This is a genomic window from Mesorhizobium sp. RSR380A (assembly GCF_054719385.1).
The window spans coordinates 4,067,804-4,522,288 of the sequence record NZ_JBTTIB010000001.1; the positions used below are offsets into that span (position 1 = coordinate 4,067,804).

The window sequence follows — 454,485 nt, forward strand, 5'->3', positions numbered from 1 at the left end:
ATGACCTGGCCGGTATATTCGCCGGCCATCGGCAGATACTCCTTGCCGACCAGCCTGGTGCCGCGCCCGGCCTTGTGCAGCATGGCGGCAAAGGCCTGCTCGATGTAGTTGGGCTGGCCCTCCTCGACCACGAGCACCGTCTGCTTGCCTTCGCAGAAGGTGAGGAACTCGTCATCGATCAGGGGATAGACGGCGTTGAGAACGTAGAGCGGCACATCCGTCTCGCCATAGGTGTCGGCAAGGCCGAGCCGCTGCAAGGCGCGGATGACCGAATTGTACATGCCGCCCTGCATGACGATGCCGACCGAGCCATGGTCCGAACCGAAGAATTCGTTGATCTTGTTCTTGGCGATGAACTCCACCGCCGCCGGCCAGCGCTTCTGCACCTTCTCCTTCTCGTGCAGGAAGGAGGCGGGCGGCAACACGATGCGGCCGGTGTCGCGGCGCGGCGCGTCGAGCGCATCGGCCACCGTCATCGGCGGGCGCTTGTTGTCCTTGGCGATGAAATGGCCATGCACATGGCAGCAGCGGATGCGCACCTGCAGCATCACCGGCGTGTTGGATGCCTCGGACAGCTCGAAACCATCCTCCACCGCCTTGACGATCGACGGCAAATTGGGGCGCGGGTCGAGTAGCCAGACCTGGCTCTTCATGGCGAAGGCATGGCTGCGCTCCTGCATGATCGAGGAGCCTTCGCCATAGTCTTCGCCGACGATGATCAGCGCGCCGCCGGTGACGCCGCCGGAGGCGAGGTTGGCCAGTGCGTCGGACGCGACATTGGTGCCGACGGTCGACTTGAAGGTCGCCGCACCGCGAATGGGGTAATGCACCGAGGCCGCCAGCATGGCGGTGGCGGTGGCTTCCGAGGCGCTCGCCTCGAAATGCACCCCGAGTTCGCCCAGAATCTCCTGTGCGTCGGCCAGCACGTCCATCAGATGGCTGATCGGCGCGCCCTGGTATCCGCCGACATAGCCGACGCCGCATTGCAGCAGCGCCTTGGTGATGGCGAGAATGCCTTCGCCCGCAAATTCCTCGCCGGCGCCGAGCCTGAGTTTTTCGACTTCCTTGGCAAAAGAGCGTTCGGCCATTTTTCCAACCTTCCGTTGCCGGCGGTGCGGCCGGCGCCTAACGTCTAGATGTCGTGCTTGCGAATGTTCTTCAGCATCTTCTGCAATGTGGCGATCAGCGCCGCGTATTCGGCGTCGTCGACATCGTCGAACATCGCCTCGAACGCGTCATGCATTGCCGGCCAGGCGCGCGCGAACTCGGCGCGGCCGTCATCGGTCAGGAAGACATGGCGGATGCGGCTGTCTGTGACGCCTTGCTCGCGCCGCACGAAGCCTTGCCCTTCCAGCGTGTCGAGCGTGCGGCTCAAGGTCGACTGCTCGATGACGGTGTAGACCGAGAGGTCGTTGACGGTGACACCGTCGGTGACCGACAGCACGGCGAGCGTGCGGACCTGCGGAATGGTCAGGCCCTGCTTGCGGAAATCGTCGCGCAAGGTGGCGTTGTAGCGCCCCATGATGCGGTTCATCAGATAGGGCGCGAATTGCTGCAGGCCGATCTGGCCAAGCGTCGAAATGCGCTGGCGTTTTTCTGCGACCTTCTGCTCCATCACAGCCTGCCCGCCAGAAGAAAGCCGGAGCCGCCGCCGAGCCCTGCACCCGGATGGGTGGAGGCGCCGATGTGATAGAGGTTTTTGATGCCGGTCTGATGGTTGCGGCTGGTCTTGAACGGCCGCCACAGGAACGACTGGTCGATGGTGGACGACCCGCCATACGGGTCGCCGCCGACCAGATTGATGTTCATCGCTTCGAGATCGGCCGGTGAATAGGCGCGGCGCGCAATCACGCTGCCCTTGAAGCCATCGATGTGGCTGGCGAGAATGGTTTCGACGCGGTCGGCGTAGGCTTCACGCAGCGCCTCGGTCCATTGTCCGTCAGCCGGTGCATGCAGCGTGCCTGCGGCGTCGCCCTTGATGTGCCTGGGCGCCTCGGGCAGTTGCAGCCACAGGATCGCCTTGCCCTCCGGGCAGCGCGACGGATCGAGCGCATGCGGCTGGCCGACGCAGATGGTCGGCACTTCGGGCAGCATGCCGCGCGCCGCCTCGTTGCAGGCTTTCGAGACGCCATCGAGCCCCGGCGTCAGGTGCAACAATGCCACCTGGTCCAGGCCAGCACCGCGCCATGCCGGCGGCTTGTTCAGCGCATAGTGAATCTGGAAATTGCCTTTGCCGTAGCGATATTTCTGTGTCGCTTCGACATCGGCCTTGGGAGCCTCGCTGCCGAGCAACCGGTGGTAAAGCTGCGTCGGCGTGACCGAACAGATGACGCTCTTGTTTGCTGTAATCGTTTCGCCCGAGGCGAGCCGTACGCCGGTCGCGCGGCCACCGCTCTGGACGATCGAGGCGACATCGGCGACGGTACGGATGTCGCCACCACGTTCCCTTATCAGAGCTTCGAAGGCGGTGAGCAGGGTCTTCGCTCCACCCTTGACGATCGGCGCCCCGGCCGCTTCCAGCGCGAAGGCAATGACCTTGGCGATCTGCCCTGAGAAGGCGTCTTCCGGTCCGAGCCCGGCGTGCAGCACCCAGGGCGCCCACAGCGCGCGGATTGTCTCGGACCGATAGGTGCTTTCCAGCCAGCTGCGCGCCGGCACCAGTGCTTCGCCGAGAAAGGCGGCAAGGCCGCGTGGGCTGCGCCGCCAGGCATCGCCGGCCAGCAGTTTCGCCGTCGGATAGGACCACAGGCTGCCGCCGAGCAGGCCGAACAACAGGCCGGCATTGCGCTCGATGCCGCTGACATCGTCCGCATGCCGGTCGCCATCGTCGGCGGCAATCGCATTGATTGCCGCGACATTGGCGGCGCGGTTGGTGGTGAGCACTGCATGACTGCCGTCCGGCCGCAGCACGCCAGTTGGCGTGCCGGTGTGGCAGAATTCCAGCCCGTGCCTGGCGAGATCGCCGCCCAACGCCGCAAAAGCCGGCGAGGTGATGAACAGCACGAAGGTGGTTGCCATCACGTCATGGATAAAGCCGGGAGCGGTGATCTCCTCGGTACGCACGCAGCCGCCGATGCGGTCATTGCGCTCGAGGACGAGCACACGCGCCCCTTTGCCGCCGAGCATCGCCGCGCAGACCAGCGCGTTGATGCCGCTGCCAACGATGATGTGATCCGGCTGGCTCACCTTGGCGTGCTTTCACCTAGCCGTTGGATACAAGCGCCAGCGCGCGGATAGGGCTGCCGGTGCCATGCTCGATCTTGAGCGGTGCGGCGATCAGGATGGCGCCCTTTGGAGGCAACTGGTCGAGGTTGCAGAGGCTGGCGAGGCCATAGCGGTTCGCCTTGTGCATCAGCGTGTGGGCTGGAAATGGCGGCTCCATCCCGCCTGCCTTGCCGGCATCGGTGCCGATCGTCTCTGAGCCCCAGCCCTTGATATCCTTGCTGATCAGGAACTGGATGGCTTCGGCTGTCGGACCTGGCGTATGTGGGCCGGTTTCGTTGGCGTTGAGGAATTCGGCTTCCGAGCCATTGCGCTTATACCAGTCGGTGCGCATCACCACCCACTCCCCGGCGTTGATGGCGCCATGCTTGGCTTCCCACGCCTTGATGTGGTCGACGGTGAGCAGGAAGTCGTGGTCAGCGGCGGCTTCCTTCGAGCAGTCGATGACATTGACCGGACCAATGAAATTCTGCGCCGGAATGGTGTCGGTGGCGCCGTCCGGATAGTCCTTGCCGCTGATCCAATGCTGCGGCGCATCGAAATGCGTGCCCGAATGCTCCCCAAGCTTCAGCCAGTTCCATGCCCACCACGGGCCGTTCTTGTCATAACGGGAGATGTTATGGATCTCGACCTTTGGCGTGTCGACGGCAAGCTCCGGCGGCAGCTTGATAAGAGGCGTGTCGGGTCCGAGTTGCGCAGAGAGGTCGACCACCCTGATGGCGCCTGAAAGCAGCTGGCCGGCGACTTCGCCGAGGAGTTTTTGCGTGTCCATGGTCTGAAGTTCCCTCTTTCTGGTGAAGATCAAGGCTCGTCTCGGCCCTTAATATCCTACTAGACGAAAACATATGCATCTGCAATTATCTTTAAGCATAAAGGAAATGGGAACGGGGCGTGAGCGAGTTCGACGCCATCTTTGTCGGGGCGGGCCACAACAGTCTGGCATGCGCCGCGCATCTGGCGCTGAAAGGCTGGAAAACCGGGATTTTCGAGCGCAGCGCAGCAATCGGCGGTGCCGTCCAGACCCACGAATACACCCTCCCAGGGTTCCGGCACGATTTCGGTGCAATGAATCTGAGCCTGTTTGCCGGCTCCGCCTTCCACCGGAAATATGCAAATGAATTGAAAGCGCAGGGTCTTGAGTTCGCGCCGGTCGCCGACTGTTTCGCCAGCGCCTTTCCGGACGGACGCTGGTTCGGCGTCAGCAATGACTTGGAAAGGACTGCCACGCGGCTGGCCGCGTTCTCCGCCGCCGATGCCGCGACGTGGCGCAAGCTCGTTGCCGCCTTTCCTGCTGAGGCCGAGCATCTGTTCCGGCTGCTGGGATCGCCGATGAGTGCCCGCGCGCTTGCCGGCACCGCCTGGAACCTGTGGCGCAAGAAGGGCATGTCAGGCGCGCTCGATACCGGCCGGCTTTTGCTGTCGTCACCTCGCGCCTGGCTGGAGGAGACCTTCGAGTCGCCTTATGTGCGGGCAACGCTTGCCACCTGGGGCATGCATCTCGATTTCGCACCCGACATCGCCGGCGGCGCCGTGTTCCCCTATCTGGAATCGATCGCCAACCAGAGCTTTGGCATGGTGCTAGGCAAGGGCGGCGCCGACACGATCATCCGGGCGCTGGCAGGTATGGTCACCTCGGCGGGCGGCACGATCGTCACCGGGGCGGAAGTTGCCGAGATCACCGTTGCCGGCGGCAAGGCATCGGGCGTGCGACTCGCTTCAGGTGAGACACATACGGCCACCAAGGCAGTGATTGCCGGCGTCGCGCCCAGGGCGCTGACCGGCAAGTTGCTGCCCAACGGTTCCGGCGACGCCGGCTTCGACACGGCGATGCAGAAATTCCGGCACGCGCCGGGCACGATGATGATCCATCTGGCGCTCGACGACCTGCCCGATTGGCGCGCCGGCGCGGAGCTTCGGCAGTTCGCTTATGTGCATCTGTCGCCGTCGCTCGACGCGATGTCGCGCACCTATCAGCAGGCGATGGCGGGCATGCTGCCGGACGAACCGGTGCTGGTCGTCGGCCAGCCGACCGCGATCGATCCGTCGCGCGCGCCTCAGGGCAAGCATGTGCTGTGGGTGCAGGTGCGCATGCTGCCTGCCGAAATCCTGGGCGATGCGGCAGGCAGGATCGCGCCCGCGCATTGGGATCAGGTCAAGGATGCCTACGCCGAGCGCGTGCTCGACATCATCGAGATATACGCACCCGGACTGCGCCCGAAAATCCTCGGCCGTGCAGTGTTCTCGCCAATCGACCTCGAGCGTGAGAACCCCAATCTCGGCGGTGGCGACCAGGTCTGCGGCAGCCACCATCTGGCACAGAATTTCCTGTTCCGCCCGGCGCGCGGTTATGCCGGCTGGAACACGCCGGTCGGCAATCTGCATCTCATAGGCGCCGCGACATGGCCCGGCGCCGGCACCGGCGCGGCCTCCGGCTTCATGCTCGCGCAACAGCTTGGCGGGAGGTAGCTCGCAAGATTTCATGAAGGCGACGAGAGGCAAGGCGCTGCTGCCCACGAAGCCCGGATCGATAAACTGATAGTGCCGCGCAAAGACAACAAAACCAACAAGGGGAACGACCATGACAATCAACAGACGAGAATTGCTGGGATACAGTGCCGCGGCACTTGGGGTGGCGGCGATCGGCCTGCCTGAGATCGCCAAGGCGGCAGCGGGCGAGCTGACCATCGCCTATAACGTCAACCTGCCGTCCTGGGATCCGACCACCGGACCCTCGGCCGTCAACCCGACGATCCAGGGCCTCTACCAGTCAGTGTTCGACCAGTTCATTCCGCAAAAGCCGGACCTGTCCTTTGCGCCTGGCCTGCTCACCGAATGGGGCTGGAACGAGGATCGCACCAAGGTGACGATGACGGTGCGCGAAGGCGTGACCTGGCATGACGGCTCGCCCTTCACGCCCGAGGACGTGGTCTGGTCGCTGCAGCGGGCGGGCGACGAAAAGACCGGCAATCCGATCCAGTTCGTCTGGAAGAACGTCAACAATTTCAAGATCGACGGCAACAAGATCACCGGCGACGTCGTGCAGTTCGATCCGGTCTACTTCAAATGGATGTCGTTCCTGACCGGCTACATCCTGCCGAAGGCCTATTACGAGAAGGTTGGCGCGGAAGGTTTCGAGAAGGCGCCGATCGGCACCGGCCCGTACATGGTGGAAAAATTCGAGCGAAATGCTTTCCTCCGACTGAAGGCCAACCCGCACTATTGGGGCGACAAGCCGGCCTTCGAGAATGTGACGATCAAGTTCGTCACCGACGCGGCGAGCCGCGTTGCCGAGATCGAATCCGGTTCCTCGCAGGTGACGCTGGAGGTCCCCTATGAAGAGTATGACCGGCTGATCGCCAAGGACGGGCTTGCCGGCTCGTGCAAGCCTGTTTCCGACATCGGCATGATCTTCTTCAATGACATTGAAGCGATGCTGGACAAGAACGTCCGCCAGGCCGCTGTCATGGCTGTGGACAAGGAGCTTCTGGTCAAACGGCTGCTGCGCGGCTATGGCCAGCCGATCGCTACGCTGGAGACCCCGGAGTACACGGCCTTCGATGCCTCGATCAAGGTCGAGCACAATCCTGAAAAGGCCAAGGAGCTGCTCGCGGCTTCCGGCTATTCGCCGGAAAAACCGGTCAAGTTCACCATCCAGACGACCAAGGGCTTCAAGCCCAAGGATTATGAGATGATCCAGGCAATCGTCGGCATGTGGCGCAAGGTCGGCATCGAGGCGACGATCGAGGTCTACGAGATCGCCAAGCACTATGAACTGCGCGCCGCCGACAAGCTGGCGCCGGCCGCCTTCTACAATTGGGGCAATGCCATCGGCGATCCGACAACGTCGACTGGTTTTGCCATGTATGGGCCGAGCCCGCATTCGGTGTGGGACAGCCAGGACCTGATCGACATGATCAATCCGCTCTGGGGCGAGAAGGACGAGGCCAAGCGCATCGCCGGCTGGAAGGCTGTCGACAAGTATATCGCCGAGCAGGCCTATGTGCTGCCGCTGATTCAGTATGCGCAACCGGTCGTGCATGCCAAGGGCGTCAACGTGGTGCAGCATGTGTCCGGCGCGCTGCTGCCGGCGCTGATGACCCCGGCCTGATATCGGCTTGTGGGCGCCACCCTTCGCTGAGCGGCCCCCTCATCCGGCCCTTCGGGCCACCTTCTCCCCGCTGGGAAGAAGAGACCAGCTCAGCTGTCCGTGACCTCTTCTCCCCTCGGGGAGAAGGTGGCCGCGAAGCGGACGAATGAGGGGGCTCTTCGTTAGAAACGCACTGGGCCAACACCAGAATGCTCCTGCAACGATTCCTGATCCGTCTGCTTACGATGCTGATCACGCTGTTCGGCGTGGCTGTCGTCGTCTTCGTCGTGATCCGCGTCGCGCCTGGTGACCCGATCGCCATGATGCTGCCCCCCGGTGCGACAGATGCCGACATCGACCGGCTGCGTGCACTCTACGGGCTCGACAAGACCATCGTGCAGCAATTCTTCATCTGGCTGTCCGGCGTCGTCAGGGGCGATTTCGGCACCTCGATTTCGCTCAGGCAAGATGTGCTCAGCCTTGTCTTCAATCGTTTGCCGGCAACGCTGGAACTTGCCATCATCGCGCTCGTCATGGCGGTTGTGCTCGGCGGCACGACGGCGATCCTCGGAGCCCGCGAGCGCGGCACGGCGGTCGAAGCCGGCATCGATATCGCCAGCGGCGCCGCCCTTTCCATTCCCGATTTCCTGTGGGGCCTCGTGCTGATCCTTTTGTTTGGCGTGCTGGTGCCGATCTTCGATATCTCCGGCCGCGTGTCGCCGCAGCTCGATCTGCCCTTCGTCACCCAGTTCTATTTCTTCGAGAGCTTGCTTCGGCTGCGCTTCGACCTGACCTGGGATCTGCTGAAACACATGCTGATGCCGGCAGTAGCCTTGGCATTGCCGCTGGCGGCAATCATCGCGCAGTTGCTGAAACAGTCGCTGAAGGAAGTGCTTGACCTCGACTATGTCGTGCTGGCCCGGGTGAAGGGGTTTTCGGAAACGCAGGTTATCCTGCGCGAGGCGCTGAAGAACGCTGCCTTGCCGACACTGACTCTCGTCGGCGTCCAGTTCACCTTCCTTGTCGGCGGCACGGTCATCGTCGAGCGGCTGTTTTCCTACGAAGGGCTCGGCAACATGGCGATCGATGCCGTCATCAACCGCGACCTGCCGCTGATCCAAGGCATCGTGCTGGTGTTCGCGCTGCTGTTCGTGCTGATCAATCTTGGCGTCGACATGATGTACGCGCTGCTCAATCCGAGGCTGCGCCATGGATGAGGCACGCATCGCCCGGCGCGGACTCGGCCCGAGGCTGTGGCTGGCCGGCGGCTGGCTGCTGCTGGCGCTGCTGGCCGCGATCTTCGCGCCGCTGGTCGCACCGCAGGACCCGCTGGCGCAAGACCTGATGCTGGAACGGCTGCCGCCATTCTGGATGAGTGGTGCGGAATCCGGCTATTGGCTGGGCACCGACAGCCTCGGCCGCGATCTCCTCTCCCGGCTGATCTTCGGCGGCCGTATCGCCTTCATCGTCGCTTTCGCGGCGGCGATCGCCGCCTGCCTTGTCGGCTCGACGCTCGGACTGGTCGCCGGCTATTTCGGCGGCTGGGCCGACCGCATCATTTCACGCATCGTCGACGTCTGGATGGCATTCCCGCCGGTGCTGTTCGCCATCCTGCTGGTCGCGGTGCTCGGCACCGGCCTCAGTTCCGTCATCCTCGCCATCGTCATAATCGACTGGACGCGCTTTTGCCGGGTGATCCGCGCCGAAGCGATGGGCCAGTCGCGCATGGACTATGTCGAGAACGCCCGCATCGCCGGCTATGGCCGCATCGGCATCATGCTGCGCGAGGTGCTGCCCAATGTGGTGCCGTCCATCGTGGCACTGCTGTCGCTGGAGATGGGCATCGCCGTCATCGTCGAGGCCATCCTGTCCTTCGTCAATCTGTCGATCTCGACCGACGATCCGACCTGGGGCGGCATCATCGCCGAGGGCCGGCTGTCGATCCATCAGGCCTGGTGGGTGCTGGTGTTTCCGCTTGTCACGCTGATCCTCACCGTGCTGTCGTTCAGCCAGTTCGGTGAGGCGCTGAAGACACGCTTCGATCCGGTGCTGCGATGAGCGCTTGCCTGGATATTGCCAATCTGAGCGCCGTGCTGCCGAATGGCCAGCGCGTGCTGCGCTCGGTGTCGCTCTCCGTGCAGCCGGGTGAGGTGCGTGCTCTTGTTGGCGAGAGCGGCGCCGGCAAGACGATGATCGGCAAGGCGGTGCTGGGTGTGCTGCCGTCAAGCGTGCGCATCGTCGAAGGCGCCATGCAGCTCGAAGGCCAAGACCTCGGCAGGCTGCAGCCCAAGGCAAGGCGCACGCTGATCGGCGCTCGCACGGCGCTGATCCCGCAAGATCCGTTGACTGCGCTCAACCCGTCGCGCCGCATCGGTCCGCAGATGACTGACCGGCTGGTGCGCATTCTCGGCTGGAACGGTGACAAGGCGTACAAGCGTATCCGGCAATTGTTGGATGAGGTGCAGATCCGCGATCCCGACCGGGTGCTGAAATGCTATCCGCATGAACTCTCCGGCGGCATGCGCCAGCGTGTGCTGATCGCCGCCGCCTTCGCCGCCGAGCCACGGCTGATCGTTGCCGACGAGCCGACAACCGCGCTCGACGTTACCGTGCAAAAGCAGATCCTGCGACTGATCGCCGAGCTGCAGCGCGAGCATGGCACCGCGATCCTGTTCGTCACCCACGATCTCGGCGTCGTTGCAAAGATCAGCCAGCAAGTGTCTGTGCTCTACGCCGGCAAGGTGGTGGAAGAGACTGACACAGCCGCTCTCTTCGCCGCGCCTGAGCATCCCTATACGCGGGCATTGATGGCCGCTACGCCGCGCTACACGGATCCCTTTGCCTCGCTGAAGCCGGTGGATGAGACGGTGCTGGCAGGACTCGCTGCGGAGATCGCCGCCTCCGACCAGGCGTGGAGAGGGCCGCATGGTTGAGCCGCTGTTTTCCGTGCGCGGGCTGAAGGTGGCGCTAGCCGACATGACCCGCAAGCCGCTGATCGGGCGCGCGCCGCTGGCCGAGATTTTGAGAGGCCTGGATTTCGATTTGCCGAGGGGCTTGGTGACCGGCATCGTCGGTGAATCCGGGTCCGGAAAATCGACGCTCGGCCGCACGCTTGTCAGACTTCTGGAGCCGAGCGTCGGCAGCATCCATTTCGAGGGCCGCGATATCGCCCATCTGCCGGATGCCGAGCTGCGACCTCTGCGCCGCCACCTGCAGATGATCTTCCAGGACCCGATGTCGTCGCTCAACCCGCGTCGCACCATCGCCGGCATCATTGCCGCGCCGCTCAAGCAGAATGGGCTTGGCGACAGGCTCAAGGAACGCGTCGCCGAGGCATTGCATCGCGTCGGCCTGCCGCAAAGCTTCGCTAGTCGCTATCGTCATGAACTGTCGGGCGGGCAGCGCCAGCGCGTCGGAATTGCGCGCGCGTTGGCGCTTTCGCCGAAATTCGTGCTGGCCGACGAGATCGTCTCCGGCCTCGACGTATCGACGCAGGCGCAGATCCTCACCCTTTTGGAGAGACTGGCCGCGGAGATGGGGCTGACGGTCGCCTTCATCAGCCACGACCTGTCGGTCATCCGGCGGCTGTGCCAACAAGTGATCGTCATGCGCGAGGGCAGGATCGTCGAGGCGAGCGCCACCGATGCGCTGTTCGACAATCCCAGGAAGACCTACACGCGCGACCTGCTTGCCGCCATCCCACTGCCTGAGATCGACGCGGACTGGTTGCGGCCAGCAACGAAAGCGCCGGCATAGGACTGTTCACCCACCACGCCGAACAGCGGGCTTCGGACGTGCATGAGGGCAAAATCAGCCCGCGAACGGAGGGTAATATGAATTACGCAGCCCGCGGCACGATGCTTGCCGCGATCCTGTTCTGCTCGATGGGAACGGCTTCGGCCGATGCGATCCCGGGGATGCGCGGCCACGACCACACCGGCATCACGGTGCCCGACATGAAGCAGGCAGTCGACTTCTTCACCGAAGTCGTCGGCTGCAAGAAGGCGATGTCGTTCGGTCCGTTCGCGGATGACAAGGGCACCTTCATGCAGGATCTTCTGGGCGTCGATCCGAAGGCTGTCATCGAGCAGGTCACCATGGTGCGTTGCGGCTATGGCTCGAATATAGAGCTGTTCAAATACACCGCGCCCGACCAGAAGGATTTGACGCCGAAGAACAGCGATATCGGCGGCTTCCACATTGCATTGTACGTCGATGATGTCGCCGCGGCCAAAGCCTATCTCGACGGCAAGGGCGTGAAGACGCGGATGGGGCCGCTGCCGGTCAAGGAAGGTCCGGCGGCCGGCCAGACCATTCTCTATTTCCAGGCGCCATGGGGGCTGCAGCTGGAGGCGATCAGCTATCCCGACGGGATGGCCTATGAGAAAGGTGCCGAGACTGTGCTGTGGAGCCCGAAGAACCCGGAGAAGTGATTTCCAGAGCGCGCTTTCGGGGCCAACCCGCAGGCGCGCCACCCGTGTTCAGCAATCGTTCCAACATGAAACTTTAAGCTTGAAATATTTCATCTCCGGCGCGATACTTGAGATGCAGCAAGCGAAGAGGAGATCGCACGGATGAAGGTTGCGGTTCTCGGTGGCGGACCAGCCGGCCTCTACTTTGCCATTTCAATGAAGCTGCGGGACGCCGCCCACAAGGTCACGGTGTTCGAGCGCAACCGCGCCGACGATACCTTCGGCTGGGGCGTCGTGCTGTCGGCCGAAACACTCGACAACCTTGCCAAAAACGACCCGGTCAGCGCTGTCTGGATCAAGAAGCATTTCGCCTATTGGGACGACATCGCCGTCATCCATGACGGCGTGCGCACGGTCTCGTCGGGCCACGGTTTCTGTGGCATCGGCCGCAAGCGGCTTCTGATCCTGCTGCAGCGACGCGCGCGCGAACTTGGCGTGAGGCTGATGTTCGAGAGCGATATCGCCGACCCTCAGCCCTATATGGAGACGCATGATCTGGTCGTCGCCGCCGATGGGCTGAACTCAAGGGCGCGCAACACCTTCGTCGAAGTCTTCAAGCCCGACATCGACACCCGCAAATGCAAATTCGTCTGGCTCGGCACCAACCAGAAATTCGACGACGCCTTCACCTTCATCTTCGAGAAGACCGAGCATGGCTGGGTGTGGGCGCACGCCTATCAATTCGACAGCGAGACAGCGACCTTCATTGTCGAGTGCAGCGAACAGACCTGGGCTGCCTTCGGCTTCGGCGCCATGTCGCAGCAGGAATCCATCGCCGTCTGCGAGCGCATCTTTGAGAAACATCTCGGCGGCCACGCGCTGATGACCAATGCCAATCACATCAGAGGTTCGGCCTGGATCAATTTCCCGCGCGTGCTGTGCGAACGCTGGTCCTACAAGAACCTGGCTCTGATGGGCGACGCGGCGGCCTCGGCACATTTCTCGATCGGCTCCGGCACCAAGCTCGCATTGGAAAGCGCGGTGGCGCTGGCCGAATATGTCAAAACCGAACCGGACCTCGACGCCGCCTTCCGCAAGTATGAGGATGCGCGCCGCACCGAGGTGCTGAAGCTGCAGTCGGCGGCGCGCAATTCGCTGGAGTGGTTCGAGGAGGTCGAGCGCTATCTCGGCCTTGATCCGGTGCAGTTCAATTATTCGCTGCTGACCCGCTCGCAGCGCATCAGCCACGAGAATTTGCGGCTGCGCGATGCCAAATGGCTTGAAAGCGCCGAGGAATGGTTCCAGCGCCAGGCGGGGGCAGGCGGCAACAGGCAGCGCCGGGCGCCGATGTTCGCGCCGTTCAAGCTGCGCGACATGCAGCTCAACAACCGCATCGTTGTTTCGCCGATGGCGCAATACAAGGCAGTCGATGGCTGCCCGACCGACTGGCATTTCGCCCACTATGCCGAGCGTGCCAAGGGCGGCGCCGGGCTTGTCTATATCGAGATGACCTGCGTCAGCCCGGAAGGACGCATCACGCCCGGTTGTCCCGGCTTCTATGCGTCCGAACATGAGGTGGCGTGGAAGCGGCTGGTCGATTTCGTCCACACCGAGACCGAGGCTAAAATCTGCGCCCAGATCGGGCACTCCGGGGCCAAGGGCTCGACCCGTGTCGGCTGGGAGGGCACCGACGTGCCGCTCTCCTCGGGCAATTGGCCGGTCATGGCAGCCTCGGCGATTGCATGGTCGCCGCAAAACCAGGTGCCGAAAGCCATGGACCGCGCCGATATGGATTTGGTGCGCGACCAATTCGTGGCCTCCACCGAAATGGCCGATCGTTGCGGCTTCGACATGCTGGAGATCCACGCCGCGCATGGCTATTTGCTGTCGTCCTTCATCACGCCGGTCACCAACCAGCGTACGGATGAGTATGGCGGTTCGCTGGAAAATCGCATGCGCTATCCCCTGGAAATCTTCCATGCGGTGCGCGCCGCCTGGCCGGCGCGAAAGCCGATTTCGGTGCGCATTTCGGCCAATGATTGGGTCGGCATGGAGGGTGTGACGCCGGCCGATGCGGTGGAGATCGCGCGAATGCTGCATGAAGCCGGCGTCGACATATGCGACGTCTCGGCAGGTCAGACCTCGATTGCCGCCAAGCCTGTCTATGGCCGAATGTTCCAGACGCCGTTCTCGGACCGCATCCGCAACGAGGTCGGCATGGCGACGATGGCGGTCGGCAACATCTACGAGCCGGATCATGTCAATTCGATCCTGATGGCCGGCCGCGCCGACCTGGTGGCCCTGGCACGGCCGCATCTCGCCGATCCCTACTGGACGCTGCATGCCGCCGTGACGCTCGGTGATCGTGGTGTCAAATGGCCGGATCCCTATCTGCCCGGACGCGACCAGATCTACCGGCTGGCCGAGCGCGATGCGGCGGCGGGGCTGAAAGTATGACGACGGCCTCGGCGATCCCCGGCAAGCATGCTTTGGTCACCGGCGGCGGCTCCGGCGTCGGCCGGGCCATCGCGCTCGTGCTGGCCGAGGCCGGCATAGAGGTGACCATATGCGGGAGGCGCGACGCCGAGCTTGCCAAGTTGGCCGGCGAGAACGACCGCATCCACGCCATGTCAGCCGATGTCACCGACGAGGCGGCGATGATTTCGCTCTACGCGCAAGCGGAAGCCGTGCGCGGCCCGTTCGACATCGTCGTCGCCAATGCCGGCATGGCCGGCAGCACGCCGGCGCACAGGACCTCGCTTGCCGACTGGCAGCGGACGCTCGACGTCAATCTGACCGGCGCCTTCCTGACGGTGAAGCCGGCGCTGGCCGGCATGGCCGCGCGCAAGGCGGGCCGGATCGTCTTCGTCGCCTCGACCGCAGGGCTGAAAGGCTACGCCTATGTCGCGCCCTACGTGGCGGCCAAGCATGGGGTGGTCGGGCTGATGCGGGCACTGGCGGCCGAGACGGCGAAATCCGGCGTGACCGTCAACGCCGTTTGCCCGGGCTTCGTAGAGACCGGCATGCTGGAGGAGTCCATTCAGCGCGTCGTCGAAAAGACCGGCCGCTCAGTCGAGCAGGCGCGGGCGAGCCTTGCCTCGACCAACCCGCAAGGCCGTTTCATCCAGCCGCAGGAAGTTGCCTCAGCGGTGCTCTGGCTGTGCGGCGATGCGGCTGCGTCGATTACCGGACAAGCAATTTCGATCTCAGGAGGCGAAACATGGTAGCCGGCCCATTGCCCGCGCCGTCGGGACCCGGCAAGGACCGGCTGCGTCTCTGGATCAGGCTGCTGCGCGCCTCGCGCACGATCGAAGCGGAGCTGCGCGAGCGCCTGAAGAAGGAATTCGATACGACGCTGCCGCGTTTCGACGTCATGGCCGCCCTCTACCGCGCGCCGGAAGGCATGCTGATGAGCGATCTGTCGCGCTTCCTGCTGGTATCCAACGGCAATGTCACCGGCATCGTCGACCGGCTTGTTTCGGAAGGGGTGGTCGCGCGCGCGCGCCGCAATGGCGATCGCCGCACATCCATGGTGCGACTGACCGACGAGGGTTCCAAATCTTTTGCCGCAATGGCCGCGGCGCATGAGGGTTGGATCGGAGAATTGCTGGCCAAGGTCAGCGAGGAGGATGCGCGCCGGCTGACCGGCATGCTGACCTCGTTCCGCAGCAACTGGGAGGGACGCGAATGAGTTCGATGGCCGGCCTCAAGCCGAAGCACTTCCTTTGGGAAGTCGAAGGCAGGATCGCCAAGGTGCGGCTCGACCGGCCGGAGCGCAAGAATCCGCTGACCTTCGACAGCTATGCGGAACTGCGCGACACGTTCCGCGATCTCGTCTATGCCGACGACGTCGACGCCGTGGTGTTCCTGCCCAATGGCGGCAATTTCTGCTCGGGCGGCGATGTCCACGACATTATCGGCCCATTGGTCAAGATGGACATGAAGGAATTGCTCGCCTTCACCCGCATGACCGGCGATTTCGTCAAGGCGATGCTCAACTGCGGCAAGCCGATCATCGCGGCGGTCGACGGTGTCGCGGTCGGCGCCGGCGCCATCATCGCCATGAGCGCCGACATCCGCATCGCCACGCCGGAGGCCAAGACCGCTTTCCTGTTCACCCGCGTCGGCCTTGCCGGCTGCGACATGGGCGCCTGCGCGATCCTGCCGCGCATCATCGGCCAGGGCCGTGCCGCCGAATTGCTCTACACCGGCCGCACGATGACGGCAGCGGAAGGCGAGCGCTGGGGCTTCTACAACAGGCTGGTCGATGCCGCAGTGCTCGAGGCCGACGCGCTCGAGATGGCGGCGCGCATCGTCTCGGGTCCGACCTTCGCGCACGGCATCACCAAGACGCAGCTCAACCAGGAATGGTCGATGGGCCTCGACCAGGCGATCGAAGCGGAAGCGCAGGCGCAGGCGATCTGCATGCAGACGCGTGACTTCGAGCGCGCCTACAAGGCCTTCCTCGCCAAGGAGAAACCGGTGTTCGAGGGCAATTGATGGCTGACAAGAGTTTCCTCAACTGGCCGTTTTTCGAAGACCGGCATCGCGAACTCGCCGAACGCCTTGATGCCTGGTGCGCCAGGAACCTGCCCGTCGATCACCACGACGTCGATGCCGCCTGCCGCGAGCTGGTGGCGAAACTTGGCCGCGACGGCTGGCTGAAGCCGACGGCGCTCGATACCGACAATCCGGGACCGCTCGATGTCCGCACCTTGTGCATCACGCGCGAGACGCTGGCGCGCCATGACGGGTTGGCCGACTTCGCCTTCGCCATGCAGGGGCTCGGCACCGGCGCGCTCAGCCTGTTCGGCACACCCGACCAGCAGCAATGGCTGGCAAAGACCAGGGCCGGCAAGACGATTTCCGCCTTCGCGCTTTCGGAGCCACGCTCCGGGTCGGATGTCGCCAACACCGAAATGACGGCGAGCCGCGATGGCGACTTCTATATCCTCAGCGGCGAGAAGACCTGGATTTCCAATGGCGGCATTGCCGATCTCTACGTCGTCTTTGCCCGCACCGCCGAGGCACCGGGTGCCAAGGGACTTTCCGCCTTTCTCGTACCCGCTGATACCAAGGGGCTTGGCATTGCCGAGCGCCTTGAAGTGATCGCGCCGCATCCGCTGGCGCGGCTTTCCTTCGATCAGGTCCGGGTGCCGGCTTCGGCGCTGATCGGCAAACCGGGAGACGGCTTCCGCATCGCCATGTCGGTGCTTGACGTGTTCCGCTCCACGGTCGGCGCGGCGGCACTCGGCTTTGCCCGCCGGGCGCTGGACGAAAGCATCAGCAGGGTGGCCGAGCGCAAACTTTTCGGCGCTCCGATGGCAGAGCTGCAGATGGTGCAAGGCCATATCGCCGACATGGCGCTGGACATCGATGCCGCAGCGCTGCTGGTCTACCGCGCTGCCTGGACCAAGGACATGGGCGCGGCTCGTGTCACCCGCGAGGCGGCGATGGCCAAGCTGTTCGCCACCGACAAGGCGCAAGAGGTGATCGACAAGGCTGTGCAGCTGCATGGGGGGGACGGCGTCCGCAAGGGCCATATCGTCGAGAGCCTCTATCGCGAGATCCGCGCGCTACGCATCTACGAGGGCGCATCCGATGTGCAGAAGGTGGTGATCGCACGGCAGGTGATGGGCGCGGCCTGACAGCGACGTATTTGATTTTGAGATTTGGTTTTAAGAATACCGGGGAGGCTTGAAAATGCACGAGATCCTGCAGCCGGAGGGCTGGGCGAAACCGGTCGGCTACGCCAACGGCATTGCCGCGCGCGGCAGGCTCGTCTTCGTCGGCGGACAGGTCGGCTGGAACGGGCAGTGCCAGTTCGAGACCGACGATTTCGCCGGCCAGGTGCGGCAGACGCTGCAAAACATCGTCGCCGTGCTGGCGGAAGCCGGCGCGGAGCCACGGCACATCACCGCGATGACCTGGTATTTCACCGACAAGGCCGAATATCTCGGCAATCTCAAGGGTATAGGCGAGGCCTATCGCGAGGTGATCGGCCGGCATTTCCCAGCGATGGCCGCCATGCAGGTGGTGGCGCTGGTGGAAGATCGCGCCAAGATCGAAATTCAGGCAACCGCCGTCATTCCGGATTAACGAATTCGTTATTCCCGGATTGATCAGCAGCGCAGCCCCGCCCGCTTCAGCAGCGGAAATACGTGGTCGCAGAAATAGGGCAGTTCCTGGGTGTAGTTGACGAACGACAGCGCGATGCCCTGGTAGCCATGCCCGGCTATTGCCGCCATCTCGGCGGCAATCGTCTCCGGCGTTCCAACCAGCGGGTAGGTGCCGGCGCCGCCGGCGAAACGCTGCCGGTAGCGGTCATAGGCATGCGGGTCATGCGACTGCGAGAACTCCTTCTTGCCTGCCATATGAGCATCGACCGCATCGTGGTCGACCAGATCGACGGCATAGCGCGTGTAGTAGGCCTGCGCCTCTTCCATGGTTGGACGGCAGACGACATGCGCCACCGTGTAGACGCCGACGTTGCGGCCAACCTTGTCGGCCCGCTCGCTGATGTCGGCGACATGCTTGCCGGCATCGCTCATTTCCGAAAAGGTCGTGAACAGATAATCGCATCGGGCGGCGGCGAAATCCCGGCCCGGGCCACCGAAAGCAGCGTTCATGGTCACCGGGCGTGGAACCTGCAGGCTCGCCGGCCGGCTCACCGCCTCCTTGAGGCGATAGTAGGTGCCTTCATAGTCCAGAGGCTGGTCCGAGGCGTAGAGCTTTTCCAGGATTTCGATCCATTCGGCGGCCTGGTCGTAGCCCTTCTCGACCAAAGGCGTGCCGAACATGCCGAATTCCTTCGGGTTCCAGCCGCAGACGATGTTCAGGCCGGCGCGGCCCTGGCTGATATGGTCGACAGTTGCCAGCGCCTTGGCGGCATAGAGCGGATGCACCAGCGGCACATGCACGGTCATGAACAGGCCGATCTGCTCGGTGGCCACCGCCAGGGCTGCTGCCCAGGTGAAGGTCTCGAACGACCATTCGCGCACCTTGTTGCGGCCGCCAAAGCCACGCCAGCGCGCGATCGGCAGCATAAATTCCAGCCCGGCGCGGTCGGCGATCTGCGCCGCCGTCAGATTGTCCTGCCAGCTTGCCGTCCAGCGTTCCGGCACATCGGTGATGGCCAGACCGCCATCGGCATTGGTCGAAAAGACGCCGAGCTTCAGTTTGTTCGAGCCGTGCAGGGGATGCGTTTTGATCATCATGGGAACTCGTGGCGGGAGACCGACACGCTAGGCCCGCGCAAAAATATTTCAAGCCTGAAATAGCTTCGCCTCGCCGCCGATTGCGGATATGAATTCGGAGGGGAAAAGGGGATGGATATGAGCGCGTTCCGTCAGAAGTGCATCGGCAAGACCAATCTCGTCGGCTCCTTCGCCGCTATGCCCCATCCCGTCGCCGTCGAAGTGATGGCGCTCACCGGCCTCGACTTCGTCTGCATCGACTGGGAACATGCCCAGATCGCGCGCGACACGATCGAAACCATGGTGCGCGCGGCCGACGTGCATCGCGTGCCGGCCATGGTGCGTGTTCCCGGTCATGCGCCGGAAGCTATCCAGGCGGCGCTCGACAGCGGCGCACAAGGCGTGCTCGTGCCGCGCGTCTCGACCGCTGCTCAGGCCGAGGCGGCGGTGAAAGCCTCGCGCTATCCGCCGCTGGGCGAGCGCGGCGTCGGGCCTGGCCGCGCGGCCGGCTATGGCTATCGCATTCCCGAATATCTGGCCGCGGCCAATGATAGGGTGGTCGTCGCGGTCCAGGTCGAGACATCGGAGGGGCTGGCCAACATCGAGGCGATCGCGGCCATAGACGGCATCGATGTGGTCTTCGTCGGCCCCGGCGATCTCTCCGTGTCGATCGATGCGATCGGGCCGAAAGGCGTGGACAAGCTCAATGAGGCGATCACAAGGATCATCCGCGCGACCGTCGCGCATGGCAGGACATCGGGTATATTTTGCGCCAGCCCACAGACGATCAGCCAGTGGGCCGCTATCGGCGCGAGCTTCTTCGTGCTGGCCAGCGATACGATGTTTCTTGGCGCCGGCGCTGCGGCCAACTGCACCGCTGCGCGCGCCGAGCTGCGGTAGACGGGCGGGATCGGGCAAAAACTTTTTAAGCTTAAAACTTTTTCCTTGAAAAGCGCAGCACATTGGATAGCATCCAAACTCGATGGCGACTGTCGTGCCGGTGGGGCTTGCCGGGCAGTCCGTCGCGGTGCTCCGGGTGGGAGGGGTTTCAGTCCTTGTCGTTCATACTGCCCCAGTCATCGTCCAGCGCGCGTTATGCTTTCGACGGCGTACGTGCCCAGATCCGTGACCTGCACACCGAAAACATTGCCAACCTTGCCGTGCGCGCCCGAGAACTGGGCGACGTGATCGCGCTCTGGTACGGCGAAGGCGACATGGTGACGCCCGCTTTCATCCGCGACGCGGCGAAGGCCGCCTTCGATGAAGGCCAGACGTTCTACTTCCCTAACATGCGTGGGCACCCCCTACTGAACGAGGCGCTGTCGGAATACCAAACGCGCATTCACGGCCGGACGATCCCGATTGCGCGCACCACGGTCACGCCCGGCGGCATGCAGGCGCTGTACCTGGCGCTGGAACTGCTGGTCGATACCGGCAGCAACGTCGTCTATGTCGCGCCGCAATGGCCCAACATCCACAACGCCATCCATCTGATCGGCGGCGAGCCAAGGCCGTTTTCGCTCGACTTCAAGGGCGACTGGCATCTCGATCTCGACCGGCTGTTCGCCACTTGCGATGCGCGCACACGCGCGATCTTCCTGTCGACGCCGTCCAACCCGACCGGCTGGACCGCGTCGCGCGAGGAGATGCAGGCGCTGCTCGACTTCAGCCGGCGCACCGGCATCTGGATCATCTCCGACGAGGTCTATGGCCGGCTCTATTTCGACGGCAATGTTGCTCCTTCCATCCTGCAGATCGCCGAGGATGGCGACCGGGTGCTGTCGGTCAACAGTTTTTCGAAGGCGTGGGCGATGACCGGCTGGCGCATCGGCTGGCTGACGCATCCGTCGGGGGTGGCCGACCAGCTTGGCGCCATGACGCAGTACATCAACAGCGGCACCGCCGCGCCTATCCAGGCAGGCGCTGTCGCCGCCATCCGCCAAGGCGAGCCGCTGGTCGAGGAGATCAGGCAGCGGATCAAAACCGGCCTCGACCTTGCCTATGACAGGCTGGCCCAGATTCCCGGCATCATCCTGCCGACGAAACCGCGCGGAGGCATGTATGCCTTCTTTGCCATGGACGGCGAAAGCGACGCCCGGCAGGCCTGCGCCAGGATACTGGAGACGGCGCGCGTCGGGCTGGCTCCCGGCCACCTCTTTGGAAATTCGGCAGCGGCCTTCCTGCGGATGTGCGTGTGCCGTGAACGCGACCAGATAGCGACCGCGCTCGAGCGCATGGTCGCCGCCATAAATTGACGCCCCGCTGGGAGGTGGGACGGCAACAAACCGTGCGGGAGCAAACCCGCCCGATCACAACCAGAGGGAACACAAAATGAGCTTCACTCGTCGCAACCTGCTTCTTCTCGCCGCCACGATCGGCATCGCTGCCGGCCCGGCCACCGCCTTTGCCGCCGATGTGCTCAATGTCGGCGCCTACCCGACCAATCCGCCCTTCGAATACAAGAACGAGAGCGGCACGTTCGAGGGCTTTGAAGTCGACATCGTCAACGAAGCGGCCAAGCGTGCCGGCATGACCACCGACATTGCCGACCTCGGCTTCCAGGCGCTGTTCGCGGCTGTCAGTTCCAACCGCATCGATGTCGCGATCTCCTCCATCACCATCACGCCGGAGCGACTGAAAACGCTGTCCTTCACCCAGCCCTATTATGACTCCGACATGGGCATTGCGACGAAGAGCGATAGCGCTGTTAACACCGAGGCCGACCTCAAGGGCAAGATCGTCGGCGTGCTTTCAGGCTCGACCGGCGAGACCTGGGTCAAGGCGCATCAGGAGGCTGACGGCTACAGCGACGTGAAGGGCTATGACACGCAGCAGAATCTTCTGCTCGACCTCAGCGCGGGCCGCGTGGACGCCGCCGTCAGCGATATTCCGGGCATGGAATACTCCTTCACCAAGATGAAGGACCTGAAGGTCAAGCAGCGCATCAAGACCGGCGAACAGTACGGCCTGATGATGAGCAAGGACCATCCGCTGCTCGGCAAGCTGAACGACGCGCTGACCGCGATGAAGAAGGACGGAACGCTGGCCGCGATCCACAAGAAGTGGTTCGGCAGCGACGCGCCAGCCGATTCCTCGACGGTCAAGGAAATGCCGCTGCCCAAGGCCTGACCGGCAATGCACTTAAATCGTGCCGGCTCCCAGGCCGGCACGATTCATTTCACGCTCCGGCGCCTGCTGCCACACGGATAGCCTCATCGGAGGCAAGGTCGATTGGTTTTAACTTGAGCATCCTTTGCTCTGGGGTTCGGGAACGCTCCCATGTCGCTGATCGACACCTTCTTCAATCCTGACGTGATAATGTCCAGCCTGCCGGCGCTGTTGCGTGGCTTCCTGAACACGCTGCTGCTCGGCATTTTGAGTATCGGCATCGGCATTCCCATCGGCCTGGGGATCAGCCTGTTGCGGCTCTATGCGCCGAAGCCGCTGCGCTGGCTGGCGGTCGGCTACACCGACATCTTCCGCGCCCTGCCGGTGCTGGTGGTGCTGATCCTGATCTATTATGCGCTGCCCTTCCTCGGCATCCGTCTGTCGTCCTGGGCCTCCGCCGTGACGGCGTTCGCCATCATCATGTCGGCCTATTCAGCAGAAGTGTTCCGCTCCGGCATTGAGAGCATTCCGAAAGGCCAATTCGAGGCAGCACAGGCGCTCGGCCTGCCTTTCCTTTTGACCTTGCGCAAGGTGGTGCTGCCGCAGGCGATCCGCGTCGTCATCCCGCCGATGACCAGCAATTGCGTCTCGATGTTCAAGGACACGTCGCTCGCTTCCACCGTTGCGCTGCCTGAACTGTTGAAGGAAGCGACCAACGCGCAGTCGCTCTATGCCAATCCCTCGCCGCTGATCGGCGCCGCTTTGGTCTATCTCATCTTCCTCTGGCCGATGGTCCGCCTCGTCAGCCTGCTCGAAGACCGCTTCAAGACCGAGAAGACGCGCTGACCTCATCAACCGTCCCGCTTCCCAAGCCATTCGCAGGAGATACAGTTGAGCAATTCCCAAGCCGCCGGCGGCTTTCCGGTCGACACCATCCGCGCCATGTTTCCGGCCTTGCAGCGCGCCGGTGATTTCATCTTCATGGACAACGCCGCCGGCGCGCAGATCCCGCAGAGCGTGCTCGACGCGGTGACCAATCACCTGGTCTCGCACAATGTGCAGCGTGGTGGTCGCTATGGGCGCTCGGTCACGGTCGACCAATCGGTTGCGGATGCTCGGACGAGCGTGGCCTTGCTGATCAACGCCTACAGTCCGTCGGAAATCTGCTTCGGCATGAACGCCACCTCGTTCATTCGCCTGGTCAGCCTCGGCATCGGCCAGATGCTGGCCAAGGACACAGAGCGCGACGAGATCGTCATCACCGATATGGACCACGACGCCAACATCGCCACGTGGCTGGCGCTGGAGCCCGCCGGAGCCAAGTTCAAATGGTGGCGCATGCGCGAGGACGGCAACCTGCATGTCGACGACCTCAAGCCGCTGGTTTCCGATCGCACCCGTCTCGTCGCCTGCACGGTGACCGCGCATTCGATCGGCTCGATCGTCGAAGTCGCTTCGGTGGCCGCGATCGCGCATGCGGCCGGCGCCGAAGTGTTCCTTGACTGCGTGCATTACGGACCGCACGGGCTGATCGACGTGCAGGCCTGGGACTGTGATTATCTCGTCTGCTCCGGCTACAAGAATTTCTCGCCGCATATGGGCTTTCTGTGGGGCCGCTTCGAAACGCTGAAGCGGCTGCCGACCTTCCGCGAGGATTTCATCCCCGACGAGCCGCCTTACAAGGTCGAGGCAGGCACCTTCATCTACGAGAACGTCTCGGGCATGGATGCCGCAGTGCAGTACCTGGAACTGATCGGCCGCAATCTGGCGCCCTCCAACAACCGCTCGCGGCGCGACAACATCGTTGCCGGCATGGGCGCCATCCGCGATTACGAAGTGCTCCTGGCGCGTGAGATGCTCGCCGTGCTCAAGGGATGCAATGCCACGATCTACGGCGTCGCCGAGGAAGCCCGCATCAACGAACGCGTGCCGACATTCTGCTTCAACATCGGCAAGCTGTCGCCGCAGCGGATCGTCGAGGAAATGGCTGACATGCAGATCGGCATCCGCGACGGCCATATGTATGCGCCCCGGCTGATGAAGCGTCTCAACCTGTCGATGGACAGCGGCGCCATCCGCGCCTCGCTGGTCCATTACAACACGGTCGACGAGGTCAGGCGTTTCGGCGAGGCACTGCGCGCCGTCATCGCAAGGCTGTCGTAGCTGGTCCTTAAACCTCTCCGGCGCGGAACATCGGCCCGCCCTTGTGGGTCGGGAAGCCATAGCCGTTGATCATCACCAGATCGATGTCGGAGGCACGCGCCGCGATGCCTTCGGCGAGTAATGCCTTGCCCTCGTCGGCCATTGCCGCCAGCAAGCGCGTGACGATCTCATCGGGCGAAAAGCGGCGCGGCACGATGTCCTTGGCCGCCCGAACGGCCTCGATCAGCGCCGCCACTTGCGGGTCGCTCCTGCGCTCGCCGTCGGAATAATCGTACCAGCCGCGCCCGGTCTTGCGGCCGAAGCGGCCGGCCTCGCACAGCCGGTCGGCGATCTCGACATAACGTGCTTGCGGATCGCGCATCGCCGCCTGTCGCTTGCGCCGCGCCCAGGCTATCTCCAGCCCAGCCATGTCGTTGACCGCGAAGATCCCCATCGGGAAGCCCCAGGCCTCCAGCGCGGCATCCACCTCTTCCGGTGCTGCGCCATCCTCCACCATGAACTCCGCCTCGCGGCGGTAGGCCGAATAGAGGCGGTTGCCGATGAAACCCTCGGTAACGCCGCACACGACAGGCAGCTTGCCGAGTTTCCTGACGAACGCGATAGCCGAGGCGAGCACATCGGGCGCCGTCGCCGCGCAATCCACCACTTCGGTGAGCCGCATGACGTTGGCCGGGGAGAAAAAATGCAGGCCGGCGATCCGTTCGGGCCGGGCGGTTGCCGAGGCGATCTCGTCGGGGTTGAGGTAGCTGGTGTTGGTCGCCAGTATGGCGTCGGGGCGGACGATACGATCAAGCTTCCGGAAGAGTTCGGTTTTTACCGCGAGATCGTCGAACACTGCCTCGATGACCAGATCGGCCTGCACCAGCCTGCCGGCGTCACTGGCCGCTTCAAACCGGCTCAGCGCCTCCCTGCGGGCATGATCGGTGAGTCGGCCGGATTGGACCGACTTGTCGAGAAGGCCGGCGATCCGCTCGTATCCTTTTGCCGCGGCGTCGTCGTTCTGCTCGATGCCGATTACGCGATAGCCGGCATTCAAGGCCGAGACCGCGATGCCTGCACCCATCAGGCCGGTTCCGACGATACCGACGGTCTCGACCTTGCGAGGCGTGATACCCTCCAGCCTGTCGACTTTGCTGGCTTGCCTCTCGGCAAAGAAGACGTGGCGCAACGCTGCCGCCTCGCGAGAATCCCGGAGGCGCAGGAAGGTCGCGCGTTCGTGCACAAGACCGTCCTCAAGTCTGGCCGTGGACGCGGCCCGGACCAGTCTCACGGCCTCTGCAGGCGCGATCTGTCCACGGCTGCGGGAAAGCACCTTTCTTGCGGCTGCCGCGTCGGCCTCAGGTTGCGAGCGCGGGACGGAAAGCGCACCCGTGCGCCGCAGCGGTTGGCCAACGAGACGGCGGGCGACATCGAGCGCGCCTTCGGGAAGATCGTCCGCAATGGTATCGATCAGACCGAGAGCGAGAGCTTCGTCGGCATTTGCGGGCCGACCCGTGCCGATCAGGTCAATTGCGGCGACCGTGCCGATGAGGCGGGGCAGGCGTTGGGTTCCGCCGGCCCCGGGCACTAACCCGAGCTTGACCTCGGGCAGGCCGAAGCTGGCCGCCTTGCTGGCCACCCGGTAGTGGCAGGCCAGCGCAATCTCGCAGCCGCCGCCGAGCGCCGCGCCGCCTACTGCCGCGACGATCGGTTTGGCGAAGCTCTCCATCGCTTCGATCACGTCAGGCAGTGTGGGCCCGATAGCGGGCTTGCCGAATTCCTTGATATCGGCGCCACCGATGAAGGTGCGCCCAATGGCGGTCAGCACCACGGCAGACACTTCATCCGACGCCGCACGCCCAAGCGCAGCCATCAGTCCGGCCCTGACATGGAGGGACAGCGCGTTGACCGGCGGATTTTCGATCGTGACGATGAGAACGCCATCGACGATCTTGCCTGTGACACTCTCGGAAAATCGTGCTGTGTTCATGGAGTTTTATTCCGGAACAACGGCAAATCTTCCTCCTCCTTCTGCTCTCCGCCAAATGCCGGTGTCCCGGCTCGGACGGATGAAGCGCCATGGATCTTCAAAATAATTTCAAGCTTAAAATAATTAGAATTCGAAAAACTTCAAGCCTACCGGAGTCGACTGCAAAAGGCGTCGCTACCACGACGGTGATCGGTCAGACTTGACGGTTGCACTGCGGTGCCGGGTCAAGGCGAGTTTGTGGAAACCTTCGGCAGCAGGGCTTTGAAATAGTCGATCGTCTGTTGCAGCCCGGCTTCTAAAGTCACCGTCGGCTCCCAGCCGACAAGCCTTTTGGCAAGGGTGATATCGGGCTGGCGGTGCCGCGGATCGTCTTGCGGAAGATCGCGGTAAATTATATCCGAACCTGATCCGGTCATCTGCGTCGTCAGTTCGGCCAAGCGCCTGATCGTTACTTCCCTTGGATTGCCGATGTTTACTGGACCGGTCACCTCCGGCCCCGTATCCATGAGGCGCAGCATGCCGCTCACCAGGTCGTCGACGTAGCAAAACGACCTTGTCTGTGAGCCGTCGCCGAAAATGGTTATCGGTTCACCACGAAGCGCCTGCACGATGAAATTTGAGACAACCCTGCCGTCTGCCGGGTGCATGCGCGGCCCGAACGTATTGAAAATCCGCGCGACCTTGACCCACAAGCCATGTTGTCGGTGATAGTCGAAGAACAGCGTTTCGGCGCAGCGTTTGCCTTCATCGTAGCATGAGCGCGGCCCGATCGGGTTTACATTGCCCCAGTAACTCTCGGGCTGCGGATGCACAGACGCGTCACCATAGACCTCACTGGTGGAGGCCTGAAAGACTTTGCATTTCAGCCGCTTTGCCAATCCAAGAACATTGATGGCGCCGTGCACGGCGGTCTTGATCGTCTGAACCGGGTCGTACTGGTAGTGAACAGGCGAGGCCGGACACGCCAGGTTGTAAATCTCATCGACTTCGACGTAGAGCGGAAAGGTCACGTCATGGCGCATGAATTCGAAGCGGGGATGCTTGGCCAAATGGTCGATATTGCGCTTTGATCCGGTGAAAAGGTTGTCGACACACAAGATTTCGTCGCCTCGTTCCAACAGGCGGTCAATAAGATGCGAGCCGATAAACCCTGCGCCCCCGGTAACGAGAATGCGTCTGCGGCTGTCATAGAGTCTGGCCAATTTCTGCTCCCAGGCAAATGCTGATCGACCAGATATCGGTCGCCACACGCAGGATACGACGTGTCCGCAGCCAATGCACAAGGACCAAACTGAAATTTCGCAGATCCGCTCGGTGCCGATGCGAATTCCGATCCCGGCATTTGGTTTGATCAGAAGGCACGATTGAGGCCGATAGTGGCCTATGGATTGGCAGCAGAGAATATCAGCCCTGTCGTCAGGGCCGCCGCTGCGTAGATGGCCGGCAGAACCTGACGGTTCACCCCAATCCGCAGCAGAGAGTGGCTCGAAACCCGGTCCTGCTGGATTTTATCCACAACATCGATGGCATCGGCGGATGGCAACATGAAAATGGCAACGACCATTTTTCGTGAGACATTCCTCTTCGCGATAGAGCATCGTTGAATTGGCCAACAGCCTGCCATACAAGCACGTCGGCTCAACAGGTGGCTCGAGGAACCCCACGGATGTCCGAACGCATTGCAGTTATCGGCCTGGGTTATGTCGGCCTGCCGGTAGCCATTGCCTTTGGGAAGGTTTTCCCCGGCACCATAGCTTTTGACATCAGCGAGCGTCGGATCGGGGAATTGCGTGGCGGCGTCGATCGTACGGGGGAGGTTGACGCAACGGCGCTCAAGGAGACCTCGATAGGGCTGACCACCGACCGGGAGATGTTGAAAGGCGCTACTTTCTTCATCGTTGCCGTGCCAACCCCTATCGACGCAAATCGCGCTCCCGATCTAGCTTCTTTGAAACTGGCGTCCGAACTCGTCGGCGAGGCGGTGAGCAAAGGCGCCGTCGTCGTTTTTGAGTCGACAGTCTATCCAGGTGTGACCGAAGATTTCTGTGGGCCGATCATCGAGCAGGTTTCCGGCCTGCGACATCCCCGCGACTTTGCCCTCGGCTATTCGCCCGAACGCGCCAACCCCGGCGATCGAGAACACTCGCTGCAAAAGATCGTCAAAGTCGTCTCCGGCGAGAATAACGAGACGCTGGAGCGCGTCGCGAACGTTTATGGCCGTATCATCGATGCCGGCGTCTACCGCGCCCCGTCGATCAAGGTGGCCGAGGCAGCGAAGGTTATCGAGAACACCCAGCGCGATCTGAACATCGCGCTGATGAACGAACTGGCAATGATCTTCGAGCGGCTCGATATCCGGACGCAGGATGTTCTTGATGCTGCGTCGACGAAATGGAACTTCCTTCCCTTCAAACCGGGGTTCGTCGGCGGCCACTGCATCAGCGTCGATCCATATTATTTGACCGCCAAGGCCGAGGCCGAAGGTTACCATCCGCAGATCATCCTCGCCGGACGTCGCATCAATGACGGCATGGGGGCCTTCGTCGCCCAGCAGGTTGTCAAACGGCTGATTGGTTCTGACACGCCCGTCAAAGGGGCTTCTGTCGGCATTCTCGGGCTGACATTCAAGGAGGACGTGCCGGATTTGCGCAACAGCCGCGTTTTCGACATGGTCAAGGAACTAAGGCAGTTCGGAATTATCCCTAAAGTCCATGATCCCCTTGCCGATGTCGAAACCGCTCGGCGTGATCACGGCGAAACAATCCTGCCGCTCGATGAGATAAACGATTTGCAGGCGCTTGTTCTGGCGGTGCCTCACAGGCAATATCTCACCAACGAAAGAGCGCGTCTTTTTCAAATGATCAGGCCGGGGGGGACACTGTTCGATGTCAAGTCGGCCATCAAGCCCAATGAAGTTCCCGACAACATAAAATACTGGAGCTTGTAAAGCTCGCCTGAAATTAACGCTAGGATATGCAGTGACATCAAGCAGGCCGATACTGATCACCGGCGCAGCCGGGTTCATAGGGTTTCATCTTTGCCTGAGGCTGCTTGCCGAAGGACGCCAGGTTATCGGCCTCGACTCCATGAACGAGTATTATGACGTCAGCCTGAAGCAGGCTCGTCTCGAGCGGCTGAAAGCGTTTTCGAATTTTTGTTTCGAGCATGCCGATCTCACGGAGCGGGACCGTATTTCGGAGCTCTTCCTTTCGGCCGCGCCGGAGGTTGTCGTCAATCTCGCGGCGCAAGCCGGCGTACGCTATTCCATCAGCAATCCGCACGCCTATGTGGAAAGCAACCTCAGCGGCTTTGTCAACATCCTGGAAGGATGCCGGCAGGCCTCCGTCGGCCATCTGGTCTATGCATCGTCGAGTTCGATTTATGGCGGCAGCACCCGCATGCCGTTTTCCGTGCACGATCCGGCGGACCATCCGCTCAGCCTTTACGCCGCAAGCAAGAAGGCGAACGAGCTGATGGCGCACACATACAGCCATCTGTTTGGACTGCCGACCACCGGGCTGCGTTTTTTCACCGTCTATGGTCCGTGGGGGCGGCCGGACATGGCGCTGTTCATCTTCGCCAAGGCTATCCTCGCCGGCGAGCCGATCGAGGTCTTCAACTATGGCAACATGCAGCGGGATTTCACCTATATCGACGACATTGTCGAAGGTATTATCCGCGTCATGCAGCAACCCGCGACACCCAATCCTGAGTGGAAAAGTGTCGCGCCAGACCCAGCGACCAGCAACGCCCCGTTCAGGATTCACAACATCGGCGGCAATTCGCCCGTTCAACTGAACCGATTGATCGAGGTGCTCGAAGACGCGCTGGGACGCAAGGCAAACCGCAACCTCAGGCCACTTCAGCCAGGCGACGTTCCGGCAACTTTCGCCAATGTCAGCTCGCTCGAGGAGGCGACCGGCTTCAAGCCCAAAATCCCGATCGAAATAGGGGTTCCGCGCTTTGTCGAATGGTACCGGGAGTTCTACCGAGCATGATCGGATGCTTCGCCACCTGGAGGCGGCTGGCTCCTGACCAGCCATCGCTGGCGCATGCCGCTCGGAAAACTCAATAAGCCGCAGCCGAACTGGGTGTCGCCTGAAGGCGGTGAATATCTTTCCGGGGCGGCGCACCGAACAGGCGACGATATTCTCGGCTGAACTGCGAAGGGCTGTCATAGCCCACCGCGAACCCGGCCGTGCCTGCGTTTACGCCGCCGGCAAGCATAATCCTTCGCGCCTCCTGCAGGCGCAGCTGCTTCTGGTATTCGAGCGGGGTCATGCGCGTAATCGCCTTGAAATGGGCATGAAGGGACGACGCGCTCATGCCTGATGCCGCCGCAATCTCTTCGATGCGCAGTTGTGCCTGGAAATGATTGCGGATCGTGGCGATGGCGCGGCTGACCTGGTTCAGGTGGCTGTCCACCGACGCCATCTGGCGAAGCGTGTCACCGTGCGGTCCGGCGAGGAGCCGGTAAAGGATTTCGCGTTCGATCAGCGGCGCCAGCACGGTGATGCTCTCGGGGCGATCGAGCAGCCTGACAAGCCGACAGGCGGCATCAATCAGGTCGGGGTCACTTGGATAGGCAGCTAACACCGGCAGATCCCTGCTGGGGGATGCACGTCCTTCTTTCACAAGCAGTTCGGCCAGCGCGGTGGAATCAAAATCTATCTTGCAACAGAGGTAGGGCGCCGCCGGGCTCGCCTCCAACACATGCCCGACCAGCGGCAGGTCGACCGAGACGAGCAGGTAGCTCGATGCGTCATAGACCACGCTCTGGTCGGCCAGCGAGACGCGCTTCGATCCTTGGGCGATTATGCAAAGCGACGCCTCGTAGACCGCAGGCACGGGTGCACTGGGCTGGTTGGCGCGAATGAGCGACAGCCGCGGCACCGCAGTGCCGGCCATGCCAGATTTCGGCGCAAAGCGGGTGATCAGCTCGGCGAGTTCATTGATTTTCCCCATGCCGCATAATCTTCATGGCGCGAAATGTTGCAAGGCATTTCGAGTTCATTTGGAGGATCGTGCAAACTCTTTGGACGATCACGCTACCGCCCTTTGCCGGTTCGCCGCCATCTATCTCCCCGTCACCGCAGCGAAAAAGGAACGATCATGACGGGACTTAAAGACAAGGTTGTACTCATCACCGGCGCCTCCAGCGGCATCGGCGAAGCGACGGTTCGGGAACTTGCCGGTGCCGGCGCCAGACTGTTCATCGGGGCCCGCCGCACCGAGCGGCTCAAGGCGCTGGCCGCAGAAATTGGCAAAGGCGTCGCGTGGCGCGAACTCGACGTGACTGACGCGGCGAATTTCGACGCCTTTGCCGATGCCGCTCATGCCGAATTCGGGCAGATCGATGTGCTGGTCAACAATGCCGGCGTCATGCCGCTGTCGCCGCTTGCCGCGCTGAAGCGCGATGAGTGGTCTCGCATGATCAATGTCAACATCGGCGGCGTGCTGAACGGGATCGCCGCGGTGCTGCCGCGCTTCGTCGCCCAGAAGAATGGGCATATCGTCAATGTCGCCTCGGTCGGTGCGCATATCGTGCTGCCCACCGCGGCGGTCTATTGCGGCACGAAATATGCCGTCTGGGCAATCACCGAGGGGCTGCGGCAGGAGCATGACGACATCCGCGCCACGATCATCTCCCCCGGAGTGACCGCAACCGAACTGGGCGACGATATCAGCGATCCTCAGGTCGCCACGGCTCTGAAAGAATGGCGGCAGAAGTCGCTCACACCGGACGCCATTGCACGGGCGATCCGTTTTGCGCTTGATCAACCCGATGGCGTGGACGTCAACGAAGTGATCGTGCGGCCAACCGCTGCCAATATGTAGAACTTGCTGCCGGATGCCGGCTTTCGGCGAGCTAGGGCGCTCTCCGAGATCCGGCAACGGCACACCCCTTAATGCACCCGCCCTCAGCCTCTGGCGCAACTCCCGCGGGCCACATCGTACCGGCTCTCGAACGCGCGAAAAATGCGCACTCGAATTGAACCCGCAAGCAAAGGCGATTTCCGAGATCGTGGGCGACACTCGGGCGGGCGACAACAATTCTTCCTTACTGCGCTCCAGCCGCCTGTCCCAGACGAAGCGTTCCGGTCTCGCGGCAAGGCCGGTGCGCCGCTGGGAACTTAACCCGAAAATCATCTCCCCCTGCGACGGTAGAGATGTCAGGCTTCGCCGGCCAGGCGCGCTGAAATCAGCCGCGCCGCCTTGATCACCGCTTCGCCCTGGCTGGCCGCCATGCTGTCATCGGCGCGTGACACAGGCGAGGCCACCGCCAGAGTGCCTAAAGGACGGCCATCGGAGCCGAGGATTGCCGCGGCTATGCTGTGGACGCCTTCTTCATAGCCTTGGGAGCTCGAGGAATAGCCGCGCTTGGCGGCAAGCCGGATCGCCTTCATCAGCCTGTCGGGCTGCGTCACCGTGTGTGGCGTGAAGGTCGGCAACGGCTTGTCGACATAGGCCTCGGCCGCTTCCTGAGGCGAAGCGGCGAGAAAGGCGATGCCGGAGGCGGTGCCGTGCAAGGGCAGCACCTGGCCGACATCGACATTGACCCGGTTGGCCTTTGCCGAGAGTTCGACGTGGACGGTCAGCAGTGCGCCGGCGCTGAATTCCGACAGATGCACCGTTTCGCCTGTTTCCAGCGCCAGCTCGCGAACCACAGGTGCTGCCACGCGCACGAAGGGAAAATGCGCGTCGCGAAAGCGGGCCAGCCGCGACAGGCCGGCGCCGAGCCGGTAGCGGCGGCTTGCCGGCTCCTGTTCGATCAAGCGGTGGTCGGCCAGCGCCATCAGCAGGCGCCGCGCCGTCGCCTTGTCGAGGCCGGTTTTGCGGGCGAGCTCGGACAGGCCGATCTCCGGTTCGCCGAGCGTGAACTGCTCCAGCAGCGATATCGCTTTGCCGACTGTGCTCATCGTGCATCCTCAAGATACTTCGCATGGGACGGAAGCCAATCCACCTTGCAGTCCGCTCATAGCACATAAAATGGTGGTTCAAATAACGAACCGTTTGGAAGTGACAAAAAACACCAGCAAGTTTCGCGGCGACATCAATCGATGCGCCTCGCCGTGCGCGGGTTATGCTGCGCGGCACACCTATCAACAGGTGGATCAACTCGGCGGCGCCGTGCCTGGCCGGCGTGTCGGCTCAAACGCCTGATCCTGGCCGGCGCTGAAGCTTCAACTCTGCCCCAGCTGCGCGCGGCGCCAGGCGGCGGGCGCCTGGCCAACCCGCTCCCGGAAGAAGCGTGAGAAATAGGCCGGATCTTCGAAGCCGATTTCGTAGGCGATGTCCTCGACGGTGCGCACGGTGAACAGCAGCAAGCGCTTGGCCTCCAGCAACCGTCGCTCGCCGATGAGTCGCTTGACGCCGCTGCCAAGCACCGTATGGGCGGCCTTGTCGAGAAGATGCGGTGTCGTGGCCAGCGCCTCGACGTAGCGGTCGACGGGCCAGTTGTCGCGGAAATGCGCATCGACCAGACGGCGCAAGCCGCGCGCCAATGCAGCATCGGAAGAACCGGTGGCATCCTTCACCTCGGGACCAAGGCGCGCGATGTGCGAGAGCGCGACGGCGATCAGCGCCGGCAGGGTCTTGTCACTGCCGGCCTGCGCCTCGGCATATTCGGCGGCGATCATCTCCAGCACCGCCGCCAGCCTTTTCCACGCGACATGCTGAGGATGGCCATCGGCAAAGACCGGCCGTTCCAATGGCAGCAGGCCGTGAGCGGCTATTGCCCCAAGCGCATCATCCGCGACCGAGACGACGATGGCGTCGGTGCCGGGCCCGATCGAGAAGCCGTGCACGATGGTGCTCGGAACGAAGCTGACGGCCGGCGCCGAAAAGTCCCAGGATTGATCCTCGATGCGATAGGTGCCGGAGCCGCTTGTCCAGTAGGTGATCTGGCCCATTTGCGGATGCTTGTGCGCGGCAACCTGGCCGAGATGAGTGTTGCTACGCGCAAGCACCGTCTCGACATGCAGGAAGCCGACATCGAGCGGCCGCACCGGCTCGCCATAGACAAAGAAATCAGGAATGGAATTGAGGCTCATGGCGCCGGAAAAAGTCCAATCGGTTTTGCCGTTACGTCCTAACCGATCCTTGCCAGGAGAGCTAGAGTTGATGCCATAAGTGGAGGAACATCATGCGATCGGAAGACTTTCGTGCCGACAATGGGCGCCCGTTCACCGGGGCCGAGTATCTGGAGAGCTTGCGCGACGGCCGCGAGGTCTACATCAACGGCGAGCGCATTGCCGATGTCACCACCCATCCGGCGATGCGCAATTCGGCGCGGTCGCTGGCGCGCCTCTATGATGCGCTGCACGATCCCAAGCGGCAGGGCACGCTGACCTCGCCGACCGATACTGGTTCGGGCGGCTACACCCACAAATATTTCCGCGTCGCCAAATCCTCCGGCGAACTCGCGGCCCAGCAGACCGCGATCGCCGAGTGGTCACGCATCTCCTATGGCTGGATGGGCCGCACGCCCGATTACAAGGCGGCACTGATGAACACGCTCGGCGCCAATGCCGACTGGTACGGCCCGTTCAAGGACAATGCGCTCGCCTGGCACAAGCGTGCGCAGGAAGCCGTGCTGTTCATGAACCACGCCATCGTCAACCCGCCGATCGACCGCCACAAGCCGGCCGAACAGGTGAAGGATGTCTTCGTCCACATCACCAAGGAGACCGACGCCGGCATCTATGTCTCCGGCGCCAAGGTGGTGGCGACGTCCTCGGCGCTGACCCACTACAATTTCCTGGCGCAGAGTTCGGCGACGGTCACCGAAGATCCGTCGCTGTCGGTCATGTTCATCGTGCCGATGAATGCGCCGGGGGTAAAGATGTTCTGCCGCGTCTCCTATGAGCAGACGGCCAACACGGCGGCGGCTCCGTTCGACTATCCGTTGTCGTCGCGCTTCGACGAGAACGATGCCATCCTGGTGCTCGACAATGTCTTCATCCCCTGGGAGGACGTGCTGGTGCTGCGCGAGGCGCAGAAAATCCTGTCCTTCCATCCGGCTTCGGGCTTCATGCATGGCTATTGCTTCCAGGGCTGCACACGCTTTGCCGTCAAGCTCGACTTCCTCGCCGGCCTGCTGGCAAAGGCGCTGCGCGCCACCGGCGGCGATGCCTTCCGCGGCAACCAGGCGGCGCTGGGCGAGGTGATCGCGCTCAGGCACATGTTCTGGAGTTTCTCCAACGCCATGGCCTACAATCCGATCCCCTGGGCGAATGGCGCTGTCCTGCCCAACCTGGAAGCAGCCCTTGCCTACCGGACTTTCATGTCGGAAGCCTATCCGCGCGTCATCGACACGGTGCGCCGGGTGATCGCTTCTGGGTTGATCTACCTGCCGTCATCAGTGCGCGACTTCAACAATCCCGAGATCGACAAATACCTCGCGCAATATGTGCGCGGTTCCAACGACATGGGCCATGTCGAGCGCATCAAGATCATGAAACTGTTGTGGGACGCGACCGGCACCGAGTTCGGCGGCCGCCACGCGCTCTACGAACTCAACTATGCCGGTGCGCCGGAAGAGGTGCGGCTGCAGGTGCTGAAGGGCGCCGAACGCGGCGGCCGGCTGAAAGCCATGGAAGAACTGGTCGATACCTGCATGGCCGACTATGACGAGAACGGCTGGACGGGAGATACCTGGCTCAATCCGCTCGCTTCTACGGCCGGGTGATGTCAGATGGCCACGCAGATTTCGAAGGCCGATTTCCGCGACGCCATGGCAAGGGTCTGCGCGCCGGTCAACATCGTCACGACAGATGGTCCGGCCGGGCGCGGCGGCTTCACCGCCACCGCCATGTGCAGTGTGTCGGACGAACCTCCGACACTGCTGGTGTGCATGAACGGCCGCTCGACGCAGGCCGCCATGTTCCTCGCCAACCGGCGCTTCTGCGTCAACGTGCTGACGCATGACCATATGCACCTGGCCGGCAAGTTCGCCGGCGCGACCAGGGACATGGAGGCACGCTATTCGGCGGCGCGCTGGCAAACGCTGGCCTCAGGCACGCCGGCGCTGTCCGATGCGATCGTCAATTTCGATTGCGAGATCGAGGATGTGCACATAGTCGGCACGCATAATGTCATGATCGGCCGCGTTATCGACGTCAGGCACGGCAGCGGCGGCTCGGCGCTGCTTTATGTCGACCGCAATTACACGCAGCCGACGCGGCTTGGCAGTTTTGGCGGCTGAGCGGAAGCAGTCAGTTCTCGCCGGCGATCAGGCTCTCCAGCAGATCGAGCAATTGCTCGAGCCTCTCATGTCCGAAGCGCTGTTCGATGTCGCGGTAGATGACGAGGCGTTCCGGCGACAAGGCATCGATAAGGGCGGAGCCCGCCGGGGCGATCGTCAGCACGACACGGCGGCCATCGCCTTCCGCCTTGTTGCGGGTGATGAATTTTCGGCCCTCGAGCGTCTTGATGATGCGTGTCAGGCTGGGCGGCAGCACCGAAGCGCGATCGGCAAGTTCCGTCGCCTCGACAGGGCCGGCCTCGCTCAGAACGCGCAGCACACGCCATTGCTGTTCGGTCACGTCATGCGCCGCCAGCATAGGGCGAAACCGCGCCATCACCACTTCGCGGGCATGGAGCAGCGCCATCGGCAGAGAACGACGGGTGTTTTCAGGCAGCAAGAAGCAGCGTCCCCAATGATGCGGGCGGTCGGCGTGACCGCACGCCAAAACCTGACCTTTCCATCCCGTATCGTCGCCTCAACTTGGATGCAAGGCTTGACTTCAGCGATGCTGCATGTAATTAACGCGTTAACTACAACAGTGGAACAATCCGGGAGGCGAGACGCGGTGCCTCACTTTTCCATCGAGTATTCGGCCAACCTCGATGCCAAGGTCGACATGAGCGAATTGTGCGCGCTGGTGTTGCGCACCGTGCTCGGCACCGGGCTGTTCGAAACCGGTGCGGTACGGGTGCGGGCCCTCCGCGCGGAGGCCTATGCCATCGCCGACAGCTTGCCGGAAAACGCCTTTCTCGACATGTCGTTTCGCATTGGAATCGGCCGCAGTGCCGAGGACAAGAAACGAACCGGGGAGGCGGTCTTCGCCGCGGTGAGCGAATACCTCGCCCCCCTGTTCGAGACCCCGCATTTCGCTCTTTCCCTGGAGATCAGGGAAATCGATCCGGTCCTGAGCTGGAAGAAAAATGCAATCCACCCGCGACTGCGCGGCAAGTGACGGAAGCTGATATGTCCGACCTCGAAGGCAATCTGAAAAAGGCCGAGGCCTATCTGGCCCGTTTCAAGCGCGACGGCGTGCTGAACCAGATCGGCGGCGAAGCGGTGCCGGCGGTGGATGGCTCGACCTTCGAGAGCATGTCGCCGGTCGATCTCAAGCCGCTGGCCAAGGTCGCGCGTGGCAGTGCCGCCGATATCGACCGCGCCGCCAAGGCGGCAAAGGCGGCGTTCCCGGCCTGGGCCGCCATGCCGGGCGACGGGCGCAAGAAGCTGCTGCACAAGATAGCCGATGCGATCGAAGCGCGCGCCGAGGAGATCGCCTTCGTCGAGTGCATGGACACCGGCCAGGCGCTGAAATTCATGGCCAAGGCCGCGCTGCGCGGCGCCGAGAATTTCCGCTTCTTCGCCGACCGCGCGCCGGAAGCGCGCGACGGCGAGACGCTGCGCACGACAGGCCAGGTCAACATCACCACGCGCGTGCCGATCGGCCCGGTCGGCATCATCACGCCGTGGAACACGCCGTTCATGCTGTCGACATGGAAGATCGCGCCGGCGCTGGCGGCAGGCTGCACCGTCGTCCACAAGCCGGCCGAATTTTCGCCGCTGACCGCTCGCCTGCTGGTCGAGATCGCCGAGGAGGCCGGCCTGCCGAAAGGCGTGTGGAACCTGGTCAACGGCCTCGGCGAGCACGCCGGCAAGGCGCTGACCGAGCACCCTGACATCAAGGCGATCGGTTTTGTCGGTGAGAGCCGCACCGGCTCGATGATCATGAAACAGGGCGCCGATACGCTGAAGCGCGTGCACTTCGAACTGGGCGGGAAGAACCCGGTGATCGTCTTCGCCGACGCCGATCTCGAACGTGCGGCGGATGCGGCCGTGTTCATGATCTACTCGCTTAACGGCGAACGCTGCACCTCATCGTCGCGGCTGCTGGTCGAAGCCTCGGTCTACGACACATTCACGGATCTGGTCGCGGAGAAGGCAAAGCGCATCAAGGTTGGCCATCCGCTCGATCCCAAAACGGTGGTCGGTCCGCTGATCCATCCGGTGCACGAGGAAAAGGTGCTGTCCTATATCGAGATCGGCAAATCGGAAGGCGCGGTGGTAGCCGCCGGCGGCGGCAAGTTCGCCGGTCCGGGCGGTGGCTGCTATGTCAGCCCGACGCTGTTTACCGGCGCCACCAACAGGATGCGCATTGCCCAGGAAGAGATTTTCGGGCCGGTGCTGACTGCCATTTCCTTCAAGGACGAGGCCGAAGCGCTGGCGCTGGCCAACGACACCCAATACGGCCTGACCGGCTATCTCTGGACGTCGGATGTTACCCGCGCCTTCCGCTTCACCGATGCGCTGGACGCCGGCATGATCTGGGTCAATTCGGAGAATGTGCGGCATTTGCCGACGCCGTTCGGCGGCGTCAAGAATTCCGGCATCGGCCGCGACGGTGGCGACCATTCCTTCGATTTCTACATGGAGACGAAGAACATCGCCTTCGCCACTTCAGCGCACACGATCCAGAAACTCGGCGGCTGACCGGAGGACATCGCATGCCACTGCCCAAACCAAACCTCTATCCCGCCTTCAACATCGTGCGCCTCAGCCATGTCGAACTGGCGGTCACCGACCTTGCGAAATCCCGCGCCTTCTATGTCGACACGCTTGGCCTGCAGGTTACCGACGAGACATCGGAAGCCATCTATCTAAGGGCGTTGGAAGAGCGCGGACACCACTGCATCGTGCTGAAGGCCGGCAGCGCCGAAGCCCGCGATCTCGGCTTCAAGGTTTTTTCGGATGAGGATCTCGACAAGGCCGAGCATTTCTTCAAGGCAAAAGGCCTGCCGGTCGAGTGGGTCGAGCGACCGTACCAGTCGCGCACCTTCCGCACCCGCGACCCGCACGGCATTCCGCTCGAGTTCTTTGCCCAAATGGAAAGGCTGCCGCCGATTCATCAGAAATATGCGCTCTACAAGGGCGTGAAGCCGCTGCGCATCGACCACTTCAACTGCTTCTCGCCCAATGTCGACGAGTCCGTCGCCTTCTACAACGAGCTTGGCTTCCGCGTCACCGAATACACCGAGGATGCCAGTAGCGGAAAGCTGTGGGCGGCCTGGACGCACCGCAAGGGCGGTGTCCACGACATCGCCTTCACCAACGGTGTGGGTCCGCGCCTGCATCACGTCGCCTTCTGGGTGCCGACACCGCTCAACATCATCGACCTGCTCGATCTGATGGCGACGACCGGTTACCTCGCAAACATCGAGCGCGGCCCAGGCCGGCATGGCATTTCCAACGCCTTCTTCCTTTATGTCCGCGACCCGGACAATCACCGCATCGAGATCTATTGCTCGGACTACCAGACGGTCGATCCGGATCTGGAGCCGATCAAATGGGACCTCAAGGACCCGCAGCGCCAGACGCTATGGGGCGCGCCGGCGCCGAAAAGCTGGTTCGAGGAGGGCAGCACCTTTGCCGGCGCGGCCGCACGCCAACCGGATTTGACGGCGTCGCCGATCATCGCACCGTGACCACAGACGCGAACCTGACGGAGACCGGGATGACTGCACATGGGCGGCTCGCCACCTTCACCGTCGGCGGCAAGACGCGCTATGGCGTGGTCACAGATAAGGGCGTCGTCGACCTGTCGACGCGGCACAGCCAGTGGCCGACGCTGCGCGAAGTGATCGAGGCTGGCGTGCTACGGCGGCTGGCGGAAGAGGCCGAAGCCTACGCCGTCGATTTTCCAGTCGGCGCCATCGCTTATGAAATCCCTGTGCCGTCGCCGGAAAAGATCATCTGCGTCGGCGTCAACTACCCGGACCGCAACGAAGAGTACAAGGACGGCCAGGCCGCGCCTTCGAACCCGTCGCTGTTCATCCGCTTCCCCCGCTCCTTCGTCGGCCACAACGCGCCGCTGGTGCGGCCGCCGGAATCGCCGCAGCTGGACTATGAGGGCGAGATCGTCATCGTCATCGGCAAGGGTGGACGACGCATCGCCGAGAGGGATGCCCTTGACCATATCGCGGCACTATCCCTGTGCAACGAAGGCACCATTCGCGATTGGGTACGGCACGCCAAGTTCAACGTCACGCAGGGCAAGAATTTCGATCGCACCGGCTCGCTCGGCCCGTGGCTGGTGCCGTTCACCGACGAGGCGCAGATCGCCGACATTGCGCTCACCACCCGCGTCAATGGCGAATTGCGCCAGCAGGACCACACCAGCCGGATGATCTTCTCGTTCCGCAAGATCATCGCCTATGTATCCACCTTCACCACGCTGGTGCCAGGCGATATCATCGTCACCGGTACGCCGACCGGCGCCGGCGCTCGCTTCGACCCGCCGATCTGGCTGAAGCCGGGCGACGTGATCGAAGTCGAAGCCGACGGCATCGGCGTGCTCCGCAACGGCGTCGTCGACGAGGCAGCATCGTGACCCCCGAGCAAGTTGAAGATGCCGCGGCAAGGCTGTTCGAAGCCGAGCGTTCGCGCCGCCAGATCCGTCTGCTCAGCCTCGATTTTCCCGACGCGACGATGGAGGATGCCTATCGCGTCCAGGCAGCGCTGGTGAAACGCAAGACCGATGCCGGGCTGACCCCGAAGGGCTGGAAGATCGGCCTGACATCGAAGGCGATGCAATATGCGCTCGCCATCGACACGCCGGATTCGGGCGTGCTGTTCGACGACATGTTCTTCAACGACGGCGCGACGATACCCGTCGGCCGCTTCATCCAGCCGCGCGTCGAGGCCGAGATAGCCTTCATCATGAAGGCGCCGCTGAAGGGTCCAGGCGTGACCATCTTCGACGTGCTCAACGCCACCGATTATATCACGCCGGCGCTCGAAATCCTCGACACGCGCATCGAACGCGTCAATGCCGAGACAAAGAAGGCGCGCACTTTCTTCGATACGATTTCCGACAACGCCGCCAATGCCGGCATTGTCATCGGCGGCCGGCCGCAACGACCCGATGAAGCCGATATGCGCTGGATCGGCGCCATCGTCTCGCGCAATGCGGAGGTCGAGGAGACCGGGCTTGGCGCCGGCGTGCTCAACCATCCGGCGATGGGCATTGCCTGGCTGGCGGACAGGCTCGCCCGCTACGGCATGTCCATCGCGGCCGGCGAGGTGGTGCTGTCCGGATCGTTCGTGCGCCCGGTCGAGGCGCGGCCCGGCGATACGATCGTCGCCGACTTCGGCAGCTCGGGAACGGTCAGCATCCATTTCGCCAAGAGCTGATGGCTCTCATCGGCTCGTCAGTTGGGCTGTTCGCCGCGCAAGTAGTCAATCACCACATCGGCTGCGATGGTCGACATGCGCAAGCCGACATCCCTGGTGATGTCGCCTTCGACGCGGCTTTGCACCCAGCCAAGAAACGCGAAGGCACGCAAGCCGGCGAATAGAGGCAATGCGGCGATGTCCTGCGCGGTCAGCGCACGCTCTTGCTGATAGCCGTCGAGCAGCGCTGCCTCGATCAGCGGGTAGATCGCCTCCTCGCGGTTCTGGTAGAGGGCGACGGCAAGGTCGTACATGTGCCAGCCATGGCCGCAATCATCGAAGTCGATGATGCGCACCGCACCATCATGAATGAGCACATTTTCGCGCACCAGATCGGCGTGGATGATGCCGAAATTGCGCGCGCTGCGCTCATGTTCCGACAGCGCCTTCACTGCCTTCTCGCGCGCCTGCAAGACCAGCGCGCGGCGAGGACCATCGAGAAAGGGCGAGGTCTCGAACCGGCCCCAGACCGGGTTCGCACCGAAGAAGCCGTCGAAGTCCCAGGCATGGCGGGCGAAGCCCGCGGGCGGCGTCCACGAGGCAGTGACATTGTGCATATGGGCGATGGTCCGCCCGATCGCCGTGAAGATCTGGATCGACTGGTCGGCCGTGTAGACCAGTGGCACGCCGCGTGCGCCCACGGCGCGGCCCTCCAGCCAGCTCAGGCAATCGGCCTGCCGGGGCTGCGCCGAGGTGGCCGTGCTGACAAGCACGAACGGATCGCCGGCCTGTGTTGCGACGCAAGACGGCGTGGCGACGCCGGCGGATTGCAGGAAGCCCATCCATTGCAGTTCCGAACGCAGCGCGGCGTCCGTGTGGTAGCCGAGCCGGTGGATGCGCATGGCTGCCGGCTGGCCATCCGGCAGCCGCACGCGGAAGACGGCGTTCTCGCGGTGCTTCAGAAGTTCCGGCTCAGAGTTGCGGACGCCCCAATGTTCGAGCGCACGCCTGGCGAGCTCCGTGACATCGGCTGCCGTTTCGGGCTCGGATTGGGTGGAAACAGAATTCACGCCGGCACTCCGCCGACTTCGCCCAGCACCTCGTCCAGCAGGCCGATCAGGAAGTCGGCATTGTCGCGCGAGAACGGCATGGGCGGGCGGATCTTGAGCACATTGCCGTGGATGCCGGTCTTGCCCATCAGCACGCCGCGATGGCGCATGCGATTGGCGACCTGCTCGGCAATGTCGGGCGCCGGTTCGCGCGTGTCGCGGTCGTGGACCAGCTCGGCGCCGAAGAACAGTCCGGCCCCCCTGACCTCGCCGATGCACTCATGCCGATCGGCCAGCGGGCGCAGCAGGCCGAGCGCATAGGCGCCGACGTCTTGCGCGTTGGCGACAAGGGTTTCCTGTTCGATGACGTCGAGGACGGCATTGGCGACCGCGCAGGAGACCGGGTTGCCGCCAAAGGTGTTGAAGTAGCGGAAAGCGTCGCGGAAGGTCGCCAGTATCTCCTTGGTGGTGACCACGGCCGCGATCGGATGGCCATTGCCCATCGGCTTGCCCATGGTGACGATGTCGGGGACGAAGCCGGCGCGCTGATGGCCCCAGAAATGGCTGCCGGTGCGGCCGAAGCCGGGCTGCACTTCGTCGGCGATGACCAGACCACCGGCTTCGCGCACGGCCCCCAAGGCGTCGTCGAAAAATCCGGTGGGCAGAGCCGGGAAACCTTCATTGGCGAGCAGCGGACACAAGATGATGCCAGACAGGCCAATGCCATCCTGTGCCAGCGAGGCGATCGCTTGGCGCACGGCGTCGCCAAAGGCCTTGCCATTGGCCATCGCATCGGGATGGCGATAGCTGTCGGGGGCCGGCACCAGCCTGACATGGGGGGCGCGGCCGCGGATCGGAGGCATGCGCGTGCTCAGCTGCGAAACCGCCGTCGTGTTGCCATGATAGGTGGCGTCGGTGGCGATGATGCCCATATTGCCGGAGGCGGCCTGCGCCATGCGCAGCGCGATGTCGTTGGCCTCGCTGCCGGTGCAGGTCAGGATTGCGGTGGCGAGGCTTGCATCGAAGGTCGCCGTCAGCCGCTCGACATAGTCGAGAATTGCGGTGTGCAGATAGCGTGTGTGGGTGTTGAGCAGGCTTGCCTGACGGCACAAGGCCTCGACCACATGCGGGTGGCAATGGCCGACATGGGCGACGTTGTTGTAGGCATCGAGATATTTGCGGCCGTCGGCATCGTAGAGCCAGACGCCTTCGCCGCGCACCAGGTGCACGGGCTCGTCGTAGAACAATTGCGATTTCGCGCCGAGCAGGCGGGCACGCCGCTTGACGAGCGCTTCCTCGCTCGGGTTCTTCTCAGATTGGGTCATTGCGTACCAAACTCCATTGCGTCAGCGGGTCTATCAGGCCCTCGACAGACCTGCATCGATGGCCTCGCCGATCTTTGCCACGTCGGCGGCGCCGATGATCAGCGGCGGCGACAGGATGATGTTGTTGCCGGACACGCGCAGCATGACGCCGGCGTCATAAGTGGCTTCCGAAACCACGGCCATGGTCTTCTTGTCCACCGGCTTTTTCGTCGTGCGATCGGAGACCAGCTCTAGCGCAGCCATCAGGCCCTTGTACCTGATGTCGCCGACGATCGCGTGCTTGGCTTTTAGCCCCTCCAGCGTCGCCGCGAGCTCGATGCCGCGCGCGGCTGCGTTCTCGTCCAGGCGAAGCCGCTTGGTCTCGGCAAGTGCAGCCAGCCCTGCCGCGCAGCCGACAGGATGGCCGGAATAGGTATAGCCATGACCGATCGCCCCGAAGCTGGTCTTGTCGGCCTCGAAGACGTCGGCGACCTTGGCGCCGATCAAGGTGGCGCCGAGCGGGAAATAGCCCGAGGTGATCGCCTTGGCGATGGTCATGAAATCCGGCTTCACGCCGGATAGCCGCGAACCCGACCAGGCGCCGGTGCGACCGAAGCCCGTGACCACCTCGTCGGCGATCAGCAGGATTTCGTGGCGGTCGCATATCTCGCGGACCAGCGGCATGAAGCTGTCATGCGGAACGATGACGCCGCCGGCGCCGAGAACCGGCTCCATGATGAAGGCGGCAATGGTGTCGCCGCCCTGGAAGGCGATCTCATCCTCCAGCGCTTTGGCGCACAGTTTGGCCAGCCGCGCCGGATCGGTCTCATCGAACGGATTGCGGAAGGTCCAGGGTGCGGGAATGTGGAAGACGCCGGGCATAAGCGGCTCATAGTTGCGGCGGAAATTGGCGTTGCCGTTGACTGACGCGCCACCGAAATGGGTGCCGTGATAGCCCTTCTTCAGCGCGAGGAATTTTGTCCGGTCGCCCTGGCCGCGGATCTTCCAGTATTGGCGGGCGAGCCGCAGTGCGGTTTCGACCGAATCCGAGCCGCCCGAGGTGAAGAAGGTCCGCACCATGCCTTCCGGTTCGAACCATTCGCTGAGTTCGTAAGCGAGCTCGATCGACGGGCCGGTCGACGTGCCGCGAAACCCGGAATAGTAGGGCAGGGCGCTGAGCTGGTCGGCGATGGCCTTCTTGATCGGGTCGCAGGAGTAGCCGAGATTGACGTTCCACAGTCCGCCAACCGCATCGAGCACGGTGTTGCCGTCGATGTCGGTGACCATCACGCCTTCGCCTTTCATGATCACCTTTGGCGGGTTGGCCCGCATCTCGGCCGGGTGTGCCATCGGATGCCAGATCGGCTTGGCGTTTTTCTCGGTGAGGAAATTGATGTCGCGCATCGCAAGGCTCCGCAAATGTCTCAGGAGATGAGGTCGAAATGGCCGAGGGCCTCGGCATAGGAAAGTGCCGGCCGCGCGACGTCGAAATGAACGGTGCGCATGCCGGCGGCACGGCCGCCATCGACATTGCGCTGCTGGTCGTCAACGAACACACAGGCGCGGGCAGGCAGGCCAAGCGCCTCGGTCACCAAGGCATAGGCGCGCGGATCGGGCTTGAGGATGCGGGTATAGGTGGCGTCGACGATGGTGTCGAACAGCTCGAGCAGCGGCAGCCGCTGACGGAAGCCGGCGCCATAGAACAGATCTAGCTCGTTGGACAGGATCGCCAGGCGAAATCCCGCCGCATGCACGGTCCGGATGGCGCGGACGGCTTCGGGCCGCACGATCTTTTCCGGCTCGGCTCCGCGTGCGCGCTGGACGAATGTCTCCATTGCCTCCCAGTCCTCGCCGACGAGCCGGCCGACTTCGCTGGTGCGGGTGCGCCAATAATCGCGCTCGCTGATCTCGTCGGCCTGCATGGAGCGCCACAGCGAATCTGAATCCGGGTCGAACGGCCCGTGCCATTGCAGCGTTCCCGGCGCGAGGCCGAGCGCCTGTTCGGTCAAGGCATGGGTCTCGAAAAGGGTCCGGGTGACGACGCCGCCGAAATCGAGGACGAGCGCCTGGGCAGGAACAGCGCTCACGCAGCCACTCCCTTGGCCGGCATGCCGCGCGGGATGATGCCTTCCTCGACCCAGCGGTCGAAGATTTCGAGCGCCTTGCCGACGAACTCGTCACTGTTGATGTGGGCGTCGATCTCGTGGAACTCGACGCCGGCGGGAATGGCCTTGCGCATCTCATCGGTGAACGCCGCGAGGGCTTCGGGTTCGTACAGCGGCTCGCCCTGCGCATCCCATTCCTGGATGCCGCCGGAGGGCAGGATGAAAGCGGAGCGCCCCTTCGACGCGCCGATCTTGGCGGCGATGGTCCTGGCGACTTCACGGCGGTCGTCGGCATCGACGGTGATCGAGGCGATCAACCTGTTATGAGCATGGAATGGCCGCTGCGCGAACTTTGTCGGCAGCGCCTGCCAGGTCGGCAAGTCGACCATGTCCACGGCGCCAGGGGCTGCGATCTGCGGAATGCCGCGGGCGCCGGCATTCTCGAGCCGGTCGGCGCCGGAGCTGACGACCGAACCGGCAAGATGATTGGTGATCTCCTGCAGGCTGAAGTCGAACACCGCGCAGAAATGGTCCTGACTGGCGATCGATTCGAAGGCCCGGCCCCCCATCCCGGTGGTGTGAAAGACTGCGACGTCATAGCCGCGCTGCTCCAACGCCGGCTTCAGCGTCTTCATATAGCGCAGGCAACTGCTGCCCAGCGAAGTCATGCCGATGGTCGGTCCGACCGCCGGGGCCGAAGCACGGGATGCAAGCACGATCCTCGCCGCACCGACGACCGCGCCGCAGGCCTGGGAAAGGACCAGCTTGCAGATGGTGTTGAGGCCGTAGAGCCCGCCTGCCCACAGGATCATCATCAGGTCGGGCGCGACACGCTCGGGCGGAATGAGGTGCGAGTAGGCGATGGTCGAGACGACGAATTTCGGCACGCCGAGCGGCAGGCACAGCGCGACATCGAGCGCCAAATCGGTTCCCATCGAACCACCGATGGCGATGAAGGCGTCGATCTCGCCGCGCTGGTGAAGCTGGCGCACCAGCTGAACGGCGCCGACGGCCATCAATGTCATGGCGGTGTTTTCATCGCCGCTCGAGACGATTTCGGCCATCGTCACGCCAGCGGCCCGCGCAACGGCATGCTTGTCGTGATCGGGACTATAGGCGGGGTCGCCCAGCACGCTGACATCCATCATCACGGCGCGGCCACTGGATGCCTCGATACACGCTTTCATGAACAGCAGTTCGTCGGTCTTGGTATCGCCCGTGCCGATGACCAGGATGCGGGGCGTCGCCATATCTGCAGACATCAGGCCTGCCTCCTCAGGGTTTGCAGGTTTTCGCCATTGAGGCGCATCGAAATCTCCCGTGCTGCGGTCACAACCGCAAGCCCTCGTTCCACGATCGTAGCCGGTGTCGTCCTGGCCTTCGGGGCTGCCACCGCAATTGTCCCCAGCGCAAGACCATCGGCGGCGCGGATTGCAGCCGCGACGCCGATCACGCCGTCCTCATGGCCCTGGTCGCAGATCGAATAGCCGGGTCGCGCGCCTCGCCGATCGACTTTGAAATGGCGGCCGGCTCGACGAGGGTATGATCGGTGAAGGCCTCAAGCGAACCTGTCAGGCATGCTTTCACGGTCGCGTTGTCGGCGAAGGCGAGATAGGCGATGCCGGAGGCGGTGGAATGCAGCGGCAGAAGCTGGCCGACATCGATGTTCACCCGGTTTGCCCAGCTTGAATGCTCGACATGGACGGTGATCAGCCTGTCGACGCCGAATTCCGACAGATGCACCGTCTCGGTTGTCGAACCCGCCAAATCCTGCGCCACGGGAATTGCCGTTGGCAGGAACGGGAAGCAGGCTTCGCGGATACGCGCCAGCCGCGACAGGCCGGCGCCGAGGCGATAGTGCCGCGTGCCGGCATCCTGCTCGACGAAGCCATGGCCGCCCAGCGCCGTCAGCAGCCGCCGCGTCGTCGCCTTGTCCAAGGCGCACCGCCGCGCGAGATCGGAAAGTCCGAGCTCAGGCTCGTCCGCCGTGAACAGCTCCAGAAGTGAAATCGCCTTGCCGACCGTACCCATCCAGCCTCCCGCTCGGATAGAAACTTAATGTGTGAATTAACTTGACAGGCATCCGCATTCTTTGCAAGTCTATATTCAAAATAAGGGTTCAAATAATGAACCGATGGCATTCAGGGAGCAGGCCGAGCGGCCGCGAACCCACGGGTTCGTAAAACTGGAGGGACAAATGTCAGCAGTTTCGGAACAGGCGCCCGCCAACAGGCTGCGCAAGAACAGTCTTGGCGTCGGCGCTATCACCTTCATGGTGATTTCGGCGGCGGCGCCGCTCACCGCGGTCGCCGGCGGCACGCCGCTCGGCATGCTTATGGGCAATGGGGCGGGCTTTGCCGGAACCTATCTTATCGTGACCGTGTTGCTGCTGCTGTTTGCGGTCGGCTACGTCGCCATGTCGCGCCATGTCGGCAATGCCGGCGCCTTCTATGCCTATGCCGCGCGCGGGCTCGGCGGTTTTGCCGGCGGCGCAACCGCAATCATCGCGATCCTGTCCTACAACGCCATGCAGATCGGGGTCATGGGCCTGCTGGGGGCCGCGACCGCCGGCCTGTTCGCCGGCTGGGGCATCGACCTGCCCTGGTGGGTGTGGAGCTTCATCGCCGTCGCCATCGTCGCGGTGTTGGGCTACCGCCAGGTCGACCTGTCGGCCAAGATCCTGACGGTGCTGGTGCTGTGCGAATACATCGTTGTGCTGGTGCTAGACCTCGCCATCCTCAAGACCGGTGGCGACAGTGGTCTCTCGGCGGCGCCGTTCAGCTGGAGCCAGATCGTCAGCGGCTCGCCCGCCATCGCCATCCTGTTCTGTTTCGCCGCCTTCATCGGTTTCGAGGCGACGACGATCTACGCCGAGGAAGCCCGCGACCCCAAGGTGACCATTCCGCGCGCCACCTATTTCTCCGTGCTGCTGATCGGCGTCTTCTACATGGTCACGGCCTGGCTGATGGCGGTCGGCGCCGGCGTCGACAAATTGTTGCCCGCACTGCAGGCGCTTCAGGATCCGACGACTTTCCTGTTCGGCCTGTCCGACCGCTACGCCGGAACCATGCTGTCGCACGCCATGGGCATCCTGTTCGTGTCGAGCCTGTTTGCCGGCGTGCTGGCGTTCCACAACGCGGTTGCCCGCTACATCTACGTCTCGGGCCGCGAGAAGCTGTTGCCTGAAGCGATCGGCGTGACGCATTCAGTGCACCAGAGCCCGCATGTCGCTTCCGTCATCCAGAGCGTGTTGGCAGCGATCGTCATCGGACTGTTCGCGGTGCTCGGCCTCGATCCGGTTCTGGCGCTGTTTTCCTGGCTGACCAATGTCGCGACGCTGGGAGTCATCGTCATGATGGCGGTGGCCTCGCTCGCCGTGGTGATGTACTTCCGCGCCAACCCGTCGACGCAGGAGAATGCGCTGAAGACCACCATCCTGCCTGGGCTGGCCTTCATCGCTTTCGTCGTCATCATCTACCTGATCGTCATTAATTTCGGTGGCCTGTCCGGGGCCGGTGGCTTCCTTGGCGTGTTGCTGCCGGGGCTGGTGCTGATTGCCGCGGTGGTCGGCCTGCTGCTTGCCGGTGCGTTGAAGAGCCGGGATCCGGTTGCCTTCGAAAATCTCGGCGTGCCGCTGAAGGACTAGGACAAAGGACAAGGGGGTAGCGCGTTCGGCGCCGCCCCTTTCCATCGCAAAGGGAGTAACGGCGTTGAGCTTTGCCGAGAGCATCACCGTTGAGGCGCTGGAAGCCGATCCGTATCCGATCTATGCGGAACTGCGGCGCAGTGCGCCTGTCGCTTTCGTGCCGGCGGTCAATCTCTGGTTCGTCACCCGCTGGAAGGACGTCGAGACCGTCGCAAAGTCACCCGACATCTTCTCCGCCGTCGTCGGTACGTCTCCGGTCGAACGCTCGTTCGGCAAGCCGACCATCCTGACCACCGACGGCGAAACGCATAGACAGCTGCGCCAAGGCGTCGATCCGAAATACCGGCCGCGCACCGTCGCCGCCTATGCCGGCGATCTCGTACGGTCGATTGCCGAACCTTTTCTCGACCGGATCGCCGAACAAGGCTCCGCCGAGCTGATGGCGGATTATTTCGAGCCGGTGTCGACGCTCAGCCTGGCGCGCTCGCTTGGCCTTGCCGACATCGACATGCCGACGCTGCGCCGCTGGTTCTATGGCCTTGCGCAGGGCGCCATCAATTTCGAGAACGACCCGAAGCGGCAAGAGATCGCCGACGCGATCAGCGCCGAGGTCGGCGCAGCCATCCGGCCGACTCTGGATAGACTGGCGCGCGCACCCGACGACTCGGCGCTGTCGCATATGCTGCATGACGGCATGCCGGAAGGCACGACGCGGCCGATCGATTTCTTGATGCCAAGCATCAAGGTCATCCTGCTTGGCGGCATGCAGGAGCCCGGACATGGTGCCGGTTCGATCCTCGCCGGCCTGCTTGCGCATCCCGAACAATTGCGGCAGGTGCTCGCCGATCCCGAGACCTTTGTGCCCAGGGCTGTCGATGAAGGCTTGCGCTGGGTGGCGCCGATCGGCACCCAGACGCGGCAGACGACGCGGGCGGTCGAGCTTGGCGGCGTAACGATCCCTGTCGGCGCCGCGGTCGCTGCACTTGTCTCCTCGGCAAGCCGCGACGAGAGCCGCTTTGCCGATCCAGACCGCTTCGACATCAACCGCAGGGAAGGCAATCATGCCGCCTTCGGCTTTGGTCATCATTTCTGTTCGGGCCGGTTTTTCGCGCGCGAGCAGATGTGCCTTGCATTAAGGCTGCTGCTCCTGCGCTTCCCCGATCTCAGCTTGGTGCCAGGCAAGGTGCCGGTGTTTCGCGGCTGGGAATTCCGAGCGCCAACCACGTTGTATGTTTCCCTGGGAGTCCGCCACCAATGATCAGCCAGAATGCCATCGACGCGCTGCGCAAGACGGAGATCGGCGAGCGGGGCTTGTTTATCGACGGCGTACAGGCCGTAGCGACGAGCGGCGCGACGCTGGCGGTGATTTCGCCGATCGACGGCCGCCCTTTTGCCAGCATCGCTGACGGCAATGCCGCTGACATCGATCGCGCGGTCCGATCGGCGCGAAAAGCATTCGAGAAGGGTTCATGGTCGCGCGCCGCCCCTGCCTTTCGCAAGAAGGTGCTGACGAAATTTGCCGAGCTGATCGAAAAACATGTCGATCAGCTGGCCGTGCTTGGCGTGCGCGACAACGGCACCGAGATCGGCATGGCCTACAAGGCCGAGCCGCTGTCGGCGGCCGGCACCATCCGCTACTACGCCGAGGCGATCGACAAGGTCTATGGCGAGATCGCGCCGACGGCCGACAATGTGCTCGGGCTGATCCACAGGGAGCCACTCGGTGTCGTCGGCGTCATCGTGCCGTGGAACTTCCCGCTGATGATCGGTGCCTGGAAGATTGCGCCCGCACTGGCCACCGGCAACAGCGTCGTCGTCAAGCCGCCGGAGATCGCCTCGCTGACCTTGCTGCGGCTGGCCGAACTCGCAAGCGAGGCTGGACTTCCCGAAGGCGTGTTCAACGTCGTTACCGGTCATGGTGCTGTCGCCGGCGAAGCGCTTGGCCTCCATATGGATGTCGACGCCATCGCCTTTACCGGATCGGGGCCGGTCGGCCGGCGGCTGCTCGAATACTCCGCCCGTTCCAATTTGAAGCGGGTCTTCCTCGAGCTTGGCGGCAAGTCGCCCAACATCGTCTTTGCCGACGCTCCGGACCTGAAGCAGGCGGCGGTCGTCTCGGCTAACGGCATCTTTCGCAATTCAGGCCAGGTCTGCGTGGCGGGCTCGCGTCTGCTCGTCCAGTCGTCGGTCTATGATCTTTTCATGGACGAACTTGTCTCGGCAACCACGCGGCTCAAGGTCGGCGACCCGCTCGATCTCGCCAGCGATATCGGTGCGGTATCGAGCGCCGAACAGCTGGACAAGAATCTCGGCTTCGTCGCCATGGCGCAAGCCGAAGGCGCCCGTCTCGTCGCCGGTGGCGAACGGATACTGACCGAGACCGGCGGCAGCTACATGGCGCCGACGATCTTCGAGAACGTGACGCAAGAGATGCAGTTGGCGCGCGAGGAGGTGTTCGGACCGGTGCTCGGCGTGATGCGCTTCGAGACCGAGGAGGAGGCGGTGCATCTGGCCAACTCCACTGTCTACGGACTTGCCTCGGCGGTGTGGACCGCCAATCTTTCCACGGCCCATCGCATGGTGCGCGCCATCAACGCCGGTGTCGTCCACGTCAACACCTATGGCGGAGCCGATATCACCGTGCCGCTTGGCGGCGTCAAACAGTCCGGTTTCGGCCGTGACAAGTCGCTGCATGCGCTGGAGAAATTTGTCGACCTCAAGACCGCCTGGATTGCGCTCTGAGCCTCGCGGAAAGGCCAGCATATCTGCTCTTTTCGTCAAGCTTGGCCTCAGAACGCCACGCTGGTGCTGGTTGGCGGCGATCAGGTCGTCGCTATCGGCAGCTCGACTAGCGTGGTGTCGCGGGTCCAGGCTTTGCGCGGAAAGCCGTGTTGCGACCGGCGGGTATCACAGCGTCCTACTCCGTTGTGCCGGCTTTTTTTCTGCGCCGATTGGTGTGCGACTGGGCGACGGCCATTCGTAATTCAGGTGTGACCTCCAAACGCGCATTCTCTGTCCCATGCGGGTCTTGCAGCCCCTGGACGTGGACGGTCGGGAATGGGAGCTCGATGCCCTGCTCCTTGAAGGCCTGGCGGAGGCGCAAAAAGAACCTGCCTTTCATGCTGAAGGCGCCTCCAGGTCTGGTCGTGACCTTGACCCTCAAGACGATGCCGTACTCGCCGAACTCCTGCACCCCCTGCATCTTGATCGGTTCGATCACCCAGTGTTTGAACTCCGGATCTTCCGCCAGTTCCAGGCCAATTCGCTTGATCAGTTTGCGAGCAAAGTCGATATCGGTGTCATAGCCAACGGTGATGTTGAATTTGTCGGTGACCCAGTCACGGCTCTGGTTCTGCACGGCGCCGAGTTCACCGAAAGGTATCGTGAACAGCGGACCACGATGGTGGCGCAGCTTCACCGAGCGCAGCGAAAAGCTCTCCACCGTACCCCTGTAGCTGCCCGATGAAATGTATTCGCCGACACGGAAAGCATCGTCGAGCAGATAAAACACGCCAGAAATCACGTCCTTGACGATGGTTTGCGCGCCAAAACCCACGGCGACGCCGACGACGCCGGCGCCGGCGATCAGCGGGCCGATCTGGATGCCGATCGAAGCGAGCATCATCAGCACCGCCATCACGATGATCACTGCTAGCAGAATGTTCTGGATGATCGGCAACAGCGTGTGCAGCCGCGCCTGATGCGGATCGAGGGTGAGGATGTCTTCTTCGCTCACCACCGCTTGCGGTATCGCGACGCCCAGCTTTCGTTCGATCAAGGCTTTGATGATCGACCAGCCGAAATCGGCAGCAAGGGCAATGACCACGACGTTGATCAAGCCGCGCAATATGAGCATGGTGGTCGTATCGCTGCCGCGCATGGATTGCATGTCCAGGCCCAGTACGCGTGCGAGAAGGTAAGCCGCCGCGAGGATGAAAATCATCCGGATACCGCGATCGATGACAGCGATCGTCACCGCCGGGATCGTCGGCCGGCCGGCATCTTCCGAACCGGGCCGCAGGACGAAATTAACCCCGCGCTCTGTCAGCACAATTGCCAAAGGCAGGAAGAATGCGGTGAAGGTAAACCAGAAGAATGTGTAGAGGCCGGCAATGCGTTCGAGGAACAGAACGACGAAATAAGCCGTCAACAACCATGTCACTGCCGTGTGACCGCTGTGGCGCGCGCCGTCTCGCTGCGTTCTTGGCCGACGCCAAATGGCCAGCAGGAAGAGCAACAGCAGGATGAAATCGGCGCCGACGGACAGGACCATCATTCCGTCCTGGTCTATGCCGAGACCCGGCAAGAGGACAAACGCGGCGGCGAAGAAGGCGAAAACGCCGACGATCCGGGGCAGCCAATAAGCCCAATGGTCAGCAGCTCCGTTGGTGATCGGCAGGGCACGAACCTCGATGGCGTGCTCGACCTCCATGAAAGAAGGGACGAGCGTGGCCATCACGTATAGGCGCACAGCCCACGTAAAGACCGCAGCCATCAGAAATGTCAGCACAATCTCGCGGATGAGCGCTGGCCAGTCGAACAGCATGAACGCACCGGCGCTGCCCAGCGCGAACGAGCCGATCATCATGCTGGAATAAAGCGTGCGGCCGCCGATCTTCTTGGCCCGCCCGATGGGCGTATCTCTGGGTTGCGCGATGATCCAAAGACGAAATGGACGGGTGAGCTTGTATATTGCCCAGGTGAGCGCCAGGCCGGCAGCGATAAAGATCGCAATCAGCACCAATATGCTGACGGGGCCCTTGCTGGACATATCGTCCATGGTATTGGCCCGGACGCGCGCGAACTGGTCCGGCAGCGAAGGCAAGGTTCGCACGATCTTTTCGATGTGATGCTTGATCCGATCGAGCGTCGAGGATGCCATAGTATTCATCTGGCCCGGTGCGGCCACGGCGTCGGCCGGCGGAGCGCTAGTCTCGGCAGGCGCTTCCGTCGATCCTGCGCCCTGATTTCGTTGCTCGGCCACCCAGGCCTTCACCGACGGATCGTCGAGAAGCTCGAACAGCTGTTTGACCTTGTCGGGCGTGACGGCGGCCGGTGCCTGGGCCTGTGCCGGACCAGCCAACAGGAGGGCGATGCCAAGGACGAGTGGCCCGGCTATCAGGACGAACATCGCCGTCAGGTTCCCGGGACGCCGTGCTGGGCGCGCCGGCTCCCTGGCCCCCAATCGTCGTTTCATGAGCAGCATCGTGCGGTAACCTTCCGGTCAGATCGGCGAGCAAGGACAGCTATGTCCGTCGTTGCCCCCACCTTTAACAAGCCGATGTTGCGGTGCAAGTCTCATCGCACCTAGACCGTTGGGTAGGGCACCAGGCGACCGGCAAGGCTGTCGTCACCAGTGCCAGCGTTGCGCTGCATTCCTTGTCCCGACCACCTAGACCGGGTCGTTGTCGGTCGTCGGTTGCTCCGCGGCGGGAGCCTGTGACCATGCCGCATTGCACAATTTTGCGACCTTGCCCACAATGCACGCATGGTCCGCAGCTCACTCGCCGTCCTGGTCATCGACGAAAACCGTATCCGCGCCGCGATCATCGAGGCAGGTTTGCGCGAGGCCGGCCATGAGCGGGTCACCGTCATCCACGACGTGACCGGCATTGCGCGGCGCATCGCCGAGATCGAGCCGGACGTCATCGTCATCGACCTGGAAAACCCGAACCGCGACATGCTGGAAAACATGTTCCAGCTGTCGCGTGCGGTGAAGCGGCCGATCGCCATGTTCGTCGACCGATCGGACCAGGCATCGATCGAAGCGGCGGTCGATGCCGGCGTTTCGGCCTATGTCGTCGACGGCCTCAGGCAAGAGCGCGTCAAGCCGATCCTGGACATGGCGGTCAGCCGCTTCAACGCTTTCTCGCGCATGGCGCGCGAACTGGAAGAGGTTCGAGGGGAGCTTGAGAGCCGCAAGGTGATCGACCGTGCCAAGGGCATCCTGATGAGGTCGCGCGGCCTGACCGAAGAGGCCGCCTACACGCTGCTGCGCAAGACGGCGATGAACCAGAACCGCAAGATCGGCGACATTGCCCAGAGCCTGGTGACTGCCGCCGGGCTGCTCGGGCCGTCGGAGGACGAATGAGCATGAGCGCCGAGCACCAGATCACCGCCGGCTTCATGCCGCTCTTCGACAGTGCCGTGCTGGTTGCGGCGGGTGAGCTTGGATTTGCCGCACGCGAGGGCATCGATCTCACACTGCACCGCGAGACCTCATGGGCCAACATCCGCGACCGCATCGCCATCGGCCATTTCCACCTGGCGCACATGCTGGGGCCGATGCCGCTCGCCTGCAATCTCGGGCTGACGCCGCTTGCTTCCGAGACCATCGTGCCGTTTTCGCTCGGGCTTGGCGGCAATTGCATCACCATCTCCAACGCCGTCTGGGAAGGCATGGCGGCACACGGCGCCATACCCGATCTTGAGCCCGCGCGCGCTGGCGCAGCCCTCGGTGCCTTCATTCGCGACCGCGCCGGGGCTGGCGGCGATCCGCTGCGCTTTGCCGTGGTGCACCCGCATTCGGGGCATAATTACGAACTGCGCTACTGGCTTGCCGGGTGCGGCATCGATCCGGAGCGCGAGATCGAGATCGTCATCGTGCCACCGCCCTTCATGGCCGATGCGCTGGTCGCCGGGCGGATCGACGGCTACTGCGTGGGCGAGCCCTGGAACAGCGCCTCGGTCGCCGCCGGCACCGGCCATATCGTCACCGTCAAGGCGCTGCTGTGGCGCAACAGTCCGGAGAAGGTGATCGGCGTGTGCAAGGCCTGGTCGCAGGAGAACCCGGTCGCGCTGGCAGCATTGCTGCGCGCGCTGCATCATTCGGCGCGCTGGTGCCAGGATCGGGGCAACCACGCCGAACTGGCTGGTGTGATGGCTCAAGCTGGCTTCCTGGGCCTACCACCAGCTGTCCAGATGCCGATCCTGACCGGCCATCTTGAACTGGGCGGCGGCGCCGAACTGGATGTCGACGACTTCTTCCTGCCCTTCGACAAGGCGGCGAACTTTCCGTGGAAGAGCCATGCGCTGTGGTTCTATACGCAGATGGTGCGCTGGGGGCATGTCGAGCACACGCCGGAAAACCTTGCTATCGCCCGTGACTGCTACCGTCCCGACCTCTACCGCTCGGCGCTAAAGCCGCTTGGCGTTGCACTTCCCGGCGCCAATGCGAAGGTCGAGGGCGCGCTTAAGGTCGCCACGGCTGTCGGTGCGACCGGGGCAGGCCTGGTGCTTGGGCCGGACGGCTTCTTCGACGGTCAGACCTTCGACCCCGACGAGATCGACGGCTATATAGCGCGCCAGAAAGCGGCTCGCGCGAAAGCCTGATCATTCTCGCGCCATTCTTGTGCATTGCACAAAAAATGTGCGTGCGATTGCTGTAATGAACAATCTTTGACCTGCTGGCGATGTCGCCTCGCGTGCCGGCGTCTGGCGCGTAATGTTGATTTCATTTAGGTTTTTCGTTTCACTCAGAACTGGCACGGTTCCTGCTTTGAATTAGCCAGGCCCTTCGCGGGTCACGGAACAGGCGTCCAATGGCGGGCGCCACAGGCAAAGCTGCCGCTCAGGTCAACGACGCGATCCCGGATGTACGGACGCGCGAGGCCTGGACGGCGGCTTTTTTGTTTTGGCCACTCGACGAAGCCCTCGCGTTCAACCGGAGATCACGATGAAAGAAAAAATAGGGAAATGGATCGGGACGGGAACATCGCTCAAGGATGTGACGCGCCGCGATTTTCTTGTCAGCAGCGCCATGACGGCCGGCCTGTTCGTGGCGGCCCGCAAGCTCTTCCCCTCGGGCGCCTATGCCGCCACGACCGCTCCGGAGGTCACCGGCGCCAAGCTCGGCTTCATCGCGCTGACCGACGCGGCGCCGCTGATGATCGCCAAGGAGAAGGGGCTGTTCGCCAAGTTCGGCATGCCCGATGTCGAGGTGCTCAAGCAGGCCTCCTGGGGCGCGACGCGCGACAATCTGATGCTCGGCGGCGAAGCCAACGGCATCGACGGCGCTCACATCCTGACGCCGCTGCCCTATCTCATGCACACCGGCAAGGTGACGCAGAACAACCAGCCGATGCCGATGGCTATCGTGGCGCGGCTCAACTACGACTGCCAGGGCATTTCGGTTGCGCAGGAATACGCCGGCACCGGTGTCGGCCTCGACGCCTCCAAGCTGAAGGACGCCTTCGCCGCCAAGAAGGCGGCCGGCAAGGAAATCAAGGCCGCCATGACGTTCCCGGGCGGCACGCATGATTTGTGGCTGCGCTATTGGCTGGCCGCCGGCGGCATCGATCCCGACAAGGACGTCTCGACCATCGTCGTGCCGCCGCCGCAGATGGTCGCCAACATGAAAGTCGGCAACATGGACGTGTTCTGCGTTGGCGAACCGTGGAACGAACAGCTCGTCCACCAGGGCGTTGGTTTCACCGCCGCCACCACCGGCGAACTGTGGAAGGGTCATCCCGAAAAGGCGCTCGGCCTCCGCGCCGAATTCATCGACAAATACCCGAACGCCACCAAGGCGATCGTGATGGCCGTCATGGAGGCCCAGCAATGGTGTGAGGCCACGGAGAACAAGGACGAGATGGCCGCCATCATCGGCAAGCGGCAATGGATGAACGTGCCTGTCGCCGACATTATCGGCCGCCTCAAGGGCGACATCAACTACGGCAATGGCCGCGTGGCCACCGGCACTGACCTCTACATGAAATTCTGGAAGGGTGGCGTCTCCTATCCCTACAAGAGCCACGACAGCTGGTTCCTCGCCGAAAACATCCGTTGGGGAAAATTCGCGCCGACCACCGACATCAAGACGCTGGTCGATCAGGTCAATCGCGAGGATATCTGGCGCGAGGCGGCGAAGGATCTCGGCGTTGCCGCAGCCGATATTCCGGCCTCGTCGTCGCGCGGCGTCGAGACCTTCTTCGACGGCAAGATTTTCGACCCGGCCAACCCGTCGGCCTATCTCGACAGCCTGAAGATCAAGGCATCGGCTTGACCAGCGCAAACGGCGCGTTCCGCCGTTTGTCGCCCCAGCGCAACGGCGCTTCGCCGTTGTCGACCGCATCGACCCCGGAGTTATTGTCAGACATGTCCATCCAAGCCATTGAGGAAACCACGGTGAAGGCGTTCCCCGCGAAGCCTGCCGCGGTCATCGCTTTCACCGCCAGGGCGCGGCGCCGCTTCGACCCGATCGCGATCGCCGGCAGGCTGGCCACCGCCCTGGTGCCGCCGGTCATCGTTATCGCCTTCATGCTGGTCGTGTGGCAGATCGCCTGCTCGTCGCCGACCGCCAGCCTGCCGCCGCCCAGCCAGGTGTGGAACGAGGCCTATGACCTGATCGCGCATCCGTTCTTCAACAACGGCCCGCAGGATATCGGCCTTGCGTGGCGGGTGCTGATCTCTCTGCAGCGCGTCGCCATCGGCTTCGGCCTGGCGGCGATCGTCGGCGTCGCGCTCGGCGCCCTGGTCGGCCAGTCGATCTGGGCCATGCGTGGCCTCGATCCAGTGTTCCAGATACTGCGCACCGTGCCGCCGCTGGCCTGGTTGCCGCTGTCGCTGGCTGCTTTCCGCGATTCCAGCCCGTCGGCGCTGTTCGTTATCTTCATCACCTCGATCTGGCCGATCATCATCAACACCGCCGTCGGCGTGCGAAACATTCCGGAAGACTACCGCAACGTCTCGCGCATCCTGCGGCTCAACCAGTTCGAATTTTTCGTCAAGATCATGGTTCCGGCAGCTGCACCTTACATCTTCACCGGCCTCAGAATCGGCATCGGCCTGTCCTGGCTCGCCATCGTCGCCGCCGAAATGCTGACCGGCGGCGTCGGCATCGGCTTCTTCATCTGGGACGCCTGGAACTCGTCGCGGCTGCCCGACATCATCGTCGCGCTCGCCTATATCGGCGTCACCGGCTTCTGCCTCGACCGCCTGGTCGCTGCGGTCGGCGCTTTCGTCACCCGCGGCACAACGGCAAAGTGAGGAGAGGGCGATGACGGCCTATCTGAAGCTCGACCATATCGACAAATCCTTTGCCCGCGGCAGTCAGGTCAGCGAGGTGCTCAAGGACATCAGGCTGACCATCGACAAGGGCGAATTCGTCTCCATCATCGGCCATTCCGGCTGTGGCAAGTCGACCTTGCTCAATCTGATCGCCGGGCTGACCAAGGTTTCCGCCGGCGCCGTGCTGCTTGAAAACAAGGAGGTCGACAGCCCCGGACCCGAGCGCGCCGTGGTGTTCCAGAACCACAGCCTGCTGCCATGGCTCACCGTCTACGAAAACATCAGCCTGGCGGTGTCGAAAGTCTTTGGCCGTTCCAAGAGCAGGACCGAGCGACATGACTGGATCATGCGCAATCTCGATCTCGTGCAGATGGCCCATGCCAAGGACAAGCGGCCGGCCGAAATATCGGGCGGCATGAAGCAGCGCGTCGGCATTGCCCGGGCGCTTGCCATGGAGCCGAAGATCCTGTTGCTCGACGAGCCGTTCGGGGCACTCGACGCGCTGACGCGCGCCCATCTGCAGGATGCGGTTATGGACATCCATTCCAGGCTCGGCTCGACGACGATCATGATCACCCACGATGTCGACGAGGCGGTGCTGTTGTCCGACCGCATCGTCATGATGACCAACGGTCCGGCGGCGACAATCGGCGAGGTGCTTGCGGTGCCGCTGCTGCGGCCGCGTCGACGCGTCGAACTCTCTTCCGACCGCACCTTCCTGCGCTGCCGCGAAGCGGTGCTGAAGTTCCTCTATGAACGCCACCGCTTCGTCGAAGCCGCGGAGTAACGCCATGACCGAAAAACTCGTCATCATCGGCAACGGCATGGCCCCCGGGCGCATGCTGGAGCATCTGCTCGAACAGGCGCCGGGCCGCTACACCGTGACCATTTTCAACGCCGAGCCGCGGGTGAACTACGACCGCATCATGCTGTCGCCGGTTCTCTCCGGCGAAAAGGCCTATGAGGAAATCATCATCCACGGCGACGGCTGGTACATCGCCAATAACATCACCCTCTACAAAGGTCACAAGATCGTCGCCATCGACCGGGCGGCCAAGACAGTCACCTCCGATCACGGCGTCACCGAGCCTTACGACAAGCTCGTCATCGCCACCGGATCGGTGCCCTTTATCATTCCGGTGCCCGGCCATGATCTGCCGGGGGTGCTGACCTATCGCGACCTCGACGATGTTCAGGCCATGATGCTTGCCGCCCAGTCGCGCGCCAAGGCCGTGGTCATCGGCGGCGGCCTGCTCGGGCTGGAGGCGGCAGCAGGTTTGAACGCCCAAGGCATGGACGTCACCGTGCTGCATGTCATGCCGACATTGATGGAGCGTCAGCTCGATCCAGCCGCCGGCTATCTCCTGCAGCGCGCGGTGGAACAGCGCGGCATCAAGGTCATCACCAAGGCCAACACCCAGGCGATCACCGGCAACGGCAAGGTCGGGCAGGTGGAGCTTGCCGACGGCACTATTATCCCGGCAACGCTGGTGGTGATGGCGGTCGGCATCCGGCCGAATGCGGCGCTGGCCAGGGAGGCCGGCATAGCCGTCAATCGTGGTATCGTCGTCGATGCCGGCATGCGCAGCAACGACCCCGACATCTACGCGCTCGGCGAATGCGCCGAGGTCAACGGCCAGGTCTACGGGCTGGTCGCGCCGCTCTATGAGATGGCGCGCGTTGCCGCGAACCAGTTGGCCGGCAACGAGGCAGCGGCCTTCGTCCACATGGACACGCCGACCAAGCTCAAGGTCACCGGCATCGACCTGTTCTCGCTTGGCGACTTCGCCGAAGGCGAGGACCGCCAGGAGATCGTGCTGCGCGATGCCGCCGCCGGCGTCTACAAGCGCCTTGTGCTCAAGGACGACCGCATCATCGGCACCGTGCTTTATGGCGAGACGGCGGATGGGGCCTGGTTCAACGATCTCAAGAAGAAGCAGACCGACATATCGGAGATGCGCGACACGCTCATCTTCGGCCAGTCCTACCAGGGGGGTGCCCCGCTGGACCCTATGGCGGCCGTTGCAGCCTTGCCGGATGATGCGGAAATCTGCGGCTGCAACGGCGTTTGCAAGGGCAAGATCACCGGCGCGATCACGGCCAAGGGCCTGGCTTCGCTCGACGACGTGCGCGCCCACACCAAGGCATCGGCTTCCTGCGGTTCGTGCACCGGGCTGGTCGAGAAGCTGATGGTGCTGACCATCGGCGACAAATACAACCCGGCCGCCGTGCAACCGATGTGCGGCTGCACAACGCTCGGCCATGACGAGGTGCGCCGGCTGATCATCGCCAAGAGCCTGAAGACCATTCCCGCCGTCATGCAGGAGCTGGAATGGACGACCTCCTGCGGCTGCGCAAAATGTCGGCCGGCGCTCAACTACTACCTCGTCTGCGACTGGCCGAACGATTACGCCGACGACTATCAGTCGCGCTTCATCAACGAACGCGTCCACGCCAACATCCAGAAGGACGGCACCTATTCGGTGGTGCCGCGCATGTGGGGCGGCGTCACCAACGCCGCCGAACTGCGCGCCATCGCCGACGTCGTCGACAAGTTCGAGATACCGATGGTCAAGGTCACCGGCGGCCAGCGCATCGACATGCTGGGCATCCGCAAGGAGGATCTGCCGGCGGTGTGGGCCGATCTCGGCCAGGCCGGCTTCGTCTCAGGCCATGCTTACGCCAAGGGCCTGCGCACGGTGAAGACCTGTGTCGGCTCCGACTGGTGCCGCTTCGGCACGCAGGATTCGACCGGCCTCGGCATTCGCATCGAGAAATTCATGTGGGGCTCGTGGACCCCGGCCAAGGTTAAGATGGCGGTATCGGGCTGTCCGCGCAACTGCGCCGAGGCGACCTGCAAGGATGTCGGCGTGATCTGTGTCGACAGTGGCTACGAGATCCATTTCGCCGGCGCCGCCGGGCTCGACATCAAGGGCACCGAAGTGCTTGGCCTGGTCAAGACCGAGGACGAGGCGCTGGAGCATATCGTGGCGCTGACGCAGATGTACCGCGAGCAGGGCCGCTATCTCGAGCGCATCTACAAATGGGCCAAGCGCATCGGCATCCCCGAGATCAAGCGCCAGATCATGGACGACGGCGCCAAGCGCAAGGCCTATTACGAACGCTTCGTCTTCAGCCAGAAATTCGCCCAGGTCGACCCGTGGTCGGAACGCGTCTCCGGCAAGGACAAGCACGAGTTCCGGCCAATGGCTTCTGTCGGGTTTGCGCAGGCTGCGGAGTGATCAAAATGGACTGGATATCGATCGGCTCACTCTCCGACATCCCGCGGCGTGGCGCGCGCTGCGTCGACACACCCGAGGGTAAGATCGCCGTCTTCCGCACGCAGGACGATCAGGTCTACGCCATCGACGATCATTGCCCGCACAGAGGTGGGCCGCTGAGCCAAGGCATCGTCCACGGCACCGCCGTCACCTGTCCCTTGCACAATTGGGTCATCTCGCTGGAGACGGGCAAGGCGCTCGGCGCCGACGAGGGCGCCGTGCGCACCATTCCTGTGCGGATCGAAGGCGAGCTCCTGTTCATTGCGCTGAAAGCGCTGGCCAGCCGCGCGGCCTGAAGCATGGAACTGGGCGAAGCGCGCGAGGTGAGGACCACCTGCCCCTATTGCGGGGTGGGTTGCGGCGTGCTGGCGAAAGTCGCCGCGGACGGTGAAGTCAGCGTCCGCGGCGACCCCGACCATCCAGCGAACTTCGGCCGGCTCTGCTCCAAGGGCTCGGCCCTGGCCGAAACCATCGACCTCGACGGCAGGCTGCTCTACCCCGAAATCCACGGTCGCCGTGCCGGCTGGGACGAGGCGCTCGACCGCGTCGCTTCGACCTTTTCGCAAACCATCGCCGAGCACGGTCCTGACTCCGTCGCCTTCTATGTCTCCGGCCAGTTGCTGACCGAAGACTACTATGTCGCCAACAAGCTGATGAAGGGCTTCATCGGCTCGGCCAACATCGACACCAATTCGCGGCTATGCATGGCCTCCTCGGTTGCCGGCCACCGCCGCGCCTTCGGCTCCGACACCGTGCCCGGCACCTACGAGGATCTCGAGCTCGCCGACCTGATCGTGCTGGTCGGCTCCAATCTTGCCTGGTGCCATCCCGTGCTCTTCCAGCGCATCGCGGCGGCCCGGGAAAAACGACCGGAGATGAAGGTCGTGCTGGTCGACCCGCGCCGCACCATGACCGCTGATATCGCCGACATTCACCTGGCGATCGCGCCGGATGGCGACGTTGCTTTGTTCACCGGCCTGCTCGCCTGGCTCGGCCGGCACAACGCACTCGACCGTGGCTATGTGACCGCACACACGACCGGCTTCGGCCAAGCTCTCTTCGCCGCATCGGCGCTCGACCTTGCCGGCATCGCCGCCGCCACCGGCCTGAGCGAGGACGAGCTCACCCGCTTCTACAACCTGTTCGCCGCGACTGCGAAAACCGTCACGGTCTACAGCCAAGGCGTGAACCAGTCGTCTTCGGGCACTGACAAGGTCAACGCCATCATCAACTGCCATCTCGCCACCGGCCGCATCGGCAAACCCGGGGCAGGACCGTTTTCAGTGACCGGCCAGCCCAACGCCATGGGCGGCCGCGAGGTCGGCGGCATGGCCAATATGCTGGCCGCCCATATGGAGATCGAAAACCCCGAGCACCGCGACCGCGTGCAGCGTTTCTGGAATGCGCCGGCCGTCGCCCCAAAGCCCGGTCTGAAGGCGGTCGAGATGTTTCAGGCGGTGGCCGCCGGCCGCATCAAGGCATTGTGGATCATGGCCACCAACCCGGTCGACTCGATGCCGGATGCCGATGCGGTCGAGGGGGCGATCAAGGCTTGCCCGTTCGTCGTGGTTTCGGATGTGCTGGCGAGCACGGACACCATGCGCCACGCCCATGTGCGGCTGCCCGCCGCCGCATGGGGCGAGAAGGACGGCACCGTGACCAATTCAGAGCGCCGCATCTCGCGCCAGCGCAGCTTTCTTGCGGTGCCTGGTGAGGCGCGGCCGGATTGGTTGATCGTCGCCGAGGTGGGCAAGCGGATGGGGTTTGACGAGGCGTTTTCCTATTCGTCGCCAGCGGAAATCTTCGCCGAACACGCCGCGCTGTCGGGGTTCGAGAATGACGGCGCACGGGATTTCGATATTGGTGGTTATGCTGGTGTTGATAAGGAGGCCTATGCAGCGCTTGAGCCTTTCCAATGGCCGGCGCCGAGCCCAGCCATCCCCCTCTGGCCTGCCGGCCATCTCCCCCGCAAGGGGGGAGATCAGCCGTCGCCTCGGCCTTCGCCAATTACCAACGATGCAGAAGATATGCCGGCGTCAAAGCTGCCAATCTCCCCCCTTGCGGGGGAGATGTCCGGCAGGACAGAGGGGGGTGTTCAAGCGGGACTTGACCCTTCCAACACCCGCTTCTTCGCCAACGGCAATTTCTACAATCCCGACCGCAAGGCCCGCTTCATCGCCATTCGTCCCATCGTCGAGACACGCACCAGCCCGGACTATCCGCTGATCCTCAACACCGGCCGTGTTCGCGACCATTGGCACACGATGACCCGCACTGGGAAAAGCCCACGTCTCTCCCAGCACATGGCCGAGCCCTTCGTCGAGATCCACCCGGCGGATGCCACGCATCACGGCATTGGCGACGCCGACATCGTGCGCGTCTCCAGCCCGCGCGGCGATGTGCTGGTGCGCGCGCTGGTGACGGCACGCCAGCGCCAGGGCAGCGTGTTTGCGCCGATGCACTGGACTGACCAGTTTTCGGCAAAAGGCCGGCTCGACACGCTGACCGCGCCTCTGACCGATCCGGTTTCCGGTCAGCCTGCGCTGAAACATGTCGGCGCCCGCATCGAGAAGTTCGCCGCGAGAGCCTTCGGCTTCGCCGTGGTGCGCCGCAAGCCGATGGCGGTCGCAGCAGATTACTGGGCCGTGGCCACATGCAAGGGCGGCTGGCGGGTGGAGCTTGCCTTTGCTGACGACGACATCGACTGGGCTGGTTTTGCTGGTTCGCTTTTCGATGTTCCCGTAGCCGATACGCTCGCCTATCACGACCGCGATACCGGCCAGCATCGTATTGCTGCCTTCGACGACCAGCACCTCGCCGGGGCTTTGTTTATCGCGTCGGGACCGGTGGCGGTTTCGCGGGGTTGGGCGGCACAGCAACTCCAGGAGGTTCACACCAGCCAGCGCGAACGCTTCAGGATCGTCGCCGGTCGCGCCGGCGCCGATCGGCCCGATGCGGGCGCGACCGTCTGCTCCTGTTTCAGCGTCGGGGTCAACCAGATCGCGGCGGCAGTGGCAGCCGGGTGCACGACAGTCGAAGCCATAGGCGGCGCCCTGAAGGCCGGCACAAATTGCGGCTCCTGCCGGTCCGAGATCCGGGCGGTCATCCAGGCCAATCGGGTTCAGGCTGCGGAGTAGATGCGGCTGGCTGGCGAGGGGATCTGAAGATATCCTCCTGGGCCGCCACGGTCATCGATTGCGGAAGGTGGTGGCTGTCTAATCCAGCCGGTCGCGCAGGATGCTCCAGGGGAGCAGCATATTCGGTGCATAGCGCACGAGCTTGTGCAGCGGGATCGGCGCTGGCGGCGCGAAGGGGAGCGGCAGATATCGGGCGTCCGTTCCGCTCGCCCAGTCCGCCAGCACTTTGCCCATTGCCGTGGTCATGGCGATGCCGCGGCCGTTGCAGGCGAAGCCGGCGATCAGGCCCGGGCCGAGGTCGATGAGGCGCGGCAGGAAATCCGGCACCACCGCCGCCACGCCTGTCCAGCTGTAGGCAAGCGGCGGCAGGTCAGGCAAATCGAGATGCCTGGCGAGCCGTCGCCAAATCGTTTGCGGCAAGCGCGTCTCGGCGCCGGCGCCGACGACATGCATGCCGCCGCTGATCAGCCGGTTCTGCCCGTCGAAGCGGCAGGTAAAGAGATTGCGCCTGGTGTCGCCGACGCCCTGGCCGCCCGGCAGCAGGCGCGCGCGTATGGCCCGCGACAGCGGCGCGGTGGCGATCTGGAAGACTTTCAGCGGGATATAGGTCCGCGCCAGTGTCCGGTTCAGTGCCCCGCCATAGGCGTTGGTGGCGATCACCACCTTGCCCGCACGCACGGCGCCGGATGCGGTCGTCAAGGTCCAGCCATCCGGAGTGCGGTCGATGGAAGCGACGCGCGTCTGCTCGAAGATCCGCGCGCCGGCTTTTTCGGCGGCATCGGCCAGGCCGCGCGCATACTCGACCGGATTGAGGACGCCGCCCGAGTTATCCATCCAACCGCCGGCGTAGCCGCCGATACCGGTGAGCGTCGTGACCGCCTTGGCATCGAGCGTTACGGTCGGCCTGCCCCGCGCCGCCCATTGCTCGGCGCGCGATCGCGTCTTTTCCAGCGCGGCGGACGAATGCGCCGGCTGGATCCAACCATTCTGCACAGCGTCGCATTCGATGCCATGCCGCTTGATCAGGCCGAAGACGAGGTCAGCGCTTCCCGCGGCGAAATCGATCAGCCTCCCGCCGCGCTCGGGTCCGAGTTCGGTGATGATGTCGTCTGGATCCCGCTTTGCAAAGTTCGGAACGACGAAGCCGGCATTCCGGCCGGTCGCACCCCAGGCAATGAATTCGGCTTCGAGGACCGCGACCGAAAGCCCCTTCTCCGCGGCATGCAATGCCGTCGACAGGCCGGAAAAGCCGCCGCCAACGATTGCAAGATCGACGTCGAGCCCGCCTTGCAGCGTGCCCCGGTCGCGGCGGTTGCGGCTGACGGCATGCCAGAGTGAAACGCCATGCACGTCTTGCCGGATCATGGCATTCATGGTCCGGCCTCGTTCTCGCTGGCCGCCGCCTTTTTCTGTTTGCCGGGCTTCGGCCGGCGCGGCCGATCGCCGAACAATCCGTTCGGCCGGATCAGCAGGATGACGCACAGCATGACGCCGATGGCGACGATCTGCAGCGAGGCCGCGCGTGCTTGCTGCTCGGGCGCAAACAGCACGCTGGTCAGCGTGCCCGACCCCGCCCATATCGCCCAGACCAGGATGCTGCCGGCAATGGCGCCGGCATTGCTGCCCGAGCCGCCGACGATCAGCATCACCCAGACCTGGAAGGTCAGGATCGGCAGATAGTTATCGGGCGCGATGAAGCCGGTGAAATGCGCCTGCAAAGCGCCGGCCAGCGCCATGATGGCGCCGCCGACGGCAAAGGCCTGGACGCGGTAGAAGCGCGCGCTCTTGCCCAGCGAAATCGCCGCTCGCTCGTCCTCGCGCAGCGCCTTGAGCACGCGGCCCCAGGGGCTGCGCGACAGGTGCTCCAGAGCGAGATAGGCGATCAGCGTCACAGCCGAAACGACGGCGAGGTTCGACAGGTTGAACAACAGCGGCGTTTCCGCAAGGCCGCCGAACGGGCGCGGGATGAAACCGATGCCGAACGGGCCGCCCGTGAGTTTTTGCGCGTTGAGCGCGACCAGCTGCACGACGACGGCGACGCCGAAGGTGGTGATCGCCAGGTAGTCTGATCGCAGACGCAGCGTGGCCATGCCGGTAAGTGCTGCGGCGATACCGCCGACGATCATGGCGCCCGCCCAGCCGGCCAGGATCGGCAGACCGAAGCCGCCGAAGCGCGCGGCATCGTCCGGGGTCGTGAGCAGCGCCGATGTATAGGCGCCGATGGCGACGAAACCGGCAAGACCGACATTGAAAAGGCCAGTCAGCCCCCACTGGAGATTGAGCCCCAGTGTGACCAGCGAAAAGATCAGTGCGGTGGTCAGGAAGAAGGCGCCGTAGCCGAGCAGGTCCATCAGCGTTCCCTCACACCAAACAGGCCGATCGGCCGCACGAACAGCACCGCCATCAGGATGATGAAGGAGATTGCGGCGCGCCATTCGGCGCCGATCAGCTGCACCGCACCGGCTTCGGCAAGGCCAATGATCAGGCCGCCGAGCACGGCGCCCGGTATGCTGCCGATGCCGCCCAGGATGGCGGCTGCGAACATCGGCAGCAGCATGTCGAAGCCCATGAACGGGCGGATCTGCACCAGAATGCCGATCATCACGCCGGCCACACAGGCCAGCGCCCCGCCGATGATCCAGGTGACGCGCACCACGGAGGCAACATCGATGCCGACGATGCGGGCCAAGGCCGCATTTTGGCTCAGCGCCTGCATGGAGCGGCCGGTCTGCGTGCGTGTCATCAACAGATGCACGCCGAGCACCAGCACTGCGGTCAGCAGCAGCAGCGCGATCTGATCGGGCGTGATGCGGATGCCGAAGCCGACCGGCATGGCGATCTGGATCGCCCGGCTGAAATAGGTCGGGCGTGAGCTGAAGGTGAATTCGAGCAGGCTGCGCAGCGCCATCGAGGCGCCGAAGCTCGCCATCACCACGATGATGGCTTGCCCCTGCGAGCGCAGCCGCGAAAACAGCACCTTGTCGAGCAACAGCGCCAGCAGGGCGGTGAAAGTCATGCCGACAACCAGCGCAACCAGCAGCGGCCAGCCGAAAGACAGCGGTCCAATGGGCGCCACCTTGCCGAACATCGCGCCGATGGTGCTGACGACGGCGAGCGTCGCATAGGTGCCCCAGGCCATGAAGTCGCCATGGGCGAAGTTCGAGAAGCGCAGGATCGAATAGGTGAGCGTCACGCCAATGGCGCCGAGGCCGATCATCGAACCGGTCAGCAACCCATCGACGACAAATTGCAGGCTCATGCCGCGCCTCCCTTGCCGGCGTGAGGGCGTTGGCCGAGATAGAGTTCGGCGACGACAGGATCGTTCCACAATTCGGACGCCACACCCTCGTGCCGGTCCTTGCCTTCGACCAGCACATAGGCGCGGTCGCCGATGGCCAGCGCTGCCTTGGCGTTCTGTTCGACCAGCAGGATGGTGACGCCGGACCTGCGGATGCCGGCCAGCATCTCGAACACCATCGATACGAATTTCGGCGACAGGCCGGCCGACGGCTCGTCGAGCACCAGCACCTTGGGATGGACGATCAGCGCACGTGCGACGGCGAGCATCTGCCGCTGTCCGCCCGACAGATTGCCGGCGGCGGTGCGGCGCTGGCGGACGAGGTCGGGGAAGGCCGCATACATTTCCTCGATGCGGGCAGGGATTTCGCGTCGCTCGAGGATGCCGCAGGCGACCTTCAGATTGTCCTCGACCGACATCAGCGGGAAGATGTTCTCCGTCTGCGGTACGAAGGCCAGGCCGAGCCGAACCATGGTGTGCGCGGGAGCGGCGGTGATGTCCTTGCCGTCCAGAAATACGGTGCCGCCGGTGATCGGGACAAGGCCGGCGATCGCCTTGATGAAGCTCGACTTGCCGGCGCCGTTGGGACCGAGCACGACGACGATCTCGCCCTTGCCGACGGTGATCGAGGCGCCGCGCACGATCGGCACGCCGGGCTCGTAGCCGGCTTCGAGGTTGCGCACGTCGAGGACGGTCTCGTTCATGTGGCGCCCCCGAGATAAGCCTCGATGACGCGCGGGTCGCGGGCGACCTCTTCCGCCGTGCCTTCGCTGAGCAGTTGACCGCTCGCCATGACGAGGACGCGATGGCAGAGCCGCGTCACCATGTCGATATTGTGCTCGATCAGCAGAAAGGTGATGCCGTGCGCGTTGATGTCGCGGATGCGGTCGATGATGATCTCGAGCAGCGTCGCGTTGACGCCGGCCGCCGGTTCGTCGAGCAGGATGATCGCCGGGTCGGCCATCATGACGCGGGCGAGTTCGAGCAGCTTGCGCTGGCCGCCGGAAAGCACGCGTGCCGGCTCGTGCGCGAGATGGGTGAGAGTGACCAACTCCAGCAGCTCGAGCGCCTTTGTCCTGGCAGCCCTTTCTTGTGCTGCGACCCGCCAAGGCGTGACGAAGTTGGCGAGCAATTTTTCGCCGGCTTGGCCCTGTGCCGCCAGCATGATGTTTTCGATCAACGTCAGATTGGGCAGCGGGCGTGGGATCTGGAAGGTGCGTCCAAGACCACGGCCGATACGCAGATGAGCGGCTTCGCCGGAGACGCGCCTGCCATTGAGCAGGATATCGCCGCTGGTTGGCAATATGCTGCCGGCGAGCAGGTCGAACATGGTCGTCTTGCCGGCTCCATTGGGTCCGATCAGGCCGAGGATTTCGCCCGCTTTGACATCAAACGAGACATCGCTGACGGCGACAAGACCGCCAAAACGCCTGACGACGTTTCGCGCCGTCAGTACCGGCGCACGGGTCTCCTGCCTTTGGCGCTGCGCTGCATCGCTCATCAAACCCTCTGGCCGAAGACGATCGTTGTCGCCTCCTGATTTTTGATTTGTGATCACACTTGCGTTGATCACGCTATTCGGCTTTAATTTCATTCGCAAGCCGAAAACGGGGCAAATGCCGGGAATGCAGAAGGCTGCCATCGACAAGAACAATGGGACGATCGCAGCCCAGCTTACGCCGGTCGGCCGCGAGACGGTGCAGGATCGCGTCTATTCCGAGTTGCGCCGTGCTCTGATCGGTGGCCTTTTCGAGCCGAACCAGGTGCTGACCATCCGCGGTCTTGCCGATGCGCTGGTCACCTCGACCATGCCGGTACGCGAAGCGCTCGGCCGGCTGATCACGGAAAAGGCGCTGGAGGCGCTGCCCAACCGTTCCGTGCGCGTGCCGCCGATCACGCTGGAGCGCATCGACGACCTCCTGCGTGCCCGCTCACTCATCGAAGGCGAAGCGATCGCGCTTGCCGCCAGGCGCATGAGCCCGCGCCAGATCGCGTCGATCGAAGCCATGCTGGGCGAATGGGACGAGATGCGGGCCCTGAAGCACAAGAAGGATATCGACCGCGAAGCGACGCTCAACCAGAGCTTCCATTTTGAGATCTACCGCTGCTGCGGCTCGGCTGTGCTGATCCCGATGATCGAAAGCCTCTGGCTTCAATCTGGACCCTGCATCCGCGTCGCCATCTATGCCTTCTCCGAGGCCGGCGAGGTCGATACCGCCCACTATCACCGTCGGATTGTCGCGGCACTTGCCAAACAGGATGCGCAAGCGGCGCGCGAGGCGCTGGTGGCCGACATCAGCCGCCCCTTCGCCTTCCTGCGCGACAAACTTCAATCGGCGAAGGATTGACATGACCAAGCCCGTCATCAGCATCACAGAACCACGCTCGAAGCTTTCCGTGACGGCGCTGCTATTGCCCGAAAAGGCGCCGGAAAATGCCGCCTTCCTGCTGGCGTATCTGGCGCAGCCACGCATTATCCCAGGAATCCATGCGATGTGGACAGGACCGGAAATCTCGTGCCCGGTTCCGTCAGCCGATCTCCAGGGCCAGGCCTATGCCCAGCCTCTGCCACCGGAGAATGCGACGCTGACGCCGCAGCCTGGCGATATCGTGCTGTCCTATGTGCCGCCACGCATGTGGGGTGGCAATCCCAATGCCATCTTCGATATCGGCCTGTACTACGGGCAGGGGGCGCGGCTGCTGTTCCCGATCGGCTGGCTGGCCGGCAGCGTGGTGGCGCAGGTCCGCGCCGAAGAGCGCGATCAGTTCGCCACCGCCTGCGGCGTCATCCGCCGCAACGGCGCCTGTGACATCACCTTCAGCCTGGTGGAGGCCTGAATGGCCGACGACAGTTTCGAGCTCTTCGATCTGCGCGTCGAAGCGGTCATTCCCGAGGGCAAGCCGGTCTATTGCGGCGCCAGGGCCGGCGACTATTTCGAACTGAAGGGCGAAATGCTCTCGCTGCCGGCAGGGCAGGGTTTTTCGATTTATTCGATCTCCGCCGTGTTGCCGCTCCTGGCGGCAAAGCAGCGCCCGACGCATGCAAATGACTGGATGACCTCGGATGCCGAGATCGCCTGTCCCGATCCCAATTGCGCCAGCCGGCTCCGCATCGTCAGGCTTGCCAAGCGGCGGTTCAGCCATGCCGAAACCACGGCCGTGCCGCTGCCGAAGGAGACCGACAAGGGATGACCGCCAGGACCATCGAACTCAGCCCCGGCTATGCGATCTCGCGAGTCATCCGCGGTGGCTGGCAGCTTGCCGGCGGGCATGGCGCCGTCGACCGCAGCCAGGCGGTGACCGACCTCATCGCCACTTTCGATGCCGGCATCTGGACCTATGACTGCGCCGACATCTACACCGGCGTCGAGGAACTGATCGGCGCCGCGCGCCTGCGGCTGGCCGGCGAGCGCGGTCTCGATGTTGCGGCCAGGATGAAGGTGCACACCAAGCTGGTGCCGGACCTCGAACGACTGGCAGGCATCAGCCGCGACTACATCAGGGGCATCGTCGATCAGTCGCTTCGCAGGCTCAAGACCGAGCGGATCGACCTCGTGCAGTTTCACTGGTGGGATTATGACCAGCCTCGTTACGTCGAGGCGATGGGTTGGCTCGACGAGCTTCGGCTGGAAGGCAAGGTGCGCAATCTCGGCACCACCAATTTCGATACGCCGAGGCTAGCCGAAATCCTCTCCGCGGGCATCCCGCTGGTCAGCCAGCAACTGCAATATTCAGTGCTCGACCAGCGGCCGGCAAACAGCCTTGCGGGCCTTGCCGCTAAGAACGGTGTCCGCTTCCTCTGCTACGGCTCGGTGGCGGGCGGCTTCCTCAGCGACAAATGGCTTGGCGTGGCCGAGCCCTCCACGCCGCTCGAAAACCGCTCGCTGGTCAAATACAAGCTGATCATCGACGACTTCGGCGGCTGGGAGCTGTTCCAGTCCCTGCTCAAGGCGCTGAAAGCGGTCGGCGATCGCCACGGCGTCGACATCGCCACCATCGCCTCGGCATGGGTGCTCGAGCAGCCGCAGGTCGCGGCCGTCATTGTGGGTGCGCGCAACCAGGCACATGCGCTGGCCAATACGAAAATCATGGACGTCGCGCTCGACGCCGACGATCGCGCGCGGATTGCTGCCGCCATCGCACAAGGCACCGGCCTCGCGGGCGATGTCTATACGCTGGAGCGCGACCGTCATGGCCGCCACGGCTCGATCATGCATTACAACCTCAATGCGGGGAAGAAATGAGCGGAGAGCCTTCCCTTTTTTCGCGTGCCAGCGCTGAAATCATCGACCTGCATCGCTTCTTCGTCGACTGGTTTGTCGCCGCGCGAGCCGACGCTGTGGAGTTCGGCCGCTTCGAGGCTGTCATGGGCGAAGGCCTCACCATGGTGGCGCCGAATGGCCAGATCCTCGATCGCGACGCAGTCGTAGATCATGTCCGGACAAGCCGCGCCACTTGCGACGACGGTTTTTCCATATCGATCGAGGACATCAGGCCGGGTTGGCAGGACGCGGACACGATCGTCATCTTCTACATCGAGGCGCAACTGCGCGCCGGCAAACACAGTCGCCGGCAGTCCAGTGCGGTCTTCACCACCAGTTCATCGGCACCAAACGGCGTCGAATGGCGGCATCTGCATGAGACCTGGCTGCAGGCGCCGGAAGGCTGAACAGGCAAAAGTTCAAACAAGAAAAGGGGAACGGCAATGAAGAAGACGATACTTCAAATCACCACAGCACTGGCTCTCGTGACGATGGCCGGCGCCGCACACGCAGCGGACTGCAAGATCACCGTCGGACTGGTCATGGAACTGACCGGCCCCGCAGGCGAATACGGCCAGGCCGGCGCGAAGTCCGTCGAAATGGCCTTCCGCGACATCAATGAAGCCGGTGGCGTACGCGGCTGCGATCTCGCAACCGACACGCGCGACAGCCAGAGCCAGGGCAATATCGCGGTCGATGCCGCGACCCAGCTGGTACAGGTCAAGAAGGTGCCGGTGATCATCGGCGGCATCATCTCCTCGGTGTCGATCCCGATTTTGACCTCGGTCACCGGGCCGGCCAAGATCGTGCAGGTGTCGCCGGCTTCGTCCTCGCCGACGCTGACCGCCCTTGGCCGCGACGGCAAGACCAACGGCATCTTCTTCCGCACCATCACGTCGGATGCGCTGCAAGGCGTGGCCGCCGCCAAATACGCCATCGACAAGGGTTTTAAGAAACTGTCGATCATCCACGTCAACAACGACTTCGGCGTCAACATGGTGGCGGAATTCTCGCGCGCCTACAAAGCGCTCGGCGGCACCATCGTCTCCGACACGCCCTACAACGAAAAGCAGTCGAGCTATGCCTCGGAGGTCACGGCGGCGATGGGAGGCGAACCGGACGGGCTCTACCTCGTCAGCACGCCGGTCGACGGCGCAACGGTTGCCCGCACCTGGATCTCGCAGGGCGGCGTGCAAAAATTCCTGCTCAATGACGGCATGAACAGCCCGGACTTCATCGAATCCGTCGGCGCCGACTACCTCAAGGATGCTTACGGCACATCCTCAGGCACCAGCCCGACGGCCTCCACCGACTACTTCCTGAAAAACTACAAGGAGTTTTCGGGTATCGAGCCGTCGAACCCGGCAGCCGACCGTTCCTATGATGCCGGCGCCATTGTCGGTCTCGCCATTGCCATTGCCGGCTCCGAGGATCCAGCCAAGATCAAGGATGCCATGTACAAGGCGGTCGATCCGACCGGCACACCGATCTTTGCCGGCAAGGACGAATTCGCCAAGGCGCTCGGCCTGATCAAGGATGGCAAGCCGATCCGCTATGAAGGCGTCATCGGTCCGGTCAGCTTCGACAAATATGGCGACATCACCGGCCCGTTCCGGTTGTGGAAGATCGTCGACGGCAAGGTGACGACCGACGGTGAAATGACAACCGACGACGTCAACGCGCTGCAGGCGAAATTGCAGTAGGCGCTGGTACATTGTCCGGCGCGATCTCCGTTCGATCTCTGGGAGATCGACGCCGGACAAGCAGTCCAACATCGGCGCTAGTTACGCGGACAAGCGCGAAATCAGCCGGGTCAATATAACGACAGGCGGCTGGCCGGGCATGAAGACCTGCGGATTGGAGAGGGCGCCGACGATATGACCCACATAGTCCGATTTGTCGTAGCCGATTGACGATATCGGGTAGGCGTCGAAATTGGTCAGGGACACATTGTCGAAGCCATAGAGGCGGAAGCGGCTGGGCCGGTTGTCGGGGAAATCCGCCCGGCAGACATCCAGAACACCCATGGCCATCGCGTCGGACGTACAAAAGACCGCATCTGGACAGCCGCGTTCCGTCAGGCCGGCGGCTGCCGCATGACCTGACTCGTAGGAGTAGTCGCCCTGGATCGTCTGTAGCAGCTCAATTCCATGGCGCCTGAACGCGTCGAGGTAGTGGCCAACGCGCAGCTGCTCGACGCGTGAGGACGACCGGCCGGTCAGCAGGCTGCCGGTGCGCACGCGCTTGGCCGCCGCATCCGCCACGGCCTCGGCGATGCCGACGCCTTCATCGGGAATGATTGTGGGTGACAGATCGTCATGCAGTCCGTTCAGCATGATGACCAGGTCCGAGCGAAACATGCGCCGCACGGTCGCTGCATCGGCAAAGTCGGAGAACACCACGGCGGCATCGACATGATAGGCAACGCCGTTGCGCAGAAAATCCTCGACCCCTTCCGCCGAGCCGATGCGGATGAGGATGACCTGCTTGCCGATCGACTGGATTGCATCGAGCAGCCGGTCGAACAAGTCGAGATCTGAAAGGTCGTGAATGTGGTTGACCACGACGGCAACCAGATTGACGGTCTTGGTGGTCAGGCTCTGCGCCAGGAGATTGGGTTTGTAGCCGAGCTGGGCGGCGGCCTGCACGACACGCTCGCGTTTGTCCGCCGAGACCGGTCGCGGTCCGCTCGACAGCGCACGGCTGGCCGCGGCGCGCGACACGCCTGCCAGCCGCGCGACGTCGGCGATCGTTGCGACGGCGCCTCGACTGTGCGCCGATCGGTTACCGGTAGTGGGTGTCACCACAGCGGGTTGAGCGCCGGCGGGTTGGAGTCCGGCCCCCACCACTTCTTGTAGGTCGTCTCATAGGTGCCCGACTGGATGAAGTCGGACACGAACATGTCGAGCCACCGGACGAATTCGGGATCGCCCTTGGCGACCGCGATGCCGATCGGATCGTTGGAATAGAGGCCTGGCAGCGTCACCAGGCTCGGTGTCTTGGTCGCGAGGTAATCGAGCAACGAGGAATCCTCGATCGCCGCATCGACGCGCTTCTGTTGCAGCTGCAGAACCCCGTCGGGCGCGAACTGGTCGACATAGACGAGCTCTGCGTCCGGCACGGCCGCCTTGAGGAAGGTTTCGCCCGTGGTGCCGCGGCCGACGACAACCTTCTTGCCGGCGAGCCCCTTGAGGTCGGTTATCCCGGCATCTTTCTGGACGATGACGCGCAGCCCGGCCCGGTTGTAGGGGATGGTGAAGTTGACGGTCTTGGCCCGCTCGAGCGTTGCAGAGGTGTTTGCGACCGCGACATCGATCTGTCCCGACACCAGCATGGAAATACGCGCATCGCCCGAGACGTCGACGAACTCGACCGGCACACCGAGCTTTTGCGCCAGCAGCGTCGCGACATCGACATCGTAGCCGACAGGGTTGTTTTGTGCATCGCGAAAGCCGATCGGCTCGCCGCCGAGCGATACGCCGATGCGAATGGTGCCGCGTGAGCGGATGTCGTCAATCATGCCGGCAAGGGCTGGAAATGCCGAACCGGCCACGATGGCCAGCGCGGCGAAGGCACGCAGTAGGGTCTTCATGGTTCCTCTCCTTATTTTCAAGTGACACGCTTTGCTGCCCGCAATTCGGGTGCGGACATGCAATCCTTCCAGAGCCAGTAGCGGACCTCGCCCTCGCATCTGAAATTCACCACCTCGTGGTTCTGCTCGGCGTCGACGGCGTGGATGACCACTCCGGCCAGGAAGCCGGTGTCGAGTTCAGCCAGTTCCTCGACCGCCAGCGCGACCGCATCCGACAGGGATCGGCCAAGCTTCATGGCCAGCACGACGGTCCGTGCGGTGGCGCAGCGCATCGTCATCTCGCCGGTATGGGTGCACGCCGCCGCACCATAGCGGCTGTCGGCGTAAAAGCCTGCGCCGGGAATGGGAGAATCGCCGAGCCGGCCCGGATATTTCCAGGCCCAGCCCGAGGTCGAAGTCGCGGCATGGATGCCGCGCCGCGCATCCGCCGACAGGAAGACGGTGGTGTCGCGGACCCGCTCGGGATCGGTGATAGTACGGCTGAGCGGCGCCAGATCGATATCGGGGAATTTCGCCAGCTGTTGCGGTGTGAGTTCCTGTTGCAGCCGCTCCCACCAGACGCGCTTGCTGTCCTCGAACAAGACTTCGTCTTCGGCAAAACCGATTTCGCTGGCAAAGCGCCGCGCCCCTTCGCCGGTCAGCATCACATGCGGCAGGCGCTTCATTACCTGCTGCGCCAGGGCAGCGACCGCCAAGGTCCTTGGCACGGCGCCGACTGAACCGACCTCTCTTGTATTGCCGTCCATGACCCCGGCGTCGAACTCCATCTCGCCCAGCATGTTCGGCCAGCCGCCATAACCGACGCTGCGAACCTTGACCTCTTTCTCCACCATGCCGATGCCGGCAACCATCGCGTCCAGGCTGACGGCGCCATCGCGCAGCATTTGCACCGAGGTTTCGAATCCCGGCCATGCTTCGTTGTTGGCTAACAGCAGCATTCCTAGTCCTTGCGCATCTTGGAGAGAAACTGCGCAACCCGCGGCTGCGCCCGGCCGCCGTCCGCGGCGAAGAAACGATCCGTTGGCAGATCGACCACCAGCCTGCCCTTGTCGAGGAAGACGATGCGGTTGGAAATCTCGCGCGCGAATTCGATCTCGTGGGTGACGAACAGCATCGTCGTGCCTTGCGCGGCGAGCTTTGCCAGGATGGCCAGCACCTCGGAAGTCATTTCCGGGTCGAGCGCGCTGGTCACTTCATCGAGCAGCAGATAGCGCGGCTGCATGGCGAGCGCCCGGCAGATGCCGACACGCTGGCGCTGCCCGCCCGACAACTGCGCCGGGTAGGCGTTGGCCCGATCGGCGAGGCCGACGGACTCGAGCAGCTTGCGCGCCAGCGCCTCGGCCTCAGGGCGCGGCATCTTCAGCACCTCGATCGGGGCGAGCGTAATGTTCTGAAGCGCGCTCATATGCGGATAGAGGTTGAACAGCTGGAAGACGGTGCCTGAGCGCTTGCGCGCCTCGGCCAGCTCCTTCGGCTTGCTGACATCGAAATCGTCGACCGTGATGCGGCCCGACTTCAGCTTTTCGAGGCCGTTGATGCAACGGATCAGTGTCGACTTGCCGGACCCCGACGACCCGAGGATCGAGACCACTTCGCCGGGCGCGATCGTCAGGTCGACGCCGTCCAGCACAGTGACCTCGCCGAACGCTTTGTGCACGTTTTCGATCTTGAGCATGTTAAAGCCCCCGCCAGGCGCTGTGCGCCCGCAGGCGGTTTTCAAGACGCTCGCCAAGCAGGGCGACCAGCTTTGCCGCGCCATAGTAGAGCAGCCCGACGACGGTCCAGACCACGAACGGCTTCAAGGTTCGCATGTTGAGGATGTGGCCAATCTTGGTCAGGTCGACGACGCCGATGACAGAAATCAGCGACGTCACCTGAAGCTGGTTGACCAGCAGCGCGACGAGCGGGCCGACCGCGAAGGCGGCAGCCTGGGGCGAAACGATATGGCGCAGGACCTGCCACCGGGTCAGGCCGAAGACACGCGCGGCCTCGACCTGCTCGCGTTCGATCGACTCGATCGCCGAGACCGCGATGACATAGACGAATGCCGCGGTGTTCGCCGACAGAGTGATGGTCGCTGCGGTGACCGGCGTCACCCTTATATGCAACAGCGCCGGCAGGCCGAAGAACACCAGGAACAGCTGCACCAACACCGGCGAGTTCTTCAACAGCTCCGACAGGAAGGTGACGACCTGGGCCAGAACCGGCACACGGTAGAACCGCACCAGTGCCCAGCTCAGGCCAATCAGCAGTCCGATCAGAGAGGTGACGAGAAACAGCGCGATGTTGGTGCCGAGACCTTGCGCCAGCAGGATCAGGTCGTAGGAGGTGAAGTCGCTGAACCGCATCAGTCGACCGCCTCCATCATGTCCCGATTGAGATGGCGGTGGAGCAGGGTGACGCCCAGCGAGACCAGATAGGTCAGGGCCGCATAGGCACAGAGCAGCACCATATAGACCTCGAAGGGCCGATAGGTCTGCGAGACCACGATCTGGGCTGAGCCGGTGAGCTCGTTGAGCGTGATTGTCGAGAGGATCGAGGACGTAAGGATCATGTTGATGAGCACGGATCCGAGCGGTCGCACGGAGGTGCGCAGCGCAATCGGCAGCACGATGCGGGTGAAGATCTTGCGCCTGGACAGGCCGCTCACTTCAGCGGCGTCGATGATGCCCTGGTCGATGGCGAGGATGCCGGCGCGAATGATGTCGGAGGCATAGGCGCCGCCGGCAATCGAAAGCGCCACGACGCCGGTGGTGAAGGCATCGATGTAAATGCCGAGCTCGGGCAGGCCGTAATAGAAGAAGAACAGCTGGACGATGAACGGCACATTGCGGAAGAGATCGACATAGACGAAGGCGATCCGTCGAAGCAGTGCCGAGGCGGAGGTGCGTGCGATCGCCACCAACGCGCCCATGAAGACGCTTCCTACCAGCGACAGCGCGCAAGCCGCGGCCGTGAGTTCGGCGCCGCGCGCCAGAAAACCCAGATGCGGGAGCAGAATGGACAGATCGAAATGCACCGGCGGTCCCCAGTGAAACCGGTTTCACTCTTTTGGCTTTCGCCTCGTCTGTCAAGATGCAGGGTCTGGTTGCTGGCCTGTGGCTTGCATTCGTTGCGATGATTCCGGTTCGCCTCATGCGCGCTATGTCTCAAGCGCCGGCAATTCGCCGCCGGCTTTCAGCTCGAGGACGCCGCCTATGCCAGCCGCGCGTCGCCGCAATCCCTCGGCCATGGCGGCTGGGGGCGGCGCCCTCGATTTTGCCGATCCCGGCGCCGGTGTCGGATTCGGCTACGTCACCAACCGCATGCTGGGTTTCGACGACGTCGATCCACGCCGCAAGGTGTTGATTGATGCCGTTTACGACGCGCTCTGACGTTGGGAGCCGTTATGCGCGGATGTTCCACATGGCGTCCGGCACAACCACCAGCTTGCCGACGAAATCCTTGGCGATGAAGTCGGCCTGCGCCTTGTGGAAATCGGACAGTTTGTAGACACCGCCGACCAGCGGCCGGATTTTCTTCGCTTCGATGTATCCAACGATGCGGCGGAAGTCGGCGCGCGTCCCCTGGCTCGATCCGTGCAGTTGCAGCTGCTTGAGATACATGGTCCTGAGATCGAGCTGCACGACCGGACCGGCAATCGCGCCGGCGGTGGTGTAGCGGCCTTCGGGCCTCAGGATGCGCAAGAGGTCGTTGAAGATCGCGCCGCCGACGAGATCGGCGACCACATCGATCGGCTGGCCGCCAGTGGCTTCATTCACGGCGGCGGGAAGATCGGCAACCCCACGGGTAATAACCGCTTCGGCGCCGATGTCGCGCACCGCCTGCTCCTTGCCCTTGCCGACGACGGCGTAGGGAATGGCGCCGCGCGCCCGCGCCAGCTGCACGATGCCGGAACCGACGCCGCCCGAGGCGCCGGTGACCAGCACGCGTTCGCCGGCTTTCAGCCCGGCGCGCTCCAGCATCTGTTCGCCGGTGAGGTAGGCGCAGCAGAAGGTGGCGAGTTCGACGTCGCTCATGTCAGTATCGACGAAATGCGCATTCTCGCCCGGCACCGTCTGGTACTCGGCGTACCCGCCGTCGCGACCGTGGCCCATATAGTCAATGTCGGCGAGGGAATCGTCGTCGCGGTTGTAGATCGAAAAATCGACCATTACCCGTTCGCCGACACGGCCCGGGGAAACGCCTTCGCCGACGGCAGCGATGGTGCCGACCGTGTCGGTGCCCTGGATGCGCGGGAAGGTAAGCGTGTTGCCTTGCCGCCGCCACGTCGACACGGCGGCAGCGTCCTCCTCCGTGCCATAGGCGCCCTGGCGTACCCAGACATCGGTGTTGTTCATACCGCAAGCGCTGACCCTGACCAGCACCTCGCCGGCGGCAGGCACAGGCACTTTCACATCGGTGCGATAGACGAGCTTTTCCGGTCCGCCATGCCCGGTGAGCAGCACGGCGGCCATGGTGGCGGGGAGGGTCTTGGTCATGGCATTCATCGTCGATCTCAGAGGTTGGCAAACACGCTGTTGACGGCATCGGCGGTTTTCGAAACGACGATGTCGGCTTCCTCACGCGTCAGGCAGAGCGGCGGCGCGAAGCCAAGGATGTCGCCCTGCGGCATGGCGCGGCCGATGACACCGCTGGCGGCAAGTGCTGTCGCCACCTGCGGCCCGATCTTGAGCGAAGCATCGAAGAACACCCGGTCGTCCTTGTCGGCGACGAACTCGACCGCCGCCAGCATGCCGTCGCCGCGCACGTCGCCGACGTGTCTGTGGCCGCCAACAGCCTTGGTCAGTTCGGCGCGGAAATAAGCGCCGGTCTCACCGGCGTTTGTCACCAGGTCCATCTCGTCGACCAGTTCGAGATTGGCGACGCCGGCGGCGACGCAGATCGGATGCGCCGCATAGGTCCAGCCATGGCCGAGCGAACCGAGCTTGTCGGAGCCCTGCACCAGCACCTGCCACATCTTGTCGGCGACGATAACGCCCGACAGCGGCGCATAGGCCGAGGTCAAACCTTTGGCGATGGTGATCAGGTCCGGCTTGATGCCATAGTGGTCGGAGCCGAACATGGTGCCAAGACGGCCAAAGCCCGTCACCACCTCGTCGGCGACCAGCAGCACGTCATACTTCTTCAGCACCGCCTGGATCTTCTCCCAGTAGCCGGCCGGCGGCGGCACGATGCCGCCAGTACCGAGGATCGGCTCGCCGATGAAGGCGGCGACGGTTTCGGGACCTTCGGCCAGGATCATCTCTTCAAGCTTGTCGGCGCAATGCTGCGAGAACTGCTCCTCGCTCATCGAGCGGTCGGCGCGGCGGAAATAGTAGGGCGCTTCGGTGTGCAGGACCGGCGCGCGCGGCAGGTCGAAGGCGTTGTGGAACAGGTCGAGCCCGGTCAGTGATCCCGTCATCACGCCCGAGCCGTGATAGCCGCGCCAGCGCGAGATGATCTTCTTCTTCTCCGGCCGTCCCAGCACATTGTTGTAGTACCAGATCAGCTTGATGTTGGTCTCGTTGGCATCCGAACCCGAGAGGCCGAAATAGACCCTCGACATGCCCTTCGGCGCGCGGTCGATGATCATCTTGGCCAGTGTGATCGAAGCCTCGGTGCCGTGGCCGACATAGGCGTGGTAATAGGCGAGGTTTTTCGCCTGGGTGGCGATCGCGTCCGCGATCTTCTGGCGGCCATAGCCGACATTGACGCAATAGAGGCCGGCAAAGGCATCGATGCTCTTCCTGCCATTGTTGTCCCATACCGTGACGCCCTCGCCGCCGGCCATGATGCGGGTCGGCGATTCACCCCGCGCATGAGTGCCCATATGGGTCGAGGGATGGAAGAAGTGGTCGCGATCCCAGGCATTGAGTTCGTTGGATTGGTCGAGCATTTTTTGACTCCTTGAGAGATGGCCGGACGGACTATGTGACGTCCAGACAGAGGTACTTCAGATCGGTGAAAGCTTCGAGCCCGTGGCGCGAGCCTTCGCGGCCGATGCCGGATTGCTTGACGCCGCCGAAGGGGATCGGCGCGCCGGTGATCTTGACGCGGTTGATAGCGACCATGCCGTAGTCGAGCGCGCGGCCCAGGCGCTGCTGGCGGGCGCCGTTCTCGGTAACGACATAGGCGACCAGGCCATATTCTGTGGCGTTGGCACGGGCGATCACCTCGTCCTCACTGTCGAACGGCGTGACGGCGGCGACCGGCCCAAAGGTCTCCTCGCGCATGATCAGAGCTTCGTCGCTGACATCGGCCAGCAGCGTCGGCTGGTAGAACAGCGGCCCGGCCTGATGCCGCTTGCCGCCGGTGAGACAGCGCGCGCCACGAGCGATGGCATCGGCGACCTGCTCTTCGACCTTTGCGACGGCACGCTCATGCATCAGCGGCCCGATGTCGATCTTGTCGGTAAGGCCGTTGCCGGTGCGCAGCGCCTCGATACGCCTGGCAAAAGCGGCGCAGAAGCGATCGTAGATCGGGCGCTGGACATAGATGCGGTTGGCGGCGAGGCAGTCCTGGCCGGAGGTGGCGAATTTGGCATCGATGGCGATGCTCACCGCCTTGTCCAGATCGGTATCGGCAAAGACGATCAGCGGCGCGTGGCCCCCAAGCTCCATCACCAGCCGCTTCATCGTCGGCGCGCTTTGCGCCGCGATCAGCCGGCCGATCTCGGTCGAGCCGGTGAAGCTTATGGCGCGAACGCGCGGGTCCTCGCACATGCGACCGACAATGGTAGCAGCCTTGCCGGTGATGACATTGAAGACGCCGGCGGGCAGGCCGGCGCGCTCGCCGAGTTCAGCCAGCGCCAGCGCCGACAGCGGCGTCTCCGAGGATGGGTGTGCGACGGTGGTGCAGCCGGCGGCGAGTGCGGCGGCCGCCTTGCGGGTCAGCATCGCCGCCGGAAAATTCCAGGGCGTGACGACGCCGACAACGCCGAGCGGCTCGCGCCGCACCATCATTTCGGCATTCGGCAGATGGCTGGTGACGCTCTCGGCGTTGAGGCGCTTTGCCTCTTCGGCATACCATTCGACGAAAGAGGCGGCATAGTCGATTTCGCCGAGCGATTCCTGCAGCGGCTTGCCTTGTTCCAAAGTCATCAGCAGGGCAAGGTCGTCTTTCGCCGCGATGATCAGCTCGAACCATTTTCGCAGAATTCTCGACCGCTCCTGCGGCAGCAGTGACCGCCAAGCCGGGAAGGCACGCGCGGCGGCACCGATTGCCCTTGTCGTTTGCTGCGCATCGAGCGCGGCGACAAACGCGACCGTCGCGCCTGTGGCCGGATCGGTGACTTCAAAGCTTTCGGCCGCTTCGCTCGCGGTCCAATGCCCATCGACATAGGCAAGCTCGCGCAGCAGCCGGCGGTCGGAGAGGCGGTCGAGCGCCTCATGGCGATGCGAGCGGGCAAAATGCGCGGACATGGTCGAGGCCTCCCGGTTCGGACGATGCGGGAAGACTATCCGTCACATGCAGACAGAGAGACTGTTTCGACGCCCCTGAAGGAGAGAGACTCTCTCTATTGTGCCGTCCCGACAGACATTCTCTCCGGGCTTATGCCGACGCCGGCAGCAGGTCGGCTATCGGCAGCACGATTTCGTCCTTCACCGTCTTGGTGACGATGTAGGTGAAGTAGCGGTCGATGCCGATCTCGCGCTCCAGCAGGTCGTCGACCAGCCGCTGATAGGCGTCGATGTCGCGCGTCATCACCTTGACCACATAGTCGACGCCGCCGCCCACCGACCAGCAGGCGACGATTTCGGGGATGTCGCGGATGACGCGTTCGAAGCGGTCGAAATCGGCCTGGCGATGGCTGGCCAGCGTCACCTCCATCAACACGGTGGCGACCGGCGCCACGACGCGCATGGCGATCCTGGCGTGGTAGCCCGAGACGATGCCTGCCTTCTCCAGCTTGCGCAGCCGCATCCAGCACGGCGTCGGCGACAGCCCGACCTGTTCGGCCAGCGCCAGCTTGGTGATGCGCCCGTCGCGCTGGATGGCGTCGAGTATCCTGAGGTCGACCGCGTCGAGTTTCGATGTCATCGGCGTCCGCTTTTTGTCGGCATCACCATGACGGCGCATTATTTCGATTGTCAATTGCACTGATTTCGATCTCTATTAAGTCATGACATCATGGCAACCCGACCCTGCGCTCATCCGCCGGCCAGCCTATCAAACGCTAGCCGACCAGTTCGCCCGCGCCATTCATGACGGGCGGCTGGCCAACGGCGCGCGGCTTCCAACGCATCGAAGGCTGGCAGACGATTTAAAACTGTCGGTGCAGACGGTCAGCCGCGCCTACGAAGAACTGATCCGGCGCGGCCTGATTTCGGGCGAGATCGGCCGTGGCAGCTTTGTCCAGACGCAGCGCCGCGACCCGGAGCCGCCCTATCTGCCGGAGCGCCTCGGCGAGGTCATCGATCTGTCAATCCTGAAGCCGGTCTGCGAGCCGATGCATTTGGAGCGGCTGAAGCAGGTGCTGGGCTGGCTGGCCGAAAACCTGCCATCCAGTTCGGCGTTGTCGTTCCGGCCCAACATGGTGTTCCCGCGTCACCGCGCGGTGGCTGTCGAATGGCTGAAACTGTGTGGGCTCGACACCTCCGCACAGAATATCAGCCTGACCAATGGCGCGACCGCCGGGATGACCGTGGCGCTGATGAGCGTTGCGCCGCCGGGATCGACTGTCGCCACCGAGGCTATCGGCCACCACACGCTGGTGCCGCTGGCGCGCTATCTCGGCTTCAACCTGGAAGGCCTGCCGATCGACGGCAATGGCCTGATCCCGGAGGCGTTGGACGAGGTCTGCCGGCTCACCGACATTCGCGCGGTATTCGTGCAACCGTCGGTGATCAACCCGACGGCGACGCTGATGGACGCCAGACGGCGCGAAGAGATCGCCGCGGTCGCGCGCAAGCACGACATCGCCATCATCGAGAACGATGTGCTGGGTCCGCTGGTCGAGGACCGGCCGCCGCCGGTCGCCGCCTTTGCGCCGGAGCGCACGCTCTATGTCACGTCCTTCACCAAGATCACGGTACCTGGCCTGCGCATCGGCTACCTCGCTGCCCCCGACCGTTATGTCGCGGCGGTGGCCAACCGGCATCTGGTGTCGAACTGGATGGCGACGCCGCTGGTGGCCGAGATCGCCACCAAATGGGTGACCGACGGCACGGCGATGGAACTCGTTCGCTGGCAGCGCGCGGCATTGCGCCGCCGCCAGGACATCGCAGCCGAGGTGCTGGGCGGGGTTGGTTATCGCGCCAGGCGCGACGGGCTGCATGTCTGGTTGCAACTGCCCGCGGACCGTGCCGAGGAAAGCTTCGTCGCCCAGGCCCGCCTGCAAGGCGTGGCGATCGCGCCCGGCACCTCCTTCCGCATCTCGGATGCGCCCTGGCATCCGGCGGTGCGCATCTCGCTAGGCTCGACCACCGAGGGGGAACTGCGCGCCGGCTTAGGCGTTGTCACCAAGCTGCTGCTTGGCGATCCGGAGCATCTGCTGCTCGCTATCTGAGCGGAAATTGCCCTGGAATCATGCACGCGGAAATATTGTCATGATTTTATTTTCCCAATTGACATGATTTGGCGCGTTCCGCATCGTTAAGGGCACAGGCTTCTCCAGCAGGGGAAATTCATTTGTCCTCACCCATCATCAAGGTCGACGCCATTTCGAAGAGCTTCGGCTCGTTCAAGGTGCTGGACGGCCTGTCGATGCAGGTCATGCCCGGCGAGAAGCTGGCGCTGATCGGCCCGTCCGGCTCGGGCAAGACGACGATCCTGCGCATCCTGATGACGCTGGAGAAGATCGACGGCGGCCATATCCAGATCGATGGCGAGCAGCTCTACCACATGGAGCGCAACGGCCAGCTGCTGCCCGCCGACGAGCGGCACCTGACCAAGATGCGGCAGAAGATCGGCATGGTCTTCCAGCTGTTCAATCTGTTTCCGCACAAATGCGTCATGGATAACGTCACGCTGGCGCCGATGCTGACCAAGGGCACGCCTCGCGCCGCCGCTGAAAAGCGGGCCATGGAACTGCTCGACATGGTCGGCATGGCTGACAAGGCGAAGTCGATGCCGGCGCAATTGTCCGGCGGCCAGAAGCAGCGCGTGGCGATTGCCCGTGCGCTGGCATTGTCGCCGAAGATCATGCTGTTCGACGAGGTGACGTCGGCCCTCGATCCGGAGCTGGTCGAGGAGGTGATGAATGTCATGCGCAAGCTCGCCGCAGAGACCGACATGACCATGCTGCTGGTCACCCACGAGATGGGCTTTGCCCACGACTTCGCCGACCGCGTGCTGTTCTTCGACCGCGGCAAGATCGTCGAAGAGGGCAAACCAGACGAGATTTTCCGCCATCCAAAGCAGGAGCGCACGCAAGGCTTCCTGAAGAAGATCATCGCGGCCGGACATCGTGTCTGACCGCTTTGCGGGGCGGAAGACCGCCCCAGACAAAACCAAGAAGACAACAAAGGAGTTGGGAACAATGAAGAAACTTGGCATTCTGGCCGGCGTCGCCGGTCTCGCACTGACGGCGGTGCTCGCCGCGTCGAGCACCGGTTCGGCCGATGACAGCAAGCTCGAGCAATTGAAGGCGCAGGGCTTTGCCCGCGTCGCGATCGCCAACGAGCCGCCCTATACGGCGGTCGCCGCCGACGGCAAAGTTTCGGGTGCGGCGCCCGACGTGGCGCGCGAGGTCTTCAAGCGTCTCGGTGTTGCCGACATCGTCGCTTCGATCTCCGAATATGGCGCGATGATCCCTGGCCTGCAGGCCGGCCGCTTCGACGTCGTCACCGCCGGCCTGTTCATGAAGCCGGAGCGTTGCGCGGCGGTCGTCTATTCCGAGCCGGTGCTGTGCGACGCCGAGGCGATGCTGGTGAAGAAGGGCAATCCGAAGGGCTTCAAGAGCTACGAGGACGTCGCCAAGGACACGTCAGCCACCATTGGCGCGCCCGGTGGCGGCACCGAGGAGAAGCTGGCGCTCAACGCCGGCGTGCCGCGCGAGCGCGTCATCGTCGTGCCGGACGGCCAGAGCGGCCTGAAGATGCTGCAGGACGGTCGCATCGATGCCTATTCGCTTCCCGTCCTGTCGATCAACGACCTGGTCAAGAAAGCCAACGATCCGAACCTCGAAGTCATCGCCCCGGTGGTCGGCGCGCCGGTCTATTGCGACGGCGCCGCCTTCAAGAAAGGCGATGAGGCCCTGCGCGATGCCTTCGATGTCGAGCTCGCCAAGCTGAAGAAATCCGGCGAGTTCGCCAAGATCATCGAGCCCTACGGCTTCTCGGCCGCAGCCGCGATGTCGACCACGCGGGACAAGCTCTGCGCGGCGAAATAGCGCCGTTTTGCCTTCTCCCTGTTCACCGGGAGAAGGTGGCCCGAAGGGCCGGATGATGGGCGGCGCCAGGTTCTGAGAATTTAGCGCTGCCCCTCATCTGCCTGCCCGTCCTCCGCAGCAGCTGCGCTGCAGCTTCGGAGGGTGGACTGGCATCTTCTCTCCGTGAACGGGGAGAAGGAAGCTAACCGCCAACGTTGGAACCCGAATGACCCAGTGGTCCGGCTACCTCGGCCTGATATTGCAGGGAGCGCTTGTCACCATCGAGCTGACGCTGATGGGGTCGGTGCTCGCCCTGATCATGGCCTTCCTCGCCGGCATGGGCCGCGTGTCGCGCTTCTTTGCGCTGCGCTGGCTGGCCACCGCCTATATAGAATTCTTCCGCGGCACCTCGATCTTCGTGCAGCTGTTTTTTGCCTATTTCGTGTTGCCGTTGATCGGCCTCGAACTGACCCCGCTGCAGGCGGGTGTGCTGGCGCTGGGCCTCAATGTCGGCGCCTATGCGGCCGAGGTGGTACGCGGCGCCATCCAGTCGGTCGGCCGCGAACAATATGAAGCCTGCATCGCGCTCAACCTCGGCCGCTGGCAAGGCATGCGCCACGTCATCCTGCCGCAGGCGCTGCTGGTCATGCTGCCGACCTTCGGCAACAATGCCATCGAACTGCTCAAGGCGACCTCCGTGGTGTCGCTGATCTCGCTCGCCGATCTCACCTTTCAGGCGCAGGTCGTGCGCTCGCAGACCGGCAACACGCTGGCGCCGTTCACCACCATCCTGATCATCTATTTCGCCCTGGCGCTGATCATCTCCTGGGGCGTGCGTTCTCTGGAACGCCGCATGGCGCGCGGCCTCGACGGGGTGCGCGTCTGATGGCCGGAGCTTCCTGATGGATTGGGATTGGAACTTCGTTTGGGAAATCCTGCCAACGCTGATCCAGGGCGTGAAGATCACCATCCTGGCGACGCTGCTCGGCTCGGTGCTGGCCGCGATTGTGGGTCTGGGCATCGCGCTGGCGCGACGCTCGCTCAACAAGGTCCTGTCACGCAGCATCGGCTGGGCGGCCGAATTCATCCGCGGCACGCCACTTCTGGTGCAACTTTATTTCATCTTCTATGTCCTGCCGGATTTCGGCATCCTTTTGCCGCCCTTGGTCGCCGGCGTCATCGGGCTCGGCCTGCACTACGGCACCTACACGGCGGAAGTTTATCGCGCCGGCATCGACAACGTGCCGCGCGGCCAGTGGGAGGCGGCCAAGGCCTGCAATCTGAGCGCCACGCAGACCTGGACCAACATCATCATTCCGCAAGCGATCCCACCGATGATCCCGGCTTTGGCCAACTATTTCATCGCCATGTTCAAGGAGACGCCGCTCCTATCGGCGATCACCGTGCTGGAGCTGATGAACCAGGCCAAGAGCGTCGCCAACACCTACTACCGCTACATTGAGCCGATCACGCTGGTCGGCGCTTTCTTCCTCGTCATCAGCCTCTTCTCGGTCGTGCTGCTGCGCTGGCTGGAACATCGCTACGGCAAGATCGAAAGGTAATTCTCAAGATGAAACCGCTGCCCGAAATCAGGCTGATGCCGACAAGGCCGGCGCTCGATGCGCGCCCGCTGGAAAAGCGCGTCGGCCTGATCATCCTTGCCACCGACCACACCAGCGAACCGGATTTCCGCCGCATGGTGGCGAGCGAGCGGGTCGGCGTCTATGTCGCGCGCATTCCCTACAAGAATCCGACGACGCCGGAAAACCTTCGCAAGATGCAGCCCGAGCTGGCGGCGGGTGCGGCGTTGATCCTGCCCGACGAAAACCTCGACGCGATCTGCTACTCCTGCACCTCGGCCTCGGTAGTGATTGGCGACGCTGAAATCGAGGCCGCGATCCAGTCTGCCAAGCCGGGTGTTCCCGTGGTCACGCCGCCGATGGCCGGCGTGCGCGGGCTGCAGGCGCTGGGCGCGAAAAAGATCAGCATCCTCACCCCTTACACCGTAGAAACCTCCAGGCCGATGGCGACGTATTTCGGCGAGCGCGACTTTGAGATCGTCAGCTTCACCTGCCTCGGCTTCGAGGACGATCGCGAGATGGCGCGCATTGCGCCGGCAGCGATCGTCGACCTGGCTCGTGAGGCGACGCATGCGCCGGCCGATGCACTGTTCGTGTCCTGCACCGCATTGCGCGGAGCGCTCGCGGTTCCCGGCATTGAACAGGCGATCGACCGCCCGGTCGTCACCAGCAATCAGGCCAGCGCCTGGAATTGTTTGCGGTTGTGTGGCGACGGGACGTCGCATCCCGAATTTGGCCGTCTGATGACGCTGCCTTTGCCGCGCGATTGACGATCATGACGACAGTCACCCTTAACGATATTCGTGCCGCCCGGGAGCGAATTGCCGGCAAAATCGAACGCACGCCGACAGGGTTATCTCACAGCCTTTCCGAACGACTGGGCATCCCCGTCCACCTCAAGCTTGAACACCGCCAGACCACCGGCAGCTTCAAGCTGCGCGGCGCCTCGAATGCCGTTGCTTCGCTGAGCGCCGAGGAGAAGGCGCGCGGCGTGGTCGCGGCGTCGACCGGCAATCATGGCCGTGCGCTGGCCCATGCTGCGAAGCTCGAAGGCATGCGTGCGGTGATCTGCATGTCGCGACTGGTGCCGGGCAACAAGCTCGACGAAATCCGTCGGCTTGGCGCGGATGTCCGCATCATCGGCAACAGTCAGGACGAGGCGCAGCAGGAGGTCGAACGGCTGGTGGCGCAGGAGGGACTGGTGATGCTGCCGCCCTTCGACCACCCGGCCATCATCGCCGGGCAAGGCACGCTCGGACTGGAGATGATCGAGCAGGTCCCGGATGCCGCTCTCGTCCTGGTGCAACTCTCCGGTGGTGGACTCGCCTCGGGCATCGCCGCCGCCGTCAAGGGCGTCAGCCCCGGGACAAAAATCATCGGCGTTTCGATGGCGCGTGGTGCTGCGATGAAGGCGAGCCTGGATGCCGGTCGCCCGGTCGAGGTGGAAGAACTGCCGACGCTGGCGGATTCGCTCGGCGGCGGCATCGGTCTCGGCAACCGGCTGACCTTCGCCATGTGCCGCGATCTGCTCGACGACGTCATCCTGCTCAGCGAGGACGAGATCGCCGCCGGCATCCGCCATGCCTATGAACAGGAGCGCGAGATCGTCGAAGGCGCCGGAGCGGTCGGCATCGCTGCGCTACTCGCCGGCAAGGTCAGGGCGACCGGGCCGGTGGTCGTTCTTCTCTCGGGCCGCAATATCGACATGAACACGCATCGCAAGATCGTCTGCGGTGACGCAATCGCGGAGCGCGCGGCATGAAAACTCTCCCACGCCGAATTCCCGCCCACCCCCCTCTGTCCTGCCGGACATCTCCCCCGCAAGGGGGGAGATCGGCAGCTTCGATGCGGTCGCTATTCTTGCTGCGCTGGAGATTGGAGAAGGCAGGAGTGCAGTCCAATCTCCCCCCTTGCGGGGGAGATGGCCGGCAGGCCAGAGGGGGGTGTGACGGAACACTATCCTTCGTGGTGCGCGCTAGTACGGAGCGCGACACATGAGTCCGATGACCATCCTCACCGAGAAGGAACTGCGCACAATCGTGCCGCTCGATCTCGACGCGGTCGCCTGCGTCGAAAACGCTTTCCGCGCGCTCGCCACATTGCCGGTGGCGATGCCGCCGATTCTGCGGTTGGACATTCACGAGCAGCGCGGCGAGGTGGATGTGAAGTCCGCCTATGTGCCAGGAATAGACGGTTTCGCCGTTAAGATAAGCTCCGGCTTCTTCGACAATCCGAAGCTCGGTCTGCCCAGCGGGGGCGGCATGATGGTGTTGCTCTCGGCAAGAACCGGTGTGGTCGAGGCGCTGCTGCTCGACAATGGCTATCTCACAGATGTCCGCACCGCTGCTGCCGGCGCCGTCGCGGCGAAGCATCTGTCGCGGCCGGATTCGTCCGTCGCCGCAATCTTCGGCGCCGGCGTGCAAGCCGGGCTGCAACTCGAAGCACTCATGTTGGTGCGGCCGATCGCCGAGGCACGTATCTGGGCGCGCGATGCGGTCAAGGCGGAGACGGCCGCAGGCGCGCTGCGCGAAAAGCTCGGCATTCTCGTGCGCGCCGAGCCGGATGCAGCCAAAGCAACCATCGGCGCCGACATCATCGTCACCACCACGCCGTCGACCGAGCCGCTGATCAAGGCCGGCTTTGTCGTTGCCGGGCAGCACATCACCGCCATGGGCTCGGATGCCGAACACAAGAACGAGATCGCGCCGGCGATCCTGCGCATGGCCGATCTCTATGTCGCCGACAGCGCCAAGCAGACACGGCGTCTGGGAGAACTGCATCACGCCATCGCATCGGGCGTGATGGGAGCCGATGCCGCGGTCACCGAACTCGGCCAGATCATCGCCGGCGAACGGCACGGAAGGCGCTCACCCAGCGACATCACCATCGCCGACCTCACCGGCACCGGCGTGCAGGATACGGCGATCGCCACGCTCGCTCGCAACCGGGCGCGGGCGGCCAATGCCGGAACCATTTTTGAAAGCTGATGCTGGCCAAAGCGTGATCCGGAAGTGGAACCCGGTTTTTCCCAGAGATCACGTTCAAACAAGAACGACGAGCCTGTTTCCAACAAAGTTGAAACAGGCTCCAGGCCCAACAAACGAGGACCAAGAACAATGCAGCCGAACCTAAAATTCTCGCGTGGCGAATTTGCGGATCGCCTCGCCAAGACGCGAAAAGCCATGGAGGGGAAAGGCGTCGATCTGCTTGTTATCAGCGACCCATCCAACATGGCCTGGCTGACCGGCTATGATGGCTGGTCGTTCTATGTGCATCAGGCGGTGATCGTGCCACCATCGGGCGAGCCGGTCTGGTACGGTCGCGGCCAGGATGCCAATGGCGCCAAGCGCACCGCCTATCTCGCGCATGACAACATCGTCGGCTATGCCGACCACTACGTGCAGTCGACCGAGCGCCACCCGATGGATTTTTTGGCCAGAGTGCTCAGTGATCGCGGCTGGGGCAAGCTGACCATCGGCGTCGAGATGGACAATTACTGGTTCTCGGCTGCCGCCTTCGCCGCGTTGCAGAAGCACCTGCCCAACGCCCGCTTCGTCGACGCGACAGCGCTGGTCAATTGGCAGCGCGCGGTGAAGAGCCCGACTGAAATCGACTATATGCGCAAGGCGGCCCGCATCGTCGAAGCCATGCACCAGCGCATCGTCGACAAGATCCAGGTCGGCATGCGCAAATGCGATCTGGTCGCCGAGATCTACGATGCCGGCACGCGCGGCGTCGATGGCGTCGGCGGCGACTATCCGGCGATCGTGCCGCTGCTGCCGTCGGGCGCCGACGCCTCGGCGCCGCATCTCACCTGGGACGACCAGCCGATGAAGTCGGGCGAGGGCACCTTCTTCGAGATCGCCGGCTGCTACAACCGCTACCATTGCCCGCTGTCGCGCACCGTCTTTCTCGGCAAGCCGACACAGGAATTCCTCGATGCCGAGAAGGCGACACTGGAAGGCATGGAGGCGGGGCTGGCGGCGGCAAAGCCCGGCAATGCCTGTGAGGACATCGCCAACGCCTTTTTCGCCGTGTTGAAGAAATATGGCATCGTCAAGGACAACCGCACCGGCTATTCCATCGGTCTCTCGTATCCGCCGGATTGGGGCGAACGCACCATGAGCCTGCGCCCCGGCGACCGCACCGAACTCAAGCCTGGCATGACCTTCCATTTCATGACCGGTCTCTGGCTGGAGACCATGGGACTGGAAATCACCGAATCCATCCTGATCACCGAAACCGGTGTAGAGTGCCTCGCCAATGTACCGCGCAAACTGGTGGTGAAGAATTGAGCCCGATGCCTAGCCTCCGCCCTTCCCCGATCGCCCCGACCGTCGATTTCGACAAGGACGGCGTGCAACATGGTTTCCTGCGCCTGCCCTACAGCCGCGACGACTCGGCCTGGGGTTCGGTGATGATCCCGATCTGCGTCATCCGCAACGGCAAGGGGCCGGCCGCGCTGCTCACCGGCGGCAACCATGGCGACGAGTATGAGGGGCCGCTGGCGCTCTACGATCTCGCCCGCACGCTCGATCCCAAACAGGTCAGCGGCACGGTGATCATCGTGCCGGCGATGAACTATCCGGCCTTTCGCGCCGGCACCCGGACGTCGCCGATCGACAAGGGCAACATGAACCGCTGCTTTCCCGGCCGTCCCGACGGCACGGTGACCGAGAAGATCGCCGACTACTTTCAACGCGAACTGCTGCCGCGCGCCGACCTCGTCTTCGATTTCCACTCCGGCGGCAGGACGCTGGATTTCGTGCCCTTCTGTGCCGCCCACACGGTGCCCGACAAGGCGCTGGAGCAGAAAGCCTTCGACGCGGTCGCCGCGTTCTCGGCCCCGTTCTCGATGCGCATGATCGAGATTGACTCCGTCGGCATGTATGACACGGCGGCCGAGGAATTGGGCAAGGTCTTCGTCAGCACCGAGCTTGGCGGCGGCGGCACCTCGCGTGCCCAGACCGTGCGGATCGCGCGGCGCGGCATCAACAATGTGCTGCGCCATGCCGGTATCCTTGATGGTGCGGTCGAGAAGGGCAGAACTCAGTGGCTCGACATGCCGTCAGGCGATTGTTTCTCCTTCGCCGAGGACGACGGCATGATCGAGACCATGGTCGATCTCGGCGAGCCTGTGAAAGAAGGCGCGGTGCTGGCGCGCATCCATTCCACCGGCCGCACTGGCATCGCCCCGCAGGAGATCAAGGCAAAAATGTCCGGCATGCTGGCTGCGCGGCATTTCCCCGGCCTGGTCAAAGCCGGTGACTGCGCGGCCGTCCTGGCCGTTTTGGTTTCATCGTGATTTCGCATAGAACGCCGCGCGAATATCAGTCGGTCTGGATCCAGACCGACTTGGTCTCCAGATACTCGTGCAGATGCTCGATGCCGCCCTCGCGGCCATAACCCGACATCTTCATGCCGCCGAACGGCACCGCCGGGTCGATGGCATGGTACATGTTGACCCAGACCGAGCCGGCCTTGACCCGGCGCGCAAGCTTGTGGGCGGTGCCCAGATGCGTGGTGAAGATGCCGGCGGCCAGGCCATAGGGCGTCGCATTGGCGCGCGCCACCGCTTCGTCGAGCGTGTCGAAGGGCATCGCCGAAATCACCGGGCCGAAAATCTCCTCGCGCGCGATGGTCATCTGGTCCGACACGGCGCCGAAGACCGTCGGCGCAATGAAGTTGCCGCCATCGTAGAGCTCGCCGGTCAGCCGCGAGCCACCGGCGACCAGTTCGGCGCCTTCGTCGCTGCCGGCCCTGATATAGCCCTCCACCTTGCCTGCCTGCCTGGCATTGATGAGCGGTCCGATTTCCGTCTCTGCCTCGATGCCATGGCCGATCCGCAGTCTGCCGGCGAAATCGGCGAGCCGGCGGACGAACTCGTCATGGATTTCGCGCGCCACGAACAGCCGCGAGCCGGCAATGCAGATCTGGCCCGAATGCACGAACACCGCCATCGCCGCGATCGGAACAGCCTTGTCGATGTCGGCGTCGCGGCAGACGATGATCGGCGACTTGCCGCCGAGCTCCAGCGAAACGCGCTTGAGGTTAGCCACGGCTGCCCGCGCGATGGCCTGGCCGGTCAGCGTCGATCCGGTGAAAACGATCTTGTTGACGTCTGGATGTTCGGCGAGCCGCGCACCGGCTTCGGCCCCGGTGCCGGTGACGACGTTGACGACGCCGTCGGGCACGCCGGCTTCCTGCATCAGTTGCGCGATCAGCAGCGGCGTCAGCGACGCATCCTCGGACGGTTTCAGCACGATGGTGCAGCCTGTCGCCAGCGCCGGCGCGATCTTCCAGATCGAGGCGGCGGTCGGCGCGTTCCAGGGAATGATCGCACCAACGACGCCCACCGGCTCGCGCCGGGTGAAGGTGACGATCTCGCCGGGAATCGAATTGTCGATAGCCTCGCCATGCAGCGCCGTCGCCATGCCGGCATAGAAGCGCAGCATGCCGATGACGCGGCGCCGGTTGGCGAGCGTGCGCGTGACCGGCAGCCCCATGTCCAGCGTGTCGGAAACGCTGAGCTCTTCCCAATGCGTCTCGAACAGATCGGCGATCCTGAGCAGCACGCACTGCCGCTCGTAGGGTGAGAATTTGGACCATGGGCCTTCGAAGGCCGCGCGCGCGGCGGCCACCGCCACGTCGATATCGGCAGCCCCGCCCCGCGGCACTGTCGCCAGCACCTCGCCTGTTGCCGGATTGAGTGCCTGCATGCCCTGGCCGGACTGCGCCGCGACCCACTTGCCGCCAATGAACATCGGTCGGAATTCGCCATGGTACAACGCCGTGGCCTTCGCCTTCGGGTCGAAGTTCAGCGTCATCTTTTCCTCCTCGCAATTCCGTGGCGACTATTACTCCCGCCGCCGGCCTCAAACAAGGAAAGCTAAAGGGCGCTCAGATAATCAGGTTGTGCGGACTTCCCGATCACGCCAGCCGCTAGAGCGTGATCCAGAAAAGTGGGAAACGGTTTTCGGAAAAGATCATGCTTCGACAAACGGCATCTAGAAAATCATCCGGCATCTAGAAAAATCGCGAGTTGTCGGAGCGCGTCGCTGAAAGCTCAACGAGGCAAGCCGATCATTGCCCACGGCGACCGCGATGCCGGCATTGCAGACGAGAGCGCAATCAGGCAGTCGCCAGCCGCCACCCAGCGCTCACCCGTGGCCGGATCGATCGTGGCCGTTCCAGCCGGCTTCACCGTGACAGAGGTTTCGCGCGCCGCTTCGCTGCAATCGCTGTTGGATGACTGCACGCGGAAGCAAGATCGGTCGAGCGGCCTCGCGACTTGCAAACATTGACAGATTGAGCCGCAACCGACGGTGCCTGGCATCGATCGAGCACGCCGGTCCGTCACTCCGGAAGGCCGGCCTTTCGGAAGCCATCGACGAAATGGTCGAGCGTGGCCGTGTCGCGGAACGGCTCCGTCTCGACCCAGTGGCGGGTGGTGAAATGTGGGTTCGCGACAAGGAAAAGGTCGACCTCGGCGCGCGCCTCATCGATCCGGCCGAGTTGCGCAAGGCTTGCCGCAAGGAAACGGCGCGAGCTTGTCCGATACGTCTCGTCCCGGCGCGTCGTCTCGACCGCGGCTTCATAGTCGCGCGCCGCATATTGCGCCTGGCCGAGCGTCAGGTAGTACCAGCTTGCCGGAAACGGGTTCAGCCGGAACGCCTTGCCGATATAGTCGAGGCCGTCCTCGACGCGCCCGGCCAGGACCGCGATGTCGGACAATGTCGCCCAGGCATCGGCCTCGTTCGGGTCGAGTTCGAACGCCTTGGCAAATCCCACATCCGCTTCGTCGAATCTGCGCTCATAGGCAAGCAGGTTGGCAAGCACCCAGTGGCAGCCGGCATCGTTGGGATCGATCGCCACAGCCTTGCGCGCCAGTTCCAGGGCAAGGCCGCGGGCAGGCTCAATGGGCTCTCCCCAATGCACCCATCCCATCCAGTGGTTCATGGCAAGCCAGCGATAGGCTTCGGCATAGTCCGGATCGAGCGCAAGCGCGCGCGTCAGCAACAGATGCGCTTCGCGCGCCGTCTCCGGCGAGACGTCGATCAGGTTGCGGGCCCGCACGCACAGATCGTAGGCCTCGAGATTCTTGGGTCGGTTGCGCGGCGGCGGCGCGCGCAGCCGGCCAAGCAGCGCCTCGACGATCTTGGCCGTCACCTCGTCCTGGACGGCAAAGATATCTTCCAGGCCGCGATCGAAGCGGTCTGCCCATAAATGCTCGCCGCTCAGCGCGTCGACCAGCTGCGCGTTGATGCGCACGCGCCCGGCGGCACGTCTGGCGCTGCCTTCCAGCAGATAGCGCACGCCAAGTTCCCTCGCGATCTCGCGCACATCCACCGCCTTGCCCTTGTAGGCAAAGGTCGAGTTGCGCGCGATGACGAACAGGCCGCCGATCCGGGACAGGTCGGTGATCAGGTCTTCGGTCAACCCGTCGGCGAAGGCTTCCTGCTCGGGGTCGTTGCTGAAGTTGGCGAAGGGCAGCACGGCTATCGACGGTTTGGCGGGCAGCGGCAAAGCCTGTCGCTTCGCGTCACCGAGCTGTTCGATGGCGCCGGTAAAGCGATAGCCGACGCGCGGCACCGTCGATATCCATTCACCGCCGTTCGCGGCCGGACCCAGCAGCTTGCGCAACTGTGCGATCTGGACGGTGAGGTTGCCTTCCTCGACGGCCGTGCCTGGCCATGCCGCGTCCATCAACTCGGCCTTGGCCAGGATCTCGCCGGGCCGGGCGACGAGCGCCGCGAGCAGTTGCAGTCCGCGATGACCGGCGGCGACGGGGACATCGTCCCGAAGGAGCGTTCCCGCACCGGGATCAAGGACGAACGGACCAAAGGCAAAGCGCGCTCCTTGCATAACGCGCATCTATAGCCCGTTTGGAAGTTTTGAGAACTATTTGGGAAGGCTTAATTACGGCGCCGTCCGCATGCTGCAGAATTCAGCCTCGTTCAAGCCGAGGGTTCTTGCCCCTCAAACCGAATGGAGGTTGCCATGAACGATACCCTTGCTTCTGCTCCGGCAGCCTGGCCGGAAAAACCCGCGGCGTCATCGCGCCGGCACCTGGCGAGCCCGCGCAGCATGATCGCCGCCTGGCGCGAGCGGATACGCTTTCGCTGGGACCTCAAGCAGATGGCGGAGGCCAATCCGCATCTGATCGACGATATCGGCCTGACCAGACGCCAGGTCGAGGCCGAAATCGTCAAACGCTTCTGGCAAGTGTGAGCTGATGTCGCGGATAAGACCCGCCCGCCTGTTTGGGCGTACCGCGGCGTTTTGCCGGCATTTGCACTTGCCGGAACGTGCCGATCCTGCTTCGAAGTCGGCATGAGCGCCGAAGACGCGACGTCACCGCCGGAGAACCACATCGCATGGGCCGCGATGGCCGGCATCATCGCGACAGTTACGGTGTTCGCCATAGCACAGGGGCTGACGTATCCGCTGCTCAGCTTCATCCTGGAACGGCAAGGGACGACACCGGGCCTTATCGGCCTCTCGGCCGCGATGACGCCTCTGGGTTTCATTATATCGTCGCTCTTCACGCCGGCGCTGGTCCGGCGGGTGGGCGCGGCGCGCTTTGCGGTTGTGTGTTCGATCCTGGCAGCAACCGTCCTGATCGCGATTGCCTGGACGCAGGATGTATGGGCCTGGATGCCGTTGCGCTTCCTGCTCGGCTTCTTTGCCAATCCGCTTTACGTGATCAGTGAAACCTGGCTGGTCTCGATCACACCCGCCGCACGCCGAGGCCGCATCATGGGCCTATACTCCTCCATCGTTTCCGCCGGCTTTGGCCTCGGCCCGCTGTCGCTAGGCTTGGTCGGCACGCAAGGATGGCCACCCTTCATCATCGGCAGCGCGGCCTTCCTTGTCTGCGGCCTGATCGTGCTTGCCGTCGCGCCACGCCTGCCCGACATGCCGCGTGAGGGCGAAGCGGTGTCGGTCGGCGGCTTCTTCGCGCTGGCGCCGCTGTCCTTGTTCGCAGTCTTCACGGCTGCCGCCTTCGAGCAAGTCCTGCTTTCGCTGTTCGCGGTCTATGGTGCCGCGCTCGGCAGCACTGAGCAGCGCATCGCTTCGCTCATCACCTGTTTCATCGCCGGCAATGCCGTGCTGCAGGTCGTGCTTGGGCGCGCCGCCGAACGGTTTGGCTCGAAGCCGATGATGCTGTTCTGTGTCCTGGCTTGCCTGGCCGGTTGTTTGCTGTTGCCGTTGCTCTTCGCTACATGGCTTGTCTGGCCGCTCTTCTTCGTCTGGGGCGGGGTCTCGTTCGGGATCTACACGCTGTCGCTGATCCAGCTCGGCGAGCGTTTCACCGGTCAAGCCTTGATCGCCGGCAATGCCGCCTTCGCGTTCGTATGGGGGGTAGGCGGCATCGTCGGCTCACCCGTGGCCGGGCTGGCGATGCAACTGACCGGACATCAGGGACTGCCATTGTCGCTTGGCCTGCTGTGCTGCGTGCTGGTGGTGTTTCTGCTGGCGGAGTTACGGCGGGTTGACCGCGTTCAGGCGTAAGGCGTGCCTGCCATTGCGGCCTTCAGGCCGATGCTGCCCTTGTCGACAATAGCGAGAAAGGCCGGACCCGCCTCGTCGCCGTCCTGGGTTTCTCGAAGCGTCCGATCCGCCTCGATGAACGCCACGGCCGCCAGGCGGGTGTCGGGGTCTGCAGCTTACGCCCGCCGCCTTCGGATAGTGCCACCATTAGGATATCCCAGCTCGTCGCGTTCGCTCTCGCTCGCGCCGACGTCGGCCCAGTCCGGACCAGCAATGTCTTCAGCTGCCATGTCTTCAAACCTCGATGTCAGGCGAAAACGCGGCCGCCGTAGAAACTCGGCGGCCGCCAATGGCGACGCTATATTCGCCCGAGAACAACCAGAATGATCACGATGATCAGCACCAGCCCGAGGCCACCGCCGCCATAGTAACCAGTGCCGTAGAACGGGCCGCCGCCGAGGCCGCTGAAGCCGCCGAGCAACGCGATGATCAGGATGATAATAAGAATGGTACCCAGGCCCATATGCCGTCTCCTTCGCTGCCGCGCCGTTCACGGCGCGGCTCGAAGAACTAAACTCCCAGCAAGCCTTCCTGTTCCCCGGCGATTTTCATCCGACGGCTAAGGAACGAAAGCCATCATGACGGCGTTTGCTGAGGTTCCGGCGCAAGCTGCGCGTGCATCGCGCGCCAGGCGGCGCGTAGAATTCAGAATTTACGCGGGATTGCCCTTTAGGCGGCCGGCCGCTCCTCCACCTGAACGCGCGGCAGGCGTGACGCCGGGCTTACGCTGGAAGGCGAGCTGAAACGTGTCGTCATCTGAAGCCGAATTGGTCGACGACGAGTTTTGGCCCCGCACCATTCCCAGTCGAGCTGAACCGGCAGCCGCTCACGTCGCCTTGCCGGCCGGCGCGCCTATGTCTTCCTCGGCAATATCGTCGAACGATGCGTAGTTCATGTTGTAGAGCCTGGCATAGAGGCCCTTGGCCGCCATCAGCTGCTCGTGATTTCCGCTCTCGACGATCTCGCCGTTCTGTAAGACGATGATGCGGTCGGCGCCGCGTATGGTCGCCAGCCGGTGCGCGATGACCAGCCCGGTGCGGCCTTCCAGCAGCGTGACCAGTGCCTTCTGGATCAGCATCTCGGTGTAGGAATCGATGCTCGCCGTCGCCTCGTCCAGCACCAGGATTTTCGCATCCGCCACCAGTGCGCGTGCAAAGCTGATCAGCTGGCGCTGGCCGAGGGACAGATTGCCGCCGCGCTGTTCGAGCTCGGTGTCGTAGCCGTCAGGCAAATGCTCGATGAAGTCGTGCGCGCCAACGGCTTGCGCGGCGCGCACAACCTCTTCGCTGGTAGCCGATGTCTTGTGGTAGCGGATGTTCTCCAGCACCGTGCCGGAAAACAGGAACGGCTCCTGCAGCACCATCGCCACCTGATCGCCGAGCGAATCCTGCGTCACGTCGCGCACATCGTGGCCGCCGACCCGCACCTCGCCCGACCAGACATCATAGAAGCGGTGCACCAGCGCCATGCAGCTCGACTTGCCCGAACCGGTCGGGCCGACAAGCGCAACCGTCTCGCCCGGATTGACGCGGAAGGAGATGTTTTTCAGCACCGGCTGGTTCTGCCGGTAGCCGAAGGTGACGTTCCTGAACTCGACCGAACCGTCCATGTCGCGCGTCAGCGTCACCGCGCCCTGTCTGTCGCTGACGTCGACCGGTACGTCGAGCACTTCGGAGATGCGTTGGCCCGACGCCATGGCGCGCTGCATGACCGAGTACTGCATGGTGAGCGAGCGGATCGGGTCGAAGAAGCGCTGGATATAGAACAGGAACGCCACCATGACGCCGATGTCGAGGCTGTGCGACAGCACCATCGAGCCGCCGACGACGATGACCGTCGCCATCGCAATGCCGGTCAGCGTGTCGACGATCGGCACCATCACCTGCGCATATTTGGCCGAGGTCAGGTGGGTCCTGAGATTGGCCAGCACCTTCTCGTCATAGAGGTCGAAATTGACATGCTGGCGTTCGAGACTCTGCACCGTGCGCACGCCATGGATGCCTTCCGCCAGCGCCCCATTGGCAATCGAGTTGGTCTCGTGCGCGGCCATGAAAGCGACCTTGGCGCGCGGCAACCAGAACAGGCGCACGACGAACAGCACCGGCATGGTCGACAGCGTCAACAGGCCGAGACGAAAATCGAGCCACAAAAGCACGCTGACGATGCCGAACAGAAGCACGATGTCGCCCACCGACATGACCGACGTCTCAAGGAATTCCTGCATCGAATTGACGTCGCCCTGCAGGCGCGACATCAGCCGGCCCACCTCGGTCTTGTCCATGAAGCTCAGCGAGACGCGCTGCAGATGGCTGAACATGGCGCGGCGCAAATCCGACAGCACATTCTCGGCCACCTTGCCGACGACACTTTCCTGGACATAGCTGGCGCCATAATTGATCAGGATGATCAGAGCGAAGGCGCCGATCGCCCAGTTCATCACCGAGCGGTCGGCCTTGCCCGCCGCCATGCCGTGGTCGATGGCGTAACGGATGACCAGCGGGCTCGCCAATTGCGTCAGAGTGAACACCAAAACGGCGGCGACCGAGATGAAGATCCGGCCCTGATACGGTCTCACGAAGCTCCAGATGCGGCGCACGATGCGCGGATCGTAGACCTTGCCGAAGACCTCTTCCTCGTCGCGGTGCGAACCGACGACGGCCCTGGTGGGCCGCCGGCTGGTGTCTTCCTTCTGGTCGTCGTTCTGTGTCGACATCATGCGGCTCCCACCGCCACCGGAAAATCGTCGTCCGGCCGCAGCTGCAGGTCGTAAAGCGCGCGGTAGCGTCCGCCGAGCGCCAGCAATTCCTGGTGCGTGCCGCGCTCGGCAATGCGGCCATTCTCGACGAACAGGATCTGGTCGGCATGCATCAGCGAGCTCAGCCGGTGCGAAATGATCAGCGTCACGCGGTCCTTGGCGAAACGCTTCATCGCGGTGCGGATTCGCTGCTCGGTGCCGGCGTCGACAGCCGCGGTGGAATCGTCGAAGACCAGAACCGAAGGCCGCAGGATCAGCGTGCGGGCGATGGTCAGGCGCTGCCGCTGGCCGCCGGAAAGCGATGAGCCGCGCTCGCCCACGACCGTGGTGTAGCCGGCCGGAAGCCCGATGATGTAATTGTGCAGCTGGGCGTATTCAGCCGCCTGCCCGATGCGGGTCTCGCGCGCCCAGGGATTTCCATAGGCGATGTTGTTTTCGATCGAGGTGGTGAACAGGAAGGCGTCCTGCTGCACGACGCCGACCGCCTTGCGCAGCGATTGCAGCGTCACCTCGCGGAGATCCTGTCCGTCGATGGTGATCGCGCCCGACGTGACGTCGTAGAAGCGCGGGATCAGATGCGCGATGGTCGACTTGCCGCCGCCAGGCGGGCCGACAATGCCGACGGTCTCGCCGGACCTGGCCTCGAAGGAAATGCCCGACAGCGCCGGCCGGCCGCCGGCGCCCGCGTAGCGGAAGCCGACATTGTCGAAGCGCAGCACGCCTTCGGTGACCACGAGATCCTTGGCATCAGGCGCATCCTCGATGTCAAGTTCGGCGTCAAGCAGTTCGAACAGCCTTGTGCCGCAGGTCGAGGCGCGGGCGAACGAGTTGACCATCAGCCCGAGCTGGCGCACCGGCATTTGCAGGATGGTCATGAAGGTGAGGAATTGGGCCAGCGTGCCGACGCTGATCTGGCCCGCGATCACCTTCTGGCCACCGAACCACAGCACCAGGCCCATGGCAGCCAGGAAGGAAAAATTCATGGCGCTGGTGTTGGAGACGCGGATGTCGACGCGCTGGTCGGCAAGCTCCAGCGCCGACTTCTTGGCGCGGTCGAATTTTTCCAGCTCATGCCGCTGCGCCGCAAAGGCGCGCACGACGCGGATGCCGCCGAGGTTCTCGTCCATCACCCGGCTCAGCACTGACAGCCGCTCCTGCAGCGTCAGCCAGGTGCTGCGCAGCCTGAGCTGTGTGACCGAGGAGCGCCAGGCGACGAACGGCACGAAACTCAGACTGAGCAGCCCGAGCTCGAGATCGGTGCTGATCAGGAGATAGGAGCCGACGCCGATCAGCACGCCGAGCAGCACCACGCGCAATATGCCGGTGGAAAAGAACATGCGCACGCCATCGAGGTCGAGCAGGCCAAGCGTAATCAGGTCACCGGTATGCACCCGGTCATGGAAGGAGAAGCTCAGCCGCTGGATCTTCTCGTAGAAGGCCAGGCGCAGCTCATAGCCGGTGCGGTGGCCGACGGCCTCGCCATAATAATTCTGCGCCATCGTGAAGAGGCCGCGCAGGATGCTGACGACGAGCAAGGTGATCGCCGTCGTCCACAGCGCCTGCTCAGCCGCCGCGCCGCCGCCTCCAGCCATCACGCCTTGCGCCTGGTCGATGGCGTGGCCCAGCAGGCGCGGGATGAACAGCTGCAGCGTCGCGGCGATGAAGGTCGAGGCGATGGTGACCGCAACCTGCCAGGGATGGCGCAACGTCATGCGCACGATGCGCAGCAGCGTGCTGAGGCCCTTGCCCCAGGACGCCTCCGCCACATGGGCAAACGATTTGCCGCGCTTCGCCGCGCCGCGGGTTGCATCCATTGCCAAGGAAAATATCCAATCCGGTCCGGACATTAGCCCAGACGAATGAAGAAGACTCAGTTTCAGATGCCGCGATGGTACGCCTCCATTTTGACCGTTCAAGGGCCAATGGCGGCATCGCACTGTGCCTGAAAGGGGCTGATCGTCCGCGACCGCTTAAGCCCGTGTCGGCGTTAGAGGCGGCAGGCTCGTCACTTTAGGCCGATTGAAAAGATGCGAGCATGTGGGTTGCGCCAACCGCCATCATGCGTGACCTCGGCCAATGTGATCGGCTGCGGGACCGAGCGCAGTGAGCAGCGCCTTGCCGCTTTCCAGCGTCGCATTCTCATGCGGCGCGCGCAGGTTGAGCCAGCGTTTGTCGCCGGAGCGCACCGCCAGCACGGCCTTCATTGCCGGGATCAGGCCTGCATCCTGGATCACCTTGCGGAACGCCCTGATCGCGGCGTCCGCTTCCGTGACGTCTTGGCCAGCGATCGTCGCGTCGTAGAGGGCGCGGATGGCCGCAGCGTTGAGATTGACGGTCGCGGAGATACAGCCCGCAGCACCACTGGCGAGCCCCTTGGTCAGTTGCGCCTCCGAGCTGGGGAACACCGCGACGTCGGGTGCGGCGGCAATCACCGCCGCCGTGTTGTTCCAGTCGCCGGCGCTATCCTTGTAGGCGACGACCGTCTCTGGAAACGCCGCGCTCAACCGGGCGGTCAGGGCAGGGCTTACCGGCACGCCGGAGTTCTGCGGGATGTGGTAGAGGATCATCTTCAGCGCCGGGTTGGCCACCCTTTCGATCAGCTCGCTGTAGTAGCGCGCCTGGCCATCGTCCCCGGCGGCCGTGTAGAAGAACGATGGCAGCACCATCACGGCGGCGCAGCCGAGGCCGACCGCGTGCTTCGACAGTTCGACGGTTTCGGGCAGTGCGGTGACGCCGGTGCCGGGCATCATGCGCCCCGGCGAAATGCCTGATGCAACCAGCCATTCCAGCGCCTGCATGCGCTCGTCGAGCGAGAGCGACAGTGCCTCGCCCGTGGTGCCGAACGGCGACAGCAAATGGGCGCCCTGGCCCAGCACCCATTTGGCATGTGAGATCCACAGGTCACGGGCAATGCGGCCATCGTTCTCGAACGGCGTCAGGATCGGGGCGATGGTTCCTTGCGGGCGGGGCATGTCGGTCCTTCCATCGGTGCTGGAAATCAGCTTGGCATAGAGCATACGTGCGATGCGATCTGCCAGAGGCGATCTCTTGGGCCACCGCGCCGGCCGTGGGAAAACTTGCGGGTCATTGCCGCGAAATTCTGGCCCTTCGGTCTGCCGCAACCAGATGACGCCGGCGTCAATGGGTTGCAAATGGACCGGGGTTGCAAATGGACCAGGGTTGCAAGTGGACCAGCCAAGCCCGAAATGTCGAACAGAGACAGATCCGGAAACGGCATGCACCCACGATTGCTCAAGACCTTCCTCGCCGTGGCGCGGCACCGTAATATCACCCGTGCAGCGCGGGAGGTTCATCTGGCGCAGTCGAGCGTCAGCGACCAGATCCAGTCGCTGGAAAGCGAACTTGGCGTCGTCCTCTTCATCCGCTCGCGCCACGGCCTCGACCTGACGACGGCCGGCGACGCGCTGAAACCTTATGCGGAAGAGATTCTGCAACTGGCGGAGGAGGCGCGTATTGCGGTCGAGGCAACGACGGGAATGACCGCCGGAACGGTTACGGTCGGCGCGCTGGAGACGATTGCCACTGTCAAACTTCCGCAATGGCTGGCGGCCTTTCAAGGCGACCACCCGGAGATCGGTCTGCGGCTCAAAATCGCCGGCAGCGATGCCCTGCTGCGGCAGCTCGAAGAAGGCGAGATCGACGTCGCCTTCTGTTTCGACAAGGGCGGTCTGGATGAACGCCTGGCCAGGCGCACGATATCGGCCGAGCCGCTGGTCCTTGTCGCATCAGCTGAACATGCGGCCGCATCGCGACAGAACGACCTAGCCGCGCTCGCCGCGATGCGTTTCGTGGTGACGGAAACCGGATGCGTCTACCGGCATCTGTTCGACACTGCCTTTGCCGAGATTGCAGCGCCAGAACTTGCCGCCGAAGTCGGCAGCATCGGCGCCATTGCGGGCCTGGTGGCGACTGGTGTCGGCATGGGCCTGGTGCCGCGGCTGGCCGTTGCCGACGCGCTCGATCGCGGCGAGATCGTCGAATTGCCGTGGCCGGGGTCGGCCCGCACGGCGTCGCTGGTCATGGTCTGGCGCCGCCGGCGGGTTCAGCCGCCGGCGCTGAAACTGCTGCTGGCGGCCGCGGCCAGGAATTTCGCTGCGCTCAGATCAGCCGATGACCGCCCTCGACATGCAGAACCGTCCCTGTCGTAAAACCGTTGCCCATCAGAAAGGCGATGGCATCGGCAATGTCGTCCGGCTGTCCGACGCGGCCGACCGGCAGGCGCCTGGCCATTGCATCGAGCGTCTCGTCCTTCTTGTCGCCGGCCACAAAACTCCAGATCGGCGTGTCGACCCAGCCCGGCGAGACGGCGTTGACACGGACCGGCGCCAGCTCGACCGCCAGCGCCCGCACCAACCCTTCCAGCGCAGCGTTGACAGCGGCAACGACCGAGCCGCGCGCCGCCGGCCGGTAGGCGGCGATGCCTGAGGTGAAGGTGATGGAGCCGTTGGCCGAAAGCTGCGGCGCGCCATGCTTGGCGAGCAGCAGCGGCCCGTAGAATTTGCTTTCGACGACTCTCTGCGCCGCCTTCAGGTCGATCGCAGGCAATAACTCATAGGCGCCTTCGATATCGGCGGCGGTGCTGACGATATGGTCGAGCCGGCCAATCGGCCTGAACAGGTCAGCGACCTGATCCTCCCTTGCAATATCGGCCGCGATGGCGCTCAGACCGGCATGGTTCCGCAGCGCCTCGCCGGCACGCTTGAGCCTGGCTTCACTGCGGCCGACGATGATGACTTCGGCGCCTGAGTCCAGGCACCGCCTTGCCAACGCGAGCCCCATTCCGGAGCTGCCGCCGACGATAGCGATTTTCGATTTTGAGATGTCTGTGTCTGCCATGTTTCCGTTCCTGTCCTGAACCGCTCCGGGCGAGAGTTCGCAGGCCGGCGGCAGGAGTGGAAACGGAAGAAAGCGATAGTGCCATCGGAGACTCCGATGGCACTATCGTCGATAAGAAACGACGCGGGCCACTCCGTCGAGTGGCCCACCTGTCAATAGAAGTGCGCTCAATAGCCGACCGTAAAGCGCTGCTTGATATGCGCCGGCTTTTCGATCTCGTCGGCCATGACGATGGCGTAGTCCTCGAAGGAAATGCTGCTGCCCTTGTCGGACGTCAGCAGCGTGTCCTTGCCGATGCGGTATTTGCCGGTGCGCTCGCCGGCGACGAACAACGCCGAAGGCGACAGCAAGGTCCAGTCGAGATCGTCGACCGTCCGCAGCGTGTCGAGGAAGTCGGCGCCCTTCTGCGCCTCGGCCTTGTAGATATCAGGGAAGGTCGGCGTGTCGACCAGGCGCTTGCCGGGCGCAACCTCAAGGCTGCCGGCGCCGCCGACGACGAGGTAGCGTTTGACGCCGGAAGCACGCACGGCTGCGATGAGCGTATCGGGATCGCTGTCGAGGAAATGCACCGAGGAGATCACCGCGTCATGACCCTTGATCAGGGCGGCAAGGCCATCCTTGTCGAAGACGTCGCCCTTCTTGGCAATCACGCCCGGAAGTGCCGCGATCTTGTCTGGATGCCGGGCAATGGCGGTGATGCTGTGACCGCGATCGGAGAGTTCCTTGAGCAGGCGCGAGCCGACCTGGCCGGACGCGCCGATAAGTGCGATTTTCATGGGGATTTTCCTTTCGTCTGGGGAGAATTTCGTCTGGGGAGAATTTCTGGGACTACGCCGCCTCGATGTGAGCGACGAGATTGTCGTAGCTGCCGAACAGCGCGTTGGCGCCGATCAGGCGCGGCGCCGTTTGGCCGATCACCGCGATCGCGGGAACGCCATTGGCATGCAGCCGCTGGAACAATGCCCGCCCGCGGCTGACCAGGTCGTCATGCTTCGCCAGAAACGCCTGCGTCGGCGCTTTCAAAAGCTTTGCCGCGTCGCTCATGCCGGCGTCGGCCAGTACCGCGGCGACGCCGTCAACCGTCACAATATCGCGGCCGTCGACATAGCGGGCATGCTGGATCGCCTTCAGTGCCGCAAATCGCTGGCGCCAGTCGTCCAGTCCGGCGGCGTTGATGCCCATGGTGGCAGCGGAAGAATCGAGCAAGGTGCCGCTGACATTGAGCACATTGTCGAGATAGGCCTGGCTGAAGCGCTGTCCGCTCAGCCGCGCGATGCGCTGGTCATTGTCCCAGGCATGGGCGGCAAAACCTGCATCCAGCGGCCGCGCGCCCGCACCGGAGAAAAGCCCCACCGGCAACAGATCGAGTGCGGCCCCGCCGGCGGCCAGTCGATCCAGCATCGGCGTGGCGCCATGGCACCAACCGCAGAGCGGGTCGAAAAGATAGGTTAGGGTTGCATTGGTCATGGAGGCCTCATTCTGTTGCCCGATAGATGACAGCTGGACCGCTTGCGAAAAATGGCGATCAATCATACAAACTGTCTGATAAAATCAGACAATGAGTGGCCTGTGACCGAACTCCTCAATCTCAATCGGCTCGTCTACTTCGCCACCGTGGTGGAGACCGGCTCGTTCACGGCCGCTGCCGACCGTCTCGATGTTGCCAAGGCTGTGGTCAGCCATCAGGTCGGCAAGCTCGAAGAAGAGCTTGGCGCTACGCTGTTGCGGCGCACGACCCGGCGCGTGACGGCGACCGAAGAGGGTCGTCTGTTCTATGACCGGACCGCGATCATCCTGCGCGAGGCGGAGGCAGCCTATGGCGACATTTCGCAGCGAGCGGCGCAGCCGACGGGGACGCTGCGGCTGACGGCACCGCTCGATTATGGCGAGAAGGTCGTGGCGCCGACCATCGCCGCCTACATCAGAAAATACCCGAAAATGCGGGTCGAGACGATCTTCGACGATGCGGTCAGCAACCTGGTCGACGAGCAGATCGATCTTGGCATCCGCGTCGGCTGGCTTGCCGATTCCAGCAATCTGGCGCGGCGGCTGGGCAGCCTGCAGCAATTCGTCGTCGCCAGCCCGGAACTGGCCGCCAGGCTGCCTGGGGAAGCCAGCCCCAGGCAGGCGAAGTCGCTGCCCTGGGTCGGCAACGCCCAGTTGCGCGGGGTCGGCCAATGGCTGTTCTCGAGGGGCACGGAAACGGTGCTGGCCGAACTCAACCCCGTCGTCAGCTGCGACAAGACACCAGGCGTGCTGTCCTGCGTGCTGGCCGGCATCGGCCTCGGCATCTTTCCGGATTACAGCGTCGCCGACGACATTGCGCGCGGCCGGCTGGTGCGGGTGTTCGCGGACTGGACCTTGCCGTCCGGTGGCATCCATGCCGTCTTCCCGCCGGCGCGCTTCAGGCCGGCCAAGGTGCGCGCTTTCGTCGACCTCCTGGTTGCAGCCGAACGGCGGCGCGCGCGCAGTGCGGGCTGATTTCGGCACCGGCCGGCAATGCCGGCGAGGGAACCTTTGTTCGGCAGGCGCTTTTGGATATGCTGCGATTCCGAACCGTCAGAAGGGGTACTGCCGATGACCACCAAGATCTTTGCGACCTGCATGCTCGCTCTCGCTGTCGGCTGCAGCCTGTCCACAGCGGCTGTCGCCAAAGACAAGCATCGCCATCGTCAGCCAGAACCCGAACGCTACGTCCCCGCCCATCGCGACCTCATCTACGCCCTGTTCGGCGGCCCGCGCTACTATGACAAAATGCTGATCACCACGGCGGCCGGCCCGTGCTCTTACGACCGGGTCGGGCCGGACGCGAATGCGCTGAACAAGGTCAACGATCACCATTGCGGAAAGTAGATTGGTCCCAAAGGCGGGGTCCTGCGTCCCAGGGTTACCGGATGACGGCCGCCGCGAACACGATAGAGACAGTCGATGACCGCTGATGAGAAATGGTCTCCGTCCGAAAAGAAAGTCGCCCGCACTGCCTATGACGCAGCGCTGAAGGTGGCGCTCGACAAGACGTTGGCTGAACTCAAGAGCAGGGCCCACGTTGCGGCAACGCCTTCCGAAATGTGGGATGTCGAAGACTTTCTGCGGCAGCAGCGACGGAAGATCGACCAGATGTTCGACTATCGCTATTCACAGCTAATACAGGTCTTCGCCAATCTCATCCGGCAAGGCTATCTCGAGGAGAATCTCTTTGTTGGCTTGTCGGAAGACAAGCGGCAAACGATCCGAAAATACGCCAGCTGGAATCGCGAAGGGTAGGGGTCCTCTTCGGGGACCCTGGCGCTGCGCGCCGCGCAGTTTGAGCTCAGCCGTGGCTTGCCTCTCTGGCATCGGCGGTCGCGCCTCTGTCCTTGTCGTCCTGCGCCATCGCCAGCGGCGCACCCGGTTCGCCTTCCCACAGGATCAGGCTGGCGGCGCCGATCAGCCCGGCGCGGTCGCCGAGTTCAGCCTGCACGATCGGCACGTCGCGATAGGCCGGCATCGCCCGCTGCTGGATGACCGCTCTGATCGACGGTGCCAGAAGGTCGAACCCGTTGGAAAGGCCGCCACCCATGACAATCAGATCGGGCGAATAGAGATGCAAGACATTGGTGAAGCCGATGCCCAGCCATTGTGCTTCCGCCTCGATCAGGTCGAGAGCGTTGGCGTCGCCGGCCTTGGCAGCCTCTACGACATGCCTGGCCGAGACGTCACCGTCATTTGACAGCCGTCGTAAGAGCGAGCCGTCGCCCGGCGCGGTCAGTCGCGTGGCGCGGCGGCCGAGCGCGGTTCCGGAGGCAACGGCCTCGAAGCAGCCGATGGCGCCGCAAAAGCAGCGGTCGCCTTCACCGGTGATGGTCATGTGGCCGATCTCAGCCGCCAGTCCGCGCCTGCCGTGATAGATGTGGCCATCGGCGACGACGCCGCCGCCAATGCCGGTCGATACGGTCACGAACACCAGCGATCCGCTGCCGCGTCCGGCGCCAAAACGCCATTCGCCGAGCGCCGCCGCATTGGCGTCGTTTTCCAGCCGCACCGGCAGGCCGAAATGCTGCCCCAGAATGTCGACCAGCGGCACGTCGTGCCAGCCGGCCAGCGTCGGCGGCGCGATCACGATGCCCGCCTTGGGGTCGAGCGGTCCCGGCGCGCCGACGCCGATGCCGGCGACGTTTGCCTGCGGGTGTTCCCTAAGCAGCGTGCCTGCCAGAGCGACGATCTGGCCGATCACCGCCTCGGATCCCGCACCGGCAAGCGTCGGCGCTGAAGCATGAGCGACGATGCGGCCATCGCTTTCGACCAGCGCACCGCGCAGCGCCGTGCCGCCGAGATCGAAGGCCAGCGCAAGCTTGGTCATCAGGCGGCGACCTCCAGCCCGTGCAGCCAGGCCATGCGCCGGGCAAGGTCGGGATCGCCGAAGGCCAGCGAGCCCAGCACCACGGTCTCCGCACCTGCGGCGCGCAGTAAGGGCACGGTCTCGTGGCGGATGCCGCCATCGGCGGCGAGCACGATGTCGGCCTCGCGGCCGGCTTTGCGCATCAGCACGCGCGCCTCGATCAGGCGCGGACACGCCTGCTCCGACAGGCTTTGGCCCTTGACGCCGATGGAAGTGCCGAGCAGCGTCACGAACGCCACTTCCGGCAGGAAGGGCGTGACGGCCGCGACCGGTGTTTCCAGCCGCAGCACCACGCCGGCCTCGGCCCCGAGTTCACGCGCCAGCCGCACGGCCCGCAGACCGGTCTCGCCGTTTTCGGCATGCACGCTGATCAGGTCGGCGCCGGCCTCGATGAACTGGCGCGTCTGTTCCTCGACGATCTCGGCTTCGACCATCAAATGGACATGGATAGGCTTCGCGGTGAGCTTGGCGATGCGCGCCACCAGGTCCGGGAAGAACAGAAAGCCAGGGGTGAATCGGGCGTCGGCGACGTCGATATGATGAACATCGGCATGGGTCTCGATGCGCTTCAAATCGCGCTCCATATTGGCGAGGTCGGCCGACCACAGCGAAAACTCGCCGATAAGCCGGTTGCGCGGCAGGGCGGCAAATGCGGCGGGGCCGGACAGGGGCTTGTTCGTCGTCATCGTCTCAGGCTCCGTAGCCGCGCATTGTCTGGCGGTTGGCTTTGACGGCGCCGGCAGGGTCGGCGGCGGCCGTTTCGGACTCTTCCTCCAGCACCAGCCAGCCGTTGAAATTGGGTGCAGCACCAGCGATCTCGATCACCTTCGCCGTGTCACAGACGCCCTTGCCGAGCATCGCCCAGGTTCCATTCGCGTCGACATCCTTCAGATGCACATAGCGGATGCGGTCGCGATAAGTGGTGAGCGTATCCGCCATGTCCTGGCCACCGCGCAAGATGTGGCCGGTGTCGGGCACCCAGCCCACCAGCGAGGCGTCGAGCAGCCCGAAGATGCGGTCGTAGTTGGCGCGGTCGAACAGCAGCGTGTTGTGATGCGAGCTTGGATGCACCGCGACCTGGACGCCGGCCTCGCGCCCGAGCTCGCCGGCTTTGTTGTAGACCTCGGCGGCGACGGCAAACTTGTCGTCGCGCGGCCCGTCGGAAACGATCGTGGCCGAGCCCATCGACACCAGCGCGCCGGGAAAGGCGGCGGCGAAGTCGATCCAGCGTTTGGCGGTCTCCAGGTCGGCGCCGATCTCATCCCTGAGCGTGAAACCGCTCTTGGAGCCGAAGGCGAAGGAGACGAGCGTCAGCCCGGATGACTTCAGCGCGGCGGCGAACTCCGCTGGCTTGGCGGCATAGCGGCCGATCATCGTGTCGGTGATCTCGATGCCGGCATAGCCGCCATCGGCGATCGCCTTGAGCAGATCGTCCGGGCCGCCGGCAAAACGGTCGCCGAGCATTTCCCAGGTAAAGGTCTGGCAACCGACTTCCAGATCTTTCACGGTCATCCTTTCATTCCTTGATTCCACCTCCGTTGGAGGGACATCCTACTTGACCGACCCTGCGGTCATGCCGGCGAGGAAGAACCTCTGGGCAACCAGGTAGATGACCAGGAGCGGCAGCGAGCCGAGCACGCTCATCGCCATCATCTGGTTCCATTCGAATGCGTGTTGCCCCATCAACAACTGGATGCCGATCGGGACGGTGCGCATGGACGTCGACTTCGTCAGTGTCAGCGCAAAGAGAAATTCGTTCCAGCACAACAGGAAGGTGTAGACCGACGTCGCCACGATACCAGGCAGTGAAATCGGCACGATCACCCGCCACAGTGCGGTCCAACTGGTGCCGCCGTCGACAGCCACCGCTTCATCGAGGTCGCGGGGCAAGGTGTTCAGATATCCCGTCATCAGCAGGATCGCATAGGGCAGCGTAAACACCAGATAGGTCAGGATCAGCGCGACATAGGTGTCGAAGATGCCATACGAGACGACAAGCCCGAAGAAGGGGATCAAAAGCGTGATCGGCGGGATCGTCTGCGTGCTGATGATGAGAGTGTTGAGGCTGCCCTTGCCGCGGAAATTGAAACGGCTGAACCCATAGGCCGCCAGCAAGGCGATCAGCACCGTCAGCACGGTCACCGCTCCGGCCACGAAGTAGCTGTTGAAGAAGAAGCGCAGCTTTACCGGGTCGCCCAGGATGGCCGCATACGCTTCCAGCGTGAAGGCCTTCGGCAGGACGGTTGGTGGCAGGGCGAAGATTTCGGTGTTCGACTTGAACGAGCTGCTCAGCATCCAGTAGATCGGGAAGGCCGCGAAAAAGAGCCCTGCGGCAAGCGCGACATGGAGCGCGGCGGTGATCAGCCTGTCTTTCGGCGTGTGCATTTTCCTCATGTGACTACCGAGCCTTTTGATAGCGGATGTAGAACAGCGTCAGGCCGAGAGAGATCAGCAGGATGACCACGGCGCTCGCCGAGGCCTGCGACAGGTTGTAGCTCGAAAACGCCAGCTTGTACGTGTAGGTGCTGAGGACCTCGGTCGAGTAGATCGGACCGCCACCCGTCGTTATCCAGATCAATGGAAAGACCTGCATGGTCCAGATGAAGTCGAGCAGCGAGATGCTGATGATGATCGGCATCAGCTGCGGTATGGTGATGAAGATCAGCTTCTGGTAGGCCTTCGCGCCGTCGATATCGGCGGCCTCGTAGAAATCCTTGGGAATGCCCTGCAAGCCTGCGAGCAGGCTGACCATGAAAAGCGGGTAGCCCGCCCAGATATTGGCGAAGGTGACGGCGTGCAGCGCGGTCGCGGGCGAGGAAAACCACTCGACCTTGGAACCGATGATGCCCATCTGCATGAGAACACTGTTCACGACACCATTCGGCTCAAGCAGAAGGCGCCAGATCACCGCGATAATCACCGCGGTGAACAGCCAGGGCAGTATGTACAGCACGCGCAGGATGTTGCGCAGCGTCGGATTGATGCGGTCGCTGTTCAGCATGAGTGCGAAGAGCATGCCGATGGTCATATGGAAGACGACACTCATGCAGGTGAAGTAGAGCGTGTGCCACAGCGAGGCCCAGAACACCGGATCGGCAAAGATCGCCTGGTAGTGTTTCAGTCCGGCAAAGGACGGGTCGCGACGCAGCACCGCGCTGTTCTGGAACGAATAGCCAATCACCGTCACCATCGGCAGCAGCATCAGAAGGCCGATTATGAGGAGCGATGGTGACAGATAGAGATAGGGTGCGACCGCTCGTTTCAGTCGATGGTGGGAGCGCTTCTGCCCGGTCATGTGCGACCTCTGGGATGTGCCTTCAGGAGGAAGGTGCGCTTCAAAAACAGGTCCATCTCAAATTGCCGATCCGTTGTTGACGGGTGGCCTGGCCGAGGCCGGGCCACCCGGTGGAAGATAGCAAACGGGCAATGGGCCGCTCAGAATTTCGCCGTCCAGCCCTTTTGAGCGTTGGTTGCGGCTTGTTCCGGAGACTGCTCGCCGGCAAGCATCTTCTGAGCCTCCACGTCGAACTGGGTCATCAGGTCTTCAGCCACCGGCAGGCCCGTGAACTCGTTGGCGAGATAGCCGGTCTTGAAGATTTCGAAAGCCTTGGCGAAAGCCTTGTCCGAGGTCACGAAATCGGGCTTGGCGTTGACGTTGCCCGGGAAGGCGTTTGCAAGCGACACGAGCTTGGCATTCACCTTCTCGCTCATCAGATATTGGACGAGCTTCCAGGCTTCATCCTGATGTTTCGAGGCGGCAGAGATGCCGATGCCCCAGGAGGCATAGGGAAGGCCGCGCTTGCCGCTGTAGTCCGCCACGACCGGGACCGGGATGAGGTCGAAGTTCAGCTTGGGATTGCGTTTGCGGATGAGATTCACATGGGCGAGCGAGTCGATCATCATTCCGACCCGATCGTTGACGAATTCCTCGACCTTCTCCTGCTCGGTCTTGGTGGCAATGCCGGGCGAGATGACGCCGGCGTCGTTCAGCGATTTGACGAAAGTGAGCATATCGACGACCGGCTTGCCCTCGAGAGCCGGCTTGCCTTCAGCCATCATCGATTGACCCGAGGCCCAGACCCACGACATCAGGTCGTTCTGGACACCGGACGGCGTTTGCAGCGACAGGGGCAGCACCCAGCCATACTGGTTCTTGTCGGCATGGGTCATCTTCTTGGCGGCTTCGAGAAACTCCGCGCGGGTCGACGGCAGCTTGGTGACGCCTGCCTGGGCGGCGAGGTCCAGATTGACGAAGACCGGATAGACGAACGAAGCCACGGGAAACATCACCGCCTTGCCGTCCACCTTGATGATATCCGCGACCTGGGTCTTGTCGAACCCGCTCGCATCCATCATCGGGTTCATGTCGGCCAGCGCACCCTGCGCGTTCAGATTGTTCACCCAGGCGCCGTCGAGACCGACGACGTCGCTGAGCGTTCCGGTTGCGGCGCCGACCGAGATCTGGTCTCGCGTGGTCGCATAGGGACCGCTGACCAGCGTCACCTTGATGCCGGGGTTTGCAGCCTCGAAGTCGTTCATGATTGCCCTGAGCGATCCCGCCGGCAATTCGGGCTCCCACCATTGGGTGAATTCCAGCGTCGTGTCCGCCATGGCGCCGGTTGCACCAAGCAACCATGCGGCCGCGGCTATTTTCAGCATCGCGGGTCGTATCCGAAACATCATTTTCTCCTCCTTCTTCAAGGTCGGCCGCACAATGCGGACGATCGTCTGTTCATTCAGAAGCCTTCTTGTATCTTCCGCAGGCACCTCGCTCCCGCCCGCGGTCTTCCGCAGATCTTCAGATCGCCAGATGCGTTTCGGGATCGAAGAAATGGAACTTGGCATCATCCACGGCCAACCGGATTTCCGAGCCGGAGCGGACGGCGCTGATCGGCTCGAACCTCGCCACCGCGTTCGACGCCAGGCCGAAATCGTCCACCGCATCCGGATCGCCGGAGTCCACCCGGACCGCGTCGATGTTCATGTGGACGATCTGTTCGGAGCCGAGTTCCTCGATCGAGGTCACCCTGGCCGGTATCGTCTGATACTTGCGACCGGATTCAAGGCTGCTGTCATAAAAATCCTCCGGTCTGATCCCGAACACGACCTTGCGCCCCGCATACGACCTCAAGGCCGGCCTGCGCACGAAGGCTGCATCCTGCAGCCGGACGGCGAAGTCGCGAAAAGCGAGCTCGCCGCCCTTCAGGGTCGCCTCGAAAAGGTTCATCGAAGGAGAGCCGATGAAGCCGGCAACGAAGGCGTTAACCGGCGATTCATAGAGCCTCTTGGGTGTGTCGACCTGCTGCAGCACACCGCCTTTCAACACCGCGACTCTGTCGCCCATCGTCATCGCTTCGATCTGATCGTGGGTCACGTAAATGGTCGTGACGCCGAGCTGCTTTTGCAGGCTGGTGATTTCGGCGCGCATTTGCACACGCAGTTTCGCATCCAGATTGGAAAGCGGCTCGTCCATGAGAAAGGCGGCCGGCTCGCGCACCATGGCGCGGCCCATGGCAACCCGTTGACGCTGCCCGCCTGACAGGTTCGCGGGTTTGCTGTCCAGCAAAGACGTCAGCTGAAGAGTTTTGGCGATCTCGTCCACGCGCTTCTTGCGCTCGGCCTTCGGCTTGCCTGCCAGCCGCATCGAAAAGGCGATGTTTTCGGATACCGTCATATGCGGGTAGAGCGCGTAGCTCTGGAACACCATCGCGATGTCGCGGTCCTTGGGCGGCATGTCGACGACGTCGACCCCGCCGATCCGAAGGCTGCCGCTGGTGATGTCTTCCAACCCCGCGATCATTCGCAACGCCGTGGATTTGCCGCAGCCGGAAGGCCCGACGAGGATCAAGAACTCGCCGTCCTTGACCGACAGGTTCAACTGGTCGATTGCGCGAAAACTGTTCCCGTAGGTTTTGCAGATCTTCTCAAGAATGACTTCTGCCATATTCCTGCCTCCACAAGTATAAGCCCTGATTTTTATGATTCTCCTGGGCTTGTGTTCGCCTGCGAAATGTTTCGTCGGATCGTTTCAGGTCATACTCCAGCATCCACATGCGCATTTTTCAGGTCGACTGCTGACGGCGCGTTCGCCGATGCCAGGAGTTGCGTGACCTGGTCCTCGGTCGGAAGCGCCTCGCGCCCGCCACGCCCCGTTATCGAAACGGCCGCCGCCGCGGCCGCGAATGCGATCCGGCCCGCGGTGTCGGCTCCGCGCGTCAACGCATGGGCATAGGCGCCATGAAAGCAGTCACCCGCGCCCGTGGAGTCGACGACCGCAACCCGGTGCGGGGGCAGGTGCCAGAGACCTGTCTCTTCACGGCCGCGATAGTACACACCCCTGCCTCCATCGGTCAGAACCACGGCGGATCGCGATGGCAACCACAAGGCATCGAGCATCTCGGCAGGCGATCGGCGCCCCGTGGCAGTCCGTGCAAAGCTAAGTGGAAGAATGAGATGGTCGCAGAGCGCGATCAGCCGTTCCGTGGCGGGACCGCTGCTCCATTCGATGTCGCCCAGGATCGCAAGGCCGAGATCGCGAGCCCGAGCCACGACATCCAGCGACCCGGTCGCATAGCTATCGACGATCAGGACGGTCGCGCGGCTGAGGATATCGTCCGGAAAGTCCGGAGCGGTGCCCAGCATCGCATCGTCGTCATACGCGATGAACCTTTCCCCGTCCGAGCCGACGGTGATCCGCGAGTGCACCGGGCGCGCGTCGGGATGGCGCGGCGCGAATGCGGTTTCAATACCGCTCGCCACGAGATCGAGCTGCACCGCGTCGTCCGAGGCACTGGCCAGCCATCCGACGAACCCGGCGGTTCCGCCGAGCCGCGCGACGGCGGCCAGCGCCGTCGCGACATTTCCCCCGAAGGCGCGGGTACTTTGCAGAACCTTACCCTTGCCCGCCGACAATGGCTGATCGACGTAGACGATGTCGTCGATCGCAATAGCGCCGAAGCCGAGGATCGAGGGGATGGTGGGCATCGTTCAGGCACCCGCCTTCGCCAGGGCGTCTTGCGCCGAAAGGCCGTCATGGATGACGCCGCGAAAGGCAAGCGCTGCCTTCTCCGGATCGCCGTGCCCCCAGAGATTGCGGCCGACCACGGCGCCGCGCGCGCCGGCACGGATGGCATCCGCCGTCTGCTGAAGCGCGCCGAGCAGCGTATCGGTCTTTGGACCGCCCGCGATGACAACCGGCACCGGGCAGGTCCGGACGGTCTCCCGGAACGACTCGAAATCCCCGGTGTAGCCGATCTTGATCACGTCGACGCCGGACTCGTAGCCGATGCGCGCCGCATAGGCGATCTCGTCGGGGGTGAAGACGATCTTTGCTCCGTCGGTGAAATCGCGAGGGTAGATATGCGCCACCACAGGCATGCCGTAGCGGGCCGCCGCATTCACCGAATCGGTCAGCCAGCGTATGTATTTGCCCTCCGTCGCGCCGCGCACCGGAATGGCCACGGCCAACGCATCGGCCCCCGCGCGCACCGCGTCCTCGGGCGTTGCGATCAACTCGCTGATGCGATCGTCCGCGGTGAAGCAGCCCGCCTGAATCACCAGGGAAGCTTTGCCCGCATATTGCGGCCACAGATGGCGCGCGGTGCCAGGCTGGATGCTGACGTAGTCGGGTTTGCCCGCCATGACGCGTGCGAGCGCACCCGGCAGGTCGGCAAGGCCGCCTTTGCGCACGTCGCCATAGCCGACGAAGTGGTCGACCGCGCCGCCAAAAAGGTTCCCCGATGGATGCGAGAAGAGGCGCGCGAGGCGCACCTTGGTTCCTAGGCTCATGAGTCCAAAATTCCCTGATCGGTTGATTTAAAAATGCTCGATCCAGTGTTTCCGAAAGAAAAAAGAAAAACAATCTTTCGAAAGCTTTCGAATCTGCATATTTCCGGTAAGGTGAGCCGAGGCCGGCGCGATTGCTCGGCGCAGGCAGGCAAGGGCAGGGCAATGTTGTCGGAGCAGAGACGCCAATCGATCCTGGGCGAGGTGCAACGCAGCGGACAGGTTCGCATCAAGGACCTGTCGGACGGGTTTGGCGTGTCGGAGGTCACGGTGCGCTCCGACCTCGAAATACTGGACCGCAAGGGACTGCTGACCAAGACCCGTGGAGGAGCGGTGACCCGGACCACCGATTCGACGACGGCCGCGTTCGCGCGGCGGATGCAAACGAACCTCGACGCAAAGAAGCGCATCGCCCGGGCGGCGCTCGACCTTTTCGAGGACAACCAGTCGATCATCTTCGACGGTGGCTCGACCTTGATGCAGCTTGCCATGCAGTTACCGCCGCTCAGCAATGTCGTGGTCGCGGCCACGGCCATGAATATCGTGCAGCATCTTATGCATCGTCCCGGGCTCGACGTTCATATGATCGGCGGCCGGGTCTATCCCGACACGGTGAGCACGCTGATCACCGATGCCGATACGGCTCTCGGCGGCCTGGTAGCGCATCAGGTCTTTGTTGGAGCGCATGCGATAGACTCGTCACTGGATGTGGTCGACGTGAACGAAGACATGGCGCGAACGAAGCGAAACCTCGTTCGCATGGCCCGGCGCGTTGTCCTGCTCGCCGATTCGAGCAAATGGGGCGTCAGCGGGACGTCCAAGGCATTTTCGCTGTCGGCCGTCGATGTGGTGATCACCGACGATGGCCTGCCCGGTCCAATACGCAGCGAGCTTGATAGGATCGGGGCCAAGGTGATCTATGCCTGAACCCATCCCGGTCTCTGATGCGCGACGGAAAGCGCGCATGAGCCACGGGCTTCGCAGCGGCCGTCGGCCGTTTTTCATGCCGGTCATGTTCTCCTCCTCACGCTGGCGGCCTCCCAGTGCACGCCAGAATTCTCATAAGCTCTATAAAAATTTTACGCGCGTCAACATTTAAAGTCCTGTATAGCGGATTGCGGGGGGTCGTGGGAACTGCAACGGTTGCGCAGCATGCCCTTGGCTTCGGAGGAAAGCTGGAAATGCACGGAAAATCAGAGACAAAGCTCGGCATCGGTGTCATCGGCTGCGGCAACATCTCGATGACCTATCTGCGCAATGCAGCGCTCTTTGGTGGTGTCGAGCTACGCGCCTGCGCCGACATTTCCGCTGACATGGCCGAGCTGCGCGCCAGGGAATACGGCATCCGCGCCCTCGGCGTTGACGCGCTGCTGGCCGACCCCAATATCGACCTCGTGCTGAACCTGACAATCCCCGCGGCGCATTTCGATATTTCGTTCTCGGCGCTTTCGGCGGGCAAGCACGTCTTCACCGAAAAGCCGTTGGCAACCTCCGCCGCCGACGGCCGCCGGCTTGTCGCCGAGGCCGCGAAGCGCGGCCTGCTGATCGGCTCGGCGCCGGACACATTCCTGGGTGCAGCCGGCCGCCGCGCGCGCCGGCTGATGGATGACGGCGCCATCGGCAAGCCGGTGACCGGCACCGCTTTCATGATGGGACGGGGCATGGAGCACTGGCATCCCAATCCGCAATTCTATTATCAGCCCGGCGGCGGTCCGGTGTTCGACATGGGTCCCTATTACCTGACCGTGCTGGTCAATCTGCTCGGGCCGGTCGAGCGCGTCATGGCGATGGCGACGCGCGGCCAGGAGGAGAGGCTGATCACGGCCGACGGGCCGTTCAAGAACACGACGTTCAAGGTCGGCACGCCGACCAACATAATATCGCTGCTCGAATTCCGCTCGGGCGCCACCGTCACCTTCGGCGCCTCATGGGATGTTTTCAGACACTCCAACCATCCCATTGAACTGCACGGCACCGAAGGCTCGCTCAGGCTACCCGATCCCGACACGTTCGGCGGCACGGTCTCGCTGTCGGAACGTGGCGCCGACTGGGCCGATTTCGCCAGCGAGAGCGAATTGTATGGCGCCCGCAACTGGCCCTATGTGGCGCCCGACCGCGCCAATTACCGCATGCTCGGCGTCGCCGATCTGGCGCGCGCGCTGGCCACGGGCAGAAAGCCGCGCGCCTCCGGTGAGCTGGCGCTGCAGGTGCTGGAGATCATGGAGGCGATCCTGGCTTCCGGCGAAAGCCGCGGCTCGGTTGCCGTCAACGGCACGGTCGACCAGCCGCCGCTGCTTGGCGAAGACGAAGCGGCAACCCTGCTTGCCTGACGGAGGTTCGCCCGTGACGCCATCGCCACCGTCCCCGTCGCCCCTAGATCCGGAGGCCCGGCATGTGCTCGAGCTCGGCAGCCAGGCCGGCGCGCCGCCGTTCGAAACGGGAACGCCTGAGCAGGCGCGCCGCGCCTACAATGAAGGCTTCCCGACCCTGCAAGGCGAGCGCGAGCTGGTCGCGTCGATCAGCGAGCGCATCATTGCAGGACCCGGCGGTCCGCTGAGGCTCAGGATCTATCGCGGGCAGGGCGCGCCTTCGGCAGGCGCTCCGGCGCTGCTTTATCTCCATGGCGGCGGCTGGGTAATCGGCAATCTCGACTCGCATGACGAGATCTGCCGCTGGTTCGCCAACGAGGCAGGCGCTGTCGTCGTTTCCGTCGACTACCGGCTGGCGCCGGAACACAAATTCCCGGCGGCAATAGAGGATTGCCGAGCGGCACTTGCCTTCATGCAAAGCGCCGCGGACGAACTCGGCATCGACGCTGCCCGCATCGCGGTTGCCGGCGACAGCGCCGGCGGCAATCTCGCCACGGTGCTCGGCCTGCTCACGCGGGGGGACAAAAATCCGCCGGCAGCGCAGCTTCTGTTTTATCCCAACACCGATGCCGGGCAGACGGCCGACAGCTATCGCCGCTTCGCCGCAGGCTTTGGCCTGACCGCCTCGACCATGGCCTGGTTCCGCGACCATTATATCCGCAATGCCGCCGACATCGGCGACTGGCGTACCTCACCGCTGAAGGCGGAAAGCCTCGCCGGTGCGCCGCCCACCTTCATCGCCATCGCCGGTCACGACATCCTCGCCGACGAAGGCGAGGCCTATGCCAGGCGTCTGCAGCAGGCCGGCGTGCCGGTCGTGCTGGAACACTGGCCCGGTCAGATCCACGGCTTCGTCTCGATGGGCCGTCACGGCCCGGCAGCGAGACAGGCGGTTGCCGCCGCCATTGCCGCGTGGCGAAGCTTCGATCCTGCCTTTGGAAAGGCTCAAGCGGACTGACGCATCACCAGGGCGGCGTCGAGGCTGACCTTCGGCGCGACGTTTGCCGTATCCTCGTTGAGCAAAGCGAGCAGTGTCTCGACGCTGCGCCCCGCCATGGCGGCAAAATCCTGCGCGATGGTGGTCAGTGCGGGGCAGGTGTAGCGGCTCAGCGGATGGTCGTCATGGGCGGCGATACGCAGGTCGCAATCGGCCTTGCGGCCGATCTTCAGCCCTTTCGCGAAGGCTGCCGCCATCACGCCGAAGGCCAGGCGGTCATTCGCACACAGTATGGTCTTGCCGGGCAGACCCCCGGTCTTGCCGGGCAGACCTCTGGTCTTGCCCGGCAGGCCGCTGGCCCCGAGCATCTGTTCCATCTGCTCGTAGCCGATGCGCTCGAAATCCCATGTGTAGTCTCGGGTGTTGCCGATAACCACCGGCTCCTGGCCAAGCTGACGCATCGCGGCGACGTAACTGTTCAGGCGCTCCGGCGAATTGTGATTGACATGCGGGATGTCGAAATAGATCGGGGCGTCGCCGGAGCGGCAGAGATAGTCGACGATGGTCGAGACGCTCTGGGCATTGTTGTTGCCGACAAAGGGCGTGCCGCCTTCAAGATAGGTGTCGAAATAGACGACCGGCATTGTCTGGGTCAGCTTCTCCAGCGTGCGCCGGTCCGAACGCAAGCCGAGCGGCGCGATCAGCGCGCCCGAAACTTTCAGCGACAGGATGGTACGTGTCGCCTCCATTTCGAGCTCGGTTGAGCCATGCGAGGAGATGACGACCGGCCAGTAGCCCTCGTCGCGCAGCCTGAGCTCGATGCGGCTGACCATTTCGGAATAGAAGGGATCGGTGACCGTCGGTACGACAATGCCGATGGCGCGGGTGCGCTTGCGGTTGAGGTTGCGGGCAAACAGATTGGGCTGGTAGTCGGACGACCGCAACGCCTCTTCGATGCGCTTGCGCGTTGCCGGCTTGACGCTGGTCGGATCGTCGAAATATTTCGACAGCGTCGGCCTGGAGACGCCGCAGGAGCGGGCGAAATCCTCCATCGTCTTGTGCGTCATTGGCATTCAATCCTCGTCTGGCACGCGCCAGAACCTCGGTCATCCCTTGACGCTGCCCACGGTCCTGCAGCCGGCGCGTCCGCCACGCAACGGCAGACGAAATTTACAGGAAACGTCAGTGGGTTCAACGCGCAATGACAGATTATACCGTGCGTAAATTTGTTCAATTGACGCGAAAATTGTCGCGCATCAAAGTCTCGGTCACAAAGAGCGCTGAAAAGTCCAGGCACCATGACACAACAGATCGATCGGCTTCTTTCCCAGCTATATCGTCGGCTCGATGCCGCCGCGATTGTGATCGGCGATGCTATCGATCCGCGCTATGGCGACGACCTCTCCGGCAAGGGCGGCGGCCAGCCCGAACTGGTCTTGCGTCCGCGCAACGCCGCCGACGTCGCCGAAATCCTGCGCCTATGCAGTGGTATCGGCCAGAAGCTGGTCGTCCATGGCGGCCGCACCGGGCTGGCCGGCGGCGCGCGCGTGCAGCCGGGCGAAGCGGTGCTGTCGCTGGAGCGCATGACCGCGGTCGAAGCGCCCGACCGCGCCGCGGCAACCATCATCGCGGAAGCCGGCGCGCCGCTGCAAATGGTGCAGGAAGCGGCCGATGCGTCCGGCCTGATGTTCGGCGTCGATATCGGCGCGCGCGGCACGGCGACGGTCGGCGGCAACATCGCCACCAATGCTGGCGGCATTCGCGTGCTGCGCTACGGCATGTACCGCGCCCAGGTGCTGGGGCTGGAGGCCGTGCTTGCCGACGGCTCGATCCTGACTTCGTTGCGTGGCCTGGCCAAGGACAATTCGGGATACGATCTCAACCAGCTTTTCATTGGCAGCGAAGGCACGCTGGGCGTGGTTACTCGCGCCTGCCTGCGGCTGCATCCCAAGCCCGCCACCGAGGTTGCCGCCTTTTGCGCACTTGGCTCGCTGGAGGCGGCGATTGCGTTGCTGGGGTTGCTCAAGCAGCGGCTCGGGCCCTTGCTTTCGGCCTATGAGGTAAACTTCTCGCCGCTCTACGGCGCCATGATTGCCGGCATGGCCGCGCCGGCGCCGCTGCCTGCCGGCGCGCCGGTTTATGTTTTGGCCGAGATCCAGGGCAACCAGGCCGAGCTGGACGGCGAGCGTTTCGCTTCGGTGCTGATGCAGGCGGTCGAGGACGGCATCGTCGCCGACGTGGTCGTCTCGCAGTCGCCGCGCGAATTCCGTGCGCTATGGGATGTGCGCGAAGAGGCCAACCGCTTCCTGTTTGCGATCGAGGGCATGATCGGCGTCGACATCAGCATCCCGTTGGCGACCATGGCGGGTTTCCTGCGCAACGCCGAAGCCGCGATCCACGCCGTCGACAGCCGCGCCGAGATCTACGTCTTCGGCCATCTCGGCGACGGCAATCTGCACTATCAGGTCGACACCACGGAACCGGCGGCCGCCTATGAGATCATCTATCGCGGCGTGGCGGCATGCGGTGGCGCCGTCTCGGCCGAGCACGGCATCGGCCTCGACAAGAAGAAATGGCTGAACCTCGTGCGCAGCGACGCCGAAATATCAGCCATGCGCCGGCTGAAGGTGGCGTTCGATCCGCACAACATTCTCAACCCAGGGCGGATTTTCGATATCATTTGATCGCCAGGAGAATCTAGCTTGCAACTGGCGAGAGCAGCGCGTGTAAGTCGACCGTTCTCATCTGCTCGACGCCGTCCAGAGTCATATTTCCCGCGACATAGACGATGATTGCCAGACCGAGCCAGCCGATCCAGCGATACCTGGCAAGCAGCGCCGCCACCAGCGTCGAGGCGACCGCCATCAGAACCACCGACAGGATGAGACCGAACACCAGCGCATTCATGTCGTGGGCGGCGGCGCCCGCCACGGCCAGCACATTGTCCAGCGACATCGAGACATCGGCGACGACGATCTGCAGGATCGCGGTGCGCAGCGCCTTGGCCGGCCGCGCCGTCGCAAGTGCTACGGCTTCAGTGTCGACGTCCTCGCCGTCGCCGGCCGAGCGCAACTCCTGGAACATGTTCCAGCACACCCAGAACAAAAGCATGCCGCCGACCAGCATGATCCCCGGAATTTCCAGCAGTTGCACCGCGATCACCGCAAAGACGACGCGGATCACCGCCGCCGCGGCAATGCCGGCGATGATCGCCTTCTGCCGCAACGCCTTGGCGAGGCCTGCGGCCGCCATGCCGATCACCACGACATTGTCGCCAGACAGCACAAGGTTGATGGTGATGACTTCCAGATAGGCGGCGACAGTCGTCTGGTCGAAACTCATAAAGCGGTCTCCCCGGAAGGCTCCGGCTGGTTGCGGGCGCATCGGACCGATGTCTGCGCAACGCGAAGACAGCTGATTTGAGTGCAGCCCGGTATTGAAACAAGACGCCAGCGCGGCCAATCGGTCCTCATCCACGGAATTCATCGCCGGTTCGTGATTTCCGACCAGAAATGCCCGTCCCAGAATGCCCATCATGGAAGGAAGACAAAAGCGTTCCGCTTGCCTATCAATATTGCCGACCAAAGGAGAGACGAGCATGAGCAAGACGGCACTGATTTTCTGGGGCGGATGGGAAGGCCACACGCCGGCTCGCAGCGCCGCTGTCGTCAGCGAGATATTGACGGGGCATGGCTTCGAAGTGCGGATAGAAGAGGGCACATCGGCGCTCGCCGATCCGCAGCTCCCGGCCATCGATCTGATCGTGCCGGTGATCACCATGTCGACGATCGATAAACCGGAGCTGCAAAACCTCACCGCCGCCGTCAGCGGCGGGACCGGCCTTGCCGGCTTCCACGGCACCATGGGCGACAGTTTTCGCAACGAACCGGCCTATCAGTTCATGACCGGCGGCCAATGGGTCGCGCACCCCGGCGACATCATCGACTACCGTGTCGACATCATCAGCGACGATCCGATCGTCAGGGGTATCGAGGGTTTCGCCTACCATTCCGAGCAGTATTACATGCATGTCGACCCGAGCAACGAGGTGCTGGCGACGACGACGTTCAGCGGTGAGCATCTCGACTTCATCGACGGCGTCGTCATGCCCGTGGTCTGGAAGCGCCGCTATGGCAAGGGCCGCGTCTTCTTCAGCGCGCTCGGCCACACCGCGGATGAGTTTTCCGTGCCGCAAATGCGCACCATTCTCGAGCGTGGGGTGCTGTGGGCAAGCCGATCGGCCTGATCCCGGGCTTGGCGTCAAGCTGAGCGCAGTGGGACGGATTGCTTATAGCGATCGTCCAGTTCCGCGAAGCGGCGCTCCCGACACTGCTGGGGGCGCGCTGGCGAAGGAATCGCCAATGCCATGACACTCGAGCCGTATCGTTCGACGGGCGGCTTTTCGGAGGATTGGATGGCGTCGGGATACGGGAAAGTAGAAGACTCTAATTCTCTCTGAATCCTCGATTGAGCGAGTCGCGAACCGGCGCCAGCATATAGTCGAGCAGTGTGTGCTCGCCAGTCAGGATCATCACTTCGGCAGGCATGCCGGGCGACAATTTTACGTCATGGAGGGTTGCGAGGTCAGCCATATCGACTTTGATCTTGGCGAGAAAATAGGGTTCTCCGGTCCTCTCGTCCGTCAGCCGGTCGGCCGATACCGAGGTGAGCAACCCGTGGATTTGCGGAAGATGCCGTGTTGGATAGGCTGACAGCACAACGCGTGCCGGCATGTCCGGATGCACCATGTCGATGTCCCGCGGCTTGATCCGTGAATCGATGACCAGGTTGGACCCATTCGGAACGATATCGAGGAGGGGCTGGCCGCTGGAAATCACGCCAGATTCAGTTGTGACACGCACGTTCATCACTGTTCCCGCGATCGGCGCGACAATGTCAGTCCTGGCCAGCACATCCTGACGCGAGGGTAACAGGCTCCGCAATTCGGCCAGATCGCCGCGCACCTTGCCAAGATCCTCGTTCGCTTTCTCACCATCCTGTTGCCGCAAATTGAGAAGCTGCAGCTCGGTCTCGCCGATCTGCTGTTCGTTGCGCGCGACCTGCGACCGGTTCGACGCCTGGCTCGCTCGGATGTCGGCCTGGGCACGCTGCAGCGCAAGGATCCGCGGCAGGCGCTCCAATCCCTTTTTGTACATTTCCTGTGCCGAAGCGATCTCGCGGTCGATCAGCCCCAGTTGCTCCTCCTCGGCTGCGATCACTTCCCTGGACCCGGTGATTTGCTCCTCTATCTGCCGTATCCGCTTGTTGAGGATCTGCTCGCGCCCCTCGCGAGTGGCAAGGCGGCTGCGAAGCAGTTCCTGCTCTTCAGCGGCCACTTTCTGCCCGGCCTGGTTGTCAGCCGATGTCAGTTCCTTGGGAAAAATGATCTGATCTTCTCCGGCAACCTCCGCACCCAAGCGCGCTTCGACCGCCAGCAAGCGAATGTAGCGCTCATGCAGCTCGTCGTAGCGGCCCTGTGCATCGGTCGTCTTCATGCTTATCAGAACCTGGCCCGCTGTGACCTTGTCGCCATCCCGCACGTGGATCATCCCGATGATGCCGCCCTCCAGATGCTGAACGGTCTTCCGGTAGCCGTCCGGGCTGACGATGCCGGGGGCCACGATGGCGCTGGCCAGGAGGGCCACGTCTGACCAGAGGGCGATGCCGCCGACAAAGAACAGCGCGGAGAAATAGCCGAGTATACGCGCTGGACGCGTCCGGCGATTCAGGTCGCGCTTGCTATCGCGATATGCAGACGAACGCCGCCGGACAAGCCCGACAAGCCCGACAAGCACGAGCACGAACAGCGCGGTGGCAGTTGCAGCCAGCGCGGCGCGCGCCGGCACGTCCAGGCTGTCGAAACGGTTCGAAGCCGCCGCAGCTAGATCTCCAGCAGCGACAACTAACCTGTCCAGCACGTCACGCAGGCTGGCCATCAGCATGTCCATCATCTTCGACAGGTCGCTAAATCGGTCGCTCATGGCTCACTCCGCCGCCTTCAATTTTGCCGGAACGACGACGCTGGTCTTGTCTTGCCCGGACGACGGCACGGCAGTCGGTTTGCGGTGACCGCCCAGCGCGCCCAGCACCTCGTCGCGCGTGCCGAACATCTTAACGGTGCCGTCGTGCATGAAAACGACATGATCCGCCGTACGCAGCAGGTTCGTCTGGTGGCTGACGAGAATGACGGTGCAGCCCCGTTCCTTCAAATGGTGAAGAACATTGAACAGAGCCATTTCACCATCGCCGTCGAGGCCAGTGTTCGGTTCGTCGAGCACGACGAGCGCGGGATTGCCGAATAGCGCCCGGGCGAGAGCGATGCGCTGACGTTGGCCACGCGAGATTCGCGCCCCATGCGGCCCCACCTCCGTTTGATAGCCATTTGGCATCCGCAATATCGTCTCGTGGATACCTGCGGCCTGCGCCGCGGCGATCACTGCGGCACTATCGACATCGCGCAAGCGCGCAATGTTGTCGGCGATCGTTCCCGGAAACAGCTCGACCTGCTGCGGCAGGTAGCCGATGTGCATTCCAAGCTGGTCCGAAGGCCAACTCGCGAGCTCTGCGCCGTCCAGCCTTACATGACCGAGCGAAGGCCGCAACGTTCCCACCATGAGGCGGCAAAGTGTGGTCTTGCCGGAACCCGACGGACCAATCACGCCGCAGGTCTCGCCGGCCTCGACGTTGAAGGATACTTTGTTCATCAGGGCCTGCTGTGTACCCGGCGCATGGTAGTGTGCGTTCTCGAGCCTTAGCCGGCCTTGCGGGCGGGGTAAGGTCACTTCACCGCCCTGCCTAGAATTGGTGTCCGCGAACAGGCGCATGAGGTTGCGACGCGCGGTGCGAGCGGTAACCAGGCTGCGCCAGGCTCCGATCGAGCGTTCTATCGGCGCAAGCGCGCGGCTCAGCAGTACCGATGCCGCGATCATCGATCCGGCCGTCAGTTCGCCGCGCAAGACAAAGTAGGCGCCAAGTCCCAGCACGGCCACTTGCAGGGCCATGCGCAGCGAGCGCGACAGGCTCCCGATGCTGGTCGTGCGACCGAGAAGTTGCGCCTGGATGGTCATCAACGACTGCTGCTTTTCTTCCCAGCGCTGCAGCGCCGAGCCCGACATGCCGAGCGAGCGCAACGTCTCAGCGCCATCGATGTATTGGCCGGCCGCGACCTGGTTGCGACGCAGCTCTGCCGACGTTTCCTGGCTCCTGCGGCGGGTAAAGAAATCATTGGCGAGCGCGCCGCAGAACAAAAGGATCGCCCCGATGAGTCCGAGCACGCCCAGTGCTGGGTGCAGAAGCCACATGAAAGCCAGGAAGACGGGCGTCCACGGCGCGTCGAGAAAGGTCAGCATGCTGTCGCCACCGACGAAACCGCGCAGGTCCGCTACGTCCTTCAGGCCGGCCTCGACGTTGCTACCCGCGAGGCGAGCCTCCATGGCTCGTTCGATCACCGGGACGTTCAACTGGTCGTCGAGCCATTGGCTGATATGGCCGAGGATCATGCGGCGGGCTTGTTCCAAAAGGCCATAGACGGCGATCGCGCCGATCACCGCCAGGGTGAGCCACACCAGCGTGTCGATCGACCCGCTCGACAGCACCCTGTCGTAGATCTGCAGCATGTAGACGGTGCTGGCGAGCATCAGGACGTTTGCAAGCAGGCTGAAGATGAGCAGGGCGGGCGCCTGGCGCCGGGCCAGATGCATTACCTCTTCGAACTGCGGTCTTGGCTGCGGCACGGCTCGCCCCCCATTGTGATGCTTTGGATTGTGCCGGCCGGGCGCCAGGAAAGGCGCCCGCCCGGTGTCGGGTCAGATGATGCCGTCCGGGGCGTCGACATGGACCGAGAACGTGTCGGTAAAGCTGTCATTGTCGCCGTCGACGAGATTGGCCGTGAAATCCAGGTCGAGCGGCGCCGGGTTGGACTCCTGCTCGAGCGAGAACTGAATCACGGGGATCTTGACGGTGCCCACGCCCATGATGAGCTGGACCGCCTCGATCTGCTTCGCGCCGCCGTCGATCTCGAAGTACTTCCCGCCCTCCGCGACGTCAGGAATGAGCGGGTCGTGGCGCGGGGCATTGCTGAGCATGCCCGCCGTCACGTCGGTAGGACCGCTGACGGTACCGTCCGTATAGTAGACGATGTAATAGAGGTCTTCCGTAGCCGGGTTGTAGCCGCCGACGGAGTTGTCGATATAGACCGTGACCTTATCCACGTCTTGCTGGGGATTGACCACGAAGCTCTCGTCGCCCGAGGTGATTGAGGTGCCGGCGAACAGCGGGGTACCCCCGCTCTTGCCGTCGAGGTTGTTGTTGTTGACGCCGATGCCCGAAGTCGACACGTTCATCTTCGATGAGCTGTTGATCAGGCTAGTGGCACCATACCCCTCCAGCGTTGCCTCGGTAGGGTCATTGTTGACCAGGTCTTCGATGTCGTTCGGGAAACTGCCCGCCCCATTCTCCAGGGGAGCGGTCACCAGATTGCTGAAGAAGATGACGTCACCGTCGTGACCGGTCGGCGGGAATTGCAGCGTTTGCACCGCGTCCGGACCGCCCGCCTTCAGCGAACCCTGTGTGGTGTCGAAGGTCGTGATCGTTCCGGGAGGGGTGTCGACGTCAAGGTCGTAAGTGCCGTTGACCGGATCGAAGGTCAGTGTGAAGTCCACGTCTTCAGCCGTGCCGTCGCCGTTGAAGTCATCGTGGATCGAGCCTGTGAAGGTGTAAGGGTCTGCCGCGTCCGGTGTCAGGGATAGGCCCGACGTTACCGTCGGGTTGGAGTCGATTGTATAATCGTCCAGCGTTACGCCCAGCAGGTTGAACCCGTCGGCGCCTGGGTCGTGCGTCCAGGTGCCATGGGCGCCACTGTCGTAGTCACCGGTTGCGTTCTCCACAGCAATTGCCGGCCCGGTGTCTTCGAAGGTGAAGGCACCGCCTATGTCGACCGAGGTGTGCGCGCTGTCGCCGTCGCCGTCGGTTGCGGTTGCGGTCAGGCTCACCAGGTTGGCGGCAAGGATGACCGGAGTGTCCGCCTCTACGGGATCGGTTGGATCGCCATGGACAACCGCACGCGACTGGTCGAGGGTCACGTTGCCGTCGGCATCGACCGAGATGCGGAACACCTCATCCGTGCCGGCAGTGCCGACGATGTCGCCGCCGACAACATTGAGAAGCACCTCAAGGCCGCTGAGCGTATCGAACACGCCGCTGGCGACGTTACTGCCGCCGCCGAGTACATCCAGCGTGTAGGTCACATCGTCGGTGGCCGCTGGTCCATCGACGCCAAAGTTCGGCGTGAACAGCGCCGCGAAGCTGGTCGAGTCGTCGGTAACGAAGTCCGAATCGCCGACCACCAGGGTCGGTACGTCATTGCCGGACGGCACGATCGATGGGCCGTCATCGTCGAAGTTGATCAAGGAGCCGACCTCTGCGCTGGCGACGTTGGTCTGATCTGTGCCGAAATGCACTTCCTTGACATCGAAATAGTCTTTTTGCTCGTCAATGTTCTTGATAGTGAAGCGGTCAAAGGTTGCGTCTGCGGTGAAATCGACCGTCACACCCTCGCCGACATTGTGAAGGATCACTCCCAGGTTGGTGTAATCAACCGTGATGCCCAGGGTGGCGGCATCCGTTACCACGCCGTTCAGCTTGAAAGTCACTGAGGCGATGTTGACTTCCGCATCGTTGTCATCACCCGGTAACGTGGCGCCTTTCGCGTTGTCATCATTGTTGTAGGCGTGGACCTCTATGTCAGCCACGGTATGGGTCGGAGTAGACTGCGAAATCGAGAAACCCGCGGTGGAGACGGTCTCGATGTGATCTGTGTAGTTCGGCGCGGTCGGCGTGTTGGTAAAGTTCTTGCCGGCGCTCTGGGTGCCGCCGTTGATCAGGTCGATCTGAAGCTCACGGCCAAAGCGCACGTCTTGTGATGAGACGCCCAGGCCTTGCGTGCTGACATTGACTTCAGCCTGTACGCCATTGTCATGAGCCGTGACCAGGATCTTCTGCGTGCTCGCCGTGTCAGCGTCGAGGATATACCACTTGTTGTGTCCGGGAGGGGCGTCACCAAGCGAGCTGAAATTCAGGACGCTGGTCCCGGTGACCGAGGCGTAGACTAGCTGATCCAGATCGATTAGATCGACGTCCGCGTTGTCAGGGTCCGGATTCATCAACGCCACGTACTGGACCAGGTACAGGTCCGCGTCGCCGTCCAGCGCAAACGAGAAGGCGAGGGGATCGAGTAATGGATCGGGCTCGCCAACTGAGGTCGGGTCAGAGGTCCCAATGACGCCGATCACGACGTCTGCATTGTTCGGGTCCTGGAACAGCCAGACATAATTGCCATCGACCGTCCGGATGCCGGTGACCGCGCCGTCGGTGGGTGAAAACGCAGTTCCCGAAGAGTCCTGGGCGAGAACGACCGAGGTGATGGTCTCCCCTGGGTCCGCAGAGGCCACCACGAAGTCCTCCTTGAAGGCGACCTCCAGCGCGGTGCCAAGATTCAGCAGATATTGCAGCGTGGTGTTGGTGCTGTACAGCGGATCGGATGGGTCAATATCATTGTCCGTGAGGCCAGCGCTCTCATCGATGATGATGTCATGAGCTGTGATGTCGATTGCCATGGAGATTCTCCCCTTTTTGAACAACATCAAGAAAAGGGGTTCACCCCCACCCGATGTCGGATGCACCTACCCCAGGGCATCCGCCGGCGCACAGAATTGCGGCCGTTTATCCTCCATTGTGCCGCCGACGCAGAGGACGCGTCCATTCGCGGTTCGATAGTGTTATGGTGAATGCCCCTACCTGATCGAACGATATACATCCTTCGAAAGATCGAGCCGCGACAGGCGCTCGCGGGCAACCGCGTTGGTATGGATCGATCGATATGCCGTGGGTTTCCGGCCTTTTGTCGGCATCTTGTCGACGCAGCCTGCCTTGCCAGCTCGCCGAAGGTAGGATCAAAGCCCGCTTTTGTGACTTGGTCCCAGATGGTCGGAAGCTTCGCCAAAAGTCGCCCAGGCGAGTTCCGCCCTGCTGCCGAGGCGGAGCTTCTCGTAGACGTGATGCAGGTGCATCTTCACCGTGCCTTCGGATACATGCAGTCGCTGCGCAATGATCTTGTTGCGCAGGCCGCGTGAAACAAGGCCGGCGACTTCCGTCTCGCGTCCAGTAAGCTTTGGCGCGCGCTGAGGCAGCGATCTCGGCGTCAGCAGATGCTGGAGGATATGGTCGTCGACCCACTTTCGGCCGCCTGCCACTGCATTGGCGCATTCGACAAGGTAGCTGTGGCTGATGCCGTCCATCAGCAGGCCGTCGGCATCGAGCTTGGGGATTTCGTTGAAGTCGAATCCGCCGTTTGGCTGCAGGATGTAGATGATGCCCAAAGGGCTGCTGGTGGCTCTCAGCCTTGCGGAAAGGCCGGCCGTCTGCCGGTCCACACCATCCAACCCTATGATGACAAGATCGGGCCGGTGGCGCTCCACCAAGGGGAGAACCTCAATCGTGTGGTGGCATTCTGCGACAACGCTGTGTCCCGCCTTCCGCAAAACCCACTCCAGACCGGCGAGATACACCCCCCGCGGGTCCGCGACTACCAAGCTCGACATGGGAACACGTCCGTAAAAAACGCAACGAACTTTGTTTAATATGTCAAGAAACCAGAGCTTCGGTCGATTGTCAAGGAGTTGCTAATATTGTAGTATATTCAAGGTTATGAATGGCATTTTCTGCGTTCGACAGGCCCGCCGAAGCGCTCGTGATCGCGCAAGGCGCCTCTGGATTTGACGCCTGTTAAGCTGCCAGTGATGACGGATTTTTGAGCTGTCTTCTCCCCTTGGGCAGACAGGCGGAGCTACTCGCAAAGCCAAATCATATGTTCTATGCTCGCTGGCATCACTGCGTTCGACAGCCGTGATCGGAACTGAGGTCTGTTGTCCTGAGGCGGGGCATCAATGTTCGAGGTCGGCGGATTTTTTCGGCAACGAATGCCGTTCTCAAAGGGCCGGCGCATCGTCGGCGCCCTTGCTCTCGTCGCCGCTGTATTCGGGCTGTTGCTGCTCGCACCGGAAGTGGCGAATGCGAAGCCGAACTGGACGCTCGATCCGGCGAATTCGACGCTCACCTATCAATCGGTGAAGAAGAACACCATTGTCGAAACCAACAAGATCAGGAACCTCTCGGGCACGCTGACATCGGATGGCGCCGCCAAGGTCACGTTCGACCTCAACTCGGTCGACACCGGCATCGACCTTCGCAATGTCCGCATGCGCTTCCTGTTCTTCGAAACCTTCAAATTCCCGACGGCGGAAGTGACGGCGAAAGTCGATCCCGCCGCTTTTGCCGATCTCGCCACCAAACGGCGCATGAGCGCGCATATCCCGTTTCGCCTGAGCCTGCACGGCGTCGACAAGGACCTTGAGGCCAATGTCGTGGTCACCATGATCACCGACAGCATGGTGTCGATCGCCTCGGAGGCGCCGGTCGCCGTGCATGTCGAGGATTTCGGCCTGTTGCCCAACATCGAAAAACTCCAGCAGGCGGCCAATGTCAGCAGCATCGTCCCGACGGCTTCGGTGTCGTTCGACTTCGTCTTCACCGCTGATGGCGCCAAGCCTGCGGCCACGCCTGCCGTCGCGGCCGCAGCCCCAGCCGATGCCGGGCCGGTCGCCACAGATGCAGGCAAGACGTCCTTCAGCGACGATGAATGCCTGAACAGGTTCGAGGTGCTGTCGCGCACCGGCGCCGTCTATTTTCGCCCAGCCAGCGCTCGGCTCGATGAAAAGAGCCGCCCACTGCTGGCCGAGGTGGTCGGCGTCGTCGGCAAATGTCCGAAACTGAAGGTCGAGGTTTCGGGCCATACCGATTCCGACGGCTCGCCGACGGCCAACAAGAACCTGTCGGAACGGCGCGCCAAGGCGGTCGCCGACGCGATCATCGCTGCGGGCATTCCATCGGCGCAGATCACGGCTTCCGGCTATGGCGAGGAAAAGCCGGTGGCGCCGAACGATACGCCGAAGAACAAGGCGCTGAACCGGCGGATCGAGTTCTCCGCCACGCCGCTCTCCAACTGAGCCGGTCCTTAACTGAGAAGGCCCGTCAACCGAAAAGGTATCCGGTGCGTTTGGACATGATTGCAAGTTGCGGCAACTTCATGCGCGGCATCGGCCTCGCCGTGCTGGCGCTTGCGTTGACCATGACCATTACCATGACCGCGGCCAGTGCCGAACGCCGCATCGCCCTGGTGCTCGGCAATTCCCATTACCGGAACGCGCCGGTGCTGCCCAATCCGGTGAACGATGCGCAGGCAATGTCCGATCGCCTGAAGGGGCTGGGCTTCGAAATCGTCTCCGGCCTCGATCTCACCAAGGCGCAGACGCAGGAAAAGATCGCGCAATTCGCGCGGCAGGTGCGTGGCGCCGATATCGCGCTGTTCTTCTATGCCGGTCATGGCCTGCAGGTCTCGGGCACGAATTACCTGCTGCCTGTCGATGCGGCGCTGGAAGACGAGACCTCGCTCGACTTCGAAGCCGTGCAGGTGGACTTCATCCTGCGGCAGATGTCGCGCGAGACCAGCATCAGGCTGGTGTTCCTCGACGCCTGCCGCGACAACCCGCTCGCCGATGTGCTTGCCAAGGAGACTGGCGGCGACAGCACGGCAAGCAGCGGCCTTGCCGAAATACCGATCGAGAATGGCGGCGCCGGCACGCTGGTCGCCTTCGCTGCCAGTCCCAACCAGCTCGCCTATGACGGACCGGGCGAGCACTCGCCATTTTCGGCGGCGCTGCTTGCCCATATCGGCGAGGTCAACGTCTCGATCACCGAAGCGATGAACCGGGTTACGTCGGATGTGTTCAAGGCCACAGCCGGACGCCAGCAGCCCTGGGTCAACGTTTCGCTGACCACCGATGTCGTGCTTCACAAGGTCGATCTCAAGGCGCCGCTGATCGTCGGCGATTCCGGCGCGGCTGCGCCCGAAGGCGATACGCAGGCGCGCACCGGCGCGGCCGCCAATCCGCCGGGTGCGGACGCCGGCGAGCAGGCGCTGGAACAGCTGCGTGAGGAAATTCCGAAGCTGGGCTCGGACGCGCCAGTCCTTTTCGACGTTCCGGTCAATTTCGGCGACCCGGCGATCGACGGCAAGAGCATCGCCCAACTCATCCAGGGCAAGCCGCACTTCAGTCCGGTCGAGGGCCTGGAAAAGTCCGTCTGGGACAACCAGTGCAGCAACTGTCATCAATGGACCGAGGAGCGGCTGTGCGACCAGGCCAAGACCTACGTCACCAATGATGTCTCGGTGTTGCGCCTGCAACACCCGCTGGGCACGCGCTTCAAGGTGGCACTCGGCAAATGGGCGCAAAACGGCTGCAAATGAGACCGCCAACAATGGGTTGGATCAGATTTCAATGAAATCTCATCACGATCCAGAGCAATCAGGCTCGGCGCAGCGCCTCGGTTTCGGCCAGATGGATGCCCATCTCGACAAAGGCGGTGAGCACGGAGAAACGGTCCGCCACCGCAACCCGCGCCAGTCCGGCCAGTATGCCGGTATTGACGGCATGCGCAGCCGGCAGCGGCCGCAGCCTCGACCCGTTGGTCTGCGGCGTCAGGCCATTGATGTGCCGTTGCGCCGCTAGCGCGATCCAGCCGGCAGGCGTGTGCTGCTGCGTCATCGCCGCCCCGGCGACAGCCTCCCGGCGGGTTGCATTGTTGGGGTCGCCGACCCACTCCTGGATCAGTGCCAGCGTTGCGAGGTCCTGCTCTTCGAGCAGCTCGGTCAGATGCCCCAGGCACTCATGGCCCCACCAGATTGCGGCCCGGTCAGGCAGGAGATAGGCGCAAAAGGTAATCGCTTCCTCCGGGATGCGCCCGGCCATCAGCCGGCGGCAGAACTCGAGCGAGGGTTGGTCGGTCGGAACAGCCGTCATATCCCGGGCGACAGCCGTGTTCGCGGCGAAGAGATCGCGTGCGGTCTGGAATCGAAGCCCGTTGACCATCGCTGCTGTTATCCTCCCCCCAGCCCTCACTCAACCCGCCTGCGAGGCGCGGGTCAAGTCTGTCGACCACCACATGTCCATGACGTTGTTCACAGACAAACGCCTCACGGTTTGGTATATTCCACAGCCGACCGTGATCTCGACAGATCATTGTCGAACAGGAAGAGTTGGCCCGGATCCATGGATCGGGCCTGAGTGAAAATCGGATGCTCGAAACGGGAGTAACCGTTATGCAGCGGCACATTTCAGTCTTGGCATTGGCGACCGTGCTTTTCTCGACTCACGTCTATGCCGACCCACTTCAGAAATCGGAAGACATTGTGAAGTTCTTTGCCGGCACGATCGATCACGGCGCGGCACGCGGGATTTGTGTCGGCACCGAGGACGAGTGCAAGAGCAAGACCGGCCAGAAAGAAAAGCCTCCGGAGAAGACCGGCCTCGATATGCTGATCAATTTCAGCCTGGATTCGTCCGAGCTCGACGCCAAGGCGCGCAGCGAACTCGACGAATTTGCCAAGGCGCTGAAGGACGATCGGCTGAGCAAGCTGTCCTTCGTCGTCGAAGGCTATACCGACGCATCCGGCTCGGCGACCTACAATGAGGGGCTGTCGCAGCGCAGGGCGCAATCGGTCACCGCCTTCCTCGAATCCAACGGCATCGAATCCACCCGCATCAAGGCGGTCGGTCTCGGCGAGGCCAATCCACGCAATCCCGATCCCTACGATCCCGTCAACCGGCGGGTCGAGATGCGGATCAAGGCGCAGTAGCTTCGCCGGCTGCGTCTTCCGGCCGTCGTCAAACACAACGCCGCGCGTCCAACGGACACGCGGCGTTTTTATTGTTTGACATGATCGATCAGTTCTTGAGCACGCCGCCGACCGCTACGCCGGTGCCGAAGATCAGCGCCTTGGTCAGGAAATCATTGTTGTCCCGCGGCGGCGGCTCATCCTCGCGCACGACCTCCCGGTTGCGCCTTTTCTGCACGAACTGCTGCTGTCGGCGCGGCTTCTGGGCGTACTGCTTCTTGCGTGGCTTTTCCGCCACCGGCTTCAGCGTGCGGGCCTTCTGCACCATCTGTTTTTTCGGCTTGTCCACGCCGGCCTGGTCGGCCTCATGCTTGGCACGCACGGCCTCCATCATCGGATCCGTCTGGATAACCAGGAATGCCAGTTGCTCGCGCGTCAGGAAGGTGGTCGGAGGCAGCCCGTTCCCCTCTTGCCAGTCGCCGATCGCTTGCCGGGTCTTGGCGCCGATATTGCCGTCAACGCGGCCAAGCTCGTTGCCCAGCGCCTCGACGCGCAATTGCAGGTCGATGCGGCCCTGGCGATCGAGACCGATCGCGTTCTCCGTCGCCTCGGTGCCCAGCACCTTCTTCATGTCGTCCGAAATGCCGACCGAGGTGCGCACGGCAGAACCCGAGTTCGCTTCGTCGGCATCGAGCGCTGCCACCTGCCGTTCCTGGGCTTTCGGATCGTTCAGCGCATCGATGTTGAGCCGCGCCACCGTGGCGAAGCGGCCATTCGGGAACTGTTCGAGATAGGCTTCGTAGAATGGCGCGGTGTTGCGCTTCGAGGCCTCGTCCCAAAGCCGCTGCTCGACTTCCCACGAAGGCGGTTCGCTGGTGACGGGGGCAGGGGCGGGCGCTGTCGCGGCGTTCGCGTCGTCGGCGGCCGGTTTTGCCACCGGCACGGCTTCGGCGGCCGGTTTGCCAAGGAAAACCTCGCGGCCCAGCGATGCGTTGTGCCATGGCCGCTGGCGGCCTTGCGTGGTCTCGGCCACTTCGCCGCGCACCCGCGTCAGCGCGCTCTGGATCTCGATGCCGGGTTCGGTCAGGTGCCTGGCGAGCGCGGTCGAGTAGGGGCTGTCGACGCCGTTGCCGTCAAAGGCGATGGCGCCCGGGTCGGTGGCATAAGCAATCAGGATGCCGCCGGTGCCGACGCCCTCTGATTTAGGGTCGATCGGCGCCAGGCCGGTGCCCAGCGCGGTGGAGCGGGTCTTCGGCATCGCGGCCGCCAGTGTGCGTGCCAGCGGATTGTCGCGGCAGGCATCGAGGATGATGACGCCGACCGCCGGGTCGGGTGGCAATGCGGCCATGAAGTCGTCGATCTGGACGGTGCGGGTCTTGAGATAGGCAGGTGACGTCAGTTCGGCGTCGACCGGGATCAAAAAGTTCTTGCCGTCGACCTGCATGCCGTGGCCGGCATAGAAAATGACGGCGAGGTCGGCATCGTAGGACTGCTCGGTGAATTTGCTGATCAGGCTGTGCATGCCGGCATTGTCCTGGTCGACGCCCTCGATCACCTCGAAGCCGGCATTGCGCAGCGTCGATGCGATGAGATGCGCGTCATTGGCCGGATTGGGCAATTCGACGGCATGGACGTATTTGCTGTTGCCGATGACCAGCGCGACGCGTTTGACGCCACCGGCATCCGGCGCCGCCGCCTGGACGGTGCCAAGCGCGGTCAGCATTAACAGAAAAAATCCGCTCAAAAGGACGGCAAACGCTTTCATGGGATCGGCCCTCCGCCCCAATGGGGCGCGTTATTGATGGCTGCGCATGCTAAATTTCACCAGCGACTGTATCGCTTCTGCCAAAATGGCTGTTGGGCGTATGTGATCCCAGCCACAGTTTTGGTTCACAAGGACCCAAAAACCTTCCCAAATATCCGCAAACATACCATTGGCCGGCCTCAGAACCAATCGGCTTGGCGAAAGCCGGGGCGAACTGCCAGCTCTAGCCCGGCTCAAGAGTATTTTGGATCGAGCCGACCAGTGCCGTTATCGCCTGCTTGTATTTTTCGAACTCCGGCGATGTCTGGCGGACTTCCGTCGTCGTCTGCTGGCCCGCATCGGTGGTGGCGGGCGTCGGCAATTTGCGGCCCATCTTCCGTTCCGCCCAGTCGACGACGTAGCTGGCGGTCTTGCCGGCAAGAAACGGGTTGGCCTGGATAACGGACGAGCCGAGCACGGCGCTCAACTGCGCCGATCCCGGCGACGCCAGCACCTGATGTGCGCCTTCCATGCCGAGGAAATGGCAGAGATAGAGCCGGCCGGCGGTAATCTGATGGCCGCGCGCCTTGAGATAGGCTTCGCCCTCGCGCGCCAGATTGCGCACCATCTCACGCGAGATGGTGGCGTCGTAGCGCAAAGCGAGCAGGTCTGCGGTCGACAGCGATCGCGCGAGTTCGGGACGATAGGTGTTCATCATCCGGATCCAGGTCTTGGATATGAACTGGCCGGCGCCTGTCGCCGAAGACAGCGGGTTCTTGGCCCGCGCGCTACCGCCCGATTCGACGTGGACGATACGGTCGGTCAGCGTTTCGACGGCGGGATCGCTGGAAGTGACGGCGATTGCAGCGGTCACTGTTCCGAGCGGATCGATCGCCTGACCGCTCTGGTAGAGTTCGAAATGCAAATGTGGCCCGGTCGACAGGCCGGTGGTGCCGATATAGCCGATGATGTCGCCGGCCTTCACCTTGGTGCCGACACCGCTGGCAATGGCGAATTTCGACATATGCGCGTAGCGCGTCTCGCGGCCGCCGCCATGGGCGATCTTGACCACATTGCCGTAGCCGCCGCCGTCGCCCTGGAAGATGATCTCGCCGTCGAAGGCTGCGGCGATCGGCGTCCCCACGGGTGCTGCCCAGTCGACGCCCTTGTGGATGCGAACAACGCCCAGGATCGGATGCTTGCGCGGCCCGAAGGTCGACGTCATGACACCGTTGACCGGCGTCACCATGCCGTTGGCCACCGTCAGCGAGCGCACCTGGTCATCGCCCGAGACGCAGGAAAACTGGCCGTCGCTCTGCTGGAAAACGAAACAATCCAAGCTCTTTTGCGTGCCTTGGATACCGACATAGAGCACCCGTCCGTCGGTCTCGTTCTTGCCGCGCGGCGTCTGCGAATAGATCAGCACAAGACGCTGGTCCTCGCTGGCGAAAGCATCCAGATCCTGTCCCCGCGACAGATACATGATGGCTTCGCCAATGATGCCGCTCGGCACATTGTTGCGGGCCGCCGTCGAATAGATCGCGTCGAGCAGGCGGTATTGCCGTTTCTGCGTGCCTTCGGTCTCGGCGCCCGAATAATTGAACAGGTCCTCGCGCACCCACGGGTCGACGCCCGACACGAAGGCACCGGCCGCGTTGCGTGTCAGCGTGCCGACAAAGACGTTCCTGGCGTAGATCGAGACCTGCATCAGCGACATCGTCGTGGTCTCGCGCGTCGGCCTAAAGCCGCGCATCGCCACGACATAACCAGGCTGCAGGCCGTCCTTGTCGAACAGCGCCTTCAGCGCCTCGCCGGCAAGCTTTGCGTCGTCGGCGGAAAAATGCGCATCGAGCGCCACGCTGTCCAGGCTGCGGTCGTTGAGGATTTTCACGAAAATGTCCTCGGTCGCCTCGAAGCGCTGATATTCCGAGCTGACGTTGGCAACGCTGGTGTTGTTTTCGACCGCTGTCTTCTGAAAGGCGGGGAGTGCTGCTTCGCCCTCATCGATGGTCTCGCCCCAGCCGGCCTCGGGGTCATCGGCCGCCGCCGATGCACCCGGAGCAGCCTGCGGGTCAGGAGCTGGGCCGGAGGCCGCCGGAGCCCCGTCCGCGCCGGGCGATGGTTGAAGATCGTTCTGCAGGTCATTCTGCGGATCGTTGGGTTCGGCGGGTGGCGCGACCGCGGTCTTCCGCTGCGCCTGGAAGAAGGCGAAATCCTCCTGCGTCGAGGGGATCGTCGTCATGAATTTTTCGCTGGCGCTCAGCATCACGTCGGAGAGAACCATGATCTGAGGGGAGATGCCGGCCTGGTCGAGCTCCGTCGGGCGCGGCATCCCGCGGCTCTTGGCGGCGCCCGCCTCCGGCGCCAGTGTGATCCACATCGGGTCGCCGGCAAGGTCGATGATGGCCGGCACGTAGACCGATGCGTCGGCCGGCACGTCGTCCGAGCCTTCGACGGCATGCAGTTCCTCGTCCTCGTCGCCGAACGACCAGTAGTCGGCGGTAAGATAGAAGCCGGTGGCAATCGCGGCGAGGACGATTGTCGCCAGGCCAGCCGCCAGCCCGAGCCAGATCCTGCGCCTGCGTAGCGCGGCGCGCGCCTGCTTCTTTGCCTTGAAGCTGGTGTCGATGCTGTGCGTCACGGTGCGCTTCCGGTCAGGAAGAAGGTCCAGCGCACCTGTTCCTGCGTGTCGACTTCGAGAAACTTCGCCGCGATATGGCCGCGCTGCCAGCATTCATCGATGCCGCGGATCGAAAACCGCCGCCGCTCGATGCACATGTCGGTGGAGCCTGCCAGAATGGCGTGGCCGAAGACATCCGTCGCGTAGATGTAGATGTAGCGGTTGGTCAGCTCCTCGCGGATGACGTTGACGCATTGATTGGCGCCGATGGTCCACCAGCCATCGGTCTGGTCGGCATCGTCGACCTTCTGACCGACGGCAAGATTGACGACGTCGAGCGTCTGGTTGCAGACGGTGAATTCGGCGCGCGCCTGCCCGGTGGAAAGAAGCGCCAGCAACAGCGTCGCGACCGCGCTCGCGGCGAGCTTCACGCGCACGTTCCGGGCAAGCAGGACGGGATCTCGGCGACGGCGTTGCATCGGCGTCGGTGCTAGCCGCCGAGGCGGAAATATTTGGCGGTCGCCGAAAATGCCGAACTCCTGGCGCCGATCTCGTCGAGTATCCTGGGCAACAGCACCGAGGCCGGCGTCGGCGTTGTGAAGTCCGCCGCCTTAATGTCCTGCGGCCCGGTGATCACCATGATGATCTGCGGCAACGCCTTGCCAGCCGCCTTGTCGGCGGCGCCGAGCCCGATCGGGATCGAGAAGGTCGCCTTGTCGGCTTGTACGACAACATGGTCGTCGAGGTTGAAGGCGATGCCCCTGTGGTCGATCAGGAACACGCTCGACACCAGCCCGCCATGCGTCACCAGCGTGCCGTCGATCGGCGAGCCGTCCGGCACCGATGTCTGGTCGAGGACAAGCTGCGGCCTGTCGGCCGTGCTCGCGCCCATGAAACGCAGGAAGCCGGTGATCCCGCATTGCGGGGGCTGGATAAGGCGGACGCTGATATCCGGCTCGACATGGAACTTCGCCTGGAATTCCCCAAGCAACTGTTCGAAGGGTGGCACCGACGTGCCGAAGCCCTCGATCGCGACACCCTTGTCGGCGGCCGACGTCACCGTCGCAAAAAAACAGTCACCACCATTGAAGGCGCGTACCCAGGTGACCCGCTCCGCGGCCGCATCGGCCGGTGGCGGCACCTCCGGCTTGGGCACGTTCATGGCAATGTCGGGCTCTGCCGGCTTGTCGGCCTGCTCGCCGCTGGCGATATCGGGCCGGCTTGGGTTGGGCTCTGCGGTCGTTTCAGGCGCCTGCGTGTCCGGCTTGGGGGCCAGCGTGTCCGGCTTGGGCGCCTGCGCCTTGGGCTCGGGCGGTTGAGCGGTGGGTTGCGGCGCCGGTGCTGTGGGCGTGGGTGCCTGGGCCGTCGGTTCAGGTGTTTGCGTGGCCGGCGCTGTCGCCTTGGGCTCTACCGGCGGACTGACAGGCTCGGGGTTCTTCGCGGCATCGGACTGTGACGGGCCGGATGGCGGTTGCAGCGCGACGGTCTTGTCGGTTGGTGCGGCCGGCTGCGGGGCCGTAGCGCTCGACGCGACTGGCGGCGTCGGCTGCGGCTCGACCGGCGCTTTGGCCTGATCTTCAGCCGCAGTCTCCGCTGGTTGCGGCTGTGGCACCGTCTTCTTGGCCGGCGCAGTGTCCGGAACGGGCTTGTCAGCGACGATCGGCTTTGTCAGTTCGGGTTGGAGCGGCTTCCCGGTGTCGGTGACGCGAGGCCGGTCTCCGAATCCCACGATACCCGATGCATAGAGCCCTCCAAGCGATACCACGGCCACCGCCGACAGCACCGCGATCGTCAGATTTCTGCCTGTAGTAGCACGCTTCGGCAGTGTGCTTGCTCGCTTGGGAGTTTCAGCAGCCGGTTTCGGCTGCGACAGGTGCGCTGGGCGCACGTGCGGCACGAAAGACAGCTCCGCCGTGGCGCTTGGTGGGGCCGAACCGAAGCCTTGGGCCGGCGAGTCCCCGACCTTCGAGACAGGCCCTTCGGTCTGCCCGGTTCGCGGCAGACCGGGCCGGGGCGCGAGCGACGCCGGCGGCAAGGTCGCGTCGCTGTCGTCGCGCGTCAACCGGGCGATTTCGGCCATGCTGGCCGGTCGATCATCCGGGTCAGGCTGCAGCATCGCTTCGACGATGTCCCTGAAATCGGCATCGATGCCGGAGAGATCAGGGACGCTCCGCCGTTTTTCGACGATCTCGTATTGCGAGCCGCCCATATCGATCGGCTTGCCGCGCAGCGCCGCCGCCAGCACCAGCCCCAGGCTGTAGATGTCGGACTGTTCGCTGACCTCGCCGCCATAGAGCCCGAGCTGCTCGGGGGAGACGTAATTGTATTTTCCGGCAAACTTGCCGCCGATCAGCGTCTCGCCACCGACCGCGGCCGATCGCGCAATGCCGAAATCGATGATCTTTGCCCGCTCGACCCGGCCGCCCGGCAGGATGATGTTGTCGGGCGACAGATCGCGGTGGATGGCGCCGGCCTGGTGCACGGCGCTCAGGCCCGAGGCCAGCCGGTGGCACAGTTTGCGCACATCCGGAGTCGCCATCGCCCCGCCGCGCATGACGTCGTACAGCGACTGGCCGTCGACGAATTCCATCGCCAGATAGGGCCGCCCGATGCCGGGATCTATGGTGAAGACGTGGTAGCGCACGACCGCGTCATGCGACAGATGGTTGAGGATCGAGGCTTCCTTGCGAAACAGCGACAGGATCGTCTGATCGCGGGCGAATTCCGGCAGCACGATCTTGATCGCGACATGATCGCCGGTCTGGATGTTGTGGCCGCGATAGACTTCGCCCATGCCGCCCGACGCGATGCGTTCGTCGAGCTCGTAGATGCCGCTGAGCTGCGTGCCGACGCTGGTATCCGCCATGTTGGGCAATAGCCGGGTCTTGTCGTCGGAGCTCATCGGTCGCGGCCTTCTGCTCGGGACAGGCCATTGCCTTTGTCTCTGATCTTGACCAGAACGATGGTGACGTTGTCCGTGCCGCCGCGCTCAAGCACCATGGAAAGTAGCTTTTCGCAGGCAGCCTGCGGCGCTGCCGAGAGCACTGCAGCCGCAATCTCCGCGTCACTGACATGCGCCGTCAGGCCGTCCGTGCTGAGGATGAAAATGTCGCCGGCAAGGGTCTCTCCCTGCTGGAAGTCGATGGCGATTTCGTCGTTGACGCCGATGGCGCGGGTGATGACGTTGCGGCGCGGCCAGTTCTCCGCTTCGGCCGCGCTGATCGCGCCGCTGTCGAGCAGTTCCTGGACCTCGGTGTGGTCGCGCGAAATCTGCGAGATCGCGGCGTTGCGCACGAGATAGACGCGGCTGTCGCCCGACCACAGGCAGGCGAACCTGCCGTCCATGGCCAGCAGTGCGGCAACGGTGGAGCCGATGGTCACGCCGCGTGAGCGCGAAATCCGGCGGATCTCGGCATGCGCCCGGTTCAGCCGATCCTCAAAGCGGGCGCGCAGATCCGGCGCCGAACTGGCGATGCCGATCGTCGCCAGATGCTCGACAATGCTTGCCGAAGCGACTTCTCCGGCCTCGTGCCCGCCCATGCCGTCGGCCACCACCCAGAGGCCGATCCGCGGCTCGACCAGGAAGCTGTCCTCATTGTGGTCACGAACGCAGCCCTTGTGGCTCACGCCGTAGCTCTCAAAGGCGGCATCGTTCACTTGCCTACGCTCCGCAACGCCTTGGCTGACGTGCCTGGCCAGTCTGCCACAGCCCCATTCATTAGAGTATCGAAATCTAAGCCGCTGATGACGGACCGTGTGGTGCCGCCGCTGTCTCTGCGTCCTGCAATCGCTGGTCCTGCCATGCAATTCCCCATCAGAAAGCCTTCGGACAGCTGAACGCGGAAAGCGCCGGCAGCGTGAATGGGTTGCCGTCCTCCCCGGTCTTGATCGTGTAGGCGACATCCCGTCCGCCGATGACGAAATGCGCTTCGAAACTATCGCCATTGGCGGTGACCTGCCCCTTGTCCAGCAATCGTTTCAAAGCCCAGGGACCGTCGAACTTGATTGCGGACTCGCGGCCGGGCAGCTCCGGCGTCAGGCTGAGACTGGCCGAACCGGTCTTGCCCGGCCACGGAATCAGTCCCGGCGTGTTGCCGGCCTGGGTGGCCTGCAGCACCTGGCCGTCGATATTGAGCAGCGCCATGTCGGCATCGCCATGCAGCGACAGCGGCGTGAAGGTGATGTTGATCGACGGCACCGGCCCGCCGAGCGGAAAGAAAGCCGCGCGGATTTGTGCCGCGAGCTGAAAGTTCTTCAGCGTCGATTTCGCCAGATTGCGGCCGAACCTGGTGTCCTGCTTCCAGTCCCAGTCCTGGCCGCTCATGTCGACCAGCGACGCCAGGTTCTGCGCGAAGAACCGGTCGAGAACCCCGCCTGGAGAAAACAATCTGGCAAAATCCGCCATGGCGACATCGTCGGTACCGGCGGGGGCGAATGGAAAGCGCCCGGCAATCATCTCTTCGCACGGACGGCCGACGGTCTCCTCCAGCATCTCGTTGAGATGCGTGGTCGATGTTTCGGCGACGGTGCCCTCGAAATCGTCCGCCGCCGCGCTCACCATCCTGGCCAGCGCCTTCGGCAGCCGCGAGGCGTTGGCGCGTAGAGTCGATATCTGCAGCTGCAGATTGGCGTTGGCCTGGTCCGTCTGGGCGGGGACATCGGCGGCCAGCCGCACGCTCTGATAGATTTCGCGGAAATTCTGGGTCAGGGCGTCGAGCGGCCGCTGCCCCGGCGCCCCGGCCACCAAAGCCTGGAAAGACCGGAACTGGGCTTCGATGTTGGCGCCGGGATCCTGGTTCTGGGTGCTGACAAAGGCGGTCCCGGCCCTGCTCTGCGATTTGCGCGCCGCAATCTCGATGCCGATGCGGGCGAGGCCCTTGGCGCGCGCGGCGATTTCCTGGTCGCTGTCTTGAGACGGCGCAGCCGGATTGCGCTCTTGAGTCAAAGCTGTTTCGCGCGCGATCGCCTCGAACAGCTGCATCAGCGGCGAACTCGGTGATCCCGCTGCGGACAGCGCCAGATATTGCGGTTTGTCGGCGGCCATTGCCTTGAACTTCAACCTGTCGAGCACCTCGTTCCACGCCGCCGCAAAACTCTTGCCATAGCGGTCGAGAAGTTCCGAGCCGAGCTTGAGCAATTCCTGGTCGAAGCCGCCTTGCTCGCCGCTCGAGCCGATCACCCATTGATCGTCGACCAGCGCCTGCGCGCTCCTGGCAAGTTGCGCCAGATAGAAGTCGAAGCCGGCATGGGTGTAGAGACCGGGGACGCGAAGGCCGGCGAGATCGTTTCCGTCATTGCGCTCGAACAGCATCGGCGCTTCCGGGCCGGCTTGCGATGACACCGAAAAATCGTCCAGCGCCGCCGCATAGGTGGCCGACTGGATGAGAGCGGTGGCGCGATCGGCAAGGCTGATGCGGCCGAGCGAGCGCTGGGCGGATTCGACCAGCGTGCGGTTGAGTTCGAACGAGGGATCCTGGTCATCGTCGAGCGCCAGCATGGCGCGCAAATGCTTCTCCAGTTGCGCCCGGCCGTCGCGATTGTGGGCGCCGGGATAGCGGTTCTGTTCCCAGTCCCGCTTCAGCCAGGTGACGACCAGCTCGTCATCCACTTTCGGCGCCTTGCCGCCCAGCATCAGGTAAATCTTCAACGGCTCGTACAGCGCCATCGGATCGGCCATCCTGGCCTCGATCGTGCGTTCGAGCTGGAACAGCAGGCGCGAGCGGAACATCCGCTCCAGCCCCTGCCGGTAGGCAGTCTCGGAAGCCGAAAGGATACGCTCACGCTGGCTGAGGCCGAACGTCGCCGTGGCCGGGGTGGGCTGGTCTCTCGTATCGTAGCCGGCCGGCAGGCCGCGCAGCGCATCGAGCGCGCCGATGACGGTTTCGAGGTCGGCATCCAACACCGTCGTGCTGGCCAGCAGCGGCGCGGCTGTCGCGCGGTATTGGCCTGCCGCCTGGCCGGTCGCGGCGACCAGCGATTTGTTGGTCGTAAAGCTCAGGCCGAGAACGCCAAGCGCGGCGATCGCTATCGCCGCGATCGCTGTCAGGCCGGCGTAGCGGGCGATCGCAACGCGCCTGTCGGCCGCCCTGTCATAGGACACCCAGCCGGACTCGGCGAAAATGACGCGGCTCAACAGATCGTGCAGGAAGAAGCTTTTGCCGGTGCCGGAAAGATGCGCCTGGGCACTCCTGCCGAAACTGCGGCCTATGCTGCCCAGCAACTGGTCGATCGGCGTGCCTTCCTGCGTGCCGGAAGAAAAATACAGGCCGCGCAGGGGGGCGTTCAGCTGCTTGCGCGTCGGCTCGAAAACGCCCTCGAGGAAATGCACGATCCGGCCTTTCAGCGCGCCGAGCTGCGCGGCGAAGCCGAAAATGGCGATGCGCGCGACCGGATCGGTCTCCGCCTGCAGCCGCTCGCTCATCTCTTCGGTCAGGCGCTTCACCAGCGCGTCGAATTCGGCTGGCGCTTCCGCGACCATGTTCAGGCCGCGCTCGGCGGTCTGGAAGGTCGCGCCCCACACCTTGCGCCGGCGTGCTTCGTCGAAACCGCCGAAATATTCCATGAATCCGGAGACCAGGTCGGCCTTGGTGAACAGCACATAGACGGGAAAGCGGACCTTCAGGACCTCGTGGATTTCCTGCAGGCGGCTGCGGATCTCGGCGACGCGGGCCGCCTGCTCGCTGTCCGCCATCAGATCGGAAAGGCTGATCGCCAGGATGACGCCATTGATCGGCTGGCGCGTCCGGTGCCGCTTGAGCAGCGACAGGAACGCCAGCCAGCTTTTGCTGTCGGTCCGTGCATGGGAATCCTGCGTCGTGTAGCGCCCGGCCGTGTCGATCAGCACCGCCTCGTCGGTGAACCACCAGTCGCAATTGCGCGTACCGCCGACACCCGCCACCGGCTGCGCCTGGCCCGACCCGGCCAGCGGAAAGTTCAGGCCGGAATTGACCAGCGCGGTGGTCTTGCCGGCGCCCGGCGGGCCGATGACGATGTACCAGGGGACGTCGTAGAGGAAGTTGCGCTTGCCGCTCGACTGCCTGAGCGTCGCGACCGCTTCGTTCATGCGAGCTTCCAGCACCTTTGCATCGCTGCCGTCATCCTCGGCGCTGGCCATGGCGGCCTCCAGCGCCTTCTGCGCCTTGCGCCTGCGCCGGAACCGGACTGCGTAGATGATCGCCACCGTTCCGACGACGATGCCGATGATCGCTGCCCGCAGCCAGATGGGATCCAACGGCCGGGCGCCGGCGAAGCGGATCAACGGGCCCGCGAACCAGACCGCGGCGGCAAAGCCGGCGAGCGCGAGCGCGCTGAAGATGCGCAGCAGCCAGCCGGTCACAGCGTCTCCTCCCGCGGGATCATCACATCGACACGGCGGTTTTTGGCCCGGCCCTCCGGCGTTGCATTGTCGGCGATGGGTTCGTCCTCGCCCTTGCCTTCGACCTTCGTCCGCGACGGATCGCTGAAATGCGCGGCGATCATCTTTTCGACCGACTGGGCGCGGGCGACGGAGAGGTCGAAATTCGATTTGAAGGCGCTGGTCTTCTTCGGCTTGACGTTGTCGGTGTGGCCGACGATCCGGATCGGCCCGCGCTCCGCATCGAGAGCCGCCGCGATGCTGGTGGCCACCGGCTCGAATTCCGGCTTTACCTCGGCTCGTCCGGACTGGAACAGCAGGGCGTTGCTGATTTCAACGATGATGAAATCGCCCTTGGTGCCGACGCTGACGCCGCCGCCTTCGATCTCCTTGGCCAAGGCAGTGCGGATGCGATCGACCTGCGCAATCGTCGTTGGCGCTGCGACGACTTTCACCTCCTCGGTCAGCGGCACGAAACCGGTGCGCTCGATGGTGACCGGCGTCGCCGGATTGAGCGCCAGCAACTCGCCGGCAACAGCCTCGCCATCATTGGTGATGAGCACGCGCAGCGTGAAAAAGGCTGCGGTCAAAACTGCCGCGGTTGCAGCGGCTATGGCCCAGAGCGGAACCCGCCTGGAGCCTTGCGCCGATGTGACCGACAAGCCTTGCCAGCGCGGCGAAATGTCGTCGTCACCGAGGACGCGGAAATAGGCTGATGTCTCGTAGGCGTCGCGGCGGACCCGTTCGAGGCTCTCGCGCGGCTGGCCGCGATACTGGCCTTCGAAGCCAAGCGACAGGCAGACATGCATCAGCTCGATGAGATTGCGATGAGGTTCCGGCGTCGCCAGCACCGTGTTCAGCGCCTGGAAAAAACCGGCGCCGGTGGGTTTGACCTGGAAGAAGCGCTGCAGCATGGCGTGCTGCGCCCACGCATCCCGGCTGGAACCGGGCAGATTGGCGACGATATCGTCGGCGGTTTCGCAAAGCACATAGCTGGCGATGCGCGCATCCTCTTCCGAGGTATCGGTCCTGGCGATCTTGCGGTCGAAATCCTCGATCAGGCCGGCGACATGCTGCGCCAGCGGCTCGGCCGGTCTTTCGACAGCCATCAGCCGCAGATGCCCAAGCAGTATCAGCAAGGGCGCCGCGGCAGCGACGATCGGGTTGGCCGCGCCATAATCGACGGCATCGCTGGCGCCGAGCAGCGCATCCCATGGCGTTTTCCCCGCCGTCCCGGCTGAGCCGTGAACGGGCGGATCGGCCGGCGCGTTGGCGAAGGGCGTTCCCTGATAGATCACCGTCCCCGTGACGTCGGACGGCGGCTGGCGGCCGGCGTTGGGATCGAAAACCGTGGGTTCCGGGACGCTGGCAGGGGCGATCACCGTACTGCCGGGGGCCGGCGCATCGCGGGCGAGAACCGTCTTTTGCTTGCGGCCGGGATTGGGGCGGCTGGGGCGGATGACGGTTTTGCCGGTCGGATCGAAAGGATCATCCTTCGAGCTCATCGCCGATCCCTGCCTCTACGCCCGCGCGCCGCGACGCACAGCGCCATGTCCGCGCAAACGCGGACCGCAGGACGCTATCTCGCCGTGACATGACATGTGCCGCAGACCCCCGAGGTCGACCAACCGTACCCGCGTGCTCAATCGTCGTATGTGATCGTAGTCTCAGAAGGTTGCGATGGAAACCCGGCGCAATTTTGGTGGCCGGCCCGTGCTCGGGTCGCCTTCACGGTGTCTTCAGCGGTGCGCGGGCTTAGCCCTTGCCGGTCTTCTGTTTGGCGGCCTTGGCATAGGCTTCACTGAAATAGGTGAGGAATATGTCCAGCATGCCGTTCTCGTGCGCTTCCTCCTTGGCCCGCCAGGTCGCGACCAGCGCGTCCCAGGCGCGCGTCTTCTTCGAGGCAAAGGAGGATGGCGGCAGTTTTTTCGCAATCGCCTCGGGCGACAGATCGTCAAGCAACCGCGACAGCGCTGCCTGCATGGCGGCGAAGGTGGCGAATTCATGTGTTTTGAGGTCGTGGAAAGCGTCTTCGATGCTGTGCCTGGCATCGAGATAGCCGGCCCTGCGCCGCGCGAACATGATGTCGAGGATTTCGTCTGTCCCGGGCACGAACTTCAGCGGATTGTTGTCGGCGGAATTGATCATGGTCCGGTCGCTGGTCTTGGCCAGGACTTTTGCAGCGGCGCGCGCCTTCAACAGCAACACCAGCTCGTCGACGACGATGCGCAGCACCGCGCCGATCTCGCCGGCTACCTCCTGCGGTTGGCGCAGCAAAAGCACCTCTGGCGGAATGCCGGCGCCGGCGGCAATCGCGCGCAGGATCTCGTCGGCTTGCTGCGGCCGTCTGGAGACCGAAGCGGGTGGCGCGGTCGGTGACCGTGGCGATGCGACATGGTCTGGAAAGGATCCGGCAACGGGCATCTGCCGTTGCGTCGAACCATGGCCACCGAAGGCTGGGTTCCCGTCATCGATCGACACCGAGACGATATAGCGGCCGATCCGGAGCCGGTCACCTTGCGCCAACCGATGCGGGCCGGTCAGGCGCTGGCTCGACCCGTTGACGAATGTGCCGTTGCGCGAGACGTCGTGGAGAAAAAAGGCGCCGCCTTCGTAGCGGATTTCGCAATGTCGGCCGGAGATGAACTTGTCCGGATCGGGCAAGGTCCAGGCGCAGTTCTCCCGCCCGATCTCGAAGCCGCGGTCGCGCGATGCGTAGCCGGGCGGCAGCCCGGCAGGCAGGACATCGACATTGCTGATCTGCAGACTGATGAACATGCGCTATGGACCGTCGACCGCTGCCGTTTCCATTGATCCGATGTGCCACAGTCTAGCAGCTTGCGGGCACAGCGGGAGAGCGGCGTTTCACACTGGCGAAAGCGGCGCAAACAGCAACGGCCTGCCGCTTGTCCTCTTTGGTCTGCCATAGAACATGTGGTAGGCTCAACATGGCTTGGGTGGCAAGTTGCGAAATATCCCTGAACGTGAGGTCGTTAACACAAGAAGGGCTTCGAACCTGCCACACTAGCGCTCAGGAGGGGCACGACCCATGCCGAGTGAACAACGCGCCGCGCTTGTGCAGACGCCGGTCGGCGCCGAACTGTTGACTTTCACGCATCTCGTCGGCCGCGACGAGATCAGCCGCTGCCTTGCCTACACCGTTGGATTTGTTTCGACCAATGCCGATATCGACCCGCTGAAGATGCTGGGCGGCGCCGTTTCGATCGAAGGCGAGGCCGACCCCAAGCGCTGGTTCAGCGGCCTCATCGCCGAGTTTCGCCTTACCCGCATCGAAGATCGGCTGGCTCACTATGAGGCGGTCGTCAGGCCGTGGCTGTGGTTCCTCGGCAATACCACCGACTGCCGCATTTTCCAGGACAAGACCGCCGTCGAGATGGTGGAGGAGATTTTCTCCAAATATGGCGGCATCGCCAAGTTCGAGAAGCGCTTGCAAGGCTCCTATCCGCCGCGCGAATATTGCGTGCAGTACGACGAGAGCGACCTCGATTTCGTGCAGCGGCTGCTCGAGCATGAAGGCATAATGTACTTCTTCGAGCATGCCGAGGGTGAGCACACACTGATCCTGGCCGACGCCATGAGCAAGCTCAAGCCGGCGCCGGGCTATGAGACGGTGCTATATCAGTTCGAAGGGCAGGGCTCGCGCCGCGACGTCGAATACATCACCGACTGGATTCCAGGCAGCGCGGTGCGCCCCGGCGCCTATGCCCACACCGATTATGACTTCGAAAAACCCGCCGCCGATTTGATGGCGAAGTCGGCGCAGCCCTTCGGCCACAAGCAGGCCGCGGGCGAGAACTATCGCCACCCCGGCGCGCATCTGGAAGTCGGGCGCGGCGACAGCCTGGCGGCGATCAGGCGCGAAGAAATCCAGGCGCCACACCTGCGCATTGCCGCCGTCGGCACGGTGCGCGGCCTGTTCTCCGGCTGCACCTTCAAGCTCGACGGCTTTCCGCGCGACGACCAGAACAAGGAGTATCTGGTGATCAGCGCCGAGTACCGGCTGTTCGATCCGGGCTATCGCGCCGGCGTCGACACCGATGGCGAGAATTTCAAGGTGGTGCTCGGTGTGGCGCCGACCTCAGTTGCTTATCGGCCGCCGCGCATCACGCCAAGGCCGATCATGCGCGGGCCGCAGACGGCGACCGTGGTCGGTCCGTCCGGCGAGGAGATCTTCACCGACAAATATGCCAGGGTGAAGGTGCAGTTCCACTGGGACCGCCTCGGCAAGAAGGACCAGAAGAGCTCCTGCTTCGTGCGGGTGTCGCAGACCTGGGCCGGCAGCGGCTGGGGCTTCATCCAGATCCCGCGCATCGGCCAGGAAGTGATCGTCGATTTCATCGAAGGCAATCCCGACCTGCCGATCATCACCGGCAGGGTCTACAACGCCTCGCAGATGCCGCCTTACGGGCTGCCGGGCAACGCCACGCAATCGGGCTGGAAGTCCAACTCGTCGAAGGGCGGTGGCGGCTACAACGAGCTGATGTTCGAGGACAAGGCCGGCTCGGAGCTGGTCAACTTCCAGGCGCAGAAGGACCACCACCTTCTGATCAAGAATGATCGCAAGAAGCTTGTCCAGCACGACCAGTCCGACCGCATCGACCACGACGCCAAGCACTCCGTCGGCCACAACCTCGACGAGGACGTCGGCAACAACAAGACGGTCAAGGTCGGTGTCGACCAGACGACGAATATCGGGTCGAACGACACCGAGACGGTCGGCAAGAACCGCTCACTGAGGGTGGGGGCCAATGAGACGATCAACATCGGCTCGAACTCCACCGAGACCATAGGTGCCAACCACACCCAGACGGTTGCAATCGTCCAGACAGTGACCGTTGGCGCGGCCCGGGTCGATTCGGTCGGAGCATCCGAGACCCGAACTGTGGGCGGTCCGCAGACGAACACGATCGGTGCGACGCGGTCGGTCACCGTAGGTGCTGCGCAGAGCCACGATATCGGCGCGGCTGATAGCTGGAACATCGCGGCGGCGCAAAGCGTCAATGTTGGCGCCGATCAGAGTTTCACCATCGGCGGGGCACAGTCGTCGCAGATCGGCAAGGGCAGGTCGGCAAAAATCGCTGCGGACGACGCAACCGATGTCGGCGGCGGGCACGCGCTCAAGGTCGGCAAAGGCAGCGGAATCCAGATAGCCGAAGACAGTGTGATCAAGGTCGGCAAGAATCTGATGATCGAGGCGGCCGACTCGATCACGCTCAAATGCGGTTCGGCCTCGATCACGATGAAAAAGGATGGCACCATTGTCGCTGATGGGAAGGATATTACCCTCAAGGGCAGCGGCAAGATCACCGTCAAGGCCGACGGCGAGGTGATCGTCAAGGGCAGCACGATCAACAACAATTGAGGGCATCATCATGGAAGTGCTGGAGCGTATCGACGGCGTCGTGATCGGCCTGCTGATCGGCTTCCAAGGCGGGGCGCCGCTGGTTGTCTTCGTCGGCAATCCGCGCGAGACCGCGATAGCGGCGCGCAGCCTGACGGAGCTGGACGTTTCGGCCGTCGGATCCGAACTGGCTTTGCTTTTCGAGGGCGGCGACCCGGCGCGGCCGCTGGTGGTCGGGCGCATCGTCGATCCTGCGCCCCGCGGCAGGAGCCTCGAAGTCGTCCGCGACGGCGAACGTGTCGTCATCAACGGCGATGAGCGCATTGAACTGCGCTGCGGCCTGGCATCGATCATTCTGGAGAAGAATGGACGCGTGACCATTCGTGGCACCCAGTTGACCAGCCAGGCCAGTGGCACCAACCGCATCCGCGGCGGGGCCGTGCATCTTAACTGAGGCATTGCCGATGCACAGCATCGCGACCATTGCGGCGATCGTGGACCAACACGCCGAGGACGCGGCGTTCCTGTGGCTTCGACGTCGTCTGGAGATCGACGGTCCAATCCTCGACGAGACCGATATCGGCCGCATCGACCAGCGTCTCGAAGCCAATCTCGAAGGGCTCATGGCAGCCGGCAAGGCCGGTTGGGAAGCTGCTCAAGCGCGCTTCGCCGACTACGCCGAACCGGGCGAGATTTTCGTGCTTGGCACTCTGGCAATGCGTTGGAGCGATGCCAAATTGGTGACCTCTGCAATCGACGCGGGCGCAAGCCTAGGTGACGCCGGCATATCGAGCCTGTCTGCCGCGATCGCGCGCACGCCGGGCGAAAACCTGCGCCCGTTCGTGGCGCAGTGGCTGGACACGCGCGACGCGCGGCTGCGCTGTCTTGGGCTATCTGCGCTCTGGCATCATCGCGTCGATCCGGGACAGCGCCTGCATGATCTGGCCAGCCATTCCAATGCGAACGTGCGTTGGCGCGCCGTCCGGCTCGCCGGCGTGCTCAGGCGGCGCGACCTGCTTCCGGAAGTCCTGGCTGGGCTTGACGGCGAGACAACGAAAGAACGTCTTGCGGCCGCCTTCGCTGCTTGCCTGCTTGGCGAGGCTCGGTCCACGCACTCGGTGATCGACAAGATCGTGCTGACGGAGACGGACCATGCGCAGGCGGCGATCGAGTTGCGCCTGCTGACGACGCCGCCGAAGGCCGGCAAGGCCTGGCTGCAATCACGTCTCGGACAGCCTGTCTTGCGCATCGCGGCCACGGCATCGATCGGGCTGCTCGGCGACCAAGCGGTGGTGCCGTGGCTGATCGAGAAGATGCGCGAGCCGGAACTGGCATCCGCAGCGGGTGCAGCACTTCGCGATCTGTTCGAGGTGGACTTCGGCGACACCGACCTTTTCGTTGCCGATCCAGCTGTTCTTGGCGAGGGCTTTGCCCAACTCGACGACAGCTCGCTGCCGGCCGCCGATCGCGTCGAAGCATGGTGGGACGAAGGGCGCGGCGGGCGCAACCATCGTCTGTTCCGTTCGATGCGCAGGCTCAGGGTGGATGCGTTGCGCGCGGCAATCGCCACGCCCGAGGCGCCGCTGGCAGACTGGCGCAGGACACGCAAGTTCCCGGCGTGGATGTGATCGCTTTCGCCGAGGGAAGGCTTGTCCCTCCGTTCAGCGTTGGCGGAGGTCGGTAAGCGCGATCGCCGACCGGTTGCCACCCTCGGATGCAAGCTCGCAGGCTGCGACGCGGCCCGGCGCGTAACCGCATATAAAACTGTCGGCCGCCAGCATCAGAACAAGTGCCGCACTAGCGGCTCCAATGTCGCCGACCGTCATCGCAGGGTAGGCTGTCGGGAATATCTCGCGGTGCGTGCGGTAGAAGCGCGAGCGACCGACCAGTTGTTCGAGCCCGCTGTACCGTTCCCCGTTTCCATTGCTGACAAGGAACTCGATATCGGGTTCCTTGGGTCCGGACCCGCTGAAGGCAGCAAGCAGCGAAGCCACCATCGCACGGCCTTGACTCTGGCGTTCGGAAAGAACGCTGTCGATCTCTTGAGCCAGGCCCGCCCCGCAAATCATTGCAGCCGGCCCGCTCCCCGGCGCTCGCGTCAGGCGCACGAAGACAGCGCCCTCGCCAGGGACTGCCCCTTGAGCATTGTTTTCGGATTTCAGACGATTGGCTCGCATCAAGCGCGTAATGTCGGTCCCGTTGACGAGGCTGTCCACACCACCCAGCAGCACCTGCGCGACGGTCCCGGATTCTAGCATGTCGCCGGCATAGTCGAGCAGTCCGGCGCTGGCTGCGGCACCGCCGTCAAATACGCGCGAGCCGGCATTGAAGCGCAGGCCGCATCGCTCGAAAATGGCATTCAAAAGGCGCCCCCGCTCGACCTCTTCATACGCCGGATGGTCGCGGAAACTCTCCGGCAGCGCGAGCAGAACAGCGGTCTGGTCCGGCGTTGCCTTGTTGTCGAGCATCGCCTCCTTGAGAGCGCGGGCGCCCATGCTGGCGAGCCATACCCCGTCATTGCGTCGCAGGCCCGCCTTGGCTGGAATGCGTGCCACGATCTGTGTGGTGGGAAACGGCTCTGAAAGAGGCACCTCCTGAAATGCTGACAGGTTGGCGCGAATGGCTGAGATGGTCTGGCGCGCGTTCAATCCAGCAGGCGTGACGGCGCCACCAACCGAGATGTAGAGCGGCCGCTTCACGGCTGCCACGCCGAGCGATCGCGCAGGGCCCCGTCGCCGCCGAGAAGATTGAGATAGAGTTTTCGCTTGCGGCGCGCATTGATCCAAACAGGAGAAATGTGGCCGAAGGCGATTTCCCGCAGCGCCGGCACGTTGCGCCGGATTACCACTGCCAAACGAGCCTTAAGGGTCACGCGCTTCAAGTCAGGCTCGATGAGCACGGTGTCAGGCTTGAACGCGTTTTCTTCTACACGATCGTCATAAATGAGCCGAAGCGGGGCCGTGATGCGCGGCAGGCGGAAATCCCATCTGCCCGAAGCCGTCATGCCGATCACCGTGATATCCTCGCCGTTGCCGATGCCGGCCATCTGCTGATCGGCTGGGGCGCACATATAATGCCGCGTGTCGAAGTCTTTGGGAGCGAGCGGCCATTGGGATTCGAGCCAAGCCTTGTCGTAGGTTCCGGCGAAAGCCAGGCGCGGTTGCCAGCCCCGGCCAATCGTCCCGAATCCCGCCGGCCTCAGGGATTCCCCAGGTCGGGCTTGCGCTTCGCCCGGATACATGACGTTGGGCGCCTCGGTTCTGACCGCAGGATCTGCAGACCGGGTGTTATGGTACCCCACGCCGACTGGGTTGCGCTGGTCCGTGCGCAAGTCTTCCAAAGTGCCGCCATAGGTGCGTTCATAGACGATCGGCATGGTCCGGAAAGGCGCCGGTGCGCTGTAGCCGCCGGAGTCGTAGATCCGGTCCCCGACGACCTGCAATACCTTGCGGATCGAGTTACCGACACGCAGGCCAACCTGCATCTCGCGTACCGGCCTTCCATCCGGCGCGTGCGCGACGCCATTCACGATCACCTCGGCGCCAGGCTTGACGGGCGCGATGTCCGCTTCGTAGCGGGTCGATGAAAGGGCCGGATCGCCAAAAGGCTCATCGCCAAAGATCACCGGCACCTGTTCGGCCGCTGGCTGGAATTCCTTTCCTTCATCCGTCGCCGTGAAACTTGCCGATAGCATGACAATCAGAGTTTCTTGGCCGTCAGCATTCAATTGGACGTGCGTCGCGGCGGCGAAGGGTGTCCTGTTTTCCAGCCAGACATCGAAGGCCATCGTTCAGCACCACCGGCCGTTTTCATCAAGCCCGATCGGCCAATAGGGCATGGCCGTCAGCAGTTCTACATATTCCTTGTTGCCTTCATCGACGACCCATTGCAGCAGGAACACCTCAGGCGCGAGGCGGTCGGCCGCGGGCAGCGTTTCCCCCACCGCAACGCATCGCAGCCAGTATTCCCGCACGAGCCACACCACCGCCGGATGATTCGCCGGGCCGGCCGCTGCATCATCCAGCTGGGCCGTGATCGCTTGATTGACGGTCAGGCCGCCATCGACCAGTTCGTCGAGGCCAGCTTCCCAGATCTCGGAAGCCACCTCGAACGTCTCCTGCAAGTCAGCGAGGTAGGCCTTGAACAGGGACCTATAGGCAGCAGAGGCCTCGCGGCGCGAAAGGCGAATTCCATGATCGGGACCGACAACGTCCTGGGGTGCGTTGAGAAGCCGGTTCAGGCCGAGTTCGACACTATGATCAATCCGCATTGCCATCTTCTTCTAGCCTCAGCACATTTCGAGAGATGGATCCTCGCCGATCGGGACATAGACGAAGTACTTGAAGTACTTGAATAGTTCCGTGTCGTATTCGGACATCATTTCGACCAGCAGCAGATTGGGCGGCACGGGACCGCTGGCGTCCGCTTCGTCGCCATCCTCACCCCAGTTCGATTCATCGTCCTCGTCGTCATCATCGGTCTGTCGGGCGTACCGTTCAAGGTTCAGGCCATGAACCTTGAAGTAGTGCTTGCGGTAGATCGCCAGAATCCGTGGATGGGCCACCAGCCCGGCGGGCCAATGCAGATTGGCTATGTTCTCACCGGAGGCGTTCAGGCGCTGCTGCAGTGCGCCCCACCATTCCTCGATCGCCGGCATGACGGCGTGGAGCTCTGCGGTCCACGCATCGATTATCGCCGTATAGTCAGCGTCGAGATCGGCAAAACCCGTTGCACTCATCGCCTAGATCCCCCGAGCGTTCATGAACTTCCTAATCGCCTTGTTGTCCACCTTCGACTGCCGGCCCGGCTGGCTGTTGCTGTGGCTGGAGCAATGCGGCCTGACGTAAAGCGCTTTCATCGCATCCTTGAAGCCTTGTGGGACGATCTCTATATTGCATCCACCCGCGTACCACGCTGCCTTCTGCGTCGGCTGGTGATCGGCGATCAGCGGGGCTTCCTTCCCCGAAATTTGCCGGTTGACCTTGGCCTCCAGTCGCTTGATCGCGGTCTTGTTCTTGCCGGTCGTGCGTTTCTTCAACCTGTCAAGGTTACGTTTGCATTCCCAGCATGGCCGGTTCTGAACCTTGGCTTTCTGCGGGCCTGTTGGCTGGGTGTAATGATCGTCGTAGCAATAATCGGTCGTGCATTTCTTCTTCTCTTTCACCAGAAGAGCATTGCGGAAGTTGACCAAGGCGGCGGTATCGATGGTGTTCGGGAGTGGACTTGCCGTGTTCTGCTCCATGGTGTCGCCATGGCGGCAGACACCCTTACCCTCCACCTTGACGACGAACGACCAGAGCTTGAACACTCCCTTGCCCTTGATCTTGTGCGTTATGACCCCCGCGCCGAGGCCTTGGGTGGCCGGCTCGTTGCCGGTGCTGGTCGCAACCTCCGACGAGCTTTCGAGCGCGGTCGGATTGCCTTCGATCTTGACGCTCTTACTGCCTTTGGTGAGATCGCTGGAAGACAGCATGTTGACGTATGGAACCGGAACCGGGCCTGCCGGCGGGGAAGGCGGGCTCAAGCACACATCTCCCGGCGCCACGCCCTTGCCGCCGCTTCCTTTGTGGAAGAAGCCCATGCCTTCAGCAAAGACTGTGCTGCCCATCAGAGCTATTCCGTCTCAGGGCGCGGGGCGCGCATTTTCGGCAGGGCGTTGGCCGCCAGGTCGTGAATATCCGAGAACGCGAACTCATGCACCGACCAGTCGTCGAGCCAGAAGCCAATCCGGTTCGGATCGCCATGGCTGTTGCTGGGCGCGGCAAGGTTGGCCAAGCCTTCGGCTATCCAGGACTGCGTCCTCTGCAATTCGACCGCTTCATCAACGATTGACGCAACGCCGTCGAACCATGCATCGTCAGGTGCCGGTGTAGCCCCAATCCCGATGATCGCGAACGGATAGCGGCGTCCCACGCGGTCCTCGCTCATGCGCCATGCGCCGGCACAGGGCCGGTCGCCGAAAATGCCGCTCTTGACGATGAAGCGCCAAACACGCGAATCCAATTCCCCCTCGTCTGGCCTCTCGCGCAACTCCATCGACATCCAGCGGTCCCAGCGGTCGATGAAGGTCCGCGGCAGGTTTACGGCAACGAAATCTCCGGTCGCCGGAATCTTGCCGAAGAAGCCGATGTTCAGATCTGCGGCGGACATGAGAATTTCTTGAACATCTGGAGGTTGTAGGGATTTTCCACGCTCGCCGCCTTGAGCTTGAAGTCGGCGTACATGCCTTTCGTCCCCAGCCGCAGGCTGTAGACGTCGGACAGCGAGGTGCCGGTAAAGCGGCCGCCGCGCAGCATCCTCAGCCACGCCCAGCTACCCGTCTCGTTGAGCATGATTTCGGGCGAGCCGTCGATCGGCTGGAAGGCGAGCGAGATGACGCCGGTGCCGTCCTTGCCGGGCCAGGTCATCGGTTGCGGCCGCGTCGCATTGTTGAAATAGACCAGGTTCTGGCCGTCGAGATTGAGCGTGACACGGGTGACGTTGGGCGACAGGTCTGTCGGCTCCAGCGTAAAGGCCATCACCGGGCCCTGGCCGCCAGGGAAGAGATCGTCGCGAATGCGCCGCGCCTGCTCGAAGGCGGCAAGCGCCGACGGATCGAGTCCGAAATCGGCGCGCCATTTCCATGGCTGCGCCGATGTATCGACATAGCCGAGCAGATGGTCGTTGATGAAGCCGTCGATCATGCCCGCCGGTCCGAACAGGCGGGCGAAGTCGCGCACATTGACGTCGACGGCGCTGTCTGGGCTGAACGGATAGCGGTCGTTGAGCGCGGCCTGGCAGAAGGGCAGGATATCGGCGCGCCAGATGGCGTTGAGCTCGGAGGCCACGGCCTTCTGCGTCAACCCGCTGGTGTCGCCGGCAATGCCGCTCAGCCAGGTGTTGACCGGGTCGGGCAGGATCTGTGCCTGGCGGGCGACGGCGCCGGTCAGTTCGGCCAGCCCGCCCTGTTTCTTGATCGCGTCCTGCGGGTCGGGATTGGCGGTCACCGTTTGCAGCACATTGGACAGCGCCGTCAGCGCAACGACCGCGGCATCGAGCGCCGGCGGCTGGCCGTCGACCTCGGCAATCGTGCTCTTGAGCGGCTTGAAGTGTTCGGCCACCAGCGTGCCGGTCAGGTCGACTTCGCTGGCCGATCCTGCGCGCGGCAGCAGCTTGGCGCCAGTCTTGACGATCTTGCCCAGTTTGCCGAGTTTGCCCAGCAGTTTCGAGCCGCCCTTCGCCGCCGCCTTGTCGTCGGTCGGCGCCTCGTCCGAGCGGGTGAGGTCGACCTCCTGGACCACCGCCGTCAGCAGCCGCTTCAGCGCGGAATCGGCGCTGGAAAGGTCTTTCAGATTCTCGCTGGCAATGTTGAGGTCGCTGAGCGGCGCCAGCCGCATGTCGCGCAAAAAACTGTCCCACTGCGCGATGTAATCGTCATAGTAGAGCTTCAGGATATCTTCCGATAGCGCCGACACCGAGGTCTCGGAATTTTCCGAGCAACCGCCGGCAAACACCGCGCGGTCGAGTGCCGCCTGGGCGGCCACATCCTCGACCCGGTCGAGGATCGCGTCGTGGAAGCCGTCATAGGTGAAGGCGCCTGATATGCCGACGCGCAGCGTCTTGTCGGAGCGTCGCGAAAACACCTTGGCGCCGTTCGGCCCGGCGAAATTGGCGGGGATCCATTCCTTCAATCCGGCCACCGCCGGATCGGCCAGCAATTGCTTGTAGGCCCGCGCCGGCAGCGAGATCGTGCAGACCGTTTTCAGCGCTTCGGCGACCAGCGCCTGGTCGGGCGCGATGTAGCTGTCGTCAACCGCCATGCGCCGGATCGCGGCCAACTGGTGTTCTTCCGCATCGGCGGTCGGGAAGGGCGCGGCCGGCGCGAATTCGGGCAGGTCGTTCACCCACCAATTCTCGACGAAGTCGGAGTCCATCTGAGACAGGCCGGTCATCATGCGGTAGGTCTTGAGTGCGCCCAGCATGAAGTCCGGATCGCGGATCTGCCGCCACATGGTCGCTTCGAGCAGCGCCACCATCCGCGGCTCCAGCACGTTGCGCAGAGCGTGGTCATAGGTGTCGGTCTGCGCCCGCATCATCTCGGCCGAAGCCGATGGTCCGAGCAGGTCCTGTGCCTTGTTCGGAGGCGCAGTCCTGGCATTGACGACTTCGTCCATGGCGGTCAGGGCAACGTCCATCGCCGGCTGCAGCACCGAGGCGGGCGTCGCCGCGGTCGACGTCAGCGGCGCCTGCAGCGCTTCGAACTGGCCGGCTTGCGCGGCGATGGCGTTGCGATTGTCGTAGTAGGACCAGGTGAACAGGCCGCCGGCGAGTATGGCCGCAGCCGCGCTGGCAGCGGCGGCACCGCGCCAGATCCAGCTGCGGCGGCGCTGCGCCAGCGGATCGAAGGTGCCGAGCCCGGCCTCCTTGAAGATCACCTCGGTCAAAAGGTTCTTGAGGAAGAAGCTGCGCTTCTCGAAGCGCTGCGCCGGCATCGTGCGTCGTGCCGGCAGGCCGAAGGAGGAGGCGAGCGCCGCGGTCAGCCGGTCGATCGGCGCGCCTTCCTGGGTGGCCGAGGTCAGATAGAGGCCGCGCAGCCAGGCCGCCTCCTCGTAGCGGCTCTCGCCGAACATCGCCTCGACCAGCACCTGGATCGGCTCGGACAGGCTTTGCAGCTGTGCGGGAAAGCGGAAGATCTCGGCCCGTTCGGCCAGCTTGTCCTCGTCTTCCAGCCGCGGCACCAACCGCTTTTCCAGCTCCCTCGACAGCGTCGTGATTTCGCCCGCGATCGTCTTGGCGTCGACGCGTGCATCGAGCGGGAAGGTCGTCCCCCATACCTGTTCGCGCGCCGCCGTCGACAGGCCGCTGAAGAAGGCCTCGAAGCCTCTGATCAGATCGGCCTTGGTCAGCATGAGATAGACCGGCAGGCGGATTTCCAGCCGCTCTTCGAGCTCGGCCAGGCGCCTGCGGATCTTGCGGCCATGCGCCTTGACGGCTTCGTCGCCCTCGGACAGCGCGTCGATCCCAAGCGCAACGATGACGCCGTTGAGCGCACGACGGCCACGATGCTTCTTCAACAGATCGAGGAAGCCCAGCCATTCCACGGCGTCGACATCGGGCTGGCTTTCCTGCTGGACATAGCGGCCAGCGGTGTCGATCATCACTGCGTTTTCGGAGAAGAACCAGTCGCAGTTACGGGTACCGCCGATGCCCTGCAGATCGTCGGTCAGGTCGATCGGAAGGTTGAGGCCGGACTGGCGCAAGGCCGTCGTCTTGCCGGTCGCCGGCGGGCCGACGATCACATACCACGGCATCTCGCGCAGGAACTTGCGGCCGCCGAGCTTGCGGCGCTTCAACTCGACCATGACGTCCTGGAACTTGGAGCCGACCGCGGCGACGTTTTCCTCGCCCGGACTGAGCCGCTTTTCCTCGACCGGGGCGGAAATCTCGGCGACGAACATGCGGTTGGCGCGGATTGCCCGGCGCTGCGCGACGATCAGCCAGATCAGCCAGAAGATCACCAAAAGAGCGATGATGACGATGCGCACCGTCTCCGACGCCATCGGCACATAGTCGCCGACCCGTACGATCGGGCCGAACACCCAGATGATCAGCGACAGCAGCGCCAGGCCGATCAGCGTCCACAGGAAACGCGAAGTCAGGACCGCCCAGAGGAAGCGCAGGATGAACATGTCACAGCCTCTTTTCGACCAGCACTTCGACGCGGCGGTTCAAGGCCCGGCCTTCGCGTGTGCCGTCGTCGGCCACCGGATCGGTGGCGGCCCGGCCTTCGGAGCGCACGCGCTCCTTCGGCACGCCGTTCTGAATCAGAATATCGGCAATTTCCGCGGCGCGGGCTTCCGACAGCCGCTGGTTGGTCGACAGTGGGTTGGTCTTTTGCAAGGGAACGCCGTCGGTGTGGCCGACCACCGTGATATCGCCGATCAGCTCCTGGTTCTCGAGGATCACCTTGGCGACCGAGGCGATGAGCGGATCGAAGCCGTCTGTCAGCTGCGCGCGCGACGACTGGAAGAGTTCGGGATTGGAGGCCTGGATGACCAGCCGCGCCAGCGACACGCTCTCCGTGCCGCTCAGCGCCCTCTTGAGCTCATCCGGCGCCGCCGCCTGGAATTCCGGCAGCAGCGCGAAATCCACGGCCACCGGCGGCGGCGCGTCGACCTTCGGCGAAGCGCGGGTGACATCCGTACGCGTCGGCGGCGGCAAGGCGCGAACCAGCGCCGAAAGCTCGACCGCCTGGCTGCTCAGGCTCATCGACAGGCCGATATGGATGGCTGTCGCCATCACCGCCGCTGCCGCAACCATCACCCAGATCGGCACGATGAAGCGTTGCGGTTCGTCGGAGGCGATCACGCCCTTCCAGTTGGGCGACAGCGGTGCGCCTTCGGCGTCGCTGTCGCGCAGGAAACGCGCGGCCGCCACACGCACGGCATTGAGCGAACGGTCGCCGGAGCGGCCAGGTACGCGATATTTGCCGCGGAAGCCGAGTGCCATGCAGTGATATTGCAACTCCAGCATTTCGCGGTCGCGGTTGGGATGGCGCTCAAGCTCTTCGAGACGGGCGAAGAACTGCGCGCCGGCATCGACGTCGCCGCGCAGCATCACCACCAGCGGCTGGCGCGGCCATGCGCTGGCGCCGCCCCACGGCGTATTCAGCGCCAGATCATCGAGCAACGCAGCCACCAGCCACGCCGCCTGGTCGGCTCGTTCGAGCGACGACCCTTGCGCCATCGTGGCGTCGCGGCAGCGCACGAGTTCTTCCAGCAGCCTGGTGCGAAGGGCTTCCGGGTTCTCCGGCGGCTGCGCGTTTTCCAGTTCGGGTGCAAATTCCAGCAGCGGCGAGAACGCATTGACGAGCACGTTCGGATGCGCGCGCGCGGAGCGCTTCGCGGTGACGCCCGACGCCGGCAGTGGCATGGCGCGCGGCGTCGGCGCTCCGCTCAGCCGAATGCGCGTCCGCTCCCGATCCTCGGACAGTCCGAATGGATCGTCCCTGCTCATCATCTCACCTGTTGACCGAGTAGCAGTCGACCTGCGGTTCGCTGGGCAGCACGCCCGAAACGCCGATCACAAACCCGGGCGCTTCGAGCAGCGAGGCCCAGTGCTCGCTTTTCTGGTCCAGTTCGAGGCACAGCCGGTCGCCGTCATAGGGAATTTCGCGCGGCTGCGAATGCAGGGGCTTCAGCGGAATGCCGGGCAGGCGTGATTTCCACAGCCCTTCGAATTCGCTGGCCGAGCCGACGGTCGCCTGGTTGACGAAAATCTTGCGCAAGGCATCCTCCGAGAGTTCGGAGCCGATCCGCACCACGATGCGGCTCGCCACCAGAAGTTTCGGGTTGTCGATGCGGATCTTCCACACATTGGTGGCATGGCGCATGACCGGCAGGGCGCGCGATTTCGGCTCGATGTAGCGCAGGCTGAGGATCAGCGAACGCAGCGCATCGGCCAGCGCCGAATAGGCGGGTCCGGGCGCCATGTGGTCGTAGACAGGCAGTTCGCCGAGCCGCCTTGCGCTCGAGCCATAGGTCGCCATCGAGCCGGCTAAGCCAGCCAGCTCCATATAGACCTCGGCTGGATGGAAGACATCCTGCACAAGCATGTGCGCCAGCCGCGGCCGCGCGGCGTTGACCAAATTGAGGATCAGAAGATCCTCGACGCTGCGCCCGGGGCCGCCCAGCACCATCTTGCCATGCGCCTCGGCGATCTGGTCGAGGCCGGTGACCACTTCCTGCAGCAGCCGGCTGTACCAGGACGCCGCGCCGATGACCAAGGTCGGCGGCAGGAAGGTGTCGTCCAGGGCCACGCCGCCATCGGCGCGCACGCCCTTGAGTTCGGCCACCGGCAGCGCGGTGTAGCCGCCGACGGCGGTGCCCGGCGCCAGCAACAGCGCCTGCGGCCGTGCGATCTCGATTTCCTCTGGATCGGAGCCGCCATGCACGGCGTCGCGCACCGACACGATCCGGCCGCGATAGCGCGCGCCGGACGGCTCGGCGTGAGCGGGGTCGAAGCCGACGCCGCCTGGCGGTTCGAGCGGCAGCGCTATCAGCACCGGTCCAGCGCCCATCTCCGGCGTCACCGCCAGCGGCCGCGGCGCATCCATCGTCTCGGGGATCGCGAACGGCGTCCCGTCTGGAAAGATGCCGCGTGCCGAGAGCACCGAGATCTGGCCGGCATCGAGCTGTGCCTGATCGAGCATCAGCGTTCGAAAGCCGAACGTATGCAGATGCCCGGCCTGCAAGGCGCCGCGCACCGTCGCTTCGAAGAAGCGGTCCTGTTGCTGGAAATGCTGGGTGCGGAGGAACAGTCCCTCCGACCACAGCACCCTGTTTGCATCGCTCATGCCGGCACTCTCTGCTTCCTGCTCATCATGTTGCGCGGCTTGCGGACTTTTGCCGCCAATGCATGTCGCTCAAAAGTGGTCACGGTTTTGAGAGAACGACATGCATAAAAATAAAGATCTAAAGCGCGTCGCCTGAATCCGTTCAAACGCGACGCGCTTTAGGCGGAAATCCCGCCGCTGCCGAGCTTCACATTGACCGTGAACTTCGATCCCGGCGAAACCGATTTGGTCGTGCGCCAGTTGCGTCCGCCGGGTTCCCTGATCAGCGCGACGAAGCCGAGTGCTGCCACTTCTGGCTCGACCGTGATGGTCTTCGATGCGGTCTTGCCGGGTCCGACGGAAACCGTGTCGGAGCCGATGAGATCGCCGCCAAGTGCCGCGCCGGCACCGCCCTGCAGGGCAAAATAATCGGCCGAATTGAAGGCGCCGGTGCTCTTCAGCCGTAAGACCATTACCGTTACCGGCCTGTCCCCGCCGCCCGGTCCCGGGTTCATGCCGGCCCCACCGGCCAAATTGACCGTTATGACGGAGGGTTTAGGCGGGCCGCTCTGACAAGCCGTCAGCAGTCCCGTCGCCCCGATGGCAAGGATAAATTGGCGTCTGTCGATCATGTCTCAGTCCTCCTCATATGCATCACGAAAATCAGCGCCGATCTCGCCCAGAAAACGCGTCTCGGCGCTGTGAGCGATTTCACGGTGGCGTTTCTGGTACAATTCCCAGAGCTTGGCGCCGCGCCCGCCGGTCAGCAGATTGCCGATCGCCGAACTCGACTTCAGTTCCTGCTCGATCGCCGCCGGATCGAAGCGGTCGATCATGCGCTTGAGCGCGCCCTGCACGCCGCGCCAGGCGCGAACGTGATGCTGCGCCAGATCGCGCACCGCGTCCTTGATCGCCGCCTCGGCGCCGAGGAAACCGGGGCTGCGCTCGGCCAGGATGGTTACCAGCGCATCGTCGACCGAGGGCAGGAATTTGAGCGGGTTGACTTCGGATGCGCCAACCACCGTTTGAGCGACGCGAGCGTTGCCCTTCTCTTCGGCGCGCTTGCGCAAAAGCTGCATCAGCCCTTCCATCATCAGCCGGTACTCGCGGCCGAATTTCTCCATGTCGGCAACCGGATCGCGGCCGGGAAAGCCGGGCTCGTCCACACCCATGCCGCGCAGGAAAGCGGCGCGCAATTCCGCGTCCGACGGTCCGGCTGACGGCCGCGCCGCGGATTGGCGGACAGGAGCGCGTGGTGGCGGTGGAGACGGGGGAGGCGGTGGCTGCGGTGGCGATGGCTCGACCGCGCGGACTGGCAGATCCCAGGGCGCTGCAGAGGGGGCAGGCGAGGGCGCATCGGTTGCACCGCCATCCGTCACGCCGGCGTCGAGGCTGGTGGACCCGGCAGGGCCGAAACCAAACCCGTCATCGTAGGCCGGCAGCTTCTCAGGATTGGATCTGCTCGGCTCTCTCGACCGCGGCGCGGAGTCGAGGCCGAAGGGATCGTCGAACGATGGCTTGGCGCCGTTTCTGTCAGTGGGCTCGGCCACCGGCGTTGCCACAGGGTCGAGGCTGAACGGATCGTCGAACGCCTGCGAGCTGCGTTCATCGGACCGCGCACGCGCGAACGCCCCGGGCACCGGCTTTTCGAATGGATCGGGCAGGTTGGCAGGGCGTGGCCGTCCCGGCTCTTCTTCCGTGGTGGACGAAAAGAAATCGTCGCCGCCGAGGCTGACCGGCGCCCGCGACGCCGCCGGCTTACTGGCAGGCGCTGAAGGCCTGGAGGCCGGCGCCTCGGTCTTCGCCGTCTGCAAATCGACCCACACCACATAGTCGCCCAGTCGCAGTCGCATGCCGCTTTGCAGGCGCGCGGTATTTCCCGCGCCGAGCGGGCTGGCGGCATCGTCGATGAACAACCCGCTGCTGGAGGTATCGGTGACGAAATAGCCGCCCTGCTTGCTGGTGATCTTGCAGTGGGCGCGCGAGACGAACATGTCGGGATCGTTGATCTGCCAGTCGGCGTCGGCGCTGCGGCCGATTACCAGCTCGCCCTCGTCCAGCCGCGCCTGCCGCGTGACTTGCGCGCGTGGTCCCTGTTCGAGAATCAGAAGCAGGCTCATGCCGCCACCTCTTCCCGCCAGCCGACGATGGTCCGCAACCGCATGTCGTCGGCGTCCCCCTTTTCGACCGGTCGCGCCAGCCAGGTGGTGCGGGCAAGCTGGACGGTGCCGAGCTTCGCCGGCGGCACTGCCTTTGCCGCAAGCACGATCCTGAGATCGACATCGATGGTCTCGCCGATCAGGTCGCGCACCGCCTGCTTCAACAACTTCAGCCGCTCGCCGCCGGGCAGGAACGCCTTGTAGTCAATATAGCTGAGCGCACCGATGCGCAGTTCGATTCGGCTTTGCCGGCTGAAGCTGCGCGGGCCGATGGTGGCGCTGCGGCCGAGTGTGGCATAGCTGCCGGCCAGCCGGCTCTGCAGCGCCTTGGGAATGGTCATCCAGGCGCCGACGAATTCCTTCAGCACCACCGGAACCTTGAAGGCTTCGGCAATGAACAGCGTCAGCCGTTCGGGACCCTCGACCTGGCTGGCGAGCGAGGCGGCCTGGCGAAGCTTTACCGCATCGAGTACGGCGTCCTGCGTGCCCGGCAGCCCAATGCCGGCCATGGCTTCCAGCATCGAACGGACTCGGCCGCCGACACCGCGTTCGACCTGCACGGCCGGATGCGCATCCGCCCAGGCGCGATAATAAAGCGCGATCATCCGGTGCTGCAGGATGTTGACGAAATCGACGAAGGTCGTGTCGCTCGTCTGCCGCGCCTCGGCGCCCGCATACCAGCGCTGCGAAAGCCGATCGAGCACCCAGCGCGTCAGATGCAGTGGCATCGGCCCTTCGGGTCCGAGCAGGCCGAGATTGTTGACCGTGACGCGTGCCGGCGACTTGTCCGTCGGCTCGCGGAAATCCACCACGTCCTGCACTGCGAAGGACAGCCGCACATTCTGGCCGAGCCTTGCCGGCTCGCGGTCCGGCCGGCCGGAATGGCCGAACAGGCCGCCTTGCCGTTCGAGCCGGCGCAGCAGTTCGAAAAAGTCGAAACTCTCGGACAGGGTTGCGGCTCGCTCTAGATCAGGTAGCGATTGCCGGGCGTCATCGGCCATGGCACATCCTCCTGTTTCTGGAGCAACCGCGTGCGCGTGCGCACGAACCCGTTAATGCCGGCATGGCGGGCAAACAGCCGCGACAGCAGGCCCGACAGCAGCAGAGTGCTCTGTCCCGCCAGCACCGACTGGTCGACATGCAGCGTCACTTCCGTGCCGCGGCCGAAGCACATCGGCCCTTCGATCGCCAGCCTTTCGATCACCGCGCGCGAGTCGATGCGCACGATCGAGCGCACATTGCGGGCGAGCCCGGGGTCGCCGCGCTCGGCATAGAGATCGAGCAGCGCGTGCAGCGGATCGACGCCGCGGCCTCCCTTGGCCAGGCTGAGGAAGTTGAGCGCCAGCTGTGACACCAGTCGCCAGGCCAGGTCGTCGGCGCGCGACTCGCCGTCGGCGCCGGTCGGCAGCGCTGCCGGGATCGCCGGCTGCGGCGAACGCAATGCGCCGAGCAGCCGGACCGTCTCCACAGGGTCGCCGGCTTCCAGCGTCAGGGTCGGCGTGTCGTCGAGGATGGCCAGGTCGCGATTGGTGCAAAGCGCCATGATGTCGACGCGCTTCAGCGGCCGGTTAGCCTGACTGTGGACCGGGCGCGAAACCGCCAGGAAGACGTCGTCGCCGGCATAGGAGGTCCGCGTCACGCCCTGGCGCCGCTCGTCCTCGGTCGGCCGGCGCGGCCGCCGCTCCGTCGAATAGACCCAGCCGCTGCCGCGATTTTGCCCAAGGCTGAAGAGTTCCGGTATCTCCGCGTCGGGTCCCTCGGCATCGGCGTCTTCGACGCGGATGACGCGGTAGATTTCAAAGTCGCGCGCCCGCGTGCGGTCGGCATGCAGCACCTGGCGCGTCTTGCGCTGGTCGAGCTCGACGATGTTGCACTCGCGCTCGAAGAGATTGATGATCGGGGTGGCGAAGAGATCGAAATCCGCCGGCGTCAGATCGGCGAGTTCGGGCACCGGACGCCGGAACAGGAAGATGATTTCGAGCCCGGCCTGGCATTTGCGCACGACCGGCAGCAAGCCGGTGACGCGCCCATAATGGAAGCGCTCGGGCATCATGAAATATTCGCGCAGCAGGCGGTAGCCTTCGAAGGTCGGCCGCGTGCGCGGCATCAGCGCCTCGGCATCGGCAATGCCGACCATCTCCGGCGGCGGTAGCGGCGACAATGGATTGGTCTTGCCTTCCGGTCGAGCGCCGACACCAGAGCAGACTCCGAAGATGGCGTCGAAGATCAGCGGCGCCTTGGTGCGGTTGGCGAAATAGAAGTCGAGCCGGTCGAGCGCCAGTTCGTCGAGCTTGCCTTTGCCGGTCCGCGCCAGCGTGATGCGAAGTGCCGCTTCGCCGGCCTTGCCGGCGATCGGGCCGATGCCGGCGGCGGCAAGCGCGCTGCGGTCCTGGAAATAGCCGACCGAACTGATCGCGATCGGAAACAGCGTCATGTCCTGCGCGGTGGTGAAGGTGCAGCGTGTCGACAGGCCGGCCTGCAGGCTGGAGACCAGCCGCGTGCCGCGCTTGACGACGTGGCCGGCAAGCATTGTCTGCACCTGCTGGCCGGGCTTCAGCACCACCATGGCGGTTGCCGGCGCCGGCGTGACGAGATCGGGATAAAGCACGTCGAGGATGCTGCGCGAAAACCGCGAGCGCTCGGCATCCACCTTCAGGCGCGTGCGCGCGGCGAGGAAGGCGACGCCGTCGAGCAGCCGCTCGACATAGGGGTCGGGACACGGCACCGTATCCAGCGACAAATTGCGGGCAACCGCCGGATGCATGTCGGCGAACTCCGCCGCCAGCCCGCGTATGTGGGACAGTTCCTCCTCGTAATATTCTACGAAGACCCGGTCCATCTCTCAGGCTTCCCTGAACTCGGTGCGCGCCAGTCCGTTGTCGAGATTGATCGTCGTGCGCAGGCGCATGCGCTCGGGCGTCGGCGTCATGATCAGCACGGCGTCGATCTCGATCTTCAGGCCGGTCTTGTCGCCGAGGTTGACCGTGACTTTCGTCGCGCTCTCCTTCAGCCGCGGCTCGAATGCGGCGAGCACGGCGCGGATCTCGCGTGCCAGAACATCGCGATCGAAGTCGCGCGACGACCGGCCGGAGAAGGACGGCACGCCATAATTGACAACGCTGCGGCGCACCTCCGGAAAGTCGGCCAGCGATGTCGGACTGTCGGTCATCTGCTCGGCCTCGAGATCGGATAGCAGCGGCGCGGATTCGAAACGCTCGGTGTTGAACAGCGCCTCGATGTCGCGCCGCACGGCCTCGCGCAGCACATCGGGCGACACCACGATGCCTCGGCTTTCAAGCTCGCCACGGTGCCGGTTCTGAAACGCCAGCCGGTGCAGCCGGCGCTTCTGATCGGGGTTCAATGCGTCATCGGCGTCGATGCGCCTCGGTCCGTCTGCCAGCAGCTCGTCCAGGCGCTCTGCGCCAAGCTCCTCCTGCAGAGCCTGCCTGAGCCCGTCTATCTCCGAGCTCAGGCCCGGCAGGTCGTTGACGAGGCGGTCCCACAGCGAAGGCTGTACCGCCTCGCGCTTGGCCCGTGAACCGCCCGCCTGTACCTTGTCGGCGGCAGGGCGCTTTGCTCGCCCGTCACTTGCCGACATAGACATCCATTTCGGCTTCGTCATTGTCGTCATAGACGAACTTGATCTTCTTGTAGGCGAAGGAGACTTCCTCCTGGATCAGGTCGGCTTCATCATCGGCCTGCGACATGTCGTATTCCATGATCGAGGCGTCGGTCAGGGTAACGACCAGATAGTCCTTGCTCTCGCCGTCGATGGTCCGCCGCGCGGAGAATTTGACCTCGTCCAGCGCCTTGTTTTCGAACAGGGCCTTGGCCAGATAGGGTGAGGCCTTGTCATAGTGCTTGGTGAACTTGATCATGCCCATCGACACGCGGCCTCGGCGCGAGAGGGAATTGGGGTCGTAGGGCGCGACCATCTTGTAATCGACGCCATGGATTTCGATCTCGTCGTCATGGCCGTCGCGTGTGCTGGGCCCCTTGATATCCGGAACTTTCAGAAAACCGTCGATCTTCATTGTGGGCATTTTCGTTCTCCACCGCTTTCAAACAAAGGTTTGGTTGCTGCAATCAGGTCTTCACGGACGGCAATTCCGACACCAGCCTAAGCGAGGCGTTGATGCCCTCCAGCTGGTAGTGCGGGCGCAGATAGAAGCGGGCGTTGTAGTAGCCCGGCCGGCCCTCCACGCTGTCGACCTGCACCTCGGCGGCGGCAAGCGGACGCTTGGCGCGCGCCTTGTCGTCGGCGAAGGCCGGGTTGGCCAGCACGTACCGGTTGATCCATTCGGTCAACCAGATCTGCATGTCGGTGCGTTCCTTGAACGAGCCGACCTTGTCGCGCGCAATCGCCTTGAGGTAGTGGGCGAAGCGCGAGACCGGGAACAGATAGGGCAGGTTGGCGGAGAGCCGCTCGTTGGACTGGGCGTCGGGGTCGACCAGGCGGCCCGCCCGCGTCTCGTCATCCTGCAGCGAATGGGCGCCGATAAAGGCCGCGAGATCGGTGTTCTTGCGGTGCAGGATCGGCATCAGCCCGAGCTTGGCCAGTTCCGCCTCGCGCCGGTCGTCGATGGCGACTTCCGTCGGGCATTTCATCGCGATCGAGCCGTCATCGGTCGGGAAGGAGTGCACCGGCAGGTTAAGCACAGTGCCGCCATTCTCGACGCCGCGGATCTGCGTGCCCCAGCCATAGAGCTTGTGGCTGCGGTTGATGTTGACGCCCATCGGGAAGGCGGCGTTCATCCAGACATATTTGTTGTGATCGCCCTGCACTTCCTCCTCGAAGGAGAAGCCCTTGACCGGCACGGTCTCCGAGCCGTAGGGCAGCCGCGCCAGCACGCGCGGCATGGTCAGCCCGATATAGCGCGCATCCTCGCTCTCGCGCAGCGATTGCCACGAGGCGTAGGCCGGGTTGGAGACGATCTGCTGCAGGTCCTGCGGGTTGGGCAGTTCCTGCCAGCTGTCCATGCGGAACAGCCGTGGCGAGGCGGCGGCGATGAATGGCGTGTGCGCCGAGGCGCAGATGCCGGAGATGTTGCGCAACAGGCCGACGTCGCGCGGGTGGTTGGAGAACTCGTAGGCGCCGATGACGCAGCCGATCGGTTCGCCGCCGAGCATCGAATACTCGTCGGTGTAGACCTTCTTGAAGATCGGGCTCTGGTCCCACATCTGGCCTTCATAGTCTTCGAGCGTATCGGCCAGCTGCTCCTTGGAAATGTTCATCACCCGGATCTTCAGCTTCTGATCCGTCTCGGTGTTGTTGATGAGGTACCAGAGGCCGCGCCAGGTGCCTTCCATCTGCCGCACTTCCGGCGCGTGCAGGATTTCGTTGACCTGGGTCGTCAGCATCTTGTCGATGCCGGCGATCAACGACTTGATCGACTTGATCGAGTTGGACGAAATCGTCGTCGTCTCGGAGCGCGACTGCGCCGCCAGAGCCAGGTTGCGAACCAGCTGCTGCAGCTTCTCGCTGTCGTCCTTCTTGACCTTGAAGTCCTTCTCCAAGAGCTGGCTGAATTCGCCGAGATCGACGGCCTCGGCCTCGGCGACGGATGCTGCGGTCTTTTGCTGTTCGGCCATGATCTATTCCTCACCCTTGTCGTCGGACAGCGCCTGGGCGGCGATCTGGCCAAGCAGCGGCTGGTTGTTCAGCAATTGGGCGATGCGCTTTTCGGCATCGACGCGGCCGTCCATGAAGCCGAGCAGCTCCTCGAGCTGGCGCCGCATCTTGAGGATTTCGGCCAGTTGCGGGACCTGTTCGGCGATCTTGTCGGGGGCGAAATCGCCCATCTTGGTGAAGGTCAGGTCGAGCGCCAGTTCTTCGTCGCGCTCCTGTCCCTCGGCCTGCGGCAGCGTGTTCTTCACCCGCGCCTTGACCCTGGGTCCCAGCGCTTCCATGAATTTGGGGAAGCGGTTGGCATCGGTCTCGACAAAGGAACGGTCGAGCACCGTCTTGGACGCTTCCCTGGTCTGCGATGCGCCCGACAGGTCGGCCATCACGCCCATGACGAACGGCAGTTCGATCGTCGTCGGGCTGCCGTAGGTTTCGACATCGTAGGCGATCTGCACGCGCGGGGCGCGATTTCGCTCGATGACCTTCGCTTTGCTTTCGGCTGGCATGTGTTGCTACCTTTCATCCTTCTGGGCAGTCTTCTTGGCGTCGGGAACGCCGGCGAGCAGCCGGAATTCCTTGAGCCCCGACGGGGCGAGGTCTTCCATCAGTTCAACGAAATCCATGTGCACCATCCTGCGCACCCGGCGGGCGAGATGCGGGATCGGGCTCGACGGCTCGGTGCGGTCGTAGAACGCGACCACAAGGTCGAGGCACTTCACCACATCGTCGCGCGAGGAAATCCTGTCCGGGAGCCCCGCACCGGTCTCCGCGTAGCTTGCCATCGTCTCGGCTCCATGACCGTTTCTGACCGGCGCGGCCGGGCTTGCCGGGGGAGCAGCCGGGCTGGCCGCCCCCTTCGTCGCTGCCTCTTCCGTGGTCTCGACCGCCGTATTGCGTTCCAGCGTCGTCAGCACGCGCTGCAAAAATCGTTTCAGGTCCGGGACGGCGGCCCCGTTGCTGTCAAGGCGGGCATTCAGCGCCGCATCGACCGCGTCGAGCGCCTCGATCGCTGCGTGCGCCCCGGCGATGAGCGCCGTCATCTGTTCACCGGCCTGGTCCTGATGGGCGGCACAACCGCTGCCCACCCGGTTCAGGAGCTGTCCGTGCGCGCTGACCAGTGCTGCCTTCTCCGTGGCATTCAATCCCGACGCCGCTTCCTGAAGCATGACGCGATCGTCGAGCGCACCCTGTTCGAGATCGCGTCCGCTGATCGGCCCGATGGGACGCGGCGCGAAGAAGACCATCTGCCTGAGGTTCGCCAGCAGGCCTTCCTGGCCGTTCTGCAGGTCGGCCAGCGCGTTGAGGCGGCGCAAGGCGGCCTCGCGTGGTTGGGGGCTGGCCCGCAGCGCCGGGTGCATCGTCTCCCAATGCGTCTCGAAGGTCCTTGCAATCAGGGTCAGGCCCTGTGCCAGTCCGGCCAATCCCTCTTCATTGGCCAGCGCCCGGGCGACAATGACGAGCAGGCGCAGGTCGCGGCCATGCGAACGCAACTCCTCGGCCTTGCCGAGCACGGCAGGCCAGTCGACCGGAATGGTCGATTGCGCGGCTGGCTTGTTGCGCCCGTCATGGACGACCTTGACCTGCGGCTCCGTGAGCCGCTCCAGCTCATGAAAAGCCGGATCGTTGCGCAAGTCTTCGCCTGACGGATTTTCACCGTCCAGCGGAGCAAGCCAGAGTGCGAGATCGATCACAGATACCCCCGGCGACCGGCTCTAAAACCGTACGTGACCCAACGTTAGCACACGGTTGCATATTCCCACAATTCGCCATCCGCTCAAAAGTTAACGAGCGCTAATGAATGTCGGTGCAACTGCGTCTCGGATGGCGCAATTCATGGCGTGCTTGGCCAACCTCGTATGTGAAGCGCATCGCATAGGATTAGAAAAAATCGTGGTTGTCTGCATTTGGCGGCGCGGGACTCTCCACAAAGGGAAAAGGCCGGCTGCATCAAGCGCTTTGTCAAGCGGCTGCTTATGTGGCAGGCTGTCGACGGGGCAGATTGCAGGAGCACGTTCGATGGAACAGCGCCGGTCGTCGCAGGGGTTCAAACGCAAGGAACTGGTTGGCAAGCTCAATCCGGTCTGCCTGCGCGCCTTCAAGGCCGCCGCCGACAGCGCCAAGCTGCGCGGCAATCCTTACGTCGAACTCGTCCATTTCATAGAACAACTGGTGCTGTCCGAGCGTTCGGATGTGCAGATGATCATTGCCGATGCCGGCGTCGATGCCAGCCGGCTTACCAGCGAAATGACCCGCGCCGTCGACAAGCTGCCCTACGGCGCCACCTCGATCGAGGAATTTTCCGACCACATCTTTCACGCCATCCAGGAGGCCTGGAACCTGGCGACGCTGGAATTCGGCATGGAGGAGGTCCGCAGCGCCCATGTCGTGCTCGCCTGCCTGAAGACGCCGGTGCTGGAAGGCCTGGTGGCGAAGATCAGCGGCGAATTCGACAAGATCGACGCCGACGGGGTCATCGCCCGCTTTGCCGAGGTGGTGGACGGTTCGCTCGAAGCCGGCGCCACGGCAGCAGTGGCTCCCACCGCGGAGGCGCCGCGGCGAGCTCCGGGCGGGGACTCCGCGCTGGCCAAATACGCCACAGACCTCACCCAGCGCGCCCATGACGGCAAGATCGACCCGGTCGTCGGCCGAGACCCGGAGATCCGGCAGATCATCGATATCCTGATGCGGCGCCGGCAGAACAACCCGATCCTGACCGGCGAGGCCGGTGTCGGCAAGACCGCGGTGGTCGAGGGGTTTGCCCTGCGCATCGCCCAGGGCGACGTGCCGCCGCCCCTGCAGGGCATCAGCGTGCGTATGCTCGACGTCGGCCTGATGCAGGCCGGCGCCAGCGTCAAGGGCGAGTTCGAGAAGCGCCTGAAGGCGGTGATCGACGAAGTTCAGTCATCCGAGACGCCGGTCATCCTGTTCATCGACGAGGCGCACACGCTGATCGGCGCCGGTGGTGCCGCCGGAACCGGCGATGCCGCCAATCTCTTGAAGCCGGCGCTGGCGCGCGGCGAATTGCGCACCATCGCCGCAACCACCTGGGCCGAGTACAAGCAGCACATCGAAAAGGACCCGGCGCTGACCCGCCGTTTCCAGGTGGTCAAGATCGATGAGCCGTCGGAAGCGGTCGCTGTGCTCATGCTGCGCGGTGTAGCCGGCGTGCTCGAACAGCATCACGAAGTGCAGATCCTGGACGAGGCGATCGAGGCGGCGGTCGGCCTGTCGCATCGTTACATCCCGGCGCGGCAATTGCCCGACAAGGCGGTCAGCCTGCTCGACACCGCTTGCGCCAGGGTGGCGATCTCGCAGCATGCGACGCCGGCCGAGGTCGAGGACATTTTGCGGCGCCGCCAGGCGCTGGAAGTCGAAAGCGGCATCATCGGCCGCGAGGCCGCGATCGGCATCGAAGTAACTGACCGGCAGGCGCGGGTCGAGGCCGGGCTCACTGAGGCCGGGACCATGCTCGCCGCCGCCGAGGAGCGCTGGGAGCGCGAAAACGCGCTGGTTGCCGAGATCCTCGAACTGCGCGCGCGGCTGCGCGGCGACGGCGTCCCGCTCGATGCGGTGGCGACAGCTGAGGCCGAAGCCGAACCGGCAGCGCCGGACGAAGAAAAGACCAAGGTGCCCAAGGCCGAGACGCCCAAGGCCGAAACGTCCGAGACCGAAGCGCCGGCTGCCGAAGGTGCGCCGTCAGATCCTGCCGCCGATCTGGCGCGGCTGCGTGAACTCATGGCCGAGCTTGCCACCGCGCAAGGCGAGACGCCGCTGATCCTGCCGTCGGTCGACCGCAATGCGGTAGCTGCCGTGGTCCAGGACTGGACCGGCATCCCGACGGGACGGATGCTGTCCAGCCAGACCGAAAAGGCGCTCAAGCTGGCCACCACGCTGTCCGAACGTGTCGTCGGCCAGGATCACGCCATGGAGATGATTGCCAAGCGCGTGCAGACCAGCCGCGCCGGGCTCGGAGCGCCGGAAAAGCCGGTCGGCGTGTTCCTGCTCTGCGGCCCCTCGGGAGTCGGCAAGACCGAGACGGCCCTGGCGTTGGCCGAGACGCTCTATGGCGGCGAACAGAACCTGATCTCGATCAACATGTCCGAATTCCAGGAGGCGCACACCGTCTCGACGCTCAAGGGCGCACCGCCCGGCTATGTCGGCTACGGCAAGGGTGGCATTCTCACCGAGGCCGTGCGCCGAAAACCCTATTCGGTGATCCTGCTCGACGAGGTCGAGAAGGCGCATCCCGACGTCCACGAGATCTTTTTCCAGGTCTTCGACAAGGGCATGATGGATGACAGCGAGGGAAGGCGCATCGACTTCAAGAACACGCTGATCCTGCTGACGTCCAATGTCGGCTCCGAAGTCATCATGGAGCGGACCGGCAACGGCACGGTGAGGGCAGGGCTCGACGGCCTCGATGCTGCACTGCGCGCTCCACTGCTGAAGGTGTTTCCAGCGGCCTTCCTCGGCCGCGTCGTGACCATCCCTTACTATCCGCTCTCGGATTCGATGATCGAGGCCATCACCCGCCATCAGTTCGGCAAGATCGCGCGGCGGCTGCGCGCCAGCCACGACGCCGAACTGGTGATCGGCGACGGCGTCATGGCGCTGGTCAAGGCGCGCTGCACCGAAATCGAGTCCGGTGGCCGCATGATCGACGCCATCCTCACCAACACGCTGTTGCCGGAACTCAGCCGCGGCGTGCTGAACCGGTCGCTCGACGGCGAGAAGATGACCAAGGTGACCGTCAGCGCTTCCACTGACGGGTTTGCCTATTCGTTCGAATAGTCAGGCCTGACTGCTCGGCTCCGTCTCGGCGCGGATCAGCTTGATGTCGGCGCCGGCTGCCCAGGCGCCGATATCCTCGCGCCGCAACGCCGCCGCCATCATGTCGGGAAACAGGTCCGGCGTGCAGGCGAAGACCGGTATGCCAAGTGCCGCGACCGAAGCCGACATCGCCGGATCATAGCCCGGCCGGCCCTGATCGGTCAGCGCCAGCAGCACGATGACATTGACGCCGGACCGGACCAGCGCCGCAAGCCGCCGCAGCAAGTCCTGGCCGTTGCCGCCCTCATAGAGGTCGGTGATCAGCACGAAGTGGGATTTGGTCGGCCGCTCGATGCGGTCGGCGCAATAGGCGACCGCCTGGTTGATGTCGGTGCCGCCGCCGAGCTGCACGCCAAACAGCACCTCGACCGGGTCGCTGAGCTCTTCGGTCAGGTCGACGATGGCCGTGTCGAAACAGACCAGCTTGGTGCGCACGACCGGCAGCGACGCCATCACCGCGGCGAAAATCGAGGCGTAGATCACCGAGCTCGCCATCGAGCCGGACTGGTCGACGCACAGCACCACTTCGTCGAGATCGACCAGCCGGCGTTGCTTGCGCATGAAGCCGACCAGTTTTTCCGGCACGACGGTTTTGTGCTCAGGCTGGTAGTGGCGAAGATTGGCCGAGATGGTGCGCGGCCAGTCGATGTCGCGTTGGCGCGGCCGGTTGGTGCGTCGCGACTTGTCGAGCGCGCCACGGATCGCCTCGGCGGTCTTCTGCTCCAGCCGCTGCATCAGCTTGGCAACGATGTCGGCGATGATGGTGCGGGCGATGTCCTTGGTCTTGGCCGGCATCACCGAACGCAGCGAGATCAGGTCGGCGACGAGGTTGACGTCGGCCTCGATCGCCTTGAGGAATTCCGGCTCCATCAGCATCTGCTTCAGGTTCAGCCGCTCAAAGGCATCCTTCTGGACGATCTGGACCACCTGGGCGGGAAAGAAGGAGCGGATATCGCCCATCCATTGCGCCACGCGTGGCGCCGAGCGGCCGAGCCCGCCGCGCCGCTTGCGCGGGTCGGCATCCGCATTGGCGCCGTCGCCGTAAAGCGCATCGAGCGCCGAAGACAGTTTTTTGTCATCACTGGAAAGGGCGGAGGAAGCCTCGTCATCGGCGCCGATCGCCAGCCGCCAGCGGCGCTCGCGCCCGCTATCGGATGATGCTGGGCCGGGTTCGGGCACTTCGGCTTCGGCATCCATTGTCACACTCCGCCCGCCAGCAATGGCCCAAGCCGCTCCAGGTGACGGCGCCAGCCCTCGCCGCCATCCGGCGCCGGCGTCAGGCCGGCCGGCAACCTTGCGGTGCGGCCGAGCACGGCCTCGATCAACCGCTGCCGCTCCATCGAGTCCAGATTGGAGAAGACGCGGCGCAGCAATGGCAGATGCGCGATGAAAGCGTCCTCGTCGAGCGATTTCAGCCACCCATCGACGGCGCCGCGCAGGCCCTCGTCGTAGATCAGCCGCTGGCCGGCAGTGCTGAAGAAACCTTCGAAGAACCCCGCTGCCTGGGCGACCGGCGTCCCAGGCGACAGCCTGCGTCCGAGCAGCCCGGCGGCGTCCTCTGCCGACAGTTGGCCGGCTTCATAGAGCAGATGCGCGGCGCAGCCGGCGAGCAGCGCCGTCGAGCCCGGACCTTCCAGCACGCCGGTCAGGCCGTTGCGCCATGCATCGAGCACGCCTTCGCCGGGCTCGACCAGCCGGATCGCCGTGTCGGCCTTGCGCACAGCACCGACCAGCGTGGTGGCGGCCTGCTCGTCCAGGTCGCGCACCGCATAGGGCAGCGCGATCGCGCCCTCGACGATCAACCGTTCCAACAAACCGGACAGCCGGTTGTTTTCGGTCTTGCGCGCCTCGCCGTAACGGATGATGTCGGCAAGCGGCGGCACCGAGGCCAGCATCTCCAGGCATTCGCTGCTGTGCGCTGCGCGCGCCTCCAACGCTACAAGGCCGGCGCTCGCGGCCTCCGACAGATCCGCCGTAATGGCGCTCTGGACAAGGGCGGCAAGCGTGTCGAGGCTCGCGGCCGCACCGAGCATCTGGATCAGGCGGCCATTGGCGGCCTTTTCGATAGTCGGGCCGTAGATCAGGTTCTCGACCAGGCGCACGGCATATTCCGGCTCCCAGGCCAGCGTCCATTTTTCGCGAAAGGTGCCGCGGCTGCGGCCGGCGTCGGCCAGCCTGCCCCATTGCACGCCAAGCACGTTCAGCCGGTGCAGCAATGTCGAACGAAACAGTCCGCTTTCGCTGCGCAGATCGACCGACAGCTCGCGTTCCAGCGCCTCCGGCTTCAGCCGCGCCGCCTTCTGGTTGCGCTGCAGGTCCTCGATCAGTGGCGCCAGCGGCGTGTCGGGCGGAATCTCGCCGACATCCGCGCCCAAAAGCAGCTCGGCCTCGACCAGCGCCCACAGCACCGCTTCGCCGTTGAACAGCGCCGCGATCGCGGCATCGCGCAATTCCTCGAAGCCGGGCTTCGGCCGCTCGCGAATGGCAGCCAGTGTGCGCGCAAGCCGCTCGGCCTCGATCAGCGACGCGGTCGACACCAGATGGCCCTTCGCCCGCAGCACCGCCGCGATCGTCGCCAGCCACAGCGTCGCGGCGTCGCGCCGCCCTCGTGTGCGCCACAGATGCTTGCACCAGCCGGGCGCGACGACGCCAGCGCCATAACCATAGCCCAGCGCAAGACGCGGCCCGGTCCATGGCGCCCATGTCATGATGCCTTTGCGCCGGGCAATTCCCTTGATCAGCGCCTGGTCGTTCTTCTGCGTGTGCGCGGCCTGCAGGGCCGGCACATGCCATGCGCCGCAGACGACGGCGATCGGTCCGGCGAATTCCTTGCGCGCGGCGGCGATTTCCAATCGCATATGCGCTTCACGCTTGGCCTCGAACGGCGCGATCGCACCTTCGCCGTCGCGCAGCGTCGTCATCGCATCGGTGATGGCAGCGAAGATTGGACCCGGCTGCGGATTCTGCTCGATAATGTCGGCCCACCAGCTTTCGCCATCTTCATAGCCGGCGGCCGCAGCCAGCGTGCCGATCGGGTCGCGATGCGATGCGGGCTCGCCATCCTCACCGGTTTCGTCCTTGGGTTCGGGCTTGTCGGCGTCAGCCGTTTTGTCGGTGTCGTCGGTTGCCGGTGCCGCGAACCGTGCCGATGACGGCAGGTCGATGAACCGCAATGCCGCCTTGTTCTCCACCGCCCACACCGCCGCCTGGTATTCCGGCGAGAACTCGGCGAACGGCCAGAAACTTGTCGCGGCCGGATCGTCCTCGGGGTAGCAGAGCAGCGCCACCGGCGGCTGCATCTGCGGGCGCGCCAGCAATGGCAGCAGGGCGGACGCGTCGCTCGGCCCTTCGATCAGCACCGCGACCGGCTGCAAGTCCCGCAGCGCCTGCACCAGGCTGTCGGCGGAGCCCGGCCCGTGATGGCGGATGCCGAAATAGGCGACGTCGCTCATGACCTCAGATCGCTGCGTTCAGCGCCGCGTAATAGCCGGCATAGTCCGGCCGCTTCTTGAGCACCGTTTCGAGATATTCCTCCAGCACCACCTTGTCCTGCACCGGGTCCTTGACGATCGCTCCGACAAGGCTGGCGGCGAGGCCTTCGGCGCCGAGTTTGCCGCTGTCGAACCACGCCGCCTGGCTGAGGCCGCCGACCATGGTGGCGATCGCCTCGGCGGTCGACAATGAACCCGAAGGCGTCTTCAGCGTCACCTTGCCGTCAGCGGTTGCGCCCGAGCGCAGCTCGCGGAAAATGGTCAGCACGCGCGCAATCTCCTCGCCGACATTTTTCGGCACCGGCAGGTCGAGGCCGCCGGCCATCTCGTCGACCCGCTTGGAGACGATCGCCACCTCTTCCGCCATGTCCTCGGGCAGCGGCAGCACCACCACATTGAAGCGGCGTTTCAGCGCCGAGGACAGCTCGTTGACGCCCTTGTCGCGGTTGTTTGCGGTGGCGATGATGTTGAAGCCGCGCTGGGCATAGAGCGACGTGTTGAGTTCCGGGATCGGCATCATCTTTTCCGACAGCACGGTGATCAGCGTATCCTGTACATCGGAGCCCATGCGCGTCAACTCTTCCAGGCGGCATAGCTTGCCGCTCTCCATGGCGCGGTAGAGCGGCGTCGGCACCAGCGCCTCCTGGCTCGGCCCTTTGGCCAAAAGCTGCGCATAGTTCCAGCCGTAGCGGACCTGGTTCTCGTCGGTGCCGGCCGTGCACTGCACGATTAGCGTCGAGTTGCCCATGATGGCGGCGGCGAGATGTTCCGACACCCAGGACTTGGCGGTGCCGGGAACGCCGAGCAACAGCAGCGCGCGGTCGGTAGCGAGTGTCGCCACCGCGGTTTCCATCAGCCGGCGGCGGCCAACATATTTCGGCGATATCACGGTGCCGTCGCTTGCCTTGCCGCCGAGCAGATAGGTCAGCACGGCCTTCGGCGACAGGCTCCATCCGGCCGGCTTCTGGCGTTCGTCATTGCGCGCCAGCGCCTGCAGTTCAGCGGCATAGGCCTGCTCGACAGGGAGGCGGATGGCTGCGTTCATGGTGCTGTTCTCCGGATTGTCATGTTTTGGTTCCCGTCATTGCCGCGTTGAGGCGCAGGAAAACGAGCGAGGCTGCCGCCGGCAGCATGCCGGCCGCAACAATGTCGCCGATCAACCGTTCAGCGGTCTCCGCTGTGGCAAGAAAGCCTATCGTTTCCAGGGCGTGGTCCGCGCTTCGCTTCGCGGGCTCGTCGTTTCCCGCAACCATGGTGCGCAGTGCCGACAGCGCCTTGCCATTTGTCAAATCGTCCCATTCAAGCCAACTCGCTTCGGCGCCTTCGACCAGGTTGAGCGCTTCAAGATTTTGAGCGTCCTTCAGGATCCGCCTGATCAGGTTCCGTTTCCTGCCGCTGTCCAAACGCAACATGAGGTGGAAGACAAACAATGCCGACTTGCCACCTTCGGCGACAAGCGTATCCGCCAACAGCGCCACCGTGGCGTCGCTGCCGGACACGGCGACCATCCGAACGAGAGACAGATCCGCTCTGTCATCGGCACCGAATTGCCATGCCCCGATGAAATCGGACTCTGTTTTGCCGAAATGCGCCGCAAGATCGACCAGGTAACAGCTTGCGAACAGGTCGACGCGACGACTTTCTTGCGCAGCCGATTTGAGTTTTGCCGGCGTGTATGTGGTGCGGCGGCGGATGAAGCCGGATTTGCCTTCTGTGATGAAGGCGGCGAGTTCGGCAACGGGGTCGTCGGCTCCGTCGTTGCCCGGCCGGCCATGCTCGCCCAGCCTTGCCAGCAGCCGGCCCGCCAGCTCCCGCACCTTGCCGGAGCGGTCGGTGGCCAGGCTTTTCAGGAATGGCGCGTCCGTGGGCGTCAGGTTGAAATGCATGAGTTCGATGAGCGCCAGCCGGACTTCAGCCGGCTCGCCCGTCGCCTTGGCTTCCATCAGGCTGCGGGCCGTGGCCGGATCGCGACGGCGCATCTCGGCCAACGCGATACGGCGCGCGGCGGGGTAAAAGTCATCCCAGTTCTGCGCCGTCAGCTGCTCCTGCGGGGCAATCTTCAGCCCCTCGACGCTGGCCTGCCAGTCGATCCACGGCGCATAGATGTCAGGGCTGTTCTGGTCTGATGCCGAAGGCATCCAGTCCATCGGATGCAGCACGTAGCCGCGGCTGGCGACGAGCGTCGCGACACGCGACTTGCGCTGCGCATCGGCGGCGTTCTTCAGGGCCGCCCGCAACAGCGGCCGCAACCGCTCTGGCAGCAGCGGCAGGCCAAGCCTCGGCAGCGGCGGGCGCCGCTTCAGCGTCTTCGGCGCCGACGGCCGCAGGCCGGCATCGAGCGCCTGCGCCGCGATCGCCAGCAGACGTCGCTCCCGTTCGTCCGGGCTTGCGCCACCCGCGATCTCCTTCCATGCGGTTGGCGCCAGATCGAACGCGGTTCCGCCGGTGATCCAGCAGTCGCGCATCGTCGCCAGGCCGGTTAGTTCGAGCTCGTTCATGACAGATCGAGCCTCCCGAAGCCGCTTTGCGCGGCCAGCAGATCGAGCCGCGCGCCGTTCCAAAGCGCTGCCGTGGCCCCGAGGTCGAGGCCAAGCACGGTCTGATCGACGGTCCCGCTAACAGGCAGGGCGATCCCTTGCGGGTCGTGCGCCGCTTGCCACCAGGCGGTGCCGCGCTCATCGAGCAGGATCGCGCCGGCAGGCAGCATCAGCGGGCTATCGGTCGACCAGGGCGCTGCGTCCTGGTGCGCCGCATGCGCCGCGAGCGGGTCCTTGACAGCGTCGAGGCCGAAATCCGGCCAGGCGCCCGACACGACGTCGCCCTTGCGCTCCGCCACCAAGGCCCGCAGTGGCTGGCGCGACGGGTAGAATACCAGGCGGGCGTGGAACCGGTCACCGGGCGTGAACGCCGCCGAGCGGCGGCCGGCCGAAGCCGGAAAGAAATCGAGCAGCAGCCCAAACTGCGGCGTCGGGCTTTTCAGATCGAGCAGCCAGGTCGAATGGCTGACGAGACCGTCGCGGCGGGTCTCGATCTTCTCGCCGACGACCTCCCAATGGCTGTCGACCTGCTTCGCGTCGGGACTGGACAGAACCTGGTCGCGGGTTTCGGACGCCGACACCAGTCGCTTCAGCTCGGGATCGTCGGGCGCCGAGCGCCAGGCTTTGGCCAGCAGCACCAGCTTGCCGAGTTCGCGGATCGCCGCGTCCGGCCGTTCCTCGCTGCGCAGCGCCATTAGCCGGGCCGGGATTTCGTCGATGCGTCCGGCAAGCGCCGTCGCCTTCATGTCGACAAGCCGCGCGGCAATGCGGCGGCAGCGCTCGCTGCTGGCGTCGGCAAAGGCGGAAAGGCCGAGCCGCAGCTGGTCGGCAATCCACTGGTCGAGTTCGTCCAGCGCGCCTGCCACCGCGGTGCGCGTATCTTCCGCCCGCTTGCGCTGCGCCGTCTCGCGGCGCTCCGTCGCGGCGGCGTCATCGACGGTGCTTTCCTCCGCCTGCGAGGCCTCGCCAATGCTCTTGCCAGACGCGCCCCTGCCAGGCTTTGCGTCGACCGGCGGGGGCGCAGTCTTCCTGCGCCGGCCAAGCCAGTCATTGACCCATTCCGGCGTTGTTTCGGCTGATGTGAAGCTGGCCGGCGCCGTGGCGGCGATCCACATCAGCGCCAGCGTGTGCTTGCAGGGAAATTTTCGCGACGGGCAGGTGCATTTGTAGCCGTGGTCGCCGGTGTCGACGACGGTGCGATAGGGGTTGGATCCCGAGCCCTGGCATTCGCCCCAGATCAGCGCCTGCTGCTCGTTCTTCTCCAGCCGCGGCCAGTTCGAGCGCTTGGTGAGCTTCGAGGCGGCGCTTAGCGACGCCTGATCGGGGGCCAGCGCCTCGATGGTTTTCAGTTCGAATTCCAAGCCGCGCCTCTCGTCACCCCAAATCAATGCCTGGCATCAATATAGGGTGCCGTTTGTGAAGGATTGTTGTGGCCCCGGCAAGACGAAGATAGCGCAGATCAGTACAGCGGCGTGGCCATATGCCGGGGCGTCGGCCATTGCGCCGTGATCTCGGGCTGCACAGGGCGCTCGAGATAGGTCGACAGCACGACATAGCTTCGCGTCGAGGTGACGCCGGGCGTTTCGTAGAGACGCGCCAGCAGGCCTTCGAGCGCCCTGGTGTCCTCGGTGCGGACCTTGAGAAGCATGCAGGTGTCGCCGGCCACCGAATGGATTTCCTCGACCTCAGGATATTGGGAGACGGCCATCAGCTCCGGTGTCTTGCCCCAGCCCTTGGTATCGATATGCACGAAGGTGAGCAGCGGCTTCTTCACCGCCTTCGGGTCGATGATCACAGCGGTGCCGCGGATGGCGCCGCTGCGCCGCAGGCGCTTGACCCGCTCATGCGCCGCAGGCGGCGAAAGGCAGACACGTTCGCCAAGTTCGGCGTAGCTGATCGTCGCATCCTCGACCAGCACGCCTAATATTTTTCGGTCGATTGCGTCGAGCTCGCGGGGAGCTACCTTGTTCTGCAGAACCCCATCTGTTTCTTCGTCCATATCGAAATTCCTTGTTGTCGCGGAATTCAGTTCGGCCATTATGACCCGATGACGAACGCGCATCAAGCTGCAACGCTCCATCAGCCGATTCCGGCGCTGGCCTACCTCCTGACCGGCTGCATCGCCGTCATCGGCTCGAACTCGCTGGTCCTGGGTCCAATTGCTCCGGCAGTCGCCGCATCCTTCGGCACCAGCGTGCCGGCGGTGATGGCCGCGTCGGCTGCCTTCGGTCTCGGCACTTCCGCCAGCGCTTTGTTCCTCGCCCGCTATATCGACGGCGTCGGCGCCCGCCGCATGCTGCAGGGCGCTCTGCTGTTGCTGGCGGTCGGCCTTCTCGCCAGCGCGCTGGCGCCGACGGTGATCATGCTGGTCGCGGCCCAGGCCGTCGCCGGCATCGCCGCGGGCGTCGCCATGCCGGCCATCTATACCAGTGCAGCGGCAATTGCGCCGCCCGGCCGTGAAAGCGGCACGATCGGCGTCGTGCTGACCGGCTGGACGGTCTCCATGGTGGCCGGCGTGTCGCTGTCGGCCGTGCTTGCCGATCTCGTGCACTGGCGCGCCGTCTTCGCCGCCGTCGCGGTGCTTTCCGCCATTGCGCTTGCTGCCTTGTCGATGACCTCGCTCAGCGACGTCAGGAAGGGCGGCCCGGCGCCGTCGCCGTTCGTTGCGCTGGCCATTCCGGGGATCGTGCCGCTGCTCATCGCCTGCACCGCCTTCATGACCGCTTTTTACGGCGTCTACGGCTATCTCGGCGATCATCTGCACCAGGATCTGGGCGAGCCCGTCAGCGCCAATGCGCTGGCCGCGCTCGCCTATGGCGCCGGCTTCGGCGCCGCGGCCTTCCTCGACGGCGTCATCGACCGCATCGGCGCGCGGCGCGTCATGCCCTTCGCCTATCTGCTGGTCGCCGTCGTCTATGTCGCCATCGCGCTCGCAAGCAGCAATTTCGTGCTGATCCTGGCTATGATCGCCATATGGGGCCTTGCCAATCATTTCGGCCTGAACGTGCTGGTGATGCGCCTTACCGCGCTCGATCCGTCGCGCCGTGGCACCATCATGGGCCTGAACAGTTCGGTCACCTACCTCGCCGTCTTCATCGGCACCACCAGCTTCGGGCCGCTTTATTCATCGTTCGGCTTTGCCATCTGCGCCATCGTCGCCGCCGTGCTGATGCTGGTTGCGGCAGCAGCGGGGTCATGGCGGTCGCCTCCGCCCATCAAGCCGTAAAGCTTGCGTCCTCATCCCGTCCTTCGCTAGAGCTTGGCTTGCCATGCGAGCCCCGCCCGGATGAAGACGACGCTTGAAACCACTGCCGACCCCTCGTCAGACGACCTCGCCTTCCTGGCCGAGCGGCTGACGGCGTTCAATGACGGCGATGTCGGCCCCTCCGGCCGCAAGCCGATCGCGGTCTTCGTTCGCGACGAGCACGGCGCTGTCGTCGCCGGCATTTCGGGATACACCGCCTGGGGCTGGCTCTATGTGCAATGGCTGTGGGTCGACGAACGCCTGCGCGGCCGGCATATGGCCGGCGACATGCTGGACACTGCCGAGCGCGAAGCAGTCGCCCGGGGCTGCCAGAACGCCTGGATCGACACGTTCAATCCGACAGCGGCCAAAGTCTATGAGCGGCAAGGCTACCGGCGTTTCGGCGAGCTGCCTGACTTTCCCATCGGCCGCAGCCGCATCTTCCTGCAGAAGAAGCTCTAACCTGCCAGCCGCCCGCCTTGCATCGGCCGCGGCACGCCGGTGGTGCTGGGAAAGCTGATCGGCAGGCCGCGCATCACGCGCACGGCAAGGAAGGCAAAGCATTCGGCCTCCACCGCATCGCCTTTCCAGCCCAGTGTCTCGGCCTGCACCACCTCGACGTTGGCGCGCCTCGCCAGCATCGCCATCATCGTCGGGTTGCGGCGGCCGCCGCCACTGACCGCCAGGCGCTTCGGCCGGCGCGGCAACAAATCGAGCGCCTTGCCGACGGCCGAGACGGTGAAGGCCGTCAGCGTCGCCGCCCCATCCTCTGCGCCGAGGCCGTCGGCCATGGCGGCGCCGAAGTCGAAACGGTCGAGCGATTTCGGATAGGGCTTGGTCAGATACGGATGCTGGAGCAATTTGGCCAGCCGCACTTCATCGACGGTGCCGGCCGCGCCCAGTGCGCCGTCGCGGTCCATCTCGCCGAGGCCGTTTGCCTTGATGAAATCGTTGAGCGGCGCGTTGGCCGGGCCAGTGTCGAAGGCGACGATGTTGTCCTTGCCGTCCCACCAAGTGACGTTGCCGACACCGCCGAGATTGAGCACAGCGGTGTCCCCGCTGGCGTCGGCTTCCCTCAAAAGCGCCGCGTGGTAGGCAGCCGCCAGTGGTGCGCCCTGGCCGCCGGCGCGCACATCGTCCGAGCGGAAATCATAGGCGACCTTGGCGCCCAAAATGGAATGCATCAGCGCGCCATCGCCCAACTGGCGCGTATCGCCGCGCCGCCCGGGTTGCGGGGCACGATGCAGCACGGTTTGGCCGTGAAAGCCGACCACGCCGATATCGCCCATGGTCAGGCCGTAGCTTTCGACAAGGTCCTTCACCGCCGCCGACTGCGCCCGCGTCAGCGCCTCCTCGGCTTCGGCAAAGATCGCCGGCTCCGGCCCGTCGAAATTCCACACCCGGGCCTGACGCAGCGTCTCCTCCAGCAAGGCACGGATCGCTGCGGGGTAGGGGGCCAGCGTATAGGTGCCGAAATCGGCGATCCGCTCGCCATCGGTCTTGATCAGCGCCACGTCGATATTGCCGTCAAGCACGGTGCCGGTCATCAGGCCGACGGCCCAGATTGGTTCCACGGTCGACTCCCTTGCGACACCGTTTGCGATTCCAACGCAATCACCTGTCGGACGGATTGTCTCGCCAGGCAAGACCCTGGCCGCGGTCGATTGCTCCGAACCTGCCGGCAGAGTTTTTCACCGAACAGCGAAAATCGAGCAACGCCGTTCTTGCGTCTCGCCGCTCAAGACGCCAGCTATGAGACGAACACGTCATCGCCAAGGAGAAACGACATGGCATCCGAAGTCGCAGTGATCGCCGGCGCGGGTGCGGGCCTGAGCGCCTCTTTGGCACGCCTTCTCACCACGGAAGGCTATCGTGTGGTGCTGGCCGCCCGCAACACGGCCAAACTCGCGGCGCTGGTCGGGGAAACCGGCGCGCTGGCCGTCGAAACCGACGTCGCCGATCCGGCCTCCGTCGCCGGCCTGTTTGACGCCGCCGACAAGCAAGGCCCGCTGGCCCTTGCCGTCTTCAATGCCAGCGGCCGCACGCGCGGCCCGATCGCCGAGGTCGATCCCGATGCGGTCAAACAAGCCTTGCTTGTCGGCGCCTATGGCGGCTTCCTGGTCGGCCAGCAAGCGGCGCGGCGGCTGCTTGCGCGCGGCTCCGGTTCGATTCTTTTCACCGGCGCCTCCGCCAGCATCAAGGGCTTTCCCAACTCCGCCGGCTTTGCCATGCCGAAATTCGGCCTGCGCGGTCTGGCTCAGTCGATGGCGCGCGAACTCTTCCCGAAGAACATCCATGTCGCCCATTTCATTATCGACGGCCAGATCGAGCCGGTCGGGACGAAGCCCGAGCGACCGGACAGCCAGCTGTCGCCCGATGCGATCGCGCAGACCTATCTCGCGACCCATCGCCAGCATCGCAGCGCCTGGAGCTTCGAGGTCGAGCTGCGGCCCTTTGTCGAGACATTCTGACCGGTCCGGCGTGACCGTTCTCGCAATTGCGAAATCTTTGAGAGAATATTCCCGGCTTCGTGTTTGAGAAGAAATGCGGTTCTTTGATCCGGCAAGCAGCATTGCCGATGATGTCGTCAAGGCTTGGTATTCCACCTCGCCGCAATGACTTCAGGATTACGAGGGATCGACAATGTCCGAACGCGGAAACGCTTCCAGCTCTCTTCTTTTTTCAGCCATCAGCCGGCGAGCTGCCCTTGCGGCACTTTTTGCCTCGGCCGTCACGCTTGCCGGTCTGGCTCAGCCGACGCCGTCCTTCGCCGAGGACAAGAAGTCTATCAAGGTCGGCATCATCAGCGGCGAGGATGAGGATGTCTGGCGCGTCGTCGTCGCCCAGGCCGCCGAAAAAGGCCTGACCGTCGAGACCGTGGTGTTCAACGACTACACCCAGCCCAACGAGGCGCTCGAGCGCGGCGAGATCGACGCCAACGCCTTCCAGCACCAGCCCTATCTCGACAACCAGATCAAGACCCAAGGGTACCACATCGTGCGCGTCGGCTACACCGGCGTCTGGCCGATCGGCCTCTACTCCAAGAAATACACCAAGGTTGCCGACCTGCCCGAAGGCGCCGTCATCGGCTTGCCCAACGACCCCTCGAATGAGGGCCGCGCGTTGCGCGTTCTGCAGAACGAAGGCGTGATCAAGCTGAAGGACGGCACCGGCATCCTGGCGACCACCGCCGACATTGCCGAGAACCCGAAGAAGGTCGTCATCAAGGAACTGGATGCCGGCATTGTCGGGCGCTCGGTCGAGGATCTCGACGCGGCTGTCGTCAACACCGACTGGGCGCTGAAGAGCGGTCTCGGCCCGGACAACCGCATCGCCCAGGAGCCAGTGGCCGACAACCCCTACCGCAACTTCATCGCCGTGAAATCCGGCAACGAGAACGAGGCGTGGGTGAAGACGCTGGTCGCGTCCTACCAGAACGAGGCGGTCAAGGCCGAGTTCGACAAGGTCTACAAGGGCACCGGGATCAGCGCCTATTGATTGGCGCCTGGTTGTCAGGAGCAGGCGGCCCGCTGTTGAGCGGGCCGCTGTCGCATTTTGTCGAGCGTTGAAACGGACAGTGAGATGAACCAGCACGTCACGGCCGAGGCATCCGGTCCGGTCAATATATCGGCCGGGCAAGAAGATGTCGTACGCCTGGTCGACCTCAAGCGCCGCTTTGGCGCGACGCCTGCGCTCGACGGCGTCTCGCTGACGGTGCGCAAGGGCGAGATCCTCGGCATCATCGGCCGCAGCGGCGCCGGCAAGTCGACGCTGATCCGCTGCCTCAACGGGCTGGAGCGGCCGGACTCCGGCGACGTCTTCATCGAGGGCCGCGAGATCGGCCGGCTCGGCGAGCGTGAATTGCAGCCGCTGCGGCGTCGCATCGGCATGATCTTCCAGCACTTCAATCTGCTGTCGGCCAAGACCGTGGAGGACAATGTCGCGCTGCCGCTGAAGATCGAGGGCCGCCCAAAGGCCGAACGGCTGGCGCGCGCCGCCGAATTGCTCGACCTCGTCGGCCTGTCGGAGAAGGCGAAGGCCTATCCGTCCTCGCTGTCGGGCGGCCAGAAGCAGCGCGTCGGCATCGCCAGGGCGCTGGCCGCGCGGCCGGCGCTGCTGCTGTCCGACGAGGCGACCTCAGCGCTCGATCCGGAGACGACGCGCTCCATCCTGGCCTTGCTGAAAGACATCAACCGGCAGCTCGGCCTCACCATCCTGCTCATCACCCACGAGATGGAGGTGATCCGCTCGATCGCCGACCGCGTCGCGGTGATCGATGCCGGGCGCATCGTCGAACAAGGCCCGGTGTGGTCGGTCTTTGCCGAGCCGCGTTCCGAAATCACCAGGAGCCTGCTCGGCGGCATCCGCCCGCAACTGCCGGCCGAGATTGCCGGCCGGCTTGCTCCCGGAGGCGGCGCCGAGCTCATCCTCAGGGTCGACGTCGCAGGTGAGGCCGCGCGCGGTCCGCTGCTGTCCGATCTTGCGGTGGCCGTGCCGGGACGGTTCCGCCTCGTCCATGGTGGCATCGACCATGTCCAGCAGCAGCCGGTCGGCACGCTGTTCCTTGCGGTCGCGGGCAACGATCCGAAACATCTGTCCAAAGTAATCGCATTCCTGAAGGCCCGCGACGCACGGGTGGAGGTGCTTGGCCATGTCGCCGGTTCTGTTTGAACTTCTGCTGCGCTCGATCTGGGAGACGGTCCTGATGACGGCGGCATCGGGCCTCATCTCGCTCGTCTTCGGGCTGCCGCTCGGCCTGGCATTGATTGCCACCGAGCGCGGCGGCATTGCCGAAAGCCTGTGGGTGAACCGCGCGCTCGGCGCCGTCATCAACGGCTTCCGCTCGGTGCCTTTCATCATCCTTCTGGTGGCGCTGATCCCGGTGACGCGGCTGATCGTCGGCACCTCGATCGGCACCTGGGCGGCGATCGTGCCGTTGTCGATTGCGGCGACGCCCTACTATGCCCGCATCGCCGAAGTGTCGCTGCGCGAGGTCGATCGCGGCCTGATCGAGGCGGCGCGCGCCATGGGCGGCAACCGCTGGACGATCATCCGTGAGGTGCTGGTGCCCGAAGCTTTGCCCGGCATCGTTGCTGGTTTCACGGTGACGCTGGTGACCCTGATCGGCGCCTCGGCCATGGCCGGCGCCATCGGTGCCGGCGGGCTTGGCGACCTCGCCATCCGCTACGGCTACCAGCGTTTTGAGACCAGCGTCATGGTCGCCGTGGTCATTGTGCTGATCATCCTCGTTTGCGGCATCCAGTGGGTCGGTGACCGGCTGGTCGCCAGGCTGGACCGGCGCGGATGAGCGCCACGAACGTTATTTGCCGGCAGGCTGCCAAACGCAGCGCCGGCTTTCTCTATCGGCGCCGAGATTGGATTGCGCGTTGCTTTGATCGGACCGGCCTGCGTGCCACCGTGACAGCGGAACAAGGAGCTTGACCATGCCCAGGATCGTACCCGTGCTTGATCTCGGCCGTCTCGAACAGGGCGCTTCCGAGCGGCGAACGTTTCTCTTCGACCTGCGCACGGCCGCGCGCGATGTCGGCTTCTTCTATTTGACCGGCCACGGCATATCGGCTGCGGATACCGCAGAAGTGCTCGACGCCTCGCGCCGGTTCTTTGCCTTGCCGGAAGCCGACAAACTGGCGATCGAAATGGTGAAGTCCTCGCAGTTCCGCGGCTATACGCGCGCCGGCGGCGAGCTGACCAAAGGCAAGGCCGACTGGCGCGAACAGCTCGACATCGGCGTCGAACGCCCGGCCATCGAACAAGGCCCCGGCGTGCCCGCCTGGACGCGGCTGCAAGGGCCCAACCAGTGGCCGGCCACGCTGCCCGAGCTGAAGCCGGCGCTACTCGCATGGCAGGCCAAGGCGACGGCGGTGGCGATCCGGCTGCTCCGGGCCTTCGCTTTGTCGCTCGATCAGGCCGAGGACGCCTTCGATCCCGTCTACCGGGCCGAGCCCAACCATCGCATGAAGATCGTGCGCTACCCCGGCCGCGACGCCACCGGCGACAACCAAGGCGTCGGCGCGCACAAGGATGGCGGTTTCCTGACGCTTCTGTTGCAGGACGAGAGCAAGGGGCTGCAGGTCGAATATGACGGTGCCTGGGTCGACGTCGATCCGCTGCCCGACACGCTGGTGATCAACATCGGCGAACTGCTCGAGCTGGCCTCCAACGGGTATCTGAGAGCAACGGTCCACCGCGTGGTAACGCCACCGGCCGGTGTCGAGCGGATTTCGGTGCCCTTCTTCTTCAGCGCCCGGCTCGACGCCACGATCCCGCTGCTCAACCTGCCCGAGGAACTGGCGGCCGAGGCGCGGGGTCCGGCCAGCGATCCCGACAATCCGCTGTTTCGCAATGTCGGTACCAATGTGCTGAAGAGCCGCCTGCGCTCGCATCCCGACGTGGCGCGCCGGCACTACGCCGATCTCCTGGAAACCGGCGCTCAGCCGGCTGAAATCTTGGAAGACAAGAACGAAATTTCCGCATCCCGCATTGTTTTAGAAAGCCGTTCGTCGCCAACCGCAGCGAATGCGCGCATATAGGAATTATCGTTCGGCGGTTTCCTCCCATTCCACCGAACGGTGTTCCCCTCTGAAGGTTCTTGACCTTCTTTTGGCCGGGCTGCTTTCGCGCCCGGCCTTTTTTATGTCAATAGCTCTTCTTTCTTCCCCACAAGGGGAGAAGGAAGAGGCGCCAGGGGACTTCACCCAAACTTCGGATCAAGGCTGCCCGACTTGTAGCGCTTGGCCATCTCAGCTACCGGCAGCGGCTTGATCTTCTGGGCATTGCCGGCGGTGCCGAACTGCTCGAAGCGCTCCTTGCACAGTTTGCGCATCGCGGCCATGGCCGGCGTCAGGTATTTGCGCGGATCGAACTCGCTCGGGTTTTCGGTCAGCACCTTGCGGATGGCGCCGGTCAGCGCCATGCGGTTGTCGGTGTCGATGTTGATCTTGCGCACGCCGTGCTTGATGCCGCGCTGGATCTCTTCCACCGGCACGCCCCAGGTCGGCTTCATCTGGCCGCCATATCTATTGATGATTTCCTGCAGGTCCTCGGGCACCGAGGACGAGCCGTGCATGACCAGATGCATGTTGGGCAGGCGGCGGTGGATTTCCTCGATGACGTTCATCGCCAGCACCGCGCCGTCCGGCTTGCGTGAGAATTTGTAGGCGCCGTGGCTGGTGCCCATGGCGACAGCCAGCGCATCGACATGGGTGTCCTTGACGAACTCGACCGCCTGTTCCGGATCGGTCAAGAGCTGGTCGTGGCTGATGGCGCCTTCGACGCCGTGGCCGTCTTCCTGCTCGCCGCCGCCGCTCTCAAGCGAACCGAGCACACCGATCTCGCCTTCCACCGACACGCCGCCCCAATGCGCCATGTCGACGACGCGCCGGGTGATGCCGGAATTGTAGGCATAGTCGGCCGGCGTCTTGCCGTCCTCTTTCAGCGAGCCGTCCATCATCACCGAGGTGAAGCCGTACTGGATGGCGGTGACGCAGGTGGCTTCGTTGTTGCCATGGTCGAGATGCATGCAGACCGGGATGTCGGGGTGGATTTCGACCAGCGCGTCGATCAGCTTGGCCAGCACCACGTCATTGGCGTAGGCGCGGGCGCCGCGGCTGGCCTGCAGGATGACCGGCGACTTGGTCTCCTCGGCCGCCTCCATGATGGCGAGGCCCTGTTCCATATTGTTCATGTTGAAGGCGGGTACGCCGTAGCCGTATTCGGCGGCGTGGTCGAGCAATTGTCTCAGTGTTATGCGAGCCACCCAATAGTCTCCCGTATCTGGTTTCAAGCGCAACGTCGCGGGCCGGCCGGTTGCCGGCCTAGATGCTTCTGGCCGGATTTCGCCAGAACCGCAACCGTCAGCGGCCATCGAGGCCGCAATTCTTGTTGCATGGCCGAAATTCGGTAGCCAGCCGGTGAGGCGCTAATCTCCCCCCATGAGGGGAGATGGCCGGCAGGCCAGAGGGGGTCGGTTCGACTGGGTGCGACCTCCTTGCGGCAGATGAAAGTCAACGCTTCAGGACGCACCGACCCCCTCTGTCGCCTTTGGCGACATCTCCCCTTCAAGGGGGGAGATTATCCGCGTTCGGGGAACATCGCCTTCAACCCTTCGCGCGAAGCCTTGGCCACACCGCGCTCGGTGATCAGCCCCGTCACGAGCCGTGCCGGCGTCACATCGAACGCCGGATTGGCCGCCGGCGTCGCTTCGGGCGAAACCCGCACCTGCGCAATCTTGCCGTCCGCCGTCTTGCCCCAGACCAGCGACACCTCGTCACCGGAGCGTTCCTCGATCGGGATTTCGGTCAGGCCATCACCCACCGTCCAGTCGATGGTCGGCGAGGGCAGAGCGACGTAGAAGGGCACCTCATTATCGGAGGCGGCGAGCGCCTTGAGATAGGTGCCGATCTTGTTGCAGACGTCGCCATTGGCCGTGGTGCGGTCGGTGCCCACGATCACCATGTCGACCGCGCCACGCTGCATCAGATGGCCGCCGGCATTGTCGACGATCAGCGTGTGCGGCACGCCGTGGCCGGCCATCTCCCAGGCGGTCAGCTGGGCGCCCTGGTTGCGCGGGCGCGTCTCGTCGACATAGACATGGACCGGAATGCCGGCCTCGACGGCGAGATAGATCGGCGACGTGGCGGTGCCGTAATCGACCGTCGCCAGCCAACCGGCGTTGCAGTGGGTGAGGATGTTGACCGGCTCGCCCGGCTTCTTGCGTGCCGCGATCTCCTTGATGATGGCAAGCCCGTTCTCGCCGATGGCGCGATTGAGATCGACATCCTCGTCGGCGATTTCGGCAGCGCGCTTATAGGCCGCCTCCGCGCGCTGTCCCAATACGATCGGCCTGAGGAACCGCCGCATCTCGTCCAGCGCCCAGCGTAGATTGATCGCAGTCGGCCGCGTCTTGTGCAGCGTCTCCCAGACCGCGTCGAGCGCTTCGTCAGACGGATCGTCCGCCATCTGGATGGCGACGCCGTAGGCCGCGGTGACGCCAATCAGCGGCGCGCCACGAACCCACATGTCACGGATCGCGGTGGCGATGCCGGCAACGCTCCCGATCGTCTCGACCCGGAACTCGTGCGGCAGCCAGCGCTGGTCGATGATCTCGACCGAACGCTGGTCGTCGCTCAGCCAGATGGTGCGGTAGTGGCGCTCGCCGACGTTCAAATCCTGCTCTCCCGTTCGATCAAAGCGGCCAGATTATTGACCTCGTCCATGCCGTGAATCTGGCGCCGGTTGACGGCGATGTGACGGCCGAATTTCAGCGCCTTGGCCTCGCAGGAGGCTCGCAGATCCTCGTCCTCGATGGTCTCGAAATCGGCATTGTGGGCGAGGCCGAGGATGCGCCGGTGCACCTCGATGCCGGCAAAGCCCAAGAGGTCGGTCCAGATCTGGTGCAGCACATGGTCGAGCGCCTGCTCCGAGGCGAGAATGTCGCCCTGATCCTCGAACAGGCTCTTCTGGTAAAGCATGCCGGTGCGCTCGGTGCGCCATAGATGCGAGAACTCGGCGCGGAACACCGTCCAGGTGTCGTTGGTCACCCCGAGCAGATAGGCACGCATGGCGTCACGCTTGCCCTTCTGTTCATGGCCGCGCTGCGAGAAGTAGGACATCCAGAAATTGGCGAGCAGCATGCCTACATCGAAGGCCATCGGACCGTAGAAGGCGAACTCCGGATCGATCATCCGCGTCTCGGTGTCGGTGACCATGATCGAGCCCGAATGCAGGTCGCCATGCAGCAGCGTCTCGGCGTTGGCGGCGAAGATATGCTTCAGCCGCTGCGCTTCGACCTTGAGGTCGCGGTCGGCGCGCAGTTCGGCAACCAGGCCGTCGAGCTGCGGCGAGGTGTGCCGGTTCAGCTTGGCATCGAAATATGGGTCGGAAAACACCAGGTCTTCGGTGATGCCGCAGAGCTCGACATTGTCGGCAAACAGCGCCAGGTCGGCCTTGCGGTCCTTGGTGGGCATGGAGAGATCAGAGCCGCGGAACAAAGTGCGGGCCATGAACAGGCCGATGTCGCGGGCGATATTTGGCAACTCGCGGCCGTCGATCAGGGCACGGCGCAGGATGATGTGCGGCGGCGCCAGATATTCCATGATGATCAGCGCCTGGGCTTCGTCAAAATGGAGGATCGCCGGCACCGAGCCCGGCGCGCGCGCCTCTTGCCGCGTCAGCGCGTGATACTCGAAGAAGGAGCGTTTGAGCGGCAACGGCCAGCTGTCGCCGACGAGGCGAACATAGGGCAGGGCCTGCTTGACCACGGCCGCACCCGAGCCGCCTTCGACAATGAAGACGAGGTTCAGATTGCCGTCGCCGACCTCGCGCACCTTCCAAGGGCCCTTGCCGATTTTGGCGCACAGCGCTTCGTTCGTACCGAGGCGCGTTGCAAGCGTCTCCACCGACAGTGCTTCAAACGGCAATTTCGCAGTCATTCCTCACCCTCCCGCTTGCTCGCTCCAATCATAGTGGAGCGATGGCGGTGAGGCCAAGCTAGGAAGCTGACTGGCAATTGTCAATCGAGTTGACAATTGATGACGTAGCCCATAGCGTCATCTTCAGGGAGGAACGAATGGGCAATGATGCCGTGTTCCGCGTGGACGGGCTGAGGAAATCCTTCGGCCATATCGAGGTGCTTGGCGGCGTCTCGCTCGAACTGCATGCCGGTGAGATCACCGTGCTGATGGGCGCCAACGGCGCCGGCAAGTCCACCCTCGTCAAGATCATCAGCGGCGTCTACGACCATGAAGGCGGCATCATGCACCTCGCTGGCGGCAACTTTGCGCCGAACACGCCGGCAGAGGCGATCCGCGCCGGTGTCGTTACCGTGCACCAAAACATCAATGACGGCGTCGTCGCCGATCTCGATGTCGCCACCAATCTGACGCTCGACCGGTTGACCGGCAAGGGCGCGCCGCTGCTGTTCAACCCCGGCCGGGTGCGCCGCGAAGCCAAAGCGGTGGCCGACCGCATGGGGCTCGCCATCGACCTCAAGGCCCGCATCAGCGACCTGTCGCTGGCCGATCGCCAGATGGTGGCCATCGCGCGCGCCATGGCGCACCAGCCGAAAGTGCTGATCCTCGACGAGCCGACCTCGTCGCTGTCCAGCGCCGAGGCCGACCGGTTGTTTGCGCTGCTCGACCGCTTGCGCGAGCAGGGCGTCGCCATCCTCTACATCTCGCATCGCATGTCGGATATCAGGCGGCTGGCCGACCGCATCGTCTCGATGCGCGATGGCGTCATCTCAGGCGTCTTCGATAGCAAGCCTCTCGACTATGAGGGCGCCGTTAACGCCATGCTCGGCCGCAAGATCCATCTTGACCGCATCGAAGCCAGGAGTTCTGCCGAGCCGATCCTGACCGTCGATGCCTTCCGCATCGCCCCTGGTGCCCGGCCATTCTCGCTGACTCTCGGCGACGGCGAGGTCGTTGCCATTACCGGCCTCGTCGGCGTCGGCAAGACAGCGCTCGCCGAGACGCTGTTCGGCCTGCGCAAGCCGCTGTCCGGTACGATGACTTTATATGGCAAGCCCTATGCGCCTGGGTCGACGGGCGAAGCCATCGCCGCCGGCGTGTTTCTGGTCGCCAAGGACCGTGGCGAAAACGGCATCGTCGGCGGCTTCAACATCCAGGAAAACATCAGCCTGCCCTTCCACAAGCGCATGTCGCGCTTTTCAGTTCTCAAACGCGGCCTTGAACGCACTATTGCCCGCCGGCAGATCGAGGATCTCGGCATCGTCTGCCGCTCGGAGAAGGACGACATGACCACTCTGTCGGGCGGCAACCAGCAGAAGGTGATGGTGGCCCGCTGGATGGCGCAGGACGCCCGATTGTTCATTCTCGACGAACCGTTCCAGGGCGTCGATATCTCCGCCAGGCGCGACATCGCCGCCAAGCTGAGGGCCAGCGCCAATGGCCGCGCCACGCTGCTGTTCGTCACCGAACTCGACGAGGCACTGGAGACGGCCGATCGCATATTGGTGATGTCCGAGCAGACCATCGTCGGCGAACACCGCAACGCCGATGTCGATCTCGACCGTCTGCTGGCCGAAGTCGCGGGCGGGCCGTTGCACAGTGCGGCCTGAGCCACGATGATTGAAGAACTGAGGGTTGGAATGGAGTGCACGGGTTTGAGTTGGGTATTGACGGCGGGCGCTGAATGACGCTGCGCGATTACGCTATCCGCTACGGGTTCATCGTGCTTCTGTTCGGGCTGATCGCGTATTTCGCCATCGCCGCCGACGGGTTCGTCTCGCCGCAAAGTGCCGTCTTCATTTTCCAGTCGGTCGCCATCACCGGCGTGCTGGCGCTGGGCGTCACCGCCACACTGGTTGTCGGCGGCTTCGATCTCTCGATCGGCTCGGTTGCCACATCGGCCATGATGGCGGCTGCCTATGTCATGGTGGTGCTGGAGCAGAACGTTGTCGTCGCTGTCCTCATCTGCCTGCTCATCGGCGCCCTTGTCGGCCTCATCAATGGCTGGCTGATCGTCTATATGCGCGTGCCCGATCTGCTGGCGACGCTCGGCATGATGTTCCTGCTCGTCGGCCTCCAGCGCATCCCGACTGAAGGACGCTCCATCGCCACCGGTATGACAATGCCGGACGGCTCGGTCGCCAACGGCAAATTCTCCGACGCCTTCCTGGCGCTCGGCCGCCACCGCTTCGACTTCTTCATCCCGAACCTCATTCCGGTCTCCGTGGTCGTGCTGATCGTGCTCGCCGTGCTGATCTGGTTCTTCCTCGAATACACACGCTTCGGCCGCATGATGTATGCGGTGGGCAGCAATGAACGGGCCGCCGAACTCGCCGGCGCGCCTGTCAAGGCATACAAAATCTGGGCCTACGTCATTTCAGGAGTTTTTGCCTCGATCGGCGGGATTTTGCTGGCCGCACGGCTTGGACGCGGTGACATCGCGTCGGGTAATAATCTGCTGCTCGATGCGGTTGCCGCGGCGCTGATCGGCTACGCGGTGCTCGGCGCCGCCAAGCCGAACGCCTTCGGCACCGCCATCGGCGCGCTGTTCGTCGGCATCCTGCTGCAAGGCCTGACGATGATGAACGCGCCTTACTACACGCAGGATTTCGTCAAGGGCGTGGTTCTCGTCGTCGCCCTTGTCTTTACCTTCGCCCTTTCCGGCCGGGGCAGGAGATAGAATGGCTGCCGGGACAGTTTTGGGTTCAACAAACGGAGGAAAGAACGTGAACATCACAAGACGACTTTTGGGGAAGGTCGCGCTCGGATTGGCCGGCGCAACAATGCTGATGCAGGTCCCGGCCTTTGCCGCCGACAAGCCGGCGCCGTTCGACAAGCCCGGCGTCAAGATCGCGCTGGTGCGCTATCTCTCGACCGGCGATTTCTTCCAGGCCTATCTCTCGGGCGTCGAGTCCCAGTCCAAGGCGCTCGGCATCGATCTGCGCGTGCTCGACAGCCGCCAGGACGCCGCCCTTCAATCCGACATGGTCGACCAGGCCATCGCACTCGGCGTGCAGGGCATCATCATCCAGCACGGGCTGACGGAATCGATGAAGGACGCCGCCCAGCGCGCGGTCGATGCCGGCATCAAGGTCGTCGCCTTCGACGTCAATGTCGAAAACCCCAAGATCCCGCAGATCGAACAGTCCGACAAGGACCTTGCGCGCCTGGCGCTCGAGCAGGCGGTCAAGGACAATGGCGAGAGCTGGAACGCCGGCTATGTCTATGTCGCTGGCATCGCGCCGCTCGACCGCCGCAACGAGACCTGGGTCGACGTGAAGAAGAAACATGCCGGCATCAAGGAAGTCGCGATGTTCGGCACGCTCGACAACCCGATCGCCAACTCGGTCGCCAACCAGGCGCGCTCGGTGCTGCAGGCGCATCCCGACATCAATGTGATGTTCGCGCCCTATGACGAGTTCGCCAAGGGTGTGAAGATCGCCGTCGACGAGGCGGGGCTGAACAAGAAGATCAAGATCTACTCCGCCGACATCTCTACCTCGGACATCGCGGCCATGCGCGAGACCGACAGCGCCTGGGCCGCCACCGCCGCCACCAACCCTGCCGTCGTCGGCCAGGTCTCGGTGCGCGCGCTGGCGCAGCTGCTCGCCGGTGAAGATCCCGGCCACAACGTCATCGTGCCGCCGACGCTGATCACCCAGAAGGACCTGATCGACAAGGACATCAAGAACATGGAGGACCTGTCGGCCAAGCTGCCGCAATTCGCCCATGCCGATGTCGCCATGCCGGCCTGGATGCCGAACCCGAACGCGAAGTAGGATAAAAGCGAAAGGGGAGCCGTCGACCCCCACTCCGTCGAGCTTCGCTCGACACCTCTCCCCCGATCGACGGGGGAGAGGAAAGGCGCGACCTTATTCCAGCTGGCGCCCTCTCCCTCCGGAGGGGGGAGAGGTGGCGCCGCGAAGCGGCGACGGAGTGGGGGAAGGCGCTCATGAAACGCGCACTCGCCGAAAAACAGGCACGACCCAGCAAGCACGAAGCTCTTGGCGGGGATCGCCAGCATCCGGCCATGACCACCCGGCACTAGCCAGGCAAAGCTGCGTCCCATCAGACGGTGTCGCCAGCGCGCCGTCCTTGAAGTGGCTCAGCTGCCATTGCGCCTCGCGGGTGACGAAGATCGGAACGGCGTCGTATTTTGCCGGATCCAGCGCGGCCATGACATTGGTCGCCGAAAGCAGCGAAACCTCATGCTCGGCGGAGCGCCCGCCGAACAGCACGCCGATACGAAGTCTTTTCGCTGCCATAGACAAACTCCACCAAGGATCAGGGTTGGAGCGCGCATGCGAAACACAAGGCGCTCCCTGAAACTGGTGGAGCAATAAGCGAACGATTGGAGTGGGATTTTGACCGGTTGAAGCAGTTTTTCAGCACAAAGTGTTGAAACGATTTTCCGTCTGGAACCGCGCCAAGACCAAGAGATGGAGCGGTTCGTCGTTTTCGTGAAACGACGGACCGCCCCAAGGGCACGTCTTTATATCCTCAGCGTAGCGCCGCGGCGATGTTGCCGCCGTCGACCGTGGTCACATCGGCGGTGGTGCGCTCGGCCAGCGCGTGATGCAGGAAGGCCTGCGCCACGTCTTCTGCCGTCACCTCCTGTCCGAGCAGATTGCCCGACATGTATTCCTTCTCCGACACGCCGCGCGCGCCGGAACGGCTGGCGATCATGGCGTCGGTCAACAGGCCGGAGCGGATGCGGTCGGCGTTGACCGCATTGGAGCGGATGCCGTGCGCGCCGTAGTCGAGCGCATATTGCCGGGACAGGAATAGCGTCGCCGCCTTCGGCACACCATAGGCGCCGAATTTCGGACCCGGGTTGACCGCCTGCTTGGAGGTGTTGAACAACAACACACCGCCGGTGCCCTGTTCCAGCATGATGCGCACCGCGTTCTGCGCCGCCGACTGGTGGGCGAAGAAGTTGAGCTCGAAACTCTTGCGCAGCAGGGCATCGTCGAGCTCGCCGATGCGGCCTTCCCAGGCGGCACCGGCGTTGGAGACCAGAATGTCGACGCCGCCATAGACAGCGACAGCTTTGTCGAAGGCGGCGTGCAGCTCGGCCGGGTTGGTGATGTCGGCGCCGACGCCGATCGAATTGTTGCCGGCTGCCTTTGCCGCCTCGGCCGCCCTGGCCCCATCGAGATCGACGACGACGGCATGCGCGCCATTGGCGGCGAACAGTTTTGCCGTCGCAGCACCGATCGCGCCGGCGCCGCCAGTGATCAGCACCACCTGGCCGGTCAGCGGCTTCGGCTTGTTGGAGGCGAGCTTGGCCTGCTCAAGCGACCAGTACTCCAGCGGGAAGAGGTCGGCCTTCGATAGAGGATGGAAGCTGCCGACGGCCTCGGCGCCGCGCACCGCCTCGATCCACATCTCGCCGACATCAGATGCGATCTTCGCATCCTTCAGCGTGCGGCCATGGCCGAACATGCCGAGGCCCGGCACCAGCGTCAGCCGCGGCATCGGGTCGAGCATGGTGCGCTGGACGTCGTCCAGCGCATCGTTGGTTTCGAAATAGGCGCGATAGTCGTTGGCGAAGGCGTCGACATGGCTCTTGATGACGGCCTTGTAGTCGCCAATCTTGTCGGCGTCTGGCGCCGGAACCGCCATCGGTCCGGTCTTGATGCGGATCGACAGGTCGGGCGTCGACACGCCGCGTCCGGCATAGTCTGCAATGCCGGCTGAGTTGATGAAATCGGCGATGGCGGCCGAAGTGCGGAAATCGCTGATCATGCGGTCGAAGCGGCCTTCGCCACGCGCCACCGCCACCGCGCCACGCAGCATCGGCGCGATCGCTGCCGGCGTTGCGAGCTTGGCCGGCAGTGCGGCTTTCGCTGTCTTCGGCTTGCCGTTCTTCGCCACATAGTCTTCGGCCACGTTCACATAATGGATCATGCGGTCATAGGCCTGCTTCGCATCGTCGCCGAAGGTGAAGATGCCATGCTTGTCGAGGATCAGGCCTTCGACGCTGGGGTCGGCGTCGTAGACATCGGCGGCCACCTTGGCGAGGTCGAAGCCCGGCTTGATGTAAGGCACGTACCCCATCTTGTCGCCGAACACGGTCTTGATCAGCGCCTTGCTGTCCGCCTGGTCGACGATGGCGAGGATCGCGGTCGAATGCGTATGGTCGACGAATTTGTGCGGCAGGAAGGCGTGCAGCAGCGTTTCGACCGACGGATTGGGCGAGGCGGGATCGATGAGGTTTGCGCGCTGCAGCGCCACCATATCTTCGTCGGCGAGGCTGGCCAGCGCGCGCGCCTTCAAGAGCGGGCCCATCTTCACCGCCGGCAGGCCCTGCGGTTCGATGACGCCCATGTCCCAGCCGCTGCCCTTGACGCACAGCACGTCCCATTCGTCGCCGACGAGGTCTGTGGCCTTGGTCTTGCAGGAAGTGTTGCCGCCGCCATGCAGCACCAGCCGCGGCTCGCCGCCGAGCAGCCGGGTGGTGTAGACGCGCAACGCGAGGTCGCGGGCAACGCCCTTTTTCGCATAGTCGGCAACCAGTCTTTCCGCGTCGCCGTCATTCCAAAGGTTCTTCATGTCGCTATGTCCGCTTTGCTGTCTTTGATGTTGCTGTGAACAGGAGTACCGCGACGCCTTGATGACAATGCGCCGGCTGCTGGGATTTCGTTGGTCAGGAAGCCTTTTTTGCCCCCGCACTGGCTCCGGCATGGTCGAGCAGCCGCCGCGCCATGCCGGCGCCGACGACGAGATGCGTGCAGAGCCCGCCGGCGAGTGCTGCGAGCAGCGGTTCGAACTTGCTGTCTTCCTGCACCACCATCAGCCGCTTTTCGATCTGGCGCAGTGACGACAGCGAGGCCGAGATGACGCGGCGGTTGTAGCTGCAGTCGAGCGCCTTGCCGGCGGCATCGATGATCTGGCCGGCAACGACGCCGGCGGCGCCCGCTTCGCGCAACAGCCCCATCTCGCCGGGGCTGAGCGCGCCGCATTTGACGACATGGCTGTCGCCATCGACCGTGCCTACCGAATAGAGCGCCAGATCGCAGTTTGCAATATCGGCCAGTTGTTCGCGGATCACCGGTTCGGCGCGCAGCCCATGCGCCAGCAATTCCGTCGTCAGCACCAGCGGCGCGTAGAAATTGAGGCCCTTGGCGTTGAGCCGCCGGGCGATCTCCATCGTGCACTGGTCGGGACGGTAGGAGTAGGGCGCGCCGAGATTGCCGCAGAGCTGCACAACGGTGACGTCCTGCAGGTCGGCATAGGACATGACGTCGGCGATGGTGTAGACGGTGCGGCCCCAGGCGACGCCGATACGGTCGCCCTTCTTGACCAGTTCGAGAAAGACGCCCGCCGCCAGCACCGCAACGTCCGTCGAAGGGTCGACGACATAGGCATTCTCCGGCGCGATCCACACCGCATCAAGCTTGAGCGCGTCCTCGAGCTGGCGCGCCAGCATGTCGTCGGTGAACAGCTGCGTCGAGGTCGAGATGTTGACGATGCCGGTCTCGCGCGCCTTGCGCAAATACATGGCGACCGAGGCGCGGGAAATGTTAAGCTGGCTGGCGACTTGGTCCTGGCGCAGACCATGGGCATAATAGAGCCATGCGGCCTTGTGGATAAGCTGTTCTGCCGGTCGGATCGCCATGCCGTCTCCTCGGCTGACATTATTCACGGCTCTCGACAAAAGTCAAACTGGCGTGGGTACACGATACCTCTTTGGCCATCGAATCTGGACGATCATTGCGCCAAATGTGCCCGGTCGGGAATCGCCGATGGTGACGTGGCGGGAACCTGTGGTTAGAAGTTCTCAACAATGAAAATTCGGGGAGCACGGGATGGGCAGTCCCTACGAGCACGATCTCGGCAAGAACGCCGCCAACCACCAGCCGCTGACGCCGCTCACTTATCTGGAGCGGGCGGCAAGCACCTATCCCGATCATGTCGCCATCATCCATGGCAGCCAGCGCATCACCTATCGCACCTTCTGGCAGCGCTCGCTGAAGCTCGCCTCGGCGCTGTCGAAGCGCGGCATCGGCAAGGGCGATACCGTCACGGTGATGCTGTCGAACACGCCGCCGATGCTGGAGGCGCATTTCGGCGTGCCGATGACCAAGGCGGTGCTGCATTCGCTCAACACAAGGCTCGATGCCGCCGTCATCGCGTTCCAGCTCGACCATGCCGAGACCAAGGTGCTGATCGTCGACCGTGAATTTTCCACTGTCGTCAAACAGGCGCTGGCGCTGACCAAGGTCAAGCCGCTGGTCATCGACTATGACGATCCCGACTATGCCGCCGATGCACCCTATCCCAAGGGCGAGCGCATCGGCGCGATCGACTATGAGGCGTTCGTCGCCGGCGGTGACCAGGGCTACGCCTGGTCGATGCCCGACGACGAATGGGACGCCATCTCGCTCAACTACACCTCCGGCACGACAGGCAATCCGAAGGGCGTCGTCTACCACCATCGCGGCGCTGCCCTGATGGCTTACACCAACACCATCCATGCCGGCATGGCCAAGCACGCCGTCTATCTGTGGACGCTGCCGATGTTCCACTGCAATGGTTGGTGCTTCCCATGGACAATGGCCGTCCAGGCCGGCACCCATGTCTGCCTGCGCTGGGTGCGGCCGAAGCCGATCTATGATGCCATCGCCGACCACGGCGTGAGGCATCTGTGCGGTGCGCCGGTCGTCATGTCGGTGCTGATCAACGCCAGGGACGAGGACAAGCGGACGTTCCCCCAGACGGTGACCTTCAATACGGCGGCAGCACCTCCGCCGGAAGCGGTGCTGTCGGGCATGGCCGATGCCGGCTTTGCCGTCACCCATCTCTACGGGCTGACCGAGACCTATGGCCCGGCGGTCGTCAACGAATGGCACGGCGCCTGGGACGATCTAGACAAGGGATCGAAGGCGCAGAAGAAGGCAAGGCAGGGCGTGCGCTATGCCGCACTCGAAGGCCTGACCGTGATGGACCCGGAGACGATGCAGAAGACGCCGGCCGACGGCGAGACGATCGGTGAGGTCATGTTTCGCGGCAACATCGTCATGAAGGGCTATCTGAAGAACAGGAAGGCGACCGAAGAGGCCTTTGCCGGCGGCTGGTTCCACTCCGGCGACCTCGGCGTCATGCATCCCGACGGCTACATCCAGCTCAAGGACCGCTCCAAGGACATCATCATCTCCGGCGGCGAGAACATTTCATCGATCGAGGTCGAGGAGGCCCTCTACAAACACCCGTCCGTGGCGTCCTGCGGCGTCGTCGCCAAGGCAGACGACAAATGGGGCGAGGTGCCGGTCGCCTATGTCGAGCTGAAGCCCGGCAAGGTGGCAAGCGAGGCCGAGATCATCGAACACTGCCGCGCGCTGCTCGCCCGCTTCAAGGTGCCGAAGGCGGTGATTTTTGCCGAGATCCCGAAGACATCGACGGGGAAGATCCAGAAGTTTCAGCTGCGGGAAATGGCGAAGGGATCTTAGTTCCAGAGCGCAACGGCACGCAAGGTCGAGTTCGCGCACACCCTCTGTCACCATCTGTCACCAAATTATACGCGTACGTCGAATTCGCATTGACACTTCCCTCTTTTCGATTTACGACTGACGAAAGTTTAAATTCGTCACTCATAAATCGACAGAGAGCCATGTCCGAAGCCGCCAGCATAATGGCCGACTCCACCCGCCAGGAGAATGTCACCCGCATTCTCGACTGTGCCGAACGCCTGTTCCGGCACTATGGTTACGGCAAGACCAATGTCGCCGACATCGCCCGCGAACTCGGCATGTCGCCGGCCAACATCTACCGTTTCTTCGCCTCCAAGGTCGAAATCCACCAGGCCGTCTGCGGCCGCATGCTCCTCGCCAGCTACAACATGGCCTACGAGATTTCCCGGTTGCCGATCAGCGCCGAGGAGCGGCTGCGCCGCTACGTGCATGCGCAGTACAAGATGACGCTGGAAGTCATGCTCGACGACCAGAAGGTCCACGAAATGGTCATCGTCGCGCTCGAGCGCGACTGGGGCGTCATCGACAAGCATATCGACAGCATTCACGACCTGTTTGCCGAGGTCATCCGCGAGGGCATCGAGGCCGGCGAGTTTGCCGACCAGGATCCGGTCATCGCATCGCGCTGCTTCGGCGCCGCCACCGTCATTCTGTGCCACCCGCAAATGGTGGCGCAGTGCCTTGCCAAGACCAATCGGGCGATGCCCGACGATCTCATCGATTACGCGATCAAGGCTCTGAAGTAATAGCCGCCGCCCGCCGGGCGCCGGTGTCGACCGTTCATCTCCAGTCGGGAGTACGAAAGTGTCTTTGTCCAGTTCCATCATCCGCAAGCTGCCGGTCGCCGGCCTGATCGTCGCCACGCTCGGGCTCGCCGCCTGCAGCCAGGAGAAGACCGAGGTCCAGGACATCATCCGTCCGGTCAAGGTGGTCGAGATCGGCCAGGCCGAAAAGAGTCGCGAACTCACCTATTCCGGCTCGGTGCGAGCCCGTACCGAAATGAACCTCGGCTTTCGCATCTCGGGCAAGGTCACTGAGCGTCTGGTCGACATCGGCCAGCATGTGACGACAGGCGATGTGCTAGCCCGTATCGATCCCACGGACTATGAGTTGTCGGTCAAGAGCGCCAAGGCCAGCCTCGACGCCGCCGAGCGGCAGGTCGAGACGGTCGATCTGTCCCGCAAGCGCGCCGAACAGCTTTTTGCCAAGAACTTCACCTCCAAGTCGCAGCTCGAACAGGCGACGCTGAGCTACAACCAGGCGGTAGCGACGCGCGATGCCGCCCGCTCTACCCTTGCCCAGGCGCAGAACCAGGTCGTCTACACCGATCTCAAGGCGAGCGAGAACGGCATCGTCACGGCGGTCTCGGCCGATGTCGGCCAGGTGGTCGGCGCCGGAACGCCTGTGATGACCGTTGCCGTCGACGGCGAAAAGGAAGTGCTGATCGCGGTTCCCGAAATGGACATCGCCGCCTTCAAGCCGGGAAAGGACGTCAAGGCCAGCTTCTGGTCCGATGACGCGCTGGCGCTCTCCGGCAAAGTGCGTGAAGTCGCCGGCAGCGCCGACCAGCAGTCGCGCACCTTTGCCGTCCGCGTCTCGCTGCCCGACGACCCGCGCGTGCTGCTCGGCATGACCGCCAACATCGAGGCCTCGGTGGCCAAGAAGCAGGAGATGGTGTCGATCCCGCTCAGCGCGCTTGCGGAAAAGGATGGTCGCAAGATTGTCTGGACCGTCGACCGCGCCGGCGAGACGGTGCACGAGCGCCTGGTCAAGGTTGCGGAGTTCACCGCCGACGGCGTCAGCGTCGCCGACGGGCTCAAGCCGGGGGATGTCGTCGTTGCCGCCGGCACCCAGTTCATGACCGAGAATCTCAAGGTCAAGCTGACCGGCGATGCGGTCCAGGCCGCCTCTGCGGAAGGCGATGCCGCAAAGGCCCTGCGCTGACCGCAGGCATGAAGCCGGCTTGATCGTCGCTCCGGCGAAAGGGCTGGGCAAGCGAATTCAGGGTTTCCGGGCGGCGAGCGCCCGATGGTCGAGACGCCAAGATCGAGTTCCCCCGCATCGATCCGCGCGTCCCACCGCGATGAGTGTCTCTCCGCTCGGAAAGCCTCGCCGCCCGGAAGCCAGCATCGGAATATCCTAGCTGCATGCAAAGCGTATGCGCGCACGATCAACGAATTGGACTGACGCCGATGACCACCACCGACAGCACTGAAAAGCAGCCTTTCAATCTTTCGCGCTGGGCCATCGGCCATCCCTCGATCGCGCGCTTCCTGTTCGGTCTGATCATCATTGCCGGCGCGCTCGGCCTAATGCGCATGGGCCAGAAGGAAGACCCCGATTTCACTTTCCGCGTCATGGTCGTCCAGGCGATCTGGCCGGGCTCCTCGATCCAGGAGATGGAAGACCAGGTCGTCAACAAGATCGAGCGCAAGCTGCAGGAAACGCCGCACCTCGACTTCGTCCGTTCCTACACCCGCGCCGGCAGCGCCATCATCACCGTCCAGATCAAGGGCGACACCAATGCAGAGGAGGTGAAGGACGCCTTCTACCAGGTGCGCAAGAAGGTTGGCGACATCTCCGGCGACCTGCCGCAAGGCCTGCTCGGGCCCTATTTCAACGACGAGTTCGGCGACACCTTCATCACCCTGCACTCGATCGGCGGCGACGGCTACAGCTATCCGGAGCTGAAGAAATTCGCCACCCAGGCTCGCGACATGCTGCTGACGACGCCGGGCGTCGAGAAGGCCGTCATCATCGGCGACCAGCCGGAGAAGCTTTATATCGACGTCTCGTCCAAGGCCCTGGCCGAACGCGGCCTGACGCTGACCGACCTGCAGAACGCCATCAAGGGCCAGAACAATGTCGATCCGGCGGGCTCCGTCGACACCGGCCTGCGCTCGGTGCGCATCTCGGTCGAGGGCGATGTCACCAAGGCTGCCGACATCAGGGAATTGCGCCTGCGCGCCGGTGGTCAGGTGACACGTCTTGGCGATATTGCCACCGTGAGTTCCGGTCTCGAAGATCCCTATCAGCGCAAGTACCGCTTCAACGGCCATGAAAGCGTCCAGGTCGGCGTCGTCATGGCCAAGGGTTTTAACGTCAGGGACGTCGGCACGGATGTCGAGGCGACCTACAAGCGCTTTGAGGAAGCGCTGCCCTACGGCGTTGCGGTCGACCAGATTTCCAACCAGCCCGAGGTTGTCAAGGACGCCGTCAACGAGTTCATGGAGGCGCTCGGCGAGGCGCTGCTGATCGTGCTTGCTGTCTCGCTGCTGTCGATCGGCTGGCGTTCCGGCCTGGTCATCGCCATTGCCATTCCGCTGGTGCTGGCCGCCACCTTCGCAATCATGTACGAGCTCGGCATCGATCTGCAGCGCATTTCGCTCGGCGCCCTGATCATCGCGCTCGGGCTGTTGGTCGACGACGCCATGATCGTCGTCGAGATGATGGAGCGCAAGCTGGAGGAGGGGCTGGTCAAGATCGAGGCGGCGAGCTTCGCCTATTCCTCGACCGCCTTCCCGATGCTGAGCGGCACGCTGATCACTATCGCCGGCTTCATCCCGGTTGGCTTCGCCGCCTCGACCGCAGGCGAATATGTGCGCACGCTGTTCTATGTCGTCGGCATCGCGCTCGTCGTGTCGTGGTTCGTCGCCGTCTATTTCACGCCGTGGCTGGGCTACATGATCCTCAAGCAGCGCAAGCATGCCGGCAACCATCATGACGCCTTCGACACCGGCTTCTACCGGCGGCTGCGCGCCACGGTTGGCTGGGCGGTGCGCCACCGCATCATCGTTCTGGTGATGACGCTGGTCACCTTCGCCACCAGCCTGTGGGCGTTCCAGTTCATCCCACAAAACTTCTTCCCGCAATCCTCGCGGCCGGAAATCCTCGTCGATCTCTGGTTGCCTGAGGGGACCTCGATCAAGGAAGTCGAGACGCAGGCCAAGGCGCTGGAAGCCCGGATGATGGACGACAAGGACAAGCGCTTCATCGCCACCTATATCGGCGAAGGCGCGCCGCGCTTCTTCCTGCCGCTCGACCAGCAATTGCGCAATCCGAACTATGCGCAGCTTCTGGTGATGGCCAATGACGAACCGGCGCGCGAGCGGCTGATCCTCAAGCTGCGCTCAATCCTGGCGCAGGATTTCCCCTCGATCCGTTCCAAGGTCGATCGTCTGTTCCTCGGCCCGCCGACCGGCTGGCCGGTGCAGATGCGCATCATGGGTCCGGACCGCCAGGAGGTGCGCCGCATCGCCGACCAGGTGAAGGCGAAATTCGCCGGAAATCCGCTGCTCGGCGCCGTCCATGACGACTGGCTGGAGCCGGTACCAGCGATGAAGCTGGTCATCGACCAGGACCGCGCCCGTGCGCTTGGCGTCACCTCGCAGCGCATCCGCCAGATGCTGCAGGCAGCGATGTCCGGCGCGCCGCTCGATGACTTCCGTGATGGCGAGGAGACGGTTTCCATCGTCGCCCGCGAACCGGACGCCAGCCGCAGCCTGCTGTCCTCGGTCGACTCGGTCTATATCCCGACCGATTTCGGCGGCTTCGTGCCGCTGTCGCAGGTGGCCAAGGTGGTGCCGGTGCTCGAGCAGGGCGTCGAATGGCGGCGCGACCGCCTGCCGACCATCTCGGTGCGCGCCACGCTGCCGGATGGCGTGCAGTCGAACGACGTCGTCACCAAGCTCTACAATGACATGCAGGGCATGCGCGCCGGCCTGGCGCCCGGCTACAAGATCGAGATCCAGGGCGGTGCGGAAGATTCCGCCGAAAGCCAGGCCTCGATTGCCGCCAAGGCGCCGATCATGCTGGCCGTCATCGTCGTGCTCCTGATGATCCAGCTGCAGCATTTCGGCAAGGCGATGCTCGTGCTGGCCACCGGTCCGCTCGGCATCATCGGTGCGGCGGCGGCTCTGTTGATCAGCGGCGCGCCGTTCGGCTTCGTCGCCATCCTCGGTGTCATCGCGCTGCTCGGCATCATCATGCGCAACTCGATCATCCTGGTCGACCAGATCGATCAGGACATCGCCAGGGGGATGGACCGATCGGAGGCCATCATCGGCTCGGCCGTGCGCCGTTTCCGGCCGATCGTGCTGACGGCGATGACGGCGGTGCTGGCGCTGATCCCGATCTCGCGTGCGGTGTTCTGGGGACCGCTCGCCTACGCCATGATGGGCGGCATCCTCGTCGCCACCGTACTCACCATCCTGGTGCTGCCGGCAGGCTACGCGCTGTTCTTCGGCCGCGAGCCGAAGAAAGGCAGGAAGCCGGCTGATGAGGCCGTGCAGGACAATGACAGGCCGCCACTGGCCCTGGCCGCCGAGTAGGCGCTGCTGGGGCACAGGATCTTCCTTGGAAAATGCTGGAACGCCGTACGCTTGACGTGCGGCGTTCTGGCTTTCTCCTTGCCGGTGGCACCGAGCACCCAGGCAAGTATCTCAACACCAGGCGGGTTCATCAAAATAGGTTGAACGGCCACCTGTATGAAAATGCTTCGCGGCGCCGGTTTTGCAAAACAGAATTCCTTTCCAGGACGGCAAAGCCGTCCGATCCTGCTTACATATCGGAGCGGCAACGCTCATTCGCATCAGGTGATCATCCCATGGTAGACAATAAGCAATTGCGGCTCGGCGCCTTCATGCGTCCGGTCAGTCTTCACACCGGGGCCTGGCGCTATCCCGGCTCATATCCCGATGCCAACTTCAACTTCGCCCATCTGAAGCGCTTCGCGCAGACGCTTGAGGCGGCGAAGTTCGACGCCTTCTTCATGGCCGACCATCTGGCCGTTCTCAACATGCCGATCGAGGCGCTACGGCGCAGCCACACGGTGACCTCGTTCGAGCCGTTCACGCTGCTGTCGGCGCTCGCCGCCGTCACTGATCATATCGGCCTTGTCGCCACCGCATCGACGACCTTCGACGCGCCCTATCACATTGCCCGTCGCTTCGCCTCGCTCGACCATATCAGCGGCGGCCGCGCCGGCTGGAACATCGTCACCACATCCAATCCCGACGCCGCGCTGAACTTCGGCCTCGACGAGCATGTCGAGCACGACGAGCGCTATCACAATGCGCGGGAATTCTACGATGTGGTGACCGGCCTCTGGGACAGCTTTGCCGACGACGCCTTCATCCGCGACGCCGAGAGCGGGCTCTATTTCGATCCCGCGAAGCTGCATGTGCTCGACCATAAGGGTGAGCATCTCTCGGTGCGCGGCCCGCTCAACATTGCGCGGCCGGTGCAGGGCTGGCCGGTCATCGTCCAGGCCGGCGCATCTGAGGCCGGGCGGCAGCTGGCAGCCGAAACGGCGGAGGTGATCTTCGCCGCCCATTCCGATCTGGCGGCTGGGCAGCGCTTCTTTGCCGATGTCAAAAGCCGGGCCGAGAAGCTCGGCCGTTCGCGCGACGACATCAAGATCCTGCCCGGCGCCTTCGTCATCGTCGGCGACAGTGTCGAGGAAGCACAGGCCAAACGCGCCAAGCTCGACAGCCTGGTCTATTACGAGAGCGGCATTGCCTCGCTGTCGATCGCGCTCGGCCATGACGCGTCGGCCTTCGACCCCGACGCGCCCTTGCCCGAAATCCCCGAGACCAATGCCTCGAAGAGCGGCCGCGAGCGCGTCATCGAGCTGGCGCGCCGGGAGAATTTGACCGTCCGCCAGCTGGCGCAGCGGCTCGGCGGCTATTCCGGCCTTGCCTTCGTCGGCACGCCTAAAACCATCGCCGACGCGATGGAGGAATGGTTGGTTGCCGAGGGGTCAGACGGCTTCAACGTCATGTTCCCCTATCTGCCTGCCGGGCTCGATGACTTCGCCGAGAAGGTGGTGCCCGAGCTGCAGCGGCGAAAGCTCTTCCGGCGCGAGTATGAGGGCACCACCTTGCGCGAGAATCTCGGCCTGAAGCGTCCGCCGAACCGGTTCTTCGAAGGCTCCGAAGCGGCCACTCGCAAGGCCGGCTGACGTCCTGCCACAAAAAGAAACGGGCGCGCCGAAGCGCGCCCATTCTTTTCAGCCATCACTTTCAGATGACGAAGTACCAGTTGGCGAGCAGCATCACCACCAGGCCGGCGACCAGCGTCAGGTAGGGCAGCATGCCTGCCTTTTTGACCGAGAGGTCTGCGCCCGCCATGCCGAGGTCGGCCAGCATGTGGTCGGGGAACCTGCCCTTGTCTTGGACGTAGTGCCGGTAGCAGAACACCGGGATGATCAAGGCGGCTGTGATCAGGCCGGCCCAGAGCGCCATCGGGTTCCACACCTTGGCGCCGGCGCCCATGAAGATGGCGTTTACATAGGCGAAGATGGCGCCGAGGCCGAGCAGCCAGCTCGGCGCCTTCCACGGCCGGTTGATGTGGCCGTTGTCGATGCGGTGGATCCAGCCGGCATTGAGGTTGAGGAAGTTGAAGATGATGTAGCCGCAGTTCGACACGGCGAGGATGAAGAAGAAGCTCGTCGCGTCGGCCGAGGCGATGGCCAGCACGATCAGGTTGAAGACGAGATCGGTCCACATGGCGCGCGTCGGCGCGCCATGCTCGTTGACGTGGCTGAGATAGCGCGGCAGCCAGCCATCGACCGAGCCCTGGTAGAGCGTGCGCGACGAGCCGGCCATTGCCGTCATGATGCACAGCACCAGCGCCAGGATCATCAGCATCACCAAGAGGCTGTGGATCAATGCGCCACCCCCGACCATGCCGGCCAGTGCATCGGCGACACCCGAGCCGTCGACGATCGGCGTCGCCAGCATGCCGTTGAGGCCCAGCACGCCCTGGAAGGTGAAGGGCACCAGGATGAACAGAAGCATGCAGAGCAGGCCGGAATAGAAAATCGCCTTGAACGTGTCGGTGCCCGGGTTCTTGAACTCCGATGTGTAGCAGACGGCGGTCTCAAAACCATAGGTCGACCATGCGGCGATGAACATGCCGCCCAGCACCAGCGTCCAGCCAGCAATGTTCCACGAGCCGGGCTCCGGCGCGTAAGCCGCCGCCAGCGGCACCAGCGGCGAAAAGTTCGCCCAGTTGATCTGGCCGGTGACGATCGGCACGACACCGACGATCAGCATCGGGATGATGACCAGCAGGCCGATATACTTCTGCACATTGGCGGTGCCGAGAATGCCGCGATGCTGGATCGAGAAGATGATCAGCATCAGCACCGCGCCGATGAAGAAAGTGGCATTGAGGGTGAAGGAGACAGGACCCAGCGTGTGGCTGAACAGCGTCCAGTTGCGGATCGCCGGCGTGGCCGCCGTGGTCACCGCGGCGATGGCGTCGGCAGGCACCGTTCCGGCGTGCGCCGCGATATAGGCGACGACATCCGGCGAGGCCTCGGTGAACAGCGGCACCGGCGCCAGCGCGTTGAGGATATAGGCGGCGGCGATCGAGCAGCCCAGCGACAGCACCGGCGACCAGGCGAACCAGTTGCACCACACCGACAGCGGCGCGATGAACTTGGAATAACGCAGCCAGGCGGTGGCGCCGTAGATCGAGGCGCCGCCCGACTTGTTCGGGAACAGGCCGGCGATCTCGGCATAGGTGAAGGATTGCAGGAAGCCCATGATCATGGAAGCGATCCAGATCCCGAAGGCCAGCGTTCCCGTCGTTCCGGCAATGCCGCCGATCGAAAACAGGACAAGGGCAGGAACGCCGCTCGCCACCCAGAAGGCGCCGCGCCAGTCGATGTTGCGGAGCAGCTTGCCTTCAGCGGGCTGCTCCAGGGCAGTGGTAATCGTGCTCATCTGTCTGAATTCCCCATTTTGTGTTCCCGGCCGGTGATGCCTCGGCTTCGCGAAGCTTGTTCCCCGGTACATGACCGCACGACTCCAGTGTTTCCACTCAGTCGTATTTTTTTCTTAACAGTGAAGATTGATCCGGCGCGCTTTCACGTCAAGTGATTTGTGGCGCCGTGCACATCACGGTTGCGAAACGCTCGCTTTGTCCTTCTCCCCTTGTGGGGTGAGAAGCGGTCCGCGGTAGCGGACGGAAAGCCAATTGCTTTCGAGCTTCGAACGCCCTGAGCCTGCGAAGGGCCGGGGGTGCAACCCTCAGGATCGCGGCCTGGTCTTTTGCGGATCGTAGTGGGCGAAGGCCACGACGCGCGCCGGCAGCCGCTTGGCCTGCCCGTCGAGTTTGCCGATCTCGACCTCTGTGCCGGTGGCCGCATGGGTGACGTCAAGCCTCGCCAGAGCGATGTTCTTGTTCAGCACCGGCGAGCGCATGCCCGAGGTGACGACACCGATCTGGGCGCGGCCGATATGGACACAGTCGCCATGGCCGACCGCGACACTGCTGTCGATGTCGAGGCCGACGAGCTTGTGCTGCGGATGTTCCTTGCGCCTTATCAGCGCCTCGCGGCCTATGAAATCGTCGGTCTTGGTCTTCAACGGCACGGTGAAACCAATGCCCGCCTCGAACGGGTCGGTCTGGTCGGAGAATTCGTAACCGGCGAAGATCAGCCCGGCTTCGATGCGCACCATGTCGAGTGCCTGCAGGCCCATCGGCTTCAGCCCGTGCGGCTGGCCGGCCTCCCAGATGGCATCGAACACTTTTTCGGCGTCGCGTGGGTGGCACCAGATTTCGTAGCCGAGCTCGCCGGTATAACCGGTGCGCGACACCACGACCGGAATGCCATTGCCGCCGCCGATGCGCGCGACAGCGAAGCGGAACCATTCGAGTTCGTCGATCGACGGTTGCAGCGGCGAGGTCCAGACCACCTCTCGCACAATGTCACGGCTCTTCGGCCCTTGGACAGCGACATTGTGCATCTGGTCGGTGGACGAGCGCACCAGCACGTTGAGGCCGAGTTTTCTGGCGGTGTCGCGCAGCCATTCGCCGGACAGGTCATCGCCGGCGACCCAGCGGAAATTGTCCTTGCCGAGCCGCAGCAGCGTGCCGTCGTCGATCATTCCGCCATGCTCGTAGCACATGGCGGAATAGACGACCTGGCCGACGCCGAGCTTCTTGACGTCGCGGGTCAGCGTGTATTGCAGCAGCGCTTCGGAATCGGGACCGGTGACCTCGAACTTGCGCAGCGGCGACAGGTCCATGATCACCGCGTCCTGCCGGCAGGCCCAGTACTCGGCGATCGGCCCCTCTTTGGCGAAAGAATTGGCCAGCCAATAACCCCGGTATTCCACGAAGTTGCGGGTGTGCTTGGCGAAGCTTGAATGGAAGGCGGTCTCGCGGGTCATTTTCGGTTCCGAATCGGGCGTCATGCGTCTGGCGATCGCTCGCGAGAATTTGTGTTGGCCGGAATAGGTTCGCACATGGATGTCGGTCGGGTTCCAGCCATTGGCCGGTGTCGTGTCGTCGGGACAGGCGGAGGAGACGCAGACAATGTCGGTGAGCGCCCTGAGCAGGACATAGTCGCCGGCGCGCGACCACGGCTCATCCGACACCATCACGCCATGGGCGTCGATCTCCGTGTTGAAGAAGAAGTTGATCGCCATCCAGCCGGCACGTGGGGTCACACCCTTGTCGGCCAGCTCGCGGTTGAAATTCTCCGAGCAGTTGGTGTGGCCGGGATAGCCGATGTCGTCGTAATATTTGGCCGCACACGCCAGCGCGAACGCGTCATGCCGGCCGCATGTGTCCTGGATAACCTCGACCAGGGGCTCCATGTCCTGGTCGTAATATTTCGAGTGAAGGCCGGGCATCGGGTAGCTCGACCCCATCAGCGTGCGCGTGGTCGTTACGTCGAGCGGATGGTCCAGCCCCTTGTCCAGCTTGCGCGCCGAGAAGCACTGGAAATCGGTGCACTGGCGGCCGTCGACATCGATGATCTGCAGGTAGTCGCCCGCCTTGACGAAATAGGATTCGGCTGTCGCCGAATGGACGCGCAGATCGAGCACCGGATCGGCAAGCGGATCGGCCAGCTGCGACTTTGTCTTCAGGCGCACGGTGGCGCGGCGCACCATGACGGTGAGCGGCGTTGCCGTATCATGGCTGTCGACGAGCATCGGCCCGCCGGGTGCGGCAATCAGCATCGCGCCGTCGCGCCTGACCGTGAATGCCTGCTCGGTGCCGGCAGGCGTTGCGCCGCCGAACACACGCACCGCCTTGGGCTCGTCGAGCTGCACCTGGCGGCGCTCAAGGCCACGACGGACGGAAGCCAGGCTGTCATCGCCCTCGGCCAGAAGCGCCTTGATCCCGGCGGCATTGCTGTTGGACTTTTCGCCGAGGATGGAAGGATCGGTGGCGCCGGTCCTGTCCCAGGCCAGCAACTCGCAAGCCTGCCCGCCCTCGACATTGCGCACGGTGAACGTATCGCCGGCCTCGACCTCGATCAGCACCGCGCCATTCCCCAGGATAGTATGGCGCTCCATGCCCGGCGGCAGCGCGATCTGGCCGGGCCTCAGGATGAGGCTCGGCCGCGGCGGCCCGGCTGTCACTGAAGGGTAGGGCGACTGGCTCATCTCAGCCTTGCGGTTACAGAAACAAGTTTGCCTGTGTGTAAAATTACTTTAGCTGCAAGAATAGCAGCGCAGTTGCGTTTGGCAAGGCTGGCTCCCCCTTCTCCCTCTGTGGGAGAAGGTGTCGCCGCAGGCGACGGATGAGGGGTGTTCCAGCGGTGAGACGTTGGCGTACCCTGGAACACCCCTCATCCGTCTCGGCACTAACGCGCCGATCTTCCTTCTCCCACAAGGGGAGAAGGAAGAAGCGCACAAGCGCTACGCCAAATCCTCGGAATGCCCGATCTCGACACCATACTCCGCCGCCGAATCCAGCATCGTGTGCCACAGACTTTCAGCAAATGTCGCAAACATCAGCACGTTGAACACCGCCTGCCCATCCGGCCGGTCATTCCCGCGCCAGAGCGTGACGCTGGCGTGATCCATCGAGGTCGCGGCAGCCGCCCCAACCAGAAATGCATCGGGATGCAGATCGATCGACGACAGCTTGCCCAGCATCGCCCGCGCCTTGGTACCGGAGATACTGATCAGCACTCGCGCATGCGACTGGTCCGATAGCGAAGCGGAAGACGCGAACGTCTGGGCGAGTGCTTCAGTCCCATGCTTGCCGCCCTTCAACAGCACGAAGAACTGGTCCGGTCCCGACCAGATCAGCGTCGCATCCGAAGTCTGCACCGCCTTGGGTGTCTCAGGAGCCGCAACACCGAAGCTTGCCTTCGCAGCGTTGGCCAAATCTCCCGCCTTGCCGCGCCGCGCCATCACCTGGATCAGGTCGAAATTGCGGATTTCGGTCAGCAACACGCCGACATTGCCGTTCGCGCCGTAAGGCCCGACAACAAGTGCCCGCTCGAGCGGGCTACGAACATCCCAGGAAAAATCAGCCACGCTGGCGCCCTCCATCGGGATCGTAGAAGACGGGATTGCAGAGCTCGACATCATAGTCTTCACCGCGCAGCGGATCATGCGCGTGGACGATCTCGCCGATGCGTTCGCGGCCGCGCTCGACAAGGCCGAGACCGATCCACTGGTCGAGCGTCGGCGAGAAGCAGACCGAGGTGACGTAGCCTTGGTCGTTATCAGGCCCGGGCGTCTGGCCCTTCGGGATGATGTGCGCGCCGGAGCGCAGGCGGCGCGCCTTGTCGATCGGCTTGATGCCGACCACGACCTGCCGGTCCGGCGCCACCAGCGCCTCGCGGCCGGCCATGACGCGACCGATGAAATCCTTCTTGGTCGACATCATCTTGCCGAGGCCGAGATCGGCGGCGGTCGTCATGCCGCTCAGTTCCGGTCCGGCGACATGGCCCTTTTCAACGCGCATGACGCCGAGGGCTTCTGTGCCATACGGCGTCACGCCGAACGGTTTTCCCGCCAGCATCAAATTGCGTGCCATCGCTTCACCGTAACGCGCCGGCACCGAAATCTCGAACGCCATCTCGCCGGAGAAGGAGATGCGGAACAGCCGCGCCTTGATGCCGCCGCGCAAAGCGACTTCGCGCACGCCCATGAAGGGAAAACCTTCGTTCGAAAGGTCCTCGGCAGGGTCGACGATTTCCTTCAACAGGTCTCGCGTCCTTGGCCCGGCAATCGAGAACTGCGCCCACTGGTCGGAGACCGAGGTCAGTTGCACGTCGAGTTCGGGGAATAGCACCTGCCGGCAGAATTCGAGATGCTGCATCACCAGCCCGGCCTTCGCCGTGGTCGTGGTGAGGAAATAATGGTCCTCGGCCAGCCGCGAGGTCGTGCCGTCATCATAGACGAGGCCGTCCTCGCGCAGCATCAGCCCGTAGCGGGCTTTTCCCACGGCAAGGTTTGAGAAGGTGTTGATGTAGACGCGGTCGAGGAAGGCGCCGGCATCGGGGCCGTGCACATCGATCTTGCCCAGCGTCGAGACATCGCAGAAGCCGACGCCCGAGCGCACCGCCTTGACCTCGCGGGTGACCGATTCCAGCCAGTCCTTCTCGCCCGCGCGCGGATACCATTGCGCGCGCTTCCACAGGCCGGTGTCGACAAAGATCGCGCCTTGTTCGGCCGCCCAGTGATGCGACGGCGTCAGCCGCGTCGCATGGAAATTTTCGTCGCGATGGTGGCCGGCAAAGGCGCCGATGGCGACCGGCACGTACGGCGGGCGATAGATGGTCGTGCCGGTCTCGGGAATGGATTTGCCCGACACCGCCGCCATGATGGCGAGGCCGGCGACATTGGACGTCTTGCCCTGGTCGGTCGCCATGCCGAGCGTGGTGTAGCGCTTCAGATGCTCGACCGATTCAAAACCCTCGCGCTGCGCCAGCTCGATGTCGGACGCGGTGACGTCATGCTGCTGGTCTACAAAGGCCTTGCCTTTGCCGGCGACGTGCCAGAGCGGGGTCAGTGAGAAGGACTCGTCGCCGGCAACAGCTGCAGAGCCCGGATTGCCATTGCGTCCCGCGTCCCGCGCCGCTGCGGCGCCGGCCTCGAAACCTGCGCGCAGGCAGGCGCCTAGCCCGAAGTCGCCGTTAGCCGCACCTGCGGCGACCATCCCGGGCGGCGCGCCGTCCGGCACGAAAGCTGAGATGTCGTCGCGCCATTTCGGCCGGCCGCGATGGTATGAGGTCAGCCCGACCGCCGGATTCCAGCCGCCGGAAACGGCAAGCCCGTCGGCCTCGACCTCGGCGCGCGCGCCGCCGGTCAGCGACACCGCTATTTTTCTTACGCCGTCCTTGCCGCCGTCGACGCCGCTGACCGAACCATGCAGCACGGTGAAGCCGTTCCTGGAAGCGAGAGAACGATGGGCAGGCGTGACGTCAGCCCGCGCGTCGACCACCGCCGCGATCTGCAGCCCGGCGCCGAGTGCCGTCTCGACCGTGCGCCAGCCATCCTCATTGTTGGTGAACAGCGCGATCCGCTTTGCCGGCGTCGCCGCATAACGTGTGACGTAGGTGCGGATGGCGGACGCCATCATCACGCCGGGCGTGTCATTGCCGGCAAAGACGATGGGACGCTCAATCGCGCCGGCGGCGACGACGCAGCGCTTGGCCACGATGCGCCACAGGCGCTGGCGCACCTGATGCTCGGGCGGCACCGGCAGATGATCGTTGACCCGCTCGATCGCGCCATAGGTACCGCCGTCATAGACGCCGAACAGGGTCGTGCGGGTCATGATGCGGACATCCGGCATCGAGCTGAGCTCGGCCAGTGTGCGCGACAGCCACTCCGCGGCCGGCAGACCGTCGATCGTGCCGCCATCCGACAACAGACGGCCGCCGGGCGCAAAATCTTCTTCGCACAGGATGACGCGCGCACCGCTGCGGCCTGCAGCGAGTGCGGCGGCGAGACCGGCCGGACCGGAGCCGGCGATCACCACATCGCAATGCGCCCAGGCCTTGTCGTAGTGATCCGGATCGGGGGTGACCGCCGCGCGACCCAGACCCGCGGCGCGTCGGATCGCCGGCTCGTAGACCATTTCCCAGAATTTTGCGGGCCACATGAAGGTTTTGTAGTAGAAGCCGGCGACGAAGATCGGTGCGAACAGCTGGTTCACCGACATCACATCGTGGCGCAGCGACGGCCAGCGGTTCTGGCTGGCCGCTTCGAGGCCTTCATAGAGTTCGGCCGTCGTGGCCTTGGTGTTGGCCTCGCGCCGTGCGCCGGTGCGCAGTTCGACCAGCGCGTTGGGTTCTTCCGAGCCCGCAGTCAGAATGCCGCGCGGACGATGGTATTTGAACGAGCGGCCGACCAGCTTGACGCCATTGGCGACCAGCGCCGACGCCAGCGTGTCGCCCTGGAAGCCGGAAAATGTCGTGCCGTCGAAGCGGAAGGTGAGGGGGGTGGAACGGTCGATGAGACCGCCGGATGAGAGACGATGAGAGGTCACGATGTCCAGCCTCTGATCCATATGGTGTCATGGCGAAGGATGGCGCCGCCCCTTACCCTCCCCGTTGTGGGGAGGGTCGCTGCGCAGCAGCGGGGTGGGGGTGCGGCACCGACCCCCACCCGGACCTGCGGTCCGACCTCCCCACAAGGGGGAGGTAGGGGGCTGGCGCTTTTCGCGACGGCTGTGGTCTCGACAGAATAGCTCATGTCTCCACCTGGCTCGCACCAGCCCCCGCCGCCGGTTCCACCGCCGAAATCTCGTGCGTCAGCGTGTTGCGGGTGACCTTCAGCCAGGCCCGGCAGCCACCGCCGTGATACCAGTTCTCCGCCATCACGCCGGCGATGTTGTCGCGCAGATAGACATAGTCGTAGACGGCATCTTCGCCGGCATCCGCCGCCGGCCGTACAGGCTTGGCATCGCCGAGATAGCTGAACTCGCCGAGTTCGCGTTCGCCGCAGAAAGGACAGGTGATACGCATCTTGTTCCGGCCGCCTCAATGCAGGTTCGGTTGGGCGCCTTGGCCCTTTTCGTCGATCATGGCGCCGCGCTGGAAGCGGTCGAGCCGAAACAGCGCCGCCTCCTTGTGCGTTTCGTCACGCGCCAGAAGATGGGCAAAGACGAAGCCGGAACCGGGCGTCGCCTTGAAGCCGCCATAACACCAGCCGGCGTTGAGGTAGAGCCCGTCGACCGGTGTCTTGTCGATGATCGGCGAGCCATCCATCGACATGTCCATGATGCCGCCCCACTGGCGCAGAAGCCGCACGCGGCCGATCATCGGGATCAGCGCCATGCCGCCTTCGCAGACATCTTCCATGACAGGCAAATTGCCGCGCTGGGCGTAGGAATTGTAGCCATCGATGTCGCCGCCGAAGACCAGCCCGCCCTTGTCGGACTGGCTGACATAGAAATGCCCGGCGCCGAAGGTCATGACGCCGGGGATGAGCGGCTTGATCGCCTCCGAGACGAAAGCCTGCAGCACATGGCTTTCGATCGGCAGGCGCAGGCCCGCCATCGCGGCGACGCGCGAGGAGGACCCGGCGACCGCCATGCCGACCTTGCCGGCGCCAATTTTTCCACGCGACGTCTCGACGCCAGTCACCTTGCCGTTGCCGTCCCGGACAAAGCCGGTGACCTCGCAGTTCTGGATGATGTCGACGCCGAGTTCGCTCGCCGCATGGGCATAGCCCCAGACCACCGCGTCATGCCGCGCGGTGCCGCCGCGGCGCTGCAGGAGGCCGCCCTGCACGGGAAAGCGCGCATGGTCGAAATTCAGGAACGGCAGCATCTTCTTCAGCGCCGCCTGGTCGAGCAGTTCGGCATCGATGCCATTGATGCGCATGGTGTTGCCGCGCCGCGCATAAGCGTCGCGCTGCGCGTCGGAATGATAGAGGTTGAGGACGCCGCGCTGGCTGACCATGGCGTTATAGTTGAGGTCCTGCTCCATCCGCTCCCAAAGCTTCATCGAAAGCTCGTAGAAGCCGGTATTGCCGGGCAGGCCGTAATTGGAACGGATGATGGTGGTGTTGCGGCCGGCATTGCCGGAGCCGATCCAGCCCTTTTCCAGCACGGCGACGTTTCTGATGCCGAACTCGCTGGCGAGGAACCAGGCGGTGGCGAGCCCATGGCCGCCGCCGCCGATGATCACCACATCGTAGTGGTCCTTGGGCGCCGCATCGCGCCAGGTGCGCTGCCAATTCTTGTGGCCGGAAAGGGCAGCACGGGCGAGCGAGAAGATCGAATATTTCATCAGGTCATTCCGAGGTCGCTCGCACAGCTGGGACGATTATATGTCCAGCGTGTGGTCGCGCTCCCATTGCGTGAAGTGCGAAGCATAGGAATTCCATTCCTGGTGCTTCAGCTTTAGATAAGCCGACGAGAATTCCTCACCCAGCGCCGCCTTGAGCGATTTGTCCTTGTCGTATTCGCGAAGCGCGTCGAGCAGATTGAGCGGCAGCTTCGGCGCGCCTTTCACCGTGTGGCCGTTCTGGTACATGTCGATGTCGTAGCGCTTGCCGGGATCGGCCTTGGAGCGGATGCCGTCGAGACCAGCGGCAATGATGACGGCCTGCAGCAGATAAGGGTTTGCGGCGCCATCCGGCAGCCGCAGCTCGAAGCGGCCGGGGCCGGGCACGCGCACCATGTGGGTGCGGTTGTTTCCGGTCCAGGTCACCGTGTTCGGCGCCCAGGTGGCGCCCGAAATGGTGCGCGGCGCGTTGATGCGTTTGTAGGAGTTCACCGTCGGGTTGGTGATGGCGGCCAGCGCCGAGGCATGTTTCATGATGCCGCCGAGGAAATTCTTGCCCTTGGCCGACAGGCCGAGCTCCATCGCATTATCGGCAAAGACGTTGACCTTGCCGGCCTTGTCCCACACCGAAATATGGGCGTGGCAGCCATTGCCGGTCAGGCCCTGGAAGGGCTTTGGCATGAAGGTCGCGCGCAGGCCGTGTTTCTCGGCCACCGACTTGACCATGAACTTGAAGAAGGAGTGCTTGTCGGCGGTGGCGAGCACATCGTCGAAGGCCCAGTTCATCTCGAACTGGCCGTTGGCGTCCTCATGGTCGTTCTGGTAGGGGCTCCAGCCCAGCGCCAGCATGTGGTCGCAGATCTCGGCGATGACATCGTAGCGGCGCATCACCGCTTGTTGGTCGTAGCAGGGTTTTGAAGCCGTGTCGTATTTGTCGGAGATTACGCTGCCGTCCGGCGAGATCAGGAAGAACTCAGCCTCGACGCCGGTCTTGACATGCATACCGTCAGTGGCGGCTTCCGCAATCAGCCGGCGCAGCGTGTTGCGTGGCGCCTGCTCGACTTCCTTGTCGTCCATGATGCAGTTGGCGGCGACCCACGCGACATCGCGCTTCCACGGCAGCTGGATCACCGAATCCGAATCCGGCACCGCCAGCATATCAGGATGCGCCGGCGTCAGGTCGAGCCAAGTGGCGAAACCGGCGAAGCCGGCGCCGTCCTTCTGCATGTCGGCGATCGCCTGCGCCGGCACCAGCTTGGCGCGCTGGCCGCCGAACAGGTCGGTGTAGGAAATCATGAAATATTTGACGCCGTTCTCTTTGGCGAATGCGGCGAGATCGTTCCCCATTATAGTTCCTCGCTTATTTTGATGTGTTTTTTAGAAGCCGTTTTTCCCCGGTATCCAGTTGGTGCCGGCCAGCGGCACGCCGGCCATGGCGGCGGCTTCGATGGTGAGGGCTACGAGATCCTCGGGCTCGAGATTGTGCAGGCTGTTCTTGCCGCAGGCACGCGCAATGGTCTGCGCCTCCAGCGTCATCACCTTGAGGTAGTTCGCCAGCCGCCGTCCGGCGGCGATCGGATCGACCCGCTTCATCAGTTCCGGGTCCTGCGTGGTGATGCCCGCGGGGTCGCGACCCTCGTGCCAGTCGTCATAGGCGCCGGCGGTGGTGCCGAGCGCATTGTACTCCGCCTCCCAGCGCGGATCGTTGTCGCCGAGTGCGACCAGCGCTGCCGTGCCGATCGACACCGCGTCGACGCCGAGCGCCAGCGCCTTGGCGACGTCGGCGCCGTTGCGGATGCCTCCGGAGACGATCAGCTGCACCTTGCGGTGCATGCCGAGATCCTGCAGCGCCTGCACTGCCGGCCTGATGCAGGCAAGCGTCGGCTGGCCGACATTTTCGATGAATACTTCCTGGGTGGCCGCCGTGCCGCCCTGCATGCCGTCGACCACGACGACATCGGCGCCGGCCTTCACCGCAAGTGCTGTGTCATAATAGGGGCGGGCGCCGCCGACTTTGACGTAGATCGGCTTTTCCCAGTCGGTGATCTCGCGCAGTTCGAGGATCTTGATCTCGAGATCGTCCGGCCCGGTCCAGTCGGGATGGCGCGAGGCCGAACGCTGGTCGATGCCTTTCGGCAGCGTGCGCATTTCGGCAACGCGGTCGGAGATTTTCTGGCCAAGCAGCATGCCGCCACCGCCCGGCTTGGCGCCCTGGCCAACGACCACTTCGATGGCGTCGGCGCGGCGCAAATCCCTGGGGTTCATGCCGTAGCGCGACGGCAGGTACTGGTAGACCAGTTGCTTGGAATGGCCGCGCTCTTCCTCGGTCATGCCGCCGTCGCCGGTGGTGGTCGACGTGCCTGAGAGTGTGGCGCCACGGCCGAGCGCTTCCTTGGCCGGGCCGGACAGCGACCCGAAGCTCATGCCGGCAACGGTGATCGGGATTTTCAGCTCGATCGGCTTCTTGGCATAGCGCGAGCCCAGCACCACCGACGTGTCGCACCGCTCGCGATAGCCTTCCAGCGGATAGCGCGAGATCGAGGCGCCGAGGAACAGCAGATCGTCGAAATGCGGCAGCTTGCGCTTGGCCCCGGCGCCCCTGATGTCATAGATGCCGGTCGCCGCGGCGCGGCGGATTTCGGAAAGCGTGTAGTCGTCGAAGGTCGCGGATTTGCGCGGCGTCGTCGGCGGGTTCTTGTAGGTCATGCTGCCTCAATACGCGTCGGCGTTGTCGATATTGAAATTGTAGAGCGTGCGCGCCGAGCCGTAGCGCTTGAATTCCGACGGCTTGACGCCGGTGACGCCGGCGCGGTCGAGCAGTCCCTGCAGCAGTTCGATATGCTCGGGCCGCATCTCCTTGGCGATGCAGTCGGCGCCCAGGCTTTCGACCTTGCCGCGCACGAACAGCCGCGCTTCGTAGATGGAATCGCCAAGTGCGTCGCCGGCATCGCCCAGCACCACCAGATTGCCGGACTGCGCCATGAAGGCCGACATGTGGCCGATATTGCCGTGCACGACGATGTCGATGCCCTTCATCGAGATGCCGCAGCGCGACGAGGCGTTGCCCTCGATGACGAGCAGCCCGCCCTTGCCGGTGGCGCCGGCATACTGGCTGGCGTCGCCCTTGATGACGATCGAGCCCGACATCATGTTTTCGCCGACGCCAGGTCCGGCCGAGCCGTGCACGGTGATGGCAGCGCCGTCATTCATCCCGGCGCAGTAGTAGCCGACGCTGCCGCGCACATCGATGCTGACAGGCTGGTCGACGCCGACCGCAACCGAATGGCTGCCCTTCGGGTGCAGCACTTCCCACGCCGTTTCGTTGGAGCCGGGCGTCAGATTGTGAAGCGCCTGGTTGAGCTCGCGCAGCGACGACACATCAAGATCGAAGACCCGGGACGCCTGGTCTTGCGCCGCCTTCGAAAGTTTGGTTGCCGGCATGGGCTCAATGCTCCCAGAAATAGACGGTTGCGGGTTCCGGCTCCCAGACCCTCGCATTGTCTATGCCGGGCAGCTTGGTCAGCGCCCGATATTCCGAGCCAAAGGCGACATACTGGTCGGTCTCGGCCATGACGGCGGGCTTGCAGGCGATCGGATCGCGCACCACGCCGAAACCGTTCTTGGTGCCGACGACGAAGGTGAAGAAGCCGTCGAGGTCGGACAGCGTGCCTTCCAGCGCCTCGCCGAGGTTCTTGCCATGCGCCATCTGCGAGGAGAGATAGGCGGCGGCGACCTCGGTGTCGTTCTCGGTCTCGAATTTCATGCCCTCCCGCACCAGCTCACGCCGCACATTATTGTGGTTGGACAGCGAGCCATTGTGCACCAGGCACTGGTCGGCGCCGGTCGAGAACGGATGCGCGCCCATAGTGGTGACGGCCGATTCCGTCGCCATGCGGGTATGGCCGATGCCATGCGTGCCGGTCATCGAGCGGACGTCGAAGCGGTCGACGACCGCTTCCGGCAGACCGACTTCCTTGTAGATTTCCACCGCTTCGCCGGCGCCCATGATGCGCACGTCGGGGCGGATTGACTGCAGCGCTTCGCGCGCGGCATCGACCTTGTCGGGCGCGGTTCTCAACACTGCATGGGTGGACTTCACCGCTATGCTCACCGGCGCGCCGATGGCCTTCGCGAGTTCGGCGTCGAGGCCGCGGAAATCGCGCTCGGGCTTCGCGGACTGGATGGTGATCTTGGCTTCATTCCTGGAAGGCGCGCCATAGATGGCAATGCCGGCGCTGTCGGGGCCGCGATCGCTGAGCGATATCAGCATCTGCGACAGCATCGAGCCGAGCTGCGGCTCAAGCGACTTGTCTTTCAGAAAAAGTCCGACGATTCCACACATGTCAGCCTCCCGGCGTTACCACTAGACGATGATGTATCGAATGCGTCGTGCGAATTCAATCTTATGAAAAAAATATTCCTGTAGTTACGTATGCGGTTCGATGCCGCTTGGTGCACTATCGCTGCCGTCGCGGGCGCTGTGAACCCATGTAGCGGTGCGGATGCGGGCGATTTTGTAGGCGTCGAGGATCGACAGCGCATAGATCAGGAAGCCGCCGGCGTGGCGGCCGACGAAGCTGGCGTCGGCCGGCGCGATCTTGGCTGTCACCCAGGCGAGGATCACCATGAAGAACAGGAATTGCAGGCCGCGCACAGGCACGCCCAGAATGACGTGGCCGCTGGCCGGCAAGACGATTGCGGCGCCGAGCACGAGATAGGGGTTTGCCGGTGGGGGTAGGGGGGCGTTCATGCCACCTGCCTTTCCTGTCTGTTGATGGCGTCGCGCAGCCCCGAGGCTGAGGTGAGCAACCTCTCGACCAGCGCCGGATCCAGCCTTGTGCCGCCGAATGCAGCCTGCCGGAACACGCCGTAGCGCGCCCGTTCGGCCTCGGCCAGCAGCCAGACGATGCGCACGCCGTTCGGGGTGATCAAGAGTTCCTTGGCGCGGCCTTCGGCAAAGATGTCGAGATGGCTGGCGATCAGGTTCTGCGGAAAGCGCGCCGCCCTGAGGTCGGTTCGCAGCACGGCTTCAGCCGGAAATCCCGGAGCCTTCGGCAGCGTATGCTGAAGATGATCGAAATTGGAGAAGGTCGTCGGCGAGCCCGGCCGCATCATCATGTCGAAGGTCGCCGGCACCGCAACCGGCTCTGTGATCGTGACACTCAACCATCGCGCCGGCAGCTTTCGCGTCGCCAGCGTGTCGACGATGGTGCGCAGCTGCACGCGCTGTCCGTTCCACGAACCCGCCCAGGTGACAACGCCGGCTGTGCCATCGGAGACATCAACGGCATCTGTGATGACGGTCCGGATGCTGGCTGCCTCGGCTGCAAGATCAGCCTTGGCCTTTTTGCGGCTGGCGCGCGTATGCCAGGCGAGGTGCAGGACGAGAGCCACGGCGACCGCCCCGGCCAGCAATGCTGTCGTCACGTCAGACACCTCGTCACGCCATGCCCGCCCAGACCGGCAGGCCCTCTCCTGTCAATAGCCCTGCGGCTTCGGCCACGGCATGGTGAACTGGTCGCCGCGGCGCACATAGCGGTAACGGTAGAAGTGGAACCACAGCGAGATCAGGAAGTAGAAGGCGACCATGGCGATCAGCTGCGTGCCGTAGCCGAGGAAGATCGCAAAGAAGGTCACCACGCAGAGGCAAAACAGCACGATCGCCGGGATCGGGTGGAACGGGTGCGTATAGCCGCGGCGGATCGTGCCCAGCGGCCACTTTTTGCGGAACATCATGATGTTTATGCTCATGAAGGTGTATTGCAGCACGCCCGACAGGATTGAGAAGGTGATCGCCTGGTTGAGGTCGGCGATGAAGGCGAAGGCGAGCGCGATCGGCAACAGGAACAGGATCGAGCGATAGGGCGTGCGGTATTTCGGGTGCACGGCCGAGAACCATGTCGGCAGATAGCGGTCGCGTCCAAGCGAGAACCACGCGCGGGCCGCATCGTTGATACAGCCATTGGCCGACGCCAGTGCCGCGAGCAGCGTGGCGACGAACAACAGGTTTTCCAGCAGCGGGCTGCCGGTCAGCTTGCCGGCGTCCCACAAGGGATAATAGGTGATACCGAGGTACTCCCAGGGCATCAGCGAGGCGCAGACATACCAGGTCATGGCGGCGGCGATCAAAAGCGTGATCATGCCGGCCATGGTGCCGTAAGGCAGCGAACGCGCCGGCGAGCGCACTTCCTCGGCGGCCTGCGTGGTGCCTTCGATGCCGAGATAGTACCAGATGCCGAACTGGAAGGCCGCGATGACGCCGATCCAGCCATAGGGCAGCGCATTGCCGGGGGTGACCAGTTCGTTGAGCTTCAGCACAGCACCCTGCGTCCAGGGGCTGACCGAGAAGAACAGGATAACGATCGAGACATAGGCTATCGCCGTGATGACGAAGTTGACGTTGAGCGTCATCAGCACGCCGCGATAGTTCAGCCATGCCAGCACGACGATGGTGGCGGCAATGAAGGAGTTGTGGGTGAGCCCTTCGACGCCGGCCTTGGCGACGATGGTGTCGCCGAGCAGGATGGCGTCCGAAACCTCCAGCATGGTGTAGGCAAAGACCAGGAACAGCGCGACGTTGAAGGCCATCAGCGGCCCGACAATGTGCTTGGCCTGCGCGTATTGGCCGCCGGCGGCGGCAACCGTCGATGTCACCTCGGAGTCGATCATGGCGACCGAAGTGTACAAGAGCCCGACCACCCAGCAGACGATCAGCGCCGCCAGTGCGCCGCCCTTGTCGGCCGAGAAATTCCAGCCGGTGAATTCGCCGACCAGCACGATGCCGACGCCAAGCGCCCAGACATGGGCCGGGCCGAGCACGCGTAGCAGTGAAACCCTGTCGCCGTGTATTGCCGGTTCAAGCGTGATCGTCATTGTTCAATCCCCACTCAGATCCGGTGTTTTTCGGAAGCGGCTTCAAGCTCGCCTTCGCGCGAGGAAGTCAGCACCTCCTCGGAATAGGTCGTGTCGATCTTGAACCAGTCGTAGAGCATCCACAGCGCAAGCACGACCGAGATGCCCCACGATGCGTAAGAGAGTGCGACCCACATGAGCGTGCTTCCCCAAAATCTCTGGCGTTACTTGTCGTCGAACTTTTCGTTGATGACGTCGCGATATTCGCGGTCGGAGGCGCGGAACAGGAAGACGAAATAGCCGATCAGCACCGCCGCCATGATGATCAGCGTCGGCCAGTCGATGATGTAGTGGAAGCGGTTCTGGATGATGTCGTGCGCGGTCTCCGGCGTATAGCCGAGCTTTTCCCAGATCGAGGCCATGGTCGGGTTCTGTCCCAACGCTTCCCAGGTTTTGGCATCGAGCGCGTCGATGGATTTCGCCGCACCCGCCAGGCCGAGTTTCAATGGCAGCCACAGCGCCACGAAAATGGCGACCACGACGACCACGATATCGAAAATCTGCCCGGCCTTGCCTTGTTCCGGCGGCGTGTAGCGCGACATGACTTCTACCCCTCAGGACGTTCTGTTTTCAGGACTTGCGGTTGCGGGCCGCGTCGGCGTTCTTGATGTCGAGACCGTAGATGAAGTCCTTGTCTTCCTTGTAGTGATTGACCATCGCCAGGATGGCGGCCGTATTGAAGATCAGCACGGCGGCGGCAGCGATAGCGACGACGATCTTGATCCCGGTGTCCGGGATGTAGGGCCATGTCATGACAAGCACGAAGAGGATCGTCGCCCAAAGGCAGATGATCAGGAGCGCGGATCCGCGCAGGTCGGAACGGTACAGCGCTTCGATGCGCTGCTGCAGGTCTGACATCGGTTTCCCCTTTTCCAGCGCCCGACCCCGAATTGGCCGCCCGCTGCCCTCTTTCAACAGAGTGAAATTTTTTTCATAAATTCGGGCCGAATCCAGCAATTGTCAAGCCGATTCTACGTTGGGTTAACCGTTTGTCCCCAGCCGCGAATTTTGCCTGACAATGAAATTATTTGCTTCCGGGTATTGCGGCATCAGGACGTTTGCGATCAATATTCGACCAAATGCTCCCGCCTCGCGCAGGGAGCCGGGAACACAATAGAATTTTCGAACGGAGGATTTGCGGATGACGGCATCCTGGAGATTTTCGACCCTGGCGGATCGCCATCGCGCGTTAGGCTCGAAGCTCGAAGACTGGAGCGGCATGGGCACCGCCTGGACCTACGACAAGGACGCCGACGAGGAATACACCGCCATCCGCACCAGGGCCGGGCTGATGGATGTGTCGGGCCTGAAGAAGGTTCACATCACCGGGCCGCACGCCTCACACCTCATCGACCTGGCAACGACGCGCGACGTGGAGAAGATCTATCCCGGCAAGTCGGCCTATGCCTGCATGCTGAACGAGGCCGGAAAATTCACCGACGACTGCATCCTCTACCGCACCGGGCCGAACGCCTGGATGGTGGTGCACGGCTCCGGCACCGGCCATGAGGAATTGCAGCGCGCTTCCGTCGGCCGCGACGTATCGCTGCGCTTCGACGACAATCTGCACGACCTGTCGCTGCAGGGACCGACCGCGGTCGACTATCTCTCAAAGCATGTGCCGGGCATTCGCGACCTCAACTATTTCCATCATATGCAGACGCAGCTGTTCGGCTTTCCCGTCATGATCTCGCGCACCGGCTATACCGGCGAGCGCGGCTACGAGATATTCTGCCGCGGCCAGGACGCCGGCACGATCTGGGACAGGATCCTCGACGAGGGCAAGAGCGCCGGCATCATTCCGTGCCGCTTCACCACGCTCGATATGCTGCGCGTCGAAAGTTATTTGCTGTTTTATCCCTATGACAACTCGCAGAAATATCCGTTCGAGAACGAAGGCCCCGGCGACACGCTGTGGGAGCTCGGCCTCGACTTCACCGTCAGCCCCGGCAAGACCGGCTTTCGCGGCGCCGAAGAGCATTACCGCCTCAAGGGCAAGGAGCGCTTCAAGATCTACGGCGTGCTGCTCGACGGCAAGCAACCCGCGGATGAGGGCGCGCCGGTCTATCGCGACGGCAAAAAGGTGGGCGTGGTCACCTGCGCCATGTATTCGCCGCTGGTCGAGAAATCGATGGGCATCGCCCGCCTCGACGTCGACTGCGCGGTCAAGGACACCAAGCTCGAGATCCGCAACAAGAGCGGTTCGATCAGGGCGACGGCGCAGCCTCTGCCCTTCGACGATCCCAAAAAGACCAAGCGCACGGCGAAAGGCTGAGGCACAATCGACAGCGAGGGGTTTCGAGGTACGAAGTAGAGAATGGCAGCCAAAACGATCATCAGCCGGCCCATTTACGGAACCCTGTCCCCGCAGCCCGGCAAGCATCATCTTTTCGTGGCGGATGCGGAAGGCGCGCTGGCGATCGTCGATATGGCAAGGACGGCGCCCCCCGGCTTCTTCGACGGCGCCGAAATCGTCTTCATTCCCGGGGCCGACGGCAAGCACGTTGCCGCTCTTGAGGCACTGAAGTCCGCGCAATTTCATGTCGCGCCAACCTTCGCCAGCCTGCTGCCCCGGCTGAAGCAGACGCTTGCCAACGCGCATATGGGCCTGCGCCTCTATCTCGCCGGCACCGAAGGGCTGATCGGCCAGGCCATGCAGGTGGCGCTCGAAGCCGGCATCGATCATACCTCCATGCAGACCGAGCATCGCGGCTCATTGGCGCGGCGCATGCAGTGCGTGCATTGCAAAGGCATCACCGAAAATGTGACGACGCAGCCGGCCACCTGCGCGCATTGCGGCCTGCTGCTTCTGGTGCGCGATCATTATTCGCGACGGCTGGCAGCATTCCAGGGCGTCTGCATAAATGCCGAGGATCGCTCGGAGATCCCTCCCATAGAGGAGGTCTTCCCATGAGCACCGGCACCACCAAGCTCGATGTCGTCGTCAGCGACGTCGTCCCGGTCAACGAACTGGTGACGCGCTTCCATTTCCGCCGCCGTGACGGTGAGCTTTTGCCGACCTTTTCCGGCGGCGCCCATGTCGTGGTCGAGATGCGCGATGGCGACCGCACAAGGCTCAATCCCTATTCGCTGATGGGATCGCCGCTCGACACCCGCGAATACACCATCTCGGTGCGCCGCGACGATGTCGGCCGCGGCGGCTCGTTGTTCATGCACCGGAGCGTCAAGCCTGGCCTGGAGATGGTGGTCAGCTACCCCGTCAATCTGTTCTCGCTCGACCTCAGGGCAAAGAAGCATCTGATGCTTGCCGGCGGCATCGGGATCACGCCGTTCATGGCGCAGACCGCGCAGCTCGCCGGGTCCGGCGGCAATTTCGAGCTGCACTACACCTGCCGCACCGCCTCGCTCGGCACCTATGCCGATGTGCTGCAGGAGCGCTATGGCCGTCGCGTCCGGCTCTATCACGACGACCGCGACGAGCGCATCGAACTCGACCGTCTCTTGTCCTCGCAGCCGCTCGGCACCCATCTCTATGTCTGCGGCCCGGCCGGCATGATCAACTGGGTGCGCGAGCGCGCTGCGGCTCTCGGCTGGCCGGCGGAGACCGTGCACTACGAGCATTTCGCGGCACCCCAGCCCGGCCTGCCGTTCGACGTCACACTTGCCGTTAGCGGCAAGACCATCCGCGTCGGCGAGCAGCAGAGCCTGCTCGAAGCGATCGAGGCCGCCGGCGTCGATCCGCCCTATCTCTGCCGCGGCGGTGTCTGCGGCCAGTGCGAGACCAACGTCGTCTCGTATGACGGCAAGTTCATCCACAACGACCACTGGCTCAGCGAGGAAGACCATCGTTCCGGCTGCAAGATCATGCCGTGCGTGTCGCGCTTCGAAGGCAAGTCGCTGGTCCTGGAAAGATAGGAGGCCAGCTTGGGCATCACCTTTCGCAAGGAAACGTTTCGCGACGATTTCACCTTCAGGAACAGCCCGGAACACATCAGGCGGTTTCCGTTCCCGTTCCACGAAGACGCCTACATGTATGCGGTCAACATCGAGCCGCATGTGGTTGGCCCCAAGGGCAGCGTTCTGGAAAACCTGATCGACGTCGACGAGCACTATGTCGCCGAGATGCAGGACCGTGCACTGGTGCTGGCCGACGATCCGCTGCGCTGCCAGTCGCTGCCGCATATGACGCTGGCCGGCTGGGACCTGCTCGAACTTTTGATGGAGCAACAGGCACTTGGCTATCCCGAGCATTTCACCCTGACCCGCGACGGCGACCGCTGGCGCTGGATCAACCGGCCGCTCGGCATCGACGACACCTTCACCTTCGGCGACACCTCGACACTGCCTTACGGGCCGATGGAGTACATCACCCGCCAGAGCCAGGGTGATTTCTGCATTCTCGATCAGCGCGACGGCAATCTTTGGATGGACGCCGGCATGGTCACCACTCAGGCCGACTGGTCGCTCGATTTCGACATCGGCATGAATTTCTTCGAATGGCACGCGCCGGTGCCGCTGGCGCATGAGAAGGGGATTTTCGTCAGGGCGCTGAAGTTCCTCACCAACATCCAGCAGGGCAAGCCGGCGCGGCGTCTCAACTGGACGATGACCATCAACCCGCGCCTCGACACCAGTCCGGAGAATTACCACAAATGGGGCCCGGACCGCGCGACGGTGACGCCCGAAAATGTCGGCGACAAGGTGCATCTGCGCGTCGAACTGCAAAGCTTCTGGCGCCTGCCGCGCTCGAACGGCATCGTCTTCCCGATCCGCTGCTATCTCATCAAGATGGACGAACTGGTGACACAGCCGAAATGGGCAAGACGACTGCACCGGGTGATCCGGGATTTGCCGGAAGAGCTGGCCACCTACAAGGGCCTGACGCGGTATCGGCCGACGCTGCTCGAATGGCTGTCGAAGCTGGATGATGGCAGTGCTACGTCACCGGGGTTCGGGCCGGACTAAAGATGCCCACAAAGCTGCTGATCTCCCCCCAAGAGGGGGAGATGCCCGGCAGGGCAGAGGGGGGCGCCGTAGAGTGCCGGCCCTTGCCCAATGTCCATCCCAGCGCTTCGGCGAAGCTCACGGCGCGTCGCTCAGCCCAGCCACAATCACGACATGCTGGCAGACATTGTCGATATCGCGAATGACATCGTCGTTCCAGAAGCGCAGGACCGTCCAGCCCAGAGCTTCAAACTTGGCGGTTCTTGCGACGTCCGATTCCGACGTTTCGGCTTGGCCATGCTGGGAACCATCAAGCTCGATGATCAGCTTTTTGTCCGGGCACGCAAAATCGACGATATGGCCATCGATAGGCATCTGGCGCCGAAACTTCAGTCCCATCAGCCTGTGTGCCCTGATCTCGTTCCAAAGCTTGAGTTCGGCATCGGTCATCACCTTGCGCATCCTGCGCGCATTGCGGCGGTTGTTGGCGGAAACCAGATTATGCGTCATCGCGGTTCGCCCCCCTCTGTCCTGCCGGACATCTCCCCCTCAAGTGGGGAGATCGGATGTCACGTCGGCTTTCGCCGATCGCCGATGTTGCAAAGGGGGGGCCGTCGCGGCACTACTGATCTCCGCACGAGAGGATCAAGGGAAGATCGAACTCCTACCCCGCGCTCTGCGGATAGCAAATAATCGACAGATACCGCATCGGAAGTTTCGTCAGTTGCTCCGGCCCGTGCGGCGCGTCGGCGTCGAAGAACAGGCTGTCGCCCGGCTTCATCGGATAGAGGTTGCTGCCGTGCCGGTACACCACCTCGCCCTCCAGCATATAGAGGAATTCCATGCCCTCATGCTGGAAGGTCGGGAACACATCCGAATCCTCGGTCAGCGTAATCAGATAGGGCTCGACGACGACGCCGCTGGTGTTGGAGCCGATATGGCCGAGCAGATTGTATTGATGGCCGGCGCGGGTGCCGCGGCGTTCGACATCTAGCCCTTCGCCGGCCTTGACGAAGACGGCGCTGCGCTCTTCCTCGAATCGGCGGAAGAAGGCGGTGACGGGAACGCCGAGCGCCCTCGACAGCGCCTGCAGTGTGGTCAGCGACGGCGAGGTGATGCCGTTCTCGATCTTCGACAGCATGCCCAGCGAAATATCGGTGGCGACGGCGAGATCGGCGACGGTGATGCCGAGCTTCTTGCGGAAGGCGCGCACCTCGCGCCCGATCGCCACCTCCAGCACTTTTTCGCGCGTGTCGCGAATGGCGTGCGGATTCTGCGTCAGCGGCGCGCGGATGGTTTTTCCGTCCACGGAGGCCTTTGCCGGTGGCTTTGCCCTTGTCGAAGCAGTCTTGGAATCGGAACTTGTCTTCGCCATCTCGCCTCCGAATCCCCATGATTATTTCACTCCAGGTGAACATATTCGGTGCCGATACAGAAACGCAACCGCGCAGCAAGCCCCTTAAGTCGAATGGTGTCCGAACAGGATTTACGCCGTCATCCGTTTTTCCGGAAATCCGCTGGGGCGAAACGCGGTTTCTCCACAAGGCCTGTTGACAGCATCCAAGAGGCAATTACTGTCCTGTGAGTGAAATTTGTTTCGTAAGAGCAATTCCAAAAATCGAATGACACCGGGAGGCCTGCCATGAAAACGCGCGTTGCCGTCATTGGAGCGGGGCCATCCGGTCTGGCCCAGCTCAGGGCCTTCAAGTCGGCTGCCGACAAGGGCGCCGAGATCCCCGAAATCGTCTGCTTCGAAAAGCAGTCGGACTGGGGCGGCCTGTGGAACTACACCTGGCGCACCGGCCTCGACGAGCATGGCGACCCCGTCCACGGCTCGATGTACCGCTACCTCTGGTCGAACGGACCGAAGGAATGCCTGGAATTCGCCGACTATACGTTCGAGGAGCATTTCGGCCGCCCGATCGGATCCTACCCGCCGCGCGCCGTTTTGTGGGATTACATCAAGGGTCGCGTCGAGAAATCAGGCCTGCGCAAATGGGTGCGCTTCAACAGCCCGGTGCGCATGGTCACCTTCTCGGACGAGACGAGAAAATTCACCGTCACCGCGCATGACCGCACGAACGACGTCACCTACTCCGAGGAGTTCGACAATGTCGTCATTGCCTCAGGGCATTTCTCGGTTCCCAACGTTCCCTATTTCGAAGGCTTTTCGACGTTCAACGGCCGTATCCTGCACAGCCATGATTTCCGCGATGCCATGGAGTTCAAGGGCAAGGACATACTGATCATCGGCCGCTCCTATTCTGCCGAGGACATCGGCTCGCAGTGCTACAAATACGGCGCCAGATCGATCACTTCCAGCTACCGCTCCAAACCGATGGGGTTCAAATGGCCGGAGAACTGGAAGGAAGTACCGCTGCTGCAGAAGGTCGTCGGCAAGACGGCGCACTTCAAGGATGGCACCACCAAGGACGTCGACGCCATCATCCTGTGCACCGGCTACCTGCATTCCTTCCCGTTCCTCACGGAAGAGCTGAAACTGAAGACCGCCAATCGCATGTGGCCGGACGGGCTCTATGAGGGCGTCGTGTGGGAGAAGAACCCGAAACTGTCCTATATCGGCATGCAGGACCAGTTCTACACTTTCAACATGTTCGACGCCCAGGCTTGGTTCGCCCGCGACGTCATCATGGGCCGTATCAAGCTGCCGTCGGTACAGGCGATGGCCGAGCACGGCGCCAAGTGGCGGGCACGCGAAGAGACGCTGGAAGACGCCGAGCAGATGATCTGGTTCCAGGGCGACTACACCAAGGAATTGATGGACCAGACCGACTATCCCGGTTTCGACGTCGAGGCGGTCAACCAAACCTTCATGGAATGGGAGCACCACAAGGCGGAAGACATTATGAGCTTTCGCGACCACGCCTACCGCTCGCTGATGACCGGCACCATGGCGCCATTGCACCATACGCCCTGGCTGCAGGCGCTGGACGACTCGATGGAAAGCTATCTTCAGGTAAAGGGCGTCGCGGCGGAATAGGTCGGCGTGATGCAAAACAATGCGCCGGCACCGGCCCGGTTTCAATTCAGAGGGTAGTCGGGAGCCGCATCGGTCTCCGTCACCTTGACCCACACCAATTCGCTATAATAGGCGCCCTCCGGGCCGGTGCCGTACATAGACAGCCTGTCAGCCATCAGCAGATGTGTCATGTCGTTGAGTGCCCGGCCGGTCGGCTCCTCGGGCCAGGCGAAGACGCCGTCGGTTTTGGCGCCGAACCTCACATCGGTGCAGCCGAAATCGATCTCGACCTTCCAGGACAGCAACGGCCTGATATCGCTGGGCGGCGGGCGCGGCGGATCGGGCTGCTCGAAGTGATGGTCGACCGAGACTCTCGTCGGCACTGCCGGCGTGATGCCTTTGGCTTTGAAGGAGGCGATGGCGTCGTCGCCAAATCTTGCGAGCAGGCCAGCGTGCCATAACCGGTAGGTCGCGCGGAAAAAGCCGCTGACCCGGATAGATTTGCCGTCGTTGTTGAAGACGTTCACAGCGGCGTAGAAACGGCGCAGTCGTGGCGCCAGCGCCCGCCAGTCGCATTCGGCCGGTGTCCCCGGCGTCGCGATGAAATCCTCAAGCAGATCGCTGCCGCGCACATTGGCGTTCAGCACCGTGCAATCCTCACCATGGATATGCCAGTGCCGCCGGAGCTCGGCTGCTGCGATGCCGGGCTTGCGCAGCTCTTCCACCGAGGCGCGAACCCGAGCAATCGCGTAGGACGTAGCCGCATCCAACGTCTCAAACCCCGAAACCACATGCTCGCCGGTCTTGGCCTTGTCGAAGACGACGACAGTAAAAGGCGGTTCGCGCTGATCGGGCATTCGGCAGCAAGCTCAGGCTGGTCGAGGATGAAGCAGCTTTCCGCGCGAAAATGCGCCAAAGTCAAGAGCTGGAGCGCGGCCTGCCATTTCCAGAAGAGGCGAACTCCAGAAGAGGCGAAACCGTCTATCCGAGCCGTGCTTGAGCTTTCGCGGCTCAGGGGTCGGAAACCGACCGCGATGATGTTGATGGCAGGTTGTTGCCAGCCCGCGACAATGCCGCGACCCTGGACCGTGCGATGAACACTTCCTGGCCGAGATCGCGTGTGCCGGCCACGGGGCAGGTGATGATCATCACTTCAATCCAGCGGATAGTCGGGAGGCGCCTCCGTCTCGGTCACTTTGGCGGTTAGTATCTCGCAGTCGTTGGCCCAGTCGGGGCCATCGCCGCGCATGGCCATCATGTCGGCCATCAGCAGGAGCTGCATGGTTCTGAGCGCCCAGTCGGTGGGCTCTTGCGGCCAGGCGAAGATTCCGGCGGCGTCGCCGCCGAACTTCACGTCATGGCAGACGAAACCGACCTCGACCTTCCAGGATCGCAGCGTCACGCCTGGCGGCGGGTAGGGCGGGTCGGGCAGCTCGAAGTAATTGGCGACCATGAGCTTCGTCGGCTCCGCCGGCTCGATCCCCTTGGCCTTGAAGGCGGCAATGGCGTCGTCGCCAAAGCGCTCGAGGAGGCCGTCTCGCGTCAGCCTGTAGGTCGAGCGAAAGAAGCCGCCCGCCCAGACGGATTCGTTGTTGCCGTTGGAGATCAGTAGCGAGGCGCGGAAGCGGCGCAGCCTTGGTGCGAGAACTTGCCAGTTGCATTCGGCCGGCATCGACGGCGTCGCAATGAAATCGTCGAGTAGATCGCTGCCGCGCACTCCGGCGTTCAGCACCGAACAGTCTTCGCCATAGAAGTGCCAGAGCTGGCGAAGCTCAGCAGTGGCGATGCCGGGCTTGCGCAACTCCTCCACCGAGGCGCGAACCCGCGCAATGGCGTAGGACGTCGCCGCCTCCAGCGTCTCAAACCCCGAAACTACGTGCTCCCCGTCCGGCTCGCCGGTCTTGGCCATGTCGAAGACGAGTACGGCAAAAGGCGGTTCGCCGGGATTGGACATTCAACAATTATCCTAGTCTTGCCCGCGCCTTCGCCGTCCAGGCATTGAACAGCCGGTCTGCGACGATGCCGATGAAAGCGATGGCGAGACCCGCGACAATGCCGCGTCCGGAATCGGCCTTGGACAGCGCGATGAAGACTTCCTGGCCGAGGTCGCGTGTGCCGACCATGGCGCAGATGATGATCATCGCCAGCGCCATCAGGATCGTCTGGTTGACGCCGAGCATGATTTCGGGAAGCGCCAGTGGCAATTGTACCCGAAAGAAGGTCTGGCGCGGCGTGCAGCCGGAAACCTTCGCCGCCTCGATCAGCGCCGGCGGCACCTGCCGGATCCCGTGATTGGTGTAGCGGATCGCCGGCACCACGGCGAAGGCGACGGTGGCGATCATGGCGGTCACGTCGCCGACGCGGAACAGCATCACCACGGGAATGATAAAGCAGAAGGACGGCAGCACCTGCAGCGTGTCGATGATGGGCGTGACGATCTTTTCGAAGCGGTCGCTGCGCGCGGCCATCAGGCCAATCGGGATGCCGATCAGGCAAGCGATGAAGGCCGAGATGCCGCAGAGATAAACCGTCGCCATGGTCTTTTCCCACAGGCCGGTGACGGCGCAGAAGGCGGTCAGCGCGGCGACGAGGGCGGCGAGACGCAGGCCACCGAACTGGTAGCCGGCGAGGCCGAGCAGGGCCACCGCGCCGAGCCACGGAAAGCCTTCGCAGAAGGCGCGCAGCGGGTTCAGTACATTGAGGATGAGCGCCACGCGAAACGCTTCGATCACGTCGAAGAAGTTGATCGTCACCCAGCTCACCGCCGCCTTCCACAGTGGCGCAGTGGTGAAGGTGATCGCCTTCGGCACCGCCGCGAAGGCCGGTACGAACAGGCCGAGCAGCGTCGTCACGACCAGGATGGCGATGGCCAGCGACAGATTGGGATAGCGCCGCCAAACGCTCTGGTTCGCCTGCCGTTGAACGTGGCCTTTTGCCTGCTTATGCGCGATCGCCTGGCTCAGCCGGTCGAGCGCGATTGCGAGCGCCACAATGGCGAGCCCGGCTTCCATCGCTTCGCCGACCTTCAGCGCACGCAGCGCCAGCAGCACATCATAGCCGAGGCCGCCGGCGCCGATCATCGAGGCGATGATCACCATGTTCAGCGCCAGCATGATCACCTGGTTGACGCCGATCATCAGTGTCGGCCGCGCCGACGGCAGCAGCACGCGCCACAATTTCTGCCGCGCCGTGCAGCCGGCCATCTCTGAGAAATCGTCGATCTCGGAGGGCACCCGCGACAGACCCAGCATCGTTGCTCGCACCATGGGCGGCGTGGCGAAGATGGCGGTGGCGATCATCGCCGAGACCGGGCTGTTGCCGAACAGGAGCAGCATCGGGATGAGATAGGCGAAGGTCGGGATGGTCTGCATCAAATCGAGGGCAGGGGAGATGATCAGCCGCTCGGCCCATGGCTTGCGCCACGCCCAGATGCCGGCGAACAGGCCGGTGACGATGCAGAACGGCAACGCGATGGAAATCAGTGCCAGTGTCAGCATGGCGCTGGTCCATTGGCCGAACAGCGCGGTGTAGAGGAAACAGCCGCCGACCAGCATGCCGAGTTTTCTACCGCCCACGGCGTGCCCGGCGATGAAGGCGGCTACGCAGACGCCGATCCAGGACAGGCGCGGCAGGACATAGGCATCGGCACCGTGACCAATCTTGAAATTCTTGGCCAGCAGGTCGAGCGCGAAATCGAGGGGAACGCCGAGCACCGCGGTGATCGAGCGGGTCAGCCAGGACAAGTTCGACTTGATCCAGCGCATCAGCGCACTGACCCAGTCGGCGACCGGGATAACCGCCTCGGCCGGATAGTTGACGGCCCAGGGCAGCCTGTCCTGCAGCAGGAACACCGCGAGCACGGCGGCAAGTGCCAGCGCCCAGACCAGCAGCCAGCGCTGAACCGGCGTTCTTGTCTCGCTGGCGCTTGCCGTCACAATCATGCGCCGGCACTCGGTTTGTCGAGGCCGGCCAGCAGTCCGATAACGGCTTGCGGCGTCACCTCGCCGATCGACTTGCCGCTGCCGTTGACCACCGCGAACGGTTTTCCCGAAGCGACGATGCTGGCCGAGAAGCTGGCGATCCTGGCGTCGGGCGAAACCGTGCCGCCATGTTCGGCGCCATCGCAGGCACGCATCAGGCTGCGCGCCGAAATCACCTTGGCGCGGTCGACATCGCGGGTGAATTCGGCGACATAGTCGGTCGCTGGGTTGACAACCAGCTGTTCCGGCGTGCCGGTCTGGATGACCTCACCATCCTTCATGATGGCGATGCGGTCGGCGAGCCTGATCGCCTCGTCGAAATCATGGGTGATGAAAACGATGGTCTTGTGCAGCATGGTCTGCAGCCGCATCAGCTCGTCCTGCATCTCGCGGCGGATCAATGGGTCAAGCGCCGAGAACGGTTCGTCGAGGAACCAGATCTCCGGCTTGGTCGCGAGGCTGCGGGCGATGCCGACGCGCTGCTGCTGGCCGCCGGAGAGTTCGCGCGGATAGAAATGCTCGCGGCCGCGTAAGCCCACGAGATCGATCACCTCCCGCGCTCTCGCTTCGCGCGTCGGTCGGTCCTGGCCCTGGATGCTCAGGGGAAAGGCAATGTTGTCGAGCACGTTAAGATGCGGCAGCAGCGCAAAATTCTGGAACACCATACCCATGCGATGACGCCGCAGTTCGATCAGCGCCGCATCGGAAATCTTGAGCAGGTCGTTGCCTTCGAATTCGACCTTGCCGTAGGTCGGCTCGACCAGCCGCGACATGCAGCGCACCAGCGTCGACTTGCCGGAGCCGGACAGCCCCATGATGATGAAAATCTCGCCCTGGCGGATTTCGAGATCGACGGCGCGCACCGCGCCGACCAGTCCGGCGGCAGCGACATCGGCCATGCTGGCCTTGCCGGCACGCTCGCGGATGAAGCTGGCCGCGTTCGATCCGAACAGTTTCCAGACATTACGGCAGGCAAGCTTTATCGGCCGCACATCCTCCGGCGTGCCAGTTGCCTGCGGTTCAGTCGCTTCCGTCATCCAATGGTCCTTCTGGAAAATGGAGATAAGACCCGGCCGCTAGGGCCGGGTCTGGCTTCCAGTCAGGCGATCACTGCGCCCAGGCTTTCCAGTCGGCTTCGTGGGCGGCGATCCAGGCGGCGGCGACATCTTCGGGCGTCTTGCCGCCGAGGTCGATCTCGCCGCTCATCTTGTTGAGCTCATCGGTGTCGATCGTGTACGCCTTGGCCACCTTGTAGGCGACCGGCCATTTGTCCTTCATGCCGGACCAGGAGTATTTCCAGATTTCGCCATGCGGTTTGCCGCAATCATATTTGGCATCCGGGTTGGTGCCCCATTTCGGGTCGGTGTAGCACTCGGGCGTATACTCCGGGAATTCGACCCACTCGCCCTTGTACTTGGCCGGCGCCCAATGCGGCGAATAGATCCACAGCATGATCGGCGCCTTGCGCTGATAGGCCGAGTCCAACTCGGCGAACATCGCCGCGTCGGTGCCGGCATGGATGACGGTGAAGGGCAGCTTCAGCGCCTCGACGCGCTCGTCGTCAAAGCCTTCCCAGGTTACCGGGCCGCCGAGATAGCGGCCCTTCGGCGCCGTCTCCGCTGTCGAGAACGCCTCGGCGCATTTCGGGTCCTTCAGCGCTTCCCAATTGGGCAGGCCGGGGCATTTCTCCTTCATATATTCGGGAAACCACCATTCCTCCTTGGCCTTCGGCCCGAGCTTGCCCAGCCGCTCGGTCTGGCCGGTGGCGTCTGAAGCCTTCATCGCTTCGCCGGCCGTCGTGTCCCAGAACTCCAGGCCGACATCGAGGTCGCCATTGGTGAGACCGGTGGTCAGGCTGGAGAGGTAGTCGGCGGTGGGATACTCGACGGTGTAGCCAAGCTTTTCGAGGATGCCGCCAAGGATCTTGGCGTTGAGGTTGACGCTGGTCCAGTCGAACAGCGCGATCTTGATCGGGTCGTTGGATTCAGGTGCTGCTGCGTGGACCGGTGATGTAAGCGCACTTGCGGCGGCGAGTGCAAGGGCTGCCATTGATAGGTTCGAAATCACACTGCGAAATGACATGCTTGTTCTCCTGTCAAACCATGTGGAAATTTCTTGACCGTTCCCTTCTTGCGTCTTTTCTTGATTGTGTTGGAAAGGCGGGTCGTTGCGCAAGTTCGTTCGCACCATGCCATTGCCGCGGCCGCAACTTGCGCAGGCGAAATGGTTGCTCGACTTGGTGTTTATGTGATGCCGGGCGGGCCCGCGTCATGGCATCGGATGGATTGCTGCGTGAGCAATCGTCAACAGATCGATCGCCGCTCCAGCGGCGCTCTCAGACGTGCGAGCCATCAAGGTCCCATGGTCTCGGCCGGCGAGCTCGCCAAGGCCGTTTCATGAGATGAAATTATATATACCAACGTTCATGCGGCGCAACGGCTGATGCCCTGTGCACTGCGGAATTTCAGACTGGTCGATTGCCAACCGCCAGAGCTGACGTTCACGACATGATCAGGCCGCCATCGACATTGATGGTTTGGCCGGTGATGTAGGTGGCGTCGTCGCTGGCGAGAAAGCTGACCAGGCCGGACACGTCCTCGCCGCTGCCGGCGCGCCCCATCGGGATGTTCTTCACCCATTCGGCCATCAGCTCGCCGGGCTTGTAGTCACCCATCAGCTTGCCCCAGGCGGCGTCGTTGTAAGCCCACATGTCGGTGTCGATAATGCCGGGGCAGATCGCGTTGACGGTGATCTTTTCCTTGGCGACTTCCTTGGCCAGGCTCTGGGTAATGCCGACGACGCCGAACTTCGACGCCGCATAGTGCGGCGTGTAGATGAAACCCTGCCGCGCCTGGCCCGACGCCGTGTTGATCAGCCGGCCGCCATCGCCATGCTTGCGGATGCGGGCGATCGCTTCCTGACAGCACAGGAACACGCCCTTGGTGTTGACCGCCATCACCTTGTCCCACTCGGCCTCGGTCATCGCCTCGATGCGGGCGATGGTGATGACGCCGGCATTCTGCACCGAAATGTCGACGCGGCCGAATTCCTTCTCGGCGAGGTCGTACAGCGCGGTGACCTCATCCTTCCTGGTAACGTCCATGCGCATCGACGCGACCTTGGCGCCCGCGGCTTTCAGGCTGGCGGCGACGTCCTCGACGCGGGTATCGATGGCGCTGACCACGACCGCGGCACCTTCTTCGGCAAAGCGCTTCGCCATCGCCGCACCGATGCCGCCGCTCGCGCCGGTGATGACCGCAGTCTTGCCTTCAAAACGCTTCTGCACTTTTCTTCTCCTACCAGCAGACAAAGCCGCCATCGACGATCAGGTCGATGCCGGTGACGTAACTCGCGGCGCGGCTGGCCAGGAACACGGTCGGGCCGACCATTTCTTCCGGCGTCGCCATGCGCCCCATGGGCGTGTCGCGTTCGAAGATCTTGATCTGTTCGGCGACCTCCGGCCGCTTGTTCATCGGCGTCAGCGTGTAGCCTGGGCTCACCACATTGACGCGCAGGCCGCGATCGGCCCATTCCATTGCGAGGCTTTTCGACATGTGGATGACCGCCGCCTTCGACGAATTGTAATGCGCCTGGGTCAGGCCGCGATTGACGATCGAGCCCGACATCGAGGCGATGTTGATGATCGAGCCCTTGCGCCGCGTCAGCATGGCGCGCGCCTCGGCCTGGCAGGACAGGAACACGCCGCTGACATTCACGTCGTAGATATTCTGCCATTTTTCCAGCGGCAGCGTCTCGGCCGGCTCGGCCCCGGCGATGCCGGCATTGTTGACGGCGATGGTCAACGCGCCGAGTTCGTTCTCGGTGCGCTCGATCGCTGACGCGAGATCGGCCTCCGACGTCACCGTTCCGGTCAGCACCAGCGCCTTGCGGCCAAGTGCCGAAATCTTGTGCGCCGTCTCGTCCAGCCCGCCCTTGGAGGTGTGGCCGAAACAGGCTATGTCGGCGCCGGCTTCGGCGAGCCCGATGGCAATGGCCTGGCCAATGCCGCTGCCGGCGCCTGTTACCAGCGCTACGTCGCCGCTGAGATCGAATAGTTTCATGTTGTTCCCCCTCCTGAAATGAAGGGGCGCCAGTTTTTGCTGGCGCCCCGCGCGGTCCGGTCCTTGGGAGGATACCACCTGCTGCGCTTTGTTCCGACTCCTGTCCTCAGCTCGTGGCGAGTTCCATCACCGCGACATTGCTCGCCTCGCTGCGGTCGAGAATGCCGCGCTGGCGGCCGCGGCTCAGCACCAGCACCCGGTGCGACAGCCCCAGCACCTCCTCGAGGTCGGAGCTGACCACCACCACCGCCATACCGGAGCGGGCGAGGTCGGCGATGACGTCGTAGATCGCTGCGCGCGCACCGACATCGATGCCGCGCGTCGGCTCATCGAGGATGAACACCTTCGGCGGTCGCGACACCCATTTGGCGATGATCACCTTCTGCTGGTTGCCGCCGGAAAGCTTGCTGACCGCCTGGCCAGGTTTGCCCTTGACCCCGAGCCTTGCGATGCCGGCTTCGGCGAATTTCTGCACCGCTTTCGGAAACACCCAGCCTTTCGGCGCGACATGGTCGAAATTGCCGAACGCCAAATTCTCGCCGATGGTCTGGTCGAGCACGACGCCTTGCGCCTTGCGGTCTTCCGGCACCAGCACGACGCCGGCCTTGATGGCTGCCGCCGGCCCGCTGAGATGCACCGGTTTGCCGGCAACGCGCACCGAGCCCGACGAGATCGGATCGGCGCCGGCGATCGCCCGCACCAGTTCGGTGCGGCCGGCGCCGATCAGCCCGGCAATGCCGAGGATCTCGCCTGCTTTGACCGAGAAGGAGACGTTGTTGAAACTCTTCTCCGGCGAAGACAGGTTGTCGACCTCGAGCAGTGTTTCCTCGCGCGGCGGCGTCAAGTGCGGGAACATCCGCTCGACCGAGCGGCCGACCATCTGCTCCACCACGGTGCGCACGGGAATATCGGCGCGCTCGTGGCGGGCGACGATGCGTCCGTCGCGCATCACCACCACGCGGTCGGCAATCTGCGCGATCTCGTCGAGACGATGGCTGATATAGATGAAGGACATGCCTTCCGCCTTGAGCTTGCGGATCTGCTGGAACAAAAGCTCCGTTTCCTCGCCGCCGAGCGCTGCGGTCGGTTCGTCGAAGATCAGCAATTCGGCATTCAGCGTCAGGGCCTTGGCGATCTCGACCTGCTGCTGGGCGGCGATGCGCAGCGTGCCCACATTGCGCTCGGGCGAGACGTCGAGGCCAAGCCGCTTCAACTGCGCCGAGGCCCTGGCGTTCATCTCGGCGCGGTCGATGCGGCCGCCGCGCATCGGCAGGCGCCCGACATAGACGTTCTCCGCCACCGACAGATCCGGCAGCAGCTTCAGTTCCTGGTGGATCATGCCGACGCCGGCATCGATTGCCGCGGCAGGCGAGGCGGGGGAATAGGGCTTCCCCCGCCAGATGATGGTGCCCGCGTCGGGCCGGGTCGAGCCGGCGATGATGTTGGACACCGTCGACTTGCCGGCGCCGTTTTCGCCGAGCAGCGCCACGACCTCGCCCGGCCGCACCTCAAAGCTTGCATCGGCCAGGACCTGGACCGGTCCGTAGCTCTTGCAAAGGCCGTTGACGAAGAGCCCGTTGTGCGGGCTTTCGCTGTGGCGAGGATCAGGAGACATCGTGGTGCTCTCTTAAGCGGTGCCGTTCGTTACGGATGCTTGGCGATGAACTGCTCGACATTGTCCTTGGTGGTCAGCGTCGCATCCTGCAGCTGCTCGGCCGGAACGCTTTCGCCGGCCACCAGCTTGATCGCCGCATCGACGGCGAGACGGCCCATGCCTTGCGTCTGCTGCGTCGCGGTGACGTCGAACACGCCGTCCTTCAGCGCCTTGAGTGCGGCCACGTCGCCATCGAAGCCGGCAACCCAGACCTTGTGGCCGGGATTGGCGACCTTGACCGCCTGTGCCGCACCCAGCGCCAGCGCATCGGCCTGGCCGATGACGATGGAGACATCGGGATGCGACTGCAGCAGGTCCTGCGTCAGCTTGAAGCCTTCGTCCTGGTGCCAGCCTTCGCTCCACAATTCGCCGACCACCTTGATATCGGGATAGGCCTTGAGCGCTTCGCCGCAGCCCTTCGAGCGATCCACTTCCGGCGTGGTGCCCTTCTGGCCGTGGATGATGATCAGTTCGCCTTTGCCGCCGGCCTGCTTGGCGATGTAGTCGCACACCGCCTGCGCCGAGGCGACGCTGTTGGTGGCGATGAAGGTGTCGCCGGGCGCGCCGTCTGCGTTGCGGTCGACATTGACCACCGGAATGCCGGCGGCCTTGGCGGTCTTGGTCGGCACGGTGGCGGCTGTGGCGCCGGCCGGAATGTAGATCAGCGCGTCGATGTTCTGCGTGATCAAATCCTGTACCTGGCTGACCTGCGTTGCCGAATCGCCCTTGGCGTCGACGGTGACGATCTCGATGCCCTTCTCCTTGCCGTAGGCTTCGACCGACTGCTTGATCTGGTTGAAGAAGTCGGCCTGCAAATTGGCCACCGCGAGGCCGAGTTTCTTGGCCTCCTTGGCCGAGGCCATGTCGGTCAGGCCGAGCAGGGGAATGATTGCGGCAGCGGCGAGCAGCAGTGAACGTTTGGTGAGCATATGTTTCCTCCGTTGATAGTCAAACTGTCCCGCCAGCGCATCGCGCCCCTTGGAACATCCCAGTTTCGGATCGACCGATCCGTCTATCGCCCGGACGCTCCGGGCGAATTCTCAATTGTGCCCCGTTCTCTATCGCGCCCTGCGCCGCCAGGTATCGCTGGCGACCGCCAGCGCGATCACCACGCCGATTACCACCTGCTGGATGAAGGGCGAGACGCCGAGCAGATTGAGCCCGTTGCGCAGCACGCCGATGATGAGTACGCCGACCGCGGTGCCGCCGATCGAGCCGATGCCGCCCGACAGGCTGGCGCCGCCGATCACCACCGCCGCGATGGTGTCGAGCTCATAGCCGAGGCCGGAACTCGGCTGCACCGAATCCAGCCGCGCGGCGAGCACGATGCCGGCAAGACCCGCAAGCACGGCGCAGATGGCGTAGACCCAGTTGGTCAGCGACTTCACCGGAATGCCGGAGAGCCGCGCCACCTCGGCGCTGCCGCCGATGGCGTAAAGGCTGCGGCCGGCGGCGCGGTAGTTGAGGAAGATGGCGAAGACGATCGCCAGCACCATCATCACCCCGACTGTGACCGACAGAAAGCCGAAATGGCGGATGATCGACAGGCTGGTGAACCAGTCGGGAAAGCCGACGATCTGCGAGCCGTCGGTGATCATGTTGGCAAGGCCGCGCGCCACCGACATCATCGCCAGCGTCGCGATGAACGGCGGCAGCCGGGTGACGGTCACCAGCAGGCCGGACACCAGTCCGCAAAGGCCGGCGACGACCAGTGCTGCAACGACGCCGGCCGCAAGGCCGAGATTGAGATAGTCGGGGTGGGAGACAAAGCCCATCACCATGGCGGCCAGCGCCAGCACCGAGCCGACCGAGAGATCGATGCCGCCGATCAGGATCACCAGCGTCATGCCGATTGCCATGATGCCGAGCACCGTGATCTGGTCGAGCACGTTGAGGATGTTGCGCACGGTGAGGAACGTGTCGGTGGTCAGTGTCAGCGCCAGGCAGAGCAGCAGCAGTCCGATCAGCGGTCCCATGGTTCCGGCAAACAGTGCCGAAAGCTTCGCGGCCGTCGCACCTTGAGTGCCGGGCGCGGCTTTCAACTCGCCAGCCTTCGACTCGCTTGCATCATTACTCACGGCCACTTCGTCTCCTCCGTCAGCGAAACGGCGATGGCCTGCCGTCCGCTCTTGTTCACCAGGCACCTCCCTGTGAACAATTTATCTTTGATATGCAATTTTGTTCAGCTAAACTGTTCATTAGAAAATTGTCAAGAGCCGTTGCGCCATTCGGCGGTGGTTTGCGCCACAGGGCGGTTTGTCCTAGGGAAGGCCAGGGGGCGGCGCTTGCGGAAGATTTCCGAAATTTGCCGCGGGAGGGCAAAAGATGGCGACCGTCGAAAACGAGAAGGCCTCGCGCTTCCCCGATGCCGAGCTCAAGGCCCGGGCCGCCTGGCATTACTATGTCGAAGGCCTGACGCAAGAGCGCATTTCCGAGATCCTCGGCGTCGGCCGCATCAAGGTGCACCGGATCCTGTCGGCTGCTCGCGAGGAAGGCATTGTCCAGTTCCGCATTCGCGACAGTGTCGTCGAATGTGTGCAGCTCGAGGAGAGCCTGAAGCAGCGCTTTGGGCTAAGCCAGGCGGTCGTGGTGCCGTCGGCCGCTGATCGCAGCAACGCGCCGCTGATGATCGGCCACGCGGCTGCCGCCTATCTCGCCGACAACGTCAATGCCGGCGACGTCATTGCGCTGGGCTGGGGCCGGACGCTGAAATTCGCCATCAACGAATTGCCGAGGCGGCCGATTGCCAGGACGACGGTCGTCTCGATGCTCGGCGGCCTCACCCATGCGCAGCCGCTCAACCCGACCGAAAGCGCCTGGGAGTTCGCCGAAAAGATCGGCGCTGAATGTTTCCTGCTGCCGGTGCCGGTCTATGCCGACAAGCCGGAACAGCGCGATGCCTTCATGAGCCAGCGCAGCGTTCAGGATGTCGTCTTCCGCGCGCGCCGCGCCAACATCGCCGTGCTCAGCGTCGGCTCGTTTTCCAAGGACAGCCCGATCGCCAATTACGGCTTCATCAAACCGAGCGAACTCGAGGAATTGCAGGCGGCCGGCGCGGTCGGCGACCTCTTGTGCCATTTCATCGACGCCGAGGGCCACTCTGTCGACCATGAGGTCAACCGCCGCGTCTGCGCCTATCCGCTGCAGGATCTGTCCGATATTCCGAGCATCATCCTGGTGTCAGGCGGTCAGGAGAAGGTCGCCGTCATGCGCGCGGCGCTCGCCAACACCAGGATTTCGGTGCTCATTACCGATGAGGATGCGGCCAAAGGCCTGCTCAACCGTTGAGCGCTGTCGGCCTCGGTCAGAATTCGCAGGGCTCCGGACGACTGTCGTCCGACCAGTCGGCCAGTGCGATCGGCACGAATTTTCCCGCGACCGGTTTGCCGTCGTCCAGGTCCTTTGAAGCGGTGCCTTTGCCGGTGAGAAAATTGATGTCGCAGCCGCCCAGCGTCGTCTCGACCGAGCCGTCGGCTTTCTGCACATTCCAGTCCCAGTCGCGACTGTAGCCGGCGACAAGGAGTTTACCGCCGCGCCAGACGATGGTCAGCGTCGCATCCCATGATTTGTTGGCGCCGCAGCCGAAGCACGAGGTGACGACAAGCGATCCCTTGCCCTTGCTTTCGAGCCCGAGAATACGGTCCTGCGTCAGCGCCTTCTTGACGAAGTCAGGCTTGCGCGAAGGATCGAGCTTTCCTTCGCCGGCAGCCAGATAGATCGAGAGATCCGCCAGCCCGCTGTCGGAATCCGCCGCGATCGCGGCCCGATCCATCCTGCCGTCATTGTCCATGTCGAGCGTGACCTCGAAGGGCGGCTCGTCCTGCGCACGCGCCGTCATTGGAGCTGCCGCAAGCGCGACAATCCAGGGCAGGGCGGCAAGGTGAAATACTGCTTTCATGAGCCCGATGAGTCTAGCATTGGCCGGGCAGGACGCAAAATCGGCAAGCTGGGCAGGTTGGGCATGGGAGCCTCACGCAGGCAAGCTGCGCTTGAACTCAGATCGCACCGAGCCGCGCGTGGATGTCGCGTGTCGCGTGATAGAGGTCGCGGTAGATCGCCTTGCGCGCCCGGTAAGCCGGCACCAGCGTCATGTCAGGATCGACACGCCTGGCCGGCGCCGCCGCCATTGCCTTGGCGGCGTCTTCCGCCGAGGCGAACCAGCCGATCGCCGAAGCCGCCAGCATCGCCGCGCCAAGGGCCGCCGCCTCGTTGACCGGCGACACGAACAGCGGCCGCTCCAGCACGCTGGCCATGATCTTCATCAGCAGCGCCGAATTGGTGCCGCCGCCGGCGGCAATCATCTCTCCCGGCTTGCCGCCGCTTTCGGCCTCCATCGCCTCGCTGGCGATGGCCTGCTCCAAAGCGATGCCTTCCAGCGTGGCGCGGAAGAGATGCCTGGGCTCATGGTCGAGCGACAGGCCAACAACGGCGCCGCGCGCCGCGCCATCCCAATAGGGGCTCATGACGCCGGCCCAATAGGGCATGACCAAAAGACCGTCGCCGCCGGCCGCAACATCGACCGCACCCTTCTCCAGTTCTGCCGCGGAAGACGCGCCGGTGGTGCGCACGATCCAGTCGACCAGTTGCATGCCCGAGCGCAGCACGGTTTCCAGCATGAAGCCGGAGCCGGTCGGCGAGACCAGCGTGCGAAACGCGTCCGATGTGGTGACCGTGCCGGAATAGCAGCCGCTGACGACGCCGGAGCCGAGCGAGAGATAGCTCCTGCCGGCACCATAGACGCCCATGCCGAGACCCATGGCCTGGCCATCGCCGGCGCCGGCGACAATTGGCGTGCCCGCTTTGAGGCCAGTCAGCTGGGCAATGCTTTCGGCAAGGCCGCCGCAGATTTCGCTTGGGCCGATCAGCGCCGGCAACTGCCGTGGCTGCAGCCCTGCAGCCGCGACAAGCTCAGCGTGCCATTCGCCTGTCGCGACATCGAGCAAGCCGAGCGGGTCGGCACTTGCCGTGCTGGTTACCAGCCGTGCGGTCAGCCGGTGAACGAAGAAGCCATGAACATCGACCAGGGCGGCGGCGTTGGCCAGCACCTGCGGCTGGTGTTCCGCCAGCCAGGCGATGGCATAGAGCGCCGGCGTCGGATCCGGCGGCTTGCCGCTCCAGTCGCGGATCGTCTCGCGGCCAAGCTCGGCCGACAGCTTGGCGACTTGAGGCCGGGCGCGCTCGTCAAGCCACAGGATCGCCGGGATGAGCGGCGTGCCGGCCTGATCGATCAGGGTGAAGGTCTCGCGCTGATGGGCTATGGCAATTGCCGCCACGCGCGCGGCGCCGACCTTGTCGGCAACCTGCTTCAGCGCACTGATAAGGGCTGCCCACCAATGTTCGGCATCCTGCTCGAAATGGCCGGGCTTAGGATTGGCCAGCGGATAGGCCTCGCGCGCCTGGAACAGCTCCGCGCCGTCGCCGGTGAAGGCGATCGCCTTCACCGCCGTCGTCGAGGCATCGATCCCGATAACGACATCGTCCATCACAGGGAGATCCCGAAGGTTCAGGCGGCGTTGGTCACAAACTGTCCATCCGACTGGTCTAGACGGCGGCGGATCTGCGTTATCACCATCGAATCGTCGGGTACACAATTTTCATAGGTAAGGAAGTCGCCGGTCTTGACCGGCTTGACCACCTTGGCGCGTTCGGCAATCCCGAGCGGCAGCGCGCCCTTGGCGCGGGCGTCCTCCCAGGTCATGGCGAAGCCGCGATAGTCGTTCTCGCCGATCATGCCGAGCGATTGGCCCGCGCCGAGATCGCTCTTGGCCACCGCCACCGCTTCGGCGACCGGATGGTCGAGGGGCTCCATGTCGGCGCGTTTGTAGACAACGGCGCGCGCCGCCGACAGTGGTACTTCAAGGCTTGTCAGGTGATAGGGACGGTAGATCGTGAAATAGGGGCCCTTGCCGACCTTGAGGTCGACCATGCGCTCCAGCACGCGCGGATGCCTCGTTTCGATGATGCAGAACACGCCGGGCGCCACGCCCTTGCCGATGGAATAGTCGACCACGCCCTTGCGGTGCAGCACGCCGCCATCCTCGCGCGGGCAAAGCACGCTGGCCAGTTCCTCCAGCGTCGCCGTCGGGCCGTGCATGCCCGGCACGTCGGGCACCAGCCCGGTGGCGTTGGCGATAGCCACCATCTCGATCGCCGTCTTGGAACCGTCGACGAACTCGACCAGCATGCGCGCATTCATATTGCGCTCGGCCGCTTCCTTCTCGTAGTCGGCGGGCATGGCGTCGATCTTGAGCGGGTTGTTTTTGCCCTTGCCGGCGGCGATGATGTTGAAGCCGAGGCTCTTGGCGAAGCCGATGATCTCCAGCGTGCAGGCGGGTTCGTCGCCGGCCGCACCAGTGTAGACCACGCCGGCCTTGCGCGCTTCCTCCTTGAGGAAGCGGCCGATCGTAATGTCCGCCTCGACATTGAGCATGACGATGTGCTTGCCGTTCTTCATCACTTCGAGCGCAAACAGCGTGCCGATGTTGGGATTGCCTGTCGCGTCGATGATGACATCAATGCGGCCGGCCGCGGCCAGCGCATGCAGATCTTCGGTGACAGCGATCTTGCCGGCCTCGATGGCGCGGTCGATGGCAGAGGCGTTCGCAGCCTGGACGATGTCGGAGCGGTCATGGCCGGCGAGCAGTGCGGCATCGATCGCCGCTTGCGGCCGCACCTCGGAAATGGCACCGATCCGCATGCCCGGCATCAGCGCCACCTGGACGACGATGTCGGTGCCCATCTGCCCGGCGCCGGCGAGTCCGATGGTGATAGGCCCTTGGGCTTCAGCGCGCTGCAGAAGTTCCGCTGCAAATTGCGGATGGGCCATATCGCTTCCTCCAGTCATGACGCGCCGCAGCGTCAAATCATCATTTTGAACATTCCTATTTCCATTTGAAAAATATTTCAACCCGCAAATCGGAGAATGGCTGCAGGGCCAAATCTCCCACGGAGGATTCGTGGGTGACAGCTTCATGCTGGGCTTGATCTCAGCCGATCTCAAGGAAAGGCTTGCCGAGCAGGTCGGGCACGACATCGACGCCGAGGCCGGGCCCGTCGGGAATGCCCATGTGGCTGCCGGTGACCGGTGGCGCGTTGGAGGCCGTGCGCACCGTCACCCACTCATGGAAGGCGATGGCGTGCAGCCGGCGTTCTTCCGGCGTCGACAGCGACAGATGCGCCATCGCCGCCGTGTCGATCTCGGCGCCGCCCGTATCCTCGACGGTGATCATGAAACCGAGATCGACGGCGACGTCGCGGATTTGCCTTGTCCTGGTTACGCCGCCAAGCCGCGAGATCTTCAGCGTCAGCCCGTCGGCGGCGCCCAGGCGATGGATTTCCAGCATCGCCTCGAGCGAGATGACGCTCTCGTCCAGCACCATCGGCTTGTCGAGCATGCGGCGCACCGACATGTTCTCCTCGATCGTCGTGCAGGGCTGCTCGAACGTGTAGTCGATGCCGCGCGTTGCATCGGCGAACTGCCGCGCCTGGTAGGGTGTCCAGCCGGCATTGGCGTCGCAGAAAATCACCGTGCCTTTCGGCACGGCCGAAGCGACTGCGCTCACCCGCTCGATGTCTTCATGCACATTGCCGCCGACCTTGACCTGCAGCCGGCGGCAGCCCTGGGCGATGATCCTTTTGGCCAGTGCCGCCATCTGGTCGAGCGTGCCGTGGGTGACGACGCGGTAGGTCTCCGCCATGTCGCTCTCGCGGCCGCCAAGCATGGTCACCAGCGGCACGTCGGCGGCGCGGGCGGCCAGATCCCAGCAGGCCATGTCGAGCGCCGACTTGATATAGGGATGGCCCTTGAACACCGTATCCATCAATCGGCCGATGCCGGCGAGGCCACGCGGGTCCTGGCCGATCAGGTGCGGCGCGATCTCGACCACGCCCGCGCGCGTTCCCGCCGGAAAGGCGGCCGAATAGAAATTGCCGAGCGGCGCCATCTCGCCCCAGCCGGTTACGCCGCTGTCGGAGGTGATGGCGACGATCACCGCGTCGAAACAGTCGGCCACACGCCCCTTGGACATGCGGTAAGGCCCGTCCACGAAGGGCTGCACGACGCGATAGGCCTTGATGGATTTGATCTGCACTTGTCTGTCCGTTGTCTCTAGGTGTTGAGGAGGGTCAGCCCTTCGATGTTCCGCTGCTCGAGGCCACGCGCATAGGCAAGCAGCTCTTCGAAATCGAGGTCGATATGCTCGCGCGCATGGCGCTGGGCAGCGCGCATGTCGGCGCCCTTCAAGAGCCGCACATAGGTTTCGTGGAGATCTTCGGCCGGCACCGGCTCGTTGCGGGCCTGCTGGTGCAGGGCAAAGTACATCTGCAGCCGGCTGGTCAGCCGCTGCCAGGTTTCCAGCAGCACCGAATTGTCGGCCCATTCATAGATCAGCCCGTGCAATTGCAGTGCGGTCTCGATCTGGCGGGTGGTGTCGCGCGCGCGCGTTGCCTGCTTCACCGCTTCGTGGCGGCGGTCGAGTTCATCGAAGAAGCGCTGGTCGCGCAGCTTCCATGTCCGCTCGATGGCGAATTCATCGAGCACCTTGTTCAGCGAGTAGGCGTCGTCAATGTCCTTGGCGGTGACATCGATGACGAAGGTGCCGGCATAGGGAATGCTGGTCAGGATGCCTTCCTGCACCAGCTCGCGCATAGCTTCGCGCAAAGGCGCGCGGCTGACCCGCATCTGCTCAGCGATCCTCAGCTCGCTCAGCTTTTGGCCGGGTTCCAGCTGGCCGATCAGGATCGCCCGCCGCAACAGCGCAACGATCTCGGCTCGGCGTGTCGTATCCGCGATCGGATTGAAGTCCAGCTTGGCCATTCCGTCACTCCAGTGAGAGCCGGAAACAGACAAGCAGATTGTCGACAATCCTACAATATATTCCGGATTCTTGTGCCTTGCGGTTACCCAAAAACGGCGTGCGGCGCTCCATAAAAAAACGGCGCCCTCGGCGTGGAAGCCGAAGGCGCCGCAGGACCGGGGCTGATGGGGGTTATCAGCTGGCCGGTTTCTCCTGGGGCAACGGCGAGATCGGCATTCCTGGTCCGATCTTCTGCAGATTGCCCGTTATCACCTGGTCGCCTTCGGCAACGCCGCTGAGGACCGCCACAAGGTCGCCGCTGGTCGCGCCAAGCGAGACGATGCGCTGGTCGACCGTGTTGCCCTTGCCGACGACATAGACATATTTGCCGAACTGGCTCGAACCCAGCGCCACCTGCGGCACCATCAGCGCGTCGGGCAGCTGCTTGATGTGCAGCCGCACGCGGACATACTGGCCCGGCAGCAGCGAGAACTTCGCATTGCCGATGGTGGCGCGCGCCGTAATCGTGCCGGTCGAGTGGTCGACCGTGTTGTCGATGAAAGTGAGTTCGCCCTTCTGGCTGGCTTCGGTCTCGCCGGGCAGCAGCACCTCGACCTCGATCGGGCCGGCGGCGCGGGCCTGTTCGATTTCGGCCAGGTCCGTCTCGCTCGGATTGAAGGTGACGTAGATCGGGTCGAGCTGCACCAGCGTGTTCAGCACCGTGCCGGCGACGCTGACCAGCGTGCCGACCGAAGCCTGGTTGCGGCCGACGCGGCCGGCAAACGGAGCGTGGATTTCGGCGTAGCTCAAATTGAGCTCGGCCGTCCGCACCGCCGCCTGGTTGACGGCAAGCGACGCTTCGGCCTGGCGCAAGGTGCTCGTGCGCTGGTCGAACCCGTCCTTGGCGAGATAACCGCTCTTGGCGAGTTCGGAGCCGCGGCCGAGATTGGAGCGTGCATAGTCGAGGCTCGCCTGGTCGCGCTGCACTTCGGCCTTGGCCTGGTCGAGAGCCGCCTTGAAGTCGTCGGGCGAGATCTTGTAGAGCAGATCACCCTGGCGCACATCGGCGCCGTCCTCAGCCGTCTGCTCCTGCAGATAGCCGGGCACGCGGGCCTGCAAGGTGACGCTGCGGATCGCCTCGATGCGGGCGGCGTAGTCGAGATAGATCGGGATCGTCTTCTTAACCACGCTCGTCACCGGCACCGGCATGACGAATGCCGCAGGTGCTGCCGTCGCTGCCGCCGTGCCGGCATTGAGGCTGAGATTGCCCATGTCGAGGAAGTGGACGCTTGCCACCGAGATCGCTCCCAGGGCGACGGCCGTTCCCAAAGCTATTTTCCATTTACGCATTTTGGTCTCCAATTCTATTCGGCTGCTTCGGCCAGGCGCATCGGCGCTGGTTCGGCAGTCGGTTCATTATTGTCCTGGTCATGAGCAGCGTTGGATTCGCTGCGCACGCGGCGTTCGCGCAGCTGTTCGATGACCGCGTAGAAGACCGGCACGAACACCAGCGACAGGATGGTCGCCGCGACCATGCCGCCAAACACGGTGGTGCCGATCGACTGCCGGCTTGCCGCACCCGCACCCGTCGCAAACATCAGCGGCAGCACGCCGAGGATGAAGGCGAAGGCCGTCATCAGGATCGGCCGCAGCCTCAGCCGCGCGGCTTCCATCGCCGCGTCGACAATGCTCAAGCCTTCCTCGCGCCGCCGCCTTGCAAACTCGACGATCAGGATCGCGTTCTTGGCGGCGAGGCCGATCAGCATGACGAAGCCGATCTGCGAGTAGACGTCGATCTGCATGCCGCGCAGGAACAGGGCTGCGAAGGCGCCGAACAGGGCCAGTGGCACCGCCAGCAGCACCATGAACGGCATCGCCCAGCTCTCATACTGCATCGCCAGGATCAGGAAGACGAAGACGATGGCGAGGCCGAAGACGACCGACGCGATCGATCCTGCCTTGAGCTCCTGGAAGGTGATGCCGGTCCATTCGAAACCGAAATCCCTGGGCAAAGCGGTGGCGGCGGCCCGTTCCATCGCGGCAACCGCCTGGCCCGACGAGAAGCCGGGGGCTGCGCCGCCATTGATCGTGGCCGAGGCGTTGTTGTTGTAGTGCGGCACGGTTTCCGGGCCGACGAACGGCACCAGTTTGCCCAGTGTGCTCAGCGGCACCATGCCGCCGGAGGCGTTGCGCACATAGAGCCGCGAAAGGTCGCCTGCGTCGGCACGTGCATCCTTGTCGGCCTGGATGGTCACTCGGAAGGTGCGGCCGAACAGGTTGAAGTCGTTGACGTAGAGCGAGCCGAGATAGATCTGGAGCGTGTTGAAGACGTCGGGCAGGTTGAGGCCGAGCAGTTTGGCCTTGCTGCGGTCGAGGTCGTAGTTGAACTGCGGCGTCGAGGTCGAGAACGGCGAGAACAGCTGCTGCGGGTTGATTTCCGGCTGCTTGCGCGCCTCGGCGATCACGGCTTGCGTCGCGTCGTTGAGGGCTGAACTGCCTCGCCCGGTGAGGTCCTCGACGACGAATTCGAAGCCGCCCGTGGTGCCGATACCCGGGATCGAAGGCGGATCGAAGGACAGCGCGAAGGCTTCCGGGATCTGCATCAGCTTGCCGCGCACATCGGAGACGAGCTTGGACGCGCTCTGGTCGGGGCCGCGCTCTTCCCACGGCTTCAGGATGGCGAACTCGACAGCCGAGTTCGACTGCGCGGCACTGGTCAGGAAGTTCAGGCCGCTGATCGAGCCGACAATCTCGACGCCGGGCGTAGCTTGGAGGATGTCGCGCGCCTTCTGGGCCACCGCGTCAGTGCGTTCCAGCGAGGCGCCGTCAGGCAGCTGGATGACGACGAAGAAGTAACCCTGGTCCTCGACCGGAAGGAAGGTCGAGGGCAGCTTCTGCCAGACGAAGTAGGTGGCCACCAGGCCGGCCGCGAACAGACCGAGCATGATCCAGCGCAGCCGGATGAGGATACGGACGCCGTGCGCATAGGCATGCGACACTATGTCGAAGCCCGTGTTGAACCAGCGGAATGGGGCGAACTGCGTCTCGCCGCGATGGCGCAGGAAGGCGGCACTCAGCGCCGGGCTGAGTGTCAGCGAGTTGAAGGCGGATATGCCGACCGAAATCGCCACCGTCAGCGCGAACTGATTGTAGAGCTTGCCGGAGACGCCAGGAATGAAGGCAACGGGCACGAAGACGGCCATCAGCACTGCGGTGGTGGCGATGATCGGTCCGGTGACCTCGGCCATCGCGGCCTTGGTCGCCGCCAGCGGTTTGAGGCCCGCCTCCAATTGTCGCTCGACATTCTCGACCACCACGATGGCGTCGTCGACGACGAGGCCGATGGCCAGCACCATGCCGAGCAGGGAGAGCATGTTGAGCGAGAAGCCCATCATTTCCATGACCACCATCGTCGCCACCAGCGACACCGGAATGGCGATGGTCGGGATGATCGTCGTGCGCCAGCTCTGCAGGAAGATGAACACCACGGCCACGACCAGCACCAGCGCTTCGCCAAGCGTGATCAGCACGTCATGCATCGATGCCGACACGAAGCGCGTGGTGTCGTAGTGCATGGCGTAGCTGACGCCCTTGGGAAAACGGGCCGACAGTTCCTGCATCTTGTCCTTGACGTGCTGCTGCAGATCGAGCGCGTTGGAACCCGGCATCTGGTAGACGGCGAGCACCACCGTCGGGTCCTTGCCGAAGAAGGCCGACGACGAATATTGCAGCGCGCCGAGTTCGATGCGGGCGACGTCGCGGAGCCGCACCAGCGAGCCGGTGCCGGTGTTGGCGCGCACGACGATGTCGCCGAACTCCTTGGGGTCGCTCAGGCGGCCGACGGCGTTGACCTGCATCTCGAAGGCGGTGCCGGCGGGCGCCGGCGACTGGCCGATCTTGCCGGCGGCCACCTGGACGTTCTGTTCCGAGATGGCATTCTGGACGTCGACGGCGGTGATGCCGAGATTGGCGAGCTTGTCCGGGTCGAGCCAGACGCGCATCGAGTAGCGGCGCTCGCCGAATATCTGGACGTCGCCGACGCCAGGCAGCCGCTTCAGCGGATCGACGACCTGCAGATAGGCGAGGTTACTCAGCGCCACCGGATCGACCGAACTGTCGGGCGAGGTCAGGTTGACGATGAGGACGAAATTTGGGTTCTGCTTCTTGATCGTCACGCCGCCCTGGTTGACGATCGCCGGCAGCGAGGAGGCCGCTTGCGAGACGCGGTTCTGGACGTCGACGGCCGCGGTGCTCAAGGAATAGCCGACATCGAAGGTGATGGTGATGGTCGAGGAGCCGTCATTGGAGCTCGACGACGACATGTAGGTCATGCCTTCGACGCCGTTGATCTGCTGCTCCAGCGGCGTCGTCACCGTATCGGCGACCACTTGCGCGCTGGCGCCCGGATAATGCGCGCTGACCACGACCTGCGGCGGCGTGATGTCGGGAAACTGCGAAACCGGCAAAAGGAAATAACAAATCGTCCCGGCGAGCACCATGATGATGGCGATCGCCGAGGCGAAGATCGGACGATGGATGAAAAAATTTACCACGACACGCAAACCTCTTTAGATGAACCGGCCTCTTTAAAAGAATGGGCAGACCGGGACAGCCGCCTGCGGCGCACTGAGCCCGGGTCCTGCAAAAAATACGAAGACGGCGCCGCGCCGCTGAGGCCCTGCTCATCGGCCACGGTCCTCAGCATCGCTTCGAAGGCGCGCGGGTTGACGCGGTCCGCTTTCATCACCAGCCGGATCATCGGATCCAGGATGGCTTCATCGATGGTCAAATCTTTGCGCTGCGACATTGGAGCGTCTCCATTCCAGCGATTCGCATCGGACGATCGCGAACCGGTTTTCATCTCTTCACCGGCCGGAGCCGCATGACCTGCAATTTTCACCCTTTGTGATCTGGCAGGACCAGTTCACGGCCTTGTTATTGACGGAAGGCCACATAGGTGTTACCAGTAAGTAACATTCGGATAGTTACAGACCGGTAACACCCTAGTCAAGAGGTGAACCGAATTTTTAGGGAGACAAGGAGACTGCGATGGCAGACGGCATTACCGATCGCGTGCGCCCCCGGGACCGAATCCTGGAGACGGCGCAGGACATGTTTCACAAGCATGGCATCAAGGGCGTCGGTGTCGACGCCATCACGGAAGCCGCCGGCACCAACAAGATGACGCTCTACCGTCATTTTGAGTCGAAGGACGAACTGATCGTCCAATGCCTGCGCGCGTCGGCGGCTAAAGGCGCCGCGATGTGGGACCAATTCGAGGCTGAGCATCCCGGCGACAAGCTCGCCCAGTTGCATGCCTGGATTCGCATGGCCGCTGCTTGCCTGGCGGCTGACGGTCGCGGCTGCGACATGGCCAATGCCGCCGCCGAATTGACCGAGCCGGACCATCCCGCCAGGAGCGTGATCAAGGAGCTCAAGAGCGCTCAGCGCGATCGCCTCGTTGCGCTGTGCCGGGATGCGGGCATCGGTCAGGCCGAGCTTCTGGCCGATACGCTGTCGCTGCTGTTCGAAGGGGCGCGCGTCAGCGTGCAGACCATGGGCTGCCAGGGCCCCAGCACGCAGTTCGTGCACATGGCTGAAGGCCTGATCAGCTCTTTCAGGGCGCGCTGAATTCCAGCTCACCGAGTTTGCAAGGCCCCCTCATCCGGCCGCTTCGCGGCTAGCTCCTCCCCGAGGGGAGAAGAGGCTGGCGCCGGCGCTGATGATCTCCTTTCGCTTTGGCGAGAGGTCGGATTGCAGCGAATTGCTCTTTGCAACTCGGTCTCGGCAATCCGGGTGAGGGGCTTTGGATATGCCAAGTTTCATTTGGGAATGAAAAAAGCCCGCTGCCGGGAGGAGGTGGCAGCGGGCTCGATTTCGAACGAGATGCGGGAGGAGGTGCACCGCGCTCAGCGTCGGCATCGCATCTGGGAGGAGTAGATGGCCGACACCCAGATGAGTAAGGGTTGCCCAATGATTCGGCAACAATGAAAGTTGCATGGCTGCTGTGCAGATTTGCGGCATCTACCCCGACTTGTCGTACAAATCGGAGAAACCGCCACGGCGCGACGTCACTGCACCGGCACGTTTTCCTTGAAGATCAGCCGTGGCTCGATGAACTTCTTCGTCAGGTATGGCGCGGCGGATGCGATCGAGCCAAGCAGGCGGATCACAGATTGCTCCGCGATCAGCCGCGCATTCTGGTCGATGACGACATCGGCGAGGTCGTCGACGAGATAGCCGCGCGTTTCCTTGGTCAGGTCGTGGCAGATGAAGACCGGCTTCTTCTTTGGCTTGGCCTCGAGCAGCGCTCTCGCCACACCTGAGCGCCCGGCGCCGACGCAATAGATGCCGAGCAGTTCCGGCTCGTTGTGCAGCGCCTGCATCGTTGCTGTGTAGCTGCCTTCGGGTTCGTCATTGATCTCGACCGCACTCGAGACGGTGAGATTGGGGAATTCCTCTGTCAGTACCGACCGAAAACCCATTTCGCGCTCCTCGTGCCCGCGATAGGAACGCGAGCCGACGACCATCGCCAGATGACCCTGGCGGCCGTTGAGGAAGCGCCCCATCAACAGCGCCGCCGTGCGTCCGGCAACCCGGTTGTCGATGCCGACATAGGCCGAACGCGGGGCGGCTGGAACGTCGGAGACCAGCGTGACAAGGCGGATGCCGGCCTCGACCACGTCACGCAATATGTTGCGGGTTCGCGGATGATCGACGGCAATGACGCCGACGCCATTGGCCTTCAGCGACAGATTTTCAACCGCCGCCTGCAGCGCTGCCGGTGAGATGCCGCCGAGATTGTGGATCCGGCACGAGGCGACCAGCGGCAGGCGCCCCGCATAGTCCTCGATGTGCCCGGCGAGGTCGATCATGAAACCATTGGCGCCGATCGGCAGGAAGAATTCAAGATGCGCCGGCCGCGACGGCAGCGTCACCTGATCGACCACCGGCAAATAGCCGAGCTGCTTGGCCGCCTCCATCACCCGTTGGCGGTTGGCGGCGCTCGCGCCGGCCCGGTTGTTCAGAACCCGGTCGACGGTCGCGGTCGACAGGCCGCAGCTCCTGGCTATGTCGGCAACGGTGGCTTTCATGGCTGTAGTCATAGAGCATGATCCCGAAAAGTGGGAACCGGTTTTCTCGGACAAACGGGAACCGTTTTGTCAAAACGTCATGCTCTACAACGAGTTAGAGCGGATGCGTTTCCGTGCCAGACGGCGCGAAGACGGTTCAGCCGTGCGATGGCCCGCCTTCGATGATGGCGTCGCGGATCTCCTTGTCCGACATCCCGGTGATGATGCGTTCGACCTCGGCCACGCTGGTCTTCTTCGGGTCGATGTCGTCGGCCACCACCTTGCCCCGGCGCATGACGACGATGCGGTCAACCACCTGGAAGACATGGTGGATGTTGTGGGCGATGAAGATGCAGGAATGCCCGGAATCGCGCGCATTGCGCACGAAGCTCAGCACGCCTTGCGTCTCGGCGACGCCGAGATTGTTGGTCGGCTCGTCGAGGATGATCAGGTCGCTGTCGAAGTGCATGGCGCGCGCGATGGCGACGGCCTGCCGCTCGCCGCCGGACAGGGAGCCGATCGGCGTCGTCGGCGGGATGTTCTTGGAGATGCCGACCTGTTTCAGCAGGTCGCGGGCGACATTGTTCATCGCCTCCTGGTCCATGCGGTTCAAAAAACGCGGCGGCTTGATCGGCTCGCGGCCGAGGAACAGGTTGCGCGCGATCGACAGCTGCGTCACCAGTGCCGAATCCTGGTAGATCGTCTCGATGCCGTGCGCGATGGCGTCGCTGGTGCTGCGCAGATTGACCTTCTTGCCGCGGATGAAAATGTCGCCGCTGGTCAGCGGCACCGCCCCCGACAACACCTTGATCAGCGTCGATTTGCCGGCGCCATTGTCGCCGAGCAGGCCGACGATCTCCCTTTCGTTGACATGAAAATTGGCGTCTTCGAGCGCCTGCACGCGCCCGTAGGACTTTTTGATGTTGGACATGCGGATGAGCGGTTCAGCCATGGTTCTAGGTCCCTGCCTGATGCCGGCGTTCCAGCCATGAGTGCAGCGCCATCATGCCGAGGATGATGGCGCCGATGAAGATGTTGTAGGCCAGCCCGGGCACGCCGATCAGCACGATGCCGTTGCGCATGACGCGCAGGATGAGGATGCCGAGCACGGTGCCGATGATGGTGCCGCGCCCACCGGTCAGCGCCGTGCCGCCGATCACCACCATGGCGATGACTTCGAGCTCGTAGCCGGTGCCGCTGTTGGGGTTGGCGGCCGACGTGCGCAGCGACGAGATGACGCCGGCAAGCGAAGCCATCACCGACGACAGCACGAACAGGCCGATCTTGACGCCGCTGACGTTGACGCCGCGCGCCCTTGCGGCGCCTGGATTGCCGCCGGCTGCCTGGATCCAGTTGCCGGTCCGGCTTTGCGTCAGCACGTAGCCCAGCGCGATGGCCGCCGCGATGAACCAGAAGAGCGACATGTAGATGCGGAACGGGCCGATGAAGAAATCACCGACCAGCGCTTCGGCCAGCCAGCTGCCCTCGGCGCTCCACGTCCGCTGCGGAAAGCCGTCGGTGACGAACAGCGCGGTGCCGCGCACCACCAGCAGCATGCCGAGCGTCACCAGGAAGGATGGGATTTTCAGCTGCGTGACGAACCAGCCATTGACCAGGCCGATGAAGGCCGCGATCAGCAGCGCGGCGAGGAAGCCGACCTCCAGCGAGGTCAGGCCGCTGTTGAACAGCGTCCACATCAGCACCGGCGAAAAGCCGAACAGCGAGCCGACCGAAAGATCGAATTCACCCGACGTCATCAACAGCGTCATCGCCAGCGCGATCAGCCCGAGCTCGACGGTGAAGGCCAGCGTGTTGGAGATGTTCTGCGGCGACAGGAAATCGTGGTTGATGCTCCAGAACACCGCGATTTCGACGATGAGCAGAACGAAGGGCCCGAATTCCGGCCTCGCGATCAGGCGTTGGATGAGCGAACGGTTTTCCACTGATAACCTGCGACAGGAAGGGGAAGGCTGAGCCCCGCGCGCAACGCGAAGGGCTCGGCGAAAGACAGTCGCGACCGCGGCTGCGGCCGCGACTGTTGAAGGTCTGGGTTATTTGCCGGACAGGATGTCGTCGTAGACCTGCGCGGTGTCCTTTTCATAGAGCGCGCCGGTGATGACGTTGAAGCCCGGGGGAATGCCTGACGCCGCCATGTTGGCCAGCGACAGAGCGACATAGCTGGTCGCCTGCGGGTCCTGCCACTGGCCGGCATTGACGTAGCCGGTCAGCACTTCCTGGGTGGTGTCGAGCGAGTTGCCCCAGCCGACGACCGGGATTTCGCCCGGCTTGATGCCGGCCTGGTCGAACACCCGCTTGATCGAGCCGGTGACCAGATCGCCGAGGCCGATGATTGCCTTGACCTTGGCCTTGTTGGCGGTGAGATAGTCGACCATGCGGTTGATGGCTTCGGCCTGGTCGAGGGTCGCTTCGGTGATCTCATAGGTGATCCCCAGCGGTTCGAAGACGCTCTTGATGCCTTCCTCTTCCTGGACGCCGTAGGTGGCGCCGGGGATTTCGACCGGCATCCAGACGAAGTCGCCCTTCTTCACCAGGCCCTTGTCGACCAGATATTGCGCCCAGTGCTTGCCGAAGGTGACGTTGTCGCCGCCGACATAGGCGTCGAAGCTTGCCTTGGGATCGGGCGTGTTGAAGTTGATGATCGGGATCTTGGCCGTGTTGGCTTCCTTGGCGATTTCGATCAGGCTGCCCGGATCGGGGCTGGTGGTGACGATGCCGTCGGCCTTTGCCGAGATCGCGGCGCGCACGGCCTCCTGCTGCGAGGCAACGTCGCCATTGTGGAACGAGGTGTTGACGGTGTTGCCGGTGTCCTTCGCCCATTGCTTGGCGCCGGCCAGGAAGTAGGTCCAGACCGGGTCGGCCGGGCCGCCATGCGAAATCCAGTAGAACGTCTTGGCCTGTGCCGCCGCCGGAACGGCCAGCGCCACAATCAAGCCAAGCACGAGTAATCGTAGCCTCGTCAGCATTTGCTTTCCTCCCATGTTGAAAAACGACCTCCACGTCCGGCGATGATCCGGGCCATGCCCTTGATCCTCTCCTCCTGCCAGCGCCGACCCGGATGCGCAGAGCATCTTCTTTTGCGGCCGATGGCAAGCCTCCATCCGCCCAATGGATGGTGGCGCGATGCAACGCGCCATCATCGATCCCATCAGATCGCATCAGTTAGAGGGCAATTCCAGAAAAAGTGTGAAACGGTTTTCCGTCCGGAATTGCGTCAACCAAGAGATAGAGATATTTCCCGGCAAGCAGGCGGGGCTTAAACTCAGGCGCGCGGATTTTCCTGAAAGCGCTCGGCCTGGCGGATGCGCAGCATCTTGTCCAGCCGGTCGAGCGCGAGCGCCAGCACCATCACCGCGCCGATCACGAAGGGGCTCCATGCGGCGTCGATGCCGAACAGGGTCACGCCGCTCAAGATGACCTGGACGATCAGCATGCCGATCACCGCACCGAAGACGGTGCCGCGCCCGCCGGAAAGCGAGGTGCCGCCGATGATCGCCGCGGCAATCGCCATCAGCACGAAACCGCCGCCTTGGTCGACGTCGGTAACGGGAGAGCCAAGCCACAGCGCGCCCGCCAGCCCCGAGACGATGCCCATCAGCACCAGCGTCTGCAGCCGCACAGCACCTGTCGGGATGCCGGCATAGAGCGCCGCCTGCGGATTGCTGCCGACGGCCTGGATCCGGTAGCCGAAGCGGCTGCGGTGAAGCACGAGGTGCATCACCACCGCCATTGCGACGAAGACAAAGACAGCCGTCGGCACAAGGCCGAACAGCTTGCCGTGAACGATCTCAAAGAAGTCGCCGCCTGGGCTGGCCGGAGCTGTCGCTTGCATCTTGACGGCCACCGCCGCCAGGCCCCGGAACATTGCAAAGGTGCCCAGCGTAACGACGATGGCCGGCAGTCGCAGCGCCACCACCAGCAGGCCGTTGACGAGGCCGAGCCCGGCGCCGAGCAGCACGCCGGCAAGGGCGGCAAGCCACGGGTCGATGCCGGCGGCCAGAAGGAATGCGGTGAGAAGGGCCGCGAGATGGAATATCCAGCCGACGGAAAGGTCGATCTCGCGGAGTGCGAGCACGAACACCATGCCGATCGCCAGCATGCCGGGATACGCAGCGGTTTCCAGCAACGACAGCACATTGGCCTCATCGAGGAAATCCGGCCGGGCAAAGCCTGTAATCGCCACCAGGACAACGAGCCCGATGAGCGGCCTGAGTTCGACGGGCAGGCGAAGGCTGCGCTTCGGGTGGGCAGCCGAACCGGCAAGCTGTAGCATGGGATCCAATCGTGTCATGCCATGGCTCCCACGAGTTTCTTTTTCGGCCGCTCCGCCTCCGGCATCTCGCCGGTGGTGGTCAGTTGCAGCACTGTCCTTCGCTTCATCTCGGCGCCGGACAGCTCGCCGGCGACCCGGCCGCGGTGGAAGACAAGGACGCGGTTGCTGAGGTTGGTCAGTTCGGACGGCTCGACCGAACGCAGCAAAACGATACAGCCATTGGCCGCCATCTGCCGGATCAGCGCATAGATCTTGCGCTTGGCAGCCGCCTCGATACCGCCAGCCGGATTGTCTAGGAGCAGCACTTGCGGCGCCGTCTCCAGCCATTTGGCGATTACGATCTTCTGCTGATCGCCGGCCAGCAGCGAATTCACCGGCGCGTCCGGCAGGCCCTTGATGCGCAGCGCATCGATCTGCCTTGCGGCGGCGGCGATCGCGGCCTTGGGCGAGTAGCGGCGCGACCCCCAGTTGCGGGCGCCGGTAGCGATGTTGCCTATGTTGAAGGCCAGCGACCGGTCGGGCATCAGGCCGTTGCACAGGCGGTTGGCCGGCACCAGGCCGATGCCGCGCCGCGCCGCTTCGGTCGGATTTCCAGGCAAGCCGTAGCCGTCGGGGAGCCGCACCCTGCCGCTTTGCGCCTTGCGCAGGCCAAACAGCATCTCGAACAGGTGTTCAACGCCTGACCCCTCAAGCCCGGCCAAGCCGAGGATCTCGCCGGAGCGGGCGGTGAAGCTGACGCCGGAAATCCGGCCGCCGCTCAGACCCTCCACCGTGATCCGCGGCCTTATCGTGCTGGCATTGGCCGGCAGTGCAGGCGGGAACAGGCTGCCGCGCTGCTGGCCGATCATGGCGTCGATCACATCGGCTTCGCTCAACGCCGAGCGCCCACTTGTCAGCACGTCACGGCCGTTGCGCATCACGGTGACCTGGTCTGCGATCGCAAACACATCCTCCAGCCGGTGCGAGACATAGAGCACGCTCGTGCCCTTGGCCTTGAGGTCACTTAGTACGGTGAACAGGTGCTCGGTCTGGCGCCGGTCGAGCGCAGAATTCGGTTCATCGAGGATCAGCAGCCTCGGGCCTTCCAGAATTGCGCGGCCGAGTTCGACATATTGCCGTTCGCCCATGCCGAGTTGTCCCACAGGAGCGTGGACATCGACGTCGAGCTTGAGTTGCCGAAGCAAGGTGCGGCTGCGTGCCTCCATCTCGCGCCTGGAGACGAAGCCATTGCGCAACGGCTCGCGATTGACGAACAGATTGGCCAGCACCGAGCGGTCGGCAAACAGGCCGAGCCCCTGGTGGACGACGCCGAAGCTGTGCTTGCGTGCAGCGATCGGGCTGTCGACGGTGACGATCTGGTCGCCGACGCGGATGGTGCCGCTGTTGGGCCGGAGCACGCCGGCAAGCACCTTCACCAGCGTCGACTTTCCGGCGCCGCTTTCACCGACGACAGCATGGATGGTCCCCTGTCCGACAGACAGGTTCATATCCCTGAGCGCGACAACGCCGCCATAACGCATGGCGAGATTGCGCACCGATATCATCGGCAAACCGAGCATGCGATTCGGCCCCCACAGACCGCGCCCCGATCCTGGAGCGAATTTCCGATACAGTCACCCGGATTCCGCTAACAAACGGCTTACAGGGACCGGATACGAACGTTTATCGGCTATCCGTTCGTCCCGCTGCTCCGAAATCAGATCAGGTCGGCCTTGGCGAGGTCCCGCATGAGATGGCTGGCGCCGTAGGTCCAGTGCGGGCAATCGGGCGACAGAAGCACGCGGTTCACCAGCGCGCCGAATTTCTCCGACGAGATGGTGACGATGTCGCCGATCTTGTGGGTGAATCCCTTGCCCTTCTCGCCGCGATCCTTCGACGGCACGAACATGGTGCCGAGATAAAGCGCCAAGCCGTCGGGATACTGGTGGTGCGGCCCCATGGCGGCCGCGACCAGCTCTTCGGGCGAACGGCTGATCTCGGCCATCGAGCTCGCGCCCTCCAGCGAAAACCCGTCCTCGCCCTCGACCTTCAGCCCCACCGTGGCGCGCTTGACATCGTCGATGGAAAAGCTTGCGTCGAACAACCGGATGAAGGGCCCAAGCGAGGCCGAGGCATTGTTGTCCTTGGCCTTGCCGAGCAGCAGCGCCGAGCGTCCCTCGACGTCGCGCAGATTGACGTCGTTGCCGATGGTCGCGCCGACGATCTTGCCGGTGCTGGCGGCGATCATGGCGATCTCCGGCTCGGGGTTGTTCCAGGTGGAGACAGGATGCAGCCCGACATCGGCGCCGAAGCCGACGGACGCCATCGGCTGGCATTTGGTGAAGATCTCGGCGTCGGGGCCGATGCCGACTTCCAGATATTGCGACCAGGCGCCGCGCTGGATGAGCTTGGCCTTGATCTCCATCGCCTCAGGCGAGCCGGGCTTCAGCTTCGACAGATCGTGGCCGATCAGCCCGGCAATGTCGGCGCGGATGGCGTCGGCCTTTTCCGCCGAGCCGCGCGCCTGCTCCTCGATGACGCGTTCGAGCAGGCTGACCACGAAGGTCACGCCCGACGCCTTCACCGCCTGCAGGTCGACAGGCGAGAGCAGATAGGGTTTTGCCGGATCGCGGGTGGCCTGAAAACTGTTGGCGGCGATCGCGTCGAGCGAGCCGATCGGTTCGCCCTTGGCAGAGCGCACGTGTCCGGCCGGATCGGCCATCTCGCAGATGTCGCGCACTGTGGGTGCGGTGGTCGAGGTGACGTCGAAAACGATGCCGTCGCGCACGGTGACCACCAGCGGATGCGAGGCATCGCTTGCCCTGGCTCGGCCGATGAAGAGCCCGTCGGCGGGAAGCTGCGTTGGGTTCGTCATGGCTTACGGTCCTTTGATGATCGAGATGGCAGCTGGGCCGCTGCACTTTCACCGGATTCACGCCAAAGGTCTATCCCGTGGCGCAGGCAATTGTCGGTTCTGACATGAGGCCCGCTCTTTCAAAAAAATGAAACTGGCACTAGAATTTTCATTTTCCGCATACTCCAGGTGAAGCCTTGCCCGCACCGTTTTCCGTACCGATCTGGCAGAAGCCGCAGACCGCATCCGCCTTCCAGTTGCTCGTCACTGCGCCGGTCGACGTTGCCATCGTCGGCGGCGGCTTCATGGGCCTGTCGACCGCCTTGCACGCAGCCCGGCTCGGTCTCGGTGTACAGGTGCTGGAGGCTGGCGAGATCGGCCAGGGCGCCTCGGGCCTCAATGGCGGCCAGGTCATTCCCGGCCTGAAATATGATCCCGAATGGCTGCTCGAGCATTTCGGCCCCGAGCGTGGCCAGGCGCTGGTCGATTTCGCCGCCTCGGCGGCGGATACGGTGTTCGATCTCATCCGCGACGAAAAGCTGGCGGTGCCGCTCACCCGCAAGGGCTGGATCCAGGCCGCGCATACCGAAACCGCATTGAAAGCGGCGGCGAACAGGGATGGTCAATGGCGGGCGCGTGGCGCCGATGTCCGGCTTCTGAATGAAAGCGAGATCGCCGATATGACCGGCGCGCAAGGCTATCTCGGCGGCTGGCTCGACCGCCGCGCCGGCATCATCGATCCGCTCGCCTATACAGTGGAACTGGCGCGCATCGCCGCCGCCGCCGGCGCCAGCATTGCCGAGCGGCAGAAGGTGGTGAAACTCCGCAAGGAGGCCGGCCTTTGGCGTGTCTCAACCGAAAGCGGCGCCGAGGTGCGGGCGAAAGCGGTTGTCCTGGCGACGAACGCCTATACCGATGGACTGCTTCCGGGCCTCGCGGAAACGATCGTGCCGCTGCATTCCTTCCAGGTCGCGACCGCGCCGCTGTCATCCAACCTTGCGGCGACGATCCTGCCGGAAGGGCAGGCGGTGTCCGACTCCAGGCGCATTCTCGTCTACTACCGCAAAACAGCCGACGGCCATCTGGTGCTTGGCGGCCGCGGCCGCATGGCGCGGCCGAGGAGCGAGGCCGACTGGGCGCATCTGCAGCACGCGCTGGTGCGGCTCTATCCGGCGCTCTCCGATGTCGTCATCGAGAAGCGCTGGTTCGGCCGCGTGGCGATGACACCGGATCACCTGCCGCACATCCATGAGCCGGAAAAGGGCCTGCTCGCCGTGGTTGGTTGCCAGGGCAGGGGCGTCGGCCTGATGACCGCGCTGGGAAAACGCATGGCGGGCTACCTCGCGGGCGGCGATGTCAATCAATTGCCGTTCCCGCTGTCGCCGGTCCGGCCGATCCCGTTCCACGCCTTCCGCCAGGTCGGCGTCGCCGCGACCATCGCCTGGTACCGGATGCTCGACGCCTTCGAGCGCTGATTGGGTGCCGGTCGCCTAGGCCTCGTGGATTCAGCTTGACAGTTTCACAAATATGAAAAAAGCTAAGCCGATTTCATATTTCCGTTGAGCAGTCCGATGTCGAGCATCGTTGCAACAGAAGCGCCGGCAGGGTCGTCCCGAGGCTTCCGCTTCGCCATGTTGCTGCCGGGCGGGCTGGTCACCTTGTTCCTGATCCTGTTTGCCCTTGGCCTTGTGCTCTTCCTCTCACTTCGCGGCAATGACGGTTCGCTGCTCGGCGCCGGCTTCACGGCAGGCAACTTCATCACCGTGGTCTCCGATCCGCTCTACTGGACGGTGACGCTGCGCTCGCTGGTGATCGCCGGCCTGGTGACGCTGGCGACCGTCGTCACCGCCTATCCCGTCGCCTACTATCTCGCTTTCCATGCCGGCCGCCGCCGCAGCCTGCTTTTGTTTCTGGTGACCCTGCCGTTCTGGACCAGCTATCTCCTGCGCGTCTTCGCCTGGAAGATCGTGCTCGCCTACAACGGCGTCTTGAACTCGGCGCTGATCGAAAGCGGCATCTGGTCGGAGCCGACGCTGGCCTTCCTCAACACGCCGGCGGCGGTGGTCGTCACGCTGGCGCATGCCTATGCGCCCTTCGCCATCCTGCCGATCTATGTGGCGCTGGACACCATCCCGAAATCACTGCTCGAAGCCGCCTCCGATCTCGGCGCCAGACCGTTCACGGCGTTTCGCCGCGTCGTCTTGCCCAATTCGATGCCGGGCGTTCTGGCGGCCGCCCTCGTCGTCTTTGTGCCGACGGTCGGCGACTATGTCACCCCGGCCATGGTCGGCGGTCCCGCCAGCACCATGATCGGCACATTGATCCAGTCGCAGTTCGGCAAGGCCAATGACTGGCCGTTCGGGGCGGCACTTTCAGTCTGCGTGATGCTGGTCATCCTCTGCGTGGTGCTGGTCGCACGCGGCGCCGACCGCAAATTCGGCAGCCGCACATGAGCGCGGCGCGGAGAGATGATGGCCGCGGCTGGCTCGGCGTCTATGTGCTTGCCTATCTCGTCTTCCTCTATCTGCCGGTGCTGTTGATCCCGCTGTTTTCCTTCAACAACTCCATCCAGGCCGCGTTTCCGCTGCAGGGCTTCACGCTCGAATGGTATGCCACGCTCTATGGCAATCCGGCGCTGTCCGGCGCGCTTTTGAACAGTCTCGTCATTGGCGTCGTGGCCGCCGCCGGCGCCACGCTCTGCGGCATCACCGTCTCCTATATGGACCTCTACGGTCGTTCGCCGCTCGCCGCCACCATCAGCGCCATCTCCAGGCTGCCGATCCTGATCCCCGGCGTCATCGTCGGCATATCGTTGCTGATCCTCGTCAATCTCATCGGCCTCGGCCCGTCGCGCATCGCCATCGTTCTCGGCCACATACTGGTGGCGCTGCCGACCACCGTGGTGATCATGCGCAGCCGGTTTGCCGCAATTCCGAAAAGCATTCGCGAGGCCGCACTCGATCTCGGCGCTTCCGACTGGACGACCTTCCGGCGGGTGATGTTGCCGCTCTCGCTGCCGGCCATCGTCTCGGCCTTCATGCTGGCGTTCCTGATTTCCTTCGACGAGTTCATCGTCGTTTTCTTCCTCGCCGGCACCGAGCCGACGCTGCCGCTCTACATCTGGAGCCAACTGCGTTTTCCTCGCTCGCTGCCGACCGTGATGGCGCTGGGGACAGCTATCCTTGCTGTGTCCGTCATCATCGCCGGCATCGCCGAAATCCTGCGCCATCGCGGGCTGAGCACAGCCCGTCGGACGGCGCCCACCAGTCCAGCCTGAACCATAACAAAAGAGGAGAACCGAAATGGCATTCGACCCGAAATCAATTACTGGGCTGAAATCGATCACTGGCCCGAAATCGATCACTGCAAAGACAGCCCGCACCGGGCTTGCCGCGCTTGCAATCGTCCTGTCGTCGACTGTCGCCTTCGCCGCCGACAAGCTGCAATATTTCACTTGGTCCGGCTATGAACTGCCAGACTTCAACAAGAGCTTCCTGACGGCCCATCCCGATGGCGTCGAGGCCTCGATCTTCGGCGACGACGACGATGCCTTCACCAAGGTCAAGGCCGGCTTCCGCCCCGATATCGCCCATCCCTGCTACGACAAGGTGGCGCGCTGGAACAAGGAAGGCCTGCTGCAGCCGATCGATACCAAGCGCATCAAGAACTGGGATTCGATCTTCCCGGTGTTCAAGAACCTGCCCGACATCCAGGCCGGCGACGGCAAGGTCTGGATGGTGCCGTGGGATTGGGGCAACACCTCGATCCTCTACCGCACCGATCTGGTGAAGAACCCGGAAGCGAGCTGGAACCTTCTGTGGGACAAGCAATATGCCGGCCGCATGGCGACCATCGATGCCGTGCATGACACGCCGATCGTTGCAGCACTTCTGGCCGGCGTAAACCCCTTCGATATGACGCCGGAGCAGATGGACAAGGTGGCGGAAAAATTGCGCGAGCAGCGTCCGCTGCTCTCCAACTACACCACCGACATGACCTCGGTCGAACAGGCGCTGGCCAGCGGCCAGCTGGTCGCCGCCATGACCTGGAACGCGTCGGCAACCTCGCTGAAGAAGCAGGGCGTGCCGGTCGAGTTCATGAAGCCGAAGGAGGGCATGCTGACCTGGGCCTGCGGCTTCGTCATGCTCAAGGACGCCAAAAACGTCGACCTCGCCTATGACTTCATCAACAGCCGGCTCGACGCCGACTCGGGTAAGTACCTGATCCAGGCCTACGGCTATGGCAGCTCGCTGAGCACCGCCTTCGCCGGCGTGGCGAAGGACGAACTGGACAAGCTGCAATTGCCGGCGGACCCGGAGGTGATGCTGAAGACCACCATCTTCACCGGACCGATGAAGCAGAACGACGATGTGGCGAAGATGTTCGAGAAAGTGAAGGCGGGCGGCTGAGGGATCCATCGCCGACGGTTGCGCTGCCCCTCACCTGCCTGCCGGCATCCTCTCCCCGTATAGTGACGGGGAGAGGGGCGCTGTCACCAGCGATTTCGCAAATCGCAAACGTTGCAGAAATGGCGCCGAGTTTGCGACCAGCCGCTTTCTCCCCGTCACTATACGGGGAGAAATGTCCGGCAGGACAATGAGGGGCAGCGCCGACGGCAGGTAATTGTGACTAATCTCCTGAAGCCCGCGGGTCTTGCCGCCGCGCCAAAGACTGCAACAAGGACCAACTGATGGACATGCTTGAAGCGAAACCAAAGGCCGACGCCGACATTCGCGTCGGCCGGCGCGTGCGGGCGCTGCGGCTGGAGCGCAATTTGTCGTTGGCCGAGCTGGCAGCAAAAGCCGGCGTCTCCATCGGTGCGCTGAGCCAGATCGAGCGCGGCCTGTCTTCGCTGCGCGTCAAGGTGATCTGGCCGCTTGCGGCCGCGCTCGACATCGAGCCTTCGGCGCTGATCACCGACGGCAACGAAGCCGCCAACGATCTCTATTGCGTGCGCGCCGACAAAAGGCGGCAGCTCCCGGTCAAGTCGGAAGGCATCGCCAAGGCGCTGCTGTCGCCGCCGGGCGCGGCGCTGACCGGCCTCTTGGTGACCGTGGAAGCCGATGGCGGCACGGCGGAAGCCTATGCGCATATCGGTCACGAGTTCGGCTATGTCCTGTCGGGCGAGGTCGAACTGGTGGTGGACTCGACAAAATACGTGCTGAAGAGCGGCGACTCCTTTGCCTTCAAGAGCACGCTTCTGCACGCCTTCCGCAATCCCGGCACCGAGCCTTGCCAGATCCTCTGGGTCAACACCACCAAGCCGTCCGAGGTTCGCGATGGCGCCTGATGCGCTGGTACGCCTGGACACGGTCTCGAAGGTTTTCCCCGGCGGCATTGTCGGGCTCGACGCCGTCGATCTCGACATTATCAGCGGCGAGTTCATCACCCTGCTCGGGCCCTCGGGCTGCGGCAAGACCACCAGCCTGCGCGTCATTGCCGGTTTCGAGAGCCCGTCGAGCGGCAAGGTGCTGCTCGATGGTCGCGACATCACCGCGCTCAGGCCGTTCGACCGTCCCGTCAACACCGTGTTCCAGGATTATGCGCTGTTCCCGCATATGAACGTCGCCGAGAATGTCGGCTTCGGCCTGTCGCTGCGCAAACTGTCCGGCGCCGAGCAGGCAAAGCGCGTCCGCGAAGCCCTCGACATGGTCGGCCTCGCCGACAAGCTCGGCGCCCGCGTTTCCGAACTGTCGGGTGGCCAGCGCCAGCGCGTCGCGCTCGCCCGAGCCATAGTCTGCGAGCCGCGCGTTCTGTTGCTCGATGAACCGCTGTCGGCGCTCGATGCGCATCTGCGCGAACAGATGCAGGTCGAACTGAAGCGGCTGCAGTCGCGGCTCGGCACCACCTTCGTCATGGTCACCCACGACCAGACCGAAGCGCTGTCGATCTCCGACCGCATCGTCGTCATGAACAAGGGCCGCATCGAGCAGATCGCGCCGCCGGCTACGCTTTACGACCGGCCGGCGACGAAATTCGTCGCAAGCTTCATCGGCACCATGAACCTCTTGCAATCGCGCTTCATCGGCCGCGACGGCGACCGCCTGCGCTTCGCCGCTGGCGGGCTTTCGCTGGAAGCAACATCTGAAACCGGCGACACACCCGGCGAAGGCACTGAGCGCACCATCGGCGTTCGCCCCGAGGACTTGCTGGCCACCACCGATGCCGCCGCCGGCACCGCGCCGGCGCGCGTCAACTCCATCGTCTTCCACGGCCGCACGCTGCGGCTGCATGCTGAGCTGGGGCAGGGATTGCCGGTGGTGATCGATGCGCCGCGCCAGGCCGAGGGCTTTCAATTCAGCGTCGGCGACGTGGCGCATATCAGCCTGCGCCGTGGTGCCAACTGCCCTATGCTGCGAAGCTGATCCAACCCAATCCCTTCATCGACGGTTGGATTTAACCTGCTGTGAAGATCGCCAAGGTGGAATTAAGTGTGAATTGACTCGCAAAGGAACATATTCCTACTTTGCGGGATGCCCGAACTAAGCACCCGACCGCGCCGAAATGTGCAAACCCTCTGCTTGGCGCATGAAGTCGGGCAGCTAATTCGTGTTCGATGTCGGAACTGCAACATCACTCGACACTATCTGCCTGGCGATCTCGCAAAGCTGGTTGGTGATATCCCCTTTTGGGATGTGGAGCGGCACATGCGGTGCGAGCGCTGCAAAGGTCGTGAGCTCGATGCAGGCATCATTCTGCCAAGCGCTGCTGAACGCCTTAAAATTCGCGTCAGACGTCTTGTCGAAATCCGCATGGTTCGCCGGGTAATCTGGCGAGACGACGATTGAGGAGAGCCGATTTCGGGCTAAAACAGAGACCCTTGGGCCGGGGCCTGTGGTGGGAACTTGATCTGTGTGGCTGGCTTCTCAACGATCACCAACGCGTCGTTGGGCGCCGTCCGCTGCAAACGCCGTGCTTCCGACCATGGCGCCGTCAGCCAAGCCTCGGTTTCCTCCGGCGTGGTGAGGATCACGGGCATAGCCTTCTCATGTATCGGCGCAATGAGAGCATTAGGCTTGGTGGTCATGAAGGCGTATAGCTCGAAGTCGCCGGGACCGTCCTTGACCTTTCGCACGCCCTGCCAAGACGTCCAGAAACCAGCGAAGAAGAACAGCGGCCGGCTCTCGCCACGGGCAAACCAGTAATTTCGCTGGATTCCTGTTTCCGGGTCTTTATCGTTCGCCGCAGGGCTGGGCTCGGCAAAGCTGGTCACCGGCACGACACATCTGTGCTCGACGCCCACATATTGCTGCCAGTGCGAATATTGCGGATTGCGAACGTTGGTGGTGCCGTAGTCGGCCTTACCTTTCATGCGCTCGGGCGGCGTTGGCAACCCCCAAAGCAGTTTCGCCAGTTCACGCTCCCCATCCGTCCTGTTGCGAACGACAAGCCCAGGTTGATTGGGATAGACATCAAGCGAAGGTTCGAGGTTGCCGCTGATATCGCGCAATGTGCGGGTCCATTGGCGGACCGCCTCTTGCGTCGTCGTGATGTTGTAGAGGTTGCACATGCACCCAGCATTGCGGAATTGGCTTTTGTCTGCAACCGAAGTCGCTGTCCGACGCCGCCGCAATCGTCGTCACACAGCCGCGCTATATCATCGTCCTGACACACCTTGTCAGCTGTCGTGCGGGTAAAGGTGGCGGGCCGGCAAGCGCTTCCCTACTTCAAACCAGTCTGAACAGGAGGAACACACATGACCATCGCGGATGTTGCCAAGGATTTCACTGAAATGCTCCAGCAGGGGGATCACCTGGGTGCTGGTGAAAAGTACAATGCCGATGATATCGTCAGCCTCGAAGCCATGGAGGGGCCGATGGCCATCGCCCGTGGCAAGGAGGCTCTCAGGCAAAAGGGCGAATGGTGGCAAGAGAACCACGAAGTCCATGGCGGCTCTGTCGAAGGCCCCTATGTCAACGGCGACCAGTTCGCGGTGCGCTTCAAGTTCGACATAACGCCCAAGGCGACCGGCGAACGGGTCACCATGGACGAGGTTGGCCTGTACACGGTCAAGAACGGCAAGATCACCGAAGAGCGCTTCTACTACTGAGCCCGGGTGCCGTAGGGTTCCGGCGCACTTCGCTGCACGACCCAAAAACCAGGCGGCCGGGACAAAGTCCTGGCCGCAGTGGGAAAAGCTCAAATGGTCTTCACATACTGCGCCAACTGATCGGCCACCGTGCCCCAGCCGTCGAAGAACCCCATCTCTTCATGATTGTTGCGGGTAGCCTCGTCGCGATGGATGGCCGTTGCCGTGTAGCGCGTGCCCTTGTCATCCGACTGAAGCGAAATGACTGCGGTGATGAAGGGCTCGCCGGAGGGCCGATAGCCCGGCAGCAGCGCATCGGTCCACACCAGCCGCTCGTTCGGCACGATCTCGAGATAGCAGCAATGGCGGTCGTTGACCTCCTTGCCGTCGGGCGATTGCATGCGCGTCCGGAACAGTCCGCCCGGACGAAGGTCGATCTCGCAATCGGTGATCAGCCAGGGCTTGGGCGTGAACCATTGCTTGACATGCTCCGGCACCGTCATCGCGCTCCACAAGAGTTCGCGCGGCGCGTCGAGCTTGCGCTCCAGCACAAGGTCCAGTCTGGGGTCGGGCTTGAAGGGATAGCTCACTTTTCTTGCTCCTTGAGGCTCATCACATAGGCGTCGAATTGATTGAGTCGGCGCTCCCACAGCGTGCGCTGTTCGGCCAGCCAGTTTTCGGCGAGCTGCAGCGGTTCGGGCGCCAGCTGATAGGTCCTGGTGCGGCCGATTTTTTCCGATCGCACCAGACCGCAGCCTTCCAGCACTTTCAGATGCTCGATGAAGGAAGGCAGCGCCATCTCGAAAGGCTGCGCCAACTCGCTGACCGAGGCCGGACTGCGGTTCAACCGCTCGACCACGCGCCGCCGCGTCGGGTCAGCCAGCGCGCGGAAGATGCCGTCGATCGGCGGGAGACTTGTAGTTGGGGCGTGGAGGCTTGGCATGGGCGATCCTGAGGTCCGTCGACGGGTATAGAAAGATACTTAGGAAAATTCCTTAGTATTGGCAAGCCCTAAAAATGGGCTGATGTGACCGGGGTGCTGGCAAAGCGGGAAGGACGGTTTTAGGCTGTCCGGCGGATTCGACCACCAGCCCAAGGGAAGTGCGTTTTGACGATCACCATGTACGGCATCACCACCTGCGACACGATCAGGAAGGCGCGCACCTGGCTGGAGGGCCACGATGTGCCTTACCGTTTTCACGACTACCGGGCCGAGGGGATAGAGGTGGGCAGACTGGATGGATGGATCGGCAAGGTTGGCTGGGAAAAGCTGCTCAACAAGGGCAGCACGACCTTCCGCGAACTGCCCGACAAGCACAAGCAAGGGCTCGACGAGAAGAAGGCCAGGAAGCTGATGCTGGCCAACCCGACGATGATCAAGCGCCCGGTGCTCGAGGTCGGGGATGAGATTTTGGTGGGGTTCAAGCCGGAGGCTTATGAAGGGGTGGTGAAGTAGCGTAGCCCTGCCTCGTCAGCCTATGGCGTAGCAAGGAGCGAAGCGACGCAGCGCAGACACGAGGATGACGAACGCGTGGAGGGCGATCGCTAATTGTGAAGGCTTTCGCTTGCGGCGTATGCAGCGGTTCGCTGTCTCTCAACCCGTCCAGCGCAAATACCCCGCCAACGCCACCGCATTATTATGCGCCTCGTCATGTGCGCCATAAAGCAGCGTCACCTTGGCCTTGCCGAGCAAGCCACGCAGTTTCGCCACCGCTTCTCTATTCCCATCCAGCTCGACCGAATACCGCACCTGAAACTCCGCCCATCGCGCCGGCTCATGTCCGAACCACCTCCGCAATTCATCGCTCGGCGCGATCTCCTTCAGCCACAGCGTCAGCGCGGCATCCTCCTTGCTGATGCCGCGCGGCCAGATGCGATCAACCAGCACCCGCTGCCCATCATCGGGCGCGGGTGCTTCGTAAATTCGCTTGACCGTCAGGTCGAAGGCCATCCGCCCTCCGCGAGCTTACGCCCACTCACCCTTGCGCATCACCGGCACCTTGCGGCCATCCTTGTGCACGCCGTCTATGTCGATCTTGTCGGAGCCGATCATCCAGTCGATGTGGATAAAACTCTTGTTGCCGCCGCGCTGGGCGATTTCGTCCTGGGTGAGCGAGGCGCCGTCGACGAAGCATTTTGAATAGCACTGCCCGAGCGCGATGTGGCAGGCGGCGTTCTCGTCGAACAGCGTGTTGAAGAACAGCAGGCCGCTGGCCGAGATCGGCGAGGAATGCGGCACCAGCGCCACCTCGCCGAGCCGGCGCGAACCCTCGTCGGTGTCGAGCACTTTCTTCAGCACGTCCTCGCCCTTCGAAGCCTTGGCCTCGACGATCCTGCCCTCTTCGAAACGCACCGAGATATCGTCGATCAGCGTGCCCTGGTAGGACAGCGGCTTGGTCGAGGATACACGGCCGGAGACGCGCCGTGCATGCGGCGTGGTGAAGACCTCCTCGGTCGGGATGTTCGGATTGCAGGTGACGCCGTTCTTGGCAGTCGAGGCGCCGCCCATCCATTCATGGCCATCGGCCAGCCCGACGGTGAGGTCGGTGCCCGGGCCGCTGAAATGCAGATCATGGAAATTGTGCTCGTTCAGCCACTTTGTGCGGCCGCGCAGCGCTGCATTGTGCGCCGTCCAGTTTGCGATCGGGTCTTCCACATCGACCCGTGATGCCGAAAAGATCGCATCGGCGAGCTTCACCACGGCGACATCGTCGGCATCGCCGGGGAAGACCTGTTTTGCCCAGGCGAGATCCGGGTAGGCGACGATGTTCCAGTTGATGTCGAAGCCGGTGATCTTTTCCAGCGCCGGCTGGTAGGCCATCGAGTTCGCCTTGTTGGCGCGCGCCACTTTCGCCGGGTCCTGCGCCGACAACAGCGACGGGTCCTCGCCGCGCACGGCAAGCCGCGCCGCATTGTTGGAAAAGGCCTTCGCCATGCCTTCATACATCCAGCCGGCGGCGCGGTCGAAGCCGGCATCCGCGCCGTAGCGGAAGCGCGCCAGCGTGATCTCGTCATCGTTGAAGATCGGCGTCACCAGGCCGGCGCCCGCTTTATAAGCGTGCTCAACGATGCGCCTGGTCAGCGGCAGTGCGGCGATCGACGAGGTCAGCACCAGATCCTGCCCCGGCTGCAATTGCAGCCCGACCTTGATGGCGACTTCCGCCAGCCTGTCGAGCTTCACCGGGTCGATCGTTGCGGAAACGCCGCGCGAATGTGTGGTCATGATCCTGCCTGCCTTGGTCCGGGAGTGAGAGTTCCAACATAGGCCGGCGCGGCTGTCCTTTCCAGCACCGTCGCGACGGACAGCCCTAGGCAGCGCTTTCCAGCGCGCTGAACTGCGCCACGGTCGCCGCGATTTCCTCGCGGATCCAGATCTTGAAATCGCGCACCTTGCGGCTTTCGGTCTTGGTCGCCGAGGTCACCAGCCAGTAGCCGAGGCCGCTCTGCGCCCGCACGCCGAAAGGCGCGACGAGGCGGCCGTCGGCCAGCGCATCGGCGGCCAGCAATTGCCAGCCGAGCATGACGCCATGGCCGGCGATCGCCGATTCCAGGCACAGCATCGGGTCGGTGAAGCGCGCGCCTTTGCGGAAGGTGACCGGCTCGGCTCCGGCGGCCTTGAACCAGCTCTCCCAGTTGACCATCGCCCGCTCGTCGGTGATGGCGCAGGTCTGTGCGAGGTCTTCGATCGACGTCAGCTTTTTGGCGATCACCGGCGCACAGACCGGAAAGACCTCCTGCGCCAACAAAAGTTCCGCCCGGCCGCCCGGCCATTTGCCGTCGCCGAGCCGGATGGCGATGTCGATGTCGGAACGCTCGAGATCGGCGAGCCGCACCGAGGCGTCGATGCGCAGCAGCACGTTGGGATGGCGGTCGAAATGCCGCGACAATCGCGGCAGCAGCCATTTCGAGGCGAAGGCCGGCGCCACCGAAACCACCAGCGTGCACTGGCTTGCCTCGTCGGCCAGCGCCACCGCCTGCGCCAGCTCGCGAAAACCGGCGCCCAGCCGGGCGGAAAAAACCGTGCCGAACTCGGTCAGCACCAGCCCGCTCGCCGTTCGTTCGAACAGCGCCTGTCCAAGCTGCTTTTCGGTGCGGTTGATCTGCTGGCTGACGGCGCTGACGGAGACGTTGAGCTCGCCGGCAGCGGCCGCCAGCGAGCCGAGGCGGGCGACGGTTTCGACGGCGCGCAGGCCGTTGAGATGGACGCGGTTCAGCATAGCCATTCCAGTTTTTCTAAACCGGCGCGGCCGAAATCTCAATTGAAAGACGGCGGAATAGAGCAGATTTTAGCGGGACAGTCAGACCGGCGAGTGGGCCGAGGAGGCAAGGATGGTGACGATCTTATCATTGCTCAAGATCTTTGCGGCTGTTGGCGCGCGGCAAGGCCCGCGCCATGCCGGCGACGCCGTCAATTGGGTGATCGATCCCCTGTCGCATCCGGTGTTCGACACCATGTCTGAGCGCGAGCTTGGCGACATGCCGTTCCGGCTGACGGCGCGCCGCACCGCCTACGAGACCGGCGCAATCGGCTGTGGTTGAGATTCTTAGACATTAGTCGCGAGCCTACTGGCCCAACACAAAGCGGATTGTTTCGGCGGCCGCCAAATCTATTGTGCGCTGCAATGAACGCTGCGCCATCACCCTTGCGTCTAGCCGTAGCCGGCATGATCGCCATGGCCGTTGCCATGGGCATTGGCCGCTTCGTCTACACCCCGATCCTGCCCGGCATGATGGAGGAACTGCATCTGTCGCCGGCCGATGCCGGCTGGATCGCTTCGGCCAACTATCTCGGCTACCTCGCCGGCGCGCTTGCGGCGGCCGGCGGCTGGGCGCATGGGCGCGAGCGGCTGCTGATGTTTGGCGGCCTTGCCGCAAGTGCTGCGCTCGCCGGCCTGATGGGGCTGAGCGAGACGATGACCGCCTTTGTCGTCATCCGCTTCCTTGCCGGCCTGGCCAGTGCCTTCGTCATGGTGTTCATGGCCTCGATCGTCTTTGGTCATTTGGCAGCCGCCAACAGAAGCGACCTGCAGGCGCTGCATTTCGGCGGCGTCGGTCTCGGCATCGCGGCATCCTCGGCGCTGATGGCGGTTCTGGTCACCGAACATGCCGGCTGGGCGTCGGGCTGGCTGTGGTCGGCGGCGATTTCCGCCGGCGGCCTTGCGCTTGTCGCCTGGCTTGCCGGCGGCACCGCGCCCGCTACCGGCCTGGCCGGGCGCGAACCGGCGCTGCCCAAGGACCGGTCGCTGATAAAAGTTATCGTTGCCTACGGCCTGTTCGGCTTCGGCTACGTGGTGACGGCGACGTTCCTCGTTGCCATCGTGCGCCAGGGCGGCGGCGGCCGCGTCTTCGAGGCGACCGTCTGGATGGTCACCGGCCTTGCCGGCTTCCCCTCGGTGTGGCTGTGGCAGAAGGTAGCGGCACGGATCGGGCTTTATGCCGCCTATGCCTTGGGCTGCCTGGTCGAAGTGGTCGGCGTCACCGCCAGCGTCGCCATGGGCGGCGCCGCCGGCCCGTTGCTCGCGGGCGTCCTGCTCGGCGGCACCTTCATCGCCGTTACAGCACTCGGCCTGCAGACCGCCAGGCAGCTCGTGCCGCAGGCGCCGCGCCGGATCTTCGCCATGATGACCGCCGCCTTCGGCATCGGCCAGATCGTCGGCCCTGTCGTCGCCGGCCTGCTGGCGCAAGCCTCGGGCAACTTCTTCCTCGCCTCGATCGTCGCTGCTGGCGTATTGCTGGTATCTGCTGGGAACACCTGGTCGGCCGCGCCAAAATCGCCATGATTGTGGTCTTGCTCGATGCCGGGCATCGGGCACGGGCATTTGCTTTCCACCTAATGTGTGACTTTATGCCCGCTGAACCCCGCTGATTTGCGCATCGACCGAGGATTTCACCACAGTGTTCGTATCCTTCTTCCCGCAGCCGAAGCTGTTTTTCACCTCGGCCGCCGTCTGGAGCCTTTTGCTCATCATAATTTGGTTTTTCGGCGGCCAAGAGCTGGGTACCCTGATTGGGCTTGCTCCGGTGGCAGCCGACACGCCCGTTGGCGTTGAAGTCTTTTGGTCTGACCCGTTCGTCTGGTTCTACCTATACTACGGCACAGGCGTAGCGCTTTTCGCTGGCTTTTGGAGGTGGTATTCACCCCATCCTTGGCAGAACTGGTCGATACTTGGGTCCGCGCTCATTCTCTTCGTGATCTATTTCCAGGTTCAAGTGGATGTAGCCTTTAACGCTTGGTACGGACCGTTCTACGATCTCATACAGCGGGCGCTCGGCAAGGCGTATTCGACAACGCCGTGGGATTTCTACAGCCAACTGCTGACCATCTCCTGGGTCGCTGGATTGGCCGTTGCCGTGGGTGTCCTTAACCTATTTTTTGTGAGCCATTGGATCTTCCGCTGGCGCACGGCGATGAATGAATACTACATGTTCTATTGGGACAGGCTTCGCACTATCGAAGGAGCGTCGCAGCGTGTCCAGGACGACACCATGCGCTTTTCCACGACGATGGAAGCACTCGGTGTGAATTTGGTCCGCTCGGTAATGACGCTGATCGCATTCTTGCCCGTTCTCCTCGTTCTGTCGAAAAATGTAACTGAATTGCCAATCGTCGGAGAGGTCCCTTACTCCCTAGTGGTGGTAGCGATTGTTTGGTCGATTTTTGGGACTACTTTCTTGGCGCTCGTCGGCATCAAGTTGCCAGGCCTCGAATTCCGTAACCAGCGCGTCGAGGCTGCCTATCGAAAAGAACTTGTTTATGGTGAAGATGATCCGAATCGTGCTCGGCCGCCCACTGTCGCCGAACTATTTAACAATGTGCGGCGAAATTACTTTAGGCTTTACTTCCACTACATGTATTTCAATGTGGCTCGCATATTTTATCTTCAGATAGATAATATATTCCCTTATATAGTATTGGTCCCAACGATGGTGGCCGCCAAAATCAGTTTGGGTCTATTGAACCGAATTCTCGATGCCTTCGGGCAAGTGCGCTCCTCGTTCCAATATCTCGTCAATGCGTGGACAACGATTGTCGAGCTTCTGTCCATTTACAAGCGCCTGCGTGCCTTCGAGGCAATTATCCACGGCGAGCCGCTTCCCGATATCGATCGTCGTTTCCTCGCGCGCCAGGCAAAGGAACCCGACCCGGCTTGATCCTATTTGCACAGACGGTTGGCGGCTCAGCCGCCCACCGCCGCCTGCCTCTCGCTACCACGTTGCCGCTGCACATAATCGCGAAAACTGATGCATTCGACGTCGGCTTTCACGCACGTCTCGTCGGCAAAGCGCTCCAGCGCGTTCCAGTAGGCGCCGTCATTCATCAGCGTGAAATGGAAGCTCAGCACCAGCGGGATGCGCTTGCCCTGATATTGCTTGTCGAAGGCGGCGCGGAACGCCTGGTAGGTCCGATCGCTGAACTCGGCTGCCTGGCTCGGCCGCTCGAAACCGCCGGAATGCCTGACATAGAGATTGTAGTCCATGGCGATCACCGGCCTTGAACTCGGGCCTTCCGGGATCTGTGGCAGCGAAAAGCGGGTCAAGCCGCCGCCGGTCGGCGGCTCGACCGGGCCGTTCGAGACGCCGCTGGCGTCATAGTGGTAGCCGGCTTCAGGCAGGGCCTCGTAGAGCCCTTTGCTGGTCGACAGATAGGGCGCGCGAAAGCCGACCACGGCATGGGCAATAGCGCGCCAGCCTGCGGGCTCGGGCGCAATGCCGTTGATCGTATAGGCGTTCTCCAGAATGCGCCCGAACGAGGCGAATTCCTTCAGCCAGTCGGCCTTGCTCCAGTCCTTGCCGTCGAAATGGCCGCAGCCATGGCTGGCAATGTCATGGCCCTCCGCAGCGGCAAGCCCGATCTGGTCGAGTCGGTCCGCGACTTCCTGCTTCGAGACGGCAAAGCCGATGTTGGATTTGCCCGCGGACCTGGCCGGCGCGGTGTATTCGGCGCGTGTCTGCTGCGACAGCAGGAACACGCAGGAAAGGAAGTAGGTAAAATGCGCGCCGGTGCGCTTGGCTAGCGCCCGGCTGCGCTGCCATTGCGATATCTCACGGGCGCTGTCGAACGAGATGATGACGATCTGCTTCGGCTTTGCCGGGGATGGCGCCGCCGGCGGGTCGGCGAAAGCCGCACCAGCCATGGCAAACACGGCTGAGGAAAACGCAACAACGCGGGACAAACGTGGCATCGGCAATCTGGGCTTGATCTGGAGGCAGTCCAAGCCGGCTATCGGCAAAATGTGGCGTGGGTGCGATCAACGTCGGCAGCTATGCGCCTGGCGATTAGCCGATTTTCCTGCCGAGCCCCTTCCATGCCCGCGAAATTTCGCTAAAACGCGGGCTCAAGAAGCGCCCCTGTTGGGGCAGCAATGGTTTTGATTGATGTCCGACGACAGTTTTATCCGCGAAGTCAACGACGAGATGCGCCGCGAAAAGGCGCAGGCGCTGTGGGATCGTTTCGGTCCGGCGCTGCTTGGTCTTGCTATCCTGGTGGTGCTCGGCACCGCGGCCTTCGTCGGCTACCGCTATTGGGACGAGACCCGCGCCAACCGCTCGGGCGATGCCTTCTCGCAGGCGCTGAAGCTTGCCAATGACGGCAAGAACGACGAGGCGCTGACAGCGCTCGAACAGCTGGAAAAGGATGGCTACGGCGCCTATCCACTGCTCGCCGGTATGCGCGCGGCAACCGTCAAGGCCGACAAGGGCGACTTTGCCGCCGCCGTTACGGATTTCGATGGCGTCGCCGCCGACACCGCCATTCCGCAGGGCATTCGCGACATGGCGCGCCTGCGGGCAGCCCTGCTGCTCGTCGATCACGGCTCCTTCGCCGATGTCTCCAGCCGCGTCGAGGCGCTGACCGCCGACAACAACACGCTGCGCCACACGGCGCGCGAAGCGCTCGGCCTTGCCGCCTGGAAGGAAGGCAAGACCCAGGATGCGCTGAAGCTGTTCGACCAGATCGCCGCCGATGACGGCGCCCCGCGCAACGCGCGCCAGCGGGCGACGCTGATGTCGGAATTGATCCGCGGCTCGGGCGCGTCATGATACGCATCGCCCAAAATGCGCTGCGGTTTTGGGCGATGGATGACGGATTGTAGGGCCGGATGAGCTTCAAAGTCGCCATTATCGGCCGTCCCAATGTCGGCAAATCGACGCTTTTCAACCGGCTTGTGGGACGGAAGCTGGCGCTTGTCGACGACACGCCGGGCGTCACCCGCGACCGTCGCGTCCACGCGGCAAAACTCTACGATTTGCATTTCGATGTCATCGACACCGCCGGCTTCGAGGACGCCGCCGCTTCGACGCTGCCCGGCCGCATGCGCGCGCAGACCGAGATCGCCATCCGCGAGGCCGACCTGATCTTCTTCACCATCGACGCCAAGTCCGGCCTGCTGCCCGACGACCGGACCTTTGCCGAAATCGTGCGCAAGTCCGGCAAGCCGGTCGTGCTGGTCGCCAACAAGGCCGAGGCCAAGGGCGCCCAGGGCGGCATGCTGGAAGCCTGGGAACTGGGCTTGGGCGAGCCGATCCCAGTCTCGGCCGAGCATGGCCAGGGCATGCCCGATCTGCGCGACGCGGTGATCAAGGCGCTGGGCAAAGACCGCGCCTTCGGCGAGGAAGAAGATGAGGCCGAGGACGTCGCCGCCAGCGAGGTGCTGATCGGCGAGGACATCACCGATCCCGACGCCGAACCCGCCTATGACGACACCAAGCCGATGCGCATTGCCGTCGTCGGCCGGCCCAATGCCGGCAAGTCGACGCTGATCAACGCGCTGATCGGCGAGGAGCGGCTGTTGACCGGCCCGGAAGCCGGCATCACCCGCGATTCCATCTCCGTCGACTGGGACTGGCATGGCCGTCGCCTAAAACTGTTCGACACTGCCGGCATGCGGCGCAAGGCCAGGATCCACGAGAAGCTGGAAGTGATGTCGGTGCAGGACGGCCTGCGCGCCATCCGCTTTGCCGAGATCGTCATCATCGTGCTCGACGCCACCATCCCGTTCGAGAAGCAGGACCTGCAGATCGCCGACCTGATCATCCGCGAAGGCAGGGCGCCGGTCATCGCCTTCAACAAATGGGACCTGATCGACAATCCGCAGGGACTGCTGGCGGAACTGCGCGAAAAGACCACACGGCTTTTGCCGCAGGTGCGCGGCATCCAGGCGGTGACCGTTTCGGCCGAGACCGGGCGCAGCCTCGACAAGCTGATGGATGCCGTCATCAAGACGCACAAGGTGTGGAACAGCCGCGTTTCCACCGGCAAGCTCAACCGTTGGCTGGAAAGCATTCTGGCGCATCACCCGCCACCCGCCGTCGCCGGCCGCCGGCTCAAGGTCAAATACGTCACCCAGGCCAAGACCCGGCCGCCGGGTTTCGTCGTCCAGTGCTCGCGGCCCGACGCGATGCCGCAATCCTATGTCCGCTACCTCTCCAACAGCCTGCGCGAAGCCTTCGACATGCCCGGCGTGCCGATCAGGATAGCGCTGCGGACTTCGGACAACCCGTTCGCGGGGAGAGCGAACAAGCGCAAGTGAGCGGTGACGGTTGCGAAATTCTCCGCAAGATTGGCGGGGCAGCACCCCCCTCTGCCCTGCCGGGCAAGATCAAAAATTGGCGAAAGCGTTGATGACAGCAATCTCCCCCCTTGAGGGCCCTTGAGGGGGAGATGTCCGGCAGGACAGAGGGGGGTGTGACGGAACGCGACACCGGGTGATCACCGCGTCTAAGCGACCTCTCTCAACCGCTCGTCCTGCGGCAGCGCCGCCACCGCCGCGTGCCACCAAATATCCGCCAGCCGCGTCGCCACCGGGTCCAGTTCGGCGTCTTTCTGGTGCATCACCAGCGCCATGGTTGGCAGCGCGGGTAAGCCCAACGTTTGCGGTGCCATCGTCCTGACATTGGCCGGCAGGCCGATATCCGTGCGGATGGTCAGGCCGAGGCCGGCGGCGACCGCCGCCCAGATGCCGCCAAGGCTGGGGCTGGAGAAGGCCATCCGCCATGGCAGGCCGGCGCGGTCGAGCGTTTCCGTCGTCACTGTGCGCAGCAGGCATGGCGCTTCCAGCGCCACCAGCGGCAGTGCCTCGCCCTCGCGTAGCCTGGTCTCGATCAGCTTTGCCGGCCCGATCCAGCGCAATTGCGCGTCGCCGACATGCCGGCTGTAAGGCAGCGCCTGGCCGCTGTCCCAGGCCAGCGCAATGTCGAGATTGCCTGATGTGATCCGCTCGGCGAGTTCATAGCTGCGCCCGATCCGCGCCTCGATCTTGACCTTGGGGTGCGCGCGGGCGAAGCGTCCGAGCACCTCCGGCAGCACCGCCTCGCCGAAATCCTCCTGCAGGCCGAGCCTGACCCAGCCTTCCAGTTCCACGTCGTGGATGGCCGAGGCCGCCTCGTCGTTCAACTCGAGCAGCCGCCTGGCATAGCCGAGCATGGTTTCGCCGGCTTCGGTCAACGCCAGTCCGCGGCCCGACTTGCGGAAGATCGGCGTCGCCGCCTGGTCCTCCAACTTCTTCAGTTGCGCGCTCACCGCCGAGGTCGAGCGTCCAAGCCGGTCGGCGGCCTTGGCGAAGCTGCCGAGTTCCATGCCGGTGACGAAGCTTCGGAGGACATCGAGGTCGAAGGTTACGCGGCGCATCACAACGATCCTGTTTTTCGGGAACAATTGTCAAAAACTTACCGATATTCGGGATGAAGTTATGGCGGTAAAGACGAGGCGTCAAGGTCCGGAAAGGGCATCAACAGGAGTCCCGCCATGTCGATTGCCGACGCAAATTGTGAGCCAGGCCGGGTTGGCCGAGCCGCCGCCGTCACGTCGAAGGCTGAACGATTTCGCGCCAATCATCGCTGGAAGGTGCTTGGCATCGGCGTTGCCGCCAATGCCAGTTTCTCCGCCACCTTCGCCGGCATACCGGCGGCGGCGGTGTTTCTGCGGTCGGGCTATCACTTGAGCAATGGCAATCTCGGCCTGGTCCTCGGTCTTCTCGGACTGGGCGTTGCCTTGAGCGAACTGCCCTGGGGTCTGCTCACCGACCGCTGGGGCGATCGCGGCGTGCTATTGACCGGCCTTGGTGCGACCGCGGCGTGGCTCGCCCTGATGGCGTTGTTCATCGTGCCCTCAGTGACCTATGTGCCTGGCGTCGCAATGCTGGCCGCATGCCTTCTGGTCACCGGCCTGCTCGGCGGCAGCGTCAACGGTTCCAGCGGCCGCGCCATCATGGCCTGGTTCCACGAAGGCGAACGTGGCTTTGCCATGAGCATCAGGCAGACCGCGGTGCCGCTCGGCGGCGGGCTCGGCGCGCTGGTCCTGCCGTCGCTGGCATCGGTGCACGGTTTCGCGGCGGTCTTCGGGCTGCTGGCCGCCATGAACGCCGTCTCTGCGCTGTTTGCCTGGCGATGGCTGCACCAGCCGCCGGAACTGGACAATGCCGGCAGCATGGCCATGGCAAAGTCGGGCGGTCCGGCGCCGCTGCGCAATGTCGAGGTCTGGCGCATCGCCACCGCCATCGGCCTGCTCTGCTTTCCGCAAGTGGCGGTGCTCACCTTCGCCTCCGTCTTCCTGCACGATTTCGCCGGCATGGCCACGCTCACGATCAGCGCCAGCCTTGCCGCGGTGCAGACCGGCGCGATGGTGATGCGCGTCTGGAGCGGCCGCTTCACCGACCGCCATGGCAACCGCCGCTGGTTCCTGCGCCTCTGCAGCATGACGAGCGCGCTTGGCTTCGCGGCCGTCGGCCTGCTGGTCCTGGCGGCAGGAGCCACGCCAGACGCCCATGCCGCGTTGATCCTGGCGATCGCCGTGCTGCTGGTCGTTGCCGGCATTTCGGTCTCCGCCTGGCATGGCGTCGCCTACACCGAACTCGCCACGCTTGCCGGCGCCAGCCGCGCCGGAACCGCGCTCGGTCTTGCCAACAGCTTCGTCTTCATCGCCTTCTTCGTGGTGCCGACCGCCATTCCGGCATTGCTGCTCATCTGGTCGTGGCCTGGCGTCTGGCTGGTGGGCGCGCTCTGCGCCTTGATTGCATGGCCAATTTTCCTGCGGCCGAACTGACGGGTTGCCGGTCGGCAAACGGCGTCCCATTTCGGGCCGCTTCGGAAAAACACGATCAACCGCGTTAACCCCGCATCAAGGTTAATGCTTCACTTTGGCTCTCCAGTGGCTCAGTGGCGTTTCTGGAGAGTTCCCCGTGCATCGACGTGTCCTGAAGCGGCTGGCCGCCGCCGCCGGTGAGAAAAAACGTTCCTTCCTATCGCCATTGGTCATCGGGCTCGGCATCTGGATCGGCTTTCCGACCGTCGTCGCCTACCAGGACATGGGCAGCTTGATTTCCGGCCTCGAAGCTTCGGGCACCCGCTGGAACTCTTATGTCGAGCGCTCCGTCGCCGGCTCGGTTCATGCCGCCGAAATGCCTTTCATCGATTCCGTCACCACCGGTTCGCTCTCGGGCTCGGGCGTGCGCCTGCCCGGCGTCGGCAAGGTCTCGTTTCGCGGCAAGGGCAATGTCGCCGGCATCACGCCCGACGAGGACCGCATCATGCGCGCCGACAAGAAGGGCCGCATCATCCAGGTCTCGCCGGTGGCGCCGCCGAAGAACTTCAATGCCGGCTCGATCTTTCAGCGCACGTCCTCGCTGCTGCGGCCGAGCATGGACAGCGGCCTGAAGCTCGCCTTCGCCAAGCCCGGCATCAAGGGCAAGGAAATCCAGATCGCCCAGGCCTTCCACACCAATGTGGACAAGAAGCCCGATCCCGGCGTGCCGGCCATGCTTGCCGCCCTCGTCAACAATGACAGACCGGACGTGCTGGCCACCGCCTATGCCCAGGCCGAACCAGATTACGCCAAGGCCTCGCCCTTCGAAGCGCTGCTGCAGGACGAGGAGCCGAGCAGCGGGCGCTTCATTCCGCCGATGGCCAAGGGCGATCATTCGTGGATCCAGAACCCGCTGCCGGCCAGCGTCTTCTCCACGAAGGAGCAGGCCTGCCTTGCCAACGGCATCTATTTCGAGGCGCGCGGCGAATCCGTGCGCGGCCAGGCCGCCGTCGCGCAGGTCATTCTGAACCGAGTCCGCAATCCGGCCTATCCGAACTCGATTTGCGGCGTCGTCTACCAGAACGACAACTGGCTGAACCGCTGCCAGTTCTCCTTCGCCTGCGACGGCCGCAAGAAGCGCATCGAGAGCCCCGCCCACTACAAGACCGCGCAGGACGTCGCGATGGCGGTCACCGCCGGCAAGATCTTCATTCCCGAAGTCGGCTCATCGACCCATTACTACGCCAACTATGTCCATCCGGGCTGGGCGCGCACGATGCAGAAGATGACCAAGATCGGCCTGCATATCTTCTACCGCACGTATGGCGGCGGCTGGAGCTGAGCCCTTCGGCTTGCCTGTCGCAAACGAACCGCAAAGGCCCTGGAAGCCGAAATCGGACAGCGGTCGCCGGACGGATTCGGGGCATGTGCCGACCCGATAGTGCCGGGCACGATGTCGCACCTCGCCAAGTGGTTGATTCCAATAGAAAAAATACATGGCTTTGAAGTCCCGCCCGTGGCTTGACGGGCGCAAACCCTCTAACTATGTTGCCGGCGACTTTAGAAGCGGACGGACGGTGACGGTCTGACCGGGCAGGGGGGTTACGATGGCCGACAAGAACGGGCCAGACGGAACCGGAGAAACCGGCCGCGGCAGCAAGCACGAGGCCGACATCCGCGACGAAGATCTCGAACGCCGCCGGCGTGAGCTTGGAGCATCGCTTGCGACAAGACGGCCGGATCAGCTCGAGGGGAATGACGGCGCGAAAGCGACGGCCGGATATGGCCAGGCGCTCAAGCTGTCCAGCGAGTTCATCGCCGGGATAGTGGTGGGTGTGGGCCTTGGCTGGTTTCTGGATCGCGTGGCGGGAACCTCGCCATGGGGTCTGGTCGTCGGCTTGTTGCTGGGCTTTGGCGCCGGCGTGCTCAATGTCCTGCGTTCGTCAGGTGTTGTGGCGGAATTCGGAAAAAGCGAGAAGTCGCACGATCCGAAAGAATGAAATGGCGCGCCGCCAATGGCGCACAAGGACACTTAAGGCCGCTCGCGGTTTTGACGGGGATGTAAATGGCTGCTGACAAGGTCGATCCGATCCACCAGTTCCATATCGTCAAGCTGATTCCGATCAATATCGGAGGCTATGACCTGTCCTTCACCAATTCGTCCCTGTTCATGGTCGCGACCGTGCTCGTCGCATCGGCGTTTCTGTACCTCTCGACCTCCAGCCGCAGCCTTGTTCCCGGGCGCCTGCAGTCGGTTTCGGAAATGGGCTACGAGTTCGTCTCCAACATGCTGCGCGACGCCGCCGGAACGCAGGGCATGAAGTTCTTCCCCTTCGTGTTCTCGTTGTTCATGTTCGTACTGGTCGCCAACCTGCTTGGCCTTTTCCCGTACTTCTTCACCGTCACCAGCCACATCATCGTCACCTTCGGCCTCGCAGCCCTGGTGATCGGAACCGTCGTTGTCTACGGCTTCACGAAGCACGGTCTGGGTTTCCTCAAGCTCTTCGTGCCGCATGGCGTTCCGGTGTTCCTGCTGCCACTGGTGGTGCTGATCGAAGTGATCTCCTTCGTGTCGCGCCCGGTCAGCCTCTCGGTTCGTCTGTTCGCCAACATGCTGGCCGGCCACATCACACTGAAGGTGTTTTCGGGCTTCGTCGTCAGCCTGAGCGCGCTCGGCGCCGTCGGCGTTGCCGGTTCGGTGTTGCCGCTGGCCATGGCAGTCGCGCTGACCGCGCTGGAATTGCTGGTCGCTTTCCTGCAGGCCTACGTCTTTGCGGTGCTGACCTGCATGTATCTGAACGACGCCCTGCATCCCGGGCACTGACCTAGAATTTCCGGCATCTTTCGCCGGATGGAATTGCAACGAATTACAGATCCAAAGGAGTTTAAAATGGACGCAGAAGCAGCAAAGTACATCGGCGCCGGTATCGCTTGCCTGGGCATGGGCGGCGCGGGCATTGGCCTCGGCAACATCTTCGGCAGCTACCTGGCGGGCGCCCTGCGCAATCCGTCGGCCGCCGATGGCCAGTTCGGCCGCCTGATTTTCGGCTTCGCCGTGACCGAAGCTCTGGGCATTTTCTCGCTTCTCATCGCGCTTCTCGCCCTGTTCGGCTGAGCCCCTGTTCGGCCAATATCGGTCGGACGAGCATTGGGAAGAATTGGCTGGCCGCATTCCTGCGGCCATGCCTGATATCAGGGGATAGTCCATGTTCGTGACATCTGCGTTTGCGCAAGAGTCCGCACCCGCCGCTGAAGGCGCCCATACCGGTACGGAAGGCGGCACGCATTCCGGCGCCGGCGTGCCTGCCGAGGCGCACGGCACGTTCCCGCCATTCGATCCGGCGACGTTTCCGTCCCAGCTTCTGTGGCTGGCGATCACGTTCGGGCTGTTCTATCTGTTCCTGAAGAAGGTGGTGATGCCGCGCCTTGGCGGCATCATCGACGTCCGCAGCGATCGCATCACGCAGGACCTCGACCAGGCCGCCAGGCTGAAGGGCGAGGCCGACGCCGCCGTTGCCGCTTACGAGCAGGAACTTGCGGAAGCCAAGGCCAAGGCCAACGCGATAGGCCAGCAGGCCAACGACGCTGCCAAGGCTGAAGCCGAGGCTGCCCGCAAGAAGGTCGAGGCCGCCCTCGACAAGAAGCTCGGCGAGGCCGAGGCCAGCATTGCTTCCATCAAGGCCAACGCCATGAAGGAAGTCGGCACGATTGCCGAGGACACCGCTTCAGCCATCGTCGATGCGCTTGTCGGCGGCAAGACGAGCAAGGCCGAGATCTCGGCTGCGGTCAAATCCGTGGCCCGGTGAGGAGCACATCATGGACGCCACATCTCTCGCAACGCTCTGGGCAACAGTTGCCCTCGTCATTTTCCTCGGCGTTGCCGTTTACATCAAGGTGCCAGGCCTGATCGCCAAGTCGCTCGACGCCCGTGCGACCAAGATCAGCGACGAGCTTGCGGAAGCCCGCCGGTTGCGCGAAGAGGCCCAGCAACTGCTCGGCCAATACCAGAAGAAGCGCAAGGAAGCAGAGCAGGAGGCCGCAGCCATCGTCGCTGCCGCCAAGCGCGAGGCCGACATGCTTGCCGCCGAGGCGCACAAGAAGACCGAAGACTATGTCACCCGCCGCACCGCGCTTGCCGAGCAGAAGATCGGCCAGGCCGAGCGCGAAGCCGTCGCCGAAGTGCGCGCCAGCGCCGTCGACATCGCCGTCGAGGCGGCCCGCACGCTGCTTGCCGGCAAGATCGACGCCAAGGCCGGCGCCGACCTGTTCAAGTCCGCGCTGCAGGACGTGAAGGCCAGGCTGAACTGAGCGGGGTAACTCGCTGACATCAAGCCGCCCGGGCAACCTGGCGGCTTTTTTGTTGAGCGCGGACAATCTCCCCCCTTGAGGGGGAGATGTCGCCAAAGGCGACAGAGGGGGTCGGTGCGACCGGGCGCGACGCATTCTGCTGCGAAGAAGGGCTGGCGCTTCACGCGCGGCGACCCCCCTCTGGCCTGCCGGCCATCTCCCCCTCAAGGGGGGAGATTAGCTGTCCAACCCGACAAACCCTTCTTCCTCAACCACCTCAACTCCACCCAGCCTGAACGGCGCGAATGACGCCCGGTGCAGCCTTGCCACCGGACCATGCGCTTCGATCGCGGTGCGGTGCCGCACGGTGGCGTAGCCCATGTGGACTTCGAACCCGTAGCGTTCGTGGTGGCTGCCGCAGCCGCACATCATGCGGTCGCGCATCACCTTGGCGACGATCGAGGCGGCGGCGATCGATTGCGAGCGCTGGTCGCCCTTGATCAGCGCGCGGCCTTCGCAGAGGAGGCCCGGCGGCACATCGCGGCCATCGGCCAGCGCCAGCTTCGCCTGGATCGGCAGGCCGGCAAGGGCGCGGCGCATGGCTTCCAGGCTGGCCTTGAGGATATTGCTGCCGTCAATGCCTTCGGCGCTGACCGAGGCCATCGACACGCCGAGCGCTGACCCCAGGATTTTCAGGAACAGCGCCTCGCGCTGCAAATGGTTGAGCCGTTTGGAATCGTCTAGCCCGTCGGGAATGTTGGCGGGATCGAGGATCACCGCCGCCGCCACCACCGGCCCGGCCAGCGGACCGCGGCCGGCCTCGTCCATGCCTGCCACCGGCCACAGGCCTTCAGCCATCGCCTTCGTCTCGAAGGAGAAGTCGGGCTTTTCGACGATTTCTAAAAGAAGCGGAGAATCGGAACGCGCGCGAGCCATGTTGCGGCGAGGTTCGCATCGGCTCCGATTCTCCGCAAGTCCCTCCAGGGTCGAGTGGGGCAAGACCGGGAGGGCACCGTCTGCAGGCCGGGGGACAGGCCGGACGGGATTCTTGGGTCGCCTGCCAACCACGAGGGCAGGGCAGGCGCTACTCTCAGAGCAGCATCAGCTGCTCGGTCGCCTTGGCGGCGGCGACAAACTGGTCGGTTCGGAGGGTGCGCCGCTCGGCGTTGAGGCCGAGCCGCTTGGCCGTGATCTCGAAGCGCCGGCCGATCTGCCAGGCATAGGGGCCGGCGCCTTTCATCCGCTTGCCCCATTCCGAATCATAGTCCTTGCCGTCGCGCATCGAACGGATCAGCGACATCACGTGCCGGTAGCGGTCGGGATAATGGCGCAGCAGCCAGTCCTTGAAGATCGGCGCCACCTCGAGCGGCAGGCGCAGGATGACATAGCCGGCCTCGCGGGCGCCTGCGGCGCGTGCCGAATCGAGGATGCGCTCCATCTCCTGGTCGGTCAGGCCGGGAATGATCGGCGCCACCATGACAGAGGCCGGGATGCCGGCATCGGAAAGCTGCCGGATTGCCTCAAGCCGCTTGGTCGGCGTCGACGCGCGTGGCTCCATGGTGCGCGCCAGCATGCGGTCCATCGTCGTCACCGACAGCGCCACCTTGGCCAAGCCCCGTTCGGCCATGCGCGACAAGATGTCGATGTCGCGCGTCACCAGATGGGATTTGGTGACGATGCCGACCGGATGGCCGCGCGCCTCCAGCACTTCGAGGATCTCGCGCATGATCCGGTATTGTTTCTCGATCGGCTGGTAGGGATCGGTGTTGGTGCCGATCGCGATGGTGCGCGGCTGATAGCCATCCTTCGACAGTTCCTTGTCGAGCAGCCGCGCCGCATCCGGCTTGGCAAACAGCTTCGCTTCGAAATCCAGCCCCGGCGACAGGCCCATGAAGGAATGCGTCGGCCGGGCGAAACAATAGACGCAGCCATGCTCGCAGCCGCGATAGGGGTTGATCGAGCGGTCGAAGGAAATGTCGGGCGATTCGTTGCGGGTGATGATGGTGCGCGGCTTCTCGACCTGCACTTCGGTCTTGAACGGCGGCAATTCCTCCAGCGAATTCCAGCCGTCGTCGAACACATGCCGGCTGACCGGCTCGAACCGGCCGGACGGGTTGATGCCCGCGGAACGGCCGCGGTTGCGATCCGGACGGACGCGCATGCCGCTCTGTTCGATCATCGCATTGGCCATCTCGGCTCGCCCTGCTCCGAAAGCAGCAATGTCCGCACGCACGATATGTTCCATTTTGGCCCTTTCCCAAGGACTGTCGGCTGGCTGTCGAATCGCTCTGTTCATGAAAATAATCCTATTTCGCTGATGAGAACAAAGCAAGAACTTTTTCGTTGGGCCATGCAAAACTGGCGCTGCGCCGGGCTTTCCGCTATTCGGCTAAAAATGCTCAGCGTTCTCATCGAAACCCGGGATGACGAAGAAGGCCTTGCCCGCACGCTCGCCTCGTTGATCGGCGGCGCGGTCGAGGGCGTGGTGCGCGATGTCATCGTCTGCGACACCGGCTCGACCGACCAGACGCATCGGGTTGCCGATCATGCCGGCTGCCACTTCGTGGCCGGCGGCATTGCCGCGGGAATCAGGCAGGCGAAGGGTGACTGGCTGCTGTTTCTGGAACCCGGCGCAAGGCTGGCGGAGGGCTGGATCGACGACGTTGTCGCTCACACGGCGCGGCAAACCATGCCGGCGCGCTTTTGCCGTGCGCGCGGCAGCCGCACGCCGTTCCTGTCACGGGTGTTTTCGGGCAACCGGGCGCTGGCCGAAGGGCTGGTCATCAGCAAGCGCCAGGCCGCTGCCCTGTCGAAGAACGCGCACAGCGCCGAAGCCCTTGCGCGCGGTCTCGCCACCAGGCGGCTCGACGCCGAAATCTGGCTGGCGCCGAAGAAGTGATGTTTCTTCCTTTTCCCCGTTCACGGGGAGAAGGTGCCCGAAGGGCGGATGAGGGGCAGCGTCGGCGTCTCATCCGCATTGGCACGGTCGCAGCACCATCCCTCTTTTTCGCCGCAAAAAGCTATTGTGCATTGCACAAAAGCTGACGCGGGATTAGCATTCCGTTGATGCGGGATATCGGGGTTTGGGTAGTGCCGGAGCGGTAAGCAAGCGCCGCGTCGTCGTTGCTGCCGTTCATATCTGAGGACCCCGATGAACCTTTCGTCCCCTGACAAATCCGGCGCCCCCAGTCTGGAAGCCATTGCCCGCAACGGCAGCCTGCTCCGCCGCATTGCGGTGCGTATCCCGACCTATCTGTCCGACCTGCGCGAAAATCCCGCATGGCTGCCGATGTTCGTGCTTGCCCGCACCATGCCGGCGCGCAAACTGCACTGGCTTGGCGCCAAAGCCGCGCGCCCCGCGCAGAGTGCCGGAGCGACGATGTTCAGGGGCGTCGACCTCAAGTCGATCGTCGCGGCGCTGCGCGCCGATGGCCTGTTCTCCGGACTGGTCCTTCCGCAGGCAATCCACGAAGAGATCGCCAGCTTTGCTCAGAGCACGCCGTGCTTCGGCAATTTCGACCGCCGGCTCGAATTCATGCCCGGAGAACACGCAGAAGCCGAGAAGCGGTTCGGCCGCTCTTTGCTCAGCGGACACTATTTCGAGCGCATCCTCGGCTGCAAGGCGGCACTCGCCATCCAGAACGACCCGCTGCTGCTCGACATCGCCCAGCACTATCTGGGCGGGCAGGCAAAGCTGATCACCACGCGTGTCTGGTGGAGCTTTCCGACCGGCGAGGCTTCCGACGCCGACAAGAACCTTGCCTCGCTCGGCAAATATCATTTCGATCTCGACGACTGGCGGATGCTGAAATTCTTCTTCTATCTCAAGCCCTGCGATGCCGGCACCGGCCCGCATGTCTATGTCAAAGCCAGCCACAACAGGCGCAGCCTCAAGCACCAGCTGACGCTGCTGGTCGGCCATCCGGCGCAAGACGTGCTCAAGGTCTATGGCGACGACAGCCCGGTCACGCTGACCGGCGAGGCCGGCCTCGGCTTCGTCGAGGACCCGTTCGGCTTCCACATGGGCACCGTGCCGTCCACCACGCCACGGCTGATGATGGAGGTCGGCTTCGGCGTCTCGCCGCCCTCGCGCCGCCGCTTCCACGGCGAGCCGGTCATCCGCTGACGCCGGAGCGGATCTCGACCGGCATCCAGCGCGCTTGCCGCCGGGCAATGCGACCCTCTTTGTTCTCGGCATCATAGTCCATTGGGACCGGCTCGCGGTTGAACCGCGGCCGGTCATCCAGCGCATTGACGATGACGATCGCTCTCGGTTCGCCGTCGGTGGTCACAGCAGCGACATAGACGCCGCAGTCCCGGCAGATGAGATAATCGGCGGTGCGCAATCCGAACCGGTATCGGTGCAGCCGCGCCTCGTCCTCGACCGAGACGATCAATCGGCCCTGCGGATCGGCAGCGGCGCGCGAACCATGCCGGACACAGAACGCGCACTGGCAGGCGCGGATCTCCACCTCGGCCGGCTCGATTCCCGTTTCGAACGTCAGGTGGATGTTGCCGCAATGGCAGCCGCCGCGGTGCGCGCTCATTGGATCTCTTCCGTCTTGACTTGGCGACAGACTATCCGCCCGACGACCCGGAGGAAATGACCTCTCGAAGGCGCAGCCGCCATTCTGCCTGACAAAGGCAGCACTTGGCCGGCTTTGCCTTGGTTTACGAGGCGGCCTTGCCGCGCCGCAAATGCTCGTCCAGGCGCGGCATGATCTCGACGAAGTTGCAGGGCATGTGGCGGTAGTCGAGCTGCGGTTTCAGGATGCCGTCCCAGGCGTCCCTGCAGGCGCCGGGCGAGCCCGGCAGCACGAAGACGAAGGTGGCGTTGACGACGCCGCCCGTCGCCCGACTCTGCACTGTCGAGGTGCCGATCTTGTCGTAGGAAATGCGGTGGAACACTTCGGAAAAGCCATCCATGCGCTTCTCGAAGATCGGCTCCAGCGCCTCCGGCGTCACGTCGCGGCCGGTAAAACCGGTGCCGCCGGTGGTGATGACGACATCGATGTCTTCGTCGCGCGACCAGCCCAGCACCTTGTCGCGGATTTTCTCCCGGTCGTCGGTGACGATGTCGCGCGCGGCCAGGACATGGCCGGCCTCGACGATGCGATCGGCCAGCGTCCGCCCTGATTTGTCGTCGGCAAGGCTGCGCGTATCGGACACCGTCAGCACCGCGATGCGCACCGGGATGAAGGGGCGGCTTTCGTCAATTTTGGTCATCGGCCCCCTCTGAAGCGATGCTTCGTGTCGCGGCGACAAACCACTCCGGTTCGCGGCTGCGGATCTCGGCGGCGGCGCGCTTGGCGACATTGCCGGTCTCGAACAGTCCGAAGCATGTCGCGCCGGAGCCCGACATGCGCGAGAATCCAGATCCGGCCCTGTTCAGCAGGGAAAGCGCTCGGCCGATGGGCGGCTGGATCGCCTGCGCCGCCGGTTCGAGATCGTTGCGGGTGATCTCCAGCCAGTTGCGGACACTGTGGAAGTCAAATGCACGCGGCAGCGGCGGCAATCCCTCATTGTCGCGTTTCTCAAGTGCGTTGAACACATCAGGCGTCGAGACGGCGACGCCGGGATTGACCAGCACCAAAGCGAGCGCCGGAAAATCCGGCACCAGCGACAGCTCGTCGCCGACGCCACGCGCAACCAGCGGTTTTGCCGCAAGACACATCGGCACGTCGGCGCCGAGCGTGAGACCGATCCGGCTCAGTTCGGCCTCGCCGATGTCGAGCCCCCAGGTCCGGACAAGACCCTGCAATACCGCCGCCGCGTCGCTTGAGCCGCCGCCGACGCCGGATGCGATCGGCAGGTTCTTTTCCAGCCGGATGGCAACCGGCGGCGTGCTCTGCTGGCCGGCCTGCCTGCGCAGCGCCTCGCGCGCCTTCACCACCAGATTGCTGTCGTCGATCGGCACGGAAGTCGCGTAACGGCCCGATACGGAGAACCGGTCGGCGTCGGCAGGCTCGATCTCGACCCTGTCGCCGAAGCGGGTGAAAACGACCAGGCTCTCGAGCAGATGGTAGCCGTCGGCGCGCTTGCCGGTGACGTGCAGCGCCAGATTTATCTTGGCGGGCGCAAGCCACGTCCGGGCTGCGGCATCCAAACTGTCGGCTGCTGACGGGATGATGCTCAGTCCTTGGCCAGGCGGTATTCGCCGGTCTTGGGATCCTGGACCAGCGTGCCGTTGGTGCCGTTGGCTGCCTGCTTTTCGGTGCGCCGCACCTTGGCGGTCACACGTTCGGCCTCGCGGACGAAGGTGCGGTAGCCGAAATAAGCGGCGGCGCCGACAACTGCGAAGAAAATGATCTGTGGCATTTCAAAGCTCCTCCCTCGCAAGACGGCAAGGCAGACTGTCAAGCGCTCATGCTAGACGCTTTCCCCGCTTTTTCAAAGCCCGAAGCGCGCCCACAATGCGCGCTCTTCCGCCGCATCGATCACGCCCCTTGCGGCGGCGGCGGCAATATCGGGCGCTGAAAAGTTCGAGCCGAACAGGCCGATGCGGCCAAACAGGCCACGCGGCGCGGTGACCAGCCTGAGCTGGGTTTTCGCGCCGAAGCGGGTTTTCAGTACCGTGCGCATGTCGCTCAACGCATCGACGAGGCCAAGCTCCAGCCCTTTCTTGCCGGTCCAGAACAGGCCGGTGAACAGGTCCGGATCGTCCTTCAGCTTGGTGCCACGGCGTTCCCTGACCAGGTCGATGAAGGTCTCGTGCACTTCCAGCTGCAGCGCCTTCAGGCGCTCGACGTCTTCCCTCTTCTCCGGCTTGAACGGGTCGAGCACCGCCTTGTTCTGGCCGGCGGTGTGGACACGGCGCTCGACACCGATCTTCTTCATCAACTCGGGAAAGCCGAACGAGGCCGAGACGACACCAATCGAACCGACGATGGAGGACGGATCGGCAAAGATCTCGTCGCCGGCGACCGCGATCATGTAGCCGCCCGAGGCCGCCACATCCTCGACAAAGACCAGCACCTTTTTGTTCTTCTCGACCGCGAGGTCGCGGATGCGCTTGAAGATCAGCCGCGACTGCACCGGCGAGCCGCCAGGCGAATTGATTGAAATGGCGACGGCGGGCGCATCGAACAGGAACGCCTTTTCGATGAGGGCGGCGGTGGACGCCAAGGACAGGCTCGGCCGGAACGGGCCGCCGCCGGCCATGATGGTGCCATGCAGCCTGATGACGGGAATGGTGACGACGCTGGATCGCCAGGATTTCGGCAGCAGGCGGTTGAAAAGGCGTTTCACGAGGTGGCTGTCTCCAAATGGCTTCAACGCATGTAGGGATTTGCCGGTCAACGGCAATGCTGCAATCCATCTCAGCCAACTGTGTGCCGGTTTTGCGGCAACGACACTGACGGGCCTAAATCAATCGCCAAACAGCGACGCCAGTTCGTTGTTGATCATCTCGGTTCGTTCCGACGGGCCGTCGCCCGTTTGCCCATGCAGCATCAAAGGCGGGCGGATCGACAGCTTGCCGCGCGCGCCGAGCGCTGCCCTGACCACAATGCGGATTGCGGCTGCTTCCGGGCGCGGATGCACGGCCAGCATCTCGGCGTCGCCGAAGCGGCCCGACAGCGCATCGAGGAGGTCGCCAAGCTGTTCCGGCCGCGCAATGACGGCCAGGCCCCCGCGCGGCTTGGCGACGGCAGCCGCACTTCGGATCCAGCTCTCGAACAGCCCGTCGTCCATGACATGCGCTTGCCGCCGCAGCGGATCTGGCGTGGCGCGGTCCTGCGCCGCGTTGAAGGGCGGGTTCATGATGACGAAATCGAAGGAATTGTCGGCAAGGCCGGCTTGCGTCCGCGCCCGGCCCGACAGCGTGACGTCGGCGGTCAGCACCGAGGCGCGATTGCCGAGATGCGCATTGCCGGGATGGGCGAGCGTGGTTGTGGCGAAGCCTGCCATCTCGGTCGACCGTTCGACGAGCACGACCTGCGCCTCTGGGCAGCGCGACAGCACGGCAAGACCCGCCGCACCGGCGCCGGCGCCGAAATCGGCGAGGCGTCCAGCAAAGCCGGATGGAACTGCTGCCGCCAGCATCATGGCATCCATCCCGGCGCGATGCCCTGTCCTGGGCTGGACCAGCCAGAAGCGGCCGCGATGGAAGGCATCGACCGTATGGGCCGGCGTATCGCTGGTAAGCGCGCTCGCTTCAGCCATTATGTCTGGCGGATTTCGTTCTCGATGCCGGCGTCTTTCAAGATGCGCCGCGCCTGATCGGCCTGGTCGGCATCGACCATGACGCGCTTCTGCAAAAGACCGATCGACCCTTCGAGAATGCTCATGTTCTGGTCGGCGACGAAGCAGGCAATCCCGGCATCGCGCATCAGCGATTCGACAAAGGAGATGATCACGGCATCGTTGGTGCGCACGAGTTCTATCATCGGACGAAGTTCGCAGGTTGCAGCGTTGATGTAAACGCTGGAGCATGGCGCCGAAAAGTGTGGAGCGGTTTTCGGGCAACGGCATGCGGTCGCTAAGGTTGACACGCCGTCACCGCAGCCGCGCCAATTCGCCTCTTGCCGTGCCCGTATGTGCCGCCCTAGAGTCCCAGGCGGGACCAGGGTGCCGTCGCACGCGTGATCAAAGACGGGAGTGTTTGTTGGTGGGTGTCGTTCTCAACATCGAAAACGGGAAGCGGGAACCCGCCTCCATCAAGGATCTCATCGACCTGACAGCAGCCGATATGGGGCGCGTCAACAAACTGATCCTGTCCAAGGCCGGCTCCGACGTCGAGATGATCCCGGAGGTCGCCAATCATCTGATCTCGTCGGGCGGCAAAAGGCTGCGTCCCATGCTGACGCTCGCGGCGGCCCAGATGTTCGGCTATTCCGGCGAGGGCCACGTCAAGCTCGCCACCGCGGTCGAGTTCATGCACACCGCCACGCTGCTCCATGACGACGTCGTCGACGAGAGCGGCATGCGGCGCGGCAAAAAGACTGCCCGCATGATCTGGGGCAACCAGGCGAGCGTGCTGGTCGGCGATTTCCTGCTCGGCCAGGCTTTTCGCATGATGGTCGATGTCGGTTCGCTGGAAGCGCTCGACATCCTGTCCAGCGCCGCCTCGATCATCGCCGAGGGCGAGGTGATGCAGCTGGCGGCCGCCAAGAACCTCGATACCACCGAGGACGAGCATTTCGCCGTCATCAAGGCCAAGACCGCGGCGCTGTTCTCGGCTGCCGCCGAGGTCGGTCCGGTCATCGCATCGGCGACGCGCAACGATCGCGCCGCATTGCGCTCCTACGGCATGAATCTCGGCCTTGCCTTCCAGCTCATCGACGATGCGCTGGATTATGGCGGCTCCAGCCAGGAGCTGGGCAAGAATGTCGGCGACGATTTCCGCGAAGGCAAGGTTACGCTGCCGGTCATCCTCGCCTACCGGCGCGGCACCAAGGCCGAGCGCACCTTCTGGAAGCGCGCCATCGAGGACAATGTCACCGACGATGCCGGACTGGAAAAGGCCATCGGCCTGATGACCCGCCATGGCGCCATTGCCGACACCATCGGACGCGCCCGCCATTTCGGCGAGATCGCCCGTGACGCGCTGGCGCCGCTGGAGGCGACGCCGCAGAAATCGGCGCTGATCGACGTCATCGACTTCTGCATCAGCCGGGTGAACTGATCCGCGCCTGGCGCCAAAGAAAGTTTGCATGCAAAATCGGGCAATCACCGCTCGACAATCGGCAGCAGTGCAAATTATCTATAAAACATGGCAAAGACCGCAGACGACACCATCGCCATGCGCATCAGCAAGGTGCTGGCGGATCGCATCATATCGGGTGCGATCGAACCCGGCGCCCGGCTGCGGCAGGATCACATCGCCGAGGAATTCCAGACCAGCCATGTCCCGGTGCGCGAGGCCTTTCGGCGCCTAGAGGCGCAAGGGCTGGCGGCCAGTGAGCCCAGGCGGGGCGTACGCGTCGCCGCCTTCGACCTCGGCGAAGTCAGGGAAGTCGCCGAAATGCGCGCAGCCCTCGAAGTGCTGGCGCTGCGCCATGCCGCGCCGCATCTGACGGCTTCCATTCTCAATCTTGCCGAAGAAGCCACAAAGGCCGGCGACAAATCCCGCGATGTCCGCTCTTGGGAGGAGGCCAACCGCACCTTCCACCGGCTGATCCTGGCGCCCTGCGGCATGCCGCGGCTCATCGCCACCATCGACGATTTGCACGCCGCAAGCGCCCGCTTCCTGTTCGCCGCCTGGCGCTCGGAATGGGAAATCCGCACCGACCAGGATCATCGCGCGATCCTGAGCGCGCTGCGGCAAGGCAACACCGAATCGGCCGCGGCCACGCTTGGCCGGCACGTCCAGTGGATCGGCCAGAAACCGGTCAAGACCGCGTCGGGCAAGATGCGCGAAGCGTTTGCCATCGTCGGGTAGGGACGAAGGGACAAGTCGTCGGATTCCGCGCGTAGCGATCCTTCACACCCCCCTCTGTCCTGCCGGACATCTCCCCCGCAAGGGGGGAGATCAACAGCTTTGCCGTTGCGTTAGTCCTGCAACGTCGGCCATTGGCGAAAGCAAAGGCGACATCCGATCTCCCCACTTGCGGGGGAGATGGCCGGCAGGCCAGAGGGGGGTGCTGTCCCGCCAGCCTTTCCAAATGTCCTTTATTCGACACGCAAGCCCAAGCCTTTTTAGGGGCGAGGGTTGCCATTCCCGCGCAAATATGGATTCGATAATAGATCGAACAACAAAATTATCTATAATTCAAACCAGCCAGGGAAGCCGCCATGACCGACATCGCCTTTTCGCCCTCCAAGCCCTCCTTCAGCCCGTTGCGCCTGCAAACCCGCTCGTATGCCTGGCAAGCCGCGGCCATCGTCATCGGCACGCTGTCCATTGCGCTCGCCTCCTACATGGAAGTGCCGATGCTGCCGGTTCCAATGAACATGCAGACCTTTGCGGTGACGCTGGTGGGCGCGCTCTACGGCTGGCGGCTCGGCGCGATCACCATCGCCGCATGGCTCGTCGAGGGCGCTGTGGGTTTGCCGGTGCTGTCGGGCGGAGCTGCCGGCATCCAGCATTTTGCCGGGCCGACCGCCGGTTATCTCTTCGCCTTCCCGCTCGTCGGCGCGCTTGTCGGCTGGCTGGCCGAGCGCGGCTGGAACGGCAACCGCGTGCTGCTCGCCTTCGCCGGCATGGTCCTCGGCAACCTCGCCTGCCTGGTTCTCGGAACGGCCTGGCTCGCCGTCATGATCGGCCTCGAACAGGCCATCGCCTTCGGTTTCCTGCCGTTCCTCGTCGGCGGCCTGCTGAAATCGGCGCTCGGCGCCGCGACGCTCAAGCTGTTTTCCGGTAAGGCGGACCCGGCAGGAGCATGATCCCGAAAAATGAGTCCGGTTTTCGGAAGAGATCATGCTCAAACAAAAAGATGGAGCCCCATCCCGATACCATCGGGATGGAACAGGCTCCGCTGGCGCGTCCTGACCGATGACCGTCCGGCTGCGCTCCCACCATCTGCTTTGCCTGCTGACCTATATCGGCGAAGGGTACAGCGCAGCCTTCATCGCCAATTATGACGTGATCGCGAAACGTCTGGGCCGGGGCGAGGATATTCTGATCGTCTCCGGCCCCGACGACATCTGTCGGCCGCTGCTCGGCGAGGCCGAGCCCCACTGCTTGCGCGAAAGCGCCGCAGGCCGCGACGAGCTGGCAGCACGCGATGTCGGCAAGCTGCTGGCCCGGCCGATCCGGGCCGGCGTCCGCTTCAGCCTCGACGCGGCAACGCTTGCCGCCTTGCGCGCGGCCTTTTCAGCCGGCGTGACGCGTGAGGCCTGCCAGGGTTGCGAGTGGGCCAGCCTGTGCAGCACCGTCGCGGCAGGCGGATATCGCGATGTCAGGCTGTAGCTCCCAACCCCGATCTGCTATTGTCGGAACCGACAGTGTCTGCGTCGCCATGGTTTGTTAATCGGGTGACCCGATTGTGAATTCGGCCCGGATTGCAGCCTGACCCCAAAAAGGCCATGCTTTGTCAGGAAACATCGAGTCTATGGCTTCTCCGCGCCGACGCGGGATGGCGCTTGGCTGAAAGGGATACGATGCGGCAAGGACGTGCGCGCTGGCTCGCGGGGCTGGCAATTGTGGCAGGGATGGCGATTTCTCCGCTGCCTGCCTACGCCAAGGAATCGACCGACCCGGTCAAGATCACCTCCTTCTCGGGCGCCTATCTCGCCGCCCGCATCGCCGAAGGCGACAACGACCTCGACAATGCCATCGCTTATTACAAGCAGGCGCTCGCCTTCAATCCCGGCGACACCTCGCTGCAGCAAAGCCTGATGCTGTCGCTGATCGCGCAAGGCCGCTTCGAGGAATCGCTGGTCTATGCCGACAAGCTCAAGGCAGTTCCCGACGTCGAGCGCTTCTCGCGTCTGGCTCTGGCGGTCGATTCCTTCCACAAGAAGGATTTCACCAAGGCGCAGTACTGGCTCAAGCTGTCGCTCGAATCCGATCTCGACCGGCTGATTTCCGGCGTCATGTCCGGCTGGGCACAAGAGGGCGCCGGCGACCCCACCGGGGCGATGGCCTCGATCGACAAACTGCAGGGGCCTGACTGGTTCGGCCTGTTCAAGTCCTTCCACCGCGCGCTGATCGCCGATGCCGCAGGCCTGTCGGACAAGGCCGACGCGCTTTATGACGCGACCCTGACCGACGTCACGGCCGGCGGTGCCGCGCCCGAGACATGGATGCGCAACGCCCAGGCCTACGCGTCTTTCCTGGCGCGCAAGGGCAACAAGAACAAGGCGCTCTACGTGCTCGACAAGGCCGAGGCGTTCGCGCCCGGCAAGCTCGACATCCAGGCGCTTCGCGACAGGATCAGCAAGGGCGACAAGATCGAGCCCTTCGTCGCCAGTCCCTCCGAAGGCGCCGCTGAAATCCTGCTCGACCTCGCCATCGCGCTCAATCGCGGCGGCGGCGAGCCGTTCGTGCGCCTCTATCTGCAATATGCGCTCGCGCTCAAGCCCGACAGCGACGCCGCTTTGGTGCAGCTTGCCGCCGTTGCGGAGCAGTTGAAGGACGGCGAAGGCGCCATTGCCCTCTATAGCCGCATTCCAGCCTCTTCGCCTCTGAAAGAGCTTTCCGACCTGCAGCTCGGCCTCAACCTTGCCGATCTCAACCGTCACGACGAGGCGATCGCCCATCTGAAGGCATTCGTCGAAGCTCACCCCGATGACATGCGCGCCTATCTGGCGCTCGGCGGGGTCTATGCCTCGAAGGAGGATTTCCGCTCCGCCGCCACTCTCTATGACAAGGCGGTCGCGGTGCTGAAGACGCCGACCAATGCCAACTGGAACATCTACTATCAGCGCGGCATCGCCTATGAGCGGCTGAAGGAATGGCCCAAGGCCGAACCGAACTTCCTCAAGGCGCTGGAACTGTTCCCCGACCAGCCGCAGGTGCTGAACTATCTCGGCTATTCCTGGGTCGACATGAACATGAACCTCAAGGAAGGCCTGGCGATGATCCAAAAGGCCGTCGACCTCAGGCCGAGCGACGGCTACATCGTCGATTCGCTGGGCTGGGCCTATTTCCGCATGGGCCGGTTCGACGACGCCGTGCGCGAAATGGAGCGCGCCGTGTCGCTCAAGCCGGAAGATCCGGTGCTCAACGACCATCTCGGCGATGCCTATTGGCGCGTCGGCCGCAAGCTCGAAGCCACTTTCCAGTGGAATCAGGCGCGGGACCTGAAGCCGGATCCCGATGTGCTTGCCATTTTGCAGCAGAAGCTGATGAAGGGCCTGCCGCCGATCGAATCCAACACGGCGCAGGAAACCCCGAAGGTCAAGCCGGCCACCCCGCCAGCGCCGAAGGGGTGATCGGGCCATACTTCTGATGAAACGGGGCTCGCTGAGCCCCGTTTTTTCGGCTTGGCGTCTTAGAGCAATTCCAGGAAAGTGTGCGCGGTTTTCCGTTCGGAATTGCGACAGAAACAAAGAGATAGAGACGCCCTATCGCGATCGTCATTCTATGGCGGAGCAAGGAGCGAAGCGACGCGACCCAGACCCAGCGTTGGCGCTCATTCTAGAACAGCTTTCGGTAGACGACGAACCCCGAGAGATCGCCGATCTTGTCGTAGAGCTTCATCGCCGTGTGGTTGGTTTCGTGTGTCAGCCAGTAGACGCGGCTGGAGCCTGCGGTTTGCGCCCTGGTATAGACGTCTTCGATCAGTGCCCGGCCGACGCCCTTGCCGCGCGACGCCTCATTGGTGAAGAGATCCTGCAGATAGCAGTTCGGCGAAATCGCCGTCGTGGTGCGGTGGTAGAGATAGTGGACAAGGCCGAGAAGCTTGCCTTCGCTCTCGGCGACCAGCGCATGCATCGGCTCATAGGCATCGAAGAAGCGCGACCATGTCATTGCAGTGATGTCACCGGGCAAGGCGGTCTCGCCCGAGCGGCCGTAAAACGCATTGTAGCCGTCCCACAGCGGCAGCCATTGCTCGTAATCCTCTCGGGTGACGGGGCGTACGGTGAACTGGCCTTGCATGGCTGAACCTTTGTCGTTGAAGCTGGGCGAGCAAACGGCCACCGGCACCGTCCGGCAATGGGCCAGTCCGAAGCAAAGCGTTCAACCTCTCATCAAGGCGGCGATAGGCGCTGCCTTGACGCCTACCGGCCCGGCAACTAGGGAATGGCATCATTTCAGCGCTTTCCGAGGCCGCCGTGACGTCAGACAGTCCAGCCCATATGCATCCCAGCCGCTCGTTCCAGGGGCTGATCCTGACCCTGCACAATTACTGGGCCGCCTATGGCTGCGTCATCCTGCAGCCTTACGACATGGAAGTCGGCGCCGGCACCTTCCATCCGGCCACCACGCTGCGCGCGCTCGGGCCCAAGGGCTGGAACGCCGCCTACGTCCAGCCCTCGCGCCGGCCCAAGGACGGCCGCTACGGCGAAAACCCCAACCGGCTGCAGCATTATTACCAGTACCAGGTGATCCTGAAGCCCAACCCGCCGAACCTGCAGGAACTCTATCTCGGCTCGCTCAAGGCGATCGGCGTCGATCCGTTGCTGCACGACATTCGCTTCGTCGAGGACGACTGGGCAAGCCCGACGCTTGGCGCCTGGGGGCTCGGCTGGGAGTGCTGGTGCGACGGCATGGAAGTGTCGCAGTTCACTTATTTCCAGCAGGTCTGCGGCATCGAATGCGCGCCGGTGGCGGGAGAACTGACCTACGGCCTGGAGCGGCTGGCCATGTATGTGCAGGGCGTCGACAATGTCTACGACCTCAACTTCAATGGCCGAGAAGGCGCCGAAAAAGTCACCTATGGCGAGGTCTTCCTGCAGGCCGAGCAGGAATATTCCAGGCACAATTTCGAATATGCCAACACCGCCATGCTGCTCAGGCATTTCGAGGACGCCGAAGCCGAATGCAAGGCGCTGCTCGCGGCCGGCGCCCCGGCCTTGAACGACAATCTGCCGATGCACCGCATGGTCTTCCCGGCCTATGACCAGTGCATCAAGGCCAGCCACGTCTTCAACCTGCTCGATGCGCGCGGCGTGATTTCGGTGACCGAGCGGCAGAGCTACATCCTGCGGGTGCGCAATCTGGCGAAAGCCTGCGGCGAGGCATTTTTGCAGACCCAGGCCGGCGGGCTCGCCGCCTGAGGCTCACTTCATCATTTCGAGGGAAATGTTGATTGGGGCCAACATCGGGCCAGTCGACCCCGCCATGGTCCGCATAGCCTGCCGTACGCCCGGCATTGAGAAGGCGCCATGCACTTGCGCGGCGAAACAGGCGCTGAGCGCGATGATCTGGAGGAGTCTCGATGCCGTTTTCATGGTCGTTCAGCCAATAAGTTCCCTGCCTGAGCGTTGGTCGCTTCAGCGCTGCGTTTGGTTCATGGAAATCTTTGATCCAAGGACGGGCGGGCTGGTTGCGGCCCGACAGCGCCTTGAAAATTTTAGAAAATCGGCCCGGGCCGACGATCGGCAAGCGCAGAGGGTGACAGCGGCCAGCCGAGTTGCTATGCCCCGCCGACCATTGTCGCGCGAGCCTAACCATGCCGGATCTTTTGCTAGAACTTCGCTCCGAGGAAATTCCCGCCCGCATGCAGCGCAAGGCGGCGGGCGATCTCAGGAAGATGCTGACCGACGGTCTGGTCGAGGCGGGTCTGACCTATGACGCCGCGCGCGAATACTGGACGCCGCGGCGCCTGGCGCTCGATGTCAGGGGCCTGACCGCACGCTCGAAGGATATCCACGAGGAGATCAAGGGGCCGTCGACGACGGCGCCGGAACAGGCGGTGCAGGGTTTTCTGCGCAAGGCAGGCCTTGCCTCGGTTGCCGAGGCGCATGTCCATTCCGATCCGAAGAAGGGAGATTTCTACGTCGCCCATATTTCGAAGCCGGGCAGGGCGGCGGAAGAAATCATCGCCGAACTGGTGCCGGCCATCATTCGCGGCTTCCCCTGGCCGACATCGATGCGCTGGGGGCCGGCTTCAGCCAAGCCCGGTTCGCTGCGCTGGGTGCGGCCGCTGCAGACGATTCTGTGCACCTTCGGCCCGGAGACCGAGGAGCCGGTGGTGGTCGATTTCGAGATCGATGGCATCCGCTCGGGCAATATCACCTACGGCCATCGTTTCATGGCGCCGGGGGAAATCACCGTGCGCCGCTTCGACGATTACGTGACCAAGCTGGAAGCGGCCAAGGTCGTGCTCGATGGCGACCGCCGCAAGGAGATCATCCTTGCCGACGCCCGCAACCTCGCCTTCGCCAACGGGCTCGATCTGGTCGAGGACGAAGGGTTGTTGGAAGAAGTGTCGGGCCTGGTCGAATGGCCGGTGGTGCTGATGGGCGAATACGAGCAGGCCTTTCTCGCCATTCCGCCCGAGGTGGTCCGGCTGACCATCCGTGCCAACCAGAAATGCTTTGTCACCCGTCCGCAAGGCGACGGCGAAAACCTTTCCAACCGCTTCATCCTCACCGCCAACATCGAGGCGAAAGACGGCGGCAAGGAGATCGCGCACGGCAACGGCAAGGTGGTGCGCGCCCGCCTGTCGGATGCGCTGTATTTCTGGAAGACCGACCAGGGCGATCTGCCCGATCTGGGAGAGCTCGAGGCATCGGCGAAAAAGTTCGGCCTCGATCTGAAAAAGCCGCTCGACCAGCGCATGGCCCGCCTCGACCATCTCAATGTCACCTTTCACACCAAGCTCGGCACGCAAGGCGATCGGGTGGAGCGGATCAAGCGGCTGGCGCAGGAGCTGGCGCCAACAGTGGCGCAGTCGATCTCCCCCCTTGAGGGGGAGATGGCCGGCAGGCCAGAGGGGGTCGCTTCGGCTGCCGCGACGCCGTCCGGTCTCTCGAAGAAAGAGGGAGTTGGCGCTCCACGCGAGACGACCCCCTCTGTCGCCTTCGGCGACATCTCCCCCTCAAGGGGGGAGATTACCGCGCTCGCGGCCCGCGCCGCGGTGCTGGCCAAGGCTGATCTCACCACCGAAGTGGTCGGCGAGTTTCCGGAACTGCAGGGCGCCATGGGCCGCAAATACGCGCTGCTGCAAGCCGAGCATCCGTCCGTGGCTGCGGCGATCGAGGAACACTACAAACCGCAAGGTCCGTCGGATAGCGTGCCGACCAATCCGGTGTCGATTGCCGTCGCGCTGGCCGACAAAATCGATACGCTGGTCGGCTTCTGGGCAATAGATGAAAAGCCGACGGGATCAAAAGACCCCTATGCGCTGCGCCGGGCGGCGTTGGGCGTGGTTAGAATATTGATTGAGAATCGTATCCGTTTGGCGCTGACACCCATCTTTGGGAGCGCTTACGAGTGGGCGAACTATCTCGATAAGAATGCTGCTTCAACGCTGGAAGTGAGGGCGGAGCAGATTTATCGCTCCGACCTACTCGCCTTCTTCCACGATCGCCTGAAGGTCTATCTCCGCGACCAGGGCGCCCGCCATGATCTCATCGACGCGGTCATCACTCCGCAGTCGGACGACCTCCTGCAGATCGTCCGCCGCGTCGAAGCGTTGGGCTCCTTCCTCGACACCGAGGACGGCAAGAACCTGCTCGCCGGCGCCAAGCGCGCGGCCAACATTCTGGCTGCCGAGGAGAAGAAGAAAACGCGCGTCGCCGCGACTGTTGAGCCGGCGCTGTTTCGCGAGGAGGCCGAGAAATCGCTGTTTGCGGCGGTGAATCAGGCGGAGAGAGAAGCCGGCGAAGCGATTCAAAACGAAGACTTTTCCGCCGCCATGCTGGCGCTTAGCGCGTTGCGTGAACCGGTTGATTCATTCTTTGAACGCGTTCTCGTGAATGATGAGGACCAGGCCGTGCGCGCCAACCGTCTGGCATTGCTCGCCCGCATCCGCACGGCCACCGACCAGGTGGCTGATTTCTCCAGAATAGCTGGCTAAGCGACGGACAAGCCCGAAGACGGGCGGCGTTCATACGCCGCCCGTCTTGTTTTCAGTCCTCCCGAGGCTGACTCCGTCAGTCCTCCAAAATGCTGACATGCACGCTGTCTGAATAGACGTCGACCTGGATCAGCGGCTCGCCATTGACGATGGCGTTCCGTGTCGAGGAGCTCATCGCGCCACCGCGCTTCAGCATGCGTTCCAGATACGCGCGATCATCGTTGCTGCGGAACCAGTCATCGCCCTGGTCGTCGGCATCGCGCCGGTGGAACTTGTGCCAGTTGGCACGGTCCTGCCGCACCATCTGTGCTGCGCTGCTCAGCTCATAGCCGTCGCTGGCATGGTGGTCGCGATCGGAAATGCGCGCGACGTAGGACCCTAGCTCGTCACCGGCCTGCGCGCCGCCGACAGCTATAGGTGACGCCAGCAACAGGCCGGCAACAGTCAAAGATTTCGTCATGTTCATGATAACCCCTCGCTCTCCTAGAACCCGACGCGCTCATGCCAAACCCGATTGGCGAAATTGGGGCCGCCGCCGCCAAGCCGATCGTGCGCCGGGGCGTCGATCGGCGTCAAGCGGCATGGATCGGCCGACTGTCTTGGCCGACTGTCTTGGCTGAATGGCCTACTCGGCTTTGCCGACGCCCTCGATCGGCTGCTGCGGTGTTGCTGCCGGCTGCGGCGCTGCCGGTTGCGACTCGGGCTTACCGTTCGATGCCGTTGCAGTTCCGGCTGGTGCGGTCTCTGCCGTCGGCTCAGTTGCCGGCGCCGCGGCGCTCGCCCTGGCCGGAGCCGGCGCGGCGAAGGCGCCGCCGACGATGCCGCCGCGAATGATCATCGGGTCCTGCCTAGGCTCTTCGGGGATCGCCGCGACCTTTTCATAAGTCACATCGGGCTGGGCATCGCCGAGCGCGACGATCGATGGCGACGAGGCGATCCTGACCGGTTCGGATCCGCCAACCTTGATGACCGATGGCGTCGAGGTCGAGACGCCGAGAAAGACGATCGACGAGGCGTGCGCCCCACCGGTCATCGCCGCCAGGGTGAAACCAAGCGCTCCAAGCACACGCATCGACATCGAAACCGTCCCCTTGCCCAACAAGCTGCCAGCCCTAACCCAAGTAGCCTAACCCCAGTGGATTGATGCCGGCTTGCAGGGAAACATAGCATTTTAGGCATTGACAATTCGCCAACGCCGGCTTGCCCGAAAACCACTGCCGTATTAGAGCAATTCCAGGAAAAGTGAGTAGCGGTTTTCCGTCCGGAATTGCGCAAAAACAAATACTTAGAGCGTTTCAGCGAACCGCTGAACCGCTCTAACGCATGTCGCTCAAAAGTGGCCCCGGTTTTGAGAGAACGACATGCATCAAAACAAAGACCTAAAGCGCGTCGCATGAATCCGGTTCAGCGCGACGCGCTTTAGGTCCGGTGCCTGTGAGGTGAAGCGAGTGGCTGAGATACTATCCGTCGGCGAAGCGATGGAGCAGGCGTTGGCGCTGCTTGAGGGCGGCGACGTCGTCGCCATCCCGACGGAGACCGTCTATGGACTGGCCAGCGACGCGACCAATGGCGTCGGCGTCGCCCGCATCTTCGAAGCCAAGGGCCGGCCGCGCTTCAACCCGCTGATCGCCCATGTCGCCGATCTCGCGATGGCCGAGCGCATTGCGATCTTCGACCCGCTTTCGAAGCGGCTGGCCGAGGCGTTCTGGCCGGGGCCGCTGACGCTGGTGCTGCCGCTCCGACCCGGCAACGGCATCCATCCGCTGGTCACCGCCGGGCTCGATACGATCGCGCTGCGCATGCCGAGGGGGTTCGGCGGCGAGCTGATCGCCAGGCTCGGCCGGCCGCTGGCCGCGCCCAGCGCGAACTCTTCGGGCAAGATAAGCGCCACGACGGCGCAAGCCGTGGCGGCCGATCTCGGCGCCAAAATCCAGCTGGTGGTCGATGGCGGCGCCACCCCGGTCGGGCTGGAATCGACCATCGTCAAGGTCGAAGGCAACAGCGTGCGGCTGCTGAGGCCGGGCGGCATCGCCGCCGCCGATATTGAGGCCGTCATCGGCATGAAATTGCAGCGCGGCGCAACAGCCGGCATCGAGGCCCCGGGCATGCTGGCATCGCATTACGCGCCGGGCGCCGCAGTGCGGCTCAATGCGCAAAGCGTGGGCGCGGGCGAGGCCTTGCTGGCCTTTGGTGGCGACCGCGCCGAAGGCTGGCAAGCGGCGGCCGCCTTGCGCAACCTGTCCGCATCGGGCGATTTGCGCGAAGCCGCAAGCAATCTGTTCGCGTATCTGCAGGAACTCGACCGCAGCGGCGCGGCGACGATCGCCGTCGAGCCGATCCCGTTCGATGGGCTCGGCGAGGCGATCAACGATCGGCTGTTTCGTGCCGCTGCCCCACGTGACAAGCTCGACTGAGCGCCATAGTTTGCGCCGATGAACGACTCCCCCTTCGATCTCGACCCCACCCTCATCGACCGCTTCGCGGCAATCGCCGGCGACAAATACGCGCTGCGCGACCAGGCCGATATTGCGCCGTATCTTACCGAGCGGCGCGGTCTGTGGCACGGCAGGACCGCCTTGGTGCTGCGTCCCGGCAGCGTCGACGAGGTGAGCCGTATCATGCGCCTGGCGAGCGAGACGGGAACGCCGGTCGTGCCGCAAAGCGGCAACACCGGGCTGGTCGGCGCCCAGGTGCCTGACGCATCCGGCCGCGAGATCGTGCTTTCTTTGTCGCGGCTGAACCGCATTCGCGAGATCGACGTCTTCTCCAACACGGTAACAGTCGAGGCCGGCGTCATCCTGCAGACGCTGCAGGAAGCCGCCGACGCCGCCGACCGGCTGTTTCCGTTGTCGCTTGCCGCGCAAGGGTCCTGCCAGATCGGCGGCAATCTCTCGTCCAATGCCGGCGGCACCGGCGTGCTTGCCTATGGCAATGCGCGCGAACTCTGCCTTGGTGTCGAAGTCGTGCTGCCGACCGGCGAGGTGTTCGACGATCTGCGCAAACTGAAGAAGGACAACACCGGCTACGATCTGAAGAACCTGTTCGTCGGCGCCGAAGGCACGCTCGGCATCATCACCGCCGCGGTGCTGAAACTGTTTCCCAAGCCCAAGGGGCGCGAAGTCGCCTTTGCCGGCCTGTCGTCGCCGGAAGCAGCGCTTTCGCTGTTCAGCCTGGCGATGGACCGGGCCGGGGCGGCACTCACCGCCTTCGAGCTGATCGGCCAGCGTCCTTATGATTTCACGCTGCGCCACGCGCAGGGCGTCATCCGGCCGCTCGCCGAGGACTGGCCCTGGTATGTGCTGATGCAGATATCATCCGGCCGTTCGGCCGAGGACGCCAGGGGGCTGATCGAGGAGGTGCTGTCGGAAGGCCTCCAGAAAGGCATCGTCGGCGACGCGGTGATCGCGGCCAGCCTGGCGCAGGGCGACGCGTTCTGGAACTTCCGCGAGGTGCTGCCGGATTCGCAAAAGCCCGAAGGCGCTTCGATCAAGCATGATATTTCGGTGCCGGTGGCATCCATCCCGGCGTTTATCGAAAAGGCGGCCGGTGCAGTGGCTTCGGTCAGTCCGCAGGCGCGCGTCGTCTGCTTCGGTCATATGGGCGATGGCAATCTCCACTACAACATCTCCCGGCCGGAGGGCGGTGACGATGAAGCGTTTCTCGGCCTCTACCACGCCATGAACCATGCCGTGCACGATGTTGTGCGCTCCTTCCAGGGTTCGATCTCGGCCGAGCATGGCATCGGCCAGTTGAAGCGCGACGAGCTGATCGCCACCGCGCCGCCCATGGCGATCGAGCTGATGCGCCGGGTGAAGGCGGCCTTCGACCCGGCCGGCATCATGAATCCCGGTAAGGTTATCTGATCCTTTCAACATTTTGTGGCTGGTCTCATTCCGATAACCATCGCCTGAGATCAGCAAAATTTAACTGACTTTCTTAAGCCGGGCGGCAGAAGCTCGCGCTAATGTTTCACACAACGAGGCCGGGAAAACTGGCCCGGTGGGATCCGTGAAAGCGGCTCTCAGGAGAAACACAGGAAGGCAGCAGATGAACAGTGTATTGAAGCCCGTCTGGGCCGGGCGCAACATGCGCCTCGACCCATTCCGCCTGCCGCAAGTGGTGAGCTATGCCACGCGCGACGACTATGGCGACGTTACCTTCACCATCGACCAGCGCGGCGCCGTCATCCGCCGCACGCTCGAGATGAGCGGCGTGCCGGCGATCATCGCGCTGCCCGCCAACGCGTTTCGCGGCGTCGCCGCCCGCGCGATGGAGGATGCGCAAGGCAATGTCACGGTAACCCTCGAACTCCTGCACAACGACCCGATGCTGTCGGTGCCGCTGCTGGTGGCCGACGATCTCGACGACGTCGCCGCCGACTGGCGCGCCTGGGCCGATGCTTACCGGCTGCAGATGCTGCTGATCGAATCCGACGGCATTGCCCGCACGCTGGAGGAATCGCTCGGCGCCGCCATCAAGGCGCTGCCGGCCAAGGATCGCCGCAAGGGCCGGGTCTCGACCACGCGCCGCCCGCGATTCCTCGCCCGCCGCAGGGCCGGCAATCTCGGGCTGAGGCTGGTGATCGATGGCCAGGAGATTATTTCGAGAGAATAGAGCGCTCTTCTCCTTCCCCCCTTGTGGGGGAAGGTGGATTGCCGCGAAGCGGCAAGACGGATGAGGGGTGTTCCAGGGAACGCCAACGCCTCACTCCGCTGGAGCACCCCTCATCCGTCTCGGCGCTGCGCGTCGATCCACCTTCTCCCACAAGGGGAGAAGGAAGAGGGAGCCTACACCAGCGGCTTTAGCGCCACCCACAGCGCACCGCCGATCAGGCCGATGAAGATCAGCCAGCCGACCTGGTTGTTCGAGTGGAATAGCTTCAGGCACTGCTTCGGATCGTCGATATCCAGAACCGCTATCTGCCGCGCCATATGGGCGCCGGCCGCGATCAGCCCGGCCAGCGCCACCACCGGCGCCTGCGCCGAGGCGAAGGCGATGGCGAAGCAGACCAGAGTGCCGCCATAAAGCCCGACCAGCCAGGTCTTGGTGTTGTCGCCGAACAGCCGCGCCGTCGAGCGCACGCCGACGATGGCGTCGTCTTCCTTGTCCTGATGCGCGTAGATGGTGTCGTAGCCGATCACCCACAGGATCGAGCCGATATAGAGCATGATGGCCGGGCCATCGAGATCGCCGAACTCGACCGCCCAGCCCATCAGCGCACCCCAGGAGAAGGCGAGCCCGAGCACCAATTGCGGCCAGTTGGTGAAGCGCTTCATGAAGGGATAGACGGCAACGATGACCAGCGAGGCGATGCCGAGCGGAATGGCGAAGTCGTTGAACTGCAACAGCACGACCAGCCCCAGCAGCGCCTGGATGACCAGGAATATCCAGGCCTGGCGGCGCGTCACCTTGCCGGCCGGCAGCGGCCGCGAACGGGTGCGCTCGACCTTGTTGTCGATGTCCTGGTCGACAATGTCGTTATAGGTGCAGCCGGCGCCGCGCATGGCGACGGCGCCGACGAAGAACAGGAACAGGAACCATGGCGACGGGAGCAATGTGAGCAGCGGGTCGCTTGCGCGCGGATAGGCGCTGGCCGCAAGCGCTGCCGACCACCAGCAGGGCCACAGCAGCAATTGCCAGCCGATCGGCCGGTCCCAGCGGGCAAGCTGCGCGTAAGGCCACAGCCAGCGCGGCAATATCTTGTAGACCCAATGCCCGCTCGGCGCGTCGGCGACGCGGCCCTGTGCGGCTTTCGACTGGATGGTTTCCATCGTGCTGGAGTGGCAGCAGCGGCGTGCGCCGTCAAGCGGCCGCATTGTCGCTCAGGCGGTGAAAACATCGTGGCTGGCAAACCATGCCTTCGCCACCTCCGTGAAGGCCAGCGCCGCCTTCGACAGCCTTTGCCTTGTGTCATGGGTGAGGATGATGCGCTGCATCGGCAGCGGATCGGACAGCGGCTTGCAGACCAGCGGCAGCCCGTCATAACTCCTGTCGCCATAAGGCCTGGTGTAGCTCACCGCGACGCCGAAGCCGTTGGCGACCATGCTGCGCTGCAGTTCGAACGAACTCGCCGTCGATTGCGAGACCGGCGACAGGCCGCGGCTGAGGAACAGGTCCAGCATATGCTGCCAGCTATGCGGCTGGTCGGTGGTGATCAAGGGATGGGTCGCCAGCTCCGCCAGGCTGACGCTGGCCTGGCTGGCCAGCGCGTGGCCTTGCGGCAGAAGCGCGTGTGGCCGCAGCTCATGCAGCAGGATGCGGGCGAAGTGCGAGGGCAGGCCGAGATCGTAGGTCAGGCCGAGATCGATTGCCGCATCGCCGAGCCGCCGGCCCAGCGTCTCGAAGGTCTCGTCGCGGACCACCACGGTGACCGCCGGGCAGCGTTGCGAAAAAGCGCGGATCAGCGCCGGCGCGAAATAAGGCGCCAGATCCTCGAAACAGCCGAGCACAAGTTCGCCCCCGACATCGGCGTCGCGCGTCCCGAGCCCAACCAGTTCGTCCGCTTCGGCCAGCACCTGCTTTGCCTTCGCCACCGCGCTGCGGCCGAACGAGGTCAGCGCGATGCCGCTGCCGCGCTGGCGCACGAACAGTTTCTGGCCGAGCGCCGCTTCGACATTGTCGATCGCCACCGAGATCGAGGGCTGCGAGACGTTCAGCATCCGCGCGGCCGCGGTGACGCTGCCATGCCGTGCGACGGCGACGAGGTAACGCAGCTGGGTGAGGGTCAGATTCATAGTCTAAAACTATAAGAGAGATGAGAAGTTATTATTTTACGCGATGTGCGGCGGCTGCGATAGTCGGTCATCGAAACAGGGAAGACATGAGATGGCCGCCAGACATATCGATGCCGCAGCGATTGCCGACTACCAGCGCGACGGCGCGGTCTGCATACGCGGCGCTTTCAAGGACTGGGTCGGCACCATCGGCGCCGGCATCGAGCGCAACATGCAAAACCGCAGCGCCACGGCGTCGGACATCGCCAACGGCAAGGGCAGCTTCTTCGACGATTACTGCAATTGGGAGCGCATTCCCGAATTCGTCGACGTGGTGCGCAATTCCCCGGCCGCGGAACTCGCGGCAGCGGCGATGCAGTCGCGCAGCGCCCAGTTCTTCCACGACCATGTGCTGGTCAAGGAACCGGGCACGCAAAAGCCGACGCCTTGGCACCAGGACATCCCGTATTACTTCGTCGATGGCACCCAGACCGTCAGCTTCTGGATTCCGATCGATCCGGTCAAGGAAGCGACGCTGCGGCTGATCGCCGGCTCGCACAAATGGGACAAGATGATCCTGCCGGTGCGCTGGCTCGATGACAGCAATTTCTATGCCGGCGAGGGCGATTATCTGCCCGTGCCGGATCCAGACAAGGACCCGTCGCTGAAGGTGCTCGAATGGGAGATGGAGCCGGGCGACGCCATCCTGTTCGACTTCCGCACCGCGCATGGTGCGCGCGGCAATCCGACCGCGGCGCGTCGCCGGGCGCTGTCGCTGCGCTGGGTCGGCGACGATGCGCGCTATGTCGAGCGCCCCGGCCGTACCTCGCCGCCCTATCCCGGCCATGACATGAAGCCCGGCCAGAAACTGCGCGAGGACTGGTTCCCGGTCGTCTTCCAGAGCTGATACCGGCCGGGGACGCCGTGCTCTCGGCGCGACGTTCCCGTGCGCAACCGGTATGGCGCAAGGTAAAACTCTTGACCCGCGCCGCCCGGGGCAATAGCGCAGTCCCTGTCGTGAAATGACAAGGGACATCGGCATGCGCGTTTTGTTGATCGGCTCCGGCGGCCGCGAACATGCCCTGGCCTGGAAGATCGCGGCCTCGCCGCTTTTGACCAGGCTCTATGCCGCGCCCGGCAATCCGGGCATCGCCCACGAGGCCGAACTGGTCAAGCTCGACATCGCCGACCATGCCGCTGTTGCCAGCTTCTGCAAGGACAACGCGATCGACCTCGTCGTCGTCGGGCCGGAAGGCCCGCTGGTCGCCGGCATTGCCGATGACCTGCGCGGCGAAGGCATCCGCGTCTTCGGACCGTCGAAGCGCGCCGCAAGGCTCGAAGGCTCGAAAGGTTTTACCAAGGACCTCTGCGCCAAATACGATATCCCGACCGCTGCCTATGGCCGCTTCACCGATCTGACCGCGGCAAAGGCCTACGTCGAAAAGATGGGAGCGCCGATCGTCATCAAGGCCGATGGGCTCGCTGCCGGCAAGGGCGTCACCATCGCCATGACGCTGGACGAGGCGCGCGCCGCCCTCGATGCTTGTTTCGACGGCGCATTCGGTGACGCCGGCGCTGAGGTCGTGGTCGAGGAATTCATGACCGGCGAGGAGGCGAGTTTCTTCTGCCTGTGCGACGGCACGACCGCACTTCCCTTTGGCACCGCGCAGGACCACAAGCGCGTCGGCGATGGCGATACCGGCCCCAACACCGGCGGCATGGGCGCCTATTCGCCGGCGCCGGTGATGAGCCCCGAAATGGTCGAGCGCACCATGCGCGAGATCGTCGAGCCGACCATGCGCGGCATGGCCGAGCTTGGCGCGCCGTTCGCCGGCATTCTGTTTGCCGGGCTGATGATCACCGACAAGGGGCCGAAGCTGATCGAATACAACACCCGCTTCGGCGATCCCGAGTGTCAGGTGCTGATGATGCGGCTGAAGGACGATCTGCTGGTGCTGCTCAACGCCGCCGTCGACGGCCAGTTGGCGCACAGTTCGATCCGCTGGCGCGACGATGCCGCGCTGACCGTGGTGATGGCGGCACAGGGCTATCCCGGGACGCCGGAAAAAGGCTCGGTCATTCGGGGTCTCGACGAAGCCGCTGGCGAAGGCGTTGAGATTTTCCATGCCGGCACTGCCATCAATGGCGGCGCGCTGGTCGCCAATGGCGGCCGCGTGCTCAACGTCACGGCATCAGGCAAGACGGTGGGCGAAGCGCAAAGCCGCGCTTACGCCGCGCTCGACCGTATCGACTGGCCGCAAGGCTTCTGCCGCCGCGACATAGGCTGGCAGGCGGTGGCGCGGGAAAAGGCCAGTGCCGCCACATAAGCCTCAGCGCTCGCGAACCAGTTCCGTCGAAGCGGTGCTGACCGGGTCGGCGGCCTGCGAGAAGGCGGCCTCGAGCAGAGCCTCCGAACGATACGTGGTCCGCTTCCAGGCGACATACTCGGCAATGCCGAAGCGCGCGCGGCGCGGCACCGTCTTGACCACCGGCATGCGGAAGGCGGCGCGGAATGTCTGCCAGCGCGCGCCGAGCACCGCCACCATTTCCTCGACCGTCGGTGGCGTCGCCACATCGGCGTATGTGATGGTGACTTTGCCGGCGAGCCCGGCCGCGCGCGACACCGGCACCGGTATTGAGGCGAGGTAGTCGGGCGGCACGTCGATCAGGCCGCCGAAGGGCCATTGCTGGCGCAGTGCCGCCGCGTCCATCGGCGCGACGTTGACGTCGATGTCGTTGGGCGTGCCGGCGACGCGGTAGGGGCAGCGCAGGCGCCCGCAATTGGCCTGCGCCGAGAACTGCCACAGCGCATAGCCCTGCCAGTTGCCCATCGGAAAATGCACGTCGATGTCGGGCTTGTAGCGCGCATACCAGAGCGGCAGCCGCGACAGCAGACGGTATTGGTAGCGGTTGTCGGCGATGTACTGGGCGGTCTTGCCGTTGGTGTAGAGGATCGGGAAACGGCCGAGCCGCCGGTGCACCTGGCGCACGAATTCCTCGGCATCCTCGAGCGACATCCATTGCGAGGGGTCGTTGCCTTCGAGATCGAGGGCGAGCAGATCGTCAGGGGCTGGCTCGGCGAAATCGATGAAACTGTTGGCCTGCTCGAGCGGATTGCCGGGGCGGGCAAGATGATACGCGCCCCATTTCAGGCCGAGCGCCTTGGCCACCACCTTGCGCGTCTGAAACAGCTCGCGCGTCACCGCAAAGCGTTTCCACAATGTCTTGCAGAGTTTGACCGTAGGCTCGTCGCCGTAGCAGAAATAGGGCGGCGGCAGCCCGTCGGAGGCCTTGTTGATGAAGCCGACAATGCGCTTGTCGGTTGCAAGCTGCGCCCAGTCGATGGAATTGTATTCATAGGCGTCGACCACCAGCGCGCGGTCGCCATCCCGCCAAGGCTCGGAAAAGTCCGAGGCTGTAGCCGCTGACGTCAGCGCCATCATCGCCGCGAGAGCGATCGCTGAGCGGCGAAGAAGATGCGCCGGCGTTTTCAAACAGGGGATCCCCGCTGACCAAACACCGATGGTGGACCGGTATGGTTAAGGAAGTGCTTTCGGGCAGGAGTCCTGTCGCTCTCGCGATTTCGTCATTCTATGGCGAAGCAAGGAGCGAAGCGACGCGGCGCGGACCATAGTATGCATTCCGCGACTTCGAAGCGTTGCCACGGCGCGGAATTCTGCACCGTTGCGCCCCTGGCGCGAGGTCGCGACATGGTACTCGGCATCCGCTACGCTCCCGCTCCACCTGTGGACGACGAAGTTCGATGAAAATCCGCGTGACAAAGTTTGACGTTTACGTAAAAAGAAGGTCGGAGGCCGCCCAGAGGCGGATGGTTTTGCATCGGCCCGGGTCCTAGGATCGAGCAGTCGGAGCAGCGGAGGAGAAAGCGGCATGTACAAGGCCCCGGTCGACGACATTTCGTTCACGCTCAAGCATGTCGCCGGGCTCAAACCGGCGCTCGACAGCGGCGCGTTCGGCGACCTCGGCGAAGACCTTGTCGACGCCATCCTGGCCGAGGCCGGCCGCTTCGCCAGCGAGGAAGTGGCGCCGCTCTACAAGATCGGCGACGAGCACGGCGCGGTGCTGAAGGATGCAGCCGTGACCATGCCGCCCGGCTGGAGGGCGCTTTACCGCAGCTGGATCGGCGGTGGCTGGAACGCGCTGTCCGGACCGGAAGAATTCGGTGGCCAGGGCCTGCCGACCATGCTCGGCGTTGCCGCGCTCGAAATGTGGAACTCCGCCGCCATGGCCTTCGGCATCGGCCCGACGCTGACCATGGGCGCCGTCGAGGCGCTGGACAAGCATGCCTCCGAAGCGCTGAAGGCAAAGTATCTGGCAAAGCTCGTCTCCGGCGAGTGGATGGGGACGATGAACCTGACCGAGCCGCAGGCCGGTTCCGATCTCGCCGCCTTGCGCAGTCGCGCCGAGCCTGCCGGCGACGGCACCTACCGCATCTTCGGCCAGAAGATCTTCATCACCTATGGCGAGCATGATTTCACCGACAACATCATCCATCTGGTGCTGGCGCGGCTGCCCGACGCACCGGCCGGCACGCGCGGCATCTCGCTGTTTTTGGTGCCGAAATTCCTGGTCAATGATGACGGCTCGCTCGGTGCCCGCAACGACGTCTTCTGTTCCGGCCTCGAGCACAAGCTCGGCATCCATGCCTCGCCGACTTGCACCATGATCTATGGCGACGGGTTCCAGGGTGCTGCGCCCGGCGCCGTCGGTTGGCTGATCGGCGAGGAGAACAAGGGGCTCGCCTGCATGTTCACCATGATGAACAACGCGAGGCTTTGCGTCGGCATGCAGGGCGTGGCAGTGGCCGAAGCCGCGACGCAGAAGGCGATCGCCTATGCCAATGAGCGCCGCCAGGGCAAGGCATCGGACTTTTCAGGCGCCGGGATGGCGCCGATCGTCCATCACCCCGACGTGCAGCGCAATCTCTTGACCATGAAGGCTTTGACCCAGATCGCCCGCGCCATCTCGTATTCCTGCGCCTATGCCATCGACTTTGCGCGTGTGTCGACAGGCGAGGAGGCCGCGCATTGGCGCGATCGCGCCAATCTGCTGACGCCGCTGGCCAAGGCCTTTTCCACCGATATCGGCGTCGATGTCGCATCGCTCGGCGTCCAGGTCCACGGCGGTATGGGCTTCATCGAGGAGACGGGCGCGGCCGCGCTCTATCGCGACTCCCGCATTGCGCCGATCTATGAAGGCACCAACGGCATCCAGGCGATCGACCTTGTAGCCCGCAAATTGCCGCTTGGCGGCGGCGAGCATGTGCATGGCTATATCGCCGAACTGAAGGCCATCGCCGACGAGGTGCGGACCTCGAACCTGCAGGGCTTCGGCCGCACCGCCGAAGCGCTTGACCAGGCGTTCGACGATCTCACCGAGGCGACGCGCTTCCTGCAGAAGCTGCTGGCCGACGGCCGTCTGGACGAAGCGCAAGCCGGTGCGACCCCCTATCTCAGGCTGATCTCGCTTGCTGCCGGCGGCGCTTATCTGGCGCGTGGCGGACTTGCCCAGCAGAGCCGCATCGCCCTTTGCCGCTTTTTCGCCGAAAACCTGCTCGGCGAAGTCAGCGCCTTGAAGGAACGCGTCATCGATGGCGCCGAGAGCCTCGCTACCGCCGGCAAGGCGCTGATAACGGCCTGAATACCAGAGCGCTCACCAGGGAAGAATGACCGTGACAGACCATATTCTCGTCGAGCGCCAGGGCGCCATCCAGATCATCCGCATGAACCGTCCCGACAAGAAGAACGCACTGACGCGCGCCATGTACGCGACAATGTCCAAGGCGCTGGCCGATGGCGATGCCGACCCGGCGGTTCGCGTCCATGTCTTCCTCGGTGTGCCTGGCGCCTTCTCTTCCGGCAACGATCTCGCCGATTTCCTGGTCATCGCCACCGGCGGTGAGGGCGGCAACGAGGTCTGGGACTTCCTGATGGCGCTGGCCAAAACGGAGAAGCCGATGGTCTCCGGCGTCGACGGCATTGCGGTCGGCATCGGCACCACGCTCAATTTGCATTGCGACCTGACTTTCGCCACGCCGCGCACGGTGTTCCGCACACCCTTCGTCGACCTCGGCCTGGTGCCGGAGGCGGGCTCCAGCCTGCTGGCGCCGCTCATCCTCGGCAGGCAGGGCGCCTTTGCGCTGCTTGGACTCGGCGAAGGTTTTTCCGCCGAACGCGCCAAGGCCGCCGGCCTGATCTATGAGGTGGTCGAGGAGGACGGGCTAGAAGCCGCGGCACTCGCCGCGGCCGGCGCGATCGCCGCCAAGCCGCCGCAGGCGCTGAAGATCGCTCGTGACCTGATGCGCGCCCCGCGCGACGAGCTTGTCGCCCGCATCAAGGTGGAGAGCGAGCGTTTCTCCGAGCGGCTGAAGTCCGACGAAGCGCGCGCCGCGTTGACGGCCTTCATGACGCGCAAGAAGGCCTGAACTTATCCTCAGGGATAAAGCCGTGTCTTGTCCCAGCCGCCTTCGGCGTTGCGCGAAAAGACCAGCCGATCGTGCAGCCGGAATGGCCGGTCGTGCCAGAACTCGATCGCCTGCGGCACGATGCGGAAGCCCGACCAGTGCTTTGGCCGCGGGATTTCGCCGATAGGGTAGCGCGCCGTGTATTCGGCCACCGCCTTCTCCAGGGCAAAGCGGCTTTCCAGCGGCCGCGACTGTTTCGAAGCCCATGCGCCGATCCGGCTGCCGCGCGGCCGCGTCGCGTAATAGGCGTCGGCTTCAGCGTCGCTGACGATCTCCACCGGACCGCGTATGCGCACCTGGCGGCGCAGCGATTTCCAGTGGAAGCACATCGCCGCCTTCATGCTGCCAAGAATCTCGCGGCCCTTGGCGCTCTCGAAATTCGTGTAGAAGACAAAGCCGCTTTCATCGAAACCCTTGAGCAGCACCATCCGCACATCCGGCATGCCGTCGGCATCGACGGTTGCAAGTGCTACGCCGTTGGCGTCGTTGATTTCGCTTTTCTTGGCGTCCTCCAGCCACTCAGCAAAGAGCCGGAACGGCTCGGCGGCTTCGGTAAAGTCACTACTTGTTAACTCAGTGTCACTCATAGTTTTTCTCAAATTGTCTCGAGCTTCAGGAGGTTGCCGATTGTCGCGTATCGCGCAAGCTTTTGACAGCGGGCAATGGAGCGTTATCGCTTCGGCCAGTTCGAAAGCCGTGATCGTGATTATCGCACTGCCGCTTGCCGCCTGCGGCGCCGGCGGCTTCAGCCTGGAAAAGGCCGAGGTCGATCGTTCCATCGTCACCTCAAGCGCGCCGGCCAGGGTGACATCGACGGACGCCGACAGCGCTTCCGACCAGACCACGATCGGCAATGCGGTGTCTTCGGCCGACATCGAGGAGCTTCGCGGCCAGGCCGTGCCGTGGGCGAATGCCGACACCGGCTCGCGCGGCTCCATCACCGAACTCGCCGAAGTGCAGGACAACGGCCAAGACTGCCGCAGCTTTACCGCCTCGCGCGAAAGCTTCGACGGCGTCACTTTGTTCAAGGGCCAATTGTGCATCGCCGCGGCCGGCGGCTGGCACATGCAGGACTTCAAACCGCTCTGATTTTCCAGGGTTTGCGGGCGCCGCAATTTCAGCCTCGATAAGCCTGCGCGCCACTGGAATTTCTTCCTATGGGAGCGCATATAAGGGCCAACGGATTTAACTCATTTTCCAGGGCAGGACGCATGCGCGACCCCTATGAGGTGCTGGGCGTTGCCAAGAACGCATCGGCCAAGGACATAAAATCGGCCTACCGCAAGCTCGCCAAAAAGTATCATCCGGACCAGAATCCGAATGATCCCAAGGCCAAGGACCGTTTTGCCGCCGCCAATCAGGCCTATGAGGTCGTCGGCGACGAGAAGAACCGTGCGGCCTTCGACCGCGGCGAGATCGACGCCGACGGCAAGCCGAAATTCCAGGGCTTCGAGGGCGCGGCCGGTGGCGGCGATCCGTTCGGTGGCTTCCGCCGCCAGCAGGGCGCCGGCGGCTCGCGCTTCGAATTCCGTTCGGGCCGCCCGGGCGGCGATCCTTTCGACGGCAACAGCGACATCTTCAGCCAGATCTTTGGCGACGCTTTTTCCGGTGCGCGCGGCGCTGGCGCCGGCGACCGCCGCCAGCAGGCGACAGCCGCCGATCTCAACGTCACGCTCGACGTCACCATCGAGGAGATAGCGACCGCCGAAAAGGTGACGGCGATGTTCCCCGACGGCCGCAAGATCGCGGTCAAGCTGCCGGTCTATGTCGAGGATGGCCAGACCATCCGGCTGAAGGGCCAGGGCGAGCAGGGGCCGGGACAGCCGGGCGATGCGCTGGTCAAGATCCGTATCCGCAGGCACCCGCGCTACCGCATCGAAGGCCGTGACCTGCATGCCGATCTGGAGGTAGCGTTGGCCGACGCGGTGCTGGGCGCCAAGGTGCCGGTCGACACGCCGACCGGCAGGCTGGCGGTCAACATTCCGGCCTGGTCGAGTTCCGATAAGGTGCTGCGCCTGAAGGGCAGGGGCTTGCCGGAAAAGGCCGGCGGCCATGGCGATCTCTACGCCCATGTTCGCATCATGCTGCCGGAAGGCGGCGACAGCGAACTCGAAGCGCTGATGCGCAGCCGCAAAGGCTGATGCGGCTCGACTTGGCTGGCTAGCTGCCGGGCGCCGCTTCCTCCATCCGCCGGATGGTTTCGCCGAAGCGGCGCAGCGCCTGCCGCACCGGGACATGCGGGCCCTCGATCTCCAGCAGGATCATCGTCTCGCTGCCGAGGAAGGCGGCGCTGACCAGACTGGTTACTTCGGCGGCGGAGAATGGCCCGAGGCCGCCGAACCGCTGCTCCGCCTCTTCCGCCAGTCCGTCCAGCAGTTCGAACCAGCCGCGCAGGTCGCGGCGCACCGCCTTGGCGATTTCGGGGCTCGACAGGCTTGCCGCGATCATCTCGTGCAGGATCCGGACATAGCCGGACGCCAGATCATCGTCGAGGAAATCGCAAGCGCGCTCCCAGCGTTGCCACAGCGGCATCGGTGCCGCAAAGGTCTCCGCCTGGCGCTTCAGCAGGCCCTCGTTCAGATGGTCCAGCAGGGCCAGGAACAGCCGTTCCTTGGAGCCGAAATGGTAATGGATCTGGCTGAGCGGAACGCCGGCGATCTCGGCAACGCGGCGCGTCGACAGATCGGCATAACCGCCTTGATGGAGGCATAACTCGGCGGCCGAAATCAGTTCGGCGCGCGTGTCGCGCTTTTGCTTGTTCTGCGGCGGGGTAACGGCTTCGGCAGCGTCCGTCATGCGGCGTGGCTGCCGCTGTTAGCGGTGCAATCTGGGCGGATCATAGCTTCTCCTGTCCGGGGCTGGACGTCCCTCCACTCTATCTCGGTCGAGCGACCGATCAAGTTGACTCGTCAGAGAATTTATGGTTTTTGACACTGAATTCGGTCGACCGACCGAATCCTGATGCTTGCATGGAGGGGCAGTCATGGCGGGCGTAATCACCCTTATCTACGGCGTTGCCGCATACCTGATTTTTCTCGGTTCGTTTCTCTATGCGGTCGGTTTCGTCGGCAACATGGTCGTGCCGAAATCGATCGATTCCGGAGTCGCTGGAAGTCCGGCCGAAGCCGTCATCGTCAATGCACTGCTGCTCGGTCTTTTCGCCGCCCAGCACAGCATCATGGCGCGGCCGGTTTTCAAGCGCTGGTGGACACGGATTGTCCCGCACGCGGCCGAACGCAGCACCTATGTGCTTCTGGCCAGCCTCATCCTGCTGCTCCTCTACTGGCAATGGCGGCCGATTCCCGGTCTCGTCTGGACGGTCGAGAACCCGGTCTGGGTCGCCGTCATCCATGGCGTGTTCTGGCTCGGCTGGGCGGTATTGTTGACCAGCACCTTTCTGATCAACCATTTCGAACTGTTCGGCCTGCGCCAGGTTCTCGCCGCTTTGCGCAAGAGCGAACCGGCGCCGCCCGTGTTCAGGACGCCGCTGTTCTACAAATGGGTCCGGCACCCGCTCTATGTCGGCTTTCTCCTGGCCTTCTGGGCGACGCCGTCCATGACATGGGGCCATCTTCTGTTCGCGGCGGGCAGCACCGGCTACATCCTGCTCGGCATCTTCCTCGAGGAACGCGATCTCGTCGCGATGTTCGGTGACCAGTACCGCCTCTACCGCAAGCAGGTGGGAATGCTCATTCCCTGGCGCAAAATGGCTGGATAGGGCCGATGCGTTGCCGACCAGCCGATTCGGCTGGTCGGCCGGGCCTGGGCCATCAAGGCGCGCTGGCCGCAGTGAGGCGTTCAAATCTCACAACAACGTTATTATCCCCCATTCGTTGTCACGCCGAGTGTCTGAATTGAACGCGCGCCCCGTCTGCGCTTGATGCGCCTTTCTGCCTGTGCGATAGGCACTCCAAAGCAGAAAATCTTTCGGAGAGCGCTGACATGGCGGGTGGACAGGGCCTTATGGCCGGCAAGCGCGGCCTTATACTGGGCGTCGCCAACAACAGATCGATTGCCTACGGCATCGCCAAGGCCTGCGTCGACCATGGCGCCGAGATCGCGCTGACCTATCAGGGCGAGGCGTTCAAGAAGCGCGTCGAGCCGCTGGCTGCGGAATTGGGCGCCTTTGTCGCCGGTCATTGCGATGTCACCGATCCGGCGAGCCTCGACGAGGTGTTTGCCAATGTCGCCAAGCATTGGGGCGGCAAGCTCGATTTCCTCGTCCATGCCATCGCTTTTTCCGACAAGGACGAGCTGACCGGACGCTATGTCGAGACGACGCGCGACAATTTCCTGCGCACCATGGACATTTCGGTCTATTCCTTCACCACCATCGCCAAGCGCGCCGAAGCGTTGATGACCGATGGCGGCTCGCTGCTGACGCTGACCTATTACGGCGCCGAAAAGGTCATGCCGCATTACAACGTCATGGGTGTCGCCAAGGCCGCGCTCGAAGCCAGCGTGCGCTATCTCGCCGTCGACCTCGGCGGCAAGAAGATCCGCGTCAACGCCATCTCGGCCGGGCCGATCAAGACCTTGGCTGCTTCGGGCATCGGCGACTTCCGCTACATCCTCAAGTGGAACGAATACAATTCGCCGCTGAAGCAGACCGTCACCCAGGAAGAAGTCGGCGATTCCGCCGTGTATTTCCTGTCGGACCTGTCGCGTGGCGTCACCGGCGAGGTGCACCATGTCGATTCCGGCTATCACGTCGTCGGCATGAAGGCGGTCGACGCGCCGGATATTTCGACCGTCAAGGAATAGTTCTGCCGCGGTTTCCGCCTGCCTGTCCTGATTTCCGGAAGACCCGATGGTTCCGCTCGTCTACATCGTGCGCCATGGCCAGACGCAGTGGAATGCCGAGTCGCGGCTGCAGGGCCAGGCCGACACCGATCTCAACGCGCTCGGCCGCGAGCAGGCGACCCGCAATGGACGGCGGCTGGCCGAACTGATCCAGAATCCTGAGGATTTCGACTTTGTCGCCAGCCCGATGAAGCGGACGCGCGAGACGATGCAGCGGCTACGCTTGGCGATGCAACTCGATCCCGATGCCTACCGCACCGACCCGCGTCTGGTCGAGGTGCACTTTGGCGACTGGCAGGGCTTTACCTATGCCGAACTCGATGCGCGAATGCCGGGCTCGGCGAAGGCGCGACGGCGCAACAAATGGAATTTCCAGCCGCCGGGCGAGGGCGCCGAAAGCTACCAGATGCTGCTCGAACGGGTGAAGCCGTGGTTCGACGCGCTCGACCGCCAGACGGTCTGCGTCACGCATGGTGGCGTCGTGCGGACCCTGTTTCGGATGGTCAAGGGTGTTTCCGAACACGAAGCGGCAAACCTGGAAGTGCGGCAGGACCGGGTGCTCAGGCTGCAGGACGGGCGTCTGGATTGGCTTTAGGTTCGAGCAGATAAAAACAGGACGACCGTCCTGTTTATCCGGGCAGGGCTCCGCCGAGCGGCAAGGGCCTGTGCGATGTCGGTGTTACTCGGTGTCGGGCAGTTCCATGTCGGTGACGACGTTCTCGCCATTCGTCACGTCATAGGCAATGACGATATCCATGCCCGGTTTCAGCGAATCGAGATCGGTCTCGGCGTTGAGCTTGAAGGACTTGCCGTCCTCCAGCGTCAGCGTCAGCGCGTCCTTGTCGACCTTCTTGATCAGGCCTTCGGTCTGGCCGGCATAGGCGGCGGTGGAAATCAGCAACATGGCGGCAGCAGCGCCAATCAGGGTACGCATCGTCGTCCTCTTTGTCATTGCGCCTGCACGGATGGCGGCGAGCTTTCAACGGGCGGATGGAAGAGAGCAGAAACCAACCGAATGTGTCAAAACTAAAACCGCCGGATCACAGTTTGACCGCTGTGGAAAACGCCAATAGAACGCACCTTTGATCCGGTCCGCTGCCGGGCAGGGCTAAAATTCATGTCTCACAACACGTTCGGCCATCTCTTCCGCGTCACCACCTGGGGCGAAAGCCATGGCCCGTCGCTCGGCTGTGTCGTCGATGGCTGCCCGCCCGGCATCCGCTTCACACGGGCCGAAATCCAGGCCGAACTCGACAAGCGCCGCCCCGGCCAGTCACGTTTTGTGACGCAGCGCCGCGAACCGGACGAGGTGAAGGTGCTGTCCGGCTTCATCCTCGACGAGGACGGCGAGTCGATGATCACCACCGGCACGCCCGTCTCGATGCTGATCGAGAATATCGACCAGCGCTCCAAGGACTATGGCGAGATCGCCCGCCAGTACCGCCCCGGCCATGCGGACTACACCTATGACGTCAAATACGGCCTGCGCGACCATCGCGGCGGCGGCCGTTCTTCGGCCCGTGAGACCGCCGCTCGCGTGGCGGCCGGCGCCTTGGCGCGCAAGGTGGTGCCCGGCATGGTGGTGCGCGGCGCGCTGGTCTCGATGGGCGAGAAATCCATCGACCGCGCCAACTGGAACTGGAATTTTATCGGTGACGCCGAAAACCCGTTCTTCACCCCCGATCCGGCGTCCGTTCCCGTCTTCATGCAATACCTCGACGGCATCCGCAAATCCGGCTCCTCGGTCGGCGCGGTGATCGAGATCGTCGCCGACGGCGTGCCCGCCGGACTTGGCGCGCCGATCTACGCCAAGCTCGACCAGGACATCGCGTCCGGCCTGATGTCGATCAACGCCGTCAAGGGCGTCGAGATCGGCAACGGTTTCGAAGCCGCCCGCATCACCGGCGAACAGAATGCCGACGAGATGCGCATCGGCAATGACGGCAAGCCGGTCTTCCTGTCCAACAATGCCGGCGGCATTCTGGGCGGCATCTCGACCGGCCAGGCGATCGTCGCCCGCTTCGCCGTCAAGCCGACCTCGTCGATCCTGACGCCGCGAAAATCCATCGACAAGGACGGCAACGACGTCGACGTCATGACCAAGGGCCGCCACGACCCCTGCGTCGGCATCCGCGCCGTGCCGATCGGCGAAGCCATGGTTGCCTGCGTCATCGCCGACCATTATCTGCGGCACCGGGGACAGACAGGCCGGGGATTAGGCAGTAGGGATTAGGCAATAGGCCAGCCCATCCTTCCTTCCCTAACTCCTACTGCCCAACCCCTATTCCCTGCGAGCGAAGCGAGCCAATGCCATACGATCAGAAGAAAATCGTCGAAGCCATCCGCGCCTTCGAGCGCGGCGAGATCGTCGTCGTCATGGACGATGACGGGCGTGAGAACGAGGGCGACCTGATCGTTGCCGCCGTGCATTGCAGCCCGGAGAAAATGGCCTTCATCATCCGTCACACCTCCGGCATCGTCTGCACGCCGATGCCGCGCGAGGAGGCCAAGCGGTTCAATCTGCAGCCGATGGTCGCCGACAATGATTCCGCCCACACCACGGCCTTTACCGTCAGCGTCGATTTCAAGCATGGCACCACCACCGGCATTTCGGCCGAGGACCGCACGCTGACCGTGCGCAACCTGGCCAACGGCAATGTCGGCGGTTCGGATTTCGTCCGGCCCGGCCACATCTTCCCGCTGATCGCTAGGGAAGGCGGCGTGCTGATGCGCTCGGGCCATACCGAAGCCGCGGTTGACTTGTGCAAACTTGCCGGCCTGCCGCCGGTTGGCGTGATCTCGGAGTTGGTCAATGACGACGGCACCGTCAAGCGCGGCCCGCAGGTGGCGAACTTTGCCGAGGAACACGGCCTCAAGCAGGTCTCGGTCGCCGACCTCATCGCCTACCGGCAGCGCAAGGAAACGCTGGTCGAACGCGTCGCCTGCTCCGAAATCGACACACTCGGCGGCAAGGCGCAGGTCTTCACCTACACGCTGCCTTGGGATTCCATGCACCATGTCGCGGTCGTTTTCGGCGACATCCGTGACGGCGAGGACGTCCCGGTGCGGCTGCATTCCGAGGATGTGGTGACCGACGTGTTCGGCACCAGCCACCGGCTCGACGCCATTATGAAGGCGATGGGCGAACGCAAGCGCGGCGTCATCGTTTACCTCCGAGAGGGTTCGGTCGGCGTCGCCCATCAGGAGCGCAACCGGCCGATGAGTGCCGACCGTGAGGACCACGAAGAGGCCCGCCGCCGTGAGAACGAGTGGCGAGAAATCGGCCTCGGCGCCCAGATCCTGAAGGACCTCGGCATTTCCTCGATCAACCTGATCGCCTCGCGCGAGCGCCACTATGTCGGGCTTGAAGGCTTTGGCATACATATCGCCAAGACCGAGATTATCTAGTTCGTCGCGCAAGAGCGACGCTGCCGAAAAAATTGCGCGGGCAGGTCGCCTGCTTCTGCGATTTGCTGAAGGCTCCACGCGTTCGTCATCCTATGGCGAAGCAAGGAGCGAAGCGACGCGGCGCAGACCATAGGATCCATGCCGCGACTTCGACGCGTTGCAACGGTGCAGAATTCTGCTCCGCTGCACCCTACGGTAACGGAATGGCTCCTCGGGTCTGCGCGTCCGCTTCGCTCCCGCTTCGCCCGTGGATGACGACGCCAGAGGCCTCACCTAATTCCGAACGTTTGCGGTGGTCTCCAAAGCGAACGTCAGGCCGCGTCCTTACTCCGCGGGAACGGCGGCCGCGTCGCATCCGTCCAGCTCGCATGTGTGGGTGGCCAGGCTGCGCTGGCCCAGCAACACCGTGACCAATGCGATGACGCCGGCCGCCACCGAGACCCAGAACCCGTTGCGGGCGCCGAATTCATCCACCACCGCACCGGCGGCAAACGAACCGAGCGCCATGCCGATGCCGATGCCTGTCATCACCCAGGTGATGCCTTCGGTCAGCATCGCTTCCGGCACGTGGCGTTCGATCAGGCCGAAGGCGGTGATGAAGGTTGGCGAGATCGCCACGCCGCTGATGAAAACGGTCAGCGCCAGCAGCGGCACCGTGTCGGCGGTGAGCGGCAGCAGCGTGCCGAGCGCAACGAGGGCGACCGCGAGGGCCAACTGGCGCTGCAGCGGCGCTTTCAGGTTGAGCGCACCGACGACGAGGCCAAGCGCGAACGATCCCAGGGCATAGACGCCGATGACGAGGCTGGCGGCGCCGGGCTGGCCGAGTTCCTTGGTGATCGCCACCGTGCTCACTTCCGTCGTCGCGAAGGTGGCGCCGACGAAGATCAGGGCGAAGGTGATGATCTGCACCGGCCGCAAGCGGATTGCCGAGCCGCTGGAGACATGGTCCACCGGCCGCACTTGCGGTTCGGTCGAGCGTTGCAGGATGAAGGCGGTCGAGCCAAGGGCGAGGAACACCGTGCTCACCAGGACGCCGGCTTCGGGGAAGAGCGCGGCGCTCAAGCCTACCGACAGCGACGCGCCGGCGATATAGACCAGTTCGTCCGCAGCCGACTCGAAGGCGAATGCGGTGTTCATCTGCGGCCGGCCGCGGAAAATCTCTGTCCAGCGCGCGCGCACCATGGCCGGCATGCTGGGCATGGCGGCGGCCGCCAGCGCCGACACGAACAGCGTCCACACCGGCCAGTCCCGATTGGCTGCGGCAATCAGCACCGCGAAGGCGAGCACGGTGAGGATGGTGGTCGGAACCACGATCCGCGTCTGGCCAAGGCGATCGACCAGCCGTGATATCTGCGGCGCCACGAAAGCGTTGCTCAGCGCGAAAGTCGCCGAGACAGCTCCCGCCAGCCAGTATTCGCCACGTGTCTGCGAGAGCATGGCCACGATGCCGATCGGCGCCATGGCGATCGGCAGCCGCGCGAGGAAGCCCGCGGCGGCAAACCCCTTGGCTCCAGGGGCACGAAAGATTTCCGAGTATGGGTTTTGCATGGCTGGCTCCTCGACAAAGGCCAATTCGACAATTACATACGATGCGTATGAATGTATGTAATCCATACGCCGCGTATGTCAATTGGCATACGAAGCGTATATGAATAAGGCCAGAACCATGCACAGACCCCGCAAGGAGATGATTGCCGAAACGCGCGCCAAGCTGATCACGGCGGCCCGCCACGCTTTCGGCACGATCGGCTATGCCGAGGCCTCGATGGATGATTTCACCGCCTCGGCCGGGCTGACGCGCGGTGCGCTCTATCATCATTTCGGCGACAAGAAGGGCCTGCTGCAGGCCGTCATCGCCGAAATCGATGGCGAGATGGCCGTCCGCATCCATGAGATTGCGTCGCGGGCGCCAAGCCGCTGGCAGCGTTTCGTCGACGAATGCACGACCTATATCGAGATGGCGCTGGAGCCGGAAATCCAGCGCATCATGTTTCGCGACGGTCCGGCTGTGCTCGGCGATCCGGCGCAATGGCCGAACGCCAATGCCTGCGTCGGCTCGATGACCGATCATCTGACGGCTCTGCAGCAGGAGGGGGTGGTCGTCCCCGGCGTCGACCCCGAAACCGCCGCCCGGCTGATCAACGGCGCCAGCAGCCAGGCGGCGCAGCGCATCGCCAATTCGAACGACCCCGAAGCGACGTCGAAGACCGTGGTGGCAGCCTTCCAGCAACTGCTTGAAGGCCTTCTCAAAAAACAGGGTTCGCAGCCGGCCTGAAATCTGGTCGGCCGAGACCCGGCATTTGCCGAGATTGACAATTCCCGGCCCGGGTTCATCCTCGCCGTCCATCTCTGAGGGGAGATTCGGGCGCATGTGGGATTTCGAAATCGGCAGGTCGGTGTCCATCATGATCAGGACATGGCCATTCATCGTCTTTCGCATGATCGTCTATTTCGGCATCACGCTCGCCTATATCGTGGCGACCGGCAGCGGCGCCTCGGTCGGCTATGGCGTCGGCCATATCTCCACCGATCCCGACGGGCCGCTTTCCTTTGCACTGTGGGGCGGCATCGTCGGCATCGGCATCGTTTCGATCGCGCTCTACTGGATCCGCGAATACATCCTCTACGTCGTCAAGGCCGGCCATATCGCCGTCATGGTGCATCTGATCGATGGCCGGGACGTTCCCAGTGGGCAGGACCAGATCGCCTACGCCAAGGACGTGGTGAAGGAGCGTTTCGCCGAGGCCAACATCCTTTTCGTGGTCGACCAGCTGGTCAAGGGCGCCATCCGCGCCATCACCGGCCTGATCGGCGGCATCGCCGCCTTCCTGCCCATTCCGGGCCTCGGCGGTCCGGTCGCTTTCATCAATACGGTGATCCGCCTGTCGCTGACCTATGTTGACGAGATCATCCTCGGCTACAACATCCGCATCAACTCGTCGTCGCCCTTCGAAACCGCCCGGCAAGGCGTCGTGCTCTATGCCCAGAACGGCAAGACCATGGTCAAGAACGCGGTCTGGCTGGCTGTCATCATGTGGGCCGTGTCCTTCGTCATCTTCCTTTTGATGCTGGCGCCGGCCGCCGCCATCATGTGGTTCATACCGGGGCAGCTCGGCGGCTGGGCCTTCGTGCTCGCCATCCTCCTTGCCTGGGCCTTCAAGGCGGCCTTCATCGAACCCTTCGCCATCGCCTGCCTGATGCAGGTCTATTTTAGGACTATCGAAGGCCAGGTGCCGAACGCCGAATGGGACCAGCGGCTGGCCGAGGCGTCGTCCAAGTTCAGGGAACTCAGGGACAAGGCGGTGGCTTCCTTCGGCGGCTCGCGCTGGACGCAGCCCGCGCCCGGGGTGTAATCCCTGTTGAACGTCGGGGCGGTGAGGCGTCAAACCATGGTCAAAGCGGCCGGGCGCGCCTATATCGGGTCATGGTCACCAGGCTCTACACCCATCCGATCTTCCTCGAACATCTGACGCCCCCCGGTCATCCGGAGCGGCCGGACCGCTTGCGCGCTATCGAGCGCGTGCTCGACGACGAGGCCTTCACCGCACTCGATCGGGTAACGGCGCCGCAAGGCGACGAGGCCACAATCCTCTACGCCCACCCCGAGGATTTCGTCGCCCGCGTCCGCGCCGCGATCCCTGAAAGCGGCATTGCCTCGATCGACGCCGACACCAGCGCCAGCCCGAAAAGCTGGCAGGCGGTGGTCACTGCCATCGGTGCGGCCAACGCTGCCGTCGACGATGTTTTCGAGGGCAGCGTCGCCAACGCCTTCGTCGCCGCGCGTCCGCCCGGCCATCATGCCGAAAAGACCACGGCCATGGGCTTTTGCCTGTTCAACACCGCGGCGATCGCGGCCCGCTACGCGCAGAAGAAACACGGCGCCGAGCGTGTCGCCATCGTCGACTGGGACGTGCATCACGGCAATGGCACGCAGGACATTTTCTGGGACGATCCCTCGGTGCTCTATTGTTCGACGCACCAGATGCCGCTCTATCCCGGCACCGGGGCTAAAAACGAAACCGGCGCCGGCAACATCGTCAACGCGCCGCTGGCGCCGCAGACCGGCTCGGACATGTTTCGCGATGCCTTGCTGTCGCGCGTCCTGCCGGCACTCGACAATTTCGCGCCCGATCTGATCATCATTTCCGCAGGCTTCGACGCTCACCATCGCGATCCGTTGGCCGAGATCAACCTCAGCGAGGACGATTTCGACTGGGCGACCGGCCAGTTGCTGGAACGCGCCGGGCGCCACAGCGGCAACCGGCTCGTCAGCCTGCTCGAGGGCGGCTACGATCTGCAGGGATTGGCATTTTCGGTCGCTGCCCATGTCGGGCGGCTGATGAAGGGATAAAGTATGGCTGGCGAAGCAAACGAAGACGTCAAGGCGATGAGCTTCGAGCAGGCACTCGACGCGCTGGAAAAGATTGTCGATGATCTCGAACGCGGCGACGTGCCGCTCGACCAGTCGATCAAGATCTATGAGCGCGGCGAGGCGCTGAAGGCCCATTGCGACCGGCTGCTGAAGGCCGCCGAAGACAAGGTCGAGAAGATCAGGCTGTCGCGTGATGGCAAACCGGTGGGAACGGAGCCGCTCGACGCGGAGTAGTGGAATGGGGCGGGCATAAAGCAGATAGGAGTTCAAGCATGTGCAGAAACATCAAGACCCTGTTCAATTTCGAGCCGCCGGCGACCCATGACGAGATCCGCGACGCCGCCCTTCAATTCGTGCGCAAACTGAGCGGAACGACGCGCCCCTCGCAGCGCAACCAGGCAGCCTTCGACCGTGCCGTCGAGGCGATCGCCGAATCGGCGCATGAATTGCTGCATTCGCTGGAAACCACGCATCATCCGCGCAATCGTGAAGAGGTGGCGGCCAAGGCAAAAGCCAAATCGGCGCTCCGCTTCGCCTGAGGACATCCAGATGAGTTTCTTCCCCGGCAAGGACCCTGAGCCTGGCGATGCCTTCGCCAGCGACCAGATCGAGCTCATGGTCATTCCAAACGCCAAGGACATTGGCGGCTTCCAGGTTCGTCGCGCTCTGCCGACGGCAAAGCGGCGGCTGGTCGGTCCCTTCATCTTCTTCGACCGCATGGGGCCGGCGATCTTGCGCGCCGGCCAGGCGATGGATGTGCGCCCGCACCCGCATATCGGGCTTTCCACCGTCACCTATCTGTTCGACGGCAATATCAGGCACCGCGATTCGCTCGGCACCGAGATGGTCATCCAGCCCGGCGACGTGAATTTGATGACCGCCGGCCGCGGCATTGTCCATTCCGAGCGCACGCCCGAAGAACTGCGCGGCGCGCCGATGTCGGTCTCCGGCCTGCAGACATGGCTGGCTTTGCCCGACGGCAAGGAGGAAGTGGCGCCGGTGTTCGAGAACACGGCCGCGCTCCTTCTGCCCGAGATCGACGCCGAAGGTGTTTCCGGCCGCGTGGTGATCGGCGATTTCCAGGGACTGCGCTCGCCGGTAAGAGCCGACACCGAGACGCTCTACGCCGATCTGAGGCTGGCGCCCGGCGCCAGCGTCAAAATTCCCGCCGACGCCGAGGAACGCGCCATCTACACGCTGGACGGCGATGTCTCGGTTTCGGGCGACCGTTTTCCGGCCGAACGGCTGCTGGTGTTCCGGCCTGGTGACGAGATCGTCGTGTCGTCCGAGCGCGGCGCCCATTTCATGCTCTTCGGGGGCGCTTCGCTCGGCTCTCCGCGCCACATCTGGTGGAACTTCGTCTCGTCGTCGAAGGAACGCATCGAACAGGCCAAGCAGGAATGGAAGACGGGCCGCTTCGATATCGTTCCTGGAGATGAGGAAGAGTTCATTCCGTTACCGGACAATTAACGTCAGCATCACCCGCGTCACTGACACGCATTTACATTCCGGCGACGCAGGCATATTTCGCCATGATCGACGCGCATTATAGCTGAGCAGGCCCTTTAACAGTGAACGCAACGCTGCATACGCCGCTTCTCGACAAGGTCCGCATTCCAGCCGACCTGAAGAAGCTTGACGAAAGCGAGCTGCCGCAGCTGGCCTCGGAGCTGCGCGCCGAGCTGATCGATGCCGTCTCGCATACGGGCGGGCATCTCGGCGCCGGCCTCGGTGTCGTCGAACTGACGGTGGCGCTGCACTATGTCTTCAACACGCCGGAAGACCGCGTGATCTGGGATGTCGGCCACCAGGCCTATCCACACAAGATCCTGACCGGCCGCCGCGACCGCATCCGAACGCTCAGGCAAGAAGGCGGCCTGTCCGGCTTCACCCGTCGCGCCGAGAGCGAATACGACCCGTTCGGCGCCGCGCACTCTTCGACCTCCATTTCCGCCGGCCTCGGCATGGCCATGGCGCGCGACCTCTCGGGCGGCCACAACAATGTCATTGCCGTCATCGGCGACGGCGCCATGTCCGCCGGCATGGCCTATGAAGCCATGAACAATGCCGGCGCGCTTGATGCCCGGCTGATCGTCATCCTCAACGACAACGACATGTCTATCGCGCCGCCGACCGGCGCCATGAGCGCCTATCTGGCGCGGCTCGCGTCGGGCAAGACCTATCTTGGCCTGCGCGATTTCGGCAAGAAGCTGACCTCCTATCTCGGCAAGCGCGCCGACCGCGCCATCAAGCGGGCGGTCGAGCATGCGCGCGGCTACGTCACCGGCGGCACGCTGTTCGAGGAGCTTGGCTTCTACCATATCGGCCCGATCGACGGCCACAATCTCGAGCATCTGATCCCGGTGCTGAAGAACGTCCGCGACCATGCCGACGGCCCGGTGCTGATCCATGTCGTGACCCAGAAGGGCAAGGGCTACGCGCCGGCCGAGGCCGCGGCCGACAAATATCACGGCGTCAACAAGTTCGACGTCATCACCGGCGCGCAGACCAAGGCCCCGGCCAATGCGCCGGCCTACACCAAGGTGTTCGCCGAGAGCCTGGTCCAGGAGGCCCGCCTGGACGACCGCATCGTCGCCGTCACCGCCGCCATGCCGAACGGCACCGGCCTCGATTTGTTCGGCGAAGCGTTTCCGACCCGGACCTTCGATGTCGGCATTGCCGAGCAACATGCCGTGACCTTCGCCGCCGGCCTCGCCAGCGAGGGCTACAAGCCCTTCGCCGCCATCTATTCGACCTTCCTGCAGCGCGCCTACGATCAGGTCGTCCATGATGTGGCGATCCAGAAACTGCCGGTGCGTTTCCCGATCGACCGCGCCGGTTTCGTCGGCGCCGACGGCGCCACTCATTGCGGCGCCTTCGACACCACCTTCCTGGCGACGCTGCCGGGCTTCGTGGTGATGGCGGCCGCCGACGAGGCGGAGCTTCGCCACATGGTGCGCACCGCCGCCTATTATGACGAAGGCCCGATCGCCTTCCGCTATCCGCGCGGCAATGGCGTCGGCGTCGACATGCCGGAGCGCGGCTCGGTGCTCGAAATTGGCAAGGGCCGCATCGTCAGGGAAGGCACCAAGGTGGCGCTTCTGTCCTTTGGCACAAGACTGCAGGACTGTCTGCTGGCGGCCGAGGAACTCGGCGCGGCAGGGCTTTCGACGACGGTTGCGGACGCCCGTTTCGCCAAGCCGCTGGACGAGGATTTGATCCGCCGTCTCGCCCGCTCGCACGAAGTGCTGGTGACGGTGGAAGAGGGGGCTGTCGGCGGTTTCGCCAGCCACGTGCTGCAGTTCCTCGCCCATGAAGGCTTGCTGGAAAGCGGTCTGAAAGTTCGGCCGCTGGTGCTGCCGGACGAGTTCGCCGACCACGCCAAGCCGGAAAAAATGTATGCCGATGCCGGGCTCGACGCGGCCGGCATCGTGCGCACCGTGTTCGTCGCGCTCGGCCATTCCGCGCGCGCGCAGCGCGCCTGAATCAAACCTCACGCAGCTGAAGCAGTTGCCTGTGCAAGCCTGACACTTTGTTAACGCTTCTCTTTGGCGTTTCGCTTACCGTCTCTTTTGGCCGTTTTTCAACGCCGCCCTGCTAGAACTGCCTCCAGGCAGGGAGTTAAAAACAATGCGAACGCTTCTGTGCGGCGCGGCCCTTTTGGCCGTCATCGCCGCGCCGGCCATGGCCGAGACGCGCTATGACCGCAAGCTCGAACAGGCGGTGGCAGGCATCGTCGCCCGCAAGATGGGCGATATCAGGGGCGCTTTTTCCTACAAGCAGGTGCCGCAGCTTGTCGTCGTGCCGGACGCACCAGTCGTTGCTGTCGAGCGCCCGCGCAAGCAGGCTTCAGATGACGGAAGCGACGGCCTGATGCCGGCCGTTGAACGGCAGGTCTCACGGACGATCTTCTAAAACCACATATCGCGCACGCAGCGCCCATCGCGCGGCAGGTCGTCATAAGTGTCCAGCCCGTCGAAATGGTCGATCGGCAGGTCGGCGACCGCCTCCGGCGGTGCCAGCCTGACATTGACGGCGATCCGCGTGCGGCCGCTGTCGCTGCGGCGCAAACCGCGCCAGGCAAGCACACAGGCACATGTCGGGCAAAACAGTATTTCCAGCGACGGCGTCTCCTTGCCAGCGCGGGTGTAGGACTGCACAGGCCCCACAAGCCGGATACGCTCGTCGACAAAGTCATAGGCCCAGAGTGTGCCATAGCGGCGGCAAAGCGTGCAATTGCAGGCCGTGATCGGGCCGGGATCGCCTTCCAGGGTCCAGTGGGCGGCGCCGCAATGGCAGGTTCCCGTCAGCATTCGTCTTCCTCCGCATTGCCTGAGCCTCTACATCTTGCCGGACTGGCTGCGCTATTCAACCGGGCGGACTGGCTTGCGGCCCGGGTCTCGACGTCCTCCTATGCCAATGTCCTTGCCTTCGCGGCCGGCTTTCGCCATGAAGGCCGATGAACTCCCCTCTGCCAGCCAGCACACGCCAGCGGCTCGACGAATTGCTCGTCCAGCGCGGCCTGTTTGCGAGCCGCTCGCGCGCCCGCGACGCGGTCGAGCGCGGCACCGTGACGGTCGACGGCGTGGTCGCCCGCAAGCCCGGCCAGACGGTTCTGCCGCACTGTCTCATCGTCATCGACGACCCGGCGCAGGGTTATGTCTCACGCGCGGCGCTGAAGCTGATCGCCGGGCTCGACCATTTCAGTCTCGATCCCGCGGGCAGTGAAGCCCTCGATATCGGCGCCTCGACAGGCGGCTTCACCCAGGTGCTGCTCGAACGCGGCGCGGCCCATGTCACTGCCATCGATGTCGGCCACGGCCAGATGCATCCCGGTGTCTCGTCCGACCCGCGCGTCACCGTGATCGAGGGCCTCAACGCTCGCGAGCTCGCGGCTGCCGATCTCGGCGGCCGTATCCCCGATTTCATCGTCTCCGATGTAAGCTTCATCTCGTTGAAACTGGCGATGCCACCGGCGTTGGCATTGGCACGGGACGGCGCTCGTGCGGTGTTTCTGGTCAAGCCGCAATTCGAGGCCGGCCGCGAGGCGATCGGCAAGGGCGGTCTTTTGAAAGACCCTTATGACGCCGCCCGTGTGGCCGGCTTGCTGCAGGAATGGCTCGAAGGCGTCCCTGGCTGGCGTACATTGGGCTTGCACATGTCGCCGATCGAAGGCGGGGACGGCAACCGCGAATTCCTGCTTGCCGGGATCAAGGATGCCGGGACCAAGGATGCCGGGACCAAGGACCGATGAGCACGGGCTTCACCATCAAGAGACTGGGTTCGCAGGGCGACGGCGTCGCCGAGACGGAAACCGGCGAGCTGTTCATTCCCTTCACCCTGCCCGGCGAGACCGTCACCGCCGCGCGCGAGAGGGATCGCGCCATGCTGATGGCGGTATTGGAGACGTCGCCGCTGCGTATCGATCCGGCCTGCCGGCATTTCACCGAATGTGGCGGCTGCGCCGTCCAGCATCTGCAAGCCGACGCTTACCAGCAATGGAAACGCGACAAGGTCGTGCATGCCTTGAAAGGCATTGCCGGCGACATCGGCGCCCTGGTGCCGTGTGCGCCACACACACGCCGCCGCGTCGTGCTTGCCGCCAGGCGCGCCGACACAGGCATGCTGCTTGGCTTCCATCGCCATCTGTCGCCGGAAATCATCCCCATCGAGGAATGTCCGATCTCGCTGCCGGAGATCGTTGCCGCGCTCGATCGCTTGAGGTCGGTCGCCGACCTGGTTTGCGCCACCACCAAATCGTTCCGGATGGCGGTCACTGTGACGGGCTCGGGGCTTGACGTCGCTGTCTATGAGTCGGGCAAGCTGGGCGAGAACCAGCGCCGGGTCGCCTCCAACTTCATCATGGCCAATGGCTTTGCCCGGCTTTCGATCGACGACGAGATTGTCATCGAGCCGAAAAAGCCGGTGGTCATGTTCGGCACCGTCGCTGTCGCCATACCGCCTGGCGCCTTCCTGCAGGCAACGCAAGCCGCCGAACAGACGATGGCCGATCTCGTTGGCGGACATCTGAAGCGTGCCAGGAAAGTCGCGGATCTTTTCGCCGGCTGCGGCAGCTTTGCGCTTCGGCTGGCGGCCAAATCCGAAGTCCACGCGGTCGAAGGCGACGCGGCAGCCCTTTCGGCGCTCGACCGCGGATCGCGCTTCGCCACCGGCCTGAAGCGGGTAACCGGCGAACGCCGCGACCTGTTCCGGCGGCCGCTGACGTTCAAGGAGCTGAATGCTTTCGATGGCGTCGTCTTCGACCCGCCGCGCGCCGGCGCCGAGGACCAGTCGAAGCAGATCGCCCGCTCGGATGTGCCGTTCGTCGCCGCCGTCTCCTGCAATCCGGTGACGCTGGCACGAGACCTGCGCATCCTGATTGACGGCGGCTACATCTTGAAGAGCGTCACGCCCATCGACCAGTTCCTGTGGTCGCCGCATGTCGAGGCCGTGGCGCTGCTGGAGAAGCCGAAACGGCGACGTTAATCCGCCGATTTTCACAAGGCCGTGCTTGAGTTTGCCGCCCCCCGCAAGACGTAGCCGGCTGGCAAACTAGCCTTCGCGAACGCTTTCGTACCCGGCCGCTTGTGCGGCCTTGATGAACTTACGGTCGAAGGACACAAATGCTGAGCAGTGCGAGGACTTGCCCAGATGGAGCGCATCGGCGAAATCCATTCCCGTCTCGGCTAGATCGACCGCGGAAGAGACCATCGCAGCATCCTCTATCTCGACAGTGGGAAGCCCGCCGAACACCCGCAGTGCATTGACGATCGAGGCCTGATCATAACCATAGCCGCTGCGCAGCACCCACTCAGCCTCCAGGATCACCGTGACGGCGACGAAAACGGGCTGACCGTCGATCAGCCGCCGGGCTCGCGGGGACTGCTCGGGATCGTCGTTCGTCAGATACCTGACGACAACGTTGGTATCAATCGCGAGCATGGCGCCGCCGTGCTTCAGCAAGGACGGCCGCGTCCATCTCCTCCAAGGTCTTCGGTCTGCCACTGTGCGGCAGGACACCAAAGACATCTTCTGGTCGTGTCGGGGCAAAGGCAGGCGCCGGTCTCAAAAGTACACCGTCCGGTGTGTCTTCGACCTGCAGGCGCGTGCCCGCGCCCCAGTCCCTCCGTTTGCGGATAGCGCTGGGCAGGATGACTTGTCCCTTGGTCGAGACGGTCGTTATAAGCTTTTCTATTGCACCCATTGCGGTATTACCCTTGTGTAAGACAAAGGTAAGATATCCCTGTGAGGGGAACTATTCAAGCCCGCCGACGTCTCCTCGCTCAAACCCTGGTGCCGCCGACCGTCATCTGGTTCATCCTGAGATGCGGCTGGCCGACGCCGACCGGCACGCCTTGTCCGGCCTTGCCGCACATGCCGATGCCGGTGTCGAGTTTCATGTCGTTGCCGATCATCGACACACGGTGCATGGCGTCCGGTCCGTTGCCGATCAGCATGGCGCCCTTGATCGGCTGCGTCACCTTGCCGTTTTCGATCATGTAGGCCTCGGTGCAGCCGAACACGAACTTGCCTGAGGTGATGTCGACCTGGCCGCCGCCGAAGGATACGGCATAGATGCCGTTCTTGACCGAGGCGATGATCTCATCCGGCTCCATGTCGCCCGCCGTCATATAGGTGTTGGTCATGCGCGGCATCGGCTGGTGCGCATAGCCTTCGCGCCGGCCGTTTCCCGTGGCTTTCATGCCCATCAGCCGGGCGTTCTGGCGGTCCTGCATGTAGCCGACAAGCTTGCCGTCCTCGATCAGCACATTGCGGGCCGAAGGCGTGCCTTCATCGTCGACGGTCAGCGAACCCCGCCGCTCCGGCATGGTGCCGTCATCGACCACGGTAACGCCCTTGGCGGCGACCTGCTGGCCGAGCAGGCCGGCAAAGGCGGAGGTCTTCTTGCGGTTGAAGTCGCCCTCCAGCCCATGGCCGACGGCTTCGTGCAGCATCACGCCTGGCCAGCCGCTGGACAAAACGATGTCGAACGTTCCGGCCGGCGCGGGAATGGCTTCGAGATTGACCAGCGCCTGCCTGAGCGCCTCCCTGGCCGCATGCTTCCAGGCGTCCTCGACCAGGAACTCGCCGAACGCCTTGCGCCCGCCCATGCCATAGGAGCCGCTTTCCTGGCGGTCGCCGTCGCCGACGACGACGGAAACGTTGATGCGGACCAGCGGGCGGATGTCGCGCACGATCTGGCCGTCGGCGCGCACGATCTCGACATGCTGCCAGGACGCCGCGAGCGAGGCCGTCACCTGGCGCACGCGCGGGTCCTCGGCGCGCAGCCATGCGTCGATTTCCTGCAACAGCTTGGCCTTGACCTCGAAGGAGGGCGAGGGGATCGGGTTCTCCTCGCCATAGAGATGGCGGTTGGTGCGCGCGGGTGCCGCGGCAAGCGTGCCGGAATAGCCGCCCCTGACTGTCGAGACGGCGTCGGCGGCGCGCAGCAGCGACGCCTCCGAAAGATCGCTGGAATGAGCGTAGCCGCTGGCCTCGCCGGCCACGGCGCGCAGGCCAAAACCCTGGTCGGTGTTGAAATTGGCGGTCTTCAGCCTGCCATTGTCGAACATCAGCGCTTCGCTCTCGCTGTATTCGAGGAACAGTTCGCCGTCGTCGGCGCCGTTCAGTGTGTCGGCGACGATCCGCTTGATGCGATCATCTGAAATGTCGAATTGGCCGGTCAGGCTGTTCATGGCAGGTCCGCTCACAGGAGGAATGGTGTTGCCACGATGTAGGCGCGAAGACGCGCCTGCACAATCCGCAATGACGATCCGCAGCAGGTAGGAGCGGGTAGCCCCGCCCCTGAACATGACATCCATCTTGAAGTTCGACCCGTCACCCGAAAAGGCCTTCACCCAGCGATATTTCTTGTTCCATTCATTGGCCTGGTCGGCCGTGAAGGGGTCGGTATAGCCCGAGGAGAACTGGATCGACTTGCACTTCTCATGGTTTTCGCAGCCATAGAAGTAGATGACATATTTCATGCCCTGAAGCCGGCCCGAGACCATCGGATCGCCCCGTCGTCCTTGTCCATCTTGGCCGAGCCATAGCCTTTCGCAAGCTCGAAAATGACGGCCGGATCGGGCGCCGTGATGATTTCGGAATCCTCGGCAAAGGCGACGGAAACGGCGCCGGTCAGGATTAGACCGGTCGACAAAAGCAAAGAACAAGCACGCATGATGACCCCCACAGCCAAAGATCAAACCCGTGGGAATTGTGAGGAAAGACGGTTTCGCAAGCATCAAGCTCAGGGCAGGGCGGCAAAACCGTCGGCGAAGCCCTTGAGGTCGACGGGGATGCCGATGCCTTCTTCCGGCGTCTGGAAGACGATGAAGGTGGCCGACGTCCCGGTCTTCAGCGTATCGAGCAGCGGCTTTTCGAGAATGACCTCGGCATAGCAGCCGTCTTGGAAGCAGCGCACGAAATAGGCGCGGCCAATATCCTTGCCGTCGACATTGAGGCCCAGGCCATTGGGCAGCAGAACGCCGAGCGGGGCCAGCACGCGCAGGATCTCGGCCTTGTTGTCGGCGGTGCGCAGGACGACGACGGACAGTCCCATTTCCGGGCGATCCTCGGCAACGACGTTCTGCATCATCACGCATTGTTCCGAGGTGGCGCCGGCCGGCGTGTCGCAGATGATCGACCACGCGCCATGCGTTGACTTGACCGTGCCGCTGGGCTGCGCTGCATTGGCGACGCCGGTTGCGGACGAGCCGATACCGATCAGGGCGGCGAGAAAAACGACCTTCGCCCCGCTTCTCGAAAGCCAAGCGCTTTTCGAATGCCAGGCGCTCTTCGAATGCCAGGCGTTTCTCGAAAGCCAAGAGGTCATGACGGCTCCATTGCGAATCACGGCACTTTAAGCCGCGCCAAGGCCAAGTAAAGGATAGGGCGACCGCCGGTCAGCCCCGGCAGGCGCAATAATGCGCTTTTCCCTAGCAAATTCGCCCGAATTGCGACCGTCGGGCGCATTCCTGACACAAGCCCGCATAGCCTGTCTGTCGACGACCCGCGCGGGCCACGAGGCCGTCGAAACAGCGCGGCAGCACTTGCGCGCAAAAATGCCGCACGGTTTCGCCCGCTCCTTTCTTGCGGAGGGAAATAGAGTATGGTTTGAACCACCCTTGGGACTGTCCGGGATTCCCATCCCGGCATTGTTCGATATTCTTGCGTCGCGATCGCGAGGAACCGGGAGATGAAGAGGGCGATGAGAAAATTCCCAGCAAGCGCCAAATTGATGGCAACGGCAGGCGCCGCCGCCGCATTTTTCGCCGGTGCCTCCGCCCATGCGGCCCAGCCGCAGCCGTGGGAGATGACTTTTCAGCCGCCGGCGACAGACATGATGCGGCAGATCGAGTGGTTCGGGAACTACACGATGTGGTTCGTCGTCCCGATCACTGCTTTGGTTCTGGCGCTTCTCGCCTGGTGCATCTTCAGGTTCCGCGCCAGCAAAAACCCGGTTCCGTCCAAGACCAGCCACAACACGCTGATCGAGATCATCTGGACAGTCGGGCCGGTCGTCGTCCTGCTGTTCATCGCCATTCCCTCGTTCCAGTTGCTGACGGCGCAGTACACGCCGCCGGAAGAGGCCAAGCTGACCGTCAAGGTAACGGGCAATCAGTGGAACTGGGACTATGAGTACCAGACCGAGAACACGCTCTCCTTCAACTCGGCCATCCTGCAGGACGCCGACCGCGCCGCGATCGGCAAGGAAGACCGCAAGGTCTATCCGCGCCTGCTGGCGGTCGACAACGAGCTGGTCGTGCCGGTCAACACCATGACGCGCGTCCTGGTTACCGCAGCCGACGTGATCCATTCCTTTGCCGTTCCGGCCTTCGGCATCAAGATGGACGCGGTTCCCGGCCGCACCAACGAGACGTGGTTCAAGGCGGAAAAAGAAGGCATCTATTACGGCCAGTGCTCGCAGCTCTGCGGCAAGGACCATGCCTTCATGCCGATCGCCGTCCGCGTCGTATCCGATGCGCAGTACAAGACCTGGCTGGCAGCAGCCAAGACCGACCTCCCCGGCGCCAACAAGGCGCTGATGGCCGAGGTCGACGGTACCAACAAGGTAGCGGCCGCCGGCAATTGATGCCGCGGGTTAGCAAGAATTAGGGAACGGAGCCGACCATGGCAGAAGCTGCAGCTCACGACGACCACGACCACAAGCCCTATCATGGCTGGGTCCGGTGGGTGTACTCCACCAACCACAAGGACATCGGCACGCTCTACCTGATCTTCGCGATCTTCGCGGGCATCGTCGGCGGCGCGCTTTCGGTCGTCATCCGCATGGAGCTGCAGGAGCCGGGCATCCAGATCTTCACCGGTCTGGCGCAGATGGTCTATGGCATGAACGGCGATGCCGCCATCGACGGCGGCAAGAGCATGTACAACGCCTTCGGCACCGCGCACGCGCTGATCATGATCTTCTTCATGGTCATGCCGGCGCTGATCGGCGGCTTCGCCAACTGGATGGTGCCGATCATGATCGGCGCGCCTGACATGGCCTTCCCGCGCATGAACAACATCTCGTTCTGGCTGCTGCCGCCGGCCTTCCTGCTGCTCATCGCTTCGGCTTTCATGCCGAGCGCGCCCGGCGCCTATGGCGTTGGCGGCGGCTGGACGCTCTATCCGCCGCTGTCGACCTCCGGCCAGCCCGGGCCGGCCATGGATCTGGCGATCCTGTCGATCCACATTGCCGGCGCGTCCTCGATCCTCGGCGCCATCAACTTCATCACCACCATTTTCAACATGCGCGCGCCGGGCATGACGCTGCACAAAATGCCGCTATTTGCCTGGTCGGTTCTGATCACCGCCTTCCTGCTGCTCTTGTCGCTTCCGGTTCTGGCCGGTGGCATCACCATGCTGCTTACCGACCGCAATTTCGGCACCACCTTCTTCGCCCCGGATGGCGGCGGCGATCCGATCCTGTTCCAGCATCTGTTCTGGTTCTTTGGTCACCCCGAAGTGTACATCCTGATCCTGCCGGGCTTCGGCATCATCAGCCACATCGTCTCGACCTTCTCGAAGAAGCCGGTGTTCGGCTATCTCGGCATGGCCTACGCCATGGTCGCGATCGGCGCCGTCGGCTTCATCGTCTGGGCGCACCACATGTACACGACCGGCCTGTCGCTCGACACGCAGCGCTACTTCGTCTTCGCCACCATGGTCATCGCCGTACCGACAGGCGTGAAGATCTTCTCCTGGATCGCGACGATGTGGGGCGGCTCGATCTCGTTCAAGACGCCGATGCTGTGGGCGCTGGGCTTCATCTTCCTGTTCACGGTCGGCGGCGTCACCGGCGTCCAGCTCGCCAACGCCGGCCTCGACCGCTCGCTGCATGACACCTATTTCGTCATTGCCCACTTCCACTATGTGCTGTCGCTGGGTGCGGTCTTCGCCATCTTCGCCGGCTGGTACTACTGGTTCCCCAAGATGACCGGCTACATGTACTCGCCGGTGATCGCCAACACCCACTTCTGGGTCACCTTCGTCGGCGTCAATTTGATCTTCTTCCCGCAGCATTTCCTCGGCCTGGCCGGCATGCCGCGCCGCACCATCGACTATCCCGACGCGTTCGCCGGCTGGAACATGGTGTCGTCCTACGGCTCCTATATATCGGCCGTCGGCGTGGTGATCTTCCTCTATGGCGTGTTCGAGGCCTTCCAGAAGAAGCGCGTCGCCGGCGCCAACCCGTGGGGCGAGGGTGCAACGACGCTCGAATGGCAGCTGCCTTCGCCGCCGCCTTTCCACCAGTGGGAACAGCTGCCGAAGATCAAGTAAGGCAGCCCGAATACGAAACCGCCGGCCCGCCGGCGGTTTTCGGCCAACGGAATGATTGGACTTATGTACGCATGGCCCTTGTCGACGACCCAATGATTGACGAAGCGGGCTTTCACATGTCGGAAGCCACGTCGGGCGATTTCTTCGCCCTGCTGAAGCCGCGCGTCATGTCGCTGGTGGTGTTCACGGCCTTTGTCGGCATGGTCGCTGCGCCCGTGACCATCAACCCGCTGCTGGCGGTGATCGCCATCCTGGCCATTGCCATCGGCGCCGGCGCCTCGGGTGCGCTCAACATGTGGTACGACGCCGACATCGATGCGGTGATGAGCCGGACCGCCGGCCGCCCGGTACCGTCCGGCCGCATCCTGCCCGGCGAAGCCCTGAGCTTCGGCCTTGTGCTTTCGGTGCTGTCGGTGATGACGCTGGGCGTGCTGGTCAACTGGCTGTCGGCGGCGCTGCTTGCCTTCACCATCTTCTTCTACGCCGTCGTCTACACGATGTGGCTGAAGCGCTCGACGCCGCAGAACATCGTCATCGGCGGCGCCGCCGGCGCCATCCCGCCGGTCATCGGCTGGGCCGCGGTGACCGGAACGGTGAGCCTGGAAAGCCTCGTCCTGTTCCTGATCATCTTCCTGTGGACGCCGCCGCACTTCTGGGCGCTGGCGCTGTTCAAGTCCGACGACTACGCCAAGGCCGGCATCCCGATGATGCCGAACGTTGCCGGCCAGGCCTCGACCCGCCGCCAGATCTTTGCCTACGCCCTGATCCTGGCGCCGATCGGCGTGCTGCCCTGGGTGCTCGGTTTCACTACCGCCTTCTATGGCGTCGCATCAGTGGCTCTCGGCGCCGGCTTCGTCTGGTATGCCTGGAAAGTGCTGTGCATGACCGATAGCGACCGCGTCATGAAGCCGGCCAAGGCTCTGTTCGCCTATTCGCTGCTCTACCTCTTCGCCATCTTCGCCATCTATCTTGCCGACTGTGTCGTCGGTCGCGCTTTGGCCATCGGTGGAGCATGACCATGATCGACAAGAAGCTTGAACTGGTCACGCTGACCGAAAGCCAGAAGAAGGCGCGGCGCAACCGTTCGGCGGCGATCGGCGTCGCGCTGGCGATTCTGGTCGTCATCTTCTACGTCGCGACCATCGTGAAATTCGGCCATACCGGATGAGGCCGATGATGACCCGCCAGACCGTGACCGATCCCAGGAAGAAGAACACCAACCGCGTCGTCGCCGCCGTCTGCGTCGCCTTTTTCGGCGGCATGATCGGGATGGCCTACGCCGCGGTGCCGCTCTACAAGATGTTCTGCCAGGCCACCGGCTATGGCGGCACGACGCAGCGCGCCGAAAAGCAATATGCCGGCCGCATCCTCGACCGCGACATCACCGTGCGCTTCGACGCCAACACCAACGGCATTCCCTGGCAGTTCCAGCCGGTCGCCCGCTCGGTCACCATCAAGATCGGCGAGACCACGCAGGCGCATTACAGCGCCACCAACAAGTTCGACCGCGCCGTTACCGGCCGCGCCACCTTCAACGTGCAGCCGGAACTGGCAGGCCCCTACTTCAACAAGGTCGAGTGTTTCTGCTTCACCGACACGACGCTGAAGCCCGGCGAGACGCTGGACATGCCGGTCGTGTTCTATGTGGATCCCGATATCGTCAACGTGCCGGAACTGAAGGACTTGAAGACGGTCACCCTGTCCTACACCATGTTCCCGGTCCAAAAGAACAAGCCGGTGGCGTCATCGACGCCGGACAGCAGCAGCAAAGTTTCAGATACCGAAGCAAATCTCGGGGGTTGATATGGCAGACGCGCACGCAAAACCACAACACGACTACCATCTCGTCAACCCGAGCCCGTGGCCCTTCCTGGGGTCGATCGGCGCGCTGGTGACTGCAGTCGGCGGCGTCGCCCTGATGCAGTATCTCAAGAACGGCGATTTTCCAATTTTCGGCCACAACATCGCCAATCCATGGCTGTTCTTCATCGGCCTCGTCATCGTCCTCTACACGATGTTTGCCTGGTGGTCGGACACCATCAAGGAAGCGCATGAGGGCCACCACACGCGCGTCGTGTCGCTGCATCTGCGCTACGGCATGATCATGTTCATCGCTTCGGAAGTGATGTTCTTCGTTGCCTGGTTCTGGGCCTATTTCGATGCCAGCCTGTTTCCGAGCGAAGTGCAGAATTACGCCCGCACCGCTTTCACTGGCGGCGTCTGGCCGCCGAAGGGTCTCGAAGTCCTCGATCCGTTCCATCTGCCGCTCTACAACACCATCATCCTGCTTCTGTCGGGCACCACGGTGACATGGGCGCACCATTCGCTCATCCATGGCGACCGCAAGGGCCTGATCAACGGCCTGGTGCTGACCGTCGGCCTCGGCATGCTGTTCACCATGGTGCAGGCCTACGAGTACATGCACGCTCCGTTCGGCTTCAAGGATTCCATCTACGGCGCCACCTTCTTCATGGCGACCGGCTTCCATGGCTTCCACGTCATCATCGGCACCATCTTCCTGCTGGTCTGCCTGATCCGCGCCTGGAAAGGCGACTTCACGCCCAAGCAGCATTTCGGCTTCGAGGCGGCTGCCTGGTACTGGCACTTCGTCGACGTGGTCTGGCTGTTCCTGTTCGCATCGATCTACGTCTGGGGATCGGTCGGCGCGGTGATCGAAGGCCACTGACGGCTTTCACCGAACCGACAAATCAGAAGGGCGGTCGCGGCAACGCGGTCGCCTTTCTTCTTTTCGGCGCCCCATCAATGGCCAACGGATTCGGCTGGTCGGGCTGGCTGCTTCAATTGGTCGACTGGACCGATGGCTGCATTGGGGTTACCGACTGCGACATGGACGAAATCTGGACTATGGTGCCGGATGGAACGCTGATCGAAATCGAGCCGTAAAGCATGACTATCCATGAGTGAAGATAGGGCGATCTGGCCACCCATTGAGCCGATCTCGGCCGGCCTGCACGGACGCTGCCCGCGCTGCGGCGAAGGACGGCTGTTTTCCGGCTTCCTCACCGTCGGCAAGCGCTGCAACAATTGCGGCCTCGACTATTCCTACGCCGATGCCGGCGACGGCCCGGCGGTGTTCGTCATCCTGATCATCGGCTTCATCGTCGTGGGGCTGGCGCTGTGGGTGGAGGTCACGCTGAGCCCGCCGCTCTGGCTGCATTTCATCATCTGGATACCGCTGGCCGTGGGACTGTGCCTGACGGCGCTGAGGTTGATCAAGGGGGTGCTGCTGACGCTTCAATACGCCAACAAGGCGGCCGAAGGCCGCCTGGACCAGGGGCAATGAGCGAGGCGCTGACCAAGCCCGCCGGCCGCTCGCGGCCGAAGACGGCATTGCTGCTCGGCCTCGGCCTGGTGGTGTTCGTCATCCTGCTCGGGCTTGGCACATGGCAGGTGCAGCGCCTGTACTGGAAGGAAGCCCTTCTGCAGACCATCGACCAGCGCACCCATTCAGCGCCGCAGCCGCTGGCGGACGTCGAGAAGGAATTCGCCGCCACCGGTGATGTCGACTACACGCCGGTCACCGCCAGCGGGACGTTCCTGCACTCCGGCGAGCGGCATTTCTACGCCACATGGGACGGCGACGCCGGCTTCAACGTCTATACCCCGCTGGCCCTCGACGATGGCCGCTATGTCCTGATCAACCGCGGCTTCGTTCCCTATGATGTCAAGGATGCCGCCAAACGCCCGCAAGGGCAGGTGACCGGCAAGGTCACGGTCACCGGCCTGGCGCGCAACCCGCTGCCGGCCAAGCCGTCGATGATGCTGCCCGACAATGACGTGGCCAAGAACATCTTCTATTGGAAGGATCGTGACGTCATGGCGGCGAGTGCCGGCCTGCCGGCCGGTGCCGTGCTGGTGCCGATCTTCATCGACGCCGACAAGACGCCGAACCCGGGCGGGCTGCCGGTCGGCGGCGTCACCATCATCGACCTGCCGAATTCTCATCTGCAATATGCCTTCACCTGGTATGGCCTGGCGGCGGCTCTTGCCGCGGTTCTGATCATCAGGCTGCGCCGTCCGGCAAAGACTGAATGATCCAGAGCATGATCCCGAAAAGTGGGAACCGGTTTCGGACAAGATCATGCTCCAACAAAGAGTTAGATCAGGTTGACCATTCAACCTGATCCAACTGCCCTTGACAGGGCAGGGGTGCACACCTCATTTCGCCAAACGATACGATCAACCGATCTGGAATCATGCTGCAGACCGCCACAAAACCACCGCTGACGATCCGGCTCTGCCAGCCGCGCGGCTTTTGCGCCGGTGTCGACCGCGCGATCCAGATCGTCGTGCTGGCGTTGAAGAAATACGGCGCGCCGGTCTATGTCCGCCACGAGATCGTGCACAACCGCTATGTCGTCGAGGGCCTGCAAAGCCTTGGCGCGGTTTTCATCGAGGAACTCTCGGAAATCCCGGCCGAGCACCGCAAGTCGCCGGTTGTCTTCTCAGCCCACGGCGTGCCGAAATCGGTGCCGGCCGACGCCAAGGCACGCGAGCTCTTCTATCTCGACGCCACCTGCCCGCTGGTGTCCAAGGTGCACAAGCAGGCGATGCGCCATCAGCGGCTCGGCCGCCATGTGCTTTTGATCGGCCATGCCGGCCATCCCGAAGTGATCGGCACCATGGGCCAACTGACGGAAGGCGCCGTCACGCTGATCGAGACCGAAGCCGACGCTGGGACCTTTGCCCCCGCCGACCCGGAAGCGCTCGGCTTCGTAAGCCAGACAACGTTGTCGGTCGAAGACACTGCCGGCATATTGCGGGTGCTGCAGGAGCGCTTCCCGCAACTGCATGCACCGGCCGCCGAATCGATCTGCTACGCCACCACCAACCGCCAGGAAGCGGTCAAGGAAACCGCCGCCGGCGCCGATCTCTATCTGATCGTCGGTGCGCCCAATTCCTCCAATTCGCGCCGTCTTGTCGAAGTGGCGGAGCGCGCCGGCGCCACCATGTCGCTTCTCGTACAGCGCGCCGCCGAAATTCCGTGGAATGACTTCACAAACATCTCGACGCTCGGCCTGTCTGCCGGCGCGTCGGCGCCGGAGATCATCGTCGACGAGATCATCGACGCCTTCCGCCAGCGCTTCGAGGTGACCATCGACCTGGCGATCACGGCCACCGAAACGGAGGATTTTCCAGTCATGCGGGTTCTGCGCGATGTCGAACTGACGCGGGCCGACATGGCCTTCGTCAACGGAGCCGCGTGAAGAGCCCATGGCGGTCTACACCGACGTCAATGAGGGCGAACTCGGCGCGTTCCTGAGGGCATATCCAGTCGGCGAACTCTTGTCCTACAAGGGGATCGCCGAAGGCACGGAGAATTCGAATTTCCTACTGCACACCTCAAGCGGCTCTTACATACTGACGCTCTACGAGAAGCGCGTCGACAAGGCCGACCTGCCGTTCTTCCTCGGCCTGATGGGCCATCTCGCCCGCAAAGGCATTTCCTGCCCGCTGCCGGTGACCGCGCATGACGGCACCGTCATCGGCACGCTGGCCGGCCGTCCCGCGGTCATCATCACCTTCCTCGAAGGCCTGTCGCTGCGGCGGCCGACAGCGGCGCATTGCGCCGAGGTCGGCAAGGCGCTCGCCGCCCTGCATTTGGCCGGGCAGGATTTTGCGATGACGCGTGACAACGCACTGGCCATCGAGGGCTGGCGCAAATTGTGGAACGCCTCGCGCGACCGAGCCGACGAGGTCGAGCCGGGACTGGCGGCCGAGGTCGACGCCGATTTCGCGGATTTCGAACGCCATTGGCCGCAGGGCCTTCCTGCCGGCATCATCCATGCCGATCTGTTTCCCGACAATGTCTTCTTCCTCGGCGAGAAACTGTCCGGCCTCATCGACTTCTATTTCGCCTGCCACGACCTCTACGCCTATGACGTCGCCACCTGTCTCAACGCCTGGTGTTTCGAGAAGGATTTCTCCTTCAACCTGACCAAAGGCACGGCGCTGCTGGCCGGCTATCAGAGCGTGCGGCCTTTGAGCGATGGCGAGAAAGCAGCGCTGCCGATGCTTTCGCGCGGTTCGGCGCTGCGCTTCATGCTGACCCGGCTCTATGACTGGCTGACGGTTCCAGAGGGCGGGCTGGTCATGAAGCGCGATCCGACCGAATATATCCGCCGCATGCGCTTCCACCGCGCGATCAGGTCGCCTTCGGAATACGGACTGACATGACCAAGCAGGTTGAAATCTTCACCGACGGCGCCTGCTCGGGCAATCCCGGTCCCGGCGGCTGGGGCGCCATCCTGCGCTTCAACGGCAAGACCAGGGAATTGTCGGGCGGCGAGGCCGAGACGACCAATAACCGCATGGAACTGCTGGCCGCCATCTCGGCGCTGAATGCGCTGAAGGAGCCGTGCGCCGTCGAGCTTCACACCGACAGCAAATATGTCATGGACGGTATCTCCAAATGGATCCACGGCTGGAAGAAAAACGGCTGGAAGACCGCCGACAAGAAGCCGGTCAAGAACGGTGAACTGTGGCAGGCGCTGGATGAGGCCAATCGGCGCCACAAGGTGACCTGGAACTGGGTGAAGGGCCATGCCGGCCACACCGAGAACGAACGCGCCGACGAACTCGCAAGGGAAGGCATGGCGCCGTTCAAGAGGGGCTCAGCCAAACCTGCGGCGCCGAAAGTGGCGCTGAAGCCGGGGGCATCCGAGAAGCAGCCGGCGCCACGGGCACGGCGCTCGACCCAAAGCTATTGAGCTCAAGCTATCGGCAGGGGATCTCACTCATGCCGATCGTATACTACATCACCCATCCCCAGGTTCAGATCGATGCCAACGTTCCCGTGCCGCACTGGGGGCTGTCCGAGATCGGACGAGCGCGAGCATCAGCTATGCTCGATCAGCCATGGGTCGGATCGATCCGCCGTGTCGTCTCGTCGGCCGAGCGCAAGGCGATCGAAACCGCCGAGATCCTTGGCAAACACCTCGGCCTCGCGGTCGAGGTGAAGGAGCGCATGCATGAGAACGATCGGTCGGCAACCGGCTTCCTGCCGCCGCCGGAGTTCGAGGCGGTCGCCGACCAGTTCTTCGCCAATCCGCACAAAAGCATTCGCGGCTGGGAACGGGCCATCGACGCCCAGCAACGCATTGTCAGCGAGGTCGAAACGGTGCTGGGTGCTGCCGACGGCGGCGACATTGCCTTCGTCGGCCATGGCGGCGTCGGAACGCTCTTGCTGCTCTCGCTCAGCGGCCGCGCAATCAGCCGCGCGGCGGATCAGCCGGCCGGCGGCGGCAATTACTTCGCCTATGATGTCGGCACGCGCCGCGTCGTCCACGGATGGCGGCCGATAGACAGTCTGGCGCCGCGCTAAAGCGGATGTCAGGAGATCATCGATACCGTAGCCGCGATGAAGCCGCTGGCGACCAGCGGATAGAACCTGTCCTCAGCGGATCAGCAGGGCCGTGCCGTAGAGGCCGAGCGCGAACACCGTGTGCGAGATCACGTTGAAGGCGCGGATCTGCATCGCGTTGGGGCGCTTTGACGCAGCCCAGCCGGCGCCCATGCCGGGCGCCAGCAGGAACCAGCCGGCGCCGATGGTGACCATGCCGAGGATGAAGGCCGGCAGGAAGGTCGGCGCGTCCAGCCATGCCGTGCCCGCCAGCGCCACCAGGATGAAGCCGTAGACGATGCCGGTGACATAATGGAAGGCCCAGCCCAGCGCCTGCTCATGCGCATAGGGTGCGGCATGGGCGATATCGTCGTGGAAAACCTTGCCTTCCCTAAGGTGCCAGACCCAGCGGCCGGGCGGCCCCCAGTTCGGCCGCGGCTGGCTGAGCGCCAGATGCAGGAACAGCGCCCAAAGATCCATCAGCACCGTGGCGCCGATGCCGATCGCAACGCTGCGCCAGATGATGTCAAACATCGTCGATGTCCCCCAAAGCAGGCAATCCGGCTGGAAGCGCGTCGTCGTCAGGCCATGGCGCTCATGAGCCGACGCGGCCGCCGCGGTTTAGAGCTGGCTCAGAATGTGAGCGGCACCCGATGTGTCGACTCCTGGCTTGGTCTCGACATTGAGCGCCGTGACCTTGCCGTTGTCGACGATCATCGAGAAGCGCTTCGAGCGCAATCCCATGCCGCCGCTGGAATAGTCGGAGTCGAGGCCGATCGACCTGGCGAAGTCGCCATTGCCGTCGGCGAGATAGAGGATCTTGCCTTGACCGCCGGTGAAATTGGCCCAGGCGCCCATGACATGGACATCGTTGACGGAGACGACGGCGATGGTGTCGACGCCGCGGGCCAGGATGGCATCGTGGTTCTCGAGATAGCCCGGCAGATGATTGTTGCTGCAGGTCGGCGTGAAGGCGCCTGGGACGCCGAACAGCACGACCTTCTTGCCCGCGAAAATCTCGGCCGAGGTGATCACCTTGGCGCCGTCGGCGGTCATTTCCTTGAAGGTCGCATCGGGCAGTTTGTCGCCAACGGCAATCGTCATGATGGTCCTCGTGTGAAAAGCAGGGAAGGTTTCTTGCGATAGCGAAATCGGGCATCTCCCGCAACCGCCGACAAGGCCTGGATCAAGGGAAAGCCCTGATCGGGTTCGGTATCAGGGGAACGGCAGAACGCCCTCGACCGCGCCTTCGGCACTTGTCAGGGTGTAATACAACCCGCCATCGGTCGGTGTCGTCGACGGCCGGTCGAGGATCGGAATGGTAAATACCAGCCGGCCGTCCTTTTCGCTGCGTGCAGGCGCCCCGAACATATAGTCGCGTCCCCCGGCGACGAATAAATCCGCCGCCTCCGGATCTCCGGGAAAAGTCGCCTCGACCATCAGCGTCTCATGGTCGCCCGGCAGCACCTTGATCCCGAAATCGGGCTTGGCAGGCGCGGGCAAGGTGGCGAGTGCAGCCTTCACCAGCGCCGCATCCTCGGCATTGTCGGGATCGGCGGCGGGATCGACGCTCAGCCGCGTCTGCACCGGAATACAGATCGTCTCGCAGATGCCAAGAAAGATGTCGGCATCGATGACGGCCGCATCCCCAGGCGACGACAAAGTGAATGTCACCGGCAGCGAGACCGGATGGTTGTAGCCGGCCCATTTGCCGTAGCCGTCGTCATGGCGCTGCGGCGGCGGAAAGGAAAACGCCGCATCGGTGATGTTGGTGCTGGCCGAAACGTCGATCTGCGGCGGCACGCCGGCGTCGCCCGGATCGCGCCAATAAGTTTTCCAGCCGGGCTTGAGCGCGATGTCGAGCACGCCCTGTATGCGGCCGGCCTCGTCGGCCTTGCCTGTTGTCACCAGCCGCACCTTGCCGCCTTCGCTGTTGTACCAGTCGGAAGACGAGGCGGCGGCGGGAAGGGCTGCTCCGCATCCGATGGCGGCGCCGAGCAGCAGGATTTTCAAGCTTTGCATGGCGTTGATTTGATCGTCAGTTCATGGCCGCGCAATGTTTTCATGGCGCTCTGCGTATCATATTTGCGTGACCTTCGGGCAAGGAACAGTTGGGTTCAAGCAATCGGCCGAGCAAAGTTTACAGCCAGGAATCCGTTGTTCCAACCGTCGGGGTTTGGCCGAATCGCACGCGGCGCATCTTTTCGGCGTCCCGGAAACGCGTTACGCTCCCGTTCATGGACTTTTTGCGCCACAAAAAGACGGCCGGTGGACGCGGCTTTCTTGACGACCAGTTTCTGATTGCCATGCCCGGCATGAAGGACGATCGCTTCACGCGCTCGGTCATCTACATCTGTGCGCACAGCGATGAAGGCGCCATGGGCCTGATCATCAACCAGACGCAACAGATGCTGTTTCCCGATCTTCTGGTGCAGCTCGGCATCATGAACGAGCAGGAGGCGATCAGGCTGCCGGCGCAGGCTCGCGACTTCGTCGTGCGCAATGGCGGCCCCGTCGACCGTAGCCGCGGCTTCGTCCTGCACTCGGGCGACTACCGGGTGGAATCCTCGCTCACCGTCTCCGACGATATCTGCCTGACCGCGACGGTCGACATATTGCGCGCCATCTCGTCCGGCCGCGGCCCGCGGCGCGCATTGATGGCGCTCGGCTATTCCGGCTGGGGCGCCGGCCAGCTGGAAACCGAGATCGCCGAGAATGGCTGGCTGACCTGTCCGGCCACGCCGGAGCTGCTGTTCGACGCCGACATCGAGCGGAAGTACGACCGCATCCTGGCATCGATCGGGATTGATCTGGCGCATTTGAGCCTGGCCGCGGGGCACGCCTGAAGCCTCGCCTTCGCCGACGTTCCGCCGAACCTTCGCGACTAGCCGAAGCCGCCCGCCACTTTCGTCATCCTAGGGTCTGCGCCGCGTCGCTGCGCTCCTTGCTTCGCCCTAGGATGACGAAGGCGCGGTCGCTTCAGCTAATTTTCGGGGTTCATTCCAATGTAACCACGCGCCTGCACGACGCATGCCTCACCCATCACGCCTGCGTCATCGGGTACTGCTCTTTCAACGCCTTCAGCACCTGGTCGCCTGGCATCGGCGCGCCGAACATGAAGCTTTGCACATATTCGCAGCCCATCTGGCGCAATTCCAGCGCATCGCTTTCGTCGGAAATGCCCTCGGCCACCACCGACAGGCCGAGTTCATGCGCCATGTTGACCATGGATTTGAGCAGCACCGCCCGCTTCGGCGTCGCGTCGTCGACGAAGCTCTTGTCGATCTTGATGGTGTCGAAGGGGAAGCGGGTCAGGTAGGCGAGCGAGGAATAGCCGGTGCCGAAATCGTCCAGCGACAGGCCGATGCCGAGCTGCTTGAGCTTGGTCAGCACATGCGAGGTTTGCTCTGGATTGTCCATGACCAGCGATTCGGTAAGTTCGAGCCGGAAGCAGCGCGGCTTCAGATTGGCGCGGGCGATGACCGAGCGGACATCGCTGACCAGGTCGCGGCGGATCAGCTGGCGACTGGACAGATTGACCGACACTGACAGCGGCGTGTCGCCGATCTGCTTTTGCCAACCGGCGAGGTCTTCGGCCGCCTGCTGCATGGCAAACAGCCCAAGCTGCACGATCAGGCCGCAGCTTTCGGCGACCGGGATGAAATCGCCCGGCGGGATCATGCCGCGGCGCGGATGGTCCCACCTCAGCAGCGCCTCGAAGCCGGCAATGCTGCCGTCCTCCAGCCGCACGATCGGCTGGTAGGCAAGGGTGAATTCGCGCCGCTCGATGGCGCGGCGCAGATCGGATTCGAATTGCAGCCGGTCGGTGCCGACGGTGCGGAAGGCCGGCCGGAACGGCTCGATCCTGTCACCGCCGAAGCGCTTGGCCTGGTGCATGGCAAGCTCGGCGTCCTTGACCATGTCTTCTGCCGAAGTCTGCGCCGAGGTCCAGGTGATCAGGCCGATCGAGGCAGTCAGCACGATCTCGCGCTTGGCGAAGGTGATCGGGTTGTTGATGGCGTGCTTGATGGCGTCTGCCACCGCCGCGATGCGGGAGGGTTCCTGTTCGGAGAGCAGCATCAGGGCGAACTGGTCACCGGCAAAGCGCGACAGCGAATCCTTCGGTTTCAACAGCCGGTGCAAGCGGCGCGCAATGGTGAGCAGGATGGTGTCGCCGGCCGAGATGCCAAGCCCGTCATTGACCTGCTTGAAACGGTCGATGTCGATGACGAAGACGGTCGGGCGCACCTTCTCTTCGGTGCGCGCGATCGAGATGATGGCTTCCAGCCGGTTCATCAGAAGTTCGCGGTTGGGCAGGCCGGTCAGATTGTCGTGAACGGCATCGTGCAGCAGCCTTTCCTCGGACTTTTTCTGCTCGGTGACGTCGACCATGGTGCCGACGCAGCGAATCACTTCGCCATCCGAGCCGATCACCGGCCGCGCCCGAAGCAAGAACCAGTGGTAGTGCCCGTCGGCGCCGCGCAGGCGGAAATTCTGCGAGACCCGGCCGCGCCGATGTTCGAGCACCACGTCGAGGGTGGTGCGGAACGTGTCGCGGTCGTCGGCATGCAGCACCGGCAGCCAGTTGCGGGCCGCACCCCCCAGGCTGTTGGGCGCCAGGCCAAGCTGGATGCTGACGTCGGGCTTGGTGACGACGCGGTCGCGCAGCACGTCCCAGTCCCACACCGTGTCGCCGGAGCCGGCCACGGCCAGCGCCTGGCGCTCGAGATCGGAGAACAGGCCCTGATGCAGCGCGCCGCCGGCAAAGGCATGCTGCATGACGGTGAAGCCGATCAAAAGGATGATCAGGATCAGCCCGCCGCCCAATGCCGGCTGGGCGATGTCGTTGTCGAGCATGCCGGTGATCGCCATCCACGACCCGCACAGCCATAGCAGCACCATCACCCAACTGGGCACCAGCATGATCGCACGGTCGTAACCACGAAGACCGAGCAGGATGATGAGGCCGAGCCCGGTCAGCGCGGTGGCGGCAAAGGACAGCCGGGCAATACCGGCGGCGACGGCCGGATCGATGATGGCCACACCGGCAATCAGCACCAGGCCGAGGATCCAGACCAGCGCGCCATAGCTGAAATGGCCGTGCCACCGGTTGAGGTTGAGATAGGCGAACAGGAACACCACGAAGGTCGCCGCAAGCGCCACCTCCGTTCCCGCCCGCCACATCTGCTCGTTCCCGGGCGATATCTCTATGATCTTGTTTAGAAAGCCGAAATCGACGCAGATATAGGCAAGTACCGCCCACGCAAGTGCGGCTGTCGCCGGAAACATCGAGGTTCCCTTGACGACGAAAAGGATGGTCAGGAAGAGCGCCAGCAGCCCGGCGATGCCGATGACGATGCCGCGGAACAGCGTATAGGAATTGACCGAGTCCTTGTAGGCTTCCGGCTCCCATAGATAGACCTGCGGCAGCTTCGGCGAGGCGAGTTCGGCGATGAAGGTGATCACCGTTCCCGGGTTCAGCGTCACCCGGAACACGTCGGCGTCGGAGCTTGACTGGCGGTCGAGCGCGAATCCCTCGCTGGGGGTGATCGCGGCGATGCGGGTGGCGCCGAGATCGGGCCAGAAGATGCCGGAATTCACCAGCCGGAAATGCGGCGCCACGATCAGCCGGTCGAGCTGCTGGTCGGTGGTGTTGGCGAGCGCGAACACCGCCCAGTCGCCGCTCGAGCGCGCGTCATTGGCCTCGACCTCGATGCGCCGCACGATGCCGTCGGGACCGGGCGCGGTCGACACCTGGAAGTTTTCGCCCTGATTGACGTAGATCTGGACGGCGCGCGACAGGTCGAGCGCTACGTCGTCGCGGGCAATCTTGATCGGTTCGACGGCGAAGGCCGGTAGCGCCGCGCAAAGCGTGACGACAGCCGCCAGAACAAAGGCCAACAGCGACCCGTTTCGCAGGAAATTCGTCAAAAATCAGTCCTTCGTTCCAGCGCCCGGCGGATCGTCCGCGATCCGGGCGTAGAGGTAGTGGTCCTGCCAGATGCCGTTGATCCTGAGGTAGGATCGCAGAAGTCCTTCGCGCCGGAATCCGGCTTTTTCAAGCACGCGGATCGACCGGACATTGTCGGGAATACAGGCAGCTTCGATCCGGTGCAACCTCAGCGTATCGAAGGCGAAGCGGCAGACCACCTTGACCGCGTCGGTCATCAGGCCGCGGCCGCCAAACCGCTCCCCGATCCAGTACCCGACATGGCCGCTTTGCGAGACGCCGTGGCGGATATTGCCGAGCGTAATGCCGCCGGCAAGCTTGCCGCTCGCCTTCTCGAAGATGAAGAAGGCGATGGCTGTCCCCTGCGCATAGTCTTCGCGGTAGCGGCCGATGCGCAGCCGCCAGGCGGTGCGGTCGAGTTCATCGGGCGTCCAGCGCGGCTCCCACGGTTCGAGGAAGGCACGGCTTTCGCCGCGCACCGCTGACCATTCGCGATAGTCGTTGGTGTAGGGCACGCGCAGCATGACCCGGTCGCCTTTCAGTGCCGGCAGGTCACGGCGAAAGAAAGGGAGCGCGAACACCGGCGCTTGAAGGCTTAGACGGCGAGCTTGCGGGCCGTGGTGTGCGTGCCCGCAAGCGAATCGAGAATCGCCTCATAGGGCGCGAGCGTACCCACCGGTCCAACCGCGGTCAGCGTCGGCTTGGTCGAAAACAGCCGGGACGAAAGGTCGGTCAGCCGCTCGACGGTCAGCGCCGACAGCCGTTCCATCAACTCCTCCTTGGCGATCGGCCGACCGAACAGAAGCAGCTGCCTGGCGATCTGCGAGGCGCGGCTGGCCGGGCTTTCAGCCGACATGATCAGGCCGGCGCGATATTGCGCGCGGGCGCGGTCGAGCTCTTCCTGAAGGATATTCTCGCCGGCCTTCTGCAGCTCGTCGATAATGACCGGCACCAGTTCGGCAATGTCGCTCTGCCCGGTCGCGGCATGAACGCCGAAGATGCCGGTATCGGAAAAACCCCAGTGGAAGGCATAGACCGAATAGCACAGGCCACGCTTTTCGCGGACCTCCTGGAACAGCCGGGACGACATGCCGCCGCCGAGGATCATCGACAGCACCTGCGAAGCGTAGAAATCGCGCACATGATAGGCTCGGCCTTCGAAGCCGAGCACGATCTGCGCGTCCATCAGGTCGCGATCCTCGCGGAAATCGCCGCCGACATACTGCGCATATTGCGGCATCGTGCTGTCGGACTTGCTGCGGAAACCGCCGAGCTGCTTTTCGACCTCGCGCACGAAATTGTCGTGCTTAATGTCGCCTGCCGCCACGATCACCATCTTCTCGGCGCCATACTGGCGCTCTATGAAATCATGCAGCTGTTTGGAGGTGAAGGATTTGACGGTTTCCGGCGTGCCGAGGATCGAGCGGCCGATCGTCTGGTGGCGGAAGGCGGTCTCGGTGAAACGGTCGAAGACGATGTCGTCGGGCGTGTCGTGCGCGGCGCCGATCTCCTGCAGGATCACATGCTGCTCGCGCTCCAGTTCCTCTGGGTCGAATTCGGACTCCTGCAGGATATCGGCAAGGATATCCACCGCCAGCGGCACATCGTCGGACAGCACCCTGGCGTAATAGGACGTCGTCTCGACTGATGTGGCGGCATTGATCTCGCCGCCGACATCCTCGATTTCCGAGGCGATCTCGAAGGCCGTCCGCCTTTTCGTACCCTTGAAGGCCATATGCTCGAGCAGATGGGCCATTCCGTGCTCGTCGTCACGCTCATTGCGGGCGCCGGACTTGACCCAGGCGCCAAGGGCAACGGATTCGAGGCTTGGAAGGGTTTCGGTGGCGACTGTCAGGCCGTTCGACAGACGGCTTACCTCAACACCCATATGGCAAGTACTCCCTAACGCGCTGCCCTTGAGTGGCGGCTCACGTAATCTTCCACCATTTTCAGGTCGGATGGAAGTACCGTGTACTTTTCGTCGGCTGACATCAAGGACCCCAGCCATGCGGGCAGGGCCGGCGACACGCCGCAGGCGGCTTCGACCGCGGCCGGGAACTTGGCCGGGTGCGCCGTGCCCAGCACCACCATCGGCACTGCACCGTCAGCCTTGCCGGCGGCGACATGCACGGCCGCGGCCGTGTGCGGATCGAGCAGATAATTGCTGGATTCGAGCGTTGAACGGATGGTGGCGGCAACCTCGTCCATATCAGCGCGTCCGGCGTCGAATTCGGACCGCATCCGGTCGATTTCTGCGGTCTCGATGGTGAAGGCGCCGGATTGCTTGAGGCCGGCCATGTAACGCCGCACCGTCTCTGCGTTACGGTCGCAGGCCTCGAACAGCAGTCGCTCGAAGTTCGACGATACCTGGATGTCCATCGATGGCGACGTCGTCGCAAACACACCCTTGGTGCGGTATTCACCGGTCGCGAAAGTGCGCGCCAATATGTCGTTGTCGTTGGTGGCGACGATCAGCCGCTCGATCGGCAGGCCCATCTTCTTGGCGGCGTAACCGGCGAAAATATCGCCGAAATTGCCGGTCGGCACGGTAAAGGAGACCGGCCTGTCCGGCGCGCCGAGCGAAAGCGCCGAGGAAAAATAATAGACGATCTGGGCCATGATGCGGGCCCAGTTGATCGAATTGACGCCCGACAGCGACACGCGATCACGAAAACCATGATCGTTGAACATATCCTTCAGCAGGCCCTGGCAATCGTCGAAATTGCCTTCGATGGCCAGCGCCTGGACGTTGGTGGCCGTCGATGTCGTCATCTGCCGCTGCTGCACCGGCGAGACGCGGCCATGCGGAAACATCACGAAAATGTCAGTTCGGTCGCGGCCGGCGAAGGCATCGATGGCGGCGCCGCCGGTGTCACCCGAGGTCGCGCCGACGATGGTTGCGCGCTGGCCGCGCTCAGTCAGTACATGGTCCATCAGCCGGGCAAGCAGCTGCATGGCAACGTCCTTGAAGGCCAGCGTCGGACCGTGGAAGAGTTCAAGGATGAACGTGTTGGCGCCGGTCTGCACCAGCGGGCAGACGGCCTGGTGGCGGAAGGTGGCATAGGCTTCTCGCACCAGGCGCTCGAAGACGGGTGCGGCGATCTCGCCGCCGAGGAACGGCGTCAGCACGCGGATGGCGAGGTCCGCATAGGGCAGGCCGCGCATGGCGCGGATCTCGGCTGCCGAAAACTGCGGCCATGTCTGCGGCACATAAAGCCCGCCGTCGCGGGCCAGCCCCGCCAGCACCGCGTCGGCAAATCCAAGCACGGGTGCATCCCCGCGGGTACTCACATAGCGCATCGTCAAGGTCCATTGCTGCCGCCGGTTCATCCACGGCAATTGGTTAATTTTCCGAGCCGGCTCAGTCGCATTTTTGCCGTGGCGTTGCTATACGTCACCAACTTTGCGAGAGGGAAGTGCAGTTTCATGGCGTTTCACAAGTTCAACCGTCGCTTTGTCGCGGGTCTGGCGCTCACCGGCTTTATGCTTGCCGCCGCCGGTTGCCAATCGAGCGACAATGGCATCCTCAATCTCGGTTTCGGCAAGAAGACCGACCCGAATGCGCCAATACCGCCGCAGGATCCCAAGGTTCTCGCCAGCCAGTTGCAGGCCTACTGCCCGAAAGTGACGGTGCGCGATGGCACCGCCTACTTCAATACCTACGCCAAGGGCGCGCCGCAGCCGAGAAAGAAAAAGGCTGATGCGGCACAGGATGCCGAGGCCGCTGCCGCCGCGCAGACGGCGCCTGACGGCTCCATCGTCGATCCGAACAAGGATCCGGCCAAGATCATCTACCAGGCCTCGATCAGCGATGTGAGCCGCGATTGCAGCCGTGCCAACGGCCAGTTGACGATGAAGGTTGGCGTTGCCGGCAAGATCGTGCCGGGACCGCTGTTCGCCCCCGGCACCATCACCATGCCGATCCGCATTGCCGTCATGCACGGCCCCGACGTGCTTTATTCGCAAATTCACCCCTATCAGATCCAGGTCAGCGATCCCTCGACCGCCACCCAATTCGTGTTCACCGATCCCAACGTCGTCGTGCCCGAACCCTCCGCCCGGGATTACACTGTCTATGCCGGCTATGACGACACCGCGCCGGCGGCGGCGGACAAGAAGTCCGGCAAGAAAAAGAAGCGCGCTCCCGCGACGAACTAAGCGCCTGGGCGCCGTCGCTGCTGCGACGGTGCCGGTCAACTCTTTGAAAGATCCAAACGATCCGATCGTAATCCTGCAGGCGTGCGCCTGCGGCAGGTCGCGTCTGCGCTTTAATCTCGATCCATTCCGCCAGCGCACTTGACTCATCCATATCCCGGCGGTTATACGTCAATCAATAGCTCGCAGGTTATTGATCCCGATGCCGGACGCCCACGATACTTTGTTCAGAACGCTTGCCGACCCGACTCGGCGGGCCATCTTCGAGCGCTTGTGCCGCCAAGGTGAGCAGACCGTGGGGGCGCTGACGGCGCAGTCCGGGGTCTCGCAACCGGCGGTGTCGAAGCATCTCGGCGTCCTGAAGCTGGCCGGCCTGGTGCGTGACCGCCACGCCGGACGCCAGACCCACTACAGCGCCCAGCCCGCGGCACTTGGCCCGCTGACCGACTGGACAGTTCAAATGACTGGATTCTGGGAGAGCCGCTTCGATGATCTCGAGAGCCTGCTGAAAAGGATGGACCAGTGAGCAATCCCGAGCTGCGCACCGTCGTCGTCGAACGTGAAATATCCTGGCCGGCGGAGAAGATCTGGCGCGCGTTGACGCAGCCGCATCTGATTGAGGAATGGCTCATGAAGAACGATTTCAAGCCTGTCGTCGGCCACAGCTTCAATCTTCGCGGCGACTGGGGCGGCGTGCTCGACTGCGAGGTGCTGGCCATCGAGCAAAACAGGACGCTGTCCTACAGCTGGGATTTTGCGCATGAGGATGCCGCCTACAATCTGAAGAGCGTGGTGACGTTCACGCTCACGCCCACCAGCACGGGGACCCATCTGCGCGTCGAGCAGTCGGGTTTCCATCCGAGCCAGAAGCAGGCCTATGGCGGCGCCAGGGCCGGGTGGCAGCAATTCCTCACCAAGCTGGAGCAGGTCCTGGCGAAGCCGGATTGAAGCCTGCCGGTACCATGCCCTGATCGCGGGGCACCGAATGCAAAAAGGAGGAAATCGATGAAGATCAAGCTGACCAGCGTCTATGTGGACAACCAGGACAACGCACTGCGCTTCTACACCGACGTGCTGGGCTTTGCTGTGAAGGCCGACTTCAGCAATGGGCCTTTTCGTTGGCTGACCGTCATCTCACCCGATGAGCCCGAGGGAGCCGAGCTACAGCTGGCGCTCAACGACAACCCGGCCGCCAAGGCCTACCAGCAGGCCATCTTCAAGCAGGGGCAGCCCGCGCTCATGCTGTTCACCGACGACGTCAAGGGTGATTACGAGCGCATCAAGGGACGCGGCGGTGCGTTCGCCATGGCGCCGACAGAAGTGACCGGCTCGACCATCGCCCAGCTCAACGACAGCTGCGGCAATCTCATCCAGATCACCCAACTGGCGCGTTGGTAGGCGCTGGTTTCAAGAGGAAGTTGCAATGAACTTGAGCAAATGGATACGTCAAACCCATCGTTGGCTGTCGATCATCTTCACGCTGACCGTGGCAGCCAATTTCATCACCATGGCGTTCGGGCAACCTCCGGCCTGGGTGGTCTATTCGCCGCTGCTGCCGCTATTCCTGCTGCTGTTCAGCGGCCTCTACATGTTCGTGCTGCCTTACGTCGCGAGATCGCGTGGCGAGCAGGGCGCGCAAGGGTAGGACATGGCCAAGGCGCCGGGAAAATCGAAGGTCGCAAAACCGGCCCCAGACAAGCCGGAAAAGCCGGTCCTGCTTTCGGGCGGCAACCCGCAGATCCCGAAGGCCTATGGGGACGCTCCGGTGCAGGCATATATTGCTGCCATGCCGGGCTGGAAAAGCGATGTCGGGCGCCGGATCGACGCACTTATCGTCAGCGCCGTCCCCGGCGTCTACAAGGCGGTGAAGTGGAACTCACCGTTCTATGGCATCGAGGGCGACGGTTGGTTCCTCAGCCTGCATTGCTTCACCAGATACGTCAAAGTCGCCTTCTTTCGCGGCACGTCGCTCGATCCTGTGCCTCCCGGCCGTTCCAGGCAAAAGGAAGTGCGCTATCTCGACATCCATGAAGGCGAAGAGATCGACGAAGCCCGCTTCGCCTCCTGGGTGAAGCAGGCCAGCCGATTGCCCGGCGAGAAGATGTGAACGGAGGCAGACCATGAAGATCAGCATGTCGAGCAAGGACGAGGGAGGCGCCTCTGCCTCCGAGCGGATAGATGCCCGAATCCGGGAGCTGGACGATTGGCGGGGCAAGACGTTGGCCAGCCTGCGCAAGACCATCCTCGACGCCGACCCGGAAATCATCGAGGAGTGGAAGTGGATGGGCAGCCCGGTATGGTCACGCGACGGCATGATCGCCGTCGGCAACGCTCACAAGGACAAGGTGAAGCTGACCTTTTCTCACGGCGCCAGCCTGCCGGATCCCGACAGGCTGTTCAACAATGGGCTCAACGGCAAGGTGTGGCGCGCCATCGATGTGTCGGAGGGCGACGTGATCGATGCGGATGCGCTGAAAGCGCTCGTCCGCGCCGCGATTGCCTACAACAGGGCTAAGAAGAAACCGGCTAAGTCGGCCAAAGCCAAGGACTGATCGGTTCAGGCGTCCGACCACTCCGACAGAGCGGCAATCACACTTTTCAGTTCGGCCCAGCGGCGGATGACGGTTTCGGCGCCGGCTTCGGTCAGCACATCGGCATGGCCGGGATAGCTGTGCGCGGCGCCGGTGAAGCCGATCACGCGCATGCCAGCGGCCCTGGCGCCGGTGACGCCGTGCACCGAATCCTCGATGACGAAGGTGTTTGCCGGATCGGCGTTGAGTTGCTCCGCCGCAATCAGGAACACATCCGGCGCGGGCTTGGTTTTCTTGCTTGGTATTTCCAGCGCTGAAAAAATCCGGCCGGCGAAGAACGGCAGCAGGCCCACTTTCTCCAGCATGAACTCGATCCGCTCCAAGCGTGAGTTCGAGCAGACGCAGCGCGGCGCGGTCACCGCCGCGACCGCCTCGCGCACGCCGTCGATGGCGCGCACGTCGCTGCGCAGTTTGCGGTCGACGAGCTCTTCGGCCCGGTCGATCATCGAGGCCTGGAACGGGATCGCGGATTTTGCCTCGACCCGCATCATGATGTCCTTGAAGGTCAGTCCGGCATAGGTTTCGGCGTATTCCTCGGCCGAGATTTCATATCCGGCCAAGGTCAGCAATTCGGCCTCGACGCGGGCTGCGATGATTTCGGAATCGACGAGCACGCCGTCGCAATCGAAGATGACAAGGTCTGGCTGGGGCATGGCAATCCGAACGAGGGAGGGTGATGGAGGCCCGGCAAGGCTCAAGCGGCGCGACATACACCAACGGGCCGGGCTGCGCAAACTGACGACCTCAGGGCTGCCTGGCCTGTTGCGTCCTTCACCGAATATTTACGCTGATCGGTAACCATAACGGGGAGTAAACAGTAACGCGTGCCTTGGGTGTAAAAATGTCTGCCGTGCGTCTTCTCGCCGACCTCTCCCACGCCCCCCAGCAATCCGAGTGGCTGGACACGATCCTCAAGGGCGATTGCGTCGCCGCGCTCGACCGGCTGCCGGAAAAATCCATCGACGTCATCTTCGCCGATCCGCCTTACAATCTGCAGCTCGACGGCGATTTGCACCGGCCCGACCAGTCCAAGGTCGACGCCGTCGACGACGACTGGGACCAGTTCGAGAGCTTCGAGGCCTATGACGCCTTCACCCGCGCCTGGCTCCTGGCGGCGCGCCGCGTGCTGAAGCCCAATGGCACCATCTGGGTCATCGGCTCCTATCACAACATCTTCCGCGTCGGCGCCAAGATGCAGGATCTCGGCTTCTGGATTCTCAACGATGTCGTCTGGCGCAAGACCAACCCAATGCCGAATTTCCGCGGTCGCCGCTTCCAGAACGCGCATGAGACCATGATCTGGGCCTCGCGCGATCAGAAGAGCAAGGCCTATACCTTCAACTACGAAGCCATGAAGGCATCGAACGACGACATCCAGATGCGCTCCGACTGGCTGTTCCCGATCTGCACTGGCGGCGAGCGGCTGAAGAACGACAATGGCGACAAGCTGCATCCGACGCAGAAGCCGGAAGCGCTGCTCGCCCGCATCATGATGGCCTCGACCAAGCCGGGCGACATCGTGCTCGACCCGTTCTTCGGCTCCGGCACCACCGGCGCCGTGGCCAAGCGGCTTGGCCGCCATTTCGTCGGCATCGAGCGCGAGCAGGCCTATATCGACGCCGCCAATGAGCGCATCGACGCCGTGCGGCCGCTGGAAAGCGCCGATCTCACCGTGCTCACCGGCAAGCGCGCCGAGCCGCGCGTCGCCTTTGTCAGCCTCATCGATACCGGGCTTATGCAGCCCGGCGCCACGCTTTACGATGCCAAGAAGCGCTGGTCGGCCAAGGTACGCGCCGACGGCACGGTGGCCATCGGTGACAGCGCCGGCTCGATCCACAAGATCGGGGCCGAAGTGCAGGGCCTGGACGCCTGCAATGGCTGGACCTTCTGGCACTATGAGCGCTCGGGCGGCCTGACCCCGATCGACGAACTGCGCCGCATCGCCAGGCTCGGTATGGAGCGCGCAGGGGCCTGAGATTCAAGGTTTAAATTCGGCGCTCTACGACGGCCCCCCTCTGCCCTGCCGGGCATCTCCCCCTCAAGGGGGGAGATTGCTGTCATCAACGCTTTCGCCAATTTTTGATCTTGCAAGGTGAGAACGGCCGCAGCGGCTGCTGATCTCCCCCTTGGGGGGAGATGCCCGGCAGGGCAGAGGGGGGCGCCATAAAGCGCTACCTTCGACCCCTCTGCGTAGCTCAGGTCGCGATGCCATACCGCTCAAGGTCCGCCTTGAGCGTTTTTGCATCTGTGAACAGCACAGCATTCCAGCCAGCCGCCCTGGCTCCATCGACATTCCTGGGGCTGTCGTCGATGAACAGCGTGGCTGACGGTTCGAGACCGAACGCGGCGACGTGATGGTCGTAGATGGCGCGGTCGGGCTTGATCTCACGGATATCGGCCGACACGGTCACGCCGCGCGGGCGGCTAAGGAAATCGAAGCGCAGTCTTGCCTCGGCAAGCGTGTCGGCGGCGAAGTTCGTCAGCATGGTCACGTCGCGGCCGCTCTCGATCAGGCCGAGCATGATGGCGACGCTGTCCTCATAGGCATGCGGCACCATGTCGTTCCAATAGCGCCGGAAATTGCGAATGTTTTCAGCATGATCCGGGTAATCCGCGATCAGCAGCGCTTCCGCCTCTTCCCACGTCCGGCCACGATCCTGCTCGATGTTCCAGTCATGCGTGCAGACATTGTCGAAGAACCACTTGCGCTCTTCGGCATCGGGAATGAGGCGGCTGAACGGAATGTTCGGATCGTAGTGGAGCAAGACGCGACCGATGTCGAACACGATATGGCGGATTTCAGTCATTTCTGGCCTTTCAAAGCGAATGCTAGTCAATCGGGCGGTGCTTTTTGGTTGCGCCCGGTATCGCTGCTTCGATGACCTTTTTCATGACGGTCGGCAGCGCTTCTCCGGAAATGTCATGGGCCAGCGACCAGAAATGCCCTTCCGGCGCATCACTTTTCACTTGAGCGTGAAAAACTTCGAGCTCGAGCGCGAAATGGGTGAAGACATGCGCGATCTCTCCGGCGCGCCGCCAGTCCGCAGGGAAGGGCGCTGCCTCCGAAGTGGTTGCACCGTCGATCCGCGCTGTCCAACCTGTGGTCGGCACCTCGGTCATGCCGCCGAGCAGGCCCTTGTCAGGCCGCTTGCGCAACAGGATGGCGCCGTCGCCGCGCTCGGCGACGAAGGCGGCACCCCGCCTGAGTGGTTTGTCGACCTTGGGCAGGCGGACCGGGAAGCGCTCGGGGTCGCCGGACAGGATGGCGCTGCAATCCTCGCGCACCGGGCATAGCATGCAGCGCGGCCGTCTTGGCGCGCAGATCGTAGCGCCGAGGTCCATCATCGCCTGGGCGAAATCGCCCGGCCTTGTCTGCGGAACCAGTCTTTCGACGAGCGCGCGGATTTCAGGCTTTGCCTCGCTGAGCGGCGTTGCGATCGAATAGAGCCGCGAGATGACACGTTCGACATTGCCGTCGACGACCGCCGCCGGACGGTCGAAGGCGATCGCCGCGATCGCCGCCGCCGTATAGGCGCCGATCCCCGGCAATTCCCTCAATCCCGTTTCGTTGTCGGGAAAACGGCCGCCCTGGCTCGCAACCAGATCGGCGCAGGCCTTGAGGTTGCGCGCCCGTGAATAATAGCCGAGCCCGGCCCAGGCCTTCATCACATCCTCGGCCGGCGCAGCCGCCAGCGCCTTCACATCAGGCCATTTCTCGACAAAGGCGCGAAAATAAGATTTTACCGCTTCGACCGTGGTCTGCTGCAGCATCACTTCCGACAGCCAGATGCGATAGGGGTCCGGCCGTGCACCGCCGGCCGCGGCGTGCGGCGTGATCCGCCACGGCAGTTCGCGATGGTGCGCGTCGTACCAGGCAAGCAGACGCGCGGCGATCTCTCCCGATAGAGTTGGTCCGGATGCGGCCTTGCGGGTCTGTTCGTGCAGTGCCATTGATCGCGGGCTGGCTCTAGGCTGGTGAGGAGCGTGGCTGGAGAACGTACATGGCAGGGAGAACGCCTTACGGCAATCCCGTTCCGGTGAGCGATCTCGCGACCGCGATCCTCGACCCCGTGCTGCGCAAGCGGGCCGGCATTTCGATCGGGCTGGTGCAGTCATGGGAAGAGATCGCCGGCCCCAGGCTCGCCGGCCATTCGCGCCCCGAAAAAATCCAGTGGCCGCGCCGCATGCATGAGGACGATCCGTTCGAGCCGGCGGTGCTGGTCATCGCCTGCGAGGGCATGGCCGCGCTGCACCTACAGCACGAGACCGGCGAGATCATCAACCGCGTCAATGCCTTTCTCGGCTTCAACGCGATCGGCAGGATCCGGATCGTGCAAAAGCCGGTGCTGAGGGACAAAGCCCGGCCGAAACCGACGCCGAGAGCACTGACTTCCGTCGAAAAGGCCAAATTGTCCGATACCGTCGGCAAGATCGAGGATGAAGGCTTGCGCGCCTCGCTGGAGCGTCTTGGCGCCACAATTCTTGGCCAAAGGAAGCGGCCAAGGTAATCAACCGGTAATCAGTCGGTCATGAACGCGTCATCTATCTCGCGCATTCGTGATCCTGCATGTAGAGTTTGGCGATTGGAATGGGGACGGCGATGCCTTAATTCCCGCCAACTCTCGCCTTTTCTAGCCTTTGCGTTGCAAAATCAAACCACAGTCAGGTGATTCGCATGAACCGTAGCTTGTCCCGCAGAAACCTCCTGTCTTCGCTGGCCGTCATTCCGGCAGTGGCTATGCTCGCCGCATGCAGCGATTCAGGCGAGGATGCCAAAGCAGCGGATGTGAAGCCTGCGGCTCCCGCGGTGCCGGCTTCGACGCCTGCCACTCCGGCCGCCGTCAAGGTCCCGGAGTCTTCCGGCAATGTCGACATGGCCGAACTGCTGAAGCCCGGCGCTTTGCCCGACAAGCAGCTCGGCAAGGATGACGCCAAGGTCACCATCGTCGAATATGCTTCGATGACCTGCCCGCATTGTGCGCATTTCGCCGCGACCACCTTCCCTGAGTTGAAGACCAAATACATCGACACCGGCAAGGCGCGTTACATCCTGCGCGAATTCCCGTTCGATCCGAGCGCCGAGGCCGGTTTCATGCTGGCGCGCTGTTCGAAGGACAATTATTTCCCGATGGTCGACGTGCTGTTCAAGCAGCAGGCCAACTGGGTGGGCGTCAACAATACCAAGGATGCGCTGCTGCAGATCTCCAAGCTCGCCGGTTTTACACAGGAGTCCTTCGAGGCCTGCTTGACGGACCAGAAACTTCTGGACGATGTGAGATCAGTCCAGAAGCGCGGCGCCGATGAATTCAAGGTCGACTCGACACCGACCTTCTTCATCAACGGGAAAACCTACAAAGGTGCGATGTCGATTGAGGAAATATCGGCCATCATCGACCCTCTGCTCTGACGTCCAGGCGGCGCCGGAGCGACTGCGCTTCGGCGTCAGCGCACCTTTGTGCCTTCCAGGCAGGCGCGAATGAAGTTTTCGCGCCTTCGCCTCCTCGGCTTCAAGTCCTTCGTCGAACCCGGCGAGTTCGTCATCGAACGCGGCCTGACCGGCATTGTCGGGCCGAATGGCTGCGGCAAGTCGAACCTTGTCGAGGCGATGCGCTGGGTGATGGGCGAAAGCTCATACAAGAACATGCGCGCGTCCGGCATGGACGACGTGATCTTTTCCGGCTCGGGAACGCGCCCGGCCCGCAACACCGCCGAAGTCACGCTGTTCCTCGACAATAGCGACCGGACCGCGCCCGCCGCCTTCAACGACGCCGATGAATTGCAAGTGTCGCGCCGAATCGAGCGCGAAGCCGGCTCGCTCTACCGCATCAACGGCAAGGAAGCCCGCGCCAAGGACGTGCAGCTTCTGTTCGCCGACCAGTCGACCGGCGCGCGCTCGCCTTCCATGGTCGGACAGGGCCGCATCGGCGAACTGATCCAGGCCAAGCCGCAGGCGCGCCGCGCGCTGCTCGAAGAGGCCGCCGGCATTTCCGGCCTGCACACGCGCCGTCACGAGGCCGAGCTTCGGCTGAAGGCGGCCGAACAAAATCTGGAACGGCTGGACGATGTCGTCGGCGAACTGGAGAGCCAGATCGAAAGCCTTAAGCGCCAGGCGCGCCAGGCATCGCGCTTCAAGAACCTGTCGGCCGATATCCGTAAGGCGGAAGCCACGCTCTTGCATCTGCGCTGGACTTTGGCCAAAACCCAGGAGGGCGATGCGCGTTCGGCATTGGCGGTTGCCACAGCTCTGGTCGGCGACCGCGCCGCCGCCCAGATGGCTGCCGCCCGTGAGCAAGGCGTCGGCGCCCACCGGCTGCCCGATCTGCGCGATGCCGAGGCCGCCGCGGCTGCCGCCTTCCAGCGCCTGTCGATCGCCAAGGCTCAGATCGAGGAGGAGGCTGGCCGCATCCGCGCCCGCCAGGCCGAACTGGAGCGCCGGCTGCAGCAGCTCGACGGCGACATCGCCCGCGAGGAGCGCATGGTGCGCGACAATGCGGATATTCTTGAGCGCCTGCGCGAGGAAGAAGCGACACTCAACTCCGAAAATGCCGGCGCCGCCGAGCGCGAAGCCACGACGCGGGCCGCTTTCGAGCAGGCCGGCGCAACGCTTGTCACAAGCGAAGCAAAGCTCGCTGCGCTGACCGCCGAACGCGCGGAGGCTGCCGCCTCGCGCAATCAGATCGAGCGCACGCTGCGCGAAAACGCCGAACGCCGCGACCGCTTTGCCCGCCAGCTGGCCGACGTCGACCGCGAATTGTCCGAAATTGTGTCGAAGGTTGCGGGCTTGCCTGACCCGGCCGAAAAACGTGCTCTGGTCGAGGACGCGCTCGCCCGGCTGGAGGAAGCCGAGGCCGGCGCCATTGCTGCCGAACAGGCGGTCGCCGAGGCGCGCGCCACCGAGAGTGCCGCTCGTCCGCCGCTGCAGGACGCCAGGTCGGAGCTCGCCGGCATCGAGACCGAAGCGCGCACGCTGGCCAAGATCCTCAATGCCGCCAGCGGCGATCTTTTCCCGTCGGTGCTTGAGCAGCTCAGCGTCGAACGTGGCTATGAGACGGCGCTTGGCGCTGCGCTTGGTGAGGACCTCGACGTGCCGCTCGACCGCAGCGCGCCGGTGCATTGGGGCGAAAGCCAGGTTCAACCAGGCGATGCGGCCTTGCCGGAAGGCATCAAGAGCCTCGCCAGCGTGGTGCGCGCGCCTTCGCAGCTTGCCCGCCGGTTGGCGCAGATCGGCATCGTCGATGCCGCCGACGGCAAACGCCTGCAGACGCTGCTTGCCCCCGGCCAGCGGCTGGTCAGCCGTGACGGCGCGCTGTGGCGCTGGGACGGGCTGACCGCCAGCGCCGATGCACCGACCGCGGCCGCGCAAAGGCTGGCGCAGAAGAACCGGCTGGCCGAGCTCGATGCCGAGGCGGTACAGGCGACGCAGATCGTGCGCGAGGCCGAAGCCGCCCTTGCCCAGGCCGAACAGGCACTCCGCCAGGCGAGTGAGGCCGAACGCAATGCCCGCCAGGCCGGGCGCGATGCCCAGCACGGCCTGGACGCCGCCCGCAGCGCACTGGCCGAGGCCGAAAAGGCCGGCGGCGAATTGGCAAGCCGCCGCGCCGCGCTCGACGAGGCGCGCGCGCGCATCGTCGACAGCCATGAAGAGACGGCCGCCGCCTTCGCCGAGGCCGAAATGCTGCTGCAGGACGCCCCCGATCTCGGCGACCTGCAACTTCAGCTCGAACAGACCGCCGCCAATGTCAGCCGCGATCGCGCAACCTTGGCCGACGCGCGCGCCGTCCATGAAGGCCTGCGCCGCGAAGCCGAGGCGCGCACGCGCCGGCTCGATGCCATCGGCGCCGAGCGCAGCAACTGGCTGCAGCGGGCCGAAAACGCCTCGACGCAGATCGCCTCGCTCGGCGAGCGCAGGGCCGAGGCCGAGGCCGAGCGCGAAACGCTGGCCGACGCCCCCGACGAGATCGACGCCAGGCGGCGCGCGCTGCTGTCGCAGCTGACCGAGGCCGAGACCTTGCGCAAGGCGGCCGCCGACCGTTTGCAGGAGGCCGAGAACAAGCAGGCCGAGCTGGACAAGGCCGCCACCGCGGCCATCCAGTCGCTGGCCGATTCCCGCGAAACCCGCGTCCGCGCCGAAGAGCGATTGACCGCCGCCGACGAGCGCCGGCTCGAGGTCGAGGCGCGCATCCAGGAAACGCTGAACACGCCGCCGCATCTGGTCATTCGCCATACTGGCCTGGAAGCCGACAGCCCGATGCCGGAAATGGCCGAGATCGAGCGCCAGCTCGACCGGCTGAAGGTTGAGCGCGAGCGGCTCGGCGCCGTCAATCTGCGCGCCGAGGAAGAGCAGAAGGAATTGTCGGACCGGCTGGAGACCATCGTCTCCGAGCGCGAGGACATCATCGAGGCGATCCGCAAGCTCAGGCAAGCGATCCAGAGCCTGAACCGCGAAGGCCGCGAACGGCTGCTTGCCGCTTTCGAGGTGGTCAACGGCCATTTCCAGCGGCTGTTCTCGCATCTGTTCGGTGGCGGCACGGCCGAATTGCAGCTGATCGAATCCGACGACCCGCTCGAAGCCGGGCTCGAAATCCTGGCCCGTCCGCCCGGCAAGAAGCCGCAGACCATGACGCTGCTGTCCGGCGGCGAGCAGGCACTGACGGCGATGTCGCTGATCTTTGCCGTGTTCCTGACCAATCCGGCGCCGATCTGCGTGCTCGACGAAGTCGACGCGCCGCTCGACGATCACAATGTCGAGCGCTTCTGCAACCTTATGGACGAAATGGCCGCGACCACCGAGACGCGCTTCGTCATCATCACCCACAACCCGATCACGATGGCGCGCATGAACCGCCTGTTCGGCGTGACCATGGCCGAGCAGGGCGTCAGCCAACTGGTGTCGGTCGATCTGCAGGCCGCCGAGGCGATGCGCGAGGCGAGCTGACGCAGCATGCTTTGTTGATTTCGTCGGCGATGGCCTCGATCCGACTGTTGCAACAGGACCGTCGCCCTTGCGACCTGCTTGCGACGCGCATTCTGTAAGGTTCGAAGAGAAGGAATTTAAGCGCCACCTGAGAGCGAACGCCAAAGCCCACATGCAAAGCGCCCGGCCAACGCGAAAGCGATGCCTACAAGGCGCAGATGGCAATAGGCTCCCACCGCAATTCAGCTGCCACGTTTATCGGAAGCCCAGGAAGCTCAGTATCGCAATCACGATAACGACTGCTCCGATGAGCCAGATTATGTTGTTCACCGTATCTCTCCCGAATTAGTTGCTGGGAGTGAACTCGTAAGAGCCTACTAATGTTCCCGCATTTTCTGCGTCGAAACAAAATGGCGGCCATCGCTTCGTCGATTGCCAGACCAAGGTCCGAACAGGGTATGACTGAAGTCCTGACGTCGGAGCCATAGGCCTGAAGGCGGGCAACCTATGCCCTCCCGATACATTGGAACCGGGCTGCCGAGCATGAGTCCCTTCATCGGTGGTCAATCGGGTGCCCGCCATTCCTGAGAGGTTAGCGGGCACCCGATTGTCGTGACACCGCCACGGCGTGCGTTTCAATAGCGAGGCTAACAGTGACCTTTGTCCAGAGATCTGTGCGTGACGGCGCAACCCGACCCGCAAACGACAACGACAGTCCTGCGGAAGTTTCTTCCGTTCTTGACCTCATACCATCGGCTGACGACGACAAGGTCGCTGAGCTTGTCAGGCGAACAGAGCGCCTGGCAATCGCAGTGGTTATCGGAATCGCGGTTCTGCTGATCTTGGCGCCGGTGGTTTACCTTGCACTTTCTTACGGGATCTGAGACGGCCCGACCTATGGGATCTGAAATGGCCTGATTGGTCTCGTAAATCTCACAAATTGTGCCGATGGTCTTCCTCGCAAGACAAGTGTTTCCCGTCACAGATCAGGAGATCGAACGCGACGACATAGAAGGGTCCTGTGCAGCGCTGCTTTGTCGAGTGGCGTAACCCTGGTGGTCGGCTTGAAAGAGCGCCTTTGCCAGAAGTTGCCAACAGGAGCTGCTGTCGCAACTTCTTCTTTCGATACGCCGTGTTGCACGGGAGCAGCCGTCACTGATCGCGCCCGTGGACCGACGACGCTACTCGGAACCAAAGGGATGGGACGCGGTTATCCCCGCGAAGGGATAATTAGCAGGTGGAGATATTACAATGAAAACAATGATCGTGAGCGCCTTGGCGCTGTTCATTGCCATGCCGACGATAGCTCCGGCAGCCGAAGCTGACGTGGTCATCACGACCCACCATCGACATCATCACAGGAGCGTAAAGGTCATCAATGACCAGGGTCAACGCCTTCATCACCGCAGACACGGCACGGTTGCCTTCTACGACCACGGCCGCAGACATCATCGCCGGGATACGGTCATCGTGACCGGCTCGATCGAGCGCAGCCATCATCGCTATTATCGACATCATCGGCATCATCCCGTCGTCATCCAGGACGACAACGATTACTGATCCTCTCCGCACGGCCCGGCCCCGGCTCTGTCGACGGAGTCGGGGTCGCGTGGGACTTAGATACTCATGACGGCAGCCAATCCATGGCGTCGGTAAATTTTATTTCATGTAAATTGGCTGGGGCTCCTGGAGCTTTCGAAATTTCGTCCAGCCGAATTGCGCCCGCTCATCAAGTTGCAGGTTAAGTCTGCTAGTCTGGCGCAATCTGGCAGTTCGGGCCGACCCATTTGTTCATCGAGGTGTCGAGTTCATTTCCCATGTCGGCGGCGCTACATACCGGATAACGATCGTCACCCTGGCGGCGCATGCTAAGGGACTTGTATTGGCGCAACAGCGCATCGTGGTCGGGCGGCTGTTGGTCTTTCTGCTTCAGGGAAAGCTGCATCATGCAGTTGGCAAAGGCATCGGTGCCTTCCTGAAAACCAAACCCGGCACATTGGCGCTTGTTTTCTGACCGTTGACCGGCATTCCCCTGGTCTGTTGTGCAGCCCACCAAGGAAGCCACTACGGCCATGAACGGCACAACCGCAACAGCGCGCATTCGTCTTTTCCTCTTAACTTTGATGCTTTTAAAGTTTCCCCAAATGTCGGCCAACCGCAACCATACACGGCGCGGGTAGGACGATTCCCACAGGCCGGATGCCATGTCGATTATCCGCTTGGGTGTAACACTTAGAATTCGTAATTTCTAAGTGCTTGAACACCGACGAACAGGGATGGCTGGGGCGCCAGGATTCGAACCTGGGAATGTCGGTACCAAAAACCGATGCCTTACCACTTGGCGACGCCCCAGCAAACGAGCTTTGCCCGCTGCGCGCGGCCTTATAGGACGAGCGGCACGAAAGCTCAATGCCGAGTTGGCCACTGTGCAAAACTGATCCACCGCTTGGCGGGGGGACGCGCTATTCGCCCCAGACCGCCAACTCGTTGCCAGCGGGATCGGTGAAATGGAACCGCCTGCCGCCCGGGAACGAGAATATCGGCTTGACGATCGTGCCGCCGGCGCTTTCGACAACATCGAGGGTTGCTTCCAGATCCTGCGAATAGAGCACCGGCAATGGTTTCGCCAGAGCCTCGCCTGCATCGGCCTGGAAGCCGCCATCGAGCCCTTCGCCGAAGGCTGAATAGGTCGGCCCGTAATCGGTGAACGACCACGAGAAGGCGGCGCTGTAGAAAGCCTTGACGCTGTCCAGCGTCGCGCCGGTCGCGGGCAGTTCGAGATAGTCGAGTTTTCCGTTGAGTTTCATCACGCTGCTCCCAACTTGTTCCCTATATGTTCTATATCTTGGGCAGCGATACGGCAAGTCTTTTTGATGCGGCTTTCCTTAATCGATTGTAGTTGGCGCGCCTGGCCGGCCACGCCTTGCCTTTCGCACTGCAGCATAATAACGCTCGGGTCGGAGCGCGGGGGAACCGGGTCTTGGGCCCCGGGGTTCTAATCTTCCGAGAACTTGGAGGGCGAGCATGACCAAATGGGTCTACACCTTCGGCGATGGCGCCGCGGAAGGACGTGCGTACGACCGCAACCTTCTCGGTGGCAAAGGCGCCAATCTGGCCGAGATGTGCAGTCTTGGCCTGCCGGTGCCGCCGGGCTTTACGCTCACCACCGAAGTCTGCAACGCCTATTACGCCAACGGCAACAGCTATCCGGCCGCGTTGCAGGCCGATGTCGTCAAGGCGCTGGACCATATCGGGCAACTGACCGGGCGCCGTTTCGGCGATCCGTCGAAGCTGCTTCTGGTCTCGGTCCGCTCCGGGGCCAGGGCCTCGATGCCGGGCATGATGGACACCGTGCTCAATCTCGGCCTCAATGACGAGACGGTCGAGGCGCTGGCAGCCGATTCCGGCGATGCCCGCTTTGCCTATGACAGCTACCGCCGCTTCATCCAGATGTATTCCGATGTCGTCATGGGTCTTGACCACGAAGTGTTCGAGGAAATCCTCGAGGACCAGAAGGCGAGCCTCGGCCACGAGCTCGACACCGAACTGACAGCGCAGGAATGGCAGAGCGTCATTGCCCTCTACAAGGCCAAGGTCGAGGAGGAGCTCGACAGGCCGTTTCCACAGGACCCGCACGAGCAGCTGTGGGGGGCGATCGGCGCGGTGTTTTCCAGCTGGATGAACAACCGCGCCATCACCTACCGGCGCCTGCACGACATCCCGGAAAGCTGGGGCACGGCGGTCAATGTCCAGGCCATGGTGTTCGGCAATATGGGCGAGACGTCAGCCACTGGCGTCGCCTTCACGCGCAACCCCTCGACCGGCGAAAAGATGCTCTACGGCGAGTTCCTGGTGAACGCGCAGGGCGAGGATGTCGTGGCCGGCATCCGCACGCCGCAGAACATCACCGAGGCGGCGCGCATTGCCGCTGGCTCCGACAAGCCGTCGCTGCAGAAACTGATGCCGGACGCGTTTCGCTCCTTCGTCGACATCTCCGACCGCCTGGAACAGCACTACCGCGATATGCAGGACCTCGAATTCACCATCGAGCGCGGCAAATTGTGGATGCTGCAGACGCGTTCCGGCAAACGCACCGCCAAGGCGGCGCTGAAGATCGCCGTCGAAATGGCGCGCGACAAGCTGATCACGACGGAGGAGGCGGTCGCCCGCATCGATCCGGCCTCGCTCGATCAGCTGTTGCATCCGACCATCGACCCCAAGGCCGCGCGCGATGTCATCGGCGTCGGCCTGCCGGCTTCTCCGGGCGCGGCGACCGGCGAGATTGTTTTCTCCTCGGGCGATGCCGAGGATCTGAAGACGCAAGGTCGCAACGCAATCCTGGTGCGCATCGAAACCAGCCCCGAAGACATTCACGGCATGCATGCTTCGGAAGGCATCCTGACCACGCGCGGCGGCATGACCAGCCACGCCGCCGTGGTCGCGCGCGGCATGGGCAAGCCTTGCGTTTCGGGCGCCGGCTCGCTGCGTGTCGACTACAAGGCCGGCACGCTGATGTCGATGGGCCAGACCTTCCGCAAGGGCGACATCATCACCATCGATGGCAGCAACGGCCAGGTGCTGAAGGGCGCCGTGTCGATGCTGCAGCCGGAACTGTCGGGCGATTTCGCCGCCATCATGGAATGGGCCGATGCGGTGCGCCGCATGAAGGTGCGCACCAATGCCGAGACGCCGCTCGATGCGCGCATGGCGCGCTCCTTCGGCGCCGAAGGCATCGGCCTCTGCCGCACCGAGCACATGTTCTTCGACGGCGAGCGTATCGTCGCTATGCGCGAGATGATCCTGGCCGATACCGAGAAGGACCGCCGCACCGCACTTGCCAAGCTGTTGCCGATGCAGCGCTCGGATTTCCTCGAACTGTTCGAGATTATGGCCGGCCTGCCGGTGACGATCCGGCTGCTCGATCCGCCGCTGCACGAATTCCTGCCCAAGACGGAAGCGGAGGTGGCGGAGGTCGCCGCCGCCATGAACGTCTCGCCCGACAAGCTCAGGCAGCGCACAGAAGCCCTGCACGAGTTCAACCCGATGCTCGGCCATCGCGGCTGCCGCCTCGCCGTCTCCTATCCCGAGATTGCCGAGATGCAGGCGCGCGCCATTTTCGAGGCAGCCGTCGAGGCCGGCAAGAAAGCCGGCGCGCTGGTCGTTCCCGAGATCATGGTGCCGCTGGTCGGCCTGGTGAAGGAGCTCGACTACGTCAAGGCGCGCATCGATGCGGTCGCCAAGGCTGTCATGGACGAGACCGGCGTCAAGATCGACTATCTCACCGGCACGATGATCGAGCTTCCGCGCGCGGCGATCCGCGCCCACGTCATCGCCGCTACGGCCGAGTTCTTCTCCTTCGGCACCAACGATCTCACCCAGACCACCTTCGGCATCTCGCGCGACGATGCGGCGTCCTTCCTCGAGACCTATCGGCAGAAAGGCATCATCGAGCAGGACCCGTTCGTCTCGCTCGACATCGAGGGCGTCGGCGAACTGGTGCGCATGGCTGCGCAAAAGGGCAGGGCGACGCGGCCCGACATCAAGCTCGGCATATGCGGCGAACATGGCGGCGATCCGGCCTCGATCCGCTTCTGCGAAGAGGTCGGCCTCGACTATGTCTCGTGCTCTCCCTACCGGGTGCCGATCGCAAGATTGGCCGCAGCCCAAGCCGCGGTGCAGATTGCCAAAACAGCAGTGCCGCGCCCCAAAAAGAGCGCCGCGGCATCCTGATTTCGACACAGTCCTTTCGGTATCGATGAAACGGCCACCCCTGGGTGGCCGTATGGCGCTAAGCTTACGATTTTGTAAGCAAATTCACGCTGATGTGCGCGGCTCAACACGCAATCCCGACATCGTTTCTGCCCAATTTCACGGCCCCCCAACCCGCCCGGTGCCGAGAAAAAGATGTTGCAGATTTCGCCCAGACCCTTCCGCTCGATCCTGATCCTCCAGACCAAGTTCATCGGCGATATCGTGCTCTCCTCCACGCTCGCCAAGAACCTGCAGCTCGAACATCCCGGTGTCAGGATCGTCTTTCTCTGCGAGGCGCGCCTCGCCAGTTTTGTGACCGCCCACGGCATCGCCTCGGAAGTCGTGACCTTCCGCCGCGCCGCCATGCGCGGCACCCCGCTGGAGCGTGGGCGCGAGCTCTATTCTATGATCAGCAAGCTGCGCCAATTCCGTTTCGACCTGACCATCGACCTCACCGATTCAAAGACATCGCGGCTCATCGTCAGGTTCCTCAACGCCAGCACCCGCATCGGCTACAATCCTCCGGAAAGGCCGCTGCGCTGGCATGAGCGCCAGCCCGCCAATGTCTTTGCCGAGCCGTTCGGTTTTGGCGAACGTCACTATCTCTACCGCTACCTTTCGCCGCTCGAGCCGCTCGGCGTCGGCCTGCGCGTGCGGGTGCCGTCGATTCGGCCATTGCCGATGGAGACGGCGAGGGCCCAGGCATTGCTGGACAAACACCATTTGCGGCCAAACGGCTTTGTCGCGGTGCATGCCGGCGCCAGTTTTCACGGCCGGCGCTGGCAGCATGAACGCTTTGCCGCCGTGATCGACACGATTTCGCGCGAAACGGGACTGGATTTCGTACTCGTCGGCGGCCCTGACGAGCGCAAGCCGGCCGAGCAGATCCTCGCCAGTGCCGCGTCGATCGTCAACCTCGTCGGCGCGCTGTCGCTGGAAACGCTGCTGGCGGTGTTGCAGCAGGCGCGGCTGTTTGTCGGCAATGAGAGCGGCCCCATGCACATGGCAGCAGCGGCCGGAACGCCGGTTGTCGGCCTGTTCGGCCTGACCAGCCCGGCCGTCTGGGGACCGGTCGGCGTGCCCAGCCTCGCCTTGCAGCCATCCATGCCGTGCAATTGCGTGGCGGGCAGCCTGTGCAATCCGCTCGATCCCAGCAAGGCCTGCTGCGTCTGGCGCCTCGAGGTCGAACCGGTCGTCGCGGCCGTGCGCGAAGTCCTGTCACGCACGCATGTGGAACTGGAACACGCCGTCTGACGGTGCGCGGCGGTCACATTGTCTGGATATCAGCTTTCTCACGGCCACTATCCCGATTTCCGCCTTGTTGCGGGTCCTGGGATGCGGCTATGACAGCGCCGATTCTCAGACAAGACAGGCATCCCTTGCAAAAGCTGTTTTGCGCCTTGGCGCTATCTATCGTGGCCGTGTCCTCGGCCCAGGCCGCGCCGCTTGTCGAGCCGGCGCTGCATCTGAAGGCTGAGGACGGTAGCAGTGTCGGCCGCGTCGCGCTTACGCTCGACGCCTGCGGCGGGCAGACCGATACGAGGATCCTGTCGGCGCTGGTGGAGAACCGGATTCCGGCGACGATCTTCGTCACCGGTATCTGGCTGAAGCGCAACGCCGCCGCCGTCGAGATCATGCGCGCGCATCCGGACCTGTTCGAACTGGAAAACCATGGCGGCCATCACATCCCGGCCGTTGACACGCCGCGCAAGATCTACGGCATCCGCAGCGCCGGCAGCCCGGAAGCGGTGCAGGCCGAAGTCGAATCGGGCGCTGCCGCTCTCGCTGGCACCGGCGAGCCGGCGCCGAAATCGTTTCGCGGCGCGACCGCCGAATACAGCCCGTCGGCTATCGCCATGATCCGCAAGCTTGGCTTCAAGGTCGCCGGCTTTTCGATCAACGGCGATGGCGGCTCGTTGCTCGGCGCAACAGAAACTGCCCGGCGCATCGCCGCCGCCAAGGATGGCGATGTCATCATCGCCCACATCAACCAGCCGACCCACGCCGCCGGCGAGGGCGTCGTGCAAGGTCTGCTCGCGCTGAAGGCCAAGGGGCTGACGTTCGTGCGGCTGGATGACGCCGACGGTGTCGGCAACGACGGGACGACTGATTAGGATCAGGCGGCGGCAGGCAGTTTCATCGCCTTTGGACTGACGTCGCCGACGTTTGAGATTAGCCGAGGCCTCTGAGCTTCGTCATCCCAGGGTGAAACAGGAGCGAAGCTCCGTCGCGAAGACCCTGGGATGACGAAGCGAGCAACGGCGGCTTGAGTCGCTTGCTCAGGCCGGTGCTGCTTCGATCGTCACCCTGTCGGGATAGAAGGCGCCGTGGTCGCGAATCTCAGCCATTTCGTCGAAGGGCTGCTCATAGCCCCACATTGCGTCCTTGCCGGTCTCGCCGGCCGGCAGCACGCTCCAGTAGCTGGCGTCGCCCTTGTAGGGGCAGTGGGTCGACAGGGTGGTTTTGCCGAGCTGGGTGAAGTCGATGTCTTCGAAGGGGATGTAGAATGCCTGGCGGTAGGGCGGTTCGGACAGAAGCTTCGCCCGCGTCGATGAGGCGATCACCGTATCGCCGGCACGCACGACCACGGTACCCCGATAGGGTTCGACGGTGATGACCTTGCCGGGATTGCTCTGAAAGCCGGGGGCGGGGTTGGCGATCTGGTCCATGCGGGGTTCTCCTTGTTCGATTGGGAGCACAGTCCGATTGAGAGCGTGCGGGGTTGCTTCCCATGTCCCTAAAATGTGTCTGGAGAACTCGTTGCGCAAGCCTTCGCCAGTAGGCCAGAGCTGGCCTTCCGATCACTAAAAACGATCCCGCGTGGAATGCTAGGCTGCGGTCTTGAACACGTCCATTAGGCCGGCATAGGCCGCGGCAATACCGGCTACCGGGTTGGTGCTTCTTGACGTCGTCTCGACCTTCAGCGGGCCGCCGCCGGTCGGCAAGGTGAGCAGCAGGAACTGGCGATTGCCGCCGTCGCCGATCGATGCGGCGGCGACATGCTGGCCTTCGCCTTCGTTTTGGACGCACATTTTGAACAGCAGCGTGCCGCCGACCGCCTCAAGGGCGCCGCCGACCACCTCGACAAATTCGTCTTCGGAAACCTTTTTGGCCTCCGGCACGAGATCGGCCAGACTTGCGGCAAGCGTGTCTTCAAGCTCTTTGTCGTCGAGTTGAATATCGTCCAACTGCACGTCTTGGGCCCCGCTGTCATCCAGCTGCCTGTCGTCGATCTGCCTGTCGTCGATCTGCCTGTCGTCGATCTGCCTGTCGTCGATCTGCCTGTCGTCGATCTGCCTGTCGTCGATCTGCTTGCCGTCGATCTGCTTGTCGTCGAGCTGCGTGTCCATGCGAACCTCTTTCAGTCTCGCCAATCCGCACCCCTACCCCGTTAACGAACCTTAACGTCGACGATGGCCGGATTGTGGCGGTTTTCCCCGCCTTTCGATCACTGCTTGCTTCAGCCGTTAACGGTTGGAGACGTCATGGCTGGACAATCCGTCCGTTCGTCCCACAATGGAACAAAAGACGGGAAAAACGAGGAAGCAATGGGAGGAACCAGATGCTCGGACTGATGCAGGAATGGCCGCTGCTCTGCCACAAGCTGATCGACAATGCCGAGCGGCAGCACGGGACGCGCGAGATCGTCTCGCGCTCGATCGAAGGTCCTGTCGTTCGCACCACCTATGCTGAAGTTCATCGCCGCGCGCTCAAGGTCGCTCAACGGTTGGAGCGCGATGGCTTTGTGCTCGGCGACCGCATCGCGACCCTGGCCTGGAACACGGCGCGCCACATAGAGGCCTGGTACGGCATCATGGGCATCGGCGCCATCTACCATACGCTTAACCCGCGTTTGTTCCCCGAGCAGATCGTCTGGATCATGAACAATGCGCAGGATAGAGGGATCTTCGTCGACCTGACCTTCATGCCGCTGCTGGAAAAGATCGCCGGCGCGGTCAAATCGCTGAAAAAGGTGATCGTCCTGACCGACAAGGCGCATCTGCCTGAAACGACGCTGCCGAATGTGGTTGCCTATGAGGACTGGTTGAACGAGGCCGATGGCGACTTCGCCTGGAAGGTTTTCGGCGAAAACACCGCAGCCGGCATGTGCTACACCTCCGGCACGACGGGCGATCCCAAAGGCGTGCTCTACAGCCACCGCTCGAATGTGCTGCATGCCATGATCGCCGCCATGCCCGACGCCATGGGCCTCTCCGCGCGGGACACGATCCTCCCCGTCGTGCCGATGTTTCATGCCAATGCCTGGGGCCTTGGCCAGAGCGCGCCGATGATCGGCGCCAAGCTGGTCATGCCCGGTTGCAAGATGGACGGCGCCTCGATCTACGAGCTGCTCGACACCGAGAAGGTGACCTTCAGCGCCGCCGTGCCGACCGTCTGGATGATGCTGCTGCAGCATCTGGAAGAGACCGGCAAGAAGCTTCCCTATCTCAGCAAAGTCGTCATCGGCGGCTCGTCCTGCCCGCGCGCCATCATCAGGAAATTCCAGGACAATTACGGTGTCGAAGTCATCCATGCCTGGGGCATGACCGAAATGTCGCCGCTCGGCACGCTGTGCACCATGAAGCCGCAGTATCAAGCGCTCGAGGGCGAGGACCGGCTCGATATCCAGGGCAAGCAGGGCTACCCGCCCTTCGGGGTCGAGATGAAGGTGACGGATGACGACGACAAGGAACTGCCTTGGGACGGCAAGACCTTCGGCCGGCTGAAGGTGCGCGGTCCAGCCGTCGCCAGCGCCTATTATGGCGGCGTCGGAGCCGAGCAGTTCGACAAGGACGGCTGGTTCGACACTGGCGATGTCGCCCATATCGATTCCGGCGGCTACATGCAGATCACCGATCGCGCCAAGGACGTCATCAAGTCGGGCGGCGAGTGGATATCGACCATCGACCTGGAGAACCTCGCCGTCGGCCATCCCGATGTCGCCGAGGCCGCGGCGATCGGCGTCCATCATTCGAAATGGGGCGAACGGCCCTTGCTGGTCGTGGTCGCCAAACCCGGCAAGGAGCCGAGCAAGGCGGACATACTGGCGTTCATGGACGGCAAGGTGGCGAAATGGTGGATGCCCGACGACGTCGCTTTCATCAGCGAAATCCCGCACACCGCCACCGGCAAGATCCAGAAGATCACCTTGCGCAAGCAGTTCAGCGACTACCGCCTGCCGACGGATTGACCGGGACCGTGCGTTTCCTTGACCTTCAAGCTACCGGCGGCAAAAACGTTAGGGCAGGGGATGTTCAATTTGAGCATCCTTTGCTCTAAGCGTCTGTGCGGGTTGGGGCGGTGCTGAAGACAATGGAAATTGACGAGCGGCAGACATCGAAGGCGGCCGGCTGGTCGCGGCGCACGGGCGCTTTTGCCCTGGTCCTGCTGCTCACCCTGCTGGCCGGCCATCATTTCGAACTGGTGGAAACGCCGGCCTTCCTGTGGGTGCTGGCGATCGTCGCCCTGCTTGCCGCATTCGCTTTGCTGTTTGCCGGTCTCGCTCTGTCCAGGCTGTGGCATTTCGGTGACCGTGGCGGCCGCGACCTCTCGGTCGGCGCCCTGCTGGCGCTGCTGGTGCTGACGCCCTACGGCTTTGCCACCTATTTGGCGGCGACCACGCCGCCCCTGAGGGACATCACGACGGACCTCGACAATCCGCCAGTGCTCGACACCAGCGACCGCACCAAGGACATGAACGTGCTCGCGCTGCCAACGCCGGGCGAAGCGCGCCTGCAGGCCGACGCCTATCCGCTGGTCACCGGGCATAGCTACAATCTGCCTTTCGAAACCGTCGTCGACGCCGTTGAAACCGTGCTCGACCGCCGCGATTGGCAACTTACCGCGCCATACCCGGTGACGGACGGTCAAGACGAGGTGACGATATCGGCCGTGGCCCGGAGCTTCGTCGTCGGCCTGCCCGCCGACGTCGCCATCCGGGTCAGCAATGATGGCGACACCATCGTCGTCGACATGCGCTCGGCCTCCCGCTACGGCCGCTACGATCTCGGCGACAATGCCGCGCGCATCGTCGGGTTCCTCGCCGAACTCGACCAGGAGGTTGCGGGCCAGGTGGGTGCGGCTCCGGCCGAGTAGTTCTCTACCCCACCGGCACAAAGACGCCGTCGATGGCCGGGTCACCCTGGGTGGCAATCAGGCCGCGCGCCACCAGGTCTTCGAGATGGGCAAGCACCGACAGACCGGCAGCGCCATGCAGGCGTGGGTCGGTGTCCCGGTAGATCGCCTTGACCATGTCCGGGATCGTCCGGTCGCCGTCGCGGATCCGCTCGAGGATCGCCCGTTCGCGCATCTTGCGATGGGTCTTGAGCCCGCGCATGAAGCTGAGCGGCGCGGTCACCGGGCCGCCGTGGCCGGGCAGCAGCAGGCGGTCGTCGCGCGCGATCAGCCTGTCGAGCGAGGCCATGTAGTCGGCCATCGCTCCGTCCGGCGGCGCCACGATCGATGTCGCCCACGCCATCACATGATCGGCTGAAAACAGGATGCCGGTGCCTTCGAGCGCAAATGCCGCGTGATTGGCGGTGTGGCCCGGCGTCAGCACCGTCCGGATCGTCCAGCCATCGCCCTCGACCAGCGTATCGTCGGGCAAAGTGACATCCGGCACGAAACCGGTGTCGGCGCTGGCGTCGAGCGGATTGATCTCGGCGATCCGCAGCGGCCTTGCCGGGCGGTGCGGGCCTTCGGCCAGCACGGCGGCACCGGTGCGCGCTTTCAGCCGGGCGGCCAGGGGAGAATGGTCGCGATGCGTGTGACTGACGAAAACATGGCTCACCGGCCGGTTTGCGATCACCTTCAGCAACGTCTGGAAATGCGCTTCATCATCCGGACCCGGGTCGATCACCGCCAGTGTGTCGCGGCCGATAATGTAGCTGTTTGTGCCGTGAAAGGTGAATGGGCTGGGGTTTTTGGCGGTGACGCGCAAGACCTCGGGCGCGACGGTGACGCCCTGGCCATATGCCGGATCGAAGCTGGTGTCGAATTTGAGCGCCATGGCGGTGTCGTTGAATCTCTGTTCAGGAAGACGGCAAAACTGATTGCCGCATAACACGGAAGCCAATATAGAAAAACGCAAGGCCGCGATCTGCGGCAATCCGGATTGGGGAAGACCATGGCACTTGCAACGACGATGCGCCCGCTTGTTTCTCTCGCTTTGCCCCAGGAGGGCGCGCAGCGCCTGGCAACCCAGCTTTTGCTGGCGATCGCCGGAACGCTGCTTTTGACCCTGTCGGCCAAGACGAAAGTCGTGCTCGGGCCGGTCGACATCTCGATGCAGACGCTGGCCGTCCTGCTGATCGCCACCGCATTTGGCCTGCGGCTTGGCGTCGCTACCCTGCTTCTCTACATGGCCGAAGGCGCCATGGGCTTCCCGGTCTTCCAAAGCACGCCTGAAAAGGGCATCGGCATCGCCTACATGATCGGCGGCACCGGCGGTTATCTCGCCGGCTTCGTCGTCATGGCGGCCATTGTCGGCTGGGCCGCCGACCGCGGCTGGGACCGCCACCCGATCAAGTTGTTCAACGCCATGCTGGTCGCCGAAATCGTCATGATGGCCATGGGCTTTGCCTGGCTGGCCACCCTCATCGGCGCGGAAAAGGCGTGGCAGTTCGGCGTTTTGCCGTTCGTCCTCGGCGACCTGATCAAGGTTGCGCTCGCCGCCAGCCTGGTGCCGGCGGTATGGTCGCTGCTGCCCAAGCAGCCCTGAAACCGGACAAATGAATGAGCCGGCGGGCCCAGGGCCCGCCGGCTTTTTGTTGTCACGCGTCCGCCAGCCGATGGTGCAAGCCGGTTGCCAAATCGCCACGCCCATTTGCATCGTCAGCCTGTGCTGGTCGGTCAAATTGCCGCGAGGCGGCAGATCCAGAGCAATTCTGGCGCCGATCCACGGCCGAGATTGAATTGACAAGCCATTGCGCGAAACCTAAGCACGGGCAACTTGATTTCGAGGCGGGGGCCGGTAATTCAAGGAGAGCTTGTTGAAGGGAATAATCCTTGCAGGAGGCAGCGGGACGCGTCTGTATCCCCTTACATTAGCGATCTCTAAGCAGATTCTGCCGATATACGACAAGCCGATGATTTTTTATCCGCTGAGCGTCTTGATGCTCGCCGGTATCCGCCAGATTTTGATCATTTCGACACCTCGCGACTTGCCGGTGTTTCGGGAGTTGCTGGGCGACGGTTCGGAATTTGGGGTCGAATTCTCCTATGCCGAGCAGGCGCAGCCCAACGGGCTTGCCGAGGCCTTCATCATCGGCCGCGACTTCATCGGCAAGGATAATGTGTCGATGATTCTCGGCGACAACATCTATTTCGGCGACGGCCTGTCGCAGCTCTGCCGCACTGCTGCGCAGCGCCAAAGCGGCGCGTCGGTGTTCGCCTACCATGTCGAGGACCCGCAGCGCTACGGCGTGGTGTCGTTCGACAAGCTCAGCGGCACGGCTTTGACGATTGAGGAGAAGCCGCGGGAGCCGAAGTCCAACTGGGCGGTCACCGGCCTCTATTTCTACGACAATGAGGTCGTCGACATCGCGTCGACGATCAAGCCCTCGGCGCGTGGCGAACTCGAGATCACGGCGGTCAACAACGTCTATCTCGAGCGCGGGAAATTGCACGTGCATCAGCTCGGCCGCGGCTATGCCTGGCTCGACACCGGCACGCATGACAGCCTGCATGAAGCCTCTTCCTTCGTGCGCACGATCGAGCACCGCCAGGGGATCAAGGTCGCCTGTCCTGAAGAAATCGCTTTCGAGCAGGGCTGGCTGACTGCCGACAAGGTGCTTGAGCGCGCGACGCGCCTGGGCAAGAACGAATACGCCGCCTATCTGCGCCGGCGTGTCACTGAGCTGACGGAGAACTAGAGTGGACTTCAGGCAGCTTGGTCTTGATGGCGTGCTCGAGATCGTGCCGAAGCGGCACGGCGATGCGCGCGGCTATTTCATCGAGACCTGGAATGCCGAGCGCTTTTTTGAAGCCGGCATCGACCTGCGTTTCGTCCAGGACAATCACTCCTATTCGGCGGCGGCAGGTGTCGTGCGGGGGCTTCACTATCAACTGCCTCCACGCGCGCAGGACAAGTTGCTGCGTGTGATCCGAGGCAAGATTCTCGACGTGGCGGTCGACATCCGCCGCAGCTCGAAAACCTTCGGCAAATGGGTCGCGCTCGAAATATCGGCCGAGAGAGGCAACCAGATCCTCGTGCCGAAGGGTTTCGCGCACGGTTTCGTCACGCTCGTGCCGGACACCGAGGTTCTGTATAAGGTCACCGACACCTATTCGCCGGCGCATGATCGATCGATCCGTTTCGACGATCCTGATATCGGCATCGATTGGCCGTCGCCGGCCGGCGCCTTCGAGCTCTCGGCCAAGGACCTCAAGGCGTCGGCGCTTGCTGAGGCCGAGGTGTTCGCATGACGCGCGACGATGTGAGGAGAGCGCCATGAATTTTCTGGTGACAGGCGGTGCCGGCTTCATCGGCTCGGCGGTGTGCCGGCATTTGTGCGCCAATCCCGCCTACCATGTGACCAATCTCGACAAGCTCACCTATGCCGGCAATCTGGCCTCGCTGCGCACCATCGAGAATGCACACAACTACAAATTTGCGCAGGCCGACATCTGTGACGAGCGGGCGGTTCTCGACATCCTCCACCGCGACGAGATCGACGTCGTCATGAACCTCGCCGCCGAAAGCCATGTCGACCGCTCGATCGACGGACCCGGCGCCTTCATCGAGACCAACATCGTCGGCACCTACCGGGTGCTGAATTCGGCGCTCGAATATTGGCGCGGCCTTGACGAGGACAGGAAGGCGCGCTTCCGCTTCCACCATGTCTCGACCGACGAGGTGTTCGGCGATCTGCCCTTCGATGGCGGCATGTTCGTGGAGGAGACGCCTTACGCGCCATCCTCGCCCTATTCCGCCTCCAAGGCCGCATCCGACCATCTGGTGCGGGCCTGGCACGAGACGTACGGCCTGCCGGTCGTGCTCTCCAACTGTTCGAACAATTACGGGCCTTATCACTTCCCCGAAAAGCTGATCCCGCTGGTCATCCTCAACGCGCTCGACGAAAAGCCGCTGCCGGTCTACGGCGCTGGCGCCAATGTGCGCGACTGGCTGTTCGTCGAGGATCACGCCCGTGCTCTGGAACTGGTCGCCACAAAGGGCCAGCCCGGCGAAAGTTACAATGTCGGCGGCAATTCCGAGCGTACCAACCTTGGCGTCGTCGAGACGATCTGCGGCCTGCTCGACATCAGGCGTCCGCGCAGCGGCGGCAGGAGCTACCGCGATTTGATCAGCTTCGTCACCGATCGGCCCGGCCACGACCGCCGCTATGCAATCGATGCCTCCAAGATCGGCCGAGATCTCGGTTGGGCGCCGGCGGAGAGTTTCGACAGCGGCCTTGCAAGGACCGTCGACTGGTTCCTCGACAACAAATGGTGGTGGGGACCGATCCGCGAGCAGCGCTACGCCGGCGAGCGGCTGGGGCAAGTCCGGTCGCGCGGCCAGGTTGAAGGCAGGAAGGGCGCGGCGTGAGGCTGGTTGTCACCGGACGCGACGGTCAGGTCGCTGCCAGCCTGCTGGAGGCCGGGCAGAGGCGCGATGGCATCGAGGTCGTCACCCTCGGCCGCCCAGTGCTCGATCTGGCGCGGCCCGATACGGTGTTCGACGCACTCGCGGCAGCGCGGCCGGATATCGTGGTGTCGGCTGCCGCCTACACCGCGGTCGACCAGGCCGAGGACGAGCCCGATCTTGCCTTCGCTGTGAACGCCGTCGGCGCCGGCAAGGTCGCCGAGGCGGCCGCGAAGCTCGGCGTGCCCGTAATCCATCTGTCGACCGACTACGTCTTCGATGGCACCAAGGACGGCACCTATGTCGAGACCGACGCCACCGCGCCGCTCGGCGTTTACGGCGCCTCCAAGCTTGCCGGCGAACTGGCGGTGGCGGCTGCCAATCCGCGCCACCTGGTCCTGCGCACGGCCTGGGTCTACAGCCCGTTCGGCAAGAATTTCGTGAAAACCATGCTGCGGCTGGCCGGCGACCGCGACGAGATCGCTGTCGTCGCCGACCAATGGGGAAATCCGACGTCGGCGCTTGATATTGCCGACGCGATCCTGCATGCGGCGGCGACGTTGCGCGATGACTTTGACGGCTACGGCATCTATCATCTCGTCGGCACCGGCGAGACCAACTGGAGCGGCTTTGCCCGTCATATCCTGGAGACAAGCCGGGCGCTTGGTGGACCGCACGCGCGGATACGCGACATCGCGACCAGCGACTATCCGACCAAGGCAAAGCGCCCCGCCAATTCACGGCTGTCGACGGCGAAATTCGCTGATACGCTTGGGTGGACCGCGCCGGACTGGCGGCAATCGACGGAGACCGTGGTGCGCCGGCTGATGCAAAACCTTGTTGATGATTATCCTCCTCTTGTTGAGACCATGCGCTTGTCTGGCATCGTGAAGCAGCGATGATCCCCTTCACCTCGACGACATTCCGGTTCCCTGACCAGGTAGCTCCGTCTGCCTGGATCGAGCATGTTCCATTCATGTTCTGGCTGTTTGATGCGCTACGGCCAAATCGGTTTGTCGAGCTTGGCACGCACACCGGAGTCTCTTATTGCGCAGCCTGTCAGGCGATCGAGCTGTTGAGCCTCCCTTGCACCGGCTGTGCAATCGACACCTGGAAGGGTGACGAGCATGCCGGCTTCTACGACGAAGCGGTGTACTCCGATCTGGCCGCCTACCACGCACCAAGATATGCTGACTTCTCGCGCCTCATGCGGTCAACTTTCGACGATGCCGTCGACGATTTCGAGGACGGTAGCATCGACCTGCTGCACATCGACGGCCTGCACAGCTACGACGCCGTCCGCCGTGACTTCGAGAGCTGGCAGCCGAAACTGACGCAAAACGCCATTGTGCTCTTTCACGACACGAATGTGCACGAGCGCGATTTCGGCGTCTTTCGCCTTTGGAGCGAGGTCTCGGCGGGTCGGCCGCATTTCGAATTCTTGCATGGACATGGCCTGGGCGTTCTGGGAATTGGCAAGAAATATCCAAAGGCAATTGCAGCGCTTTTCGCTGCCGGCAAACAGGATAGCGAGCGGGAGGCCGTGCGATCCGCCTTCGCTCATCTTGGCCAAGCGGTTGCCCAGCGCGGAACTGCGGTCCAGGCGGCAAGGCAGGCGGAAGCGGAGTTTGCGCTGAGCCGCAAGGAGTGGCAGCGACAGATTGAACAGCGCGACGCGGAGTTTGCGCTGAGCCGAGAGAATTGGGTGCGACAGCTCGAAAGCCGCGACAACGAGATTGCACGAGCACAAGAGGCCACTAGCGCGATCGAGGAAAGGCTAAGGCGAAGCGAATTCGCCGTTCGAGAATTGCGAGACTCAACAAGCTGGCGGGTGACCGGACCACTACGAGCGCTTTCAGCATATATTAATTGGCTGCTGCGGAGCGTGCGTAGTTGACGACTAGCGATTGGATCTAAGAGCCACCGGTGATCAAGAATGGCATGGAATATTATTGTGAAGGGGAAGTAGAAACGTGGCGATTAAAAAGTTTATTGGTAAGTTGATCGCAACTCCGCTCAAGTATTGTGCTCGTGCCGTCTTTCACTACCCAAAGGTGGTTTCTGCGTTACTGCGTCGCTTTTCGGGGAAGAATAGCTTTATCACGGAGAGCGTTGAAGGCAGTCGTCGATTTGAGAATGGGAAATTTGCCATCTTTCTGATTTGGCAGCCAAATGGTCTGCCATGGTACGTCCGGAATGCTCTCGATGCGTTTGCGGAAGCAGAAATAAATGTCATTGTGGTTGCAAATCATGCCCTCAACGAATCGATGAAGGCAGCGCTTTCTTCGCAAAGTCGTTGGATACTCTCGCGAGATAATACGGGATTCGACATTGGCGGTTTCCAGGACGCAACACATTTCGTGCGCGAGAACTTTGAGATTGATCGTCTGATCTATCTCAACGACAGCATCTATCTTTTCAGGGAAGGTCTGACAGAGATGATGCAGCGGCTCTCAACCTCGAAAGCTGACATATGCGCCGCATTCGAGAATTGGGAGATATTCTATCATATCCAATCGTTCTGCTTTTCGATGTCGCGCCGCGTGCTGGACTCCCCCGCAACAATAAAGTTCTGGAAAAATTATCTGCCTGTTAATTCGAGAAAATGGGCTATAGATGCAGGTGAAATTGGGTTGTCAAGAGCAATTATACCGGGTTCAAATGAAATAGATTTGATTTATTCACCCAATGATATCAAACCACACCTAAAGGATCTTACGTCAAGCGAATTGGTTGCGATGAACACCAGTATTCCGGTCGCGCTTCGCTTCAAGAAGAAGGAAGTCAAAGGCTCTCGGCGAATTGAGATACAAGGTGAGATACTGAATCGAATATCGGGACGTTCCCAAATTCACACGGGCGGGTTTCTATATCGGAAGTTTCTGAGATGCCCGATTCTGAAACGAGATCTCGTATATCGCTTGCAGTATTCAATCTATGATGTTGAGGCTCGTCTCCAGGAGCTCGGTCATGAAGGCCACATTGATGAAATTCTGTCGGACATGAGGCGGAAGGGCATTGGAACTCAAATGGGGTTCTTGAAGAGGATCCAGTTCAGCGATGGAATCATATGACGAATCGCTCATGGAGTTTCTTATGTATTTTCAAAGGCTGGCTTGTGATCAATGGTAGCCCCCTTCAAGGGTAGAAGCTGAACACTCGCCTGTTTCAGAAGATATGCATGCTATGCATATCAGCCGGAGGCAGAGAAATGCGTGGCTTTGTTTGATCAATACATTTGATTGGCATCGGCCTCTTAGCATTGGGAGGAAAAATGGACAGGACAGAATTGCTGCTTTCACTATTCGATTCGAGGGGCTTTGGCCTTGAGGTCGGTCCAAGCTACAACCCGCTCTTACCAAAATCTGGTGGCTTCAACGTCGAAACGATCGACCATGCCGATGCTGCGACCCTGCGCAGGAAATATAGCGATAATGCATCAAAGATCGAAGAGGTCGACTACGTTTCGGACGGACGCAGCCTGCTTGAGGTCATTGGCAAAAAGGAACGGTACGATTTCATTTTCGCTTCGCATGTCATCGAGCACGTGACCGATATCGTTCGGTTTATCCAGGACTGTGAAACCCTTCTGAAACCCGATGGCCGGCTGGTTCTGGCCGTGCCGGACAAACGCTATTGCTTTGATGCATTGCGCCCTCTGTCCACTGTTGGACAGGCGCTGCAGGCGTACATAGAACAACGCAAACGGCACGCGCCCGGAATCATATTCGACCAAGCCGCGTACACTTGCACCAAGGCGAAACAGATCGTCTGGATCGAGCCGACCTTTGATGACGTCGATTTGGTGCAAGGCGGCGAAGAAGCCAGGACAATGTTCGAAAGCGCACAGGCCAGCGACAACTATCACGACGCGCACGGATGGCAGTTCACGCCGACGTCGTTCCGGTATCTGATCAAGAAACTTCGCTCACTCGGATACATCAAATCGGGCGAACTGGCCTTTCACAAGCATGAATCCCCCCGCCCAAGTATGCACGAATTCTACATAAGCCTCTCGAAGGCCGCTCCAGCGCTGCAGAAACCCGACATCGATCTGCTCAAGGAGACAGAGCGCGAGTTGCGTGAAAGTCGCATAAGCCGAGACGATAAGTGCGACTTCGACGCCGCAAAACAACTCGATGCTGCCAAGCAGCAGATTCAGTACCTCACAGCAAGGAACGATGCCCTGCTGCAGTCAACATCGTGGAAAGTAACTGCCCCGCTACGATATATTCGATCGGCGTTCCTGCACCTCAGCATGGGGTGAATATCGATGCGTTTCGGCCGCGCCGGCTTGTAGGGCTTCGCATCGGGCCCATCTGTTGCTCCGCCGGCCAGGCGTCGACTTCGTGGTTGCGCAACTCAGCGTGTTGTGCGAGGTGCCAACTACCACAAGGCAAGATGCAGTAATCTCAGGATCAACGGTATTGAATTGATGTCGACCGACGTTCGTACAGGTTCTATCAGCCGCTCAGTTCCCGTTTTCCTGGTTGCTTCCTTTGGGCCGATCGCGCTCTTCCTGGTTGCGCTCATCCTGACGGCGCAGGCGAGAGGGGTTCCTGACAATGACTATTGGGACATTTTCTCCCCGATGATCAGATCGCTGGACGGGCTCCCACCGGCATCGGACCTCTATGCAAAATCGAACGAGCATATCGTTGCTGGCGCAAAGCTCTTCTATCTCCTGAATTTCCATCTCTCCAGCGGGGACAATTTCGGCCTCTCAGCCATTACCGCCGTCTTCTCGCTTCTTATCGCTGTCGCTCTTTCGTATGCACTCTCACTCTCTACGAAATCCAAGTGCGAAGCATTTGTCATCGGGATAGCCGTATCGCTTTTCGTCTTCAGTCCACTCGCTGCACACAACTTCTTTCTTGGTATGAGCGGAGTAGCCTGGATTGGCGCGAATCTCTTCACGGTCCTGGCTGCATTGGCTTTTTGGCAATCAGCCGAGCACGATAATTCATATGGCTATGTCGTTGCGATAGCTTTGGCTGCCATTGCTGCGCAATTCTACAGCACTGGCCTCACTGCATTGTGCGCGATCGGCATCCAAGGATTTTGCTCAGACAAAACGAGGCGGCTTGGTATCGCGATTTTCGTGATAGGCGTAGCCTACGTGATTATGATCGCGGTGCTTCAGCACGTCCCCGCGCAACACGGTTCACGCAATTTCAATCCAGTACAGATTGTTCTGTTCTGCCTTACGTTCATCGGTGGTGGCATCGTAACTTCCGAATCCGCGGCAATTCCGCTTGGCGCAATCGCAATTGTGGCAGCCTTCCTGATTGCGGGATTTCGCATTCTGCGGCCTGACGAGAGCAGCTTTCGATCAGCCTTTTGGGTTGCGGTTATGGCGTATGCGGCCATGACGAGTGGGCTGGCGGCAATTGGTAGATCAAATTTGTGGGGAGACGCGGCAGCCCTGGCGAGCAGATATGCGACCATTCCAGAACTTTTCTGGGTAGGATTGTTTGGAGCAGGCCTTTGCCTCTTCCGGCATACTGCTTTTGGTCGTCGTTTCTCGATCGCGATATTTGCTACCGCAGCCGCAATAATTCTGGTGAATGGCACGCCGCGGCTGGCGGAGGCTCTTGCAAGGGCTGAAGGAAAAGACATCGCAACGTTGGCGTTGTCTCTCGGTGTCAGAGACCCCGACCTCATGCAGTACGTTACACCAGTGCCGGATCAGTACTATGCGCTTGAGGACTATTTGAAGAAGTTCAATCATGTCCCATTCGACGGAAGAGATTTTGGCTGTCCCTCGCTGGGAACGCAGATGGCTATCTCCAGCCAGCCGGACAATATTACGGGCTTTGTAGATGCCGTGTCCAAAACACAAGATCCGCAGTGGGCACGCGTCTCCGGTTGGGTCGCAGACAAGTCGGACAAACGGCCTCCATTACTAGGCAGCGATCTCCTTTCCACCTACCGCTGCGTTGCCTTCCTCGATGACAAGGGAACGGTTGTAGGGCTGGGACTTGGAGGAATGCACCGGCCGGACGTGGCAAAGGCCCTTGGACGGCCACGTGACGACTACGGCTGGAGTGGGTACATCGATCTCCAACTTCTGTCTGGCCCGCCCGCCCTTCGATCGATATATGCAGGTTTAGTCACGCCGTCCGGATGGACGAAATTGCAGACACCAATTGAAGTCGGACTTCAGTTTTGAAAAATACCTACGTAAGCGCTGTAAGATTCGCGAGAAAGATTGCTGATTGCTGTGGGCTACTTGCAAGCTTGGAGCGATCGAACATTCGCGGCTTACTCTGGATCAGAAGTCTATTTGGCATTTACGACAGCGCCGACCTAGTTCGACTTGACATGCCATGGTGGACGTTCTCCGCGATTGATGCCGTGGACATTTTCCTGGCCTCACGCAATCGCAGCGCCCGGGTCTATGAATTTGGTGCGGGCGCTAGTACCGTTTGGCTGGCGAAACGAAGCGCCTCAATTAATTCTGTCGAGCATGACGCTCCGTTCGCGCGAACCATGGACAGTATGTTTGGCGCCTATCCGAACATAGCCGTGCGGGTTGTGGAACCAACAGCCACTTCCACTTCCACCAAGGCCAGGTCCAATCGCAAGGGCTATACGGAAAGCTCGTTCGATCACTACGTGTCATCGATTGATCAAGTCGAAGGCACCTTCGATCTTATTGTGATCGATGGCCGAGCCAGGGTCTCTTGTCTGGCGAAGTCGGTCAGCCGTCTGTCGCCAGGTGGTATGATTCTGTTCGACAATAGCAACAGGCTCGAATATCGCGAGGCCATCAACTCCTGCGGCCTGCAGGAACGGGTGATGCGCGGATTGGCGCCGGCATTGCCATTCCCCAGCCAGACCTCCCTTCTGACATTGAGGGCCTGACGTGCAGACTGTATCGATAGTGGTGCCCGTAAAGGACGAGCAAGACACTGTTCGGGAGCTCATTGTCCAGATCGAGGCGGCCTTTGAGCAGATCGATGCGGCGGAAGCCTCGCTCAAAGAGATCATCTTTGTAGACGATGGGAGTCGGGACAATACCTGGAAGGAGATTCTGAGCGCCACTGAGGCCCATCCTCATGCAAAGGGTATCCGCCTTCGGCGGAACTTTGGCAAAGCAGCGGCGCTCCAGGCCGGCATTTCAAGTGCCCTGGGTAACGTCATCGTCACGATGGACGGAGACCTTCAAGACGACCCGAAGGAAATTTCACGTTTTCTGGACGAAATCCGCGCTGGTTCCGATGTCGTTTCGGGGTGGAAGCAGGTGCGCCATGATCCGCTCGGCAAGACGCTGCCGTCAAAGCTTTTCAATCGAGCGACAGCGAAAGTCTCCGGCGTCGACTTGCACGATTTCAATTGCGGTTTCAAAGCGTACCGCCGAGAGGTTTTCAATAACATTCGCCTCTACGGTGAGCTGCATCGCTTCATCCCAGCCCTAGCTCATGCGACCGGTTTCAAGGTCAGTGAGATCGTCGTCCAGCATCATCCTCGCCGCTTCGGAAAATCCAAATACGGAATTGGTCGCCTTCTGAAGGGCTTCTTGGATCTGCTGACGGTTGTGACCATCACTAAGTTCAATTCACGTCCCGGCCATCTTTTTGGTGGTCTCGGCATGGCCGTCTTCGCGATCGGGTTTATGATTTTCTTGTTTCTCTGCGCACGGTGGTTTGGCGGCGAAGCAATCGGCGGCCGCCCGTTGCTGCTTGTTTCGACGCTCCTGATGATCGTGGGAGTGCAATTCACTCTGTTCGGCATGGTGGCTGAGTTGATCGTTGCGACTCGCGGCGACGATCGCAACCCGAACATTATCGCTGAGGTCACGAATTCGGACGGCAGATCGGTTGTGAAGCCGTTCGACGCTCATGCAAAGCGCTAAGATCCTTCGTACTGGCGGTGTTGTCATTGCTGTGGCCGCAATGTTCTTTGTTGTGCGCTCCGTCTACGGGTACGCTGATCAGCTCTACGAAATGTTGCAGATACCCCAGTTCATCCCCGTTGTTTTGGCCGGTGCGATTTTTTATGCGCTCGTTCTACAGCTTGTTGGACTGGCCTGGTTCACCCTCTTGGCCTCAGTCGGAGAGAAGGCAATCGCTCCATTTCTTGCCCTGCGTATTTTCGCGCGTACCCAAGTCTATAAGTATCTGCCAACCAATGTGGTTCACCTTGTTGGCCGCTTTGTCGTGGCGTCTCGATTGGGTGCTTCAAAGGAAGCGTTGTCTTACGCACAGATGATGGAGATTGTTTTGATGGTCTTGGCTGCCGGAAGCGTGGCACTCCTTTTCTCATTCTCTTTTGTGCTTCAGGCAGGTGAGGATTACGGAATAAATCGTTATCTAGCCTCCGCAGCCTATCTTGTAGGTGGACTAGCAGCTTTTGTGCTGGCCCCTATTGTTGCTGGTCGATATTTCAAGCAGAGCCGCAGACACGTCACCTTTTCGATGGCGGCGCTAAGTATCGCCTCTTATGTTCTTTTTTTTCTTGCTAATGGTTTAATCGTCATCGTCCTTGTCCATGTACTGTACGGACCCACGATGGAGTGGAAGATGGTGATCGGCGTGTCAGCCGCTGGCTGGCTGCTTGGTTTTGTTGTGCCAGGGGCGCCAGGTGGATTGGGTGTTAGAGAGGCGGTCTTCATCGCAGGCCTTACGACGATCGGCATACCAGCGGCCACCTCCACTGCCGTTGCAATTGCACATCGGGTTGTCACTCTTTTGGGCGATGTTCTTCTGTCAGGTCTTGAGCTTGGGTATCGAAAATGGATGGCAGAACCAGAGTAGCTTCACACGTGGCTAACCGAATTTCATGGCATGGTGCGCTCGCGGGGCAGCGATTTTTGATGCGATGAAGCCTGTCGTCAAGAATTTATCTTGGTCGCGACAAAGCAGTTTTTCCAACTTGTGAGGTTTTGACCGACTTCGTCGTAAGCGATTCCACCCGGCCACTTTTGAGCGTCAGTTTTTTTGTGCACACGCTTTCGATCAGGCTCTCATTATGGCTTGCCAGAACGATGATGCCTGCCTTTTCCGCGAGTTCGTCCATACGCCTTTTGGCCTTGTCCTGAAAAGAGGCGTCGCCCGCTCCGATCCATTCATCCATCAGAAGGATTTCCGGGTCTAGCGACGTTGCCATTGAAAACGCAAGCCGCGCGGCCATGCCCTGGCTGTATGCCTTGAACGGCAGGTCAATGAAGTCGCCGAGTTCGCTGAAGGCAATGATATCCTCCATTTTTTCTTCGATCTCGGCTTCCGTCCAGCCGTTGATCAATCCGCGCAAGACGATGTTCCGGCGCCCAGTGGCCTCGCGGCGAAAGCCTATGTTGATGTTGAACAAGGCGTCGACCTTGCCTTCAATCTCTATGCTTCCTGCCGACGGCTCGTAGATACCGTAAAGCACCTTGAGAAGTGTTGTCTTGCCGGCACCGTTTGGGCCAACTAGGCCCAATCGGTCGCCCGCCTTGAGGTCGAAACTGACGCCGTCGAGAGCTTGCACATACTGCTTTCTGCCTGAGCCTTCAATTTTGCCGCCTGGCCCGCTCACACGCCGATCGGGCGCGGAAAGCGTCAGCCTCTCATGCAGTTTGTAGACCAAGCTAATATTGTGCAACTTTATGGAAACCATCGAAAACTCAGATGATGAAGACGACTTGCTTGCGATACCGGCCAAGCAGCAGCAATGCAATCGCCCATACAGTCAGAGAGATGGTGCCGGTTACAGCGAAAGCGTGCATTGGCAATTCGTCACTGATGATCGGAACTCGAACGATCTCTAGAAAATAGGTGAACGGGTTCCAGTGATAGGCATATTTTTGAATGCCGTCTTGCCCATCATACACCCAGAAAACGGGCGTAAAAAACATGCCAACCCGCATCATGTTGCCGACGATGAACTCACTGTCCGGGAAGAAAGCGCCGAGAAAAGCAAAGACCGTGATAACGGCTGGGGTGGCAATCAGGATCATGAGCAGTCCCGCGAGCGACCACAGCCAACCAGCATTGAGCCCGGACCCGCTCAGGAACAGAATGACAACGCAACCCACGATCGCATAGCCCGCGCGGATAATTGATTGCAGCGCCAATCGCATCACATACACAAACAACGGCAGCGTGGTACCTTCTATGAAGCTCTCTTCGCGTTTGAAGAGCGATACGCTCAAGCTGATGACCTCCATCAGGTAGAACCACACCAGAAGGCCGATGGCGACATAGGCAGCATAGCCCGCAGCATCGTTGCCGGCGGGCTGGAACACGAATACGAACGTGCCGACGAACGCTACGTAGTTGACCAGCAGCCAAAGCGGGCCGAGCGTCGTGCGCCTATGCTGATCGCCGATGTCTTCGTGAGCAAGCGCAATCCAGACCCGGTGCAGCTTCATGGCCTTGCTGATATCGTCGACAGCGCCGTTTAGTGCCGCAATCATCGTTCCTAGTGTCGCAGTCTTTTGTTGTTGTGATTCACGTCCCATGGCCGTTGGACCGGCCAAAGGCGCCCTTCATAGCCACTGCGGCACGCATTTGGCAACGCATTGCATCGCAATGAAGTCGCGATGGACCACGAATCGCTTGCGACAGGTCGACGCCCCTTACCTCGATATCGCAATCGGCGCACTGCGCGAATCGTAAGTTCATGCCTCTGATTATGAGCAGAGGCGCATCCTGGCACTTGGCTACAATCCCGGCAGAGGCTCAAGGCGCGCCGTTTACCCCAGCGGCTCGATATTTTGCCATACTTGGCGAAAACCTCGTTCGTTCAATTATTTTCAATCCCTTAACCAAAGGGTCCGCCAAAAAAATTAGTGGCGATCACTACAACTCCACGCTATGCGATACAAAGCGGCGGGGCTGGGGATTGGCACTCTAAACAGGTGATCGGTGACGGGTTTCCGTCGCTCTTGCACCACGTTAGTGTCCATGTCCTTGCGCCTGGAGTTCAGTACTACCCAATGACATCCTATGTAGAGGTCGTGTCCGGACTTCGGCCGAAGATGCGGCGCGCCATTATAATGATCCAGGATCTGGTCATGGTCCTGGTCGCGGTGGCGCTGAGTCTGGGGCTTTCTCAGTCGAGACTTTCATTCGACGCGCTCTCCACGGCCGGCCTGGCGTGCTGGGCAAGTATTGTTTTTCTCAGCCATATGCTGTTTCGCTATTGCGGCCTCTACAACACCGTGTGGCGTTTCGCCTCCACGCCGGACTTCTTCAACATCCTGAAGAGCTGCGCCATCCTGACCGTCACGCTCTATGTCGTCTCGCTGGCGGTTCGATCGTTTCAGCCGGTGACCGGCCTCAACGAGCGCCAGTTCATCGTCTTTTTCCTCGTCTCCTTCACCATCATATCGGCGCCTCGGCTCTATTACCGGTTCCTGCGCGACGGGGCGAGCTGGCGAATCCTGAGCCGCAACGCAAACAATGCGGCGATCAAACAAGCGCTGTTCGTCGGCAGGCTTGGCGAAGCAGACGTCATCATCCGCTTCACACGCACGGCCGAGCCGGCCGAATATTCCATCGCCGGCATCATGGCCATCGAGAACGGCGCGCCGTTGGGCACGCAGATCCAGGGCGTTCCGGTGGTAGCCGTGCGGCCCCGCCTGGTCGAGGTCCTCGAAGAATATGCAAGAGGCACCAAAAGCCTCGACATGCTGATTTTCGGCAATGGCACCGAACGCGAGATCGAGGAATATTCGGAACTGGTCCGTGTCGCCCGTCACAGCGGTATCGCCGTCGTCCAATTCTCCGGCGTTTCGGAGCTCGGCCAAGGCGGAAAGCTGGTACTCGACGCTGTCGAGATGGAAACCATCCTGCGCCGCTCCACAGTTGCTTCCGATATTGAGCGGATCGGCGGCTTTATCGGTGGCAAGCGCGTCCTGGTCACCGGCGGCGCCGGCTCAATCGGTCGCATCCTGGTCAAGCGGTCGCTGGAACTTGGCGCCGAGGCGGTTCTGGTCGCCGATATCTCGGAGTTCGGTATTTTCCAGCTCGACCAGCAGGTTGACGAAAAGGACCATGTCCGGCTCAAGAGCCGCATCGTCGATGTCACAGACCGGCGCCAGATCACCCGCGTCGTCAGCGATTTCAAGCCCGACATCATCTTCCATGCCGCCGCGCTCAAACATGTGCCGCTGCTCGAGGAAAATTGGGAATCGGCGATCCAGACCAACATTTTAGGCACCCTCGTCTGCGCCGAGGTTGCCGCCAAATGCGGGGTGCCGCAGTTCCTGCTGATTTCCAGCGACAAGGCGGTCGATCCGACCTCGGTGCTCGGCATGACGAAACGCGCCGCCGAGCAGATCGTCTCTTCGCTGCACGAAACGCATGCCACCGGGCCTAGCGGCCGTCGCTCCGGCACCAAGTTCATCGCCGTGCGGTTCGGCAATGTGTTCGGCTCCAATGGCTCGGTCGCCACCATCTTCCAGGCGCAGATCGAGGCCGGCGGTCCGGTCACCATCACCGATCGTCGCATGACCCGCTACTTCATGACGGTGGCCGAAGCCGTCGACCTCGTCATCATGTCGGCGGCCGACGCCGAGCGGCGCCAGGGCAAGGACGACTACGCCATCTACATGCTCGACATGGGCAAGCCGGTGCCGATCCTCGAAGTCGCCGAAACCATGATCCGCATGGCCGGCAAAAGCCCCTACACCGACATTCCGATCCGTTTCACCGGGATCAGGCCGGGCGAGAAGCTTCACGAGGTGCTGCATGGCGGCAATGAGGAGATTGTCGCGCTCGATATCCCCAAGATCTTCGGCCTCAGAACCGATGTCGTGGGGTGGCCCAGGGTCCAAGCGGCGCTGACGTCGCTGCAGGCGGCCATGCGCGACCAGGACAAGGCCGCCGCGCTCGCCGTCATGGCCGGGCTTCATCAGGCGGAAGAGCCTCAAGCCGACGCGCGCCGCGAAACCATTGCGAAAACAGTCGGGCAGCGGGTTAGAGCAATTCCCGGAAAAGTGTGAAGCGGTTTCCCGGGAAATCGCGTAGCGCTTTCCCTGAGGAATTGCGTAAAAACAAACATGCTGTCCTGATCGACCGGGATTGGCTATTGAAACCAATCCGATGGCCGTTCCCAGGCGCTTGCAGATGATTCTGAACCAGTGAGCAGACAAGATCAGCGCGTGGCCGTGCTGCTGGGCACGAAAGATGGCGCGGCTTTCCTTGACGAGCAGCTCGCGTCGCTGGCTGCGCAATCGCATCCTGTTGTCGACCTCTGGGTTTCCGACGACGGTTCGACAGACGGCACTTCGGCCATTATCGGCGCCTGGCAGAGCCGCTGGTCCAAGGGCCGGTTGACCCTGTCGAATGGTCCTCGCCAGGGCTTTGCCGCCAATTTCCGCGCGATGATCATCGATCCGCGCATCGAGGCCGACTACTACGCCTTCTGCGACCAGGATGACATCTGGGAGCCGGATAGGTTGGAGAGCGCTATTGCCTGGATGCAAGGGCACGATGCCGCAACGCCGCTGCTGTTTTGCTCCAGGACCGCGACCATGTCCGAAACCGGAGCGGCGCAAGGGTATTCGCCGCTGTTCCAGCATCCACCCGCATTTCGCAATGCGCTGGTGCAAAGCATTGCCGGCGGCAACACGATGATGATCAACCGCGCCGCGCGAAAGTTGCTGGCAAAGGCATCGGCAAGGACCGAGTTCGTCAGCCATGACTGGTGGACCTACCTGATCGTCACGGCTGCCGGCGGCATTGTCCGTTATGACCCGCGACCGCTGGTGCGCTACCGCCAGCATGAGGCAAATCTGGTCGGCGCCAACGTGTCCTGGAAGGCGAGGCTGTCGCGGCTGGGGCGCCTGTTCAGGGGCGAGTTCGCCGTCTGGACCGATCACAATCTGAGTGGCCTGGCGGTCAATCGCGACATCCTCTCGAGGGATGCCGCCGCGTGTCTCGGCCTGTTCATCAGGGCGCGAAAGGGCGGTATCCTGCGACGCCTGCGCCTTCTCAGGAAAAGCGGCGTCTACCGGCAGACGCTGGCTGGGACGCTTGGGCTCTATCTGGCGTTCATCTGGCGGCGGATCTAGAGCATGCAGACACGGCCATGAGGGAACCCAAGCGAGCTTTCGACCTGGCGGTGGCGGCGCTGCTGCTGCCACTGGCCTCGCCTTTCGTCCTGCTTGCCATGCTGGCAATCAGGACGACGTCGCTTGGACCGGCACTCTTCTCTCAAACCCGTGTCGGCCAGCACGGGGTGCCGTTTGCCTGCCACAAGCTGCGCACGATGGTTGTGGGAACGCCGTCTCTGCCCTCGCATCAGGCGCCGGCAATTTCCGTCACTGCCGTCGGCAAGGTGCTGCGGAAATTCAAGATCGACGAGCTGCCGCAGCTCTGGAACGTGCTCAAGGGCGAGATGAGCCTGGTTGGGCCGCGTCCATGCCTGCCCACGCAAACCGAATTGATCGAACGCCGCAGGCAATTGGGGGTGCTTGCCGCACTTCCGGGCATTACCGGGCTGGCACAGATGAAAGGCATCGACATGTCGGATCCGAAACTCTGCGCCGAAACGGATGCCGAATATCTCAGGGGAGCCTCGATCGGACTCGACGTCAAAATCCTGCTTGGCACAATCTACCGGACCTGACGGGCCTGTCGTGCAAGTTCCTCAATCCGGCCGAGCGTGTCGGTTTCCGGCATCCAGCCTTCCGAGATCAGCAGTGACGGGTCGCAAATCTGTGTCGCCATGGAAGCGTCGTACGCTGCTTTTCTGCCAAGCAGTGTGGCGAACAGCCTGAATGGCCAGGCCGGTACAGGAACGAGCCGGGTCGGAACGTCGTATCCGTGCCTGAATGCAGTCAAGATTTCGAACATCGCAACGGGGGAAGCATCGCCCAGGACATAGGTCGGGCGCGGTGGCGTGGGACGAGTCAAAAGATGCGCCACGGCGCCAGCCACCGCGTCGCGCGATATCAGCGAACGAACTGCGGTGAAAGCGCCTGAGGGCAATGGTAAGGCAATGGCGGCAGCCCGCATCATTCCACGCAGGTTTCCCTTCATGCCTTCGCCATAGACCGGCGGCAGGCGCAGCGCCGTGGCATCGGAGGGCCTAGACGCATAGGCTTCCAGTGTCTTGATCTCGCCTTCGCGTTTCGAGCGCCCGTAGGCGCATTGCGGGGCAGGGAGCGTCGCCTCGCTGATCGTTCCGCTGAAACCGGGACCGGCTACTGCCCGGATCGACGACAGATAGATGAAGCGCCCGCTTGTCCGCGAGGCGGCCGCGCGCGCCAGCTGCGCGGTCAGTGTCGCGTTGGCTGCCATGAAGTCGGCTTCGCTCGCCTTGCGGTCATTGTTGAGCGCCGCACAGTGGACGACATGGGTGATATCTCGCATCAGCGCCTGATATGCCTGAGCCGGTGCGTCGAAGTCCGGCAACAAAACCGCATCGCTCACGGGATCGAGCCGTTCCGGGTGGCGCGATGCCATGCGCACCCCGAACCCGGCTTCGCGCAGCTGGTTGACGACCTGCCTGCCGATGAAACCCGTCGCGCCTGTGACCAGCACTTTCACGGCCGGCTTGCCTGGGGGGCCGGGGCCGGTGCCTGTTGTTCCGGCAGCATTTGTTGCCGGCCCGATGCAAGATATGTCCCGGACACCAGGAACACCATCAGTGTGGCATCGAGGATGTCGTGGCCGACCAGGATGCCGGTCAGGCCGCCGATGAGGTAGGTGATCGCAGTGACGACAATCATCGTGGCGCCGAACCGCTCGATCGCGTCCGCGCTGGTGCGCAGCACGATGGCCGCGTTTCTCGCGGCAACGACGAACACAGCCGCGAGCGTTACGGCTCCAAGCAGGCCGGCCTCCACCAATGCAGTCAGGAAGCCATTGTGAAAATGGCTGAAGCCCGTGGACGGCATGTGGAACTGATTGTGGAATCCATCCTTTATCAGCTCACGGCTTGCAGCAATGCCGTGACCGAAAATCGGCATGTCGTGGAAGGCGCTCAGCCCAATCTGCCAAAGTGCTGCGCGCAAGCCGAGCGCGGTCGTGTGGTCGCCCTTCGTGGCGAGCGCATCCCAGTCGCTGAACAGGAAGGCCGCGCGCTCGGAAATGATGGGGAGACCAATGACTGCGATGACGATGCCGATCGCGCCCGCAATCAGCAAAAGCCGAATGGCGTTTCTGTTGTTGAGCTTGCGACGGTTGATCAGCAGGACCGCGATGCCGGCCACCAGCATCGCTAGCCAGATGATCCGCGACCCCGAATAGACAATGGCGACCGCACCGGCCAGTGTCGCGCAGGCCAGCAACGCCCTGTTCTTTTCGACACCCGATAAGGCGCCTGCCAGGCACATCATCATGCTGAGGCAGGCGACGGTCGCGAACACGATCGGATTGCCGGCGCCGCCTTCGGCCCGTATGCCCAGCCCGTGATATTGCACGACCGCCAGCAGCAGGGCGCCAAAACAGGCGGCGGCGCTCGCCAGCACGACGATGCGCGTCAGCGTGGTTTTCTCGGTAATGCTCCAGGTCGCGTATGAGACAGGGAAAAACAGGAAGGTGATCAGCCCTGCCAGATGCGGCGCATCCCTGGCGATCGAATTGTTGACGATGGAGGCGAGCACGCTGGCTGCGCAATAGGCATAGATGGCCACCGTCATCGCGGTCATCGGCCGGTCGATGTTGAAACGCCGTCTTTTCAGCGCAAGCAGAAGCACCGACCACAGGCCGCCGCCATTGAACAAAAAGCTGACCGCCGATCCCAGCACCGGCGGGAAAAAGAAGCACAAAATGGAGAAGGTGATGTTGATCCGTGACGGCGAAACGTGCTGCTTGATGGCGGAAATCGGGGTCAATGCTCTGGTTCACAATGCGCTGGGTCGCTTGGCGACGGACAATGTTTGGCGGCGGCATTTGCGGCATGCCGCCCGGCGCAGGTTCAGGAGCCGGTATAGCGGCTGGGTGCGGTTTTCGAAAGTGCAACGAGGTCGGGCCGGCGTTTCTTTCGGTCCAGGCAAGATTTTTCCCGGCCTTTGAATGCTATCGCTCCGTCGGGCAGGAATTTTCGGATTCTAGGCTTTTCATGGAAAATTCGTTGCCGATCGGGTGTGGCCGCCGGCCTTTCCAGCGTTGTTATATCAGGTGGCGATCTGCTAGAACGCCGGCACGAACCGATAGTGTCCAGCAGTGAAGCTTGAACCGGGCGGCTGAAAAGGACGCCCGATCCATCTGATGCAAGGTCTGGATTGCACGAGAGAACGCTCACAGTCCATGAACATCGCGCTTACGCACCTGCAGCGGCTCGAGGCCGAGTCCATCCACATCTTCCGTGAGGTTGCCGCCTCCTTCTCCAAGCCGGTGATGCTCTATTCCGTCGGCAAGGATTCCTCCGTGCTGATGCATCTGGCGATGAAGGCCTTCTATCCGGCCAAGCCGCCTTTCCCCTTCCTGCATGTCGACACCACCTGGAAGTTCCGCGAGATGATCGCCTTTCGCGACCAGATGGCGCAGAAGCTCGGCTTCGACCTGCTGGTCCACGTCAATGAAGACGGCGTGCGCGACGGTATCAACCCCTTTGACCATGGCTCGAACACCCACACCCATGTCATGAAGACGGTGGCGTTGCGCCAGGCGCTCGACAAATACGGCTGTGACGCTGCCTTCGGCGGGGCTCGGCGCGACGAGGAGAAGTCGCGCGCCAAGGAGCGCATCTTTTCCTTCCGCAACGCCCAGCATGTCTGGGACCCGAAGAACCAGCGGCCGGAGATGTGGAAGATCTTCAACACCCGCATCGCGCCGGGCGAATCGATCCGCGTGTTTCCGCTGTCGAACTGGACCGAGCTCGATATCTGGCAGTACATTCTGCAGGAAAACATCCCGATCGTGCCGCTCTATTTCGCCAAGGAGCGGCCGGTGGTCGAACGCGACGGCATGCTGATCATGAAGGATGACGATCGCATGCAATTGCGCCCCGGTGAGACGATGGAGAACCGTCTGGTGCGTTTCCGCACGCTCGGCTGTTATCCGCTGACCGGCGCCATCGAATCCGACGCCGACACGCTCGAAGCCATCGTCGGCGAGATGCTGACGGCGCGCACCTCCGAGCGCCAGGGCCGCCTCATCGACCGCGATGAAGCCGGCTCGATGGAAAAGAAGAAGCGCGAGGGATATTTCTGAGCATGCGCCATATCCTGGCCAAGAGCCTCGCTCCCACCGACGGCGTGCGCGAATACATGGCGGCGCAGGAGAAGAAGTCGCTGCTGCGCTTCCTCACCTGCGGCTCGGTCGACGACGGCAAGTCGACGCTGATCGGCCGTCTTCTGTCCGACACAAAGCAGATCTTCGAGGACCAGCTCGCCGCACTCGAGCGCGATTCCCGCAAGCACGGCACCACTGGCGACGACATCGACTTCGCGCTTCTGGTCGACGGCCTCGAGGCCGAGCGCGAGCAAGGCATCACCATCGACGTCGCCTACCGCTTCTTCGCCACGCCCAAGCGCAAGTTCATCGTCGCCGACACCCCCGGCCATGAACAGTACACCCGCAACATGGCGACCGGCGCATCGACTGCCGATCTCGCCATCGTGCTGATCGATGCGCGCCAGGGTGTGCTGCGCCAGACCCGGCGCCACTCGATCATCGCTTCGCTGCTCGGCATCCGCCATATCGTGCTTGCCGTCAACAAGATCGACCTCGTCGATTTCGACCAGGCGGTGTTCGACCGTATCGTCGAGGATTACGGGCAGTTCTCGCACGAGCTCGGCTTCCTGACGATCGTGCCGATCCCGATGTCGGCCCGCTATGGCGACAATGTCACCAGCCGCTCCGGCAAGACGGCGTGGTATTCCGGCCCGTCGCTGATCGAGCATCTCGAAACCATATCGGTCGACGAGGCCGCGGTCGAACTGCCGTTCCGGTTTCCGGTGCAGTATGTCAACCGGCCCAATCTCGACTTCCGCGGCTTTGCCGGCACCATCGCGTCCGGCTCCGTCGCGCAGGGCGACGAGGTGGTGGTCGCCAAATCCGGCAAGGCCTCGCGGGTCAAGCGCATCGTCGCGCAAGGCGGCGATCTTGCCCAGGCGGTGGCCGGCCAGGCCATCACCCTTGTGCTCGATGACGAGGTCGAGGTCTCCAGAGGCAACATGCTGGTGTCGCCGGCGGCACGGCCGCAGGTCGCCGACCAGTTCGCCGCCAACATCGTCTGGTTCGACGAGGCAGCGCTGCTGCCGGGACGCTCCTATATACTGCGCACCGAGACCGACCAGACCAGCGCCACCGTCACCGACCTGAAATACCGCGTCAACGTCAACGACTTCGCTCGCGAGGCGGCGAAGTCGCTCGAGATGAACGAAGTCGGCATCTGCAATATCTCGACCCGGGCGCCGATCGCCTTCGACACCTTCGCCGACAACCGCGATACCGGCGCCTTCATCCTGATCGACCGCATCACCAATGCCACGGTCGGCGCCGGCATGATCCTGCATTCCTTGCGCCGCGCCGAAAACATCCATTGGCAGTCGCTCGATGTCGGCAAGCGCGGCCGCTCCGACCTCAAGAGCCAGCGCCCCGCCGTATTCTGGTTCACCGGTCTTTCCGGCTCGGGCAAGTCGACCATCGCCAATCTGCTTGAGAAGAAGCTGTTCGCTTCGGGGCGTCACACCTACATTCTCGACGGCGACAATGTCCGCCACGGCCTCAACCGCGATCTCGGCTTCACCGACGCCGATCGGGTCGAAAACATCCGCCGTGTCGCCGAAGTGGCAAAGCTGATGGCCGATGCCGGGCTGATCGTCATCGTCTCCTTCATTTCCCCCTTCAGCGCCGAGCGGCGCATGGCCAGGGAGTTGATGGCCGACGGCGAGTTCGTCGAAGTGTTCGTCGATACGCCGTTCGAGGAATGCGCCCGACGCGACCCGAAAGGCCTTTACGCACGGGCGCTGAATGGCGAGATCAAGAACTTCACCGGCGTCGATTCCCCGTATGAAGCTCCCGAAAATCCCGAAATCCATCTCAAGACACTCGGCAAGACGGCCGAGGAGATGGTAGAGGCTCTGGAACACTGGCTGAATGAGCGCGACATTGCCGAAGACCAATATGACAGCGGCGGCGGCATCTGACGACGAAGTGATGCTCGACGTGTTCGAGCGCCTGGCGCTCGAAGCCGGACGCGAGGTGATGCGGGTCTTCAAGGCCGGCTGCGCGGTCGACAGCAAGTCGGACTCCTCGCCGGTCACGGAAGCCGACCGCGAGAGCGAGACGATCATCCTCGCCGGCCTGCGTGCGGCCTATCCCGATATTCCCTGCGTGGCCGAGGAAGAGGTCGCCGAAGGCATTGTGCCGCCCGATCTGGATGGCGCCTTCTTCCTGATCGATCCGCTCGATGGAACGAAGGAATTCGTCAACCGCCGGACCGATTTCACCGTCAACATCGCGCTTGTCCGGCACGGCGTGCCGGAGATCGGCGTCGTCTTCGCACCGTGCAGCGGGCGGTTCTTCTCTGGACGGCCGGGCTGGGCCGAAGCAATCGAGGTCGATGGCGACTTCCGTATCGTCGGCCGCCGGCGGATTTCGGTTAGGAGGGCGGTCACGCCGCTGGCGGTCGTTGCCAGCCGCTCGCACAACACCCCGGAGACCGAAGCCTTCATCAAGGATCTCGGCGCCGCCGAGATCGTCTCGGTCGGCTCATCGCTGAAATTCTGCCTGCTCGCCGCAGCCGAAGCCGACATCTATCCGCGCTTCGGCCGCACCATGGAATGGGACACGGCGGCCGGCGACGCCGTACTGCGCGCCGCCGGCGGCATGACGCGCACGCTGGACGGCGAGCCGCTCACCTATGGCAAGCGCAAACAGAGCGACGACGAGGATTTCGCCAACCCGCATTTTATTGCGAGCGGGAAGGCGGCGGACGCGGCGTAACTTACGCCGCCGCTACATGCGCCGAGTTCGAGCCAATGTAGTTGCGGATCGTCTCGATGATGCGGTCCTGGTCGGCTTCGCTGAGATAGGGATGCATCGGCAGGCACAGGATGCGCTTCGGCAGTTCCTCCGAAACCGCAAGCCCGGTCGGCGTGCGCGGATAGTCGCGATAGGCGACCTGCTCGTGCAGCGGCTTCACATAATAGATCACCGAAGGGATGCCCTTTTCGCCGAGATGCGCCCTCAACCCGTCGCGCTTCGGCGTCTCGATGGCGTATTGCGCCCAGGCCGAGCGGCCACCGCCCAGATTGCGTGACGCCTTGACGATGTCGCCGAGACCTTCGGCGTAGCGCTTGGCCACCACCTGGCGGGCGACCATCTCGTCTTCGAGGATGGCGAGTTTCTCGATCAGGATCGCCGCCTGGATGGTGTCGAGGCGTGAATTGATGCCGACGCGGACATTGTCATACTGCGTCCCGCCCTTACCGTGGAACGCAAACGAGCGCAGCTGGTCGGCCAGCGCGTCGTCATTGGTGAACATCGCGCCGCCATCGCCGTAGCAGCCCAGCGGCTTGGCCGGATAAAAGCTGGTCGAGCCGACATGGCCGAAGGCGCCGCACATTGTGCCGTCGGCCGAACCGCCGATCGACTGCGCCGCATCCTCGATCACCAGCAGCCCTTCGCGCCTGGCAATCGCCATGATCGCCTCGTAGTTGGCGGCAAGCCCAAACAAGTCGACGGGAATGATCGCCTTCGGCTTCAGCCGGCCTTCCTTCTTGATCATGGCGATCGCCGCCTCGAGGCTGGCGATGTCGATGTTGTAGGTCTCGGCCTCGACATCGACGAACACTGGTTCGGCCTTGGCAAGCGCCACCACTTCCGCCGTCGCGGCAAAGGTGAAGCTCGGCACGAACACCGCGTCGCCGGGGCCGATACCGGCGGCAAACAGCGGCAACAGCAGCGCGTCGGTGCCGTTGGCGCAGGCCACGACATGCTTGGTGCCGATATAGGCTGCGAGCTTGTTTTCGAATTCGGTGACTTGCGGTCCGAGGATATAGCGGCCTTCCTCGACGACATTGTCGATCGCGGCCTTCAGCCGGTCGCGGATACGTTCGCGCTGCGCGCCAAGATCGATGAACTGCATGTCGGCCTCAAAACGGTGTGGTGCGGGCTGCCCCGGGGACAATGACACGCACAGAAACAACAACTTAACCGGGCCGCTGGTACCAGAGTTGGGCCGGTCTAGAAAGCCGGACCGGCCGCGGGACGGGTTGTCTAGGTGTCGCAGCCTGTTACTTCAGGCTTTCCCTGCATTGCCGCAAGATGCCGGAAATCCGGGCTTCGCCGCCTATTAATCCGGCTGATCAGTCCGTCTTTCCGGCTCGCGGAAACATAAAGTGATCGGCTGCTTGCAGCGGCTGGCGGCGGACTAAGCGTGGATCAGGCGATTTCGTGCCGCCAGGGCGGGTTGGCGCCGGCCCGCGACACGGTCACCGCCGCCGCTTTGGCGCCGAGCGCCAGCGCCTGACGGATGGCGTCCTCCGAAAGGCCGCCGATCCCGGCCTTGGTGAGCAGGCCTTGCTCGTGCAGCGAGGCCAGAATGCCGGCATTGAAAGTGTCGCCGGCGCCGACCGTGTCGACCACCTCCACCTTATGCGGCATCACCGTGACCTTGTGTTCCCTGCTGTAGCCGACGGCACCTTCGCTGCCGTGGGTAACGACGATCAGCTTCGGGCCGCGATCCAGCCAGTTGCGGATGACGTCCTCATGCGAGCCGGCCTCGCCGAACCAGTGCAGATCCTCATCCGATAGCTTCACGATGTCGGCCATCGCCATCATCGAGCGGATGCGCCGGAGGTGCTTGGCTTTGTCGGGGATGAAGTTCGGCCGGATGTTGGGGTCGAGCATCATGACGCGGCGTTCGTGCTCGCGTTTCATGAATTCTTCGTAGGCAGCACCCGCCGGGTCCGAAATCAGGCTGATGGCGCCAAACAGCATGGCTTCGATCTCGGCGCCCAGTTTCGGCAGATCCTCTGTCGTCAGCATGCGCCCGGCGGTGTTTTCGTCGTAGAAAGTGTAGGTCGCCTGGCCGTTGGTGAGCCGCACGAAGGCGAGCGTGGTCGGGCGAGGGGAGGTGTGCGCATAGGTGGAGCTGACCTTGCTTGCGCCGAGCGCCTCGCGGAACTGGCCGCCGAACAGATCCGACGACAGGCCGGAAAAGAAGCCGGCGGGCGCGCCGAGGCGGCCAAGCGCGATCGCCGTGTTGAACACCGCGCCGCCGACATAGGGCGCAAAGGCCGGCTCGCCCTGTGTCGTGGTGCGCGGCAGCATGTCGATCAGGGCTTCGCCGCAGCAGAGGATCATGATTTCTTGTTCTCCGGCGGATAGATCACGCCCTTGCGGATGATGATGTTGGCGTAGAGCCGGGGTTCGCTGGTCCCGACGATCGCATATGCCGACCGGACGCGTGCATAGAAGTCGGCGCCCGCCAGCGCAACCACCTTGCGGCCCGGCGCGCGCCTGGTGCAGATCGTTTCGATTTCATGGTGGACCGGATCGGCGACCGAGGGATCGCCTTTTACCGAGGCACGAAACAGCGCTTCCGGCACGAAGTCGTCCACCGGCAGCACGCTCAAAATGGCGTCAAGCACCGGTATGAGGTGAAGACCGTCGGCGCGGATCAGCCGGTTTGCCTGTTCTTCCGCCGGATAGTTGCCGTCGACGAGCGCGATCTCGTCGCCATGGCCCATGGCGCGCAATGTCGCCAGAAGCTCCGGACCGAGCAGCGACGGAATACCGATCAGCATTCAGATGCTCCTGGAAATCGTGGTCGAACCGATGAGGAAGCGTTCGGACAGCGGCAGGCTGGCGCCGCCCAGCGCGCGGGCATGGATGCCGACGGTGCCTTCGCGCACCACCGGAAGCTTCAGCCCTTCGCCATCGATCGTACCGATCGCCTGCCTGATCGCATCGACGAGCCGGCGCCGGACAGCGAGCGGCATCCAGCCGTCGATCACCGCGGCCTCGAAATCGATCACCGAGGACGCCGATACGATGGCATAGGCCAGCGCCTGAGCGGCATTGGCGATCCAGTCGTCGAGCTCGTGACCGATCTCGCCCCAATCCTCAGGCGACGTCCACAGATGCGAAGCCTCGACGCCGCGTGCGTTAAGCGCCTTTTCCAGCATGGCGATCGAGGCGACGTCGATGAGCTGCGTCGGCTTGCCGTCCGGCCCCGGCACCGGCATCGAACCCAGCGCCCCGGCATTTCCGGTTGGCCCGCCGAACAGCCGGCCGTTGAGCACGATGCCGCCGCCGGCAAAGGCGCCGATATAGAAATAGACGAAGTCGCGCGCCCCGCCGGTCTGGCCGAACACCAGTTCGGCGCCGCAGGCGGAGGTGGCGTCATTCTGCAGATAGACCGGGAATTCGCACTGCGCCTGGATGTCGGCACGGATGTCGCGATGGCGCCATTCGTCCATGATGTCGCGCGGCGCGCCGGCGGTGTCGGCCCAGTTCCACAGTTCGAACGGCATGGCGATGCCGAGCCCGGCAATGCGCTTGTCCTGCGCAGGTGTCAGTTCGGCGCGCATCGTCTTCATGCCTTCGGTGACGAACTCAACCGTCTCGCGCGGCGCCGGATAGCGGTAGGAGTGCTGCAGCATGGAACGCACAGTTCCGAGGAAATCGATCAGCACCAGTTCGGCGCTGCGGCGGCCGATCTTGAGGCCGATGAAGAAGGCGCCTTCGGGGTTCAGCGCCATCGGGATGGAGGGCTGGCCGATCTTGCCGCGCAACGGCGCCTGGCGCAGCAGCAGGCTGTCTTCCTCCAGTTCGCGCATGATGACCGAGACGGTCTGCGCTGAAAGCCCGGTCATGCGCGCAATGTCTGATTTGGCCAAGCTGCCGTGCTGGCGAACCAACGACAGCACCAGCCGCTCATTGTGGTCGCGCATGCCGCTCTGGTTGGTGCCACGGTGGAGACGGCTGGCGGCCGCCTCGGGCGAACCGTGCCTCGCAATGCCGGTCTCCACCCTTGTTCCTTCCCTTGGTTTATTCTTACTGCTTTTGCGGCAGAATGAGTGAACCGCGCAAAGCTGTCAATAATAAATAAGAGTGATTTAATTATTGACAGGCGGCTCCCGCTGGTGTCATTTGAGGGCGCGTCCACACTGGGAGAACTTCAGTGGATGCGCTCAAGATGCCGGTTGGCGGCATCCGCATGGTTCCATGGGAGGAAGATCGTGACCAAAGCTTTATTGAAGTCCACCGTGTTCGCCGCGGCGGGCCTCGGCCTGATGGCGTTTGCTTCGACAGCATCGGCCGCCGGCGTCGGCGCCTGCCTGATCACCAAGACCGACACCAACCCCTTCTTCGTCAAGATGAAGGAGGGCGCGACCGCCAAGGCCAAGGAACTTGGCGTCGACCTCAAGACCTATGCCGGCAAGATCGACGGCGACAGCGAGAGCCAGGTGGCGGCGATCGAAAGCTGCATCGCCGACGGCGTCAAGGGCATCCTGATCACCGCGTCCGACACCAAGGGCATCGTGCCGACGGTGAAGAAGGCGCGTGACGCCGGCCTGCTGGTGATCGCGCTCGATACCCCGCTGGACCCGATCGATGCCGCCGACGCGACCTTCGCGACGGACAATCTGGAAGCCGGCAAGCTGATCGGCGCCTGGGCAGCCGCGACCCTCGGCGACAAGGCCAAGGACGCCAAGATCGGTTTCCTCGACCTGACCCCCTCACAGCCGACCGTGGATGTGCTGCGCGACCAGGGCTTCATGATGGGCTTCGGCATCGACGTGAAGGATCCCAACAAGATCGGCGATGAGGATGATGCCCGCATCGTCGGCCACGACGTCACCAACGGCAATGAAGAAGGCGGCCGCAAGGCGATGGAAAACCTTCTGCAGAAGGACAACTCCATCACCGTCATCCACACCATCAACGAGCCCGCCGCTGTCGGCGCCTACCAGGCGCTCAAGGCGGTCGGTCTCGAAAGCCAGGTGCTGATCGTCTCGGTCGATGGCGGCTGCCCCGGCGTGAAGTCGGTGACCGAAGGCGTCATTGGCGCCACCTCGCAGCAATACCCGCTGCAGATGGCGGCACTCGGCATCGAGGCGATCGCCGCCTTCGCCAAGGACGGCGCCAAGCCGAAGCCGACCGAAGGCAAGAACTTCTTCGACACCGGCGTCAACCTCGTCACCGACAAGCCGGCCAATGGCGTGAAGTCGATCGACACCAAGGAAGGCCTCGCCAAGTGCTGGGGCTGATGGCTGCCTGACAGCCAGCGGCAAGCTGACGGCCGGGGGCTTGATCCCCGGCCGCTTCGGGTGGACGATGCGTCACGCGAATAATCCCGGCAGCAGACCGGACAGGCGCGAGCGGGTATCGGCATGGAGCTGAAGCCCAGGGGAGGAAACATGGCTCAAGCACAGGAATTCGAGAAGGTTCTCTCGAGCAGCGACACAAGCGTTGCCGCCTTTGACGAGCACAAATCGGCCGTCAAGCGCATCCAGCATTTCCTGCACTCCACGCCGGCGGCGGTGCCGCTGATTGTGCTGGTCCTGTCGATCGTAATTTTCGGCATCGCCATTGGCGGGCGTTTCTTCTCATCCTATACGCTGACGCTGATCCTGCAGCAGATCGCCATCGTCGGCATCCTCGGTGCCGCGCAGACACTGGTCATCCTGACCGCCGGCATCGACCTGTCGATCGGCGTGATCATGGTGATTTCGGCCGTGATCATGGGCAATTGCGCGGTCAGCTACGGCATGCCGGCCGTGCTCGCAGTGCCCATCGGGCTTGCCGCCGGCGCAGCCTGCGGCCTGCTCAACGGTTTGCTGGTCGCCTACATGAAGCTGCCGCCGTTCATCGTCACGCTCGGCACCTGGAACATCGTCATGGCGACCAACTTCATCTATTCGGCCAACGAGACGATCCGCGATACCGACGTCGACGCCCAGGCGCCGCTGCTGCATCTCTTTGCCCTGAGTTTCAAGATCGGCACGGCGGTGCTGACACTGGGCGTCATCGCCACGGTCGTGCTCGTTTTGATCCTCTGGTACGTGCTCAATCACACCGCCTGGGGCCGCCACGTCTACGCCGTTGGCGATGATCAGGAGGCGGCGAAGCTGTCTGGCATCCAGACCAAGAAGGTGTTGATGACGGTCTACACCCTTGCCGGGTTGATCGCAGCTTTCGCTGCCTGGGTTTCCATCGGCCGCAACGGCTCGATCTCACCGTCAGCCGCCGTCACCGACTACAACCTGCAGGCGATAACTGCGACGGTGATCGGCGGCATTTCACTGTTCGGCGGGCGCGGCTCAATTCTGGGCACGCTTTTCGGCGCGATGATCGTCGGCGTCGTCTCGATGGGCCTCAACATGCTGGGCGCCGATCCGCAATGGAAGGTGCTGCTCACCGGTGTGCTGATCATCGGCGCCGTGGCGATCGACCAATGGATCAGAAAGGTTTCGGCATGACCGTGGAACCCATCCTCACCGCGCGCGGCCTGATCAAGCGCTATGGCCGTGTCACCGCCCTCGACAATGCCGACTTCGACCTCTACCCCGGCGAAATCCTGGCCGTCATCGGAGACAATGGCGCCGGCAAATCATCGCTGATCAAGGCGATTTCCGGCGCCGCCGTGCCCGACGAAGGCGAGATCCGTCTTGAAGGCAAGGCTGTCGCTTTTAAATCGCCCATGGAGGCGCGCGAGGCGGGCATCGAGACGGTCTACCAAAACCTGGCTTTGTCGCCGGCCCTGTCGATCGCCGACAACATGTTCCTCGGCCGCGAGATCCGCAAACCCGGCTTCCTCGGCGACTGGCTTCGTATGCTCGACCGGCCCGCAATGGAAAAGCGCGCCCGCGACAAGCTCACCGAGCTTGGGCTGATGACCATCCAGAACATCAGCCAGGCGGTGGAAACGCTGTCGGGCGGCCAGCGTCAGGGCGTTGCGGTGGCGCGCGCCGCCGCTTTCGGCAGCCGCGTGGTGATCATGGACGAGCCGACCGCCGCACTCGGCGTCAAGGAGAGCCGCCGCGTGCTGGAACTGATCCTCGACGTCAAGAAACGAGGCCTGCCGATCGTGCTGATCTCGCACAATATGCCGCATGTTTTCGAGGTTGCCGACCGCATCCATATCCATCGGCTCGGCCGCCGCCTCTGCGTCATCGATCCCAAGCAATATACCATGTCCGACGCCGTCGCCTTCATGACGGGAGCGAAGGTTCCGCCGGAGGCTGCACTCGCTGCCTGATCCGCTCGACGGATAAATTGCCGCAGGGGAACTGGCGGCATGCTGGTCTAAATCGATTGAACGTATGTTGCGATGCACTAGGATAGGCTGGGACTGAGAGCGAAAGCCGGTATGATCGCAGCACGATCACGAGAGGCAGTATGACGCGAACAATGACAGCCAAAGCCCCCGATCTCGAAATACCCGATCCCAAGACGCTGGCCGACGAAGTCTTGCTGGCTCTCAAATACCGGGTCGGCAAAGGCACGTCCGTTGCTACGCAATATGATTGGCTGACCGCCTCGATCAAGGTCGTGCGCGACCGCATCGTCGATCACTGGATGCAGGCGACGCAGGAGGCCTACGCCCAGCAGGAAAAGCGCGTCTATTACCTGTCGCTCGAATTCCTCATCGGCCGGCTTATGCGCGATGCCTTCTCCAATCTCGGCCTGATGGACAATATGCGAGAAGCGCTCAAGTCGCTGGGCGTCGACCTGGACCTCATCGCCGGGCTCGAACCGGATGCGGCGCTCGGCAATGGCGGTCTTGGCCGGCTCGCCGCCTGCTTCATGGAAAGCATGGCGACCGTCGACATTCCGGCCCACGGCTACGGCATTCGCTACGCCAACGGTATGTTCCGCCAGGAGATCCATGACGGCTGGCAGGTCGAACTGCCCGAAACCTGGCTCGACCACGGCAACCCCTGGGAGTTCGAGCGGCGGGAGCGTGCCTTCGAGGTCGGCTTCGGCGGCTCGGTGGAATCGATCACCTCCAAGGATGGCCGGCTCGAGCGTCACGTCTGGAAGCCGACCGAGCATGTCCAGGCCGTCGCCTACGACACGCCGGTGGTCGGCTGGCGCGCCAACCGCGTCAACACGCTGCGGCTTTGGTCCGGCATGCCGGTCGATCCGATCCTGCTCGACAAGTTCAACGCCGGCGACCACATCGGCGCGCTGGCCGAAAGCAACAAGGCCGATGCCTTGTCGCGCGTGCTTTACCCCGCCGATTCCCACAAGGCCGGCCAGGAACTGCGGCTGCGGCAGGAATATTTCTTCTCCACCGCGTCGCTGCAGGACATCGTCCAGCGCCATCTCAGCCAGTATGGCGATCTGGCCTCGCTGCCCGACAAGGCGGCGATCCACCTCAATGACACCCATCCGGCGATCGCCGTGCCAGAGCTGATGCGCCTGCTGATGGACGTCCATGGCCTAGATTTCGACCAGGCCTGGGACATCACCAAGCGCACCTTCGGCTACACCAACCACACGCTGCTGCCCGAAGCGCTGGAAAGCTGGCCGGTGCCGCTGTTCGAACGGCTTTTGCCGCGCCACATGCAGATCGTCTACGCCATCAATGCGCAGGTGCTGCTTGAGGCGCGCGCCACCAACCAGTTCTCAAACGAGCAGATCAGCCGCATCTCGCTGATCCAGGAAAATGGCGACCGCCGCGTGCGCATGGGTAACCTGGCCTTTGTCGGCTCGCACTCGATCAATGGCGTGTCGGCGTTGCACACCGAGCTGATGAAGGAGACGGTGTTTGCCGATCTCCACAAGCTCTATCCCGACCGCATCAACAACAAGACCAACGGCATCACGCCACGGCGCTGGCTGATCCAGTGCAATCCAGGCCTCACCGCGCTCGCCCGCGCGGCGATCGGGGACCGTTTCCTCGACGACATCGACGCCATCAAGGAGCTCGAAGCCTTTGCCGGCGATGCCGCCTTCCGCGACAAGTTCGCCGCCGTCAAGCGCTCCAACAAGGTCAAGCTCGCCAATCTGGTCGCAGACCGGCTCGGCATCAAGCTCGACCCGTCGGCGCTGTTCGACATCCAAGTCAAGCGCATCCACGAATACAAGCGCCAGCTGCTCAACATCCTGGAAGCGATCGCGCTCTACGACCAGATCCGCTCGCATCCCGAGCAGGACTGGATGCCGCGCGTCAAATTCTTCGGCGGCAAAGCGGCGCCCAGCTACCACAATGCCAAGCTGATCATCAAACTGGCCAACGACGTCGCCAAGGTCATCAACAGCGACCCGTCGGTGCGCGGGCTGCTGAAAGTGGTGTTCGTGCCGAACTACAATGTCAGCCTGGCCGAGGTGATGATGCCGGCCGCCGACCTGTCCGAGCAGATTTCGACTGCCGGCATGGAGGCGTCGGGCACCGGCAACATGAAGTTCGCGCTGAACGGCGCCTTGACCATCGGCACGCTCGACGGCGCCAATGTCGAGATCAAGGAATGCGTCGGCGACGACAACATCTTCATCTTCGGCCTGAGCACGGCGGAAGTCGCCGAGCGGCGCAGCAATGGCTACAACCCGCGCGCCGTGATCGAGGGCTCCCCTGAATTGGCGCAGGCTGTTGCCGCAGTATCGTCGGGCGTGTTCTCGCCCGACCAGCCGGATCGCTACCGCGAGCTGGTCGACGGTCTCTACAACAGCGATTGGTTCATGGTGGCGGCGGATTTCGACGCCTATGCCGCCGCCCAGCGCGATGTCGACGCCGTCTGGCGCAACAGCCCCGATTGGTACGCGCGCGCTATCCGCAACGTTGCCCGCGTCGGCTGGTTCTCTTCCGATCGCACGATCCGCCAATATGCGAAAGAAATCTGGAACGTGCCCGCCTGATATGATTGCATGAGGCCACGACAATGGGTCTTGTGCACAAGAACTGGTTCCCAGGGAGGGACACCGCCTGATGAAGAAACCGCGCGCGACCGCGACGACGAGCGGGTCGGACGGGCTGGCGCCAGCCGGCGATGTCGCCGCAATTGTTGCAGGCACGCATGGCGATCCTTTTGCAATCCTGGGCGTGCATGATGCCGGCAAGAGCCTGGTTGCCCGCTGCTTCGTCCCCAATGCCGAGTTCGTCACCGCATACACGCTGGCCGGCAAGAACGCCGGCGAACTCACGCGGCGCGACGACGCCGGTTTCTTCGAAGGCAGACTGTCGATCAAGAAGCGCCAGCCGCTGCGGTATCACGCCAAAAATGCCGGCGGCGACTGGTGGCTGACCGATCCCTATTCCTTCGGCCCGGTGCTCGGCCCGATGGACGACTACTATATCGCGCAAGGGTCGCACCTCAGGCTGTTCGACAAGCTCGGCGCCCATCTCCTCGACCATGAAGGCGCGTCGGGCGTCCATTTCGCGGTCTGGGCGCCCAATGCAAGGCGCGTATCCGTGGTCGGCGACTTCAACGAATGGGACGGCCGCCGCCATACGATGCGCGACCGCCGCGACACCGGCATCTGGGAACTGTTCATTCCCGATATCGGCGCCGGCCACCCCTATAAATACGAGATCATTGCCCCGGACGGCGTGCGCCTGCCGCTCAAGGCCGATCCGTTCGCCTTCAAGTCGGAATTGCGCCCGGCCACAGCCTCAGTGACGGCGGTGCCGCCGGCGCATGAATGGGGCGACGAGGCGCATCGCAATTACTGGCGAAAGGCCGATCCCCGGCGCGAAGCCATATCGATCTACGAGGTCCATGCCGGTTCGTGGCAGCAGCACGATGATGGCAGCTTCCTGTCATGGGACGAACTCGCCAACCAGCTGATCCCCTATGCTGTCGAGACCGGCTTCACCCACATCGAGTTCCTGCCGATCTCCGAACATCCCTATGACCCGTCATGGGGTTATCAGACAACCGGACTTTATGCCCCCTCGGCGCGCTTCGGCGACCCCGACGGCTTCGCCCGTTTCGTCGACGGTGCGCACCGCGCCGGCGTCGGCGTCATCCTCGACTGGGTGCCGGCGCATTTCCCGGTCGACGCGCATGGCCTGGCCAATTTCGACGGCACAGCACTTTATGAGCATGCCGACCCGCGCAAGGGTTTTCATCCCGACTGGAACACCGCGATCTACAATTTCGGCCGCCGCGAGGTGGTGTCGTTCCTGGTCAACAATGCGCTGTTCTGGGCCGAGAAATACCATGTCGACGGTTTGCGCGTGGATGCAGTGGCCTCGATGCTCTACCTCGATTATTCGCGCAAGGCTGGCGAATGGATCCCCAACGAGAAAGGCGGCCGCGAAAACCTCGAAGCGGTGTCCTTCCTGCAGAAGATGAACAAGGAGGTCTACGGCCACCATCCCGGCGTGATGACCATCGCCGAGGAATCGACCTCATGGCCGAAGGTCTCGGCGCCGGTGCATGAAGGCGGGCTGGGCTTCGGCTTCAAATGGAACATGGGCTTCATGCACGACACGCTGGAGTATTTCGCCAGGGAGCCGATCTTCCGCAAGCACCACCACAACGACCTGACGTTCGGATTGACCTACGCTTTCTCCGAGAATTTCGTGCTGCCGCTGTCCCATGACGAGGTCGTGCACGGCAAGGGCACGCTGCTCGGCAAGATGGCCGGCGACGACTGGCAGAAGTTCGCGACTTTGCGCGCCTTTTACGCCTTCATGTGGGGGTATCCCGGCAAGAAGCTGTTGTTCATGGGCCAGGAATTCGCCCAGCGCCGCGAGTGGAGCGAGGCGCGCGCGCTCGACTGGAACCTGCTCGACTTCCACCCGCATCGCGGCGTCTGGCAGACGGTGCGCGACCTCAACTATCTCTATCGCTCGCGCCCGGCGCTGCATGCACGAGACTGCGAGCCGGACGGCTTCTCCTGGCTGATCGTCGACGACAAGGAAAACTCGGTCTTCGCCTGGCTGCGCAGCGCGCCCGGCGGCAACCCGATCGCCGTCATTTCCAACTTCACGCCAGTGCCGCGCGACAATTATCGCGTGCCATTGCCCAAGGTCGGCAAATGGCGCGAAATCATCAACACCGACGCTTCGGACTACGGTGGTTCGGGCAAGGGCAATGGCGGTGTGGTCGAAGCCAGGGCGGAAGGAGGAGGCATTTCGGCAACGATGCTTTTGCCGCCGCTGTCGACGATCATGCTTGAACTCGTTGCGGACTAGGTCCGTCGACTCGTTGCGGACCGGGCGATGCTCCAGACTGGTAATTTGGGAGGGTAAAAATGGCAGACTTGAAGAGAACCCAGCCGCTGGCGCGCGATGCCATGGCCTATGTGCTGGCCGGCGGCCGCGGCAGCCGGCTCAAGGAATTGACCGACCGCAGGGCCAAGCCGGCTGTCTATTTCGGCGGCAAGACGCGCATCATCGATTTCGCGCTGTCCAATGCGCTGAATTCCGGCATCCGCCGCCTCGGTGTCGCCACCCAGTACAAGGCGCATTCGCTGATCCGCCACCTGCAGCGCGGCTGGAACTTCCTGCGGCCGGAGCGAAACGAAAGCTTCGACATCCTGCCGGCCAGCCAGCGTGTCTCGGAAACGCAGTGGTATGAAGGCACCGCCGACGCCGTCTACCAGAACATCGATATTATCGAAGCCTATGGCCCCGAATACATGGTCATCCTCGCCGGCGACCACATCTACAAGATGGACTACGAGCTGATGCTGCGTCAGCACGTCGACGCCAATGCCGACGTCACCGTCGGTTGCCTCGAAGTGCCGCGCATGGAAGCGACCGGCTTCGGTGTCATGCATGTCGACGGCAAGGACAACATCATCGCCTTCGTCGAAAAGCCCGCCGACCCGCCCGGCATTCCCGACAAGCCGGAATTCGCGCTGGCCTCCATGGGCATTTATGTCTTCAAGACCAAGTTCCTGATGGAACAACTGCGCCGCGATGCCGCCGAGCCGGGTTCGAGCCGCGACTTCGGCAAGGACATCATCCCCTACATCGTCCAGCACGGTAAGGCGATCGCGCATCGCTTCGCCAAGTCCTGCGTGCGCTCGACGGCCGAGAACGAAGCCTATTGGCGCGATGTCGGCACGGTCGACGCCTACTGGGAAGCCAATATCGACCTGACCGACATCACTCCCGAACTCGACCTCTACGACCGCGACTGGCCGATCTGGACCTATGCCGAATTGAAGCCGCCGGCAAAGTTCGTGCATGACGAGGATGGCCGGCGCGGTTCGGCCGTCTCCTCGCTGGTCTCAGGCGACTGCATCGTCTCGGGTGCTTCGCTGAAGCGCAGCTTGATCTTCACCGGGGCGCGCATCAACTCCTATTCGACGCTGGAAGAGGTCGTCATGCTGCCCGACGTTCATGTCGGCCGGAACGCAAAGTTGAAGCGCGTCGTCATCGACCACGGTGTAAGGATACCGGAAGGGCTGGTGGTTGGCGAAGACCCTGTTCTCGACGCCAAGCGTTTCCGGGTCTCGGAAAAGGGCATCTGCCTGGTCACGCAGGACATGATCGACAAGCTGAAGCTGTAAGACGGGATACCATAAACGCATGCAGGTTCTGTCGGTCACGCCCGAGATATTCCCGCTGATCAAGACCGGCGGACTTGCCGATGTGACCGGTGCATTGCCGATCGCGCTGGCCGCCAAGGGCGTGACCATGCGCACGCTCATCCCCGGCTTTCCCCAGGTGATGGACGCCTTCAAGAAAAAGAAGGCTGTCTACCAATACCCGCTGCTGCAGGGCGGCAAGGCTTCGGTCCATGCCGTCAAGACCGCCGGGCTCGACCTGTTCGTGCTCGACGCGCCGCATCTCTACGACCGTCCCGGCGGCCCTTACGGCAATGCGGCCGGCGCCGATTGGCCCGACAATTGGCGGCGTTTTGCTGCGCTGAGCCAGGTCGGTGGCGATATCGCCGGCGGCGCCATTTCCGGCTACCAGCCGGATCTCGTCCACGCCCATGACTGGCAGTCGGCGATGACGCTGGCCTATATGCGCTACGGCAAGGCGGTCGGCGTGCCGTCGCTGATCACGGTTCACAACCTTGCCTTCCAGGGTCAGTTCGGCGCCGGCATTTTTGGCGAGCTCGGCTTGCCGGCCGCGGCGATGGCGCTCGACGGCGTAGAATACTATGGCGGCGTCGGCTTCCTCAAGGCCGGCCTGCAGGCGGCCTGGGCGATCACCACGGTGAGCCCCACCTATGCCCAGGAAATCCGCTCGCCGGAATTCGGCATGGGCCTCGACGGCCTGATCAATATGCGCTCTTCCGACCTCTACGGCATCGTCAACGGCATCGACACCGACATCTGGAACCCGGAGACCGACAAGCATCTGGTGTCGGCCTACTCCGCCGCGACGCTCAAGGCTCGGCTTCCCAACCGGGCGGTTGTCGAGGACCGCTTCAGCCTCGAGCGCGACGACAGTCCGATCGTCTGCGTCGTCAGCCGGCTGACCTGGCAGAAGGGCATGGACATACTGGCGGCTGTGGTCGACGGCGTCGTCGCCACCGGCGCGCGGCTGGCGATCCTCGGCTCAGGCGACGCCGGCCTGGAAGGCGCGCTGCTGGCTGCCACCGCCCGCCATCGCGGCCGTGTCGGCGTCGTCGTCGGCTATGACGAGGGGCTTTCCCACACCATGCAGGGCGGCTGCGACGCCATCGTCATCCCGTCGCGCTTCGAGCCTTGCGGGCTGACCCAGCTTTACGGCCTACGCTATGGCTGCGTGCCGGTCGTCGCCCGCACCGGCGGCCTTGCCGACACCATCATCGACGCCAATGAAGCAGCGATCTCGGCCGGTGTCGCCACCGGCTTCCAGTTCGCGCCCAATAGTGGCGGCGCCATGCTGCACGCCATCCGCCGGCTGGTCGATGCGCATTCGAGCCCGGCCGTCTGGGAACAGATCCAGCGCCAGGGCATGAAGGCCGATGTCTCCTGGGACAAGAGCGCCGACAAATACGTTGAACTCTACCGCCTGCTGCTTTCGAAAAGGGTTGCCTGAAGCATGATCCGGACCGTCGCCACCAAACCCTATCTCGACCAGAAACCCGGCACGTCCGGCCTGCGCAAGAAGGTGCCTGTCTTTCAGCAGGAGCACTATGCCGAGAACTTCATCCAGTCGATCTTCGACGCGCTGGAGGGCTTTGAGGGCAAGACGCTGGTGATCGGCGGCGACGGCCGCTTCTACAACCGCGAGGTCATCCAGAAGGCCATCGCCATGGCGGCGGCCAACGGCTTCGGCAAGGTGATGGTCGGGCAGGGCGGCATATTGTCGACGCCGGCGGCGTCGCATGTCATCCGCAAATACAAGACCTTCGGCGGCATCATCCTGTCGGCCAGTCACAATCCGGGCGGCCCGCACGAGGATTTCGGCATCAAGTACAATGCCGGCAATGGCGGCCCGGCGCCGGAAAAGCTGACCGACGCGATCTTCGAAAAGACCAAGACGATTTCGAGCTTCAAGACCGCCGACATCGACCAGATCGACATCGACAAGATCGGCACGGTGACCGCCGGCGGCATGGCGGTCGAGATTATCGACCCGGTCACCGACTATGCCGAATTGATGGAGAGCCTGTTCGACTTCGACGCCATCCGCGCCAATTTCAAATACGGCTTCCGCATGCGCTTCGACGCCATGCATGCGGTCACCGGCCCGTATGCCAAGGAAATCCTCGAGCGCCGGCTCGGCGCGGAGAATGGCACCTGCCGCAACTACAAGCCGCTGCCGGATTTTGGCGGCCATCACCCGGATCCGAACCTGGTCCACGCCAAGCATCTCTATGACGAGATGATGGGACCGGATGCGCCCGATTTCGGCGCCGCTTCCGACGGCGACGGTGACCGCAATCTCATCATCGGCAAGGGCATTTTCGTCACCCCGTCGGATTCGGTGGCCATGCTTGCCGCCAATGCGCAATTGGCGCCGGGCTACAAGGACGGGCTCAAAGGCATCGCCCGCTCGATGCCGACCAGCGGCGCTGCCGACCGCGTCGCCGAACAGCTCGGCATCGGCATCTACGAAACGCCGACCGGTTGGAAGTTCTTCGGCAATCTGCTCGATGCCGGCATGGCAACGATCTGCGGCGAGGAAAGCGCCGGCACCGGCTCGAACCATGTCCGTGAAAAGGACGGGCTGTGGGCGGTGCTGTTGTGGCTGAACATCCTGGCCGTGCGCGGCGAAAGCTGCAAGGACGTCGTCACCGAACATTGGGCGACCTACGGCCGCAATTACTATTCACGTCATGACTATGAGGAGGTCGAAACCGAGCGCGCCAACGCCCTGGTCGACGAGTTGCGCGCCAAGCTGACCTCGCTGCCCGGCACCAGCGTGCGCGGCCTGAAGATCGCCAATGCCGACGACTTCGCCTATCACGATCCGGTCGACGGTTCGGTGAGCAAGAACCAGGGCATCCGCATCCTGTTCGAAGGCGGCTCGCGTGTCGTGTTTCGTTTGTCCGGCACCGGCACGTCGGGTGCTACGCTGCGCGTCTACATCGAGCGCTACGAGCCGGACAGAGCGCGGCATGATCTCGACACGCAAGAGGCGCTCGCCGACCTGATCGCGGCTGCCGATGATATCGCCGGGATCAAGAGCCACACCGGGCGCAACAAGCCGAGCGTGATTACTTGAGGGTGGTGACGTCTTTACCCTCGCCCTTGTGGGGAGGGTCGATCCGCGCAGCGGATCGGGTTGGGGGTGCTCGTAAAGCGCTTTCCCCGCGCCGACCCCCACCCCGCTCACTTCGTTCGCGACCCTCCCCACAAGGGGGAGGGTGGAGGATGCGCCGATGACCCAGCTCGGCGCAACGGTCACTCCCGAAGGCATCCGCTTCGCCGCCTGGTCGTCGTCCGCGCGGCGCCTGTGGGTGTCGATCTTCGACGACACCGGCGCCCGCGAAATCGACCGGCTCGAACTCCAGCCGGAAAGCGAAGGCGTCCATGCGCTGTTCGTCGCCGGCCTTGCCGCGGGTACGCGCTACGGCTTTCGCGCCGACGGCGAATATGCGCCGGAGCGCGGGCTGTGGTTCGATCCCGACAAGCTGCTCACCGATCCCTACGCCGTCGAGATCGACCGGCCCTACCAGCATCATTGGCGGCTTGCCGCCCGGCGCAACGAAGGCGCCGACACCGCGCCACTGATGCCGAAGACCATCGCGCGGGCTCAACCGAAGCCGCTGCCGGCCAAGCCGCCTTTGTTCCAGCCAGGCGGCCTGATCTACGAACTCAACGTCCGCTCCTTCACCAGGCTGCATCCGGACGTACCGGAAGCGCAGCGCGGCACCATTGCAGCCCTTGCCCATCCGGCTATCGTCGAACATCTCAAGAAGATCGGCGTCTCCGCCGTTGAGCTAATGCCCGTGACGGCATGGGTCGATGAGCGCCATTTGCCGCCGCTGGGCCTCAGCAATGCTTGGGGCTACAACCCAGTCACCTTCATGGCGCTCGACCCGCGCCTGGCGCCCGGCGGCATCGCCGAGTTGCGCGATACTGTGGGGGTGCTGCGCAGGGCTGGCATTGGCACCATCCTCGATCTCGTCTTCAATCATACCGGCGAAAGTGACCGGCTCGGGCCGACGCTGTCGCTGCGCGGCCTCGACAATCAAGCCTACTACCGCAGCGAGCCGGACGGCAGGTTGGCCAACGATACCGGCACCGGCAATACCATTGCCTGCGACCATCCGGTCGTTCGCGACATGGTACTCGACACGCTGCGCCATTTCGTCCGCCATGCCGGCGTCGACGGTTTCCGCTTCGACCTGGCGCCGGTCCTCGGCCGCGTCGCTGGCGTATTCGATCCGGCGGCCCCGTTGCTCGAGACCATCGCAACCGATCCCATCCTTGCCGACAGGGTGCTGATTGCCGAGCCGTGGGACATCGGCCCGAATGGCTATCAGCTCGGCAATTTCCGGCCGCCTTACCTCGAATGGAACGACCGCTACCGCGACGACGTCAGGCGCTTCTGGCGCGGCGATGCCGGCACGGTCGGTGCGCTGGCGACAAGGCTCGCCGGCTCCTCCGATGTGTTCGGCAGGGAGGGCCAATCCGCCAGCCGCACGGTCAACTACATCGCCGCACACGATGGCATGACGCTGGCCGATATCGTCGCCTATGAAGCCAAACACAACCAGGCCAATGGCGAGAAGAACCGCGACGGCCACAATGAGAACCTGTCCTGGAACAACGGCGTCGAGGGCGAAACCTCGGACAAGGCGATTGCCGAGGCCCGTTCCCATGATCGCTTCGCGCTGCTCGCCACTCTGTTTGCCTCGCGCGGCACCATCATGCTGACGGCGGGCGATGAATTCGGCCGCACACAAGGGGGCAACAACAACGCCTATGCGCAGGACAACGCCATCACCTGGCTCGACTGGGCCGGGCGCGACGTCGGGCTGGAAGCCCGTGTGTCGGCGCTCGCAGCTCTGCGCGGCGCGGTGCCGGCGCTTTCCGATACGCGCTTCCTGACCGGAGAGCCGCCGGACGGTTCTGATGTGCCCGACGTCGCGTGGCTGACCGAGACCGGCGCGCCACTCGGCGAAGCCGACTGGAACGATGGCTCGCGCCATCGCCTCGTCATGCTGCTCGGCGATGGCGGGGAAGGCCGCCTGGCTGTGATCGTCAATGGCGATCGCCGCCAATGCGTCTTCACGCTGCCCGCGCGGCAAGGGTTTGAATGGCAGCCGGCTGTTGAAGCGCAAGCGGTCGACCTCGCGTGGCCGCTGCCCGGCCGCAGTGTCAGTTTCATGATCGAGCGCCGGACCGCAAAGGCCCGCGCCAGGAAGGGTCCGTGATGGCCGACGACAATGCCCAGCCGGGAGCCGAACAGCGCGCCGACTGGTGGCGCGGCTGCGTCATCTACCAGATCTATCCTCGCTCCTTCCAGGACACCACCGGCGACGGCAGCGGCGACCTCTCAGGCATCACCTCACGGCTGGCGCACGTCGCCTCGCTCGGCGTCGACGCCGTCTGGCTGTCGCCCTTCTTCAAATCGCCAATGGCCGATATGGGCTACGACGTCTCCGACTATCAGGCGGTCGATCCGATGTTCGGCACGCTCGACGACTTCGACGCGCTGGTTGCCGAGGCGCACAGGCTCGGCCTGAAGGTGATCATCGATCAGGTGTTGTCGCACTCCTCCGACAAGCACGAATGGTTTGTAGAGAGCCGTGCCAGCAAGGATAATCCCAAGGCCGACTGGTATGTCTGGGCCGACACCAGGCCGGACGGCAACGCGCCCAACAACTGGCTGTCGGTTTTCGGCGGCCCGGCCTGGGAATGGGACGCCACCCGCCGGCAATACTACATGCACAATTTCCTCGCCTCGCAGCCGGACCTCAACTTCCACAATCCTGAGGTTCAGGACGCGTTGCTGGAGACGGTGCGGTTCTGGCTCGAGCGCGGCGTCGACGGCTTCCGCCTGGATACGGTCAACTACTATGTCCATGACCGCTGGCTGCGCAGCAATCCGCCGCTGGCGTCGAGCGTCGCCGGCACCAATGGCGAAACCAACACCTATCTCTTCCAGGAGCATCTGTTCGACAAGACGCAACCGGAAAACCTCGGTTTCCTCAGGCGCTTCCGCGCTTTGCTCGACGAATATGACGGCCGCGCCAGTGTCGGCGAGGTCGGCGACGAAGGCCGCTCGCTGCAGACGCTGGCCGCCTACACATCCGGCGGCGACAAGCTCAACATGTGCTACACCTTCGACCTGCTCGGCCCGCAATTCTCAGCCGCCCATGTGCGCGGCTGTGTCGAGGCCTTCGAGGCAGCTGTCGCCGACGGCTGGGTCTGCTGGGCGTTCTCCAACCACGATGTCGTGCGCCATGTCAGCCGCTGGACGCGGCCGGAGGGCGATCCAGATGCGGTGGCGACATTCGCTATCGCTTTGCTCTCCTGCCTGCGCGGCTCGATCTGTCTCTACCAAGGCGAAGAGCTTGGGCTGGAGGAGGCGGAACTGACCTTCGAGGATCTGCGCGATCCCGTCGGCATCCGTTTCTGGCCGGGGGTCAAGGGCAGGGACGGCTGCCGCACACCGATGGTGTGGGAGGCGGGCGCCGACAATGCCGGTTTTTCCTCGGGAAAACCCTGGCTGCCGGTGCCGGAAAGCCACCGCGCTCGGGCGGTCGATATCCAGAACGCCGACGACAAGTCCGTGCTCGCCGGCTACCGGACGATGCTCGCTTTGCGCAAGGCGCATCCGGCACTGGTCAAGGGCCCGATCCGCTTTCTCGATACCGACGGCGATGTCCTTGCCTTCATCCGGCTGGGCGAGGACGAGATATTGCTCTGCGTCTTCAATTTCGCCGACAAGCCGGCCGACTGGCGACTGCCGCCGGATCTGCAGCCTGTCGAGGCGATCGCTCTGGGTGGCGGTGCCGTCCTGCAGGAGGAGGGGCTGTCGCTGCCGGCCCTGGGCTGGTTTGTCGGCAAGGTAGGCTGATCTTTCAGGGACGCCGTCCGGCTTCAAAAAAGATCGTGTCCGCATGCAACCGTGCCGAGTGATCCGTGCAACGCCACCGGCGCCACGTTTTTCATTTTCGGGCTTCTTCGGTACTTTCGTCAAGCTTGGCCACGAACGGCGTTCCAGGAACGTTTCCAGGTGGTTGCGCTAATGACAACTGCTGCGGGCAAACCTCAAAATTGCAGCGCAACCACAAGCTGCACCCAATTGAACCTGGTAATATAGATTAGCTATGGCTGGTTTAGCGTGAGGATGCTCACTTAGCGTCAAGCAAGACTCGGTTGAAATAATATTTCCGTCTGTCTAGTCTCCTGCCACCAGCTGCCGGAACGGGAACCGGCGGCGCGCTCGAAGGGGCCAGAAATCGGTTCCGGGGCGTCAACACTCGTAAGGCGCAGCCGATGGGCAGCGCCACAGGGAGAGACTTCATGCTGAAAAATATGCTGAAGGCGACGCTTGTCGCCGCGACCATGACCTTTGCCGCAGGCACGTTCCTGACGCCGGCCCTTGCCGAGACCGTCTATAACAGAGGCAGTGCCGCCGAAGCGGAGACGGTCGATCCGCACAAGACCTCGACCGTCTACGAAGCCGATATCATACGCGACCTGTTCCAGGGACTGGTCATGCACGATCAGAAGACGAACCTCATCCCGGGCGCCGCCGAAAGCTGGACGGTATCTGATGACGGCACCGTCTACACCTTCAAGCTGCGCAAGGACGGCTTGTGGTCGGATGGCAGCCCGGTGACGGCGGACGACTTCGTTTATTCCTTCCGTAGGCTGGAGGATCCGGCGACCGCCGCCGAATACGCTTCCATGCTCTATCCCGTGAAGAACGCCGAGGAAGTCAACACCAAGAAAGGCAAGCCCGAGGACATGGGCGTCAAGGCGATCGACGCCAACACCCTGGAAGTGACGCTGAAGGCGCCGACGCCATACTTCCTGGAGATGCTGACCCACCAGGCTACCTACCCGGTCAACAAGGCCTCGATCGACAAGCTCGGCGCCGACTGGATCAAGGCGGGCAATCTCGTTTCGAACGGCGCCTATACATTGGCCGAGTGGATTCCCAACGACCACATGAAGCTGGTCAAGAATCCGAAATTCTGGGATGCCGCGACCGTCAAGATGGACGTCGTCAACTACATCCCGACCGAAGACCGCTCTTCGGCGATGAAGCGCTTCGAGGCAGGCGAACTCGACAGCTACGGCGACCTGCCGACCGAACAGCTCGCTGACCTCAAGACCAAGTTCGGCGATCAGGTCCGCGTCGGACCGTATCTCGGCACCTATTATTACGCGATCAAGACCGACAAGGCGCCCTGGGACAATGTCGAGCTGCGCAACGCCATCTCGATGGCTATCGACCGCGACTTCCTGGCCGAAAAGGTCTGGCAGAATTCCATGCTGCCTGGTTATTCGATGGTGCCTCCGGGCATCGCCGGCTACACGCCGGCAATGGCCAAATACGCCGACATGCCGCAGATCGACCGCGAGGACGCCGCCAAGAAGATCCTTGAGAAACTCGGCTATACGCCCGAGCATCCGCTGAAGATGGAGATCCGCTACAACACCTCGGAAAACCACAAGAACACCGCGGTTGCCATCCAGGAACAGTTGAAGCCGCTTGGCGTCGAGATCACGCTGCTCAACACCGATACCAAGACCCACTATTCCTTCCTCGAGCAGAAGGGCAACTACGACGTGGCGCGTGCCGCCTGGATCGCCGACTACAAGGATCCCGAGACCTTCCTCGGCATCACCCGCAAGGCCAGCGGCAACAACTATTCGAACTACGTCAGCCCGGCATATGAGGCGGCCATGGACAAGGCCGCGGCTGCCGGCGGCAAGCCGGAAGAGCGCATGAAGGACCTCACTGAGGCCGAGCGCATCCTTGTCGATGACGTCGGCAACATTCCGCTTCTCTACTACAGCTTCCACGATATCGTTTCCTCGAAGCTGCATGGCTTCGATGACAATGTGATGGACATCCATCCGTCCCGCTTCGTCTCCAAGGACTGATAATCATCCTTGACTGGACCGCCGCGCCCCATTTGGGCGCGGCGGACTGGTCGGTCATCGCACCGGTCCGAAAGTCGTGGTCGATTTTCGGCAAGCCCGGTGCGAAGATTTGGCGCCGGAGCGTGGCAATGCGTCCGCATGGACGTATGTCGCTCTGGCCGAAGCGGGGCGCCGATGCTGCGATACATCTTACGGCGGCTTCTGACCGCCATTCCGACGCTGTTCGTCATCGTGACCATGGCGTTCTTCCTGATACGCGTCGCACCGGGCGGCCCCTTCAATCAGGAGCGGGGCCTCAGTCCCGAGATCAGGGCCAATCTGGAAGCACAGTTCGGCCTCGACGATCCGCTCTGGCTGCAATATGCCCACTATCTCGGCAATCTTCTGCGCGGCAATTTCGGGCCGAGCTACAATTTGCCTGACTTCACCGTCACCGAACTGTTTGCCAAGGGGCTGCCGATATCGGTCCAGCTCGGCACCTCGGCGCTGATCCTGGCGCTGCTGCTTGGTTCGGTGCTCGGCACCATCGCCGCGCTCAACCAGAACAAGCTTGGCGACTATACGGTGATTGCGCTGGCGACCGCCGGCAGCACTATCCCCACCTTCGTCATCGCTCCTGTGATTCAGTTGGTGTTCGGATTGACCTGGAAGCTGTTGCCGATCGGCGGCTGGGGTGATGGCGCATTGATCAACAAGATCGGCCCGGTGCTGACGCTGGCCTTGCCGCAGATCGCCATCGTTGCCCGCCTGATGCGCGGGTCGATGATCGAGAGCTTGCGTTCGCATCATATCCGAACGGCGCGTGCGCTCGGCCTCTCCGGCTGGTCGGTGGTGGTCAAGCACGCGCTGCGCGGCGCCATCCTGCCGATCGTTTCCTTCACCGGCCCGGCAGCCGCGGCGCTGCTCACCGGTTCGGTCATCGTCGAGACCATCTTCTCCATTCCCGGTGTCGGCCGCTATTTCGTCGATGCCGCGCTCAACCGCGACTACACGCTGGTGATGGGGACCGTGGTGGTGATCGCGCTCTTCACCATCGTCTTCAACCTGATCGTCGACGTCATGTACGCGGTCGTCGACCCGAGGGTACGCTATGACTGAGGGTGCGCTATGACTGACATCACAGCCGCCGCCGCTCCGCCGGCCGTCGTCGGCCGCTCGCTCTGGGGCGACGCATGGGCGCGCCTCAAAGCCAACCGCGCCGCCATGTTCAGCCTCTATTACCTGGCCTTCATTGGCGTCATCAGCATCTTCGGCCCCTGGTTCGTGCCGCATCAGTACACCACCATCTATGCCGACTATGTGCGCACGCCACCAAGCTTTTCAGCCTATCCGAAGCCGGACATGATCGAGACGGCGCTCAAGGATGCCATCAAGCGCATGCGCGTCGACATCAAGGAGTGGAAACTGGACGGCAGTCGCGTCACCGTCACCGTCACCTCGACCAAACCGATCGACGACCGCAACATCCGCTATCTCGACCGCTCCGATGCCTTCGACGATACCAAGATAGAGAGCAAATCGGCCGACGGGCTCGAATTGACTATGACTGCGTCGGTCAAACAGCAGTACTTCCTGTTCGGCACCGACAACACCGGTCGCGATCTTCTCTCGCGAACGCTGATGGCAGGGCGCATCTCGCTGGCCATCGGCCTGCTTGCCGGCATTGTCGCGGTGGTCATCGGCGTCCTCTACGGGGCGGCGGCCGGCTTTTCCGGCGGCAAGATCGACGAGGTGATGATGCGCATCGTCGACGTGCTCTATTCCTTGCCCTTCATTTTCTTTGTCATCATGCTGGTGGTGTTCTTCGGCCGCAACTTCGTGCTGATGTTCCTGGCGGTGGGGGCGGTGCTGTGGCTCGACATGGCGCGCATCGTGCGCGGCCAGGCGCTGTCGATCCGGCGGCAGGAGTATGTCCAGGCGGCCGAAGCCATGGGCGTCGGCCAGCGCGGCATCCTGCTGCGCCACGTCATCCCCAATCTGCTCGGACCAGTGGTGATCTACATGACGCTGCTGGTGCCGCAGGTCATCATCCTGGAAAGCTTCCTGTCTTTCCTTGGCCTTGGCGTGCAGGAACCGATGACCAGCTGGGGCGTGCTCATCTCCGTCGGCGCCAAGAACATCGGCACCGCCAACTGGCTGCTTTTGTTCCCCGCCTTCTTCCTCGTCTCGACGCTGTTTGCGCTGAATTTCGTCGGCGACGGCCTGCGCGACGCGCTCGATCCAAGAGACCGATGAAGATGGGACGATAAAGATGGGGACCGATAATATGCGGACCGTTGCGATGGAAGCGCCCGAAACGATCCTCAGCGTCAAGGACCTTCGCGTCCGCTTCCGCACGCTCGACGGCGCGGTCGAAGCGGTCAAAGGCATCAACATCCACGTCAAGGCAGGGGAAACCGTAGCCGTGGTCGGCGAATCCGGCTCCGGCAAGAGCCAGACCATGATGGCGGCGATGAGCCTGCTGGCGTCCAACGGCGAGGCGACGGGGCACGTCGATTATCGCGGCCGCAACCTTTTGACCATGAGCAAGCCCGACCTCAACAAGGTGCGCGGCGCCAAGATCAGCATGATCTTCCAGGAGCCGATGACCTCGCTCGATCCGCTCTATTCGATCGGCAACCAGCTGATCGAACCAATCCGCAAGCACCGCGGGCTGAACGCAGCCGAGGCACGGAACGAGGCGCTCAAGCTGCTGCGGCTTGTGCATATTCCCGATCCCGAGCGGCGGATGAAATCCTATCCGCACGAAATGTCGGGTGGCCAGCGCCAGCGCGTCATGATCGCCATGGCATTGGCCAACGACCCCGACATCCTGATCGCCGACGAGCCGACGACGGCGCTCGACGTCACCATCCAGGCGCAGATCCTGGTGCTGCTCGCCGAATTGCAGCGCAAGCTCGGCATGGCCATCGTCTTCATCACCCACGATCTCGGCATCGTCCGGCGCTTTGCCGACCGCGTCTATGTCATGCGATATGGCGAGGTGGTCGAGGAAGGCGAGGCGGAAGCACTTTTCGCCAACCCGCAGCATGCCTATACCAAAATGCTGCTGGCCGCCGAACCGACCGGCACAAAGGCGGCGCCGCCGCCCAGCGCTCCGGTGCTGCTGGAGGGCCGCAATGTCGAAGTGACCTTCAAGATCGGCGGCGGCTTCCTTGCCGGCGAACCGCTGCTGCTACGCGCCGTCGATCACATTTCGATCCGGCTGAAGCGCAACCAGACCATCGGTATCGTCGGCGAGTCCGGTTCGGGAAAATCGACGCTCGGCCGCGCACTTCTGCGCCTGTTGCCCAGCGACGGTGTCATCCGCTTCGGCGACCGCGACATCTCCACCGCCGACCGCCAGGCGATGCGGCCGCTGCGACGTGAGATGCAACTCGTCTTCCAGGATCCGTTCGGCTCGCTGTCGCCGCGCATGACCGTCGGCCAGATCATCACCGAAGGGCTTCTGGTGCATGAGCCGAACCTGTCAGGTAAGCAACGCGATCAGCGCGCCGTCGAGGCCTTGCTCGAGGTCGGCCTCGACCCCAACGCACGCAACCGCTACCCGCACGAATTCTCCGGCGGCCAGCGCCAGCGCATCGCCATCGCGCGTGCCGTGATCCTGAAGCCCAAACTGGTGGTGCTGGACGAGCCGACTTCGGCGCTCGACCGCTCGGTGCAGAAGCAGATCGTCGAATTGCTGCGCAAGCTGCAGGCCGACCACGAACTGTCCTACCTCTTCATCAGCCACGATCTCTCCGTGGTGCGCGCCATGGCCGACTACATCATCGTCATGAGGCAGGGCAAGATCGTCGAGGAAGGCCCGACGGAAGAGATCTTCAGCAACCCGCAGGCCGCCTACACCCAGACGCTGATGGCTGCGGCGATCGATGTCACGCGCTTCAGGCTGAGTGCTTAAGGCGTGACGTTCAGCAGATAGTCAGGGTAGGGCCAGTTCGCTTAGCCCGCTGACCTGGGGCATCTGTTGGCCCTTGTCGCGACAATGGCCTCTTGCCGCTGCTTCAGCAGTTCGATTCTGGCCGTCTCACGCTTGGCCACTGCGCTCTTCACGCGCGTGCCGCCGAGCAGCCAGTTCGGCACGCTGGTGTTGGCGACCTTGCCGCGGGTGATGGCGGTTTGCGAGATGTCGCGCGCGGTATCGCCTACGGCGGTGTTGAGCTCGGCGCATGTCATGCTGTCGTATTTCGCCGGGTTCACCGCGCTGCCCAGCGATGAGCAGCCTGCCATCAGGAAAAGAACAAGCATCGCTGACAGCCGGCCTGCGCTTGAAATAAACAAATTCATCTTCCGCAAACCTCGTTCCGGGCCGCTGTCTCGGCGGCATTCCTATTATCGAGTTAGCGCGGATGGTTGTCGCGTCAAAACACCATGCTGACAGCGACGCCGACGCGGCCGGTTTGCATCAAGCTATCTTGTGGGTCGGGAGAACAAACACCTAAGTGTCTGTTTTTTCTGGTCGGAGTGGCAGGATTTGAACCTGCGACCCCCTCGTCCCGAACGAGGTGCGCTACCAGGCTGCGCTACACTCCGTGACCAGACCGCGGGCTTATAGCTGCCACATACCGTTCCCGCAAGCGGCAATGGCAGCGCTTCTGTCGCATTTCGTTGGCTTTCGTCGGGCATTGCCGCAAAGCTTGGATTTCCCGCCCGGGATAAACCCCGCTTAAAGCCTTGTGTGCTAGGCAGCAGCCTCGATAAATCGTGTTTTCGCCATCTGGAGCTTTGCTGTCTTGCCCCTGAAAATCGTAGGCGACGCCCGGCCCAACAGCTTCGAATTCGAAACCGAAGCGCTGATCAAGGCGTCCGGCTTTCGCGAATACGACGCGCGCTGGTGGTTTGGCCATGCCGGCTCCACCCAACCGCCGGAGCTGAACCTGATCGGCGTCCAGGCGCTGGGCATGGGCCTGGGCACTTTGATCCGCCGTCTTGGCGCGGGTCCCGACATCGTCACCGGGCATGATTTCCGCTCCTATTCGCTTGCCATCAAGCTGGCGCTGGTTTCCGGCCTGATGGCTGCGGGCGCAAAGGTGAAAGACATTGGCCTGGCGCTGTCGCCCATGGCCTATTTCGCCCAGTTCGCGCTCGACGCGCCTTCCGTCGCCATGGTCACCGCATCGCACAACGAGAATGGCTGGACCGGAGTCAAGATGGGTGCGGCGAGGCCGCTCACCTTCGGACCGGAGGAGATGAGCGCCCTGAAACAGATCGTGCTGTCGGGCGATTTCGATCTTGCCGGCGGTGGCTCCTACGAATTCGTCTCCGGTTTTCGCGAGACCTATCTCGACGATCTGGTGAGCGACAAGCGCATCGCGCGAAAGCTGAAAGTCGTGGCCGCTTGCGGCAACGGCACTGCCGGCGCCTTCGCGCCACAGGCGCTGGAGCGCATCGGCTGCGAGGTGATCCCGCTCGATGTCGAGCTCGACCACAGTTTTCCGCGCTATAACCCGAACCCGGAAGACATGCAGATGCTGCATGCCATCAGGGACAAAGTGCTGGAAACAGGTGCTGATGTCGGGCTGGGCTTTGACGGCGACGGCGACCGTTGCGGCGTGGTCGACAATGAGGGCAACGAGATTTTTGCCGACAAGGTCGGCGTCATGCTCGCGCGGGACATATCAACCCAATACCCCGGCTCGACCTTCGTCGTCGATGTCAAGTCGACCGGCCTGTTCAACACCGACAGCGTCCTGCGCGCCAACGGCGCGAAGACAGATTACTGGAAGACCGGCCATTCCTACATCAAGCGCCGCGTCGCCGAGCTTGGCGCCGTCGCCGGCTTCGAGAAGTCGGGCCATTTCTTCTTCAATCCGCCGATCGGCCGCGGCTATGATGACGGTCTCATCACGGCAATAGCCATTTGTGAGATGCTCGTCCGCAACCCCATAAGTTCGATGGCCGATCTCTATCGCGCGCTGCCGCTGACCTTCGGCACGCCGACCATGTCGCCGCATTGCGCCGATGACGTGAAATACGGCGTGGTCGGTCGGGTGGTGGCGGACTTCCAGGCGATACAGCGCGCCGGCAAGGCTTTTGCCGGCCAGAAGATCGCCGAGCTGATCACCGTCAACGGCGTGCGCATCGTGGCCGAAGATGGCACCTGGGGCGTGGTACGGGCGTCGTCGAACAAGCCGGAGCTTGTCGTGGTTGTCGAAAGCCCGGTATCGTCCGACCGCCGCCGGCAGATGTTCGAGGCGGTCGACGCCGTGCTGCGCCGCAGCCCCGAAGTCGGCGCTTACAACCAGACGTTCTGATTGGACCTTTCATGACCGAGCGCATCGTCAGTTTTGTCATGAGCGGCGGTGTCGGTTCGCGGCTGTGGCCGCTGTCACGCGAGGACAACCCGAAACAGTTCCACGATCTTTCCGGCGACGGCTCGATGCTGGCCAAGACACTGCGCCGGCTGACGGCGCGGCCGGAGGGCGAAACGCCGATCTTCCTGATCGCCGCCGAGCGCCATGCCGAGCGCGTGCATGCCGACCTTGCCGGCCTCGACCTCGCCGGCGGTGGCCCGCTGTTCGAGCCGACCGGGCGCAACACGGCTGCCGCCGTGGCGCTGGCCGCGCTGCGCACATTGTCGGAGTTCGGCGACAGCCTGGTGCTGGTGGTGCCGTCAGACCACGAAATCGCCACGCCCAAGCAGTTCTGGCAGAGCGTCGAGGCGGGCAGCCAGGCAGCGCTTGCCGGCCGTCTGGTGGTGTTCGGCATCAAGCCGACGCAGCCCGAGACCGGCTATGGGTATATCGAAGTCGCAGCCGAAAGCGGCGGCGTCTTCGACGTGTCGCGCTTCGTCGAAAAGCCCGACCTCGCCACTGCGCAGAGCTATCTCAGTGCGGGCACCTTCTACTGGAACACCGGCATTTTCCTATTTCGCGCCGGCGCCATGCGCGACGCATTTGCGGCCTTCCAGCCCGACATCTGGCAGGCCACCGAAGCGGCCTACAAGGCAGCAACGAGCGACCTGTCCGGCCTCTATATGCCGCTCGACCTCTACGCCGCCATCCCGTCGAACTCGATCGACTACGCCATCATGGAACGGGCCAAGGACATCGCCATGGTGCCGGCCGGCTTCCGCTGGAACGACCTCGGCTCCTGGCAGTCGCTGCTTGATGTCGGCCCTGCCGACGCCAAGGGCAATGTCGTCGTCGGCGATGTCGTCGCCATCGATTGCGAGAACTCCTACATCCGCAGCGACGGCCGGCTTTTGTCGGCGATCGGCATGAAGGATGTCGCCATCGTCTCGACCGCGGACGCCACCTTCGTTGCCCCGGTCAGTCACAGCCAGCACGTCAAGAAGATCGTCGAGCAGCTGGAAAAGTCGGGCCGGCTGGAAACCAGGTTCACCCCGGCACACGACCGCGTCATCGAGAGCGGCGCCTGGCGTCGGCGCGTGCATCACTGGCTGTTCGAGGAGACCTTGCCGCTGTGGTCGACTTCAGGCGTCGATGAGCGTCATGGCGGTTTCCACGAGGCGCTCGGCTTCGACGGCGAGGCGCTGTTGAAGCCCAAGCGCATGCGCACGACGGCGAGGCAAGTCTACGCCTTCGCCGTTGCCAAGGCCCGCGGCTGGGACGGTCCAGCCGATCGCCTGATCTCCCATGGCATCGCCTTCATGGCCGGCAAGGGCCGCACGGACCGGGGCGGCTGGGTGCGCACGCTCAATGTCGACGGCTCCGTCGCCGACCCAACCGAGGATGCCTACGACCATTCCTGCGTGCTGCTGGCGCTGGCGCATGCGCATATGTGCGGCGATCCGGATGCGCTGCGGCTGGGCCAGGAGACCTTCGTGTTCCTCGACGCGCATCTCGAGGACAGCCGCATGACCGGCTTTCTCGAGACATCCGATGGCGAGGGCGAGCGGCGCTCCAACCCGCATATGCATCTGCTCGAGGCCTTCCTCGCCTGGTATAAGGCGACCGGCGACCGCACCTATCTGCGCCGCGCCGCGCGCATCATCGACCTTTTCCGCAGTCATTTCTTCGATGCCGAGAGCTGGACGCTGGGCGAATATTTCGACGCCGGGTGGAAGCCGGCCGCCGGCGAGAAGGGCACATGGACCGAGCCCGGCCATCATTTCGAATGGGCCTCGCTGCTCACCGATTTCGTCGCCCGCAGCGGCCAGGGCGAGTTGAGCAATTTTGCCCGCAAGCTCTACGCCTCGGCCATCGCCAACGGCCTCAACCGCGCCACCGGCCTTGCCTACGGCGCGGTCTCCAGACAGGGCCTGCCGCTCGACCTTGTGTCGCGGAGCTGGCCACAGGCCGAAGCGATCAAGGCGGCGATTGCGCTGGATGGCTCGGGTGGTCCCGACCTCAAGCCCGAAATCGAGGCGCGCGTCGGCCGGCTATTCCGCTGGCACATCGACCCGGCGCCGCTCGGCCTGTGGATCGACCGCATCGACGAACGCGGCCGCTCCTTGGCATCGGACGTGCCGGCCAGCATCTTCTATCATCTGGTC

General features: G+C 63.4%; 413 protein-coding genes, 2 tRNA genes and 2 pseudogenes (2 of these 417 only partly in view). 215 read left to right on the forward strand and 202 right to left on the reverse strand.

Annotated features, from left to right (window positions below):
- The 4 genes in view from ACYG9Z_RS19585 to ACYG9Z_RS19600 are tightly spaced (at most 44 nt apart) and all read right to left on the reverse strand, a layout consistent with a single transcriptional unit that may run on beyond the window.
- Positions 1–1,088, reverse strand: the 5' portion of a protein-coding gene (locus ACYG9Z_RS19585; RefSeq protein ID WP_023751779.1) for a thiamine pyrophosphate-dependent enzyme. It extends 1,066 nt beyond the left edge of the window; 1,088 of the gene's 2,154 nt are visible here — the first part of the coding sequence; it begins with the start codon at positions 1,086–1,088; the stop codon falls past the left edge of the window.
- A gap of 44 nt (positions 1,089–1,132) precedes the next feature.
- Positions 1,133–1,615, reverse strand: coding sequence for a MarR family winged helix-turn-helix transcriptional regulator (locus ACYG9Z_RS19590; RefSeq protein ID WP_023667791.1), 483 nt, complete (start codon positions 1,613–1,615; stop codon positions 1,133–1,135).
- Positions 1,615–3,186, reverse strand: coding sequence for a phytoene desaturase family protein (locus ACYG9Z_RS19595; protein ID WP_023699870.1), 1,572 nt, complete (start codon positions 3,184–3,186; stop codon positions 1,615–1,617). The genes ACYG9Z_RS19590 and ACYG9Z_RS19595 overlap by 1 nt, the downstream gene beginning before the upstream one ends.
- Positions 3,187–3,202: 16 nt before the next feature.
- Complete coding sequence (locus ACYG9Z_RS19600; protein ID WP_023708108.1) at positions 3,203–3,994, reverse strand: cyclase family protein; 792 nt, start codon at positions 3,992–3,994, stop codon at positions 3,203–3,205.
- 119 nt (positions 3,995–4,113) lie between these two features.
- Between ACYG9Z_RS19600 and ACYG9Z_RS19605 the strand changes: the two genes are divergently transcribed.
- The 14 genes and pseudogenes from ACYG9Z_RS19605 (at position 4,114) to ACYG9Z_RS19670 (ending at position 17,820) form a co-directional block, all read left to right on the forward strand.
- Positions 4,114–5,688: a phytoene desaturase family protein gene (locus ACYG9Z_RS19605; protein WP_023748013.1), complete on the forward strand. Its 1,575-nt coding sequence runs from the start codon at positions 4,114–4,116 to the stop codon at positions 5,686–5,688.
- 112 nt (positions 5,689–5,800) lie between these two features.
- Positions 5,801–7,330, forward strand: coding sequence for an ABC transporter substrate-binding protein (locus ACYG9Z_RS19610; protein WP_023682740.1), 1,530 nt, complete (start codon positions 5,801–5,803; stop codon positions 7,328–7,330).
- Positions 7,331–7,363: 33 nt separating this feature from the next.
- A pseudogene (locus ACYG9Z_RS19615) lies at positions 7,364–7,476 on the forward strand (endonuclease domain-containing protein); the annotation flags it as partial.
- Positions 7,477–7,518: 42 nt separating this feature from the next.
- Positions 7,519–8,526: an ABC transporter permease gene (locus ACYG9Z_RS19620; protein ID WP_023682739.1), complete on the forward strand. Its 1,008-nt coding sequence runs from the start codon at positions 7,519–7,521 to the stop codon at positions 8,524–8,526.
- Positions 8,519–9,367, forward strand: coding sequence for an ABC transporter permease (locus ACYG9Z_RS19625; RefSeq protein WP_023714925.1), 849 nt, complete (start codon positions 8,519–8,521; stop codon positions 9,365–9,367). The genes ACYG9Z_RS19620 and ACYG9Z_RS19625 overlap by 8 nt, the downstream gene beginning before the upstream one ends.
- On the forward strand, positions 9,364–10,242 hold the full coding sequence (locus ACYG9Z_RS19630) for an ABC transporter ATP-binding protein (RefSeq protein ID WP_023751780.1): 879 nt from the start codon (positions 9,364–9,366) through the stop codon (positions 10,240–10,242). Before ACYG9Z_RS19625 ends, ACYG9Z_RS19630 begins: the two co-directional genes overlap by 4 nt.
- Positions 10,235–11,065, forward strand: coding sequence for an ATP-binding cassette domain-containing protein (locus tag ACYG9Z_RS19635; protein WP_023751781.1), 831 nt, complete (start codon positions 10,235–10,237; stop codon positions 11,063–11,065). The genes ACYG9Z_RS19630 and ACYG9Z_RS19635 overlap by 8 nt, the downstream gene beginning before the upstream one ends.
- A gap of 77 nt (positions 11,066–11,142) precedes the next feature.
- Positions 11,143–11,742, forward strand: a complete 600-nt coding sequence (locus ACYG9Z_RS19640) for a VOC family protein (RefSeq protein WP_023751782.1) — start codon at positions 11,143–11,145, stop codon at positions 11,740–11,742.
- Between the two features lie 141 nt (positions 11,743–11,883).
- A complete protein-coding gene (locus tag ACYG9Z_RS19645; protein ID WP_023751783.1) occupies positions 11,884–14,178 on the forward strand; it encodes a bifunctional salicylyl-CoA 5-hydroxylase/oxidoreductase in 2,295 nt (764 codons plus the stop codon).
- The gene (locus ACYG9Z_RS19650) at positions 14,175–14,948 is read left to right on the forward strand and encodes an SDR family NAD(P)-dependent oxidoreductase (RefSeq protein ID WP_023751784.1); all 774 of its coding nucleotides are present in this window, start codon (positions 14,175–14,177) and stop codon (positions 14,946–14,948) included. Before ACYG9Z_RS19645 ends, ACYG9Z_RS19650 begins: the two co-directional genes overlap by 4 nt.
- A complete protein-coding gene (locus ACYG9Z_RS19655) occupies positions 14,942–15,412 on the forward strand; it encodes a MarR family winged helix-turn-helix transcriptional regulator (RefSeq protein ID WP_023667803.1) in 471 nt (156 codons plus the stop codon). The genes ACYG9Z_RS19650 and ACYG9Z_RS19655 overlap by 7 nt, the downstream gene beginning before the upstream one ends.
- Positions 15,409–16,221 (forward strand): enoyl-CoA hydratase family protein, encoded by an 813-nt coding sequence (locus ACYG9Z_RS19660; RefSeq protein ID WP_023667804.1) that lies wholly within the window; start codon positions 15,409–15,411, stop codon positions 16,219–16,221. The genes ACYG9Z_RS19655 and ACYG9Z_RS19660 overlap by 4 nt, the downstream gene beginning before the upstream one ends.
- Positions 16,221–17,369: an acyl-CoA dehydrogenase family protein gene (locus tag ACYG9Z_RS19665; RefSeq protein WP_023667805.1), complete on the forward strand. Its 1,149-nt coding sequence runs from the start codon at positions 16,221–16,223 to the stop codon at positions 17,367–17,369. The genes ACYG9Z_RS19660 and ACYG9Z_RS19665 overlap by 1 nt, the downstream gene beginning before the upstream one ends.
- Positions 17,370–17,424: 55 nt before the next feature.
- Positions 17,425–17,820: a RidA family protein gene (locus tag ACYG9Z_RS19670; protein WP_023667806.1), complete on the forward strand. Its 396-nt coding sequence runs from the start codon at positions 17,425–17,427 to the stop codon at positions 17,818–17,820.
- Between the two features lie 23 nt (positions 17,821–17,843).
- Here ACYG9Z_RS19670 and ACYG9Z_RS19675 read toward each other — a convergent pair whose 3' ends face one another.
- Positions 17,844–18,935, reverse strand: a complete 1,092-nt coding sequence (locus ACYG9Z_RS19675) for an LLM class flavin-dependent oxidoreductase (RefSeq protein ID WP_286460991.1) — start codon at positions 18,933–18,935, stop codon at positions 17,844–17,846.
- A 120-nt stretch (positions 18,936–19,055) separates the two neighbouring features.
- Between ACYG9Z_RS19675 and ACYG9Z_RS19680 the strand changes: the two genes are divergently transcribed.
- From ACYG9Z_RS19680 to ACYG9Z_RS19700, 5 genes are all read left to right on the forward strand, one after another.
- Complete coding sequence (locus ACYG9Z_RS19680; RefSeq protein ID WP_023751785.1) at positions 19,056–19,817, forward strand: HpcH/HpaI aldolase family protein; 762 nt, start codon at positions 19,056–19,058, stop codon at positions 19,815–19,817.
- A gap of 155 nt (positions 19,818–19,972) precedes the next feature.
- Positions 19,973–21,172: a pyridoxal phosphate-dependent aminotransferase gene (locus tag ACYG9Z_RS19685; protein WP_023751786.1), complete on the forward strand. Its 1,200-nt coding sequence runs from the start codon at positions 19,973–19,975 to the stop codon at positions 21,170–21,172.
- A gap of 76 nt (positions 21,173–21,248) precedes the next feature.
- Positions 21,249–22,046 carry an ABC transporter substrate-binding protein gene (locus ACYG9Z_RS19690; RefSeq protein WP_023751787.1) on the forward strand — a complete coding sequence of 266 codons (798 nt, stop codon included), beginning with the start codon at positions 21,249–21,251 and terminating at the stop codon, positions 22,044–22,046.
- A 150-nt stretch (positions 22,047–22,196) separates the two neighbouring features.
- On the forward strand, positions 22,197–22,871 hold the full coding sequence (locus ACYG9Z_RS19695) for an amino acid ABC transporter permease (protein WP_023667812.1): 675 nt from the start codon (positions 22,197–22,199) through the stop codon (positions 22,869–22,871).
- 45 nt (positions 22,872–22,916) lie between these two features.
- Entirely contained in the window at positions 22,917–24,188 is a 1,272-nt protein-coding gene (locus ACYG9Z_RS19700; protein ID WP_023740559.1) for a cysteine desulfurase-like protein, read from the forward strand.
- Positions 24,189–24,195: 7 nt separating this feature from the next.
- Here ACYG9Z_RS19700 and ACYG9Z_RS19705 read toward each other — a convergent pair whose 3' ends face one another.
- From ACYG9Z_RS19705 to ACYG9Z_RS19715, 3 genes are all read right to left on the reverse strand, one after another.
- A complete protein-coding gene (locus ACYG9Z_RS19705) occupies positions 24,196–26,157 on the reverse strand; it encodes a 3-hydroxyacyl-CoA dehydrogenase NAD-binding domain-containing protein (RefSeq protein ID WP_023740560.1) in 1,962 nt (653 codons plus the stop codon).
- Positions 26,158–26,381: 224 nt separating this feature from the next.
- The gene (locus ACYG9Z_RS19710; RefSeq protein WP_023667815.1) at positions 26,382–27,359 is read right to left on the reverse strand and encodes a UDP-glucuronic acid decarboxylase family protein; all 978 of its coding nucleotides are present in this window, start codon (positions 27,357–27,359) and stop codon (positions 26,382–26,384) included.
- 179 nt (positions 27,360–27,538) lie between these two features.
- On the reverse strand, positions 27,539–27,721 hold the full coding sequence (locus ACYG9Z_RS19715) for a hypothetical protein (RefSeq protein ID WP_023667816.1): 183 nt from the start codon (positions 27,719–27,721) through the stop codon (positions 27,539–27,541).
- A 102-nt stretch (positions 27,722–27,823) separates the two neighbouring features.
- Between ACYG9Z_RS19715 and ACYG9Z_RS19720 the strand changes: the two genes are divergently transcribed.
- Together ACYG9Z_RS19720 and ACYG9Z_RS19725 are read left to right on the forward strand one after the other, a co-directional pair.
- On the forward strand, positions 27,824–29,104 hold the full coding sequence (locus ACYG9Z_RS19720) for a nucleotide sugar dehydrogenase (RefSeq protein WP_023682723.1): 1,281 nt from the start codon (positions 27,824–27,826) through the stop codon (positions 29,102–29,104).
- 31 nt (positions 29,105–29,135) lie between these two features.
- Positions 29,136–30,155: an NAD-dependent epimerase gene (locus tag ACYG9Z_RS19725; RefSeq protein WP_023695199.1), complete on the forward strand. Its 1,020-nt coding sequence runs from the start codon at positions 29,136–29,138 to the stop codon at positions 30,153–30,155.
- Between the two features lie 70 nt (positions 30,156–30,225).
- Here the strand turns inward: ACYG9Z_RS19725 and ACYG9Z_RS19730 are convergent, their stop codons facing one another.
- Positions 30,226–31,122: an AraC family transcriptional regulator gene (locus tag ACYG9Z_RS19730; RefSeq protein WP_023751788.1), complete on the reverse strand. Its 897-nt coding sequence runs from the start codon at positions 31,120–31,122 to the stop codon at positions 30,226–30,228.
- Between the two features lie 147 nt (positions 31,123–31,269).
- On the opposite strand from ACYG9Z_RS19730, the gene ACYG9Z_RS19735 reads away from it, so the two are divergent.
- Positions 31,270–31,995, forward strand: a complete 726-nt coding sequence (locus tag ACYG9Z_RS19735; protein ID WP_023682721.1) for an SDR family oxidoreductase — start codon at positions 31,270–31,272, stop codon at positions 31,993–31,995.
- A 335-nt stretch (positions 31,996–32,330) separates the two neighbouring features.
- Here ACYG9Z_RS19735 and ACYG9Z_RS19740 read toward each other — a convergent pair whose 3' ends face one another.
- Together ACYG9Z_RS19740 and ACYG9Z_RS19745 are read right to left on the reverse strand one after the other, a co-directional pair.
- Positions 32,331–33,077, reverse strand: a complete 747-nt coding sequence (locus ACYG9Z_RS19740) for an IclR family transcriptional regulator (RefSeq protein ID WP_023748001.1) — start codon at positions 33,075–33,077, stop codon at positions 32,331–32,333.
- Between the two features lie 264 nt (positions 33,078–33,341).
- Complete coding sequence (locus tag ACYG9Z_RS19745; protein ID WP_023751789.1) at positions 33,342–34,211, reverse strand: helix-turn-helix domain-containing protein; 870 nt, start codon at positions 34,209–34,211, stop codon at positions 33,342–33,344.
- Positions 34,212–34,303: 92 nt separating this feature from the next.
- On the opposite strand from ACYG9Z_RS19745, the gene ACYG9Z_RS19750 reads away from it, so the two are divergent.
- The gene (locus ACYG9Z_RS19750) at positions 34,304–35,848 is read left to right on the forward strand and encodes a 4-hydroxyphenylacetate 3-hydroxylase N-terminal domain-containing protein (RefSeq protein WP_023751790.1); all 1,545 of its coding nucleotides are present in this window, start codon (positions 34,304–34,306) and stop codon (positions 35,846–35,848) included.
- Positions 35,849–35,854: 6 nt separating this feature from the next.
- Positions 35,855–36,364: a flavin reductase gene (locus ACYG9Z_RS19755; RefSeq protein WP_023692271.1), complete on the forward strand. Its 510-nt coding sequence runs from the start codon at positions 35,855–35,857 to the stop codon at positions 36,362–36,364.
- A 10-nt stretch (positions 36,365–36,374) separates the two neighbouring features.
- Here ACYG9Z_RS19755 and hpaR read toward each other — a convergent pair whose 3' ends face one another.
- A complete protein-coding gene (gene hpaR, locus ACYG9Z_RS19760; protein WP_023695202.1) occupies positions 36,375–36,770 on the reverse strand; it encodes a homoprotocatechuate degradation operon regulator HpaR in 396 nt (131 codons plus the stop codon).
- A 201-nt stretch (positions 36,771–36,971) separates the two neighbouring features.
- On the opposite strand from hpaR, the gene ACYG9Z_RS19765 reads away from it, so the two are divergent.
- Genes ACYG9Z_RS19765 through hpaH form a run of 5 tightly spaced genes read left to right on the forward strand, consistent with a single transcriptional unit; the run spans position 36,972 to position 41,587 of the window.
- Positions 36,972–37,358, forward strand: coding sequence for a 5-carboxymethyl-2-hydroxymuconate Delta-isomerase (locus tag ACYG9Z_RS19765; RefSeq protein ID WP_023751791.1), 387 nt, complete (start codon positions 36,972–36,974; stop codon positions 37,356–37,358).
- An 11-nt stretch (positions 37,359–37,369) separates the two neighbouring features.
- Positions 37,370–38,887 (forward strand): 5-carboxymethyl-2-hydroxymuconate semialdehyde dehydrogenase, encoded by a 1,518-nt coding sequence (gene hpaE, locus ACYG9Z_RS19770; protein WP_023692269.1) that lies wholly within the window; start codon positions 37,370–37,372, stop codon positions 38,885–38,887.
- Between the two features lie 14 nt (positions 38,888–38,901).
- A complete protein-coding gene (gene hpaD / locus ACYG9Z_RS19775) occupies positions 38,902–39,879 on the forward strand; it encodes a 3,4-dihydroxyphenylacetate 2,3-dioxygenase (RefSeq protein WP_023751792.1) in 978 nt (325 codons plus the stop codon).
- 29 nt (positions 39,880–39,908) lie between these two features.
- Positions 39,909–40,784 (forward strand): fumarylacetoacetate hydrolase family protein, encoded by an 876-nt coding sequence (locus ACYG9Z_RS19780; RefSeq protein ID WP_023751793.1) that lies wholly within the window; start codon positions 39,909–39,911, stop codon positions 40,782–40,784.
- Positions 40,778–41,587, forward strand: a complete 810-nt coding sequence (gene hpaH / locus ACYG9Z_RS19785; protein ID WP_031244086.1) for a 2-oxo-hept-4-ene-1,7-dioate hydratase — start codon at positions 40,778–40,780, stop codon at positions 41,585–41,587. The genes ACYG9Z_RS19780 and hpaH overlap by 7 nt, the downstream gene beginning before the upstream one ends.
- Positions 41,588–41,604: 17 nt before the next feature.
- Here the strand turns inward: hpaH and ACYG9Z_RS19790 are convergent, their stop codons facing one another.
- The 7 genes from ACYG9Z_RS19790 to ACYG9Z_RS19820 are packed head-to-tail and all read right to left on the reverse strand — an operon-like array spanning position 41,605 to position 48,055.
- On the reverse strand, positions 41,605–42,636 hold the full coding sequence (locus ACYG9Z_RS19790; RefSeq protein WP_023751794.1) for a phosphotransferase enzyme family protein: 1,032 nt from the start codon (positions 42,634–42,636) through the stop codon (positions 41,605–41,607).
- Positions 42,633–43,940 carry an aminotransferase class III-fold pyridoxal phosphate-dependent enzyme gene (locus ACYG9Z_RS19795; RefSeq protein WP_023751795.1) on the reverse strand — a complete coding sequence of 436 codons (1,308 nt, stop codon included), beginning with the start codon at positions 43,938–43,940 and terminating at the stop codon, positions 42,633–42,635. Before ACYG9Z_RS19795 ends, ACYG9Z_RS19790 begins: the two co-directional genes overlap by 4 nt.
- Before the next feature lie 33 nt (positions 43,941–43,973).
- Positions 43,974–45,323 carry an aminotransferase class III-fold pyridoxal phosphate-dependent enzyme gene (locus ACYG9Z_RS19800; protein WP_023708115.1) on the reverse strand — a complete coding sequence of 450 codons (1,350 nt, stop codon included), beginning with the start codon at positions 45,321–45,323 and terminating at the stop codon, positions 43,974–43,976.
- A 20-nt stretch (positions 45,324–45,343) separates the two neighbouring features.
- Positions 45,344–46,006, reverse strand: a complete 663-nt coding sequence (locus tag ACYG9Z_RS19805; RefSeq protein ID WP_023751796.1) for an HAD family hydrolase — start codon at positions 46,004–46,006, stop codon at positions 45,344–45,346.
- The gene (locus tag ACYG9Z_RS19810; protein ID WP_023751797.1) at positions 46,003–47,286 is read right to left on the reverse strand and encodes a Tm-1-like ATP-binding domain-containing protein; all 1,284 of its coding nucleotides are present in this window, start codon (positions 47,284–47,286) and stop codon (positions 46,003–46,005) included. The genes ACYG9Z_RS19805 and ACYG9Z_RS19810 overlap by 4 nt, the downstream gene beginning before the upstream one ends.
- Entirely contained in the window at positions 47,286–47,477 is a 192-nt protein-coding gene (locus ACYG9Z_RS19815; RefSeq protein ID WP_460222839.1) for a hypothetical protein, read from the reverse strand. Before ACYG9Z_RS19815 ends, ACYG9Z_RS19810 begins: the two co-directional genes overlap by 1 nt.
- Positions 47,474–48,055 (reverse strand): IclR family transcriptional regulator, encoded by a 582-nt coding sequence (locus ACYG9Z_RS19820; RefSeq protein WP_460222840.1) that lies wholly within the window; start codon positions 48,053–48,055, stop codon positions 47,474–47,476. The genes ACYG9Z_RS19815 and ACYG9Z_RS19820 overlap by 4 nt, the downstream gene beginning before the upstream one ends.
- A gap of 166 nt (positions 48,056–48,221) precedes the next feature.
- On the opposite strand from ACYG9Z_RS19820, the gene ACYG9Z_RS19825 reads away from it, so the two are divergent.
- The 3 genes from ACYG9Z_RS19825 to ACYG9Z_RS19835 all read left to right on the forward strand — a co-directional run bounded on the left by ACYG9Z_RS19825 (position 48,222) and on the right by ACYG9Z_RS19835 (position 52,412).
- Positions 48,222–49,670 carry an APC family permease gene (locus tag ACYG9Z_RS19825; RefSeq protein WP_023751798.1) on the forward strand — a complete coding sequence of 483 codons (1,449 nt, stop codon included), beginning with the start codon at positions 48,222–48,224 and terminating at the stop codon, positions 49,668–49,670.
- A 64-nt stretch (positions 49,671–49,734) separates the two neighbouring features.
- Entirely contained in the window at positions 49,735–50,928 is a 1,194-nt protein-coding gene (locus ACYG9Z_RS19830; protein WP_023751799.1) for a cytochrome P450, read from the forward strand.
- Entirely contained in the window at positions 50,925–52,412 is a 1,488-nt protein-coding gene (locus tag ACYG9Z_RS19835) for an aldehyde dehydrogenase (RefSeq protein WP_023751800.1), read from the forward strand. The genes ACYG9Z_RS19830 and ACYG9Z_RS19835 overlap by 4 nt, the downstream gene beginning before the upstream one ends.
- Positions 52,413–52,587: 175 nt before the next feature.
- Here ACYG9Z_RS19835 and ACYG9Z_RS19840 read toward each other — a convergent pair whose 3' ends face one another.
- The gene (locus ACYG9Z_RS19840) at positions 52,588–54,876 is read right to left on the reverse strand and encodes a mechanosensitive ion channel family protein (RefSeq protein WP_245259883.1); all 2,289 of its coding nucleotides are present in this window, start codon (positions 54,874–54,876) and stop codon (positions 52,588–52,590) included.
- A gap of 282 nt (positions 54,877–55,158) precedes the next feature.
- On the opposite strand from ACYG9Z_RS19840, the gene ACYG9Z_RS19845 reads away from it, so the two are divergent.
- From ACYG9Z_RS19845 to ACYG9Z_RS19880, 8 genes are all read left to right on the forward strand, one after another.
- Entirely contained in the window at positions 55,159–55,761 is a 603-nt protein-coding gene (locus tag ACYG9Z_RS19845; protein ID WP_023751802.1) for an ANTAR domain-containing response regulator, read from the forward strand.
- Between the two features lie 2 nt (positions 55,762–55,763).
- Positions 55,764–57,002: a CmpA/NrtA family ABC transporter substrate-binding protein gene (locus tag ACYG9Z_RS19850; protein WP_031244061.1), complete on the forward strand. Its 1,239-nt coding sequence runs from the start codon at positions 55,764–55,766 to the stop codon at positions 57,000–57,002.
- Between the two features lie 343 nt (positions 57,003–57,345).
- Positions 57,346–58,674 carry a CmpA/NrtA family ABC transporter substrate-binding protein gene (locus tag ACYG9Z_RS19855; protein ID WP_023704740.1) on the forward strand — a complete coding sequence of 443 codons (1,329 nt, stop codon included), beginning with the start codon at positions 57,346–57,348 and terminating at the stop codon, positions 58,672–58,674.
- Positions 58,675–58,766: 92 nt separating this feature from the next.
- A complete protein-coding gene (ntrB, locus tag ACYG9Z_RS19860) occupies positions 58,767–59,657 on the forward strand; it encodes a nitrate ABC transporter permease (RefSeq protein ID WP_023747991.1) in 891 nt (296 codons plus the stop codon).
- A 10-nt stretch (positions 59,658–59,667) separates the two neighbouring features.
- The gene (locus tag ACYG9Z_RS19865; protein ID WP_023751804.1) at positions 59,668–60,465 is read left to right on the forward strand and encodes an ABC transporter ATP-binding protein; all 798 of its coding nucleotides are present in this window, start codon (positions 59,668–59,670) and stop codon (positions 60,463–60,465) included.
- 4 nt (positions 60,466–60,469) lie between these two features.
- Complete coding sequence (gene nirB / locus ACYG9Z_RS19870; protein ID WP_023751805.1) at positions 60,470–62,920, forward strand: nitrite reductase large subunit NirB; 2,451 nt, start codon at positions 60,470–60,472, stop codon at positions 62,918–62,920.
- Between the two features lie 5 nt (positions 62,921–62,925).
- Positions 62,926–63,255, forward strand: a complete 330-nt coding sequence (nirD, locus tag ACYG9Z_RS19875) for a nitrite reductase small subunit NirD (RefSeq protein ID WP_023686954.1) — start codon at positions 62,926–62,928, stop codon at positions 63,253–63,255.
- A 3-nt stretch (positions 63,256–63,258) separates the two neighbouring features.
- Positions 63,259–66,096, forward strand: coding sequence for a nitrate reductase (locus ACYG9Z_RS19880; protein WP_023751806.1), 2,838 nt, complete (start codon positions 63,259–63,261; stop codon positions 66,094–66,096).
- Between the two features lie 78 nt (positions 66,097–66,174).
- On the opposite strand, the gene ACYG9Z_RS19885 is transcribed toward ACYG9Z_RS19880, so the two are convergent.
- The 5 genes from ACYG9Z_RS19885 to ACYG9Z_RS19905 are packed head-to-tail and all read right to left on the reverse strand — an operon-like array spanning position 66,175 to position 70,895.
- A complete protein-coding gene (locus ACYG9Z_RS19885; RefSeq protein ID WP_023751807.1) occupies positions 66,175–67,470 on the reverse strand; it encodes an NAD(P)/FAD-dependent oxidoreductase in 1,296 nt (431 codons plus the stop codon).
- Entirely contained in the window at positions 67,467–68,450 is a 984-nt protein-coding gene (locus ACYG9Z_RS19890) for a branched-chain amino acid ABC transporter permease (RefSeq protein ID WP_023751808.1), read from the reverse strand. Before ACYG9Z_RS19890 ends, ACYG9Z_RS19885 begins: the two co-directional genes overlap by 4 nt.
- Positions 68,447–69,355, reverse strand: coding sequence for a branched-chain amino acid ABC transporter permease (locus ACYG9Z_RS19895; protein ID WP_023751809.1), 909 nt, complete (start codon positions 69,353–69,355; stop codon positions 68,447–68,449). The genes ACYG9Z_RS19890 and ACYG9Z_RS19895 overlap by 4 nt, the downstream gene beginning before the upstream one ends.
- Positions 69,352–70,098 (reverse strand): branched-chain amino acid ABC transporter ATP-binding protein, encoded by a 747-nt coding sequence (locus ACYG9Z_RS19900; RefSeq protein WP_023751810.1) that lies wholly within the window; start codon positions 70,096–70,098, stop codon positions 69,352–69,354. The genes ACYG9Z_RS19895 and ACYG9Z_RS19900 overlap by 4 nt, the downstream gene beginning before the upstream one ends.
- A complete protein-coding gene (locus tag ACYG9Z_RS19905) occupies positions 70,095–70,895 on the reverse strand; it encodes an ABC transporter ATP-binding protein (protein ID WP_023751811.1) in 801 nt (266 codons plus the stop codon). The genes ACYG9Z_RS19900 and ACYG9Z_RS19905 overlap by 4 nt, the downstream gene beginning before the upstream one ends.
- Positions 70,896–71,019: 124 nt before the next feature.
- Here ACYG9Z_RS19905 and ACYG9Z_RS19910 point away from each other — a divergent pair, with 124 nt between their 5' ends.
- Genes ACYG9Z_RS19910 through ACYG9Z_RS19935 form a run of 6 tightly spaced genes read left to right on the forward strand, consistent with a single transcriptional unit; the run spans position 71,020 to position 75,359 of the window.
- On the forward strand, positions 71,020–71,742 hold the full coding sequence (locus ACYG9Z_RS19910; protein ID WP_031244062.1) for a GntR family transcriptional regulator: 723 nt from the start codon (positions 71,020–71,022) through the stop codon (positions 71,740–71,742).
- 1 nt (position 71,743) lies between these two features.
- Positions 71,744–72,232, forward strand: coding sequence for a DUF3830 family protein (locus ACYG9Z_RS19915; protein ID WP_023751813.1), 489 nt, complete (start codon positions 71,744–71,746; stop codon positions 72,230–72,232).
- Complete coding sequence (locus ACYG9Z_RS19920; protein ID WP_023667858.1) at positions 72,233–72,586, forward strand: TIGR04076 family protein; 354 nt, start codon at positions 72,233–72,235, stop codon at positions 72,584–72,586.
- On the forward strand, positions 72,583–73,638 hold the full coding sequence (locus tag ACYG9Z_RS19925) for an aldo/keto reductase (protein WP_023751814.1): 1,056 nt from the start codon (positions 72,583–72,585) through the stop codon (positions 73,636–73,638). The genes ACYG9Z_RS19920 and ACYG9Z_RS19925 overlap by 4 nt, the downstream gene beginning before the upstream one ends.
- On the forward strand, positions 73,635–74,063 hold the full coding sequence (locus ACYG9Z_RS19930) for a hypothetical protein (RefSeq protein ID WP_023751815.1): 429 nt from the start codon (positions 73,635–73,637) through the stop codon (positions 74,061–74,063). Before ACYG9Z_RS19925 ends, ACYG9Z_RS19930 begins: the two co-directional genes overlap by 4 nt.
- A gap of 36 nt (positions 74,064–74,099) precedes the next feature.
- Entirely contained in the window at positions 74,100–75,359 is a 1,260-nt protein-coding gene (locus ACYG9Z_RS19935; protein ID WP_023751816.1) for an ABC transporter substrate-binding protein, read from the forward strand.
- Between the two features lie 81 nt (positions 75,360–75,440).
- Here the strand turns inward: ACYG9Z_RS19935 and ACYG9Z_RS19940 are convergent, their stop codons facing one another.
- From ACYG9Z_RS19940 to ACYG9Z_RS19965, 6 genes are read right to left on the reverse strand one after another with little or no spacing between them, the layout of a single operon-like run.
- The gene (locus ACYG9Z_RS19940; RefSeq protein ID WP_023751817.1) at positions 75,441–76,463 is read right to left on the reverse strand and encodes a LacI family DNA-binding transcriptional regulator; all 1,023 of its coding nucleotides are present in this window, start codon (positions 76,461–76,463) and stop codon (positions 75,441–75,443) included.
- The gene (locus ACYG9Z_RS19945; protein WP_023710016.1) at positions 76,457–77,248 is read right to left on the reverse strand and encodes a transporter substrate-binding domain-containing protein; all 792 of its coding nucleotides are present in this window, start codon (positions 77,246–77,248) and stop codon (positions 76,457–76,459) included. The genes ACYG9Z_RS19940 and ACYG9Z_RS19945 overlap by 7 nt, the downstream gene beginning before the upstream one ends.
- A gap of 17 nt (positions 77,249–77,265) precedes the next feature.
- On the reverse strand, positions 77,266–78,186 hold the full coding sequence (locus tag ACYG9Z_RS19950; RefSeq protein WP_031244064.1) for an isoaspartyl peptidase/L-asparaginase: 921 nt from the start codon (positions 78,184–78,186) through the stop codon (positions 77,266–77,268).
- Between the two features lie 2 nt (positions 78,187–78,188).
- Positions 78,189–78,923 (reverse strand): amino acid ABC transporter ATP-binding protein, encoded by a 735-nt coding sequence (locus tag ACYG9Z_RS19955; protein WP_023699816.1) that lies wholly within the window; start codon positions 78,921–78,923, stop codon positions 78,189–78,191.
- Between the two features lies 1 nt (position 78,924).
- Complete coding sequence (locus ACYG9Z_RS19960; RefSeq protein WP_023667866.1) at positions 78,925–79,596, reverse strand: amino acid ABC transporter permease; 672 nt, start codon at positions 79,594–79,596, stop codon at positions 78,925–78,927.
- A complete protein-coding gene (locus ACYG9Z_RS19965; protein ID WP_023751818.1) occupies positions 79,596–80,267 on the reverse strand; it encodes an amino acid ABC transporter permease in 672 nt (223 codons plus the stop codon). The genes ACYG9Z_RS19960 and ACYG9Z_RS19965 overlap by 1 nt, the downstream gene beginning before the upstream one ends.
- Before the next feature lie 178 nt (positions 80,268–80,445).
- Here ACYG9Z_RS19965 and ACYG9Z_RS19970 point away from each other — a divergent pair, with 178 nt between their 5' ends.
- Positions 80,446–80,622: a hypothetical protein gene (locus ACYG9Z_RS19970; RefSeq protein WP_023692240.1), complete on the forward strand. Its 177-nt coding sequence runs from the start codon at positions 80,446–80,448 to the stop codon at positions 80,620–80,622.
- Between the two features lie 12 nt (positions 80,623–80,634).
- On the opposite strand, the gene ACYG9Z_RS19975 is transcribed toward ACYG9Z_RS19970, so the two are convergent.
- From ACYG9Z_RS19975 to ACYG9Z_RS19990, 4 genes are all read right to left on the reverse strand, one after another.
- Positions 80,635–81,738, reverse strand: coding sequence for an alcohol dehydrogenase family protein (locus ACYG9Z_RS19975; RefSeq protein WP_023695232.1), 1,104 nt, complete (start codon positions 81,736–81,738; stop codon positions 80,635–80,637).
- 8 nt (positions 81,739–81,746) lie between these two features.
- Complete coding sequence (locus ACYG9Z_RS19980; RefSeq protein ID WP_023695233.1) at positions 81,747–83,126, reverse strand: aspartate aminotransferase family protein; 1,380 nt, start codon at positions 83,124–83,126, stop codon at positions 81,747–81,749.
- A gap of 31 nt (positions 83,127–83,157) precedes the next feature.
- Positions 83,158–84,651 carry an NAD-dependent succinate-semialdehyde dehydrogenase gene (locus ACYG9Z_RS19985; RefSeq protein WP_023751819.1) on the reverse strand — a complete coding sequence of 498 codons (1,494 nt, stop codon included), beginning with the start codon at positions 84,649–84,651 and terminating at the stop codon, positions 83,158–83,160.
- Positions 84,652–84,781: 130 nt separating this feature from the next.
- Positions 84,782–85,270 carry an Lrp/AsnC family transcriptional regulator gene (locus ACYG9Z_RS19990; RefSeq protein ID WP_023686966.1) on the reverse strand — a complete coding sequence of 163 codons (489 nt, stop codon included), beginning with the start codon at positions 85,268–85,270 and terminating at the stop codon, positions 84,782–84,784.
- 82 nt (positions 85,271–85,352) lie between these two features.
- On the opposite strand from ACYG9Z_RS19990, the gene ehuR reads away from it, so the two are divergent.
- The 10 genes from ehuR to doeB all read left to right on the forward strand — a co-directional run bounded on the left by ehuR (position 85,353) and on the right by doeB (position 95,426).
- Complete coding sequence (gene ehuR, locus ACYG9Z_RS19995; RefSeq protein ID WP_023751820.1) at positions 85,353–86,738, forward strand: MocR-like ectoine utilization transcription factor EhuR; 1,386 nt, start codon at positions 85,353–85,355, stop codon at positions 86,736–86,738.
- A 122-nt stretch (positions 86,739–86,860) separates the two neighbouring features.
- Positions 86,861–87,646 carry an ectoine/hydroxyectoine ABC transporter ATP-binding protein EhuA gene (gene ehuA / locus ACYG9Z_RS20000; RefSeq protein WP_023682675.1) on the forward strand — a complete coding sequence of 262 codons (786 nt, stop codon included), beginning with the start codon at positions 86,861–86,863 and terminating at the stop codon, positions 87,644–87,646.
- 64 nt (positions 87,647–87,710) lie between these two features.
- Positions 87,711–88,562, forward strand: coding sequence for an ectoine/hydroxyectoine ABC transporter substrate-binding protein EhuB (gene ehuB / locus ACYG9Z_RS20005; RefSeq protein ID WP_023682674.1), 852 nt, complete (start codon positions 87,711–87,713; stop codon positions 88,560–88,562).
- A 205-nt stretch (positions 88,563–88,767) separates the two neighbouring features.
- Positions 88,768–89,427, forward strand: a complete 660-nt coding sequence (ehuC, locus tag ACYG9Z_RS20010; RefSeq protein ID WP_023667875.1) for an ectoine/hydroxyectoine ABC transporter permease subunit EhuC — start codon at positions 88,768–88,770, stop codon at positions 89,425–89,427.
- Between the two features lie 16 nt (positions 89,428–89,443).
- Entirely contained in the window at positions 89,444–90,103 is a 660-nt protein-coding gene (gene ehuD / locus ACYG9Z_RS20015) for an ectoine/hydroxyectoine ABC transporter permease subunit EhuD (protein ID WP_023732234.1), read from the forward strand.
- An 8-nt stretch (positions 90,104–90,111) separates the two neighbouring features.
- Positions 90,112–90,891 (forward strand): ectoine utilization protein EutA, encoded by a 780-nt coding sequence (eutA, locus tag ACYG9Z_RS20020; protein WP_023751821.1) that lies wholly within the window; start codon positions 90,112–90,114, stop codon positions 90,889–90,891.
- 5 nt (positions 90,892–90,896) lie between these two features.
- The gene (gene eutB / locus ACYG9Z_RS20025; RefSeq protein ID WP_023710007.1) at positions 90,897–91,883 is read left to right on the forward strand and encodes a hydroxyectoine utilization dehydratase EutB; all 987 of its coding nucleotides are present in this window, start codon (positions 90,897–90,899) and stop codon (positions 91,881–91,883) included.
- A 232-nt stretch (positions 91,884–92,115) separates the two neighbouring features.
- A complete protein-coding gene (locus ACYG9Z_RS20030) occupies positions 92,116–93,108 on the forward strand; it encodes a cyclodeaminase (RefSeq protein ID WP_023749144.1) in 993 nt (330 codons plus the stop codon).
- Between the two features lie 129 nt (positions 93,109–93,237).
- Positions 93,238–94,416, forward strand: a complete 1,179-nt coding sequence (gene doeA, locus ACYG9Z_RS20035) for an ectoine hydrolase DoeA (RefSeq protein WP_023667880.1) — start codon at positions 93,238–93,240, stop codon at positions 94,414–94,416.
- Positions 94,417–94,421: 5 nt separating this feature from the next.
- On the forward strand, positions 94,422–95,426 hold the full coding sequence (doeB, locus tag ACYG9Z_RS20040; protein WP_023738381.1) for a N(2)-acetyl-L-2,4-diaminobutanoate deacetylase DoeB: 1,005 nt from the start codon (positions 94,422–94,424) through the stop codon (positions 95,424–95,426).
- Positions 95,427–95,451: 25 nt separating this feature from the next.
- On the opposite strand, the gene ACYG9Z_RS20045 is transcribed toward doeB, so the two are convergent.
- Positions 95,452–96,948: an aldehyde dehydrogenase family protein gene (locus tag ACYG9Z_RS20045; protein WP_023738382.1), complete on the reverse strand. Its 1,497-nt coding sequence runs from the start codon at positions 96,946–96,948 to the stop codon at positions 95,452–95,454.
- A 529-nt stretch (positions 96,949–97,477) separates the two neighbouring features.
- Positions 97,478–98,995: a winged helix-turn-helix domain-containing tetratricopeptide repeat protein gene (locus tag ACYG9Z_RS20050; protein ID WP_031244065.1), complete on the reverse strand. Its 1,518-nt coding sequence runs from the start codon at positions 98,993–98,995 to the stop codon at positions 97,478–97,480.
- Positions 98,996–99,121: 126 nt separating this feature from the next.
- Here ACYG9Z_RS20050 and ACYG9Z_RS20055 point away from each other — a divergent pair, with 126 nt between their 5' ends.
- Both ACYG9Z_RS20055 and ACYG9Z_RS20060 read left to right on the forward strand, forming a co-directional pair.
- Complete coding sequence (locus tag ACYG9Z_RS20055) at positions 99,122–99,352, forward strand: DUF1127 domain-containing protein (RefSeq protein WP_023751823.1); 231 nt, start codon at positions 99,122–99,124, stop codon at positions 99,350–99,352.
- A gap of 102 nt (positions 99,353–99,454) precedes the next feature.
- On the forward strand, positions 99,455–100,636 hold the full coding sequence (locus ACYG9Z_RS20060) for an MFS transporter (protein WP_023682662.1): 1,182 nt from the start codon (positions 99,455–99,457) through the stop codon (positions 100,634–100,636).
- Here the strand turns inward: ACYG9Z_RS20060 and ACYG9Z_RS20065 are convergent.
- From ACYG9Z_RS20065 to ACYG9Z_RS20085, 5 genes are all read right to left on the reverse strand, one after another.
- Complete coding sequence (locus ACYG9Z_RS20065; protein WP_023682661.1) at positions 100,627–100,761, reverse strand: hypothetical protein; 135 nt, start codon at positions 100,759–100,761, stop codon at positions 100,627–100,629. The two genes, ACYG9Z_RS20060 and ACYG9Z_RS20065, sit on opposite strands and share 10 nt — an antisense overlap.
- A 212-nt stretch (positions 100,762–100,973) precedes the next feature.
- A complete protein-coding gene (locus ACYG9Z_RS20070; RefSeq protein ID WP_023667887.1) occupies positions 100,974–101,138 on the reverse strand; it encodes a DUF3309 family protein in 165 nt (54 codons plus the stop codon).
- A gap of 363 nt (positions 101,139–101,501) precedes the next feature.
- Positions 101,502–103,388 carry an ABC transporter ATP-binding protein gene (locus tag ACYG9Z_RS20075; protein WP_023751824.1) on the reverse strand — a complete coding sequence of 629 codons (1,887 nt, stop codon included), beginning with the start codon at positions 103,386–103,388 and terminating at the stop codon, positions 101,502–101,504.
- The gene (locus tag ACYG9Z_RS20080; protein ID WP_031244067.1) at positions 103,388–105,244 is read right to left on the reverse strand and encodes an ABC transporter ATP-binding protein; all 1,857 of its coding nucleotides are present in this window, start codon (positions 105,242–105,244) and stop codon (positions 103,388–103,390) included. The genes ACYG9Z_RS20075 and ACYG9Z_RS20080 overlap by 1 nt, the downstream gene beginning before the upstream one ends.
- Before the next feature lie 243 nt (positions 105,245–105,487).
- Positions 105,488–106,402 carry a dihydrodipicolinate synthase family protein gene (locus tag ACYG9Z_RS20085; RefSeq protein ID WP_023692224.1) on the reverse strand — a complete coding sequence of 305 codons (915 nt, stop codon included), beginning with the start codon at positions 106,400–106,402 and terminating at the stop codon, positions 105,488–105,490.
- Positions 106,403–106,666: 264 nt separating this feature from the next.
- Between ACYG9Z_RS20085 and ACYG9Z_RS20090 the strand changes: the two genes are divergently transcribed.
- Positions 106,667–107,599, forward strand: a complete 933-nt coding sequence (locus ACYG9Z_RS20090; RefSeq protein ID WP_023751826.1) for a LysR family transcriptional regulator — start codon at positions 106,667–106,669, stop codon at positions 107,597–107,599.
- Here ACYG9Z_RS20090 and ACYG9Z_RS20095 read toward each other — a convergent pair.
- From ACYG9Z_RS20095 to ACYG9Z_RS20105, 3 genes are all read right to left on the reverse strand, one after another.
- Positions 107,550–108,287 (reverse strand): SDR family oxidoreductase, encoded by a 738-nt coding sequence (locus ACYG9Z_RS20095; protein ID WP_023751827.1) that lies wholly within the window; start codon positions 108,285–108,287, stop codon positions 107,550–107,552. The genes ACYG9Z_RS20090 and ACYG9Z_RS20095 overlap by 50 nt on opposite strands.
- 167 nt (positions 108,288–108,454) lie before the next feature.
- Complete coding sequence (locus ACYG9Z_RS20100; protein WP_023738386.1) at positions 108,455–109,063, reverse strand: NAD(P)-dependent oxidoreductase; 609 nt, start codon at positions 109,061–109,063, stop codon at positions 108,455–108,457.
- A 52-nt stretch (positions 109,064–109,115) separates the two neighbouring features.
- On the reverse strand, positions 109,116–109,754 hold the full coding sequence (locus ACYG9Z_RS20105; protein WP_023751828.1) for a DsbA family protein: 639 nt from the start codon (positions 109,752–109,754) through the stop codon (positions 109,116–109,118).
- 102 nt (positions 109,755–109,856) lie between these two features.
- Between ACYG9Z_RS20105 and ACYG9Z_RS20110 the strand changes: the two genes are divergently transcribed.
- The 3 genes from ACYG9Z_RS20110 (at position 109,857) to ACYG9Z_RS20120 (ending at position 111,551) form a co-directional block, all read left to right on the forward strand.
- Positions 109,857–110,768: a LysR substrate-binding domain-containing protein gene (locus tag ACYG9Z_RS20110; RefSeq protein WP_023699792.1), complete on the forward strand. Its 912-nt coding sequence runs from the start codon at positions 109,857–109,859 to the stop codon at positions 110,766–110,768.
- 96 nt (positions 110,769–110,864) lie between these two features.
- Complete coding sequence (locus ACYG9Z_RS20115; RefSeq protein ID WP_023729215.1) at positions 110,865–111,140, forward strand: hypothetical protein; 276 nt, start codon at positions 110,865–110,867, stop codon at positions 111,138–111,140.
- A 75-nt stretch (positions 111,141–111,215) separates the two neighbouring features.
- Complete coding sequence (locus tag ACYG9Z_RS20120) at positions 111,216–111,551, forward strand: hypothetical protein (protein WP_023751829.1); 336 nt, start codon at positions 111,216–111,218, stop codon at positions 111,549–111,551.
- Positions 111,552–111,597: 46 nt separating this feature from the next.
- Here the strand turns inward: ACYG9Z_RS20120 and ACYG9Z_RS20125 are convergent, their stop codons facing one another.
- From ACYG9Z_RS20125 to ACYG9Z_RS20165, 9 genes are all read right to left on the reverse strand, one after another.
- Entirely contained in the window at positions 111,598–112,626 is a 1,029-nt protein-coding gene (locus ACYG9Z_RS20125) for an ROK family protein (RefSeq protein WP_023751830.1), read from the reverse strand.
- A complete protein-coding gene (locus ACYG9Z_RS20130; RefSeq protein WP_031244068.1) occupies positions 112,626–113,351 on the reverse strand; it encodes a ribulose-phosphate 3-epimerase in 726 nt (241 codons plus the stop codon). Before ACYG9Z_RS20130 ends, ACYG9Z_RS20125 begins: the two co-directional genes overlap by 1 nt.
- 4 nt (positions 113,352–113,355) lie before the next feature.
- Positions 113,356–114,177, reverse strand: coding sequence for a sugar phosphate isomerase/epimerase family protein (locus ACYG9Z_RS20135; protein WP_023751832.1), 822 nt, complete (start codon positions 114,175–114,177; stop codon positions 113,356–113,358).
- Positions 114,178–114,216: 39 nt separating this feature from the next.
- The gene (locus tag ACYG9Z_RS20140; protein ID WP_023686993.1) at positions 114,217–115,059 is read right to left on the reverse strand and encodes a carbohydrate ABC transporter permease; all 843 of its coding nucleotides are present in this window, start codon (positions 115,057–115,059) and stop codon (positions 114,217–114,219) included.
- Positions 115,060–115,063: 4 nt separating this feature from the next.
- Positions 115,064–115,960, reverse strand: coding sequence for a carbohydrate ABC transporter permease (locus ACYG9Z_RS20145; RefSeq protein ID WP_023682645.1), 897 nt, complete (start codon positions 115,958–115,960; stop codon positions 115,064–115,066).
- A gap of 140 nt (positions 115,961–116,100) precedes the next feature.
- The gene (locus ACYG9Z_RS20150) at positions 116,101–117,348 is read right to left on the reverse strand and encodes an ABC transporter substrate-binding protein (RefSeq protein WP_023740601.1); all 1,248 of its coding nucleotides are present in this window, start codon (positions 117,346–117,348) and stop codon (positions 116,101–116,103) included.
- A gap of 115 nt (positions 117,349–117,463) precedes the next feature.
- Positions 117,464–118,609 (reverse strand): ABC transporter ATP-binding protein, encoded by a 1,146-nt coding sequence (locus tag ACYG9Z_RS20155; RefSeq protein ID WP_023751833.1) that lies wholly within the window; start codon positions 118,607–118,609, stop codon positions 117,464–117,466.
- Between the two features lie 89 nt (positions 118,610–118,698).
- Entirely contained in the window at positions 118,699–119,649 is a 951-nt protein-coding gene (locus ACYG9Z_RS20160; RefSeq protein ID WP_023724285.1) for a PfkB family carbohydrate kinase, read from the reverse strand.
- 3 nt (positions 119,650–119,652) lie between these two features.
- Positions 119,653–120,453 carry a beta/alpha barrel domain-containing protein gene (locus tag ACYG9Z_RS20165; RefSeq protein WP_023692211.1) on the reverse strand — a complete coding sequence of 267 codons (801 nt, stop codon included), beginning with the start codon at positions 120,451–120,453 and terminating at the stop codon, positions 119,653–119,655.
- 162 nt (positions 120,454–120,615) lie between these two features.
- On the opposite strand from ACYG9Z_RS20165, the gene ACYG9Z_RS20170 reads away from it, so the two are divergent.
- From ACYG9Z_RS20170 to ACYG9Z_RS20180, 3 genes are all read left to right on the forward strand, one after another.
- On the forward strand, positions 120,616–121,377 hold the full coding sequence (locus ACYG9Z_RS20170; RefSeq protein ID WP_023686999.1) for a DeoR/GlpR family DNA-binding transcription regulator: 762 nt from the start codon (positions 120,616–120,618) through the stop codon (positions 121,375–121,377).
- A 254-nt stretch (positions 121,378–121,631) separates the two neighbouring features.
- Entirely contained in the window at positions 121,632–122,780 is a 1,149-nt protein-coding gene (locus ACYG9Z_RS20175; RefSeq protein ID WP_023751834.1) for a Gfo/Idh/MocA family protein, read from the forward strand.
- Positions 122,781–122,844: 64 nt separating this feature from the next.
- Complete coding sequence (locus tag ACYG9Z_RS20180; protein ID WP_245259884.1) at positions 122,845–123,777, forward strand: alpha/beta hydrolase; 933 nt, start codon at positions 122,845–122,847, stop codon at positions 123,775–123,777.
- On the opposite strand, the gene ACYG9Z_RS20185 is transcribed toward ACYG9Z_RS20180, so the two are convergent.
- Positions 123,765–124,829 carry a LacI family DNA-binding transcriptional regulator gene (locus tag ACYG9Z_RS20185; protein WP_031244069.1) on the reverse strand — a complete coding sequence of 355 codons (1,065 nt, stop codon included), beginning with the start codon at positions 124,827–124,829 and terminating at the stop codon, positions 123,765–123,767. The genes ACYG9Z_RS20180 and ACYG9Z_RS20185 overlap by 13 nt on opposite strands.
- A gap of 225 nt (positions 124,830–125,054) precedes the next feature.
- On the opposite strand from ACYG9Z_RS20185, the gene ACYG9Z_RS20190 reads away from it, so the two are divergent.
- Positions 125,055–126,440, forward strand: a complete 1,386-nt coding sequence (locus ACYG9Z_RS20190; protein WP_023751836.1) for an FAD-binding oxidoreductase — start codon at positions 125,055–125,057, stop codon at positions 126,438–126,440.
- Positions 126,441–126,453: 13 nt separating this feature from the next.
- Here ACYG9Z_RS20190 and ACYG9Z_RS20195 read toward each other — a convergent pair whose 3' ends face one another.
- Positions 126,454–127,098, reverse strand: coding sequence for a YjbE family putative metal transport protein (locus ACYG9Z_RS20195; RefSeq protein WP_023667912.1), 645 nt, complete (start codon positions 127,096–127,098; stop codon positions 126,454–126,456).
- A gap of 256 nt (positions 127,099–127,354) precedes the next feature.
- On the opposite strand from ACYG9Z_RS20195, the gene ACYG9Z_RS20200 reads away from it, so the two are divergent.
- Positions 127,355–128,002, forward strand: coding sequence for a ThuA domain-containing protein (locus ACYG9Z_RS20200; protein WP_023726317.1), 648 nt, complete (start codon positions 127,355–127,357; stop codon positions 128,000–128,002).
- 199 nt (positions 128,003–128,201) lie between these two features.
- Here the strand turns inward: ACYG9Z_RS20200 and ACYG9Z_RS20205 are convergent, their stop codons facing one another.
- From ACYG9Z_RS20205 to ACYG9Z_RS20220, 4 genes are all read right to left on the reverse strand, one after another.
- Positions 128,202–129,737, reverse strand: a complete 1,536-nt coding sequence (locus ACYG9Z_RS20205) for an HlyD family type I secretion periplasmic adaptor subunit (protein ID WP_023726318.1) — start codon at positions 129,735–129,737, stop codon at positions 128,202–128,204.
- Positions 129,738–129,740: 3 nt separating this feature from the next.
- Positions 129,741–131,456 (reverse strand): type I secretion system permease/ATPase, encoded by a 1,716-nt coding sequence (locus ACYG9Z_RS20210; protein ID WP_023726319.1) that lies wholly within the window; start codon positions 131,454–131,456, stop codon positions 129,741–129,743.
- Positions 131,457–131,561: 105 nt separating this feature from the next.
- Positions 131,562–134,369, reverse strand: coding sequence for a DUF5801 repeats-in-toxin domain-containing protein (locus tag ACYG9Z_RS20215; RefSeq protein ID WP_023726320.1), 2,808 nt, complete (start codon positions 134,367–134,369; stop codon positions 131,562–131,564).
- A gap of 336 nt (positions 134,370–134,705) precedes the next feature.
- Positions 134,706–135,353, reverse strand: a complete 648-nt coding sequence (locus ACYG9Z_RS20220) for a LuxR C-terminal-related transcriptional regulator (RefSeq protein WP_031244072.1) — start codon at positions 135,351–135,353, stop codon at positions 134,706–134,708.
- Positions 135,354–135,731: 378 nt separating this feature from the next.
- On the opposite strand from ACYG9Z_RS20220, the gene ACYG9Z_RS20225 reads away from it, so the two are divergent.
- The gene (locus ACYG9Z_RS20225; protein ID WP_245259885.1) at positions 135,732–136,817 is read left to right on the forward strand and encodes an OmpA family protein; all 1,086 of its coding nucleotides are present in this window, start codon (positions 135,732–135,734) and stop codon (positions 136,815–136,817) included.
- Positions 136,818–136,873: 56 nt separating this feature from the next.
- Positions 136,874–138,118, forward strand: coding sequence for a caspase family protein (locus ACYG9Z_RS20230; protein ID WP_031244073.1), 1,245 nt, complete (start codon positions 136,874–136,876; stop codon positions 138,116–138,118).
- A 58-nt stretch (positions 138,119–138,176) separates the two neighbouring features.
- Here the strand turns inward: ACYG9Z_RS20230 and ACYG9Z_RS20235 are convergent, their stop codons facing one another.
- Positions 138,177–138,740 carry a DUF6931 family protein gene (locus tag ACYG9Z_RS20235; protein WP_023747976.1) on the reverse strand — a complete coding sequence of 188 codons (564 nt, stop codon included), beginning with the start codon at positions 138,738–138,740 and terminating at the stop codon, positions 138,177–138,179.
- A gap of 230 nt (positions 138,741–138,970) precedes the next feature.
- Here ACYG9Z_RS20235 and ACYG9Z_RS20240 point away from each other — a divergent pair, with 230 nt between their 5' ends.
- Positions 138,971–139,507: an OmpA family protein gene (locus ACYG9Z_RS20240; protein ID WP_023732205.1), complete on the forward strand. Its 537-nt coding sequence runs from the start codon at positions 138,971–138,973 to the stop codon at positions 139,505–139,507.
- A gap of 88 nt (positions 139,508–139,595) precedes the next feature.
- On the opposite strand, the gene ACYG9Z_RS20245 is transcribed toward ACYG9Z_RS20240, so the two are convergent.
- The 8 genes from ACYG9Z_RS20245 to tagH (ACYG9Z_RS20280) all read right to left on the reverse strand — a co-directional run bounded on the left by ACYG9Z_RS20245 (position 139,596) and on the right by tagH (ACYG9Z_RS20280) (position 153,982).
- Positions 139,596–141,209, reverse strand: coding sequence for a caspase family protein (locus tag ACYG9Z_RS20245; RefSeq protein WP_023695271.1), 1,614 nt, complete (start codon positions 141,207–141,209; stop codon positions 139,596–139,598).
- A 265-nt stretch (positions 141,210–141,474) separates the two neighbouring features.
- Positions 141,475–143,871, reverse strand: a complete 2,397-nt coding sequence (locus ACYG9Z_RS20250; RefSeq protein WP_023751838.1) for a M23 family metallopeptidase — start codon at positions 143,869–143,871, stop codon at positions 141,475–141,477.
- Positions 143,868–144,329, reverse strand: coding sequence for a DUF1036 domain-containing protein (locus ACYG9Z_RS20255; protein ID WP_023667922.1), 462 nt, complete (start codon positions 144,327–144,329; stop codon positions 143,868–143,870). Before ACYG9Z_RS20255 ends, ACYG9Z_RS20250 begins: the two co-directional genes overlap by 4 nt.
- 11 nt (positions 144,330–144,340) lie before the next feature.
- A complete protein-coding gene (locus ACYG9Z_RS20260; protein ID WP_023751839.1) occupies positions 144,341–146,752 on the reverse strand; it encodes a serine/threonine-protein kinase in 2,412 nt (803 codons plus the stop codon).
- Entirely contained in the window at positions 146,749–147,507 is a 759-nt protein-coding gene (locus ACYG9Z_RS20265; RefSeq protein ID WP_023692196.1) for a PP2C family protein-serine/threonine phosphatase, read from the reverse strand. The genes ACYG9Z_RS20260 and ACYG9Z_RS20265 overlap by 4 nt, the downstream gene beginning before the upstream one ends.
- Positions 147,508–147,664: 157 nt before the next feature.
- Positions 147,665–151,186: a type VI secretion system membrane subunit TssM gene (gene tssM, locus ACYG9Z_RS20270; protein WP_023751840.1), complete on the reverse strand. Its 3,522-nt coding sequence runs from the start codon at positions 151,184–151,186 to the stop codon at positions 147,665–147,667.
- Positions 151,183–152,709, reverse strand: a complete 1,527-nt coding sequence (gene tssL / locus ACYG9Z_RS20275) for a type VI secretion system protein TssL, long form (RefSeq protein ID WP_023751841.1) — start codon at positions 152,707–152,709, stop codon at positions 151,183–151,185. Before tssL ends, tssM (ACYG9Z_RS20270) begins: the two co-directional genes overlap by 4 nt.
- A 250-nt stretch (positions 152,710–152,959) precedes the next feature.
- Positions 152,960–153,982: a type VI secretion system-associated FHA domain protein TagH gene (gene tagH, locus ACYG9Z_RS20280; protein WP_023682627.1), complete on the reverse strand. Its 1,023-nt coding sequence runs from the start codon at positions 153,980–153,982 to the stop codon at positions 152,960–152,962.
- A 271-nt stretch (positions 153,983–154,253) separates the two neighbouring features.
- Between tagH (ACYG9Z_RS20280) and ACYG9Z_RS20285 the strand changes: the two genes are divergently transcribed.
- Genes ACYG9Z_RS20285 through ACYG9Z_RS20295 form a run of 3 tightly spaced genes read left to right on the forward strand, consistent with a single transcriptional unit; the run spans position 154,254 to position 158,194 of the window.
- Entirely contained in the window at positions 154,254–156,587 is a 2,334-nt protein-coding gene (locus ACYG9Z_RS20285) for a type VI secretion system Vgr family protein (protein WP_023751842.1), read from the forward strand.
- A gap of 7 nt (positions 156,588–156,594) precedes the next feature.
- A complete protein-coding gene (locus ACYG9Z_RS20290) occupies positions 156,595–157,020 on the forward strand; it encodes a DUF6484 domain-containing protein (RefSeq protein WP_023682625.1) in 426 nt (141 codons plus the stop codon).
- 10 nt (positions 157,021–157,030) lie between these two features.
- Positions 157,031–158,194 carry a hypothetical protein gene (locus ACYG9Z_RS20295; RefSeq protein ID WP_023682624.1) on the forward strand — a complete coding sequence of 388 codons (1,164 nt, stop codon included), beginning with the start codon at positions 157,031–157,033 and terminating at the stop codon, positions 158,192–158,194.
- A gap of 33 nt (positions 158,195–158,227) precedes the next feature.
- Here the strand turns inward: ACYG9Z_RS20295 and ACYG9Z_RS20300 are convergent, their stop codons facing one another.
- From ACYG9Z_RS20300 to tssA, 18 genes are all read right to left on the reverse strand, one after another.
- The gene (locus tag ACYG9Z_RS20300) at positions 158,228–159,274 is read right to left on the reverse strand and encodes a hypothetical protein (RefSeq protein WP_023751843.1); all 1,047 of its coding nucleotides are present in this window, start codon (positions 159,272–159,274) and stop codon (positions 158,228–158,230) included.
- The gene (locus ACYG9Z_RS20305) at positions 159,262–160,353 is read right to left on the reverse strand and encodes a DUF2169 family type VI secretion system accessory protein (RefSeq protein ID WP_023751844.1); all 1,092 of its coding nucleotides are present in this window, start codon (positions 160,351–160,353) and stop codon (positions 159,262–159,264) included. The genes ACYG9Z_RS20300 and ACYG9Z_RS20305 overlap by 13 nt, the downstream gene beginning before the upstream one ends.
- A gap of 3 nt (positions 160,354–160,356) precedes the next feature.
- Complete coding sequence (locus ACYG9Z_RS20310; RefSeq protein WP_023682621.1) at positions 160,357–160,836, reverse strand: hypothetical protein; 480 nt, start codon at positions 160,834–160,836, stop codon at positions 160,357–160,359.
- 18 nt (positions 160,837–160,854) lie between these two features.
- Positions 160,855–161,304 carry a hypothetical protein gene (locus ACYG9Z_RS20315; protein ID WP_023682620.1) on the reverse strand — a complete coding sequence of 150 codons (450 nt, stop codon included), beginning with the start codon at positions 161,302–161,304 and terminating at the stop codon, positions 160,855–160,857.
- 3 nt (positions 161,305–161,307) lie between these two features.
- Positions 161,308–162,174 (reverse strand): DUF4150 domain-containing protein, encoded by an 867-nt coding sequence (locus ACYG9Z_RS20320; protein ID WP_023682619.1) that lies wholly within the window; start codon positions 162,172–162,174, stop codon positions 161,308–161,310.
- Between the two features lie 5 nt (positions 162,175–162,179).
- Positions 162,180–162,716 carry a type VI secretion system-associated protein TagF gene (tagF, locus tag ACYG9Z_RS20325; protein WP_023682618.1) on the reverse strand — a complete coding sequence of 179 codons (537 nt, stop codon included), beginning with the start codon at positions 162,714–162,716 and terminating at the stop codon, positions 162,180–162,182.
- Entirely contained in the window at positions 162,698–166,234 is a 3,537-nt protein-coding gene (gene tssM / locus ACYG9Z_RS20330) for a type VI secretion system membrane subunit TssM (protein ID WP_023751845.1), read from the reverse strand. Before tssM (ACYG9Z_RS20330) ends, tagF begins: the two co-directional genes overlap by 19 nt.
- Position 166,235: 1 nt before the next feature.
- Positions 166,236–167,561: a type IVB secretion system protein IcmH/DotU gene (icmH, locus tag ACYG9Z_RS20335; protein WP_023714857.1), complete on the reverse strand. Its 1,326-nt coding sequence runs from the start codon at positions 167,559–167,561 to the stop codon at positions 166,236–166,238.
- A 4-nt stretch (positions 167,562–167,565) separates the two neighbouring features.
- Positions 167,566–168,900: a type VI secretion system baseplate subunit TssK gene (gene tssK, locus ACYG9Z_RS20340; protein ID WP_023751846.1), complete on the reverse strand. Its 1,335-nt coding sequence runs from the start codon at positions 168,898–168,900 to the stop codon at positions 167,566–167,568.
- Between the two features lie 158 nt (positions 168,901–169,058).
- Positions 169,059–169,511 (reverse strand): type VI secretion system lipoprotein TssJ, encoded by a 453-nt coding sequence (tssJ, locus tag ACYG9Z_RS20345; protein WP_023751847.1) that lies wholly within the window; start codon positions 169,509–169,511, stop codon positions 169,059–169,061.
- A gap of 3 nt (positions 169,512–169,514) precedes the next feature.
- A complete protein-coding gene (tagH, locus tag ACYG9Z_RS20350; protein ID WP_023751848.1) occupies positions 169,515–170,999 on the reverse strand; it encodes a type VI secretion system-associated FHA domain protein TagH in 1,485 nt (494 codons plus the stop codon).
- Positions 170,996–172,039, reverse strand: a complete 1,044-nt coding sequence (tssG, locus tag ACYG9Z_RS20355; RefSeq protein ID WP_023687032.1) for a type VI secretion system baseplate subunit TssG — start codon at positions 172,037–172,039, stop codon at positions 170,996–170,998. Before tssG ends, tagH (ACYG9Z_RS20350) begins: the two co-directional genes overlap by 4 nt.
- Complete coding sequence (gene tssF / locus ACYG9Z_RS20360) at positions 172,003–173,877, reverse strand: type VI secretion system baseplate subunit TssF (RefSeq protein ID WP_460222841.1); 1,875 nt, start codon at positions 173,875–173,877, stop codon at positions 172,003–172,005. The genes tssG and tssF overlap by 37 nt, the downstream gene beginning before the upstream one ends.
- A 3-nt stretch (positions 173,878–173,880) precedes the next feature.
- Positions 173,881–174,636 (reverse strand): type VI secretion system baseplate subunit TssE, encoded by a 756-nt coding sequence (gene tssE, locus ACYG9Z_RS20365; protein WP_023687033.1) that lies wholly within the window; start codon positions 174,634–174,636, stop codon positions 173,881–173,883.
- A complete protein-coding gene (locus tag ACYG9Z_RS20370; protein WP_023673716.1) occupies positions 174,623–175,072 on the reverse strand; it encodes an Hcp family type VI secretion system effector in 450 nt (149 codons plus the stop codon). The genes tssE and ACYG9Z_RS20370 overlap by 14 nt, the downstream gene beginning before the upstream one ends.
- Before the next feature lie 52 nt (positions 175,073–175,124).
- Complete coding sequence (tssC, locus tag ACYG9Z_RS20375; protein WP_023682611.1) at positions 175,125–176,630, reverse strand: type VI secretion system contractile sheath large subunit; 1,506 nt, start codon at positions 176,628–176,630, stop codon at positions 175,125–175,127.
- Positions 176,631–176,633: 3 nt separating this feature from the next.
- Positions 176,634–177,170 (reverse strand): type VI secretion system contractile sheath small subunit, encoded by a 537-nt coding sequence (gene tssB / locus ACYG9Z_RS20380; RefSeq protein WP_023673718.1) that lies wholly within the window; start codon positions 177,168–177,170, stop codon positions 176,634–176,636.
- A 6-nt stretch (positions 177,171–177,176) separates the two neighbouring features.
- On the reverse strand, positions 177,177–178,355 hold the full coding sequence (gene tssA / locus ACYG9Z_RS20385) for a type VI secretion system protein TssA (protein ID WP_023687034.1): 1,179 nt from the start codon (positions 178,353–178,355) through the stop codon (positions 177,177–177,179).
- 325 nt (positions 178,356–178,680) lie between these two features.
- On the opposite strand from tssA, the gene tssH reads away from it, so the two are divergent.
- A complete protein-coding gene (tssH, locus tag ACYG9Z_RS20390) occupies positions 178,681–181,455 on the forward strand; it encodes a type VI secretion system ATPase TssH (RefSeq protein WP_023751850.1) in 2,775 nt (924 codons plus the stop codon).
- Here tssH and ACYG9Z_RS20395 read toward each other — a convergent pair whose 3' ends face one another.
- The 6 genes from ACYG9Z_RS20395 to ACYG9Z_RS20420 form a co-directional block, all read right to left on the reverse strand.
- Positions 181,456–182,691 (reverse strand): VWA domain-containing protein, encoded by a 1,236-nt coding sequence (locus ACYG9Z_RS20395; protein ID WP_023709955.1) that lies wholly within the window; start codon positions 182,689–182,691, stop codon positions 181,456–181,458. It lies immediately after the preceding gene.
- A gap of 2 nt (positions 182,692–182,693) precedes the next feature.
- A complete protein-coding gene (locus tag ACYG9Z_RS20400; protein ID WP_023751851.1) occupies positions 182,694–184,946 on the reverse strand; it encodes a DUF5682 family protein in 2,253 nt (750 codons plus the stop codon).
- Positions 184,947–184,950: 4 nt separating this feature from the next.
- A complete protein-coding gene (locus ACYG9Z_RS20405; RefSeq protein WP_023687038.1) occupies positions 184,951–186,030 on the reverse strand; it encodes an ATP-binding protein in 1,080 nt (359 codons plus the stop codon).
- 19 nt (positions 186,031–186,049) lie between these two features.
- On the reverse strand, positions 186,050–187,483 hold the full coding sequence (locus tag ACYG9Z_RS20410) for a DUF5691 domain-containing protein (protein ID WP_023751852.1): 1,434 nt from the start codon (positions 187,481–187,483) through the stop codon (positions 186,050–186,052).
- Positions 187,480–188,883 (reverse strand): SWIM zinc finger family protein, encoded by a 1,404-nt coding sequence (locus ACYG9Z_RS20415; RefSeq protein ID WP_023751853.1) that lies wholly within the window; start codon positions 188,881–188,883, stop codon positions 187,480–187,482. Before ACYG9Z_RS20415 ends, ACYG9Z_RS20410 begins: the two co-directional genes overlap by 4 nt.
- Positions 188,884–188,981: 98 nt before the next feature.
- Complete coding sequence (locus ACYG9Z_RS20420; RefSeq protein WP_023687041.1) at positions 188,982–189,521, reverse strand: Lrp/AsnC family transcriptional regulator; 540 nt, start codon at positions 189,519–189,521, stop codon at positions 188,982–188,984.
- A 48-nt stretch (positions 189,522–189,569) separates the two neighbouring features.
- Here ACYG9Z_RS20420 and ACYG9Z_RS20425 point away from each other — a divergent pair, with 48 nt between their 5' ends.
- Together ACYG9Z_RS20425 and ACYG9Z_RS20430 are read left to right on the forward strand one after the other, a co-directional pair.
- Positions 189,570–190,748 carry an MFS transporter gene (locus ACYG9Z_RS20425; RefSeq protein ID WP_023751854.1) on the forward strand — a complete coding sequence of 393 codons (1,179 nt, stop codon included), beginning with the start codon at positions 189,570–189,572 and terminating at the stop codon, positions 190,746–190,748.
- A 60-nt stretch (positions 190,749–190,808) separates the two neighbouring features.
- Positions 190,809–191,228, forward strand: coding sequence for a GNAT family N-acetyltransferase (locus ACYG9Z_RS20430; protein ID WP_023751855.1), 420 nt, complete (start codon positions 190,809–190,811; stop codon positions 191,226–191,228).
- Here the strand turns inward: ACYG9Z_RS20430 and ACYG9Z_RS20435 are convergent.
- Positions 191,225–192,340 (reverse strand): anhydro-N-acetylmuramic acid kinase, encoded by a 1,116-nt coding sequence (locus ACYG9Z_RS20435; protein ID WP_023751856.1) that lies wholly within the window; start codon positions 192,338–192,340, stop codon positions 191,225–191,227. The genes ACYG9Z_RS20430 and ACYG9Z_RS20435 overlap by 4 nt on opposite strands.
- Positions 192,341–192,553: 213 nt before the next feature.
- On the opposite strand from ACYG9Z_RS20435, the gene ACYG9Z_RS20440 reads away from it, so the two are divergent.
- The 5 genes from ACYG9Z_RS20440 (at position 192,554) to ACYG9Z_RS20460 (ending at position 197,317) form a co-directional block, all read left to right on the forward strand.
- On the forward strand, positions 192,554–193,237 hold the full coding sequence (locus ACYG9Z_RS20440; protein WP_023668581.1) for an SDR family NAD(P)-dependent oxidoreductase: 684 nt from the start codon (positions 192,554–192,556) through the stop codon (positions 193,235–193,237).
- A 172-nt stretch (positions 193,238–193,409) separates the two neighbouring features.
- Positions 193,410–194,264, forward strand: a complete 855-nt coding sequence (locus ACYG9Z_RS20445; RefSeq protein WP_023668580.1) for a MetQ/NlpA family lipoprotein — start codon at positions 193,410–193,412, stop codon at positions 194,262–194,264.
- An 84-nt stretch (positions 194,265–194,348) separates the two neighbouring features.
- Complete coding sequence (locus tag ACYG9Z_RS20450) at positions 194,349–195,437, forward strand: methionine ABC transporter ATP-binding protein (protein ID WP_023687042.1); 1,089 nt, start codon at positions 194,349–194,351, stop codon at positions 195,435–195,437.
- A complete protein-coding gene (locus ACYG9Z_RS20455) occupies positions 195,418–196,074 on the forward strand; it encodes a methionine ABC transporter permease (protein WP_023668578.1) in 657 nt (218 codons plus the stop codon). Before ACYG9Z_RS20450 ends, ACYG9Z_RS20455 begins: the two co-directional genes overlap by 20 nt.
- A gap of 136 nt (positions 196,075–196,210) precedes the next feature.
- Positions 196,211–197,317 (forward strand): isopenicillin N synthase family dioxygenase, encoded by a 1,107-nt coding sequence (locus ACYG9Z_RS20460; protein ID WP_023687043.1) that lies wholly within the window; start codon positions 196,211–196,213, stop codon positions 197,315–197,317.
- Positions 197,318–197,478: 161 nt separating this feature from the next.
- On the opposite strand, the gene fba is transcribed toward ACYG9Z_RS20460, so the two are convergent.
- From fba to mtnK, 3 genes are all read right to left on the reverse strand, one after another.
- Positions 197,479–198,543, reverse strand: a complete 1,065-nt coding sequence (fba, locus tag ACYG9Z_RS20465; RefSeq protein WP_023687044.1) for a class II fructose-bisphosphate aldolase — start codon at positions 198,541–198,543, stop codon at positions 197,479–197,481.
- Positions 198,544–198,857: 314 nt separating this feature from the next.
- Positions 198,858–199,952: an S-methyl-5-thioribose-1-phosphate isomerase gene (gene mtnA / locus ACYG9Z_RS20470; protein WP_023668575.1), complete on the reverse strand. Its 1,095-nt coding sequence runs from the start codon at positions 199,950–199,952 to the stop codon at positions 198,858–198,860.
- Positions 199,949–201,217, reverse strand: a complete 1,269-nt coding sequence (mtnK, locus tag ACYG9Z_RS20475; protein ID WP_023668574.1) for an S-methyl-5-thioribose kinase — start codon at positions 201,215–201,217, stop codon at positions 199,949–199,951. The genes mtnA and mtnK overlap by 4 nt, the downstream gene beginning before the upstream one ends.
- Before the next feature lie 137 nt (positions 201,218–201,354).
- Between mtnK and ACYG9Z_RS20480 the strand changes: the two genes are divergently transcribed.
- The 3 genes from ACYG9Z_RS20480 to ACYG9Z_RS20490 all read left to right on the forward strand — a co-directional run bounded on the left by ACYG9Z_RS20480 (position 201,355) and on the right by ACYG9Z_RS20490 (position 205,035).
- A complete protein-coding gene (locus ACYG9Z_RS20480; RefSeq protein WP_023709946.1) occupies positions 201,355–202,866 on the forward strand; it encodes a sugar ABC transporter ATP-binding protein in 1,512 nt (503 codons plus the stop codon).
- A 74-nt stretch (positions 202,867–202,940) separates the two neighbouring features.
- Entirely contained in the window at positions 202,941–203,936 is a 996-nt protein-coding gene (locus tag ACYG9Z_RS20485; protein ID WP_023668572.1) for an ABC transporter permease, read from the forward strand.
- 46 nt (positions 203,937–203,982) lie between these two features.
- Positions 203,983–205,035 (forward strand): substrate-binding domain-containing protein, encoded by a 1,053-nt coding sequence (locus ACYG9Z_RS20490; RefSeq protein WP_023692173.1) that lies wholly within the window; start codon positions 203,983–203,985, stop codon positions 205,033–205,035.
- Between the two features lie 227 nt (positions 205,036–205,262).
- On the opposite strand, the pseudogene ACYG9Z_RS20495 reads toward ACYG9Z_RS20490, so the two are convergent.
- The 3 genes and pseudogenes from ACYG9Z_RS20495 to ACYG9Z_RS20505 form a co-directional block, all read right to left on the reverse strand.
- Positions 205,263–205,521 (reverse strand): annotated as a pseudogene (locus tag ACYG9Z_RS20495) (D-alanine--D-alanine ligase A); the annotation flags it as partial.
- Between the two features lie 235 nt (positions 205,522–205,756).
- Positions 205,757–207,811 carry a bifunctional aldolase/short-chain dehydrogenase gene (locus tag ACYG9Z_RS20500; protein WP_023752564.1) on the reverse strand — a complete coding sequence of 685 codons (2,055 nt, stop codon included), beginning with the start codon at positions 207,809–207,811 and terminating at the stop codon, positions 205,757–205,759.
- 94 nt (positions 207,812–207,905) lie between these two features.
- Complete coding sequence (locus ACYG9Z_RS20505; protein WP_023752565.1) at positions 207,906–208,877, reverse strand: sugar-binding transcriptional regulator; 972 nt, start codon at positions 208,875–208,877, stop codon at positions 207,906–207,908.
- Positions 208,878–209,067: 190 nt separating this feature from the next.
- On the opposite strand from ACYG9Z_RS20505, the gene ACYG9Z_RS20510 reads away from it, so the two are divergent.
- From ACYG9Z_RS20510 to ACYG9Z_RS20530, 5 genes are all read left to right on the forward strand, one after another.
- On the forward strand, positions 209,068–210,708 hold the full coding sequence (locus tag ACYG9Z_RS20510) for an acyl-CoA synthetase (RefSeq protein WP_023752566.1): 1,641 nt from the start codon (positions 209,068–209,070) through the stop codon (positions 210,706–210,708).
- Positions 210,709–210,869: 161 nt separating this feature from the next.
- Positions 210,870–211,475 (forward strand): TetR family transcriptional regulator, encoded by a 606-nt coding sequence (locus ACYG9Z_RS20515; protein ID WP_023668564.1) that lies wholly within the window; start codon positions 210,870–210,872, stop codon positions 211,473–211,475.
- Positions 211,476–211,533: 58 nt separating this feature from the next.
- A complete protein-coding gene (locus ACYG9Z_RS20520; RefSeq protein ID WP_023692166.1) occupies positions 211,534–212,673 on the forward strand; it encodes an efflux RND transporter periplasmic adaptor subunit in 1,140 nt (379 codons plus the stop codon).
- Positions 212,674–212,921: 248 nt separating this feature from the next.
- Positions 212,922–216,059: an efflux RND transporter permease subunit gene (locus ACYG9Z_RS20525; RefSeq protein WP_023752567.1), complete on the forward strand. Its 3,138-nt coding sequence runs from the start codon at positions 212,922–212,924 to the stop codon at positions 216,057–216,059.
- Positions 216,060–216,334: 275 nt separating this feature from the next.
- Positions 216,335–217,690, forward strand: a complete 1,356-nt coding sequence (locus ACYG9Z_RS20530; RefSeq protein ID WP_023752568.1) for an LLM class flavin-dependent oxidoreductase — start codon at positions 216,335–216,337, stop codon at positions 217,688–217,690.
- A 61-nt stretch (positions 217,691–217,751) separates the two neighbouring features.
- On the opposite strand, the gene ACYG9Z_RS20535 is transcribed toward ACYG9Z_RS20530, so the two are convergent.
- The 16 genes from ACYG9Z_RS20535 to ACYG9Z_RS20610 form a co-directional block, all read right to left on the reverse strand.
- Positions 217,752–219,461, reverse strand: coding sequence for an APC family permease (locus ACYG9Z_RS20535; RefSeq protein WP_023752569.1), 1,710 nt, complete (start codon positions 219,459–219,461; stop codon positions 217,752–217,754).
- A 306-nt stretch (positions 219,462–219,767) separates the two neighbouring features.
- Positions 219,768–222,137, reverse strand: coding sequence for a DUF1989 domain-containing protein (locus ACYG9Z_RS20540; RefSeq protein ID WP_023752570.1), 2,370 nt, complete (start codon positions 222,135–222,137; stop codon positions 219,768–219,770).
- 255 nt (positions 222,138–222,392) lie between these two features.
- Positions 222,393–223,019, reverse strand: a complete 627-nt coding sequence (locus ACYG9Z_RS20545; protein WP_023752571.1) for a sarcosine oxidase subunit gamma — start codon at positions 223,017–223,019, stop codon at positions 222,393–222,395.
- Positions 223,012–226,005 carry a sarcosine oxidase subunit alpha gene (locus ACYG9Z_RS20550; RefSeq protein WP_031244176.1) on the reverse strand — a complete coding sequence of 998 codons (2,994 nt, stop codon included), beginning with the start codon at positions 226,003–226,005 and terminating at the stop codon, positions 223,012–223,014. Before ACYG9Z_RS20550 ends, ACYG9Z_RS20545 begins: the two co-directional genes overlap by 8 nt.
- Positions 226,006–226,186: 181 nt before the next feature.
- Positions 226,187–226,462 (reverse strand): sarcosine oxidase subunit delta, encoded by a 276-nt coding sequence (locus ACYG9Z_RS20555; RefSeq protein WP_023684437.1) that lies wholly within the window; start codon positions 226,460–226,462, stop codon positions 226,187–226,189.
- Between the two features lie 15 nt (positions 226,463–226,477).
- Positions 226,478–227,731: a sarcosine oxidase subunit beta family protein gene (locus ACYG9Z_RS20560; protein ID WP_023752573.1), complete on the reverse strand. Its 1,254-nt coding sequence runs from the start codon at positions 227,729–227,731 to the stop codon at positions 226,478–226,480.
- 36 nt (positions 227,732–227,767) lie between these two features.
- Positions 227,768–229,075, reverse strand: coding sequence for a type III glutamate--ammonia ligase (glnT, locus tag ACYG9Z_RS20565; RefSeq protein WP_023752574.1), 1,308 nt, complete (start codon positions 229,073–229,075; stop codon positions 227,768–227,770).
- A gap of 30 nt (positions 229,076–229,105) precedes the next feature.
- A complete protein-coding gene (locus ACYG9Z_RS20570; RefSeq protein ID WP_023729272.1) occupies positions 229,106–230,434 on the reverse strand; it encodes an FMN-binding glutamate synthase family protein in 1,329 nt (442 codons plus the stop codon).
- 6 nt (positions 230,435–230,440) lie between these two features.
- Positions 230,441–231,169: a GltB/FmdC/FwdC-like GXGXG domain-containing protein gene (locus ACYG9Z_RS20575; protein WP_023668551.1), complete on the reverse strand. Its 729-nt coding sequence runs from the start codon at positions 231,167–231,169 to the stop codon at positions 230,441–230,443.
- A 4-nt stretch (positions 231,170–231,173) separates the two neighbouring features.
- Positions 231,174–232,070 (reverse strand): class II glutamine amidotransferase, encoded by an 897-nt coding sequence (locus ACYG9Z_RS20580; protein ID WP_023668550.1) that lies wholly within the window; start codon positions 232,068–232,070, stop codon positions 231,174–231,176.
- An 84-nt stretch (positions 232,071–232,154) separates the two neighbouring features.
- The gene (locus tag ACYG9Z_RS20585) at positions 232,155–232,478 is read right to left on the reverse strand and encodes a hypothetical protein (protein WP_023752575.1); all 324 of its coding nucleotides are present in this window, start codon (positions 232,476–232,478) and stop codon (positions 232,155–232,157) included.
- Positions 232,475–233,164, reverse strand: a complete 690-nt coding sequence (locus ACYG9Z_RS20590) for a hypothetical protein (protein ID WP_023752576.1) — start codon at positions 233,162–233,164, stop codon at positions 232,475–232,477. The genes ACYG9Z_RS20585 and ACYG9Z_RS20590 overlap by 4 nt, the downstream gene beginning before the upstream one ends.
- Positions 233,165–233,206: 42 nt before the next feature.
- A complete protein-coding gene (locus tag ACYG9Z_RS20595) occupies positions 233,207–234,601 on the reverse strand; it encodes an APC family permease (RefSeq protein ID WP_023668547.1) in 1,395 nt (464 codons plus the stop codon).
- A gap of 14 nt (positions 234,602–234,615) precedes the next feature.
- Positions 234,616–234,777 (reverse strand): hypothetical protein, encoded by a 162-nt coding sequence (locus ACYG9Z_RS20600; protein WP_023668546.1) that lies wholly within the window; start codon positions 234,775–234,777, stop codon positions 234,616–234,618.
- 27 nt (positions 234,778–234,804) lie between these two features.
- Positions 234,805–235,182, reverse strand: coding sequence for a hypothetical protein (locus ACYG9Z_RS20605; protein WP_023668545.1), 378 nt, complete (start codon positions 235,180–235,182; stop codon positions 234,805–234,807).
- Between the two features lie 28 nt (positions 235,183–235,210).
- The gene (locus ACYG9Z_RS20610; protein ID WP_023668544.1) at positions 235,211–235,498 is read right to left on the reverse strand and encodes a hypothetical protein; all 288 of its coding nucleotides are present in this window, start codon (positions 235,496–235,498) and stop codon (positions 235,211–235,213) included.
- A 283-nt stretch (positions 235,499–235,781) separates the two neighbouring features.
- On the opposite strand from ACYG9Z_RS20610, the gene ACYG9Z_RS20615 reads away from it, so the two are divergent.
- Genes ACYG9Z_RS20615 through ACYG9Z_RS20630 form a run of 4 tightly spaced genes read left to right on the forward strand, consistent with a single transcriptional unit; the run spans position 235,782 to position 239,566 of the window.
- Positions 235,782–236,915 carry an aminomethyltransferase family protein gene (locus ACYG9Z_RS20615; protein WP_023668543.1) on the forward strand — a complete coding sequence of 378 codons (1,134 nt, stop codon included), beginning with the start codon at positions 235,782–235,784 and terminating at the stop codon, positions 236,913–236,915.
- A 42-nt stretch (positions 236,916–236,957) separates the two neighbouring features.
- Positions 236,958–237,554, forward strand: coding sequence for a dimethylamine monooxygenase subunit DmmA family protein (locus tag ACYG9Z_RS20620; RefSeq protein ID WP_023668542.1), 597 nt, complete (start codon positions 236,958–236,960; stop codon positions 237,552–237,554).
- Positions 237,551–238,516: a PDR/VanB family oxidoreductase gene (locus tag ACYG9Z_RS20625; protein WP_023687064.1), complete on the forward strand. Its 966-nt coding sequence runs from the start codon at positions 237,551–237,553 to the stop codon at positions 238,514–238,516. The genes ACYG9Z_RS20620 and ACYG9Z_RS20625 overlap by 4 nt, the downstream gene beginning before the upstream one ends.
- Positions 238,517–238,525: 9 nt before the next feature.
- Positions 238,526–239,566: a heme-dependent oxidative N-demethylase family protein gene (locus ACYG9Z_RS20630; RefSeq protein WP_023752577.1), complete on the forward strand. Its 1,041-nt coding sequence runs from the start codon at positions 238,526–238,528 to the stop codon at positions 239,564–239,566.
- A gap of 117 nt (positions 239,567–239,683) precedes the next feature.
- Here the strand turns inward: ACYG9Z_RS20630 and ACYG9Z_RS20635 are convergent, their stop codons facing one another.
- Positions 239,684–240,055 carry an endonuclease domain-containing protein gene (locus ACYG9Z_RS20635; protein WP_023752578.1) on the reverse strand — a complete coding sequence of 124 codons (372 nt, stop codon included), beginning with the start codon at positions 240,053–240,055 and terminating at the stop codon, positions 239,684–239,686.
- A gap of 154 nt (positions 240,056–240,209) precedes the next feature.
- Positions 240,210–240,920 (reverse strand): helix-turn-helix domain-containing protein, encoded by a 711-nt coding sequence (locus ACYG9Z_RS20640; protein ID WP_023687066.1) that lies wholly within the window; start codon positions 240,918–240,920, stop codon positions 240,210–240,212.
- A gap of 267 nt (positions 240,921–241,187) precedes the next feature.
- Between ACYG9Z_RS20640 and ACYG9Z_RS20645 the strand changes: the two genes are divergently transcribed.
- Entirely contained in the window at positions 241,188–242,546 is a 1,359-nt protein-coding gene (locus tag ACYG9Z_RS20645) for an NAD(P)-binding domain-containing protein (RefSeq protein ID WP_023747954.1), read from the forward strand.
- A gap of 41 nt (positions 242,547–242,587) precedes the next feature.
- Here ACYG9Z_RS20645 and ACYG9Z_RS20650 read toward each other — a convergent pair whose 3' ends face one another.
- From ACYG9Z_RS20650 to ACYG9Z_RS20695, 10 genes are all read right to left on the reverse strand, one after another.
- Complete coding sequence (locus ACYG9Z_RS20650; RefSeq protein ID WP_023747953.1) at positions 242,588–243,382, reverse strand: hypothetical protein; 795 nt, start codon at positions 243,380–243,382, stop codon at positions 242,588–242,590.
- Positions 243,383–243,678: 296 nt separating this feature from the next.
- Positions 243,679–244,479 carry a hypothetical protein gene (locus tag ACYG9Z_RS20655; protein WP_023747952.1) on the reverse strand — a complete coding sequence of 267 codons (801 nt, stop codon included), beginning with the start codon at positions 244,477–244,479 and terminating at the stop codon, positions 243,679–243,681.
- Between the two features lie 7 nt (positions 244,480–244,486).
- The gene (locus tag ACYG9Z_RS20660; protein ID WP_023747951.1) at positions 244,487–246,466 is read right to left on the reverse strand and encodes an ABC transporter permease; all 1,980 of its coding nucleotides are present in this window, start codon (positions 246,464–246,466) and stop codon (positions 244,487–244,489) included.
- A complete protein-coding gene (locus ACYG9Z_RS20665) occupies positions 246,463–247,542 on the reverse strand; it encodes a quaternary amine ABC transporter ATP-binding protein (protein ID WP_023752579.1) in 1,080 nt (359 codons plus the stop codon). Before ACYG9Z_RS20665 ends, ACYG9Z_RS20660 begins: the two co-directional genes overlap by 4 nt.
- A gap of 70 nt (positions 247,543–247,612) precedes the next feature.
- Positions 247,613–248,587: an ABC transporter substrate-binding protein gene (locus ACYG9Z_RS20670; protein ID WP_023716139.1), complete on the reverse strand. Its 975-nt coding sequence runs from the start codon at positions 248,585–248,587 to the stop codon at positions 247,613–247,615.
- 418 nt (positions 248,588–249,005) lie between these two features.
- A complete protein-coding gene (locus ACYG9Z_RS20675) occupies positions 249,006–249,824 on the reverse strand; it encodes a glucose 1-dehydrogenase (RefSeq protein ID WP_050586867.1) in 819 nt (272 codons plus the stop codon).
- Positions 249,802–250,566 (reverse strand): SDR family oxidoreductase, encoded by a 765-nt coding sequence (locus ACYG9Z_RS20680; protein ID WP_023752581.1) that lies wholly within the window; start codon positions 250,564–250,566, stop codon positions 249,802–249,804. The genes ACYG9Z_RS20675 and ACYG9Z_RS20680 overlap by 23 nt, the downstream gene beginning before the upstream one ends.
- Before the next feature lie 106 nt (positions 250,567–250,672).
- Positions 250,673–252,181, reverse strand: a complete 1,509-nt coding sequence (locus ACYG9Z_RS20685; protein ID WP_023752582.1) for a sugar ABC transporter ATP-binding protein — start codon at positions 252,179–252,181, stop codon at positions 250,673–250,675.
- Between the two features lie 29 nt (positions 252,182–252,210).
- Entirely contained in the window at positions 252,211–253,149 is a 939-nt protein-coding gene (locus tag ACYG9Z_RS20690) for a sugar ABC transporter substrate-binding protein (protein WP_023684414.1), read from the reverse strand.
- A gap of 129 nt (positions 253,150–253,278) precedes the next feature.
- Entirely contained in the window at positions 253,279–254,262 is a 984-nt protein-coding gene (locus ACYG9Z_RS20695) for an ABC transporter permease (protein WP_050586871.1), read from the reverse strand.
- 283 nt (positions 254,263–254,545) lie between these two features.
- Between ACYG9Z_RS20695 and ACYG9Z_RS20700 the strand changes: the two genes are divergently transcribed.
- Entirely contained in the window at positions 254,546–255,508 is a 963-nt protein-coding gene (locus ACYG9Z_RS20700) for a sugar-binding transcriptional regulator (RefSeq protein WP_023684411.1), read from the forward strand.
- Between the two features lie 16 nt (positions 255,509–255,524).
- Here ACYG9Z_RS20700 and ACYG9Z_RS20705 read toward each other — a convergent pair whose 3' ends face one another.
- The 8 genes from ACYG9Z_RS20705 to ACYG9Z_RS20740 all read right to left on the reverse strand — a co-directional run bounded on the left by ACYG9Z_RS20705 (position 255,525) and on the right by ACYG9Z_RS20740 (position 265,822).
- Entirely contained in the window at positions 255,525–256,118 is a 594-nt protein-coding gene (locus tag ACYG9Z_RS20705) for a hypothetical protein (RefSeq protein WP_198020727.1), read from the reverse strand.
- A 97-nt stretch (positions 256,119–256,215) separates the two neighbouring features.
- Positions 256,216–257,703, reverse strand: a complete 1,488-nt coding sequence (locus ACYG9Z_RS20710; RefSeq protein WP_023752585.1) for a xylulokinase — start codon at positions 257,701–257,703, stop codon at positions 256,216–256,218.
- A gap of 20 nt (positions 257,704–257,723) precedes the next feature.
- Entirely contained in the window at positions 257,724–259,046 is a 1,323-nt protein-coding gene (locus tag ACYG9Z_RS20715; protein ID WP_023668524.1) for an NAD(P)H-dependent oxidoreductase, read from the reverse strand.
- A gap of 160 nt (positions 259,047–259,206) precedes the next feature.
- Complete coding sequence (locus tag ACYG9Z_RS20720; protein WP_023745531.1) at positions 259,207–260,310, reverse strand: mandelate racemase/muconate lactonizing enzyme family protein; 1,104 nt, start codon at positions 260,308–260,310, stop codon at positions 259,207–259,209.
- A gap of 17 nt (positions 260,311–260,327) precedes the next feature.
- A complete protein-coding gene (locus ACYG9Z_RS20725) occupies positions 260,328–261,035 on the reverse strand; it encodes a GntR family transcriptional regulator (protein WP_023745530.1) in 708 nt (235 codons plus the stop codon).
- Positions 261,036–261,210: 175 nt separating this feature from the next.
- Positions 261,211–262,365, reverse strand: coding sequence for an efflux RND transporter periplasmic adaptor subunit (locus ACYG9Z_RS20730; RefSeq protein ID WP_023752586.1), 1,155 nt, complete (start codon positions 262,363–262,365; stop codon positions 261,211–261,213).
- A 14-nt stretch (positions 262,366–262,379) separates the two neighbouring features.
- Positions 262,380–265,568 carry an efflux RND transporter permease subunit gene (locus ACYG9Z_RS20735; protein WP_023752587.1) on the reverse strand — a complete coding sequence of 1,063 codons (3,189 nt, stop codon included), beginning with the start codon at positions 265,566–265,568 and terminating at the stop codon, positions 262,380–262,382.
- A complete protein-coding gene (locus tag ACYG9Z_RS20740) occupies positions 265,562–265,822 on the reverse strand; it encodes a hypothetical protein (protein ID WP_023752588.1) in 261 nt (86 codons plus the stop codon). The genes ACYG9Z_RS20735 and ACYG9Z_RS20740 overlap by 7 nt, the downstream gene beginning before the upstream one ends.
- 242 nt (positions 265,823–266,064) lie before the next feature.
- Between ACYG9Z_RS20740 and ACYG9Z_RS20745 the strand changes: the two genes are divergently transcribed.
- Positions 266,065–266,646, forward strand: coding sequence for a TetR/AcrR family transcriptional regulator (locus tag ACYG9Z_RS20745; RefSeq protein ID WP_023752589.1), 582 nt, complete (start codon positions 266,065–266,067; stop codon positions 266,644–266,646).
- A gap of 440 nt (positions 266,647–267,086) precedes the next feature.
- Here the strand turns inward: ACYG9Z_RS20745 and ACYG9Z_RS20750 are convergent, their stop codons facing one another.
- The 7 genes from ACYG9Z_RS20750 to ACYG9Z_RS20780 form a co-directional block, all read right to left on the reverse strand.
- Complete coding sequence (locus tag ACYG9Z_RS20750; RefSeq protein WP_023668516.1) at positions 267,087–268,109, reverse strand: LacI family DNA-binding transcriptional regulator; 1,023 nt, start codon at positions 268,107–268,109, stop codon at positions 267,087–267,089.
- A gap of 136 nt (positions 268,110–268,245) precedes the next feature.
- A complete protein-coding gene (locus ACYG9Z_RS20755) occupies positions 268,246–269,040 on the reverse strand; it encodes an ATP-binding cassette domain-containing protein (protein WP_023668515.1) in 795 nt (264 codons plus the stop codon).
- A 4-nt stretch (positions 269,041–269,044) separates the two neighbouring features.
- Complete coding sequence (locus ACYG9Z_RS20760; protein WP_023668514.1) at positions 269,045–270,031, reverse strand: ABC transporter permease; 987 nt, start codon at positions 270,029–270,031, stop codon at positions 269,045–269,047.
- A 108-nt stretch (positions 270,032–270,139) separates the two neighbouring features.
- The gene (locus tag ACYG9Z_RS20765) at positions 270,140–271,072 is read right to left on the reverse strand and encodes a substrate-binding domain-containing protein (RefSeq protein ID WP_023687083.1); all 933 of its coding nucleotides are present in this window, start codon (positions 271,070–271,072) and stop codon (positions 270,140–270,142) included.
- Positions 271,073–271,368: 296 nt separating this feature from the next.
- A complete protein-coding gene (locus ACYG9Z_RS20770) occupies positions 271,369–272,397 on the reverse strand; it encodes an ABC transporter permease (protein WP_198020728.1) in 1,029 nt (342 codons plus the stop codon).
- Positions 272,394–273,938 (reverse strand): sugar ABC transporter ATP-binding protein, encoded by a 1,545-nt coding sequence (locus ACYG9Z_RS20775; RefSeq protein ID WP_050586869.1) that lies wholly within the window; start codon positions 273,936–273,938, stop codon positions 272,394–272,396. The genes ACYG9Z_RS20770 and ACYG9Z_RS20775 overlap by 4 nt, the downstream gene beginning before the upstream one ends.
- A 137-nt stretch (positions 273,939–274,075) precedes the next feature.
- Positions 274,076–275,233: a fumarylacetoacetate hydrolase family protein gene (locus tag ACYG9Z_RS20780; RefSeq protein WP_023747936.1), complete on the reverse strand. Its 1,158-nt coding sequence runs from the start codon at positions 275,231–275,233 to the stop codon at positions 274,076–274,078.
- A gap of 176 nt (positions 275,234–275,409) precedes the next feature.
- On the opposite strand from ACYG9Z_RS20780, the gene ACYG9Z_RS20785 reads away from it, so the two are divergent.
- From ACYG9Z_RS20785 to ACYG9Z_RS20810, 6 genes are all read left to right on the forward strand, one after another.
- A complete protein-coding gene (locus tag ACYG9Z_RS20785; protein ID WP_023747935.1) occupies positions 275,410–276,687 on the forward strand; it encodes an NAD(P)/FAD-dependent oxidoreductase in 1,278 nt (425 codons plus the stop codon).
- A 96-nt stretch (positions 276,688–276,783) separates the two neighbouring features.
- Positions 276,784–277,665, forward strand: coding sequence for an ABC transporter permease (locus tag ACYG9Z_RS20790; protein WP_023735599.1), 882 nt, complete (start codon positions 276,784–276,786; stop codon positions 277,663–277,665).
- On the forward strand, positions 277,662–278,489 hold the full coding sequence (locus tag ACYG9Z_RS20795) for an ABC transporter permease (RefSeq protein ID WP_460222843.1): 828 nt from the start codon (positions 277,662–277,664) through the stop codon (positions 278,487–278,489). The genes ACYG9Z_RS20790 and ACYG9Z_RS20795 overlap by 4 nt, the downstream gene beginning before the upstream one ends.
- 25 nt (positions 278,490–278,514) lie before the next feature.
- Positions 278,515–279,621 carry an ABC transporter substrate-binding protein gene (locus ACYG9Z_RS20800; protein WP_023668506.1) on the forward strand — a complete coding sequence of 369 codons (1,107 nt, stop codon included), beginning with the start codon at positions 278,515–278,517 and terminating at the stop codon, positions 279,619–279,621.
- A gap of 281 nt (positions 279,622–279,902) precedes the next feature.
- Entirely contained in the window at positions 279,903–280,502 is a 600-nt protein-coding gene (locus ACYG9Z_RS20805; protein WP_023684396.1) for a helix-turn-helix domain-containing protein, read from the forward strand.
- The gene (locus ACYG9Z_RS20810) at positions 280,492–281,577 is read left to right on the forward strand and encodes an ABC transporter ATP-binding protein (protein WP_023684395.1); all 1,086 of its coding nucleotides are present in this window, start codon (positions 280,492–280,494) and stop codon (positions 281,575–281,577) included. Before ACYG9Z_RS20805 ends, ACYG9Z_RS20810 begins: the two co-directional genes overlap by 11 nt.
- A gap of 440 nt (positions 281,578–282,017) precedes the next feature.
- On the opposite strand, the gene ACYG9Z_RS20815 is transcribed toward ACYG9Z_RS20810, so the two are convergent.
- On the reverse strand, positions 282,018–282,722 hold the full coding sequence (locus ACYG9Z_RS20815; RefSeq protein ID WP_023684394.1) for an SOS response-associated peptidase: 705 nt from the start codon (positions 282,720–282,722) through the stop codon (positions 282,018–282,020).
- Between the two features lie 186 nt (positions 282,723–282,908).
- On the opposite strand from ACYG9Z_RS20815, the gene ACYG9Z_RS20820 reads away from it, so the two are divergent.
- The gene (locus ACYG9Z_RS20820; RefSeq protein ID WP_023684393.1) at positions 282,909–283,262 is read left to right on the forward strand and encodes a nuclear transport factor 2 family protein; all 354 of its coding nucleotides are present in this window, start codon (positions 282,909–282,911) and stop codon (positions 283,260–283,262) included.
- 89 nt (positions 283,263–283,351) lie between these two features.
- Here the strand turns inward: ACYG9Z_RS20820 and ACYG9Z_RS20825 are convergent, their stop codons facing one another.
- Positions 283,352–283,831 (reverse strand): SRPBCC family protein, encoded by a 480-nt coding sequence (locus ACYG9Z_RS20825; protein WP_023668501.1) that lies wholly within the window; start codon positions 283,829–283,831, stop codon positions 283,352–283,354.
- Complete coding sequence (locus ACYG9Z_RS20830) at positions 283,828–284,184, reverse strand: ArsR/SmtB family transcription factor (protein WP_023684392.1); 357 nt, start codon at positions 284,182–284,184, stop codon at positions 283,828–283,830. Before ACYG9Z_RS20830 ends, ACYG9Z_RS20825 begins: the two co-directional genes overlap by 4 nt.
- 165 nt (positions 284,185–284,349) lie before the next feature.
- On the opposite strand from ACYG9Z_RS20830, the gene ACYG9Z_RS20835 reads away from it, so the two are divergent.
- Positions 284,350–284,697, forward strand: a complete 348-nt coding sequence (locus ACYG9Z_RS20835) for an ArsC family reductase (protein ID WP_023687095.1) — start codon at positions 284,350–284,352, stop codon at positions 284,695–284,697.
- A gap of 138 nt (positions 284,698–284,835) precedes the next feature.
- Here the strand turns inward: ACYG9Z_RS20835 and ACYG9Z_RS20840 are convergent, their stop codons facing one another.
- The 3 genes from ACYG9Z_RS20840 to ACYG9Z_RS20850 all read right to left on the reverse strand — a co-directional run bounded on the left by ACYG9Z_RS20840 (position 284,836) and on the right by ACYG9Z_RS20850 (position 287,464).
- Positions 284,836–285,192: a DUF488 domain-containing protein gene (locus ACYG9Z_RS20840; protein WP_023704867.1), complete on the reverse strand. Its 357-nt coding sequence runs from the start codon at positions 285,190–285,192 to the stop codon at positions 284,836–284,838.
- 15 nt (positions 285,193–285,207) lie between these two features.
- The gene (locus ACYG9Z_RS20845; protein WP_023684389.1) at positions 285,208–286,464 is read right to left on the reverse strand and encodes an aminopeptidase; all 1,257 of its coding nucleotides are present in this window, start codon (positions 286,462–286,464) and stop codon (positions 285,208–285,210) included.
- Positions 286,465–286,549: 85 nt separating this feature from the next.
- The gene (locus ACYG9Z_RS20850) at positions 286,550–287,464 is read right to left on the reverse strand and encodes a LysR substrate-binding domain-containing protein (protein ID WP_023752591.1); all 915 of its coding nucleotides are present in this window, start codon (positions 287,462–287,464) and stop codon (positions 286,550–286,552) included.
- 106 nt (positions 287,465–287,570) lie between these two features.
- Here ACYG9Z_RS20850 and ACYG9Z_RS20855 point away from each other — a divergent pair, with 106 nt between their 5' ends.
- The 3 genes from ACYG9Z_RS20855 (at position 287,571) to sbmA (ending at position 290,393) form a co-directional block, all read left to right on the forward strand.
- A complete protein-coding gene (locus ACYG9Z_RS20855) occupies positions 287,571–287,780 on the forward strand; it encodes a hypothetical protein (protein WP_023732136.1) in 210 nt (69 codons plus the stop codon).
- Between the two features lie 83 nt (positions 287,781–287,863).
- Positions 287,864–289,021, forward strand: a complete 1,158-nt coding sequence (locus ACYG9Z_RS20860; RefSeq protein WP_023752592.1) for a YbfB/YjiJ family MFS transporter — start codon at positions 287,864–287,866, stop codon at positions 289,019–289,021.
- A 115-nt stretch (positions 289,022–289,136) separates the two neighbouring features.
- Positions 289,137–290,393, forward strand: a complete 1,257-nt coding sequence (gene sbmA, locus ACYG9Z_RS20865) for a peptide antibiotic transporter SbmA (protein WP_023668493.1) — start codon at positions 289,137–289,139, stop codon at positions 290,391–290,393.
- Positions 290,394–290,419: 26 nt separating this feature from the next.
- Here sbmA and ACYG9Z_RS20870 read toward each other — a convergent pair whose 3' ends face one another.
- Positions 290,420–291,424, reverse strand: coding sequence for a polysaccharide deacetylase family protein (locus ACYG9Z_RS20870; protein WP_023752593.1), 1,005 nt, complete (start codon positions 291,422–291,424; stop codon positions 290,420–290,422).
- Positions 291,425–291,617: 193 nt separating this feature from the next.
- Between ACYG9Z_RS20870 and ACYG9Z_RS20875 the strand changes: the two genes are divergently transcribed.
- Both ACYG9Z_RS20875 and der read left to right on the forward strand, forming a co-directional pair.
- Positions 291,618–292,280 carry a tetratricopeptide repeat protein gene (locus ACYG9Z_RS20875; protein WP_023752594.1) on the forward strand — a complete coding sequence of 221 codons (663 nt, stop codon included), beginning with the start codon at positions 291,618–291,620 and terminating at the stop codon, positions 292,278–292,280.
- A 59-nt stretch (positions 292,281–292,339) separates the two neighbouring features.
- Positions 292,340–293,770, forward strand: coding sequence for a ribosome biogenesis GTPase Der (der, locus tag ACYG9Z_RS20880; protein WP_460222844.1), 1,431 nt, complete (start codon positions 292,340–292,342; stop codon positions 293,768–293,770).
- 188 nt (positions 293,771–293,958) lie between these two features.
- Here der and ACYG9Z_RS20885 read toward each other — a convergent pair whose 3' ends face one another.
- A complete protein-coding gene (locus ACYG9Z_RS20885) occupies positions 293,959–294,867 on the reverse strand; it encodes a LysR substrate-binding domain-containing protein (RefSeq protein ID WP_023752596.1) in 909 nt (302 codons plus the stop codon).
- A 117-nt stretch (positions 294,868–294,984) separates the two neighbouring features.
- Between ACYG9Z_RS20885 and ACYG9Z_RS20890 the strand changes: the two genes are divergently transcribed.
- The 7 genes from ACYG9Z_RS20890 (at position 294,985) to ACYG9Z_RS20920 (ending at position 300,567) form a co-directional block, all read left to right on the forward strand.
- Positions 294,985–296,280 (forward strand): MFS transporter, encoded by a 1,296-nt coding sequence (locus ACYG9Z_RS20890; protein WP_023752597.1) that lies wholly within the window; start codon positions 294,985–294,987, stop codon positions 296,278–296,280.
- Between the two features lie 136 nt (positions 296,281–296,416).
- Positions 296,417–297,601, forward strand: coding sequence for a cell wall hydrolase (locus ACYG9Z_RS20895; protein WP_023752598.1), 1,185 nt, complete (start codon positions 296,417–296,419; stop codon positions 297,599–297,601).
- 265 nt (positions 297,602–297,866) lie between these two features.
- On the forward strand, positions 297,867–298,259 hold the full coding sequence (locus tag ACYG9Z_RS20900) for an AtpZ/AtpI family protein (RefSeq protein ID WP_023668486.1): 393 nt from the start codon (positions 297,867–297,869) through the stop codon (positions 298,257–298,259).
- 65 nt (positions 298,260–298,324) lie between these two features.
- Complete coding sequence (locus ACYG9Z_RS20905; protein WP_023668485.1) at positions 298,325–299,083, forward strand: F0F1 ATP synthase subunit A; 759 nt, start codon at positions 298,325–298,327, stop codon at positions 299,081–299,083.
- A 66-nt stretch (positions 299,084–299,149) separates the two neighbouring features.
- Positions 299,150–299,374: a F0F1 ATP synthase subunit C gene (locus ACYG9Z_RS20910; protein ID WP_006206606.1), complete on the forward strand. Its 225-nt coding sequence runs from the start codon at positions 299,150–299,152 to the stop codon at positions 299,372–299,374.
- A 91-nt stretch (positions 299,375–299,465) separates the two neighbouring features.
- Complete coding sequence (locus ACYG9Z_RS20915; protein ID WP_023668484.1) at positions 299,466–300,065, forward strand: F0F1 ATP synthase subunit B; 600 nt, start codon at positions 299,466–299,468, stop codon at positions 300,063–300,065.
- 10 nt (positions 300,066–300,075) lie between these two features.
- Entirely contained in the window at positions 300,076–300,567 is a 492-nt protein-coding gene (locus ACYG9Z_RS20920; protein ID WP_023668483.1) for a F0F1 ATP synthase subunit B, read from the forward strand.
- Between the two features lie 216 nt (positions 300,568–300,783).
- Here ACYG9Z_RS20920 and ACYG9Z_RS20925 read toward each other — a convergent pair whose 3' ends face one another.
- Both ACYG9Z_RS20925 and ACYG9Z_RS20930 read right to left on the reverse strand, forming a co-directional pair.
- On the reverse strand, positions 300,784–301,482 hold the full coding sequence (locus tag ACYG9Z_RS20925; protein WP_023687104.1) for a ribonuclease HII: 699 nt from the start codon (positions 301,480–301,482) through the stop codon (positions 300,784–300,786).
- Between the two features lie 154 nt (positions 301,483–301,636).
- A complete protein-coding gene (locus tag ACYG9Z_RS20930; protein ID WP_023684378.1) occupies positions 301,637–302,791 on the reverse strand; it encodes a PA0069 family radical SAM protein in 1,155 nt (384 codons plus the stop codon).
- Between the two features lie 150 nt (positions 302,792–302,941).
- On the opposite strand from ACYG9Z_RS20930, the gene ACYG9Z_RS20935 reads away from it, so the two are divergent.
- A complete protein-coding gene (locus tag ACYG9Z_RS20935; protein ID WP_023687105.1) occupies positions 302,942–303,445 on the forward strand; it encodes a glycosyltransferase in 504 nt (167 codons plus the stop codon).
- A gap of 252 nt (positions 303,446–303,697) precedes the next feature.
- A complete protein-coding gene (locus ACYG9Z_RS20940; RefSeq protein WP_023709899.1) occupies positions 303,698–304,672 on the forward strand; it encodes a hypothetical protein in 975 nt (324 codons plus the stop codon).
- On the opposite strand, the gene ACYG9Z_RS20945 is transcribed toward ACYG9Z_RS20940, so the two are convergent.
- From ACYG9Z_RS20945 to ACYG9Z_RS20975, 7 genes are all read right to left on the reverse strand, one after another.
- Positions 304,662–305,093, reverse strand: a complete 432-nt coding sequence (locus tag ACYG9Z_RS20945; protein WP_023709898.1) for a GFA family protein — start codon at positions 305,091–305,093, stop codon at positions 304,662–304,664. The genes ACYG9Z_RS20940 and ACYG9Z_RS20945 overlap by 11 nt on opposite strands.
- A gap of 124 nt (positions 305,094–305,217) precedes the next feature.
- A complete protein-coding gene (gene moaB / locus ACYG9Z_RS20950; protein ID WP_023732120.1) occupies positions 305,218–305,772 on the reverse strand; it encodes a molybdenum cofactor biosynthesis protein B in 555 nt (184 codons plus the stop codon).
- The gene (locus tag ACYG9Z_RS20955; RefSeq protein WP_023747562.1) at positions 305,759–306,652 is read right to left on the reverse strand and encodes a 4-(cytidine 5'-diphospho)-2-C-methyl-D-erythritol kinase; all 894 of its coding nucleotides are present in this window, start codon (positions 306,650–306,652) and stop codon (positions 305,759–305,761) included. The genes moaB and ACYG9Z_RS20955 overlap by 14 nt, the downstream gene beginning before the upstream one ends.
- A 26-nt stretch (positions 306,653–306,678) precedes the next feature.
- A complete protein-coding gene (locus ACYG9Z_RS20960) occupies positions 306,679–306,864 on the reverse strand; it encodes a membrane protein (protein ID WP_023668475.1) in 186 nt (61 codons plus the stop codon).
- 72 nt (positions 306,865–306,936) lie between these two features.
- A complete protein-coding gene (locus ACYG9Z_RS20965) occupies positions 306,937–307,794 on the reverse strand; it encodes a S49 family peptidase (RefSeq protein ID WP_023687110.1) in 858 nt (285 codons plus the stop codon).
- A gap of 120 nt (positions 307,795–307,914) precedes the next feature.
- Positions 307,915–308,709 carry a tRNA1(Val) (adenine(37)-N6)-methyltransferase gene (locus ACYG9Z_RS20970; protein WP_031244180.1) on the reverse strand — a complete coding sequence of 265 codons (795 nt, stop codon included), beginning with the start codon at positions 308,707–308,709 and terminating at the stop codon, positions 307,915–307,917.
- Positions 308,709–308,933 carry a putative signal transducing protein gene (locus tag ACYG9Z_RS20975; RefSeq protein ID WP_023692106.1) on the reverse strand — a complete coding sequence of 75 codons (225 nt, stop codon included), beginning with the start codon at positions 308,931–308,933 and terminating at the stop codon, positions 308,709–308,711. The genes ACYG9Z_RS20970 and ACYG9Z_RS20975 overlap by 1 nt, the downstream gene beginning before the upstream one ends.
- 221 nt (positions 308,934–309,154) lie before the next feature.
- On the opposite strand from ACYG9Z_RS20975, the gene ACYG9Z_RS20980 reads away from it, so the two are divergent.
- The 5 genes from ACYG9Z_RS20980 to ACYG9Z_RS21000 all read left to right on the forward strand — a co-directional run bounded on the left by ACYG9Z_RS20980 (position 309,155) and on the right by ACYG9Z_RS21000 (position 314,364).
- On the forward strand, positions 309,155–310,171 hold the full coding sequence (locus ACYG9Z_RS20980) for a polyprenyl synthetase family protein (RefSeq protein WP_023668471.1): 1,017 nt from the start codon (positions 309,155–309,157) through the stop codon (positions 310,169–310,171).
- Between the two features lie 87 nt (positions 310,172–310,258).
- The gene (locus ACYG9Z_RS20985) at positions 310,259–310,927 is read left to right on the forward strand and encodes a GntR family transcriptional regulator (RefSeq protein WP_023732118.1); all 669 of its coding nucleotides are present in this window, start codon (positions 310,259–310,261) and stop codon (positions 310,925–310,927) included.
- Positions 310,928–311,280: 353 nt separating this feature from the next.
- Positions 311,281–311,871, forward strand: coding sequence for a biotin transporter BioY (locus ACYG9Z_RS20990; RefSeq protein ID WP_023752600.1), 591 nt, complete (start codon positions 311,281–311,283; stop codon positions 311,869–311,871).
- A 109-nt stretch (positions 311,872–311,980) separates the two neighbouring features.
- The gene (locus tag ACYG9Z_RS20995) at positions 311,981–312,397 is read left to right on the forward strand and encodes a DUF1284 domain-containing protein (protein WP_023752601.1); all 417 of its coding nucleotides are present in this window, start codon (positions 311,981–311,983) and stop codon (positions 312,395–312,397) included.
- A gap of 191 nt (positions 312,398–312,588) precedes the next feature.
- Positions 312,589–314,364 carry a tetratricopeptide repeat protein gene (locus ACYG9Z_RS21000; RefSeq protein WP_023709651.1) on the forward strand — a complete coding sequence of 592 codons (1,776 nt, stop codon included), beginning with the start codon at positions 312,589–312,591 and terminating at the stop codon, positions 314,362–314,364.
- Positions 314,365–314,569: 205 nt separating this feature from the next.
- On the opposite strand, the gene ACYG9Z_RS21005 is transcribed toward ACYG9Z_RS21000, so the two are convergent.
- Positions 314,570–315,031 (reverse strand): GNAT family N-acetyltransferase, encoded by a 462-nt coding sequence (locus tag ACYG9Z_RS21005; RefSeq protein ID WP_023687114.1) that lies wholly within the window; start codon positions 315,029–315,031, stop codon positions 314,570–314,572.
- 176 nt (positions 315,032–315,207) lie between these two features.
- Here ACYG9Z_RS21005 and ACYG9Z_RS21010 point away from each other — a divergent pair, with 176 nt between their 5' ends.
- Both ACYG9Z_RS21010 and glyS read left to right on the forward strand, forming a co-directional pair.
- A complete protein-coding gene (locus ACYG9Z_RS21010) occupies positions 315,208–316,152 on the forward strand; it encodes a glycine--tRNA ligase subunit alpha (RefSeq protein ID WP_023752602.1) in 945 nt (314 codons plus the stop codon).
- Between the two features lie 395 nt (positions 316,153–316,547).
- Positions 316,548–318,899, forward strand: a complete 2,352-nt coding sequence (gene glyS, locus ACYG9Z_RS21015; RefSeq protein WP_023752603.1) for a glycine--tRNA ligase subunit beta — start codon at positions 316,548–316,550, stop codon at positions 318,897–318,899.
- A gap of 76 nt (positions 318,900–318,975) precedes the next feature.
- Here the strand turns inward: glyS and ACYG9Z_RS21020 are convergent, their stop codons facing one another.
- Complete coding sequence (locus ACYG9Z_RS21020) at positions 318,976–319,365, reverse strand: hypothetical protein (RefSeq protein WP_023738472.1); 390 nt, start codon at positions 319,363–319,365, stop codon at positions 318,976–318,978.
- Between the two features lie 159 nt (positions 319,366–319,524).
- On the reverse strand, positions 319,525–319,977 hold the full coding sequence (locus ACYG9Z_RS21025; protein ID WP_023752604.1) for a hypothetical protein: 453 nt from the start codon (positions 319,975–319,977) through the stop codon (positions 319,525–319,527).
- Positions 319,978–320,347: 370 nt separating this feature from the next.
- Here ACYG9Z_RS21025 and ACYG9Z_RS21030 point away from each other — a divergent pair, with 370 nt between their 5' ends.
- The 3 genes from ACYG9Z_RS21030 (at position 320,348) to ACYG9Z_RS21040 (ending at position 323,513) form a co-directional block, all read left to right on the forward strand.
- Positions 320,348–321,313, forward strand: coding sequence for an L-threonylcarbamoyladenylate synthase (locus tag ACYG9Z_RS21030; RefSeq protein ID WP_023752605.1), 966 nt, complete (start codon positions 320,348–320,350; stop codon positions 321,311–321,313).
- Positions 321,314–321,331: 18 nt separating this feature from the next.
- Positions 321,332–322,762, forward strand: a complete 1,431-nt coding sequence (locus tag ACYG9Z_RS21035; RefSeq protein WP_023752606.1) for an FAD-binding oxidoreductase — start codon at positions 321,332–321,334, stop codon at positions 322,760–322,762.
- Between the two features lie 184 nt (positions 322,763–322,946).
- Entirely contained in the window at positions 322,947–323,513 is a 567-nt protein-coding gene (locus tag ACYG9Z_RS21040; protein ID WP_023668457.1) for a DUF6101 family protein, read from the forward strand.
- 173 nt (positions 323,514–323,686) lie between these two features.
- Here ACYG9Z_RS21040 and ubiA read toward each other — a convergent pair whose 3' ends face one another.
- Complete coding sequence (gene ubiA / locus ACYG9Z_RS21045) at positions 323,687–324,670, reverse strand: 4-hydroxybenzoate octaprenyltransferase (protein WP_023752607.1); 984 nt, start codon at positions 324,668–324,670, stop codon at positions 323,687–323,689.
- Positions 324,671–324,721: 51 nt separating this feature from the next.
- Positions 324,722–325,633: a LysR family transcriptional regulator gene (locus tag ACYG9Z_RS21050; RefSeq protein WP_023752608.1), complete on the reverse strand. Its 912-nt coding sequence runs from the start codon at positions 325,631–325,633 to the stop codon at positions 324,722–324,724.
- 91 nt (positions 325,634–325,724) lie between these two features.
- Between ACYG9Z_RS21050 and ACYG9Z_RS21055 the strand changes: the two genes are divergently transcribed.
- Complete coding sequence (locus ACYG9Z_RS21055) at positions 325,725–326,519, forward strand: phytanoyl-CoA dioxygenase family protein (protein ID WP_023752609.1); 795 nt, start codon at positions 325,725–325,727, stop codon at positions 326,517–326,519.
- Between the two features lie 133 nt (positions 326,520–326,652).
- A complete protein-coding gene (gene purD / locus ACYG9Z_RS21060) occupies positions 326,653–327,939 on the forward strand; it encodes a phosphoribosylamine--glycine ligase (RefSeq protein ID WP_023752610.1) in 1,287 nt (428 codons plus the stop codon).
- A 3-nt stretch (positions 327,940–327,942) separates the two neighbouring features.
- Here purD and ACYG9Z_RS21065 read toward each other — a convergent pair whose 3' ends face one another.
- On the reverse strand, positions 327,943–329,055 hold the full coding sequence (locus ACYG9Z_RS21065) for a glycoside hydrolase family 25 protein (protein WP_023723281.1): 1,113 nt from the start codon (positions 329,053–329,055) through the stop codon (positions 327,943–327,945).
- Positions 329,056–329,503: 448 nt separating this feature from the next.
- Between ACYG9Z_RS21065 and ACYG9Z_RS21070 the strand changes: the two genes are divergently transcribed.
- Together ACYG9Z_RS21070 and ACYG9Z_RS21075 are read left to right on the forward strand one after the other, a co-directional pair.
- Complete coding sequence (locus tag ACYG9Z_RS21070) at positions 329,504–331,273, forward strand: acyl-CoA dehydrogenase family protein (protein ID WP_023752611.1); 1,770 nt, start codon at positions 329,504–329,506, stop codon at positions 331,271–331,273.
- 31 nt (positions 331,274–331,304) lie between these two features.
- A complete protein-coding gene (locus ACYG9Z_RS21075; RefSeq protein ID WP_023738480.1) occupies positions 331,305–332,057 on the forward strand; it encodes a crotonase/enoyl-CoA hydratase family protein in 753 nt (250 codons plus the stop codon).
- An 8-nt stretch (positions 332,058–332,065) separates the two neighbouring features.
- Here the strand turns inward: ACYG9Z_RS21075 and pdxH are convergent, their stop codons facing one another.
- Entirely contained in the window at positions 332,066–332,695 is a 630-nt protein-coding gene (gene pdxH, locus ACYG9Z_RS21080) for a pyridoxamine 5'-phosphate oxidase (RefSeq protein ID WP_081725434.1), read from the reverse strand.
- Between the two features lie 28 nt (positions 332,696–332,723).
- Here pdxH and ACYG9Z_RS21085 point away from each other — a divergent pair, with 28 nt between their 5' ends.
- The gene (locus tag ACYG9Z_RS21085) at positions 332,724–333,185 is read left to right on the forward strand and encodes an RT0821/Lpp0805 family surface protein (RefSeq protein ID WP_023702032.1); all 462 of its coding nucleotides are present in this window, start codon (positions 332,724–332,726) and stop codon (positions 333,183–333,185) included.
- Between the two features lie 122 nt (positions 333,186–333,307).
- On the forward strand, positions 333,308–334,237 hold the full coding sequence (locus tag ACYG9Z_RS21090; RefSeq protein WP_023687130.1) for a DnaJ C-terminal domain-containing protein: 930 nt from the start codon (positions 333,308–333,310) through the stop codon (positions 334,235–334,237).
- A 19-nt stretch (positions 334,238–334,256) separates the two neighbouring features.
- Here the strand turns inward: ACYG9Z_RS21090 and ACYG9Z_RS21095 are convergent, their stop codons facing one another.
- Positions 334,257–334,892 carry a TetR/AcrR family transcriptional regulator gene (locus ACYG9Z_RS21095; protein ID WP_023738481.1) on the reverse strand — a complete coding sequence of 212 codons (636 nt, stop codon included), beginning with the start codon at positions 334,890–334,892 and terminating at the stop codon, positions 334,257–334,259.
- A 187-nt stretch (positions 334,893–335,079) separates the two neighbouring features.
- Between ACYG9Z_RS21095 and mddA the strand changes: the two genes are divergently transcribed.
- The 3 genes from mddA (at position 335,080) to ACYG9Z_RS21110 (ending at position 337,494) form a co-directional block, all read left to right on the forward strand.
- Complete coding sequence (gene mddA, locus ACYG9Z_RS21100; protein ID WP_023698505.1) at positions 335,080–335,814, forward strand: methanethiol S-methyltransferase; 735 nt, start codon at positions 335,080–335,082, stop codon at positions 335,812–335,814.
- Between the two features lie 224 nt (positions 335,815–336,038).
- Positions 336,039–336,860: an enoyl-ACP reductase FabI gene (gene fabI / locus ACYG9Z_RS21105; protein ID WP_023727494.1), complete on the forward strand. Its 822-nt coding sequence runs from the start codon at positions 336,039–336,041 to the stop codon at positions 336,858–336,860.
- A gap of 46 nt (positions 336,861–336,906) precedes the next feature.
- Complete coding sequence (locus tag ACYG9Z_RS21110; protein WP_023732104.1) at positions 336,907–337,494, forward strand: histidine phosphatase family protein; 588 nt, start codon at positions 336,907–336,909, stop codon at positions 337,492–337,494.
- Between the two features lie 84 nt (positions 337,495–337,578).
- On the opposite strand, the gene ACYG9Z_RS21115 is transcribed toward ACYG9Z_RS21110, so the two are convergent.
- Positions 337,579–337,833, reverse strand: coding sequence for a DUF1344 domain-containing protein (locus tag ACYG9Z_RS21115; RefSeq protein ID WP_023685405.1), 255 nt, complete (start codon positions 337,831–337,833; stop codon positions 337,579–337,581).
- Positions 337,834–338,016: 183 nt separating this feature from the next.
- On the opposite strand from ACYG9Z_RS21115, the gene aroC reads away from it, so the two are divergent.
- Together aroC and ribB are read left to right on the forward strand one after the other, a co-directional pair.
- Complete coding sequence (gene aroC / locus ACYG9Z_RS21120; protein WP_023749360.1) at positions 338,017–339,132, forward strand: chorismate synthase; 1,116 nt, start codon at positions 338,017–338,019, stop codon at positions 339,130–339,132.
- 74 nt (positions 339,133–339,206) lie between these two features.
- Positions 339,207–340,307: a 3,4-dihydroxy-2-butanone-4-phosphate synthase gene (gene ribB, locus ACYG9Z_RS21125; protein ID WP_023752612.1), complete on the forward strand. Its 1,101-nt coding sequence runs from the start codon at positions 339,207–339,209 to the stop codon at positions 340,305–340,307.
- Positions 340,308–340,631: 324 nt separating this feature from the next.
- Here the strand turns inward: ribB and ACYG9Z_RS21130 are convergent, their stop codons facing one another.
- Complete coding sequence (locus ACYG9Z_RS21130; RefSeq protein ID WP_023732100.1) at positions 340,632–341,855, reverse strand: MFS transporter; 1,224 nt, start codon at positions 341,853–341,855, stop codon at positions 340,632–340,634.
- A 118-nt stretch (positions 341,856–341,973) separates the two neighbouring features.
- Here ACYG9Z_RS21130 and ACYG9Z_RS21135 point away from each other — a divergent pair, with 118 nt between their 5' ends.
- The 8 genes from ACYG9Z_RS21135 to ACYG9Z_RS21170 all read left to right on the forward strand — a co-directional run bounded on the left by ACYG9Z_RS21135 (position 341,974) and on the right by ACYG9Z_RS21170 (position 348,594).
- A complete protein-coding gene (locus ACYG9Z_RS21135; RefSeq protein ID WP_023732099.1) occupies positions 341,974–342,582 on the forward strand; it encodes a TetR/AcrR family transcriptional regulator in 609 nt (202 codons plus the stop codon).
- 94 nt (positions 342,583–342,676) lie between these two features.
- Positions 342,677–343,660: a hypothetical protein gene (locus tag ACYG9Z_RS21140; protein WP_023698510.1), complete on the forward strand. Its 984-nt coding sequence runs from the start codon at positions 342,677–342,679 to the stop codon at positions 343,658–343,660.
- 71 nt (positions 343,661–343,731) lie between these two features.
- A complete protein-coding gene (locus ACYG9Z_RS21145; protein WP_023685412.1) occupies positions 343,732–344,658 on the forward strand; it encodes a histone deacetylase family protein in 927 nt (308 codons plus the stop codon).
- Positions 344,659–344,661: 3 nt separating this feature from the next.
- Positions 344,662–344,913 carry an exodeoxyribonuclease VII small subunit gene (locus tag ACYG9Z_RS21150; RefSeq protein WP_023668433.1) on the forward strand — a complete coding sequence of 84 codons (252 nt, stop codon included), beginning with the start codon at positions 344,662–344,664 and terminating at the stop codon, positions 344,911–344,913.
- Between the two features lie 38 nt (positions 344,914–344,951).
- Positions 344,952–345,218, forward strand: coding sequence for a DUF2277 domain-containing protein (locus ACYG9Z_RS21155; RefSeq protein WP_023668432.1), 267 nt, complete (start codon positions 344,952–344,954; stop codon positions 345,216–345,218).
- A gap of 10 nt (positions 345,219–345,228) precedes the next feature.
- Complete coding sequence (locus tag ACYG9Z_RS21160) at positions 345,229–346,149, forward strand: pirin family protein (RefSeq protein ID WP_023687141.1); 921 nt, start codon at positions 345,229–345,231, stop codon at positions 346,147–346,149.
- 101 nt (positions 346,150–346,250) lie between these two features.
- The gene (gene dxs / locus ACYG9Z_RS21165; RefSeq protein ID WP_023668430.1) at positions 346,251–348,164 is read left to right on the forward strand and encodes a 1-deoxy-D-xylulose-5-phosphate synthase; all 1,914 of its coding nucleotides are present in this window, start codon (positions 346,251–346,253) and stop codon (positions 348,162–348,164) included.
- 145 nt (positions 348,165–348,309) lie between these two features.
- Positions 348,310–348,594 carry a hypothetical protein gene (locus tag ACYG9Z_RS21170; protein WP_023668429.1) on the forward strand — a complete coding sequence of 95 codons (285 nt, stop codon included), beginning with the start codon at positions 348,310–348,312 and terminating at the stop codon, positions 348,592–348,594.
- On the opposite strand, the gene ACYG9Z_RS21175 is transcribed toward ACYG9Z_RS21170, so the two are convergent.
- A complete protein-coding gene (locus ACYG9Z_RS21175) occupies positions 348,591–348,992 on the reverse strand; it encodes a GFA family protein (RefSeq protein WP_023692079.1) in 402 nt (133 codons plus the stop codon). The genes ACYG9Z_RS21170 and ACYG9Z_RS21175 overlap by 4 nt on opposite strands.
- 146 nt (positions 348,993–349,138) lie before the next feature.
- Here ACYG9Z_RS21175 and ACYG9Z_RS21180 point away from each other — a divergent pair, with 146 nt between their 5' ends.
- Together ACYG9Z_RS21180 and ACYG9Z_RS21185 are read left to right on the forward strand one after the other, a co-directional pair.
- Complete coding sequence (locus ACYG9Z_RS21180) at positions 349,139–349,933, forward strand: TlyA family RNA methyltransferase (RefSeq protein ID WP_023702017.1); 795 nt, start codon at positions 349,139–349,141, stop codon at positions 349,931–349,933.
- Positions 349,930–351,165: a class I SAM-dependent RNA methyltransferase gene (locus ACYG9Z_RS21185; RefSeq protein ID WP_023668426.1), complete on the forward strand. Its 1,236-nt coding sequence runs from the start codon at positions 349,930–349,932 to the stop codon at positions 351,163–351,165. Before ACYG9Z_RS21180 ends, ACYG9Z_RS21185 begins: the two co-directional genes overlap by 4 nt.
- Before the next feature lie 66 nt (positions 351,166–351,231).
- Here the strand turns inward: ACYG9Z_RS21185 and ACYG9Z_RS21190 are convergent, their stop codons facing one another.
- The 5 genes from ACYG9Z_RS21190 to ACYG9Z_RS21210 form a co-directional block, all read right to left on the reverse strand.
- The gene (locus tag ACYG9Z_RS21190) at positions 351,232–351,621 is read right to left on the reverse strand and encodes a type II toxin-antitoxin system VapC family toxin (RefSeq protein ID WP_023687145.1); all 390 of its coding nucleotides are present in this window, start codon (positions 351,619–351,621) and stop codon (positions 351,232–351,234) included.
- A complete protein-coding gene (locus ACYG9Z_RS21195) occupies positions 351,608–351,883 on the reverse strand; it encodes an AbrB/MazE/SpoVT family DNA-binding domain-containing protein (protein WP_081725433.1) in 276 nt (91 codons plus the stop codon). Before ACYG9Z_RS21195 ends, ACYG9Z_RS21190 begins: the two co-directional genes overlap by 14 nt.
- A gap of 79 nt (positions 351,884–351,962) precedes the next feature.
- Positions 351,963–353,666 carry a metalloprotease TldD gene (gene tldD / locus ACYG9Z_RS21200; protein ID WP_023816786.1) on the reverse strand — a complete coding sequence of 568 codons (1,704 nt, stop codon included), beginning with the start codon at positions 353,664–353,666 and terminating at the stop codon, positions 351,963–351,965.
- Positions 353,663–353,860 carry a hypothetical protein gene (locus ACYG9Z_RS21205; RefSeq protein ID WP_155923284.1) on the reverse strand — a complete coding sequence of 66 codons (198 nt, stop codon included), beginning with the start codon at positions 353,858–353,860 and terminating at the stop codon, positions 353,663–353,665. Before ACYG9Z_RS21205 ends, tldD begins: the two co-directional genes overlap by 4 nt.
- A 69-nt stretch (positions 353,861–353,929) precedes the next feature.
- Positions 353,930–354,514 carry an invasion associated locus B family protein gene (locus tag ACYG9Z_RS21210; RefSeq protein WP_023668422.1) on the reverse strand — a complete coding sequence of 195 codons (585 nt, stop codon included), beginning with the start codon at positions 354,512–354,514 and terminating at the stop codon, positions 353,930–353,932.
- Between the two features lie 363 nt (positions 354,515–354,877).
- Between ACYG9Z_RS21210 and coxB the strand changes: the two genes are divergently transcribed.
- The 13 genes from coxB to ACYG9Z_RS21275 all read left to right on the forward strand — a co-directional run bounded on the left by coxB (position 354,878) and on the right by ACYG9Z_RS21275 (position 364,810).
- On the forward strand, positions 354,878–355,774 hold the full coding sequence (gene coxB, locus ACYG9Z_RS21215) for a cytochrome c oxidase subunit II (RefSeq protein WP_050485823.1): 897 nt from the start codon (positions 354,878–354,880) through the stop codon (positions 355,772–355,774).
- A gap of 38 nt (positions 355,775–355,812) precedes the next feature.
- Positions 355,813–357,465, forward strand: coding sequence for a cytochrome c oxidase subunit I (gene ctaD / locus ACYG9Z_RS21220; RefSeq protein ID WP_023668420.1), 1,653 nt, complete (start codon positions 355,813–355,815; stop codon positions 357,463–357,465).
- A gap of 71 nt (positions 357,466–357,536) precedes the next feature.
- The gene (locus tag ACYG9Z_RS21225) at positions 357,537–358,481 is read left to right on the forward strand and encodes a heme o synthase (RefSeq protein ID WP_023752613.1); all 945 of its coding nucleotides are present in this window, start codon (positions 357,537–357,539) and stop codon (positions 358,479–358,481) included.
- Positions 358,482–358,483: 2 nt separating this feature from the next.
- The gene (locus tag ACYG9Z_RS21230; protein WP_023698516.1) at positions 358,484–358,633 is read left to right on the forward strand and encodes a hypothetical protein; all 150 of its coding nucleotides are present in this window, start codon (positions 358,484–358,486) and stop codon (positions 358,631–358,633) included.
- 8 nt (positions 358,634–358,641) lie between these two features.
- Positions 358,642–359,268: a cytochrome c oxidase assembly protein gene (locus ACYG9Z_RS21235; protein ID WP_023752614.1), complete on the forward strand. Its 627-nt coding sequence runs from the start codon at positions 358,642–358,644 to the stop codon at positions 359,266–359,268.
- A gap of 1 nt (position 359,269) precedes the next feature.
- Entirely contained in the window at positions 359,270–360,151 is an 882-nt protein-coding gene (locus tag ACYG9Z_RS21240) for a cytochrome c oxidase subunit 3 (protein ID WP_023668416.1), read from the forward strand.
- Between the two features lie 77 nt (positions 360,152–360,228).
- Positions 360,229–360,369 carry a L,D-transpeptidase family protein gene (locus ACYG9Z_RS21245; protein WP_023668415.1) on the forward strand — a complete coding sequence of 47 codons (141 nt, stop codon included), beginning with the start codon at positions 360,229–360,231 and terminating at the stop codon, positions 360,367–360,369.
- Positions 360,370–360,382: 13 nt separating this feature from the next.
- A complete protein-coding gene (locus tag ACYG9Z_RS21250) occupies positions 360,383–360,769 on the forward strand; it encodes a DUF983 domain-containing protein (RefSeq protein WP_023685423.1) in 387 nt (128 codons plus the stop codon).
- Positions 360,766–361,521 carry an SURF1 family protein gene (locus ACYG9Z_RS21255; protein ID WP_023752615.1) on the forward strand — a complete coding sequence of 252 codons (756 nt, stop codon included), beginning with the start codon at positions 360,766–360,768 and terminating at the stop codon, positions 361,519–361,521. The genes ACYG9Z_RS21250 and ACYG9Z_RS21255 overlap by 4 nt, the downstream gene beginning before the upstream one ends.
- Before the next feature lie 161 nt (positions 361,522–361,682).
- On the forward strand, positions 361,683–362,693 hold the full coding sequence (ispH, locus tag ACYG9Z_RS21260; RefSeq protein ID WP_023732092.1) for a 4-hydroxy-3-methylbut-2-enyl diphosphate reductase: 1,011 nt from the start codon (positions 361,683–361,685) through the stop codon (positions 362,691–362,693).
- 7 nt (positions 362,694–362,700) lie between these two features.
- On the forward strand, positions 362,701–363,663 hold the full coding sequence (locus ACYG9Z_RS21265) for a homoserine kinase (RefSeq protein WP_023668411.1): 963 nt from the start codon (positions 362,701–362,703) through the stop codon (positions 363,661–363,663).
- Positions 363,660–364,196, forward strand: a complete 537-nt coding sequence (gene rnhA, locus ACYG9Z_RS21270) for a ribonuclease HI (protein ID WP_023668410.1) — start codon at positions 363,660–363,662, stop codon at positions 364,194–364,196. The genes ACYG9Z_RS21265 and rnhA overlap by 4 nt, the downstream gene beginning before the upstream one ends.
- A gap of 29 nt (positions 364,197–364,225) precedes the next feature.
- On the forward strand, positions 364,226–364,810 hold the full coding sequence (locus ACYG9Z_RS21275; protein WP_023668409.1) for a histidine phosphatase family protein: 585 nt from the start codon (positions 364,226–364,228) through the stop codon (positions 364,808–364,810).
- A 72-nt stretch (positions 364,811–364,882) separates the two neighbouring features.
- Here the strand turns inward: ACYG9Z_RS21275 and ACYG9Z_RS21280 are convergent, their stop codons facing one another.
- From ACYG9Z_RS21280 to ACYG9Z_RS21290, 3 genes are all read right to left on the reverse strand, one after another.
- Positions 364,883–365,362, reverse strand: a complete 480-nt coding sequence (locus ACYG9Z_RS21280) for a DUF2938 domain-containing protein (protein ID WP_023732091.1) — start codon at positions 365,360–365,362, stop codon at positions 364,883–364,885.
- Positions 365,363–365,449: 87 nt separating this feature from the next.
- A complete protein-coding gene (locus ACYG9Z_RS21285; protein ID WP_023698522.1) occupies positions 365,450–365,932 on the reverse strand; it encodes a peroxiredoxin in 483 nt (160 codons plus the stop codon).
- Between the two features lie 111 nt (positions 365,933–366,043).
- Positions 366,044–366,850, reverse strand: coding sequence for a protein-disulfide reductase DsbD domain-containing protein (locus ACYG9Z_RS21290; RefSeq protein WP_023732090.1), 807 nt, complete (start codon positions 366,848–366,850; stop codon positions 366,044–366,046).
- Positions 366,851–367,065: 215 nt separating this feature from the next.
- On the opposite strand from ACYG9Z_RS21290, the gene ACYG9Z_RS21295 reads away from it, so the two are divergent.
- On the forward strand, positions 367,066–367,674 hold the full coding sequence (locus ACYG9Z_RS21295) for a YqgE/AlgH family protein (RefSeq protein WP_023698524.1): 609 nt from the start codon (positions 367,066–367,068) through the stop codon (positions 367,672–367,674).
- A 196-nt stretch (positions 367,675–367,870) separates the two neighbouring features.
- On the opposite strand, the gene ACYG9Z_RS21300 is transcribed toward ACYG9Z_RS21295, so the two are convergent.
- The 4 genes from ACYG9Z_RS21300 to thrC are packed head-to-tail and all read right to left on the reverse strand — an operon-like array spanning position 367,871 to position 374,078.
- The gene (locus ACYG9Z_RS21300; protein ID WP_023727477.1) at positions 367,871–370,759 is read right to left on the reverse strand and encodes an EAL domain-containing protein; all 2,889 of its coding nucleotides are present in this window, start codon (positions 370,757–370,759) and stop codon (positions 367,871–367,873) included.
- A gap of 3 nt (positions 370,760–370,762) precedes the next feature.
- Entirely contained in the window at positions 370,763–371,359 is a 597-nt protein-coding gene (locus ACYG9Z_RS21305) for a GNAT family N-acetyltransferase (protein WP_023668403.1), read from the reverse strand.
- Between the two features lie 14 nt (positions 371,360–371,373).
- Positions 371,374–372,666 (reverse strand): M16 family metallopeptidase, encoded by a 1,293-nt coding sequence (locus tag ACYG9Z_RS21310; protein WP_023668402.1) that lies wholly within the window; start codon positions 372,664–372,666, stop codon positions 371,374–371,376.
- A 14-nt stretch (positions 372,667–372,680) separates the two neighbouring features.
- Positions 372,681–374,078, reverse strand: a complete 1,398-nt coding sequence (gene thrC / locus ACYG9Z_RS21315) for a threonine synthase (RefSeq protein ID WP_023709657.1) — start codon at positions 374,076–374,078, stop codon at positions 372,681–372,683.
- Positions 374,079–374,204: 126 nt separating this feature from the next.
- Here thrC and ACYG9Z_RS21320 point away from each other — a divergent pair, with 126 nt between their 5' ends.
- The 7 genes from ACYG9Z_RS21320 (at position 374,205) to ACYG9Z_RS21350 (ending at position 377,485) form a co-directional block, all read left to right on the forward strand.
- Positions 374,205–374,936, forward strand: coding sequence for a hypothetical protein (locus ACYG9Z_RS21320; RefSeq protein WP_023668400.1), 732 nt, complete (start codon positions 374,205–374,207; stop codon positions 374,934–374,936).
- 199 nt (positions 374,937–375,135) lie between these two features.
- Positions 375,136–375,459, forward strand: a complete 324-nt coding sequence (locus ACYG9Z_RS21325; protein WP_023668399.1) for an ArsR/SmtB family transcription factor — start codon at positions 375,136–375,138, stop codon at positions 375,457–375,459.
- Positions 375,456–375,881 carry an SRPBCC family protein gene (locus ACYG9Z_RS21330; protein WP_023732089.1) on the forward strand — a complete coding sequence of 142 codons (426 nt, stop codon included), beginning with the start codon at positions 375,456–375,458 and terminating at the stop codon, positions 375,879–375,881. The genes ACYG9Z_RS21325 and ACYG9Z_RS21330 overlap by 4 nt, the downstream gene beginning before the upstream one ends.
- Before the next feature lie 57 nt (positions 375,882–375,938).
- Positions 375,939–376,331, forward strand: coding sequence for a VOC family protein (locus tag ACYG9Z_RS21335; protein ID WP_023668397.1), 393 nt, complete (start codon positions 375,939–375,941; stop codon positions 376,329–376,331).
- Positions 376,332–376,356: 25 nt separating this feature from the next.
- On the forward strand, positions 376,357–376,578 hold the full coding sequence (locus ACYG9Z_RS21340; protein WP_023668396.1) for a hypothetical protein: 222 nt from the start codon (positions 376,357–376,359) through the stop codon (positions 376,576–376,578).
- A gap of 3 nt (positions 376,579–376,581) precedes the next feature.
- Positions 376,582–377,040 carry a DUF1801 domain-containing protein gene (locus tag ACYG9Z_RS21345; protein WP_023732088.1) on the forward strand — a complete coding sequence of 153 codons (459 nt, stop codon included), beginning with the start codon at positions 376,582–376,584 and terminating at the stop codon, positions 377,038–377,040.
- A gap of 13 nt (positions 377,041–377,053) precedes the next feature.
- Positions 377,054–377,485, forward strand: a complete 432-nt coding sequence (locus tag ACYG9Z_RS21350; RefSeq protein ID WP_023816775.1) for a DUF1801 domain-containing protein — start codon at positions 377,054–377,056, stop codon at positions 377,483–377,485.
- Positions 377,486–377,490: 5 nt separating this feature from the next.
- Here the strand turns inward: ACYG9Z_RS21350 and ACYG9Z_RS21355 are convergent, their stop codons facing one another.
- Positions 377,491–378,177 (reverse strand): HAD family hydrolase, encoded by a 687-nt coding sequence (locus tag ACYG9Z_RS21355; RefSeq protein WP_023732087.1) that lies wholly within the window; start codon positions 378,175–378,177, stop codon positions 377,491–377,493.
- Positions 378,178–378,365: 188 nt separating this feature from the next.
- Here ACYG9Z_RS21355 and ACYG9Z_RS21360 point away from each other — a divergent pair, with 188 nt between their 5' ends.
- Entirely contained in the window at positions 378,366–379,499 is a 1,134-nt protein-coding gene (locus ACYG9Z_RS21360) for a site-specific DNA-methyltransferase (protein WP_023752616.1), read from the forward strand.
- Positions 379,500–379,719: 220 nt separating this feature from the next.
- Here the strand turns inward: ACYG9Z_RS21360 and ACYG9Z_RS21365 are convergent, their stop codons facing one another.
- On the reverse strand, positions 379,720–380,331 hold the full coding sequence (locus ACYG9Z_RS21365; protein WP_023740719.1) for an HAD family hydrolase: 612 nt from the start codon (positions 380,329–380,331) through the stop codon (positions 379,720–379,722).
- A 22-nt stretch (positions 380,332–380,353) separates the two neighbouring features.
- Complete coding sequence (mutY, locus tag ACYG9Z_RS21370) at positions 380,354–381,475, reverse strand: A/G-specific adenine glycosylase (protein ID WP_023752617.1); 1,122 nt, start codon at positions 381,473–381,475, stop codon at positions 380,354–380,356.
- Positions 381,476–381,525: 50 nt separating this feature from the next.
- Between mutY and ACYG9Z_RS21375 the strand changes: the two genes are divergently transcribed.
- The 4 genes from ACYG9Z_RS21375 to ACYG9Z_RS21390 all read left to right on the forward strand — a co-directional run bounded on the left by ACYG9Z_RS21375 (position 381,526) and on the right by ACYG9Z_RS21390 (position 387,998).
- Positions 381,526–382,032: a DUF721 domain-containing protein gene (locus ACYG9Z_RS21375; RefSeq protein WP_023687168.1), complete on the forward strand. Its 507-nt coding sequence runs from the start codon at positions 381,526–381,528 to the stop codon at positions 382,030–382,032.
- A gap of 167 nt (positions 382,033–382,199) precedes the next feature.
- The gene (locus ACYG9Z_RS21380; protein WP_023687169.1) at positions 382,200–382,931 is read left to right on the forward strand and encodes a DsbA family protein; all 732 of its coding nucleotides are present in this window, start codon (positions 382,200–382,202) and stop codon (positions 382,929–382,931) included.
- A gap of 69 nt (positions 382,932–383,000) precedes the next feature.
- Positions 383,001–386,459 (forward strand): chromosome segregation protein SMC, encoded by a 3,459-nt coding sequence (gene smc, locus ACYG9Z_RS21385; protein ID WP_460222845.1) that lies wholly within the window; start codon positions 383,001–383,003, stop codon positions 386,457–386,459.
- Positions 386,460–387,689: 1,230 nt separating this feature from the next.
- Positions 387,690–387,998 (forward strand): hypothetical protein, encoded by a 309-nt coding sequence (locus tag ACYG9Z_RS21390; protein ID WP_023670691.1) that lies wholly within the window; start codon positions 387,690–387,692, stop codon positions 387,996–387,998.
- A 190-nt stretch (positions 387,999–388,188) separates the two neighbouring features.
- On the opposite strand, the gene ACYG9Z_RS21395 is transcribed toward ACYG9Z_RS21390, so the two are convergent.
- The 3 genes from ACYG9Z_RS21395 to ACYG9Z_RS21405 all read right to left on the reverse strand — a co-directional run bounded on the left by ACYG9Z_RS21395 (position 388,189) and on the right by ACYG9Z_RS21405 (position 389,245).
- On the reverse strand, positions 388,189–388,644 hold the full coding sequence (locus tag ACYG9Z_RS21395) for a hypothetical protein (RefSeq protein ID WP_023752798.1): 456 nt from the start codon (positions 388,642–388,644) through the stop codon (positions 388,189–388,191).
- Between the two features lie 71 nt (positions 388,645–388,715).
- Positions 388,716–388,790: transfer RNA gene (locus tag ACYG9Z_RS21400), tRNA-Gln, on the reverse strand.
- Between the two features lie 110 nt (positions 388,791–388,900).
- Entirely contained in the window at positions 388,901–389,245 is a 345-nt protein-coding gene (locus ACYG9Z_RS21405) for a VOC family protein (RefSeq protein WP_023752797.1), read from the reverse strand.
- Positions 389,246–389,462: 217 nt separating this feature from the next.
- Between ACYG9Z_RS21405 and ppdK the strand changes: the two genes are divergently transcribed.
- From ppdK to ACYG9Z_RS21420, 3 genes are all read left to right on the forward strand, one after another.
- On the forward strand, positions 389,463–392,168 hold the full coding sequence (gene ppdK / locus ACYG9Z_RS21410; RefSeq protein WP_023752796.1) for a pyruvate, phosphate dikinase: 2,706 nt from the start codon (positions 389,463–389,465) through the stop codon (positions 392,166–392,168).
- A 174-nt stretch (positions 392,169–392,342) separates the two neighbouring features.
- Positions 392,343–393,443, forward strand: a complete 1,101-nt coding sequence (locus tag ACYG9Z_RS21415; protein ID WP_023752795.1) for a glycosyltransferase family 9 protein — start codon at positions 392,343–392,345, stop codon at positions 393,441–393,443.
- Positions 393,444–393,532: 89 nt separating this feature from the next.
- Positions 393,533–394,303, forward strand: a complete 771-nt coding sequence (locus ACYG9Z_RS21420; protein WP_050586879.1) for a polysaccharide deacetylase family protein — start codon at positions 393,533–393,535, stop codon at positions 394,301–394,303.
- A gap of 165 nt (positions 394,304–394,468) precedes the next feature.
- On the opposite strand, the gene ACYG9Z_RS21425 is transcribed toward ACYG9Z_RS21420, so the two are convergent.
- Together ACYG9Z_RS21425 and ACYG9Z_RS21430 are read right to left on the reverse strand one after the other, a co-directional pair.
- Complete coding sequence (locus ACYG9Z_RS21425; protein ID WP_023731365.1) at positions 394,469–394,858, reverse strand: DUF427 domain-containing protein; 390 nt, start codon at positions 394,856–394,858, stop codon at positions 394,469–394,471.
- A 159-nt stretch (positions 394,859–395,017) separates the two neighbouring features.
- Positions 395,018–395,377, reverse strand: coding sequence for a hypothetical protein (locus ACYG9Z_RS21430; RefSeq protein WP_023670697.1), 360 nt, complete (start codon positions 395,375–395,377; stop codon positions 395,018–395,020).
- Positions 395,378–395,751: 374 nt separating this feature from the next.
- Here ACYG9Z_RS21430 and ACYG9Z_RS21435 point away from each other — a divergent pair, with 374 nt between their 5' ends.
- Together ACYG9Z_RS21435 and ACYG9Z_RS21440 are read left to right on the forward strand one after the other, a co-directional pair.
- Positions 395,752–397,380: a fatty-acid--CoA ligase gene (locus ACYG9Z_RS21435; protein WP_023684604.1), complete on the forward strand. Its 1,629-nt coding sequence runs from the start codon at positions 395,752–395,754 to the stop codon at positions 397,378–397,380.
- Positions 397,381–397,502: 122 nt separating this feature from the next.
- Positions 397,503–398,285, forward strand: coding sequence for a DUF1499 domain-containing protein (locus ACYG9Z_RS21440; protein WP_023752793.1), 783 nt, complete (start codon positions 397,503–397,505; stop codon positions 398,283–398,285).
- Between the two features lie 4 nt (positions 398,286–398,289).
- On the opposite strand, the gene ACYG9Z_RS21445 is transcribed toward ACYG9Z_RS21440, so the two are convergent.
- On the reverse strand, positions 398,290–399,198 hold the full coding sequence (locus ACYG9Z_RS21445; RefSeq protein WP_023752792.1) for an MBL fold metallo-hydrolase: 909 nt from the start codon (positions 399,196–399,198) through the stop codon (positions 398,290–398,292).
- Between the two features lie 117 nt (positions 399,199–399,315).
- On the opposite strand from ACYG9Z_RS21445, the gene ACYG9Z_RS21450 reads away from it, so the two are divergent.
- From ACYG9Z_RS21450 to ACYG9Z_RS21505, 12 genes are all read left to right on the forward strand, one after another.
- Positions 399,316–399,909 (forward strand): biotin transporter BioY, encoded by a 594-nt coding sequence (locus tag ACYG9Z_RS21450; RefSeq protein WP_023684601.1) that lies wholly within the window; start codon positions 399,316–399,318, stop codon positions 399,907–399,909.
- A 271-nt stretch (positions 399,910–400,180) separates the two neighbouring features.
- Positions 400,181–401,062, forward strand: a complete 882-nt coding sequence (rfbA, locus tag ACYG9Z_RS21455; protein ID WP_023752791.1) for a glucose-1-phosphate thymidylyltransferase RfbA — start codon at positions 400,181–400,183, stop codon at positions 401,060–401,062.
- Position 401,063: 1 nt separating this feature from the next.
- Positions 401,064–401,615, forward strand: a complete 552-nt coding sequence (gene rfbC, locus ACYG9Z_RS21460; RefSeq protein ID WP_023705505.1) for a dTDP-4-dehydrorhamnose 3,5-epimerase — start codon at positions 401,064–401,066, stop codon at positions 401,613–401,615.
- Between the two features lie 25 nt (positions 401,616–401,640).
- Positions 401,641–402,735, forward strand: a complete 1,095-nt coding sequence (gene rfbB / locus ACYG9Z_RS21465) for a dTDP-glucose 4,6-dehydratase (RefSeq protein ID WP_023670704.1) — start codon at positions 401,641–401,643, stop codon at positions 402,733–402,735.
- On the forward strand, positions 402,732–403,673 hold the full coding sequence (gene rfbD / locus ACYG9Z_RS21470; protein ID WP_023752790.1) for a dTDP-4-dehydrorhamnose reductase: 942 nt from the start codon (positions 402,732–402,734) through the stop codon (positions 403,671–403,673). The genes rfbB and rfbD overlap by 4 nt, the downstream gene beginning before the upstream one ends.
- Positions 403,670–404,668, forward strand: coding sequence for a class I SAM-dependent methyltransferase (locus ACYG9Z_RS21475; protein ID WP_023752789.1), 999 nt, complete (start codon positions 403,670–403,672; stop codon positions 404,666–404,668). The genes rfbD and ACYG9Z_RS21475 overlap by 4 nt, the downstream gene beginning before the upstream one ends.
- A gap of 76 nt (positions 404,669–404,744) precedes the next feature.
- Positions 404,745–405,845 carry a rhamnan synthesis F family protein gene (locus ACYG9Z_RS21480; RefSeq protein ID WP_023752788.1) on the forward strand — a complete coding sequence of 367 codons (1,101 nt, stop codon included), beginning with the start codon at positions 404,745–404,747 and terminating at the stop codon, positions 405,843–405,845.
- A gap of 200 nt (positions 405,846–406,045) precedes the next feature.
- Entirely contained in the window at positions 406,046–407,038 is a 993-nt protein-coding gene (locus ACYG9Z_RS21485) for a class I SAM-dependent methyltransferase (protein ID WP_023752787.1), read from the forward strand.
- A 168-nt stretch (positions 407,039–407,206) separates the two neighbouring features.
- Entirely contained in the window at positions 407,207–408,943 is a 1,737-nt protein-coding gene (locus ACYG9Z_RS21490) for a hypothetical protein (RefSeq protein WP_023752786.1), read from the forward strand.
- Positions 408,940–409,638 carry an O-methyltransferase gene (locus ACYG9Z_RS21495; protein WP_460222846.1) on the forward strand — a complete coding sequence of 233 codons (699 nt, stop codon included), beginning with the start codon at positions 408,940–408,942 and terminating at the stop codon, positions 409,636–409,638. Before ACYG9Z_RS21490 ends, ACYG9Z_RS21495 begins: the two co-directional genes overlap by 4 nt.
- Position 409,639: 1 nt before the next feature.
- The gene (locus ACYG9Z_RS21500; protein ID WP_031244211.1) at positions 409,640–410,629 is read left to right on the forward strand and encodes a glycosyltransferase family 2 protein; all 990 of its coding nucleotides are present in this window, start codon (positions 409,640–409,642) and stop codon (positions 410,627–410,629) included.
- Positions 410,616–411,530: a lysylphosphatidylglycerol synthase transmembrane domain-containing protein gene (locus ACYG9Z_RS21505; RefSeq protein WP_023742698.1), complete on the forward strand. Its 915-nt coding sequence runs from the start codon at positions 410,616–410,618 to the stop codon at positions 411,528–411,530. The genes ACYG9Z_RS21500 and ACYG9Z_RS21505 overlap by 14 nt, the downstream gene beginning before the upstream one ends.
- A gap of 85 nt (positions 411,531–411,615) precedes the next feature.
- On the opposite strand, the gene ACYG9Z_RS21510 is transcribed toward ACYG9Z_RS21505, so the two are convergent.
- The gene (locus tag ACYG9Z_RS21510; protein WP_245259961.1) at positions 411,616–412,341 is read right to left on the reverse strand and encodes an ABC transporter ATP-binding protein; all 726 of its coding nucleotides are present in this window, start codon (positions 412,339–412,341) and stop codon (positions 411,616–411,618) included.
- A 37-nt stretch (positions 412,342–412,378) separates the two neighbouring features.
- Positions 412,379–413,233 carry an ABC transporter permease gene (locus ACYG9Z_RS21515; RefSeq protein WP_245259960.1) on the reverse strand — a complete coding sequence of 285 codons (855 nt, stop codon included), beginning with the start codon at positions 413,231–413,233 and terminating at the stop codon, positions 412,379–412,381.
- A gap of 459 nt (positions 413,234–413,692) precedes the next feature.
- On the opposite strand from ACYG9Z_RS21515, the gene ACYG9Z_RS21520 reads away from it, so the two are divergent.
- The 3 genes from ACYG9Z_RS21520 (at position 413,693) to ACYG9Z_RS21530 (ending at position 417,330) form a co-directional block, all read left to right on the forward strand.
- Complete coding sequence (locus ACYG9Z_RS21520; RefSeq protein WP_031244209.1) at positions 413,693–415,702, forward strand: UDP-N-acetylglucosamine 4,6-dehydratase; 2,010 nt, start codon at positions 413,693–413,695, stop codon at positions 415,700–415,702.
- A gap of 138 nt (positions 415,703–415,840) precedes the next feature.
- Entirely contained in the window at positions 415,841–416,773 is a 933-nt protein-coding gene (locus ACYG9Z_RS21525; protein ID WP_023705481.1) for a glycosyltransferase family 2 protein, read from the forward strand.
- A 17-nt stretch (positions 416,774–416,790) separates the two neighbouring features.
- On the forward strand, positions 416,791–417,330 hold the full coding sequence (locus ACYG9Z_RS21530; RefSeq protein WP_023752781.1) for a sugar transferase: 540 nt from the start codon (positions 416,791–416,793) through the stop codon (positions 417,328–417,330).
- On the opposite strand, the gene ACYG9Z_RS21535 is transcribed toward ACYG9Z_RS21530, so the two are convergent.
- Together ACYG9Z_RS21535 and ACYG9Z_RS21540 are read right to left on the reverse strand one after the other, a co-directional pair.
- The gene (locus ACYG9Z_RS21535; RefSeq protein WP_023698142.1) at positions 417,318–418,253 is read right to left on the reverse strand and encodes an NAD-dependent epimerase/dehydratase family protein; all 936 of its coding nucleotides are present in this window, start codon (positions 418,251–418,253) and stop codon (positions 417,318–417,320) included. The genes ACYG9Z_RS21530 and ACYG9Z_RS21535 overlap by 13 nt on opposite strands.
- On the reverse strand, positions 418,250–419,542 hold the full coding sequence (locus ACYG9Z_RS21540; RefSeq protein ID WP_031244208.1) for an O-antigen ligase family protein: 1,293 nt from the start codon (positions 419,540–419,542) through the stop codon (positions 418,250–418,252). The genes ACYG9Z_RS21535 and ACYG9Z_RS21540 overlap by 4 nt, the downstream gene beginning before the upstream one ends.
- Before the next feature lie 415 nt (positions 419,543–419,957).
- Between ACYG9Z_RS21540 and cysD the strand changes: the two genes are divergently transcribed.
- The 3 genes from cysD to cysQ are packed head-to-tail and all read left to right on the forward strand — an operon-like array spanning position 419,958 to position 423,602.
- Positions 419,958–420,863: a sulfate adenylyltransferase subunit CysD gene (gene cysD / locus ACYG9Z_RS21545; protein ID WP_023752779.1), complete on the forward strand. Its 906-nt coding sequence runs from the start codon at positions 419,958–419,960 to the stop codon at positions 420,861–420,863.
- 2 nt (positions 420,864–420,865) lie between these two features.
- Positions 420,866–422,803, forward strand: a complete 1,938-nt coding sequence (gene cysN / locus ACYG9Z_RS21550; RefSeq protein ID WP_023752778.1) for a sulfate adenylyltransferase subunit CysN — start codon at positions 420,866–420,868, stop codon at positions 422,801–422,803.
- A gap of 10 nt (positions 422,804–422,813) precedes the next feature.
- A complete protein-coding gene (cysQ, locus tag ACYG9Z_RS21555) occupies positions 422,814–423,602 on the forward strand; it encodes a 3'(2'),5'-bisphosphate nucleotidase CysQ (protein WP_031196090.1) in 789 nt (262 codons plus the stop codon).
- 1 nt (position 423,603) lies between these two features.
- Here cysQ and ACYG9Z_RS21560 read toward each other — a convergent pair whose 3' ends face one another.
- The 4 genes from ACYG9Z_RS21560 to ACYG9Z_RS21575 all read right to left on the reverse strand — a co-directional run bounded on the left by ACYG9Z_RS21560 (position 423,604) and on the right by ACYG9Z_RS21575 (position 427,636).
- Positions 423,604–424,746, reverse strand: a complete 1,143-nt coding sequence (locus ACYG9Z_RS21560) for a DegT/DnrJ/EryC1/StrS family aminotransferase (RefSeq protein WP_023684583.1) — start codon at positions 424,744–424,746, stop codon at positions 423,604–423,606.
- A 296-nt stretch (positions 424,747–425,042) separates the two neighbouring features.
- Positions 425,043–425,966, reverse strand: a complete 924-nt coding sequence (locus ACYG9Z_RS21565; RefSeq protein ID WP_023684582.1) for a carbohydrate kinase family protein — start codon at positions 425,964–425,966, stop codon at positions 425,043–425,045.
- Positions 425,963–426,409: an RbsD/FucU family protein gene (locus tag ACYG9Z_RS21570; RefSeq protein ID WP_023684581.1), complete on the reverse strand. Its 447-nt coding sequence runs from the start codon at positions 426,407–426,409 to the stop codon at positions 425,963–425,965. The genes ACYG9Z_RS21565 and ACYG9Z_RS21570 overlap by 4 nt, the downstream gene beginning before the upstream one ends.
- On the reverse strand, positions 426,410–427,636 hold the full coding sequence (locus ACYG9Z_RS21575; protein ID WP_023702241.1) for an ROK family transcriptional regulator: 1,227 nt from the start codon (positions 427,634–427,636) through the stop codon (positions 426,410–426,412).
- Between the two features lie 264 nt (positions 427,637–427,900).
- Here ACYG9Z_RS21575 and ACYG9Z_RS21580 point away from each other — a divergent pair, with 264 nt between their 5' ends.
- The 14 genes from ACYG9Z_RS21580 to ACYG9Z_RS21645 all read left to right on the forward strand — a co-directional run bounded on the left by ACYG9Z_RS21580 (position 427,901) and on the right by ACYG9Z_RS21645 (position 449,928).
- Positions 427,901–428,878: a sugar ABC transporter substrate-binding protein gene (locus tag ACYG9Z_RS21580; RefSeq protein WP_084566338.1), complete on the forward strand. Its 978-nt coding sequence runs from the start codon at positions 427,901–427,903 to the stop codon at positions 428,876–428,878.
- 150 nt (positions 428,879–429,028) lie between these two features.
- Positions 429,029–430,090 carry an ABC transporter permease gene (locus ACYG9Z_RS21585; protein ID WP_023670725.1) on the forward strand — a complete coding sequence of 354 codons (1,062 nt, stop codon included), beginning with the start codon at positions 429,029–429,031 and terminating at the stop codon, positions 430,088–430,090.
- Positions 430,087–430,869 carry an ATP-binding cassette domain-containing protein gene (locus ACYG9Z_RS21590; RefSeq protein ID WP_023670726.1) on the forward strand — a complete coding sequence of 261 codons (783 nt, stop codon included), beginning with the start codon at positions 430,087–430,089 and terminating at the stop codon, positions 430,867–430,869. Before ACYG9Z_RS21585 ends, ACYG9Z_RS21590 begins: the two co-directional genes overlap by 4 nt.
- A 140-nt stretch (positions 430,870–431,009) precedes the next feature.
- The gene (locus ACYG9Z_RS21595) at positions 431,010–433,472 is read left to right on the forward strand and encodes a glycogen/starch/alpha-glucan phosphorylase (RefSeq protein ID WP_023752776.1); all 2,463 of its coding nucleotides are present in this window, start codon (positions 431,010–431,012) and stop codon (positions 433,470–433,472) included.
- A 70-nt stretch (positions 433,473–433,542) separates the two neighbouring features.
- The gene (gene glgB, locus ACYG9Z_RS21600) at positions 433,543–435,756 is read left to right on the forward strand and encodes a 1,4-alpha-glucan branching protein GlgB (protein ID WP_023752775.1); all 2,214 of its coding nucleotides are present in this window, start codon (positions 433,543–433,545) and stop codon (positions 435,754–435,756) included.
- A gap of 59 nt (positions 435,757–435,815) precedes the next feature.
- Positions 435,816–437,081, forward strand: coding sequence for a glucose-1-phosphate adenylyltransferase (gene glgC, locus ACYG9Z_RS21605; protein WP_023670729.1), 1,266 nt, complete (start codon positions 435,816–435,818; stop codon positions 437,079–437,081).
- A 19-nt stretch (positions 437,082–437,100) separates the two neighbouring features.
- Positions 437,101–438,546, forward strand: coding sequence for a glycogen synthase GlgA (glgA, locus tag ACYG9Z_RS21610; protein WP_023752774.1), 1,446 nt, complete (start codon positions 437,101–437,103; stop codon positions 438,544–438,546).
- A gap of 3 nt (positions 438,547–438,549) precedes the next feature.
- Positions 438,550–440,178, forward strand: coding sequence for an alpha-D-glucose phosphate-specific phosphoglucomutase (locus ACYG9Z_RS21615; RefSeq protein WP_023752773.1), 1,629 nt, complete (start codon positions 438,550–438,552; stop codon positions 440,176–440,178).
- A 157-nt stretch (positions 440,179–440,335) separates the two neighbouring features.
- Complete coding sequence (gene glgX, locus ACYG9Z_RS21620; RefSeq protein WP_023752772.1) at positions 440,336–442,336, forward strand: glycogen debranching protein GlgX; 2,001 nt, start codon at positions 440,336–440,338, stop codon at positions 442,334–442,336.
- Complete coding sequence (gene bglA / locus ACYG9Z_RS21625) at positions 442,336–443,985, forward strand: beta-galactosidase BglA (RefSeq protein WP_023752771.1); 1,650 nt, start codon at positions 442,336–442,338, stop codon at positions 443,983–443,985. Before glgX ends, bglA begins: the two co-directional genes overlap by 1 nt.
- A 449-nt stretch (positions 443,986–444,434) precedes the next feature.
- The gene (locus ACYG9Z_RS21630; protein WP_023670734.1) at positions 444,435–446,027 is read left to right on the forward strand and encodes a peptide ABC transporter substrate-binding protein; all 1,593 of its coding nucleotides are present in this window, start codon (positions 444,435–444,437) and stop codon (positions 446,025–446,027) included.
- Positions 446,028–446,201: 174 nt separating this feature from the next.
- Positions 446,202–447,125 (forward strand): ABC transporter permease subunit, encoded by a 924-nt coding sequence (locus ACYG9Z_RS21635; RefSeq protein ID WP_023752770.1) that lies wholly within the window; start codon positions 446,202–446,204, stop codon positions 447,123–447,125.
- Between the two features lie 9 nt (positions 447,126–447,134).
- Positions 447,135–448,262 carry an ABC transporter permease gene (locus ACYG9Z_RS21640; protein WP_023670736.1) on the forward strand — a complete coding sequence of 376 codons (1,128 nt, stop codon included), beginning with the start codon at positions 447,135–447,137 and terminating at the stop codon, positions 448,260–448,262.
- A gap of 46 nt (positions 448,263–448,308) precedes the next feature.
- A complete protein-coding gene (locus ACYG9Z_RS21645; protein WP_023752769.1) occupies positions 448,309–449,928 on the forward strand; it encodes an ABC transporter ATP-binding protein in 1,620 nt (539 codons plus the stop codon).
- 41 nt (positions 449,929–449,969) lie between these two features.
- On the opposite strand, the gene ACYG9Z_RS21650 is transcribed toward ACYG9Z_RS21645, so the two are convergent.
- Positions 449,970–450,275, reverse strand: a complete 306-nt coding sequence (locus ACYG9Z_RS21650) for a hypothetical protein (protein WP_245259959.1) — start codon at positions 450,273–450,275, stop codon at positions 449,970–449,972.
- A 208-nt stretch (positions 450,276–450,483) separates the two neighbouring features.
- Positions 450,484–450,560 (reverse strand) — tRNA-Pro (locus tag ACYG9Z_RS21655).
- Positions 450,561–450,760: 200 nt separating this feature from the next.
- Here ACYG9Z_RS21655 and ACYG9Z_RS21660 point away from each other — a divergent pair.
- Positions 450,761–452,281, forward strand: coding sequence for a phosphomannomutase/phosphoglucomutase (locus ACYG9Z_RS21660; RefSeq protein ID WP_023684571.1), 1,521 nt, complete (start codon positions 450,761–450,763; stop codon positions 452,279–452,281).
- Between the two features lie 11 nt (positions 452,282–452,292).
- On the forward strand, positions 452,293–454,485 hold the 5' portion of the coding sequence (locus ACYG9Z_RS21665; RefSeq protein WP_023670740.1) for a mannose-1-phosphate guanylyltransferase/mannose-6-phosphate isomerase. It continues 45 nt past the right edge of the window; only the first 2,193 of its 2,238 coding nucleotides appear in the window; the start codon lies at positions 452,293–452,295; the stop codon falls past the right edge of the window.

Coding starts and splice junctions, on each gene's coding strand:
- ACYG9Z_RS19590 (WP_023667791.1), bottom strand. CDS start 1,615: ATGGAGCAGAAGGTCGCAGAAAAACGCCAGCGCATTTCGACGCTTGGC.
- ACYG9Z_RS19600 (WP_023708108.1), bottom strand. CDS start 3,994: ATGGACACGCAAAAACTCCTCGGCGAAGTCGCCGGCCAGCTGCTTTCA.
- ACYG9Z_RS19610 (WP_023682740.1), top strand. CDS start 5,801: ATGACAATCAACAGACGAGAATTGCTGGGATACAGTGCCGCGGCACTT.
- ACYG9Z_RS19620 (WP_023682739.1), top strand. CDS start 7,519: ATGCTCCTGCAACGATTCCTGATCCGTCTGCTTACGATGCTGATCACG.
- ACYG9Z_RS19625 (WP_023714925.1), top strand. CDS start 8,519: ATGGATGAGGCACGCATCGCCCGGCGCGGACTCGGCCCGAGGCTGTGG.
- ACYG9Z_RS19630 (WP_023751780.1), top strand. CDS start 9,364: ATGAGCGCTTGCCTGGATATTGCCAATCTGAGCGCCGTGCTGCCGAAT.
- ACYG9Z_RS19635 (WP_023751781.1), top strand. CDS start 10,235: ATGGTTGAGCCGCTGTTTTCCGTGCGCGGGCTGAAGGTGGCGCTAGCC.
- ACYG9Z_RS19640 (WP_023751782.1), top strand. CDS start 11,143: ATGAATTACGCAGCCCGCGGCACGATGCTTGCCGCGATCCTGTTCTGC.
- ACYG9Z_RS19645 (WP_023751783.1), top strand. CDS start 11,884: ATGAAGGTTGCGGTTCTCGGTGGCGGACCAGCCGGCCTCTACTTTGCC.
- ACYG9Z_RS19650 (WP_023751784.1), top strand. CDS start 14,175: ATGACGACGGCCTCGGCGATCCCCGGCAAGCATGCTTTGGTCACCGGC.
- ACYG9Z_RS19655 (WP_023667803.1), top strand. CDS start 14,942: ATGGTAGCCGGCCCATTGCCCGCGCCGTCGGGACCCGGCAAGGACCGG.
- ACYG9Z_RS19660 (WP_023667804.1), top strand. CDS start 15,409: ATGAGTTCGATGGCCGGCCTCAAGCCGAAGCACTTCCTTTGGGAAGTC.
- ACYG9Z_RS19665 (WP_023667805.1), top strand. CDS start 16,221: ATGGCTGACAAGAGTTTCCTCAACTGGCCGTTTTTCGAAGACCGGCAT.
- ACYG9Z_RS19670 (WP_023667806.1), top strand. CDS start 17,425: ATGCACGAGATCCTGCAGCCGGAGGGCTGGGCGAAACCGGTCGGCTAC.
- ACYG9Z_RS19675 (WP_286460991.1), bottom strand. CDS start 18,935: ATGATCAAAACGCATCCCCTGCACGGCTCGAACAAACTGAAGCTCGGC.
- ACYG9Z_RS19680 (WP_023751785.1), top strand. CDS start 19,056: ATGAGCGCGTTCCGTCAGAAGTGCATCGGCAAGACCAATCTCGTCGGC.
- ACYG9Z_RS19690 (WP_023751787.1), top strand. CDS start 21,249: ATGAGCTTCACTCGTCGCAACCTGCTTCTTCTCGCCGCCACGATCGGC.
- ACYG9Z_RS19695 (WP_023667812.1), top strand. CDS start 22,197: ATGTCGCTGATCGACACCTTCTTCAATCCTGACGTGATAATGTCCAGC.
- ACYG9Z_RS19705 (WP_023740560.1), bottom strand. CDS start 26,157: ATGAACACAGCACGATTTTCCGAGAGTGTCACAGGCAAGATCGTCGAT.
- ACYG9Z_RS19715 (WP_023667816.1), bottom strand. CDS start 27,721: ATGGTCGTTGCCATTTTCATGTTGCCATCCGCCGATGCCATCGATGTT.
- ACYG9Z_RS19720 (WP_023682723.1), top strand. CDS start 27,824: ATGTCCGAACGCATTGCAGTTATCGGCCTGGGTTATGTCGGCCTGCCG.
- ACYG9Z_RS19730 (WP_023751788.1), bottom strand. CDS start 31,122: ATGGGGAAAATCAATGAACTCGCCGAGCTGATCACCCGCTTTGCGCCG.
- ACYG9Z_RS19735 (WP_023682721.1), top strand. CDS start 31,270: ATGACGGGACTTAAAGACAAGGTTGTACTCATCACCGGCGCCTCCAGC.
- ACYG9Z_RS19740 (WP_023748001.1), bottom strand. CDS start 33,077: ATGAGCACAGTCGGCAAAGCGATATCGCTGCTGGAGCAGTTCACGCTC.
- ACYG9Z_RS19745 (WP_023751789.1), bottom strand. CDS start 34,211: ATGAGCCTCAATTCCATTCCTGATTTCTTTGTCTATGGCGAGCCGGTG.
- ACYG9Z_RS19750 (WP_023751790.1), top strand. CDS start 34,304: ATGCGATCGGAAGACTTTCGTGCCGACAATGGGCGCCCGTTCACCGGG.
- ACYG9Z_RS19755 (WP_023692271.1), top strand. CDS start 35,855: ATGGCCACGCAGATTTCGAAGGCCGATTTCCGCGACGCCATGGCAAGG.
- hpaR (WP_023695202.1), bottom strand. CDS start 36,770: ATGGCGCTGCTCCATGCCCGCGAAGTGGTGATGGCGCGGTTTCGCCCT.
- hpaE (WP_023692269.1), top strand. CDS start 37,370: ATGTCCGACCTCGAAGGCAATCTGAAAAAGGCCGAGGCCTATCTGGCC.
- hpaD (WP_023751792.1), top strand. CDS start 38,902: ATGCCACTGCCCAAACCAAACCTCTATCCCGCCTTCAACATCGTGCGC.
- ACYG9Z_RS19780 (WP_023751793.1), top strand. CDS start 39,909: ATGACTGCACATGGGCGGCTCGCCACCTTCACCGTCGGCGGCAAGACG.
- ACYG9Z_RS19795 (WP_023751795.1), bottom strand. CDS start 43,940: ATGACCCAATCTGAGAAGAACCCGAGCGAGGAAGCGCTCGTCAAGCGG.
- ACYG9Z_RS19800 (WP_023708115.1), bottom strand. CDS start 45,323: ATGCGCGACATCAATTTCCTCACCGAGAAAAACGCCAAGCCGATCTGG.
- ACYG9Z_RS19810 (WP_023751797.1), bottom strand. CDS start 47,286: ATGTCTGCAGATATGGCGACGCCCCGCATCCTGGTCATCGGCACGGGC.
- ACYG9Z_RS19820 (WP_460222840.1), bottom strand. CDS start 48,055: ATGGGTACGGTCGGCAAGGCGATTTCACTTCTGGAGCTGTTCACGGCG.
- ACYG9Z_RS19825 (WP_023751798.1), top strand. CDS start 48,222: ATGTCAGCAGTTTCGGAACAGGCGCCCGCCAACAGGCTGCGCAAGAAC.
- ACYG9Z_RS19835 (WP_023751800.1), top strand. CDS start 50,925: ATGATCAGCCAGAATGCCATCGACGCGCTGCGCAAGACGGAGATCGGC.
- ACYG9Z_RS19840 (WP_245259883.1), bottom strand. CDS start 54,876: ATGCTGCTCATGAAACGACGATTGGGGGCCAGGGAGCCGGCGCGCCCA.
- ACYG9Z_RS19845 (WP_023751802.1), top strand. CDS start 55,159: ATGGTCCGCAGCTCACTCGCCGTCCTGGTCATCGACGAAAACCGTATC.
- ACYG9Z_RS19850 (WP_031244061.1), top strand. CDS start 55,764: ATGAGCGCCGAGCACCAGATCACCGCCGGCTTCATGCCGCTCTTCGAC.
- ACYG9Z_RS19855 (WP_023704740.1), top strand. CDS start 57,346: ATGAAAGAAAAAATAGGGAAATGGATCGGGACGGGAACATCGCTCAAG.
- ntrB (WP_023747991.1), top strand. CDS start 58,767: ATGTCCATCCAAGCCATTGAGGAAACCACGGTGAAGGCGTTCCCCGCG.
- ACYG9Z_RS19865 (WP_023751804.1), top strand. CDS start 59,668: ATGACGGCCTATCTGAAGCTCGACCATATCGACAAATCCTTTGCCCGC.
- nirB (WP_023751805.1), top strand. CDS start 60,470: ATGACCGAAAAACTCGTCATCATCGGCAACGGCATGGCCCCCGGGCGC.
- nirD (WP_023686954.1), top strand. CDS start 62,926: ATGGACTGGATATCGATCGGCTCACTCTCCGACATCCCGCGGCGTGGC.
- ACYG9Z_RS19880 (WP_023751806.1), top strand. CDS start 63,259: ATGGAACTGGGCGAAGCGCGCGAGGTGAGGACCACCTGCCCCTATTGC.
- ACYG9Z_RS19885 (WP_023751807.1), bottom strand. CDS start 67,470: ATGAATGCCATGATCCGGCAAGACGTGCATGGCGTTTCACTCTGGCAT.
- ACYG9Z_RS19895 (WP_023751809.1), bottom strand. CDS start 69,355: ATGAGCCTGCAATTTGTCGTCGATGGGTTGCTGACCGGTTCGATGATC.
- ACYG9Z_RS19900 (WP_023751810.1), bottom strand. CDS start 70,098: ATGAACGAGACCGTCCTCGACGTGCGCAACCTCGAAGCCGGCTACGAG.
- ACYG9Z_RS19905 (WP_023751811.1), bottom strand. CDS start 70,895: ATGAGCGATGCAGCGCAGCGCCAAAGGCAGGAGACCCGTGCGCCGGTA.
- ACYG9Z_RS19910 (WP_031244062.1), top strand. CDS start 71,020: ATGCAGAAGGCTGCCATCGACAAGAACAATGGGACGATCGCAGCCCAG.
- ACYG9Z_RS19915 (WP_023751813.1), top strand. CDS start 71,744: ATGACCAAGCCCGTCATCAGCATCACAGAACCACGCTCGAAGCTTTCC.
- ACYG9Z_RS19920 (WP_023667858.1), top strand. CDS start 72,233: ATGGCCGACGACAGTTTCGAGCTCTTCGATCTGCGCGTCGAAGCGGTC.
- ACYG9Z_RS19925 (WP_023751814.1), top strand. CDS start 72,583: ATGACCGCCAGGACCATCGAACTCAGCCCCGGCTATGCGATCTCGCGA.
- ACYG9Z_RS19930 (WP_023751815.1), top strand. CDS start 73,635: ATGAGCGGAGAGCCTTCCCTTTTTTCGCGTGCCAGCGCTGAAATCATC.
- ACYG9Z_RS19935 (WP_023751816.1), top strand. CDS start 74,100: ATGAAGAAGACGATACTTCAAATCACCACAGCACTGGCTCTCGTGACG.
- ACYG9Z_RS19945 (WP_023710016.1), bottom strand. CDS start 77,248: ATGAAGACCCTACTGCGTGCCTTCGCCGCGCTGGCCATCGTGGCCGGT.
- ACYG9Z_RS19950 (WP_031244064.1), bottom strand. CDS start 78,186: ATGCTGCTGTTAGCCAACAACGAAGCATGGCCGGGATTCGAAACCTCG.
- ACYG9Z_RS19955 (WP_023699816.1), bottom strand. CDS start 78,923: ATGCTCAAGATCGAAAACGTGCACAAAGCGTTCGGCGAGGTCACTGTG.
- ACYG9Z_RS19960 (WP_023667866.1), bottom strand. CDS start 79,596: ATGCGGTTCAGCGACTTCACCTCCTACGACCTGATCCTGCTGGCGCAA.
- ACYG9Z_RS19970 (WP_023692240.1), top strand. CDS start 80,446: ATGCCAGCCGCGCGTCGCCGCAATCCCTCGGCCATGGCGGCTGGGGGC.
- ACYG9Z_RS19975 (WP_023695232.1), bottom strand. CDS start 81,738: ATGAATGCCATGACCAAGACCCTCCCCGCCACCATGGCCGCCGTGCTG.
- ACYG9Z_RS19980 (WP_023695233.1), bottom strand. CDS start 83,126: ATGCTCGACCAATCCAACGAACTCAATGCCTGGGATCGCGACCACTTC.
- ACYG9Z_RS19985 (WP_023751819.1), bottom strand. CDS start 84,651: ATGTCCGCGCATTTTGCCCGCTCGCATCGCCATGAGGCGCTCGACCGC.
- ACYG9Z_RS19990 (WP_023686966.1), bottom strand. CDS start 85,270: ATGACATCGAAACTCGACGCGGTCGACCTCAGGATACTCGACGCCATC.
- ehuR (WP_023751820.1), top strand. CDS start 85,353: ATGACATCATGGCAACCCGACCCTGCGCTCATCCGCCGGCCAGCCTAT.
- ehuB (WP_023682674.1), top strand. CDS start 87,711: ATGAAGAAACTTGGCATTCTGGCCGGCGTCGCCGGTCTCGCACTGACG.
- ehuC (WP_023667875.1), top strand. CDS start 88,768: ATGACCCAGTGGTCCGGCTACCTCGGCCTGATATTGCAGGGAGCGCTT.
- ehuD (WP_023732234.1), top strand. CDS start 89,444: ATGGATTGGGATTGGAACTTCGTTTGGGAAATCCTGCCAACGCTGATC.
- eutA (WP_023751821.1), top strand. CDS start 90,112: ATGAAACCGCTGCCCGAAATCAGGCTGATGCCGACAAGGCCGGCGCTC.
- eutB (WP_023710007.1), top strand. CDS start 90,897: ATGACGACAGTCACCCTTAACGATATTCGTGCCGCCCGGGAGCGAATT.
- ACYG9Z_RS20030 (WP_023749144.1), top strand. CDS start 92,116: ATGAGTCCGATGACCATCCTCACCGAGAAGGAACTGCGCACAATCGTG.
- doeA (WP_023667880.1), top strand. CDS start 93,238: ATGCAGCCGAACCTAAAATTCTCGCGTGGCGAATTTGCGGATCGCCTC.
- doeB (WP_023738381.1), top strand. CDS start 94,422: ATGCCTAGCCTCCGCCCTTCCCCGATCGCCCCGACCGTCGATTTCGAC.
- ACYG9Z_RS20045 (WP_023738382.1), bottom strand. CDS start 96,948: ATGACGCTGAACTTCGACCCGAAGGCGAAGGCCACGGCGTTGTACCAT.
- ACYG9Z_RS20050 (WP_031244065.1), bottom strand. CDS start 98,995: ATGCGCGTTATGCAAGGAGCGCGCTTTGCCTTTGGTCCGTTCGTCCTT.
- ACYG9Z_RS20055 (WP_023751823.1), top strand. CDS start 99,122: ATGAACGATACCCTTGCTTCTGCTCCGGCAGCCTGGCCGGAAAAACCC.
- ACYG9Z_RS20060 (WP_023682662.1), top strand. CDS start 99,455: ATGAGCGCCGAAGACGCGACGTCACCGCCGGAGAACCACATCGCATGG.
- ACYG9Z_RS20070 (WP_023667887.1), bottom strand. CDS start 101,138: ATGGGCCTGGGTACCATTCTTATTATCATCCTGATCATCGCGTTGCTC.
- ACYG9Z_RS20075 (WP_023751824.1), bottom strand. CDS start 103,388: ATGTCGACACAGAACGACGACCAGAAGGAAGACACCAGCCGGCGGCCC.
- ACYG9Z_RS20080 (WP_031244067.1), bottom strand. CDS start 105,244: ATGGATGCAACCCGCGGCGCGGCGAAGCGCGGCAAATCGTTTGCCCAT.
- ACYG9Z_RS20085 (WP_023692224.1), bottom strand. CDS start 106,402: ATGCCCCGCCCGCAAGGAACCATCGCCCCGATCCTGACGCCGTTCGAG.
- ACYG9Z_RS20090 (WP_023751826.1), top strand. CDS start 106,667: ATGCACCCACGATTGCTCAAGACCTTCCTCGCCGTGGCGCGGCACCGT.
- ACYG9Z_RS20095 (WP_023751827.1), bottom strand. CDS start 108,287: ATGGCAGACACAGACATCTCAAAATCGAAAATCGCTATCGTCGGCGGC.
- ACYG9Z_RS20100 (WP_023738386.1), bottom strand. CDS start 109,063: ATGAAAATCGCACTTATCGGCGCGTCCGGCCAGGTCGGCTCGCGCCTG.
- ACYG9Z_RS20105 (WP_023751828.1), bottom strand. CDS start 109,754: ATGACCAATGCAACCCTAACCTATCTTTTCGACCCGCTCTGCGGTTGG.
- ACYG9Z_RS20115 (WP_023729215.1), top strand. CDS start 110,865: ATGACCACCAAGATCTTTGCGACCTGCATGCTCGCTCTCGCTGTCGGC.
- ACYG9Z_RS20120 (WP_023751829.1), top strand. CDS start 111,216: ATGACCGCTGATGAGAAATGGTCTCCGTCCGAAAAGAAAGTCGCCCGC.
- ACYG9Z_RS20125 (WP_023751830.1), bottom strand. CDS start 112,626: ATGACCAAGCTTGCGCTGGCCTTCGATCTCGGCGGCACGGCGCTGCGC.
- ACYG9Z_RS20130 (WP_031244068.1), bottom strand. CDS start 113,351: ATGACGACGAACAAGCCCCTGTCCGGCCCCGCCGCATTTGCCGCCCTG.
- ACYG9Z_RS20135 (WP_023751832.1), bottom strand. CDS start 114,177: ATGACCGTGAAAGATCTGGAAGTCGGTTGCCAGACCTTTACCTGGGAA.
- ACYG9Z_RS20140 (WP_023686993.1), bottom strand. CDS start 115,059: ATGAGGAAAATGCACACGCCGAAAGACAGGCTGATCACCGCCGCGCTC.
- ACYG9Z_RS20145 (WP_023682645.1), bottom strand. CDS start 115,960: ATGACCGGGCAGAAGCGCTCCCACCATCGACTGAAACGAGCGGTCGCA.
- ACYG9Z_RS20150 (WP_023740601.1), bottom strand. CDS start 117,348: ATGATGTTTCGGATACGACCCGCGATGCTGAAAATAGCCGCGGCCGCA.
- ACYG9Z_RS20155 (WP_023751833.1), bottom strand. CDS start 118,609: ATGGCAGAAGTCATTCTTGAGAAGATCTGCAAAACCTACGGGAACAGT.
- ACYG9Z_RS20160 (WP_023724285.1), bottom strand. CDS start 119,649: ATGCCCACCATCCCCTCGATCCTCGGCTTCGGCGCTATTGCGATCGAC.
- ACYG9Z_RS20165 (WP_023692211.1), bottom strand. CDS start 120,453: ATGAGCCTAGGAACCAAGGTGCGCCTCGCGCGCCTCTTCTCGCATCCA.
- ACYG9Z_RS20170 (WP_023686999.1), top strand. CDS start 120,616: ATGTTGTCGGAGCAGAGACGCCAATCGATCCTGGGCGAGGTGCAACGC.
- ACYG9Z_RS20175 (WP_023751834.1), top strand. CDS start 121,632: ATGCACGGAAAATCAGAGACAAAGCTCGGCATCGGTGTCATCGGCTGC.
- ACYG9Z_RS20185 (WP_031244069.1), bottom strand. CDS start 124,829: ATGCCAATGACGCACAAGACGATGGAGGATTTCGCCCGCTCCTGCGGC.
- ACYG9Z_RS20190 (WP_023751836.1), top strand. CDS start 125,055: ATGACACAACAGATCGATCGGCTTCTTTCCCAGCTATATCGTCGGCTC.
- ACYG9Z_RS20195 (WP_023667912.1), bottom strand. CDS start 127,098: ATGAGTTTCGACCAGACGACTGTCGCCGCCTATCTGGAAGTCATCACC.
- ACYG9Z_RS20200 (WP_023726317.1), top strand. CDS start 127,355: ATGAGCAAGACGGCACTGATTTTCTGGGGCGGATGGGAAGGCCACACG.
- ACYG9Z_RS20205 (WP_023726318.1), bottom strand. CDS start 129,737: ATGAGCGACCGATTTAGCGACCTGTCGAAGATGATGGACATGCTGATG.
- ACYG9Z_RS20210 (WP_023726319.1), bottom strand. CDS start 131,456: ATGCATCTGGCCCGGCGCCAGGCGCCCGCCCTGCTCATCTTCAGCCTG.
- ACYG9Z_RS20215 (WP_023726320.1), bottom strand. CDS start 134,369: ATGGCAATCGACATCACAGCTCATGACATCATCATCGATGAGAGCGCT.
- ACYG9Z_RS20220 (WP_031244072.1), bottom strand. CDS start 135,353: ATGTCGAGCTTGGTAGTCGCGGACCCGCGGGGGGTGTATCTCGCCGGT.
- ACYG9Z_RS20225 (WP_245259885.1), top strand. CDS start 135,732: ATGCCGTTCTCAAAGGGCCGGCGCATCGTCGGCGCCCTTGCTCTCGTC.
- ACYG9Z_RS20230 (WP_031244073.1), top strand. CDS start 136,874: ATGATTGCAAGTTGCGGCAACTTCATGCGCGGCATCGGCCTCGCCGTG.
- ACYG9Z_RS20235 (WP_023747976.1), bottom strand. CDS start 138,740: ATGGTCAACGGGCTTCGATTCCAGACCGCACGCGATCTCTTCGCCGCG.
- ACYG9Z_RS20240 (WP_023732205.1), top strand. CDS start 138,971: ATGCAGCGGCACATTTCAGTCTTGGCATTGGCGACCGTGCTTTTCTCG.
- ACYG9Z_RS20245 (WP_023695271.1), bottom strand. CDS start 141,209: ATGCTGACCGCGCTTGGCACCGTCCAGGCGGCGGCGCCGGATGCCGGT.
- ACYG9Z_RS20255 (WP_023667922.1), bottom strand. CDS start 144,329: ATGCAACGCCGTCGCCGAGATCCCGTCCTGCTTGCCCGGAACGTGCGC.
- ACYG9Z_RS20260 (WP_023751839.1), bottom strand. CDS start 146,752: ATGAGCTCCGACGACAAGACCCGGCTATTGCCCAACATGGCGGATACC.
- tssL (WP_023751841.1), bottom strand. CDS start 152,709: ATGAGCTCGAAGGATGATCCTTTCGATCCGACCGGCAAAACCGTCATC.
- tagH (WP_023682627.1), bottom strand. CDS start 153,982: ATGTTCATCAGTCTGCAGATCAGCAATGTCGATGTCCTGCCTGCCGGG.
- ACYG9Z_RS20285 (WP_023751842.1), top strand. CDS start 154,254: ATGCCGAGTGAACAACGCGCCGCGCTTGTGCAGACGCCGGTCGGCGCC.
- ACYG9Z_RS20295 (WP_023682624.1), top strand. CDS start 157,031: ATGCACAGCATCGCGACCATTGCGGCGATCGTGGACCAACACGCCGAG.
- ACYG9Z_RS20305 (WP_023751844.1), bottom strand. CDS start 160,353: ATGGCCTTCGATGTCTGGCTGGAAAACAGGACACCCTTCGCCGCCGCG.
- ACYG9Z_RS20310 (WP_023682621.1), bottom strand. CDS start 160,836: ATGCGGATTGATCATAGTGTCGAACTCGGCCTGAACCGGCTTCTCAAC.
- ACYG9Z_RS20315 (WP_023682620.1), bottom strand. CDS start 161,304: ATGAGTGCAACGGGTTTTGCCGATCTCGACGCTGACTATACGGCGATA.
- ACYG9Z_RS20320 (WP_023682619.1), bottom strand. CDS start 162,174: ATGGGCAGCACAGTCTTTGCTGAAGGCATGGGCTTCTTCCACAAAGGA.
- tagF (WP_023682618.1), bottom strand. CDS start 162,716: ATGTCCGCCGCAGATCTGAACATCGGCTTCTTCGGCAAGATTCCGGCG.
- tssM (WP_023751845.1), bottom strand. CDS start 166,234: ATGTTCATCCTGCGCTTCCTCTGGGCGGTCCTGACTTCGCGTTTCCTG.
- icmH (WP_023714857.1), bottom strand. CDS start 167,561: ATGAGCAGGGACGATCCATTCGGACTGTCCGAGGATCGGGAGCGGACG.
- tssK (WP_023751846.1), bottom strand. CDS start 168,900: ATGAGCGATGCAAACAGGGTGCTGTGGTCGGAGGGACTGTTCCTCCGC.
- tssJ (WP_023751847.1), bottom strand. CDS start 169,511: ATGATCGACAGACGCCAATTTATCCTTGCCATCGGGGCGACGGGACTG.
- tagH (WP_023751848.1), bottom strand. CDS start 170,999: ATGAGCCTGCTTCTGATTCTCGAACAGGGACCACGCGCGCAAGTCACG.
- tssG (WP_023687032.1), bottom strand. CDS start 172,039: ATGGCCGATGACGCCCGGCAATCGCTACCTGATCTAGAGCGAGCCGCA.
- tssF (WP_460222841.1), bottom strand. CDS start 173,877: ATGGACCGGGTCTTCGTAGAATATTACGAGGAGGAACTGTCCCACATA.
- tssE (WP_023687033.1), bottom strand. CDS start 174,636: ATGTCGGCAAGTGACGGGCGAGCAAAGCGCCCTGCCGCCGACAAGGTA.
- ACYG9Z_RS20370 (WP_023673716.1), bottom strand. CDS start 175,072: ATGAAGATCGACGGTTTTCTGAAAGTTCCGGATATCAAGGGGCCCAGC.
- tssC (WP_023682611.1), bottom strand. CDS start 176,630: ATGGCCGAACAGCAAAAGACCGCAGCATCCGTCGCCGAGGCCGAGGCC.
- tssB (WP_023673718.1), bottom strand. CDS start 177,170: ATGCCAGCCGAAAGCAAAGCGAAGGTCATCGAGCGAAATCGCGCCCCG.
- tssH (WP_023751850.1), top strand. CDS start 178,681: ATGGAACAGCGCCGGTCGTCGCAGGGGTTCAAACGCAAGGAACTGGTT.
- ACYG9Z_RS20395 (WP_023709955.1), bottom strand. CDS start 182,691: ATGGATGCCGAAGCCGAAGTGCCCGAACCCGGCCCAGCATCATCCGAT.
- ACYG9Z_RS20400 (WP_023751851.1), bottom strand. CDS start 184,946: ATGAGCGACGTCGCCTATTTCGGCATCCGCCATCACGGGCCGGGCTCC.
- ACYG9Z_RS20405 (WP_023687038.1), bottom strand. CDS start 186,030: ATGAACGCAGCCATCCGCCTCCCTGTCGAGCAGGCCTATGCCGCTGAA.
- ACYG9Z_RS20410 (WP_023751852.1), bottom strand. CDS start 187,483: ATGAACGAGCTCGAACTAACCGGCCTGGCGACGATGCGCGACTGCTGG.
- ACYG9Z_RS20420 (WP_023687041.1), bottom strand. CDS start 189,521: ATGGACGAAGAAACAGATGGGGTTCTGCAGAACAAGGTAGCTCCCCGC.
- ACYG9Z_RS20425 (WP_023751854.1), top strand. CDS start 189,570: ATGACGAACGCGCATCAAGCTGCAACGCTCCATCAGCCGATTCCGGCG.
- ACYG9Z_RS20430 (WP_023751855.1), top strand. CDS start 190,809: ATGAAGACGACGCTTGAAACCACTGCCGACCCCTCGTCAGACGACCTC.
- ACYG9Z_RS20440 (WP_023668581.1), top strand. CDS start 192,554: ATGGCATCCGAAGTCGCAGTGATCGCCGGCGCGGGTGCGGGCCTGAGC.
- ACYG9Z_RS20445 (WP_023668580.1), top strand. CDS start 193,410: ATGTCCGAACGCGGAAACGCTTCCAGCTCTCTTCTTTTTTCAGCCATC.
- ACYG9Z_RS20450 (WP_023687042.1), top strand. CDS start 194,349: ATGAACCAGCACGTCACGGCCGAGGCATCCGGTCCGGTCAATATATCG.
- ACYG9Z_RS20455 (WP_023668578.1), top strand. CDS start 195,418: ATGTCGCCGGTTCTGTTTGAACTTCTGCTGCGCTCGATCTGGGAGACG.
- ACYG9Z_RS20460 (WP_023687043.1), top strand. CDS start 196,211: ATGCCCAGGATCGTACCCGTGCTTGATCTCGGCCGTCTCGAACAGGGC.
- mtnK (WP_023668574.1), bottom strand. CDS start 201,217: ATGACTGCGAAATTGCCGTTTGAAGCACTGTCGGTGGAGACGCTTGCA.
- ACYG9Z_RS20480 (WP_023709946.1), top strand. CDS start 201,355: ATGGGCAATGATGCCGTGTTCCGCGTGGACGGGCTGAGGAAATCCTTC.
- ACYG9Z_RS20485 (WP_023668572.1), top strand. CDS start 202,941: ATGACGCTGCGCGATTACGCTATCCGCTACGGGTTCATCGTGCTTCTG.
- ACYG9Z_RS20500 (WP_023752564.1), bottom strand. CDS start 207,811: ATGAAGAACCTTTGGAATGACGGCGACGCGGAAAGACTGGTTGCCGAC.
- ACYG9Z_RS20505 (WP_023752565.1), bottom strand. CDS start 208,877: ATGGCGATCCGACCGGCAGAACAGCTTATCCACAAGGCCGCATGGCTC.
- ACYG9Z_RS20510 (WP_023752566.1), top strand. CDS start 209,068: ATGGGCAGTCCCTACGAGCACGATCTCGGCAAGAACGCCGCCAACCAC.
- ACYG9Z_RS20515 (WP_023668564.1), top strand. CDS start 210,870: ATGTCCGAAGCCGCCAGCATAATGGCCGACTCCACCCGCCAGGAGAAT.
- ACYG9Z_RS20525 (WP_023752567.1), top strand. CDS start 212,922: ATGACCACCACCGACAGCACTGAAAAGCAGCCTTTCAATCTTTCGCGC.
- ACYG9Z_RS20530 (WP_023752568.1), top strand. CDS start 216,335: ATGGTAGACAATAAGCAATTGCGGCTCGGCGCCTTCATGCGTCCGGTC.
- ACYG9Z_RS20535 (WP_023752569.1), bottom strand. CDS start 219,461: ATGAGCACGATTACCACTGCCCTGGAGCAGCCCGCTGAAGGCAAGCTG.
- ACYG9Z_RS20540 (WP_023752570.1), bottom strand. CDS start 222,137: ATGAGCCAGTCGCCCTACCCTTCAGTGACAGCCGGGCCGCCGCGGCCG.
- ACYG9Z_RS20550 (WP_031244176.1), bottom strand. CDS start 226,005: ATGGATCAGAGGCTGGACATCGTGACCTCTCATCGTCTCTCATCCGGC.
- ACYG9Z_RS20555 (WP_023684437.1), bottom strand. CDS start 226,462: ATGCGTATCACCTGTCCTTTCTGCGGCGAACGCGAACTCGGCGAGTTC.
- ACYG9Z_RS20560 (WP_023752573.1), bottom strand. CDS start 227,731: ATGAAATATTCGATCTTCTCGCTCGCCCGTGCTGCCCTTTCCGGCCAC.
- glnT (WP_023752574.1), bottom strand. CDS start 229,075: ATGGGGAACGATCTCGCCGCATTCGCCAAAGAGAACGGCGTCAAATAT.
- ACYG9Z_RS20570 (WP_023729272.1), bottom strand. CDS start 230,434: ATGACCTACAAGAACCCGCCGACGACGCCGCGCAAATCCGCGACCTTC.
- ACYG9Z_RS20575 (WP_023668551.1), bottom strand. CDS start 231,169: ATGCCGGCAACCAAACTTTCGAAGGCGGCGCAAGACCAGGCGTCCCGG.
- ACYG9Z_RS20580 (WP_023668550.1), bottom strand. CDS start 232,070: ATGTGTGGAATCGTCGGACTTTTTCTGAAAGACAAGTCGCTTGAGCCG.
- ACYG9Z_RS20585 (WP_023752575.1), bottom strand. CDS start 232,478: ATGAACGCCCCCCTACCCCCACCGGCAAACCCCTATCTCGTGCTCGGC.
- ACYG9Z_RS20595 (WP_023668547.1), bottom strand. CDS start 234,601: ATGACGATCACGCTTGAACCGGCAATACACGGCGACAGGGTTTCACTG.
- ACYG9Z_RS20600 (WP_023668546.1), bottom strand. CDS start 234,777: ATGTGGGTCGCACTCTCTTACGCATCGTGGGGCATCTCGGTCGTGCTT.
- ACYG9Z_RS20605 (WP_023668545.1), bottom strand. CDS start 235,182: ATGTCGCGCTACACGCCGCCGGAACAAGGCAAGGCCGGGCAGATTTTC.
- ACYG9Z_RS20610 (WP_023668544.1), bottom strand. CDS start 235,498: ATGTCAGACCTGCAGCAGCGCATCGAAGCGCTGTACCGTTCCGACCTG.
- ACYG9Z_RS20615 (WP_023668543.1), top strand. CDS start 235,782: ATGACGGCATCCTGGAGATTTTCGACCCTGGCGGATCGCCATCGCGCG.
- ACYG9Z_RS20620 (WP_023668542.1), top strand. CDS start 236,958: ATGGCAGCCAAAACGATCATCAGCCGGCCCATTTACGGAACCCTGTCC.
- ACYG9Z_RS20625 (WP_023687064.1), top strand. CDS start 237,551: ATGAGCACCGGCACCACCAAGCTCGATGTCGTCGTCAGCGACGTCGTC.
- ACYG9Z_RS20635 (WP_023752578.1), bottom strand. CDS start 240,055: ATGACGCATAATCTGGTTTCCGCCAACAACCGCCGCAATGCGCGCAGG.
- ACYG9Z_RS20640 (WP_023687066.1), bottom strand. CDS start 240,920: ATGGCGAAGACAAGTTCCGATTCCAAGACTGCTTCGACAAGGGCAAAG.
- ACYG9Z_RS20645 (WP_023747954.1), top strand. CDS start 241,188: ATGAAAACGCGCGTTGCCGTCATTGGAGCGGGGCCATCCGGTCTGGCC.
- ACYG9Z_RS20650 (WP_023747953.1), bottom strand. CDS start 243,382: ATGCCCGATCAGCGCGAACCGCCTTTTACTGTCGTCGTCTTCGACAAG.
- ACYG9Z_RS20655 (WP_023747952.1), bottom strand. CDS start 244,479: ATGTCCAATCCCGGCGAACCGCCTTTTGCCGTACTCGTCTTCGACATG.
- ACYG9Z_RS20660 (WP_023747951.1), bottom strand. CDS start 246,466: ATGATTGTGACGGCAAGCGCCAGCGAGACAAGAACGCCGGTTCAGCGC.
- ACYG9Z_RS20665 (WP_023752579.1), bottom strand. CDS start 247,542: ATGACGGAAGCGACTGAACCGCAGGCAACTGGCACGCCGGAGGATGTG.
- ACYG9Z_RS20670 (WP_023716139.1), bottom strand. CDS start 248,587: ATGTCATTTCGCAGTGTGATTTCGAACCTATCAATGGCAGCCCTTGCA.
- ACYG9Z_RS20675 (WP_050586867.1), bottom strand. CDS start 249,824: ATGGCGGCTTTGTCTGCTGGTAGGAGAAGAAAAGTGCAGAAGCGTTTT.
- ACYG9Z_RS20680 (WP_023752581.1), bottom strand. CDS start 250,566: ATGAAACTATTCGATCTCAGCGGCGACGTAGCGCTGGTAACAGGCGCC.
- ACYG9Z_RS20685 (WP_023752582.1), bottom strand. CDS start 252,181: ATGTCTCCTGATCCTCGCCACAGCGAAAGCCCGCACAACGGGCTCTTC.
- ACYG9Z_RS20690 (WP_023684414.1), bottom strand. CDS start 253,149: ATGCTCACCAAACGTTCACTGCTGCTCGCCGCTGCCGCAATCATTCCC.
- ACYG9Z_RS20700 (WP_023684411.1), top strand. CDS start 254,546: ATGGCGACCGTCGAAAACGAGAAGGCCTCGCGCTTCCCCGATGCCGAG.
- ACYG9Z_RS20705 (WP_198020727.1), bottom strand. CDS start 256,118: ATGAAAGCAGTATTTCACCTTGCCGCCCTGCCCTGGATTGTCGCGCTT.
- ACYG9Z_RS20710 (WP_023752585.1), bottom strand. CDS start 257,703: ATGGACGATGTCGTTATCGGGATCGATGCCTCGACGACGGCGGTGAAG.
- ACYG9Z_RS20715 (WP_023668524.1), bottom strand. CDS start 259,046: ATGGCCCATCCGCAATTTGCAGCGGAACTTCTGCAGCGCGCTGAAGCC.
- ACYG9Z_RS20725 (WP_023745530.1), bottom strand. CDS start 261,035: ATGGCCAAGCTGGACTTCAATCCGATCGCGGATACGACACGCCGAGCC.
- ACYG9Z_RS20730 (WP_023752586.1), bottom strand. CDS start 262,365: ATGCGTAAATGGAAAATAGCTTTGGGAACGGCCGTCGCCCTGGGAGCG.
- ACYG9Z_RS20740 (WP_023752588.1), bottom strand. CDS start 265,822: ATGTCGCAGCGCAAAGATTTGACCATCGATGAAGCCATCCTGGATCCG.
- ACYG9Z_RS20745 (WP_023752589.1), top strand. CDS start 266,065: ATGGCAGACGGCATTACCGATCGCGTGCGCCCCCGGGACCGAATCCTG.
- ACYG9Z_RS20750 (WP_023668516.1), bottom strand. CDS start 268,109: ATGAAAGCCACCGTTGCCGACATAGCCAGGAGCTGCGGCCTGTCGACC.
- ACYG9Z_RS20755 (WP_023668515.1), bottom strand. CDS start 269,040: ATGGCTGAACCGCTCATCCGCATGTCCAACATCAAAAAGTCCTACGGG.
- ACYG9Z_RS20765 (WP_023687083.1), bottom strand. CDS start 271,072: ATGCTGACGAGGCTACGATTACTCGTGCTTGGCTTGATTGTGGCGCTG.
- ACYG9Z_RS20770 (WP_198020728.1), bottom strand. CDS start 272,397: ATGACACGATTGGATCCCATGCTACAGCTTGCCGGTTCGGCTGCCCAC.
- ACYG9Z_RS20775 (WP_050586869.1), bottom strand. CDS start 273,938: ATGCTCGGTTTGCCGATGATATCGGTGCGCAATCTCGCCATGCGTTAT.
- ACYG9Z_RS20780 (WP_023747936.1), bottom strand. CDS start 275,233: ATGACGAACCCAACGCAGCTTCCCGCCGACGGGCTCTTCATCGGCCGA.
- ACYG9Z_RS20790 (WP_023735599.1), top strand. CDS start 276,784: ATGTCGAGCATCGTTGCAACAGAAGCGCCGGCAGGGTCGTCCCGAGGC.
- ACYG9Z_RS20795 (WP_460222843.1), top strand. CDS start 277,662: ATGAGCGCGGCGCGGAGAGATGATGGCCGCGGCTGGCTCGGCGTCTAT.
- ACYG9Z_RS20800 (WP_023668506.1), top strand. CDS start 278,515: ATGGCATTCGACCCGAAATCAATTACTGGGCTGAAATCGATCACTGGC.
- ACYG9Z_RS20805 (WP_023684396.1), top strand. CDS start 279,903: ATGGACATGCTTGAAGCGAAACCAAAGGCCGACGCCGACATTCGCGTC.
- ACYG9Z_RS20810 (WP_023684395.1), top strand. CDS start 280,492: ATGGCGCCTGATGCGCTGGTACGCCTGGACACGGTCTCGAAGGTTTTC.
- ACYG9Z_RS20815 (WP_023684394.1), bottom strand. CDS start 282,722: ATGTGCAACCTCTACAACATCACGACGACGCAAGAGGCGGTCCGCCAA.
- ACYG9Z_RS20820 (WP_023684393.1), top strand. CDS start 282,909: ATGACCATCGCGGATGTTGCCAAGGATTTCACTGAAATGCTCCAGCAG.
- ACYG9Z_RS20830 (WP_023684392.1), bottom strand. CDS start 284,184: ATGCCAAGCCTCCACGCCCCAACTACAAGTCTCCCGCCGATCGACGGC.
- ACYG9Z_RS20840 (WP_023704867.1), bottom strand. CDS start 285,192: ATGGCCTTCGACCTGACGGTCAAGCGAATTTACGAAGCACCCGCGCCC.
- ACYG9Z_RS20845 (WP_023684389.1), bottom strand. CDS start 286,464: ATGACCACACATTCGCGCGGCGTTTCCGCAACGATCGACCCGGTGAAG.
- ACYG9Z_RS20850 (WP_023752591.1), bottom strand. CDS start 287,464: ATGGCTATGCTGAACCGCGTCCATCTCAACGGCCTGCGCGCCGTCGAA.
- ACYG9Z_RS20855 (WP_023732136.1), top strand. CDS start 287,571: ATGGTGACGATCTTATCATTGCTCAAGATCTTTGCGGCTGTTGGCGCG.
- ACYG9Z_RS20860 (WP_023752592.1), top strand. CDS start 287,864: ATGAACGCTGCGCCATCACCCTTGCGTCTAGCCGTAGCCGGCATGATC.
- ACYG9Z_RS20870 (WP_023752593.1), bottom strand. CDS start 291,424: ATGCCACGTTTGTCCCGCGTTGTTGCGTTTTCCTCAGCCGTGTTTGCC.
- ACYG9Z_RS20875 (WP_023752594.1), top strand. CDS start 291,618: ATGTCCGACGACAGTTTTATCCGCGAAGTCAACGACGAGATGCGCCGC.
- der (WP_460222844.1), top strand. CDS start 292,340: ATGAGCTTCAAAGTCGCCATTATCGGCCGTCCCAATGTCGGCAAATCG.
- ACYG9Z_RS20885 (WP_023752596.1), bottom strand. CDS start 294,867: ATGCGCCGCGTAACCTTCGACCTCGATGTCCTCCGAAGCTTCGTCACC.
- ACYG9Z_RS20890 (WP_023752597.1), top strand. CDS start 294,985: ATGTCGATTGCCGACGCAAATTGTGAGCCAGGCCGGGTTGGCCGAGCC.
- ACYG9Z_RS20900 (WP_023668486.1), top strand. CDS start 297,867: ATGGCCGACAAGAACGGGCCAGACGGAACCGGAGAAACCGGCCGCGGC.
- ACYG9Z_RS20905 (WP_023668485.1), top strand. CDS start 298,325: ATGGCTGCTGACAAGGTCGATCCGATCCACCAGTTCCATATCGTCAAG.
- ACYG9Z_RS20910 (WP_006206606.1), top strand. CDS start 299,150: ATGGACGCAGAAGCAGCAAAGTACATCGGCGCCGGTATCGCTTGCCTG.
- ACYG9Z_RS20915 (WP_023668484.1), top strand. CDS start 299,466: ATGTTCGTGACATCTGCGTTTGCGCAAGAGTCCGCACCCGCCGCTGAA.
- ACYG9Z_RS20920 (WP_023668483.1), top strand. CDS start 300,076: ATGGACGCCACATCTCTCGCAACGCTCTGGGCAACAGTTGCCCTCGTC.
- ACYG9Z_RS20925 (WP_023687104.1), bottom strand. CDS start 301,482: ATGGCTCGCGCGCGTTCCGATTCTCCGCTTCTTTTAGAAATCGTCGAA.
- ACYG9Z_RS20930 (WP_023684378.1), bottom strand. CDS start 302,791: ATGGAACATATCGTGCGTGCGGACATTGCTGCTTTCGGAGCAGGGCGA.
- ACYG9Z_RS20935 (WP_023687105.1), top strand. CDS start 302,942: ATGCTCAGCGTTCTCATCGAAACCCGGGATGACGAAGAAGGCCTTGCC.
- ACYG9Z_RS20940 (WP_023709899.1), top strand. CDS start 303,698: ATGAACCTTTCGTCCCCTGACAAATCCGGCGCCCCCAGTCTGGAAGCC.
- ACYG9Z_RS20945 (WP_023709898.1), bottom strand. CDS start 305,093: ATGAGCGCGCACCGCGGCGGCTGCCATTGCGGCAACATCCACCTGACG.
- moaB (WP_023732120.1), bottom strand. CDS start 305,772: ATGACCAAAATTGACGAAAGCCGCCCCTTCATCCCGGTGCGCATCGCG.
- ACYG9Z_RS20960 (WP_023668475.1), bottom strand. CDS start 306,864: ATGCCACAGATCATTTTCTTCGCAGTTGTCGGCGCCGCCGCTTATTTC.
- ACYG9Z_RS20970 (WP_031244180.1), bottom strand. CDS start 308,709: ATGGCTGAAGCGAGCGCGCTTACCAGCGATACGCCGGCCCATACGGTC.
- ACYG9Z_RS20975 (WP_023692106.1), bottom strand. CDS start 308,933: ATGATAGAACTCGTGCGCACCAACGATGCCGTGATCATCTCCTTTGTC.
- ACYG9Z_RS20985 (WP_023732118.1), top strand. CDS start 310,259: ATGGCAAAGACCGCAGACGACACCATCGCCATGCGCATCAGCAAGGTG.
- ACYG9Z_RS20990 (WP_023752600.1), top strand. CDS start 311,281: ATGACCGACATCGCCTTTTCGCCCTCCAAGCCCTCCTTCAGCCCGTTG.
- ACYG9Z_RS20995 (WP_023752601.1), top strand. CDS start 311,981: ATGACCGTCCGGCTGCGCTCCCACCATCTGCTTTGCCTGCTGACCTAT.
- ACYG9Z_RS21000 (WP_023709651.1), top strand. CDS start 312,589: ATGCGGCAAGGACGTGCGCGCTGGCTCGCGGGGCTGGCAATTGTGGCA.
- ACYG9Z_RS21005 (WP_023687114.1), bottom strand. CDS start 315,031: ATGCAAGGCCAGTTCACCGTACGCCCCGTCACCCGAGAGGATTACGAG.
- glyS (WP_023752603.1), top strand. CDS start 316,548: ATGCCGGATCTTTTGCTAGAACTTCGCTCCGAGGAAATTCCCGCCCGC.
- ACYG9Z_RS21020 (WP_023738472.1), bottom strand. CDS start 319,365: ATGAACATGACGAAATCTTTGACTGTTGCCGGCCTGTTGCTGGCGTCA.
- ACYG9Z_RS21025 (WP_023752604.1), bottom strand. CDS start 319,977: ATGTCGATGCGTGTGCTTGGAGCGCTTGGTTTCACCCTGGCGGCGATG.
- ACYG9Z_RS21035 (WP_023752606.1), top strand. CDS start 321,332: ATGAACGACTCCCCCTTCGATCTCGACCCCACCCTCATCGACCGCTTC.
- ACYG9Z_RS21040 (WP_023668457.1), top strand. CDS start 322,947: ATGAACAGTGTATTGAAGCCCGTCTGGGCCGGGCGCAACATGCGCCTC.
- ubiA (WP_023752607.1), bottom strand. CDS start 324,670: ATGGAAACCATCCAGTCGAAAGCCGCACAGGGCCGCGTCGCCGACGCG.
- ACYG9Z_RS21050 (WP_023752608.1), bottom strand. CDS start 325,633: ATGAATCTGACCCTCACCCAGCTGCGTTACCTCGTCGCCGTCGCACGG.
- ACYG9Z_RS21055 (WP_023752609.1), top strand. CDS start 325,725: ATGGCCGCCAGACATATCGATGCCGCAGCGATTGCCGACTACCAGCGC.
- purD (WP_023752610.1), top strand. CDS start 326,653: ATGCGCGTTTTGTTGATCGGCTCCGGCGGCCGCGAACATGCCCTGGCC.
- ACYG9Z_RS21065 (WP_023723281.1), bottom strand. CDS start 329,055: ATGATGGCGCTGACGTCAGCGGCTACAGCCTCGGACTTTTCCGAGCCT.
- ACYG9Z_RS21070 (WP_023752611.1), top strand. CDS start 329,504: ATGTACAAGGCCCCGGTCGACGACATTTCGTTCACGCTCAAGCATGTC.
- ACYG9Z_RS21090 (WP_023687130.1), top strand. CDS start 333,308: ATGCGCGACCCCTATGAGGTGCTGGGCGTTGCCAAGAACGCATCGGCC.
- ACYG9Z_RS21095 (WP_023738481.1), bottom strand. CDS start 334,892: ATGACGGACGCTGCCGAAGCCGTTACCCCGCCGCAGAACAAGCAAAAG.
- mddA (WP_023698505.1), top strand. CDS start 335,080: ATGGCGGGCGTAATCACCCTTATCTACGGCGTTGCCGCATACCTGATT.
- fabI (WP_023727494.1), top strand. CDS start 336,039: ATGGCGGGTGGACAGGGCCTTATGGCCGGCAAGCGCGGCCTTATACTG.
- ACYG9Z_RS21110 (WP_023732104.1), top strand. CDS start 336,907: ATGGTTCCGCTCGTCTACATCGTGCGCCATGGCCAGACGCAGTGGAAT.
- ACYG9Z_RS21115 (WP_023685405.1), bottom strand. CDS start 337,833: ATGCGTACCCTGATTGGCGCTGCTGCCGCCATGTTGCTGATTTCCACC.
- aroC (WP_023749360.1), top strand. CDS start 338,017: ATGTCTCACAACACGTTCGGCCATCTCTTCCGCGTCACCACCTGGGGC.
- ribB (WP_023752612.1), top strand. CDS start 339,207: ATGCCATACGATCAGAAGAAAATCGTCGAAGCCATCCGCGCCTTCGAG.
- ACYG9Z_RS21130 (WP_023732100.1), bottom strand. CDS start 341,855: ATGCAAAACCCATACTCGGAAATCTTTCGTGCCCCTGGAGCCAAGGGG.
- ACYG9Z_RS21135 (WP_023732099.1), top strand. CDS start 341,974: ATGCACAGACCCCGCAAGGAGATGATTGCCGAAACGCGCGCCAAGCTG.
- ACYG9Z_RS21140 (WP_023698510.1), top strand. CDS start 342,677: ATGTGGGATTTCGAAATCGGCAGGTCGGTGTCCATCATGATCAGGACA.
- ACYG9Z_RS21145 (WP_023685412.1), top strand. CDS start 343,732: ATGGTCACCAGGCTCTACACCCATCCGATCTTCCTCGAACATCTGACG.
- ACYG9Z_RS21150 (WP_023668433.1), top strand. CDS start 344,662: ATGGCTGGCGAAGCAAACGAAGACGTCAAGGCGATGAGCTTCGAGCAG.
- ACYG9Z_RS21155 (WP_023668432.1), top strand. CDS start 344,952: ATGTGCAGAAACATCAAGACCCTGTTCAATTTCGAGCCGCCGGCGACC.
- ACYG9Z_RS21160 (WP_023687141.1), top strand. CDS start 345,229: ATGAGTTTCTTCCCCGGCAAGGACCCTGAGCCTGGCGATGCCTTCGCC.
- ACYG9Z_RS21170 (WP_023668429.1), top strand. CDS start 348,310: ATGCGAACGCTTCTGTGCGGCGCGGCCCTTTTGGCCGTCATCGCCGCG.
- ACYG9Z_RS21175 (WP_023692079.1), bottom strand. CDS start 348,992: ATGCTGACGGGAACCTGCCATTGCGGCGCCGCCCACTGGACCCTGGAA.
- ACYG9Z_RS21180 (WP_023702017.1), top strand. CDS start 349,139: ATGAACTCCCCTCTGCCAGCCAGCACACGCCAGCGGCTCGACGAATTG.
- ACYG9Z_RS21185 (WP_023668426.1), top strand. CDS start 349,930: ATGAGCACGGGCTTCACCATCAAGAGACTGGGTTCGCAGGGCGACGGC.
- ACYG9Z_RS21190 (WP_023687145.1), bottom strand. CDS start 351,621: ATGCTCGCGATTGATACCAACGTTGTCGTCAGGTATCTGACGAACGAC.
- ACYG9Z_RS21195 (WP_081725433.1), bottom strand. CDS start 351,883: ATGGGTGCAATAGAAAAGCTTATAACGACCGTCTCGACCAAGGGACAA.
- tldD (WP_023816786.1), bottom strand. CDS start 353,666: ATGAAATATGTCATCTACTTCTATGGCTGCGAAAACCATGAGAAGTGC.
- ACYG9Z_RS21205 (WP_155923284.1), bottom strand. CDS start 353,860: ATGCGTGCTTGTTCTTTGCTTTTGTCGACCGGTCTAATCCTGACCGGC.
- ACYG9Z_RS21210 (WP_023668422.1), bottom strand. CDS start 354,514: ATGACCTCTTGGCTTTCGAGAAACGCCTGGCATTCGAAGAGCGCCTGG.
- coxB (WP_050485823.1), top strand. CDS start 354,878: ATGAAGAGGGCGATGAGAAAATTCCCAGCAAGCGCCAAATTGATGGCA.
- ctaD (WP_023668420.1), top strand. CDS start 355,813: ATGGCAGAAGCTGCAGCTCACGACGACCACGACCACAAGCCCTATCAT.
- ACYG9Z_RS21225 (WP_023752613.1), top strand. CDS start 357,537: ATGGCCCTTGTCGACGACCCAATGATTGACGAAGCGGGCTTTCACATG.
- ACYG9Z_RS21230 (WP_023698516.1), top strand. CDS start 358,484: ATGATCGACAAGAAGCTTGAACTGGTCACGCTGACCGAAAGCCAGAAG.
- ACYG9Z_RS21235 (WP_023752614.1), top strand. CDS start 358,642: ATGACCCGCCAGACCGTGACCGATCCCAGGAAGAAGAACACCAACCGC.
- ACYG9Z_RS21240 (WP_023668416.1), top strand. CDS start 359,270: ATGGCAGACGCGCACGCAAAACCACAACACGACTACCATCTCGTCAAC.
- ACYG9Z_RS21245 (WP_023668415.1), top strand. CDS start 360,229: ATGGCCAACGGATTCGGCTGGTCGGGCTGGCTGCTTCAATTGGTCGAC.
- ACYG9Z_RS21250 (WP_023685423.1), top strand. CDS start 360,383: ATGAGTGAAGATAGGGCGATCTGGCCACCCATTGAGCCGATCTCGGCC.
- ACYG9Z_RS21255 (WP_023752615.1), top strand. CDS start 360,766: ATGAGCGAGGCGCTGACCAAGCCCGCCGGCCGCTCGCGGCCGAAGACG.
- ispH (WP_023732092.1), top strand. CDS start 361,683: ATGCTGCAGACCGCCACAAAACCACCGCTGACGATCCGGCTCTGCCAG.
- ACYG9Z_RS21265 (WP_023668411.1), top strand. CDS start 362,701: ATGGCGGTCTACACCGACGTCAATGAGGGCGAACTCGGCGCGTTCCTG.
- rnhA (WP_023668410.1), top strand. CDS start 363,660: ATGACCAAGCAGGTTGAAATCTTCACCGACGGCGCCTGCTCGGGCAAT.
- ACYG9Z_RS21275 (WP_023668409.1), top strand. CDS start 364,226: ATGCCGATCGTATACTACATCACCCATCCCCAGGTTCAGATCGATGCC.
- ACYG9Z_RS21280 (WP_023732091.1), bottom strand. CDS start 365,362: ATGTTTGACATCATCTGGCGCAGCGTTGCGATCGGCATCGGCGCCACG.
- ACYG9Z_RS21285 (WP_023698522.1), bottom strand. CDS start 365,932: ATGACGATTGCCGTTGGCGACAAACTGCCCGATGCGACCTTCAAGGAA.
- ACYG9Z_RS21290 (WP_023732090.1), bottom strand. CDS start 366,850: ATGCAAAGCTTGAAAATCCTGCTGCTCGGCGCCGCCATCGGATGCGGA.
- ACYG9Z_RS21295 (WP_023698524.1), top strand. CDS start 367,066: ATGGACTTTTTGCGCCACAAAAAGACGGCCGGTGGACGCGGCTTTCTT.
- ACYG9Z_RS21310 (WP_023668402.1), bottom strand. CDS start 372,666: ATGGGTGTTGAGGTAAGCCGTCTGTCGAACGGCCTGACAGTCGCCACC.
- thrC (WP_023709657.1), bottom strand. CDS start 374,078: ATGCGCTATGTGAGTACCCGCGGGGATGCACCCGTGCTTGGATTTGCC.
- ACYG9Z_RS21320 (WP_023668400.1), top strand. CDS start 374,205: ATGGCGTTTCACAAGTTCAACCGTCGCTTTGTCGCGGGTCTGGCGCTC.
- ACYG9Z_RS21325 (WP_023668399.1), top strand. CDS start 375,136: ATGCCGGACGCCCACGATACTTTGTTCAGAACGCTTGCCGACCCGACT.
- ACYG9Z_RS21335 (WP_023668397.1), top strand. CDS start 375,939: ATGAAGATCAAGCTGACCAGCGTCTATGTGGACAACCAGGACAACGCA.
- ACYG9Z_RS21340 (WP_023668396.1), top strand. CDS start 376,357: ATGAACTTGAGCAAATGGATACGTCAAACCCATCGTTGGCTGTCGATC.
- ACYG9Z_RS21345 (WP_023732088.1), top strand. CDS start 376,582: ATGGCCAAGGCGCCGGGAAAATCGAAGGTCGCAAAACCGGCCCCAGAC.
- ACYG9Z_RS21350 (WP_023816775.1), top strand. CDS start 377,054: ATGAAGATCAGCATGTCGAGCAAGGACGAGGGAGGCGCCTCTGCCTCC.
- ACYG9Z_RS21355 (WP_023732087.1), bottom strand. CDS start 378,177: ATGCCCCAGCCAGACCTTGTCATCTTCGATTGCGACGGCGTGCTCGTC.
- ACYG9Z_RS21360 (WP_023752616.1), top strand. CDS start 378,366: ATGTCTGCCGTGCGTCTTCTCGCCGACCTCTCCCACGCCCCCCAGCAA.
- ACYG9Z_RS21365 (WP_023740719.1), bottom strand. CDS start 380,331: ATGACTGAAATCCGCCATATCGTGTTCGACATCGGTCGCGTCTTGCTC.
- mutY (WP_023752617.1), bottom strand. CDS start 381,475: ATGGCACTGCACGAACAGACCCGCAAGGCCGCATCCGGACCAACTCTA.
- ACYG9Z_RS21375 (WP_023687168.1), top strand. CDS start 381,526: ATGGCAGGGAGAACGCCTTACGGCAATCCCGTTCCGGTGAGCGATCTC.
- ACYG9Z_RS21380 (WP_023687169.1), top strand. CDS start 382,200: ATGAACCGTAGCTTGTCCCGCAGAAACCTCCTGTCTTCGCTGGCCGTC.
- smc (WP_460222845.1), top strand. CDS start 383,001: ATGAAGTTTTCGCGCCTTCGCCTCCTCGGCTTCAAGTCCTTCGTCGAA.
- ACYG9Z_RS21390 (WP_023670691.1), top strand. CDS start 387,690: ATGAAAACAATGATCGTGAGCGCCTTGGCGCTGTTCATTGCCATGCCG.
- ACYG9Z_RS21395 (WP_023752798.1), bottom strand. CDS start 388,644: ATGGCATCCGGCCTGTGGGAATCGTCCTACCCGCGCCGTGTATGGTTG.
- ACYG9Z_RS21405 (WP_023752797.1), bottom strand. CDS start 389,245: ATGAAACTCAACGGAAAACTCGACTATCTCGAACTGCCCGCGACCGGC.
- ppdK (WP_023752796.1), top strand. CDS start 389,463: ATGACCAAATGGGTCTACACCTTCGGCGATGGCGCCGCGGAAGGACGT.
- ACYG9Z_RS21415 (WP_023752795.1), top strand. CDS start 392,343: ATGTTGCAGATTTCGCCCAGACCCTTCCGCTCGATCCTGATCCTCCAG.
- ACYG9Z_RS21420 (WP_050586879.1), top strand. CDS start 393,533: ATGACAGCGCCGATTCTCAGACAAGACAGGCATCCCTTGCAAAAGCTG.
- ACYG9Z_RS21425 (WP_023731365.1), bottom strand. CDS start 394,858: ATGGACCAGATCGCCAACCCCGCCCCCGGCTTTCAGAGCAATCCCGGC.
- ACYG9Z_RS21435 (WP_023684604.1), top strand. CDS start 395,752: ATGCTCGGACTGATGCAGGAATGGCCGCTGCTCTGCCACAAGCTGATC.
- ACYG9Z_RS21440 (WP_023752793.1), top strand. CDS start 397,503: ATGGAAATTGACGAGCGGCAGACATCGAAGGCGGCCGGCTGGTCGCGG.
- ACYG9Z_RS21445 (WP_023752792.1), bottom strand. CDS start 399,198: ATGGCGCTCAAATTCGACACCAGCTTCGATCCGGCATATGGCCAGGGC.
- ACYG9Z_RS21450 (WP_023684601.1), top strand. CDS start 399,316: ATGGCACTTGCAACGACGATGCGCCCGCTTGTTTCTCTCGCTTTGCCC.
- rfbB (WP_023670704.1), top strand. CDS start 401,641: ATGAATTTTCTGGTGACAGGCGGTGCCGGCTTCATCGGCTCGGCGGTG.
- ACYG9Z_RS21475 (WP_023752789.1), top strand. CDS start 403,670: ATGATCCCCTTCACCTCGACGACATTCCGGTTCCCTGACCAGGTAGCT.
- ACYG9Z_RS21485 (WP_023752787.1), top strand. CDS start 406,046: ATGGACAGGACAGAATTGCTGCTTTCACTATTCGATTCGAGGGGCTTT.
- ACYG9Z_RS21490 (WP_023752786.1), top strand. CDS start 407,207: ATGTCGACCGACGTTCGTACAGGTTCTATCAGCCGCTCAGTTCCCGTT.
- ACYG9Z_RS21505 (WP_023742698.1), top strand. CDS start 410,616: ATGCAAAGCGCTAAGATCCTTCGTACTGGCGGTGTTGTCATTGCTGTG.
- ACYG9Z_RS21520 (WP_031244209.1), top strand. CDS start 413,693: ATGACATCCTATGTAGAGGTCGTGTCCGGACTTCGGCCGAAGATGCGG.
- ACYG9Z_RS21530 (WP_023752781.1), top strand. CDS start 416,791: ATGAGGGAACCCAAGCGAGCTTTCGACCTGGCGGTGGCGGCGCTGCTG.
- cysD (WP_023752779.1), top strand. CDS start 419,958: ATGAACATCGCGCTTACGCACCTGCAGCGGCTCGAGGCCGAGTCCATC.
- cysN (WP_023752778.1), top strand. CDS start 420,866: ATGCGCCATATCCTGGCCAAGAGCCTCGCTCCCACCGACGGCGTGCGC.
- cysQ (WP_031196090.1), top strand. CDS start 422,814: ATGCTCGACGTGTTCGAGCGCCTGGCGCTCGAAGCCGGACGCGAGGTG.
- ACYG9Z_RS21560 (WP_023684583.1), bottom strand. CDS start 424,746: ATGCAGTTCATCGATCTTGGCGCGCAGCGCGAACGTATCCGCGACCGG.
- ACYG9Z_RS21565 (WP_023684582.1), bottom strand. CDS start 425,966: ATGATCCTCTGCTGCGGCGAAGCCCTGATCGACATGCTGCCGCGCACC.
- ACYG9Z_RS21570 (WP_023684581.1), bottom strand. CDS start 426,409: ATGCTGATCGGTATTCCGTCGCTGCTCGGTCCGGAGCTTCTGGCGACA.
- ACYG9Z_RS21580 (WP_084566338.1), top strand. CDS start 427,901: ATGGCGTTTGCTTCGACAGCATCGGCCGCCGGCGTCGGCGCCTGCCTG.
- ACYG9Z_RS21585 (WP_023670725.1), top strand. CDS start 429,029: ATGGCTCAAGCACAGGAATTCGAGAAGGTTCTCTCGAGCAGCGACACA.
- ACYG9Z_RS21590 (WP_023670726.1), top strand. CDS start 430,087: ATGACCGTGGAACCCATCCTCACCGCGCGCGGCCTGATCAAGCGCTAT.
- ACYG9Z_RS21595 (WP_023752776.1), top strand. CDS start 431,010: ATGACGCGAACAATGACAGCCAAAGCCCCCGATCTCGAAATACCCGAT.
- glgB (WP_023752775.1), top strand. CDS start 433,543: ATGAAGAAACCGCGCGCGACCGCGACGACGAGCGGGTCGGACGGGCTG.
- glgC (WP_023670729.1), top strand. CDS start 435,816: ATGGCAGACTTGAAGAGAACCCAGCCGCTGGCGCGCGATGCCATGGCC.
- glgA (WP_023752774.1), top strand. CDS start 437,101: ATGCAGGTTCTGTCGGTCACGCCCGAGATATTCCCGCTGATCAAGACC.
- ACYG9Z_RS21615 (WP_023752773.1), top strand. CDS start 438,550: ATGATCCGGACCGTCGCCACCAAACCCTATCTCGACCAGAAACCCGGC.
- glgX (WP_023752772.1), top strand. CDS start 440,336: ATGACCCAGCTCGGCGCAACGGTCACTCCCGAAGGCATCCGCTTCGCC.
- bglA (WP_023752771.1), top strand. CDS start 442,336: ATGGCCGACGACAATGCCCAGCCGGGAGCCGAACAGCGCGCCGACTGG.
- ACYG9Z_RS21630 (WP_023670734.1), top strand. CDS start 444,435: ATGCTGAAAAATATGCTGAAGGCGACGCTTGTCGCCGCGACCATGACC.
- ACYG9Z_RS21635 (WP_023752770.1), top strand. CDS start 446,202: ATGCTGCGATACATCTTACGGCGGCTTCTGACCGCCATTCCGACGCTG.
- ACYG9Z_RS21640 (WP_023670736.1), top strand. CDS start 447,135: ATGACTGACATCACAGCCGCCGCCGCTCCGCCGGCCGTCGTCGGCCGC.
- ACYG9Z_RS21645 (WP_023752769.1), top strand. CDS start 448,309: ATGGAAGCGCCCGAAACGATCCTCAGCGTCAAGGACCTTCGCGTCCGC.
- ACYG9Z_RS21650 (WP_245259959.1), bottom strand. CDS start 450,275: ATGCTTGTTCTTTTCCTGATGGCAGGCTGCTCATCGCTGGGCAGCGCG.